This is a genomic window from Herbaspirillum robiniae (genome assembly GCF_002213415.1).
Lineage (GTDB): Bacteria > Pseudomonadota > Gammaproteobacteria > Burkholderiales > Burkholderiaceae_D > Herbaspirillum > Herbaspirillum robiniae.
In genome coordinates, this window is record NZ_NJGU01000001.1 from 628,528 (window position 1) to 1,084,459 (window position 455,932).

A 455,932-nucleotide genomic window follows, 5' to 3' on the forward strand; every position below is an offset into this window, starting at 1 on the left:
TGATCTCGACCGTCTGCCCGTTCTTGAGCACGGTGTTCAACGGCACCATGACGCCATCCACGCGCGCGCCGCGGCAACGGTGGCCGACATCGCTGTGCAGGTGGTAGGCGAAATCGATGGGCGTGGAACCGCTGGGCAGCTCGATCACGCGCGCCTGCGGCGTCAATACATAGATGCGCTCGTCCAGCGTGGCCGACTTGAGCTTCTCCACCCAGTCGCGGCGCACCTCTTCCTGGTCCACCACGGCGTCGGTGACTTCGTTCTTCCAGGCCAGCAGCTGGCGCAGCCAGGCAATCTTCTCGTCGTACTTCTGCGCCGAGAAATTGGAGCCGCCGCTTTCCTTGTAACGCCAGTGCGCCGCCACGCCGTACTCGGCGAAGTGATGCATCTCGTGCGTGCGGATCTGCACTTCCAGCGCGCGGCCGTCTTCGGCCAGCACCACGGTGTGCAGCGACTGGTAGCCGTTCTGCTTGGGGCGGGATATATAGTCGTCGAACTCTTCGGGTATCGGCGTCCAGATGTTGTGCACGATGCCCAGCACCGTGTAGCAGGTCTTGACGTCGTCGACGATCACGCGAAACGCGCGCACGTCGTACAGCTCGGAAAAGTCGATGGACTTGCCGCGCATCTTGTTCCAGATGCTGTAGATGTGCTTGGGCCGGCCGCTGACCTCGGCCTTGATGTCCTGCGCCGCCATCTCGGAACGCAGGCGCGTGATCGCGTTGGCGACGAAGGCTTCGCGCTCCAGGCGCTTTTCTTCGAGCATCTTGGCGATGCGCTTGTAGGTCGCCGGCTCCAGGAAGCGGAACGACAGATCCTCCAGCTCCCATTTGAGCTGCCAGATGCCCAGCCGGTTGGCCAGCGGCGCGTACAGCTCGAAGGTCTCGCGCGCGTATTGCGCGCTGGCTTCGTTCTCTTGCTTGGTCTCGGCGAAGTAGCGCAGCGTGGCCACGCGCGAAGACAGGCGCACCAGCACCGCGCGCATGTCGGTGGCCATGGCCAGCAGCATCTTGCGCAGGGTCTCGACCTGGGCAGCGGCTTGCTGGGCGGCGTTCTTGCCGCGCAGGACTTCCTGCTGCGGCGCCTGAAAACTCAGGCTGTGAAAACGCATCAGCTGGCGCACGTTGCTGACCAGGTCGGCGATTTCCTTGCCGAAGCGCTCCTCGAGCTGTTCTTCCAGCCCGGGATGCAGCATCTGCGCCTCGAACACCAGCCCGGCGATGCGGGTGGCGGCGTCGACGTTGAGCGCGGTCAGCACCGACGCCACCGAGAACACGAACTGCAGCGCGTTCTGGCCGGACTGGATCTGCTTGTCCGCATACAGCGGCTCGAGCTCGGCCAGCGCCTTCTCCACGCGAGCGACGTCATCCGGCCCCAGGCCGGCCGTGATCGCGGCCAGGCCTTCGCCCTGGATGCTGGCTACCGAAACCATGCGCTTACTTCTGGGCGGCCACGATGATGATTTCCACCAGCAGCTCGGGACGGGCCAGCTTGGATTCGACGGTGGCGCGCGGCGGCGCGTTGCCGGCGGCGACCCACTCGTCCCACACCGCGTTCATGCCGGCGAAGTCCTTCACGTCGGACAGGAAGATCTGGCACGACAGGATCTTGCTCTTGTCGCTGCCGGCCTCGGCCAGCAGGCGGTCGATGTGGCCCAGCACCTCGCGGGTCTGGCCTTCGATGTTCTGGGTGGTGTCTTCGGCGATCTGGCCGGCGAGATAGACGGTGCCGTTATGGATGGCCACTTCGGAGAGGCGCTTGCCGACGTGCAGGCGTTGTACGGTCATGTTGTTTCCTTTATTCGTTGTTGCCAGCGCGCTGGCGGGTCAATGTTCAAAGCCGCGCAGGCGCGGCTCAGCCCAGCAGGAATTTCCTGGCGACCTCGATCTGGTCGGCGTGCATGAAGGTCGGCGCATGGCCGACGTCAGGCAGTTCCACCAGCTGGGCCTTGGGGCCGCGTTGCGTCATCTGCTGCGCCACTTCGGGCAGCAGCAGGTCTGATTGGGCTCCACGCACCACCAGCGTCGGGCAGGCGATGGCGTCATACGCCGCCCACAGCATCTGCTCCGCAGCGCTCGCCATCTCCGGCGTGGTCAGCTTGAACGGCACCGCCAGCGCCAGGTCGTAGTGGCGAACCCACTTGCCCTCGTCGTTCTGGCGCAGCACATCCTTGGCCAGCTTGTGCCACTCCTCGTCGCTGTGCTTGCCGAAGCTGGCGGAAATCGTACGGATATAAGTGGCGGCTTCGTCGAAGCTGTCGAAGCGCACGTCCTGGCCGATGTATTCACCGATGCGCGCCAGGGCCGAGCCGTTGATGGACGGGCCGATATCGTTGAGCACCAGCCGGCGGATGGGATTGTCGGGCAGCGAAGCCAGTCCCATGCCGATCAGCCCGCCCATCGAGGTGCCGAACCAGTCCACGATATCGGCATCCAGCCGCGCCAAGAGCGTCACCATGTCGCTGATGTATTGGGGCACGGTATAGAACTGGGGATTGCGCAGCCGTCCGGAGCGCCCGCGCCCGACCACGTCGGGGCAGACCACGCGATAGGTGTCGCAAAGCTCGCGCGCCATGCGGTCGAAGTCGTCCGACACGCGCGTGACGCCATGCACGCACACCAGCACGTTGGGATTGCGCGCATCGCCCCACTCCTTGTAGGCCATCGTGTGCAGCCCGCCGGGCGAGATGCACTGCACCGTCTTCACTACAGCTTCAGTCATGGTCGCGGCCCTTCTGGTGGATGAAGTCGACATTTTACTATTTCACCATGACTTGCCGAAATGGAATCCTGCAGATGCGCCAGGCACGGCCATGCAATCGCAGGAATCGGCTCACGAAGAGGAAAGCAGGGAAAGGAAAAAACGGACTGCCCGGGAGCGGGCCGCAGCGAACTGCCTGATGATGGTGCCTGAGACCGGAATCGAACCGGTACGCCCCCTCGCGGGTAAGCGGCGGATTTTAAGTCCGCTGTGTCTACCAATTTCACCACTCAGGCGTGTGGAAACGGCGGTCGGCCGCCGAAAAAGGTTCGCATTATAACAGCGACTTTATGCAGTTCCAGGGATTGTTTTTTTTCGGCCTGCAAATAAAAACGGCGCGTACCGATGCACGCGCCGCGTTGTCCTGACCAGGAAGAATCAGCGCTTGAGCAATTCCAGCGCGTCTTCAGCCACGCTGCGCAGATTGGTGATGGTGGCGTTGAGGTCGGCCAGCTCGGCAGCGGTGGGCGGCTGGTCCATGCCGTTCTTGACGAGCGAGGCCTTGATGATGGTGGCCGCCATTTGCCAGGCCGCCTTGTTGTGTGCGTCGACCAGTTCCTTCTGGATCCGCTCCAATTCCGCTTTCTGAGTTTTATCCATTGCTATCTTTAACAAGGCAGTTGTCCGAATCCACGTGCTCCTGCGGATTCACGATAGTCCTGATGAAAGACGATACCACCAAATCATTAAATGTTGCTTACAAGGCGATGATTTCGCAAGCATTTTTACGCTTGCAACGACGCTCCTGACAATTGCCTAAAAAATTCCCGCCGAATGGTAATCAATGCATCGACGTCGTCATCCGTCCATTCAGCGCGTCGCAAACCCCGCCACCAGGTCACGCGTGAGCTCGGCGGCAGGGATCTCCTTGCAGCCGTCGGGATTCTGCCCCGCCCACATGGTCGTGAAATCATCGCGCCCTTGCGCTTCGGCCTTGGCGCGCAACGGCGCGATGCCGCCGGTGGCCAGCGGAAACTCGGGCGCCACCGCGTTGATCGGCCCGAGATCATGCATGACGCGATTGATGATGCCGCGCGCAGGACGCCCGGTCAGCAGGTTGGTCAGCACGGTATGCCGCGCGCGTTCGCTCTTGAGCGCCGCGCGGTGCAGCGCGCTGGTGGTCGCCTCCGGGCACAGCATGTAAGCGGTGCCGACCTGCACCCCGGCCGCCCCCAGCGCCATCGCCGCCGCCACGCCGTTGGCATCCACGATGCCGCCGGCGGCGATCACCGGCACCTTGACCGCGCGCGCGATCTGCGGCACCAGGCTGAAGGTGCCGATCTGCGTGGTGAGGTCATCGGAGAGGAAGATGCCGCGATGGCCGCCGGCTTCCGCACCCTGCGCGATGATGGCGTCCACGCCGCGCTCGGCCAGCCATTGCGCCTCCGCCACCGTGGTGGCCGAGGCGATGATGCGCGAACCCCAGCCGCGCACGCGCTGCATCAGCTCGGGCGCGGGCAGGCCGAAGTGGAAGCTGACCACCTTGGGCCTGAACTCATCCAGCAGATCGGCCACCGCCGCGCTGAACGGCTGCCGGCCCGGCCCCGCCGCAATCGACGACGGATCGATGCCGAACTCTTCGTAGTACGGTGAAAGCGCCTCGCGCCACGCCGCCTCGCGCTCTGCGTCCGGCTCGGGATTGGTGTGGGCGAAGAAGTTGACGTTGTAGGGCTTGGCGGTCGCGGCCCGCAGTTTGAGCAACTCTTCCTTCAGCGCCGCGGGCGCCAGCATGGCGCAGGGCAAAGAACCCAGCGCGCCGAAGTTGGAGACCGCCGCCGCCAGCTCATGCAGCTGCACGCCGGCCAGCGGCGCCTGGATCAGGGGATAGTCGATACCGAAGAGTGTCTGCAGTGAAGTCATGTTGTTCATGCCGCTCGTCCTGAAGTCCGCGCCGGTCAGCGCCGGGCTCGATCATTTGCCCGCCTGGCTGCGCACCGGTATGCGTAATGGCCGCTAGGATAGCAGGCCTTGCCGCCGCCGACAGGCGCCGGCCGCGCGCAGGCGATCGTCCAGCGGCGAGATGCGGGCATATGCGCCATGTATCCGCACGGTTATCACCGGTTACGCACCCGTTACCGATATTTACCAACTCGGCGAACCCGGCCTGCGGCGAATCCCTTACAATTCAGGGCCACCAGAATCCTGTCGCCGGAGATCCGTCGCATGTCTCGCATGTACCGCCCGCGTTTTTCTATTTCATTGCCGCTCATTGCCGCGCTCTCGCTGGGCCTGGCAGCCTGCACCACCGGCAAGACCGCCTTCTACCACCAGGAAGAATTCAGCGACACCAGCGCCTTCTCGCGCAGCTTCCCCGGCACCGAAAAAGCGGTCTGCGAATCGGCACGCCGCGCCCTGCTGGGCCAGGGCTACATCATCAACAAGACCACCGAAAATTCGCTGGACGGCACCAAGAGCTTCCAGCCGGCCAGCGACAAGCACATGGAAATCGCCTTCCACGTCGTATGCGCATCGAACGGCAACGGCAAGAGCGCGACCATGTTCGTCAGCGCGACCCAGGACGGTTACGCGCTCAAGAAAAGCAACAGCTCGGCCAGCCTGGGCGTGAGCGTGCTCGGTTCGGTGTCGATGCCCTTCGGCGCCAGCGACGACTCCATGGTGCGCGTTTCCAGCGAGACCATCCGTTCTTCGGATTTCTATGACCGCTTCTTCGGCGCGGCCGAGCGTTACCTGCTGGTGGACGTCGACGACAGCGACGACAGGAAATAAAAACAAACGGCGCGGGCAAACAAAAAGGCGGTCATCTGACCGCCTTTTTTCATGGCTTATCGAAAGGAATTGCCGCTCAACGACGCCAGTAATGATGCGGCGGCGGAGGCGGACGGTGCCAATGGCGATGGCCGCGATAGTAGTCGCGCTCGACATACACCGGCGCCGGGTTGACGTAATAGACCGGCGCCGGGCGCACGTACACCGGAGGCGGCGGCGCATAGACCGGGGCGGGCTGGACATACACCGGCGCCGGAGCCATGTAAGCGCCGGGCACGCCGATGTTGACGCCGACCGAGACATGCCCGGCCATGGCCGGGGCGGCAAGCAGGCCGGCGACGACGGCAAACATGCCGGCAATGATGGGGATCGACTTTTTCACGATAGCTCCTCGTTGTTCTGGAATACGTATCGTGAATATAGGCCCGCACTCGATGTGCATCTAGAGCAAAGGCGTAATGTTTGTAAGCAAATGCTTCACAAGCATCAAGAAAATTTACCTGGATCAATGCTGCGCCGACGCGAGGGCGGCATTGCGCCGCCCTCTGCCGATTATGTCGACGACAATCCGCGATGGCCGGGCATCAGGCCGCGTTCAACGCAGGTTGCGCGGCGGCATCCGCCCTCACCTGCGCCAGCTTGGCCACCGTCGTGGCGCACGCGTGCGCGGCCTCCCGGCCCTTGACCAGGAAATGCTCATGGAAGAAGGACTGGTGCTCGCCATGCGAATGGAAATGATGCGGGGTCAGCACGGCCGAGAATACCGGCACCTCGGTCTCCAGCTGGACCTGCATCAGCCCCGAGATCACCGCCTGCGCGACGAAATCGTGGCGATAGATGCCGCCGTCGACCACCAGGCCACTGGCGACGATGCCGGCGTACTTGCCGGTGCTGGCCAGCACCTTGGCGTGCAGCGGGATTTCATAGGCGCCGGGCAGCTCGAAGAAATCGATACTGCCGGCCGGCCAGCCCAGCTTGGCCATTTCTTCCGTGAAGGCGATACGGCACTGGTCGACGATCTCCTTGTGCCAGCTGGCCTGGACGAAGGCGATGCGCTTGCCGTGATGAGCGGGATTGACTGCGGAAAGATGCGATTGAGACATGTGTTCAGGACTCCTGTTCGATGAATTAAACAGGGCGTGGGAATGCACGGCCGCTCGCGCAATGGCAAAGCCTTGCGCGGTGTCGGACATCCCGTTCTCTTTCATCCGGACTATGACCGTCGGCCCCGGGATCTCACCAGGTCTGCTGACCCCGGCCGCCGAAACATCGATGGCCGGGCGCTCGCGGGCTACGCGATGACGCCGGGTGGCGCCGCACGATTACCGCCGGTGGGGAGTTGCACCCCGCCCCGAGAACTTGTTGCCGTGCGTCGGACTTGGCGTCCTTCGCTACGGCAGGCGGGACTGTAACATGGCTGAAAAAATGCTGCAGGGCGCAAGGCAATCGGCCAACGCCCCGGCGACCGCGGCAAGCTCAGGCCGGCCCGACCACACCGACCACACCGACCACACCGATCACGCCGAGCATGCCGCGCGCAATCTCGCGCTCGCCCATGATCACCTGCTGCGCGCCATGCTTTTCCAGATGCTCGATCTCGGCGTCGGAGTGCGCGCGCGCCACCACCTGCAAGCCAGGATTGGCGGCCAATGCGTGCTCGATCAGCTGGCCCGCCTCGAATGCCTCGGGAATCGCCACCAGCAGCCAGCGCGCGCGTCCGATTGCGGCCGCCTTCAGAAGATCGGTCTGGGCGGCGTTGCCGTACAAGACCGGCACGCCCTCGGCGCGCAAGGCCTCGACGTTCTCCAGCTGCGCCTCGATCACGACGAAAGGCCTGCCCTGCGCGCGCAGCTGCTCGCCGATGCCGCGTCCCACCCGGCCGTAGCCCACCAGCACCACATGGCCCTGCAGATCGACCGCCTGCTGCTCGGCCTCGGCCGGCACGCCGGTCCCCTCCTTGCCCTCGATGCGCGGCTTCAGGCGATCCAGCAGCGAGAACAGCAAGGGATTGATCAGGATCGACAGGATGGCGCCGCCCAGGATCAGGTCGCGCGCCACCGGCGAGAGCAGGTCAAGCGAAATGCCCAGCGTAGCCAGGATGAAGGAGAACTCGCCGATCTGCGCCAGGCTGGCCGAGATCGTCAGCGCGGTCGACATCGGGTGTCCGAAGGCGCGCACGATCAGCAGCGCCGCCAGCGACTTGCCGACCACGATGATGAGCACCGTCGCCAGCACCAGCAGCGGCTCGCGCACCAGCACCGACGGGTCGAACAGCATGCCAACCGAGACGAAGAACAGCACCGCGAACGCGTCGCGCAGCGGCAGCGACTCTTCGGCGGCGCGATGGCTCAGTTCGGACTCCGACAGGATCATGCCGGCGAAGAAGGCCCCCAGCGCAAACGACACGCCGAACACATACGCCGAACCCAGCGCAAAACCCAGCGCGATCGCCAGCACCGCCAGGCGGAACAACTCGCGCGAGCCGGTATCGGCAATGCGCTCCAGGATCCACGGGATCACGCGGCGACCCACCACCAGCATCACCGCCACGAACGCCACCACCTTGCCCAGCGTGATGCCCAGCGTCAGCAGCAAGGCGTTGCCGCTCATGGCCTCGCCCTTGCCGCCCAGGACGCCCGACAACGCCGGGATCAGCACCAGCGCCAGCACCATCGCAATGTCTTCGACGATCAGCCAGCCCACCGCGATGCGTCCGCGCTTGGTTTCCACCAGCCGACGTTCCTGCAAGGCGGTCAGCAGCACTACGGTACTGGCCACCGACAAGGCCAGGCCGAACAGGAAGCCCTCGCCCATCGGCCAACCGAGCGCCCAGCCCAGGCCCATGCCGAGCAGGGTCGCGATGGCGATCTGCGCCACCGCGCCGGGAATGGCGATGTTCTTGACCGACAGCAGGTCCTTCAGCGAGAAATGCAAACCCACCCCGAACATCAGCAGGATCACGCCGATCTCGGCCAGCTCCTGCGCCAGGTCGGCATCGCCGACGAAGCCGGGTGTAAACGGGCCGATGGCGATGCCGGCGACCAGGTAGCCGATCAGCGGCGGCATCTTGAAACGGTTGGCCAGGGTGCCGAAGATGAAAGCCAGCACCAGGCCGCCGACAATGGTTGCAATGAGTGGGGTGTGATGGGGCATCAGTCAGTGGTCCTTTCGAGGTGGATGATTATGTGGAAATGACTGCAAAAGAGACTGCACCGGCGACGACCGCAAGCCTAACACGGCCGCCGGCGCGATGTATTCCGCACTGTGCCCGGCGCTTGGCGCGGCGCCGGGCATAGTGCGGGAGAACGGGCGAACGCTACCGCCTCAGCGGCGCGACTGCAGCGCGGCGATGCGCGACTCCAGCGGCGGGTGGCTGGAGAACAGGCCCAGCCACGACTCGCGGCCCGAGATGCCGGAAGCCTGCAGGTTCTGCGGCAGGCCATCGGACTGCATGCCGCCCAGGCGGCGCAGCGCATTGATCATCGGCGCGTTGGAACCCATCAGCGAGGCGGCGCCGGCGTCGGCGCGGTACTCGCGCTGGCGCGAGAAGTACATGACGATAACGCTGGCCAGGATGCCGAACACGATCTCGCAAACGAACACGGTCACCATGTAGCCGATGCCGGGACCGGAGTTCTCTTCGTTGTTGCGACGCAGGAAGGAGTCCACGAAGTAACCGACGATACGCGCGAAGAACATCACGAAGGTGTTCACCACGCCCTGGATCAGCGTGAGCGTGACCATGTCGCCGTTGGCGATGTGCGCCACTTCGTGCGCCAGCACCGCCTCGACCTCGTCCTTGGTCATGCCCTGCAGCAGGCCGGTCGACACCGCCACCAGCGAATTGCTCTTGCTGGCGCCGGTGGCGAACGCGTTGGGCGGACCGTCATACACGGCCACTTCCGGCATCGGCAACTGGGCGCGGGTGGCCAGGCTTTGCACGGTATTCATCAGCCACAGTTCGGTCGAGTTCTGCGGCTGCACGATCACGCGCGCGCCGGTCGACCACTTGGCGATGGTCTTGGACAAAAACAGCGAGATGAAGGAGCCGCCAAAACCCATCAGGCCGCAGAACACCAGCAACATGCCGAAGTTGAGCCCGTTGGCGGTGAGGTAGCGGTTGACGCCAAGCAGGCTGGCGGTGAAGCTGAGCACCAGCATCACGGCCAGGTTGGTGACGAGGAACAGAATGATGCGTTTCATGATTTTTCCTGGTGAATGAAGATGCGCCGCGGCACCTCTGCCGGTGCGGCGCGCGATAGAACAAAGAAACGAAGGAACAGGCAAGGACATGCGCCTGCAACGCATCCCGCACGATCGCCGGATGCGCTCAGCGCATGGAAGGCAGGATCAGGCTAACGGCGGCGGACGCAGCTGGTCGCGCACGAAAGACGGCCAGTTCAGCGGCGCCGAAAAGGCGTGGGGAAACGGTTGCCAAGGAATGTCCGGCGTGGCGATGCGCACCGGGATGGTGTGGTCTTCAAGTTCGGCTTGCGCGGCCGACGGGTCGGCATCGTCGTCGCCGTTCTGGCCGGCGCCGGAATCCGGCAACAGCGAGAGGTCGTCACCGGCCGATGCGCCGGTCTCCAGCGATGCCTGGACGACCACGGCGACAGCCGGCGAGGTCTTTTGCGCAAGCTGGCAAAGATGCCCTTCCGTTGTCACCTGGACAACCTGCTCCTGCCCGCTTCGCGGCTGCAGGTCGCCAACCGTCGCCGCCAGCAATTGCAGCGGGAGCAGGAAGGCCAACAGCAGGAGCAGCAGTCGTCGCATCGCGTCGTCGTCGGTTGTTAGATTGTTAGGTTGTTATCAGGAAGGAAATATCTTGCAGCGAATCAACACCGCACGCAGCCCGGCATTATATACGCAACACCTTGCCAGCACTGGGCAAGACCGCGCCGGCACAGGCCGCGCCCGCCCCACGCGGGCTGCTGGCGAAACAGGAAAGTTACCCACAAAAGCTGTGGACAAGCTTGTTGATAAGCCATTGCCGAACATGGGACAGCCTTGATGGACAAGGGTTTCCTATAAATTGCCCGAGAATTGGACAAGCCGTCCCACGGTGGATAAGCCGGACCTCAATCGGTGGCGACCACCTTGTTGCGTCCGCCCAGCTTGGCGCGGTACAGCGCGGCATCGGCGGTTGCCAGCAGGTTGCGGCCGTCGGCCTCCTCCTGCGGACTACGGGTGCAGACCCCCACGCTGATGGTCATGCAACGATTGACCAGCGACTTGTCATGCGGTTCCTCCAGCGCGTGCACGCTCTCGCGCAACTGCTCGGCGAAAGTCTTCGCCTCCCGCTTGTCCATGCCGCCCACCAGCAGGATGAACTCCTCGCCGCCGTAGCGGGCGAAGACGTCGGTAGGCGACTTCAGCTGCCCCTTGAGCGTTTCGGCCACGCGCTTGAGCACGCGGTCGCCGGCGACGTGGCCGTAGTGGTCGTTGTACTGCTTGAAGAAATCGATGTCGATCATGAACAGCGACAGCGGGCTGTCGTTGCGCATGGACTGCTGCAGCGCCAGCGTGAAGTTCTCGTCGAAGAAGCGGCGGTTGTTCACGCCGGTCAGGCCGTCGGTCACCACCTGGCGCTTGAGCGCCTCGGAGTGCGACAGCAGGATCTTCTCGCGCTTGACCGAATTGCTGGAGTCGCTGATCTGGATCAGGCACGAACGGCTGCCGTCCGGCGCCGGGATCGGCGTCATCACCACCGACTGCACCATGCGCGCCGGCGCCTCGCCGTCATTGGGCACGTAGACGTGATACAGCGGCAACGGCGAGCGGTGCAAGGCGCTCGAGAGCATCGCCGGCAGGCCGTAGCTGATGGTGTTGCTGAGCGCGCGCAGGAAGCCCGGCGCCAGCTGCTGGTTGAACAGGGCGATGAAGTTCGAATTGAGGGCGCTCTCGGCCGGGACGTGACTGTGCCGGACCATCCACTCGTTCCAGAGCAGGATGTTGAAGTCCTTGTCCAACATGATCAATCCGAGATTGAGGTTGTTGTACACGTCTTCAGCGGAGAATCGGCCGGCAACCATGCTGCTCATGACAAATTGATGTTGCTGAGATAACGCTGGATATGGGTCACCAGCTTGTTGAGCGAAGTGGAGCTCAGCAGGAAGATCAGGTGGCCCTCGGTATGGTGCTTCTCGATCACCAGATCGATGTGCAGCACCAGCACATAGGTGTCGTCGCTCTCGCTGCTGGCCAGTCGCGTGGAAATCTCCGCCGGCGAAGACACGGCGTAGTTCGGCAGCGAACTGTTGAGCGTAATGCCCAGCATGTCGGCCATGGCCGAAAGACAGGCATTGAGGATGATGTTGCCCAGTTCGCACATGGCTTCCTGCTCGAACTCGGCCAGCTCGGCCAGGCTCATTTGCGAGCCCATCATGTCGCGCACGATCTCCAGCGCATGCTCCTCGGTGAAGAGCAGCACCGCCTCGGCGTCGAACGGGCCATCGAAGATCTGGCTGACGGTGGCGAAGCGCGCATTGGACAAGGCCAGCACGCGCTCGTCGATTTCGCGCGTGCGCAGTACCTCCACCGACGGCACCGACAGGCGCACCTCGTCGCCGACGATCTCCGACAGGCTCAGCGCGGCGCGTCCGGCGCCGACGTTGAAGATCTCGGTCAGCGCATCGGTTTCGATGTCGGTGAGGATGGTCACGCCGCCCCCAGGAAATGTTGCAGCGCCTGGCCGATCGACTTCTCCGTCACCGGCTTGGCGACGAAGATGGCCCCCAGCTGCTGCGCGCGCGATTGCACGGCCTCCTGGATATTGGCCGAGAAGATGGCGATGCGGATCTGCGGATAGGACTGCAGGATGGCGGCGGCGGCATCGGTGCCCAGCATGCCGGGCATGTTGATGTCCATGGTGCAGAAGTCGGGCTGCGACTGTCCGACCAGCCTGATGGCTTCTTCGCCATTGCCGGCTTCGGCCACCGACCAGCCCGGATGGGCGGCCAGGATGTGCGCCTTGATCACCATGCGGGACACTTTGCTGTCGTCGACGATCAACACCGTCTTGGTGGAAACATCAGTTGCCATCACGAAACACCTTTGGATGTGTTGTCATATTTTCCACATTTTACTATTGTTGATAAGACCTTTTGTGACACTTAAGTCAAATAGTAGTTAAAAAACGCTAACACCCGTATGGGGGAATTCCTGATACGGCTTGCCTTGCGGCATCGCCCCGGCGGCGCCGCGCGGGCGAAAAAAAAGAGACCGGTCCGGTCTCTTTTTTCACGCACTCGGTTCAGCAGCAGCGCCCCACCCTGCCCTTGCCGCCGTAGCGCGCCTCCTGCCGCTCCTTGAAGAACTCCTCGTAGCTCATCACGCAGCGCTCGGGATGGCTGCGCTGCATGTGCGCCACGTAGGTGTCGTATTCAGGCATGCCGACCATCAGGTTCAGCGTGCGGCCGACCTGGCGCCGCCAGGCCAGCAGTTGCGCCAGGGCGCCGGGTCTGCTCATGGCCACGCTCCGTTTCACTGTTGCGCCAGCGTCGCCGCCGGCAGGGTTTCGTAAGGCGCTTCCTTCACGCTGGGCTTGCCCTCGGTGCGGGCCTTGAGCACGGTGCGGATGCCGAACACCAGCACGCTCACCATCACCAGCATGAACATCATGGCCAGGCCGGCGTCGACGTAGTCGTTGAAGATCACCTGGCGCATCTGCTCGACCGACTTGGCCGGCGCCAGCAGCTTGCCTTCGTCCAGCGCCGCCTGGTATTTGGCGGCGTGCGCCAGGAAGCCCACGCGCGGATTGGCGTCGAACACCTTCTGCCAGCCCGCCGTCAGCGTGCAGGCCAGCAGCCACAGCGTCGGCATCACCGTGACCCAGGCGTAGCGGTCGCGCTTCATCTTGAACAGCACGCAGGTCGCCAGGACCAGCGCGATGCCGGCCAGCATCTGGTTGGAGATGCCGAACAGCGGCCACAGCGTGTTGATGCCGCCCAGCGGGTCGACCACGCCCTGGTACAGGAAGTAGCCCCAGCCGGTCACGCACAGGCCGGTAGCGATCAGGCTGGCGGCCCAGGAGTCGGTGCGCTTCATCGGCGGAATGAAGGCGCCCAGCAGGTCTTGCAGCATGAAACGGCCGGCGCGCGTGCCCGCATCCACGGCGGTCAGGATGAACAGCGCCTCGAACAGAATGGCGAAGTGGTACCAGAAGGCCATCATCGCCTCGCCGGTCACGCCCGAGAGGATCTGGGCCATGCCCACGGCCAGGGTCGGCGCGCCGCCGGCGCGCGAGATGATGGTGTGCTCGCCCACCGCCTGGGCGGTGTGGGTCAGCATCTCGGGCGTGATGTGGAAGCCCCATTGCGAGATCACCTGCGCCACGTTCTCGGGCGTGGTGCCGATCAGCGCGGCCGGGCTGTTCATCGCGAAGTAGATGCCGGGTTCGATGCAGGAGGCCGCGATCAGCGCCATGATGGCGACGAAGGACTCCATCAGCATCGCGCCGTAGCCGATGAAGCGCGCGTGCTTTTCATTCTCCAGCAGCTTGGGCGTGGTGCCCGACGAGATCAGCGCATGGAAGCCCGAGACGGCGCCGCAGGCGATGGTGATGAACAGGAACGGGAACAGCGAACCCGACCACACCGGGCCGCTGCCGTCGATGAAGCGCGTGACCGCGTGCATCTTCAGGTGCGGCGCGATGAACACGATGCCCAGCGCCAGCGCGACGATGGTGCCGATCTTGAGGAAGGTCGACAGGTAATCGCGCGGCGCCAGCAGCAGCCATACCGGCAGCACCGAAGCGACGAAGCCGTAGCCGATCAGCATCCAGGTCAGCTGCTTGCCGTCGAAGGTGAACATATGGCCCAACGCCGGATGCTCCTGCACGTACTGGCCGCCGACGATGGCCAGCATCAGCAGCACGAAGCCGATCCACGACACCTCGCCGATGCGGCCCGGGCGAATGTAGCGCGAGTACACGCCCATGAACAGCGCGATGGGGATGGTGGCGGCCACGGTGAAGGTGCCCCACGGCGACTCGGCCAGCGCCTTGACCACGATCAGCGCCAGCACCGCCAGGATGATCACCATGATCATGAAGGCGCCGAACAGCGCGATCACGCCCGGCACCTGGCCCAGCTCGGACTTGATCAGGTCGCCCAGCGAACGGCCGTCGCGGCGGCTGGAGATGAACAGCACCATGAAATCCTGCACCGCGCCGGCGAACACCACGCCGGCCAGGATCCACAGCATGCCCGGCAGATAGCCCATCTGCGCGGCCAGCACCGGTCCCACCAGCGGACCGGCGCCGGCGATGGCGGCGAAATGGTGGCCGAACAGCACGTACTTGTTGGTCGGCACGTAATCCAGGCCGTCGTTGTACTTGTAAGCCGGCGTCATGCGTTTGCCGTCCAGGCCCAGCACGCGCTCGGCGATGAACTTGCTATAGAAGCGGTAGGCGATCAGGTAGACGCATACCGAGGCGACCACCAGCCATACCGCGTTGATCGATTCGCCGCGCTGCAACGCGACGTAGGCGCACGCGCTGGCGCCCGCCAGGGCCAGCGCGAGCCAGCCCAGCCTGGAAACTATCCGGTTCATTGTTCTCCTCCCTTGCGGGGATCCTTGGTTTGATTATGGGAAATGTTTTTGTTGTTGGCGCGGCGAGAGCCTTTGTCCGGCACGGCTCCTCGGGGTGCTCGCGATGTTCTCGTATTAGTTCGAGAAACGGCCGCCAGTATTCGGCAACGGCCCCCTGCCCCACAAGCGCAGCACTACGCAGATCGTCTACGTAGAATTACTGAGGCGACCCGGCGGCCGCCGGAGCGGCAAGAAAATTGCGTTGCAAATCCGCCCGGCTTTCGTCGGAGATGAAAGGCCATTCGGTAGAATCGCGGGATGAAGCTGCGCCAGAAAATCATCTTCCTCGCCATCGTCCCCCTGTGCCTGGCCTTTGCCGCCATCGCCCTGGTCGTGCGTCATCAGGCGGTGGAACTGGGGCGCCAGCAACGCGCCACCATCGAGGCCGCCTACCTGGCCAGCAAGAACGCCGAACTGAAGCACTATGTCGACCTGGCCACGCACGCCCTGGCCCATCTCTACAACACCGGCCGCAGCGACGAAGCGATCAAGAACGAAGCCCGCCAGATCCTGGCCGACCTCGAGTTCGGCGACGACGGTTACTTCTTCGTCTACGACCAGAGCGGGCGCAACGTGATGCACCCGCGCCAGCCGGAACTGGTGGGCACCGAGATGTGGAACTGGCGCGACGCCTCCGGCAGCCTCACCATCCAGCACCTGATCGAACGCGCCAACCAGGGCGGCGGCTACGAGCGCTATCTGTGGCGCAAGCCTTCCAGCAAGACGGTCGCGCCCAAGCTGGGCTATGTGGTGGGCCTGCCGCAGTGGGGCTGGATCATCGGCACCGGCATCTATCTCGACGACGTCGATGCCGCGCTGGCGCAGATCGACCGGCAGATTTCCGGCCACGTGCACCAGACCATGCTGTTGATCGCCGGCATCGCGGTGCTGTGCGCCTTCGCGGTGGCCTTGTCGGGCCTGCTGCTCAACCTGAGCGAGCATCGCGTGGCCGATGCCAAGCTGCGCCAGCTGGCGCAACGCGTGGTGCGCTCGCAGGAAGAGGAACGCGCCCGCCTCTCGCGCGACCTGCATGACGGCATCAGCCAGTGGCTGGTGTCGATCAAGCTGCAGATCGAGGCCGCCCTGATACGCCTGGGCGGCACGCCCGAACAGGCGGCCACCGCCCGCGCCACCTTCGAGAAGACCGCCGGCCAGATCAACGGCGTGCTGGCCGAAGTGCGCCGTATCTCGCACGACCTGCGCCCGGCCATCCTGGACGATCTCGGGCTGGCGGCGGCGCTGGAGCACCTGTGCGGCGAATGGCGCGAAGCGGCCGCCACCACCGCGACCATCGCCTTCGAGACCGAAGGCGATGCCGGCGCCCTGCCCGACGTCGCCAACACCGTGCTGTTCCGCGTGGCGCAGGAGGCGCTGACCAATATCGCGCGCCACGCCGGCGCCAGCGAAATCGTGGTGCGCCTGCACGGCGGCCGCAACTTCGTGATGCTGCAAGTCCGCGACAACGGCTGCGGCTTCGACGTCGGCCAGGTCGACGACCACGCCCGCCACGGCATCGGCCTGCGCAACATGCGCGAGCGCATGGAAGCCGTGGGCGGCGAGCTGGCGCTGGATTCCTCGTCAGCCGGCACGCACATCAGCGCGCTCATCCCCCGCCATTCACTTTTCCCCCATCCCCATGCCTGAACACACTCCCGCTGCGCCGGCCGTCACCCGCGTGATGCTGATCGACGACCATCCGCTGGTGCGCGACGGCCTGCGCGCGCGACTGGAAACCGTGCCCGGCCTGCAGGTGGCGGCCGAGGCCGGCAACGCCGAAGAGGCCCTCAAGGCGGCCGCGGCCCAGGACATCGACCTGGCGCTGATGGACATCAACATGCGCGGCACCAACGGCATCGAACTGACGGCGCTGTTCCACGCCCGCCATCCGGAAATCGCGGTGCTGATCCTGAGCATGCATGACAAGGGCGAGTACGTGATGCAGTCGATCCAGGCCGGCGCGCGCGGCTACGTGCTCAAGGACGCGCCCAGCCAGGACATCGTGCAGGCGATCGAAACGGTGAGGTCGGGCGGCATCTACTACAGCGCCGCGCTGGCGCGCCAGCTCACGCAGCCGCTGCCGGAGCGCGACCTGCTGACGCTGCGCGAGCGCGAGGTGCTCAAGCACATCGCCAACGGCGAATCGAACAAGCAGATCGCGCGCGATCTGGACCTGAGCGTGCGCACGGTGGAAACGCATCGCCTGAACATCAAGCGCAAGTTGAACATCGACGGCCAGGCCGAGCTGATCAAGTTCGCGGTGGAGTCGCTGCGACTGGAAGGAAAAAACTGAAAGGAAAGAGGCGCGACGCGGCCGAAGTCCCGCGTCCCGGGCCTTGGTCAGGCCCTTTGCGCCGGCAACGCGGCAATCTCCAGCGTCGTCAGCTCGCCAAAACCTGGCGCTTGCCGGTCGGCGACGGCGTTGGAGGCGATTATGTCGACCGCCGCCGCATCAAGCGTCGCCCGCGCGGCCTGCCCTGCCTGCCACGCCGCGCAGGCACGCAGCATGCGGATCGAACCGCCATGGCAGACGACGATGGCGTCACCCTCGCCGCGACGCAACTCGTCGAACGCCGCCCATACCCGCCGGGCCACGGCGAGCAGGCTTTCTCCGCCTCCGGGCGCGTGCTGCAGCAGGTCGCGGTTCCAGGCCTCGACCTCCGCCCATGGAATATCGTCCCAGGCCCGCTGCTCCCAGCGGCCGAAATCCATCTCCTGCAGGCGCCGATCCATCGCGATGTCGGTGCAGTCCAGTTCCCGCGCCAGGGCCAGCGCCAGCCCGGCGCAGCGACGCAACGGACTGGAGCGGATGCGCAGGCCGCGCGGCAGTTGCGCGCGCAGGCGGTTCACGCATAAGGCCAGTTCCCCGTCGGCAAGCTCGATATCGCTGCTGCCATAGCAGTAGCGCTGGTCAAGCACCGGGCGCGGATGACGGATCAGGTGTAGCTGCATGGATCAAGCCGCCAGGAATGCCGGCATGGTCGCCAGCGCGCCCAGGTAGAAGGCGAGCTCGCTCAGTTGCTGTACCGCCCCCAGGCAATCCCCGGTATAGCCGCCCAGGCGACGCACGAAGCGCCGCGCCAGCCAGGCGGCGGCGAGCGCGGCCAGCACGACGCCGGCGACGACGCGCTGCCAGGACATCATGCCCAGGCAGATGACGCCGACGATCGGCGCCAGCCCGAAGCAGCTCGCCAGCAGGAACTCGCCATGGCCCATGTGCTGCGCCAGCGGCTTGGCCTTGCCTTCTTCGCGCACGTAGTCCAGGCGCCAGATCAGGCAGGTCGCCAGCCAGCGCGACAGCGGATGGGCAATCCCCAGCGCGGCCAGCAGCTGGAACGGCAGCATGGCGTTGAGCGCGATCATCTTGGCCGCCAGCAGCAGCGCGATGCCGATGGCGCCATAGGCGCCCACGCGCGAGTCGCGCATGATCTCCAGCGCGCGCTCGCGCGTTGCGCCGCCGCCCAGGCCGTCGCATACGTCGGCAAAACCGTCTTCGTGAAAGGCGCCGGTGAGCCAGATGCCGGCCGCCGTCGACAGCAGCAGCGCCACCGCATGGGGCCAGAACTGCGCGGCCAGCACATAGACCAGGGCCGCGGCCCATGCGACGATCCATCCCGTCAATGGAAAATATCGGGTCGAGCGCTGCAGCCATTCAGGCTGAAAACCGACCCAGCGCGGCACCGGCAGGCGCGTGAAGAACTGCAGCGCGATGAAGAACAGGCGCAGCTGATGCAGCGCGCCGCGGCTGTCCGCGGCCGGGGCCGGGGCCGGAGCCGCGCGGTCGGACGACGGCTCAGTCATTTTTCCCGCTGACGCTGGCCGACGAGAAGGTCGCCATGCGCTCCAGGAAAGCGGTTGCCGAGCGCAGCAAGGGCAAGGCCAGCGCGCTGCCGGTGCCCTCGCCCAGGCGCAGGTCCAGCTGCATCAGCGGGCGCGCCTTGAGATGATCCAGCATGCGCCGGTGACCGGCCTCGTCCGAACAATGCGAGAACACGCAATAGTCGAGCAAGGCCGGCTGCAGGGCCGCCGCCACCAGCAACGCCGAGGTGACGATGAAGCCGTCCACCAGCAGCACCTTGCGCAGTTGCGCGCCGCCCAGCATGGCGCCGGCGATGAAGGCGATCTCAAAGCCGCCGAACGCGGCCAGCACGGCCAGCGGCTCGCGCGCGTTGGCATGCCGCTGCAAGGCGCGCTCCACGACTTCGCGCTTGCGTGCGATGCCCGCCTCGTCCAGGCCGGTTCCGGCGCCGACGCAATCGCGGGCCGGCGCGCCGGTGATGGCGGCCATGATCGCCGCCGCCGCCGTGGTGTTGCCGATGCCCATTTCGCCGAAGCCCAGCACATCGCAATCCAGGCTTGCGGCGAACTGCATGCCGGACTGCAGCGCGCGTTCGCACTGCTCTTGCGTCATGGCGGGCTGCTCGCAGAAGTTGCGCGTGCCCGGCGCGACCTTGCAATCGACCAGGCCCGCGCGCGCGCCGAAATCGTGGTTCACGCCGGTGTCGACGATGTGCAAGGCGCAGCCGTTCTGCTGCGCGAACACATTGATGGCGGCGCCGCCCGCCAGGAAATTCTCGACCATCTGCCAGGTCACGCTTTGCGGATAGGCGGAAACGCCTTCCGCCGTCACGCCGTGGTCGCCCGCGCAGACGACGATGGCCGGTCGCGCCACGGCCGGATGCTCGCTGCGCTGGATCAGGCCGATCTGGCGCGCCAGGCGCTCCAGCACGCCGAGGCTGCCCTGCGGCTTGGTCTTGTCGTTGATGCGGCGCTCCAGCGCCGCGGCCAGGCCGGCGTCGTGGATGAAGGGAATGGCGGGGATGTGCATGGAAGGTCTGGAATGCCGCGCGCGGCAAGGCTCGAAAGAGCGACAGTATAAGAGATAGCGCGCGCCGCCGGGGCCGTGGCGCGGCGGCCGACGTCGCCTGGCGCGCCGGATCCGGCAGCGCGCAAATGAAAAACGCCGGACGCAAGGTCCGGCGTTTTATCGCGTAGAAGCGGCCATCAGGCCGGCGCGCCCAGCACGCCGAGTATGGAGGCCGACAGCTCGTTGGCCTCGAACTTGGCCACGTAGGCGTCGCCGCCGACGCTGCGCACATGGTCCTCGTTGGCCTCGCCCGAGAGCGACGAGTGAACGATGACCGGAATCCTCTTCAGGAAATCATCGCCCTTGATGTTGCGAGTCAGCGTGAAGCCGTCCATCTCCGGCATCTCCAGGTCGGTCAGCACGAAGGCGATCTTGTCGGTGATCGGCACGCCTTCGCTGCGCGCCTCGCGCGCGATGCGCTGGATCTTTTCCCAGGCATGCAGGCCGGTGTTGTGCATCTCGAAGGGAATATCCATGGCGCGCAGGCCCTGCTCGATCAGCGAGCGCGCGACCTTGGAATCGTCCGCGGCGATAGCGATGGTGCCCGGCCTCATGCGGCCGGCGACCTTGGCCATGCCGGCGACGTTTTCCTCGCGGTTGGTCGGCATGATCTCGTGCAGGATCTGCTCTACGTCCAACACCTGCGCCAGGCGGCAGCCATCTTGCTCGGCGTCAAGGCGCGCGATACTGGTGACGAAGCGCCCGCCGGCCTTGGTCTCGGCCGACAGCACCTGCTTCCACTCCAGCCGCACGATCTCGTCCACCGACTCGACCGCGAACGCCTGCGTGCTGCGCGCGTATTCGGTCACCAGCAGGATGTTCAGGCCGGTCTTGGGCACGCAGCCCACCACCGCCGGCAAGTCGATCACCGAGATGATCTGGCCGCGGATATTGACCATGCCCAGCATCGGCGACTGCATGCCGGCGGCCTTGGTGACCGGCGGCATCGGGACGATTTCGCGGATCTTGAAGACGTTGATGCCGAACAGCTCGGAGCGCTCCCCGTGCGGATCCGACCCCAGGCGGAACAGCAGAAGCTCGAACTTGTTTGATGCCGTGAGATTGGTTCTTTCATCAATCTCTTTCTGGAAGCTGTCCATTGTTTCCCCCGAATCAAATGGATTGGACAGGCGAACGCCTGCTCCAAGCAATTTAGATGGGAAAGCGGGCAATGGCAATCAGACAATTCACTAATGGCGGAAATTGTCGGTTTTCGTTGTTTGCGCTCAATGATTGCTGCTGTGCGGCGTGACATTCCCTGCCGACAACCGCGCGCCACAAGGCGCTTCCTGTCGGTTTGTCAGCAATGGCGGGCCGGAAAAACGAAACTCGTCGATATCCATTTCAGCGCGCGCGGCATGCCTGCTTCGGATATTGTCCGAAACAAAAAGTATCCTGACGGCGAGATTGGAAGGCGGCGGAAAATGAATGCGAAAAATGCACGCAGAAAGCAGAAATGAAAAGAGGAAGCCATCAGGCTTCCTCTTTTTCAATTTGGAGCGGGAGAAGAGTCTCGAACTCTCGACCTATACCTTGGCAAGGTATCGCTCTACCAACTGAGCTACTCCCGCATGGGACCTTACTTACTGCAACTGCCGGAAGAAGCTGCGCTTCCTCCTTGAAACTGGAGCGGGAGAAGAGTCTCGAACTCTCGACCTATACCTTGGCAAGGTATCGCTCTACCAACTGAGCTACTCCCGCATGGAGTGTGTTTTGGAGGCGGGGGTCGGGATCGAACCGGCGTAGACGGCTTTGCAGGCCGCTGCATAACCACTTTGCTACCCCGCCTTGGGGACACGCATACTACCTAAAACGCGTGTTGTTTGCAAACATCTTTTTCGATTGATCCAACCTGGGTTGCGACCACATCGCGTCGACGTGTGCGCGCCTCGTACAATAAAAAAAGGAAGCTTTGTTAGGCTTCCTTTTTTCCAAGTAACCTGGAGCGGGAGAAGAGTCTCGAACTCTCGACCTATACCTTGGCAAGGTATCGCTCTACCAACTGAGCTACTCCCGCTTCGACAACAGAACGCTATTATAGTGTGCCGTTGGAAATTGTCAACATCATTTATGATTTTTCCTGCACGTTTTTTATCAGCGGCATCGCGCGGCGCAGGTAATACAGCATCGACCACACCGTCAGCACCGCGGCGATGAACAACAGGATCGCGCCCCACAGCCGCGTATCGACGAAGCCCAGCAGCGTGTCGTAGTACAGCAGCATGGGGATGGCGATCATCTGCGCGGTGGTCTTGATCTTGCCCAGCGAACTCACCGCCACCGACTTGGAAGCGCCGATCTGCGCCATCCATTCGCGCAGCGCCGAAATGGCGATCTCGCGACCGATGATGATGAAGGCGATCACCGGGTGCACCCGGCCCAGGTGCACCAGCACCAGCAAGGCGCCGGTGACCATCAGCTTGTCCGCCACCGGATCGAGGAAGGCGCCGAAGGCCGAGGTCTGGTTCCAGCGGCGCGCCAGGAAACCGTCGAACCAGTCGGTGGCGGCCGCGACGATGAACACGATGGTGGAGGCAATGCCCTGCTCGAAACGGTTCAGGCCGATCTCAGGCAGATAGAACACGCCGACCACCAGCGGGATCAATGCTACCCGCAGCCAGGTCAGCAGAATGGGGATGTTGAAAGGCATACGTCTTGTTGGGTTGAAGCGGCGTACACAAAAAAAATTTAACGAATAGTAGCAGAGTCGCCCCCGCGCGGCTCGCCTGCACCGCGCCGGCACAAGCGCGGCGCAGCTTTTAATGCAGCTGGCGGTAGATTTCCTCGGCCAGCGTACGCGAGATGCCGTCCACCGACGCCAGCTCGTCCACGCTGGCGTCGGCCACGCCGCGCAGGCCGCCGAAGCGCGCCAGCAGCCGCTGCCGGCGCTTGGCGCCGATGCCCTCGATCTCTTCCAGGCGGGAAGTCTGGCGCGCCTTGGCGCGCTTGGCGCGCATGCCGGTGATGGCGAAGCGGTGCGCCTCGTCGCGGATCTGCGCGATCAGCATCAGCGCCGCCGACTCCTTGCCCAGTTCGCGCGGCGCCCGGCCGTCGGCAAATATCAGCGTCTCCAGGCCGACCTTGCGCCCTTCCCCCTTGGCCACGCCGACGATCAGGCTGATGTCCAGCCCCAGCTCGGTGAGCACCTGGCGCGCCATCTCGACTTGCCCCTTGCCGCCGTCGATGAGCACGATGTCCGGCATCACGCCCTCGCCGTTGGCGACCTTCTCGTAGCGGCGCGTGAGCACCTGGCGCATGGCGGCGTAGTCGTCGCCCGGCGTGATGTCGTTGATGTTGTAGCGGCGGTACTCGCCGTTCTGCATCGCGTGATGATGGAACACCACGCACGAGGCCTGCGTCGCCTCACCCTGGGTATGGCTGATGTCGAAGCATTCGGCGCGCAGGTTCTCGAGATCGTCCGACTCCAGCTCCAGCACCTCGGCCAGCGCGCGCGTGCGCGCCTGCTGCGACCCCTGCTCCGAGAGCAGGCGCGCCAGCGACAGCTCGGCGCCCTTGGCCGCCATCTCCAGCCATTGGCGGCGCTGCCCCTGCGGCTGGAAGGTCAGCGCGATGCGGTGGCCGCACTGCTCCATCAGGGCCATCATCAGCGCAGGATCGTCGAACTCGATGCTCACGATCAGCGAACCCGGAATGAATTTGTCGATGTAATGCTGCGCCAGGAAGGCCTTCAGCACCTCGATCTCGATGCTGTCTTCGGCGGTGTCCAGCGCATCGTCCACATGCGTGGGGAAGTACGCGCGATCGCCCAGGTGGCGTCCGCCGCGCACCATGGCCAGGTTCACGCAGGCGCGTCCGCCCTGCACCACCACGGCGATGATGTCGATGTCGGCGTCGCTGACCGTCTCCATGCTCTGCTGGTGCAGCACCGACGAGAGCGAGCCGATCTGGTCGCGCACCGCCGCCGCCTGCTCGAACTTGAGGTCGGCCGCAAAGGCGTGCATCTTCTGCTCCAGCGCCTCCATCACTTCGGTCTGGCGCCCGCGCAGGAATTTCGAGGCGTTCTCGACATCGATGGCGTAGTCCTCGGTGCCGACCAGCTTCACGCAGGGCCCGCTGCAGCGGTGGATCTGGTGCAGCAGGCAGGGTCGCGTGCGGTTGGCGAAGACGGTGTCTTCGCAGGTGCGCAGCTGGAACACCTTCTGCAGAATCTGGATCGACTCCTTCACCGCGCCGGCATTGGGGAACGGGCCGAAGTACTGGTTGCGCTTGTCGACCGCGCCGCGGTAGTAGGCCATGCGCGGAAAGGCGTGGCCGGTGATCTTCAGGTAGGGATAGGACTTGTCGTCGCGAAACAGGATGTTGAAGCGCGGACGCAGCGTCTTGATCAGGTTGTTTTCCAGCAGCAGCGCCTCGGCCTCGCTGCGCGTGACGGTGGTCTCGAGCCGTGCGATGCGCTCCACCATCATGGCGATGCGCGGACTGGTCAGGGTCTTCTGGAAATAGCTGGAGACGCGTTTCTTCAGGTCGCGCGCCTTGCCGACGTAGAGCACGTTGTCTTCCGCGTCGAAATAGCGATAGACGCCCGGCAGGTGCGGCAGCCGGGCGACGGTCTGCAACACCATGTCGCGCGGATCGGGCAGCTGGGTGGCAGGATGTTCGGTAGGCTCGGACATGGCGGCGGCTGGAAAATCGAAGCAGGCTTTACAGCGACAGCACCAGCGCGCGCGCCGCCAGGTAACGCTCGTCGGCCTGCAGCGCGTCCCAGTCCAGGGCCGGCGCCGCCGGCACCAGCGCGGCGCGGCGTGCGGCCGATGCGGCGTCGATGCCGCCCTGCAAGCCGGCCAGGATCTGGTCGGCCTTGTCCGGCGAATTGCAGATCAGGGCCACGTCGCAGCCGGCGTCCAGCGCGGCCTGCGCCGCGTCGAGCGCGCCGCCGGCGACGCTGGCGCCGTGCATGCTGAGGTCGTCGCTGAAGATCACGCCCTGGAAGGCGAAGCGATCGCGCAGCATGTCCAGCCACTTCTTCGAGAAGCCGGCCGGCTTTTGATCAACCTTGGGATAGATCACGTGCGCCGGCATCACGGCGGCCAGGCTCATGCCCAGCCAGTCGTAGGGCATGGCGTCCTCGCCGAGGATGGCGTCGAGTTCGCGCTCGTCCACCGGAATGGCGACATGCGAATCGGCGGCGACGAAACCATGGCCGGGGAAATGCTTGCCGCAGTTGGCCATGCCGGCCAGCGCCAGGCCGTGGTTCAGGCTCTTGGCCAGCATCGTCACCACGCGCGGATCGCGGTGGAAGGAGCGCTCGCCGATCACGGTCGATTCGCCGTAGTCGAGATCCAGCACCGGCGTAAACGACAGGTCCACGCCGCAGGCGCGCAGCTCGGCGGCCAGCACGAAACCGGTGGCCGTGGCCAGCTTGGTGGCCTGCAGCACATCCTGGTCCCACAGCTGCCCCAGCTTGCCCATGGCCGGCAGGCGCGTGAAGCCGTCGGTGCGGAAACGCTGTACGCGGCCGCCTTCATGGTCGACCGCGATCAGCACACCCGGACGGGCGCGGCGAATGCCCGCGGTCAGCTCGACCAGCTGGGCGCGGTTCTCGTAGTTGCGTGCGAACAGGATGACGCCGCCGGTCAGCGGGTGCTGGATGCGGGCGATGTCCGCCGCATCCAGGCGCGTGCCGACCACGTCCAGCATGACCGGGCCCAGGGGCCTCACGGCTTGGTTCATGTCTTCTCCACGATGACAAATGCGACGGCGTATTCCGCCTCGTCGGTGATGGTTACCTGGGCTGTCAGGCCCTGCTGTTCCATCCATTGTTTCAGGCTGCCGCTGCACACCACCACCGGCTTGCCGCTGGGGTCGTTCAGGACCTGCATGGCGCGCCAGGTCATGGGCATGCGCATGCCCATGCCGATGGCCTTGGAGAAGGCTTCCTTGGCGGCAAAGCGGGTGGCCAGGAAGCGCACGCCGCGCGCCTCCACCTTGGCCTTGCGGCGCAGGTATTTCTGCATTTCCTCGGGGCCGAGGATCTTGCCGGCGAAGCGATCGCCATGGCGGCCCAGCGCGGCTTCCACGCGCGGGATCTTGAGGATGTCGGTGCCGATGCCGTAGATCATGCGGGCACCGGCCTCAGGCCTTGCCGATGGCGGACAGGCGCGCCTTGACCATGATCGCCTTCATCTCGGAGATGGCGTTGCGCCAGCCGGCGAAGACCGCATGGGCGACCACGGCATGGCCGATGTTGAGTTCGGCGATCTGCGGAATCGCGGCGATCGCCTGCACGTTGGTGTAATGCAGGCCGTGGCCGGCATTGACCTTCAGGCCCAGCTTGACGCCTTCGAGCACGCTGGCCTGGATGCGCTCCAGTTCTTCCTGCTGCTCTTTTTCGCTGGTGGCGTCGGCATAACGGCCGGTGTGCAGTTCGATCACCGGCGCGCCGGCTTCGGCGGCGGCCTTGATCTGCTGCGCATCGGGATCGATGAACAGCGAAACGCGGATGTTCTCCTGCTGCAGCTGGCGGATCGCCGCCTGTACATCGGAAAAATGCCCGATCACATCGAGACCGCCTTCGGTGGTCACCTCGGTGCGCTTCTCCGGCACCAGGCAGGCGTCCTGCGGCTTGATGCTGCAGGCGAAGTCGATCATCTCGCGCGTCACGGCGGCTTCCAGGTTCATGCGCGTGCGCAGCAGCGGGCGGATCGCCTTGACGTCGGCGTCGCGGATGTGGCGGCGGTCTTCGCGCAGGTGCAAGGTGATGGCGTCGGCGCCGGCTTCTTCCGCTTCCAGCGCGGCCTTGACCGGGTCGGGATAGGCCGTGCCGCGCGCATTGCGCAGGGTGGCGACGTGGTCGATGTTGATGCCCAGTTCAATCGTCGGGCCGGCGGGATGCAGGAAACTCATGGCGACAGCAATCTTGTTGTTGGGTTCGTCGGAAAAGCCGCCGCAGGCGCGGCGGCAAAGCAATGATTTTATCCATATCGGGACGGCCCGGGTGGCGCACCCGCGGCCGGCCCCGATGGATCAGAGCTGCATCAGGTCGATCAGGATCTGGCGCGTATTGAGCTGGGCGCCGCCGAGATGGTGGGCCAGCAGGTAGCGCATCAGGAATTTGCTTTGCAGCTGGGTGGTCGGGTCGCTGTAGTCTTCGCGTTCCATGTCCAGCAGGGTCTTGCCGGAAACCTTGGGCGCGCGGTCGGACAGGCGCTCGGGACGGGTGCCGACCTCGGGGTCGACGACATAGACGCCGTCCGGCTGCACGGCCCTGCCGCTGGCGATGCAATGACTCCAGTTGCCGGCCACGCCGGTCTGCTTCAGCAGCGTGCGCTCGAACTGGCGCAGCACGATGGGCGCGTCTTCGCCGTGGGCCAGCTTGTTGAGGGTGGAGACGTAATGGTCGAACAGCGCCGGGTGCGCGTCTTCGCGCGCCAGCAGCTTGACCAGCAATTCGTTGAGGTAGAAGCCGCACAGCAAGGCGGACTTCTCCAGCGGCAGCAGGCCGCCGACCCATTCGGCGCCGGTCAGCGTGCGCACTTCGGAACGCCCGCTCCAGGACAGCGAGAGCGGCTGGAAGGTCTGCAGCGCGCCGCGCAGCGCGGAATGCGGACGCTTGGCGCCCTTGGCCACCAGCGCCACGCGCCCGTGGTCGCGCGAGAAGACGTCGACGATCAGGCTGGTTTCCTTGTACGGATAGCTGTGCAGCACGAAGCCCGGCTGCCCCAGCACCTTGTGCTCCTTCTCCGGCACCGCGCGGCTGCGCGGGCGGGCGGGCTTCTTGGCCTCGCTCCTGGCGGGCGCGACGGGGACGTCGGCCTGGACCGGGACCGGAGTGAGCTGGGATTCGGAAAGCACGGTAGTCATTGATGTCCGTCCTGAATGCGTTGTGCCGCGTCAGCCTGGCGCGCGGCGAAATGCCATCGATATGCTGCTTATGCGGGATCAGCGGCAACGCCGTCGCGGCTCACTCGTAGCCGTACGCGCGCAGGCCGGCTTCATTGTCGGCCCAGCCGGATTTGACCTTGACCCAGATTTCCAGATAGACCGGACCGCCGAACAGGCGCTCCATGTCCAGCCGCGCCTGGGTGGAGATTTCCTTCAGGCGGGCGCCCTTCTGCCCGATCACCATGGCCTTGTGCGTGTCGCGCTCGACCAGGATGGCGGCGAACACGCGGCGCAGGTTGCCTTCCTGCTCGAACTTCTCGATCAGCACGGTGCTGGTGTAAGGCAGTTCTTCGCCGACGAAGCGGAACACCTTCTCGCGCACGATTTCGGAGGCCAGGAATTTTTCGCTGCGGTCGGTGATGTCGTCCTCGTCGAACATCGGCGGATTGTTCGGCAGCAGCTTGCGCACTTCTTCCTGCAGGGCATCCAGCTGGAAGCGCTGCTTGGCCGATACCGGCACCACGGCGGCGAAATTGTGATGCGACGCGACTTCCTGCGCGAAAGGCATCAGCGTGGTCTTGTCCTTGTTGCGGTCGGCCTTGTTGAGCACCAGGATGCAGGGCACGTTGGCCGGCAGCAGATCCAGCACCTGCTTGTCGGCCGGGCCGAAGGTGCCGGCCTCGATCACGAACAGGATGACGTCGGCCGCGGTCAGCGTATTGGTGACGGTGCGGTTCAGGGTCTTGTTCAGGGCGTTGCTGTGACGGGTCTGGAAGCCCGGCGTGTCGACGTAGACGTACTGCGTGCTGCCGATGGTCTGGATGCCGGTGATGCGGTGGCGCGTGGTCTGCGCCTTGCGCGAGGTGATGCTGACCTTGGCGCCGACCAGCACGTTCATCAGCGTCGACTTGCCGACATTGGGACGGCCGACGATGGCGATGTAGCCGCAGCGATAGTCATCGCCCGGCGCCTGTGCCGGCTCTGCGCCGGTCATTGGAAAATCTGTCATGCTGTTCTGGATTGCGAGGCGGCCGGAGCCGCCGATATGGGTTCTGCCGCGACCGCGTCACCGCGCTCGCCGCCGTTCTTGCCCTCGTTGCGCGCGGCCTGGCTGCGGCCGTCCTTTTGCTCCTTGGGCTCCTTCACGGCCTTTTCCGGCTTGTCCGCCTTGCCCTCGCCTTTGGCTTCGCCCTTCTCGGCGCGGTTGCCCTTGCCGGCGGCTTCCTGCTCGGGGGCATCAGGCTGGATGGTGGCGATTCCGGCCAGCTTCAGCTGGGTGGTGCGCGCGCGCGGCTTGCGGCCTGCCGACGGCGTCTTCACCAGCGCCTGCTGCACCGCCTCGAGCGCCAGCTTGGCGGCGGCCTGCTCACCCGCGCGGCGGCTGCCGCCGGTGCCGAACACCTGGATGTCCAGCTTGGGCACCAGGCATTCGATCTCGAACTCTTGGTTGTGCGCGGCGCCGTGGGTGGCGATCACGTTGTACTGCGGCAGCGGGATCTTCTTCCCTTGCAGGAATTCCTGCAGCAGGGTCTTGGCATCCTTGCCCAGGGTCTTGGGATCGACGTGGTCCAGCACCGGCACGTACAGCGAGCGGATCACCGCGCGCGCGGCGTCGAAACCGGAGTCCAGGAAGATCGCGCCGAACAGCGCCTCCAGCGTATCGGCAAGGATGGACGGACGGCGGAAACCGCCCGACTTGAGCTCGCCCTCGCCCAAGCGCAGGAACTGCGAGAGCTCCAGGCGCTGTGCGATTTCGTAGAGGGATTGCTGCTTGACGAGATTGGCGCGCAGGCGGGAGAGATCGCCCTCGTCGATTTTTTCGTAGCGCTCGAACAGCAGCGATGCCACCACGCAGTTCAGCACTGAATCGCCGAGAAATTCCAGCCGCTCGTTATGCAAGGCGCTGTGGCTACGGTGCGTCAAGGCCTGCTGCAGCAAAGAAGCGTCCTTGAAGGTGTGGCCTAGCCGTTGTTGCAAGAGTTGAGGATCCATTTTTTCATCCGTCATTCAGGCCGCCGCCCCGCTGCGCGTGAAGTCGCACATATCGGGAAAACGGCTGCCTGATCAGTCAGCGGGATCGGTTCAAAGCAAAGCTGAAAACTGCTCCGGTCTGCCTCCACAACGCAAAAGATGCCAAATGGAAACTTCTTAACCAGGATGCGGCGTCGTTACCGTGCTTACTGGAAGCCGCCGATCCGCTTCAAATTGCCAAGGTTCATCCAGACGAAGAATGCCTTGCCGACAATGTTCTGGTCCGGCACGAATCCCCAGTAGCGGCTGTCCAGGCTGTTGTCCCGGTTATCGCCCATCATGAAGTATTCGCCCGGAGGCACCGTGCAGGCAAAGCCTTCGGCGTTGTAGGTGCACAGCTCGTGATGCGGGAAGGCATCGGGGTTGGGCACGAAGTTGGGGGCACGCTCATCGGTCAGGATCTTGTGCTCCACGCCGGTCAGGTTTTCCTGCCATTGCTTATAGTACGTCAGATTTTCATCGTCCAGATAATCCGGCAGCGGTTTATAAGAAATTTCTTCACCATTTACCGTTAAGCGCTTGTTTTTATAGACTATTTTATCACCAGGAACGCCAACAACGCGCTTGATGTAGTCCACCGTCAAGTCCTTCGGATACTTGAAGACCATGACGTCGCCGCGCTGCGGATTGTTCACGTCGATGATCTTCTTGTTGATGATCGGCAGGCGGATGCCATAGGTGTACTTGTTCACCAGGATCAGGTCGCCCACCAGCAGCGTCGGCACCATCGAGCTCGAAGGAATCTTGAACGGCTCGTAGAGGAAGGAACGCAGGAAGAACACCAGCGCGATCACCGGGAAGAAGCTGCCGGAATATTCGATCCAGGCCGGCTGCTTGGTCAGTTTGGCTTCCAGCTCGGCGCGCTTGCCGGGCATGCTGCCCTCGCGCTCGATGCCCTCGGCCTTGTCGCGCGCCACGCGGGCGTCGAACTCGGCCAGTGCGGCGTCCGCGCGTGCGCGGCGCTGCTTGGACAGGAAGAAGGTATCGGCGAACCAGACCACTCCGGTCACCACCATCAGGACGAACAGAATCAGCGCGAAGTTGCCCAACAATGCCTGCATGTTATTTGTCTTCCACTTGTAAGATTGCCAGGAATGCTTCCTGCGGGATTTCCACCGAACCGACCTGCTTCATGCGCTTCTTGCCGGCCTTCTGCTTTTCCAGCAGCTTGCGCTTGCGGGAAATGTCGCCGCCGTAGCACTTGGCCAGCACGTTCTTGCGCATGGCCTTGACGTTCTCGCGCGAGATGATGGTGGCGCCGATGGCGGCCTGGATGGCCACGTCGAACATCTGGCGCGGGATCAGCTCGCGCATCTTGGCGGCTACCTGGCGACCGCGATGCTGGGCGGCGGCGCGGTGCACGATGATGGCCAGCGCATCGACCTTCTCGCTGTTGATCAGCATGTCGACCTTGACCACGTCGGCGGCGCGGTATTCCTTGAACTCGTAGTCCATGGAGGCGTAGCCGCGCGAGGTCGACTTCAGGCGATCGAAGAAGTCGAGCACGATTTCGGCCATCGGCATTTCATAGGTCAGCTGCACCTGCTTGCCGTGGTAGCTCATGTTCATCTGGATGCCGCGCTTTTGCGTGCACAGCGTGATGACCGAGCCGACGTATTCCTGCGGCATGTACAGGTTGACGGTGACGATGGGTTCGCGGATCTCTTCGATCTTGGACACTTCCGGCATCTTCGACGGGTTGTCCACCATCAGCAGCGTGCCATCGCGCTGCTGCACTTCGTACACCACGGTCGGCGCCGTGGTGATCAGGTCCATGTCGAATTCGCGCTCCAGGCGCTCCTGCACGATTTCCATGTGCAGCAGGCCGAGGAAGCCGCAGCGGAAGCCGAAGCCCAGCGCCTGCGAGACTTCCGGCTCGTACATCAGCGCGGCGTCGTTGAGCTTCAACTTTTCCAGCGAATCGCGCAGCGCGTCGTACTGGTTGGCCTCGACCGGGAACAGGCCGGCGAACACCTGCGGCTGCACTTCCTTGAAGCCCGGCAGCGGCGCCGGGGCCGGCTTGGAGGCCAGGGTCACGGTATCGCCGACCTTGGCCGACTTCAGTTCCTTGATGCCGGCGATGACGAAACCTACCTGGCCGGCGGTGAGCTGCTCGCGCGACTGCGACTTGGGCGTGAACACGCCGATGCTTTCGGTCAGGTGCTGGGCGCCGGTGGCCATGAACAGGATCTTGTCCTTGGGACGCAGGGTGCCGTTGACGATACGCACCAGCATCACCACGCCGACGTAGTTGTCGAACCAGGAGTCGATGATCAGCGCCTGCAGCGGCGCGTCGGCATCGCCCTTGGGCGCCGGCACCTTGGCCACGATGGCTTCCAGCACGTCTTCCACGCCCAGGCCGGTCTTGGCCGAGCACGGCGTGGCGTCGGACGCGTCGATGCCGATCACTTCCTCGATCTCGCTCTTGGCGTTGTCGGGGTCGGCCGACGGCAGGTCGATCTTGTTGAGGACCGGCACCACTTCCACGCCCAGGTCGAGCGCGGTGTAGCAGTTGGCGACGGTCTGCGCTTCCACGCCCTGCGAGGCGTCCACCACCAGCAGCGCGCCTTCGCAGGCGGACAGCGAACGGCTGACTTCATAGCTGAAGTCGACGTGCCCCGGGGTATCGATCAGGTTCAGGTTGTAGATCTGGCCGTCCTTGGCCTTGTATTGCAGGGCCGCAGTCTGGGCCTTGATGGTGATGCCGCGCTCGCGCTCAATGTCCATCGAATCCAGCACCTGGGCTTCCATCTCGCGGTTGGAAAGGCCACCGCACAACTGGATGATGCGGTCGGCCAACGTGGACTTGCCGTGGTCGATGTGGGCGATGATCGAGAAATTACGGATATTGTTCATTAACAGACAGGAAACGATGAAAAAAGGCGCTCAGACTCCGCTCACCATCTCGGCGGGTTGAGGCGAATACCGTTTCAGGAGGATGCAAGGCGCAAAACGCAGGCGGGCCGGTTGGCCCGGCAAGGCTTTGTAACGCAGCAGACCGCCTGAAAGGGCATTGGAACGGCCCCGACGAGACTTTGAAGAGGTTCTCAGGCGGGAGCAGTCCCGGCCGAGCGCCTTAGCAGCAGCTTGTTCGACCCGGCATTTTACCGGATTTCAGAGGGACAAGCCCGCTTTTCCGGCGCTGCAGCAGCGCGCCGCGATGCCGGCGTCCACGGCCGATCAATTGCCGGAAAGAAACGCGCCGAGCCGCCCGGCATCGAGGTGGTAGTGGCAAAGCCTGACGCCCGGAGCGCCACCGCGCATCCCCACCAGAACCGGAACCAGCTCGTCATACTGCTCGACCAGCGCGGGATCGGCATCCACGTCCACCATCTCGATCTCGGCAGCCATCCCGCCCAGCGCGGCGCGCAAGGCGTCCCGCATCTCCTCGCAAAGATGGCAGTAGCTGCGCGAATAGATGATGAAACGAATCGCAGCGCCTTCTTCGGGCATATCGATCCTCCTGAAACACACATGAAAAAGGCTGCGCTCCTTCACGGGAGCGCAGCCTTGGGATGAAACGCGCTACGACGCCAGGCGCATCAGTTGCCGCCGCCGTTCGGGCGCAGCGGCACGAACTGCGAGGAATCGCCGCGACGCACCAGCACCGCCGCGCGCTTCTTCGGATCGAGCTTGGCGACCAGTTGGCCGAACTGCTTGCTGTCCTTGACATCCACCTCGTTGACGCGCTGGATCACGTCGCCCGGACGAATGCCGGCCGCGGCCGCCGCGCCGGCTGCGGATTCGACCAGCACGCCGTTGTCCACCTTCAGCTCCTTCTTCTGGGCATCCGACAGGTCGCTGACGACCAGGCCCAGTGCGTTGGGCGCGTTGTCGGGCTTGGCCTTCTTGTCCTCGGCCTGCTTGGGCTTGTCGGCCTCCAGCTCCACCACGGTCACGCTCACGTCACGCGCGCTGCCCTTGCGCCAGACGGTGACGGTCGCCTTCGAGCCCGGCTTGGTGGCGCCGACCATGCGCGGCAGGTCGCTCGGGCGCTCGATCGCGGCGCCGTTGTACTTCTGGATGATATCGCCCGCCTCCAGGCCGGCCTTCGCCGCCGGGCCATCCGGCTCGACGCGCTGCACCAGCGCGCCTTGCGCACGCGCCAGGCCCAGCGACTCGGCGACATCCTTGGTCACTTCGCCGATCTGCACGCCGATGCGCCCGCGCGTCACGCGCCCGCTCGCCTTCAGCTGATCGGCCACGCGCAGCGCCTCATCGATCGGCACTGCGAAAGAGATGCCCATGAAGCCGCCGGAACGGCTGTAGATCTGGGAATTGATACCGATCACCTCGCCCTTGAGGTTGATCAGCGGGCCGCCCGAGTTGCCCGGGTTGACCGCGACGTCGGTCTGGATCAGCGGCAGGTAATCGCCGGTGTCGCGCGCCTTGGCCGAGACGATGCCGGCGGTCACGGTGTTTTCCAGGCCGAACGGCGAGCCGATCGCCAGCACCCACTCGCCGGCGCGGATCTTGTCCGAGTCGCCCATGCTCAGGCGCGGCAGGTTGCTGCCGTCGATCTTCAGCACGGCGACGTCGGTGCGCGTGTCGGAGCCGACGATCCTGGCCTTGAATTCACGCTTGTCGGTCAGCGTCACATAGACGTCGCTGGCGCCTTCCACCACGTGGGCATTGGTCAGGATGAAGCCGTCCGCCGAGATGATGAAGCCGGAGCCCACGCCGCGCGGCACTTCTTCCTGCTGCCCTTGCCCGCCCTGCTTGCCGTTGCCGCGCGGCGTGCCTGGCTGTTGCTGCTTGGGCACCGGGATGCCGAAGAAGCGGCGGAAGAATTCCTGCATTTCCGGATCGTCCATGCCGCCCTGCCCCTGGGCATTCTGGCGCACGCGTTCCGTGGTGCGGATGTTGACCACGCCCGGTCCGGTGCGGTCGACGATATCGGCGAAGTCAGGCAACGCCGCCACGGTCGGCGAAACCACCGGCGGCGCTGCCAATACGGCAGGCGCGACGGCGAAAACGGAGGCGGCCAGCAGCGAGCCGGCGATGGTCTTTTTCAATGAAGTCATTGCAACAGTCTCTTTTACTTGGTTTTCAGCTCGATGGAATTTGATACCTGCCGGATCGCGGCCGCCGGCACTTCACCCACCACCGTCAGCCAGTAATCCCCCTGGCGACGGCCGACGATATTCAAGGCGCCCTGCTGGACCGCACCCTCGTTGCGGTTTTGACTGCCCGGCTCGATGAAGACGGAAATCGCGGCCAGGCCGTCGGAAAAAACGATCTGCGACACTTCGCGCTCGGCAGGACGGTTCTGGGCCGGCGAGGCGCCACCCGGCGCGGTATCCGAAATCATGCGGCGCACTTCCTGAATCTTGCGAAATCCCGGCGGCGGCGTGACGCTCCAGCCTGACAGGTCGACCTTGCTCATGGCGGACTTCTCCACGCGCCAGCCGCGCGTGTCGGCGTAACTGGGGCGCACCCGGGAGCGGTCAATCGGACCGATCTCGACCTGGGTAAAGGAAATCTGCTCGACCACGTCGCCGCGCCCGTCCACGGTCTGGGCCCGCAGCAGCAACCCGGTGCTCTTGTCGGCCCAGAATCGGTAACCGTAGCGCAGCTTGTCCCTGGGCTCCAGCACGATGGTCTGGCAATCGCGGCCCGCCACGCGTTCCTCGGGACCGGCACTCACATTGTAATGGTTCGCCAGGTCCTCGGGGCTCGCGCCCAGGATGGCGGGGAAGACGTCGCGCGTGACGCGCTTTTCAATCAGCACCGTTCGCGCATCCGGCATGTAACAGGCGACATCGTCGTCGCTGCGGATGTACTCGCGCGGCTTGCCGTCCAGCACTTCGAGCTTTTCCAGCTCGCTCTTGCCGGACAGGATATGCGTGATGCGCGATGTGCGCATCTGGCTGGCCTGCTGATAGACAAAGGTGCCCGAATAGCTCAACCGCTGGGCGGCGGTCTGCAGTCTTTTCAGCTGCGCCTGGGCCGCTGCGGAAGACGGTGATTCGGTGGTGGGGGCGTCGGCACCATCCGCCGCATGGGCGGATGGTACGAATAACGCGGACAGAAGAGACAGTAACCCGAGCAGACGCCCTGTTTGCTGCATATTATTTATCTGCGTCAACAGAAAATGCGGCGGAACGGGCGTATTGCCCCGAGCTGTAGGAAGGCGAGAAACGTTGATGGGCAAACAGGTAGTCGTCGATGCGCGGATCGCGCTTGACTTCGCCCTGCTGCGCCAGCGTGCTCAGTTGGGTGACGTTCTGCTGGCCGGCGGTGCCGGTCGAGACCGTCGTGATCGCCGAAGGCACGGCCACCGGGGCCGATGCCACCTGCGCCACGGGCGCCGCCGATTTGGCGTCTGCCGTCACCACCGCCTGCTGCGGCAGCGCCACGAACACGGCCGCCACTGCGGCAGCCGCTGCAGCTGCGCTGGGGAGCAGGAAGCGAACCAGGCGGCCCGGGCGTGCAGCACGGTGATCGCCGTTGGCGGCGGCCGCCTGGACGACGGCTGCCGGCTTGACGGGCTCCTCGACCGGAGCCTGCGGCGCCACGATGGTGGGCTCGGCGTCCAGCAAGGCGCTCATCTTCGCGGAGAAGCCGGCGCTCAGCGACACGCTCATGTCCTCCGAGCGCAGCACATCGCCGATCTGGTGATAGACGTCCCACGCCTCACGTTCCTCCTTCGAGGAACGCAGGGCCGCAAGGGCAATAGTCATCTCTTCAGACCCCAGCTCGCCATCGGCAAGCGCAGAGATCTGTTCTTTGGTTGTTACTTTGGTATCCATAAGCAGTCACCCGGCAAAAATCTTAGTTCCATACCCGCTTTGTTATTTTGCTTTTTATCAACAAGCTTGCAGCGACATCACCAGCGTTTGTCCGATGCGGTATCCAGCAAAGGACGCAGCTTCTCGGCAATTGCTTCCCGGGCGCGGAAAATGCGGCTGCGCACGGTGCCGATCGGACAATTCATCGCATCTGCAATCTCGTCGTAGCTCAACCCCTCGATCTCGCGCAACGTGATGGCAGTACGTAATTCTTCCGGCAATGCCTCCATCGCCACGTTGACCGTCTGAGCAATCTGCTTGGTGGCCAACATCGACTCTGGAGTGTTGATGTCCCTCAGATGGTCTCCATCGTCAAAAGTTTCAGCTTCTTCAGCATCTGCTTCCGTAGAAGTTGGAGCTCGCCTTCCCAAAGTAACGAGATAGTTCTTTGCGGTATTGATGCCGATGCGATAAAGCCAGGTGTAGAAGGCGGAATCGCCGCGGAATTGCGGCAACGCACGATAAGCCTTGATAAAGGCTTCCTGCACCACATCCTCGGCTTCAGCCTGGTCGCGCACGAGCCGCGACACGAGGCGCATCAGCTTGCGTTGATACTTGGCTACCAATAGCTCGAACGCCTTCTTGTCGCCACGCTGGACGCGCTCAACAAGCTGTTGGTCTATTTCGCGTTCTGTCGTCAAACCGGGTTCCTTGTTCTTTTGTCGCCGTGTTGTTGTGTCGTCATTGCCTCGGACAGATGATTCCGATCAGGCAATTTTCAAGCTTTGCGGCCTTATTTCTCGAGCATCCGGGCTTTTGCCGTATTGTGACTGATCAGCCAGCGGCACGCCACGGACAGCGCACGGAAGGTGTCTTCCGAGACTGAATCCGAAAGTATCGGGATGGTGCGGGTCTTGCCGTTCTCAAGGCGCAGGCGCAGAAACAGCATGCCCGGCCAGATGGTGGTGCCGGCCAGCAGCTGGGCCAGCCCAGCCTTCATGACCTGAGGTTTGGCGCGGGACGCTCCGCTGGTGAGATGTTCCACCACCCGGATCTGCCCGGTGCCTGAAATGTGCAGCCAGACGGTCTTGCGGTCACGCAAGACCAGGAAAAGCGCGATGGCCGCCGCCAGGATACAAGCCGCCGCCAGCACGCCGCGCGCCAGCCAGGAAAGTTGCCCGGGCATCAGCAGGCAGGCGAAGACGCCAATCAGGGCCACGCAAAGGCATGCGAAGCCCATGATCAGCAAAAGCAGGCGGGAAGGTTTGATATCCGCAGAGACTGCTATCGACATAAGACGCCATCAAGACGACAAACCCGGCTTCCACCTGGAAGCCGGGCACAGCATTTTACATCTTGCCGATGACCAGGGTGCCGTTGGTGCCGCCGAACCCGAAAGAGTTCTTGACGGCAATATCGATCTTCATGTCACGCGCCGTATTGGCGCAGTAATCAAGATCGCACTCCGGATCCTGGTTGAAGATGTTGATCGTCGGCGGGGACACCTGGTTGTGCACCGCCAGCACGGTCAGCACCGTCTCGAGGCCGCCGGCGCCGCCCAACAGGTGGCCGGTCATCGACTTGGTCGAGTTGACCACCATCTTGTAGGCATGGTCGCCGAAGGCAGCCTTGATCGCGTCGGACTCGTTCTTGTCGCCCAGAGGGGTCGACGTTCCGTGCGCGTTCAGGTACTGCACCTCGTCACCGTTCACGCCTGCGTCGCGCAATGCATTGAGCACGCAACGGCGCGGGCCGTCCAGGTTGGGGGCGGTCATGTGATAGGCATCGCCGCTCATGCCGAAGCCCAGCAGCTCGGCATAGATCTTGGCGCCGCGGGCCTTGGCGTGCTCGTACTCTTCGAGCACCATCACGCCTGCGCCCTCGCCCAGCACGAAACCGTCGCGATCCTTGTCCCACGGACGGGACGCGGTAGCGGGGTCGTCGTTGCGGCGGGACAGCGCCTGCGCCGAAGCGAAGCCGCCGATGCCCAGCGGCGAAACGCTGGATTCCGCGCCGCCGGCGATCATCACGTCGGCGTCGCCGTACATGATCATGCGCGCGGACGCGCCGATGCAATGCAGGCCGGTGGTGCAAGCGGTCACGATGGCCAGGTTGGGGCCCTTCATGCCGTACTTGATCGACAGGTTGCCCGAGATCATGTTGATGATCGAGGCAGGAATGAAGAACGGGCTGATACGGCGCGGCCCGCGTGCGGTCAGCGTCGCATGCGTTTCTTCGATCAGCGGCAAGCCGCCGATACCCGAACCGATCATGACGCCGATGCGCTCGGCATTTTCGTCCGTTACCGCCAGACCACTGTCTTCGACGGCCTGGATACCGGCGGCCATCCCGTAGTGGATGAAGGTATCCATGTGACGGGCTTCCTTGGCGGGGATGTAATCCTCGATATTGAAGCCCTTCACTTCACCCGCAAAATGCGTGGTGAATGGCGATGCGTCGAACTTGGTGACGGTGGCGATGCCGGACTTGCCTTCCTTGATGGCACTCCACGTATCGGCGATATTGTTGCCGACAGGTGAAATGCACCCCAGGCCGGTAATGACTACACGACGTTCACGAGTGCGGCTCAAGCAATTCTCCTGAAACTAGATCCAAAGCCCTTATCAGGCCTTGACTTGCGACTTGGCGTAATCGATCGCCTGTTGCACGGTGGTGATCTTTTCGGCTTGTTCGTCGGGGATTTCCATTTCGAACTCATCTTCCAGGGCCATCACCAGCTCGACGGTGTCCAGCGAGTCGGCGCCCAGGTCGTCAACGAACGACGATTCGTTCTTGATGTCGGCTTCGGCGACGCCCAGTTGCTCAGCGACGATCTTCTTAACGCGTTGTTCGATATCGGACATATTGTTCCTCCAGAGGATAGACAGGTTACAAAAGTGCGCGCATTTTAGCAGGTTTGCGCGCGGAAAATTTACTTTTAACTATTCTTGGCAAGATTGCGCCAAGTCCAGCATAACTTCAAACAAAATACGCCAAAAGGGCCTAAATCAAGGCCTTGACGCATTGTCATCCCATGTACATGCCGCCGTTCACATTCAGCGTGCTGCCGGTGATGTAGCCCGCCTGCGGCGAGGCCAGGAAGGCCACCGCAGCGGCGATCTCCTCGGCGGCTCCCAGGCGACCCAGCGGGATCTGCTGCAGGATGGCGGCGGACTGCTGCTCGTTCAGGGCCTTGGTCATGTCGGTGTCGATGAAGCCCGGCGCCACGCAGTTCACGGTGATGTTGCGGCTGCCGATCTCGCGCGCCAGCGCGCGGCTCATGCCGGCCACGCCGGCCTTGGCGGCGGCGTAGTTCATCTGACCCGGGTTGCCGGCCTCGCCCACCACCGAGGTGATGTTGATGATGCGGCCGTGGCGCGCCTTCATCATGCCGCGCAGCACTGCGCGCGCGAGGCGGCCGACCGCGGTCAGGTTGGTGGCGATGACGGCATCCCACTCCTCGTCCTTCATGCGCATGGCCAGCTGGTCTTGCGTGATGCCGGCGTTGTTGACCAGGATCGACAGCGAACCGAAGTCCTTCTGCACCAGCTCGACCACCGCGCCGCAGGCGGCGGCATCGTTGACGTTGAGCACCACGCCGCGGCCGGCATCCGGCTGCAGCGCGTTCAGGTATTCGGTGATGGCGGCGGCGCCGGCTTCCGAGGTGGCGGTGCCCACCACCTTGGCGCCCTGCTTGACCAGCTCGACCGCGATGGCGCGGCCGATGCCGCGCGATGCGCCGGTGACCAGCGCGACTTGTCCTTGCAGATTTGCACTCACTTGAGCAGCTCCAATACTTTGTCCAGGGATTCCTGATCGACGATGGCCTCGCCGATCAGCTCGCCGTTGATGCGCTTGGTCAGACCGGTCAGCACCTTGCCCGGACCGCATTCGATCACATGGGTGATGCCCTCGGCGCCCATCTTCTGCACCGTCTCGACCCAGCGCACGGCGCTGGCGGCCTGGCGCACCAGGGCGTCCTTGATGGCGGCCGGATCGTTGACCACGGCCACATCGACGTTGTTGATCAGCGGGATCTGCGGCGCGGCGAAGGCCACGTCCGCCAGATAGCCCTGCAGGCGGTCGGACGCCGGCTTGAGCAGCGAAGAGTGGAACGGCGCCGACACCGGCAGCGGCAGCGCGCGCTTGGCGCCACGGGCCTTGGCAGCCTCGCAGGCGCGCTGCACGGCATCCTTGTGGCCGGCGATCACGACCTGCGCGGGCGCGTTGAAGTTGACGGCCTCGACCACCTGGCCCTGCGCGGATTCGGCACAGGCGGCGCGCACGTCATCGTCGGACAGACCGAGGATGGCGGCCATGCCGCCCTGCCCGACCGGCACGGCTTCCTGCATGGCCTGCGCGCGGAAGCGCACCAGCGGCACGGCATCCTTGAACTGGATCACGCCGGCGGCGACCAGCGCGGAGTATTCGCCCAGGCTGTGGCCGGCCACCAGCGCCGGCGCCTTGCCGCCTGCGGCCAGCCAGGCGCGATAGAACGCCACGGCGGCCGTCAGCATGACCGGCTGGGTGTTGGTGGTCAGGTCCAGGTCTTCCTTGGGGCCTTCGGCAATCAGCTTGCCCAGATCGAACTGCAGCGCGTCGGACGCTTCGGCGACGGTCTGGCGGACGACTTCATTGCCGGCGAAACCGTTGAGCATCCCGATCGCCTGGGAACCCTGGCCCGGAAAAACAAAAGCAAATTTTGTCATGCTTGGATTTGATTGAGGTTGGATGAAAAGAATCGAAACGCCACCGGCATCTCAGGCCGCCACAAGGCGGCCGCCGGCGGCGCTCCAGCCTTGATTACATACGGGCGAGCACCGCGCCCCAGGTGAAGCCGCCGCCCACGCCTTCCATCATGACGGTGTGGCCCGGCTTGACGCGACCGTCGCGTACAGCCTGGTCCAGCGCCAGCGGAATCGAGGCGGCCGAGGTATTGCCATGTTCGCCCACGGTGACCACCATCTTTTCCAGCGGCAGGCCCAGCTTCTTGGCGGTGCCCTGCATGATGCGGATGTTGGCCTGGTGCGGGATCAGCCAGTCGATTTCGGAAGCGTCCACCTTGGCTGCTTCCAGCGCCTCGCGCGCGACCTTGTCCAGCACCGAGACGGCCAGCTTGAACACCGCCGGGCCGTCCATGTAGAGATACGCGCTGCCGGCCACCGCGCCGTTGTCGACGCTGCCCGGCACGCACAGGATGTGGCCGTGGCTGCCGTCGGCGTGCAGCTTGCTGGCCAGCACGCCCGGTTCGCTCGAAGCGCTCATGACGACCGCGCCGGCGCCGTCGCCGAACAGCACGCAGGTGGTGCGATCCTTGAAGTCGAGGATGCGCGAGAACACTTCGGCGCCGATCACCAGCACGTTCTTGTGTGCGCCCGACTTGATGAAGCTGTCGGCCACCGACATCGCATAGACGAAGCCGCTGCAGACCGCCTGTACATCCATCGCGGGCGAGCCGTTGGTGATGCCCAGCTTGCGCTGCACCACGCAGGCCGTGCTGGGGAAACCGCCCAGATGGTCCGGCGTGGAAGTGGCCAGGATGATCAGGTCGATGTCATTGGGCTGCATACCCGCCGCCTCCAGCGCACGCTGCGAGGCCGCCAGCGCGAGATCGCTGGAGAGCTGGGTAGGCTCTGCGTAGTGGCGCGCGGAAATGCCGCTGCGCGTGACGATCCACTCGTCCGAAGTCTCGACGCCCTGCCTGGCCAGCTGCTCCGCCAGCTCATTGTTGGTCACGCGCTTGGTGGGCAGGTAGCTGCCGGTACCGACGATTTTGCTATAGGTGGTCATTCCGTCTTCTTCTGTAGGTTCGGTTATTGCAGCGGGGCGGGCGCAGCCGGCTCCTCGGCCGCAGCGGCCGCCTCGGCCATGCGCCCCTGTCCCCGGGGCATCAGTTCGGCCATGCTTGCGCCGATGCGCGCGAGCACGTCATATTTGGCGGCATCATACGCGCGGCGGATCGCCCATTCAAACGCATAGACGTCGGCGCCGCCGTGGCTCTTGAACACCAGGCCCTTCAGGCCCAGCAGACTGGCGCCATTGTAACGGGAAGGATTGAGGCGGCGCGACAGCGCCTTGATGGCGCCATAGGCGATCAGCGCGCCCAGCTTGTTGACGATGCCCTTCTTGAACTCGGTGGTCAGCACGCCCTTGACGAAGCGCCCCAGGCCTTCCGACGCCTTCAGCGTCACGTTGCCGACGAAACCGTCGCACACCACGAGGTCGGTGGTGCCCTCGAAGATATCGTTGCCCTCCACGTTGCCGTAGAAGTTGAGGATACCCTTCTCATGGTCGGCGCGCAGCAGGACCGCGGTTTCCTTGACCAGCTCGTTGCCCTTGATGTCTTCCTCGCCCACGTTGAGCAGGCCGATGGTGGGCTTGGCCTTGCCTTCCATCACGGAAACCAGGGCCGAGCCCATCAATGCAAATTGATGTAAATGCTGGGGTTCGCAGTCGACGTTGGCGCCCAGGTCGAGCATGTAGGTGGGGCCGTCCTTCTGGTTGGGCAGGATGGTGCAGATGGCCGGGCGATCCACGCCCGGCAGCGTCTTGAGCACATAGCGCGACACCGCCATCAGCGCGCCGGTATTGCCGGCCGACACGGCGGCATGGGCCTGGCCGTCCTTGACCAGGGTCACGGCCACGCGCATGGACGAATCCTTCTTGCGACGCAGCGCCACCTCGATGGGGTCTTCCATCGTCACGACTTCAGAGGCGTTCCGGATGCTGACGCGGGACTCGCCGGCCAGTTTGTATTTTTTCAGCAGCGGCTGCAGGACGCTTTCCTGGCCAACCAGGATCAGCTCCGCATCGGATTCACGACGAAGGAAAGAGGCAGCGGCCGGCAGCGTGACTGACGGGCCGTGATCGCCACCCATGCAGTCGATTGAAATTTTGATGGTCATCGATTTGATTCAGAGCCTTGCCAGCCCACATTATGAGGCAGTTTGGACACCACTCAAAGTGACGCGATCAAACGCGGGCGCTGTTGACGCGCCGGCAAGCAGGCAGGCCAGCCCGCGGATACGAATCGCGCGGACATAAAAAAGCGGCGCAAAATGAACCTCCTGAAACGGAAGCTCATTGCGCCGCTTTTCTCCAAAAACAGCAAGCTCAATAAATGAGATTACTCGTCGTTCTTGGTCTTCAGCACTTTGCGACCACGGTAGAAACCGTTCGGGCTGATGTGGTGACGCAGGTGGGTTTCACCGGTCGTCGGCTCGACAGCCAGCGGGGGTGCAGTCAGAAAGTCGTGTGCACGATGCATACCGCGCTTCGACGGGGTCTTTTTGTTCTGTTGAACGGCCATGATTACTCCTAAACCTTAAGATTGAAAATTTTAACACACCGGATCCAGGTTTCCGACAATCCCGTGTGCCGCTGCCCGGCGCTTGCCAGACATCCCCAAACAATTACTGCTTCAACTTCTTCAGCACCTCAAACGGGGAAGCCCGTTCAGCACCTTTGGCCTCGGCCGCCACACCATTCTCGGGACACGCTTGGTGCTTGGGCGCCACCGGCAGAGCCAGCAACGCTTCGTCCTCGATCAGGTTGATCACGTCGAAAGCCGCCGAACCGACGATGACATCGATCTCGTCATCATCCAGCAGCTCCTCGACCGCATCGGCCTGCGCCTCATCTTTTGCCAATACCAGCAGCGACTTCGAATCAATCTCGAAATTCAATGCCGTCAGGCAACGCTGACAGATCAGATTAACTGCACCCGACACTGCCAGACTAAGTTGAGCATGCCCCAGCTTGTCGAAATCGCCGGACAGAATCCACGAAATCGTGCCGGAACGGTCAACCGTCTCTTGCGCCAGACGACCTAATTCAGCAACCGGAATCTCACCCTGGGCCTGCTGTTTCTGCCTGCAGAATTCGAACGCGTCGATCACAAATGCATTCATATCCAAAGCTACAATCCGGAAAACCTGCGATAATAACAGAAAAATTCCTTACCAGTCAAAGCGTTAGCGCGGCTTCCCTGATTTTTTTGTCGAACTGTCGCCGCGCCGCATCTTTTGCCTCGACCAGGCGCCGAAATCCCGCCTCTCCAGCCCTTCCGCACACCGCCGCCATGCCGCAAAACGCCCCCGACATCCCGCGCCTCATCCTCGGATCCAGCTCCGCCTACCGCAAAGAGCTGCTGGGCCGCCTCGGCCTGCCCTTCGAGACCATGACGCCGGACATCGACGAAACGCCGCAACCCGGGGAAACGCCGGACGCCACCGCCCTGCGACTGGCCCGCGAGAAGGCCGCCGCGGTCGCCGCCAGGGCCGGTGCGGCGTTGGTGATCGGCTCCGACCAGGTGGCCACGCTGGATGGCGAACAGATCGGCAAACCCGGCAACCACGACAATGCCCTGAAGCAGCTGCAGAAGATGCGCGGCCGGGAAGTCGTCTTCCACACCGCGCTATGCCTGTGGGACGGTCGCCAGGAAAATGCTGCGGCAGCCGCGCAGATCCGCAACGTGCAGACGCTGGTGCGCTTTCGCGACCTGCCCGACGCCGAGCTGGACGCCTACCTGCGCATCGAGCAACCCTACGACTGCGCCGGCAGCGCCAAGAACGAAGGCCTGGGCATTGCCATCCTGCAAAGCATACATAGCGACGACCCCACTGCCCTCACCGGCCTGCCGCTGATCGCGCTGACCGACATGCTGCGCAATGCGGGCGTGCGTTTCTTCGGCCTGCGCAACGCGTAAACCGCGTCATTAATTAATAAGCGCGTGATCAGTAGTTGCGGCGCGGATAGCCCTGCGCCAGGATGCGCTGCCAGACCACCTCGCGCTCCTCGGCATTCATGAAGACCCATTGCGCCACCTCATCGACGGTGCGGCCGCAGCCGCGACAGACGTCATCGAACGTGGTGGAGCAGACGGCCACGCAAGGCGTATCGGGCCGCTCGGGCAAAGACTGGAAGGGAGGCGTTTGGGGCATTGAGAATTCTGAAACCTGAAACAAGGCGCATCGAAGGCGCGCCGCAGCCTCCATCTTACCAAGAAGCATCGTGCTGCCGCCCGTTGTCGACGATATCGGCCGGCGGCCATCCGAAAAAGGCAAAAAAAAGCCCGCGAACCAATTGGCTGCGGGCTTGAATCCAATTTCTTAAGGAGGAGATTGGAGGAGACAGGTGCAACTATAGCGATGCGCCACTGCCGAGTCTGCTTTATTGTGGCAATAGCAGATATTCACCCCAACCATAACTTGCGCCGGACAAGGCTCCCGGGGCAGAACTTCGCCGCATCAACGATGCGCCGGCCACAGGCCCCAGCCTTATGCCGCCGGCGCTTCCGGCACGGCAGTCACCGGTTTGGGCGGGTTGCCGCCCTTGCGCTCGCAGGCCGCCAACGCCAGCACCAGTGAAACGGCTACCCCCAGGGCAAGCATCCTCATCGCGACCTCCTTCTCCTCGCAGTGGAACGACGGCCGGCATCCGGCGCCGGCCAGCTCTCGCCAGAATCGTCCTGCCCGCCGCACCTGTCAAGCCGCGCTGCGCAACCCCGCTGCAGGCAGGCTGCGCGCGGCGGCCAGGTTCTTCTCGTAGAGCGCGGCGATCATGTCCGATTGCGTCAGCATGCCGGCCAGCTTGCCGTCGGCGTCGACCACCGGAATCTGGTGCAAGCCATCGGCCATGCGCGGCACCAGCTCCAGCACCGGCGTATCCACGCCGGCCGACACCACCGGCCGGCTCATGATCTGCCCCACCACCTCGGGCTTGTCCGAATGCGAAAACGGCACGCGATGCAACAGCGTGCGCAGCTGCGCCGCCAGGCCCGTGTGCACTTCGACGCCGGCGTGCTCCAGGAAGTCGGTGCGGCTGACGATGCCGATCACGTGACGCGCCCGGTCCAGCACCGGCAAGGCACGCAGGCGATGCGCCTGCAGCAGGCGCCAGGCCTCGTCCAGGCTGGTGGCGAACTCCACCGCCACGACGTCGCGCGACATCACATCCTGGCAGCGCGTCTCGCCGAAGCGCCGGTGATAGGCGCGCATTTCCGTCTGCAGGAAGATTTCCTCGAGGTCGTCGCGGCCGATGTCGATCACCTGGTTGTAGTTCTTGAGCACCGCATCCAGGTCTTCGTGCGAAAAGCCCAGGCGGCTGATCGGCAATTCATCGCGGGTCTGGTGCGGATGCGGGGCGGCGCTTTGCTGGGCGTGCGGATAGCGGCGCCCGGTGGCATTGTTGAAGAACAGCGCGGCCAGCAGCAGCAACACGGAGTTCAACAGCACCGGCGCCAGCACGAAGGCATAACCCATGTCGTGCACCACCGGCCCGCCCAGCACCGCCGTCAGCGCCACCGCCCCGCTGGGCGGATGGATGCAGCGCGCCAGGAACATCGCGCCGATGGCCAGCGAAATGGCCACCGCCGCCGCCAGCGCCGGCTCCTGGATCAATTTGGCGCAGCTCACGCCGATCAGCGCCGAGCACAGGTTGCCGCCGATGATGGACCAGGGCTGGGCCAGCGGGCTGGCCGGTACCGCGAACAGCAGCACGGCCGAGGCACCCATGGGAGCGATCAGCCAGATGGTGGCGGCCTCGCGCGGCAGGATGGCGTAGCTGGCCAGGCCCGCCAGCAGGATGCCGAACAGGCTGCCGGCGCAGGAGCGCATGCGCTCGAAGCGGTCGACATTGCTGCGCGGCGGAACGAAACTTTTGAACCACAGCAAGATAGAATCGGACATATCCGTTTTTCGTGACTTCGACAATTCATTGGACGGCGGCCGCACATCCCTGCGGCCAGACCGCAATTACATCACAAGATGATATATATGTCCCGACCCGCCGCTGCCGCGGTACCGCTTGATGGCATCCGAACAACCCCGGTCCTGCCGCACGCCGCCGGCCGCGCCTCATGAAGAACACCTCCCGCCTGCAAAAGGACGACTTCGAGGCGCTCTCGGAATTCCGCTACCAGTTGCGCCGCTTCCTGCGATTTTCGGAAGACGCCGCCCAGAGCGAGGGCCTCACGCCGCTGCAATACCTGCTGATGCTGCACATCAAGGGCTTTCCCGACCGCGACTGGGCCAGCATCAGTGAACTGGCCGAGCGGCTGCAGTCGCAGCACCACGGCGTGGTGGCGCTGGTGACCCGCTGCGTGAAGGCTGGCCTGGTCACCCGCACCCCGGACGACCGCGACAAGCGCCTGGTGCAGGTACGCCTGACCGAGCTGGGCGAGCAGTATCTGCATCGGCTGGCGCAGATGCACCGCAACGAGCTTCAATCGCTGTCGGGCGTGTTCCAGGTCTCGCACATTTCGGCCTTCAACGACCGCGACTGAGGGCGCCGGGCGCGGCCTGCGGTTTTCCGCAACTGCCGCGGCCCCGCCCTCCTGCTATGCTTGCCAACCAGGCCAGCCGAGAAAACCGTCCATGAAAAGAAAACCAGAGACAAGCAGCACCGCCCAGGCGCGCGCGATCACCAAGGAAGACGTCGCCCGCGCCGCCGGCGTATCGCACATCACGGTCTCGCGCGTGATCAACACGCCGGAAAAGGTCTCGCCGGAAACCCGGGCCAAGGTCGAATCCTTCATCGCCAGCATGGGCTACATCCCCAACCTGCTGGCCGGCGGCCTGGCGTCGCGGCGCACCCGCATCGTCGCCGCCATCGTCCCCACCATCAGCCACTCGATCTTCGCCGAGACCGTGCGCGGCCTGTCTGAGGAGCTGAGCCGGCACGGCTACCAGCTGCTGCTGGGCCAGACCGGCTATTCGGAAGACGCCGAGACCGCGCTGGTGGAAGCCTTCATCGGCCGTCGCGTGGACGGCCTGGTGCTGACCGGGGTGCAGCACACCGCGCGCACGCGCCAGCGCCTGAAGGCGGCCGGCATCCCGGTGGTGGAGACCTGGGACCTGACCAAGCGCCCGATCGACATGCTGGCCGGCTTCGACAACCACGACGCCGGGCGCGCCATGGGCGACTACCTGTACGGCAAGGGTTATCGCCGCATGGCCTTCGTCGGCGGCGAGGATCCGCGCGGCATGGCGCGCTTTGCCGGCATGCGCGAGGCGCTGCTGGCGCACGGCGCGGCCGAGCCGGTGCACCTCAAGGTGCCGATGGGATCGTTCCTGCACGCCGGGCGCGAATCGGTGGCCAGGCTGCTGGATCACCATGCCGAGGTCGACGCCGCCTTCTTCAGCAATGACGTCATCGCCGCCGGGGCCGCGATGGAATGCGCGCGGCGCGGCGTGGCCGTGCCCGGACGCATCGCCCTGGCCGGATTCGCCAACCTCGAGATCGCGCCCGAAGTCCTGCCGGCGCTGACCACGGTGCAGATCAGCGCGCACCAGATCGGCCTGACCGCGGCCGACATGCTGCTGGCGCGTTTCAGCGGCCGCGCCGTGGAGCAGCCGGTATGCGACCTCGGCTACTCCATCCTCGAGCGCGAAAGCACCTGAAGCGCATCCGCGGCAAATCTGCAGCGCATGAAGCGCAGCGCAACGAAAAAGGCCGGCAGCGATGCCGGCCTTTTTTCTTTTATGCGGCGCTGGCTACTCGTCCTCCTCGTAGACGATGCCGCGCGTCTCCGGCGCCAGCAGCAACGCCACCAGCGCGACCGCGCCCATGAAGACGATATAGGCGACGATCGGGTAATAGCTGCCGCCGTAGTAGGCCAGAAGCCCCGTGGCGATCACCGGCGCCATGCCGCCGGTGATGACCGAAGACAGCTCGCGCGCGGTGCAGATGCCGCTCATGCGCATGCGCGGCGGGAACAGCTCGGCGAAGAAAGCCGCCTGCACCGAAAACATCGGATACAGCCCGAACACGATCAGCAGGATGAAGGCGCCAATGATCATCGGCGTCTCGCGCGTCTCCAGCATCCAGAAGAACGGCAAGGCACCCAGTATCATCACCAGGATGCCGAGGATATAGACCGGTCGCCGGCCTACCCGGTCCGATAGCGCTCCCCAGAACGGATTGAGCAAGGCGCCGATGCCCGCCGCGATCAGCACCGCCGTCAGGCCCACGCTGGCCGGCACCTTCAGCTGCGTGGTCAGGTAGGACAGCGCCCACACCTGGAAGATGTAGCCGGCGGTGTTCTCCGAAAAGCGCGCGCCGATGGCGATCAGCAAGCTGCGCTTCTGCTCCTGCCACACCGCCTTGACGGGCGCCTTGGCCACCGCGTTGCGCGCCTTCATCTTCTCGAAGGTGGGCGACTCCTGCACGAACAGGCGGATGTAGATGCCCACGGCCAGGCCGATGGCCGAGAGCAGGAAGGGAATGCGCCAGCCGTAGCTCATGAAGTCGGCCTCCGGCATCATGCGCACCAGCGCGAAGGCGCCAGCCGACAACACCACGCCCAGCGCCACCCCGACGCCCGGCCAGCTGGCGTAGTAGCCGCGCTTGCCGGCCGGCGCGTATTCGGCCGACATGGTCACCGCGCCGCCGAACTCGGCGCCGGCGGCAAAGCCCTGCACCAGCCGCAGCAAGGTCAGCAGGATGGGGGCGGCGATGCCGATGCTGCCATAGGTCGGCAGCACGCCGATCAGGGTGGTCGACAGGCCCATCATCAGCAGCGTCACCACCAGCACGTTCTTGCGCCCGATCTTGTCGCCCAGGTGGCCGAACACGAAGCCGCCCAATGGGCGCACCACGAAGCCCAGCGCATACGAGCCGAACGCGGCCAGCGTCCCCATCATCGGATCGAGCTTGGTGAAGAACAGCACGTTGAAGACGATCGCCGCCGCCGTGCCGTAGAGGAAGAAGTCATACCATTCCAGCGCCGTGCCGATGACCGACGAGCGCAGCGCCATCCTGCGCGCGCGGATTTCCGCGTCGTCCAGCGCCTCCGCCTGCGAAGGCGCCTGCCCGGCCTGCGGACGGCCGTGGTCTACCCGGTGGCCCCGGGTGCCTGCGATTGTATTCATGTGTCTCTCTCCTGTTGTATGGCGGACCCGTGCGGCGCACGCAGGCGCCGGCCGGCTGTGTTTTTATGTGTCCGGCAATGGCCTCGCCTTCCTTCGATTGGACTTTCCGACTGCCTGCTGCTCCTTCCTGCCTTGCGTTGTTGCTGCTTGATGAATCCGTATCCCAAAGCGACTTAAGCCCGCTTGCGCACCTCGGTCACAGGGGCGGCCGAGAACTCGTGGGCGCAGCGCTGCCACAGCTCGCGCGCCATGCGCATCATCTGTTGCGCCTCGATCCAGCGGTCCGACAGCTCGTAGCCGTCGGCCCCGGTCATCGCATATTCGGGCGGGCCGAGTTCGCACAGGAAGCTCAGCGCCGCGTCCTCGCCGGCGCGCGCCATCCAGGTTTTGAAGCCGTACTCCCACCAGCCCATGAACAGGTCCACCCATTTGCGGTTCTGCGGGAAATCCAGCTGCAGCTGGATCTGCTCGCGGCTGGCCACGCGGCCGTGGAAGCCCCAGGCGTTGTCGATGATCCGCCGCATCAGCGCATGGTTGGTCTCGTCGATCGGCCAGGCGAACTCGCGCCCCACCACGTAGTGCGACAGGTCGGCCGTCAGCTTCAGCGCGGGAAAGCGGTCCAGCAGGTGCAGCGTGAAGAACAGGTCGGTGGTCATGCGGTCGCGGTGCGTCTCGATGTGCAGCGCGATGCCGGCATCGTCGGCCAGGCGCTGCCAGCCTTCGATGTAGGGAATGCATTCGCGCAGCGTGTAGGGACGCACGTCGGCCTGCAGGTTGATGTGGTCGGCGCCCAGGTCCTGCACGTGCTCGATGATGGGCTTGAGGTCGTCGACGCTTTGCGGATAGCACTGCGCCTGCCAGGTCATGCCGTGCTCGCGCAGGAACCCGGTGACGGCGCGGGCATATTGGTAGTCGAAGAAGCGCACGCCGGCGCCGTCGAAGCCGGCGTCGCGGATCATCGCCAGCTTCTGCTCCAGCGTCCACTCCTGCCCGTCGGGACGGCGGCGCTCCATGGCCCACAGCGACTGGTACACGCGAAACGTTTGCATGGGGGTTCGCCTCTGCAAGATGTTCGTCGCCCGCCCGCAGGCGCCGGTTCGGCGCGCATGCGGCGGGATCGTGCCGGGACCGTGGCGGCCCCGAAAGGAAAGGTTCGGATCAGGTGCTGGCCGCCTGCTGCGGCACCTCCACCTGGTCGAAGAAGCGCTTGCCGCTGGCCGACTGGTTCTCGTAGATCGAGCCCTGGTTCAGCGCGGGCGGCAGCGGCATGCGCACCGGCGTGTCGCGAAAGCGCGGCACGATGGTCGGCCCGCCTTGCAGCAGCCGACTGTTGAAGTCCTCGAAGTCAGGCACGCCCATCAGCGGAAAGGCGTCGGCCGCGCAGACCTCGTAGAGCAGGAAGTTGCGCGACATGGTCGAGCGGTTCTGCGCCGAGCCGTGTATCGCGCGCACATGGTGGAAAGACACCGAGCCGGCGCGGCCGACGATGGGCACGGCGCGCTCCAGGCCCAGCCCCGGCGCATTGGGATCGAGCGCGCCGCAGAACCGGCCGTCGGCATCGTGGTGGTCGTAGGTCGGCCCCTTGTGCGAGCCCGGCACCACCAACATGGCGCCGTTTTCCAGCGAGGTATCGTCCAGCATCACGCCCACGGCCAGGATGTCATCGTTGGTGGCGGGATAGAACGCCCAGTCCTGGTGCCATTCCACCGGCGAGCCGAAGCGCGGCGACTTCAGGTTGAGCTTGGAGTTCTGCAGGCGCAACGCAGGCCCCAGCAAGGCCTCCAGCACCTCCAGCACCGGCTTGGAACGGATGAACTCCTCGAACACCGGATGATTCCGGTGCGGCTGCTTGATGCGGCGCAGGCGCGGCTCGTCGGCGCTATGGCCCCGCTCCAGGTCGAACACGTCGGTATGACTGCTGACCTTGCGCGACTGCTCCACCCACTGCGCCAACGCGTCCTTCATGCGCTGGCGCATCAGGTCGTTGAGCAATTCCGGCACCACCAGCCAGCCCTCTTCCCGGTACTGCGCTACCTGTTGCTGCGTGATCATGACTGTCTCCTTTCATGTGCGGCGCCGCTTCGCGCCGGCGGCGCGGGACACCTTGGAATTGCGCCCTTGCGGGGCCATCGGCGAACGCCAAGGCAGCACGAAGCCGTGGCCGTCAAGTGCCGTTTCGCCCGGTTTCAAAATCAATGTTCGCGCGAACATAATAGGACGCAAAAAAACCGGAGTCAACTCCGGTTTTCAACTATCGCCACAATCGATGCGCGCCTGCCCGGTGGATCAGGCGCTGGTCGCCACCCGGTTGCGCCCCTGCTCCTTGGCGACGTAAAGCGCGGTGTCGGCCAGCTTGATCAACTGCTCCAGGCCGCGGCCGTCGACCAGCGCAGCCACGCCGAAGCTGGCGCTGATGCGGATATGCTGGCCGCCGTCGATCTCGAAGTCCTTGTGCGCCAGCGCGGCGCGCAGCTTCTCGGCCACCGCCTGCGCCTGCGCCAGGTCGGACTCCGGCAACAGCACGATGAACTCCTCGCCGCCATAGCGCGCCAGCACATCGACCTTGCGCAGCAGCTGCGAGGCCGTCTGCGCCACGCCGCGCAGGATGGCGTCGCCTGAAAGGTGGCCGTAGCTGTCGTTGATGCGCTTGAAGTAATCGATGTCGAACAACACCACCGACAAGTCGCGCTCGTAGCGCTGGGCCACCGCCATCTGCTGCTCGCCGTAGGAGAAGAACGCCCGGCGGTTCAACAGCCCGGTCAGGAAGTCGGTATTGGAGGAAGTCTGCAGCTGGGTGATCAGCGCCTCGCGCTCCTTGGCCAGGCTGTTGCGCTCGAGGATGCGCTCCTTGAGCACGCGCAGCGCGCGCATCATGCCGCCGATCTCGTCGTCGTACTTGCCCTTGGGGATTTCCTGGTCGAGCTTGCCGTCCACCAGCCCCACCACCAGGTCGGTGGCGCTCACCAGCGGCCGCACCACGCGCTTGCGGATCATGTACATCAGCAGCTGGAAGAACAGGCAGGCGATGATGGTCAGCCCGATCACCGACGCCAGGAAATTGCGCGCCTGCACGTTGCGCTGCTCGGCGCGCACCATCATGTCGTCCAGCAGCAGGTCGCGCAGGTCGAGGATGGACTTCATCTGCGGCACATAGCGCGCGGCCAGCTCGGCCGGGGTGATGCCGTAGTCGCCCGACTTCAGGCCGACCTGCAGCAGGTAGTCGAGGAACTGGAAGCCGTTGTCGAAGTACTGCTTGTCCATCTCGTCGATGGCGCGCGCGAACTCGGGACGCTTGCTGTACGACGCCAGCTGCGCGCTCACCAGCGAACGCAGCAGCTCGATGCGGCCATAGAGGCGGCCGATCTCGATGACCTCGTCGGAATTGAGCTTGCGGTGGATGATCAGCGGCGCGGTGAAGCGCGAGCCGATCTGGCCGGCGTATTCACGCAGGCTGGCGGCGGCGCGCACGCCGGCCAGGCCGTCGCGCAGGTCGGGGTCGGACTGGTCGACGATGCTGGCCAGCTCGGCCGTCAGGCGCACCATGACCGGAATCATGTCGACCATGCCGTTGACCGCCGACACCACATACAGCGTGGTGCGCTGATCTTCAGGCTGCAGCCCGATGCGGTCGACCGCGGCGCGCGCCGGCCCCAGGGCCTGCTGCACCGTGCGCAGGCGGTCGAACATCGGAGATTGGCGCAGCGTCGGGTCTTTTTCCAGCGCATCGCGCAGTTGGTCCATGGCGGCGTCGCTGGTGACGCGGGCCGCCTTGAGCTGCTGGTAGAGCGCGTCGCGCTCGCCCGGCCGCGAGCCCATATAGGCATTGGCCGGCCCCCGCTCGGCGGAGAGCTTTTCCATCGCGACCAGGCCGAGGCGGAAATTCCTCAGCGCAGGCACGCTGTTGGCGCCGTTCTGGTAGATGCTCCACTCGATCCATACCAGCGAAATCGCCAACGCCAGAAACAACATCAGCAGCGCGATGGAAATCAGCCGGAACAGACGATTCAAGGACATTTCTTTGGCCCGCTTCGAAGGCTTACGATTTTTTACGAATATAACAAGGCCGGTGAACCGGCGGCACAACATCGTCAGCGGGGATGAAAATAAACCACAGCCAATCCCGCAAGGCGGGAAGCCGGTTTGGGGGTCGCACCCGGATCCGGATACGGCAAAGGCAGTCGGCCCCGCAATCCCCTCCCCTTGAGAATGCGATGCCGCTGTATTTGATTTGTCGTCGACGCCGGCGGCATGCCTGATACTTCGCTGTGCATTCCGGCGGACATAAAAATAAGGCCCTGAAAAATTCAGAGCCTTATTCTTGCCACTACTTTTTTTGAGCTAACTGGCGGAGAGGGTGGGATTCGAACCCACGGTACGCTCACACGTACGCCTGATTTCGAGTCAGGTACATTCGACCACTCTGCCACCTCTCCGGTCAACTCGGTCGATTTACTGCGTGGTGCAGCAAAGACAGCGACTATAGCAGAAGATTTCTGAATAGGGAATATCTCTCGAAAAATTATTTTCCCGACATGCCCCTTCGACATGCATTTCCTATCATTTATCGCCGGCTTCTCCCGCTCTGCGGGACGGCGAATGATCCAAAACAATGCAGCCTGTTCTTTTCATGAAAAAACGTACGCCAAAGCCGTTCTTATCATCATCTTGTCATAAATGACTTCTAGCATCCGTAAATTATTTTCCGTTCTTTGGAACCATTCATACCGGATTCTGCCAAATGGCGCCCCTATCCAACGCCCCCTTCCCGCTCGGCGCCGAAGCAGCCGAACTGATCGCCCGCGCAGCCGGCGGCGCACAGCCGCCGGCCGCGGATCCGATGTTGTCGCTGCTGCATGAAATCATCGCCCAGCGCAAGCTGACCGCCCTGTTCCAACCCATCGTGCGCATGCGCAATGGCGAGATCCTCGGCTACGAAGGCCTGATCCGCGGTCCGTCCAATACGCCGCTGCATTCGCCGCTGGCGCTGTTCAAGGTGGCGCGCGCGCACAACCTGTCGGTGCAGATGGAATACCTGTGCCGCCACATCGTGCTCACGCGCTTCGCCCAGCTCGGCCTGCCCGGCAACCTGTTCCTGAACGTGACGCCGGGCGCGCTGATGCAGCCCGAGGCGATCCAGGGCGAGACCCTGCGCTATCTTGAGAATCTGGGCGTCAACCCCCAGCGCATCATCATCGAGCTGACCGAGAACGAACCGACCTACGACTACGCCCTGCTGCGCAATGCCGCCATGCATTACCGCGACATGGGCTTCCAGATCGCCATCGACGACCTCGGCGAAGGCTTCTCCAGCCTGCGCCTCTGGTCCGAGCTGCAGCCGGAGTACGTCAAGATCGACATGCACTTCGTGCAGGGCATCAACCACGACCCGATGAAGCTGCAGTTCGTGCGCTCCATCCAGGAGATCGCCGAGAAGTCCGGCTCCATCGTCATCGCCGAAGGCATCGAATCGCAGGCCGAACTGCTGACCATCCGCGACCTCGGCATCGCCTGCGGCCAGGGCTACCACATCTGCCGCCCGCAGTCGGAGCCGCCGGCCCTGATCCCGGAAGACGTCACCAAGACCCTGCGCCGCGACAAGGTGCCGCTGGCCGCCAGCAAGTACGGCCCGGGCAAGCGCAACGCCACCGTCTTCAAGCTGCTGCGCGAGACCCAATATGTCAGCCCCGAGGTCACCAACGACGCGGTCTACGACATGTTCGTCAACGATCCGCAGCTGCAGGCGCTGCCGGTGGTCAGCAACGGCCTGCCGATCGGCCTGATCAACCGCTACAGCATGGTGGAGCGCTTCGCCCGCCTGTACGGCCGCGAGCTGTACGGCAAGAAGTCCTGCGCCTTCTTCATGGATCCCAACCCCATCCTGACCGAGCAGGACACCAGCCTGCAGGATCTCTCCAACCTGCTGGTGCAGGCCGAGTCGCACCATCTGTCCAACGGCTTCATCATCACCGACCGCGGGCAGTACATGGGCCTGGGCACCGGCCACGACCTGCTGCGCGAGATCACGCAGATGCAGATCGACGCCGCCCGCCACGCCAATCCCCTGACCCAGCTGCCGGGCAACGTGCCCATCAACGACCACATCGAATACCTGCTGCAAAGCGGCGTGGAGTTCTGCATCTGCTACTGCGACCTGGACCATTTCAAGCCCTTCAACGACGTCTACGGCTACCGCAAGGGCGACGACATGATCCAGCTGACCGGCCGCATCCTGCAGCAGGGCTGCGACCCCAACCTGGACTTCATCGGCCACATCGGCGGCGACGACTTCCTGATCATGTTCCAGAGCGAGGACTGGGAACGGCGCTGCCGCATCATGCTGGAGAATTTCGACGCCGAGGCCGGCGCCTTCTTCTATGACGAAGACCGCGAGCGCGGCGGCTACCACTCCGAAGACCGCCAGGGCAACCGCGTGCTGCATCCGCTGGTGTCGATCTCGCTGGGCGCGGTCAAGATCGAGCCGTCGCAATACTCTTCGCCGCACCAGATCGCCTCGGCCGCCACCCGCGCCAAGAAACAGGCCAAGAAGACGCAAGGCAGCAGCCTGTTCATCGAGCGCCGCATCCCGGTGGCCTTCTCGTGGGCGCTGAAGGACGGCTAGCCTCGCCGCCTGCGAAAACGTTTTCGCGACAACACCTCCGGCGCCTCAAAGAAAAACGGCCGACCCATGACAGGTCGGCCGTTTTCATTGCGCGCTCGTCGCAGCAGTTCAGGCGCCCGGCGCCAGCCTGGTGATGCCGCCCATGTATGGCTGCAGCACTTCCGGGATATCGACGCTGCCGTCGGCCTGCTGGTAGTTCTCCAGCACCGCCACCAGCGTACGGCCCACCGCCAGGCCCGAGCCGTTCAGGGTGTGCAGCAGCTCCGGCTTGCCCTGGGCATTGCGGAAGCGGGCCTGCATGCGGCGCGCCTGGAAGGCTTCGCAGTTGGACACCGACGAGATCTCGCGGTAGGTGTTCTGCGCCGGCAGCCAGACTTCGATGTCGTAGGTCTTGGCCGCGCCGAAGCCCATGTCGCCGGTGCACAGCGTGATCACGCGGTACGGCAGGCCGAGCTTCTTCAGGATGGCCTCGGCGTGGCCCAGCATCTCGTCCAGCGCCTCATACGACTTTTCCGGATGCACGATCTGCACCATCTCGACCTTGTCGAACTGGTGCTGGCGGATCATGCCGCGGGTGTCGCGGCCGTAGGAGCCGGCCTCCGAACGGAAGCACGGCGAATGCGCGGTGAACTTCAGCGGCAGCGCGTCGCCGGCGACGATCTCGTCGCGCACGAAGTTGGTCAGCGGCACCTCGGCGGTCGGGATCAGGTACAGCGCGGCGTTTTCGGCCTCGCCTTCCTGGCCGCCCTTCTTCACGGCGAACAGGTCTTCCTCGAACTTGGGCAGCTGGCCGGTGCCGCGCAGCGAATCGGCGTTGACGATGTACGGGGTGTAGCACTCGGTATAGCCGTGCTCGCCGGTGTGGGTGTTGAGCATGAACTGCGCCAGCGCGCGGTGCAGGCGGGCCATGCCGCCCTTCAACGCCGAGAAGCGCGAACCGGTCAGTTTGGTGGCGGTATCGAAGTCCAGTCCCAGCGGGGCGCCGACGTCGACGTGGTCCTTCACCTCGAAATCGAAGGCGCGCGGCGCGCCGACCTTGCGCACTTCCACGTTGCCGGACTCGTCGTTGCCCACCGGCACCGACTCGTGCGGCAGGTTGGGCACGGCCTGCAGGAAGGCGTTCATCTGCGCCTGCACTTCGTCCAGGCGCGCGGCCGACGCCTTGAGCTCGTCGCCGATGCCGTTGACCTCGGCCATCACGGCCGATGCGTCCTCGCCTTTGCCCTTGAGCATGCCGATCTGCTTGGACAGGCTGTTGCGCTTGCCCTGCAGTTCTTCGGTACGGGTCTGGATCTGCTTGCGCTCAGCCTCGAGCGCGTTGAAGCCGGCCACATCGAGCACGAACTTGCGGGCCGCCAAGCGGGCCGCGACGTTGTCGATGTCTTTACGGAGAAGTTGGATGTCGATCATGGAAACAAGGAAACAATAGAAATTGACGCTGAAAGTATGCTTTAGACCGCGATTGTACCAAGCCGCGCGCGGTTGCCGGAGGTTCGCGAGCGCTTTGCGGGCAACAATTTGGCCCCTGCGCCGCCGGGACGGGTTACCATTCCGCCAATTTCCCGCAACCCTAGCCATTGCCGCCATGTCCGACCGACCAGACGCCGACGCGTCCCCCAAGTCCCCCCTGCTGCTTTCCCTGCTCGGCCTGGCCGCCTCCTTCGCGCTGGCCATCTGGGCCGGCACGCATTACATGACCAACGATGCCAGCCTGTTCTACGGCCTGGTGGCGGGCCTGTCCTTCGGCGCCGCGTTCGCCTTCGGCCAGCAGATCAAGAACCGTTTCGTGCCGCCGAAACAGCGCAAGACCGACTGGAAGGTCAACGCCCCCGGCGCGGCCGAGCTGAGCCCGGCCAAGCTGGCCGCCCAGGCCGCGCGCAAGATCAGCGTGGAGTTCGACCAGGAAGAGATCCGCACCATGGTCCGGGGCGCCAAGCGCGAAGGCATCGCCTGGAACACGGTCGACGACGTCACCATCCGCATCAGCGAAGGTCCGCTGCCGCAACCGGAGTGGATCATCGCCGGCAAGACCGACGACGCCATCAAGGGCGTGCTGGTGCCCAACGACGCCGAAGGCCTGGATGCGCTGCAGGATGCGATGAAAGAACGGCTGCCCGGCTTCGACAACGACAAGACCTACGAAACCGTGATCGCCGCCATGGCGGCCATGGAAGGCAGCTTCCACGTCTGGAGCAGGAAACCGGCGTAACGTGCCGCCCTCAGGCTGCGGCCCGGCCCAACTTCCGGCCGCAGTCCAGCAGCCATTTCATCAAGAGGATGTTCAGCGCCACGTAAAGGATGACCGTGGCCGCCAACGTTGCCAGAAGAATGAAGATGTTCATTGTTCCCCCTCGGTAACGGATCAAACGAAAGCATGTCGCGCCATCGACGCACGCCCCCTCCGGCGCGATCCCCTGGCGAGCGGAGGGTGAGAATGCCATCCGCCCTCCCCGGCAAAGCTCACTTCATGTTCTTGCGCGCCTCACGATCCAGCTCGCGCAGGTGCGCCAGCTTGTCGCCGATCTTGGCTTCCAGCCCGCGCGGCACCGGCTGGTACCAGTTGGGCTCGCGGATGCCGTCCGGCAGGTAGGTCTCGCCGGCGGCGTAGGCCTCCGGCTCGTCGTGGGCGTAGCGGTAGAGCTTGCCGTAGCCCAGTTCCTTCATCAGTTTGGTCGGCGCATTGCGCAGGTGCTCCGGCACCGGGCGCGACTTGTCCTTGGCGACGAAGGCGCGCGCCTGGTTGTAGGCCATGTAGCCGGCGTTGCTCTTGGCCGCCACGGCCAGGTAGATCACCGCCTGCGCCAGCGCCAGTTCGCCCTCGGGCGAGCCCAGGCGCTCATAGGTGTTGGCGGCGTCGTTGGCGATCGTCATGGCGCGCGGGTCGGCCAGGCCGATGTCCTCCCATGCCATGCGCACGATGCGGCGCGCCAGATAGCGCGGGTCGGTGCCGCCATCGAGCATGCGCGTGAGCCAGTACAGCGCGCCGTCCGGATTGGAGCCGCGCACCGACTTGTGCAGCGCCGAGATCTGGTCGTAGAAGGCGTCGCCGCCCTTGTCGAAGCGGCGCAGCGCGTCGCCCAGGCATTCGGCCAGCACGTCACTGTTGACGATGTCGAGTCCCTTGGCCTGCGCCGAGCGGGCGACGATTTCCAGGTTGTTCAGGAGCTTGCGGCCGTCGCCGTCGGCGCTGGCCACCAGCATTTCCCTGGCCTCGGGCTGGAACTGCAGGCCGTCGAGTTCCTCGTGGCAGGCGCGGTCTATCATGGCGCCGAGGTCGTCTTCGGTCAGCGACTTGAGCACATACACCGCGGCGCGCGAAAGCAGCGCGCTGTTGACCTCGAAGGACGGGTTCTCGGTGGTGGCGCCGATGAAGGTGAACAGGCCACTCTCCACGTGCGGCAGGAAGGCGTCCTGCTGGCTCTTGTTGAAGCGGTGCACCTCGTCGACGAAGAGGATGGTGCGGCGCCCGGAATTGGCGCGGATCAGCTGGGCCCGCTCGACCGCCTCGCGGATGTCCTTCACGCCCGAGAGCACCGCCGACAGGGCGATGAATTCGGCATTGAAGGAGTCCGCCATCAGCCGCGCCAGCGTGGTCTTGCCCACGCCCGGCGGGCCCCACAGGATCATGGAGTGCGGCTCGCCGGACTCGAAGGCCACGCGCAGCGGCTTGCCCGGCCCCAGCACGTGCTGCTGGCCGATGACGTCGTCGAAGGATTGCGGCCGCATGCGTTCGGCCAGGGGAATCAGGTTCATCTCGGGATCAGTTGGTGCCGGCGAATGCGCCGTCGAGCGCATTGCGCCAAAGGCCGTAGTCTAACGCACAGCGGCGGCGGGCAGCGTCGCCGGCGCCATGGATTACACTGTGGAGGCATGTGTTGACCGGCTTTGACTGACGATCAGATGAGGAGACGACGATGAAATATCAAGGCAGCTGCCATTGCGGCGACATCAGCTTCACCGCCGAAGGAGACCTCCAGCAGGTGGTGGAATGCAACTGCAGCTATTGCGGCCGCAAGGGCCACCTGATGTGGTTCGTCGGGCGCGACAAGCTCAGCGTCGCGCTCAAGGGCACGGTGGCGACCTACCGCTTCAACAAGCATGTGATCGACCACCAGTTCTGTCCGCGCTGCGGCGTGGGCGTGTTCGGCCTGGGCAAGATGCCGGACGGCACGCCGATGGCGGCCATCAACGCGCGCTGCCTGGAAAACGTCGATCTCGCCGCGCTCAAGCACAGCTTCTACGACGGCCGCAGCGTGTAGGCCTCGCCTGCCTGGGGCGGCGGCGCCTCTGCTCCGACGTCATGCCGACGTCATGCAGGCGTCACGCGCCGGTCACGGCAAGCCTGCCGCTCACGCGGTAGAATACGGCCGCCGCGCCGCGCGCCGGCGCCCTTCTCCACTCCGCGTCTTGATTGCCATGCCCTTTGTTGTCACCGACTCTTGCATCCAGTGCAAGTACACCGATTGCGTCAGCGTCTGCCCCATGGACTGTTTCGTCGAAGGCCCCAACTTCCTGGCCATCGATCCCGACGGTTGCATCGACTGCTCGATGTGCGTGCCGGAATGCCCGGTCGGCGCGATCTACAACGCCACCGACCTGCCCGCCGCCATGGCCCATTTCGAAGACCTGAACGCCAGGCTGGCCAAGCACCCCGGCTGGAAGCCGATCACCCAGGCCAAGACGCCCATGCCCGACCACGAGAAGTGGAAGGACGTGGCGGACAAGCTGCCCATGCTGCAGCTGCCCGGCGAATGAACCGGATCACGCCATGAAAAAAGCCCCGCAGGCTTGCGCTTGCGGGGCTTTTTTCATGGAGCCGGGGATCAATTCTCGAACACGTCCGCGCCCTTGGGAATGGTGAAGCTGAAGCTGTTGACCTTCAGCGCCGGATTCTTCTCGAAGCTGTCGAAACTCAGCACCGATACCTGACCGAAGGAATCATGCAACTCCATCGCCACCGGCGTGCCGTTCTTCAGGCCGATGCCGATGCTGTCGAAGGTCGTATCCTTGCTTTTCGGCACCGCTTGCAGCCATTCGAGGCCGTCCTTGGTGCCGGCCTCCTTGAGCGTGAAGTTCTTCTCCAGGTCGTTGCTGCCGAACAGGATCGCCGCCGGCGAGGAGCCCAGCGCGTTGCCCAGTTTCTTGGTGGTGACCTGGTTCAGGTCCTTGTCGTAGATGAACAGCTTTTCGCCGTCGGCCTGGATCACCTGCTCATAGGGCTTCTGGTAGGTCCAGATGAATTTGCCCGGACGCGAGAACACGAAGCTGCCGCTGGAGGTGTTGACCACCTTGGCGGTGCCGTTGTCGTTCCTGACCATGCGCTGGGTGAAGGCGCCCTTGGCCGACTGCGTGCTGGAGACGAATTGCTTGAACTGGTCCAGCGCCGCGGCCTGCGCGCGGCCCGGGGTCAATGCGGTGATCGCGATGGCGCCGGCCACCGCCAGCGCCGACAGGCCCGCCGCCATCAGCATGCGGCGCAGGTTCAACGCGCGCGCCTTCGCTTGGGAGCGTGCGCCGCGCGGGGTGAAATGATGTCTGGAATTGTCCATGTTGTTTGTTTCCATTCTTACAGTTGCGCCACACTTTGCCGTGGCCCATAGAGAGAAAGGCCGCTTGCGCGGCCTCTGTTCAGGCTTGCCTGACGTTTATTCGGGTTCCCCGCCGGCAGCGCCGGCCGGCACCAGGATCTCGCGGTTGCCGTTCGATTGCATGGTCGACACCAGGCCGCTCTGCTCCATCTGTTCCAGCAGGCGCGCGGCGCGGTTGTAGCCGATGCGCAGATGGCGCTGCACCAGCGAGATCGAGGCGCGGCGATGCTTGAGCACCACGGCCACGGCCTGGTCGTACAGCTCGTCGCCCTCGCCGCCACCGGCGCCTGCGGCCGCGCCGCCGCCACCGCCGTCGGCGTCTTCCAGCACGCCTCCCTCTAGGATGCCCTCGATGTAATTCGGTTCCCCCTGCGACTTCAGGTGCTCGACCACGCGATGCACTTCATCATCGGAGACGAAGGCGCCGTGGACGCGCATCGGCAAGCCGGTGCCGGGCGGCATGTAGAGCATGTCGCCCATGCCCAGCAGGGTCTCGGCGCCCATCTGGTCGAGGATGGTGCGCGAGTCGATCTTGGAGGAAACCTGGAAGGCGATGCGGGTCGGCACGTTGGCCTTGATCAGGCCGGTGATGACGTCCACCGACGGGCGCTGCGTGGCCAGGATCAGGTGGATGCCGGCCGCGCGCGCCTTCTGCGCGATACGGGCGATCAGCTCTTCCACCTTCTTGCCCACCACCATCATCAGGTCGGCCAGTTCGTCGATGATGATGACGATGGTTTCCAGCTGCTCCAGCGGCTCCGGCGCGTCCGGCGTCAGGCTGAACGGATTGGGGATCTTCTCGCCGCGCTTGTCGGCGTCGATGATCTTCTGGTTGTAGCCGGCCAGGTTGCGCACGCCCAGCTTGGACATCTTCTTGTAGCGGCGCTCCATCTCCTCCACCGCCCAGTTCAGCGCGTGGCCGGCCTGGCGCATGTCGGTCACCACCGGCGCCAGCAGGTGCGGAATGCCCTCGTAGATCGACAGCTCCAGCATCTTGGGGTCGATCAGGATCAGGCGCACCTGGCGCGGCGTGGACTTGTAGAGCAGCGACAGGATGGTGGCGTTGATGCCCACCGACTTGCCCGAACCGGTGGTGCCGGCCACCAGCAAGTGAGGCATCTTGGCCAGGTCGGCCACCACCGGGTTGCCGGCGATGTCCTTGCCCAGCGCCACGGTCAGGCTGGAGTGGCTGTCGTTGTAGACCTTGGAGCCGAGGATCTCGGTCAGGCGCACGATCTGGCGCTTGGGGTTGGGCAGCTCCAGGCCCATGTAATTCTTGCCCTGGATGACTTCCACCACGCGAATCGAAGTCAGCGACAGCGAACGCGCCAGGTCGCGCGCCAGGTTGACAATCTGGCTGCCCTTGACGCCGGTGGCGGGCTCGATCTCGTAGCGGGTGATCACCGGGCCGGGATAGGCCGCCACCACCTTCACCTCGACGCCGAAGTCGGAGAGCTTCTTCTCGATCAGGCGGCTGGTGAATTCCAGCGTCTCGACCGACACCGTCTGCTGCGCCGGCGGCGCCTCGTCCAGCAGCGACAGCGGCGGCAGGTCGGTATTGGCGTCGTCGAACAGGCTGGTCTGGCGCTCCTTCTGCACACGGTCGGATTTCTGCACCTCGACGATCTGCGGCTCGATGCGGATCGGCGGCGCCTCGACGATCTTGGCGCGCTCCTGCACCACGGTCTCTTCACGCTTGACCGCGGCTTCGGCGCCGGCCTTGCGGTCGGCGCGGGCGGCGAAGAAGTTGCGCACCCACAGCAGGCCGTCCTCGATGCCGCCGCCGATACGCTCGACCGCAGCCAGCCAGGAGACATGGAAGAACAGCGAGAAACCCAGCCCGAACAGCAGCAGCAGCAACAGCGTGGAACCGGTGAAACCGAAGGTCGGCTGGACGGCGGAGCCGATCATCTCGCCCAGCACGCCGCCGGAAGAATGCGGCAGCTTGATCGCCAGGCGATGCATGCGGGTGAACTCGATGCCGAGGCTGCCGGTGAGCATGAAGACGAAACCGACGGCGCGGATGATGGGTTCCTGCCGGTGCTCGGGTTCCACCGGCTGCTCCACCAGGAATCGGTTGGACAGCCGGCGATATCCGTTCCACACCGAGCGGCCCAGCAGCACGCACCACCACCAGGCGGACATGCCGAAGATGTAGAGCATCAGGTCGGCCATCCAGGCGCCCACGCGCCCGCCCCAGTTCGCCACGCGCGGCACCGAGCTGGCCACCGACCAGCCGGGGTCGGTCTTGGAATAGGTCAGCAGAATCAAGGCCATGTAGACCAGCAGCGCCGTCAACGCCAGCCAGCGCGCTTCGGAAATCAGCCGCACCAGGCGGTTGGGCATCGGCGGGGCTGGCGCTTTGGTGTTGCGGATGTGGGCTTGACTCGTCTTCGACATAACTTCCGTGCAAAAAAAACCAGCCGTCATTGTAACGGCATTGAATTGGCGCTAACTGTTTTTACGGCGGGCAATTATGCGCGTCGCTGCGCATTCCCGTCGCGATCTACCGTTTATCGTTATCGTTTTCACAAGCCCGGCCGCCGGCGGCCTATCGGATGGATAGCGTAATTCCATCGGCTGGACAGGGGCCTTCGTCTATAATCTTACCCGTTTTGCAGCGCAGTAATGATGAGCTCCGAGGAGTTCGCCGCGCCTGCCCGCCGATCCGGCGACGACGAATTGAAATCCCGGGACCTGCCTCCAGCTATGGAGTACTGACGCAGGTCCCACAACATACGAAGAGTATCTTATGAGCACGCCCAAACACGCCAAGGTCCTGATCCTCGGTTCCGGCCCCGCCGGCTACAGCGCCGCGGTCTACGCCGCCCGCGCCAACCTCAACCCGGTGCTGATCACCGGCGTCGAGCAAGGCGGCCAGCTGATGACCACCACCGACGTCGAAAACTGGCCGGGCGACCCGCTGGGCGTGCAGGGCCCGGAACTGATGCAGCGCCTGCTGCAGCACGCCGAGCGCTTCAAGACCGAAATCATCTTCGACCACATCCACACCACCAAGCTGTCGGAGCGTCCGTTGCGCCTGATCGGCGACAGCGGCGAATACACCTGCGACTCGCTCATCATCGCCACCGGCGCTTCGGCCCAGTACCTGGGCCTGCCGTCGGAACAGGCCTTCATGGGACGCGGCGTGTCGGCCTGCGCCACCTGCGACGGCTTCTTCTATCGCGGCCGCGAAGTGGCCGTGGTCGGCGGCGGCAACACCGCCGTCGAAGAAGCGCTGTACCTCTCCAACATCGCCAGCAAGGTCACGATCATCCACCGCCGCGACAAGTTCCGCGCCGAGCCGATCCTGATCGACCGCCTGCTGCACAAGGTCACCGAAGGCAAGATCGCCATCCAGTGGCACCACACGCTGGACGAAGTGGTCGGCGACGACAGCGGCGTGACCGGCATCAAGATCAAGTCGACCCAGGGCGGCGCCATCACCGAGATCCCGGTGCACGGCCTGTTCATCGCCATCGGCCACAAGCCCAACACCAGCATCTTCGAAGGCCAGCTGGAGATGCATAACGGCTACCTCAAGACACGCACCGGCAGCGAAGGTTTCGCCACCGCCACCAGCGTCGACGGCGTGTTCGCCGCCGGCGACGTGCAGGATCACATCTACCGCCAGGCCATCACCAGCGCCGGCACCGGCTGCATGGCCGCGCTCGACGCCCAGCGCTACCTGGAAGGCCTGGAATAAAAATTTGTGCGCTGCGAGAACTCGTAGCGCATTGGCTCATCAAAAAGCCGGTGGACGATCATGTCGTCCGCCGGCTTTTTTGCAGGTTGTTGCAGGTTCGACAAGCAGAATTCTTCAAAGGAACAGAACCGTGCCCCGTACCACTTCCCCCCTCCTCCTCTCGCTGGCCGCGCTGGCCGTCGTGCTGGCCGCCTGCAGCGCCGCGCGCGATACCCGTTCGGCCGATGCCGATGCCAACGCCGCCGCCGCCGGCTGCGACGCCAGCAAGGTCGACTACCTCATCGGCGAGAACGTCAGCGGCTACATCGAACGCAAGGCCATGAAGGAATCCGGCGCCGAGGACGTGCGCGTGCTCAAGCCCGACTCCGTGGTGACCATGGACTTCAATGCCAAGCGGCTCAACATCCACACCGACCCCGGCAAGGTCATCATCAAGCTGGCCTGCGGCTGAACCGGCCCGGGCCGTTTGCGCCGCATTCTGATACAGTAGCCCGCTGGGGAGTTTCAGCAGGCTGCATCATGGCAACAATCAAGGATTTTTCAGCACTGGAGGGGCTGCGCAAGGATTTGCAGGCGCAGGAAAAGGCACGCGCCGAGGCCGAGGCCTTACGCCTTCGCAACGAGGCGCGCGCACGCGAAGAGGCCGACATCTTCCGCAACAGCATCGGCCAGGTCGCGCCGCTGCGCGCCAGGGCCGTCGACAAGGCCCACCATCTTCCCGAACCGCCCTTGCCCATCCCGCGCCAGCACCTGGCCGACGAGCAGGCGGCGCTGCTGGAGTCGCTGTCCGACGAATTCACCGTCGACACGCTGATGGACAGCGACGAAAACCTCAGTTTCGCCCGTCCCGGGATCGGCCAGGACGTGCTCTCCAAACTGCGGCGCGGCCACTGGGTGATCCAGGCCCAGCTCGACCTGCACGGCTACCGGCGCGACCAGGCGCGCGAGGCCCTGGGCGAATTCCTGCGCGAGTCGAGAAAGCGCGGCATCCGCTGCGTGCGCGTGATCCACGGCAAGGGACTGGGTTCGGTCAACAAGGAGCCGGTGCTCAAGCACAAGGTGCGCAGCTGGCTGGCGCAGAAGGACGAAGTCATGGCCTTTTGCCAGGCACGCGCGGCCGACGGCGGCGCCGGCGCGCTGGTGGTGCTGCTGAAATCCAGCGAACGCGCCTCCGGCTAAATGCGCCAGCCGCGCTGATCAGGCCTGCCGGTCTCCGGTTTTCAATGCGTGCGCCGACGGCGGATGTCCGGCCAGCTTCCTGAACATGGTGGAAAACGCCGCCGGGCGCTCATAGCCGAAATCCAGCGCGATGCGCGTCACCGACTCCCCTGCCGCCAGCCGCGGCACGGCCAGCACCACACAGGCGCGCTGGCGCCACGCCTGGAATCCCATCCCTGTCTGTTCGCGAAAGCGCCGCGTGAAGGTGCGCTCGCTCATGTGCAATGCCCGCGCCCATTCGGCGGGCCGTGAATGCAGGCCGGGCGCCAGCATGAAGCCGCGGCACAGCTCGGCCAGCGCCGGATCGCGCGGCAGCGGGATATGCATGGGCAGCTCCCGCGCCCGGCCGATCTCATGCAGCAGCAATTGCATCAGCACGGCGTCGCGTCCCTGCTCCGGATAGTGCTGGTCGATCCCGGCCGCCTCGATCAGCAGCTGCCGCAACAGCGCACTGACCTCCAGCACCTGGCAGGCGTCGCCGCCGCGCGGAGACGCCTGCGGCTCGATGTAGGCGCTGCGCGTGGTCACACCCAGCAGCATGCGGCTGCGGTGCGGCTTGCCGGCCGGAATCCAGACCGCGTGCTGCTGCGGCACCACCCAGGCGCCGTCTTCAGTGGCCACCTGCATCAGGCCGCTGGCGCCGTACAGCAGCTGCGCGCGCCGATGGCTGTGCCACGGCAGCAGCGTGCCGTCAGGATAGGCGGCGCCGGCGGCCACCACCGCGCGGGGGATGGCGTCGACACGGTCGATGGGCAATGACACGGCTTCTTTCATGGGATCCGGCAAGAAGATGGAGTGGCTGGAATTCGAACATTATTGTCCCAGCTTCGAAAGACCGTCAAACCCGCCGCGCCTATCCTGAAGCGATTCCTCACTCGCCCGACCACGTCATGAATCACTACCTGACGCTTGCCGCCTTCGGCCTGCTGGCCGGCGCCGCCATTCCCCTGCTGCGCACCGGCAGCGGCGCGGTGGCGGTGCCGCTGCTGTATTGCAGCCTGACGGCCCAGTATCCGCCGGACAGCGCAATGCATCGCCTGGCCATGCATGTGGCCGTGGCCACTTCGGCCTGCGTGCTGGCGGCCACGGCGGGCGTGAGCTGTCTCGATGCCCTGCGCGCGCGCATCGTCTCGCTGCGCCAGGCCTGGCCCTCGTGCGCCTGCGCCGCCACCGGTGCGCTGGCCGGCGCGATGGCGGCGCTGGGCTGCTCGCCGTTCCGGCTGCGACTCTTGTATGTGCTTTATCTCGCCGCGCTGGTCACACTATGCGCCCTGCGCTTCGACCGCCTGGCGCAGGCGCGCGCGGCGCACGCCATACTGCCGCCGCGCCGGCCCCGGCGGCTGCCGGCCCCGCTGGACGCCTTCGCCGTGCTGGCGGCCGGCTCGCTGGCCGCCGGAGCCGGCGTGGGCGGCGGCGCCATGACGCTGCCGCTGATGCAGCGCCGGGAGCACTCGCCGCAATGCGCGCAGGCGCTGGCCAAGATGCTGGCGGCGACGGCCGGCCTCGCAGCCAGCGTCGTCTATGTCGCCGCAGCCTGGAAACAGGGCCGGCAACTGGGGCAATGGCAAGCCGGCTACATCGATGTCAGCGCGGCCGCGTTGCTGACGGCGGCCGTGCATTTGGGCATGCGGCTGGCGCAACCGTTCTCCGACGCCTTGCCGGAGAAGCTGCGCGTGGGCGCCTACATGGGGCTGCTGCTGGCGGCGTTGTTCAAGATGACCGTCTGATCTCGTCCAGTTCGCGCTCGATGGCGGTGAAGACCGGGCGTTGCCGCGGGTCCTCAGAGAGGCAGGCATCGCGCAGCGCCGCCATCCTCTCGCGGCCTGCGCCGGCCCCGGGGCAATGCGCCAGCAGCTCCTCCAGCAGGCAACCGAAGGCGCGTGCTTCCATCGCCTGCAACGCCGCCGCATAAGCGGCCTGCGGCCGGTACATCGAAGCGGCGCCGAAGTCTCCCAGGAGCGCCAGGCCCGGCGCGCGCTGCAGGATATTGTGGGCATACAGGTCGCCGTGCATGATGCCGCGCGCATGCAGGTGGGCGGCAGCGGCGGCGATGTCGTGGGCGATGCCCAGCGCATGCGGCCACGCAAAGGCGGCATCATCCGCATAGACGTCGCGGGTGCAGGACTGCAGGCTGGGCGGCCCGGCCAGGTTGGCGAAGGCCGGATCGATCAGCGGCATCACCAGGCCCTGCGTGCCGTCGGGATGCCCCGCCAGCCGGCCCAGCACCGGAATCAGTCCCTCATGCTCACCGGCCGCGATGCAGGCCGCCATCTCGCGCTCCGGCAAGCCGTCGCTGGTCACCGCGCCCTTGAACAGCTTGACCGCCACCGCCTGCTCGCCGTGGGCGTCGCGCCGGCGCGCTTCGTGGATCACGCCGGATGCGCCTTCTCCCAGCTTGCGCACCAGCGCCAGCTCGTTCCAGGCGATCGACGGCGTTTGCGACGCTTCGTCGGCATGCACCTCGTGATCCTGGCAAAACGGATTGCCGGCGAACGCCAGCCAGCTCAGACCAGGCAAGGTGGCAAGCCACGCGGGGAATTCTTCAAGCCGGTTGGCCGCCAGCCGCAGCAGCTCGAGGCTGCGGCATTGCGCCAGCTGCGGCGGCAGCGCACGCAACCGGTTGCCGGCCAGCATCAGCTTCTGCAACCGTACACAGCGGCCCATGCCCGCCGGCAGCTCCTCGATGCGGTTGTCGGTCAGCACCAGCCAGCGCAGCGTGGCGGGCAAGGCCTCATCGGGAACACGCGCGATGCGGTTGGCCTTGAAGCCGATCATCTCCAGCCCCGGGCAACGCCCCAGCACGGCGGGCAGTTCGGTGAAGAGATTGTCCGAGCAAAACACGATGCGCAGCCGGTGCAGCCGCGGCAGGTCATCCGGCAGCGTGCTCAGGCGGTTGCCGCTCAGGTCGAGGATTTCCAGCGTATCGGCCAGCGCGAAGATCTCGCGCGGAAATTCGCTCAGCCCGCAGGACAGCGACAGCCGCTTGACGCCGGCCAGCTCGCCGCTGCGCAGTTGTTCCAGGGTATGCATACGAAGCGCCATTGAAGCAAAGCGCGCAGTGTAGCAGCCGCGAGGACTCCACTGCGGCGCGGGCGCCGGGCCGGTTGATCGCCCGCGTCCCGGCCTTGGACTTATTCGGCCTGGGCCAGCGCGTTGGCCACCGCCTCGGGCACGACGGGACGGCCGTTGACGAAGCAGGTCGCCACAAAGGTGGCATCCGCATACGCCACCCCGTCGACGTTGATCTGCTGGAAGAAATTGACGCGATTGCGCTTTTCGTTCCGTTCCAGCTTGCAGGTCACTTCGAGCCGGTCGCCCTTCTTCAGGCTCTTGCGAAAGCGCAGCGAATACTCCAGCACCATGTAGATCCGGCCCTGCTTGAACTCTTCTTCAATATCCAGCCCGAGCGCTTCCTTCATGAAGGCGTGCCGCGTCCACTCCATGTAAAACGGATAGTAAAGGCCGTCGACCACGCCCTGAAAATCGATATGGGCGGGATCTACTTCGTAATGCTTTGCAAACATGAGGGCAACCTGATCGTGTAATGACGCTTGGAAGAAAATCGAGGCCGGCAAGCGGGCTCGAGCGGACGCCCCTCGATTATCGGGGAGCGCCGCCATCCTTGCTTGACAACACGCTGACAGGAACAGGTCCGGAAGGTTTTCGCCACAATTGGTTGCAATGCGAACTAAATTCATGTACTGTCGCCACATGTTCGATCACTGCCTCTACTTCAACACCGCCGCCTTGTCGCGCCGCCTGGAGCGCGAATGGACCGCCGCGTTCTCGCCGTTCGGCCTGACCGCGCCGCAGGGTTTCATGCTGCGCGCGGTCATCGATCAGCCGGGCATCTTGCAGGGACGGCTCGCCGCCGAGTTGTCGATCGCAAAATCCACCGCGACCCGGGCGCTCGACGCATTGAAGGAAAAGGGATTCATCGAACGGCGCAAGACCGACGACGATGGCCGTGAAGTCTCCGTCTTCCCCACCGCTTCCGCCACGCAGATCAAGGCGCCGCTCAATGCCTCCGCAGGCCAGGCCGCCGAGAGAATACGCAAGATCCTGGGCAAGCAGGAATTTTCCGACGCGGTGCAGAACATCCGGTCGATCCGCAATGCGCTTGAATGATTTTTTTCTCTCCAAATAGTTGCATTGCTAATTATATTTTCAACAACCCCTTCCATTCATCTCAAGGAGAATGACATGCTCGCGATGCAATATGGATTTGATGTCGAACAAGCCGAGGCAGTCCGACAGCGCGTCAAGGAAATCGGCAGCCGTTTTGACCAGTTGCCCGGCCTGTTCATGAAAGCGTTCCTGGTGGCCGATGCCGACGCCGCGCGCCCGGCCCGCTACACACCGTTTTATATCTGGCGGGACATGGATGGAATGAAGGACTTCATGCTGTCGGACTCCTTCCGCGCGGTCGTCGCCAAATACGGGCGACCCAGCGTGAGCCGCTGGACCGAGCTGGCCCTGACGCTCGGCAATTCGGTTTCCGGCCGACCGCTGTTCGCAGTGCAAACGCTGCTCGACATCCCGGCTGGCGAAGACATCGGACACCGGGTGAAGCACAGCCTGGACAATATCGGGCTCATCACCCAGTCCCCGGATTTGCATAGCGTCTACGCAGGTCTGGACGAAACGTCCTGGCAACTGATGACCATCTCGCTCTGGACCGCCAGGCCTCCTTTGCCCGTGGAAGGTCGCTTATACGAGGTCGCGCATCTTTCCGCACCGGCCCTCGCGGAGAAATAAGCGGGCAATCGGCCCGGCTCAGAACAGATCGAGCTGCCCCGAATTTCGCTGCACCTGCTCGCGCGGCGCAGGGACCGCCAACGGTCGCCTGAACTGGCTGGCGTCCAGCGTGGCGAAGGCGCGGTTGCGATGGCTGATGCCCAGGCGCTTGCTGGCTTTTTCAAAACGCTGGTGCAGTAGATCCGCCCAGACGCCGGTGCCGCGCATGCGGGTGGCGAAATCGGCGTCATAGTCCCTGCCGCCGCGCATGTCCTGGATGCGGTTCATCACGCGCGCCGCGCGTTCGGGGAAATGCGCCTGCAGCCATTGCCGGAACAGCGGGCTGACCTCCCATGGCAGGCGCAGCACGATATAGCCGGCCTGCCCGGCCCCGGCTTCGATGGCCGCTTCCATCACGCGCTCAAGGTCGGGCTCGGTAATGAAGGGGATCACCGGCGCGATCGATACGCTGACCGGGATGCCGGCCTCGGCCAGCGTGCGGATTACCCGCAGCCGCCGTGACGGCGTGGCCGCGCGCGGCTCCAGCGTGCGCGCGATGCCGGCGTCCAGCGTGGTGATGGTGACCGCGGCGATGGCCTGCCGCCTGGCGGCCATCGCCGCCAGCAGGTCGATGTCGCGCTCGATCAGCGAGGACTTGGTGATCAGCGCCACCGGGTTGCCGCAGTCGTGCAGGATCTGCAGCAGGCGGCGCGTGAGCTTCAGCTCGCGCTCGATGGGCTGGTAGGCGTCGGTGTTGATGCCCACCGTGATGGTGTCGGGCACGTAGGACGGCTTTGCCAGCTCGCGCAGCAGCAGCTCGGGCGCGTTGGTCTTGGCCGTGAGCCGGCTTTCGAAATCCAGCCCGGGCGACAGGCCGAGATAGCTGTGCGACGGCCGCGCAAAACAATAGACGCATCCGTGCTCGCAGCCGCGATACGGGTTCAGCGACAGCGAGAACGGCAGGTCCGGCGAGGTATTGCGGCTGATGATGGACTTTGCCGTCTCTTCGGTGACGACCGTCTTCAGGCGCGGCGGCTCGTCCTCATCCTCGCCTTCATCCGAGTCCTGGCCGCCCTGCCCGGCCCCGGCGAAGCGCACCGGCTCCCAGCCGTCATCGAACTCTTCACGGCTGACCGACTCGTAGCGCCCGCGCAGGTTGGTCACCGCTCCACGGCCCTTCAGGGCGACCTGGCTGCGGTGAAGGTAGAGCCCGGGCGTGAGCGTGGGATCGTCGTCCGCCGGCGGTTGCGGCGCATCGGGGAACGGCGCGGCGATACCTTCAGGAAATTTCGGGAAGCGCGGCATGGGGAATGTGGAACCGAAGAAAATCAAATACTGTATATATGAACAGTATTTTGCACCCTGCCGCAAGACGCTGCAAACCTTGTTTCAATTTCCCATTGCCGCTCTGCCAACATGGCGCCGGCACGGCGCCGCTGCATCGGTTTTGCGCCGATTAATCGGTTATGCTTGAACACCCTCAGCTTCCCGAACCATAAGAAATCGAATACGGGGGAACAAGGACCGGAAAGGTCCCAAGGAGACAACGATGCAATACCAGGCAAACCGGCCGGGCGCCGGCGCGTCGCTGGGCCACGCTCCCATGGTGCAGGCCGCGGCCGACGGCATGCCCGACCTGCAGGTCATCGAACGTTCGCACCAGCGCAGTTCCTCCTACGGCATCACGCGCGGCCAGCGCCCCGACCTGGCGACGCTCTCGCGCGCCGACCTGGCGCAGACGCTGGAGAGCAGCCACGCGCTGTTCGGCCACGCACGGCCAGTGATGGAAACGCTGTACGACCAGATCCGCAACACCCACAGCATGGTGATCCTGTCGGACGCCGAAGGCACCATCATCCACACGCTGGGCGACACCGATTTCCTGGCCAAGGCCGACCGCGTGGCGCTGGGTGCCGGCGGGCGCTGGTCAGAACAGCTGCGCGGCACCAACGCCATCGGCACCGCGCTGTTCGAGCAGAAGCCGACCACCGTGCACGCCCAGCAGCACTTCCTGGACGCCAACCGCTTCCTAACCTGCTCGGCCGCGCCCATCTTCGATCACCAGGGGCAGGTGCTGGGCGTGCTGGACGTATCGGGCGAATGCGGCAGCTTCCACAAGCACACCATGGCGCTGGTGCGCATGTCGGCGCAGATGATAGAAAACCACCTGCTGGCCGGCAGCTTCCCCGATTGCATCACCCTGCACTTCCACAGTCGGCCGGAATTCGTCGGCACGCTGGTGGAAGGCATCGCCAGCTTCACGCCCGCCGGCCGCTTCCTGGCCGCCAATCGCAGCGCGCAGTTCCAGCTGGGCCTGCCGCTGGCGGCGTTGCAGTCGCATACCTTCGGCTCGCTGTTCGGGGTGCCGGTATCGATGCTGTTCGACCATTACCGCAAGGCCGCGCCGGGGCTGATGGAGCTTTACCTGCACAGCGGCATCCAGATCCATGCGCGCGCCGAGCTGCGGCTGCGCGAACAGCATTTCCAGAATGCGCGCGAGGCGACGGCCGAGCCAGTGGCTGCCATCGCTTCTGCAGCTACCTCTGCTGCCGCACACGCAAGGCCCGCGACGTCGCCCGCACCGGTCGTCGCAGGCAAACCCGCGCTGCAGTCGCTGGACACCGGCGACGAAAAGATGAGCGCCATCATCGCCAAGCTGCGCAAGGTGATCGGCCGCGGTATTCCCATCCTCGTCACCGGCGAAACCGGCACCGGCAAGGAATGGCTGGCCCAGGCGATCCATCGCGAGCACCCGCGGGCGCAAGCCGGCGCGCCGTTTGTGGCGGTGAACTGTTCGGCGATTCCGGAAAACCTGATCGAGGCCGAACTGTTCGGCTATGAAGACGGCGCCTTTACCGGCGCGCGGCGCAAGGGCGCGCTGGGCAAGATCGCGCAGGCGCACGGCGGCACCTTGTTCCTCGATGAGATCGGCGACATGCCGCTGGCGCTGCAGGGGCGATTGCTGCGCGTGCTGCAGGAGCGCGCGGTGACGCCGCTGGGCAGCAACCGGGTGATCCCGGTGGAGTTCGCGCTGGTGTGCGCGACCAACCAGCCGCTGCGCGAGATGGCGGCGCGCCATGCCTTCCGCGAAGACCTGTATTACCGCATCAACGGCTTGCAGGTGAAGCTGCCGCCATTGCGCGAACGCAGCGACCTTGGCCGGCTGGCCGACGCCATCCTGCTGCATGAAGGCGGCCAGCACGCGCCGCGCTTCGACGCCGAGGTGCGGCGATTGCTGCACGCCTGCGGCTGGCCCGGCAACCTGCGCCAGATGGCGAACCTGATTCGCACCGCGCTGGCCATGGCGGCCGGTGAAAACAGCATCGGCCTGCGTCACTTGCCGGAAGACTTTCTGGAAGAAGCCGGTGATCTCGCGCATGCAGCGATGCCAACGCAGGCCGCGCCCGCGTCGCAATCGCTGCGCGACAATGAATGGAGCACGATTGAAAACGCGCTGCGCCTGCATGACGGCAACGTCAGCGCGGTGGCCAAGGCGCTGGGCATTTCACGCAATACCATTTACCGCCGGCTCAAGGCCCACGGCGGCTGAACCGCCTGCGTGTGAGCGTGTCAGTCAGTGCCGCGCAGGTGCGGGCAACGCGTCGTACTCCTCGTCGGTGAACAGGCGCGAGCGCGTCAGGAAGCGCTTGCCGCTGCCGTTCTCCAGCGAAAACATGCCGCCGTTGCCGGTCACCACATCGATGATCAGCTGGGTGTGCTTCCAGTACTCGAACTGGTCGGCGTTCATGTAGAACGGCACGCCGTCGATGTCGCCCATGTGAATATCCGTATCGCCCAACTGGTACTCGCCGGCCTGGTAGCACATCGGCGCGCTGCCGTCGCAACAGCCTCCGGACTGGAAGAAGATCAGGTCGCCGTGGCGCCCCTTGAGCTGCCGCAGCAATTCCACGGTGGCCTCGGTGGCGACGACCCGTGCGGGTGTATTCATGCTTGTCTCCATCGCATACATCCTGCCGGCGGATATCTTCCGCCGCAAAAGCGGCGCCGGACCGCGGCGCATGTCCGCGTGCCGGCGCCGAAGCTGCCGCGCAATCAGAAGAAGCCGAGCGCCTTCGGGCTGTAGCTCACCAGCAGGTTCTTGGTCTGCTGGTAATGGTCGAGCATCATCTTGTGGTTTTCGCGACCGATGCCGGACTGCTTGTAGCCGCCGAACGCCGCGTGCGCCGGATACAGGTGGTAGCAGTTGGTCCACACGCGGCCGGCCTGGATCTCGCGCCCCAGGCGGAAGGCGCGCGAACCGTCGCGGGTCCACAGGCCCGCGCCCAGGCCGTAGAGCGTGTCGTTGGCGATGGCCAGGGCTTCGTCCTCGTCCTTGAAGGTGGTCACCGAGACCACCGGTCCGAAGATTTCCTCCTGGAAGATGCGCATCTTGTTGTTGCCCTCGAACACCGTCGGCTTGACGTAGTAACCGGCGCCGAGGTCGCCGCCGAGCTCCTGACGACCGCCGCCGGCCAGCACCTTGGCGCCTTCCTGCTTGCCGATGTCGATATAGGAGAGGATCTTCTCCAGCTGCTCCTGCGAGGCCTGGGCGCCGATCATGGTGCTGCTGTCGAGCGGGTTGCCCTGCTTGATGGCGGCCACGCGCTTCAAGGCGCGCTCGATGAAGCGCTCATAGATCGACTCCTGCACCAGCACGCGCGAGGGGCAGGTGCAGACCTCGCCCTGGTTCAGGGCGAACATGGCGAAGCCTTCCAGCGCCTTGTCGAAGAACTCGTCGTCCTTGTCCAGCACGTCGGCGAAGAAGATATTGGGCGACTTGCCGCCCAGCTCCAACGTGACCGGAATCAGGTTCTGCGAGGCGTATTGCATGATCAGGCGGCCGGTGGTGGTCTCGCCGGTGAAGGCGATCTTGGCGATGCGCTTGTTGGAGGCCAGCGGCTTGCCGGCTTCCACGCCGAAGCCCTGCACCACGTTGACCACGCCGGGCGGGATCAGGTCGGCGATCAACTCCAGCAGCACCATGATCGAGGCCGGGGTCTGCTCGGCCGGCTTCAACACCACGCAGTTGCCCGCCGCCAGCGCCGGGGCCAGTTTCCACACCGCCATCAGGATCGGGAAGTTCCACGGGATGATCTGCCCGACCACGCCCAGCGGCTCGTGGAAGTGATAGGCGTAGGTGTCCTTGTCGATCTCGGAAATGCCGCCTTCCTGGGTGCGCACGGCGGCGGCGAAATAGCGGAAATGATCGATCGCCAGCGGAATGTCGGCGGCCATCGTTTCACGGATGGGCTTGCCGTTGTCCAGCGTCTCGGCAGTGGCCAGCAATTCCAGGTTGGCCTCCATGCGCTCGGCGATCTTGAGCAGCAGGTTGGAGCGCTCGGTGGGCGAGGTCTTGCCCCAGCTCTTCTTGGCCGCGTGCGCCGCGTCCAGCGCCAGCTCGACGTCTTCGGCCGAGGACCGCGCGACCTCGCAGAAGGCGCGGCCGATCACCGGGCTGATGTTTTCGAAGTACTCGCCCTTGACCGGCGGGACGAATTTGCCGCCGATGAAATTGTCGTAGCGTTGCTTGAACGGGTCTTTCACGCCCAGTTTGCTGATGTCTGCCAGATTCATGTCGCCTCCTTTGATTGTGGGATCGAAATCCCGCCGCGGCCCCGGCCTGGGGCTACCTGAAACAGGTGTACCGCGTCGGGCGTCCAATCGTGGAAAGCGCAAATCGCATGCCAGCGTGCCCCACATGTGCAGGCGCCGGTGCAGCCGCGTCAGGGCGGCTCTTCATGCGAAAGGGAAAGAATCATCTGGATGAGCTCACTGTATCCCGACTGACACAGTGTCCCAATTTGCAACAGGAATGACTCAGGCCGATCATGCGGAAGACGGGAAATCAGTTGATGAAGGATGTGTCGCCCGAGATGACTGAGGTATCGACGAAATCGGAACCCTGATGGCTGCTGGCCGAGAAATTGAGGGGGAAACCGCGATGAGCGAAGTTGTTCTCGTTGATGCTCTCCAGCGCATCGATGAGCTTCTCCCGGGTCGGGTTGCGCCCGGCGCGGCGCAAGCCCTCAACAAATGCACGGGCGCCGATAAAGCCTTCCATGCCGCCGAATGAAAACTCCGTGATGCCGTTGGCCTCCATCAGCTTGCGGTAATCCGACACCAGCGGGATCGAGGCATGCCATGGGGAAGGCACGATCTGGGTGGTGATCACCCCGCGCGACACCTGGCCCAAAGAATCCAGCACCGCGCGCTGCACCACGAGCGAGGCACCGAAGAAGCGCCCGCGGTAACCGGCCGCCTGCACGCTGCGCACGATGCCGACGTTGATGGAGGGGTCGCCGTTGACCAATAGCACCGCATCCGGACGCAAGGCCATGATGCGGCGGACCACGACGGAAAAATCACTGTTGACATCGACTTCCGCCGCCGACAATGAAAAGGTGTGCGCGTCTGCCTGGCGCTGCATCTCTGCCATCAGCCTGCGGCCGAAGATATTGCTCTGGTAGACCGCCAACACGCTGTTTACGCCGAACCGTTGGAACAGCTTGAGCAGGTAACGGTATTCCCGCACGTAGCTGGCACGGGCAGTGAAAACATAGCGATTGAACTGTTCATAGAGCGTCGTCGCGCCGGTGCAAGGAAAGAGGAAAGGAATGCGCGCCCGGGTGACCAGCGGCAACGAAGACTCCACGCTGGGCCAGCCGGCGTAACCGAACATGGCGAACACCTTGTCGGCGTGAATCAGGCGCTCCGTATTTTCCTTGGCCACCTCGCCGTCATAGCCGTCGTCACGGGTCAGCAATTCGATCTTGCGACCGTACACGCCTCCGCGGGCGTTGACTTCCGAGAAATAGGCTTTGGCGCCGACCAGGCATGGCAGCGCGAGAGATGCCAGCGGACCGGTGACGCTGGTGGATTGACCGATGACGATACGGTCAGGATAGATACCTGCCTCGGCCCGCGATTGCAGCGGGTATACCGCAATGCAAGCCGCCAGGGACACCAGCAGAAACTGGACAATATGAATTGCCGCACGAACCATATGAGCCCTCCCATCGCAAGTTTGGCCGCCGGATGCAGCCGGCTGCTGGCGGACGGGAGGGCAAGAAAAAACCGGCCAGTGGCCGGTTTCGATCAGACCGCGTCCGGGCCGGTTTCCCCGGTTCGGATGCGGATCACCTGTTCGACTTCCTGCACGAAGATCTTGCCGTCGCCGATCTTGCCGGTGCGCGCCGCCTTGATGATGGCGTCCACGGCAGGCTCGACCACCTTGTCGTCGACCACGACTTCGATCTTCACCTTGGGGAGGAAATCCACCACGTACTCGGCGCCGCGATAGAGCTCGGTATGGCCTTTCTGGCGACCGAAACCCTTGACCTCGGTGACCGTCAGACCCGTGACTCCGACTTCCGCGAGGGACTCCCGAACCTCGTCCAGCTTGAACGGTTTGATGATAGCGGTCACTTGCTTCATGGCAATTCCTCTCTTTATATGTCGTAATAAAATCGATTGTTAACTAAAAATCTACCGGTAAATGGTTAATTTTTCTTCTACTTTCCTATCCGGCCGACCGGAATCTGCTTGGACGGCAGGCGATTCCGCCCCGTCTTGCCCACTTTCCTGAAACGGCAAGCCACCTTTGCATTGTCAATCAGCAGCCCGCCGCTTTCAACCTCCGATGGCAGGAAGCGGCACAAAAAAGGCTGGCCGGCAGGCCTTGCCGGCCCGGGCATGTCAGGAATTTCCGTCCGGAATGAGATTGAGGCCATCCATCCAGACGGTCGCTTCCGAATCGCTGGGCGCGCGCCAGTCGCCGCGCGGCGAGAGCGACCCGCCGCTGCCGACCTTGGGCGCATTTGGCACGCAGGAGCGCTTGAACTGGCTGGTCTTGAAGAAACGGAACAGGAAGATGCCGAGGTTCTTCTTGATCTGCGCCAGCGTGTATTCGTTGTGCGCGCCGTGCAGGCCGTCCGGCCAGTGCCCCGCCTCGCGGTCGCGCCAGGCGCTGTGCGACAGGAAAGCGACCTTGGCCGGCGTGAAGCCGTAGCGCAGGATGTAATAGAGATTGAAGTCCTGCAGCTCGTAAGGGCCGATGAAGTCCTGCGTGCGCTGTCCCGGCTCGCCGGCCGACTTGCCCGGCACCAGCTCGGGACTGATCTCGGTTTCCAGGATGTGCATCAGCACTTCGGGATGCTTCAGCTCGAGCGAGGCCGACTCGGCCACCCAGCGCACCAGGTGCGTGATCAGGGTCTTGGGCACGCTGGCGTTGACGTTGTAGTGCGACATGTGGTCGCCCACGCCGTAGGTGCACCAGCCCAGCGCCAGCTCGGACAGGTCGCCGGTGCCGATGACGATGGCGCCGTTGTGGTTGGCCAGGCGGAACAGGTGGTTGGTGCGCTCGCCGGCCTGCACGTTCTCGAAGGTGATGTCGTAGACCGGTTTGCCGTCGGCGTAGGGATGGCCGAGATCCTTCAGCATCTGCTCGCAGCTGGGGCGGATGTCGATTTCCTGCGCCGTGCAGCCGACCTGCTCCATCAGCTTGTGCGCCTGCTGCAGCGTGCGGCTGCTGGTGGCGAAGCCAGGCATGGTGTAGGCCAGGATGTTGGTGCGCGGCAGGCCCAGCTTGTCCATCGCCTTGGCGCAGACCAGCAGCGCATGGGTGGAGTCGAGGCCGCCGGAGACGCCGATCACGACCTTCTTGATATTGCTGGAAGACAGCCGCTGCACCAGCGCCTGCACCTGGATGTTGTAGACCTCGCGGCAGCGCAGCTCGCGCTGCTCGGCGTTGGCCGGCACATAGGGGAAACGGGCGACGGCGCGCTTCAGGGGCAATTGCCTGCCCGCCGGCACCTCGACCTCGAAAGCCACGACCTCGAACTTGCGGACTTCGTCGGCATGACGGCGCACCGACTGGCCGAAGCTGGTCTGGTGAAAACGCTCGCGCGAGAGGCGCTCGAGATCCACATCGGCGTAGATCACATGGCCGCCGTCGGCGAAGCGCTCGGACTCGGCCAGCAGTTCGCCGTTCTCGCAGATCAGGGCCTGGCCGTCCCAGGCCACGTCGGTGGTGGACTCGCCGTTGCCGGCCGAGGAATACAGGTAGGCCGCCATGCAGCGGGCCGACTGCTGCGACACCAGCTGATGGCGATAGCCGGACTTGCCGACCACCACGTTGGATGCCGACAGGTTGACCAGCACCGTGGCGCCGGCCAGCGCGGCGAAGGAGGACGGCGGGATCGGCACCCAGACGTCTTCGCAGATTTCAATATGGAAGCGGAAGTCGGCAATGTTGGCGACGTCGAACACCAGGCTGCCGAACGGCACATCCTGCCCCAGCAGGCGCACGCGGCGGGTGATCGCGCAGTCGGCGCCGCTGAACTGGCGCGCTTCGTAGAATTCGCTGTAGTTGGGCAGGTAGGTCTTGGGCACCACGCCGTGGATGCGGCCGCCGGCCACCACCACGGCGCAGTTGAACAGCTGGTGCTCGACCTTCAGCGGCATGCCCACGATCAGCGCGGCCGGGATCCGCCGGGAGGCGTCCAGCACCGTCTGCAGGGCCTGCAGCGAGGCGTCCAGCAAGGCGCGCTGCTGGAACAGGTCCTCGCAGCTGTAGGCCGACAGGCCCAGCTCGGGGAAGGACACCAGCACCGCGCCTTCGGCGGCGGCCTGCTCTGCCAGTTCGATGGTGCGCTGGGCGTTGTAGCCGGGATCGGCGACGCGGCACTGGGGCACCGCCACCGCGACGCGGGCGAAGCCGTGGCTGTACAGATTGAAGAATTCGCTTTGCATGTCGTGCTTTCCGCTGCTTCCTCGCGTGCCGGCTGCGGCCGCCGGCGACGCATTTTTTTCATTTTGCGTAGAATGCCTGTTCGATCCCCTGCGGCGGGCAACGCCGCGCACAGCAACCGAAGAAACAGGTCACGCCACTCTCTGTTCAATGAATTATCGCACGCGAATCGTTTCTTCTCTGGCCGATATCGGCCAAGCCGGCTGGGACGGCCTGGCCGCGGCCCAGCACGAGGCCAATCCCTTCCTCTCCTACGCCTTCCTGCATGCGCTGCACGAAAGCGGCTCGGCCTGCGCCGACACCGGCTGGCAGCCGCATTACCTGACCGTCTGGCAAGGCGAGGAGCTGGCAGCCGCCCTGCCGCTCTACCAGAAGTTCCATTCCTACGGCGAGTACGTGTTCGACTGGGCCTGGGCCGAGGCCTACCAGCGCCACGGGGTGGACTACTATCCCAAACTGCTGTCGGCGATTCCCTTTACCCCGGTGCGCGGCAGCCGCCTGATGGCGCGCGACGAACAGGCGCGCTCGGCGCTGCTGGCGGCGCTGCAGGCGTTGCAGCAGGAGGGGGAGTTTTCCTCCACCCACGTGCTCTATCCGTCGCCCGAACAGGCAGAAGCCCTGGCCGACGCCGGCTTCCTGCTGCGCAGCGGGGTGCAGTTCCACTGGCACAACGAGGGCTATGCCAGCTTCGACGAGTTCGTCGCCACGCTGGATCGCAAGAAGCGCAAGAACATCCTGGCCGAACGGCGCAAGGTGGCCGAACAGGGCGTCACCTTCGAGCAGTTGCGCGGCGGCGAGATCGGCGAGGAGCACTGGCGCTTCTTCAACCGCTGCTATCGCCACACCTATTCGGACCACTATTCCACGCCCTACCTCAACCTGGACTTCTTCCGGTGCATCGGCCAGGCCATGCCGCAGCACCTGCTGCTGACCATCGCCCGGCGCGAGGGCAAGCCGATCGCGTCCTCGCTCACGGTCTATGACCGCGACACGCTCTACGGCCGCTATTGGGGGGCGCTGGAGCACGTCCCCTGCCTGCATTTCGAAACGGCCTACTATCAGCCGCTGGAATTCTGCATCGCCGAGAAGATCACCTGGTTCGAAGGCGGCGCCCAGGGCGAGCACAAGATGGCGCGCGGCTTCCTGCCGCAAAAGACCTGGTCGGCGCACTGGCTGGCGCATCCCGGCTTCTACGACGCGGTCGAGCATTTCCTGCAGCGCGAAGGCGGCGGGATCGACGACTACCTGAGCGAACTGAACGAACGCAATCCCTTCCGCGATCCGCCACGCTGAGTCCATCCACGCCATAAAAAACGGCCGATACCCGCAACGCGGATATCGGCCATTCCCTTGCCCGCCACCGGCACATGGCGCCGGTCCCGGACCCGGCGGCCATGCGCTTGGGCGTCAGGCGCCCGCCTTGCGCGTCACTTGTAGCCGACGCGGTCCAGCATCTGCAGCACCTTCTGCTGGTTGGCGCCGACCGCGCCAACGTTGATCACTTCAGCCTTGAACGAACCCATCTTCAGCAGCGCCGGGTTCTCGGTCTTCACGCTGGCCACAGCCGGCCATTCGTTGTTGCCTTCGGCGAAATAGCGCTGGGCCTTGTCGCCGGCCAGGTATTCCAGGAACTGCACGGCTTCAGCCTTGTGCGGCGCGTTCTTGGCCACGCCGGCGCCGGCGATGTTCACGTGCGCGCCGTAGCTCTTCTGGTTGGGCCAGATGATGCCGACCTTCTCCATCAGCGCCACGTCTTCAGGCTTGGTGGAGCGCAGCAGGCGCGCCACGTAATAAGAGTTGGAGATGGCCACGCCGCATTCGCCCGAGCCTACCGCCTTGATCTGGTCGGTGTCGCCGCCCACCGGCTGGCGCGCCTGGTTGGCGACCATGCCCTTCAGGACTTCCTCGGTCTTGGCCGCGCCGTTGTGCTCCAGCAGCGCGCCGAACAGCGAGACGTTGTACGGGTGCGAACCGCTGCGGGTGCACAGCTTGCCCTTGTTCTTGGGATCGGCCAGCGATTCGTAGGTGTCGACGTCTTCAGCCTTCACGTTGGCCTTGTTGTAGACGATCACGCGGGCCCGGGTCGAGAAACCGAACCACTGCGCGCCGTCGGCGCCTTCCTTGCTGTGCAGCTGGGCCGGAATGCGCTCGTCCAGCACCTTCGACTTGACCGGCTGGAACAGGCCGTCGCTCTGCGCCTTCCACAGGCGCGCGGCGTCCACCAGCAGGATCACGTCGGCCGGGCTGGAAGCGCCTTCGCTTTTCAGGCGCGCCAGGATGCCGGCGTCGTCGCCGTCGATACGGTTGATCTTGATGCCGGTGGCCTTGGTGAAATCGGCGTAAAGCGCTTCGTCAGTCTGATAGTGACGCGCCGAGTAGAGGTTGAGTACCTTCTCCTGGGCGAAGGCAGACAGCGCGGTACCGGCCAGCAAGGCGCCGACCATGAGTTGACGAGGGAACATGAACCATCCTTTTCCAAAAAATGAACGAATGCCGCGTCGACAGGGCGAGCGGGCTTCTTTTTTTGGCGCGGGAGGCGGTCCGGGGATGCTGCGCGGGTCCGGCTTTTCGCGATGGCGGCATCGTGCGATGCCTTGTTGTTGGTATGCGGCTTCAGTATCGAAAACCGGATGCGACTATATCACGGATAAGAAGCATTATCATTTAAAACGCCCTGCTCCCGGCACAAAAAGAAAAATGCCCCACGCGCCATGCGCCGGGGCATTTTTCATTCGCAGCCGGAAACCGGATCAGGCCAGCACCTTGACGCCGAAATCGACGCCGATGCCGGCCCACCACTCCTGCTCCTTCTGGAACCAGAAGCCGATGCTCGGGTGTTCCTTGATGTAGTCGCGCCGGATCTCCAGGTCGATCTTGCTCTTGAGCTTGACCTTGACCTTGTCCGGATCCAGCGTGATGTGCGAATGCATGAACATCACCGCCAGCCGCAGCGCCAGCACCGCCTTGGCGAAATCGACGTCGGCCAGCATCTCGCTGATCTTCTTCAGGTTGCCCTTCTGCCCCAGGATCAGCGTACTCATCAGCTTCTGCTCGCGGGTGGTGAAACCGGGCAGGTCGGCATTGGCGATCATGTAGGCCGAATGCTTGTGGTAGCCGGTGGGCGACACCACCAGGCCGGTCTCGTGCAGCAAGGCGCCCCAGTAGAGATAGCGCGCATAGGAATCGGTGGCGGGCTTGAGCACCTGGAAGAAGCCCAGCGCGGTCTCGGCCACGCTGTGCGCGCGCGCGGCGTCGACATGGAAGCGGCGCGCGAAGTCTTCCACCGACAGCTCGCGGCGGTCGGACTGCGTGGCGCGCAGCTGCAGGTCCCACATCACGCCCATGCGCAGGCCGGCTTCAACCGGCGTGACGAACTCGATGCCGAACTCCTGCATGAAACCGATCAGCACCGCCAGCCCGCCCATGATGACGCCGGCGCGGTCCGGCTTCATGCCGTCCAGCTCGATCTGGCTGACATGGCCGAAATCGATCAGGCGCTGCATCAGGTCGTCCAGGCTGGACAGTGAAATGCGGCCGTCGCCCATGCCGTTGCGCTCGATGGTATCGGCGATCGCCCGCATGGTGCCGGACGAACCGTAGACGTTGATGCCTTCGCTGAAGCTGAACAGGTGCACCGCGTCCTCGACGTGCGAGCGTGCGGAGATGATGGCGCGCTCGAAGGCTGCCGCCGTGATGGCGCCGTCCGGGAAAAACGCCAGGCTCTGGTTGACCGTGCCGATGCCGAAGGACTCGACATGGCGGATGTGGCCGCCCAGGCCGCGCACGACCTCGGTGGAGCCGCCGCCGATGTCGATCACCATGCGCTCTTCTTCCGGCTCGGCCAGCACGCCGGCCACGCCCATGTAGATCAGGCGCCCCTCTTCCTCGCCGGAGATGATTTCCACCGGGTAGCCGATGGCGCGCTCCAGCTCGGGCAGCAGCTCGTGCGAATTCCTGGCCACGCGCAGCGTGTTGGTCGCCACCACGCGCACGGCGTTGAGGGAGTAGTCGCGCAGGATGGCGCGAAAGCGCGTGAGCGAATCGATGGCAGTCTTGCAGGCTTGCTCGGTCAGGTTGCCGTTCTTGTCGAGGCCGGCCGCCAGGCGAATGGGATCGCGCGCGCTCTTGATCACGCGGATGCCGCCGTCCTCATATTTGCCGATATGCAGACGAAAGCTGTTGGAACCGAGATCTACCGCTGCAAACATTCATTTCCTTCCGAAGTTGAATCCGGGACAGGGATCCGGACTTCAAAAATGCCTAAACAATTTAATCCGCTGCATGTGGCCGCCCAGACAAGATAATCGGCTTCCATGACAGTTTAATGACACCCTGCGCGCCGCGCCGGGCCGATTTGCGCCGGCCGCATCGCCGTATCGGCCGCCAGGCCGCGCGCAGCCTGTAAAATGGAGGATATCCGGGCGCCGTGTTGCGCCGCAAATATTATTTTATACAATTTATCCTTTTCGCTTTCCATGCCGGGCATTCTTTATCTGATCCCCAACACCCTGGGCCCCGTCGAACTCCCCGCCGAAGACGGCGCGCCGCATCCGCTGGACGCCATCATCCCGCGTGAAGTGCAGGCCATCGCCGCGCGCCTGGATTACTTCGTCGCCGAAAACGCCAAGACCACGCGCGCCTTCCTCAAGCTGCTGGCCAGCCGCCAGCCGCTGGCGAAGCCCATCCAGGAAATCGGCATCGCCGAGCTCAACGTCAACACCGCCGCGGCGGCGTTGCCGGCCTTGCTGGCGCCGCTGCTGGAAGGACGCGACGGTGGCCTGATTTCGGAAGCCGGCGTGCCGGCAGTGGCCGATCCCGGCGCCAACCTGGTGCGCCTGGCCCACCAGCGCGGTATCCAGGTGCGCCCGCTGGTGGGGCCGTCCTCGCTGCTGCTGGCGGTGATGGCCAGCGGCCTGAACGGCCAGAGCTTCGCCTTCAACGGCTACCTGCCCACCGACGCCGAGGCGCGCGGCAAGCGCATCCGCCAACTGGAAGACCGTTCGCGCAAGGAGAAGCAGACCCAGCTGCTGATCGAAACGCCCTACCGCAACGCCGCCATGCTGGAAGCGCTGGCCGGCAACTGCCAGCCCGGCACGCTGGTCTGCGTGGCGACCGACCTCAGCCTGCCGACCGAGTCGGTGCGCACGCTGAGCGCGGCGCAATGGAAGACCGCGCTGGCGGCCGGCAAGGGGCCGGATTTCCACAAGAAGCCGACGGTGTTCCTGCTGCTGGCGGATTGATCCCCTTGCCTGCGCGCAGATGACGGACAAAAGAAAAAGGCCGGCAGCGCATGCAGCCGGCCTTTTTCGTTGAACCCTGCGAAACTCAGCGCAACTGCGGCACCGAAGACGACATCAGCGTCTTGGCCATGCCCGCGCCGAAGGCCACGCCGAATTTCTTCAGCACGCGCTCCGACAGGTTCTCGGTCTGGGTATAGTCGACCACGTCTTCGGCCTTGATGACGTCGCGCGCCACGCTGTCGACCGTGCCGTAGCCGTCGGCCAGGCCCAGCTCGACAGCCTTGGAGCCGGTCCACACCAGGCCGGAGAAGGTCTCCGGGGTTTCTTTCAGGCGCGTGCCGCGGCCCTGGCGCACCACTTCGATGAACTGCTGGTGGATCTCTTCCAGCATGGCCTGCGCGTATTCACGCTGCTTCGGGCTTTGCGGGCTGAACGGATCGAGGAAGCTCTTGTTCTCGCCCGCGGTCAGCAGGCGGCGTTCGACGCCCAGCTTGTCCATCAGGCCGGTGAAGCCGAAACCGTCCATCAGCACGCCCACCGAACCGATCAGGCTGGCCTTGTTGACGTAGATGCGGTCGGCCGCGGCGGCGATGTAGTAGCCGCCCGAAGCGCACATTTCCTCGACCACGACGTAGATCGGCTTCTTGGGATACTCCTTGCGCAGGCGGGTGATCTCGTCGTTGATCATGCCGGCCTGTACGGGGCTGCCGCCGGGGCTGTTGATCTTGAGGATCACGCCGACCGAATCTGCGGCGGCGAAAGCCTTGTCCAGCGCGGGGATGACCACGCCGGCCGAACCCTGGCCTTCGGATTCGATGGTGCCGCGGATCTCGACCAGCGCCGTATGGGTGCCCAGCGGCTCGGCCTCGGTCTTGCCGTAGGTGAAGGCCAGCCACACGCCGAACACGATCGCCATCAGGATCACGATGCGGAAGAAGATGCCCCAACGGCGGCGCGCACGCTGTTCCTTGACCGCGAACAGCGCCAGTTTTTCGAGCACGTCGCGCTCCCAGCCGGGCTTCTTGTCCTCGCGGGCGGGCTTGGGCGGCGTCACGCCGGCTTCAGGCGCAGGCGTGGCCTGCGGTTGCGGTTTCGATTCCGGATTTTCAAATTCGTTGTTGCTCATAGGCTCACTCAAAGCGGCGCGGCGGCCGGCGGCCGTCCTGCGCTAATTCCCCAAAAGGCTCATGCCCCGGCGGGCTTGACGATCTCGTCCGGGCGCCAATAGATCTGCCCGTCCCGCTCCACCGTCATGATCTTACGCAAATGCGCGCCGGTACAAGGACCGCCCTCGCATTTCCCCGTATCGGGCGCATAAACCGCGCCATGTGTTGCGCACATGAGATACAGGCCGCTGGATTCGAAGAACTCGCCCTCGGCCCAGTCCAGCTCCACCGGCACATGCGCGCAGCGGTTCAGGTAGCCGAACACCGCGCCGCCGTAGCGCACCACGAAGCCGGTGGCGTCGTCGCCATGGACCATCACGGGAAAGCGCTTGCCCAGTCCGCCCTCGACGATGTCGGAGGAAGCGCAGATCAGGATCTCGGTCGGGCTGTTCATTGGCAATGGCTGTGAATGGCGTGGAAAACGGCGGCTCAGGCGTTATCGGTCAGCCACTGGTGCAGCTCGCGGATGGATTTGGCCGAATACAGCGGCGCCAGCTCGTGCAGCTGGGTCGCCGGATGCGCGCCGAACTCGACCGCCACGCCCTTGGCGCCGGCATTGATGGCCATCTGCAGGTCATGCGTGGTGTCGCCGACCATCACGGTGCGGTGCATGTCCTGCCCCAGCTCGCGGGTCAGCTCCTGCAGCATCGCCGGATGTGGCTTGGAGAAGGTCTCGTCGGCGCAGCGCGTGGCGTCGAACACCGACAGCAGGCCGGTGCTGTTCATCGCACGGTTGAGCCCGACGCGGCTCTTGCCGGTGGCCACCGCCAGGAAATAGCCCTGCTGCGACAGGTCGGCCAGCATCTCGGGCACGCCGTCGAACAGCGTCAGGTCCTTGTCCTGCCCCAGGTAATGGTGGCGATAACGCTCGACGATGCGCGGATAGTATTTGGGATCGACGTCAGGGATCGCCGCCTGCATGGCGTCCTGCAGGCCCAGGCCGATCACGTAGGATGCGGCGCTCTTGTCGGGAATCGGCAGGCCGAGGTCGCGCGCGGCGGCCTGGATGCAGCGCACGATGGTCGAGGTGCTGTCCATCAGGGTGCCGTCCCAGTCGAAGACGATCAGGTCGAATTGCTTTCTTGCCATGTTTGTTTTCGCTTTGCTCAGTGGCCGGCGAGGTTCAACCGGCGGACTTGCGTATCTGTTAATTCCCGGCAGAAAGTATCACATCCCGGCCGACTGCGGCATCCCTGATTCAAGCTTCCCCGTCGTCGCCGATTCCGGCCGGCAATGTTTCATCGTCGCCGGCCTCCTGCAGGCTGCGCAGGAAGTTTTCGCATTCCTGCGGCAAGGCCGCCTTCAGGGTCACCTTCTCGCCGCTCTCGGGATGGGTGAAGGTGATGCGCCAGGCATGCAGGAACATGCGCTTGAAGGCGATGCGGCGGCCATCGGCCTTCTGCATCGCCTTGTTCAGGGCGAAATCGCCGTACTTGTCGTCGCCCACGATGGGAAAACCGCTGGAAGACAGGTGCACCCGGATCTGATGCGTGCGACCGGTCTTCAGTTCAGCTTCCAGCAGCGCGAATTCGCCGAAGCGGCGCATCAGGGAAAACACCGTATGCGAAGGCTGGCCGTCGGCCTGCACCCGCACCCGGCGTTCGCCGTCGGGCGTGCTGTACTTGAACAGCGGCAACTTCACGTGCTGGCGCGCGTTCTTCCAGTCGCCCTGCACCAGCGTCAGGTAGCGCTTGTCGGTGACGCCGTCGCGCATCTGGTCGTGCAGGTTGGTCAATGCGGAGCGCTTCTTGGCGATCAGCAGCACGCCGGAGGTGTCGCGATCCAGGCGGTGCACCAGTTCCAGGAACTTGGCCTGGGGACGCGCGGCGCGCAGTTGCTCGATGACGCCGTAGCTCACGCCGGAACCGCCGTGCACGGCCACGCCGGCCGGCTTGTCGATCACCAGCATGTGGCTGTCTTCGAGCAGGATGCGGAATTCGGCGCCGGGAACGATGTTCTCTTGCCTCTCCGCAACTCGTATTGGCGGCACGCGCACGACGTCGCCTTCGACCAGGCGATAGGTCTGGTCGATGCGGCCCTTGTTGACCCGCACCTCTCCCGAACGCAGCACGCGGTAGATATGGCTCTTGGGAACGCCTTTGCAGATCCGTAGCAGGAAATTGTCGATCCGTTGCCCCGACTCTTCCTCGGAAATGGTCAGCAATTGCACCTGAGGGACATTCTGCGAGGCTGTTGCGCTCCCGGAAGGCGCCGCCCCTTTGGCGGATTCAGAAGCCCCCCTAGAAAATCTCGCTAAGTCCTTCATTTTGAATATATAATCGATCGACGCTGGTCAAAAAACCGCGTCAGTAGAATAAAAAGGAACATTCTACACAAGAGGAGACTTCGTCAGCCTCGCTCCTTTGCAAAATAGACGAAGGGGGCCCCGAAAACCACGACGCGCGGCAAGGCAGACGCAAAAAAACGCACTGCAACGGCTCAATCGGAATCGATCAACGAGCCGTGAATGCCACCGTCCTGATTGACGTAAGGCCTCGAAAACGAGTACGCACCTTCCCTGCGCGAGTCCAGTTTGCACCGCAGTTGCAATCGGATAACGCACTTGGAAGTGGAACAGATTTGTTTGGATCATCAGGATAAAAGTCTGGCAAGACTCGCATCCGGTGTTCCGGTTTCCGGACCGCAGCGCACAGCCCCCAGGCGAAAAGCAGCGCAGGAGACGGCAGGCCCACACGGCCCCTCCCGCCTCCCGCAGCGCATCGCACAGGGCCATGCCTCGGACGCAACCGGTTCATCGCGAAGCTTGCCGGTTGATGCAGTAAAACCCGATCGCCGTCGCCAACCCTTATTACTATGTTTCGTTTGGCTTCACAGACCAGCTTACCGTCCGCAGCAGCCTGCGCGACCGCCTATGGCGGAGCGCGCGGCGCGGATACGGCGCTGCCCGGCGATCCGGCCCGCTGCATCCGCGCCCCGTTGTGCTTGAGTGCCTCATCAGCTTGATACGAGCTGCACTCCACACAGTAAGGCAATTCCCTTCCCCAATCACTTCGTTCTCGCGTACATCCCCTGTACCTTTTGGCGCCGCATCCGAACCGGATCGCGCCATTTGAAGGATCTTCGGATCCCGGAGTGAAAACATGAAACGTATGTTGTTCAACGCTACGCAGCAGGAAGAACTGCGCGTAGCGATCGTTGACGGTCAGAAACTGATCGACATCGATATCGAAACGACTGGACGCGAACAGCGCAAGTCCAACATCTACAAGGGCGTCATCACCCGCATCGAGCCCTCGCTCGAAGCCTGCTTCGTCAACTACGGCGAAGAGCGCCATGGCTTCCTGCCGTTCAAGGAAGTGGCCCGCTCCTACTTCAAGGAAGGCATCGACGTCCGCAACGCGACCATCAAGGAAGCGCTGCGCGAAGGCCAGGAAATCATCGTCCAGGTCGAAAAGGAAGAGCGCGGCAACAAGGGCGCCGCCCTGACCTCCTTCATCTCGCTGGCCGGCCGCTACCTGGTGCTGATGCCCAACAACCCGCGCGGCGGCGGCGTCTCCCGCCGGGTCGAAGGCGAAGACCGCCAGGAACTGCGCGAAACCATGGACAAATTGGACCTGCCCACCGGCATGTCCGTCATCGCCCGCACCGCCGGCATCGGCCGCAACGTCGACGAGCTGCAGTGGGACCTGAACTACCTGATGCAACTGTGGCGCGCCATCGAAGGCGCCGGCCAGTCCGCTTCGGGCGCCTTCCTGATCTACCAGGAATCCTCGCTGGTCATCCGCGCCATCCGCGACTACTTCCAGCCCGACATCGGCGAAATCCTGATCGACACCGACGACATCCACGACCAGGCCCAGCAGTTCATGGCCCACGTGATGCCGGACATGGTCCATCGCGTCAAGCGCTACCGCGACGACGTGCCGCTGTTCTCGCGCTTCCAGATCGAACATCAGATCGAAACCGCCTACTCGCGCACCGTGCCGCTGCCTTCGGGCGGCGCCATCGTGATCGACCACACCGAAGCCCTGGTTTCGGTCGACGTCAACTCGGCGCGCGCCACCCGCGGCAGCGACATCGAGACCACCGCGTTCTACACCAACCTTGAAGCGGCCGACGAAGTGGCCCGCCAGCTGCGCTTGCGCGACCTGGGCGGCCTGATCGTGATCGACTTCATCGACATGGAGAACAGCAAGAACCAGCGCGAAGTCGAAGGCCGCCTGAAAGACGCCCTGCACCACGACCGCGCCCGCGTCCAGATGGGCAAGATCTCGCGCTTCGGCCTGATGGAACTGTCGCGCCAGCGCCTGCGCCCGTCGCTGTCCGAAGGCAGCCACGTGACCTGCCCGCGCTGCAACGGCACCGGCCACATCCGCGATACCGAATCCTCCGCCCTGCAGGTCCTGCGCATCATCCAGGAAGAGGCGATGAAGGAAAACTCGGCCGCCATCCATGTGCAGGCGCCGGTGGACGTCGCCGCCTTCCTGTTGAACGAGAAGCGCGGCGAAATCCTGAAGATCGAGACGCGCCATCGCGTCACGGTCATCATGATCCCCAACAAGCACCTGGAAACCCCGCACTACAAGATGGAACGGATCAAGCACGACGATCCGCGCCTGGACGACGCCCAAGCCAGCTACGCCATGGCCGAGCAGGCCGACACCGACATCGGCTACAACAAGCGCCAGAAGGAAGACGTCAAGCCGCGCCAGGAAGCCGTGGTCAAGGGCATCACCCCCGACCAGCCGGCCCCGATCGTCGAGCGCAAGGTCGCCGAACCGGTCGCCGCTCCCGTGCCGCCGCCGACGCTGGCGCCGGAATCGGGCCTGCTGGGCAAGATCTTCAGCTTCTTCCGCAAGAAGCCGGTCGCCCCCGCCCCTGCGCCCGCCCCGGTCGAAGCCAAGGCGCCGGCCAAGCGCGAAGGCGAACGCAGCAGCCGCAACAACCGCGACCGTAACGGCCGCAACCGCAACGAGCGCAACGGCGAACGCCCGCAACGCGGCCGCGACGGCGCCCCGGCGGCAGCCGAACTGAAGGCCGGCGAAGCCGTGGAAGGCAAGCAGCCGCGCCAGCCGCGTCCTCCGCGCGAACCCAAGGAAGGCCGTGAACCGCGCGAGCCGCGTGAGATCCAGGCCCGCGAAGGCCAGGAGCAGAAGGAGCCGCGCCGCAACGAGCCACGCGAAGGCCGCGAGCCGCGCGAGGCCCGCGAACCGCGTGAAGGCCGTGAACAGCGCGAACCGCGTGAACCGCGCCAGCCGCGTGAACCTCGCGCACCGCGTGGCGAACGCAAGGAAGCCAAGTCCGAGGAAGGCCTGCCGCTGGAAGCAGCACTGGCCGCCGGCGCCGCAACTGCCGGCGTGGCAGTGGCCGCAGGCGCCGTTGCCATCGCCAACGATGAGCAGGCTGCGCAGGTCGAAGGCGCACAAGTCGAGGCCGGCGAAGGCGCGGAAGGCGCCGAAGGCGGTTCCGAACCGCGTCGCCGCCGCCGTCGTGGCGGTCGCAACCGTCATCGCCGCGAACGCGACGAAAACGGCAACCTGATCGACAACGGCGAAGGCAATGCCGAGGCCGGCGAAGAAGCCGCTGAAGGCGCCGAAACCGCCGTCGCCGCCGATGCGGCGGCAGTGGAAGCCGCTCCGGTGGCAGCCCCGGTCGAGGTGGCGCAAGCCGCCGTGGCCCAGGCCTCCTTCACCGAATCGCCGGTGCCGCAGCAAGCGGCCGACACCCCGGCAGCTGCCCCCGCGCAAACCGCCGCCACCGTCGAAAGCGGCGTGAACTCGGTGGAAGCCGTGGCCGCAGCGGCAGCCGAGGCAACCGAAGCCGTCTTCGCACGCAGCGAGCCGATCGAGCCGGCAGCGCCGTCGATCGACGCCAGCTTCGCGCCCGCCCCGGCCTTCGAGCCGGTGCAGGCGCCGGTCGAAGCCCCGGCCGCGTCGGAAGCCCCGGTTGAAGTCGCGCCGGCAGCAGCGCCGCAGCAGATCAGCCTGCTGGATGCGGTGGAAGCCGCTCCCGCGCCCCAGGCAGCCGCTCCGGTAGCCCCGGCCGCTGCTGCACCGGCGCAAGCCGGCGGCAATGGCGCCCAGTGGGACTCGCTGAACCAGATGCTGTCGCAAGCCGGCCTGACCCTGGCGACCACCGATCCGGTGAAACTGCGCGCAGCGCAGGAAGCCTCGGCCGCCATCGTGCCGGCGCCGCGCGTGCCGCGCGAGCGCAAGCCGCTGCCGCCGCAGTCGACCGATCCTCTGGTCCAGGTGGAAACCCGCCGTTGATCGGCCTGAGGGCAGGATGAAAAAGGGAGCTTCGGCTCCCTTTTTCTTTTCCGGCATTTGCGCCCTTGCGCCTTTTGCGTCCTTTTGCGGAGGCCGCCCGGGTGTACGGCCGTGCTTGTATTCGCGCGCGGCGCACGCATCTGGGGTACCTGCCATGGCGGGCGCGCAACGGGCCGGTCACAGTTGGGCGACGGCAAGACGGATACAGTGGCCGCCCCGGCGGCGAAGGACCGCCCGCATCGTCCGGCCTGGCGCCGCAAAGGCCCGTACCGCAAGGCGTTGCGGCCGGCTCATGCGCTGCGGCTATAGCGAATATGCACAATTGTGCATCTATCCGGTATTGCCAGCCGTGCTATCGTTACACATCTGCAGCAGCCAGCCCGTATGAACAAGCGCGTCATTCCCATCGTTGATTATCGGCAAGCCATGCCCCTGGGCGTGGCTGCGGGCTATTTGCCGGTTCCGTCGGAGCCCGTCGGCCTGCTGGGCGATGCCCTGGGCCGCCCGTTGCACGACCTGCGCATCTCGGTGACCGACCGCTGCAATTTCCGCTGCGTCTATTGCATGCCCAAGGATGTGTTCGACAAGGAATACCAATTCCTGCCGCACTCCGCCCTGCTCACCTTTGAAGAAATCACCCGCGTCGCGCGCCAGTTCGTGGCGCACGGCGTGCGCAAGATCCGCCTGACCGGCGGCGAGCCGCTGCTGCGCAAGAACATCGAGCGCCTGGTCGAGATGCTGGCCGCGCTGCGCACGCCCGAAGGCGAGGAGATCGACCTCACCCTGACCACCAACGGCACGCTGTTGAAGCAAAAGGCGCAGGCCCTGAAGGCCGCCGGCCTCAAGCGCGTCACCGTGTCACTGGATTCGCTGAACGACGAAGCCTTCCGCCGCATGAACGACGTCGACTTCCCGGTCGCGCGCGTGCTCGAAGGCATCGACGCCGCCCATGCCGCCGGCCTGGGCCCGGTGAAGATCAACATGGTGGTCAAGAAGGGCCTGAACGACCACGAGATCCTGCCGATGGCGCGCCACTTCAAGGGCACGCCGGCCATCCTGCGCTTCATCGAATACATGGACGTCGGCGCCTCCAACGGCTGGCGCATGGAAGAAGTGCTGCCCTCCAATGAGGTGGTGCGCCGCATCGCCGCCGAACTGCCGCTGGTCGAAGCCGATCCCAACTACGTGGGCGAGACCGCCGAGCGCTGGCGCTATGCCGACGGCAGCGGCGAGATCGGCGTGATCTCCAGCGTCACCCACGCCTTCTGCGGCGACTGCTCGCGCGCGCGCCTGTCCACCGAGGGCAAGGTCTACACCTGCCTCTTCGCCAGCCAGGGCCATGACCTGCGCGGCATCGTGCGCAACGGCGGCTCCGACGCCGAACTCGCCGGCGCCATCGCGCAGCTGTGGAGCCATCGCGGCGACCGCTATTCCGAATTGCGCAGCGGCCTGCAGGACGAAGCGGCGCCGCGCAAGGTAGAGATGTCCTATATCGGCGGCTAGGCCCGCGCCTGCCGCGCCACCGGGGCAATATCCATGTCAGCCGTACCCGCCATCGCCGCCAGCCACATCACCGGCCTCGTCCTGGCCGGCGGCCGCGGCACGCGCATGGGCGGCGTCGACAAGGGGCTGGAAATCCTGCACGGCAAGCCGCTGGCGCAACATGTGCTGGAACGGCTGGCGCCGCAGGTCTGTACGCTGGCCGTCAACGCCAACCGCTCCCAGCTGCGTTACGCCGCCTTCGGCTATCCGATCTGGCACGACCTCGCGCCCGACTTCCCCGGCCCGCTGGCGGGCCTGCAATGCGGCCTGGCGCACTGCGCCACGCCCTTCCTCGCCACCGCGCCCTGCGATTCGCCGCTCATTCCCTATGACCTGGTGGCCAGGCTGGCCGAAGAGATGGCCGCCTCGGGCGCCGACGCCGCCTTCGCCGTCACCGGCGCGCAAGACAAACGGCAGCGCCATCCGGTATGCTCCCTGCTGCGCAAATCGTCGCTGCCGTCGCTGGACGCGTTTCTCGCCGCCGGCGAACGCAAGATGGAACTCTGGTTCGCCACGCTGCGCTGCGTGGAGGTCGACTTCCCCGACGAGCGCGCCTTCAGCAACATCAACACCGGGCTGCAGTTGCAGCAGCTCGAGCAAGAACAATGACCCAGAACGCATCACATCCCTCGCCTTCACTGAACGACATCATCAGCTGCATCAGCGGCTACGATCCCGACGCCATGACCGTGGCCCAGGCGCAAGCCGTCATCCGGGATTTCATCGAACCGATCACCGCCGTCGAAAAGGTATCTATCCGCAGCGCCCTGTCGCGCGTGCTGGCACAGGACATCGTCTCGCGCATCGACGTGCCCGCGCATGACAATTCGGCCATGGACGGCTATGCGCTGCGCGGCGAGGATGTCGCCGCCGGCGGCGCAGTCACCCTGCAGGTGATCGGCGCGGTACATGCCGGCGCCAGTTTCGCCGGCGAGATCAGGCCAGGCCAGTGCGTACGCATCATGACCGGCGCGCCGATGCCAGCGGACTGCGACACGGTGGTGCCGCAAGAGCTGACCGTGGACGCCGGCGAGCACGCCATCACCATCCCCGCCGGCCGCGCGCGTCCCGGCGACAACCGCCGCCTGCGCGGCGAAGACCTGGCCATGGGCAGCGTGGCGCTGCCGCGCGGACGCCGCCTGCGCCCGTCCGACATCGGCCTGCTGGCCTCGCTGGGCATTCCGGAAGTCTCGGTGCAGCGTCGCCTGCGCGTGGCCTTCTTCTCCACCGGCGACGAGCTGCGCTCGGTGGGCGAGCCGCTCGATCCCGGCTGCGTCTACGACTCCAACCGCTATACCTTGTACGGCATGCTCACGCGGCTGGGCTGCGAGGTGATCGACATGGGCGTGGTGGGCGACGATCCGGCCGCGCTGGAAGCCGCTTTCCGCAGTGCCTGCGAAGAAGCCGACGCCGTCATCACCTCCGGCGGCGTGTCGGTGGGCGAAGCCGACTACACCAAGCAGATCATGGCCAGCCTGGGCGAAATGATGTTCTGGAAGATCGCCATGCGCCCGGGCCGGCCGCTGGCCTTCGGGCGCATCGCCTCCAAGGGGCGCGACGCCTACCTGTTCGGCCTGCCGGGCAACCCGGTGGCGGTGACGGTCAGCTTTTCCTTCTTCGTGCGCGACGCCCTGCTGCGCCTAGCCGGCGCCGAGCCCAAGCCGCTGCCGCGCCTGCGCGTGAAAAGCACCGGCCCGATCCGCAAGAGGGCCGGCCGCACCGAATACCAGCGCGGCATCCTCGCGCCGGATGAGCACGGCCTGTGGTCGGTGAAGCTGACGGGTACCCAGGGTTCGGGCGTGTTGCGCTCGATGTCGGACGCCAACTGCATCATCGAGCTGGAGCACGAGCGGGGCGATGTGGCCGCCGGCGAGGAAGTGTCGATCGTGGTGTTCGACGGTTTGATCTGAGGCCGGCCGCCAGCGCGGCGGCCATGGATATCGTCGTCCCGGCTTTCGCAGGGACGACGCATTAAAAAGAGACAGAAGATACGACGAAGATCCTGGCGCCCGCGACGGACTCAGACGCCGTCGGCGTCTTCCCCAAGATCCAGCTCCGCCGTCCCCAGCAGCTTCTGCGCACTCTCTGACGGCAAGGCCTCGACCGACTTCAGCTTGCGCGTCATCTGGCGCGTGCGCGTCTCGGCCTGGTCGATGTTCTTGGCGGCGCGCTCCAGCGCCAGCTTGGTGGAGGCCAGCACGTCGCCGAACTTGCCGAACTCGGTCTTCACCGCGCCCAGCACCTGCCACACCTCCGACGAGCGCTTCTCCAGCGCCAGCGTGCGGAAGCCCATCTGCAGGCTGTTCAGCAACGCCGACAAGGTCGACGGCCCGGCGATGGTGACCCGGTGCGTGCGCTGCAGGTCATCCGAGAGTCCCGGGCGACGCATCACTTCGGCATACAGTCCCTCGGTCGGCAGGAACAGGATCGCGAAGTCGGTGGTCAGCGGCGGCGACAGGTATTTTTCGGCGATGGTCTTGGCCTCGCCGCGCACCGCGCGCTCCAGTTCCTTGCCGGCGGTGGCCACGCCCTCGGCGTCGGCGCGCTCGGCGGCATCCACCAGGCGCTCGTACTGCTCCTTGGGGAACTTGGCGTCGACCGGCATCCACACCGGGGTGGCGTCGTCCTTGGCGCCCGGCAGGCGGATGGCGAACTCCACCCGTTCGCCGCTGCCCGGCACGGTTTCCACGTTCTTGGCGTACTGCTCGGGCGTGAGCATCTGTTCCAGCAAAATCTCCAGCTGCACTTCGCCCCAGGTGCCGCGCGTCTTGACGTTGGTCAGCACGCGTTTCAGGTCGCCCACGCCGGTGGCCAGCTGCTGCATCTCGCCCAGGCCCTGGTGCACTTTGTCGAGCCGGTCCGAGACCAGCTTGAAGGATTCGCCCAGGCGCTGCTCCAGCGTGGCGTGCAGCTTCTCGTCGACGGTCTTGCGCATCTCTTCCAGCTTTTGCGCGTTGTCGGTCTGCAGGTCCTTGATCTTGGCCTCCAGCGTGGCGCGCACCTCGGCCATGCGCTGCGAGTTGGACTCGGTCAGCGCCGACAACTGCTGGTTCAGCGTATCGCCGAAGCGCTTGAGCGACACCGCCTGCTCCTCGCGGTTGACCTGGGCCTGCAGCGTGATCGACTGGCGCATGCTGTCGAGCTGCTGGGCGTTGGTCTCGTTGAGCTTGACCAGTTGCTGGGCGAAACCGTCGATCTGGTTGTTCTGCAACGTGGCCACGCTGGACATCTGGGTCGCCAGCGTCTGCTGCAGCTGGGCGAAGTTGCCGCCCAGTTCCTGGCGCGTGGCCTGCGCGCTGGCCTGCACCTGGCTGCGCAGCTCGCGCTCGATGCGCTCGCCGGTGTCCTGCTGGTGGCGTTGCAGGTCTTGCTTGAGCTGCTGCAGCGCGGCTTCGCCGCCGCCGTCGTCGCGACGGCCGGAACGCAGCAGCGCCAGGATCTGCAGCACGATGCCGACCGCAACCAGGCCGGCGAGTATCAGTTCGAATGATGTCATGGAGGAAAATGGAACGCGGCCCGCCCGGTGCGCCGGACGGGCCAGTGAAAAGATACGCCATGGTGCGCGATCGGCGCGCGCGGCGCAAGCGCCAGGGCCTTATTCGGGCTTGTTGCGCATCCAGTCCGCAGTCTGGTACAGCGCCGTGAGCAGGCGCTTCATCAGGTCATCGGACAGGCCCACATCCTGCATCGCCCAGGTCATGCAGCGCAGCCACTGGTCGCGCTCGGAAATGCCGATCGGGAACGGCAGGTGACGCGCGCGCAGGCGCGGATGGCCGAATTGCTCGATGTACAGGTTGGGGCCGCCGGTCCAGCCGGAGAGGAACATGTAGGTCTTCTCGCGCGAGCCCTCCAGCGAAGGCGGATGCAGCGCGCGGATGCCGGCGAACTCCGGCTCCAGGTCCATCAGGTCGTAGAAGCGGTCGACCATCTCGCGCAGTTTTTCTGCGCCGCCGATCAGGTCGAAAGTGGTTGGCTGGTTGGGATCTTCGATTTGCATAAGGACGCCATGATACCGCAGCGGCCAACCGGCCGCCGGCCGCAGCCGGCGGCTATGTGCAGGCGATTTGACCTGGATCGGCTCAGGCCTCGCGCAGGGTCTGCAGGGGCGGACGCCCCAGCACGTGGCGCAGCCCCGCCCAGCCGCCGATGGCCGAGCAGCCCGCGCCCAGCGCCATGCCGGCCAGCCACACCAGCGGGCTCAGCGTCCAGTCGAAGTTGAACACGTAATGCGCCAGCGCCCAGCCGATGCCGGCCGCGCCGCTGGCCGCCAGGAGCCCGGCCACCGAGCCCACCAGCAGCACCTCGATGCGTTGCGCGCGGGAAAGCTCGACCCGGGTGGCGCCCAGCGCGCGCAGCAGGCCGGCCTCGCGCACGCGCTCATCCTGCGAGCCCGCCAGCGCCGCGTACAGCACCAGCACGCCCGAGCACAGCGTGAAGAGGAACAGGAACTCCACCGCCGAGATCACCTGCCCCACCACGTCCTGGATCTGCCGCAGCACGCTGCCGATGTCGACCACGGTGAGGTTGGGGAAGTCGCGCGCCAGCGCGTTGCCCAGCCCCTCCTGCGGCGGCGTCAGGTGCACCGCCGTGATCCAGCTTTGCGGCGTATCGCGCATGGCCTTGGGATTGATGATCACGAAGAAGTTGACCCGCAGCGAACCCCACTCCAGCTTGCGCAGGCTGGTCACCGGCGCCTCCACCAGCTGGCCGGCGATGTCGAACTGCAGGCGGTCGCCCAGCTTGATGCCCAGCGTCTGCGCCAGGCCGCGCTCGACCGAGGCTTCCGGCTTGCTGTCGTCGTACCAGCGGCCGGCCACGATGCCGTTGCCGGGCGGGATCTCGGCCATGGTCGAGAGATTGAATTCGCGGTCGACCAGGCGCTTGGCGCGATCCTCCTGATAGTCGGCCGCGCTGATCTGGCGGCCGTTGATCTGCACCAGGCGGCCGCGGATCATCGGATAGAGATCGGCCCCGGCCACGCCGCCCCGGCTCAACTCCTGCGCCACCGCCTGGCGCTGGTCGGGCTGGATGTTGATGATGAAGCGGTTGGGCGCATCCGGCGGCGTGGCCTGGCGCCACGCGCCGACCAGGTCGCCGCGGATCACGGTCAGCAGCAGCAGCGCCATCAGCCCCAGGCCCAGCGCCACCACCTGCATCACGGCCGCCGCCGGACGGCGCTGCAGCCCGTCGATGGCGAAGCGCCAGCTCTGGCTGTCGAACAGGCCGCGCAGCGAGCGCAAGGCGCGCAGGCAAAGCCAGGCCACCAGCGCGAACAGGCCGAAACCGCCGAGGAAGCCGGCGATGGTCAGCAAACCCAGCTTGAGGTCGCCCGCCTGCCACAGCAGCAGCCCGGAAAACACCAGCGTGCCCAGCACATAGGTCAGCACCGCCAGCGTCTGCGGCGCCCCCTGCTCGCGCCGGATCACGCGATTGTGCGGCACGTTGCGCAACTGCAAAATGGGCGGCAGCGCAAAGCCCACCAGCAGCAGCAGGCCGGTGGCCACGCCCTGCGCCGCGGGCTGCCAGCCGGCCGGCGGCAACGCGGTCGGCATGAAACTGCCCAGCCATTGCAGCAGCGCGAAGTGCGCGGCATAGCCCAGCGCCATGCCGATCACGCTGGCGGCGACGCCGACCAGCACGAACTCGATCAGGTACAGGGCCGTGACCTGGTTCTGCGTCATGCCGAAACAACGCAACATGGCGCAGGCGTCCAGATGGCGCATCATGAAGCGGCGCGCCGCCATGGCCACTGCCAGCGCCGCCAGCATGGCCGACAGCAGCCCCACCAGCGACAGGAATTGTTCGGCGCGGTCCAGCGTGGCGCGCATCTCGGGACGGCCGTTCTCCAGCGACTCGATGCGCACGGCGCGCAGCTTGCGTTCGTCGATCTGTTTTTCCACCATCTGCTGGAAGGCCTTGACCGGCTCCGGCGCGCCCGCGAGCAGCAGGCGGTAGGTCACGCGCGAGCCGACCTGCACCAGGTGCGTGGCGGCCAGGTCGCCCTCGCCCAGCATCACGCGCGGCGCGAAGTTGATGAAGGCGCTGCCGCGGTCGGGCTCCACCGAGATCACGCCGGCGATGCGCAGGCCGGCGTCGCCCACCTTGAGCAGGTCGCCCACGCGCACGTCCAGCGCCGACAGGATTTGCGGATCGACCCACACCGTGCCCGGCTGCGGAATCCCCTCGGCCGGACGGTCGCGGCCGTCGGTGCCCTGCAGCTTGAGCTGGCCGCGCAGCGGATAGCCGGGCGTGACCGCCTTGATCGATGACAGCACCGAGCGGGCGGCGTCGCCCTCGCCGGCCTGCGCCATGCTGGGGAAGACCACCGTCTGCGCCTGCAGCAGGCCCTGGGCCTGCGCCTGCTGCAGCCATTGCGCCGGCATCGGCTGGTCGGCCGCCACCAGCAGGTCGGCGCCCAGCAGTTGATGGGCGTCGCGCGTCATGCCGGCGCGCATGCGGTCGACGAAGAAGCTGACGGAAGACAGCGCCGCCACCGCGACGATCAGGGCGATCAGCAGGAAGCGGAGTTCGCCGGTGCGCCAGTCGCGGCGGGTCATGCGCAATGCGTGTTGGAACATGCCGTGGCCAGTAGGAACGTTGATGGAATGCGGAACGGGACTGACAGGATAAAGCAAAAACGGCCTGCCCTCCGCCAGGAAGACAGGCCGCCCTTCACGCCGGCGCCGTTCAGGCCGCCAGCGAGGACATGTCGATCACGAAGCGGTACTTCACGTCGCTCTTGAGCATGCGCTCGTAAGCCTGGTTGATGTCCTGGATCTTGATGATCTCGATGTCGGAGTGGATGCCGTGCTCGGCGCAGAAGTCCAGCATCTCCTGGGTCTCCTTGATGCCGCCGATCAGCGAGCCCGCCAGGTGGCGGCGCTTGAAGATGAAGTTGGCCACCGACGGCGACGGGTGCGGGTGCTCGGGCAGGCCGACCAGGGTCATGGTGCCCTCACGCTTCAGCAGCACCATGAAGGCGTCCAGGTTGTGCTGGGCCGCCACGGTGTTGAGGATGAAGTCGAAGCTGTTGGCGTGCGCGGCCATCTGATCGGCGTCCTTGGACACCACCACTTCATCGGCGCCCAGGCGCAGCGCGTCTTCCTTCTTGTCCGGCGAGGTGGTGAACAGCACCACATGCGCGCCCATGGCGTGCGCCAGCTTCACGCCCATGTGACCCAGGCCGCCCAGGCCGACGATGCCGACCTTGTGGCCGGGGCCGACCTTCCAGTGGCGCAGCGGCGACCAGGTGGTGATGCCCGCGCACAGCAGCGGCGCAGCGCCCGCCGGATCGAGCTTGTCGGACACCGACAGCACGAACTTCTCGTTGACCACGATGTTGCTGGAGTAGCCGCCGTAGGTATAGCCGCCGCTTACCTTGTCAGGCGCGCTGTAGGTGCCGGTGAAACCGTTTTCGCAGTATTGCTCCAGCCCTTCGTCGCAGCTGCTGCAGGACTGGCAGGAATCCACCATACAGCCCACGCCGGCGATCTGGCCGACCTTGAAGCCGGTGACATGGGCGCCGACCTTGGTGATGCGGCCGACGATTTCGTGGCCGGGCACCACCGGGAACACGGTGCCCTTCCATTCGTCGCGCGCCATGTGCAGGTCGGAGTGGCACACGCCGCAGAACAGGATGTCCATCTGCACGTCGTGCGCGCCGACTTCGCGGCGCTCGAAGCTGAACGGCGCCAATGGGGAAGATGCATTTTGCGCAGCGTAACCTTGCGATTTCAGCATGGGATAGTCCTTTCGGAAACAGAGGGGAAAATGGCCGCCCGCCGGCGGTGTTGCGGGGTCGCGGAGCAGCCGGTCTTCTGATCGTCAGCGGCAGGAAAATGTTCGGCCTTGCGCCGTCATCGACACAGCGAACCGCTGAAAAACCCGGCTATGTTAATGCCATGTCGGCCATCCTGCAGGCGCCCGCGCGACAAATGCAGGATCAGGCAAATCGCCGCGCCGCAATTGCAGGATCAGGCAAAATCAGCGCAGCCAGGCGGCGACCAGGCCCAGCGCCAGCAGCACGCCGAACGCCGTCAGCGCGCGCACGCGGGTGCGCAGCTTGTCCATCGCCGCCACCAGCTGCGCGTTCTGCTCGGCCAGCGTATTGATCAGCTGGCTGGCCTCCAGCTGTTCCTCTTCCAGCTGGCGGATGCGCTGCGCCAGCTGCGCGGTGTCGCCCGTGGCGGGGGCGAGGTCCTGCGCCTGCACCTCGCTCTTGGTCTTGCGGGTGCGCGACCACAAGTCGCGCGCGCCCTTGACGATGCCGGGCGTGGCTTGCACCACGTCGCCCCACGGTATCAATTTGATGGCGGACATCCAGCTGAATCCCATCGTCCTGCTCCTTTCAGATACGGCTTGTTGCAAATGGCCCCGAACCTCGGCCTTGCGGCTACTTCTAAGACAGTCGAAACCCGATTTTATCCCGCCGGCGCAACGGCACGCGCAAGACCGGTTTCCTTGCCGACAACACTTCCCGCTTCATGCCCCGCCTGCGCCGGCCCTCCGGAGAATTTTCCCGATGAAAGCAACACTACGCCTTACCCTGCTGCTGGCCCTGTGCGGCGCCAGCGCGGGCGCCTTCGCGCTGGACTGCGACAAGGCCGTCACGCAGGCGGAAATGAACGGCTGCGTGGCCCAGGACCTGAACCAGGCCGATGCCGAGCTGAACCAGACCTATATCGCCTACCGCGCCAAATTGCGCACCGCCCAGCAGAACCAGATCCGCGACGTACAGCTGGCCTGGATGAAATACCGCGACCTGTCCTGCCGCTTCGAAAGCGCGGGCGTGGCCGGCGGCTCTGCCTCCGGCATGGCGCTGCAAACCTGCCTGGCCGACAAGACGCGCCAGCGCACCAGGGAGCTCAAGGCGCTGGCCGGCTGCCCCGAGGGCGATCTCTCCTGCCCGCGCTAGGCAGCCGCCGGCATTCATGCTGTAATGCGCTCGTCTGCAGATCCAAGCACCCGCTTCCCATTTGCCGGCATCTCGAAATCCACTCGCTCAGGGAGATACCAATGAAAAAACTGCTGATCGCCATCACCTCTTTCGCACTGGCCGCCCCGCTGCTGCTCGCCTCGCCGGCCATGGCGCAGACCGCGCAACAGAACAAGATGACCACCTGTAACAAGGACGCCGGCGACAAGAAGGGCGACGAGCGCAAGGCCTTCATGAAGGAATGCCTGTCCAACAAGCCCGCCAAGCCGGCTACCCAGCAAGACAAGATGAAGCAGTGCAACGCCGACGCCGCCGGCAAGAAAGGCGACGAGCGCAAGGCCTTCATGTCGTCCTGCCTGAAGAAGGACAAGTCCTGAGGCAGGAGGACGCGCAAGCGCGCCAGCGTTTGCCGCATGAAAAAAGCCCCGGCATGCCGGGGCTTTTTGTTTGGTGCGGCGACCGCCGCCGGGCGCCGGCTCAATGCCCAGCGTTCAGCGCTCAGTGCGCGCTGCGCTTGAAGAAGAACAGCCCCGCGCCCACCAGCATCAGCACGCCGCCGAAGAAGCGGTTCTGCGCCTTGACCGCCTTCTGGTTGCGGAAGAAGCGCTGCAGCCGGCTGGCGGCGAAAGCGTAGCCATGCATCACCACCAGGTCCACCGCCACCATGGTCACCGCCAGCACCAGCAGTTGCAGCCAGAGCGGACGATCGTGGTCGATGAACTGCGGCAGCACCGCCACCATGAAGACGATGCCCTTGGGATTGGTGGCATTGGTCAGGAAGCCGGTCATGCAGCGCTGCCACCAGGCCTGGCCGCGCGTGGCGGCCGCGGTCGCATTGGCCGTATCCAGCGCCGCGCCCTCCTGCCGGACTTCCACCGGCGCGCGCCATTGCGAGAAGCCCAGGTAGATCAGGTACAGCGCGCCGGCCACCTTGATGATGTTGAAGGCGGTCTCGGAGGCCACCAGCAGCGAGCCCACGCCGGCGCCGGCAATGATCAGGATCACCACCAGCGCGATCTCGAGCCCGAGGATGGTGGCGCTGGTGCGGCGCACGCCGTAGTTCAGGCCATGGCTCATCGACAGCACCGCGCCGGACCCGGGGGAAATGGCGATCACGCAAGCGGCGACAAAGAATGCAAACCAGGTTTGATAAGCCATGTGAGTCTCGATGATGCTGTTGGGAAAGCTCGTCATTATAAAGAATATCGGCGCCCCGGACTTCCTGTTCGCCTACAGCAGACTCAGCATTCCATGCCAGAACTTCACCCGTCGCGCCGCATCAGACTCCATGTCTGAACCGATATCTCAACCGGCGCATGCATGCCGACAACCACAACAGGAGATACAGCATGGACCTCCATCTCTCTTTCGGCCCGCTGGCGGCGCTCATCGCCGGCATCCTGATCCTGGCCATGCCGCGGCTGCTGAACTACATCGTCGCGCTATACCTGATCGTGATCGGCCTGGTCGGCCTGTTCGGCTGATCCGCCGGGGAGGCATCGTGAACCTGCACATTACCCTCGCGCCGCTGGTGTCGCTGGTGGCCGGCATCCTGATCCTGATCGCGCCCCGGCTGCTCAACGTCATCGTCGCGATCTACCTGATCGCCATGGGCGTGATGGGACTGGTCGGCCACGGCAAATTCATCTGAAGCGTTTCATCTGAGGCGTTGCGCGTACGGCGACCTGCTCTCGGCGCCGCTGCAGAACGCTAAAAAGAAACGCGAGAAAGAAATGCGAAAAACGGCGGCAACGATTGCTTACAAATCTGCGATGAAATGAAACACTTTGATGTCGTCCACCGGATCGGCCGTTCGTTATTGGAAGTAAGGCGCAGCGAAAAGCGTAGTACGCAAAATCAAACGCCGAGCGTAACCTTCACTTTCAAAAGGAATTGCCATGAAGACCCAAGCCGCCAAATCCGTCATCGCCGCCACCCTGCTGACCGCCCTGGCACTGCCGGTGTTCGCGCAGACCGGCGCCGCCGCTGCGGCAACCACGCCTGCCGCTCCTGCCGCCGCGACCAGCGACGCAGCACCGAAGGCCAAGACTTCGCACGCCAAGCACAAGGCGGCCAAGAAGACCGAGAAGAAGGCTGAAAAGAAGGATGCCGCCGGCGCCGAAGCCAAGCCGGCCACCGACGCCGCCAAGGCCAAGTAATTCGCCGCACCGAACACGCACCATCACCGAGACAACCGATTTCTGAAAGAAGCCAGCCATGAAAACCAACGCCATCATCGTCGCCTCCCTGCTGTCCGCCCTGACCCTGCCGGTGTTCGCACAAACCGGCGCCGCGACCGCCCCGGCGGCAACCCCCGCCGCGCCGGCAGCCGCGACTACCGATGCAGCACCGAAGGCCAAGACTTCGCACGCCAAGCACAAGGCGGCAAAGAAGGCTGACAAGAGCGACAAGAAGACGGAAAAGAAGGATGCCGCAGGCGCTGAAGCCAAGCCTGCCGCCGATGCAGCCAAGACCAAGTAATTCATTGCCATACCGACCGCGTATCCACGCCCAGACTACCGACTCCTGAAAGGATCTAGCCATGAAAACCAAAGCCATCATCGTCGCTTCCCTGCTGTCCGCCCTGACCCTGCCGGTGTTCGCCCAGACCGGCGCGCCGACCGCGGCGCCCACCGGCACCGCCCCGGCCTCCGCGCCAGGCACCAACCCCGGCCCGGGCCCGGCCACCAAGGCTGAAGCCGCGACCAAGGCCGAAGCGCACAAGGTGAAGAAGGCCACCAAGAAGACCGCCAAGAAGGCCAAGGCGAAGGTCGACAGCGCCACCGGCGCGGACAAGCCGGCCGCCGACGGCGCCAAGAAGTAAGCAGCAACGCAAGGAGCATTACCGGAGCGCAGCGCGCTCCACCCATGTCAGGGATGACTGGGATGCCGCATCATCGCCGCGAGGTGTTGATGCGGCATTTTTTTGCGGCGGCGCCGGTGGCGAAAAGAAATCAGCCGGCCTGCCAGCGGATGGCGACGCGCTCGCCACCAGAAGAGAAATGCGCGCAATCCATGCCGATGCCGGCCGCGAAAATCAGCGCGTCGCCGGCGAACAGCAGCGGCAGGTAAGGACGTTCCCAGGCCGGGACGTCGGCGCTCTGGAAGTGTTGTTTCAGGCTGCGCGCCGGTCGGTTGGCGGCCAGCTTCACCCGCTCGCCGCCGCTGCGCCCCTGCACCGACAGCGCCTGCGCCGCCAGCCATACGGTATCGAAACCGGGCCTCGTATCCGCGGCCGCCAGCAGATCGAAATGCAGCGCGCCGTAACAGGCCGCCACCCGCAAGGATTTCTCCCCCGCCCACTTCAGCCTGAGGACGGCGCCCTCTTCGGGCGGCGTACGGCGCGGCGCGAGGAACACGCGCTCCCGGTAACGATGCACCTCGCCGTCGGGATGCGAGACGCACAGCTGGGCCTCGACGTCGGCCTGCATCAGCTGCGCGCGCATCTCGTGCATCCAGGCCGCGGACGGCATGCGCATGCCGCGCAGTCCGAACCAATGGCGCATCAGGTTGAAGAAGCGCTGCTCGCTGAGCTCGCGCAAGACCGGCATCAGCAGGTGATCGTCGCTGCGGCAGCGCTCCAGGTCCTGGACGGCCACCTCGCGCAGCAATTCCTGCGCGCCCTGCGCATGCCCGGCCGCGCGCGCCAGGCGCTGCTGGTAGCCGTGAAAGGATTGTCCCAGCGCGGGCATCACCAGGTGCCGCAAGGCGTTGCGGGCGTAGCGGGTGTCGGCGTTGGATTCATCCTCGATGTGCGGCAGCGAGCGCGCCGCCGCATAGGCTTCCAGCTGCGTGCGCGTGATGCCCAGCAGCGGGCGCACGATCAGCGTGGCGTCGTCGCCCAGCAAACCGGGCGCCGTGTTGCATGCCTCCATGCCCGACATGCCGGCCAGGCCGCTGCCGCGCAGCAGTTGCAGCAACACCGTCTCGGCCTGGTCGTCCAGATGATGCGCGCTCAGCAGGATGGCTGCGCCATGTTCGCGGCACATGCGCCCCAGCGCGGCGTAGCGCGCCACGCGGGCGGCCTCCTCCACGCCGCTGCCGGCGACGTTGTCCAGGCTCACGCGCGCGGCGAAGAACGGCACGCCCAAGCGCTCGCAACTCGCCTGGCAATGCGCCTGCCAGGCATCCGCATGCGGGCTCAGGCCGTGATGCACGTGCAGCGCCAGCAGCGTCATGCCGCCGGCTGCGGCGTGGGCCGCGGCCACATCCAGCAGCACCGAGGAATCCAGTCCGCCGCTGTAGGCCACGGCGAGCGTGCCGCCGGTGGTGCCGGTGGTGCCGGTGATGCCGCTGGTGCCGGCGCGCTGCAGGGCCTCGCGCAGGGCCGACGACAGCGCCTGCGCCGTCTTGCCCGCGCTGCCGGGTTCATCGGATGGAAGATCTGAATCGGACATGAGTATCGAACAGTTGCAAATGAGCCCGCCGGCCAGAAACGACAAACGCCAGCGACGGTGATCGCTGGCGCTTGGACTTGCCCGGCCGTCAGCCGGAGGAAGACGAAACGGCTTATTCGGCCGAATTCAGTTCCTTGAACTTGCCGTAGGCCATCAGCTTTTCGTGACGCGCCGCCAGCAGCTCCTTGGTCTTCATGCCCTGGAACTGGCGCAGCGTGTCCGACAGCGCGCGCTTGAGCAGCGCGGCCATTTGCTTCGGATCGCGGTGGGCGCCGCCCAGCGGCTCGTTGACGATCTTGTCGATCAGGCCGATCGCCTTCAGGCGATGCGCGGTCAGGCCCAACGCCTCGGCGGCGTCGGCGGCGCGGTCGGCGGTCTTCCACAGGATGGAAGCGCAGCCTTCCGGCGAGATCACCGAATAGGTCGCGTATTGCAGCATCAGCACCGAGTCGCCCACGGCGATGGCCAGCGCGCCGCCGGAGCCGCCTTCGCCGATGATGGTGGCGATCAGCGGCACCTTCAGTTCGGCCATCACGTACAGGTTGTGGCCGATCGCTTCGGACTGGCCGCGCTCTTCAGCGTCGATGCCGGGGAATGCGCCCGGGGTGTCGACGAAGGTAAAGATGGGTAAATTGAATTTCTCGGCCACCTTCATCAGGCGCATCGCCTTGCGATAGCCTTCCGGCTTGGGCATGCCGAAGTTGCGCATTGCGCGTTCCTTGGTGTCGCGCCCCTTCTGGTGGCCGATCACCATGCACGCCTGTCCGTTGAAGCGGGCCAGGCCGCCGACGATGGACTGGTCGTCCGCGAAGGTGCGGTCGCCGTGCAGTTCGTGGAAGTCGGTGAAGCACTCGCGCACGTAGTCCATGGTGTACGGACGCTGCGGGTGGCGGGCGATCTGCGAAACCTGCCAGGGCGTGAGCTTGGCGTAGATGTCTTTGGTCAGCTGCTGGCTTTTCTTGACCAGGCGTTCGATCTCTTCGGAGATGTCGACGGCCGAGTCGTCCTGCACAAAACGCAACTCTTCGATCTTGGCGTCCAGCTCGGCGATGGCCTGCTCGAAGCCCAGAAAAGTCGTTGTCGATTTACTCATTGTGTTCCTTTTTCAACAAGTCCGATGGAATGTCTGCAACGCCCGCCCCGTCGGGGCTGTGGCGGCGTTGCCGCTACGTCATCGGTTTGCCTTCAATCTTGCGAGGAGCGGAGTATACACCAGTGGCCTACCCTGCCCTCATTCCCCGGGATCAATAGTCAATAGTCGGACGGCAGCGGGTCTAGGCTGCGCCAGAGATACCATGTGGCAACGGTGCGCCACGGCTCCCAGTTCGCGGCGACCTCGCGCGCGTCGCTGCGCGACACGGGCTCGCCCGAGAAGTAGCTGATGCTGATGCCCTTGAGCAACCCCAGGTCGTCCAGCGGCAGCACATTCGGGCGCAGCAGATTAAATATCAAAAACATCTCGGCTGTCCAGCGGCCGATGCCGCGGATCTGGATCATTTCCGCGATGACGTCCTCGTCCTGCATCTCGGCCCATTTGTCCGGATGCACGGTCTTGGCCTTGAAATGGTTGGCCAGGTCGAGGATGTATTCGGCCTTGCGCTTGGACAGGCCGCATTCGGCCAGCCCTTCCGGGCCGGTGCGGATCACCTGGGCCGGCGTGCACTTGGGACAAGCCTCGAGAAACCGTTGCCACACGGCATTGGCGGCCTTGGTCGAGATCTGCTGGCCGATCACCGAGCGCGCCAGCGTGGTGAACGCGTCGCCGCGCACGGTCAGCTGGAGGTCGCCGAACTGGGGGATGATCTTGCGCATGATGCGGTCGCGCTTCATCAGCTCGGCCTTGGCCTCTTCCCAGTAGGCGGGCACGATCAGCGTGGGATCGGCCGGACTTGTTTTTATATGGGTATTCAACTCAAGCTCTCCGCCATTCGGTCAGGCCGCCCGGTTTGTCTTCCAGAACGATACCCGCGGCGGTCAGTTCCGCGCGGATCCGGTCTGCTTCGGCAAAGTTCTTCCCCGCCTTGGCCGCCTTGCGGGCGGCGATCAACTCTTCGATCCCGGCTTCGTCCAGGCCGCCCTCGGCGTCGGCGCGCCCCTTCAGGAATTCCGACGGGTCGCGCTGCAACAGGCCGATCACGCCGGCCAGCGCCTTCAGCTGGCGCGCATGCTGCGGCGAGCGGCTGCGGTTGACTTCGTTGGCCAGCTCGAACAGCACCGACATCGCCACCGGAGTATTGAAGTCGTCGTTGAGCGCCTCGGCGAAGCGCAGCGCATGGGCCTCGCCGGCCTCCAGGCCGCCGGCGTCGGCCGGCACATCCTTGAGCGCGGTGTACAGGCGCGTCAGCCCCTGGCGGGCATCGTCCAAGTGGGCGTCGGAATAGTTCAGCGGGCTGCGGTAGTGGGCGCGCAGGATGAAGAAGCGCATCACCTCCGGATCGTAGCTCTTGAGCACATCGCGGATGGTGAAGAAGTTGCCCAGCGACTTGGACATCTTCTCATTGTCGATGCGCACGAAACCGTTGTGCATCCAGTAATTGACGAAGGTGTGCTGATGCGCGCCCTCGGACTGTGCGATCTCGTTTTCGTGGTGGGGGAACTGCAGGTCCTGACCACCGCCGTGGATGTCGAAATGGTCGCCCAGCAGGTCGCTGGACATGGCCGAGCACTCGATGTGCCAGCCCGGCCGGCCGCAACCCCATTGCGAATCCCACTTGACCTCGTCGGGCTCGCCTTCCTTGGCGGCCTTCCACAGCACGAAGTCCAGCGGATCGCGCTTGCCGGTGTTGACGTCCACCCGCTCGCCGGCGCGCAGGTCGTCCAGCGACTTGCCGGACAGCTTGCCGTAGCCGGGGAAATCGCGCACCGAATAGTTGACGTCGCCGTCCGACGCCTTGTAGGCCAGGCCGTTCTGCTCCAGCTTGCGGATCAGTTCCAGCATCTGCGGCACGTACTGCGTGGCGCGCGGCTCATGGTCGGGACGCTGCACGCCCAGGGCGTCGGCGTCCTCGTTCATGGCGATGATGAAACGTTCGGTCAGCTGGTGGATGGACTCGCCGTTCTCCAGCGCGCGCTTGATGATCTTGTCATCGATATCGGTGATGTTGCGCACGTACGTGACTTCATAGCCGGACGCGCGCAGCCAGCGCTGGACCAGGTCGAACACCACCAACACGCGCGCATGGCCGATATGGCAATAGTCATACACGGTCATGCCGCACACGTACAAGCGCACCTTGCCTGGTTCGATCGGGGAAAAGGTCTGCTTATCACGCGCCAGCGTGTTGTAAATCTTGAGCTCGCTCATGGGATGGGAATTCTCGGTTCGGCTGCACTGGGGACAGTGCCGTGGTCATGTTTCGCGTTCGGGGGAAACGCCGGGAAGAATGCTTCCGGACGGGCGCCTTTACCCCTCGGTCATTGTTTTATCAACGCCTGCAACATGAACGCGACACGATAGCCAAACCTCTTTTTGTAGTGCTTGTTTGATATAAAATGCCTGCTTTCGTCGAGTATAGCATTGATAAAACCATGCCCCCAGAATCACAAGAACAGACATCTATTCATGGTTTGCGCGGTTTGATCAATAGAACTGCCCACAAGACGGCACTGCTGTCGAGCCTTGTGGCCGCCCTCTTTGTTGCCCCCGCAGCGCCCGTCCACGCCAGCGAAATGTCCGACATCAACAAGCTGATGCGGTCCGGGCAATACGCCGAAGCACTGACCAAGACCGACGCCATACTCGCGAAGCACCCGCGCGATGCGCAACTGCGTTTCACGAAAGGCCTGATCTTAGCAGAACAAAACCGCTCTGCGGAGGCCATCGCGGTGTTCACCAAGCTCACCGAAGATTTCCCGGACCTGCCTGAACCGTACAACAACCTGGCGGTGCTTTACGCGTCCGAGGGCCAGTACGACAAGGCGCGCGCATCGCTGGACATGGCCATGCGCACCAACCCGACCTATGCCACGGCGCTGGAAAACCTCGGCGACGTCTACGCCAAGCTGGCCAGCCAGGCCTATGACAAGGCGCTGCAGATCGATCCGGCCAACAATGTGCCCCAGCCCAAGCTGACCCTGCTGCGTTCGCTCAACGGCAACGCCACCGGCGGCACCGTGCCGCGCCTGGCCAGCGCCGCGCCGGGCCAGGCCGCGCAAGCGCAGCGCGACGCCAAGGCCAAGGCCGACGCCGCCGCCGCCGAGCAGCAGGAACGCACCCGCGCGCTGGCCGCCGAGAAGGCCTCGCAACAAGCCGCCGCCGACAAGGCCGCGGCCGAAAAGACCGCCATCGCCAAGGCCTCGGCCGACAAGGCCGCCAGCGAGAAGGCTGCGGCCGACAAGGCGGCAGCGGACAAGGCCGCGGCGGAAAAGGCGGCTGCCGACCGGGCCGCCGCAGAGAAGGCGGCCGCCGAAAAGGCCGCGACGGAGAAAGCCGCCGCCGACAAGGCGCGCGCCGAGAAAGCGGCTGCCGACAAGGCTGCCGCCGACCAGAAGCAGAAGGAACTGCTGGCGCAGAAGGAAAAGGACAAGGCCGAGCGCCTGGAGAAGGAAAAGGCCGACAAGGCCGCCCGCGCCGAGAAGGAAAAGGAGAAAGAGAAAGCCGCCCAGGCCGAGAAGCTGGCCGCCGCCGAGAAGGCCGCGCAGGCCAAGGCCGCCGCGGACAAGGCGAAGGCCGACAAGGCCAAGGCCGATGCCGCCTCCGACCAGGACAAGAACGCCGTGCTGGCCGCCCTCAACAGCTGGGCCCGCGACTGGAGCGAGAAGGACGTGCGCGGTTACCTCGGCCACTACGCCAGCGACTTCGAGACGCCCAAGGGCGCCAGCCGCAAGGAATGGGCCGAAGAACGCCGCGCCCGCATCGAGGACAAGGGCCACATCACGGTCAAGGTCAGCAACGCCCAGATTTCCATCAAGGGCAACATTGCCACCGTGCGTTATCGCCAGATATATAATTCCAACCGGCTGACGGTGGACAGCCGCAAGACACTGGTGTTCGTCAAGCAAGGCAACCGGTGGCTGATCAAACAGGAACGATCGGGAGGGTAATCGGTGGATCGAGTTTTGCAAGGGCGTCCCGCGCGCATCGCGGGCCGCCTGCTGATGCTGTGCCTGGCAGGCCTGCCCACGATGGGCAGCATGGCCTCCTCTTCCTCCATTCCCCCGCAAAGCGCCGGTCCGGCCGCGCCGCCGGCCAAGCCGGATCCGGAAGCGCTGCTGATCGACATCTACAAGGACCTCGGCGCCAACCGCCTGCGCGAAGCCCAGGCCAAGGCCGACGCCCTGGTGGCGACCTACCCGACCTTCCGCCTCGGCCACCTGGTGCGCGGCGACCTGCTGCTGATGCATGCGCGCCCGGTGCGCAATTTCGGCGCCATGGCCGACGGTCCGCAGGACAAGCTCAAGGAATTGCGCGACGAAGCCATGGTGCGCATCCGCTCGCTGCAGGAAAAACCTGATCCCAGGCTGATCCCCAAGGCCGTCCTGCAGGTCGGCGACGACCAGAAGAACATCCTGGTGGTGGACACCTCGCGCTCGCGCATGTACGTCTACGAGAACCAGGGCGGCGAACTGAAGTACCAGACCGACTACTACATCTCACAGGGCCGCTTCGGCGCCAACAAGGCCAAGGAAGGCGACCAGCGCACGCCGATCGGCGTGTACTACGTCAACAACCGCATCCCCGGCCCCAAACTGCCCGATTTCTACGGCACCGGCGCGCTGCCGCTGTCCTATCCCAACGAATGGGACAAGCGCAACGGCCGCAGCGGCTACGGCATCTGGCTGCACGGCACGCCGTCCGACAACTTCAGCCGCCCGCCGCTGTCCTCCGACGGCTGCGTGGTGCTGGCCAACCCGGACCTGCAGAGCCTGTACTCCACCGCCGAGGTCGGCAAGACCGTGGTGGTGATCAGCCAGCACGTGCAGTTCGTCGACAAGGGCGAATGGAACAAGCAGCGCGAAGCCGCCACCGCCATGTTGGAACAATGGCAGCAGTCGCTCGAGAATGCCGACGGCGACAAGACGCTGGCCTATTATTCGAACGACTTCCGCTCGGCGCAGGGTGAAAACCTGTCGCTCTGGTATTCGCGCCAGCAAAAGAGCATGAACGGCGCGCGCTTCACCAGTGTCAAACTGCGCGATGTCAGCCTGTTCCGCTATCCGGGCGGCCCGGAAGACATGATCGTCAGCACTTTCACGCAGGAAAGCGCCGTCGGCAAGAGCAAGAACGCGATCCGCAAACGCCAGTACTGGGTCAAGGAAGGATCGCAATGGAAAATCATTTACGAAGGCAACGCATGATCATCTCCCGCCGCAGCCTGCTGCACACCGCAGCAGCACTCGCCCTGTCCGCCTCTTTCGCCGTTCCGGCGCTGGCCGCCGACGCTCCGCGCGTGCTGCTCAAGACCAGCATGGGCGACATCACGGTCGAGCTCAACCCCGAGAAGGCGCCGGTGTCGGTCGACAACTTCCTGAAGTACGTCAAGAAGGGCCAGTACAGCGGCACCGTCTTTCACCGCGTGATCAACGGCTTCATGATCCAGGGCGGCGGCTACGACCAGAACATGCGTGAAAAGCCGACCGACGCCCCGATCCAGAACGAAGCCAAAAACGGTTTGAAGAACGAGGTTTATACTATCGCCATGGCGCGCACCATGGCCCCGCATTCGGCGACCGCCCAGTTCTTCATCAACGTCGCCAACAACCGCTTCCTGGACTATCCGGGCCAGGACGGCTGGGGCTACGCGGTGTTCGGCAAGGTCATCCAGGGCGCCGACGTGGTCGACAAGATCAAGCAGGTGCGCACCGGCGCCGGCGACGTTCCCGCGACTCCGGTCGTGATCGAATCGGCAACGCTGGTCAAGTAAGCGGCGCATCCGGAACACGGATTGCCGGACCGACGCCAGGCGGGCTGCCATGCCCGCCTCGTTTTTTTATTACCCATCATCAAGCAAAGGATTCAACATGGCTGTTCTGCTCACCACCAACCACGGCAACATCAAGATCGAACTGGACGCGGAAAAGGCGCCGAAGACCGTTGAAAACTTCCTGGCTTACGTGAATTCGGGCCACTACAACGGCACCATCTTCCACCGCGTCATCGACGGCTTCATGATCCAGGGCGGCGGCTTCGAACCCGGCATGAAGCAGAAGGAAACCAACGAGCCGATCGAAAACGAAGCCAAGAACGGCCTGAAGAACGAGCCCTACACCCTGGCCATGGCGCGCACCGCCGCTCCGCACTCGGCTTCGGCGCAGTTCTTCATCAACGTCAAGAACAACAGCTTCCTGGACTTCCCGGGCCAGGACGGCTGGGGCTACTGCGTGTTCGGCAAGGTCGTCGAAGGCACCGAAGTGGTCGACAAGATCAAGGGCGTGAAGACCACCCGCGCCGGCATGTTCGCCGACGTCCCGGCGGAAGACGTCGTGATCGAGAAGGCCGAAGTGGTCTGATCCACCCCACCCTTCACGATGACTGACTTCCAGTTCATGCAAAAAGCGCAACCGACGGTTGCGCTTTTTGTTTCAGACCTCCACCTGCAGGCTTCGCTGCCACGCACCGCCGCAGCCTTCCTCGCGTTCCTGCAAACCCATGCGCGCCAGACGCAGCGGCTCTACCTGCTGGGCGACATCTTCGAATACTGGGCCGGCGACGACGACCTCGCCACGCCTTTCAACCAGCAGATCGCCGACGCCATCAAGGCGGTGCGGGAGCATGGCGTGGAGATCTTCTGGATCGCCGGCAACCGCGACTTCCTGGTCAGCCAGGGCTTCGCCGACGCCGCCGGACTGACGCTGCTGGACGACCCGCACGTGGTCACGCTGGCCGGCCGCACGCTGGCGCTGGCCCACGGCGACGCCCAATGCACCGATGACCAGGCCTACATGGCCTTCCGCGCGCAGGTGCGCCAGCCGGCCTACCAGCAGCAGTTCCTGGCCATGCCGCTGGCCCAGCGCAAGGCCATCATCGAAGGCATGCGCAAGAACAGCCAGGATGCCAACCAGAACAAGTCCTACGAGATCATGGACGTCAATGCCGGCGCCATCGACCAGCTGTTCGCGCAGACCGGCACCGACACGCTGATCCACGGCCATACGCACCGCCCGGCGCTGCACCGCCTCGACGACGGCAAGCGCCTGCGTTATGTGCTGCCCGATTGGGAATACGACGTGGAGACGCCGCGCGGCGGCTGGATCAGCCTGACGGCGGACGGCGCGCTGCATCGCTACGACGCTGCCGGCACGGTCATCATCTGACCCCAAGCCGACCGCCTCGGCGCCGCAAGAAAAAAGGGCCTGACATTGTCAGGCCCTTTTTACAACGGCTTCATTCATCAGCCTCATTAATCAGCCTCATTCATCGGCTTGATTCATCAACGTCAAGCAACGGCATCGCGCAACTGCATCATGCAGTTCAATCCACCAGCCGATTCAACTGCGCCGCATCGAACTTGCTCAATTCATCGAAGCGTCGACACCCTATCCCCGCCTCCTTCAGCGCTGCCAGCATCGCTTCCATCTGCAACTCCTGCGCGGCCACCTGGTTGATCAGGCCATGCAGTGCCTGCGACAGCGGATCGTCGCCATTGGGCACCACGCCATAGGCGGCAAACATGCGCGCGGCGACCTGTCCGCGCGCATCCACCGGATTGCGCTCGACGATGCGCGCCGGGTTGCCCACCGCCGTGGCGCCGGCCGGCACCGGCTTGGTGACTACCGCGTTGGACCCCACCTTGGCGCCGTCGCCCACCGTGAAACCGCCCAGCACCTTGGCGCCGGCGCCGACGATCACGCCGCGCCCCAGCGTCGGATGGCGCTTGGCGCCCTTGGACAGCGACGTGCCGCCCAGCGTCACGCCCTGGTAGATGGTGCAGTCGTCGCCCAGCACGGCGGTCTCGCCTATCACCACGCCGAAGCCGTGGTCGATGAAGACCCGGCGGCCGATGGTGGCGCCCGGATGGATCTCGATGCCGGTCAGCCCGCGCGCGATGTGCGAGATGAACCGTCCCAGCCAGCGCATATCGGCCGTCCAGCATGCCTTGGCCCAGCGATGCATGATCACCGCGTGCAGGCCGGGATAACAGGTCAGCACCTCCCAGCTGTTGCGGGCGGCGGGATCGCGCTCGCGGATGCTGGCGATGTCTTCTCTGAGTCGGCTGAACATGGTGATTCTCCTGAAGCGGATAAAGCGGAAGGACAAAAAAAATCGCCGGACATCAGGTCCGGCGACGGTGCAGCGAAAAACCGGAATTACTTCGGCAAACGCTGGCGTCGCGCCTCGTACAGACAGACGCCGGAAGCCACCGACACGTTCAGGCTCTCCACCGAGCCGAACATCGGGATGTTGACCAGGATGTCGCAGGTCTCGCGCGTCAGGCGGCGCATGCCCTCGCCTTCCGAGCCCATGACCAGCGCGGTCGGGCCGCTGAAATCGCCTTCGTACAGGCCCTTCTCGGCGTCGTCGGAGGTGCCGATGATCCACACGCCGCGCTCCTTCAGGTCGCGCATGGTGCGCGCCAGGTTGGTCACGGTGATGTAGGGCACGGTGTCGGATGCGCCGCTGGAGACTTTCATCGCGGTGGCATTCAGGCCGACCGCGCGGTCCTTCGGTGCGATCACCGCATGCGCGCCGGCGCCGTCGGCCACGCGCAGGCAGGCGCCCAGGTTGTGCGGGTCGGTGATGCCGTCCAGGATCAGCAGCAGCGGCGGACCTTCGACCGCATCCAGCAGCTCGTCCAGGGTGCGCGCCAGCGACAGCGCGGCGGCCTTGGCCACCACGCCCTGGTGGCGGCGCGTGCCGACCATCGCCGCCAGGCGCTGGTCGTCGGCCTGGATGATGCGCACATTGGCTTCCTTGGCCGTATGCAGGAGATCCAGCATGCGGCGGTCGCGCCGTTCGGCGTCCACGTAGATTTCATCCACCGACGAGGCTTCGTGGCGGATGCGGGACGTCACGGCATGGAAGCCGAAAATCATTTTGCTCTTCATAAATCCTGCTTGTTTCTGCTTGCTGTTTAACTTGCGATCCAACGATTGAACCGACCCGCAGCGCCGGAGTGACCCGGCGCGCCGGGTCAGCGCTTCTTCTTGCCGCCCTTGCCGAAGCCCTTGGCAGCGGCGCGCTTGCGGTCGGCTTCGCCCGGACGGCCGCGGGCTGCGGCGGCGCCGTTGGCCTTGGCGGCCTTGGCCGGCTTGGGAGCGGCCGCCTTCTTGGCCTTGGCGGCCGGCTGCTGCTGCCTTGCGCCGCCGTTGCCGGCCGGCTTGCCGCGCGCGGCGCTTTCGGCGCGCTTGGCTTCATTCTTGATCAGGGTGCGGATGCCCGGCTCGTTGACCAGCGCCAGGTCGATCTTGCGCGCATCCAGGTCGACCCGGCTGACCTGCACCGTCACGCGGTCGGTCAGCTGGTAACGGATGCCGGTGCGCTCGCCGCGCAGCTCGTGGCGCGCCTCGTCGTACTGGAAGTAGTCCGCGCCCAGTTCGGTGACGTGCACCAGGCCTTCGATGTACAGCGCGTCGAGCTGCACGAAGATGCCGAAGGTGGCCACGCCGGAGATGGTGCCGGTGAATTCCTCACCCAGCTTGTCGCGGATGAAGTAGCACTTCAGCCATGCCTCGACGTCGCGCGAAGCCTCGTCGGCGCGGCGCTCGTTGGCCGAACAGTGCAGGCCCAGCGCTTCCCAGATGCCCTGGCTGCCTTCGTTGCGCGCCTGCGTCTTCTTGCCTGCGGCCTTGTCGGCCGCGCGCTGTTGCTGCTGCATCTTGCGCGCCGCCGGCGAGATCGAGGTGTTCAGCGCGCTGCTGTCGATGCCCTTGGGATCGTAGCGCTTGCCCTGCAGCACGGCCTTGATGGCGCGGTGCGTCAGCAGGTCGGGATAACGGCGGATCGGGCTGGTGAAGTGCGCGTAGGACTCATAGGACAGGCCGAAGTGGCCGATGTTGTCGGGGCTGTAGACCGCCTGCTGCATCGAGCGCAGCAGCATGGTCTGGATCAGCAGCGCATCGGGACGCGCCTTGATCTTGGGCATCAGCTCGGCGTAGTCGGCCGCGCCGGGCGTGTCGCCGCCGCCCAGCGAGAGGCCGGTCTGCTTGAGGAAGTTGCGCAGCTGGGTCAGCTTTTCCTTGGTCGGGCCGGCGTGCACGCGGTACAGCGCCGGATGGTCGTGGCGCTTGAGCAGGTCGGCCGCGCAGACGTTGGCCGCCAGCATGCACTCCTCGATCAGGCGGTGCGCGTCGTTGCGGGTGCGCGGCAGGATCTTCTCGATCTTGCCCGCGGCATTGCAGACGATATAGGTCTCGGTGGTCTCGAAGTCGATCGCGCCGCGCGCCTGGCGCGCCTGCAGCAACGCCTGGAACACTTCATACAGGTGCGTCAGGTGCGGCACCAGGCCGATGCGGCGCGCCGCTTCCGGCCCCTTGGTGTTGGCCAGCACGGCGGCCACTTCGGTATAGGTCAGACGGGCCGCCGAGTGGATCACGGCCGGATAGAACTGGTAGGCCTTGATCTCGCCCTTGGCGGTGATCACGGCGTCGCACACCAGCGTCAGGCGGTCGACGTCGGGGTTCAGCGAGCAGAGTCCGTTGGACAGCTTCTCCGGCAGCATCGGGATCACGCGGCGCGGGAAATAGACCGAGGTGCTGCGCTCCAGTGCATCGGCGTCGAGCGCGTCGTTGGGCTTGACGTAGTGACTGACGTCGGCGATCGCCACGATCAGGCGGTAGCCCTTGGCGCGGCCGATCTTGACCGGTTCGCAATAGACCGCGTCGTCGAAGTCGCGCGCGTCCTCGCCGTCGATGGTGACCAGCGGCACGTCGCGCAGGTCGACGCGATCCTTCAGGTCGGCCGCGCGCACCTCGCTGGGCAGCTTGGCCGACAGCTTCTTGGCGGCGTCCGAGAACTCATGCGGCACGCCGTATTTGCGCACGGCGATTTCGATTTCCATGCCGGGGTCGTCGATGTCGCCGAGGATCTCGACGATCTTGCCCACCGGCTGGGTATAGCGCGAAGGATGCTCGGTCAGCTCCACGCTCACCACCTGCCCCGCCTTGGCCTTGCCCGGGGGGCCGGCCAGCAGCACGTCGTGGCCGATGCGTTTGTCTTCCGGCGCCACCACCCATACGCCGTTCTCGTTGAGCAGGCGACCGATCACGTGCGAATTGGCGCGCTCCACCACTTCCACGATGGTGCCTTCCGGACGACCGCGGCGGTCCGTGCCGACGATGCGCGCCTGGACGCGGTCGCCGTGCATCACCTTCTGCATTTCCTTCTCGGGCAGGAACAGGTCGTCGCTGCCGTCGTCAGGCAGCAGGAAACCGAAACCGTCGCGATGGCTGGACACGCGCCCTTCGATGAAATCGGGCGAATGGGTCAGCTTGTAGTTGCCGGCGCGGTCCGGCTTGATCTGGCCGTCGCGCTCCATGGCGTTGAGCCGGCGCGTCATGCCATCTATCTCGTCAGGCTTCACGCCGAGCGCCGCCGCCAGGCTGGACGCGCTTTGTGCCGTGGGTGAAGTGCGCAGGATGCCGAGGATCTCTTCCCGGCTGGGAATGGAGTAGGGAAATTGGCTCAAAAGTATCGTTCGCGCAGTTGTTATTGATGGAACCGGCGCGAAGGCTCCGGTCCGGCTGGATAGCCCTTAGTGTAACGGAGTTGCGGCCATTTACCTAACCGCAATACCGGGTTGGTGGAGGATGCCGCACGGCGGGCGCCGTAAAAAACATTCGTTTCACCGTAAAAAGATACTTGACAGGCACAATCCATCGTATATAATCACGGTCTTTCGCGTTACAGGCAACATCAAGTAAGCGCTGAAGCCCACGTGGCGGAATTGGTAGACGCGCATGGTTCAGGTCCATGTGCCGCGAGGTGTGGGGGTTCGAGTCCCTCCGTGGGCACCAAAACATAAAAGGCTGATTAACGAAAGTTAATCGGCCTTTTGCGTTTTGGGGCGCAAGAAAATATCGTCGCCCCTTCCCTCACTCATATCCATGGCATGCGCCGCACGCCATGGATGCAGATTCCCCCCTGTCTTTTCAGCCCTGCAGCCTGAACACGCTCACCGTCTCGGTCAGCGTCGCCGCCTGCTCCTGCATGGCGCGCGCGGCAGCGGCGGCCTGTTCCACCAGCGCGGCGTTCTGCTGGGTCGCCTCGTCCATCAGCGTGATGGCGTGGTTGACCTGCTCGATGCCGTCGCTCTGTTCCTGGCTGGCCGAGCTGATCTCGCCGACGATGTCGGTGACGCGGCGCACGCTGGCCACCACCTCGCCCATGGTGGTGCCGGCCTGCTCCACCAGCTTGCTGCCGGCATCGACCTTGGCCACCGAGTCGTCGATGAGCGACTTGATCTCCTTGGCCGCCGAGGCCGAACGCTGGGCCAGCGAACGCACCTCCGACGCCACCACCGCGAAGCCGCGACCCTGCTCGCCGGCGCGGGCGGCCTCCACGGCTGCGTTGAGCGCCAGGATATTGGTCTGGAAGGCAATGCCGTCGATCACGCCGATGATGTCGACGATCTTGCGCGAGGACTCGTTGATCGACCCCATGGTATCGACCACCTGCGACACCACCGCCCCGCCCTGCACCGCCACTTCCGAGGCGGACACCGCCAGCTGGTTGGCCTGGCGGGCGTTGTCGGCGTTCTGCTTCACGGTCGAGGTCAGCTCTTCCATGGCCGAAGCGGTTTCTTCCAGCGAGCTGGCCTGCTGCTCGGTGCGGTTGGACAGGTCGAGGTTGCCCTGGGCGATCTCGGTGGAGGCGGTCGCGATGGTGTCGGTGCCCTGGCGCACCTGGCCGACGATGCGCACCAGGTTGTCGTTCATGTCCTTGAGCGCGCCCATCAGTTGGCCGGTCTCGTCGCCGGTCCTGACCTCGATGCGGCTGTCGAGCTGGCCGTTGGCCACCCGTCCGGCGACGTCCACCGCCTCATGCAGCGGGCGCGTGATCGAGCGGGTGATGCGCCAGGCCAGGAGCACGCCGGCCAGGATCGCCACGGTGCCCAGCACCAGCATCATGTTGCGCGCGGCGCGGAACAGGCCGTCGACTTCCTGCGTCAAGGCCCTGATCTGTTCGCTCTGCATGTTCGCCAGCTTCTCGATGGCGGCCAGGTAGACCTGGCTGTGCGGCAGCAGCTGCTCGTCCACCACCTTCTTGGCGGCCTCTTCGTTGCCGGCGTCCTTTTCCTTGAAGACCGCGGTGTTGTCGGCGATCACCACCTTGCGGCGTTCGTTGATCTCGTTGAGTTGCGCCTTGCCCGCGTCGTCGGTGATCAGCTCCGTCATCTGCTTGACGTATTCGTTGTTCTTGCTGATGGTGGAGAGGATCAGGTCCTTGTAGTACTTCTGCTGCACCGGATCGGGATTCTTGGCCGCGGCGACGATGCGCCCGACATTGAGTTCGATCGATTTATAGAACGCATTGACCAGCCGCTCCTTGACCAGCGCCTCGTTGACCATGACGTCGTTGAGCTTGCCCACCGCCTGCAGCCGCCACACGCCAATGCCGGTAATGAGGCCCATCAGGACCAGAATCGCTGCAAAACCCAGCCCCAGCCGGGTGCCAATCTTCATATTCTTCATATAGGTGTATCCCCAAAATCCCCAAAGGCGCGACCGGATGATGCCGCGCCGCCTCTTCCTTCGTCCCGGATAGGGACTCATCATTAACGGACGCTGCGTATCGCCACTTGAGCCCGCATCGGCCGCATCGCAAGAAAAATGGGGGCAAATGGGCTCATTTGCCGCTTCGACAACGCCTGGGCGCCGTGAACGCACCAAAACGATGCCGGTCGAACCTTGCCGCGGCATTGGCCGGCGACGGCAAGCTCATCTATCATCGCGACTGGCCAAGCGGCAGCAGATCCGCTCCTGAATCCATCACGACAAACCCGATGCCCCATTTCGACAAATCCCTGGTCTGGTTCCGCCGCGACCTGCGCAGCACCGACCACGCCGCGCTCTACTACGCGCTTTCGCAAAGCAGGCAGGTCTGGTGCGCCTTCGTGTTCGACACCGACATCCTCGATGCGCTGAAGCAGCAAGGCGTGCGCCGCGACCGCCGCATCGACTTCATCCTCGACAGCGTGGCCGAGCTCGACGCCGCGCTGCGCGCCGCCGGCGGCGGCCTGATCGTGCTGCACGATGCCGCCGCCAGGGCGATCCCCGCACTGGCCGCCGAACTGGGCGTGCAGGCGGTGTTCGCCAACGCAGACTACGAACCCGACGCCGTGGCGCGCGACCACGCCGTGGCGCAAACGCTGCAGGACCACGCCACCCTGTTCCTGAGCTGCAAGGACCAGGTCATCTTCGAGAAGGACGAAGTGCTGACGCAATCGGCCCGACCCTTTTCGGTCTTCACGCCCTACAAGAACGCCTGGATGGCCAAGCTGGCGGCCGCCGGCGGCGACTTCTACCTGAAGGCCTATCCGGTCGACAAATACCACGCGTCGCTGGCCAGGCCGCCGGCGCAGCAGCATCGCGCCCCGCCCACGCTGGAGCAGCTCGGTTTCGAGAAAAGCAACCTGCATGAGCTGAAGATCCCGACCGGCATGTCCGGCGCCGACACGCTGCTGGACGACTTCCTCTCGCGCATCGGCGCCTACGGCAGCGCGCGCGACTACCCCGCCGTCAAGGGACCGTCCTACCTGTCGGTGCACCTGCGCTTCGGCACCGTCTCGATCCGCTCGCTGGCGCGCACGGCCATGCAGGCCATGCATTCCGGCCATGGCGGCGCGGGCGCGGCGACCTGGCTGTCGGAGCTGACCTGGCGCGACTTCTATTTCATGATCCTGCACCATCATCCGCGCGTGGCGGGCCAGGCCTTCAAGCCGGAATACGACGCCATCAAGTGGGAAGATGACCAGCAGGCCCAGGCCGACTTCGCCGCCTGGTGCGAGGGCCGCACCGGCTATCCGCTGGTCGACGCCGCCATGCTGCAGATCAACCAGACCGGCTACATGCACAACCGCCTGCGCATGGTGGTGGCCAGCTTCCTGACCAAGGACCTGGGCATCGACTGGCGGTGGGGCGAGAAGTATTTCGCGATTCACCTGAACGACTTCGACCTCTCGGCCAACAACGGCGGCTGGCAGTGGGCGGCGTCGTCCGGCTGCGATGCCCAGCCCTATTTCCGCATCTTCAACCCGGTCACGCAGTCCGAGAAGTTCGACCCCGACGGCAAGTTCATCCGTCGCTACCTGCCGCAGCTGGCCAGGCTGCCGGCCAAGCGCATCCATGCGCCGTGGACCGCCACCCCGGAAGAGCTGCGCCAGGCCGGCGTGGCGCTGGACGACAACTATCCGCGCCCCATCGTCGACCACGCGCAGGCGCGCGCGCGTACGCTGGAGCGCTATGCGGTGGTCAAGAAGGCCGACAAGGGCGAGGCGCCCGAAGACGACTGAAAAACGCGGGCAGAAAAAAGGCCGGGCTGCGATCGCAGCCCGGCCTTTTCATTTCATCCCTTCCACATTCCCCGGGACACCCGAGACACCCGGATCACTCGGACATCACCGGCTCGACCTTGGCGTCGTTGCCGAACTTGATCGGCGGCACCCGGCGCACCATCCACAGCCCGCCCAGCGCGGCCACGATGGCGATGGCGATGCCCATGTGGATCGCGCCCACCAGCGCATCGCGCGCGGCGTCGAGCAACGCCGAGCCGTTGTGGCCGGCCTGCATCAGCTGGGCCAGCAGCACCGACTGGATGTCATGGTTGACCAGCACCTCGGGGTCGCTGAAATCCTTCAGCCACTGCGCCGCATGGTCGCCCTCCAGCGCCTTCTGCACGCCCGCGCCATACATCTGGCTCACCAGCGTGCCGGTGATGGCCGTGCCCAGCATGCCGCCGATCATGCGCAGCGACTGCAGCAAGGCGGTGGCGATGCCCAGGTGCTGGCGGCTGGCCGCCTGCTGCGCGAACACGGTCAGGTTGGGCAGCACCAGGCCCAGGCCGAAACCGCCGGCCAGCATGGTCGCCAGCATGAAGCCGCCGCCGGTGCCGCGGTCGCACAGCACCACGCCCAGGCACGCTGCCGAGATCAGCACGAAGCCCACCGTCATCATCATGTTGGGATTGGGAATGCGCGTGATGATGCGGCCGTTGACGATGCTGGCCACGGTGATGCAGGCCACCAGCGGCGTGATCAGCAGGCCCGCCTCGCGCGGGCTCATGCCGAAGCCACCCTGGAACAGCAGCGGCGCATACATCAGCAGCGAGAACATCGCGAAGCCCGCCAGCACCGACAGCACGAACAGGCTGGACAATGCGCGGTCGCGCATCATCTCGAACGGCAGGATGGGCTGGGCGGCCTTCTGCTCCCACTTCCAGAGCGCATAGAAGGAGGCCGCCGACAGCGCCAGCAGGCCCAGCATGCCGACGGTGATGCCGCGCTTGGGCAGCATCTCCACCAGCAATTGCAGGCTGCCCAGCGACAGCGAGATCAGCAGCGCCCCCGGCCAGTCCAGCCGCATCTTGCCCTCATGCTGGATGTGGCGGATATGCGGGACGAAACGCCAGACGAAGAACAGCGACACCACGCCGATGGGCAGGTTGCAGTAGAACACCCAGCGCCAGCCCAGCCCCTGCGTCAGGAAACCGCCCAGCGACGGGCCGACGGCGGTGGCGATGCCGAACGAGGCAGACAGGATGATCTGCCAGCGCAGCCGCACGCGCGGATCCGGGAACAGGTCGGCGATGGAGGCGAAACAGGTGCCCACCAGCATGCCGCCGCCGATGCCCTGCAGGCCGCGCGCCAGCACCAGGAACAGCATGCTGTCGGCCATGCCGCACAAGGCCGAGGCGCCGACGAACACGACGATGGACGCGATCACGAAAGGCTTGCGGCCGAAGTAGTCGCCCAGCCGCCCGAAGATGGGCACGGTGATCACCGAGGTCAGCAGGTAGGCGGTGGCGACCCAGGCGTAGAGCTCGAAGCCCTTCAGCTCGGCCACGATGGTGGGCAGCGCGGTGCCGACGATGGTCTGGTCCAGCGCCACCAGCATGATGACGAAACAGATGCCGAGGGTGGCCAGCAGGGATTCGCGGAAAGGCAGGACTTGGCCGCTGGAATGGGCGGCGTCGGTATGAAGGGCCATGTTGCTGGGGAAACAATCCTGGAAGAGGCGCCGATGCGCCGACCCGTCATTTTATCAATGGACCGGACTTGTTGCTGGGAGGCCACTTTCCGGCGTGACAATCCGGCATTCCGGCCCGGCGCTCACGCCCGGCCCAGGGCGCGTCACCGGAGCGCGGCATCGCCCAGCCGTCCAGGGAAATTTCAGCCTTGCATGAGCTCGCCGATGCCGGTCACGGCGACGTCGACGGCGCTTCGCCGGTGAGCCTTCCGCAGGGCGGCGCCAGCACGGCGAAATCAGTCCAGCAGCATTTCATACCGCTGCTCGTTGACCTTGACGCCCCAGCGCGAACCGATGCGCTCTTCGACCAGCGAGAAGCCGTGCTTGCGATAAAGGTGATGCGCCGCGTGCAGGCCTTCGAAGGTCCACAGATAGATCGAGGGATAGCCGCAGTCGCGGCAGAACTGTTTGGCTTCGGCGATCAGCGCATCGCCCACGCCCTGCCCGCGCAGCTTGTCGGAGGCGATGAACCAGCGCAGGCAGGCGCCCTGCTCGCGCGCATGCTGGCCGTCGATGGTCAGCGAGCCTTCGATGCGGCCGTGCACGGTGGCGGTCCAGAAGCCGTCGCGCAGGTCGTCGTAGCGGCTCAGGAAGGCGGAAAGTTCGGTGGCGACCTTCGCTTCGAAGTAGACGCCGAAGCTCCAGTTTTCGGTGAAATAGGCGGCGTGCAGCTCGGCGACGCGGCCGATGGCGCCCGGCAGGTAGCCGCGCCTGATGTGGATGTCGTCCATGGCTTGCCTCCTCTTCGGGCAAGGCTGCCACGACGCGCGAACCGGTGCGGCGCCTGCCGCCCCGGCCCCGGTTTCAGGCAGTTCAGTCGCCCGCGATGGTCATGCTTTCCAGCAGGATGGAGCCGGTCTCCTTGGTGCCGCGCACCAAGGTGTCGTTGCCGATGGCGACGATCTGGCGCAGCATGTCCTTCATGTTGCCGGCGATGGTGATTTCCTCCACCGGATACTGGATAACGCCGTTCTCCACCCAGTAGCCCGAGGCGCCCCGCGAATAGTCGCCGGTCACGTAGTTCACGCCCTGGCCCATCAGCTCGGTCACCAGCAGGCCGGTGCCCATCTTCTTCAACATGCCCTTGAAACTGTCGGCCCTGGTGGTCAGGCTGGAGGTCAGCGCCAGGTTGTGCGAGCCGCCGGAGTTGCCGGTGGTCTGCATGCCCAGCTTGCGCGCCGAATAGGTCGACAGGAAGTAGCCCTGCACCACGCCGTCCTTGACCACCTGGCGCTTGACGGTGCGCACGCCTTCCTCGTCGAAGGGCGCCGAACCGACGCCGCCGATCACATGCGGGTCTTCCAGGATCTGGATATGGTCGGGAAACACCTGCTGGCCCATCGAGTCCAGCAGGAAGGTCGACTTGCGATACAGCGCGCCGCCCGACACCGCCTGCACGAAGGCGCCCAGCAGGCCCGCCGCCAGCGGCGCCTCGAACAGCACCGGGCACTTGCGGGTGGACAGCTTGCGCGCGTTCAGGCGCGCCAGGGCGCGTTCGGCGGCGTAGCGGCCGACCGCCTCGGGCTTGGCCAGCTGCTTGGGATCGCGCTTGGAGGTGTACCAGTCGTCGCGCTGCATGTTCGCGCCCTTGCCGGCGATCGGCGCCACCGAGATGGTGTGGCGCGAGAACGGATAGCCGCCGATGAAGCCGCGCGAATTGGCCGCGATGAAATGCGAATGCTGGACGTAGACGCTGGAACCCTCGCTGTTGGTGATGCGGGGATCGGTTTCCAGCGCGGCGGTCTCGCAGCGTTGGGCGATCGCCACAGCTTCCTCGGTGGAAATATTCCACGGGGAAAACAGTTTCAGGTCGCGCGGCGCCATTTCCAGCACGTCGGCGTCGGGCAGCCCGGCGCAATCGTCGATGGAGGTGAAGCGCGCGATGTTGTAGGCGGCCTCGACCGTTTCCTTGAGCGACTGCTGCGAGAAGTCCGAGGTGCTGGCGTTGCCGCGCCGCACCTGGCGGCCCTCTCCGAGGAACACGGTGACGCCGATGCCCTTGTCCTTGTTCTGCTCGATGGTCTCGACGCGGCCTTTGCGCACCGCCACCGACAGGCCGCTGCCTTCGCTGATGTCGACCGCCGAGTCAGAGGCTCCCTTCTCCTTCGCGTAGCGCAACACGTCCTGCGCAAGCTGCTTCAATTGGTCCTGACCGTAGGTGAATGGGGTATCGCTCATGAGCCTCAATTCTCTGAAATGCGGGTAAAACGGGTATCATAGCAGCCGTTTAGCAATATTTCCCGAAGTCACACCATGCCTAATGCCAATCGCGGCGCCGTCGGATTCCAATCGAGCGAATTCGAGCAGGAATACGACCGCCCCTCCAAGTCTCAACTCAAGCGCGAAATGGAAGCCCTGCAAAAGCTGGGCGAGGCATTGGTCGCCGAACCGCGCGACCGCGTCAAGCGCGTGCCCATGCCCGAAGATGTGCGCGAAGCCATCCTCGAATGCCAGCAGATCAAGGACCATGAAGGCCGCCGCCGCCAGATGCAGTACGTCGGCAAGAAGATGCGCACGCTGGAGCCCGACGAGATCGCCGCGATCCAGACCACCATCGACAGCTGGCGCGGCGCCTCCAAGGCTGAAACCGCCGCCATGCACGCGCTGGAGCGTCGCCGCGAGAAGCTGCTGGCCGACGACAAGGCGCTCACCGAGCTGCTGGTGGCCCACCCCGACGTCGACGTGCAGCACATGCGCACCCTCATCCGCAACGCCCGCAAGGAACAGGCCGAAAGCAAGCCGCCCAAGGCCTATCGCGAGATCTTCCAGATCCTCAAGCAGTTGCAGATCGCCGCCGCCAAGCGCCGTGGCGAAGAGCTCGACGAGAAGGATTTCGACGACGGGCAAGATGAAGCCTGAACGCGACCACCTGCTCATCGGGCTGGTCTCGATCTCGGACCGCGCCTCCGGCGGCGTCTATGAAGACCGCGGCATCCCGGCCCTGCAGGAATGGTTCGGCGCGGCGCTGGCCAGCCCCTGGAAGATGGAAACGCGCCTGATTCCCGATGAACGCGCGCAGATCGAAAAGACCCTGGTCGAACTGGTCGACGAAGTCGGCTGCGACCTGGTGCTGACCACCGGCGGCACCGGCCCCTCGCGCCGCGACGTCACCCCCGAAGCCACGCTGGCCGTGGCCACCAAGGAAATGCCGGGCTTCGGCGAGCAGATGCGCCAGATCAGCCTGCAGTTCGTGCCCACCGCGATCCTCTCGCGCCAGGTGGCGGTGATCCGCGAGACCGCCGACCACGCCGCGCTGGTGCTGAACCTGCCCGGCCAGCCGAAATCGATCAAGGAAACCCTGGAAGGCCTCAAGGATGAGGACGGCAAGCAGAAGGTGCCCGGCATCTTCGCCGCCGTGCCGTACTGCATCGACCTGATCGGCGGCCCTTACATCGAGACCAACGACGCCGTCTGCAAGGCCTTCCGCCCGAAGTCGGCGATTCGTCCCGCCGGCAAGTAAGCGCCAAATAAGCCCCTCCCCGACTGCATTCCCGTTCGCCCGAGGCCGGCCGCACTTGTGTGCCCGGCCGCGACGAACCGCGGGCGTCATTTCGGACAAGCCCCTTCATCCGGCCCGCCGCACAGCGTCGCCGCATTCATCAGGTCCAGGAACTGCTGCAGCCTGGCCGGCGTGATCCGGAACGCATACTGGTTGAGCTCGTTCTGCGTCGACGGGCGCCAGCTGAACTGCACCACGAACAGCCGCTCCCTGCCCTGGTACACCGCCAGCACCGTGCCCTCGCCATAAGGCGCGGCCGCGCCTGCGCGGTCGCAGAAGCCGCCGCTGGTCGAGGTCGGGATGCCGTTGGTCAGGCTGTCCTTCTGCTTCATCGGCACGAAGCGCCCCGGGCAGTTGCGCTGGGCGTTCTGCATCACCTCGGTGATGGCCACCTGGGCCACGGTGAGGTTGCGCGCGGTGATGTTGGCCACCAGTGCGCTGTCGGGGAAGCTGCGGCGCTGTATGCCCATGTAGCCCTCGCGCCATGAATCGTGCGCCTCGTTGGCCGGCAGGAAATCGACCACGTAGTCGCCGCTGGGGTCGCCGTCCATGAACGCCATGCGCCAGCCGGCCGGCGGCGAGATCATCAGGTTTTCGCCCCTGGGCTGGAACACCGATCCCTCGGCCTCGGCCCGGGCCTGCAGCGGCAGCAGCGCCGCCAGCCCGATACAGGCGGCCACCGCCGCACCGGTCAGTTTCTTCAAATCCATCGGCTTGCTCCCTGTCCGCGCCGGAGATTTTCTCCGGCGTTCATCGTATGATTGGCGTCTCGCGCAATCGGCAAAGCCGTATTGTGCTCCTGCAAGCCGGTGCGCACAAATCGCCGCGCCGCCCTTGCGCCATCAACGAACGACAGGACTAGCAGACAACACCATGGCCGCCCAACTCGAGACCATCCAGATCGAAACCGCTCCCAACCCGACCGCCGCCGTCATCTGGATGCACGGCCTGGGCGCCGACGGCTCGGACTTCGTGCCCATCGTGCGCGAGCTCGACCTCTCGACATGCCCGGCCATCCGCTTCGTGTTCCCCACCGCGCCGACCATGCCGGTGACCATCAACGGCGGCTACGTGATGCGCTCCTGGTACGACATCTTCACGCCCGACCTGGTGCGCCGCGAAGACGAACCGGGCCTGCGCGCCTCGCAGCAAGCCATCGAGGCGCTGATCGCCAACGAGAAGGCGCGCGGCATTCCCGCCGGGCGCATCATCCTGGCCGGGTTCTCGCAAGGCTGCGCGATGACGCTGCAGACCGGCCTGCGCCATCCGGAGCAACTGGCCGGCCTGATGTGCCTGTCCGGCTACCTGCCGCTGGCAGGCAAGGCCGCCGACGAACGCCACGCCGCCAACCAGGACACGCCCATCTTCATGGCCCACGGCCGCCTGGATCCGGTGGTGGTGATCGAACGCGCGGAAAAGTCGCGCGAGCTGCTGGAACAGCTCGGCTACAAGATCGAATGGCACGAGTACCCGATGCAGCACTCGGTCTGCGGCGAGGAAGTCGACGATATCGGCAAGTGGCTGGCCAAGGTCCTGGCCTGACCGGAACGCACGGTTCAGGCGCGGGCCAGCACCGCCAGGCCCGGCACCGGCTGGCCCATCTCCATGCGTATGCTCTCCTCGCGCAGGGCCAGCACGACAAATCCCGCGTCCTCCAGGCAGCGCGCGATGTAGGCGGCATGATGGCGAAAACGTCCGCTGGGATGCAGCAGATAGCCGCTGCCGCCGCTGGCATCGAGCTCGTCGTCCCGCGCGGCCTCGGCGGTGAAGATGACATGTCCGCCGGCGCGCAGGGCATGGCGGGCTGAGGCAAACAGCGCTTCCAACCGCCCGCAGTAAATCACCACGTCGCAAGCCACCACCAGATCGTATTGACCTGCGCGCCCGGCCATCCAGGCGGCGGCCTCCGCCTTTTCCAGATGCGTGTAGGCATGCCGCGCGGCGGCATGGCGCAGCATGTTCTCCGACAGGTCGATACCGTCCAGCCGGCGCGCGTGCGCCGCCAGCACCGGCGCGCACAGCCCGGTGCCGCAGCCAGCGTCCAGGATGTCCAGCGCGGCGGGCGCCGCGCCCGGCAGCGCCGTGTTCAGCAAATCCCCCACCACCTGCGGGCCGCGATAGCCCAGCCGCTCGACCAGGTTGGCGTCGAAGTTGTCGGCGTAGTCGTCGAAGCGCTTCTCGATGTAGCCGGCCGGCGCCGCCGCCGTCAGTTCGCCGGCATAGGCCGCATGCATGTGGCGAGCCACCGGATTGCCGGGCTCTTCCTCCAGCCAGCGGCGGCACAGCTGCGCCGCCTCCTCCAGCCGGCCGAGAAAGTAATACGAGGTGCCCAGCAACTCCCTCGACTTGCCCTCGTGCGGCGGCAGCACATAGGCCATGCATTCGTAGCGGGAGCTCAGCATGAGTTCGCCCGCCCGCGCGTACAGGCCGGCCAGCTGCAGCATGGCGGGAGCGAAATCGGGCGCGGCCTCCAGCGCGCGCAGGCAGCACTGCTGCGCTTCTTCGGCGCGCCCCGCTTCGCGCAGCGCGGCGCCGCAGTTGTTCCAGAGCTGCGCGTCATCCGGACGAATCGCCAGCGCCGCCTGGTAGGACGCGATCGCCTCGGGATAGCGCCGCAGCGCATACAGCACATTGCCGGCGTCGTTGCGCCAGTCGGCGTTGTCCGGCGCGCGCAGCGCCGCGGCCTGCAGGCAGGCGACCGCCTCATCGTGCCGGCCGGTCTGGTGCAACAGGATGCCGATGTAATGCATGGCCGCGACGTGCTCCGCATCCAGCGCCAGCACCACTTCGTACTGCTCGCGCGCCTCGTCCAGCCGGCCCGCGCCATGCAGCCGCCATGCGGTGTCGAAGCTCTCTTCGATGAATCCGCCCAGGTCCTCGCTCGGCTTCATGTTCGCACCTCAACGGATGCGGAAACGGCGATCCAGCGACCAGGCGCCGCCGCCGCGCGCCACCAGCAGCAACAGCAGGCCGGCCCACGACAGATGGGTGGGCCAGGCGTCGGGATAGACGAAGATCTCGATCACCGCCGTCATGCCCAGCAGGGCCAGCGCGGCGCCGCGCGTGAACAGCCCCAGCACCAGCAGCAGCGGAAACAGGTGTTCGGCGTAGGCCGCCATATGCGCGGCGATGTCGGGCGGCACCAGCGGCAGGCGGTATTCGTCCTGGAACAGCGCGTAGGTGCTGTCCTTGATCGTCAGCAGGCCGCTGACCTTGGTGCGCCCGGAGTAAAAGAAGACCGCCGCCATCGACAGCCGCGCCACCAGGGCCAGCAGCGAGTCGCCGATCAGCCGCGAGGCCAGCCCGGCGCCGCGCGACCACAGCGACTCCGGGGCCGCATGGCCGGTCTCAGGATGCATCAGGGTGTGCTTGTTCATGTCGTTCTCCATGTGCGAAGGGACGCGCCGCCGCAGCGCGGCACATCGGTGATCAGTGAATGGGGTGGAAGGAAGTGAAGGCTCCGGCCTGCAGCAGCGCGCCGAGCATGGCGGCGATGTCCAACTGCGGATCGGCCTGCAGCGCGCTCCCGGCCGCCTGCGCCACGCCCAGCCCGTCACGGCAGGCGTCGAGAAAACGGCAGGCGCCCAGGCCCGCCGGTCGCCACAGCACCTGGCCGTCGGGGCGCGTCAGCAGAGCGCCCTCACCGCGCCACTCGGGCGCGATGGCCGCAGGACTGTCGTCGCTCCGGTTGGCGCTCCAGATCGCGTAGCACGGGTGCGCGTCGCTCCAATGCCAGCGCGTGGCGGCATGCGTCACCAGCAGCAGGTCGCGCCCGGCGGACAGCGCCGCGAGCAAGGCCTCGGCATCGATGACGGGATCGTCGGCAGCCAGGTGCGATTCGCTCCAGCAGCGGTCAAGCCTTGCCACATCGGGCAGGTAAGGCAACACCTGCGCTTGCGGCAGGCCGGCGAGGAATTCGGGAAAGCGATGGCCGTAGGCGATCAGGCAGGCGTCCTGCGGCGGGTGCTCGCGCGCGTGGGCTTGCGCCGCAGCCGCGAACCAGGCTTCGCCGACCAGCCTGCGCACCGCCGGATAGTTGGCCGCCAGCGCGTCGACGCAGCCCTTGAACACGGTATTGCGATAGACCGCGAACGCCGGCTGCGCCAGCAAGGCCTGCATGGCGGGATCGGCGGAGTCGCCGTCGCACAGCGCCTGCAGAAAGTGTGCGTGGTAGTTGCCGTTCATGACACCGCCTCCGTCGCCGCGGCCCGCGTCAGCAGGTCTTGCGCGATGCCGCGCTCGGCCAGCAGTTCGCCGAATTCAGGCACGTTGCCGTCGCGCTCGATCAGCGTCGGGCGCGAGCCGATGCGCTCCGTCAGGCGTCGATACAAGGCCCATACCGGCGCGGCCACCGCCGCATCGTGCGAGTCGACCAGCAGGCCCGGCAGGTTGGCGTCACTGCTGTGGCCGGCCAGGTGGATCTCCAGGATGGCGTCGGCCGGCAAGGCGTCCAGATAGGCCTGCGCGTCCACGCCGACATTGGCGGCGCTGACGTGCACGTTGTTGACGTCCACCAGCAACCCGCAACCGGTGCGACGTACCAGCTCGGCCAGAAAATCCGGCTCGCTCCAGGTGTGCGTATCCATGCGCAGGTAATGCGAGGGGTTTTCCAGCGCGATGCGGCGCTTGAGCACATCCTGCGTGCGCGCGATGTTGGCCGCGACCGTTCGCAGCATCTCGCCGGTGCGCGGCACCGGCAGCAGGTCGGGGAAATACCTGCCGCCGGCGCGCGACCACGCCAGGTGCTCCGATATCAGGAAGGGCTGCATGCGCGCAGCCAGTTGCGCCAACCGCTTCAGGTGCGCCTCGTCGGGCGCGTCGGGGCCGGCCAGCGAGAGCGAGACCCCGTGCAGCGACAGCGGGTGGCGGCTGCGCACCGCCTCCAGCCAGGCCGGCCTGGGACCGCCGTCCATCATGTAGTTCTCGGGATGGACTTCGAACCACAGCCCCGGCTCGGCGCACTCCAGCGCCTGGCCGAAGTGCTGCGGCTTGAGGCCCAGGCCCGCGCCGGGCTGCACGCAATCTGCGCTCATGGCCATTGCCCTCCCCCGCCTCAGACCGGCTTCAGGGAACCCATGCCGCGCGGGGTCTTGATCGAGGTGCAGGTACCGGCCGGGACGTTCTTCCAGGCGTTGCCCTGGTAATCCATCTTGGCGGTGCCGGCGCAGGTGGTGCCTTCGCCCGCCTTGCAGTCGTTCTGGCCGGCCATCGAGACGCCGTAGCACTTCTCCATGGCGGCCGGCTTGGCGGCGGACTGGTTTTGCGCCATGGCTACGCCGGAGGCCAGGGTAGCGAGGGTAAAGGCGACGGTTGCGATACGTGCGTTCATGGTGAGACTCCTTTTATGTGGTTGAAAGTGGATGCGATCGGCGGCGCCTGTCTGGCGCGTTGTTGCCGTTGCGCCGATCTGCATGTGAATTCGCCGGTGCGCGCCGGCCGGTTACAGGGCGCGGCGAAAAATCGTCGAAATATATTTTTTGCAGGCGCTGTAACCGGATCGCCGCGCCCGACGAAAAGCAATAGAAGCGCGCCACATGCACGACGCGCATCGGCACAATCTGCAAGGGAGAATCGGATGAAGACCATGGAACTGGTCCATATGCTGGCCAGGGGCGGCGGCGATGCCCCGCGCGGCACGGCCGGCGCACGGATGGCGCTGGCGCTGGCCGCCGGGCTGGGCGGCTCGGCGCTGTTGCTGGCGGCGGTCTACGGCGTGCGCAGCGACATGCCGGAGCTGCTGCGCCAGCCGCTGTTCTGGATGAAGGTATCGTTCCCGCTGGCGGTGCTGCTGGCCGCGCAAGCCCTGGCTACGCGCCTGGCGCGCCCCGGCATGCGCATCGGAACGGCGCCGGCGCTGGCCCTGCTCCTGCCGCCGGCGGCGCTGTGGCTGGCCGGCGCCGGCTGGATGGCGCTGGCGCCGTCGTCGCAGCGCGTGGAACTGTTGCTGGGCACGACCTGGGAGGTGTGTTCGCTCAACGTGGCGCTGCTGTCGCTGCCCACGCTGGTGGCCATGTTCTGGTTCATGCACGGCCTGGCGCCGACGCGGCTGACGGCGGCCGGCGCGGTGGCCGGCCTGGTGGCAGGCGCCCAGGGCGTGCTAGTCTATTCGCTGTATTGCGTGGAGATGGCGCCGCCGTTCTGGGGCGTCTGGTATGTGCTGGGCATGCTGGCGCCCACCATGATGGGCGCGCTGGCCGGGCCCCTGCTGTTGCGCTGGTGAAGCGCTGCGTGCTCCCATGACCAGACATCATTCCCTCGTCACTGCCCAGGCCTGCGCCGAAGCATCCATCTTCTCCGACCAGGAACATGCGACAGAACCCGCCATGACACCGCTTGCCGACAAGGATCCCGGCCACCCCGCCGAAGAGCGCCTGCGCACGCTGCTGTTGGCCGGGCTGGACGGCGACGCCGCGGCCTACCGCAGCTTCCTGGCCGAACTGAGCGGCAGGCTGCGCGCCTATCTGCGCAAGCGCCTGCACCACATGCAGGACGAGGTGGAAGACATCGTGCAGGAAACCCTGCTGGCAGTGCACAACGCGCGCCACACCTACCGAGCCGACCAGCCGCTGACAGCCTGGGTGTACGCCATCGCGCGCTACAAGCTGATGGACTTCCTGCGCGCGCGCTCGCGCCGTGAAGCATTCAACGACCCGCTGGACGACGAGCACGAACTGTTCGCCGCCAGCGACGAGGAACCGGCCCAGGCCCGCCGCGACGTCGGCGCGCTGCTTGAGCAGCTGCCCGACAAGCAGCGCCTGCCGATCGTGCACGTCAAGCTGCAAGGCATGTCGGTGGCCGAGACGGCCGAGCTGACCGGCATGTCCGAGTCGGCGGTGAAGGTGGGCATCCACCGCGGCCTCAAGGCCCTGGCCGCCAGAATCCGAGAGAAGCTATGAAAACCGATGACCTGATTGCAATGATGGCCGCCAACGCGGCTCCCGTGGACCCTCGCCTGCCGGCGCGCCGCATGGCGCAGGCCCTGGCCGGCGGCGCCGTCGTCTCGCTGGCGCTGCTGCTGGCGACCTTCGGCCTGCGCCCTGATCTCACGGCGATGCTGTCGGTGCCGCTGTTCTGGATCAAGCTGGCCTTTCCCACCGCGCTGGCCGTCGGCGCGCTGCTGGTGCTGCGGCGCCTGCTGCGCCCGGGCCTGAAGGTCGGCGCCAACTGGAACGGCATCGCCCTGCCGGTCGCCGCGATCTGGATCGCCGGGGCGCTGGTGTTCGTCGCCGCGCCGGCAGCGGACCGCCTCCCGCTGCTGATGGGGCTCACCTGGCGCACCTGCCCCTTCAACATCGCACTGCTGTCGCTGCCGCTGTGCGCCAGCGTCACCTGGGCGGTGCGCGCGATGGCGCCGACCCGGCTGCGCCTGACGGGCGCGGTGGCCGGCCTGCTGGCGGGCGCTGTCGCCACCATGGTGTATTGCCTGCACTGCCCTGAAATGGGCGTGCCCTTCTGGGGCCTGTGGTATTTCCTGGGCATGCTGATCCCGGCCATGGCCGGCCTGTTGCTCGGCCCGCGCCTGCTGCGCTGGTAAGCGACGGCGCAAGCGGCGCCAATCGATCCGCGGTCCGCCAAAAGACAAGGCCGGCGTGCGCGCGATGCGTACGCCGGCCTTGCTCATTGATGCCGTACGATTACTTCAGGCGGAACTTCAGTTCCTCGCCCGCCTGGCGCATCGCGGTCTGCACCGCCGGCACCTTGGCCAGCACGTTCAGCAGGCCGAAGTCGTGGATCATGCCGTTGTAGCGCACGCTGGTCACGGCCACGCCGGCGGCCTGCAGCTTGCGGCCGTACTCTTCGCCTTCGTCACGCAGCACGTCCTTTTCGGCGGTCTGGATCAGGGTCGGCGGCAGCCCCTTCAGTTGCGCCGGGCTGGCCTGCAGCGGCGAAGCGGTGATTTCCTGGCGCTTGGCGCTGTCGGTGGTGTAGCTGTCCCAGAACCACTTCATCATGTTCTTGGTCAGGAAGTAGCCGTTGGCGAACTGGTTGTAGGACGCGGTCTCGAAGTTGGCGTCGGTCACCGGCCACAGCAGCACTTCCGAACGCAGCGCGGGGCCGCCCTTGTCCTTGGCCATCAGGGCCACGACCGCGGCCATGTTGCCGCCGACGCTGTTGCCGGCCACCGCCAGGCGCTTGCCGTCGACCTTGATTTCGCTGCCGTGCTCGGCCACCCACTTGGTGGCGGCGTAGGCCTGGTTGATCGCCACGCCGTAGCCGGCTTCAGGCGACGGCGTGTAGTTCACGAACACCGCCACCGCGCCGGAATTGGCCACCAGGTCGCGCACCAGGCGCTCGTGGGTCGGGAAGTCGCCCAGCACCCAGCCGCCGCCGTGGAAGAACATGAAGGCCGGCAGCGTCTTCTTCACGCCGGCCGGACGCACGATGGTCAGCTTGATCTGCTGGCCGTCGGCGGTGATGGTCTTCTCCGAGACGTCCGCACGGGGCAGCTCCAGCTTCACGCCGGCCTGGGCGCCGACCAGCACGGCGCGCGCATCCTTGGGCGAGAGTTGCTCCAGCGGCTTGCCGCCGCCGGCTTCCAGCGCTTGCAGGAAGGCCTGGGTGGTCGGTTCCACACCGGCGTCGCCGGCTGCGTAGGCGTTGCCGAACACCAGGCCGATGGCGGCCACTGCTGCGAGTTGCTTGAACGATTTCATGATGGTCTTCCTTTGAGGTTGTGGGGGGTGTCGACGATCGACGGGACCGGCCTGGGCCGGCTTGTTCCGGTATTGCCTGTTGCTGCGATTTCAAAAACATCAGAAAAAACTAAACATCGATTAAATAGCAAACTACTTATATGGCGCTATTGGCTCTCGGGATAACGCCATGCCCGACGCCATTGCCGGCGAGGCGCCAGGCCGATTTAAATAGCGCACTACTTGATTAATATAAAAAGCTATTAAATAGCGCGCTATATATTTCATTTTAAAAACGCGGACACTCCGCGCCGGAGATGCCCGCTCCGCGTCACTGGCGGCATTTCATTCGCCGGTATTCTTGTGCAGGCGCGCCCGCAGTTCCATCAATTCTTCTTTCATCGCCGCCAGCTCGGCTGCGGTCGACTCGGTCGCCTTCAACACTTCCCTGGGCAGCTCCACCGCCTTCTCGCGCAGCGCGTCGCCGTCGGCGGTCAGCGAGATCACCACCTGGCGCTCGTCGCTGGCGGCGCGCTCGCGGCTGACCAGTCCTTGCGCTTCCATGCGCTTCAACAGCGGCGTCAGCGTGGCCGAATCCAGCACCAGGCGCTCGCCGATGTCGGAGACGGTCAGCTCATCCTGCTCCCACAGCACCATCAGCACCAGGTACTGCGAATAGGTGATGCCGAGGTCGCGCAGGAGCTTGCGGTACAGCTTGCTCATCGACAGCGAGGTCGAATACAGCGCGAAACACAACTGGGCATCCAGTAGCGGGGCCGACTTGCGCTTGTCTGTTTTCGAGTTCATGCAGCGCAGTTTATCCATCTCAAAATTAAATAGCAAGCTACTTAAATAAAAAATTTGTCGGCTCTGATTCAGCAGCGTTGCCCAAAAACGTCAGCTCACGTTTGCCTTGGCATTGACAGCCGCACCCAGCAAGGCATTGCGGCCGTTCTCACGCAGCGGTAAGTGTTATCCGATAGAAAATCCTGTTGATGAAAGCAAACAAGAATCGTTACTATTCTCAACTTTACAAAACCTTGCACAGACAAGGCTCGCTTTTAACACCATGAAAACCAGCGCGGCCTCCACCCGCGCACACTCTTCGCTCAAGACCGAACAGCCCTATGAAGACCATCCGACACCGCGCGCTCAACGCGCCCCGCACCCGCTGCGCCGCCGCCATCTCGCTCGCCCTGCTCGCCTTCCACGGCGCCGCCGCGGCCCAGCAGGCCTCCACCCAGGACGCGCAACCCGGCCTGGAAACCATCCAGGTCAGCGGCGACTGGCTGGGCACCGGCCTGGACAACAGCGTGAAGACTTATCCCGGTGCGCGCACGGTGGTCAAGAAACAGGAAATCGAAAGCACCGGCGCCGTCAGCATCGGCGACCTGATGCGCCGCATCCCCGGCGTGCAGGCCTCGGACAACTCCGGCACCGCCGGCAGCGCCATCGCCCTGAACATCGGCGTGCGCGGCCTGACCGGCCGCTATTCGCCGCGCTCCACCATCCTGCTGGACGGCATCCCGATGGCGGTGGCGCCATATGGCCAGCCGCAGCTGTCGTTCGTCCCGCTGAGCATGAACAACATCGAATCGGTCGACGTCGTGCGCGGCGGCGGCGCGGTGCGTTTCGGCCCGCAGAACGTTGGCGGCATCATCAACTTCAAGACCCGCTCCATCCCGACCACGCCGGGCATCTCGGGCGACGCGGCGCTGCGCTACAACAGCTACGCCCAGGGCGGCGGCAATACCCAGTACAGCGCCTTTGCCGGCGGGCAGAATGAAAACGGCTTCGGCATGGCCTTCCTCTACTCCGGCCAGGAAGGCAGCGGCTGGCGCAACAAGAGCGATGAACGCGTCAACGATTTCGCGCTGAAGATGCGCTATGAAATCTCGCCGACCTCCGAGCTCTACGCCAAGCTCAGCTACTACGACGTGCTCTCGCGCACGCCGGGCGGCCTGACGGTGGCCCAGTACAATGCCGATCCATTCCAGAACACGCGCCAGCGCGACAACTGGAGCGGCACCCGCAAGGGCTTCGATGTCGGCTACCTGAACACGATTTCCGACAACCAGGAATTCGAGATCCGCACCTACTTCAACCAGGCCAACCGCCAGAGCACGCTCATCAACGCGGCCGGCACCAGCCTGACCCACCAGCCGCGCAACTATGAAACGCTGGGCATCGAGCCGCGCTACACGCAGCGCTTCGCACTGGGCGGCACCACCAACGACGTGACCGTCGGCTACCGTTACATCCGCGAGCGCGGCGACGACAACGCCTACAACGAAGCCGCCACCAGCGGCGCGCTGAGCGGCTTCACCACCTTCCAGAACAGCACCGACGCCCACGCCGCCTATATCGACGACAAGATCGCCTTCGGCAAATGGCGCATCACCCCGGGCCTGCGCTTCGAGCACATCCAGTCGACCCGTTACGACGTGAACAACAAGGCCACCTTCCAGGTCGCCAACAACAAGCCGCTGCCATCGATCAACCTGGCTTACCTGCTGACCGAGCAGCTGACCCTGTTCACCAACTACAACACCTCCTTCGGCGTGGTGCAGAACACCCAGCTCAACACCATGTCGGCCAACAACCCGCTGTCACCGGAACTGGCCAAGACCATCGAAGGCGGCGCCCGCTGGAAGAGCGACCGGGTGTCGGCCGAGGCCACCGTGTTCCACATCGACTTCGACAACCAGATCGCCTCCGTGCCCGGCACCACGCCGACCGTGTTCCGCAACCTGGGCAAGACCCAGCACGACGGCATTGAACTGGCGGTGGACTATGCCTTCGACAAGGAAAGCGTCCTGAAGGGCTGGAGCGTCTACGCCAACTACACCTATACCCGCGCCCTGCAAAAGTCCGGGACCAACTCCGGCAAGGACGTGCCGTTCTACTCGCGCACCACCGACACCGTCGGCACGCGCTTCCAGTCCGGCCCATGGGGATTCAATCTGTCGACCACCCACCAGGGCCGCCAGTTTGCCGACGAAGCCAACACCGTCGCCGAAAGCGCCGACGGCAGCACCGGCGAGATCCCCGGCTTCCGCATCTGGAACGCCCAGGTGGACTGGAAAGTGCCGGGAGCCAAGGGCTTCGACGTCTTCGCCGGCGTCAACAACCTGACCGACCGCCGTTACTTCACCCGCACCACCGACGGCAACCTCGGCAAGCTGGTGGGCGCCCCGCGCACCATCTACGTACAAGGCCGCTACGCGTTCTGATTCGGCCGGACTCACGCAAAAAAGGCAGCCGCATGGCTGCCTTTTTTCATGCCCTGCGCGCCCATTCATAATTGTCGCGACGACAACCCGCACGCACCATCCCCGCCGGCCCCGCACCATTCCCAAACGGGCGAAGGCCGTCCGGGAGACGCCGCCGCCCGCATTTTCCCGCCGGCTGATAGTGCCACCGCCCGTTCGGGCTTGGCACAGAAAATGCATGTCTTCGTCAATGTATACATCGACGTATCCGACCTTGCCCTCACGGTGTTCACCGACTAAATTGGGCCAATGGCCTGTTGTCGCGAGCCCGGTTTTCGATGTGCCCGTCTTGAACTTTCAAAGGAAAAAGAATGAACAAGCGCGTCCCCCGTCTGCTGTTGTCCGCTCTGTCCACCGCCCTGATGGCCGGCGCCGGCTGGTCCGCCATGGCCGCCACGCTCAACATCTCGCTGGATGCCGATCCCGGCAAGCTGGACCCGACCCAGTCGTCCATGCTCAATGAGCGCATCGTCTACCAGAGCATCTTCGACAAGCTGGTGGACCTGGACGGCGAAGGCAAGATCATCCCCATGCTGGCCGAGCGCTGGACCGTGTCCGACGACCAGAAGACCTACACCCTGTTCCTGCGCAAGGGCGTGAAGTTCCAGGACGGCACGCCCTTCGACGCCAAGGCGGTCGAATTCAACCTGCTGCGCGGCCAGGAAAAGAACTCGCTGCGCCGCAACGAGCTCAAGTACATCAGCAAGATCACGGTGGTCGACGAGCACACCATCAAGCTGGAGCTGTCCACGCCGTTCGCGCCCTTCCTCTCCATCCTGACCGACCGCGCCGGCATGATGTCCTCGCCCGCGGCGGTGAAGAAATTCGGTGACGACTACGTCAACAACCCGGTCGGCACCGGCCCCTTCATCTACAAGGGCCGCCTGAAGGGCGCCACCATCACGCTGGAGAAGAATCCCAACTACTGGCAGGCCGGCCTGCCCAAGGTGGACGGCGTGGTCTACAAGATCATGCCGGACGTGAACGTGGCCTTCAACAACCTGCGCAGCGGCCAGGTCGACATCACCAACCGCTTCCCGTACAAGGAAATCACCAACATCGCCGCCGGCGCCAAGTACACCGTGCTCAACAAGCCCTCGCTGGGCTTCCGCGGCTTCTACATGAACACCGGCAAGCCGCCCTTCGACAAGAAGGAGGTGCGCGAGGCGGTCGACATCCTGATCGACCGCAACGCCATCGCCAAGGTGGTCTACAACAACGCCGTGGCGCCGGGCCACTCGGCCTTCTCCAAGGCGCAGTTCGCCAACGGCCCCAGCGACGTGCCGCCCAAGGTGGACGTGGCGCGCGCCAAGGAGCTGCTGAAGGCGGCCGGCAAGGAAGGCGGCTTCTCCTTCAAGCTGACGCTGCCGACCACCGCCGACGAGCTGCAGGCCGGCCAGATGATCCAGGGCATGCTGCGCCCGGCGGGCATCAACGTGACGCTGGAGAAGACCGAGCTGGCGACCCAGATCGAGAACGGCAAGACCGGCAACTTCGAAGGCCTGTTCGTGGGCTGGAGCGGCCGCCCCGACCCGGACCAGAACATCTACGACTTCGTCACCACCAACGGCTCGCTGAACTATTCGCACTTCGGCGCCAAGGAAGTCGACGACATCCTGCAGAAGGCGCGCCTGGAAGGCGACCAGGCCAAGCGCAAGGTCTTCTATGACCAGGCCATGGCGCTGCTGGTCAAGGAAGTGCCCTACATCTACCTGGTGCACGACAACGTGCTGTTCGGCATCTCCAAGGCCGTGCAGGGCTTCCAGTACGTGCCCGACGGCGTGATCCGCACCGCCACCGTCTCCAAGTAAGCGCACGCTCAGCAATGAGGCGGCGGCCCGGGAAGCGACGATTCCCGGCCGCCGCCGTCCAGCCCTCTCGCCAGACATGCAAAAACTGCTGAAACGCCTCCTGCTCTCCATCCCCACGCTGATCCTGGTCAGCATCGTGGTGTTCTCGCTGCTGGCCGTGCTGCCGGGCGATCCGGTGGCCGCCATCCTCGGCATGGAAGCCACGCCTGAAGCGGCCGCCGCGCTGCGCCTGAAACTCGGCCTCGACGATCCGCTGCTGGTGCAGTACGGACGCTGGCTGTGGGCCGTGCTGCACGGCGACCTCGGCCGCTCCTTCATCGACAACACGCCGGTGGCCGACGCCCTCTGGCAGCGCCTGCCGGTGACCATCGAGCTGGCCATCGGCAGCTTCATCGTGGCCATCGCCATCGCGGTGCCGGCCGGCATCCTCTCGGCCGCCCGTCCGCGCGGCGCGGCCAATGCCGTGGGCACCTTCATCGCCCTGTTCGGCATGTCGGTGCCGCACTTCTGGCTGGGCATGATGTTCATCATCCTGTTCTCGGTGCACCTGGGCTGGCTGCCGGCATCGGGCTTCGTCCCGCTCTCGGAGGACTGGCGCGCCAACCTGCTCACCATGATCATGCCGATGGTCGCCACCGGCCTGCGCGAATCGGCCATCCTGATGCGCATGGTGCGCAGCAGCCTGCTGGAAGTGCTCAACGAAGACTACATCCGCACCGCCTTCTCCAAGGGCCTGCGCGACTGGCAGGTGGTGCTGGGCCACGGCCTGCGCAACGCCATGATCCCGGTGGTCACGGCCAGCGGCCTGATGGTCTCGGGCACGCTGGGCGGCCTGGTCATCACGGAGAGCATCTTCGGCATCCCAGGCATGGGCAAGATGATCGTGGACGCCATCTTCCAGCGCGACTACGTCACCGTGCAAGCCGGCGTGCTCGCCGCCACCGTGCTGGTGGTGATCGTCAACCTGTGCGTCGACCTGCTCTACAGCGTGATCGATCCGCGCATCGCCCGTTGATCCCAAACCCGCGCCGACCACCAACGCCATCCGCCATGAACCCGATCCTCCACGAAGCCCCCAAGACGCCCGGCGACGCAGCGCCTGCCGCCGCGCCCTCACCGGCGGCGCCGATGCCGATGCCGGCGGCGCAACGCTTTCGCACCCTGCGCCGCTTCGCCGACAACCGCCTGGCCACCGTCGGCGCGGCCATCATCCTGCTGCTGATCCTGCTGGCGATCGCCGCGCCGCTGCTGGCGCGCTACGACCCCATCTTCGACCAGGACTACGGCAACATCCTGGCCGGCCCCTCGGCCGCGCACTGGCTGGGCACCGACGACCTCGGGCGCGACATCTACACGCGCATGCTGTACGGCTCGCGCATCTCGCTGCAGGCCGCGCTGATCTCGGTCGGCCTGGCCTTCTCGCTGGGCGTGCCCATCGGCATCGTCAGCGGTTACTACCGCGGCGCGGTGGACGCGGTGGTGATGCGGGTGGTCGACGCGCTGCAGGCCTTCCCTTCGCTGATCCTGGCGCTGGCCCTGGCCGCGGCGTTGGGCGGCGGCTTCTACAACGCCATGGTGGCGGTGGGCATCGGCTTCACCTCGTCCTTCGTGCGCCTGGCGCGCGGCCAGGCGATGACCATCCGCAACCTCGACTACGTGATGGCGGCGCGCTCCATCGGCGCCGGCAACCTGCGCATCATGTGGCGCTACGTGCTGCCCAACGCGCTGGCGCCGCTGGTGATCCAGGCCACCTTCGCCATGGGCACGGCGATCATCGCCGAGGCCGGCCTGTCCTACCTCGGCCTGGGCGCGCGCCCGGAAGACCCGAGCTGGGGCTCCATGCTGCACATCGCCCAGGGCTACCTGAACACCAACCCGACGCTGGCCATGTGGCCGGGCCTGGCGATCTTCCTGGTGGTGCTGGGCTTCAACCTGCTGGGCGACGGCATCCGTGAAGTGTTCGACCCCAAACTGAGCCGCTGAGGACGCAACGATGCTGGATATTGAAAACCTCAAAGTCGAATTCAAGAGCCACGGGCGCAGCATCGCGCCGGTGGACGGCGTGTCCTTCTCGGTAGGTCGCGACCAGACGGTCGGCCTGCTGGGCGAGTCGGGCTGCGGCAAGAGCGTGACCGCGCTGTCGGTGCTGCGGCTGTTCCCGATGGCCAGCAAGGCCCGGCTCTCGGGCGCCATCCGCTTTGGCGGGCGCGACCTGCTGCAGTCCGGCGACGACGCCCTGCGCGGCATCCGCGGCAAGGACATCGCGATGATCTTCCAGGAGCCGATGACCTCACTCAACCCGCTGCACCGCGTGGGCAAGCAGCTGGCCGAGATGCTCAGGATCCACACCGACCTGCCGCGCGGCGAGATCGACGCCAGGGTGGTCGCCATGCTGGAGCGCGTGGGCCTTGCGCGCGCCGCGCAACTGGTCAATGAATATCCGCACAGTCTCTCGGGCGGCATGCGCCAGCGCGTGATGATCGCCATGGCGCTGCTGTGCAAGCCCCAGGTGCTGATCTGCGACGAGCCCACCACCGCGCTGGACGTCACCATCCAGGCGCAGATCCTGGACCTGATGCGCGACTTGAAGCGCGAGCAGCAGACCTCGATCCTGATGATCACCCACGACCTCGGCGTGGTGGCCGAGATGTGCGAGCGCGTGGTGGTGATGTACGCCGGCCAGGTGGTCGAGGAAAGCACCGTCACCGACCTGTTCGACCGCCCCGCCCACCCCTATACCCATGCGCTGATGCGCGCGCGCCCGGCGCTGGACTCCACGCCCGGCGCGCCGCTGACCGCCATTCCCGGCAGCGTGCCGCCGCCCGGCCAGGCCGGCCCCGGCTGCCGCTTCGCCGCCCGCTGCCCGCGCGCCCAGGACGTCTGCCGCAAGGAGATGCCGCCGCTGGAAGAGATCGCGCCCGGCCACACCGCGCGCTGCTGGTATCCGCATTGAAAGGCGAAACATGAACATGCCCCTGTTGGAAGTCACCGGTCTCAAAAAGCACTTCGGCGCGCCCGGCAGCGCCGCGGTGAAGGCGGTCGACGACGTATCGTTTTCCATCGCCGAAGGCCAGACCCTGGGCCTGGTCGGCGAATCCGGTTGCGGCAAGTCCACCACCGGGCGCAGCGTGCTGCGCCTGATCGAGCCCAGCGCCGGCAGCGTGCGCTTCATGGGCCGCGAACTGACCATCCTGCCCGCCGGCCAGCTGCGCGCCATGCGCCGTCACATGCAGATGGTGTTCCAGGACCCGTACGCCTCGCTGAACCCGCGCATGACCATCGGCGAGGTGCTGGAAGAGCCGCTGATCGTGCACAAGCTGCACGACCGCGCCACCCGCCGCCGCCTGGTGGCCGAGGCGCTCGACATGGTGGGACTGAACCCGTCCTACGCCGCGCGCCACCCGCATGAATTCTCCGGCGGCCAGCGCCAGCGCGTGGGCATCGCCCGCGCCATCATCACGCGCCCCAAGCTGGTGGTGGCCGACGAGGCGGTATCGGCGCTGGACGTATCGATCCAGGCGCAGATCCTCAACCTGCTCAAGGACCTGCAAAAGGAACTGGGCCTGACCTATCTCTTCGTCTCGCACGACCTGGCGGTGATCCGCCACGTCAGCGACACCATCGGCGTGATGTACCTGGGCCGCATGGTGGAGCTGGGCACGCGCGAGGAGATCTACGCCAACCCGCGCCATCCCTATACGCAGGCGCTGCTCTCGGCCATCCCGCGCGAGCATCCCGGCCAGAAGCGCGAGCGCATCGTGCTGCAGGGAAGCATTCCCAACCCGGCCGCGCCGCCTGCGGGCTGCCACTTCCACCCGCGCTGCCCGTCCTGCATGGAAGTCTGCAAGACCGCAGCGCCCACGCCGGTGAAGGTCAGCGCAGGCCAGACCGTGGCCTGCCACCTGTACCGATAAAATATCGCCAGCCCACCAGACACACCGACAACACGAGAGACCGACATGCCCAGCTTCCCCGAATTCAACAGCAACCACTATCCCTACATGTCCCGCCGCAGCGCCGTCTACGCGCGCCGCGGCATGGTCGCGACCTCGCAGCCGCTGGCCGCCCAGGCCGGCCTGGAAGTGCTGCAGAAAGGCGGCAACGCCATCGACGCGGCGATTGCCGCGGCGGCCGCGCTGACCGTGGTCGAGCCCACCGCCAACGGCATCGGCGGCGATGCCTTCGCCCTGGTCTGGCATGGCGGCAAGCTGCACGGCCTCAACGCCAGCGGCCCGGCGCCGCAATCCATCTCGGCGGAAAAGCTCAGCGCCGCCGGCCACAAGGAAGTGCCGAAATACGGCGCCCTGCCGGTGACCGTGCCGGGCACGCCCAGCGCCTGGGCGGCCATGGCCAAGCGCTTCGGCCGCCTGCCGCTGACGCAGTCCATGGCCGGCGCCATCGCGCTGGCGCAGGATGGCTTCCCGGTTTCGCCGGTGGTGGCGCACGCCTGGCAGGTGGCGCACAAGAACTTCAGGCGCGAGTTCAAGGAATCGCATTTCCAGTCCTGGTTCGACACCTTCTCCATCGACGGCCGCGCGCCCGAGGCCGGCGAACTGTGGCGCTCGGCCGGCCACGCCGCCACGCTGGCCGCGATCGCCGCCGACAACGCCGAGAGCTTCTACCGCGGCGCGCTGGCCGAGAAGACCGCCGCCTTCATCCGCCAGGCCGGCGGCTACATGGACGTGTCGGACCTGGCCGACTACCAGCCTGAATGGGTCAACCCCATCGGCGTGAACTACCGCGGCTACGACGTCTGGGAGATCCCGCCCAATGGCCACGGCATGGTGGCGCTGATGGCGCTGAACCTGCTGAAGGCCTACGACTTCTCCGAGCGCGACACGCTGGCCACCTACCATCGCCAGATCGAGGCCATCAAGCTGGCCTACGCCGACGGCCTGGCCCACATCGCCGACCCGGCGCACATGAAGGTCACCGTCGAGCAGCTGCTGTCGGAAGCCTACGCCGACGAACGCCGCAAGCTCATCGGCAAGCGCGCCACGCTGCCGGTGGCGGGAGACCCGTCGCGCGGCGGCACGGTCTATCTCTGCACCGCCGACGCCGAGGGCAACATGGTGTCCTTCATCCAGAGCAACTACATGGGCTTCGGCTCCGGCCTGGTGGTGCCCGGCACCGGCATCTCGCTGCACAACCGCGGCAACAACTTCACGCTGGAAGCCGGCCACCCCAACATCCTCGGCCCCGGCAAGCGCCCCTACCACACCATCATCCCCGGCTTCATGAGCCGCGACGGCCAGCCGGTCGGGCCGTTCGGCGTGATGGGCGGGTTCATGCAGCCGCAGGGCCATGTGCAGATGGTGATGAACACCGTGGACTTCGGGCTCAACCCGCAGGCCGCGCTGGACGCGCCGCGCTGGGAATGGGAGAAAGGCAACAAGGTCAGCATCGAGCACACCACCGCCGAACACCTGTTCCGCGGCCTGGCGGGCCTGGGCCATGAGGTTTCGTGGTCGGGCAACCAGCTGGGCTTCGGCCGCGGCCAGATCATCTGGCGCAATGACGCCGGCGTGCTGTGCGGCGGCACCGAGCCGCGCACCGACGGCTGCGTCGCCGCCTGGTAAGGACCCGCCCATCGTGAAAAGCCTCGCCGCCCCCGCCGCCAGCGTGCACGAGACCGCCGAACCGCCCGCCGGGCGCGAGGACGGCGAAGAAGGCTCGTCGCGCAGCGGTTCGCTGCCGGAGTATGTCTATGCCCGCCTGCGGGAGGACATCTTCGACATGCGCCTGCTGCCGGGCGACCAGATCACCGAGACCGAGATCGCCGCCTACTTCAAGGTCTCGCGCACGCCGGTGCGCCAGGCCCTGCAACGCCTGCAGGGCGACGGCCTGATGCAGGGCTATGTGCGCGGCGGCTGGGAAGTGGTGCCGATGGACTTCAAGCGCTTCTCCGACCTCTACGAGATGCGCAAGCTGATCGAAACCCACGTGGTGCGGCGGCTGTGCACCCGGGATCCGGCGCATCCGCTGGACCTGTCGTGCATCGAAGGGCTGCGCCGGGTCTGGTGCGTGCCGGGCTCGGCGCGCGAGCTGGACGGCCCGAAGGCGTCGCTGCTGGACGAGCAGTTCCACCAGACGCTGGTGCGCGCGGCCGGCAACCAGGAGATGGCCGACGCCTTCGACCGCCTGACCGACCGCATCCGCATCGTGCGGCGCCTGGACTTCCTCTATGGCGACTGCCTGCATTCCACCTACGAGGAGCATGCCGCCATCCTCGACTGTATCGCCGCCGGCGACGCCGACGAAGCGGTGCGCCGTATGGGCGAGCACATCGACGGCAGCCATGCCGAGGTCAACCAGATCACGCTGCACCGCCTGCACAGCGCGCGCGCCACGTCGACCACCAAACCGCCGCCGTACGTGGCGGTGCGCGTGCGCCGCCAGTTCTGAGGCGCGCCTGAAGGCGCCGAAGCGCTGTGTTAGGCTTTCCGCTTTCGCAAAGTACACAGGAGAGACGGTGATGAAAGTCGCGGTGATGGGCGCAGGCGCGGTGGGATGCTATTACGGCGGCATGCTGGCGCGGGCCGGACACGAGGTGGTGCTGGTGGGACGTCCGCAGCACGTGGAGGCCTTCAACGGCGCCGGCCTGCGGCTGGAAGCGCAAAGCTTCGATGAAACCATTCCCGTGCGGGCCGACACCGATGCCGCCATCGTCGCGGGCGCCGACCTGGTGCTGTTCTGCGTCAAGTCGACCGACACCGAAACCGCCGGCGCCCAGCTGAGCGCGCACTTGAGGCCCGACACCCTGGTGCTGACGCTGCAGAACGGCACCGACAACGCCGAGCGCCTGCGCGCCGTCATCCCGCAGCCGGTCGCCGCCGCGGTGGTCTACGTGGCCACCGAAATGGCCGGCCCCGGCCATGTGAAGCACCACGGCCGCGGCGAACTGGTGATCGAACCCGCCGCGCGCAGCCGGAAAGCCGCCGACGCGCTGATCGCCGCAGGCGTGCCTACCGAGATCTCCGACAACGTGCGCGGCGCGCTGTGGGTCAAGCTGATCCTCAACTGCGCCTACAACGCGCTGTCGGCCGTGACCCGGCTCCCTTACGGCAAGATCGTGCAAAACCCGGGTGTGCCCGAGGTGATCCGCAACCTGGTGGCCGAGTGCCGCGCCGTGGCGGCCGCCGATGGCGTCACGCTGCCGGGCGACGTGGACGCGGCGGTGCGCAGGATCGCCGAGACCATGCCCACGCAGTACTCCTCCACCGCGCAAGACCTGGCGCGCGGCAAGACCAGCGAGATCGACCACCTGAACGGCTTCATCGTGCGCCGCGGCCAGGCGCTGGGCGTGGCCACGCCGGTCAACCTGACCATGCATACGCTGGTGAAGCTGGTGGAGGCAAAACAGGCGGCGTGAGGAGCCGTTGCCCCGGCGCCGGTTCAAAGACGCCGGGTCCCGGCGTCGTTTGCCATGCCTCGACACCGGCCAAACCACTGCCGGGCGGAAATTAGTAACATGGGTTATCATTTCAGCCTCACCCAAAAGGCCAGCAATGAGCGACAGCTTCACCCCCTACGAATCGGCGATCAAATCGATCTCGAAGCGCTTTTCCCGCGCCCCGGTACGCGAAGCCGTGCTCACGCGCCTGCTCATGCACATGGGGAGCAACCTCAGCGTGCACTTCGACGCCGAGCTCAAGGAGCACGGCCTGAACTACACCACCTGGACCTCGCTGGTGGTGCTCTACAGCCAGCCCGAAGGCCGCATGCTGCCCTCCGAGCTGGCCACCTACATCCTCACCTCGCGCACCCACTGTTCGCGCATCGCCGACGAGCTCGACAAGAAAGGCTTCGTCCAGCGCATCGCCAGCGAGACCGACCGCCGCGAGGTGCACCTGCAGCTGACCGCCAAGGGCACCGCCTTCGTCCAGGAGCACCATCCGGCTCGTCGCAAGCAGTACCGCGACCTGTGGTCGGCCTTCAGCGCCGAGGAAATGACGCAGTTCGAAAGCCTGCTGCGCAAGCTGCTGGTGCAGCTGGACGACAAGCAATAGCGCACACGCGACGGCGGCCCTGCCTCATCGGGTCGCCGATTTTTTTGACCATATAGTGACATACGTCACTATCACCAAGGTAACTAATAACAGGCCCCGGGCCGCAGCATCATGAGCCAGACAAGCACCAGCAACGCCGCCGGCCCGAATCCGAATCCGAATCCGGCTCCAACGTCCGCCTCAGACGAAGAACAAGGCAGCCACCGCGGCCTCATCACCGTGGCCATCATCCTGGCCACCATCATGCAGACGCTGGACAGCACCATCGCCAACGTCGCCCTGCCGCACATGGCCGGCAACCTGTCGGCCTCGCAGGACCAGATCTCCTGGGTGCTGACTTCCTACATCGTGGCCGCCGCCATCGCCACGCCGCTGACCGGCTGGCTCTCCGGCAAATACGGCCGCAAGAAGGTGTTCATGACCTCGGTGGTGGGCTTCACCATCGCCTCCGCCCTGTGCGGCATCTCCGGCACGCTGGCCGAGATCGTGCTGGCGCGACTGCTGCAGGGCCTGTTCGGCGCGGCGCTGGTGCCGCTGTCGCAGGCGGTGATGCTGGACATCAATCCGCGCCACAAGCATGCGCAGGCGATGGCGGTGTGGGGCATGGCGGTGATGATCGGCCCGATCCTGGGGCCCACGCTGGGCGGCTGGCTGACCGACAACCTGACCTGGCGCTGGGTGTTCTTCATCAACCTGCCGATCGGCGTGCTGTCCTTCCTCGGCATCAAGGCCTATATCCGCGAGACCAAAACCCAGCCGGAGCTGAAGTTCGATTACATCGGCTGCATCACGCTGTCGCTGTCCATCGGTTTCCTGCAGATGTTCCTCGACCGCGGCGAGCTGCTGGACTGGTTCAACTCCACCGAGATCGTCATCGAGGCCACCTGCGCCGCCGTCAGCTTCGCCTACTTCATCGTGCTGACCGCGACCGCGCAAGGTCTGTCCTTCTTCAACGTGCAACTGCTGAAGGACCGCAACTTCGTCACCGGCCTGGCGCTGTACTTCATGGTGGGCCTGCTGCTCTACGCCACCCGCGCCCTGCTGCCGCCGCTGCTGCAGACGCTGCTGGGCTATCCGGTGGTGACCGCGGGCCTGGTGATCGGCCCCAGCGGCATCGGCACCATGATGTCGATGATGATGGCCGGGCGCCTGGCCAGCCGTATCGACCCGCGCGCGCTGATCGGGCTGGGCTTCTGCCTGACCGCGCTGTCGCTGTGGCAGATGTCGAGCTATACCTTCGTGATGCAGCAGTCCGACATCGTCTGGCCCGGCTTCATCCAGGGCCTGGGGCTGGGCTTCGTCTCGGTGCCGCTGACCACGATGACCTTCTCCACGCTGGCGCCGCACCTGCGTCCGGACGGCACCTCGATCTTCAGCCTGTCGCGCAATATCGGCAGCAGCATCGGCATCTCGGTGATGCAGACGCTGGTCACGCGCAACACCGGCGCCTTCCATTCGCAACTGGTGGAGCACATCAACTACGCCAACCCCGCGATGCAGGCCGGCCTGCCATGGCTCTACAACCTGGGAACGCAGGCCGGCGCGGCCGCGCTCAACGAGGAGATCACGCGCCAGGCGGCCTTCCTGGCCTATATCAATGACTTCAAGATCATGATGGTGGCCACGCTGGTGTCGGTGCCGCTGGTGCTGCTCATGCGCAGGCAGCGCGGCAACCTGGGGCCGGAGGTGGAGGCGCATGCGCTCGACTGAGCGCATGGCGTGGCAGGAACGGGAAGAAGAAAAAGAAGAACGCGCCGCTCAGCGCAGCATGGCCGACATCGCCGACAGGCTGTTCAGCACACGCACGGCATATTCGGCCGAGGGGGCGTCGAACTGCACGGTGACGTTGTCGATGCGCTCGAGGATGGGCAGCTGGCTGAACAGGTCGGCCAGCGCCACGGTCTGCGCCTGCAGGCGGCAGCGCAAGGGGCTGTCCAGGCGCGTGGCCGGCATCGCCAGGGGATCGGCCAGGAAGGCGGAGACGGCCTGCCTGGCGCGCTCTTCGAGCAGCGCGCAGGATTTTTGCGGGGTCAGCGAATCGCCGCTGTTGGCGCCGTAGGCTTTCTTGGTTTCGGCGAATACCGCGTGCGGGTACAGCGACTGGTTCTCCTCGACGAAGGCATCGTCGCCGCTGCCGAAGATCACCGGCACGCCATGCTCGCCGGCCAGCGCGCCGTACAGGCCGGCCTCGCCCAGCTCCATGCCGGCCAGCCAGACACGGGCGAAGGCGAAGCTGTTCATCGTGTGGGCCAGGATGCCGCGTCCCTGGGCGCGCGAGTGGTAGCCCACCATCATCACCGCATCGACGTCGTAGTCCACCCCGCCCATCATGCCCAGCACGCGCGGCTTGCCCAGCACCATGCGCGCCTCGGGATGCAGCAGGTCGGGCAGCAGGTTGCGAAAGCCGCCGTGCGAATCGTTGACCTTGACCGACGTGGCGCCGGCGGCCAGCGCGCCGCGGATGACGGCATTGGCCTCTTCGGTCATCCAGCGCCGGGCGCGTTCGTACTCGCCGTTGCCGGCGCGGGTCTGCTCGGGATGAAAGACGCCGGCGACGCCTTCGATGTCGACGGAAATGAGGATGTTGGCGCGCTTGGCGGTGGTCATGGCGAACTCGGCAAATTGGCCGCGGCCAGGCAGTCGCGCAGGCTGGCGCGCTCGTGGCCGTCACGGCCGCGCACCGTCTGCGCGGCAAAGAGCGCATTGACGATGGCCTGCTCGACGCTGTCGGCGGCGGCATGGAACAAGGGATCCAGCAAGTGGTCGGCCAGCAGCGACGCATGTACGCATTCGCTGCCCGCTTCGATCTGCTGGGCGGTGGAAAAGGCCAGCGCGATATCGCCGCTGCCGTGGCCGTAGGCCGAACCGGTGCGCGCCAGGCCCGCGCCGGCGCGCGTGGCCAGGCGCTTCAACTGGCGCGCGTCCAGCGGCGCGTCGGTGGCCAGGATCATGATGATGGAGCCCTTTTCGGGAGCGGCATCGGAGGCGGCTGCCTGCGCTGCCAGTCCCGACAGTCCCACCAATTCGCGCCCCAGCGGACGGCCGTCGAGAATCAGGTCGGGCAGCTTGCCGAAGTTGGACAGCACCAGCGCGCCTACGGTGAATTCGCCCACGGCGCCGACGGCGGCCTTGCGCGAGGCGCTGCCGATGCCGCCCTTGAGCTCGAAGCTGGACATGCCGCGTCCCGCGCCCACCGCGCCCTGCTCCACTTCGGTGGACGCCGCGGCCAGCGCCTGCCGGAAATGGCTCTCCTGCACCGCGAAGGCGTGCAGGTCGTTCAGGTAGCCGTCATTGCATTCCATCACCACCGCATTGACCGAGGGCAGGCTGCGCCCGCTCTCCGGGTTGGACTGCAGTGCGTGGCGCACCTGCGCCGTCAGCACGGCGCCGACCGAGAACACGTTGGTCAGCGCGACCGGCGTCTCCAGCGTGCCCAGTTCTTCGAGCTGCACCAGCCCGGCGCTCTTGCCGAAGCCGTTGATCACGGCCACCGCAGCGGGCAGCTTGTGGGTGAACAGGTTGCCGCCGTGCGGCACCACCACCGTCACGCCGGTCTGCACCGACCCCGCGTCCAGCGTGCAGTGCCCCACCGTCACGCCGGCCACGTCGGCGATGCTGTTGCGCGGGCCGGCGGCGAGCCGGCCTATGTGAGGCAGGTCCATCAACGCTGGTCGATCTTGGGGTCGAGCGCGTCGCGCAGGCCGTCGCCCAGCAGGTTGAAGGCCAGCACCGTCAGGAAGATGGCGATGCTGGGGAAGATCGCGATGTGCGGCGAGGTCATCATGTCGGCGCGCGCCTCATTCAACATCAGGCCCCACTCCGGGGTCGGCGACTGCGCGCCCAGGCCCAGGAAGGACAGGCCGGCGGCGGTGATGATCGAGGTGCCGATGCGCATGGTGAAGTACACCACGATGGCCGACACCGTACCCGGGAAGATGTGGCGCCACATGATGGTCATGTCGGAGGCGCCGATGCTGCGCGTGGCCTCGATGTAGGTCAGGTTCTTCAGCTGCAGCGTGTTGCCGCGCACCAGGCGGGCGAAGGCCGGGATGCTGAACACCGAGACCGAGATGATCACGTTGAACATGCCGCCGCCGAGGATCGCCACGATGCCGATGGCCAGCAGGATGCCGGGGAAAGCGAACAGCACGTCGCAGATGCGCATGGTGATGCGGTCCCACCAGCCCTCGTAGTAGCCGGCCAGCAGGCCGGCCACGGTGCCGATCACAGCGCCGATGGCCACCGACAGGAAGCCCGAGGCCAGCGAGATGCTGGTGCCGGCCAGGATGCGGCTGAAGATGTCGCGGCCCAGCGAATCGACGCCGAACCAGTGCACCAGGGTCGGCGGCGAGTTCAGGGCGTCATAGTCGAAGAAGTTCTCCGGATCGAAGGGCACGATCAGCGGCGCGAAGATGGCCACCAGGATCAGCAGGATCACGAAGGCGCCGGCGTACATCGCCAGGTGCTGGCGCTTGAACTTGCGCCAGAACTCGCGCCACGGGGTGCGGATCTTCTGGCCGCCGGCGGCAGCGGCGACGGCGGACGGATCGGGCGGCGGCAGCGGCGCGCCGGTTTCGGTAACGGGGGTGTTGGACAGCGACATGCTCAGCTCACTTGAAACGGATGCTCGGATTGATCACGGCGTACAGCACGTCGACCACCAGGTTGATGAAGATGAACTCCAGCGAGAACAGCAGGATCTCGGCCTGAATCACCGGGTAGTCGCGCATTTCGACGGCGTCCACCAGCAGGCGTCCCATGCCCGGCCAGTTGAACACCACCTCGACCAGGATCGAGCCGCCCAGCAGGAAACCGAACTGCAGGCCCATCATCGTCACCACCGGGATCAGCGCGTTGCGCAGGCAGTGCTTGATGACCACCACGGTCTCGGTCAGGCCTTTGGCGCGCGCGGTGCGCACGAAGTCTTCCTGCAGGATCTCGATGAAGGAGGCGCGGGTGAAGCGCGCCATCACCGCCGCCACCGCCGCGCCCAGCGTCAGCGAAGGCAGGATGTAGTGGCGCCAGGTGTCGTCGCCGACCGTCGGCAGCCAGCCCAGCTGGACCGAGAATATCTGCATCAGCAGGATGCCCAGCGCGAACGGCGGCAGCGAGATGCCCGACACCGCCAGCGTCATGCCCAGGCGGTCGGGCCATTTGTTGCGCCACACCGCAGAGGAGATGCCGATCACCAGGCCGAACAGCACGGCCCAGACCATCGCCGCCACCGTCAGCCACATCGTGGGCCAGAAGCGCGAGCCGATCTCCTCGGACACCGGGCGCTTGGTGCGGATCGAATGACCGAAGTCGCCCTGCACGGCGTTGACGAAGAAGTTCACGAACTGCTCGGGCAGCGGCTTGTCCAGGCCGAGGTCGGCGCGCACCAGCGCCACCGTCTTCTCGTCGGCTTCGGGACCGGCGGCCAGCCGCGCTGGATCGCCCGGCAGCAGGTGGATGAACAGAAATACCAGAACCGCCACCAGCAGCAGCGTTGGAATCAGCCCTAACAGGCGTTTGATGACATAGGAAAACATGAAGCTCTCGCTGGCGGTTCGAAACCTTGGATCTTGCTTGTTGCAAAAGCGCGGGAGGGAATCACCCCCTTCCCGCACGGGAATTCAAGGAATGCGGCGACGCGCGCCGCCGCATTCCCCTGCACTGCGGCTTACTTGGTCAGTTCGATGTTCTCGAACTCGTAGGCCTGGTCAGGCATGATGTACACGCCCTTGAGGGTCTTGGCGCGCGCGTACAGCAGCTTCTCGGTCACCAGGAAGGCCCACGGGGCGTCCTTCCAGATTTCCTGCTGGGCGTCCTTGTACAGCGCTTCCTTTTCCTTGCGGTCGGTCACGGTCAGGGCCTTGGCGATGTCCGCGTCGACCTTGTCGCTCTTGTAGTAAGCGGTGTTGAACAGGCGCGGCGGGAAGGACTCGGAAGCCAGCAGCGGACGCAGGCCCCAGTCGGCTTCACCGGTCGAGGACGACCAGCCCACGAAGAACAGGCGGATCGGCGCGGTGGCCGGGTCCTGCCAGCTTTCCACGCGTTCCACGCGCTGGCCGGCTTCCAGGGCCTGGATCTTGGCCTTGATGCCGACCTGCGCCAGCTGCTGCTGCAGGAACTGGATCACCTTCATCGCGGTGGTGTGGGTGTAGGCCGACCACAGTTCGGTCTCGAAGCCGTTCGGGTAGCCGGCTTCGGCCAGCAGCGCCTTGGCCTTCTTCACGTCATACGGCCAGGCGCCGCTCTTGTAGGCGTAGTCCACGCCCTGCGGCAGCACGCCGTCCATCGGCACGGCATAGCCGTTGAACGCGACCTTGGCCAGCGCCTGCTTGTTGATGGCGTAGTTGATCGCCTCGCGCACCTTGATGTTGTCGAACGGCTTCTGCTTCACGTTCATCGACATGTAGCGCTGGATGATCGACGGGCCGCTGATCACGTCCAGGTTGGACTTGCTCTTCAACAGGTCGGCCTGTTCGTAGGGCAGCGGGTAGGTGAACTGCGCTTCGCCGGTCTGCATCATGGCCGAGCGCGAGTTGTTGTCCACCACCGGCTTCCACAGGATCTCGTCGACCTTGGGATAGCCCTGCTTCCAGTAGCCGTCGAACTTGGCGACCTTCATGTAATCGGTCTGCTTCCACTCGACGAACTTGAACGGGCCGGTGCCCACCGGGTGGAAGGCGATGTCCTTGTTGCCGTACTGCTTCAGCGCGGCCGGCGAGATCATCACGGCCGACGGGTGGGCCAGCACGTTGATGAAGGCCGAGAACGGCTCCTTGAGCACGATCTTGACGGTGTAGTCGTTCAGGACTTCGGTCTTGGAGATGCGGTTGAAGAGGTTGTAGCGCTTCAACTTGTTGTCCGGGTTGGTGACGCGGTCGAACACGGCCTTCACGGCGTCGGCCTTGAACACGGTGCCGTCGTGGAACTTCACGCCTTGCTTCAGGCGGATGGTGTACTCCAGGCCGTCCTTGCTGACCAGGTAGCCTTCGGCCAGCACCGGGATCAGCTTCATGTCCTTGTCGAAACCGAACAGGCCCTGGTAGAAGGACTTGGCCACCGACAGCGACAGGGTGTCGTTGGCATCATACGGATCCATGGTGGTGAAGGTCGAGGCCACCGCGATGGTCGCGGTCTTGGCGGCGAACGCATTGGCCGCGCCGAATTGCAGGGCGGCGCCCAGGGTGCCCATGGCCAGCCATTTGGCGGCGGTCATTGCTTTGCTTTTTGCGGTTGCGGACATCTGTCTCTCCTGATCAGTGAAGCGTGGTTGATACTGCCTGTTGATGTGCTGAGTGTGACTTCTTGATGAACTTCATTTACAACGAAACTGCCGCACCGGCGCTCAGAAAGCGCCGCCGATGCTGTGAGTGGCGACGAAATGGCCCGGGGCCACCTGCTTCAAGGCCTCCACCTTCGGCTCGTCGCCCACCAGCCTGATCGGGCTGGGGATCTCGTCCGTCATCAGCTTCTTGCCCGGCTGGCGCAGGGTGGGATCGGCCACCGGCACCGCCGCCATCAGCTTGCGGGTGTAAGGATGCTGCGGATTCTCGAAGATCGCACGACGCGGGCCGATCTCCACGATCTGGCCCAGGTACATCACCGCCACGCGATGGCTGATGCGCTCCACCACCGCCATGTCGTGCGAGATGAAGATGAAGGAAATGCCCAGCTCGGCCTGCAGGTCCAGCATCAGGTTGACGATCTGCGCCTGGATCGACACATCCAGCGCCGACACCGACTCGTCGGCGATCACGATCTTGGGGTTCAGCGCCAGGGCGCGCGCGATGCAGATGCGCTGGCGCTGGCCGCCGGAAAACTCGTGCGGATAGCGCTGGCCGTGCTCGGGCGTGAGGCCCACGCGGGTCAGCAAGGCGTCGACGCGCTCCTGCGCGCCCTCCTTCATGCCGTGCACCAGCATCGGCTCCATGATGGAGTAACCGACCGTCATGCGCGGGTCCAGCGAGGCGAACGGATCCTGGAAGATGAACTGAATGTCGCGGCGCAGCTGGCGCAGCTCCGAACGCGGCAGCTGGGCCAGGTCGCGCCCGCCGAACTCGACGCGGCCGCCGGCGATGTCGACCAGGCGCAGCAGCGAGCGGCCGGTGGTCGACTTGCCGCAGCCGGATTCGCCGACGATGGCCAGCGTTTCGCCGGAATAGAGATCGAAGCTGACCTTCTCCACCGCGTGCACGCGCTGCTTCACGCGGCCGAAGATGCCGCTCTTGACGTCGAAGCGGGTGGTCAGGTCGCGCACCTTGAGGATGGGCTGGCGCTGCTCGGCGGCGATCTCGCCCTGCCCCTGCAGCTCGGCGGCCATCGCCTCCGGCTGCGCTTCCGCCTCGGGGGCGATGCCAAAGCGCAGCGGCTTGTCGGTGCCGCGCATCGAGCCCAGGCGCGGCACGGCGGCCAGCAAGGCTTGCGTATAGGGATGCACGGGCGCGGCGAAGATGCGCTTGACCTCGTTCTCTTCCACCTTGTCGCCGCGGCGCATGACCACCACGCGGTCGGCCACCTCGGCCACCACGCCCATGTCATGGGTGATGAAGATCACGCCCATCTGCATTTCTTCCTGCAGCGAACGGATCAGCTGCAGGATCTGCGCCTGGATGGTGACGTCCAGCGCCGTGGTCGGCTCGTCGGCGATCAGCAGCGACGGCTTGCACGACAAGGCCATGGCGATCATCACGCGCTGGCGCATGCCGCCCGACAACTGGTGCGGATGGCGTCCCAGCACGCGCCTGGCTTCGGGGATGCGCACCATCTCCAGCATGCGCAGCGCTTCGGCCTGCGCGGCCGCGCGGCTCTTGCCCTGGTGCAGGCGGATCGACTCGGCGATCTGCTCGCCGACCGTGAAGACCGGGTTCAGCGAGGTCATCGGCTCCTGGAAGATCATCGCGATCTCCTTGCCGCGGATGCCGCGCATGGTGGCGTTGTCGGCCTTCGCCAGGTCGAGCGACTGGCCGTTGCGGCGCTGGAACTGCATGCTGCCGCCGATGATCTTGCCGCCGCCGTGTTCGATCAGGCGCATGATGGCCAGCGACGACACCGACTTGCCGGAGCCCGATTCGCCGACGATGGCCAGGGTTTCGCCCTGGCCGACGTGGAAGGAAAGGTCGCGCACCGCGTCCACCGTCCGCTCGGACGTGGCGAAGCGCACGCTCAGCTTGTTGACGTCCAGCACGCGCTGCGAATGTTGTGGCTGTTGCATCTCTGGTTTCTCCTGCTCAGCCTGCGTGGCCGTAAATGGCCGTCACCGGCGCGAGCTCGCCGCGTCCGTATGCACGATACATGCCTTCGGTATTGAACGGCAGCGCCAGGTTGCCCTGCGCGTCCACCGCGATCAGGCCGCCGCGTCCGCCCACCGTGGGCAACGACTGGAAGACCACGGCCTGGGTCGCCTGTTCCAGCGAATTGCCGGCGTAGGCCATGCGCGCGGCCACGTCATGGCAGGCCACGGCGCGCATGAAGGACTCGCCAGTGCCGGTGGCCGACACCGCCGCGGTGGCGTTGGCGGCGTAGCAGCCGGCGCCGATCAGCGGCGAATCGCCCACGCGGCCGGGCTGCTTGTTGGTGATGCCGCCGGTCGAGGTGGCGGCGGCCAGGTTGCCGAACTTGTCCAGCGCGACCGCGCCCACGGTGCCGAACTTGTTGTCGGGGTCGATCGGCGCCTTCTCGGCGGGCTCATCCTTGTGGGCGAAGGCGAACGAAGCCGCATCGTGGTCCAGCATGGCCTTGTCCTGGCCGCGCACGCGCATCCATTGCTGGTGACGGGCGTCGGTATGGAAGTACTCCGGCGCGACGGTGACCACGCCGTTCCTGGCGGCGAAAGCCTCGGCCGCCGGGCCGACCAGCAGCACGTGCTGGCTCTTTTCCATCACCGCGCGCGCCGCCAGCACCGGGTTGCGCACGTTGGTGACGCAGGCCACCGCGCCGGCGCTCAGATCCGCGCCGTTCATCACGCAGGCGTCCAGCTCATGCTTGCCTTCGCTGGTGTAGACCGCGCCATGTCCGGCGTTGAACAGCGGGCAGTCCTCCAGCAGGCGCACCGCCTCGGTCACCGCCTCCAGCGCGGAACCGCCGGCGTTGAGCACGGCCTGGCCGGCGGCCACGATATCGGACAGCGCCTGGTGGTAGCGGGCCTCTTCCTCGGCCGTGAGCGAATCGCGCGAGATCGTGCCCGCGCCGCCATGGATGGCGATTACCGGAGTAGTCATGCTTTGGTCTTTCCTTTGGTCTTGGCGGCAGCCTTCGCGGGCTTGCCCACCGGGGTCGTCCCCGGACGCTGCTGCTGCGGCACGTACAGCCACGGCAGCACGAATTCGGCCATCTGCGACGCCGCCTGCACCGAACGGCGCGCGCGATGCGCGACCGCGTCGCACAGCGCCTGGATCAGGATCAGCGCGGCCGCGTCGGACGTCGGCGACAGGTTGCGGTCGGTCTGCGCGTAGATCGTCACATCGGCCAGCGGCACCAGCGGCGAGCCGGGCACGTCGGTGATGGCGAGGATCCTGGCGCCCTTCTCCACCGCGCGCTGGGTCAGCCAGACGGTGTCGGCGGCATAGCGCGGAAACACCATCGGGATCACCAGGTCGCGGCTGTCGAGCTTGAAGAACTGGCGGCCCGCCTGCGACGGACCGCCGGCCAGCGCCACCGACGACACGGTGCGCACATAGGGCTCCAGCGCATGCGCCATCAGGCCGGCCAGGTAAGCCGAGGCGCCAAAGCCGGTGATGAAGATGCGCTCGGCCGAGAGGATCATGTCCACCGCCTGCTCGCAATGCTCGGGCGTGAGCATGCGGCGCGTGGCGTCGATGTTGTGGATGTCGTTCTCGAACGCGGCCGCCATGATCTCGGCGCTGCTGGCCGGGCGCTGCACCTCATGGCGTAGCTTCTCGACCGGGGCCAGCGTGGTGGCGAAGTCCGACACCAGCGCGGCGCGGAACGACGCATAGCCGTCGAAGCCCAGCGCATGCGCGAAACGGTTGGCGGTGGCCACCGAGATGCCGGCCGCCTCCGAGAGCTCGTCGATGGTCATGGTGGCGGCGCGGAACGGGTTGCCCAGGACGTAGTCGGCGGTCTTGCGGTGCGACTTGGACAGCTGCTGATACAGCTTGCCCACGGTCTGCGCCACGGCGCCCGCGCCCTGCAGCGTAATGTTCTTCGGCTGTTGCGTCACAGTCCGCCTGCCCCATGAAATGTTTTATATCGATGCCTTGCGGCGCCTCTTTTGGCCTGCCGCCGCAGGGTATCAAATACCGGGCGGCGTGCGAGAAAAATGTAAATATATTTTCATTTTATTTTCGAGTAAAGAAAAAATACTTTCAAAATTCAAATATCGATATGACGCACCAGAAGCACGCGAGAATGCGTGAGAAATGCACTGTTATAGGCGCGATTTCTACCGCGGCGCACCAAAAACGACGCGTGCCCGAATGACGGCGCTGCGGATAAAATACGCTCCTTCGCGCCGCTGCGCCATGACATGCCATGACGTGGCGCAGCAGAGTTGCCGGCCCACCCGCCGGCGGCGCGACGGCATCTTCGCGCCTGCGCCTTCGTCACCTTCCAGCCACACGCCATGAACATCCGCTTTCTAGAAACCTTCGTCTGGCTGGCCAAGCTGCGCAACTTCCGGCTCACCGCCGAGCGCCTGCACACCACCCAGGCCGCCGTCTCCAGCCGCATCGCCTCGCTCGAGCAGGATTTCGGCGTGCGCCTGTTCGACCGCAGCGCGCGCGAAGTGGCGCTCACCGCCGACGGCAGCAAGGCGCTGGTGTATGCCGAGCGCATGGTCAAGCTCATGCGCGAGATGAAGGACGACATGTCCGACAAGCAGGTCTACTCCGGCGTGATCCGCATCGGCGTGATCGAATCCATCGTCCATAGCTGGTTCCCGGACTTCCTCGGCCGCCTGCACAAGGCGTTCCCGCGGCTGCAGATCGAGATCGCCAGCGACACCACCATCCATCTGCACGAACAGTTCAGCAAGGGCAACCTCGACCTGGTGCTGCAGGCCGAGCCCGTGATCGGGCCGCAGGTCAGCAACATCGCCCTGTGCGAATTCCCGATGCGCTGGGTCGGCAGTCCCAAGCTCGACATCGGCAGCGAGACCCTGAGCATGTCGGACCTGTCGGCCTTCCCGGTGATCAGCTTCGCGCGCAACTCGGGCCCGCATGCGGTGATCGAGCGCCTGTTCTCGGGCAGCGAGCGCGGCAACCTGCATGTGAACTGCATCGCCTCGGTGGCCACCATGATCCGGCTGGCCACCGACGGTTTCGGCATCGCGGCGGTGCCGCCGGCCATCATCCAGCGCGAGCTCAACGAAGAGATATTGCACGTGCTGCGGGTCGACACCGAGTTCCCGGCGCTGGCGCTGATCGCCTGTTTCCGCTCGGACCATGAGAATCCGCTGACCGAAACCGTGGCCCGCATCGCACAAGAGACGGCCTCCGACTTCGCACTCAATTGGGGACACGAGATCGCCCGCCTGCCTTCGCCGCTGGCCGTGGGCAAACCCGGCGGCAGCGAGACCGCCGCCGGCTGAGGCCCGGCCGCACGGCGCGCGCGGCCGCATCGCGCCTGCCGATCAACGGCCTGGCGCGACGCATAAGCGGCCTGCCGCGCGGACAGCGCACATCGCCCGCCGCGCCATGCTGCGAAGCACCATCATGAAGCGCCGCGCGCCCTGCTTTTGCTCATAAGATTTTTCAATCATTCCTGTTCAGATTTTCTTGTTGGACAGTGCCCGCCCCGCATCCCCATACTGAATTTAAGACCGGCACCCCGGCCATGCTCCCGAGCATGCGCCGGGCCACAACAACAGCATCGCCGGATCCGCACACTGTCCAGAGATCCACCAATCCAGACATCCGCGCGCCGGCAAACCCGGCCCGGGCTCAACAACTTAGGGAGGTAGTTTCATGTCTTATTCCACATCCGCCGCGCTCGATCCGGGCGCCAAGGCCGGCGGCGACGCATCCGTGATGGATGCCACCTATCGCAAGATCGCCTGGCGGCTGATCCCCTTCCTGGTGTTCCTGTTCGTGCTGGCGTGGATCGACCGCGTCAACGTCGGTTTCGCCAAGCTGCAGATGCTGCAGGACCTGCAGTTCTCCGAAGCGATCTACGGCCTGGGCGCCGGCATCTTCTTCATCGGCTACTTCCTGTTCGAGGTGCCCAGCAACCTGCTGCTGGAGAAAATCGGCGCGCGCAAGACCCTGGCCCGCATCACCATCCTGTGGGGCCTGGCCTCGATGGCCATGGCCTACGTCACCACGCCCACCAGCTTCTACATCCTGCGCTTCCTGCTGGGCATCTTCGAAGCCGGCTTCTTCCCCGGCGTCGTGCTGTACCTGACCTACTGGTTCCCGGCCCAGCGCCGCGCCCGCGTCAACGGCCTGTTCATGACCTCGTTCGCCATTGCCGGCGCCGTCGGCGGCCCGATCGCAGGCTTGATCATGAGCAGCATGGAAGGCGTCGGCCACCTGGCCAACTGGCAGTGGCTGTTCATCCTCGAAGGCATCCCCTCGCTGCTGGCCGGCTTCGCCGTGCTGGCCTGGCTGCCGGAGAAGCCGGCCAACGCCAAGTGGCTGTCGGAAGCCGAGCAAAGCGCCGTGACGCAAGCCCTGGCCGCTGAAAACAGCGCCCCCGGCAAGCACTTCTCGTTCAAGGACGCCTGCGCCAACTACCGCGTCTGGATCTGTGCCGCGGTGTACTTCTGCGTGGTCAGCGGCAACGCCACCATCGCCTTCTGGGCGCCGTCGATCATCAAGGAGATCGGCATCAAGGGCAACCTGCAGATCGGCCTGATCTCGGCCATCCCCTTCATCGCCGGCACCCTGGCCATGATCTGGAACGGCATCCACTCCGACAAGACCGGCGAGCGCCGCATGCACAGCGCCGTGGCCACCCTGATCGCCTGTATCGGCCTGATCGCCACCGGCCTGACGCTGGGCAACGCCACGGTCGCGCTGATCTCGCTGACGGTGGCCGCCATCGGCATCCTGGCCGCGTTCCCGGTGTTCTGGTCGATCCCGGCCGCCTTCCTGGCCGGCACCGCGGCCGCCGGCGGCATCGCGCTGATCAACTCGATCGGCAACCTGGCCGGCTTCGTGGCGCCGTACATGATCGGCGCGTTGAAGACCAGCACCGGCTCGCTCTCCTCCGGCCTGTATTTCGTGGCCGCGCTCGAATTCCTCGCCAGCTTCCTGGTGGTGGTGTTCGTCAAGAAGCAGTAAGTCTTCTCCGCCGGACCCGCGCCTGCGGTTCCGGCGATTCTGTCCCCGCAATCGTTTTGAAGTGAACATCATGAAGCTTTCTTTCTCCCTCCCCGACAACACCACCGTCGACGCCGACCTGAAGAACCTGGTCATCGCCGGCTGGGCCGGCCGCGACATGGCCGCCATCGAGCACCACATCGAAGAGCTGGAAGCCCTGGGCATCTCGCGCCCCAGCGCCGTGCCGCTGTTCTACCGCGTCTCGGCCAACCAGCTGAGCCAGGACCAGGACGTGCAGGTGCTGGGCGGCGAGTCCTCCGGCGAAGTCGAGACCTTCGTCTTCAACGCCGGCGGCGAGCTGTACGTCTCGATCGCCTCCGACCATACCGACCGCAAGCTCGAAGCGCACAGCGTGGCCTTCTCCAAGCAGGCCTGCATCAAACCGGTGGGCACGGCCGCCTGGAAGCTCTCCGACGTGGCCCACTACTGGGATGAGCTGGTGATCCGCTCGTGGATCGAAGAGAACGGCGCCGCCGTGCTGTACCAGGAAGGCCCGCTGTCCTCGCTGCGCACGCCCGACGACCTGATCGCCCGCTTCACCGACGGCCAGGCCATCCTGCCCGAAGGCTGCGGCATGACCTGCGGCACCGTCGGCGCCATCGGCGGCATCCGCCCGGCGGCCTCGTTCACGATGGAACTGTTCGACCCGCGCCGCAATCGTTCGCTGCGCCACAGCTATGTGACCGAGTCGCTGCCTGAAATGGCCTGAGGCTGCCGCCAGACAGCCGTCGATGCGCAGCAAACGACACCGGGTCCCGGCTTGCGCGGGGACGACACTGAGTAGATGACTGCACCCTCACATGTGCGATGCAATCACTTTCCTGTCGTCCCGGCGCAAGCCGGGACCCAGTGTCGTTCAGCCGACCAGGCGCCGCGCCGTTTGATGCGATACTCTCCCTTCCCGCCCCATGCGTGACAACACGCAGCGCGGCCACCGAACAACGCAAAACCAGAGACCGAACCGACCATGTTCAAGAAACTGTCCCAACTCGCCGCCGACCTCGACAGCGGTCGCACTACTTCCGTTGAACTGACCGAACAGGCGCTGGCGAAGATCGCCGACGCCAACGGCGAAGGCGCACGCGTCTTCACCAGCGTCTATGCCGACCAGGCCCGCGCCGCCGCCCGCGCATCGGACGCATTGCGCGCGGCCGGCCTGACGCGCTCGCCCATCGACGGCCTGCCGGTGTCGGTCAAGGACCTGTTCGACGTCGCCGGCGAAACCACGCTGGCCGGCTCGGTCGTGCTGCGCGGCAAACCCGCTGCCTTCGTCAACTCGACCGTGGTGCAGCACCTGATCAACGCCGGCGCGGTCGTCGTCGGCAAGACCAACATGACCGAATTCGCCTACTCGGGGCTGGGCATCAACCCGCACTACGGCACGCCGAAGAATGCCTGGGAACGCGACGTCGACGGCGGCCGCATTCCCGGCGGCTCGTCCTCGGGCGCGGCGATCTCGGTGACCGACGGCATGGCCTTTGCCGCCATCGGCTCCGACACCGGCGGCTCGGTGCGCATTCCCTCGGCGCTGAACGGCCTGACCGGCTTCAAGCCGACCGCCTCGCGCGTGTCGATGAAGGGCGTGCTGCCGCTGTCGGAATACCTGGACTCGATCGGCCCGCTGGCCGCCTCGGTCGAGTGCTGCGCCATCATGGACGCGGTGCTGTCCGGCGAAGACTACGTCGCGCCGGCGCCGCATCCGCTGCGCGGCCTGCGCCTGCTGGCGCCGACCAACGTGGTGCTGGACGGCATGGATGAACAGGTGGGCGCAGCCTACAAGGCGGCGCTGGCCAAACTGGCCGACGCCGGCGCGGTAATCGTCGAGAAGGCGATGCCGGTGCTGGGCGAACTGGCGGCCATCAACGCCAAGGGCGGCTTCACCGCCGCCGAAGCCTACGCCTGGCACCGCAAGCTGATCGAAGAAAACAAGGCCGGCTACGACCAGCGCGTGGTCTCGCGCATCCTGCGCGGCAAGGAGATGGGCGCGGCCGACCTGCTGGACGTGATCCACGCGCGCCGCGCATGGATCGCCAATGCCGAGGCCCAGCTGGCCGGCTACGACGCGCTGGTGATGCCCACCGTGCCCATCGTGGCGCCCAGGATCGCCGACCTGCAGGCCAGCGACGACGCCTACTACGCCGCCAACGGCGCCATCCTGCGCAACCCGACCCTGATCAACTTCCTCGATGGCTGCGCGGTCTCCCTGCCCTGCCACCAGCAGGGCCAGGCGCCGGTGGGCCTGTCCCTGGCGGCGCCCGGCGGGCACGACAAGCGCCTGTTGTCGATCGCGCTGGCGGTGGAAACTCTGCTCCAGCACTGAGCCTGCCACGTCCGCAAAAACGCCGGCGCACCTGCCGGCGTTTTTATTTCCGGTCCGCAACGATGCGTCGCTTGCACCCGTCCATGTACACTGACGGATCATTTGAAGATTCAGTCAGGGGAAGATCCATGCGGACAAGCATCGCGTCGCGCCGGGCAGCACACCGCCCCTTCACCCTCTTCCATCTCGCAGTCCTCGCCGGCGCCCTGTCGCTGTTGCTGCCGGGGGCTGCCGCGGCCGAGGATGTCGTCATCGGCTGGGCCGGCCCCGAACAGCAGCCGCATGCGCGGGCGCTCAAGCAGGGAGTGGAGCTGGCCATCGCCGAAGCCAACGAGCGCGGCCTCACCGTGCAGGGGCGCAGGCTCAGCTTCAAGCTGCTGGCCTACAACGACAGCGGCAACCCCAACGTCGCCCCCTTCGCCGCGCGTTCGCTGGTGGCCGGCAAGGCGGTCGCGGTGATCGGCCACTACACCACCGAGACCACCATCGCCGGCGCCCAGGTCTACGCCGAGACCGGCGTGCCCGAACTGGCAGTGTTCGCGCCCAGCCCCAGGCTGACCCAGCTCGGCTACAAGAACGTGTTCCAGCTGATCGGCAACATCGCCGACGCCACCGCCTACATGGCCACGGCGGTCGCGCAGATGGACGGCGGCAAGCGCGTGGCGGTGGCCTACAACGGTTCCATCATGGGCGCCACGGTGGCCGACGCGGTCGACCGCGAAATGCAGAAGCACGGCACGGCGCTGGCGGGCCGCGTCTCGATCAGCGCGCGCACGTCGGACTTCAACGCGGTGCTGAAGATGCTCGACGGCGGCAAGGCCGACATCCTCTACTTCGCCGGCATCCAGGAGCAGGCGCTGGCCCTGTCGCAGCGGCTGCGCGGCGCCAACCTGACGGTGCAGCTGATGCTCTCGGGCGGGGCCTTCAATCCGCACTTCTACGCCAACGCGGGCGGCTACGGCGAAGGCACGCTGCTGATGGCGCACAACCGGCCGGAGTCGCAACAGCCGGGCTTCCCGCGTTTCGAGAAGGCCTATGTCGCCCGCTTCCATGCGCCGGTCATGCCCTATGTGGCCAATGCCTACGATGCGACGGGCATGGTCATCGAGGCAATACGGCGCGGCGGCTCGGTCGAACCGGCCACGATCTCGGCCACCTTGCATGCGATGAGCTACGACGGCGTGACCGGGCGCATCGCCTTCGATGCCGACGGCCGGCTGGAAAACCCCAGCTATACCCTCTACGAAGTCAGCCAGAAAAAATGGAAGGTGGTGCGCAGCTTCCCCTGAGCGCACAGCATCGGAATTGCCTCACAGGCAACATTTCAGAAAGGCAATCTCCAGTTCGCCGGTTTTTTCATTAGAATGCGCTTTTGCAGCGCAGCGCAGCGCCGGTTTCTCCGGCCGCCGCGGCGCCTGCGGCAACCAGACGACAACCCATCCGGCATCCACTCGCCACGACCAATCACCTGCATGGCAACCAAGAAAACATCCCCGTCCGATTACAGTGAATCATCGATCCGCGTCCTCAAGGGCCTGGAGCCGGTCAAGCAGCGTCCGGGCATGTACACCCGCACGGAGAACCCGCTGCACATCATCCAGGAGGTGATCGACAACGCCTCCGACGAAGCGCTGGGCGGCTACGGCAAGAGCATCAGCGTCACGCTCAACGCCGACGGCAGCGTGTCCGTCGAAGACGACGGCCGCGGCATCCCGGTCGGCCTGCACCCCGAAGAAAAGGTGCCCACCGTCGAGATCGTGTTCACGCGCCTGCACGCGGGCGGCAAGTTCGACAAGGGGTCGGGCGGCGCCTATGCGTTCTCCGGCGGCTTGCACGGCGTGGGCGTGTCGGTCACCAACGCGCTGGCCACCCGCCTTGAGATTACCGTCTGGCGCGAAGCCGGCGTGCACACCCTGGCCTTCTCCGGCGGCGACGTCATCGAGAAGCTCAAGTCGCGCCCGGCCACCCGCGAGGACAAGAAGTCCGGCACCCGCGTCACCGTCTGGCCGGACGCCAAATATTTCGATTCGCCGGCCATCCCGCTGGGCGAGCTGCAGCGCCTGCTGCGCTCCAAGGCGGTGCTGCTGCCGGGCGTGAAGGTCACGCTGGCCAACGCCAAGACCGGCGACAGCCAGAGCTGGCAATACGACCAGGGCCTGCGCGGCTACCTGATGGAGCAACTGTCCCAGACCGGCAACGGCGAGACCCTGATCCCGCTGTTCGAAGGCGAACAGTTCGCCGGCCGCGACGCCGAAGGCTTCGCCGAGGGCGAAGGCGCGTCGTGGGTGGTGGCCTGGACCGAGGAAGGCGCGGTGGTGCGCGAGTCCTACGTCAACCTGATCCCCACCTCCAACGGCGGCACCCACGAGTCCGGCCTGCGCGAGGGCCTGTTCTCGGCCGTGAAGAGCTTTGCCGAGATGCACTCGCTGCTGCCCAAGGGCGTGAAGCTCCTGGCCGAAGACGTGTTCGCGCGCGTCTCCTTCGTGCTGTCGGCCAAGGTGCTCGATCCGCAGTTCCAGGGCCAGATCAAGGAGCGCCTGAACTCGCGCGACGCCGTGCGCCTAGTGGCCGGCTACTCGCGCCCGGCGCTGGAGCTGTGGCTGAACCATCACGTCGACTACGGCAAGAAGCTGGCCGAGCTGGTGATCAAGCAGGCGCAAAGCCGCCTGCGCTCGGCGCAAAAAGTCGAGAAGAAAAAATCCTCCGGCGTGGCCGTGCTGCCCGGCAAGCTGACCGACTGCGAATCCTCGGACGTCTCGCGCAATGAACTCTTCCTGGTGGAGGGCGACTCCGCCGGCGGTTCGGCCAAGATGGGCCGCGACAAGGAGTTCCAGGCCATCCTGCCGCTGCGCGGCAAGGTGCTCAACGCCTGGGAAACCGAGCGCGATCGCCTGTTCGCCAACAACGAGATCCACGACATCGCGGTGGCCATCGGCGTCGACCCGCACGGCATCAACGACACGCCGGACCTCTCCGGCCTGCGCTACGGCAAGATCTGCATCCTGTCGGATGCGGACGTGGACGGCTCGCACATCCAGGTGCTGCTGCTGACGCTGTTCTTCAAGCACTTCCCCAAGCTGATCGAGAACGGCAACATCTGCGTGGCGCGCCCGCCGCTGTTTCGCGTGGATGCGCCGGCGCGCGGCAAGAAGCCGGTGCAGAAGCTCTACGCGCTGGACAACGGCGAGCTCGAAGCCATCGAAGACAAGCTGCGCAAGGACGGCCTGAAGGAAGGCGCCTGGAGCATCTCCCGCTTCAAGGGCTTGGGCGAGATGAACGCCGAGCAGCTGTGGGAGACCACCATGAACCCCGACACCCGCCGCCTGTTGCCGATCGGCTTTGGCGAGCCGGGCGTGCAGACCTCGGAAGAGCGCTTCAACATGCTGATGGGCAAGGGCGAAGCCGCCTCGCGCCGGGCATGGATCGAAGAGCACGGCAACGAGGCCGAGGCGGACATCTGACATGTGCGCCCCGGCGCCTTCGCCCATGACCGGCAAGCCCGGCATGCCGGCCCGCACCCTGCTGATGCTGGGTGCGGGCCTGCTGCTGTGCCTGCCTGCGGCGCAGGCCCAGCGCATGCTCAACTACACCGACGCCGACGGCGTGGTCCACTCGCATGCCGAGAGCGAGCCCAAGGTCGATGCCGCCAAGAGCATCGTCTACCGTTACACCGACGCGCAGGGCGTGGTGCATTTCTACGCCGAGCGGGTCGACGACCGCGAGCGGCTCATGGCCAGCAGCGCGGCCCTGCTGAACCATCCGGGCGGCAAGGACGGTGCGGCCCAGGCCGATCCGCCGTTCGTCAAGACCATGATGGCGCATCCCGATGCGCGCAAGTACGATGCCCTGCTCAGCCAGGCCTCCGCCGAGTTCGGCGTGGACGCCTCGCTGCTCAAGGCGGTGATGACGGCTGAATCCGGCTTCAACGCGCGCGCGGTCTCGAGCAAGGGCGCGGTCGGGCTGATGCAGGTGCTGCCGGCCACGGCCGAGCGTTACGGCCTGCAGGGCGACCGCCGCAAGACCCTGCACCAGAAATTGACCGACCCGAAGATCAACATCCGCCTGGCCGCCCGCTACCTGCGCGACCTGATGGCCATGTTCCCGCAGCACGCCGAGCTGGCCGTCGCCTCTTACAACGCCGGCGAAGGCGCGGTGCAGAAGTACGGCAACAAGATCCCGCCCTATCCCGAGACCCAGGGCTACGTGCGGCTGGTGTCGCGCTTCTACCAGCTGTACCGCCCGGCGGGCCCGGCCGAGCTCGCCGCCACCGGCCGCGGCGCACGGCTCAAGGTCACGCTGCCGCCCCATGCGCCCGGGGCGGCCCGGTCCGAAGCGCCGTCGCCACAGGCCATCGCCGGCGCCGACGCTTCATTGAACGATCAACACGATTAACCAGTTCGACCCCATACACCGAACACACCGAATACACCGCTCCATGACCGAACAAGCCAACCTGTTTGACCAGACCCCGCCGCCGCCCGACGGCGACTCGCTGACGCTGTCGACTTTCGCCGAGCGCGCCTACCTCGACTACGCGATCTCGGTGGTCAAGGGCCGCGCCCTGCCCGACGTGGCCGACGGCCAGAAACCGGTGCAGCGCCGCATCCTGTATGCGATGAACGAGCTCGGCCTGAACGCCGCCGCCAAGCCGCGCAAGTCCGCCGCCGTGGTCGGCGACGTGCTGGGCAAGCTGCACCCGCACGGCGACCAGTCGGTGTACGACGCGCTGGTGCGCATGGCGCAGGATTTCTCGCTGCGCTATCCGCTCATCGACGGCCAGGGCAACTTCGGCTCGCGCGACGGCGACGGCGCGGCGGCGATGCGCTACACCGAAGCGCGCCTGACGCCTATCTCCAAGCTGCTGCTCGATGAAATCGACATGGGCACGGTGGAGTTCCAGCCCAACTACGACGGTTCCACCGAAGAGCCCAGCCTGCTGCCGGCGCGCCTGCCCTTCTTGCTGTTGAACGGCGCCTCCGGCATCGCGGTCGGCATGGCCACCGAAATCCCTTCGCACAACCTGGGTGAGGTGGCGCGCGCAGCGGTGGCGATGATTCGCAATCCCAACATCAGCCACGCCGAGCTGATGACCCACATCACCGGCCCCGACTTCCCCGGCGGCGGCCAGATCATCACGCCGCAGTCGACCATCGCCGAGATGTACCAGAGCGGCCGCGGCAGCATGAAGGTACGCGCGCGCTGGAAGATCGAAGACCTGGCGCGCGGCCAGTGGCAGGCGGTGATCACCGAGCTGCCGCCGGGCGTGTCGTCGCAGAAGGTGCTGGAAGAAATCGAAGAGCTCACCAACCCCAAGCTCAAGCTGGGCAAGAAGACGCTCACGCCGGAACAGCAATCGCAGAAGGCCGCCATCCTCGGCCTGCTCGACGCGGTGCGCGACGAGTCCGGCCGCGAAGCGCCGGTGCGCCTGGTGTTCGAACCCAAGTCCAAGAACCAGGACCAGACCGAGTTCATGAACACGCTGCTGGCCCAGACCTCGCTGGAAACCAGCGCCTCGCTGAACCTGGTGATGATCGGCGGCGACGGCCGCCCGCGCCAGAAGGGACTGACCGACATCCTCAAGGAGTGGATCAGCTTCCGCTTCGAGACCGTCACCCGCCGCACGCAATTCCGCATGCAGAAGGTGAACGACCGCATCCACATCCTGGAAGGCCGGGAAGCGGTACTGCTCAACATCGACAAGGTCATCAGGATCATCCGCGAATCGGACGAGCCGAAGCCGGCGCTGATCGAGGCCTTCAAGCTCTCCGACCGCCAGGCCGAAGACATCCTGGAAATCCGCCTGCGCCAACTGGCGCGCCTGGAAGCGATCAAGATCGCCCAAGAACTGGCCGAGCTGCGCAACGAAAAGACCACGCTGCAGGACCTGCTCGACAACCCGTCGTCGATGAAGAAGCTGGTGATCAAGGAAATCGAAGGCGACGCCAAGCAGTTCGGCGACGAGCGCCGCACCATCATCGAAGAAGCCGAGCGCGCCACCTTCGAGCAAAAGGTGATCGACGAGCCGGTGACCGTGATCATTTCGCAAAAGGGCTGGGTGCGCGCGCGCACCGGCCACGGCCATGACGCCACGCAATTCACCTTCAAGGCCGGCGACGGCCTGTACGGCGCCTTCGAGTGCCGCACGGTCGACAACCTGCTGGCCTTCGGCTCCAACGGCCGGGTCTATACGATTGCGGTGAACGCCCTGCCCAACGCCCGCGGCGACGGCGTGCCCGTTACCACGCTGGTCGAACTGGCCAGCGGCAGCAACATCCTGCACTACTACGCCGGCCCCGCCGACACCACGCTGCTGCTGGCGTCCGACGCCGGCGTGGGCTTCGTCGCCAAAGCCTCCGACATGTTCGGCCGCGTCAAGGGCGGCAAGGCCTTCTTCACGCTGGACGAAGGTGCCCTGCCCCTGGCCCCGCGCACCGTCGCCGCCGACGCCGGCGCCGTGGCCTGCCTCTCGGGCAACGGCCGCCTGCTGGTGTTCGGCCTGGACGAAATGAAGACCCTGTCCTCGGGCGGGCGCGGCGTGAACCTGATGGAGCTGGAGAAGAACGAAAAGCTGCTCGGCGCACAGGCGATCAGCCAGAAGGGCGTGGTGATCTTCGGCACCGGACGCGGCGGCAAGGCGCAGGAAGTGTCGTTGTCTGCGGCGGCGCTGGGCGTGCATATCGGCAAGCGGGCGCGCAAGGGGAAGGTGTTGGAGTCCAGGGTTAAGGCGGTGGGGTTGCGCCCGGAAGTTTAAAATCCAGACAATGCCTGAAGAAACACCCCCTCGCGATAAGCTTGGGGGCGTTCTTGTTTTCTGCCGGAGATGCTGGCTGTGACATCCGCGATCGCGAGCAATCCAGCTTGCTCATGCAGACGACTGAACTACTTCCAGAACCCCGGTGTGGCCATCATCAAAAAACGTAGCCAGAAACAACCGCAGTCAGCGCATGCCCGACTCGACTACTGACATCTTTCTGCGTTTTTGACAGGAACAGGAACTGATGGCGAGCCAAGTTCAACCACCTTTATTGAACAGCTCTTTTGAGCGGGTTCAATAAAAATCGACGCCTCATAGTCCTTATTCTCTTCCGGCACAAAGCTTCCAGACACCGAACACTGGTACAACCTGCCGTTATACGCCACCCCCTCGGGGGTCGTCAGCAATACCAATGTAAACGGCTTATCTGCAGTCACATAAAGCTCTCCTGCGCTCTTGCCGTCACGCGGCGCTCCAGGCATGTTCAGTGACCGCCCTCGATAACCGCTGCTGCCAAAGATTCCTCCAAATACCGTGCCCGCACCTGGCGCACTCCAATCGATGCACGCCTTTTCCGGCACAGCTTTGACAAGCATGTTTGCTACGACTCTGAGCCGTGCACGTGCTCCGTCTTTGGGTTCGTCTGCTGCTTTGAATTGCGTTCCGAGATCCGCACAACCACTGAGGAGTAGTGCAATTACTGGCAATGCCAAGTTATTCATCTCTTTGACTTCTATTCAGATGTTAATTTCTCACAATTGATGATTCCTCGTTAAACAAGAGCAATCACTGCCTAACGAATATTGGCATCCTCAACGTTACTACGATGAATACATGCAGGCAGATTTGTATATGACTTTTGGTTACAGATGAGCGCAGTTCTTCCTGAATAGACGAATCCCTTTCTCTGCATGCACTGTTCAACTTCTGCATATATATTCATGTTGATTTTCCCGTATATCGCGACACTATCCGCCGGGAGAATCCATCCACATCCACGAAGTTCATCAACTACACCTGAAAACTGATAGCCTGGCTTGTGCCACTGTTCAGCAGGATGAGGAGGCGGCTGAAAAGGCTTCTGGGCGGCACACCCGGTCATTTCGACCATCATTGTCGCAATCATCCCCAACCTTATCCATATTGAAGTCACTGACTAGCCCCCTTATTTTACTGGTTGAAGAATGGGAATCGTACCTCCCCAATAATTCCCACATTGAGCAGCACTGGATTTCCCGTAGCAGTTATGCACGGTGAATTCTCCCCCCATGACATTTTTCACTTCACGGAACCATGTACTTCCATCGGGAATAGTTCCACCTGTTCCTGGATTTCCTCCAATCCATCCTCCGACAGGATCCGCCCAATGATTCTGCAGTTGCAGGTCAGGTCAAGGTGCCAAAAAGCCTCTGGATCTCTTCAGGTACGCATCCCATTTTTTTACCTATTTTTATTTTTCTAAGCCAGAATTTCGTTTTCAATTCAATGTCGTCAATACCGTTCTTTTCAAAAAACATGGCTAGGCTTTCGCAAAAATCATTTAGCGTCCCTCCATATGCTCGGTATTCACATTTATCCTCAGGAAGAAATACGGTTTCACCCGCAAAAAAATCGCCATTTGAAATCAAATATCTCAATAGCAATAAAGCATCTGCCATTCTTTTTTTATCTGATTTATCAAAAGGATGATCATTAACGTCATACGAAACAATGCCAATTATTTGACTAAAAAATATAAGATCTACGTCGCCCTCCTCATATAGACCGTCGATCATTTCCAAGGCGTACTCTTTATCGTCCATTGTCAATTCCCAATATGTACTTTGTAGTCTTTCCCACGGGCAGGGAAAACGTCAATTGTTTTCCCCCCTGTTGTTGATTCGTTTCTTAAGCCGACTCGTGTCCCATCCGCTAAAACTTTCATCGTGCCATCGTAACCCCTAGCAGCAACGTCTTTAGCTCCCACTACAATTTTGGAGAATAGCGAGATCAGCTCTTCTTCAGAACTTACATTGAAGGCATTTCCCTTGTTCTCAAAGGGAGTTCCAGTTCCACGAACAAGAGTGCGTACCTCCTGCGCATCCAAACTAGAAGATTTCGCTTCTGATTCCCCTGCTTGAGAGCCCTGATTGCCATTGCCAGTAGAAGCATAAACGTTCGACGGAATGGTGATCGAGGGTGACAACACACATCCAAAACCTGGAATGCATATAGGAATGGAAGGCGTAATCACTGCCCCTGCAGTGCCAGATGGCCCGCCGAAATCGCCAGCGTCTCCCCCCGGCAAGTCTGACGGCAACGCATTTGGTCCATTTCTAAGAATTAAAGCGGCGAGGTTCAATGCCCCTCGCCCCGCAGATCCCAACTGTTCCTTCGTGAAGTCGATTGCCCGGTCGCTCAGGTCCTTCCACGCATCGCTGTCTCCATAAGAGAACAATCCAGTCTGCCGAAGCTTTCTTTGTTCATCAAAGTTTTGCGCGCCACGCATCTCGGATTCCACGAGGGCCGCTTTGTTTGGATTGTCATCAGAAAGGCCTGCCGAGCAATGCGTCATTGCACAAACGGCATCGGCCAACCTCGCCTTCTCCTCGAGGGTCTTCCCCTTTTGCAATTGCAACAGGGCAGCCGTTTCATCAGGATGAAGCTGACGATTGTTCAAATCCACGTTAAAAGCACTGGCAGCACCGGCACTACTGCCAACAACAGCACCAAGCCCGGCAGCAGCGGCCAGAGATATGGCGCTTTCCACCGCATCTGGCAGCTCCATCTTCTTTATCTTAATCGCAATATCCGGCATAAGAGAAGCGCTTGCAGCGGCTCCCAGGGCGCCACCAACACCTCCTGCCAATGCTCCAATTGCAGTATGTGCAGCCACCCGATAGACACCTCCATCAGCCCACTTCGCTGCTTCCGCCGTCAAGTTATCTGCTGACGCCTGGTCGCCGTCGAGCGCGGCTTTCTTTGCGGCCTCCTGGAACTCCTTCTTCTTGGTTTCGGCATAATCGCCAATTGCTTTCGCAGCCTGCTGCCCAAACGCCTGCGTAATCTTCGCCTGCGCCTCCACATCCTGGCGCAGTTCATCCCCGTTCCAGTTCTTGCTCAGGCTGTTGCTGCTGTCTTTGCCGGTACGCACGCCCTGGTCAAGCGAAGCAATAGTTTGATCGGATGTCTGGCCGGCCTTTTCTTGTTGAGCGTTGGCATCGGTGATCGTCACCGCGCCGCCGGAAACACCACTTCTCGTCGTGCTGCGCTCATCGCCGGAGGTGCTGCCGATACCAAAACCTCCACCGGGCTTGCCTTGCGACGGATCAGCCCAATTGCCGCCACCCGCGCTCACGCTCTGGCTCTCGGCCTTGTACTGGCTGCGGTTCTCGATCTCGCTCACTGTCAGCGTGCCGGTGGTCAGGCTGTTCTTGCCGTCTTCCACCGCCTTGTCGGTGCTCGCGATCTTGGCGCCCTTGAGGTCGGTGTTGCCCTTGACGTTGACCTGGAAGCCGCCGTCGCCGGCGCTGATCCCGGATTGCTCGCCGACGCTGGCGTAGTCGGCGTTGACCTTGCTCTGGCCGGCGCTGACGCTGCCGGAGAAACCGGCGCCTATCGTCATGCTGCCGCCCAGGTTCTGGTCCTTGCTGGCGAAGGTGCTGGTGTCTTGCACGCTGGCGATGTTCAGGTCGCGGCCGACGTTGGCCACCACCTGATTTCCCTCCACCGTGGCGCCGGTGAGGTTCGTGTCGCGACCGGAATCCAGGCTCGCTTGGCCGCCAGCCTTCAGATGAGTCAACGTGTTGGCCACATCCTTGCCATCGCTGTTGCCACGGCTGCCTGCGGCATTGGCGGTGAAGCCGAAGGCCGCGCCGCCCTGCCCGAACTGGATCGCCAGGCCAACGCCATAGGAAGACGATGATCGCGAGCTATGCTGTTCGTCCACATTCTGTGCGGCCAACAGGTTGATGTCATTGTCGGCCTTCAGCGCTAGGTTGCCGCCGGCCGTGATGTCGCTGCCCTGGATCGTGATGTTGCTGTTGACGCCATCGCCGGTGGCCCGAATGCTGGTGTTTCCGCCCGAGCCGACCGTGGAGCCCTTCTGCATCACGCTGTTCTGTTCGGTGGTGCTGCCGTTCTCGCTGCCGCCGGCGGTGATGCTCAAGCCGAAGCCTGCCGACTTGGGATTGGCGGCGGCAGCCTGCGCGCCCTGAGCGGCGTCGTACAGCGACATGCCTGCCGTCGCCGCCGCGAGCGCCTTCATGCGCCCGTCCTTGGTTTTGCCGGCGGCTTCGCCCATCTGCTGCACCGTCTGCAATGCAGAAATGATCGGGCTGGTGACGGCAACCGTCACGCCGCTCATCTTGTATTTTTCTTCCGTGACGGTCTTGACGGCTTCCGCTGCCGCGACGATGTTCACCGCTTTGGCCGCGATGTCGATGTCGCCACGCGGAGCCAGTACATCGCTGCCGACCTGGTTGTATTGGTTACCCGCGACCAGCGTTACGTTGCCATCCGTCGCCCCCACCGTAGCCGCGCTCGCCGTCGTGCTGTTGCGCGTGTAGTTGGAGCTCTGCATCTTGCTGCCCACCGTCACGCCCAGGCCGCCGCCGCTGAAGACGCCCGAGGTCGTCTCCTTGCGGTAGTGCGATTCGCTGCTGGCGTCGGTGGCGGCAATAATGTTGATGTCGTTGCCTGCCGTGACTTGCGTGCCCTGGGTGGACACCACGTCGCTGCCGGTGATGTTGGCGTTGCGCCCCGCCGCCAACACCGTGGTGTTGCCCGAGAAGGTGCTGCCGATCTGGTTGCTGTAGCTGCTGGCGTCGTCGGTCTGGGTGGTCGAGCCGGAGAGGATGCCGCTGCTGCTGTGCTGGTGCTGGTCGCGCGCGCTGGCCGACTCGTTGGCGGTGCCGATGTTGAGGTCACGGCCGGCAGTGGCGGCCAGCGCGGCTTGCGCCACCACCTGCGTGCCCTGGGCGTTCAGGTCGCGGCCTGCGGTGATGTTGACGTTGTTGCCGTTGACCTGGGTGCCTACGTCCTGGCTGGCCGTCAGGGTGGCGCGGTTCACGCCGCTCTCGCGGGTGCCGTGCGCGCCGTTGGACTCGTCGACGAAGTTGGGGCCGGTCAGCGCGCCGACCCAGTTGGAGGCGCCGCTGTCTCTGGCCCAGTTGATCTCCTGGCGGTAGCCCTGGTTGACCGTGCCGAGATTGACGTCGCGCCCGGCCGACAAGGCGGCGTCGCCGGTGGCGCCGATCACGGCGGCGTTGGCGACCAGGTCGCGCCCGGCCGCGATCGTCAGGTTCTTGCCGGTGACGCTGGCGACCTGGCTGATGTTGGCGCCGGTGGTGACGGCATTGGCGGTCTCCACGCGGGTACTGTTGATGTTGATGTCGCGGTTGGCGGCCAGCACCACGGCGTCGCTGCCGTCGATGGCGCCGCCCAGGTTGTTGATGTCGGTGGCCGCTGAGAGCACCGTATTGGCGCCCGAGATGCGGCCGCCCAGGTTCTGGATGTTGTCCGCCGCCAGCGAGACGTTCTGGCGCGCGGCAATCGTGCCGCCGCTGTTGACGATGTCCTGCGCGGTCTGGAAGGCCACGTTGTTGCCGGCGATCAGCGTGCCCTGGCCGGTCACCTGCACGCTGGTGGAGCGCAGGTAGACCTGCGGAACCAATACCTCCTGCGTGCTGCCGTCGGCCAGCGTCACGGTCTGCTTGACCATCCAGACGATGTCCGAGGTCAGCTGCGCGATCTGGGCGTCGGTCAGCGCCACGCCGACCGTGTAGTTGAAGGCCTGCGCCTGTTGCACGCCGGCGTTCATCAGCGCCATGTATTGCGCTTCGTTGTTGCTGTAGCCGGCCAGGTAGCGCTGGCCGATGGCCTGCTGGATCTGCTGCTGCACCAGTTGTTGCTCGTAGAAGCCGTCGCCGAGTTTCTTGACGGTGCTGTCGGGCGTGCTCTGCAGCTGGTTGAGCATGAAGTCCGACGACAGCCAGCTGCGGTAGTTGGCGAATTGCGGATCGGTCTCGACCAGCGGGCTGTTGCCCGGCGTGGTATTGATGCGGTACAGCGCGTTGTTGGGCAAGCTCAGGTTGAGATTGGCGGTACGCATGCTCATGGCGGGCGCGGCCTGTCCGGAAGCGCCCGAGACCGGCGTGGCGACAGCCCGCACCGAACTGCTGCGTGAAGGCGCCGCGCCATTGGTGGGCGTGATATCCAGCTGGAAATTGGTGACAATGGTCTGCGACTGATAAGGCGCGTCGTCGTAGCGGCGGTCGTCGGCGCTAAAGGCGTGGCTCTTGATGTAGGTGTAGCTGGCCGAGCCGCTCGAGGTCACGCTTTGCACGCCCAGCGGGCCGGTGTTGTTGATTGCGGTGCCGTTGACGCTGTTGCCGGCCACCGTGCCGCCGGCGATGATCTGGCTGGCGTAGTTGTTCACCGCGCCGGCGTTCAGGTTCATGTTGCCGCCGGAGGTGATCATGCCCGGATCGCTCCGGGTGACCACGGTGCGGGTGATCTGCTCGGTGCCGTCGTAGATGGTCCATTCGCGGGCCGAGCGGCCGCGCACGTTGTTGTTGAACGCGTCGATTCTGCCGTTGAGGACCTGCAGCGCGGCTATAAACGCGTCCTGCTTGGGTTTCCAGACGGCATAGGCGGCTTGCCAGGCGGCGTAGACCGCCGGATCAGGCGTGATGGTGTTGCAAGACTCCCAGCACATTTGGGTCGGCTGCGGCTCTCCGCCCGGGCTCGGGCCCGGATCCTGCGGCGGCGTCACGCCCATCACCGCCCAGATCCTGTCGCCTACGCCGTAGTTGATAATTTCCGGATAAAAAGTCACCCCTTGTTCGCTGCCTGGCGTGCCGTCCATCCAGCCGGGCACATAGGCCGGCGCGATGGCGTTGTCGCCGTATTTCATGCCGCGCGAGTAGTCGAACGGCGGACCGTAACGCTCAACCGGATAGTCGCTCGACGGCAAGACCAGCCTGAAGTTGTCCTCATCCCCCATGTCGCGCCAGTTGGTCGGGCCGACCACTTGCCCCGAGCCCAGGTTGACCAGCCGCGCGCTGTTGCCGTCGATCAGGTTGGACGAGCCGTTGAGACGGTAGGTGACGATGCGGTTGCCCGGCCCGGTCTGGTCGGTGGTCTGCAGGTGCGCATTGGTGTTGTTGATGGTGGCGGCGGCGATGCTCAGGTTGCCGTCGGCGTTGACCGTGGCGCTGCTGTTATTGAGCTCGCCCGCCATGCCGGTGGCTTTCTTCGACGCATCCAGCGCGCCGCCGATGGCCATGTCGCCGGCCGAATAGATCAGCGCGTGCTCGCTGTTGTTGATCACCCCTGCGCCGATATCGAGCCGGTTGCGCGCCGCGATGACGGCGGCGGTGGTGACGCCGTTGACGGTCTCGGCGGTGTTGTTGAGCACGTCCGCGCCGATGGCCACGTTGTCGCCATAGATGCGGCCGGTGCCGATGTTGTTGACGGTGCTGCTTTCGATGACGGTGTTGGCGCCGTCGATCAGGCCGCGGTTGATGAAGGTGTGGACGTCGGTCGCCTTCAGCTTGAGCGTATTGGCAACCAGGGAGCCGTTGGCCTGGTTGTCGACGGTCGCGGCGGTCAGCGCCAGCGTACCGCCGGCAGCGAGCTTGCCGGCATTGGCGAACGTGCCGCCGACATTCACCGTGGCGTCGCCGGTGGCGGCGATCTGGCCGGTGTTGGTGACGGATCCGGAGAGATCGATCGCCAGATCCTGCTGGCTCACGACCTTGCCGTTTCCGGACAGGGTTGCGGCCGTCATGCTCACCTGCCGTCCCGCGATGAGGGTGCCGCCCTCGTTGCTCACGGCCAGCGTTTTCACCGCCTGCGCGTCGCTGACCGCGACTGTGCCCGCCGACGACAGCAACCCGGAAGTGTTGTCGACGCTGCCGCCCGAGTTGAGGGCAAGCGAGGTGTCGGTGCGCATCGCCCCCTGGCGATTGGAAACGTCCTGCGCCGTGATGGCCACAGAAGCACCCTCGATGCCGAGCCCCTGTCCCTGGGTGCTGTCATTGCGCAGCGTCGCGGCCTGCACCGTCACGGCTCCGTCGGACCTCAGCACCCCGTTTGAGTTGTCGGCCGTGCCGCCGGCGACGTTGATGTCCAGCGCCGTTCTGGCCTGCAGGGTTCCGCCGCTGTTGCTGAGCCTGGATGCGTTCACGCCTGCGCTCGCAGTCGATCCGATGACGCCGGCGTCGTTGTCGACGCTGGTTGCCGTCAGGCCGAGGTCACCGGCGGCGCTGACGTAGCCGTTGCGATTGATCAGCGCGCCCGCCTTCATCGTCAGCGCACCCTGGGAGAGGATGCCCCGGGCGGATCCGGAATTGATGTTGCTGATCGCCTGCCCATTGGCATCGATGCTGACGCTTCCCAATGCCTGCAGCAAGCCGCCGTCGTTGTTCAGGCTGCCGCCCGATACGATCAGCGCGTTTTGCGCCACGATGCTGCCCTGCGCATTGCCGATGGTCCGCGCCCGGGTATCGATGCTCACGTCGGTGGCGGAGATCGAGGCGCCGGCGTTGTCCAGTCCGGAACTGCTCAGGGCCAGCGCCCTTGCCGCTTCGATCCGGCCGCGATTGGTCACCAGGGCATCGGTCGTCACGTTGAGGGAGGCCTGCGACGAACTGAGCGTGCCGCGATTTTCCAGGGTGCCGGCCTTGATGGCCACGTCACTGTCGGCGCCCATCGTGCCGGTGTTTTGCACGGTGTCGGTCGCGCGCACCGTCAACGTACCGGTCGCGCCGATGCTGCCGCTGTTTTCCAGGCGGCCCTCGGCCGTCAGCACCGCGTCGCCGGCTGCCGCGCCGACGGTGCCGGCATTGCGCACCCCCACGCCATGTTCGGTCGAGGCCAGGTAGATGTGGCGCGCATACATGCCGCCCAGCTGCGCCACATCAATCGCCACGCCCGGCGCCGCATCGGATGGCGCGACGCCCGCCACGACCTGGCTGTGATCTGCGTTGACGGTGTTGAGCCCCGCCGACACCTTGAGATCCTGCGCCCACACGCCGGCGTTGATGCGCACGGCGCGCGCGATGATGTCGGCGTAGTCGGCGCCGCTCGCGTCCAGGCCCGCGCCATCTACCGTCACTACCCCGCCTGCCACCCGGTAGGCCTCGAGGCTGCCGCCGGCGATCACCGGCGTGCCGGTCGTCAGCGTGATGCGATTGGCGTTGATGAAGCCGCAACCCGAGCAGGTGATGCCGGCCGCATTGGCGATCACCACCTGCGCACGCTGGCCGGCGACTTCCACGTATCCGCGCAGGTAGCTGGGGTTGGCTGAGTTGACCTGATTGACGATCACACGCGCCGCCCCGGTGGCCAGCCACGGATTGGCCTGCACATAGCCGCCCAGCTGGGTCTGCGTGGCGGCGCGGGCATTGTTGAGGATGGCGCCGTTGGCGCCGACGTCGAATTGCCGATAGGAGTTCACCGACACGCCGGCCGTGTTGGGGGTCTGGATGTTCACCACCGGCACGCCATTGCCCGAGGACAGCACCGTAGGCTGCTGGCTGCGCGGGGCATTGCGGTCGCTGTAGATCTGCGCATGCGCGACTGTCTGGAATGCGGTGGCCATCACCACCGCCAGCAGGCAAAAGCGCAATGCCGGCAACGATGTGCCACCGGTTGCGGCGCACGGAGATGAACGTGCCGCTCCCGGCGTGGATGCGTTTTCCGCGACGGCCATAGGCTCGCCACGGCGCCGATTGAAGACGACCTTGTAGCGCAGACGATTCAAGTGATGCCCCTTTGGATTCTTGTTTTCAAGTTGGCATTGCGCCTCGGACCCCATCCGATGGCGGCGGACATGCCGTACGGCAAGAATTAGCTTGCCAAGGGGCAAGATGTTAATTTATGTTAAGCGGCATGTGCAAAAATTCTCGTGAAATGGTAATTAGATGTTAAGTAAAAAATAATTAATCACTGATTTTCACAACACAATTTTCTTTTTGATAATCCATTTTTCCGGTTTTGCACTCGCTGCATGTCGGAACGACAACCTGAAATGCCTCCTCGTTTTCCTCCCCTGCACCTGGCGTTGCTGCTCGCGCTTGCCTTCCCATGCACAGCCGTCTTCTCCCAAACCGCCGCCAACCAGGAACAGCTGCAACGCGAACGCGAGCGCGTCTTGCGCCAGCAACAGGAGCAACGTCCCGACGTCACGCTGGGCGCGCCGGCATCCGGCACGGACGCGCCGCTGCCCTTCCCCGATGAAGAGCAACCATGCCGCAGGATCGATTCGATCACACTGGAGGGCAATGCCGCCGGCGAATTCCGGTTTGCGTTGGATAGCGTGAACGGTACCGACGGCGCCGTCGGCCGCTGCCTCGGCAGCAAGGGCATCAACACGGTCCTGGCACGCGTACAGAATGCGGTGATCGCCCGCGGCTACACCACCACCCGCATCCTCGCGATGCCGCAGGACCTGGCTACGGGCAGGCTGACCCTGACCGTCATTCCCGGCCGCGTGCGCAACATACGCTTTGCCCCCGGCGCCGATCCGCGCGGCACCGCCGCCAATGCGCTGCCGGTCTCGCGGGGTGACATCCTCAACCTGCGCGCCATCGAGCAAGGCCTGGAAAACTTCAAGCGCGTGCCGACCGCGCAAGCCGATATCCAGATCACGCCGTCCGAGGACGAGGGGGCGCAGGCGGGTGACAGCGACCTGGTGATCCAGTACCGCCAGGAGTTCCCGTTCCGCCTGACCGCGACACTGGACGACGGCGGTTCACGCGCCACCGGCAAGTACCAGGCGGGGTTGACCCTGGCGTACGACAATTGGTGGACGCTCAACGATCTGTTCTACGTCAGCCTCAACCGCAGCCTGGGCCACTACGGCGACGAAGGCAGCAACGGCTACACGCTGCACTACTCGCTGCCGTTCGGTTACTGGCTGTTCTCCGCCACCATGTCGGGCAGCAAGTACCACCAGACGGTCGCCGGCGCGTTCGAGAATTTCGTCTACAGCGGCCGCTCTGAAACCACCGAGCTCAAGCTCTCGCGCATCATCCATCGCGACAGCGCGAGCAAGACCACGGTGCAGGCCAAGGGCTTGCTGCGCACCGCCTACAATGCCATCGACGGCGCTGAGATCGGCCCGCAGCAGCGGCGCACCACAGCGTGGGAGGGCGGCATCAACCATCGCCGCTTCATCGGTGAAACGACCATCGACGCCACGCTGGCCTATCGCCGCTCGCTCGATCGCCAGGGCCCTGAGCCGGCCAGCGAATTCGACCTGCCGCAAATCGCCACGCGCTATGGCCTGTGGCTGGCAGACGCATCGCTGAATGCGCCCTTCCAGTGGGGACCTGCGAAGCTGCGCTATGCAGGCGTCGCGCGCGCTCAATGGAACCGGGGCGCGTTGCCGCCGCAGGACCAGTTCTCCATCGGCGGGCGCTATACGGTAAGGGGATTTGACGGCGACCTGACGCTGCAGGCGGAGCGCGGCTGGTTCGTTCGCAATGAACTGGCGGTGGCCCTGGGCCAAAGCGGCCAGGAGCTCTATGCCGGCGTGGACACGGGACAAGTCTCCGGCCCCAGCGCGCAATTCCTCACGGGCCGCCGGCTGACCGGCGCGGCCGTCGGCTTGCGCGGTGCGCTGTACAAAATGTCTTACGACGCGTTCCTGGCTACGCCTTTGGCGCGACCGGACAATTTCACGACGGCGCGGGTGACCGGTGGCTTCAGCGTGTCCTGGATGTTCTGATTGGCGATGCGGGCATTTCGGCCGGATCTGACGGCCGCTCCAAACAATCCTGATGCGGCATGTGGCAAGGACCTGGCGCGCGCCCCGGCCGGGAACGGGCCTCAGGAAGCCAGCTTCAGCGCGTTGACCACCAGCGCGAGCGCCGGCGATTTCTGGCGGCTTGCGTAATACAGGTGGTAGCCCGGAAAACTCGGCCACCAGTCCTCCAGCACGGCAATCAATCTCCCTGCGTCCACATGCGGCGCCACCAGGTCATGCGGCACATAGGCCAGGCCGATGCCGTCCAGCGCCGCCTGCAGCATCAGGAAGGTGTTGTTGAACACCGCCTGCCCCTGCACCCGGACGTTGAGTTCCTGTGCGTCACGCGCGAAATCCCATGCGTAGAGGCCGCCTAAGGTCGGCAAGCGCAGGTTGATGCAACGATGCTCGGTCAATTCGCGCGGGTGCGACGGCGCCCTGCGGTTGGCCATGTAGGCCGGCGAGCCGACTACCGCCATGCGCAGCGGCGGCGCGATCGGCACGGCGACCATGTCTTTTTCGACCAGGTTGCCGGTGCGCACGCCGGCATCAAAATTCTGGGCCACGATATTGACCAGACCATAGTCGATGCTGAACTCCACCTGCACATCGGGATTGGCGTGCAGCATGGGAAGCAGCTTGGGCCACAGGACGGTGACGATCGCATGGTCGTGGGCGGTGATGCGCACCACGCCCGCGGGCTTGTCCCGCAGCGCGGTGAGCGCCTCGATCTCGGCGGAGATCTCGCTGAAACGGGGCGCCAGGGTCGCCAGCAGGCGCTCGCCGGCTTCGGTGGTCGACACGCTGCGCGTGGTCCTGGTCAGCAGGCGGATGCCCAGGCGCGCCTCCAGGCCCAGCATGGCGTGGCTGAGCGCGGAGCGCGACATCCCCAGCTGCGCGGCGGCGCGCGTGAAACTGCGTTCTCGCGCGACCACGACGAAGGCCTGCAGGTCATTCCAGTTTTCGCTCTTCATTGGTGAATTGTATGCACAAGCGCATGCGGATTTAACCCCCTACCGCACAAATAGTCCGCTTCCTACAATCGGTGCATCCACTGAGCAAAGGACCTCGCTATGAAAATCGCCCGCAATGGCAGCCAGCCCTCCGTCAAGGGCCCCTCCGACTATTTCACCGGTTCGGTACGCATCGACAGCTTCTTCCAGGCCGAGGAGCCGGCGCGCAGCGGCGGCGCCATCGTGACCTTCGAACCCGGCGCCCGCACCGCGTGGCATACCCATCCCCTCGGACAGACGCTGGTGGTGACCCACGGCGTGGGCTGGACCCAATGCGAAGGCGGCCCCCGTATGGAAATCCGCGCGGGCGACGTCGTCTGGTGTCCATGCCGCCGACGACACTGGCACGGCGCGACCGACAAGACCGCCATGTCACATGTCGCCATCACCGAGATGCTCGAGGGCAAGAACGTGGAATGGCTGGAGCACGTGACCGACGAGCAGTACCTGTCCGGCCCGGTCGTCACCGACTGAACAGGCGGCCCATGCACAACAAGGAACAAGGAACAAGGAACAACGATGACCGAAGAACAGACTCTCTCCGCAAGACAACAGGCGCTGGTCCCCGTGGCGGCATTTGCCGCCACGGGCGATCTTGCCCGGCTCGGTCCCGCGCTCAGGCGCGCCCTGGACGCCGGCCTCACTGTCAGTGAAACCAAGGAAACCCTGGTGCAGATGTACGCCTATGCCGGTTTTCCGCGCAGTCTCAATGCCCTGGGCGAATTGATGAAGGTAGTGAGCGAGCGCAAGCAACAGGGAATCGACGACGCACCCGGTGCCGAGCCCGGCCCCGCTCCGACCGGCGACGAGCTGCTCGCCGCAGGCACTGCCAACCAGACCCGCCTGAGCGGCGCCCCGGTCAAGGGACTGTTGTTCGATTTCGCGCCGGCCATCGACTTCTTCCTCAAGGCCCATCTGTTCGGCGACATTTTCTCGCGCGACAACCTGGATTGGCGTAGCCGGGAGCTGGCGACCGTGAGCGCGCTGTCGGCGATGACGGGAACCGAAGCGCAGTTGTCGGCGCACATCCGCATCAGCATGAACGTCGGGCTGACGGCGCCGCAGCTGCGGCAGGCGGCAGCGATCCTCGGCAAGGAAGTGGATGCCGCCGCCGGCCGCCGCGCCGGTGACGCGATCGATCGCCTGCAGTCACCGTGAAGATGACGCAGGCGCGGCAGCTTGTGTGACGGACGCTGATCGCATCAGCCGTCCAGGAGATGTGAAGCCGTCAATGAAAAAGGGATTGCAAGCCAGGCTTGCAATCCCTTGTTGTTTCGACGCCGCTTTGGCGCGCATGAATCAGTGCACCACCCCGGCGTGCTCCACGTAGTGGCTTACCTCGGCGGCAACCGCCGTGAACAGTTGCTTCAACTCAGCCAGCTGCGGCTGCGCGCTTTGCGGCGGCTCGGCCTTGGAAAGTTGCTCGATGGCTTTCAATTGTTCGGTCAGCGGACCGGCGCCGACCAGTGCGGTCATGCTCTTGAGGCTGTGCGCCTCGCGCTTGACCTGCTGGGCGTCGTCGGCGGTGATGGCTTGTTCGAGGCGGCCGAAGGTGGCCGGGGCGCTCTTTGCGAAAGTGCCGAACATGTGGCGGCAAGCGGCGGCGTCGCCGCCCATGGCTTCCAGCAGCGGCTCGGGATTGATGTGCTGGTATGGGTTGTCGTTCATGCGTTTCCTCCCTTTGGCCAACGCAATATACGCAAGCATTGCATTTTCACCAACGCCTATTTGACGCCGATGCGGCGCAGGGGTTCGACCGCCTGCGCCGTTTTTTTTGCGACATTGACTGTAACGTAACCAAGCACGTAACCGGCGTCAATGAAAAGTCACGTTCCGGACGGAAATAGTTCAGCCTTGCGCCACAGTCGCGCTGCCGCTGTCGCTGCGCGAGCCGGACCACATGACCGCCAGTGATGCCACACAGGCAAGTGCTCCCGCCAGGAAAGCCGCCGGATAGCCATACCAGCCGATCACCACGCCCACCACAGGGCCGGTCAGGCCCGAGGCGACGTCGATGAAGGCCATGAAACAAGCCACCGCGATGCCGCGCGAATGCGCCGGCACGCGCGCCATGGCCTGCACGCCCATGGACGGGAACACCAGCGAGAAGCCGATGCCGGTCAGCACCGATCCCGCCAGCGCCGCCATCGGGTCATGCGCCAGCCACAGCAGCAGCTGGCCGCACAACTCGATGGCCACCGACACCGCGCCTACCCTGGCGCCGCCGATCTTGTCGGGCAAGTGCGCGAAGAACAGGCGCACGCCGATATAGCCGGCCGAGAAACCGAGGATGGCGTAACCGGCGCCCAGCCAGCCGTAGCTGCCATACAGCAGCACCAGGAAGCTGGTGAGGATGGCGAACGGCATCGCCGCCAACGCCAGCGCCAGGCCGAAGCGCCAGATCAGCGCCAGCGCGCCGGTAAAGGACAAGCCCTGCGCATGCCCGCGCGTCACCGCCAGCGCCGTCAACGTGCGCGCCACGGCGAAACCCACCAGCGGCAGCACGATCGTGGTCCAGGCGACGCCGGCGAAGCCGAAGCGCTGCTGGATCGCTATCCCGAGCGGGCCGCCCAGGCCCAGCGCGGCAAACATGGCGATCCCCTGCCATGCCATCACCTTGCCGGTCTTGGCCACGCCCACGCGGCCGATGCCCCAGGTCATGGTGCCGGTCAGGAACAGGCTCTCGGCAGGCCCCATCAGCAGGCGTCCCAAGGTCAGCACGGCGATGCTGGACAGCGGGTCGGCGATCCGGGTCGAGGCCAGGTAGAGCAACCCGGCGCAAGAGGCCAGCGGCAGCCCCAGCGACACCGATTGCTTGGGCCCGTGGCGATCGCAATAGGAGCCGGCGAACTTGCGCGTGAAGATGGTGGCGAAGGACTGGATGCCGATGATCCAGCCCACCACGGCGGCGTTGTAGCCCAGCGTCCCGTTCACATGCAGCGGCAAGGCCGGCAGCGGGATGCCGATGGAGAGGAAGCCCGAAAACACGATCGCCACCAGCGGCAACAGGTTGCGGGCGGCGGAACGTCCTTGCAGCTCGGTTTGAATGTTCATCGTCATGATCAGCCTCGCGCCCGGATGCTCACCGGCGCCGCGATGGACGACGGCTGGCGCAAGGAATGGAAGGAATAGAAGAAATGGACGCAATCAATTGCCGCGGCGGTCGCGATGGCGTTGCCGGAGTTCGGTTGCGAATAGGAGGGAGTGGAGTGGCCTGCATGCGCGCACAAGTGCGCCGGCCGGAACAGTCGTTTCAAGTTTTCACCATAGCGTCTGTGGCACCGCGGGCGAACGTGGTCGCGCTTGGCTGCGGTGCCGGGGGACGCGTTGGTTGACGTGAACGCTTACGTATTTCCGGTGCGCCCTGCCCGCGTCGGACCGGGATCCGGAAATATTTGCGGCGATTATACAGAGATTGCGCGGGCTTGCCACGCGATCGTCATCACCGCCGGCGCATACCGTCTATCGATACCGCAACCTTGACCGCGCGCGCACCTCCGGGCGGTGCCTGCTCCGCCCGGGCGCCGGCAAAAAGAAAGCCCGCTTACGCGGGCTTTCTTCACTGCCATTGCTACATCAACTTCTGCTTCTGCTGCTGTTTCTACTGCTACTTCCGTTGCTACAGCTTCGGTACAGCTTTGCTTCTACTGCCTGTGATGCTCTGCTACATCTACAACAGGTACAGCCACTTCTACTTCCATTGCTACTGCTCTGCTACTACGGTGCGGCAGCCCGCCGGACATCGGTTCAGGCTGCGGCGCGTTCCAGGCGTTGCACGTTGTCGTCGAAGGCGCCGATCTCGATCTTGCGGGGCTTCAGCGCTTCCGGGATCTCGCGCACCAGCTCGATGTTGAGCAAGCCGTTTTCGATGCTCGCGCCGGTCACCTTGATATGGTTGGCCAGCTGGAAGCGCTGCTCGAAATCGCGGGCGGCGATGCCGCGGTGCAGGAAGTTGACCTGCTTGTCTTCCTTCTGCTTGCGGCCGGTAATCTTCAGGGTTTCGTTCTCGGTTTCGATCTCGATCTCGCTGCGGGCGAAGCCTGCCACAGCCATCGTGATCCGGTATTTGTCTTCGGCCACCAGCTCGATGTTGTACGGCGGATAGCTCGGCTGATCAGCGCGCTGGGCATTGTCGAACATCTGGGCCAGGCGATCGAAGCCGATAGCGGTACGGTACAAGGGGGAGAAGTCGAAGCTACGCATAAAATATCCTTTCAAAGTAAGCGATGATTTGTTCGCAGACCTCGCGTTTGAGCATCTGCTGTTACCGATCTAGGGACAGGCGTTTTTCTTTTCAAGAGATTTTTTTCAAAAAAAAAACCGGCAGCCTCGGCCGCCGGTCATCTCCTCTTTCCCGCGTGAAAAGTTCCGCGTTTTTTAGCGCGCCTGCTCAGATAAAGCCCTTGAAAAAGCGGTCTCCAGCACCATGGATACACGCTCGCGCTCCGATCTCACCATATCGGCGCCCATGGCCAGGCCTTCCATGCTGTAGAAGCGCAGGTCGTGCAGGCCGATGGTCGCCAACGCCACCTTCAGGTAAGGCGTGAGGAAGTCCGCCTGGCGCGCGCCCGGGCCGGAAAACCGCCCGCCCGACACGATGCCCACATACACCGGCCGGTCGCGCAGCAAACCGGCCTTGCCGTCGGGCGTGATGGCGAAGGTGCGGCGCACGCGCACCACATGGTCGATCCATGCCTTGAGCGTGGAGGGCACCGTGTAGTTGTGCATGGGCGTGCCGATCACCACCGCCTCGCTGGCCTCCAGCTCGCGGATCAGCTGCTCCGACAGGGCCAGCGCGCCGCCGGCGGTGCTCTCGTCGCCGGCATAGACGGGCGAGCCGAGCGCGTCGGCATACTCGCTGTCGACGTGCGCGATCGGGTCGGCATACAGGTCGCGCACGGTGACCGCGGCGGCGCCCGAGCGGCCCGCCAGATGGCCGACGATCTGCTGCGACAGCCACCATGCGTTGGAGGCTTCCTTGCGCGGGCTGGCCGAGATGTGCAGGATCTTCATGCCGCGCCTCCGATCGCCTTGCCGAAACGCAGGGCGCCGGTCAGCAGGCCCTGGCGGAAATAGAAGCGCTGCGCCATCGCGTTGGCCATGCCGGTGTCCAGCACCAGGCGCGCCACGCCGGCTTCCTGCGCCACCGCCTCGAGCGCCTTCAACAGGCGTTCGCCCCAGCGCTTGCCGCGCTGGCCTTCGGCCGACACCAGGTCGTCGACGTAGAGGAACTTCCCGTAGACCAGGTTTTCCTGGAAGCGGTAGCCGGCCAGCGCCACTACCCTGCCCTCGTCCCATGCCGCCAGGATGCGGTAGCTTTCGTCGGCGGCGCGGGCGATGCGCTGCATGAATTCATCCTCGCTCGCCAGATGCGGGCGCAGCTCCTGCATGACGGCATAGCAGGCGCGCTTGTCGGCATCGCGGTCGGCGTGGCGCAGCGCCGCGTCGGCGATGCGCCATTGTTTTCCTGTGAGTTCCAGCAGGCGATTACTCATGACACTCCTTCTCATTCATGGACGTTGTTGACCCTGCCATCTTAATTTTCGGATGGCATAATCGGCAGAGCCAAGAAATGACATTTGGACTGGACCATGAAAACCCGCGCCTCCCACGACTTTCTCCAGCTCAACCCGGCCGCCGCCGAGCCCTACTACCGCCAGATCTACCTGCGCCTGCGCGCCGCCGTGGCCGACGGCCTGCTGGCGCCCGGCGACCGCATCCCCTCGGCGCGCGCGCTGGCGGCCGAGCTGGGGCTGGCGCGCGGCACCGTGGAGAGCGCCTATTCGCTGCTGGCGGCCGAAGGCTATATCGAAGCCCGCGGCCAGGCCGGCACCGTGATTGCGGCCGGCCTGCACGCCATGAGCGCCACGCCCGTGGACCATGCGCCGCGGCCGGCCGAGCGCCTGGCGCCCTACGATTTCACGCCGCCGTCGGGCGATCCCGGCGCGGTTCCTCGTCCTTTCCAGATGGGCGTGCCGGCGCTGGACGCCTTCCCGCGCAAGATCTGGGCGCGCCTGGCCGCGCGCGCGGTGCGTGCCACCGGCCCGGCCGACATGCTGTATCCGCCGCCCGCCGGGCTGGATTCGCTGCGCGCCGAGATCGCACGCTACCTGCAGCTTTCGCGCGGCCTGTCGTGCGCGCCGGAGCAGGTCTTCATCACCTCCGGCTACCGCGACACCCTGAACCTCGCCGCGCGCGCGCTGCTCAAGCCCGGCGACAAGGTGTGGGTGGAGGATCCCGGCTATCCGCCCACCGGCGCCCTGCTGGCGGCGGCCGGCATGCAGCTGGTGGGCGTGCCGGTCGACGACGACGGCCTGCAGGTGGGCGAAGGCCGCCGCCTGGCGCCGCATGCGCGCGCGGCGGTGGTCACGCCGGCGCACCAGAGCCCGCTGTCGGTGGCGCTGTCGCTGCAGCGGCGCATCGAGCTGCTGGACTGGGCCTCGCGCAGCAAGGCCTGGATCATCGAGGATGACTACGACGGCGAATACCGCTACGTCAGCCGCCCGCTGCCGGCCCTGAAGAGCCTGGACCGCGACGAGCGCGTGCTCTACGCCGGCACCTTCAGCAAGGTGCTGTTCCCGTCGATACGACTGGCCTACCTGGTGGCGCCGTTGTCGCAGGTGCAACGCTTCGAGGAAACCGCCCGCCATTTCTCCGGCGGCTGCCCGGCGCTCACGCAAGGCATCGTGGCCGCCTTCATGGCCGAAGGCCACTTCGCCCGCCATATCCAGCGCATGCGCCGGCTCTACGGCGAGCGGCGCGAGCTGGCCGCGGCCGGCCTGGAAGCGGTACTGGGAAAATACATGGAGCTGGAAGCCCGCCCCGGCGGCATGCACCTGCTGATGCGGCTGCGCGGCCGCCGCTCCGACCGCGCGCTGGCCGAAAAGATGCGCCAGGACGGCATGTTCGGCCGCGCGCTCTCGGAATGCCTGCTGGCGCCGCGCGCGGGCCTGCCGCCCATGCTGATGCTGAGCTTCACCAACATCGATACGCGACGCAAGGCGCAGGAGCTGGCAAGGCGCATCCTGGCGCTGCTCCAGCCCGGCTAGGCGTTCGCCGGCCCGTCGGCTTATATTTCATGGCCCATATGAAATAGCGGTTCTTGGCACTTCCTGACTGGGCCATGCGTGCGCATCATGGAGCCTGTTCCATCCCCACATCATCAAGGAAAAAGGCCACCCCATGAGCAAGCGCATCGACATGTACAAGAACGCCACCGAGCCCTACAACGGCCTGCTGGCCGTCAACACCTACCTGAAAAACTGCAGCCTGCCGGCCGACCTGGTCGAGCTGGTGTTCCTGCGCGTGTCGCTGATCAACGGCTGCGCCTATTGCATCGACAAGCACTCGCGCGACCTGCTCAAGAGCGGCATGAGCGTGGACAAGCTGGTGTTGGTGCCGGTCTGGTATGAGGCGGGCAAACTGTTCTCCGAGCGCGAACAGGCGGCGCTGGCCTGGGCCGAAGTGGTCACCCGCATCAGCGAGACCGCGGCGCCCGACGCCGACTACCAGGCCGTGACCGCGCACTTCGACGAGCGCGAGTTCTCCGAGCTGACCATGGCCATCTCGCTGATGAACGCGATGAACCGCATGGCGATTTCCGGCCGCATGACGCCGCAGGCCGCCAAGCAGTAAGCCGGCTCAGGCCGCCTTCAGTCCGGCGGCCAGGGTGCGCAGCGCTTCGCGCGTGCGCGCCTCCTTCAGGCGCGAATGCAGCATCACCTGCGCCAGCGGCAGCGGCGGCAAGCCCATCTGCGCGCCCACATCCACCGCCCCGGCCGGCGCGGTCCGGTGCAGCAGCGCCGATACCGCAAGGCCCGCGGTGACTGCCGCGCCCACCGCCTGGATGCCGCCGCCGACGAACACCTCCAGCCACGGAATGCCCGCATCGTCCAGCCGCGCCAGCGACAGTTCGCGGATGCGGCAGGTCGACGAGAAGGTCGCCACCCGCAAGGTGTCGCCCGACCAGCAGTTGCTTTGCGGCGCGGCGAACCAGCCCAGGCGCTCTTCCATCAGCAGCTCCCCGCCCACATCCTGCGGCTCGCGGCGCACGATGGCGGCATCCAGCTCGCCGCGCTCGTATTGCTGCATGACGTCGCGCGAGGAGGCGATCCTCACCTCGATCACCACGCCCGGGTCGTAGCCGTTGACCTGGGCCAGCACCTTGGCGAAGCCGCTGCCGGTGACGTGGTCGCTGATGCCCACCGAAAAGCGCGCCGCGCCCAGATTGAGCTTGCCCAGCGCGCGCTCATGCGCGGCCAGCAGTTCGCGCGCGGCCGGCAGGAAATGCTGGCCGTCGGCCGACAGCCGCACCAGCCGCGGGGTGCGCTCCAGCAGGCGGCGCGCCAGGCGTTGCTCCAGTTTCTTCAGTTTCAGGCTGATCGCCGACTGCGTGCTGTCCAGCGCCTCGGCGGCGCGCGTGAAGCTTTGCATGTCGGCCACCAGCACGAAGGCCTGGATGGCGTCGAGATCGAGCGGTCGTTCCATGGGCTCCCTCTTTGCGATATGGATGGCGGCGATTCAATGATTTAAAAATGAAATCATTGAAATATTCATTCAGTTATTTTTCAAATGATTGAGCGAGCGTACCATGCTTCTCATCGGGCCGCAGCAGCGCGCGGCGCGCCGGAAATTATCAACCTGCCATCACCCAAGGAGATCGCCATGCCCCTCGTCCGAGTATCCCTGCTGCGCGGCAAGCCGCGCCAATACCGCGCCGCCATCCTGGAAAACATCTACCAGGCCATGCTGGAAAGCTTCAACGTGCCCAAGGACGACCAGTTCATGGTGCTGACCGAGCACGATCCGGAAGAACTGGTGTTCAACCGCAGCTACATGAACATCGAGCGGTCGGACGACTTCGTGCTGATCCAGCTCACGGTCAGCAACACCCGCAACCAGGAGCAGAAGAACGCGCTCTTCAAGCGCATCGTCGAGCGCCTGGGCCAGGATCCCGGCGTCCGTCCGGAGGACGTCATGATCAGCCTGGTCGAAGGCGACAAGGGCAACTGGTCGTTCGGCCACGGCATCGCCCAGTACGTAGTCTGAGGCGGCGCATCGGCGGCAAAGAGGCCAAAATCCGGCGCAGTTCGCCGCTGCGCCGGCGCCGCCTTGCTGCTAGGATGTCAGCCATTGACATCGACCGCGGCCCGTCCGCAGCCGCCTTCCATGCCCGATTTGCCGTCCTCCAGCACCCCGCCCATCCGTTCGCGCCTGCCGCGCCTGTGCATGCTTGCCGCCGCAGCCCTGGCCATCGGCCTGGCCGGCTGCTCCTCGTCGAGCAAGTACTACGATCCCGCCAAATCCAACCGCACTGAAACCGGCTTTCGCAACAACTACGCCCAGCCCGAACGCGCGTCGTTCTGGAAATGGCAATGGGAGCGCATCACCCAGGGCCTGCCCCGGCCGCCGGCCAACCACTATCAGTTTCCGGTGGTCAAGCCGGACCTGGCCTGGATCAAGGCCAACCGCAAGGCGCCCAGCGTGACCTGGATCGGCCACGCCACCGCGCTGCTGCAGATCGGCGGACAGAACGTGCTGACCGACCCGATGTTCTCCGAGCGCGCCTCGCCGTTCTCCTTCATCGGCCCCAGGCGCAAGGTGCCGCTGCCGGTGCAGATCGCGGAATTGCCGCACATCGACGTGGTGGTGATCTCGCACAATCACTACGACCACCTCGACCGCGCCAGTGTCGAAAAACTGAGTCTGCAGCCGGGCGGCCCGCCGCTGTTCCTGGTGCCGCTGGGTTTGCGCGAATGGTTCAACGACATCGGCATCACCAACGTGCGCGAGATGGACTGGTGGGACAAGATTTCGCTGGGCAGCCTGGACATCTACTTCGTGCCGGCCGCCCACTGGTCGGCGCGCGGCCTGTTCGACCGTTCGGAGACGCTGTGGGGCGGCTGGGTGTTCCAGAACCTGAAGGTGCCCGCCACCACCGAGACGCCGGTTGCCGAGCAGAGCGAGCCCTACTCGGTCTACTTCGCCGGCGACACCGGCTACTCCAAGGACTTCCGCGACATCGGCGAGCGCTTCGGCCGCTTCGACCTGGCGCTCATCCCCATCGGCGCCTACGCCCCGCGCTGGTTCATGCAGAACCAGCACGTCGACCCGGCGCAGGCGGTGCTGATCCACGAAGACGTGCGCGCCCGACGCTCCATCGGCATCCACTGGGGCACCTTCGAGCTGGCCGACGAAGCGCTGGACGAACCGCCGCAGAAACTGGCCGAGGCCTTGAAGGAGGCGAAACTGCCGGCCGACCAGTTCATCACGCTCAAGCACGGCGAGACGCTGAAGCTGGAAGAATAGAAAAATGCAAGGTCGGCGACGCCACGGCCGCCCAACGAAAAAGCCCGCATCGGATGATGCGGGCTTTTTTTCAGGCACGTCGGCAGATACCGCCGACGATGCTCAGTCGACGATGAACAGCCTGGCGCCGGTCGCGGTCGAGGAGCGGTGCGGCTCGGCGTTGTCGGCCACCTGGTAGCTCATGCCGGGCTTGAGCACGAAGCTGCGGCCGTCCTCGAGCTCGGTGTGCAGTTCGCCTTCCAGGCACAGCAGGACGTGGCCCTTCACGCACCAGTGGTCGGCCAGGTAGCCGGGTGTGTATTCCACCATGCGCACCCGGATGTCGCCGAACTTGCAGGTGCGCCAGAACGCCTTGCCGGTGATGCCGGGATGCTCGGTGGGCGCCACCGCGCTCCAGTCGGTGGTGCCGAAGGGCAGGTTCTCGATCTTCATCCTGGTCCCGGCGCTCAGAGCTTGGAGGCGATCAGCTTGCCCAGGCGTTCCACGCCGGCGCGGATCTGCTCCGGCGGCACGGTGACGAAGGACAGGCGCATCGTGTTGTGCTCGGCGGCATTGGCGAAGAACGGCGCGCCCGGGACGAAGGCGACCTTCTCCTTTTCCACGGCTTCGTTCAACAGCGCGCCGGCATCGATGTGCTTGGGCAGCGTGACCCAGATGAACATGCCGCCTTCCGGCTTGCTCCAGGAGCAGCCGGCCGGGAAGTACTGCTGCAGCGCGTCCAGCATGGCCTGGCACTGGTCGCCGTAGAGCTTGCGGATGGTCGGCACGTGCTGGTCGAGGAAACCGTCCTTGATCGCCTCGTAGACCACCATCTGGGTCAGTTGGGCGGTGTGCAGGTCGGTGGCCTGCTTGGCCTGTTCCATCTTCAGGATCAGCGGGCGCGGAGCGACCACATAGCCCAGGCGGATGCCGGGGGTCAGCACTTTGGAGAAGGAGCCCATGTAGATCACGCCCGACGGGTTCATCGACAGCATCTTGGGCAGCGGCGCGTTGCGGTAGCTGAGGGCGCCGTACGGATCGTCCTCGATCAGCGGCAGGCCCAGGCGGGCGCAGGTCTCCACCAGCTTCACGCGGCGTTCGGTCGGCAGCGTGCGGCCGGTCGGGTTCTGGAAGTTGGGCAGCGAGTACAGCATGCGGGCGCCGCCGGCGATGGCTTCGATGGCTTCGGGCTTGAGGCCGTTTTCATCGCTGGGCACCGACTCGAACTTCGCGCCGTACAGCGCGAAGGCCTGCAGCGCGCCCAGGTAGCTGGGGGTCTCGACCAGCACCTTGCTGCCTTCGTCGATGAGCACCTTGCCCAGCAGGTCCAGGCCTTGCTGCGAACCCGACACCATCAGCACCTGCTCCGGCAGGATCTGGGCGCCGTCGGCGGACAGCGAGCCGGCGATCCATTCGCGCAGCGGCAGGTAGCCGTCGGTCGGGCCGTATTGCAGCGCGGTCTTGCCTTGCAGGGTCAGCACGCGGTCGAACGCGGCCTTCATGTGCTCCACCGGGAAGGTCTGCGGCGACGGCAGGCCGCCGGCGAACGACGTGATGTCCGGACGCATGGTGACCTTCAGGATTTCGCGGATCGCCGAGCTCTTCATCTGTTCGGCGCGGTGGGAGAACTGCCATTGCAGCGGGGCGGGATTTTCGAGTTTCATGGTGTTTCTGCTATGAGGTGGCGGCGACCGGCCGCGGCAAAGAATGGCCTGCGGCAAAAAAATCCCGGTCGCCTGGTCTGTCTATGTCTCCACGGGGTAGACCGACGGGGCCGTCCGGCTTCTGGCGTCCGGAACGGCGTGCTGCGATGCCGCTTAAACGATCTCGGCGATCATTTCGATCTCGACGCAGGCGCCCATGGGCAGCTGCGCCACGCCGAAGGCGGAACGAGCATGCTTGCCCGTATCGCCGAAGACTTCGCCGATCAGTTCGGAGGCGCCGTTGGTCACCAGGTGGTGTTCGGTGAATTCGCCGGTCGAGTTGACCAGGCTCATCAGTTTGACAATGCGCTTGACCCGGGTCAGGTCGCCGCCACAGGCCGCCTGCAGGGTGGCGATCAGATCGATCGCCACTGCGCGCGCGGCCAGCTTCGCATCTTCGGTGCCGATGTCGCGTCCCAGCTGCCCGACCCACACCTTGCCGTCCTTCTTGGCCAGGTGGCCGGAGAGGAACACGGTGTTGCCGGCTTGCGCATACATCACATAGGCCGCCGCCGGGGTTGCCACGGCGGGCAGTTCGATGTTCAGTGCTTTCAGCTTTTCGTAGACGGACATGCAGAACTCCTTGATTTGCAGTACGCCGTGCTTGCCGGATAGGCCGCACGGGCGTCGCAGGTTAAGAAAAAGTGAGAGGTCGATTATCTCAAATATCCGGGCTCATAGCCCGACAATTGCGGCTCGCAATACTGGTTCCCGGCCGGCAAGAAGGCGACCGGCCCGCGCTCAGCGCCGCACCGCCATGCGCCGGCCCACGGCCACCACCGCGATCACGGCCAGGGCGAACAGCATGTTGCTCGCCTCCAGCGGCTCGCCGGCGATCACCGCCGCGCCCAGCAGGCTCATGAAAGGTTGCAGCAATTGCACTTGTCCCACGCGGGCGATGCCGCCCAGCGCCAGCCCCTTGTACCAGAAGAAAAATCCGATGAACATCGAGAACAGCGAGACATAGGCGAACGCCACCCACGACGCCGGCGAAGCCGATACGCCGTACTCCCAGCCCAGCCACAGCGAGACCGGCAGCGTCACCGGCAGCGACACCACCAGCGCCCAGGCGATCACCTGCTGGCCTCCCATGGATTGCGACAGGCGCCCGCCTTCCGCATAGCCCATGGCGGCGGTCAGCACCGCCGCGAACAGCGCGAAATCGGCCAGGTGGAAACTGCCGCCACCCTCGCGCAGCGCGAAGCCGATCACGATGCCGGAACCGGCCAGCGCCGCCAGCCAGAAACCGGCCGAGGGACGCTCGCCGAAGCGCAGCGCGCCAAACAGCGCGGTCGCCAGCGGCAGCAGTCCGACCACCACGGCGCCGTGCGCGGCCGGCACGTAGCGCATGGCGATCGATGAGAACAGGGGAAAGCCCACCACCACGCCCAGCGCCGTGATGACGAGCCCGCGCAGCTGCTGCGCGGTCGGGCGCGGGGCGCGCATCCACGCCAGCAGCGCCAGCGAGCACAGGCCCGCGACCACCGCGCGCCCGAAGGCGACGAAGGCGGGATTGAGCTCGGCCACCGCGATGCGGGTAAACGGCAGCGTGAGGCTGAACACGGCCACGCCGATCAGCCCCAGCCACATGCCGCGCGTCTCGTTGCCGGCGGTGGCCGTCACGGCCGCCACGGCCGGCTGCGCGCCGCTGCCTGATTTGGGTTGCGCCTGCATATCGTTGCCGCTCCTCGGGAAATTTTTATCGATGGGATTGCGCTGCGCACGCTCAGAACCAGATCGCCAGCGCCGAATAGATCGTCAGCAGGATCATGGTGGCCGCGAAGGCGGTGCGCCACAGCGGCCGCTCCAGGTAGCGCCGCAGCACCGCCCCGGCGCCGGCCCAGACCGACACGCACGGCAGGTTGATCGCGCAGAAGACCAGGCAGTAGAGCAAAATCGCCAGCCACACAGGATGGTTATGCAGCATCGGCATGAAGGCCGAGGCGCCGGTCACCGCCATCACCCAGGCCTTGGGATTGGCGAACTGGAACACCGCCGCGGCCCAGAACGACATCGGTTGTCCGGCCTCGGAAGCCGCGCCGGACACGCGCATGCCGCGCAATTGCCAGGCCAGGTAAAGCAGGTAAGCCGAGCCCAGCGCTTTGAGCAACAGCACCAGTTCGGGCACCGCGATCACCAGCCCGCCTATACCGAATGCGCATAAGGCCAGCAGCACGCCGAAGCCGAAGGTGATGCCCAGCATGTGCGGCACCGAACGCTGGAAACCGAACCAGATGCCCGACGAGGTCAGCATGATGTTGTTGGGCCCCGGCGTGATCGACGAGACGAAGGCGAAGGAAATCAAGGGCAGGAAGGCTTCCATCTCAGCGCCCCTCCCCGCCGCTCAACAAGGCCGAGGCATCGCGGCGCACGCTGCCGCACAGCGCCGCGCCCAGTCCGCGCAGGCCGGCGCCGCACAGGCGCAGCCAGGCGCGCGCGGTCTGCAAGGCCACCGGCTCGATGCGCAGGGCCGACAAATGGTCGGCCTCGATCACCACCAGCGCGCCCGGCAACAGCACCATGCTGGCGCCGGGTTCCAGCCAGTAGTCTTCGGTGCGCCCTTCCTGGGTCACCCACACGCGGCCATGCTGCAGCCTCATCACGCAGACCTGCGGCACGCGGCCGGCGCGCACCTGGCGCCGTTGCATCGACAGTTGAATCGACAGTTGCAGCGGCAGATTGCCTGAGGCCGGGTTCATGCCGTCCTCCTCTGCTGCAGCGGCAGCACCTGCGCGGGCGCCTGCAGGGCGCCGGCGGCGACCGCCGAGTCGCGCATCAGCACGCGGGCGAAGACGTCGTGATCGACGTTGCCGCCCGACAGCGTCAGGCCGATCCTGCGTCCGCGCAATTGCGCGCGCATCTGCAGCGCTGCCGCCAGCGCGCAGGCGCCGGCGCCTTCGGCCACGTTGTGGGTGGCGATGAAGTACATCTTCATGGCGTCCATCACCTCGTCGTCGGTGACGGCGATCACCTCGTCCACCTCGGCGCGCAGCACCGCCAGCGATTGTTCGTCGGGCACGCGGCAGGCCACGCCGTCGGCGATCTGCGTCGACACCGGCGACTCGATCTTGCGACCCTCTTCAAACGACAGCTTGTAGGCCAGCGCATGCGCCGAGACCACGCCGATCACGCGGGTCTTCAGTCCCAGCGCGTTGCGCGCGGCCACCGCGCCGCACATGCCCGAACCCTGGCCGACCGGCACCAGCACCACGTCCAGCGCCGGCTGGGCCTTGAACAGTTCCATCCAGTAGGTGGACACGCCCGCCACCAGGTCGCGGTGGTAGGACGGGATCATGTGCAGGCGGCGCTCCTGCGACAGATGCAGGGCGTGCTCGCGGCTCTCCTGGAACTCGCTGCCGTGCTCGACCAGCGACACGCCCAGCGCGCGCATGGCGGCGTTCTTCTCGCGGCTGTTGCCTTCGGGGACCACGATCGTGGCCGGGATGCCGAAGCGCGCCGCGGCCAGGCCGACCGACTGCCCGTGGTTGCCGCGGGTGGCGGAAATCACGCCGGCCAAGCCAGGCTGCTCGCGCGCCAGCTTGTCCATGTAGACCATGCCGCCGCGCACCTTGAAGGCGCCGGTGGGCGCGTGGTTCTCGTGCTTGACCCAGACCTCGGCGTCGAGCGCCTGGTTCAGCAGCGGCCAGGACAGTTGCGGCGTGGGCGCCATGCCGCCATAGACCACCTTGGCGGCCTGCTCGATATCGGTGAGGCTGGGCAGCAGTTCGCGGGCGGTCTGGGTCATGGCGGGTCTCCTTGGTAAATGGCTTGCAATCTCGTCAAGCAAGGCAAAGGCGCTTCACGCCGGCCTTGCAATGGAAACCATCGTAGCCGACAATACCTGTACAGTACCGATACACTTAAGCCAATAATCCCAAACATTGTCACGGCAAAATGACCAATACAGTCAAACGTTCCCGCCCTGCCCTGCAAGCCGTCGGCGCCAGCGCCGCCGCCAACGCGACCAGCAACGATGCCGCGCTGGCGCCCGGCTGGCCCCTGCTCTCGCGCGAGAGCGGCGACTCGCTGGTGGAACAGATCGTGCGCGGCATCCGCTCGCGCATCGACGACAAGCTGCTGCGCACCGGCGCGCGCATGCCCTCGATCCGGCAGTTCGCCGATACGCACGCGGTGTCGCGCTTCACCGTGGTCGAGGCCTATGACAGGCTGGTGGCGCAAGGCTTCCTGGAGTCGCGGCGGGGGTCGGGGTTCTATGTGCGCGAGCGCTCGCCGATGGGCGTGGCGGCCTCCTACGTCAGCGATGCGCCGCTGCAGGAGGAGCCCGGCGATGCGCTGGACGTGGTCTGGCTGGTGCGCAACATGTTCCGCCAGATGCCGCCCAACAAGATGCCCGGCGGCGGCCTGCTGCCGCCGGACTGGCTGGACGGCGAACTGATCGCCAACGCGCTGCGCGCGGTCAGCCGCGACAATCCCTCCCTGCTCCTGGGCTACGGCACGCCGCAGGGCTTCCTGCCGCTGCGCCAGCAATTGCAGCTCAAGCTGGCCGAGCTGGAGATCGCCGCCGCCCCGGAGCAGATCGTGCTGACCACCGGCGTGACCCAGGGCCTGGACACCGTGGCGCGCCACTTCCTGCGCCCGGGCGACGTGATCTTCGTCGACGATCCGGCCTGGTTCTTGATGTTCGGCTCCTTCGCCGCGCTCGGCGCCAAGGTGGTCGGCATCCCGCGCCTGGCCGACGGCCCCGACATCGCGCGGCTGTCGGAACTGGCGGCCTTGCACAAGCCCAAGCTGTACGTGATCAACTCGGTGCTGCACAACCCGACCTCGACCTCGATGTCGGCGGCCAAGGCTTTCCAGGTGCTGCGCATCGCCGAGGAGCACGACTTCATCATCGTCGAGGACGACATCTACTGCGACATGCACCCCGGCTCGGCGGTGCAGCCGGCCACGCGCATCGCCGCGCTGGACCAGCTGCACCGGGTGATCTACCTGGGGGGATTTTCAAAGACGCTGTCGGCCAACCTGCGCGTGGGCTTCATCGCCACCTCGGCCGACCTGGCGCGCCACCTGGCCGACCGCAAGATGCTCTCCACCCTCACCACCGGCGAGATCGGCGAGCGCGTGGCCTACAAGGTGCTGTCCGAAGGCCACTACCGCAAGCACACCGAGCGCCTGCGCACGCGCCTCAACAGCACCCGCGACAAGATCGTGCGACAGCTGGAAAAGCTCGGCGCCGACGTCGGCGACCCGCCGCCCTGCGGCATGTTCCTGTGGGTGGATGCGCGCTGCGACACCAACGTGCTGACCGAGAAGGCGATGGAAGAAGGTTTCCTGCTGGCGCCGGGCAGCCTGTTCTCGCCCAGCCAGCTGCCGTCCACGCGCATGCGCATCAACGTAGCCAGCATGGCCGATCCGGGGATCTGGCGTTTTCTGGAAAAGGAACTGGGACGCTGACAGGCCGGCGCACCGCCGCCGCCAGGAGAACCCCGGCCGCGGCGGCAATCGCAGGCGACGCCCGCCCGGTGATCAGGCGGTCACCAGGTGGATACGCGCCACTTCCTGGTTGCTGGCGTTGTAGAACGCATAGTCGGTGGTACCCGGGAAGTACACGTAGTGGTCCGAACCGTTGGCCATGATCTGCAAGCTTTCGGTGGCGTTCATCTTGACCGTCAACAGGTGCGACGTCGCGCCGCTGGCGATACCCATCTTGATCACATCGTCGGCGGTGATCACGACGTTGGTGGCGCTGCCGGTGGTCACGTCCAGCGTGGTGATGCCGCTGACCTTGTTGGAGAAATTGCTCAGCGTGAGCGAGCTGCCCAGATCGTCGAAGTGCAGCGTCGTGGTGCCGGCCAGGCCGTTGATGGAAGCGATGTTGGAGCTGCCGGTGTCCTTGTTGACCATGTCGCTCTGCGCGCCGGCGGTGCTGTGCGAGCCGGCGCTGACGTTGATCAGGTTGGTGCCGCTGCCCACCGTCACGCTGTTGCTGCCGCCCTCCAGGACGTTGTAGACGTCGGTCTGGCCGGATACCGCGCCGCCGCCGTTGAGCGTGTTGGTGGTGGCGGTGCCCTTGGCGGTCAGGATGTTGCCGTTGCCGTCGCCGGTCAGCGTGCTGTTGACGTTGGCGCTGCCGGTCAGGTTGGCGATGCCGCTGTAGCTGTCGCCGCTGGCGTCGCCGCTGCTGCCGGAGTTGGTCGCCAGGCTGGCCACGATGGCGCTGCCGGTCGAGAACTCATAGCTCACCGTGTCACTGCCGCCGCCGCCCACGAACTTGTTGGCGGCCGAGTTGCCGACGAAGGTATCGTTGTAGGCGCTGCCGGTAGCGTTCTGGATATTGGCGTAGGTGTCGCCGGCGGCGTAGTTGCCGGAGCCGTTGTTGTGGAACAGGTCGACCGTGACGCCGCCGTTGGAACGCGCGTAGCTCACGGTATTGCCGGCGCTGACCATGGCGCCGCCGTCGAAGAAGTTGGCCTGGTTGCTGGCGAGGAAGGTGTCGTCGAAGTTGCTGCCGACCACGTTCTGGATGTTGACGTACTTGTCGCCGGCCGCATAGCCGCCGCTGGTGCCGCTGCCGTCGGTCGCGCTCAGGTCCACCGTGACGGCGGCATTGGAGTGCGAATAGTTCACCGTGTTGACGCCCAGGCCGCCATCGAAACTGTTGCCCTGGTCGTTGGCGTAGAAGGTGTCGTTGTTGTCGCTGCCCAGCAGGTTGTTGATGTTGATCAGCTTGTCGCCGGCGGCGTCGCCGCCAAAGGTGCCGGTGCCGTCAGTGTAGAACAGGTCGACGGTAACGCCGGAAGAAGATCCCGCGTAGCTGGCCCAGGTCGAGCCCCGGTTGGCAAGCACCCCGTTGAGGCTGTCGGCGCCGGCGCCGCCGGTCAGCACCGACTTGACGCCGACAGTCGCAAAGCCGGTCAGGATGTCGTTGTAGGCGCTGCCGACCACGTTCTCGATGTTGGCGTAGGTGTCGTTGTCGGCGAAATTGCCGCTGCCAAGGCCGGTGCTCAGGTTCACGGTCACGCCGTTTACGCCGTCGGCGCTGGTGGACAAGGAGTAGTTCACGGTGTCCGAACCGTTGCCGCCGTCGAGCTTGTTGGCGAAGCTGCTGGCATAGATGATGTCGTCGTTGCCGCTGCCGATGATGTTGTCGATGTTGACCAGCACGTCGCCCTGGGCGTCGTTGCCGCTGCCGGTACCGGCCTGCAGGTTGATCACCACCGAGCCCGAACCGGCATAGCTGGCATAGGTGTAGGCGCGGTTGGCCACGACGGCGGTGATCGTGTCCGCCCCGGCGCCGCCGGTCAGCGTGGACATGACGCCGACGTTGTTGACGCTGTCGTAGGCGGCGCCGGTCAGGACGTCGGCAAAACGGCTGCCGATCACGTTCTGGATATGGCTGTAAGTATCGCCCTGGGCGTAGTTGTTGACGCCTGCCGCGCCTGTAGACAGGTTCACCGTGACGCCGGTCGTCCCGTTGCTGCTGGTGGATTGCGCGTAGCTGACCGTGTTCGATCCACCCAGGCCTTCGAACTTGTTGGCGTCGGAGCTGGCGATGAAGGTGTCGTCCCAGTTGGTGCCGATCACATTCTCGATGCTGACGTAGGTGTCGTTGGTGGCGAAACCGAAACTGCCGGTCTTGCCGGCCAGATCCACCGTGACGCCGATGCCGTCACTGGCCTTGGCGTAGCTCACGGTATCGCTGCCGGCGCCGCCGTCGAACCTGTTGGCGGCGGCGCTGGCGATGAAGGTATCGTCGTAATCGCTGCCGGTGGCGTCCTGGATGTTGACGTAGGTGTCGCCGTTGGCGAAGCTGGTCTGCCCGACAACGGCATCGCTGCCGGTATTGGCGACCAGATCGACGATCACGCCGGCGCCCGAGTGCGAGTAGCTGACGCGGTTGTGCAGCGAGCCAGTGCCGCCGTCGAACTTGTTGGCCGCCGCACTGGCGAAGAAGGTGTCGTCGTACTGCGTTCCGGTCACGTTCTCGATGCCGTTGAACTTGTCGCCGGCGGCGAAACCGCCGCTGGTGTTGGTGCCGTCGGTGTAGAACAGGTCCACCGTCACGCCGTTGCCGTCATTGGCCGCCGAATAGTCCACCGTGTCGTTGCCCAGCCCACCGGTGAAACTGTTGGCCGCCGAGCTCGCGTAGAACTTGTCGTCGTAGTCGGTGCCGATGACGTTTTCGATGCTGATGTACGTATCGTTGGTGGCAAACCCGTTGCTGCCCTGGCCGGTGGCCAGGTTGACCGTCACGCCCTGGCCGTCGTTGGCCTTGGCGTAGCTCACCGTGTCCGAACCGGCGCCGCCGTCGAAGGTGTTCGCGTCGGCGCTGGCGATGAAGGTATCGTTGTTCGACGTACCGGTCACGTTCTCGATGCTGTCGTACTTGTCGCCGGCGGCGAAGCCGCCCGTGCCGACCTTGGCCACCAGGTCCACCGTCACGCCCTGGCCGTCGTTGGAGCGGGCGTAGCTGACCGTGTCCGAACCCGCGCCGCCATAGAAATTGTTGGCCGCCGCGCTGGCGTAGAAGGTGTCGTTGCCGCTGCCGCCGGTAACGTCCTGGATGTTGACGTAGGTGTCGTTGTTGGCCAGGCTGCCAGCACCACCGCTGCCCACGCCGTTGAACAGGTCCACCGTCTCGTTGACCGTCGAGTTGGCGTAGCTGACCATGTTGTGCGACGCCGCCGTGCTGGCGCCGCCGTCGAACCTGTTCTCCGCCGCGCTGGCGACGAAGATATCGTCGGCCGCGCTGCCGGTGACGTCCTGGATGTTGGTATAGGTGTCGCCGTTGGCGAAGCTCACCTGCCCCGTCACCGCGTCGCCGCCCACCTTGTTGAACAGGTCGACCATGACGCCGTTGGTGGAGTGCGAGTAGTTGACGCGGTTGTGCAGCGAGCCGGTGCCGCCGTCGAACTTGTTGGCCGCCGCACTGGCGAAGAAGGTGTCGTCGTACTGCGTTCCGGTCACGTTCTCGATGCCGTTGAACTTGTCGCCGGCAGCGAAACCGCCGCTGGTGTTGGTGCCGTCGGTGTAGAACAGGTCCACCGTTACGCCGTTGCCGTCATTGGCCGCCGAATAGTCCACCGTGTCGTTGCCCAGCCCACCGGTGAAACTGTTGGCCGCCGAGCTCGCGTAGAACTTGTCGTCGTAGTCGGTGCCGATGACGTTTTCGATGCTGATGTACGTGTCGTTGGTGGCAAACCCGTTGCTGCCCTGGCCGGTGGCAAGGTTGACCGTCACGCCCTGGCCGTCGTTGGCCTTGGCGTAGCTCACCGTGTCCGAACCGGCGCCGCCGTCGAAGGTGTTCACGTCGGCGCTGGCGATGAAGGTATCGTTGTTCGACGTACCGGTCACGTTCTCGATGCTGTCGTACTTGTCGCCGGCGGCGAAGCCGCCCGTGCCGACCTTGGCCACCAGGTCCACCGTCACGCCCTGGCCGTCGTTGGAGCGTGCGTAGCTGACTGTGTCCGAACCCGCGCCGCCATAGAAGTTGTTGGCCGCCGCGCTGGCGTAGAAGGTGTCGTTGCCGCTGCCGCCGGTAACGTCCTGGATGTTGACGTAGGTGTCGTTGTTGGCCAGGCTGCCAGCACCACCGCTGCCCACGCCGTTGAACAGGTCCACCGTCTCGTTGACCGTCGAGTTGGCGTAGCTGACCATGTTGTGCGACGCGGCCGTGCTGGCGCCGCCGTCGAACCTGTTCTCCGCCGCGCTGGCGACGAAGATGTCATCGGCCGCGCTGCCGGTGACGTCCTGGATGTTGGTATAGGTGTCGCCATTGGCGAAGCTCACCTGCCCCGTCACCGCGTCGCCGCCCACCTTGTTGAACAAGTCGACCATGACGCCGTTGGTGGAGTACGAATAGTCCACCCGGTTGTGCAGCGAGCCGGTGCCGCCGTCGAACTTGTTGGCCAGGGCATTGGCGAAGAAGGTATCGTCAAAGGCGCTGCCGGTGACGTCCTGGATGTTGATCAGCTTGTCGCCGGTCGCATAGCCGCCCGTGGTGCCGGTGCCGTCGGTGTGATTCAGGTCCACCGTCACGGCCTGGGTCGAATAGGCGTAGCTGACCCTGTTGTGCGAGCCGTTGACGCTCACGCCGCCGTCGAAGGTATTGCTGTCGCTGCTGGCGATGAAGGTGTCATCCAGGGACGAACCGATCGCATTCTCGATGCCGACGTAAACGTCGTCCTGGGCGAAGCCCCCGGTGCCCACGTTGTTGACCAGGTCGACCGTCACACCCTGCGTGGAATTGACGTAGCTGACCGTATCCGAACCTTGCAGGCCGGTGAACACGTTCTTGACCGATGTGGCCACGAAGGTGTCGTCATAGGCGGTGCCGATTGCGTTCTGGATGTTGGCATAAGTGTCGCCGGCGGCGAAACCGTTGCTGCCCACGCCGTTGAACAAGTCAACCGTCACGCCGACGCCGTCCCCCGCCTTGGCGTAGCTGACCGTATTGTTGCCGGCGCCGCCGTCGAACTTGTTGGCCGCCAGGCTGGCGATGAACAGGTCGTCGAAGTTGGAGCCGGTGACGTTCTGGATGTTGGTGTAGGTATCGTTGTTGGCGTAGCCGCCGGCGCCCACGCCCAGCACCAGGTCGACCGTCACCGCCGCATTCGATGCGGCATAGCTCACGCGGTTGGAACCGGCGCCGCCGTCGAAATTGTTCTCGGCCAGGCTGGCGACGAAGGTGTCGTCGCCGGCGCCGCCGGTCAGGTCCTGGATGTTGGTGAGCTTGTCGCCCGCCGCATAACCGCCGGAGGTGCCGGTGCCGTTGGTGTAGTTCAGGTCTACCGTCACGGCGTCGGTGGAGGCCGCGTAGCTGACGCGGTTGTGCAGCGAGCCGGTGCCGCCGTCGAAGCTGTTGGCATCGGCGCTGGCGACGAAGGTGTCGTCATAGACGCTGCCGATGATGTTCTGGATATTGGTGAACGAATCGCCGGCCGCGTAATAGCCGCCGGTGCCGGTGCCGATCGTGTTGGTGAGGTCAACGGTGACCCCGCCCACCGAATAGAAGTAGCTGACCGTATTGGAACCGCCGCCGCCGTTGAAGTTGTTGACGTCGGCGCTGGCGATGAACATGTCGTCGTAGTTGCTGCCGATCACGTTCTGGATATGCGCCAGCACGTCGCCCTGCGCATAGCCACCGCTGCCGCTGCCGTTGTAAAGGTCGACCGTCACCGCCGCATTGGAGAAGGCGTAGCTGACCGTGTCCGAGCCGCCCAGGCCGCCGTTGAAGTTGTTGGCGTCGATGCTGGCGATGAAGGTGTCGGAGTACGAGCTGCCGACGATGTTCTGGATATGCGTATAGGTGTTGTTCTGCGCGTAGCCGCCGCTGCCGGTCAGGGTGATCATGTTCACCGTGACCGCGCCGGTGGACGCGCCATAGTTCACCGTATCGGAGCCGCCGCTGCCGCCGTTGAAGTTCTTGCTGTCGACGCCGGCGATGAACACGTCGTCGAAGGCCGAGCCGATGACGTTCTGGATGTGGTTGTAGGTGTCGCCTTCGGCAAATCCGCCGGTGCCGCGGCCGGACACGAAGTTGACCGATACGCCGGCGGTGGAGCTGACATAGCTGACCGTATCGTTGCCGCCGCTGCCGCCGTCGAAGCTGTTGGCGTCGAGGCTGCCGACGAAGGTGTCGTCATAGGCGGTGCCGATGACGTTCTGGATGCGTACATAGGTGTCGCCCGCCGCCGCGCCGCCGCTGCCGGTGCCGCTCACCAGGTTGACGTTGACGCCCGCCGAGGAGTTGACGTAGGACACCGTGTTCGACCCGCCGCCGCCGTCGAAACGGTTGGCGTCGGTGCTGGCGATGAAGACGTCGTCATAGGCCGAACCGGTGGCGTTCTGGATGTGCGTGTAGGTGTCGCCCTGGGCGTAGCCGCCGCTGCCGGTGCCGGTCACCAGGTTGACGGTGACGGCCGAGGTGGAGGACTCGTAGGAGACCGTGTCCGAACCGCCGCTGCCGCCGTCGAGCCGGTTCACCGCAGCGTTGGCGACGAAGGTGTCGCTGTAGGCGCTGCCCTTGAGGTTCTGGATGTTGGTGAGGACGTCGCCCTGCGCGTCGCCACCGGTGCCCAGCCCGGTGACCAGGTTGACGGTCACGCCGGCGCCGGAGTTGGCGTAGCTGGCGGTATTGACGTTGGTGCCGGTGCTGTTGACGCCGCCGGTGATGATGTCGGCGCCGGCGCCGCCTTCGAAGAAGGTATTGCCAATGCCGCCGATCAGCGTGTCGTTGCCGGTGCCGCCGTACAGCAGGTCGTTGGCGTTGCTGCCGTAGATGGTGGTGCCGGCGTTGTTGCCCGCGTGCACCTCGTGCGGCGCGCCCTGCGCGGGCAGCACCAGCACCGCGTCGCCGGTGGCCGGATCCAGGTAGTTGAGGTCGCCGTAGGCGCTCGCGTCCTTGACCGCGACGTGGCGCGAGTCGGTCAGCGTGAGCTGGCCGTTGGAGGTCGCCACCACCGTGGTGAAGGTCAGGTCGAACGCCTGGTGCACCGGCGAAGAGGTGTCGGCCTCCACCGTGTGATATTGCAGCTGGAGATTGAAGTCCTTCTGCCCCGAGGCGACGGTGATCGAGTAGCGGCCGCCGCCCAGGTCGGTGCCGTTGACGATGGTCATATTGGACGGCACGCCCGAGACGATCACCGACAGCACGTTGCCGGTGCCGGTGATGTTGACGTTGAAGACCTTGGTGAAGTCACCGATGTTGTTGCCGGCCGCATAGATCGTGGTGACGTCGTTGCCGGCGTTGATCACCTGCGTGCTGAACTGCTGCGGCAGGGACGCGTCGGTGGACGAAGTCGGGATACCGGCGCTGCCGTACAGCGTGCTGCCGATCTGGGTGACGGTGGCGAGGTTGACCAGCTTGACCGCCTGGGTCGGCGCGGACGGATCGATCACCACGGTGGGCGGGATCACGCCCGGGCGTTCCGGCGGCGCCTGGATTTCCACCGGGCGCTGCGGCGCGTCGCTCTTGCTGGGAGAGCTTTGCGACGCCACCAGCGCGGCATTGGCGGCGGTGGTGGATGCGTCGGCGGTGGGCTGGGTCGGCACCGACAGGTTCTGGGTGCCGTTGGTGGTCAGCGAGCCGGCGTTGTCGGTAATGATCTTGGACAGCTGGCTGACGCCGTCGCTGCCCAGGCTGGCCGCGTTGCGCTCGACGTTGACATGCTGCGGGCTCTGCACCGAGGCGTCGGTGGCCACGCGATCGGGCGAGGCGATCGGGTCCGAATTGAGCACGCGCGACTGATCGTTCGGCGCCAGCGGGATCTTGCCCACGGTGTCGAGCAGGTTGCCGGTATTGGCGCTGCTGTCGGAGAACTTGACCTTGGACTTGTCGTCCATCGCTTCCATGGCGCCGCCGGCCAGCACCACCTTGGTGCCGTCGGCCATGTGCAGCACCATGTCCACGTCCACCACCTGCACGTGCTGGACGGCGCCGCGCGGCGCGTTGAGCTGGAAGCTGCCGGCCTGGTCGGGCATCACCACCCGTACCGGGCCGGTGATTTTTTCCGCGGAGTTCGCTTGTGATGAGCTTGCGGTTGCCATGTTTCCTCGCTGTCGAAGATCAGTTCGAAGTTATCGTTTCATCAAACCCGCGTCGCCCCCGGCGACGCGGATGCTGCAGCCTTACTGCAAAATCTGGGCCCGTGGGCCGTCGGCCACGATACGGCCGCCGTCGATGACGACGATGCGGTCCATATGGCGCAACAGCGCCGGGCTGTGGGTGGCCACCACCAGCGTGCGCCCGTTGGCGAAAGCCACCATGCGCTCGATGATGCGGGCCTCGGTCTGCTGGTCGATGCCGGTGGTCGGCTCGTCCAGCAGCAGGATGCGCGGCACCGACGCCACCACGCGCGCCAGCGCCACCATCTGGCGCTGCCCGCCGGAGAGGTTGCCGGGCGCCTTGAGCGCCTGGTCCAGCCGCAGCTCGCCGCGCGCGATCAGGTCGTCCAGCGCCGACACGCCCAGTGCGGCCTCGTACACCTGTCCCGGCACGCGCTCGCCGATGAAGATGTTGGCCGCCACCGTGCCGTCGAAGATGAAGGGCTCCTGCGGCTTGAAGCCGATGTTGCGCATGCGCGCCTCGGCCGCATAGGCAGTGACGGCCACGCCGTCCACCAGCACGTGGCCCTCTTCCGGCTTGTGCAGGCCGGCCAGCGCGCGCAGCAGGGTCGACTTGCCGGAGCCGGAACGGCCGACGATGCCGACCTTCTCGCCGGGCTGGATAGTCAGCGAGACGTGCTTCAAGGTCGGGGTTTCCTTCTTGTCCAGGTGCAGCATCAGGTTGCCGACCTGGATCAGGCCGCGCATTTCCTGGCGCACCACGTCGGCGCCGCCGGTCTGCTCTTCCTCGCCGAACAGCTGGTCGAACTCGGCGCGCGCGCGGCGGAACATCTCGATGCGGCCCAGGAACGCCGCCAGCGAGGACAGCACCGTGGTGGCGCGGCTGATCAGCAGCGAACCCGCGATCAGGGCGCCGACGGTGAGCGCGTTGTCTTCCACCAGGTAGACGCCGACCACCAGCGTGGCCACCGAGATGGCGGTATAGCCGACCGAGGACACCGCGTAGCCGGCGTTCATCCAGAAGCGGCTCTTGGCCATGGCCACGGCGTTGGAGGCGGCGTCGGCAAGGAAGGAGCGCATCAGGCGCTCCTGCAGCAGCGTGGTCTTGAGCGTCTCCATGCCGAACACGATGCTGGCCAGCTTGTCGATCTTGCCGGTGCCGGCCTTCATGGCGGCGTTGGCGTAGTCGTTGCCGGGCACCTTGAACAGCAGCTGGGCGCCCACCAGCAGCGCCCCACCCACCAGCAGCACCCAGACCAGGTGGCCGCCGACAAAGCCCAGCACCACCAGATAGAGCAGCAGGAACGGCAGGTCCACCAGCAGCAGCATGTAGTTCGACGAGAGCAGGTCGCGCGCGGACGACAGGTCGCGATAACGCGCCAGCACCACACCCACCGGCGCGTTGACCTTGGCGCTGAGCAGCCGGCGCGCGGAGACTTCGTCGAACTCCACGTCCAGCTTGCCGGCCAGCTGCTCGGTGTAGTACACGCGGATCAGGCGCAGCACCAGCTCCAGCGCGATGAACAGCAGCATGCCCAGGGTCAGCGCCCACAAGGTCTCGGGAATGTGGTTGCCGATCACCTTGTCGTAGACCAGCCGCGAATACAGCGGCATGAGCAGGCCCAGCAGGTTGACCAGGATGCCGGCCACGATGATTTCGACGAAGCGCGCGCCGTAGGCCCGCAGGAGCGACAGGTAAGTCGGGTCCTGGCGCAGGCCATGCAAGGGCTGCGGCTGGTCGATATGTACCTGTTCGCTTTCGTTCATCTGCCGTTGCTCCGTACTCGCCCCGCGTCAGGCAGGCATCAGGATTGCGCGCCGCGGTTGGCGGACATTTCGCGGATGGCCTCGCGCAGCTCCAGGCGCAGGTCCTTGACCATGGTCTGGCGGCCGTTGCGCATTTCTTCGATCACGGTCTGCCAGTTGATGTTCTGGCGCATCAGCGCCTCGGTGATGGAGGTCAGCGATTGCGGGATGGCGCCCAGGTTCTTCACGCGGTCGTTCTGGGTCGCCATGTGCTTGGCCAGGTCGATCTGCAGCTGGCGCGCCGACAGCGCGTCGCGCGCCATGTTGCTGGAGTTCTCGCCCATGGTGTTGCCAAGTTCGTTCAGGCGCGCCGCCACGGTGGACTGGATTTCGCCCTGGTACTGGATGGCGCCCATCTCGTCGGCCAGGCGGATCGAGATCTGGTTCAGCAGCGTCGGCAGCTGCGCGATGTTCTGCGCACTCTTCTCGTGCATGTTGGAAATTTCGGTCTGCTGCGCCTGCAGCGAGGTCAGCGACGACGACAGCGCCACCTGGCCGGCCTGGATGTTGGAGACGATCTGCGGCAGCACCTCGAAGGTGCGGTTGGCGATGTCGCCGTTGACCGAGAGGCGCTCTTCCAGCGACGACAGGCTGTCGGACAGGTCGCGCGCCGAGGTGATCTTGGTGTTGATGATCTGGCCGACGTTGCGGATTTCTTCCAGGGTCTGCTGCGCGGTCTCATGCATGCGCGGGCCGAAGGCCACCAGCTGGCGCAGGTTGCGCGACTCTTCCATGCTGTCATTGAACAGCTGGACGATGTTGTTGAGGCGCTCGTTCAGGCCTTCGAGCTTGATGCCGGCCTGCAGCGAGGCTTCCGAGCTGTTGCGCGCGGCCATGATGGATTCGCGCTGCAGCACCATCAAGTCCTGCAGGAACTCGGCCAGGAAGGTTTCCGACACGCCCTGGCGTTGCGTGGCCGCAGGGCCGGACATGTCGTGGATCACGTGCTGCACCATGTCGCTGATGCACTCGCGGGCGCGCGCCACCAGCTTCTTGCCGGCGCCGCGCAGCGGGGTCAGCGTCAGGCCCAGGCACAGCGAGCCGATCAGGCCGAACATCGAGGCCGAGAACGCGGTGCCCATCGATGCCAGCGGTTTTTGCAAGTCGGCCACCAGGCGCATGAAGGAGGCGTCCATGTCGCCGCCGCCGGCCGCCTTGCCGAAGCCGTCGATCAGGGCGGCGGTGCCGACCAGGGTTTCCAGCAGGCCGATGAAGGTGCCCAGGAGACCCAGCGCGATCATGAAACCGGTCAGGAACTGCGGGAACTCGGTCTTGGCTTCCAGGTGCGCCTTCAGGTCGTGCAGCGAGCCTTCGATGGTCTCCTGCTCGATACGCGAAGTCAGGCGGCCCTTGGTGCTGGCCACGCTGACCAGCACCTGGCCGATCTCGGTGCCGGCGAACTCGGGCGCCTTGACCAGGTCCTGCATCGATTCGCCGGCCTTGGTGCGCTCATAGAACTGCATCAGCTTGTCATGCTCCCAGTTCACGCGCCAGATGTTGTAGCCGATCAGGGCGATGCCGAACACCGCCACCGAGATGATGAACAGGTTCAGGAACGGGTTGATGTGAATTGCGTGCAGGACGAAGTCCCGGAACAGGATCGCTCCCACCAGCAGCAACAGCGTCGGGATGGCAGCGAGTGCATAGAATTGGCGTAGGTTTTTCATACTGGCGAAGTTCCGGGCAGATGGATGCTAGAGATACGGAAAATGAAAACGGGCGCCGCGCGCAGGATCGGCGCGGCGTTGAACACGGTATGCGGGAAGCGGCTCATCGCGGCTCCCTCATGGCGCTTTGCGAGAAGCGCGACAGCGGCGACATCAGGTATTGCCAAACGGTGCGCCGGCCCACGATCATGTCGGCGGTGGCGGTCATGCCGGGCATCAGCGCCAGGTTGCGCTGCAGTTCGCCGGCACCGCGGGCGACCTCGATCTTGACGCGGTAGTAACGCTCGCCCCGCTCTTCCGGGACGGTGTCGGCCGACACTTCGGTCACCACGCCGTCCATGGCGCCATACACGCCGTAGTCATAAGCGGACACCTTCACCCGCGCGCGCGCGCCGGTCACCAGCTGGGCGCGGTCGGTCGGCGAAATCTTCGCTTCGATCACCAGCTTGTCGTCGCTGGGCGTCATTTCGATGATGGGATCACCCGGCTTGACCACGCCGCCGACGGTGTTGATCAGCACGCGGTTGACCACGCCGTCCATCGGCGCCTTCACTTCCGAGCGCGAGACGCGGTCGTTGCGCGACTTGATTTCTTCCTGCAGGCGCGCCAGCTCGGTCTCGGCGGCGGTCAGTTCGGTGCGGGCGTCGGAACGGAAGCGCGAGGCGGCCTCGCCCATCTTGGCCTGCGATTCGGCGATCGCCGCATTCAGGCGCGGGATCATGGCGTTGGTGGCGGCCAGCTTGCTCTGCGCGTCCTGCACGCGGGCGGCCGACTGGATGTCTTCCAGCTGCGACGCGGCGTTGCGCTCGAGCATGTTGTGGATCAGCTTGTACTGGCGCTGCGCCAGGTCGAGTTCGCTGGCCAGGCTCTTCTGGCGGCTGACCGCCTCGCCCAGCTCGGCCTGGCGCTGGGCCGACTGCTCGCGCAGCACCGACAGCTCCTGCGACACCTTGGCGCCGCGCGCGGCGAAGGCGGCCTGTTCGCTCTGCACGGCCGGATCGTCGCGCGACAGGTCGGCGGGCATCTGCAGGCTGGGGCTGCCGGAAGCCTCGGCGCTCAGGCGCGCGATCTTGGCGCGCAGGCCGAGGATCTTGACCCGGCCTTCGCCCAGGTCGGCGTTGGCGCGCACGTCGGAAATCGAAATCAGCGTCTGGCCCTTCTTCACGGCCGCGCCTTCGCGCACCAGGATGGCGGAGACGATGCCGCCCTCAAGGTGCTGGATGATCTGGTTGTGCTCGGAGGAGACGATGCGCCCGGTGCCGCGCACCACCATGTCGATCGGCGCGAACACCGACCACACCAGCAGCAGCGCCAGCAGCGCGGCGCAGGCCAGCACCGCCAGGCGCGGACGCGGCATGGTGCGCAGCTCGCCCAGGCGGCGGTCCAGCCGCGGCGCGATGCGGCGCATGAAGCCCTTGCCGCGGGAAGCGATCCCGTGGGCGGCGTTGGGCTTGAGCGACATGGTCACTTGCCGCCCGCCAGGTATTGGACGATCACGCGCGAGGCGTTCTCGGTGGAGTTTTCGGCGGTCGCCATGCGGCTGAGCACGCGCTCCTTGTCGACGCCGGCTTCAATCAGGTGATTGCGCACGGCCACGGTGCGGTAGTAGGCGCGGCGGCGGCTGTCGCTGTATCCGCCGGTGCTGATCACGCCGGTGACCACGATCCTGCCCTGGCCGGCCTTGGCGCGCCGGACCCAGTCGCCGATGCCCTTGTCCAGCGCCTTGGTGCCGTCGTCGGTGAGCTGGGTGGAATCGTTGTCGAAGTTGAGCACGATCGCCTTCTCGTTGGCGTCGATGGCCAGGCCCGGGGCGACGTCGTTCTTGGACGGCTCGGTCTTGACCTGGATGGCGTTGGGGCTGGACGGCGGCGCGGCGCTGCGCATGCTGCCGGTGTCGGACTGCAACGGCGCGGCGGCCAGCTTGGCCTTGAGCGCGACCACTTCGCGCTTGAGCTGCTCGACCTCTTCAGAACGCTCGCGCTCGGCCTTGCTGTCCGAGACGTTCACGTCGGCGCCGTCGGGCGTCTTGATCAGGTCGTTCTGCTTGCTCTTGACCTCGCCCTGCACCGCCTGCGTCTGGCTTTGCGAGACCAGCTTGCTGACCTTCATCTGGGCCAGCTTCTGCGAGTAGTAGAACAGCGTGACGACAAACACCACGACCACGAAGATCATGACCAGCACGACGTTGGACAGCGCGTCCACGAACCCTGGCCAGAAATTCTGCTCCTTGCCGCCCTCCATGACTCCCCCGTAATGCTATTTCACTGCCTGCGGCGGCGGGGCTTCCTGCGAGGAAGCCTTGCCGGTGTTGCGCAGGATCTGGTAACTGATATCGGCCTGCTGGAACAGCAGGGCTGCAAAATCCATCCGCGCCTGGTAGGCCTGCTGATAGGCGTCCAGCACGTCCAGCAGCTGCTTGCTGCCGGTCGAGAGCTGCTCCAGGAAGACGTCGGCCACGTTGGCGTTGGTCAGGTAGGCCTGGCGCGAGATGTCCATGCGCTTCCTGACCGCGCCCAGCGTGCGGTAGTTGATCTCGACCTGCTCGCGCAGCTTGCGCTCCAGGTCCAGCGCGGTATTGCTTTTCTCGACGTACTTGGCGCCGACCTGCTTCTGGTAGTACATGTCGGAACCGCCGTTGAGCAGGTTCATGGTCATGACCAGCATCAGGCGACGGTCGGTCTGCAGCTGCAGGCTGTTGTCGGATGTGTCGATGGCGCCGCCGGCGCCGCGCGTCTTCTGCTGCGTCCATTCGAGGGCGAAGGTCGGCGAGAACTTGGCGCGCGCGGCCTTCAGCTCTTCGTTGGCGGCATCCAGGTCGCGCCGCGCGGCGCGCACGCCGGGGTTGGTCTCGTAGATGTCCTTGAGCGCGAGCTTGGAGCTGTCGGGGACCGGCGGCATCATGTGGTCGGGCACCTCGAGCTGCTCGATCTTGCGGCCGGTGATCTGGTTCAGCGACACCATGGCCGACTCCAGCGCGCCCTCGGCCTCGGCCACGGCGGACTGCGCGGTCAGCGAACGGCCGCGCACGCGTTCGAAGTCGATGCGGCTGGCGCCGCCGCCCTCCAGGCGCTTGCGCATGTACTCCAGCAGGTCGCCCATGCGTTGCGAATAGCTGCGCGCGAACGACAGCGAGGCATAGGCGCGCATCACGTCGTAGTAGGCCTTGATGGCGTTGTAGTAGAGCGTCTCGCGCGCGTCGTCGCGGCGCAGCTCGGCGGCCCGGGCCAGCGAACGGTTCTTGCTGTAGTCGAAATAGGAGCCGGGGGCGAATATCGGCTGGCGGCCGATCACGGTCACGTCCCAGCGCTTGTGGTCGGAGGCGCGCTGCACCAGGCCGGTGTTGGGATCGATCACCGAAGACGGCGACGAATATTCCTGGCCCTTTTGCGCGCGCACATCCAGGGTCGGCCCCATCTGCCCGGCCGACACCTTGGTGGCATAGTTGGCCTGGTCCGCCTGGGCCGAGGTGGCCGCATAGCTGTAGCTGTTGTTCAGCGCCAGGTCGAGCACCTTGGGCAGCGTCAGGTCAGGCACAATGTCGCCTTCGGTGACGATGGCCACGGTCGGCAAGGCGATGGTGTTGCCGGTGAAGGAAGGATCGGACTGGCGCAGCAGCACCAGGATCTCGTCGTCCGGGCTGGCGCCGGATCTGATATCCGACGGCAACAGCGACGGCAGCCTGGCCTCGGCCGCGGACGGGCCGGACGGATCCGATCCGAGGCGTATCTGCGGCGGCATATCCAGTTTGTCAGGCGCGGCCGCCGGCACAGGCGCTTGCGCCAGGGAGCGCGCGGGCGGCTCAGACAGTGGAACGAGGTCCTGCGCAGCATATGACAATTGATGCGCGGTCAGCCCTAGTGAAACACCGAGTAAAAAACGCTTGCTTTTAAGAACTATCATCAATCCGATAGACCGGCATCCCAGCCGGTCCCCCTGCCCCATCCAATAAGAAAAACCCGCGTCTCATACCGCTGGTCCCGGATAACTACCCCATAGGCCAAGGTGTTGTTCTTTTTGTAAGGCCGAAGAAATGCTGATTATATGTCAACAAATCTTTATATTTTGGCAAAAGCGATTTTAACATCCGCTCATTGCGGGAAAATTACAGAAAAACCTGAAAAAATCTTTTAATTTCAATTGACTTGATTCGTTTCAACGTCGGCAATTATCGTCAGCTTGATGTCACGAAGCTATCAGGGAATTCCGAAAAATGACAAAACCTAACAAAACACACAAAAAATGCGGTTGAAAAACCACACATCATTCCCTATATCCTGCCCATCCGCGATTGGCTTTTTCTATTCGCCCTTTTTAGCTTTTCTCACCACCGTCTCATCCATAAGGACATAAACATGGCAACCGAAAAACAGACCATGGGCTTCCAGGCCGAAGTCAAGCAACTGCTTCAGCTGATGATCCACTCGCTGTATTCCAACAAGGAAATCTTCCTGCGCGAGCTGGTCTCCAACGCCTCCGACGCGGCCGACAAGCTGCGCTTCGAAGCCATCAACGATGGCAGCCTGTTCGAGGATGACCCGGAACTGAAGATCACGATCGGCTTCGACAAGGCCGCGCGCACCATCACGATCTCCGACAACGGCATCGGCATGAACCGCGAAGAAGCGATCTCGCACCTGGGCACCATCGCCAAGTCGGGCACCAAGGAGTTCTTCTCCAGGCTCTCCGGCGACCAGCAGAAGGACGCGGCCCTGATCGGCCAGTTCGGCGTGGGCTTCTACTCCGGCTTCATCATCGCCGACCGCATCACGGTCGAGACGCGCCGTGCCGGCAGCCCGGCCGACCAGGGCGTGCGCTGGGAATCCGAAGGCGCCGGCGACTTTTCCATCGAAGCAATAAACAAGCCCGGCCGCGGCACCGACATCATCCTGCACCTGCGCGAGGGCGAGGACGAGTTCCTTTCCGTCTGGCAACTGAAGTCCATCATCCGCAAGTACTCCGACCACATCTCGCTGCCCATCCTGATGAAAAAGGAAGAATGGAACGACGAGAAGAAGGAAACCGTCGAGACCGATGAGCTGGAGACCGTCAACCAGGCCAGCGCCCTGTGGACCCGCAGCAAGTCCGACATCACGCCCGAGCAGTACGAGGAGTTCTACAAGCACGTCTCGCACGACTTCGGCGCGCCGCTGGCCTACACCCACAACCGCGTGGAAGGCCGCAGCGAATACACCCAGCTGCTCTACATCCCGGCGCGCGCGCCCTTCGACATGTGGGACCGCAACAAGCGCGGCGGCATCAAACTCTACGTCAAGCGCGTGTTCATCATGGACGACGCCGAGCAGCTCATGCCGGTGTACCTGCGCTTCGTCAAGGGCGTGATCGACTCGGCCGACCTGCCGCTGAACGTCTCGCGCGAGATCCTGCAGGAGTCGCGCGATGTGCGCGCCATCCGCGAAGGCTCGACCAAGCGCGTACTGAGCCTGCTGGAAGAACTGGCCAACAGCGACGACCAGGCGCAGAAGGACAAGTACGCCGGCTTCTGGACCGAGTTCGGCCAGGTGCTGAAAGAAGGCATCGGCGAGGACGCCGCCAACAAGGAGCGCATCGCCAAGCTGCTGCGCTTCGCCTCTACCCACAACGACAGCGACGCCCAGACGACTTCGCTGGCCGACTACGTGGGCCGCATGAAGGAAGGCCAGGACAAGATCTACTACGTCACCGCCGAGAACTACCAGGCCGGCAAGAACAGCCCGCACCTGGAGATCTTCCGCAAGAAGGGCGTGGAAGTGCTGATCATGACCGACCGCGTGGACGAATGGCTGCTGTCCTTCCTGACCGAGTTCGAAGGCCGCGAGCTGGCGTCCGTCGCCAAGGGTGGACTGGACCTCGGCCAGCTGGAGAACGAGGCCGAGAAGAAGCAGCACGAAGACACCCAGGCCGAGTACAAGGACCTGGTCGAGAAGATGAAGGAAGCGCTGGCCGACAAGGCCAAGGACGTGCGCGTGACCTTCCGCCTGACCGACTCGCCGGCCTGCCTGGTGGCCGACGAGAACGAGCTCTCCGGCAATCTCGTGCGCATGCTGAAGGCGGCCGGCCAGAACGCGCCGGAATCCAAGCCCACGCTGGAGATCAATCCCGACCACCCGCTGGTGCAGCGCCTGAAGTACGAACAAGCCCGCTTCGGCGACTGGTCGCACATCCTGTTCGACCAGGCCCTGCTGGCCGAAGGCGGCGCGCTGGGCGACCCGGCCGGCTTCGTCAAGCGCTTGAACGACATGCTGCTGGGCATGGCGTCCAGGTAATCCCGTCCCGACGGGACATGAAAACGGCGGCCTGCGGGTCGCCGTTTTCACGTTCGCGGCGGGTTGCCTGGCCCGCCCATGCGCTATACAGTAGGACGGCAATCCCCCTTTGCCACTCCATGGAGCCCTTCGATGAAAAAACTGTCCGCTTCCCTGCTCGCCCTGGCCCTGCCGCTTTCGCTCGCCGCCGGCCATGTTTCGGCCCAGGCCCTGACCGGCTGCGCGGCCAAGAAGGCCGATGTCCAGACCCAGCTGGAGCAGGCCCGCGCCCACGGCAACAAGGCGCAGGAAGCCAAGCTGAAGATCGCGCAGAAGCAGCTGGAAACGAACTGCACCGACGAAGGCCTGCGCCGCGAGCGCGAAGCCGACATCAAGAAGAAGCAGGAAAAGGTCGACGCCCGCAAGGCCGATCTCGAAAAAGCCCAGGCCAAGGGCAAGTCCAAGAAGATCGCCCAGCAGGAAAAGAAACTGAAGGACGCCGAGGATGAACTGAAAGCGGCCCGGGAAAAGCTCAATCAATAAGAACGGCCCACCGCGGCGGCGCCCGCCGGCTCGAGCCGCAACCCCGGCCGCCGCCGCACGGCAAGCACATGGAATTCAACTTCATCAATCCGCGCAAGAACGCGCTGGCCTACCTGGTCAAGATCCTCTCCGGCTGCCTGATCCTCTGGTACGGCCTGCGCGCGGCCGGCATCGAGGAGCCCTACTGGGCCATGATCTCGCTGATCATCGTCACCGAGCCGGACATGACGGTGGCCAAGGCCAATTTCCGCGCGCGCCTGATCAACACCATCTCGGGCTGCGTGGTCTCATGCATTGCGCTGGTGATCTTCGGCCCGACCTTCCTGGCCATGCTGGTGGCGCTCACGGCCGCCGTGGTGGTGGCCATGCTGCTGCAGAACTATCCCAGCAACTGGCGCCTGGGGCCGGCCACCGTGGTGATCCTGCTGTCGGCCGCGTTCACCGGCAACGGCCTGGGCCAGGAACTGCACCTGGCGTTCATGCGGGTGGGCGAAGTGATCGTGGGCAGCACGGTGGCGCTGCTGCAGACGGTGATCTACATCTGGCTGGTCAAACGCAAGGAGCGACAGGATGAACGACCATCCGCGTCCTGAGCCGGCCTCGCTGCGCGGCGAGCGCATCCTGCTGCGCCCGTGGCGGCCGGCCGACCGCGCGCCCTTTGCCGCCATCAACGCCGACGCCCGCGTGATGGAGCACTTCCCCGCGCCGCTGGCCGAACGCGACAGCGACGCCCTGGCCGACCGCATCGAGGCGCATTTCGGCAAGCACGGCTTCGGCCCCTGGGCGCTGGAGATTCCGGGCGTGGCGGAGTTTGCCGGCTTCGTCGGCCTGCTCACGGTGTCCTTCGACGCCCATTTCACGCCGGCGGTGGAAATCGGCTGGCGCCTGGCCGCACCGCTCTGGGGACGGGGCTATGCCAGCGAGGCGGCCGCCTGCGCCATGCACTACGGCTTTGCCGAACTGGGCCTGCCGGAGATCGTTTCCTTCACCGTGCCGGCCAACCTGCGCTCGCTGGCGGTGATGCAAAGGCTGGGCATGCATTACGACATCCGTGAGGACTTCCTGCATCCGCGCCTGCCGCCCGAGCATCCGCTGCGGCTGCATCGCCTGTACCGGATCGGGCGCGAGCAGTGGATGGAACGCCAGGCGCCGTGATTACCGCGCGCCCATGAAAAAAGCAGGACCGAAGTCCTGCTTTTTTTGCGGCCTGCCCCCGAAGGCTCAGTGCGTCACGCGGGTGGTGCGACCGTTCGACAGCAGGCGCACGCGCTCGCCGACGCGGAATGCCTCATCCGCATCCTGGGTGATGGCGCGCAGTTCGCCGTTGTCCAGCTTGACGGTGATTTCCAGGCCAGGACGGTTGCTCAGGCGAGCCTCGGCCTGGTTGCCGAGAACGCCGCCGGCCAGCGCGCCGACGATGCCGGCCGCCAGGGCGCCGTTGCCGCCGCCGATGTTGGAACCTGCAGCGATGCCGCCCAGCGCCGCGCCGCCCAGGGTGCCGACGCCGGACGAGCCCTTGTCGATGGTCACGTTGCGGATCGATTCGACCACGCCCATGCGCACGGTCTGCTCACCTTGCGCCTGGCGTGTGTTGTAGACGCTGGCCGAATTCGGCGTGACGGCGCAACCCGCCACCATGGCGCCCAGTGCTGCGATCAAAAACAATTTCTTCATACAAAAATACTCCGACTGAAATTTTGGCCCATGCCGGGCTGCGAGGATTGCCTGCTCCCGTACAGGCGGGATGATCGCGCCATTTCGCGCGCAGCAAACAATTCTTTACATCTTAATACAAACCGCCCGCTTGGCCGAGTTCCGGCCCGCTTTTCGGTGCTTTTCGGGGTGGGTCGGGCGGTTTCTTCAGTTTCTCTTAATACTGGATACGCCAGCGCCGGTACAGCACCGCCAACACGAACAGCGGCCCGATCAGCAAAAAGCGCACATCCTCGAAGAACGAAGGCTTCTTGCCCTCGATCTTGTGGCCAACAAACTGCCCGGCCCAGGCCAGCACGAACACCACCGCCGACACCGGCAGCACCGCGCCGGCGGGCAGCCGCGCCAGCAGCACCAGCATCACCGCCGCCATGGCCAGCATGCCGGCGGCGAACGGCGGCGACAGGCTGAGGTAGTACGCCAGCGACGCCGCCGCCACCACCAGCGCCACGGCCGGCGACACCGACCAGCACAGGCCCAGCAGCGAGAACACGATGGCCGGGATGCAGACGCAATGAATGAGCTCGTTCATCGGGTTGCGATGGCTCTCTTCGTAACGCGCGAGCAGCTCGTCGATGCGGCGTTGCGGATGATCGTTCATGCCTGCCTCCGGTGCGGGTAGGTGCGAGTAAGTGCCGATGGAGCGGGTGCGATGCCCCCGCGGGATACGCTCAACGACCGCCGGATACGTCGATGAAGGTGCCGGTGGCGTAGGACGATTCGTCCGACACCAGCCACATGATGGCATTGGCGACTTCCTCGGCGGTGCCGCCGCGCTTCATTGGCACGGCGTCCTTCAGGCGATCGACGCGGCCGGCTTCGCCGCCGCTGGCGTGGATGTCAGTATAGATCAGGCCGGGGCGCACGGCGTTCACGCGAATGCCCTCGGCCGCCACTTCCTTGGCCAGGCCGATCGTGAAGGCGTCGATCGCGCCCTTGGAGGCGGCGTAGTCGACGTATTCGCCGGGGCCGCCCAGCTTGGCCGCCATCGACGACAGGTTGACGATGGCGCCGCCGCGGCCGCCGTGCCTGGTCGACATGCGCTTGACCGCCTCGCGCGCGCACAGCAGGCTGCCGGTGATGTTGGCGACCAGCACGCGGTTGATGCGCTCGGCGCTCATGCCGTCCAGGCGCGACTGGTGGTCCAGGATGCCGGCGTTGTTGACCAGCGCGGTGACCGGGCCCAGTTCCTTGTCCACGGTAGCGAACAGGCGCAGGATGTCTTCTTCTTTCGAGACGTCGCCGGCCACGGTGATGGCCTTGGCGCCGCCCTTGCGGATCTCTTCGGCCACCGCCTCGGCGGCCTCGCGGTTGGACACATAATTGACCGCGACGGCATAGCCGCGCTGCCCCGCCAGTTTCGCCGTCGCCGCGCCGATGCCGCGGCTGCCGCCTGTGACGATGATGACCTTGTCTGCCATGTTCTTATCTCCGAGAGGGGTTGAGGTTCAGGTTGGGATGGGGGAAATTGCTCTGGCGGCAATTGCGCTAAGATCGCCATTTTGCCGCAAGCGCCGTGAAGCGGATATGGCGCCGCAACATGCGCCGCCGTATGGGCCGCCGTATGCGCCGGGCCATTGTGCCCTGCCCCGGCGCCGCCTGCGCACCCTGTAAATATTTTCATCTTGCCGCCGTCCATGTCCACCAGGAAGCCCGCCCGCCAGCCCCTGCACTTCACCGCCGCCGATCCGCTGCTGGCCAGCTTCCCGCCAGTGGTGGCCGCCGATACCCGCACGCTGATCCTGGGCAGCCTGCCGGGAGCGGCATCGCTGGCGGCAAGCCAGTATTACGGGCATCCGCGCAACGGCTTCTGGAAGCTGCTCTCCGGGATCACCGGGGAAGACCTGGTACCCATGGCCTATGAGGACAGGCTGCAGACGCTGCTGGAACACCGGATAGGTCTATGGGACGTGATCGCCAACGCGCGCCGCATCGGCAGCCTGGACAGCGACATCCGCGACCACACCCGCAATGACCTGCTGGCGCTGGTAGGCACCTTGCCCGCGCTGAACACCATCGCCTTCAACGGCGGTACCGCGGCGAAGCTCGGGATGAAGGCATTGGGAGAACAGGCGGGGCGATACCGGATCCTGCAACTGCCGTCCAGCAGTCCGGCCCATGCGTCGCTGTCGCTGGCTCAAAAGCTTGATGCATGGCGTCAGTTGGCCGCCGGGACAAACGCTTGAAAAACAAGTGCGAGACCGCCGACCTCACTTGCGGAAGAACAGGTAATCGTAGAACTCCCCCGAAAACCCGCCATTGAAGATCAGGTATTGCAAGGCCTTCGCGAAGAACACGATGCCCGCGAACACGATGGCCAGCTTGATGCAGAGGATGAGATTTTTCAGCATGGGCGCAGTGTAGCCGAGCGCTGCAACCGCGGCATGTCGCCCCCGATAAAAATTTGCGCCGGCCTGGCTCGCAGCGCCTCCACTCGCCCCGGTACAGACTGGGCCTCGCTGTCGCTTGCCATGCCGCCACCGCAATGAAAAAGCCGCCCGGCGACGCTCATGGCGCGGGCGGCTTTGCCTGGCGGCAAGCACAACAGGGAGGCGGCCTCAGAACGCCGGCACCAGCGATCCCTTGAATTCGGCCTCGATGAACTTGCGCACCTCGTCGGACTGGTAGGCATGCACCAGCTTCTTCGCCCAGGGCTTGTCCTTGTCTTCGGCGCGCACGGCGATGATGTTGGCGTAGCGGCCGCGCGGGTCTTCCACGGCGATGGTGTCCTTCTGCAGCGACAGGCCGGCCTTGAAGGCGTAATCATTGTTGATCGAAGCCGCCGCCAGGTCGTCCAGCGAACGCGGCAGCTGGGCGGCGTCGAGCTCGACCAGCTTCAGCTTCCTGGGATTGTCGACCACGTCCAGCGGGGTGGCGTTGACGCCGTTCTCGCCCACGCCCGGCTTCAACTTGATCAGGCCGGCCTTCTGCAGCAGCAGCAAGGCGCGGTTGCCGTTGGAAGGATCGTTCTGGATGCCGATCGTGGCGCCGTTGGGCAACTGGTCGATGGACTTGTACTTCTTCGAGTAGATGCCCAGCGGCGCCGTGATGGTCAGGCCGACCGGCACGATCTTGTAGCCGCGCGCCTTGATCTGGCTTTCCAGGTAGGGCACGTGCTGGAAGGCGTTGGCGTCCAGGTCGCCGGCGGCCAGCGCGGCATTGGGCTGCAGGTAGTCGCTGAAGACCACGGTCTGGATCTCCAGGCCTTCGCGCGCGGCGACCTTCTTGACGACCTCGAAGGTCGACTCGGCGTTGCCTACCGAGATGCCGACCTTGATCTTGTTCTTTTCCTGCGCCGCGGCGCCGTTCGGCGCGAACGCGATGGCCAGCGCGGCCGCGGCGGCCGCCAGTTTTGCCAGTGAAGCAAATTGCATGGTGTCCCCGAGAAGAATGAGGATGGCATCCTCACACATGGGCTGGCGGCGCAGAAGGAATGAATCCGCATGTCGATATGCAAGAAGCGCAGCAGAGCCGCAAGACGGGAGTGGCAGGCCGCAGCGCGCATCCCATGTATCATTCGGCATCCGCGGCGCTGCCGCCGCCCACCGATTCCACATCATGCTGATCAGAAGAAAGTCCATCGAAGCCCAGGCCAACACCAAGGCCGGCCCCAACCGCCGCCGCCAGCAACTCGAAGCCGACTCCGCCCGGCCGCGCAAGCCGAAGTTCGCGCCGGTGACGCTGTCGGAATCCGACGGCGTGCGCTACCTGCATTTCGGCACCGAGTGGGTGCAAGGCGCGATGCGCATCCGCAAACCGGACTGGATCGAACTGGAATACGCCCAGCAGATGATGGCCTGGATGCTGTTTAACCGCACCCCGCGCCACATCGTGCAGCTGGGCCTGGGCACCGGCGCGCTGACCAAGTACTGCTACCGCGAATTCCCGCAGGCCCAGGTCACCGCGGTGGAGCTCAACCCGGCCGTGGTCGCCATCTGCCACAGCATGTTCAAGCTGCCGCAGCCGGACGAGCGCCTGATGCTGATCGAAAGCGACGCCATGGACTTCATCGTCCACGCCGCCACCCACGGCATCATCGACGCCCTGCAGGTCGACCTCTACGACGCCACCGCGCGCGGCCCGGTGCTGGACACACCCGAGTTCTACCAGGCCTGCTACGACAGCCTGGCGCCGGGCGGCGTGATGACGGTCAACCTGTTCGGCGACCACCCCAGCTACGCCAAGAACCTGCGCGCGATGGAGTTCGCCTTCGACACCGTGGTCTCGCTGCCAGAGGTCCACGACGGCAACGTGGTGGCGATCGCCTTCAAGGGCAAGCAGCAGTTCGACTTCCCCGAACTGTATGCGCAGGCGGCCTTGCTGGAGGCGCAGACCAAATTGCCGGCCAAGTCCTGGGTCAACGGCATCAAGAGCGCCATCTGAGCATTGGCGGGCCTTTGCGGCCCGCTTTCGCTCGCGCGCCACAGAGAATCGCAAATATTTTTAAGATTTTTCGAAAAAGGGCTTGCAGAGTTAAAAAGGCTCTCCTATAATGCGTCCTCTCTTGCAGCACTGAGCAAACAGCGAAGTGAAGCAACGGGGCGTTAGCTCAGTTGGTAGAGCAGCGGACTCTTAATCCGTAGGTCCACAGTTCGAATCTGTGACGCCCCACCAGAATTCAAAGCCTTCCAAAGATTTCTTTGGAAGGCTTTTCTGCTTTTGGCCTGCCGATCACCCATCCTTGCCGCCATGAACCTGAGTCCTGACGATTTTGCACTGGTAGTCCACTCGACCCCGCTGGTGTCGATCGACCTGCTGATCCTCAACGCCAAAGGCGAAGTGTTGCTGGGCTATCGCCGCAACCGGCCCGCGCAGGACTTCTGGTTCGTGCCGGGCGGGCGCATCCGCAAGAACGAAGCGCTGAAAGACGCCATCGCCCGCATCACGCGCACCGAACTCGGCGTGGAGCCCGCGAGCTGGGCTCTGCAAGGCGCCTACGACCACATCTACGAAGACAACGCCCTGGGCCGTGATGGCATCAACACCCACTACGTCGCACTGGGCTGCCGCTGCAGCCTGCCGGAAGGCAGCGCCATCGCGCCGGACGCGCAACACGCCGAGCTGCGCTGGTGGCCGCTCGATGAGCTGATGCAAAGCCCGCAGGTCCACATCAACACCAAGCGCTATTTCGAAGAAGCACCGGACAACCAACTGTAGCCCGGCCACCGTCCGGCGATATCCGACGATACCTTGCGATGCCTAGCGCCGCTGCGGCGCGCTCACGGCCAACGCCGCCTTGATCGTCAGCATCACATCGCCCCACTCCCCCGCCCGCTGCTGGCGGAACAGCCTTGCCGCCGGATACCACGGCGAGTCGTGGCGGCCGAGGAACCAGCGCCAGTCGGGCGCGAACGACAGCGCGATCCACACCGGCATGCCCAGCGCGCCGGCCAGGTGGGCGGCGGCGGTGTCGACCGTCACCAGCAAGTCCATGCATGACAGCGCGGCGGCCGTATCGGCAAAATCCCGTATCCCCTCTCCCAGGTCGTGCCAGGCCTCGTGCGCCTTCAGCCATGCCGCATCCTCCTGGCGCAAGTCGGGCTGGAGCACGAAGAAGTCGAGATCGCCGCGCGCCTGCGCCAGCGGCGCGAACTGCGACAGCGCGATCGAGCGGCGGCGGTCGTTGACGTTGCCCGGGTTGCCGGAGCAGACGACGCCCACGCGCAGGCGTCCCGCCCCGCGCGGCGCCAGGCCATCGATGCGCGCCGCCCACGCCTGCCGGCGCGCGTCGTCGGCGCCCAGGTAGTGAACCGGCGCGGGGATGTCGTCGTAGTGCGTATTGCAGACCAGCGGCAGGCTCATCAGCGGCAGCTGGTAGTCGACTGCGGGAACAGCCTCGCCCATGGCGATCAGTTCGAACGCGGCCGAAGACGGCAGGCTCGCCATCAGCGGCAGCAGGCTGGCCGGGACTTCAAAGACCACCTGTGCGCCTGCGCCGACGATCTGTTCCACATAGCGGCTGAACTGGATGGTGTCGCCATGCCCCTGCTCGGCCCACAGCAGGATGCGCTTGCCGCGCAGCGGGCTGGCGCCGTTCCAGGCGGGGATGGATTCATGGCGGTAGGGATCGGCGCCGCGGCCTTCCCAGCGCCATTCGTAGAGCGGCAAGGCTTCCTGGAAACGGCCCAGCACCAGCAGCGACAGCGCCAGGTTGACCTTGGCGTCGGCCTCGTCGGGCGCGAGGTAGAGCGCGCGGCGGTAGCTGTCGATCGCTTCTTCGTACTGGCGCAGCCGCGCCAGGCTGGTGCCGCGGCTGACATGGGCGTCGACGTAGTCGGGATCGAAGATCAGCGCCTGGTCGTAGAACTTGAGCGCCTCCTCGAACTCGCCCAGCGCGTGTTCGGCCAGGCCCGCATCCAGCCAGTAGACCGCGCGCTGGCCGTCCAATTGCAAGGCGCGGTGCATGCTGGCGCGCGCGGCTTCCCAGCGCTTGCCGCGCTCCAGCAGCAAGGCCTTGCGATGCCAGGTGTCGGCGGCGTCGGGCTGCAGCTGCAGGGCCTCGTCCAGCAGCGCGATGGCGTGCTCGTCGTTCTTGCCCGAGGGCGACAAGGCCTGCAGGGCGGCGGCCGCGGCGATGAATAGTTCGGGCAGGCGATGGCCGGACTCGATCAGGTCGCGATACAGCAGGAAGGCATCCTCGAAGCGGCCCAGTTCGTAGAAGGCGCGGCCCAGCTTGTAGCGCACGGCCAGCGTATCGCGCGCATCCTGCGGCAACACCTGCAGCGCGCGCTGCAGCGCCACGGCGGCCTCCTCGTGACGCCCCTGCGCCGCCGCCACGCTGCCCAGCAGGTGCAGCGCCTGGGCATTGCCCGGCTCGGCGTCCAGCAGGCCGAACAGCGCTTGCTCGGCGGCGGCGTAGTGCTCCTGCTCGAAGAGCTGGAAGGCTTGTCTCAGGGTTTCGGTGGCGTTCATGGCGGGATGGACTTGGCAAACGGCCGTATTGTCTCATCCCTGCCATGGCGGCGATGCGTCCTTTTACATGTCGCTGACCAGCGCGGCCTTGGCCTCGTCGGCCGGCGCGGCGCCCTCCATCACGATCAGCCTGGACGGTGCGGCGGCAGCGCCGGGCGCGGCCAGGTTGCGGATGGGGCCGATCGCGGTACCGTTGGACATGCCCTTGGCGTCGGTCACGAAGCTGGCCACGGGCGCGGCCTGCCCGCTCAGGTAGACGTTGTAGTTGGTCTGCGGCTTGAGCTTGAACAGCGACACCTCCAGCGCATCCACCACGCCCAGGTTGCGCGAGACCACGAAGCCGCGCGCGTCGCCCGCCGTCACCGGCTTCAGGCGGATGTTCATCGGTTCGGCATTGGCCAGCGGCGCCAGGTTCTGCCTGCCGTCGCCGTCCTTCACCACGTTGGACAGGAACACCAGCGCCTGCGGCGCCTGGCCGCCGGCGATGTGCGCCACCACCTTGTTCTGCGCCGGGTCGATCACCTCGACGCCGTCGCCGTTCTCCAGGCCGACATAGATGCGGCTGCTGTCGTCCGAGGTCCAGATGCCGTGCGGCAGCGCGCCGGTCGGAATGGTCGCCACCAGCCTGGCCTCGGCATCGGTGGTGTACACCTTGACCACGTTCTCGCCACCCACCGTCACATAGGCCTGCACCTTGCCGTCCACCGTGGCGAACGACAAATGGTTGGTGATGAAGCCGGTGTCGATCACGCCGGTGACCTTCAGCGTATGCGTGTCGATGCGCGTGACCTTGCCCACGTCCTTGTGCGTCATCCACAGCTCCTTATGGTCGGGCGTGAACTGCAGGAAGGGCGAGAACGGGCTGACCACGTCGATCTTCCTGATCACCTTGTGCGATCTGACGTCGATCACATCCACCTGCGGCGTGAAGCTGGCCACCGAAAAGGCCAGCTTGCCGTCGGGCATGAACTGCACCATGCCCGGGCCGACCGCGGTCTTGATGCGGCGCGTTTCCTTGAAGGTCCTGGGGTCGATGACCGAGATGTAGTCCTCGCCGCGCACCACCACCCAGACTTCCTTCCCGTCGGCGGTGAAGAAGCCCTCGTGCGGCGAACGGCCGACATAGGCAATGCCCTTGACCGCATTGGTGGCGGTGTCGATGAAGGTGACCGAGTTGGAGCCGTTGGAGATCGCCACCAGCGTCTTGTGGTCCGGCGAGAAGCCCATGCCGTGCACGTTGATCTGGCCCTTGTAGAGCGGCGAGAGCACGTCCGGGCGCGGATTGCCCAGGCGGATCTGGCCGACCAGGGTGTTGTCGGCCGGGTTGAAGACCGACACCGTGTTGCTGTTCTGGTCGGCGGTGTAGACGCGGTCATGCGCGGTGGGCAGCGCCATGGCCGAGGTGGCGGCCAGGCCCAGCGCGGCGGATGAGAATGCGGCGGCGAGTTTGTTCATCGTTGTCTCTCTTCTTGGTGGGGAAATGAATCCGGAATCCGGAATCGGAATGACGGCTCAGGGCGCGGTCGACGGATAGCCATGGCGCTTGAGCCAGGCCTGCATGACCTGGATCTCGTTCTGCTGCTCGGCGATGATGCCCAGCGCCAGGTTGCGGATCTCGGGATCCTGGCTGTACAGCAGCACGGCGCGCGCCATGTCCACCGCGCCCTGGTGGTGCGGCAGCATCATGCTGACGAAGTCGTGCTCGGCGTTGCCGTTCATCGGCGCCTGCTGCATGCCGTAGTCCATGACGTTCATGGCGTCGTCCATCAGGCCGCCGAAGGGCTTGGCGGTGCTGGCGACGAAGGCCGGCGGTTTGGCCGGCATGGTGTGCCCGCCATGGCCGCCATGGCCGTCATGCCCCGCCGGCGCGCCGGCCATGTTGTTCATGTCATGCGCCAGCACCGCCGCCGACAGCGGGGCGATGACGCAAGCCGCCAGCAGCAGCTTGCGCAGGTGCTTGCGCGTGGGGGAATGGGAATTGCCGGGTGCCGCGTTCATGCCCTCTCCTCGGTGTGGTGAATGCAGCGAGTGTAGGCAGCCGGCGACGACCATCGGATGACAAACGAATGACAATTCTGTCATGCGCGCCAAACAAAAAAGCCGCATCGCACAAGGCGATGCGGCTCTCCCCGGAAGCCCGGCAGCGGCGGCTCAGCGCTTGAACACCAGCACCGGATCGGCGCGATAGATGGCCGGGTACATCTTCTGCAGGTTGGATATCTTGGGCAGGTCGTTGTAGGCGATGTAAGGCTGGTTGGGATGCAGCGTGGCGTAGTCCTGGTGATAATCCTCCGCCGCATAGAAGCCCTGCAGCGGCGCGACCTGGGTCACGATGGGCGAGGAGAATACCTTGGCCGCGTTGATCTGGGCGATGTAGGCCTCGGCGGCCTGCTTCTGCTGGTCGCTGCCGGTGAAGATGGCCGAGCGGTATTGCGTGCCGCGGTCCGGCCCCTGGCGGTTGAGCTGGGTCGGGTCGTGCGCCACCGAGAAATAGATCTGCAGGATCCGGTCGAAGGAGATCTTGCGCGGGTCGTAGGTCACCTGCACCGACTCGGCATGGCCGGTGGAGCCCGAGCTGACCATCTCGTAGGTGGCGGTGCCCTGCTTGCCGCCGGCATAGCCCGACACCGCGCGCAGCACGCCCTGGGTATGCTGGAACACGCCCTGTACGCCCCAGAAGCAGCCGCCGGCCAGCACCACCGTCTCGCTTTGCGCAGTCGAAGCCAGCTGGGCCTTGCCGGTCGCTGCGGGCACGGCCACGGCGGGTTCGGCGGCGTTCACGCGCGCCATGGATGCCAGCGCCAGGCACAGCGCGGCGGCCGCCGACACGATGACGGCAGGTTTGATGATGGACATGGTTTTCTCCGGTACGGAAGTGACGATGAAATCGGTTGGCCGCTCAGCGGCGCATGAGCGCGGCGCGCGGCCCCATCAGGAACGCGCGGCCGGCGCCGGCTTGGACGGCGCGGCGGCCTTGTCCCTTTTCGCCTGGCGCCACAGCACGCGCAGCGCCAGCAGCACGCCCACCAGCACGGCGAACAGCAGCGGCTGGGCGATCAGGTTCTTGCCCGCCTTGTCCCACCAGTAGTGCAGCACGCCCAGCGGCACGATCAGGTAGATCAGCCGGTGCAGCGCCTGCCAGCGCTTGCCGCCCAGGCGGCGCACCATGCCGTTGGTGCTGGTGACGGCCAGCGGGATCGACAGCAGCAGCGCCAGTACGCCGACGGTGATGAAGGGCCGCTTGACGATGTCCTTCCAGATCTCGCTGACGTCGAAGAAATGGTCGAACCAGACGAAGGTGGTGAAATGCAGGCTCAGGTAGAGAAAGGCCATCAGCCCCAGCATGCGGCGCATCTTCACCAGCCAGTTCATGCCGGTGATCTTGCGCAGCGGCGTCACCGCCAGCGTGATGCAGAAGAAATACAGCGTCCAGTCGCCGGTGCTGTGGGTGATGAATTCCAGCGGATTGGCGCCCAGGCCGCCGGTGAAACCGAGCGCGACCAGCCGCCCCAGCGGCACGAAGGCCAGCGCCAGGAAAATCCACCACAGCACGTTGGCCGTGCGCGGCGACAGGTTGCGCAGCGATGCGGGAGCTAACTGCATGGCGCGGCCTCGTCAGAAATACTTGCGCAGGTCCATGCCCGAATACAGGCCGGCCACGTCGTTGTAGCCGTTGAACATCAGCGTCTTGCGCTTGGGCGAGAAGAACCCGTCCTCGCCGATGCGGCGCTCGGTGGCCTGCGACCAGCGCGGGTGGTCGACGTTCGGGTTGACGTTGGAGTAGAAGCCGTACTCCTGCGCGGCGTACATGTTCCAGGCGGTCTTGGGCTCGTCCTTGACGAAGCGGATCTTGACGATCGACTTGGCCGACTTGAAACCGTACTTCCACGGCACGATGATGCGCACCGGCGCGCCGTTCTGGTTGGGCAGCACCTCGCCGTACATGCCTAGCGTGAGCAGCGTGAGCGGATGGTTGGCCTCGTCCAGGCGCAGGCCTTCGCGATAGGGCCAGTTCAGCACCGGGTCGTAGATGCCAGGCATCTGCTTCTTGTCGGCCAGGGTGACGAATTCGACATACCTGGCGTTGCCGGTGGGCTCGGCCTTCCTGATCAGCGCCGACAGCGAATAGCCGATCCACGGGATCACCATCGACCAGCCTTCCACGCAGCGCAGGCGGTAGACGCGCTCCTCCAGCGGCGCCAGCTTGGTCAGCGCGTCCAGATCCAGCGTGAAGGGCTTCTTGACTTCGCCCTCGATGTCCACCGTCCACGGGCTGGTCTTCAGGGTGCCGGCGTTCTTGGCCGGATCGGCCTTGTCGGTGCCGAACTCGTAGAAGTTGTTGTAGGTGGTGGCGTCCTTGTAGGCGGTCTGCTTGTCCATCACCGCGTAGGCGTTGTTGAGCCTGGCGGGAAGCTTCCGGCCCTGCTGCGCAAAGGCTTGCGGGAACGCGCCGAAACCGCCGGCCATGGCTGCGCCCGCGGCCACCCGGGCCATGAAGCGGCGGCGGGACAGGTAGACGTCCTTGGGCGTGATTTCCGAGGAAGTCGGAATCTCGATCTGGTCGGGACGGATCTTGATCAGCATGGTGCGCTCCGGCAAAAAAATGAAGTTGCGCAAAAGCATGGAAGGCTGCTTTTGCGACGTGTGGCCATGTTAGGTGCGGCGGCGTGACATGCGGGTGGCAATTTGATGACAATTTTGTCATGAAGAAATCCCGCGCCGTTGCTAGAATCTGCTGCATTTTCCCGCATCCGACAAGCCCCCGCAGCGGCTTTCATCTCCCAGCATGGCTATCCTCGTAATCGAAGACGATCCCAAGACCGGCGACTACCTCAAGAAGGGACTGCGCGAGTCCGGCTACGTGGTCGACCTGGCCCGCAACGGCGCCGACGGCCTGCACATGGCGCTGGAGCAGGACTACGACCTGGTGGTGCTGGACGTGATGCTGCCCGGCATCGACGGCTGGCAGGTGATGAGCGCGCTGCGCAGCAAGCGCGACCTGCCGGTGCTGTTCCTGACCGCCAAGGACCATGTCGACGACCGCATCCGCGGCCTGCAGCTGGGCGCCGACGATTACCTGGTCAAGCCCTTTTCCTTCACCGAACTGGTGCTGCGCATCCGCACGCTGCTGCGGCGCGGCGTGGTGCGCGAGGCCGAGGTCTACGAAATCGCCGACCTGCAACTGGATCACGTGCGCCACAAGGTCACGCGCCAGGGCGTCAACATCGCGCTGACTAACAAGGAGTTCATGCTGCTGCACCTCCTGATCAAGCGCCAGGGCGAGGCCTTGTCGCGCAGCGTGATCGCCTCGCAGATCTGGGACATGAACTTCGACAGCGACACCAACGTGGTCGACGTCGCCATCAAGCGGCTGCGCGCCAAGATCGACGCGCCGTTCGACAAGAAACTGATCCACACCGTGCGCAGCGTGGGCTACATGTTCTCCGAAACCCCATGAACGCGCCTGTCCCGACCGCCCGCGCCTGGACGCTCACGGCGCGCGTCACCGCCCTGTTCTCGCTGCTGGCCTGCCTGGTGGTGACCGGGCTGGGCCTGTACCTGAACGGATCGGCCGCGCAGGCGCTGGAGCTGCGCGCGGACCAGGCGCTGATCGGCCGCGTGGAGCACTTCCGCAACCTGATGCACGACCTCTACAACGTCGAGCAGATGGAGCAGCGCCCGGCGCTGTTCGAAAGCATGATGGGCAACGAGCAGGACGTGCGCATCTTCCGCCGGCGCGGCGAGGCGCCCTTCATCCAGAGCAATCCCGACCATCTGGTGCCGCCGGAGATGGAGCCCATCCCGGTCGGCACGCCGGTGTCGTCGGCAGACATCTTCACCAGCACGCGCGCCGACGGCGTGCGGGTGCGCTGGGTCTCGGCGCTGGCCGAGGTCGGCAGGCCCGGGCGCGGCCACGACGGCGGCGACACGGTGGAAATCGTGGCCGCCTACGTCATGGTGCAGGAAGCGCGCATGATGAACTCCTACCGCTGGCGCATCGCCGGCGCCGCCGCCGGGGCGGTGCTGATCACCGCCCTGCTCGGCTTCCTGCTGCTGCGGCGCGGCCTGCGCCCGCTGGAAGAGATGAGCCGGCGCGCCGAGCGCATCACGCCGGACCACCTCTCGACCCGGCTGGAGCAGGACGGCATGCCCGAAGAACTGCGGCGCGCCGCGGTCTCGCTCAATGCCATGCTGGACCGGCTGGAAGCCGGCTACGAGCATCTGGCGCAATTTTCCGGCGACCTGGCCCACGAGATCCGCACGCCGATCAACGTGTTGATGGGCCAGAGCCAGGTGGCGCTGGGCCAGCGGCGCTCGCCCGAAGAGTACGAGCAGCTGCTGGAGTCGAACGTGGAGGAGTTGCAGCGCATCTCGCGCATCGTGGAAAACATCATGTTCCTGGCCCAGGCCGACCATGCCACGCTGGCGGTGGACTGCGCGCCGCTGGACCTGTCGGAAGAACTTGGCCGCATCGCCGACTACTTCGAAGGCATCGCCGACGAGCGCGGCATGCGCTTCGAACTCGACGTGCAGGGCGCCGGCTGCGCCAACCTGGTCATGTGGCGCCGCGCCGTGAACAACCTGGTGATCAACGCGGTGCGCTACGGCGAGGCCGACACTTCGGTGCGCATCAGCGCGCGCGGCGACTTGGAGCGCGGCAGCAGCATCATCGTTGAAAACCGCAGCGACGACGCCACCCCGCACACGATGGTCCGCATGTTCGACCGCTTCTACCGCGGCGACCGCTCGCGCAGCGCATTTACCGAATCCAACGGCCTGGGACTGGCCATCGTCAAGGCCATCATGGGATTGCACCGGGGCACGGCCACGGTGGAATGCCCGCAGCCGGGGTGGATACGCTTCACGCTGTCGTTTCCGCCGCAGACCGATCGCTGAACGCCGCCGGGTTTCTGCTATCGCGAGGATGCCACTGAGGTGGGGGCGAACATCCTGCCTTGCCCGGGTTGCCCCTTGCCTGTCGCCGCCGCCGTCGCCGCCATTACGGGGATGACGCTGAAATGGCAGCGCCCCCCTTCCCCGTTCGCGTTATCCCTTACCCGTCGTCCTCGCGAAAGCGGGGACCCAGCGACGTTGGTTGCGCATCGCCGTCCGTTGCACGACGCGGGGACGACGATGCCTGGAAGAGATCAACCGGAATTCCCGCCAAAAAGCGCCATCTGCCCCGCATCCTGCTACTTCTGCTCGCCGATATTGACCTGCACCACCGTCTGCTGCACCGGCGGCGCATTCTCCCGCTGCAGCGCCTCGGCCGCCAGCTCGGCCTCGCGCGCCTCCGCTGCGCGACGCGCCTTCTGCGCCGCCGACGCGCGGGTGAAGATGATCTTCAGTGCCGCCATCGCCGGCACCGACAGGAAGATGCCGGCCACGCCGCCCAGCTGGTCGCCGGCCAGCAAGCCCAGGATCACCATCAGCGGGCTGACCTCCACGCCCTCGCTCATCAGGTAGGGATTGAGCACGTAATCCTGGAAGATCCGGTAGGCGACGATGAAGCCGATCAGCCACAGCAGGTGGTCGTAGCCGCTGAAGCCGGCCACCACCAGCGCCGCCGCGCTGGCCGCCAGCGGCCCGGCGAAGGGGATGAACTCCAGCACCGCGGCCAGTCCGGCCAGCAGCATGGAGTACGGCACGCCCATCAGCGAAAACGCGATGCTGTAGGCCACCAGCGTGGCGATGGAGAGAAACAGCAAGGCCCGCACGTAACGCGACAGCAGCACGTCGAGGTCCTTGATGATGTTGTCCCACAGGCGGCGGTTGGCGCTGTTCATCCATGACAGCATCTCGTCGCGCATGGCGGGCGCCTCCTTGATCAGCAGGAAGCTGATCACCGGCACCAGCACCAGGTAGATCAGGTTGCTGGCGGCGTGCATCACGCCGACGCCGAACTGCTTGGCCAGCGGCATGGCCTGGTCGGTGCCGTTGGCCAGCTGGTCGCGCACGAAGCCCAGGATGCGCTCGCGCAGCGGCTCGGCGAAACCGGGAAGAGGAATGCGCGAGACCACGTCGTTGGAGCGCAGCAGCGCCGGCAACTGCTCGGACAGGTGCAGCGCCTCGTCCTGGATGCGCGCGCCGAATACCGCCGACACCGCCGCCACGATGGCGATCACCAGCACGAACACCACCGCGATGGACACCGTGCGCGGCACCCTGCGCGGGCGCACGCGCTCGATCTGCTCCACCAGCGGATAGACCAGGTAACTGAAGAACACGGCGAACACCAGCACCAGCAGCGTGGATGAAACGGTATAGGTGACGTAGAGCAGCAAGGCCACCAGGAACACGGTCCAGGCGATCCTGGCCACACGGAAATCGAACCCCAGCATAAAGACTCTTTCTCGAACGAAGGCGGATGAGGGACGTTGCCGCGCCTTCCCCCGGCGCCGGCCTGCCCGTTTGTCCCCGTGACGCGTGCAACGCAACGCAATGCCACGACTGACGCCAGGCGCGCGCGGGGGACTTTGTCGAGCGTATTTGATCGGCATCAAATCCCGTATAGGCCAGGCTCTTCAGTACGTGTAGGAAAGCGGGAAAATGTTGCCATGCAGCGCGACTGGGCTGCGCCTTGCGGAAACCGGGAAATCCGCAGCGGCGCCGTGCCGTCCGCCCATCCGGCTCGCCATGAAGTTTCAATATGACAACTTTTAGCCGGATGATGCGGATGCGACACATCCGGGTCTGCGCCTCGCATCGACTGGCAGCCTGCGCCCCGCGCCGGCGCTGGCTTATTCTCATCAGTGATGACTGTTATCAGGAAATTGATGTGCTGGTGTCATTGCGGTGGGACAAGCAATTGTTTTAAATTTCAGTAATTACTGAAAATTCAAAATGATCAAAACTATGGAAACCAATGTTCTCAGCCCCTTGATGCAGCGCTTCATCAGCCATTTCGGTGAAATGGGCAGCCGCTGGGGCATCAACCGCACCGTCGGCCAGATCTACGCCCTGCTCTACATCTGCGGCCGTCCGCTCAACGCCGACGAGATCGCGGAATACCTGAGCTTCTCGCGCTCCAACGTCAGCATGGGCCTCAAGGAATTGCAGTCCTGGCGGCTGGTCAAGCTGCTGCATCGCCCCAACGACCGCCGCGAATACTTCGAGCCGCCCGGCGACATCTGGGACATCTTCAAGGCCCTGCTGGAGGAGCGCCGTCGCCGCGAGATCGAGCCCACGCTCTCCATGCTGCGCGACGCCCTGCTGGAGCCGCCCGCCGGTCCCGGCGACAAGGAGACGCAAAAGCGCATGCGCGAAATGTACGAGCTGATCGAGCTCTCCAGCTCCTGGTTCGACGACGTCCAGCGCCTCTCGCCGGAGACGCTGGTGTCGCTGATGAAGATGGGCTCCAAGGTCAAGAAGCTGCTCGACGTGCGCGAGAAGTTCCGCTTCGGCGCGCCGCGCGAGGACAAGTCCGGCGCCGCATCCGACAAGGCGCCCGCCGCGCCCGACAAGGAGTAAGACATGCGACTGCCCGGCAAGCTGCCCCGACTGACCCAGCTGCCGCTGGGAGTCGAAATCACCCTGTTGCTGATCATCAAGCTGGCGCTCATCACGGTGCTGGCAAGGACCTTCTTCGCCCATCCCGAGGCCAAGCACATGCGCATGCCCACCGCCAGCGTCGAGCAGCGCATGCTGGCCCCGGCGCCGCCCCACCCGATTCCCGCAACACCTGAACTCGCCAACACACCGGAGTAACAAATGGTTCCGATCGATGAAGTCGTTTCGCTATCGCGGCTGCAGTTCGCCGTGACGGCGCTGTATCACTTTCTGTTCGTCCCCTTGACGCTGGGCCTGTCCTGGATCCTGGTAATCATGGAGTCGGTCTATGTGATGACCGGCAGCCCCATCTACAAAGACATGACCCGCTTCTGGGGCAAGCTGTTCGGCATCAATTTCGCCATGGGCGTGGCTACCGGCATCACGCTGGAGTTCCAGTTCGGCACCAACTGGTCCTACTACTCGCACTACGTCGGCGATATCTTCGGCACGCCGCTGGCGATCGAAGGCCTGGCGGCGTTCTTCCTGGAGTCGACCTTCGTCGGCCTGTTCTTCTTCGGCTGGGACAAGCTCTCGCGCAAGCAGCACCTGATGGTGACCTTCCTGGTGGCGCTGGGATCGAGCCTGTCGGCGCTGTGGATCCTGATCGCCAACGGCTGGATGAACAACCCGGTCGGCGCCGAGTTCAACTACGAAACCATGCGCATGGAACTGGCCAGCATGACCGAGGTGATCTTCAACCCGGTGGCCCAGGTCAAGTTCGTGCACACCGTCGCCGCCGGCTACGTGACCGCGTCGATGTTCGTGCTGGGCGTGTCGGCCTGGTACCTGCTGAAGGCGCGCGACACGGCGTTTGCGCTGCGCTCCTTCGCGGTGGCGGCAGGCTTCGGCCTGGCGGCCACGCTTTCGGTGATCGTGCTGGGCGACGAGTCCGGCTACACCGCCGGCGAAGTCAACAAGGTCAAGCTGGCCGCCATCGAGGCCGAATGGGACACCCATCCCGCGCCGGCCGGGCTGACGCTGTTCGGCCTGCCCAACGATCGCGAACAACGTACCGACTACGCGGTGAAGATCCCCTATGTGCTGGGCCTGATCGCCACCCGCTCGACCGACACCCAGGTCATGGGCATCAAGGACCTGAAGAAGGAACATGAGGGCCGCATCCGCAACGGCATGCAAGCCTACGCCGCGCTGACCCGCCTGAAGTCCGGCGACAAGTCGCCCGAGGCGCACGCCGCTTTCGAGGCGCACAAGAAGGACCTGGGCTACGGCCTGCTGCTCAAGAAGTACACCGCCAACGTCATCGACGCCACGCCCGAGCAGATCGCGCTGGCCGTCAACGACACCATCCCGAAAGTGGCGCCGCTGTTCTGGTCCTTCCGCGGCATGGTGGCGATCGGCTTCCTGATGCTGTTCATCTTCGCCGCCTCGGTCTGGTTCCTCGGCAAGAAGCAACTGGCGCCGCAGCGCTGGCTGCTCAGGTTGGCCGTCTGCGCCATCCCGCTGCCGTGGATCGCTGCCGAACTGGGCTGGATCGTGGCCGAGTACGGCCGCCAGCCCTGGACCATCGCCGGCATCCTGCCCACCCACCTGTCGGCGTCCTCGCTGCAGCCGGGCAGCCTGTACTTCAGCCTGGCGGGCTTCATCCTGTTCTACACCTTCCTGCTGGTGGTGGAGATGATCCTGATGGTCAAGTACGCGCGCCGCGGCCCGAGCAGCCTGCATACCGGCAAGTACCACTGGGAAACCCGGGGCAAGGATGCCGACCCGGGCAACGTGCTGCCGCCGCCGATCAACCCGGCCGCCAATTCCGGCGCTGCCTGAGCCTGCTGACGAAATGAGGAAAGCAAGATGATCTTCGATTACGAAACACTCAAACTGATCTGGTGGGCCTTCGTCGGCGTGCTGCTGATCGGCTTCGCGCTCACCGACGGTTTCGACTTCGGCGTGGGCATGATGCTGCCCTTCGCCGGCAAGACCGACACCGAGCGGCGCGTGCTGATCAATGCCATCGGCCCCACCTGGGAAGGCAACCAGACCTGGTTCATCACCGCCGGCGGCGCCACCTTCGCGGCCTGGCCGCTGGTCTACGCGACCGCCTTCTCGGGCTTTTACATCGCCCTGATGATCCTGCTGTTCTCGCTGTTCTTCCGCCCGGTCGGCTTCGACTACCGCAGCAAGGTAGCCGATCCGCGCTGGCGCAACGCCTGGGACTGGGGCCTGTTCATCGGCGGCTTCGTGCCCCCGCTGATCTGCGGCGTGGCCTTCGGCAACCTGCTGCTGGGCGTGCCCTTCCACTACGACGACACCATGCGGGTGGAGTACACCGGCAGCTTCTTCGCGCTGCTGAATCCGTTCGGCTTGCTGGCCGGCCTGCTGTCGGTGTCCATGCTGCTGATGCACGGCGCCGCCTTCGCCTTCGTGAAGACCGACGCCGCCGTCGGCGAGCGCTCGCGCAAGACCGTGGTGGCCGCGGCCGCCGCCACCGTGCTGCTGTTCGTCGCCGGCGGTTTCTGGGTGGCGCAGCTGCCGGGCTACCGCATCGCGGCCATGCCCGACGCCAACAGCGCCTTCACGCCGCTGGCCAAGACCGTGGAGATCGCCGCCGGCGCCTGGTTCGACAACTATGCACGCTGGCCCGTGACCAAGCTGATCCCCGCGCTGGGCATCGCCGGCGCAGTGCTGGCGGCGCTGCTGGCGCTGGCGCGTCAGGCGCGGCTGGCCTTCATCGCCAGCGGCCTGTCGGTGACCGGCATCATCCTGACCGCCGGCATGTCGCTGTTCCCGTTCGTGCTGCCCTCCTCGCTGGACCCGAAGAGCAGCCTGACCATGTGGGACGCGGTGGCCAGCCACAAGAGCCTGGGCCTGATGTTCTGGATGGTGCTGATCTTCCTGCCGCTGATCATCGTCTACACCAGCTGGGTGTACCGCGTGGTCCGGGGCAAGGTCACGCTCAAAGACATCCACGACAACGAACACACGGCGTACTGATCGCCGCAACCTGACTTTCACGCAAGGAGCACACCATGTGGTATTTCGCCTGGATACTCGGCATCGGCCTGGCGCTGGCCTTCGGCATCATCAACGTGATGTGGCTGGAGGCGAACTATGCCTTCGGCCGCCGCAAGGCCGAGGAGACGCACGAGCGCTTCGCCAGCGCCAGCGCGGCCGACAAGAAGCGCCGCGGCAGGAAGTAGGCAAACGACGCAGCCGGCCGGGATCCCCCGCCGGCTTTTTTTACGTCCGTATGACGGCGTCCTCACATCTTCACGGAGGCATGGCATGAACCGCACGACGGCAGGCAAACCCGACGAGATCGAACCCGAAGCCCGCCATTGGCAACTGCTGCCGGGCGCCGGCTTCGCCGACAGCTACCGCGCGGCGCTGCCGCCGCACCTGGCGACGCTGGCCGCCGGCGAGATCGCCGCGCGCATGATGGCCGGCAGCCCGGCCTGGGTGACGGCGCTGCTGGACCTGCGCAACCGGCTGGTGGCGCCGCTGGGTCTCAAGGGCGCGCGGCTGATGGTGGGTGCGGCGCAAGCCGACGGCGGCCGCCCGGGCTTTCCGGTGCTTGCCGACGGCGACGGGCAGGCCATCATGGGCATCGACGACAGCCACCTCGATTTCCGCCTGTGCGTGGAAAAGTCGGCGGCCGGCGCCGACGGCGCGCAGTGGCTGACCGTCACCACCGTCGTGCGCACCAAGCGACTGCTGGGCAGGCTCTATCTCGCTGCCATCATGCCCTTCCACCGCCGCATCGTGCGCACGCTGCTGGAGAGATTGCCCGGCTGAGCCCGGCGCTTGCCCGCGCCCTGCGGCATCCCGTTGCCGCCGCTCATCGCCGGGAGACTCCCCGGCGATGAGGAGCCTGCGTTTGCCAAGCTGCAATGAATGTTATACGATGTCTTATAACATACTGATATGAGCAGTCCAGCCACGAGCCAGGATCGCCGCCAGGGAGACCGTTCCACCACCGCCGCGCCACCGCGGTTCCCCTTCTCATTTCCCTTGTCCGTATGGATTTCCAAGATTCCCGGAAGCACCGGGAACATCCTTTCCGCCCTCATTTGGAGACTCGTGATGTCGCAAGAAAGCAAGAATAAATCCGCCGATTTCAATGCAACTCGTCGTACAACGCTGCTCGGCGGCCTGGCCCTGGCCGGCACCGCCCTCACCGCCCGCGCCCAAAGCTTCGACTTCAAGCCCAGCCAGCGCTACCCAGATCCTAGCGTCGAGGTGCTGGACAAGAGCTTCCTCAAGTACCGCCTGTTCAGCTCCAGCGTCGAGCAGCTGGCCACGGGCTTTCGCTGGGTGGAAGGCCCGGTGTGGTTCGGCGATGGCCGTTTCCTGCTGTTCTCCGACATTCCCAACAACCGCATCATGCGCTGGGATGAAACCACCGGCGCCACCTCGGTGTTCCGCCAGCCGTCCAACTTCAGCAACGGCCTGGGGCGCGACCGCCAGGGCCGCCTGCTGGCCTGCGAACACCTGACCCGCCGCGTGACCCGCACCGAGTACGACGGCAGCATCACGGTCCTGGCCGACAACTACAACGGCAAGCGCTTCAATTCGCCCAACGACATCATCTGCAAGTCCGACGGCTCGATCTGGTTCACCGACCCGCCGTTCGGCATCGCCGGCGAATGGGAGGGCGACAAGCAGGCCTCCGAACTGCCGCACTCGGTCTACCGCATCGACGGCCGCAGCGGCAAGCTCTCGCTGATCACGGATTCCCTGGCCGGCCCGAACGGCCTGGCGTTTTCGCCGGATGAAAAGATCCTCTACATCAACGAGTCGCGCGCCACGCCCAATCGCGTGATCTGGGCCTACGACATGAGCGACGACGGCACCCGCATCGGCAAGCGCCGCCTGGCGGTGGACGCCAACGGCCCGGGCGGCATCGACGGCTTCAAGATCGACGTCGACGGCAACCTGTGGTGCGGCTGGGGCAGCAACGGCGCACTGGAGGCCAAGGCCGAGGAGCTCGACGGCGTGCGCGTGTTCAATCCACAAGGCCGGGCCATCGCCCACATCCACCTGCCCGAGCGCTGCCCCAACCTGGTCTTCGGCGGCGCCAAGAAAAACCGCCTGTTCATGGCCAGCAGCCATTCGCTGTATTCGCTGTACGTGGAGACGCGCGGCGCGGCATGACAGCAGCAGTCCCGGCAAAAAAGCAAAATGCAAAAGCAAAAAGCCCCGCGAATCGCTTCGCGGGGCTTTTTTTCGGCCGCAGCCTGGTGTTCGATTACACCAGGTTCAGGGTGACGTTGATGTTGTCACGGGTGGCGTTGGAGTACGGGCACACTTGGTGCGCCTTGTTCACCAGATCTTGCGCCACGGCGCGGTCCACGCCCGGCAGCGAGATGTTGAGTTCGGCTTCGATGCCGAAACCGGCCGGGATCTGGCCGATGCCGACCTTGCCGGTGATGCTGGCGTCGGCAGGCAGGGCGACCTTGGCCTGGCCGGCGACGAACTTCAGCGCGCCCAGGAAGCAAGCCGAGTAGCCGGCTGCGAACAGTTGCTCGGGGTTGGTGCCCGGGCCGCCGGCGCCGCCCAGTTCCTTGGGGGTGGACAGCTTGACGTCGAGCACGCCGTCGGAGGACTTGGCTGCGCCTTCACGGCCGCCGGTGGCGGTGGCGGTGGCGGTGTACAGGGCTTTCTGGATCTTGTCGGAGGGCATGGTATTTCCTTTCTGGTTTTCAGGTTAAGGGCAACTTTGAGAGTGTGTGCGGCGAAAGATTCGCCATTTGCTGCTACGGATCTACAGGTGCTGCTTCTTGCTTAGTCTTGCTTAGTCTTGCTTAGGCTTGCTTAGTCTTGCATGGCCCTGCTTGCCAGGGCCGGCTTCAACAAATAAATATATTATTTACAATAAAATTGTGAGCAACCTAATTTGAACAACAAAAAACGCTGTCGCGCTTGCCGGCGCCGTCATTGCTCGCCGTCCAGCAGATTCTTGCGTACATCCTTCAGGTCGGTCACCAGTTTTTGCACCTGCTCCAGCGGCGGCAGCATGCAGCTCATCTTCACCGGCACTGCCCTGGCGCGTTCGCGCAGGGCGCGGCCGCCATCGCTCAGGGTCACCACCACGCGGCGTTCGTCGCCGGCGTCGCGCGCCCGGTGCAGCAGGCCCATGGTTTCCATGCGCTTCAACAGCGGGGTCAGCGTGCCGGAATCGAGAAACAGGCGGCTGCCCAGCTCGGATACGGTGATCTGGTCCTTCTCCCACAGCACCATCATCACCAGGTATTGAGGATAGGTGATATCGAGCGCGCCGAGGATCTTTTTGTACGCCTTGGTCATCGCCAGGGACGCCGAATACATGGCGAAACACAGCTGGTTGTCGAGAAGCAGGGCTTCATCGATCAGCGCGTCCGGCAGCTTCGGTGTGTGTGCGTTGTCCATGGCATGCATATTAAAACGCTCAAAATTAAATTGCAAGCTATTTAAATCGAATATTTTTGAATTTGTCGTTCAAATCCATTTCACGCCCCTCGCCCGCCGTCCACCGAGTTTGGGTATCATTCGCGCGTTCCCCGACTTTTCCGGCCTTTTCGGTCTTTTCGCCCCTTCCGGCTTTGCGCCGCAGCTGCCCATGCAAGACGCCCTCCCCCTCAATCCGCTCAAGACCCTGGACCTGTTCTGCCGGGTGGTCGACAACTATGGCGACATCGGCATCTGCTGGCGCCTGGCGCGGCAGTTCGCGCACGAGCACGGCATCGCCGTGCGGCTGTGGGTGGACGACCTGGCCAGCTTCAAGCGGATCTGGCCGGAGGTGGATGCGGCCGCGCAACTGCAGCAGGTGGCCGGCGTGACCGTCAGGCACTGGGCCGGCCAGGATGGCGCCTATGCGGCCGGCGACGTGGCCGACATCGTGATCGAGTTCTTCGGCTGCGAGATCCCGCCCGGCTATGTGGAAGCGATGGCGCAACGCGCCGTCAAGCCGATATGGTTCAACCTGGAAGGCCTGTCGGCGGAGCCATGGGTGGAGGGCTGCCACACCCTGCCCTCGCCGCACCGCAGCCTGAAGCTGACCAAGTATTTCTTCTTCCCCGGCTTCAACGAGCGCACCGGCGGCCTCAGCTTCGAGCGGGATCTCGAGGCGCAGCGCCAGGCGTTCCAGCAGGAAGGCCTGGCCGGACAATTCCTGCAGCGCCTCGGCGTGACGCCGCAAGAACAGCAAGGCCTGAAAGTCTCGCTGTTCTGCTACGACTACGCGCCGGTGCCCGAGCTGCTCGGGGCGTGGCGCGCCTCGTCGGCGCCGGTCACCTGCCTGGTGCCCGAGGGCGTGGCGCGCGATGCCGTCGAAGCCTTTCTCGGCGCGCCTGCGGTGCCGGGCGCGGCGGCGACCCGTGATGCGCTGTCGCTGCGGGTGCTGCCTTTCGTGCCGCAGACCGATTACGACCGCCTGCTGTGGAGCTGCGACCTCAACTTCGTGCGCGGCGAAGATTCCTTTTCCCGCGCGCAATGGGCCGGTAAGCCCTTCATCTGGAACATCTACAAGCAGGACAAGAACCTGCACCACACCAAGCTCAACGCTTTCCTCAAGATCTATGACGCCGCCACGCCGGCGCTGATCGACGCCAATCGCGCCTGGAACGGCGCCAACCATGACGAGGTTGACTGGATGGCAAGCTGGCAGGCGCTGCGCGACGAGTTGCCCGGACTGACCGGCGCGGCCCAGCAGTGGCTGCACAAGATGTTGGCAAATGGCGACTTCATTGCCAATTTGCTGCGCTTCGCCGCCCGGCTGGTGGTGGAACAAGAGGGAAAATAGGTTAGAATATCGGGCTAAGCTTTAATGCAGTTTTGGAATTCAATCATACGTGGGCTTGCGGTGAAGTTTTGCCAGTGGGCTACTGAAAGTTGAAGCAACCTACTTATCACGACATATACCGCTATGAAATTTGCAAAAGAAGTCCGCGTCGGCAACATCATCATGGTCGACAGCAAGCCCATGATCGTCCTGCGTTCGGACGTCAACGGTTCCTCCCGCACCGGTTTCACCTACAAGTGGAAGATGAAGAACCTGCTGACCAACACCCCGATGGAAAGCGTCTTCCGCGGCGACGACAAGTTCGACGTGGTGGTGCTGGACAAGAAGCCGGTCACCTATTCGTACTTCGCCGACCCGCTGTTCGTCTTCATGGACGAAGAGTACAACCAGTACGAAATCGAAGGCGAGAACATGGGCGACGCCATCGGTTACCTGAAGGACGGCATGCAGTGCGAAGCCGTGTTCTACGACGGCAAGGCGATCTCGGTTGAAATGCCGACCACCATCGTGCGCAAGGTTGCCTACTCGGAGCCGGCAGTCAAGGGCAACACTTCGGGCAACGTCCTGAAGGAAGCCAAGATCGAAAACGCCATCGAAGCCAACCAGATCGTCGTGATGGTCCCGCTGTTCGTCAGCCAGGACGACGACATCGAAATCGACACCCGTACCAACGAGTACAAGAAGGTCGTCCGCGGTTGATTCTGCGTCGATGCAATGAAAAAACGCTGCCTTGTGCAGCGTTTTTTTATGCCCGTCCGGATTGTCGGCGATTTGTCGGCGATTGACGGAACCGGTACGCCGCCCCATCGACACATCCATGCCGGCGCACGCAACGACGCCCGGCGCCGGGCCGGACCGGACCGGACCGGGCAACACTCAGCTCATTGCTCCGCGCCCTTGACCTGCGCCAGGTCCCGCACCGCCTCCTGGCCGTCCGCGCTGTCCCAGAACTCGCAGTCGGCCGCCTGGATGCGCTGCGCCGAATTCTCCATATGCTGCAACGCCGCCGCGCGCGCCGCCGCCGGGTCGCCGTCGGCGATCGCCTTTGCGATGGCGGCATGCTCGCTGCGCACCTGCTGGCTGAAATCGCTGCGACGCGCCTCGTTGACCCGCGCCACCCGGATGGCGGCATGCAGGAACTGGCTCAGGAACTGCACCAGCGAGGTATAGAGCGGATTGTGGGCGGCGTTGGAGATCGCTGCGTGGAAGGCGAAGTCTTCCTGCACGCCGTCCCGGCCCTCCGCGGTGGCCTTGTCGATCGCCTTGAGCGCCTGCTGGATCGCCTGGCTTTGCGCCCTGGTGCGCCGCTGCGCCGCCAGCGCCGCCATCTCCCCTTCCACGCCGCGGCGCAGCTCGATCACCCGCAGCACCGCCTGGATGGAGTCGCGCACATCGTCCACCTGCATGTCCAGGCGGAACGGCGTGGCCGTATTGGCCCCCAGCACCACCGTGCCGCTGCCGCGGCGCGAACCGACCAGCCCTTCGGATTTCAGGCGCGAGATGGCCTCGCGGATCACCGTGCGACTCACCGCAAAACGCTCGGTCAGCTCCATCTCCGACGGCAGGCGCGCGTCGGGCGCGAACTCGCCGTCGCGGATCTGCTGCGCCAGCACGCTGGTCACATGGTCGGCCAGGGTGGCCTTGCCCCGGCCGGTCGGGCGGGCCGGGGGAGCGATCGGGGCGGCAATCTTGGCGTCGGTAGTCTTCATGGCGCGCAATGATACCGCTTTTGGCGCGCCCTCCCCGCTGTGGAAAGCCGCAAATCTTTTCCGCGTTTTCGCAAAAGTTGTATGACAACTTTCTGCTATAATCGCTGAGTACGCTTGCCGGCCGGTCGGGCCGGGTTGCCCGCGCGGCGGCGTTGCACAGGTTTTCAGACAGAGACTTTCCCCTACCAGACCAACGAGGAGAACACATGCATATCGTCATCACCGGCGGCGCCGGCTTCCTGGGCAGCCGGCTGGCGCGCCAGCTGCTGCAGCGCGGCGCACTGACCGGCCGCGACGGCAAGCAGCAGGAAATCAAGCGCATCACCCTGCTCGACGTGGTGCCCGCGCAAGGCTTCGACGACCCGCGCATCGAGGCCGTGACCGGCGACATCGCCGACGCCGCCGTGATCGAGCGCGTGATCACTGCCGACACGCAATCCATCTTCCACCTGGCCGCCATCGTCAGCGGCCACGCCGAAGCCGACTTCGACCTCGGCATGAAGATCAACTTCGACGCCACCCGCGTGATCCTGGAACGCGCCCGCGCGCTGGGTACCAAGCCGCGCGTGGTGTTCACCAGCTCGGTGGCGGTGTTCGGCGGCGAGCTGCCGGCCGAAGTGCCCGACAACACCCTGCTGATGCCGCAAAGCTCCTACGGCGCGCAAAAGGTGATGGGCGAGCTGATGGTGCAGGACTACAGCCGCAAGGGCTTCATCGACGGCCGCGCGCTGCGCATGCCGACCATCTCGGTGCGCCCGGGCGCGCCCAACAAGGCGGCCTCCAGCTTCGCCTCCGGCATCATCCGCGAACCGCTCAACGGCCAGCCCTCGGTATGCCCGGTCGGCCCGGACACCCGCATGTGGCTGATGTCGCCGCGCCAGGCCATCGCCAACCTGATCCACGGCCATGAAATCAACGGCGCCGACCTCGGCCTGGCCCGCTTCCTCTCCATCGACGGCCTGTGCGTGACCGTCAAGGACATGGTCGCCGCGCTGGAAGAAGTCGCCGGCGCCGACGTGGTCAAGCTGATCGAATGGAAGGAAGACGAAGCCATCAAGCGCATCGTCAACTCCTGGCCCGGCAAGTTCGAAGCCAAGCGCGCCAAGGCGCTGGGCTTCACCGCCGACGCCAACTTCGCCGACATCATCCGCGCGCACATCGCCGATGAAGTGAAGAAGTAAGCACGGGCGCCATTCGCCCAGCCTGAAGCGGCGCCCCTCGGGGCGCCGTTTTCTTTTGGCGGGCATAATCGGGGAATGGAGCACAGCCGCGAAACCGCGCAGAACAACGACAAACGCCAACGGGATAGACATGGACAAAGCCACCCTCGCCGCCTATGACGGCAACGCCGCCGCCTTCGCCCAGGACTGGCACGACCAGCCCGCGCCGGCCGATCTGCACGCCATCGTGCGCCGCTTCTTCACGCCCGGCAGCTGCGCCGACATCGGTTGCGGCAGCGGCCGCGAAGTCGGCTGGCTGGACGCCAACGGCTATCCGGCGCACGGCTACGATGCGTCCGAAGGCTTGCTGCAGGAAGCGCGCCGACGCTATCCGGCATCGCGCTTCACCTGCGCACCGCTGCCGGAACTCGAAGGCATCGCCGACGCCGGCTACGACAACCTGCTGTGCGAAACCGTCATCATGCATTTGCCGGCTGCCGACATCCTGCCGTCGGTGCAGCGCATGCTGGCCATCCTCAAACCCGGCGGCGTGCTCTACCTGAGCTGGCGCGTGACCAGGGATGCGGACCAGCGCGACAAGCACGACCGCCTGTATGCCGCCTTCGACGCCGGCGTGGTGCGCGACGCGCTGCAGGGCTGCGCGCTGCTGCTGGACGAGGAGGTGGTGAGCGAGTCCTCGGGGAAGGTGATCCACAGGCTGGTGGCGCGAAAGCCGGCCTGATGCTGCGAGGGACTTGCCGTCGTCTTCGGATTTTCTCCTTTCCAGCGACTTTCGTCGTGAGCCGACGGCCGCCAAACGACACTGGGTCCTGACTTTCGTCAGGACGACGCTCAATAGGTGCATCACCCCTTAGCGCAATCAATTCACCCCTTCGTGGATCCAGCTCGGCCTTCGAGGGATCGCCCTCCCTTCGCAGGGACAACTCCTCCTTCAGCAGACTCACGCCTCCTCATCTCCTCCGTCATCCCGGCGCAAGCCGGGATCCAGCGGCTTTCGTCGCGATCCGACAGCCGTTGAACGACACGCGAGCCCGACTTTCATCAGGACCACGCCAATCAGACTGACGAACCACCGCGGGTGCGAATCAGCGCCGATCCACCCGAAAAAAAACGCGGCCGAAGCCGCGTAAGAATTACTTCCTCGGAGATCAAACGGACCGGATTTCCAGCCCTTACTGCGCCTTCCCCAGCAGGTTGAAGATGCTCGAAAAATCCAGCTTCCCGGATCCGTTCTTGCTGTGGATGTCGTACAGGTTGCGCGCCGCCGCGCCCAGCGGGATGGCGCTGCCGGTGGCCAGCGCGTTTTCCACGGCCAGGCCCAGGTCCTTGAGCATCAGATCCACGCCGAAACCGCCCGCGTAGCCCTTCGACGCCGGCGAGGTGTCCATCACGCCGGGACAGGGGTTGTACACCTCCAGCGTCCAGTTGCGGCCCGAGCTCTTGGACATGATCTCGGACAGCACCTTGGGATCCATGCCGTTGGCCACGCCCAGGCGGATCGCCTCGGAGGTGCCGATCATCAGGATCCCCAGCAGCATGTTGTTGCACACCTTGACGGTCTGGCCGCTGCCGCTGTCGCCGGCGTGGTAGATGGCTTTACCCATCTTCTGCAGGTAAGGCTGGGCGGCGTCGAAGGCGGACTTGCTGCCGCCGACCATGAAGGTCAGCGTGCCGGCGGCGGCGCCGTTGGTGCCGCCGGAGACCGGGGCGTCGAGCATCTCGAAACCCTTCGCGCCGGCCGCCGCCGCCACCTTGCGCGACGCTTCCGGCGCGATGGTGGAGCAGTCGATCAGCAAGGCGCCCGGCTTGGCGCAGGCCAACAAGCCCTTGTCGCCCAGGTAGAGCGACTCGACATGCTTGCTGGCCGGCAGCATGGTGATGATGACGTCGGCCTTGGCCGCCGCCGCCATCGAGTCGGCCTCGGTCTTGCCGCCGATTTCCACCAGTTTGTCGACGCTGGCCTTGACCAGGTCGTGGCCGCTGACCGAGAACCCTGCCTTGACCAGGTTCTGCGCCATCGGCAGGCCCATGTTGCCCAGGCCGATAAATACAACGTTGGCGATGTTGGCGCTCATGGCGGTCTCCTTACTTCAGGGTGATGGTGGTGTTGACCTGGCCGGCTTCCTCGTCGGGCGCGTACCAGCGCGAGGTGACGGTCTTGGTCTGGGTCCAGAAGGTCACGGCCTGCTTGCCGTTGGGCCCCAGGTCGCCCAGCTTCGAGGCGCGCGAGCCGGTGAAGCTGAAGTAAGCGACGGGCACGGGAATGGGCACGTTGATGCCGACCTGGCCGACGTCGATCTCGTTCTGGAACTTGCGCGCGGCATAGCCCGAGCTGGTGAAGATCGAGGTGCCGTTGCCGTTGGGGTTGGCGTTGATGAAGGCGATCGCCTCATCCAGCGTCTCCACTTCGACGATGCACATGGCCGGGCCGAAGATTTCCTGGGTGTAGATGTCCATCTCGGCCTTCACGCCGGTAAATACGGTCGGGCCGACGAAGTTGCCGTTCTCGCTGCCGGCCACCTTGAAGTTGCGGCCGTCCAGCAGCAGCTTGGCGCCCTGCTCGACCCCCTTGCCGATCAGGCGTTCAACACGCTCCTTGGCGGCGGCCGACACCAGCGGGCCGACGTCGGCCTTGCGATCGCTGCCGGGGCCGACCTTCATGGCCTTGGAGCGCTCGACGATTTCCGGGATCCACTCCTTCGTCTTGCCGACCAGCACCACCACCGAGTTGGCCATGCAGCGCTGGCCGGCGGCGCCGAAGGCCGCGCCCAGCAGGTTGTTGATGGCCTGGTCCTTGGGCGCATCCGGCAGCACGATGCAGTGGTTCTTGGCGCCCATCATGCACTGCGCGCGCTTGCCGGCTTCGCTGGCGCGGCGATAGACGTGGGTGCCGACATGGGTCGAGCCGATGAAGGAGACCGCCTTGATGTCGGGATGGTCGCAGATCATGTTGGCCACATCCGGGCCGCCGTGCACCACGTTCAGCACGCCCGGCGGCAGGCCGGCCTGGTTGGCCAGTTCGACCAGGAACAGCGACGACGTCGGGTCCTGCTCAGAGGGCTTGAGCACGAAGGTGTTGCCGCACGCCACGGCGATGGGGAACATGAAGCAAGGCAGCATCACCGGGAAGTTGAAGGCGGTGATGCCCGCGCCCACGCCCAGCGGCTGGTAGATGGTGTAGACGTCGACGCCGCCGGCCACGTTCTCGGCCAGCTCGCCCAGCTGCAGCGAGGTGATCGAGCAGGCGTGCTCCACCACTTCCAGGCCGCGCATGACTTCGCCTTCGGCGTCGGGCAGGGTCTTGCCGTGCTCGCGGGTGATCAGTTCGGCCAACGGGCCGATGTTCTCGCGCAGCAGCTGCTGGAACTTCAGCATGATGCGCATGCGCTGCGCCAACGAGGTGTTGCGCCAGGTCTTGAAAGTTTCCTTGGCGTTGGCCACGGCGCGGTCGACTTCCTCCTTCGTGGCGAACGGCACGCGGGCGACCACTTCCTGGGTCGCCGGGTTCTTCACGTCGCGCCACTCCTTGGAGGTCGACTGCACCTTCTCGCCGTTGAGATAAAGGGGAACGTTGGGAATGTTGGCTTGGCTCATGATGCGGTTTCCATAGATAAGAAAGAAAGACCGGGGCGACGCGGAGATGAAGGGTGCGCCGCCCCGGCGAGAACGGTTACTGCTTGACCAGCGGGCAGGCCGCGTCCATCGGACGGAAAGCCTGCTGGGCCGGAATCACCGACAGCAGCTTGAGGTAGTCCCACGGCGCCTTGGATTCGGCCGGGGTCTTGACCTGGTACAGGTACATGTCGTGGATCACGCGGCCGTCCGGACGGATCGAGGCGTTGCGCATGACCACGTCGGAGATCGGGATCTCGCGCATCTTCTGCGAGACCACCTTCCAGTCGGCGGTCTTGGCGGCGGCGCGCGCCTTCAGGAAATGCAACACGCTGGAATACACGCCGGCCTGCACCATGGTCGGCTTGTTGTTCTTGAACTGCGCCTCGAAGCGCTTGGAGAAGGCGCGGGTCTGCTCATCGTAGTCCCAGTAGAAGCCGTCGGTGTAGACCAGGCCCTGGGCCGCATCCAGGCCCAGCGCGTGGACATCGGACAGGAACACCAGCAGCGCCACCAGGCGCTGGTCCTTGCCGCCCACCGCGAACGAGCGCGCCTGCTTGATGGCGTTGACCACGTCGGTGCCACCGTTGGCCAGGCCGATCACTTGCGCCTTGGAAGCCTGCGCCTGCAGCAGGAAGGACGAGAAGTCCGAGGCGTTCAGCGGATGGCGCACCGAGCCCACCACGGTGCCGCCGTTGGCCTTGACGACATCGGCCGCGTCCTTCTCCAGCGAGTGGCCGAAGGCGTAGTCGACGGTGACGAAGTACCACGACTTGTTGCCCAGCTTGGTCAGCGCGGCAGCCGCGCCGGCGGCCTGCGAGTAGGTGTCGAACATCCAGTGGAAGCCGTTGGTGGCGCATTCGGCGGTCGTCAGCGCGCCGGTCGCCGGGCCGCTGTACATGGCGATGCCGCCCTTTTCCTTGATCAGCTTTTGCACCGCCAGCGCCACCGAGGAGTTGGTCAGGTCGGCGATGGCCTCGACCTTGTCGCGGTCCAGCCACTCGCGCGCGCGGGTCACGCCCACATCGGGCTTGTTCTGGTTGTCGGCCGAGAGGATCTCGATCTTCATGCCTTTACATTCGGCCTTGAGGCAGTCTTCCACCGCCATCTTGGCGGCCACCACCGAACCCTGGCCGCCCATGGCGGAGTACGGGCCGGACATGTCGGTCAGGATGCCGACCTTGACCGTGTTGGCGTCCTGCGCCATGACCGGGGCGCCAAACAGGGAAATCGCACAGGCAACAGCAGCGGCCATGACGGAACGGCCGAGTACGTTCTTACGCATTTTGTCTCCTTGATATTGTCATTTTTGTCGGTCACGCCCGGCGTTACGTCGACGCCGGGTCATGCCGCATTCCTCCTGCTGCCGGAAAGCCTGTTTCCTCTGCAGCAGGTGCATTTTGCATGTGCGTTAATATCGGTACAATAAACATAAATCCAAAATGCTTTTGCACCAATGCAAAACACGATAAAACCGCCCGCAGGAGACCGCATGCTGGACTGGGACAACCTCAGGATCTTTCTCGAACTCACGCGCAGCCAGGGGCTGGTGGACGCCGCCAAGAAGCTGGGCATCGACCACTCCACGGTGTCGCGCCGCATGAAGCGCTTCGAGGAACAGGTCGGCAGCCAGCTGTTCGACCGCAACAACCACGGTTACAAGCTGACCGCCGACGGCTACCGGCTGGTGGAGTACGCCGAAAAGATCGAAAGCACCGTCTACGCCGCCGCCGAAGAGCTGGGCGGACACAACAGCAAGCTCTCCGGCCAGGTGCGTCTGGGCGCCACCGAAGGCTTCGGCACCTTCGTGCTGGCGCCGCACATCGCCCACTTCTGCGCGCGCAACCCGCACATCACGGTGGACATGCTGCCGATGCCGCGCTTCGTGAATCTCTCCAAGCACGAGGCCGACATCAGCGTCTCCATCGAGCGCCCGCTGTCCGGTAATTACGTGGTCACAAAACTGTCCGACTATGTGCTGAAGCTCTACGCCACGCGCGAGTACCTGGACAAGCACCCGCCCATCCGCAGGCTGGCCGACCTGGAGCGGCACAACTTCATCGGCTACATCGACGATCTGGTGTTCAGCGAGGAATTGCGCTACAAGGACACGGTCGCTCCCGATTCCTTCCGGGCCTTTCGCAGCACCAGCGTGGTGGCGCAATACACGGCCGCCTGCGCCGGCCGCGCGCTGGCCATCCTGCCCTGCTTCCTGGCCCAGCAGTCGGACCAGCTGGCGCCGGTGCTGGAGGACGAGGTGGCCATCACCCGCACCTTCTGGCTGGTGGCTTCCGCCGAGCAGCGCCATGTCGCGCGCGTCTCCGCGCTGTGGAGCTACCTGCGCGAATGCGTGGAGATGAACCGGGATTTTTTGATGGGCGATTCGCGTCAGATGCGCTGGCAGGCCTGATCCCCGATCGGTCAGCGCCAGCGTCAAATCGGTTTAACCCCGCCGGAAAGCCGGCTGCAAAGCCGGCCGGACCCGGCCTACCCTCCAAGGAGATGAAGATGGCAGCGAAGAAAATCCTGTTGTTGACCGGTGATTTCGCCGAAGACTACGAGACCATGGTGCCCTTCCAGGCGCTGCAGATGGTCGGCCATACGGTGCACGCCGTGTGCCCCGGCAAGAAGGCCGGCGACAAGGTCAAGACCGCCATCCACGACTTCGAGGGTGACCAGACCTATACCGAAAAGCCGGGCCACAACTTTGCCCTCAACGCCAGCTTCGACGAGGTCAGCGCCGCCGGCTACGACGCGCTGGTGGTGGCCGGCGGCCGCGCCCCCGAATACCTGCGCCTGAACCCCAAGGTGATAGAGCTGGTGCAAGGTTTCGCCAAGGCCGACAAGCCGATCGCCGCGGTCTGCCACGGCCCGCAGGTGCTGGCTGCGGCCGGCGTGCTGGAAGGCAAGAAGGTCTCGGCCTATCCGGCCTGCGCGCCGGAAGTGAAGCTGGCCGGCGGCCAGTTCGCCGACATCGCGGTGGACGCCGCCATCACCGACGGCAAGCTGGTGACCGCGCCGGCATGGCCCGCGCATCCGGCCTGGCTGGCGCAGTTCCTGACGGTGCTGGGGACGAAGATCGAGCTCTGATTTCCGGGCCACCAACAAGGAAAACGCACCCATCGTGGTGCGTTTTTATTTTTCCCGTGCGCTCTGCGAAGCAGCGCTGGCGTTCGTCGACCAGTCGAATCTGCTCCGTGCTCAACATGAACCGGCGCACATCCAGACTATTTGTCCCCGTACTCTAGCCATATTACGGTATCAAGTTCTGCGAGACTCTTGGCCATGTGGTGTGGGTTTTGCGTGATGGCAGCACGGAGCTTCTTTGCCAAATCAATATATCGCGCACCTTCGCTGGCTCCACGCGGAGCCCTGAATCGGATCACTTTCAGGTAAGTCCGGACCGGTTTGTCCAACACTGGATACAAAAAGGGAAACTCCAGGCAGAGCATTTCCGACAAGAATGAGGCGCGAGAGGAATTTCCAAGTTCGCATAAGCGATCTATCTCTTGCGAAACCACATCATCCCTTTCTTGCTTCGTTGCCTGAAAGATCTTCAGATAACTGCGCGCAAGCTCTTGGAAATTACTCGATTTCCCCCTCCGCTCCCAACCTGCACCTTGCAGGCGATTGCCGATTTCGGAGTTCCAGCGCTCCTGGAGTTTTTCATAGAAGTCTTCAGACGATATAGATCCATTTGCGCACTTCCTGAATATCGCGAGCAAGCGAGACCGGCTGCGTTGATATGCAGCTATCTGCCCCCTGCGCCTCTCAATGTACTCGCGCATTCCTTTGGGCTTGGGCAACTTGAACGAAACAAGAGCGCCCTCGGAAGAGGCAGTTCCCCTTCTGGCCGTATGACTCGCATTTCTTGGAGCTTCTTTGTACTCATCCAACCAATCCTCCGACACCGGCACGGAGGCTTCTTCTATTTCAGAAATCCAGTTTTTGGCACTCTCAAAATCCTTTGCAGAAATAGTTGAAAATATGTTCACTTCGTAATTCGAGTCGAATGCAGCCTTGGTCAGGTTTGACGAACCCACAATGGCAAAATGCCTTCCTGCCTGATCTCGCCAAAAAACAGCCTTGGGATGAAACCCCATCAATGAATCCGCAACGAGAAATTGGCTTTTCCTGCGCGCGGGCAACCAAGTCATCACATCTTCACAAGCAGCTTTTCTTGTAATTCCAAAATCCTTCCCGATGATCATCCGAAACCTCTTGCATTCAGGGTTCAGGGCGAGACTTTTGTCCCATTCGGTCAGATATGCCGTTACCACGAACAACTCGACGGCACTGGAAAAAGCATCCCTATAAATATCTGCCAAGCGCCCGGTACCGCTTGGCGTATGAAGCAATAATTCCATTCGACTCCCCCTTGATTAACAGAAACATATCGCCGTCGATATTAATCGAATATGGCGAACTGCTCAGCTCATGCCAAATCGCTCTTGCTCATACAAATGTTACCAACATGCTCCCCCTCTCTGGTTTGCTGTTCTGCCACAGTAATTGCTGCAGCCGCTAGAATCGGCGCTTTCCATCGACGATTTTTTCGCGGCCGCACAATATGCCCGGAGATGATCCGTCTTCAGGGCATGCAGTCGATTCCCAACCATCAGGCAATGAGCGACAAGGACAGCGAGATTACCGCCACCGTGCTGCGCGAACGCGCGCGGCTGGGCGGCTTCATCCGCCGCCGCGTGGCCGACGCCGGCGAAGCCGAGGACATCCTCCAGGATGTGTTCCACGAGTTCGTCCGCGCGTATCGCCTGCCCGAACCGATCGAGCAGGTCAGCGCCTGGCTGTTCCGCGTGGCCCGCAACCGCATCATCGACCGCTTCCGCAAGAAGAAAGAGGAGCCGCTGGCCGAACCCGGCGACGCCGAAGACTTCGAGGCGGCCGACGGCGCATGGCGGCTGGACCTGGTCCTGCCGGCCGGCGACGACGGCCCGGAGGCGGCCTATGTCCGCTCGGTGATGCTGGAAACGCTGCAGCAGGCGCTCGACGAGCTGCCTGAAAACCAACGCGAGGTGTTCGTCGCGCATGAGCTCGACGGCATCAGCTTCAAGGAAATGGCGGCCGCTTCCGGCACCAGCCTCAATACCCTGCTGGCGCGCAAGCGCTATGCGGTCCTGCACCTGCGCGAGCGGCTGCAGGCGGTTTATGACGAATTGGAGATGTGATGGATCAAGATCTGGATCAGGACAAGCAACAGCCGCCGCAATGGATGCCGGCCAGGCGGCCGCGCCGCTTGCGCATGGGGTTCCTGCTCAAGGCCGTGTGCGCCGTGCTGTGCGTGGGCGTGCTGGGCGGCGCGGTGATGCTGCTGTGGAACTGGGTGGTGCCGCCCATCTTCCCGGGCGCGGCGGCCATCGGTTTCTGGCGCGCGCTGGGATTGCTGGTGCTGTGCCGCATCCTGTTCGGCGGCTTCCGCGGCCGCCACGGCGGCTGGCACGAGAAGAAGCGCCGCATGCGCGAGCGCTGGCAGGCGATGACGCCGGAGGAGCGCGAGCGCTTCGAGTCGCGCATGTGCATGTTCGGCCGCCGCCGCGCCGAACGCCGGGACGAATGAGCATGGGCTCCGCATTCCCGATGCAGGCGGCCAACTGCAAGCAGCCGCCGGGCATGATCGTGCCGGTGGTCAACCTCGGGCGCTGCGAAGGCAAGGCCGACTGCGTGCCGGTGTGCCCGGAAAACGTGTTCGAAGTGCGCCGCATCGACGACGCCGATTTCGCCGCGCTGGGTTTCCTCAACCGCATGAAGCTGCGGGTGCACGGCATGCAGGTCGCCTATACGCCCAATGCCGACGCCTGCCGCGCCTGCGGCCTGTGCGTCAAGGCCTGCCCGGAGCACGCCATCACGCTCAGGCGCCGCTGATCCGGCGCAACACGATGCCCGCGCCGCGGCCCGATCGGCCGCCGGCGCACTCCTCCCCTCACGAAGACAGGAGCCAACATGCACCAGCCTCACCCCGCACCGGTTCGCCGCGTCGTCGTCGCCGGCGCCAACAGTCCGACCGGCCGCCTGCTGCTCCTGCTGCTGCGCGACTCCGGCATCCACGCTACCGCCCTGGTGCGCCGGCCGGAGCAACTGGTCGCCGACGAAGTCATCGCCCACTGGACCGGCAATCCGCAAAGCGCCGACGCCATCGCCGCCGCCGATGCGGTGGTGCTGCTGACCGGCGTCATCGGCGCCGATCACTGGAGCGCCTACGAGCAAGGCATGGTCGGCACCGCGCGCCGCGTGGCGCAGGCGGTGGGCGCGCGCGGCACGCGGGTGGTGTATTTCTCCTCGCTGCTGGCCGATGCCGGCTCCGAGAACTGGTACCTGCGCGCCAAGGGCATGGCCGAGCAGGTGCTGCGGCAATTGCCGGGCAGCGTGATCTTCCGCCTCGGCCCGGTGGTGCGCGGCAGCCCGCAGCCGCTGCCTTTCGAACAGGCGCTGCTGCAGCAGTCGCCCGATGCGCCGGTGGTCTTGTACGGCGACCGCGCCGAGACGCGCACCAGCCGTCCCATCAACCTGGGCGACGTGGCGACGATTGCCGAATCGGCGGCGCTGGGCATGGGCACGGCGGGAATCCACGAACTGGGCGGCCCGGAAGAACACAGCCTGGCGCAGCTGGTGAAGCTGGCCAACGGCGGGGAAGTGACGGTGCGCACGGCGCCGCTGCAGACGCTGGCCTGCCCCACGCTGCAGCGCTCGGTACGCGACCTGCTGGCGCGCATCGCGGCCCCGCGCGATGCCGCCGCGGCCGCCGCCACCGCGGCCGAGTTCGGACTGCGCCTGACGCCGCTGTCGCTGGCCTGGCCACTGGATGCGATGGAAACCTGAATCCGCTCAGGTCTGCGGCAACGGCAACACCCCGTCGCGCCAGTCACGCTCCGTCAAACCGATAGCCGCAAACGGATCGACCAGCGTGCCCGCCACCATCGCAGCCAATATCTGCGGCGCCGGCGGCACCAGCGACAGGCGCGCGGCAAGTTTGTCGCGCACCCAGGGCAGCCAGGAAGAATCGGACTGGTAGAACGGCGTGAACGCGGCCGACATCATCTGGAACGTCCTGACATGGCGGCGCCTTGACGCCGCATAACGCGGCAATGCCTGCTCCGGCGACGACGATGCCTGCAAGGCATGCGCCAGCGCGCGCGCATCCAAGAGGGCCATATTGGCGCCCTGCCCCAGCTGCGGACTGGTGGAATGCGCCGCATCGCCGATCACCGCCAGCCTTTCGCCGTAGGGCAGCGGCAAGGTGTGATGCCCGTAGCGCGCGAGCGTCATCTGCTCGAACGATGCGATCTGCGCCAGATAAGGTTCGCACTCCGGCCACAAACGATGTATCTCGTCTTTCCACCGTTCTATGCCGGCCTGCTTCAGGAGTTCCACCTCGTCCGGCTTGGTGCTCCAGAAGAAGGCCGTCATCGGCCCGTCCTGCGCGGACGGACGACCGATCGGCAGCACCCCGATCATGGTGCTGGCGCGGCGATAGCGCTGCACCAGTGAATTGACGCCGAACGCCGCTCCCGGCTGCGCCCGCAATGACACCCAGAACGCGCCGTAGGGCAAGGGCCTGGGCTCGCAGCTGCGCAATGCATGGCGGCGCAATCGGGAACGGGCGCCGCTGGCGTCGATGACCAGGTCGAAGCCGCCCAGCCGGCCGCCGCCGGCAGTCAGCAGCCATGCCTGCCCGCCCTGCTGGTCCATGCCGGCAATGTCGTGACCGGTATCGATAGCTATCCCCTCTTGCAATACCGCCTCGAACAACACGCCGAACAGCGCCGCACGATGCACGGCAATCCCGTAGCGGCCGCCGCGGATCGCGTCATAACGCACATCCAGCACGGTGTTGCCGGTGGCGGCATCGGCGCCGTAAAGACGGTCGATGCGATGACCGAGCGCGGCGATGCGTTCGAACAGACCGAGATCGGCCAGCACCGTCAGGCCGGTGGGTTGCAGGATCAGGCCGGACCCCAACGGGGACGGCTGCAAGAAGCGCTCAAACAGCGTCACCCGATGGCCGGCGCGTTTGAGGTACAAGGCCGTCGCCAGCCCCGCGGGTCCGGCGCCGGCAATGGCCACATGCAATCGCTTCATGCGGACACCCGGGCGCAACGGCGATTCAGGCGAAGGAGAACAGACGAGCGCGGGAGGAACACAGCAGCCTTTCTTGTCGTTGCGGATACGGTGTCATCACCATCATTTGCCGGCCCTGGTCCAGGCCGGCGCAGTCTTTTCCAGGAAGGCGCGCAAGCCCTCCTTGCCCTCGTCCGAGGCCCGCAGGTCGGCGATCACGCCGGCGGTGTATTCCGCCAGCTCCGGCGTGACCTTCAACGGATTGGCTACCTGCGCCAACTGCTTGGCCGCGCGCATGGCCTGCGGGCCGTTGGCCAGCAAGGTGGCCAGCATGTGCTCGACCTTGTCGTCCAGTTCGGTGGCCAGCACCACTTCATGCACCAGGCCGACGGCGGCGGCGCGGATGGCCGAGAAACGTTCGCCGGAAACGAAATAGCGGCGCGCCTGCGACACCCCCATCTTGGCCACGACATACGGGCTGATGGCGGCCGGCGCCAGGCCCAGCTTGACTTCCGAGAGCGCGAAGAAAGCCGCCTCCGAGGCGATCGCGATGTCGCAGCACGACACCAGTCCCACGCCCCCGCCCATGACCGCGCCCTGCACCTTGGCGATGGTCGGCGCTGGGAAGCTGTTCAGGGTCTCCATCAGCAGCGCGAGATTGCGCGCGTCGCGCAGGTTGTCCTCGCGGGTGGCGTCGGCCATGCGCCGCATCCAGCCGAGGTCGGCGCCGGCAGAAAAGGACTTGCCGGTGGACGCCAGCAGCAGCACGCGGGTGCGCTGGTCGTCGCGGGCTTGCGTGATCAGGTCGATCAGGTGGGCGATCAGCTTGTCGTCAAAGGCGTTGTGGACGTCGGGGCGGTTCAGGGTGATGGTGGCCACGCCGCGGCTGTCGATGTCGAGGTAGGCTGCTGCTTCTGCTGACATTGTTTCTCCTGGGTGATTTCTGGTTTGCTGTCGAGGATAGCTCAAAAAGTTTGTGGAGATTGTTGGTTTGGAGACAGTGAGGTGGATTGCTTGCTTGGGGTGCTACGGAGCTTGGTTTGGGTGGCGCTGTTCCCGGCCTTCGCTGGATGGGAAGCGACGTGGTCCGGATTGCTTGTTTGAAGCAGAACATGCCCGTTTTTTTGAGAAGCGCTGTGCCGGGACTTTTATGTGGTCTCGATGCCAGTTCAACGGCGCGCCTCGCCGGGCAACAAAAAAGCCCGCATGGCGGGCCTCGGGCTTCGTTCCTGGCGTGAATTGTCGGCGACGCACGGGCCGAGGTCGCCCGATATCCGCTGCGCCGGCGGAGGGATTCACCGCATCGGCAAGCCCGGCGTCATTTGCCTGCGCAGACTATCCAGTCCCCTGCGATATGCCCCGGCACATCGCCAGGCGCGGAAAATAAAAAAGCCCGCGAATGCGGGCTTTTCTTGTCCTGGCGTCCCCACGGGGATTCGAACCCCGGTACTCACCGTGAAAGGGTGATGTCCTAGGCCTCTAGACGATAGGGACAAATCTGGTACCGATACTGCTTCCATCTGATTTACCTGATGACCGGCTAGGCAACCGCCTGGTCCATCACACCGCACAACATCTGCGGGTCGCTGGTGGAGGTAAGCGGGATCGAACCGCTGACCTCTTGCATGCCATGCAAGCGCTCTCCCAGCTGAGCTATACCCCCTGCGAAGTAAAAAGCCCGCTTATGCGGGCCCTATAAACAACCCGAATGATCGGATCATTTAAGCTGGCGTCCCCACGGGGATTCGAACCCCGGTACTCACCGTGAAAGGGTGATGTCCTAGGCCTCTAGACGATAGGGACATACACTGCTGCTACCGGCACTGCTTTTACTGCTGCAACGCCGATATGAAATCTGGCGTCCCCACGGGGATTCGAACCCCGGTACTCACCGTGAAAGGGTGATGTCCTAGGCCTCTAGACGATAGGGACATTCCGGTACTGCTAATTTCTACATCCAAGATTCGCTTGGAATATCACCGCAAAACTGCTGCGGGTCGCTGGTGGAGGTAAGCGGGATCGAACCGCTGACCTCTTGCATGCCATGCAAGCGCTCTCCCAGCTGAGCTATACCCCCTTGCGAAGAAGCGAGATTATGCAATACCTATTTTCAAAAGACAACATGTTTTTTGAAAATCCACCTTATTTTTTATACAAAAGCCTTCAGGCGCGCCGACACCACGTCGCGACCGAACAACTGCAGCACGGCGTCGATGGCCGGGGTCTGCAACTGGCCCGCCACGATCAGGCGCAAGGGCATGGCCAGCTGGGGCATTTTCAGCTTGTGGGCGGCCAGCACTTCCTTGATCATCGGCGCGATCGCTTCCTTGGTCCATTCGACCGTGGCGCAACGCTGCGCGAACTCGGCCAGCGCCGGCTTGATGGCGTCGGTGATGTGCTGCTCGACCAGCGCCGCTTCCGGCGCCGGCTGGCGGTAGAACATCAGGGCCGCGGCGGCGATCTCGTTGACGGTGTTGGCACGGTCCTTCAGCAGGCCGATCACGGCCGCCAGGTCCGGCGCGCCGTCGAAGGAGGCGCCCTCCTTCTCCAGCAGCGGGCGCACCAGCGTCGCCAGGCGCGCATTGTCGGCCAGCTTGATGTAGTGGTTGTTGAGCCAGTTCAGCTTCTCGGGATTGAACTGCGCCGCCGAGCTGGTCAGGTGATCGAGGTCGAACCATTCGCAGAACTGCTGCATCGAGAAGATCTCGTCGTCGCCGTGGCTCCAGCCCAGGCGCGCCAGGTAGTTCAGCATGGCTTCGGGCAGGTAGCCCTGGGCCGGGTAATCCATCACCGACACCGCGCCGTGGCGCTTGGACAGCTTCTCGCCGTCGGCGCCCAGGATCATCGGCACATGGCCGTATTCCGGCAGCTTGCCGCCCAGGGCCTTGAGGATGTTGATCTGGCGCGGGGTGTTGTTGACGTGGTCGTCGCCGCGGATGACGTGGGTGATCTTCATGTCCCAGTCGTCCACCACCACGCAGAAGTTGTAGGTCGGGGTGCCGTCCGGGCGCGCGATGACCAGGTCGTCCAGCTCGCGGTTGGAGATGGTGATCTGGCCCTTGACCACGTCGTTCCAGGTGACGTCGCCGTCGATCGGGTTCTTGAAACGGACCACCGGCGTGCGGCCTTCAGGGATGGCCGGCAGGGTCTTGCCCGGCTCCGGACGCCAGGTGCCGTCGTAGCGCGGCTTGTCGCCGGCGGCGCGCTGGCGCTCGCGCATGGCTTCGACTTCCTCGGGCGAGCAATAGCAGTGGTAGGCGGTGCCCTGCTCCAGCATCTGCGCCACCACTTCGCGGTAGCGGTCCATGCGCTTCATCTGGTAGAACGGGCCTTCGTCATGTTCCAGGCCCAGCCACTGCATGCCCTCGATGATGGCCTGCACGGCTTCCGGCGTCGAACGCTCCAGGTCGGTATCTTCGATGCGCAGCACGAAGGTGCCGCCGAAGCGGCGGGCATAGGCCCACGAGAACAGCGCGGTGCGGGCGCCGCCCAGGTGCAGGTAGCCGGTGGGGCTGGGAGCGAAACGGGTACGTACGGTAGTTGCGGTCATGATCGGAACAGGTAAAAACCAAAACGGCCTTGGCATGCCAAAGCCGTCCAGCGGTCAGGTCGTCATTCGGAAAGCCGCTATTTTACCGCCATTGGCGGCCGCCACGCCATGCCGGCCGCAGCGTCGCCGCCAGCGGCCATGCTTACTTCACCGTGATGTTGATGGTCTTGGCCATGGCCGGGCCGTAGGACTGGTGGGCGCCGTTGGCGAACTGCGCGGTCAGCTTGTACTTGCCGGGCGGCAGCGTCACCTCGGCCTCGGTCTGGCCCTTGCCATAGTGCAAGTGGGTGTCGTCCATGGGGATGGGCTCGCCCGCCTTGATCGGCCCCTGGTTGATCAGCAGGTGATGGTGGCCGGTGCCTTCGACGATTTCATTGGCCGGATGCACGGTCATGCCCTTGACGCCGAACTTCACCTTGAACGGACTGGTGACGGTGGCGCCGTTCTTCGGCTCGAGGATGGATACCGATTTGTCGGCGGCCTGGGCGCTTGCGGCGGCGAGGCCCGCGGCCAGCAGCGATGCGGCGAACACGGCGCGAAGCAGGCGCGGATGAGCTTGAGCGATCATGGTCTATTCCTTCTTATGGTGGTTGGACTGCCTACACAAAAAACGAACAACTCCGAAAACCCGCTCCCCTGGAAAAACGGCGCCGCAAAACCGCCGGCGCCGCCCTCTCACACGCGTCACCGCCGCATCGTCAGTCGTTCTGCACCACGATGCTGGGGAACTTGCTGGTCATGTCGCGGGCTTTCTCGGCCACTTTGACCGCCACCCGGCGCGCAATGTTCTTGTAAATGTCGGCGACCTTGCCGTTGGGGTCGGCCACCACGGTGGGCGTGCCGGAATCGGTCTGCTGGCGGATCTCCATGGTCAGCGGCAGCGCGCCCAGGAAATCCACGCCAAAGTCCGCGCACATGCGCTCGCCGCCGCCCACGCCGAAGATCGGCTCGGCATGGCCGCAGTTGGAGCAGACGTGCATGCTCATGTTCTCGACGATGCCGAGGATGGGGATGCCCACCTTCTCGAACATGCGCAAGCCCTTGCGCGCGTCCAGCAGCGCGATGTCCTGCGGCGTGGTCACGATCACGGCGCCGGTCACCGGCACCTTCTGCGACAGCGTCAGCTGCACGTCGCCGGTACCCGGGGGCATGTCGACGATCAGATAGTCAAGGTCGCGCCAGTTGGTCTGGTCCAGCAGCTGCTGCAGCGCCTGGGTCACGATCGGGCCGCGCCACACCATCGGCTCGTCGGGATCGATCATGAAGCCGATCGACGACACCTGCAGGCCGTGGTTCTCCATCGGCTCCATGGTCTTGCCGTCACGGGTTTCCGGCTGGCCGGAGATGCCCATCATCATCGGCTGCGAGGGGCCGTAGATGTCGGCGTCCAGGATGCCCACCTGCGCGCCCTCGGCGGCCAGCGCCAGCGCCAGGTTGACCGCGGTGGTCGACTTGCCCACGCCGCCCTTGCCGGAGGCCACCGCGATGATGTTCTTGACGTTGCTCTTCAGCTTGATGCCGCGCTGCACCGCATGCGCGACGATCTTGAAATAGACATTGGCCTCCACGCCGGTCACGCCGGGCAGCTTGCCCAGGGCGTCCGTCACCAGCTGGCGGATCGGCTCGACCTGGCTTTTGCCCGGATAGCCCAGCTCCACGTCCAGCAGCACGCGGCCGCCGTCGACGCGGATGTTCTTGGCTTCCTTGCCGCTGACCAGGTCGCGCCCGGTATTGGGATCGATCACCTGCAACAGGGCAGCCTTGATTTCTTCCACGGTGATGCTCATTGTTTCTCCTTGCTCAGAACCCGCAAGTCTATCCCAATCGGCCCCGCGCCGCCTTGCCTTGACAACAACGGACGAGCCCGGCCGCAGCGCCGTTTTGCTTGGCAAAACATCAACTGCTGCGCCGAGAGGGCCACGGCTGCTAGAATGGCTCTCTTTTTCCACCACCCACGCCTCGTCAGTATTGCCAATGAGCACCTCAGCATCCCGCCAACTCTTCGTCACCACCGCACTCCCCTACGCCAACGGCGCGTTCCACATCGGCCACATCATGGAGTACATCCAGGCCGACATCTGGGTCCGGTTCCAGCGAATGCAGGGCAATGAGGTCCACTTCGTCGGCGCCGACGACGCGCACGGCGCGCCGATCATGATCGCGGCCGAAAAGGCCGGCATCACGCCGCAGCAGTTCGTGGCCAACATCGCCGCCGGCCGCAAGCAATACCTGGACGGCTTCCACATCGCCTTCGACAACTGGAGCTCCACCGACAGCCCGGAGAACCACGCGCTGTCGCAGGACATCTACCGCGCCCTGCGCGACGAAGCCAAGCTGATCTCGACCAAGACCATCGACCAGTTCTTCGACCCGGTCAAGAGCATGTTCCTGCCGGACCGCTACATCAAGGGCGAATGCCCCAAGTGCGGCACCAAGGACCAGTACGGCGACTCCTGCGAGAACTGCAGTGCAGTCTACTCGCCGACCGACCTGAAGAACCCGTACTCGACCTTGTCGGGCGCGACGCCGGTGATGAAGTCGTCCGAGCACTTCTTCTTCAAGCTGTCCGACCCGAAGTGCGTGGAGTTCCTGCGCGAATGGGCGCTCGACAACAACCGCCTGCAACCGGAAGTGGCCAACAAGTGCCGTGAATGGCTGGACGGCGAAGGCGGCCTGGGCGACTGGGACATCTCGCGCGACGCGCCCTACTTCGGCATCGAGATCCCGGACGCGCCGGGCAAGTACTTCTACGTCTGGCTGGACGCGCCGATCGGCTACCTGGCCTCGCTGAAAGACTATTTCAACAAGACCGGCCGCGACTTCGACGCCTTCATGGCCGACGAAAAGACCGAGCAGTACCACTTCATCGGCAAGGACATCACCTACTTCCACACGCTGTTCTGGCCCGCCATGCTGAAGTTCGCCGGCCGCAAGACGCCCAATAACGTCTTCGCCCACGGCTTCATCACCGTCTCCGGCGAAAAGATGTCCAAATCGCGCGGCACCGGCATCTCGCCGCTGCGCTACCTCGACATCGGCATGAACCCGGAATGGCTGCGCTACTACATCGCCGCCAAGCTCAACGCCAAGGTGGAAGACGTCGACTTCAATCCGGACGACTTCGTGGCCCGCGTCAATGCCGACCTGATCGGCAAGTACGTCAACATCGCCAGCCGCGCGGCCGGCTTCATCGCCAAGCGCTTTGAAGGCCGTGTCGCCACCGGCTGGGCCACGGCCGACGACGCCTTCCTCGCCAAACTGCGCGGCGTGGCCGACGAGATCCGCACCCTGTATGAACAGCGCGAATACGGCAAGGCCCTGCGCCAGGTGATGGAACAGGCCGACGTCATCAACGCCTACGTCGACGCCAACAAGCCCTGGGAACTGGCCAAGGACGCCGCCAAGGATGCTCTGCTGCACGAAGTCTGCAGCCGCCTGCTGGAAGCCTTCCGCATCCTGACCGTGTACCTGAAGCCGGTGCTGCCGCAACTGGCCGCCCAGGTGGAAGCCTTCCTCAACGTGCAGCCCTTCCAGTGGAGCGACGTCGGCGCGCCGCTGGCCGACGGCCACGTTATCAACGCCTACGCGCACCTGATGCAGCGCGTCGACCCGAAGATGCTGGATGCGCTGTTCGAAGCGCCCGAAGCCGCCGCGGCGCCTGCCGCTGCGGCCGAAAGCGCCATCGAGGAGCTGGCCCCGGAGATCTCCATCGACGACTTCGCCAAGATCGACCTGCGCATCGCCAAGATCGTCAACTGCGAAGCCGTGGAAGGCTCGACCAAACTGCTGCGCCTGACGCTGGACGCCGGCGAAGGCCGCATGCGCAACGTGTTCTCCGGCATCGCCTCGGCCTACAAGCCGGAAGAGCTGGTCGGCAAGCTGACCGTGATGGTGGCCAACCTGGCGCCGCGCAAGATGAAGTTCGGCGTGTCCGAAGGAATGGTGCTGGCCGCATCCAGCAAGGATGAGAAAGCCAATCCGGGCATCTACGTGCTCAACCCGTGGCCGGGCGCCGAGCCGGGCATGCGGGTGCGTTGAGCCGGGGATAACCGGACGCCGCGAAGGAGAGGATCCATGGAAATGCTGATACGCGAAGCCACCTCCGAGGACGCCGCACTGATCGCCGAGCTGACCCGCCACAGCTGGGCCAACAAGGTGGCGTCCAACTCCTCGGGCCACCGCGAGGCGGCCGACCACGTCATCGAAGACCTGCAGCACGGCGGCGCCTTCATCCTGCTGCGCGGCGACACGCCGGCCGGCTCGGTGCGCTGGCTGCCGCTGGATTCGGATTTCGACGTCTGGGAGATTCGCCGCATGGGCATCTGCCCGGATTTCCGCGGCGAGCGCCTGTCACAGCACCTGATGGAGGCATTGATCCACCGCGCCCAGGCCGCCGACGTGCGCGAGCTGCGCCTGGCGGTGCGCGTGGACCAGGCCCAGCTGGTGGACCTGTACGCGGCCTTCGGTTTCGAGATCGCGCCCGAACTGGAATACACCCGCGCCAATCCGGACGATGCGCCGCCCATCGTCATGCGGCGCGTGATGCGGCACTGAGCCGCTCTCCCCCGAACCTTCCGCGTTACCTTCTACATCTCGTCGCCGGCCTGATCAAATCAGCAGCCGGTGTCGTTCGTCGCGCCCGGCCATCGACTGCCAAGCGCGACCAAAGCCCCGTCATCGCTTGTGATCGAAACGCCGGGCAAGGCCCTCGCCCAGCAGCTGGATCACCGACACCAGCGCGATCAGGATCACGATCACCTCGAACATCACCCGCGTCTCGTAGCGCTCGTAGCCGTAACGGATGGCGAGGTCGCCCAGACCGCCCGCGCCCACCGCGCCGGCCATGGCCGAGGCGTTGATCATCGCGATCACGCTCACCGTCATGCCGCCGACGATGCCCGGCAAGGCCTCCGGCAGCAGCACGTGGCGCACGATGTGCCAGCGCCGGCAGCCCATGGCGCGCGCCGCCTCCACCAGGCCGCCGTCGACCTCGTTGAGCGAGACCTGGGCGATGCGCGCGTAGAAAGGAATCAGGTTCACCGTCAACGGCACCACCGCCGCCCAGGTCCCCAGCGTGGTGCCGACCAGGAAGCGCGTCACCGGCAGCAGCGCCACCAGCATGATGATGAAAGGCACGGCGCGAAACACGTTGACCGTGACCGACAGCGCACGGTGCAGGCGCGGACGCGGATACAGGTTGTGGCGCGCGGTGACGGTGAGCACCACCGCCAGCACCAGCCCGCCGGAAATGGCCAGCACCGCTGAAGCGCCCACCATCAGCAGGGTCTCGAAGAAAGCCTGGAAGTATTTATCAAGCGCTGGCAGGGACATATCCGATCACCTTGATGAGGTCGGCGCCGTCGCCGTCCTTGAACAGGCCGCGCACGCGCGGCACTTCGTGCGCCGGCAGCGACACCAGCAGCTCGCCCTGGGCATGCCCGCGGATGCGGTCCAGGCCGCCATGGATCAGCGTCGCCTCCGGCCCGAGCAGGGCCAGCTCCTGCAGACTCACACCCTGCGCGCGCTCGGCCCCGGCAAATTGCAGGCTCAGCACCGCCCTGCCGGGCGCCGCGCCCAGCTCGTCCACCAGCTGCGCGCAAAGATCCGCCGGCAACCCGTGCAACAGCGGCCGCAGCAGCGCGCGCGTGGCTTCGGCCTGCGGCTTGCCGAATACGCGCCAGACTTCGCCCAGCTCGACCGCCCGCCCCTGGTCCAGCACCAGCACGCGGTCGCAGATCTCGCGGATCACCGCCATGTCGTGCGTGATCAGCACCACCGTCAGCCCCATGGCGGCGCTGACCTCGCGCAGCAGCGCCAGGATGGATTGGGTGGTCTCGGGATCGAGCGCGGAGGTGGCTTCGTCGCACAAGAGGATTTCAGGCTCATGCACCAGCGCGCGGGCGATGCCCACCCGCTGCTTCTGTCCGCCCGACAACTTGGCCGGATAGACGTCGGCCTTGTCGGCCAGGCCCACCAGCGCCAGCAAGGCGTCCACCCGTTCGCCGATGCGCTGCGGCGGCACGCCCGCCACGCGCAGCGGCAAGGCGACGTTTTCGCGCACGGTCTTGGCCGAGAGCAGGTTGAAATGCTGGAAGATCATGCCGATGCGCCGGCGCAGCGCCACCAACGCGTCCTCACCCAGCGCGCCGACGTCGGTGCCGTTGACCTTCACCGCGCCGGAACTGGGCAGCTCCAATGCGTTGATGGTGCGCAGCAGGGTCGACTTGCCCGCGCCGCTGCGGCCGATGATGCCGAAAACCTCGCCGCGCCGCACCTCGAAGGAAACCTCTTCCAGCGCCAGCACGCCGTGCGCCGCGCCCGCGTAGCGCTTGGACACGCGGCTGAAGCTGACATGCGCGCCGGTTGCAAGCGCGGTCTGTCCGTTGACGGCTGCCGCGTCCTCACGCGCACGCGGCGACAGGCCCACGCCCGCGCGGATCAATGCCGAGAGACTCAAAATACCGGCACCACCGAGCCGCCGAACTGTTTCTGGATGAACTGGCGCACTTCCTCGGACTGGAAGGACTTCACCAGCGGCGCCACCCAGGGGGCCGCCTTGTCCTGCTCGCGCACCACGATGACGTTGACGTAGGGATTGTGCTCGCGCTTTTCCACCGCGATACCGTCGCGCGTGGCGATCAGGCCGGCCTGGTAGGCGAAGGTATTGATGATGGCGGCGGCGTCGACGTCTTCCAGCGAGCGCGCCAGCACCACCGAGGCGCTTTCAACCAGCGTGATCTTCTTCTTGTAGCCGGTGACGTCGGCCAGCGAGGCGGTGCCGGTGTAGGGGTCGAAACCCTCGCGCAGCGTGATCAGGCCGGCGTCGCGCAGCACCACCAGGGCCCGGGTCTGGTTGCTGGGGTCGTTCGGGATGGCGACCTTGGCGCCGTCGGGCAGCTCCTTGAAGGACTTGTACTTCTTCGAATAGAAAGCGATCGGCGAGATATAGGTATTGCCGACGATCGCCAGCTTGTAGCCGCGCTGCTTGATCTGGTCGCGCAGGAAGGGAATGTGCTGGAAGGAGTTGGCGTCGAGGTCGCCGTTGTTGAGCGCCTCGTTCGGGCTGGCGGCGCCGGAGATCACCACCGGCTGCACGTTCAGGCCGTTGCGCTTGGCCACCTGGGTGACCACCTCCCAGACCTGCTCGTCGATGCCGCCGCGCACGCCCACCTTCAGCACCTTGGGGTCGGCCGCATGCGCCAGGCCGGCCAATGAAAGCAAGGCGGCGGCGAACAGGGCGCGTACGCGCAGTCGTTGGGTCATGAAGTTCCTCCGTGTGTGATGTGGTTTGTTGTGGTGCGCCGCACCGGCGCTTGGGATGGCCAAGTGTAGAGAGCCGCCCGCGCCCCACCAACGAAGGAATTCATATGTCCTTATGCGCCGCCGCGCCGCGCGGCCCCGGCAGCGGCGCGCCCGGCCCGGCGACCGGGTCGCCGTCGCCGCCGGGCATCGGGCGCACGGAAGCCAGCGATGCCCTTCTCACCGGCAAAGAACATCCGTTCATCAAGCTGTAACAAAAGCTCAATATCATGCTCATCCATGCTGCATAGCCGTATCGATAGTCCTTTACTTGCCTGGGCGAGCGGACTATTTTTACAAACGTTCAACTATACTGATCATACGTTCAAGCAAAGAAATGGCTAACGGGGACCGCCAGGAAACAGCCTACATGGCCGTGCGCGTAGCGCGCCTGTACTACTTCCAGAACATGACCACCGCCGCGATCGCGGAAGAGATCGGCACCTCGCGCGCCACCGTCTCGCGCCTGCTGTCCTTCGCGCTGGACCGCGGCCTGGTGGAGATCCGCGTGCACGATCCGCAGGAGGTTTCCGGCAACCTGGAAAGCGCCATCGCCGAGCGCTACAAGCTGCGCTCGATCCAGGTGGTGCCGGTCTCGGCCGCCGCCACCGAGAAGGAAACCCTGCAGCGCGTGGCCGGCCACGCCGCCGCCTACGTCAGCTCGCTGGTGGCGCCGTCGACCGTGATCGGCCTGGCCTGGGGCACCACGGTGGCCGAGATCGCCGACAAGCTGCTGCCCAAGCACGTGCATGACGTCGACGTGGTGCAGTTGAACGGCTCGGGCACCGGCCTGAACTTCGTCAACACCTTCGGCGAATCGATCGTCTCGCGCTTCGCCCAGAACTATGGCGCGCGCGCCCACCACTTCCCGGTGCCGGCCTTCTTCGACTATGCCGACACCCGCACCGCGCTGTGGCGCGAAAAGAGCATCAAGTCGATCCGCGCGCTGCAGGACAGCGCCTCGATCCTGCTGTTCTCGATCGGCGCCGAAGCCACCGGCAGCCACGTGCATACCGGCGGCTACCTGGGCGACGAGGAACGCAAGATCATCCGCGACGAAGGACTGGTGGGCGACATCGCCACCGTCTTCTTCCGCGAGGACGGCACCTGGCGCGACGTCGCATTGAACGCGCGCAGCAGCGGCCCCGACATGGATTGCTTCCAGCGCGCCGCGCACTCGATCTGCGTGGTCTCGGGCAAGGGCAAGATCCCGGGCTTGCGCGCGGCGCTGCAGGGCGGCTTCATCAACGAACTGGTGATCGACGAACCGAGCGCGCGCCTGCTGGTCGAGCAGATCCGCGCCGCCGAAGGCAAGGAGCACAACCCATGAACGGCGACGGCCTCTATGACATCCTGGTGATCGGCGGCGGCATCAACGGCGCCGGCGTGGCGCGCGACGCCGCCGGCCGCGGCCTGTCGGTGGCGCTGTGCGAGCAGAACGATTTCGCCGGCGCCACGTCCTCGGCCAGCACCAAGCTGATCCACGGCGGCCTGCGCTATCTCGAGTACTACGAATTCCGGCTGGTGGCCGAAGCCCTGTCCGAGCGCGAGCACCTGCTCGACATCGCGCCCCACATCGCCTGGCCGCTGCGCTTCGTCATGCCGCACGTAGCCGGCCTGCGCCCGCGCTGGATGATCCGCCTGGGCCTGTGGCTGTACGACCATATCGGCGGACGCATCACCCTGCCCAAATCGAAGGCGCTGCGGCTGGACCGCATGGTGCGTCCCAGCGGCCTGAAGCAGGACATCACGCGCGGCTTCGCCTACTCCGACGCCTGGGTCGACGACGCCCGGCTGGTGATCCTCAACCTGCTGTCGGCGCAGGAGCACGGCGCCGAGATCATGCCCCGCACGCGGCTGGCCGACGCCCGCCGCGTGGAGAGCCAGGACGGCGGCGACAATCACTGGCTGTGCACGCTGGAAAACACCGGCACCGGCCAGCGGCGCGAGCTGAAGGCGCGAACCCTGGTCAACACCGCCGGCCCCTGGGTCGCGCAGATGGACCGCCGGCTCAATCCGGACGCCGACGGCGGCCGGCATGCGGCCGTCAAGCTGGTGCGCGGCAGCCATATCGTGGTGCCGCGCCTGTTCTCCGGCGAACATGCCTACATCCTGCAGAACGACGACAAGCGCATCGTCTTCATGATCCCCTACGAGGACCGGTTCACCCTGATCGGCACCACCGACGTGCCGCAGGAGAACATGGAGCATGGCGCCCGGATCAGCGCCGAGGAAGAGGCCTATCTGCTGCGCGCGGCCAACCGCTACCTGGAACGCCCGATCGCCGCGGCCGACATCGTCTGGCGCTATGCCGGCGTGCGCCCGCTGTTCGACGACGAGTCCGACAATCCCTCCGCCGTCACCCGCGACTACACGCTGGTGCTGCAAGACCAGCGCGGCCTGCCCTGCGTCTCGGTCTACGGCGGCAAGATCACCACCTATCGCCGCCTGGCCGAGTCGGTCATGGACAAGCTGGCGCCCTGGACCCAAAGCCGCGCGCGCCGGGCCGGCTGGACCGCCAGCGAGGCCTTGCCGGGCGCCGGTTTCAAGCGCGCCGACCGCGCCCGCGAACTGGGCGCGCTGCAAAAGAAATACGCGCGCTTCGATCCGCATTTCCTGGCCCGGCTGTTCTCCCGCCATGGCCTCAACAGTCACGCCATCCTGCGCGAGGCGCAATCGCCGGCGGAGCTGGGGCGAGATTTCGGCGGCGGACTGACGCAGCGTGAAGTGGAATACCTGGCCCTGCACGAATGGGCCGCTGAAGCGGACGACGTGCTGTGGCGCCGGACCAAATGCGGCCTGCACATGAGCGAAGAACAGCGCGCCGCCTTCCAGGACTGGTTCGCGCAGTTCGGCGCCAGCCGCTTCTGCCCCAGCCGCATGCAGCAAACCCAGGACGCCTGAGCGCGCCGCGCGTGAAAACGATTTCAGCCGTTCGTCCCGGATGGGCGGCGAAGCACAGATGAACAAAGGCAGGACGCCCACGCCATCGCGCGCGGCGCATCTGCCCACGACTTGATAAGGGATAAGGGACCAGGAATGGCAGCAATTTCCTTGCAGGGGATCACCAAGAGCTGGGGCGAAGCCCAGGCCGTCAAAGGCATCGATTTCGAGGTGAAGTCGGGCGACTTCACCGTGCTGCTGGGGCCCTCGGGCTGCGGCAAGTCGACCACGCTGCGCCTGATCGCGGGGCTCGACATTCCCACCACCGGAACGATCCGCATCGGCGAGCGCGACGTCACCCTGCTGCCGCCGGCGCAGCGCAAGATCGCCATGGTGTTCCAGTCGTATGCGCTGTTCCCGCACCTGAACGTGCGCGACAACATCCTGTTCGGCGTGCGCGTGCGCAAGGAGCCGAAACAGAACTTCGAGCCGCGCCTGAAACGCGTGGCCGACATCCTCGGTCTGTCGCACCTGCTGGACCGCCGTCCGGGCCAGCTCTCCGGCGGCCAGCAGCAGCGCGTGGCGCTGGGCCGGGCGATCATCGCCGACGCCCCGGTGTGCCTGATGGACGAGCCGCTGTCCAATCTCGACGCCCAGCTGCGCCAGGAAATGCGGCGCGAGATCCGCGCGCTGCAGCAGCAGCTGGAGATGACCATGATCTACGTCACCCACGACCAGACCGAGGCCATGAGCATGGCCGACCAGGTGATCCTGCTGCGCGACGGCAAGATAGAGCAGAACGCGCCGCCGGCCGAACTGTATGCCCAGCCCGCCACCGAGTTCGCCGCGCGCTTCATCGGCACGCCGCCGATGAACCTGCTGCCGCTGGCGCAGGAGGCGGCCGGACTGGTGATCGCGGGCAGCGGCGGCCCGGTCGTCGCCGCCGGCAGCGGCAACGAGCAATGGCAGCTGGGCCTGCGCCCCGAACACATCCGCCTGGCCGACGCCGGCGTGGCCGCGGTGGTCGAGACGGTGGAGTACTTCGGCGCCGACACCATCGTCGGCGCCAGGGCCGGCGCGGCCACCGTGCTGGTGCGCGCCCCGGGGCAGCTGACGCTGCGCGCGGGCGACCAGGTGCGCCTGGCGTGGGACGCCGGCCATCAATACTTCTTCGACAGGCAGACCGGGATGCGCCGCCATCCCGGCTAGTACCGAGTAACAGCGTTAGCGTTTTGGCAGAGCGAGACCCCGAACAATAGCAACCGCCAAGTTGCAGCCAACTTTTCAACCTTATGGGAGAGACGCAATCATGCGTAGAGCAATTCTGAAATCCGCGGCCGCACTGGCCCTGAGCGCCGCCTTCGGCGCCAATGCCTTTGCCGCCAATCCGGTCGAAATCAGCTTCTACTACCCCGTCGCCGTCGGCGGCGCCGTGACCAAGACCATCGACGGCATGGTCGCCGACTTCGAGAAGGCCAACCCGGATATCAAGGTCAAGGCGGTCTACGCCGGCACCTACCAGGAAAGCATCGTCAAGGCGCTGACCGCGTTCAAGAGCGGCACGCCGCCGACGCTGGCGGTGCTGCTGTCGACCGACCTGTTCACCCTGATCGACGAGAACGCCATCGTCTCCATCGACAGCCTGGCCTCCTCGGCCGACGACAAGAAGTGGATCGACGGCTTCTACAAGGGCTTCATGGAGAACAGCCAGACCGGCGGCAAGACCTGGGGCATCCCGTTCCAGCGCTCGACCATCGTCATGTACTACAACAAGAACCTGTTCAAGGAAGCCGGCCTGAACCCGGACAAGGCGCCGGCCAGCTGGGCCGAGATGGTCGATGCGGCCAAGAAGCTGACCAAGCGCGATGCCTCCGGCAACGTCAGCCAGTGGGGCGTGAAGATCCCCTCGACCGGCTTCGGCTACTGGATGTTCCAGGCCATGGCCGCGTCCAACGACACCATCCTGATGAACAGCGCCGGCACCAAGACCTACTTCGACAAGCCGGGTTCGGTGCAGGCCCTGCAGCACTGGGTCGACCTGACCACCAAGGACAAGGTGATGCCGGCCGGCTCCATCGAATGGGGCACCACGCCCAAGGACTTCCTGGAGCAGAAGGCCGCCATGGTCTGGACCACCACCGGCAACCTGACCAATATCCGCACCAATGCGACCTTCCCGTTCGGCGTGGCGATGCTGCCGGGCATCAAGCACCCGGGCAGCCCGACCGGCGGCGGCAACTTCTACGTCTTCAACAAGACTTCGCCCGAGCAGCAGGCCGCGGCGCTGAAGTTCATCCGCTTCGCCGCCGAGCCGGCGCGCGCAGCCCAGTGGTCGATCGCCACCGGCTACGTGGCCCCGCGCCAGGACGCCTGGGATACCCCGGAGATGAAGAAGTACCTGCAGGAAGTGCCGGCCGCCGACGTGGCGCGCGAACAGATGAAGTACGGCGTGGCTGAACTCTCCACGCACGACAACCAGCGCGTGACCAAGGCCCTGAACGACAACCTGCAGGCCGCGCTCTCCGGCACCAAGACGCCCGAGGCGGCGTTGAAGGAAGCCCAGCGCGAGTCGGACCGCATCCTGCGTTCGTATGGCCGCTAAGCAGTACCTGCCGTAACGCTGCAACCGGCCCGCCATCGCGGCGGGCCGGCAATTGATCCAGGTTTTCCGTACCGGCGCATCGCACGATGTCCGGCGCAAAGGTCGACAATGAACCGTACCCATTCCTCCGTCACGCCCTGGCTGCTGCTGTTGCCGGCGATGACGCTGCTGGTGGCCTTCACCCACTATCCGGCGATGGCGACCATCTGGCACAGCTTCTTCTCCACGCCCAAGGGCGCCAATCCGTCGGTTTTCGTCGGCATGGAGAACTACGCGCTGATGATCGACGACCCGGTGTTCTGGCGCGCCTTCACCAACAATCTCTGGTTCGCGCTGGGCACCATCCCGGTCTCGATCGCGCTGGCCATCACGATGGCGCTGTGGGTCAACGACCGCCTGCTGGGCCGCGGCCTGCTGCGCCTGGCCTACTTCACGCCGACCGTGCTGCCGATGATCGCGGTGGCCAACATCTGGCTGTTCTTCTACACCCCGCAATACGGCCTGCTGGAGCAGATCACCGGCGCGCTCGGCCTGCCCTCGCACAACTGGCTGGGCAATCCGGACACGGTGCTGGGCGCCATGATGGTGGTGGCGATCTGGAAGGAAGCCGGTTTCTTCATGATCTTCTACCTGGCCGCGCTGCAGCAGATCTCGCCGGTGCTGGCCGAGGCCGCCGGGCTGGAAGGCGCCTCGCGCTGGCAGTATTTCCGGATGGTGCAGTTCCCGCTGCTGATGCCGACCACGCTGTTCGTGCTGATCAACGCGCTGATCAACTCCTTCCGCCTGGTCGACCATATCGTGGTGATGACCAAGGGCGGGCCGGACAACGCCAGCTCGCTGCTGCTCTACTACATCTATGAAGTCGGCTTCGCCTTCTGGGACTCGTCCTACGCCGCCGCGCTGACGGTGGTGCTGCTGGCCATGCTGGGCGTCATCGCCTTCGTCAAGTTCCGCATCCTCGACCGCAGGACCCACTACCAATGATCTCGCAGACTTCCAACCCCTTCGGCGAGCACAACCGCACGCTGGAAACGATTTCGGCCTGGGTGCTGGGCCTGCTGTGGCTGCTGCCGCTGCTGTATGCGGTGTGGACGGCCTTCCACCCGGCCGAGTTCGCCACGCGCTTTTCGCTCTCGGCGCCGCTGACGCTGAAGAACTTCGCCAACGCCTGGGACGCCGCGCCCTTCCCGCGCTACTTCCTCAACACCTTCCTGCTGGTGACCATGATCCTGGCCGCGCAGATGACGCTGGCCACGCTGGCGGCCTACGCCTTCGCGCGCTTCGAGTTCCGCGGCAGCAATGTGATGTTCATGCTGGTGCTGCTGCAGCTGATGGTGATGCCCGACATCCTGATCGTGGAGAACTACAACACCATGAACCTGCTGGGCCTGCGCGACACCATCCTCTCGATCGGCCTGCCCTACTTCGCCTCGGCCTTCGGCATCTTCCTGTTGCGCCAGACCTTCAAGACCGTGCCGCGCGAACTGGACGAGGCCGCCACCGTGGAAGGCGCCTCCGCGCTGCAGGTGCTGATGCAGGTCTACGTGCCGCTGGCCAAGCCCATCTACATCGCCTTCGGGCTGGTGTCGATCAGCACCCACTGGAACAACTTCCTGTGGCCGCTGATCGTGACCAACTCGGTGGAGTCGCGCCCGCTGACCGTCGGCCTGCAGGTGTTCTCCTCCACCGACCAGGGGGTGGACTGGTCCATCATCACCGCCGCCACGCTGATGACCTCGGCGCCGCTGCTGCTGGCTTTCCTGCTGTTCCAGCGCCAGTTCGTGCAATCGTTCATGCGGGCCGGGATCCGCTGAAAATACGTCAGAAACACGCCAGGAACACGCCAAAATCTTATAAACAATATAAAAAAACAGGACCCGCAGAGGTCCGCTGCAGCACACAAAAAAGCGCCACAAGAAAAAGCAGCGCCACATCGGGCAGACACCGCAAGACCGCAACAGAGCAAGGAAGACCAATGAAACTCATCAGCTGGAACATCCAGTGGGCCCGCGGCATGGACGGCCGCGTGGATCCTGCCCGCATCGTGCGCGACGCGCGCGCCATGGGCGACTTCGACGTCCTGTGCCTGCAGGAAGTGGGCGCCAATTATCCCGCCCCCGGGCTGGCCGGCAGCGCCGGCGAGAACCAGTTCGAGCAGTTCGCGCAGCTGCTGCCAGGCTTCACCCCGGTGCCCATCGCCGGCGTCGACGTCATCGGCGCGGACGGCTCGCGCCGCTGCTTCGGCAACATGGTGCTGTCGCGCCTTCCGGTGCTGCGCGTGCTGCGCCACCAGCTGCCGTGGCCGGTGGATCCCAACGTGATCAGCATGCCGCGCACGCTGCTGGAGGTGACGCTGGAGTCGCCGCTGGGGCCGCTGCGCGTGATGAATACGCACCTCGAATATTATTCCGCGCTGCAGCGACGCGCGCAGGTGGAAGCCATCCGCCGCTGCCACGAGGAAACCTGCGGCCGCGCCGCCGGCGAGATGGCGGCCGACCGCCGCGGCTCGCCCTATCACGCCTTCCCGCACGCGACCAAAACCATCCTCACCGGCGACTTCAACTTCCGCCCGGAAGACCCGCTGCACGCGCGCCTGCAAGAGCCCTTCCCGGGGCGCGACGGCCGGGACTCGCCGCACGTGCCGCGCCTGGTCGACGCCTGGCGCCATCTCCGTGGGAACCAAGCGCATCCGATCAATGTCGGTCTGTATGACCGCCAGCAGTGGCCCGAGGCATTCACCTGCGACTTCATCTTCGCCAGCGAAGACCTGCTGCCGCATGTGACCGGTTTCTCGGTGGACGGCCATACGCAATCCTCCGACCACCAGCCGCAGTTGCTGGAGCTGCAATGAAGCCGCTGGTCCAGATGCCGCATGCGCGGGTGTCGACGGTGTTCACCGACATCGACGACACGCTCACTACCGAAGGCAAGCTGAGCGCCCTGGCCTACGACGCGCTGGAAGAGTTGCAGCGCGCCGGCCTGCGGGTAATCCCGGTGACCGGACGCCCGGCCGGCTGGTGCGACCAGATTGCCCGGCTGTGGCCGGTTGAGGGTATCATCGGCGAAAACGGGGCCCTGTACATGTGGCACGACCACGCAGCCAACAAGCTGCGCACGCGCCACCTGCTGGACGAAGAAAGCCGCGCCGGCAACGCCGCCAGACTGGCGACGGTGCGCGGGCGCATCCTGGACGAAGTGCCGGGCTGCGCGGTGGCGTCCGACCAGTTCTGCCGCCAGTACGACCTGGCGATCGACTTCTGTGAGGACGTGCCGCCGCTTGGACGCGATGCGGTCGACCGCATCGTGCAGATCATGGAAGAAGAGGGAATGACCGCAAAAATCAGTTCCATCCACGTCAACGGCTGGTTCGGCGACTACGACAAGTTGTCGATGGCGCGCCTGATGATGCGCGAACGCTATGGCGTCGACCTGGCCGACCCGGCCGAACGCGGCCGCTGCGTGTTCGCCGGCGACTCGCCCAACGATGCGCCGATGTTCGCCTACTTCCCGTTGTCGGTGGGCGTGGCCAACGTGCTCGAATTCTCCGACCGGCTGGCGCACGCGCCCCACTTCATCACACAGCAGGCCTGCGGCGCCGGTTTCGCCGAACTCACCCGCCACCTGCTCTCCCCGGCATGATTACGCTGCTGCACCTGATGTCGGCGCTGGCCCTGCTCGTGTGGGGCACGCACATCGTGCGCACCGACGTGCTGCGGGTCTACGGCGCCCAGCTGCGCCGCATCCTCTCCACCAGCATCAGCAAGCGCTGGCTGGCCTTCTCGGCCGGCGTGGGCGTGACCAGCCTGGTCCAGAGCAGCAACGCCACCGCCGTCATCGTCTGCTCCTTCGTGGCCCAGGGTCTGGTAGGGCTGACGCCGGCGCTGGCCATCATGCTGGGCGCGGACGTGGGCACGGCGCTGATGACGGGCGTATTGAGCTTCGACCTGTCGTGGCTGTCGCCGCTGCTGATCTTCGGCGGCGTGGTGGTCTACCTGTCGCGCCGCCATACCTCGATCGGCCGCCTGGGCCGGGCCGTGATCGGGCTGGGCCTGATCCTCCTGGCGCTGGAGCTGATCGCCGCGGCGACCCAGCCGATGATGCATGCGGCCGGCATCAAGGTGCTGTTCTCCTCGCTGACCGGCGACGTGCTGCTCGACACCCTGATCGGCGCGCTGTTCGCCATGCTGACCTATTCCAGCCTGGCCGCGGTGCTGCTGGCGGCGACCCTGACCACCTCCGGCATCATCTCGCTGAAGGTGGCGTTGTGCCTGGTGATCGGCGCCAACCTGGGCAGCGGCGTCACCGCCCTGCTCTCGGCGGCCAGCCAGAACGTGGCCGGGCGCCGCGTGGCGCTGGGCAGCATGCTGTTCCGCCTGTCGGGCGCGATCCTGGTGCTGCCGTTCATCAACCACCTGGAGCTGCTCATCGCCGGCCTGGGGCACGACCTGCGTTTCAGTGTCGTGGCTTTCCACGTGCTGTACAACAGCGTGCGCTGCGGCCTGCTGCTGCCGCTGGTGGAACCGATGGCGCGCCTGTGCGAGCGGCTGCTGCCGGAGCGCCCGCTGGACGACGACGCGGTGCGCTCGCAGCACCTCGACCCGGCCGCCATCGACACGCCCTCGCTGGCGCTGGCCAACGCCTCGCGCGAGGTGTTGCGCATCGGGGACCTGATCGAAAAAATGCTCAGCTGCCTTTTGCCGGTCATTCGTGAAAACGATACCATCCGCGCCCAGCAGATCCGCCGCCTCGACGATGACGTCGACCGCCTCTATACCGAAGTGAAGATGTACCTGGCGCGCGTGTCGCGCGAGGAGCTCAACGCCAAGGAGGTGCGGCGCTGGACCGACGTCATCACGCTGACCATCAACCTGGAGCAGGCCGGCGACATCATCGTGCGCATCGTCAAGGGCCTGGAAAACAAGAAGATCGCACCGCAGCGCACCTTCTCCGACGCCGGCATGCAGGAAGTCTGCGAGATGCATGCCCGCCTGCGCGCCAGCCTGCAGCTGGGCCTGTCGGTGTTCCTGGAAAGCGACGTGCGCAGCGCCCAGAAGCTGCTGGCCGAGAAGGAGGCCTTCCGCGACCTCGAACGCGCCTATGCCAAGACCCACCTGGTGCGCCTGGCCGGCGAGACGCGCCAGAGCATCGAGACCAGCTCGCTGCACCTGGACCTGATCAGCGACATGAAGCGCATGCACTCGCTGTTCTGCTCGACCGCGTATTCGGTGCTGGACGAGGCCGGCCTGCTGCGCCGCAGCCGCATGGATACCGGTCGCGAGCAGGACGAAGAGCGGCGCGCCATGGCCGCGCGCGCCGGCGACTACTCGCCGCCCTGAGCAACGTTCCGCCCGTAAAAAAGCCGGCTTCGCGCCGGCTTTTTCTTCATGCACCCGGGAGTCCCGGCCTCAATGCCCGGACATCTCGGAAATCGTCATGCGTACCACCTGTTTCGTGGCCATGTCGAAATGCACGTTGAACAGCCGGTCTTCATGCACGTAACGGTATTTCCAGTCCCACACCTCCTCGTTCTTGCGGGCGAACTGCACCACGCTGCGCGGCCGCCCGAACTGGCGGCGGACCTCGTCGGCGCTCATGCCGGGACGGATGGTGTCGAAATGCTCCTGGGTCAGTACTTGCCGGTAGTCAATCAGGGTGCCGGAGGCGCCGATGGCGAACATCCAGGTGCGGATGCCTTCCGGGCCCTTGGGGTATTCCAGCGTGTGCGCGCCGTTGCCGTCGTCCCAGACGGTGTCGGGCTGGCCCATGACGCCGCGCACGTCGGCCTCGCTGGAAACGCCTTTTTGCAGCTTGTCCAAGCCGAACTCCTCGATGGGATTGCCATTGCGGTCGCAGCCCAGCATTGCCACGGCGGCAACCAATGCGCCTGCGGTGGCGGCGCAACGGCGGATAAAGGGAATCAATCGTGCACTCATGGAATTGATTATCCCTGATAAAGACAGGGTAAAATACCGTCCTTCGCATCAATTCTGGCCGAAAGTCACCATGTTCTCCAAAAAGACCACCTACGTATCGGAAATCACCCAGTTCATCGACGAGCTGAAGCAGAAGAATCCGAAACTGGAAGAATCGCAGCGCGCCGGCCGCGCCCTGCTGTGGGACAAGGAACCCATCGACCTGGACAAGAGCGCCCGCGACAAGGCTTCGCGCGTGGCGCAGCAGCCCTACGTCTACCAGAGCCACTAAGCTCGCCGCATGACGTCCCAGGCAGGCGAAGGCGATACCTCCGGCAGCACCGGGCCGCAGCGTAACGTCGACGCCATCGACATCACCCCCGCCGGACAGCAGGACACCACGCCCGACGTGATCGACGGCGTGGCATTGGCGCGCCTGTACGGCGAGCCGCTGTTCCAGCTGCCCAACGACCTCTACATCCCGCCGGACGCGCTGGAAGTCTTCCTCGAAGCCTTCCAGGGTCCGCTGGACTTGCTGCTCTACCTGATCCGCAAGCAGAACTTCAACATCCTCGACATCCCGCTGGCGCAGGTCACCGCCCAGTACCTGGAGTACGTGGAGCAGATCCGCAAGCAGAACCTGGAACTGGCCGCCGAATACCTGCTGATGGCGGCCATGCTCATCGAGATCAAGTCGCGCATGCTGCTGCCGGCCAAGAAGGCCGACACCGGCGAGGAGCCGGAAGACCCGCGCGCCGAGCTGGTGCGCCGCCTGCTGGAGTACGAACAGATCAAGCTGGCCGCGCAGGAGCTGGACCAGCTGCCGCAGGTCGGCCGCGACTACGTCCGCACCCAGGTCCATATCGAGCAGACCGTGGTCACGCGCTGGCCCGAGGTCGACATGGACGACCTGAGGGCGGTCTGGGCCGACATCCTCAAGCGCGCCAAGCTGACCGCGCACCACCACATCAGCCGCGAAGAACTCTCCGTGCGCGAGCACATGACCGGCATCCTGCGCCGGCTGCAGTCGGCGCGCTTCGTCGAGTTCTCGGACCTGTTCGATCCTTCGCGCGGGGTGCCGGTGATGGTGGTGAACTTCATCGCCCTGCTCGAGCTGGCCAAGGAAACGCTGATCGAAATCACCCAGGCCGAAGCCTTCGCGCCCATCTATGTCAGACTGTCGTACTCGCCGAGCTGAGTCGGCGAAGTAAGGCGAAGTGGAGCGCGCGCATGCGCGCCGAACACTGATTCCGGGCGGCCGCCGCGCCGCCCTCCAACCAGAGATACCGCATGAAAATCATTTCCTCGATCGAAGAACTCCGCGACCACCTGCGCGGCCAGCTGCGCACCGCCTTCGTGGCCACCATGGGCAACCTGCATGAGGGCCACCTCTCGCTGATGCGCCTGGCGCGCACCCACGGCGACCCGGTGGTGGCCTCGATCTTCGTCAACCGCCTGCAGTTCGGCCCCAACGAGGACTTCGACAAATACCCGCGCACCTTCCAGGCCGACGTTGAAAAGCTGGAGAAGGAAGGCGTCTACGTGCTCTTCGCGCCGACCGAGAAGGACATGTACCCGGAGCCGCAGGAATACCGCGTGCAGCCGCCCGACGACCTGGGCAACATCCTGGAAGGCGAGTTCCGCCCCGGCTTCTTCACCGGCGTCTCCACCGTGGTGATGAAGCTGTTCTCCTGTGTGCAGCCGCGCGTGGCGGTGTTCGGCAAGAAGGACTACCAGCAGCTGATGATCGTGCGCAACATGGCGCGCCAGTTCGCCCTGCCCACCGAGATCGTCGGCGCCGAGACCTATCGCGCCGAAGACGGCCTGGCGCTGTCCTCGCGCAACGGCTACCTGTCGGCGCAGGAGCGCGCCGAGGCGCCGCTGCTCTACAAGGTGCTCAACGACGTCGCCAACGAAATGCGCAGCGGCCAGGCCAATCCTGCCGACGTCGAGCGCAAGGCCATGGCCGTGCTGGCCGATCGCGGCTGGCAGCCCGACTACGTGGCCGTGCGCAAGCGCATCGACCTGCAGCCGCCGTCGGCCGCCGACATCGCGCAAGGCGCGCCGCTGGTGACGCTGGCCGCCGCCAAGCTGGGCGCCACCCGCCTGATCGACAACCTGGAAATCTGAACGTGCGCGCGGCCGCGAGCGCCCTGCTCTGCTTCGCCGCGTTTTCCACGGCGGCTCATGCCGCCGTCACGGTCAAAGACGATCTCGGCAACGAGATCACATTGCAGCAACCTGCGCGCCGCATCGTCAGCCTGGCGCCGCACGTCACCGAACTGCTGTACGCGGCCGGCGCGGGCGACCGGCTGGTCGGCGCCAGCAACTTCAGCGACTATCCCGCGGCCGCCGCCAAACTGCCCTCCGTCGGCAGCTTCGCCGCGCTCGACCTGGAACGCGTGCTGAGCCTCAAACCCGACCTCATCGTCGGCTGGCACAGCGGCAACAAGCCCTCGCAACTGGCGCGCCTGCGCGAGTTCGGCATCCCCGTCTATGAAAGCCAGCCGGCCGATTTCGGCATGATCGCCGATGCGCTGGAAAAGCTGTCCCGCCTGGCCGGCACCGACGCCGCGGGCAAGGCCGCCGCTGGCGACTTCCGCGTCCGCTGGCAGGCACTGCAAGCGCGCTACCAGGGTCGCGCGGAAGTCAGCGTGTTCTACCAGATCTGGAGCCAGCCGCTGATGACCCTGAACGGCCAGCACATGGTATCGGCCGTGCTGCGGCTATGCGGTGGACGCAATATTTTCGCCGGCCTGCCGCAGCTGGCGCCCACCGTCAATATCGAAGCCGTGCTGGCGGCCGACCCGCAGGTGATCCTGGCCCCGGGCGACGCCCGCGATCGCCCGCTGGAACGCTGGCGCGACTATCCGGCGCTGCGCGCGGTGCGCCAGAACCAGCTCCATACCGTGAACGCCGACTGGCTCAATCGCGCCGGACCGCGGGTCCTGGATGCGGCCGGAGAAGTGTGCGGCCTGCTGGATCAGGCCCGCTCCGTGAAATAACACCCACCTCCTGGCGCTCACCGTCGACTACAACCCATCGCTTCGACACGCTGTTCATGCGGGAGGCGCGCTCTTTACAGGCGGCCGTCCGCGATCGCCAATCGCGGACGGACTACCAAAGAAAAAATCCCTCGCAACGGAGGGATTTTTTGTTCGTAACGCCATGGAAGATGCTCAGAAGCGATACTTCATGCCCACGCCGATCAGGTTCAGGCCGCCATCCGACGCTGCCACCTTTTGCATGCGGGTGTACGCGACATTGACGCTGGCGTTGGGCGACAGGTCGAACTCATAACCCGCGCCCAGCAGATAGCCGCTGCCCGAGTCCGAAAACGTCCAGCGGCGCACCACGGTGTTGCCGGCGCGCGAAGAGCCGCTGGCCGAGCGAGTCGAATGATGCCAACCGGCCTTCAGGAAAATGCCGTTGTCGAATTTGTAGAGTCCCGACAAGTCGAAGCCCTTGGCGCTGACGGTGCTGCTATGCGTCTGGCCCATGCTGCGGCCTTCGATCTTGAAGTCGCCGGTGCTGAAGTAACCTGCCTCCAGCGCCCAGTTGGGGGTGAACTGATAGCCGACCGAACCGCGCAGGAAACCGGTGTTGGTGCGTTGGGAGGTCGAGCTGGACAAGGAGTTGTCCTTTGCCGTATTGGCTAAGCCGCCGTCAATGCCAACATAAACGCCGGATTGCTGCTTGGTCATCTGCGCGGACGCGGAACCGGCCAACAACAGGCCTGCAACCAGAAATGCAAAGTTTTTCATAGTGTCGTGGAAAAGATTGATGAAATGATGCGAACAGATCCGCCGTCGGCTGGCGCCTTCGCAAGATCAGGACTTCCTGTCGCATGCTGGCGAAAGGCTAGAGGGTCCAGGAAGCCGGAGCGGATCATAGGGGGCGACAGGCCTTGCCGGGAGGCGCCGCAATCTGATTCCATCAACTTTCCACGGACTTCAATAAGGTGGCGAAAAGTTCACAATAGAACGCCGCAAGGAATTCAATTCAGTTGGGGGAGAAACACTCATTCAGAGAATTTTCTGCCGGGTGGTTGGAGCAAATTTCGCCAGAAACCACTGCCCGCCGTGCCACGCGACGCGAGCAACGTCGCGCCACACAGCGATCAACAGAGACCGGCGTGGATAGGATGCCCCGGGGACATGGCGAAAAAAAAAATCCCTCTGCGAACAGAGGGATTTTTCGTTTCGATCGCGTACTGAAATCAGAACTTGTACTTGATGCCGGCCGAGAACATGTTGGCCTTGTTGTCGCTCTCGCCGCCCAGCTTTTCGTAGCGGGTGTAGCCCAGGCGCGCGCCCAGGTTCTGCGAGAAGGCGAACTCGTAGCCCAGGCCGAACAGGTAGCCGGTGCCGGAGACGGAGCTGCCGACGGTAGCCACGGGTGTGCCGTTCTGGCGCGCGGTGGCGCTGCCCGACACCTTGGAGTGGGTGGCGCCCGCTTTCAGATACAGACCGGGGACGAACTCCGTAAATTTGTAGATCACCGACAGATCTGCGCCCTTGGCATCGATCTTGGCGTCATAGGTCGCGGTGCTGCCATTGACGGTGCCGGCTTGCTTGAAGTCGTCGGTAGCAAAGTAGCCGAGTTCCAACGCCAGGTTCTTGGTGAACTGGTAACCGATCATCGTGCGCAGTGCGGCAACGTCGGTGGTTTCGGAGGTCTTGCGGGTACCGCCTGGTGGCGTGATCGAATTGACGCTGACGTAAGCGCCTTCCAGGCCGACATACACGCCGCTGTCAGCCGTTTGTGCAAAAGCCGAACCTGCAGCCATCATGGCCGCGATGAACACTGCATTTTTCTTCATTCTTATGATCCCTAGAGATTGTCAGTTTTTTGTCAGGGGTTTTCCCCGGCCGTGATTATATCGGCGGATGAGAAAACGTAAATATGCGTAAAGTCATTTGCGTAACTTTCCGCTTCATTGCATGCAAAAAAGCAACAACGGGGATCGATGATCGGCAAATTCGCCAACGCCGCAAACCGGCAATGGCGATAGCGGGATGTCAGAGCGCGTCGGCCACGAAGAGCGGCAACGCGCCCTCCCCGACCAGCCGGAAACGGCAGCCGAAGGCCTCGCCCAGCGGTTCCGGCAACATCGTCTGCGCCGTCGTCCCGGCGCGATGGCCGGCCTCGCCCAGCAAGAGGACGTGCGTGGCGAAACGGCGCGCGAGATTGATGTCGTGGCAGCTGGCGACCACGGCCTTGCCACCCGCCGCCAGGTCGCGCAGCAATTGCATGATCTGCAGTTGCGCGGCGATGTCCTGATGCGAGGTCGGTTCGTCCAGCAGGTACAGCTCGGGATCCTGGGCCAGCAAGGTGGCCAGCGCGACGCGCTGGCGCTCGCCGCCTGACAGCTTGAGGAGATCAGCCGCGGCAAGCTGCGCCAGTCCGACGCGTTGCAGCGCCGCCAGTGCGAGCCGGCGGTCCTCGCCCTCTTGCGCCCAGCCGCCGCCGCGGGCGAAACGCCCGGCCATCACGGCATCCGCCACCGGCATGGAGAAGGCGTCGTGCTGGTGCTGCAGCAAGAGCCCGCGCAGCAGCGCCAGCCGTACCGGCGAGAGCGACGACAAGGGCGCGCCGCCCAGCCGGAAAGCGCCATCCGAGGCCGCAAGCAGACCCGCCGCCGCATGCAGCAGGCTGCTCTTGCCCACGCCATTGCGCCCCAGCACGCACCAGAACTCGCCGGCGCCCACCTGCCAATCCAGGCCTTGCAGCAAGGTGCGCCCGGAGACGCGCAACTCCAGCGCCTGCGCTTGCAGCAAGGTGCCGCCGGCGCTCATACCCGGCTCCTTGAGAGCAGCCACAGGAACACCGGCACGCCGACCAGCGCGGTGATCACGCCGACCGGCAGCTGCACCGGCGCCACCAGGGTGCGCGCGGCCAGGTCGGCCAGCGCCAGCCCGGCGCCGCCGGCGAACATGCTGGCCGGCAGCAGCAGGCGCTGGTCGTTGCCCACCAGCAGGCGCAAGGCGTGCGGCACCACCAGGCCGACGAAACCTATCGTGCCGGCCATGGCAACCGCAGTGGCGGTGGCCAGCGAGGCCACGCACAAGGTCATCACGCGCAGGCGCAACACCGGCACGCCCAGCAATTGCGCAAAGCCCTCGCCGCGCGCCAGCAGGTTCAGCGACGGCGCGTAACGCAGGGCCCACGGCAGCGCCAGCAGCAATACCACGCCGGCCAGCGGCAGCAGACGCGCATCGTCGAGGTCGCCGATCAGCCAGAACACCATGCCGCGCAGCTGCGAATCGGGCGCCACCGACAAAGCCAGCGAGATCAGCGCGCCGAATCCGGCGGCCAGCATCACGCCGGTCAGCAGCAGGCGCTGGCTGGAGAGCAAAGGAGAAATGGACAGTTCACGCAACGGCCGGCGCACCAGCCCGAACAGCAGCAGCACCGCGATCGCCGCGCCCAGCAAGGCCCCCGGCGCCGTGACCACGCGCACGGAGATACCGAACTGCAGCGCCGCCAGCATCGACAGCAAGGCGCCGGCGGCCGAGCCGCCCGACAGGCCCAGCACGTAAGGATCGGCCAGCGGATTGCGCAGCAGCACCTGCATCAGCGCGCCGGCCAGCGCCAGCAAGGCGCCCACGACAAAGGCGGTCAGCGCGCGCGGCACGCGCAGCGACAGCATCAGGGAAACGGTATCGGCCGGCGCCGACGGCCGCAGGCATCCGGTGCTGCCGCACAGCGAGGCCGCCGCCAGTGCGAGCACGGACAGCAGCAGCAAGGCGGACAGCAGCCAGAAGTAGCGGCGCATCGGCGGTATCGTTGGTATCGGCAAGATCGGCAAACGGATCGGTTCAAGAGGGCGTGATCAGAAATCGTAGCGGGCGGTGAATTTTACCTCCCGGCCGTTTTCCGGATAGATGCCCGACACCGCGCCGCCGGCGCAATCGTAGGCCTGCGAGTAGTACTTGCGGTCGGCCAGGTTGGTGCCGGCCACGGCAAACTCCCAAGCGGAGACGCGCACCGCGTAGCGCGCGTCGATGGCGGTATAGGACGGCATCTTCGCGCAGCTGTTGCTGAAGTCGTTGCCCATGCGCTGGCGATCCACCCAGCGCAGGCCGGCGTCGGCGCTGTGCTTGCCGGACTTCCAGTTGATCCGCGTGGACAGCGTGTTCTTCGGCACCAGCGCCAGCTGCTTGCCGCTGTTGGCGCCGTCACTGAATTGGGCGTCGATGTGCTGCCATGTCGCGTTCAGCAGCACGCTCTCGGACACGCGCAGGCTGCCCTCCAGCTCCACGCCCCGGTGGCGGGTGGGATCGAGGTTGCCGTTGGCGCCGAAGCCGAAGTTGGCGGTCGGGTCGTAGTAGAGCTCGTCGCGCACATTGTGGCGGAACCAGCGCAGGGTCAACTGGCGCTCGGCCTGCCCCAGCGTGGCGCCGAACTCCAGGTCATGCGATACCTGGGGCTTGAGCAACTGGCCGCGGGGCAAGGCGGTACCACCGTTCTCGTCCGGCGTGGCCAGGCGGTAGCTCTGCCCGGCCTTGGCGAAGGCGCGCAGCATGCGCAGCGGCGCGTAGCTGGCCTGCAGGTCCCAGGCGTTGACCGCGCTCTGGCGACCGTAGGCGCCCGACGCGCTGCTCTGGTTGAAGATTTCGCGGCGCACGCCGGCGGCGACGCGGGCGTTCCTGTCGAACTCGATTTCGTCCCGCAGGTACAAGGCCTTGGAGCGCTGGGCGGCGTCGCTGTTGCCGTAGCTGGCGTTGGTGGCGCTGCTCCATTCGCCCAGGTCGATGCCGGCGATCAGCTCGTTCTTCACCGCGCCGGCCTGCAGCACGTGGCGCACGCGCGGCGAGAACTGCGTGCTGCGGATGTTGGCCACGGAGCGCGACGCGGTGCTGAGGTAATTGCCGCGCAGGATCTTCTCGCGATGCGACAGTTCGGCGGCCACGTCGACGGCGCCGAAGCGGCGCTCCAGGAAGGCGGTCACGGTATCGTTGTCGTAGGAGCCGTTGTCCAGCGGCTTGGTGCTCTGGCGCGCATTGGCCTGGTACTGCGCCTGGGTCAGGCTGCCCGGCAGGCCGTAGTCGGCGCGCGCGATATTGGCGCGCAGGCCGAAACGCCAGTCGCTGGCGAACCACTGCACCGTGGTGCTGAAATTCTCCTGGTTGGACTTGCCGTTGTCGCGATAACCGTCGGCATGCGATTTGGCATAGCTGGCGTCGATCGACATGTTGTCCCAGCCGCGCGCGACGAAGGCGCGTCCGGCGCGCTGGCCGTCACTGCCGACTTCACCGACGAGCGAGCCATGGCCGGCATTGGCCTGCGGGCGCCTGGTGATGATCTGGATAGTGCCGCCGGTGGCGCCGGCGCCATACAACACGCTGCTGCCGCCGCGCACGATCTCGATGCGCTCGATGGTCTCGATCGGGATCGACGACAGCAACGGCGTGGTCAGCTCGTTTTCAGAAATGCGCACGCCGTCCACCAGCACCACCATGTTCAGGTCGCCGTTGGTGCCGAAGCCGCGCAGGTCCAGCGGAAAATCGTTGGGGCCGGCCGAGCTTTGACGCCCGTACACGCCGCCCAGCTTGCGGATGGCCTCGTTGGCGTCGGCGATGCCGGCGTCGCGGATCTGCTCGGCGCTGATGACGGTGGCCGCCACCGGCGGGAACGCCGGATCATTGGGAAAACGCGAGGCGGAGACCACCACCGGCGCCAGCTGGCCGCCGGCGGCGTCCGTGGTTTGGCTGGCCTGGGCTTGCGCCGTGATATGGCTGCCCGCGGCCAGCGCGGACAAGGTGAAGATGGCCGCGCGCATGGGCGAGGGCTGGCCGGCGACGCGGCGGGCGCGCAAAGTGTTTGGCTTCATGAGATGGCTGACAATGAGGTTTTCCGGCCAGCCTCCCCGCGGGCCGGATTGCACGGAAGCCCTGCGGGCTTCCCCCCGTCCTGGCCGGTATCCGGGCTTCAGGCGTCTCCATCGGCCTTCCCATGCGCGGCGCGCGCCGCGGGCACAGTGGCTGGGGGATGGATGGCCGGCAAGACGGAACGAAACGTATCGACGCCGGCGCCTGATTACCGTTGCGGGGGCAGCACACGTTGGCCCGGCATCGGCATGCGGCGGGCATGCAAACTGCTAATGGGGCGTGTTTCCCGTTTAACTGCCGGCGAGGACACGCCGGCGGGCACCAAAACGGCGCAATTGTATGCGTGACAAGGCCGCCTCACAAGCTTGCGGCGGAATCGATGATGAAAATCAAGACAAGCAATGCAAGATGATTGCTTTTGAGCAAAAGCTCGTTAGAATTCGAACCACGTCGCAAAAATAAACGGGAAACCGTGATCCGGGGCCAAGGGGTGGCTCGCCGGAAAATGGGAACAAATGGGGGATTTCACTCGCTGTTTGGCCGATAGGAAGGCCAAAGCGGCCCCTATACTCAGCCCAACGGCATGGTAGGCCATCACGGGCTTCACCCGCGCGGGCCGGCCTTGCCGCGAATCGATGTCGTGGCCCATGGCCTTCAGACTCCGGCCGGACGCGCCGATATTGCCTCTCAGGGGGCAAGTCGCCGCGCCCTGCGGAACGACTCATTGGATCCGCCGGAACGGGCAACTTAGCGCAGAGCAATGCACCAAAATTGTAGGGAGAATCAGTAATCATGAGCGACGACGTTGATCTGGAAGCATTGTTTGACGAGATTTCCTCGCAGACGCTGCCGGCAGTAACTGCCGGGGCGGATGCGCCTGCCGCTGCCGAAGCGGCATCGGCCGAGGCTGAGGACCAGTCGGAAAAACCGATGTACGAACGCCTGGGCGGCATCGTGCGCCTGTTGCACGACTCGATGCGCGAACTGGGGTATGACCGTTCGCTGACCGACGTCGCCACGCAGATCGGCGACGCCCAGAACCGCCTGGAGCATGTCGCCACCCTGACCGAACAGGCAGCCAACAAGGTACTCAACGCACTGGACTCGGGCATGCCCGCGCAGGACCGGTTGCAAGAGCAGGCAAAGAACATCAATGACCGCTGGGCCAGGCTGTATGCCGGCCAGATGAACATCGACGAATTCAAGCAGCTGGCCGGCGACTCGCAAAAGTTTTCCGCCTCCGTGGTCGAGTCGACCGAGGCGGAAAAGGCCCGCATGCTGGAAATCATGATGGCCCAGGACTTCCAGGACATCACCGGCCAGCTGATCAAGAAGATCGTCGGCATCACCGCCACCGCCGAGCGCGAACTGGCGCAGTTGCTGCGCGACAATGCGCCGGCGGAAGTGCGGGCGCAGATCGAAGCGGAGAAACCGGTTTCCCTGATGAACGGCCCTGCCTCGCCCGGTACGGCCATGGGTCAGAATGACGTGGACGACTTACTCGATAGCCTGGGGTTCTAATGGATGACGAAATGCTCAAGGATTTTGTCGTTGAAGCGTTGGAGCTTGCTACCAACGTGGAAGAGCATCTGCTGACGCTCGAACGACATCCTGACGACCTGGAGATCCTGAACGCGGTTTTCCGCGCATTCCACACCATCAAGGGCGGCGCCGGTTTCGTCAACCTGCCCGCCATGGTGTCGGCATGCCACCTCACGGAAAACCTGTTCGACGCGCTGCGCACCGGCAAGGCGCCGGTCACGCCGCTGGCGATCGAAGCCGCGCTGCAGGCCAGCGGCTTCGTGGCCGACCAGTTGAATGAGCTTTCCAATGGCGCCGCGCCCGACAGCCTGGCGTCCATGCCGCCCGAACTGGAAAATATCCTGACCCAGGCCATCGAAGGCAAGACCGAGGCAGCCGCCGCGCCAGCTGCCGCAGCAGCGCCGGCAGCCGCACCGGTGGCCGCCCCGGCCGTGGCCTCGGGCGCCGGCGCAGCGCCCAACGGCGCCAGCGTGATGAAGGACGGCCAGCTGGATTGGGAATCGATGTACCAGGCGGTGACAGGCATCGGCGCATCCGCGCCTGCCGCAGCCGCCACGGCCAGCCCGGCCGCAGCAGAAGCCGCTCCCGCAGCGGCCGCAGCCGCGCCGGAAGCGGCTGCCGAGGCCCGCGCCCCGGCCAGCGGCGCGCCCGCCTCGCAGCATAATCGCCGCGCCTCGGACGCCGCCAAGGAAGAAAGCATCCGTATCGACGCCGGCAAGCTCGACGCGCTGCTGGAAGTGGCCGGCGAGTCGGTGCAGGCCGCCAACCAGGCCGCCGTGCTGCTGGAGAAGCTGCAGCAGTTCAAGTTCGAAGGCACCGCCGCCGCGCTGATGTCGACGCTGGCCGAAACCCTGGGCCGCGCCTCGCGCTACTCCAGCGAACTGCAGCGCGCGACGCTGTCGACCCGCATGCAGCCGGTGGGCCGCCTGTTCCAGAAATTCCCGCGACTGGTGCGCGAACTGGCCAAGGACCTCGGCAAGGATGTCGACCTGGTCATCACCGGCGCCGAAACCGAAGTCGACCGCGTGGTGGTGGACAGCCTCTACGACCCGCTGGTCCACATGCTGCGCAACTCGCTGGACCACGGCATCGAAGTGGACCGCGCCGCCGCCGGCAAGCCGAACAAATCGACCATCTCCCTGCACGCCTGGCAAGCCGGCAGCAGCGTCATGATCGAAGTGTTCGACGACGGCAAGGGCATGGATCCCGACATGCTGCGCAACAAGGCGCTGGCCAAGGGCCTGATCAACGAGCACCAGGCGCTGACCACCGACGAGGCGCTGCAGCTGGTGTTCCTGCCGGGCTTCTCGACCAAGGAAGTGGCCTCCAGCGTGTCCGGCCGCGGCGTCGGCATGGACGTGGTGAAGACCGCCGTGGAAAAGCACCGCGGCACCATCCGCATCGACTCCACCATCGGCAAGGGCACCAAGTTCTCGATCCGCCTGCCCATCGAACTGTCGATCATCCCGACCATGCTGGTGCGCTGTGCCGGCGCGCCGCTGGCCCTGCCGATGGCGGTGGTCGAGCGCGTGGTCGAGCTGCCGGAAACCTTCGACGAAGTCGGCGGCGCTCCGGTGCTGCGCGACCAGGGTCGTCCGCTGCCGGTCAACTCGCTGGCCGGCGTACTGGGCTATGAACCCGGCAACGAGCGCGTGGGCATCGTCATGGCCGTGCCCCACCCCTACATCCTGGGCGTGGAATCGGTCGAAGGCACGGCCGACCTGGTGATCAAGCCGCTGACCGCGATCCATACCAACGGCATCACCGGTACGGCGCGTTCGGCCGAAGGCGAACTGGTGCTGGTGGTTGGCCTGTCCTTCCTGCTGGACGGCTGCCGCGACACCGAGCGTTCGGCGGTGGCGCAAGTCTGAGCCGCAACCGAGCTTCAGGGCCAGAAAAAAACGGCCGGGTCTTCGCAGACCCGGCCGTTTTTCATTACCTCTTATTGCCTCTTATTGCCTCTTCCTGATGAGCGCCGCCGTTCAGTCGAACAGGTCGCCCTGGCGATAGACGCGCTTGGCGCGCCTGGGCTGTGCCGGCGTATCGGACTCACCCTGCTCCGGCGCGGCCGGCAAAGGCGATTCGACCACCTGCGGCTGCGGCTCCAACGCCTGTAGCGGCGCCGATTGCTCCTCCATAGTTGCTGGCCGGCTGTCGGGAGCGGCATGCTGTGCCTTGTCCAGCGGCGCCTGCACGCCATGCTTGCGCCGTTGGCGTGGTCTGGGAGCGGCTGCAGGAGTGGCGACTTGCGCTTCAGCCGCGACAGGCTGGGCCTCTTCGGGCAAGGCATTGAGCGCCTGCGCAGGCAGGGTCTCGACCGGCGCCGCAACGGCCTCCTGAGCCGGCGCATCCTGTGGCTCCTGCATCGGCGGAGTCGACGTCCATGCTTCCTTCGGCGCCTCTTCGGCCGGCGCAGCAGCTGTAGTCGCCGCCTGCGGTTCGACTTGCGGCACGACTGCAGTCGTCTGCAGCGCCGACTGTGGAACAACCGCCGCCTCGGTCACGTGCGCATGCACAGGCTCCAGCTCCGCAACCGGTGCGGCCGCATGGGCTGCATGGGCTGCCTGCGCCTGCTGCGGCGGGGCCTGGGAAGCATGGTGCGCATGGGCGTAACGCTCGGACAAGGCCTCATACAGCGGCGGCGCGAAGAAGCGCGACACCCGGCTGGCCAGCAAGGCGGTCGCCATCAGCGAAATCACCAGCGCGTGGCCGTTGACCATCTCCATCACGATCACGAATGACGTGATCGGCGACTGCGTCACCGCCGCCAGGTAGCCGACCATGGCCAGCGCGATCAGGATCTGCGGCGAGATGTCGCCGAACAGCATGTGCAGCAGGTTGCCGAAGCCGGCGCCGATGGACAGCGAAGGCGCGAAGATGCCGCCCGGCATGCCCGGCAGGTAGGAGCCCACCATCGACGCCATCTTGGCCAGCGGGTACATGCCCGAGAGCTCCTGCTGTCCGGTCAACAGGCCTCGGGCCTCGGCGTAACCGCTGCCGTAGGTGGCGCCGCCGGCGGCGATGCCGATCACCGCCACGGCCAACCCGCACAGCGCGCCGAACGCTACCGGACGGCGGGCGCGCAGCTCCAGCAGCGGCGACGGAATCCATTTGGGCATGTTCAGCAGCAGCCAGCAGAAGAAGCCGCCGGCGCCGCCCATCAGCAGGCCGCACAGGATGACCGAGACGATCACGTTGCGCGCGCTGTCGACGCTGGCGGTGAGCGTGCCGAAATAGGTGTAGTTGCCGGTCAGCCCCAGGGCCACCACGCCGGCGAAGATGATGGTGGTGATCACCACCCCGCTGGCGCGCTGCTCGAAGCTGCGCGACAGCTCCTCGATGGCGAACACGATGCCGGCCAGCGGCGTATTGAAGGCGGCGGCAAGACCTGCCGCGGCGCCGGCCAGGATCAGGCGTTTTTCAAGGATGGCGCTGGGACGCGGATAAAAGCGCCGCATGTTGTACATCAGCGCCGCGCCGACCTGCACCGTCGGACCTTCGCGCCCGATGGTGAAGCCGCCCAGGATGGCCAGGAAGGACAAGGCGATCTTGCCGGCGACGATGCGCAGCGTCAGCAGCGCGGCGGCCAGCCGGGTGGTGCGCTCGCCCTGCTCGCCCAGCGAGGCGATCACCTGCGGGATGCCGCTGCCCTCCGAGCCGGGAAAATAACGTCGCGTGGCCCAGACGCACAGCGCGCCCACCGCCGGCATGAGCACCAGCGGGAACAGCCGGTAGTCGCCCTGCATGTCACGAAACAGCTCGAAGCCGTAGTCGATCAGGCGCGCATACAGCACCGCCACCAGGCCGGTGATCACCGCGCCGCTCCAGAGGATCCCGTATTGCAGCCACAGGCGGCGCACCTGGCGCCGGGTGTGGCCATGCAGGCCGGCCAGCATCTTTCTCATCGGTATCCTCCCCGACGCCCGGCCGGGCCGAGTTCTTTACAGCACATACATTTCCCCGTCTTGTTTCCCGGTGTTGACAGCCGATTACGGCTGATTACAGCTCATACATGTCTTTTTCGCCTTCCATCACCTGGGCGATCAGCTTGCGGTTCAGCGTCGGCGTCAGCAGCTCGATGAAGGTATAGACGTAGCCGCGCAGGTAGGCGCCCTGCTTCAGGGCCACGCGCGAGACGTTGGTGCCGAACAGGTGCCCTGCCGGGATCGAGCGCAGGCCGCGGTCGCGCTCGGCGTCGAAGGCGATGCCGGCGATGATGCCCACGCCCATGCCCAGCTCCACATAGGTCTTGATGACGTCGGCGTCGATCGCCTCCAGCACCACGTCGGGCTTCAGGTGGCGCAGCTGGAAGGCATGGTCGATCTTGCTGCGGCCGCTGAAGGCGGAGTCGTAGGTGATCAGCGGATAGGCCGCGATCTCTTCCAGCGTCAGGCTCTTGGATTGCAGCAGCGGATGATCGGGCGGCACCACCACCACATGCTCCCACTGGTAGCACGGCAGCGAAACCAGCCCTTCGCCGGAGGCCAGCGCCTCGGTGGCGATGGCGATGTCGGCCTGGTCGTTGCGCACCATCTCGGTGATCTGCTTGGGATTGCCTTGCAGCAAGGACAGGTGCACTTTCGGAAACTTCTGGGTGAAAGCCTGCACTACCTTGGGCAAGGCGTAGCGCGCCTGGGTGTGGGTGGTGGCGATGGTGAAGCTGCCGCTGTCGTGGGCGGCGAATTCCTTGCCGATGCGCTTCAAGCCATCGACCTCCTGCATGATCAGCTCGACCGAGCGCAGCACCGCGCGGCCCGGTTCGGTCAGGCCGCGGATGCGCTTGCCATGGCGGGTGAAGATATCGACGCCGAGCTCTTCCTCCAGCTCGATGATGGCCTTGGACACGCCCGGCTGCGAGGTGTACAGCGCCTTGGCGGCTTCGGTCAGGTTGAAATTCTGGCGTACCGCCTCGCGCACGAAACGGAATTGATGAAGATTCATGGAAATCCCTCGGTTCTACATTCCGTAGAGCAGGCCGGCGCGACGACGCTGGGTCAATCGGCGGCCTCATTTGCATATGCCAAAGGCGTATATAAGCAAATAAATACTATGTAGTTTGGTTTGAAACATAAGTTTATTACGATTCGCTGACTAATGGGCGAGGTGTTATGACTGTTTCTTATGTAGTAAGCGGATTTGCCGTAGGACTGCTGGTCGGGCTGACCGGCGTCGGCGGCGGCTCGCTCATGACGCCCCTGCTCACCTTGCTGTTCGGCATCCACCCCAGCGTGGCGGTGGGCACCGACCTGGCCTTCGCCTCGGCCACCAAGACCGCCGGCACCTTCGCCCACCGTTTCAAGGGCACCGTGCGCTGGGACGTGGTCAGCCGCCTCTCCTACGGCGCCTTGCCGGCCGCCCTGGTGACCACGCTGCTGCTGAAGCATTTCGGCGCCGTCAGCGAAGGCATCAGCCTGGTGATCCGTTATTCCATCGCCGTCTCGGTGCTGCTGACCGTGGTTGCGCTGCTGTTTCGCAAGCGCATGCAGAACTGGCTCAATGCCCACCCCGACCGCCAGCTGCAGGGCGCGACCCTGCGCAACGCCACCATCGCCGCCGGCGCCGTGCTGGGCACGCTGGTCACGATTTCTTCGATCGGCGCGGGCGCCGTGGGCGCCACCCTGCTGGTGCTGCTCTACCCGCGTCTGACCCCGGCCGAGATCGCCGGCACCGACATCGCCTACGCGGTGCCGCTGACCGCCATCGCGGCCTTCGGACACTGGTGGCTGGGTTCGATAAACTGGGAACTGCTGGCAACCCTGCTGTTGGGTTCCTTGCCCGGCATCACCATCGGCTCGCTGGCCGCACGGGCGGTGCCGGAGAAATTCTTGCGCGGCCTGCTGGCCATTACGCTGACGAGCGTTGCCGTAAAGCTGATTTGGTAGGCTGATTTTTAAAACAGGGCGTCGCCTGCGGGAGCGCCCATAAGACGTTAACAGGGACCACAAGATGTACCGCTATGACCAATACGATCATCTGATCGTCAAAGAGCGAGTCGCACAATACCGAGACCAGGTGCGCCGGCGCCTGTCGGACGAGCTGCACGAGGATGAATTCCGCATCCTGCGCCTGCAGAACGGCCTGTACCTGCAGCGCCATGCGTACATGCTGCGCATCGCCATCCCTTACGGCATGCTGGCCTCCAACCAGTTGCGCAAGTTCGCCGAGATCGCCGTCAAGAACGACCGCGGCTACGGCCACTTCACCACCCGCCAGAACATCCAGTTCAACTGGATCAAGCTGGAAGAATCCCCCGACATCCTGGCCGAACTGGCCAGCGTCGAGATGCACGCCATCCAGACCTCGGGCAACTGCATCCGCAACACCACCTCCGACGAGCTGGCCGGCGTGGCCGCCGACGAGATCGTCGACCCGCGCCCGTACGCCGAACTGATCCGCGAGTGGAGCACCTTCCACCCCGAGTTCGCCTACCTGCCGCGCAAGTTCAAGATCGCCATCAGCGGCGCCAAGGAAGACCGCGCCGCCACCGCCGTGCACGACATCGGCCTGCACGTGGTGAAGAACGAGGCCGGCGAAGTGGGCTTCCGCGTGCTGGTGGGCGGCGGCATGGGCCGCACGCCTATCCTGGGCAGCGTGATCCGCGAGTTCCTGCCGTGGAAGGACGCCATGTCCTACCTGGAAGCGATCCTGCGCGTGTACAACCAGTACGGCCGCCGCGACAACATCTACAAGGCCCGCATCAAGATCCTTGTCAAGGCCATCGGCCCCGAGGAGTTCGCGCGCCAGGTCGAAGCCGAATGGCTGGAGATCAAGGACGGTCCCTCCACCCTGACCGAAGAAGAACTGCAGCGCGTGGCGCAGTACTTCGTGCCGCCGGCCTATGAAACCCTGCCGGCCGTGGACGCCGAGTTCGAACGCCTGAAGGCGGAAGACCGCGGCTTTGCCAACTGGCTGCAGCGCAACGTCAAGGCGCACAAGGTGCCGGGCTACGCCGCCGTGATCCTGTCGCTGAAGAAACCGGGCGTGCCGCCGGGCGACATCACCGCCGACCAGATGCTGTTCGTCGCCGACCTGGCCGACAAGTACAGCTTCGGCGAACTGCGCGTGACGCACGAGCAGAACCTGGTGCTGGCCGACGTCAAGCAGTCCGAGCTGCACACGCTGTGGAAGCTGGCCAAGTCGCACGGCCTGGCCACGCCCAACATCGGCCTGCTGACCGACATCATCTGCTGCCCCGGCGGCGACTTCTGCTCGCTGGCCAACGCCAAGTCGATCCCGATCGCCCAGGCCATTGCCGAGAAGTTCGAAGACATCGACTACCAGCACGACATCGGCGACATCGAACTCAACATCTCCGGCTGCATCAACGCCTGCGGCCACCACCACGTCGGCAACATCGGCGTGCTGGGCGTGGACAAGGACGGTTCGGAGTGGTACCAGGTCTCTCTGGGCGGCGCCCAGGGCAATACCTCGTCGATCGGCAAGATCATCGGCCCGTCGTTCTCGGCGCAGCAGATGCCCACCGTGATCGACCGCCTGCTGCAGGTGTACGTGAAGCAGCGCACCGAGGACGAGCTCTTCATCGACACCGTGCGCCGCATCGGCGTCACCCCGTTCAAGGAATTCGTTTACGCAACGCCGATCGCATCGTCGGCCGACTATGTCGCAGGAGAAGACGCCAATGCCTGAAATCATCAAGAACAAGTCCGTCGTCGCCGACGACTGGACCGTGCTGCGCCTGGCTGAAGGCGAGACCGCCGAGACCGCCGTCGTCCCCGAAGGCAAGACCATCGTGCCGCTGAAGGTGTGGAAGGCCCAGCGCGAGGCGTTGAAGTCGCGCGCCGAGCTGGGCGTGTGGTTCGCCAGCGACGAGCGTCCGGAAGAGCTCAAGGGTGAGCTGGACAGCTTCAAGGTCATCGCCGTGGACTTCCCCAAGTTCGCCGACGGCCGCGGCTACTCCATCGCCTACAACCTGCGCGCGCGCCTGGGCTATACCGGCGAGCTGCGGGCGGTGGGCGATGTGCTGCGCGACCAGCTGTTCTACATGCAGCGCGTGGGCTTCGACGCCTTCGCGGTGCGCGCCGACAAGAACATCCACGACGCAGTGAAGGGCCTGACCGACTTCTCCGAGAAGTACCAGACCTCGTGGGACGAGAAGAACCCGCTGTTCCGCCGCGTCAAGCGCGAAGCGGTGCAAACGGCGGACTGAAGCAATCGCCGGCGGCTCGCGCCGCCGGCCGCATCGAAGAAAAGGCAACATCATGTCGAATCAGGCTTTGCAGGATCTCATCGCAAAAACCCAGGCGACGCTGGAACGCATCGCGGCCGAATACGCCCCCGCCGCACTGGCCTCGAGCCTGGCGGCCGAAGACATGGTGCTGACCGACCTGATCCTGCGCGGCAAGCTGCAGGACAGGATCGGCATCTTCACGCTGGAAACCGGCCGCCTGCACAAGGAGACCGTGGGCATGCTGGACCGTATCCGCGAGACCTACGACTACGAGGTCACGCCCTATCGTCCGCAACCTGAAGCGGTCGAGGCCTACGTGAAGAACCACGGCCTGAACGCCTTCTACGACAGCGTCGAGCTGCGCAAGCAATGCTGCGGCATCCGCAAGATGGAGCCGCTGAACCGCGCGCTGCAGGGCAAGGCCTCCTGGGTCACCGGCCAGCGCCGCGCGCAGTCGGTCACCCGCGCCGAGTTGCATGTGCAGGAGCACGATGCGGCGCACGGCATGGAGAAGTTCAACCCGCTGGCCGACTGGTCGGAGCAGGACGTGTGGGACTACATCCGCGCCAACGACGTGCCCTACAACCCGCTGCACGACCAGGGCTATCCGTCCATCGGCTGCGAGCCCTGTACCCGCGCCATCCAGCCCGGCGAGGACATCCGCGCCGGCCGCTGGTGGTGGGAGAACCCGGATTCCAAGGAATGCGGCCTGCACGTGGTGGACGGCAAGCTGGTGCGCATCAAGTCGCACGCCCCGGCCTGAGCCCCGCGCCCGCAGCGGCGCAAGAGACAATCAAACAACGCAACAACAAGCAAGCATCGGAAGATCGGAAGGCCCGGCATGAACACTGCGGTAGACAAACTCTTTTTGGACAACGCCAGCAACCGTCACCTGGACTGGCTGGAATCGGAAGCGATCCACATCATGCGCGAGGTCGCGGCCGAGTGCAGCAACCCCGCCCTGCTGTTCTCCGGCGGCAAGGACTCGGTGGTGCTGCTGCGCATCGCCGAGAAGGCCTTCCGTCCCGGCAAGTTCCCGTTCCCGCTGGTGCACATCGACACCGGCCACAACTTTGCCGAAGTGATCGAGTTCCGCGACCGCCGCGCGAGCGAGCTGGGCGAACGCCTGGTGGTGCGCTCGGTGGAAGACTCGATTGCGCGCGGCACCGTGCGCCTGCGCAACCCGCTGACCGATTCGCGCAACGCCGCCCAGGCGGTGACGCTGCTGGAGACCATCGAGGAATTCAAGTTCGACGCCTGTATCGGCGGCGCGCGACGCGACGAAGAGAAGGCGCGCGCCAAGGAACGCATCTTCTCCTTCCGCGACGAGTTCGGCCAGTGGAACCCCAAGGCCCAGCGTCCCGAGCTGTGGGACCTCTATAACACCCGCGTGCACCCGGGCGAGAACATGCGCGTGTTCCCGATCTCCAACTGGACCGAGCTCGACGTGTGGCAATACATCGCCCGCGAGAACCTGGCCCTGCCCTCGATCTACTTCGCCCACGAGCGCGAAGTGATCCCGCGCAACGGCCTGCTGGTGCCGCTGACCGACCTGACCCCGGCGCGCGAAGGCGAGACCGTGGAAAAGCAGATCGTGCGCTTTCGCACCGTCGGCGACATCTCCTGCACCTGCCCGGTGGCTTCCGATGCGTCCTCGGTGGAAGCCATCATCGCCGAGACCGCAGTGACCCAGATTACCGAGCGCGGCGCCACCCGCATGGACGACCAGACGTCCGAAGCCTCGATGGAAAAACGCAAGAAGGAAGGATATTTCTGATGAACGCCGCCGTGACACAAGAACAATTGGCCAACGCTTCCTCCTCGCAACCGCATGAACGCGGCCTGCTGCGCTTCATCACCGCCGGCTCGGTGGACGACGGCAAGAGCACGCTGATCGGCCGCCTGCTGTTCGACAGCAAGGGCATCTTCGCCGACCAGCTGGACGCCATCTCGCGCGCCAAGCACAAGCGCACCGTGGGCGACACGGTCGACCTGTCCCTGCTCACCGACGGCCTGGAAGCCGAGCGCGAGCAAGGCATCACCATCGACGTGGCCTACCGCTACTTCGCCACGCCCAAGCGCAAGTTCATCATCGCCGACACCCCGGGCCACGAGCAGTACACCCGCAACATGGTGACCGGCGCCTCGACCGCCGACGCCGTGATCATCCTGGTGGACGTGTCCAAGGTGAAGTTCGGCGACGACGGCAGCGTGGAGCTGCTGACCCAGACCAAGCGCCACTCGACCATCGCCCACCTGCTGCAGATCGAGCACGTGATCGTGGCCGTCAACAAGATGGACCTGGTGGACTATGACGAGAAGGTCTACACCCGCATCGTCGCCGCCTACCAGCAGTTCGCGCAGCAGCTGGGCCTGAAGGACGTGCACGCGATCCCGCTGTCGGCGCTGGCCGGCGACAACGTGGTGACCGAAAGCCCGAAGATGCCCTGGTACAAGGGCCCGACGCTGATCGAGCTGCTGGAGTCGCTGTCGGTCTACGAGGACGCGCACGAAGAGCCGTTCCGCTTCCCGGTGCAGCTGGTGGCGCGCCACAACGGCCACGAAGCCAACGACTTCCGCGGCTACATGGGCCGCATCGAGGCCGGCCGCGTCAGCCGCGGCGACAAGCTGGTGGTGCTGCCGGGCGGCCACAGCGCCACCGTCAAGGATATCCAGACCCTGGACGGCTCGCTGGAATCGGCCTCGGCCGGCCAGTCGGTCACCATCCTGCTGGACGAATACATCGACATCTCGCGCGGCGACCTGCTGGCCGCCGCCGACAAGGCGCCCACGGCGCTGAAGTCGGTCACCGCCGACGTCTGCTGGCTGTCCGAAGACGCGCTGGATCCGCGCCGCAAGTACTGGCTCAAGCACACCACCAAGCAGGTGGCCGCGCGCGTGGCCAAGGTCGACACCTTGCTGGACATCAACACCCAGGAGCGTCGTGCGGCCGATACGTTGAAGCTCAACGACATCGCCCGCGTGAGCATCAACGTGCAGGCCCCGATCGCCGCCGACGCCTACCAGGACATCCGCGCCACCGGCGCCTTCATCCTGATCGACGAAGTGACGCACCAGACGGTGGCCGCTGGTATGATTCGGATCGACTGAATTTTCCCCGATCCGAACACATACCAAGGCCATGGCCACCGATCCGGCAGCTCCCTCTTCTCCTGACCACTCCCCCGCACCGAGCCCGGAACATCCGGGCCGGGTGTGGCTGGTCGGCGCCGGTCCTGGCGCCGCCGACCTTCTCACCGTGCGCGGCGCGCGCATCCTGGCCGAAGCCGACGCCGTGCTGCACGACGCGCTAGTGACGCAAGACATCCTCGATCTGTGCCCGCAGGCGGTGAAGATTCCGGTCGGAAAACGCAGCGGCCAGCGCTCCACCGCCCAGCCGGTGATCAACGAGAAGCTGGTGCAGGCCGCGCAGCAATACCGCCGCGTGGTGCGCCTCAAAGGCGGCGACCCGATGCTGTTCGGCCGCGCCGACGAAGAAATGCGCGCGCTGGAAGAACACAATATCCCCTACGAAGTGGTGCCCGGCATCACCGCCGCGCTGGCCGCCGCGGCCTCGGCCAAAAAGCCGCTGACCCGCCGCGGCATCGCGCGCAGCGTGTCGCTGTTTACCTCCAGCACCGCGCCGGACCAGCCCAATGAAGTGATCATGCCCAACGGCGATACGCTGGTGCAGTACATGGGCGGCCGCGAGGCGACCGCGACCGCGCGCCGCCTGCTGGAGCTGGGCTATGCGCCGGACACGCCGGTGGTGGTGGTGGAAAATTGCAGCCGCCCCGACGAGCGCGTGTATCACCTGCAGCTTGCCGGCCTGGAGCCGGGGCTGGAAGCCTGCAGCGGCCCCGTGCTGGTGATGATCGGGCCGGCGCTGGCGGATCGGGACTGAGCCGCCGGCGTGTTCTTCGATACGCCATCAAAAGAACCAACAGGAACACTCTCCCATGCACCTGCTGCACGACTCCAACGCCCCCGCCGCCGATCCCATCGACTTCGACGCCTTCCTCAAGGTCGACATCCGCATCGGCACCATCGTCGCGGCCGAAGCCTTTCCCGAGGCGCGCAAGCCGGCCTTCAAGCTGAAGATCGATTTCGGCCAGGGCATCGGCGTGCGCCAGAGCAGCGCGCAGATCACCGCGCATTACGCGCTGGAAGCATTGGTGGGACGCCAGGTGGCGGCCGTGGTGAATTTCCCGCCGCGCCAGATCGGCAAGTTCATGTCGGAAGTATTGACGCTGGGCTTCCCGGACGCGACCGGCGAGGTGGTGCTGTTCAAACCCGACCAGGCCGTGCCCAACGGCGCACGCCTGTTCTGACGCATCCGCGCTCGCGCGCGTCAGTGTCAATGCCAGTGCAGGATACGCGCCAGGTAGTCGAAGAACAGGCAATACAGCGCGATCGGCAGCGGCAGGCCGATCAGCGTGCCCAGCAGGTAATCGCGAAAGCGCACGCCTGACAGCGCCAGCACATAGTTCACCGTCGGCATGGTCTGGCACAGCACGCGCAGCGTGGAGATGCTGGAGACCGGATGCGTGTCCAGCCGGTGCAGTATCTTCACCACCCAACGGTTGTGGATGACGCGCAAGGCGTCGCCGCCGATGGCGCGGATGAAGAAGTAAGTCAGGCAGCATGACAATACCGCGGCCGCATAGGTCGCCACCCCGCCCCACACTTTCCCCAGTGAAAACACCGCCCCGGCCAGGAAGATCCAGCCCGGGATGTGCAGCAGGTTGCCCAGGCAGAACAGCGCGATGTAGAGCGCCAGCCCGCTGTAGAGGTTGGCCTCCAGCGCGTCGTGCAGGTAGTCCGCGCTCAGGTTGCGACGCAGCCCGCTCCATTCGAAGAGCGCCAGCACCAAACCCAGGAACAGCACGAGATAGAAGATGCGCCGGTAGCGCCGCATTTGTCACTTCCGCAAGCCCGCGCGCGGCACCATGCCACGCGGCGATACAGGTCTGACAGGCGATACGGGGAGCGGTTCAGGTGCGCACAGCGGCAACGCAATAGGCGGCGATGGCCTGCAGCACGGCCTCGTCTTCGCCGGCGGCCGGCACCGCGTCGATGCGCACCTGCGGATGAGCCTGGCGCAGCTGCTCCAGCAGTTGCGGCAGGTCGCGCCGCACATGGCCGCCCTGGCCCAGGAAGACCGGGACGACGGTGATGCGCTGCGCGCCCGCGGCGATTTCCAGCGCGGCGGCCTCGGGCAGGCCGGGCTGCATCAGTTCAAGGAAAGCCAGCCGCACGCCGGCGCCGGGCATGGCGGCCTGCGCCAGCGCGCGCAGCCGCTCGAACGGCGCGGCCCAGGCCGGATCGCGCGCGCCGTGGGCGAACAGGATCAGGCTGTGGACAGAAGTGGAAGACATGGATATCGACGCCGGACGTCAGTTGCGCTCGACCCACCACAGCGCGCCCACCGCCAGCACCATGAACAGCAGGCTGGGCAGCGCCGCGGTGATGAAGGCCGGCCAGGTGTTGAGCAGGCCCAGGTGCGAGAAGAGACTGTTGATGAGCTGGAAGCACACGCCGATCATGATGCCGGTGAAGATCTTCAGGCTCACCCCGCCAGCGCGGAAATGCAGGTAGGCGAACGGCAGCGCCAGCGCCATCATCACGAAGATGGACAGCGGGTAGACGATCTTCTTCCAGAACGCGATCTCGTAGCGGTCGGTGCGCTGGTTGTTGGCTTCCAGGTGCTTGGTGTAGGCGCGCAGGTCATAGGCCGACATGCGATCCGGATCGGCGAACAGCACCGACAGGATTTCCGGCGTCACCTCCGAGGTCAGCTTGACCTCGCCCAGCCTGACGGTCTTGACCGGCTCGGTGATCTTGCGCTCCTTGCCGCCGGTGAAATCGGACTGCGTCACCTCCGACAGCGTCCATTGATGGTTGCCCTGGTACACGCCGGACTTGGCCGTCACCATGCGCGCCATGTGGAAATCGTTGTCCAGTTCGTACAGCCTCACGCCCTCGATGCGGCCGTCCGGCTGCACCGCCTGGATGTTGATGAAGCGGCTGCCGGTGACGTTGCCTTCCAGGCCGTTGTCCTTGATCACGTCCTTGGCCCACATGCCCGAGCGGAACTGCGACGACAGCGAAGCGCCCTGCGCCTGCAGCTTGAGCTTCTCGGCCCATTCGGTGGCCTTGGGAGCGATCAGCTCGCCGAACAGGATGGTCAGCACCGCAAAGCCGATGCCGATGCGCGCCAGCACCTTGGCCGCCATGCCGGTGGACATGCTGGACACGCGCATGATGGTGAATTCGGAACGCGCCGCCAGCTGCGACAGCGTATAGATGGTGCCGATCAGCACCGCCGTGGGCATGAGCTCATAGACGTTGCCGGGCAAACCCATCACCACGTACAGCACCGCCTGCTGCAGCTTGTAGCCGTTGCGCCCGACCTGCTCCAGCTGGCCCATCATCTCGAAGAAGGCGAACAGCGCCAGGAAGGCGGCCAGCGCAAACAGCACCGAGCGGGTGATCTCGGCGGTGAAATAGCGTTGTATGACTTTCATTTCAGGCCTCGCGCTTGAACGTCAGGGCGCGGCGCACGGCCGACCACAATCGGGAAGGATGATAGCGGCTGTTGATGTTGAGCCGCAGCGCGAACATGCCGACGATCAGCAGCCCCACCACCACGTGCACCGGCCACCAGGCCAGCATGAAGGACGTGCGTCCCTGCGCCACCGATGCCTGGAACACCGACACCGTGTTGCTGTAGACCACGAACAGCAGTAGCGCCACCAGCAGGCCCAGCGAACGGCCGGCGCGCGGGTTGACGAAGGACAGCGGGATGGCCAGCAACATCAGTCCCAGCCCCATCAGCGGCAGCGCAATGCGCCACAGCAGTTCGCCGCGGGCGAAGCCGTCGTTCTTGGCGATCAGTTCGCCCATCTGCAGCGCGCGCGCCGAGCGGTCGCCGGCGGCAGTTTGTGACTGGTTGCCGATCAGCAGCCCGTAGCGTTCGAAATCGACCATCTGGAAATCCGGCAGGCTGGGCGCGCCGTCATAGCGACGGCCCTTGTTCATGACCACGAACTTCTCGCCGTCGGGGTCGACCACGGTCTCGCCTTCCTTGGCCACCACCACGCTGTTCTTGCCGTCGGTGTTGATGGTGGAGACGAAGATGTTGCGCACCTTGGAAGCGTCGCCGGAAATGCCCTCGACGAAGAAGATGCGGTTGGCGCTGGCCGACTCCTGGAACTTGCCGGGCGACACGCGCGCGATGTCCTCGCGCTTTTCGAAGCGCTCGCGGTACTCGCTGCTCTGCTGGTTGGCCCACGGGGTGACCACGAAGGACAGCGCCGCGATCAGCACCACGATGGGCCAGCCGAAGGACAGCACCGGCTTGATCCAGCGCGACAGCGACAGGCCCGAGGTGAACCAGACCACGATCTCGGACTCCTGGTAGCTGCGGGTCATCACCAGCAGCACGGAAATGAAACCGGTCAGGATCAGGATCACCGGCATGTAGTTCAGCGACTGGAAGCCGATCAGGGCGATCACGTCCTGCGACGCGACCTGGCCGCCTGCGGCCTGGCCGAGGATCTTGATCAGCATCACGGTCAGGGTGATGGTGAACAGCGTGGTGAAGACGGCGCCTGCGGTGCTCGTCAATTCGCGTCGTAGTGCGCGCTGGAAAATCATGCGAAGGCTGGAATTTGTCTAATCGTTGGGCACTGAAGCCGGAGCGTCCTGTCCGGGTTGCCCGTTAGGCGGAACTCTCACGCGCGTCGCGTTGAAATGAGTTCTATAATCGCCGGGTAAATCATACAAAGGACGAACGATGGACTTTAGCACAAAAACATTGGACGCAAAAACCGCCGTAACCGCCGTCAAGACTGGCGCACTGGTTGTCGGCATCTATGAAAACCGCAAGCTTTCCAAGGCTGCGGGCGCGCTCGACAAGCTGGGCGCGATCAGCGCCGCGCTGAAGTCCGGCGACATTTCCGGCAAGGCGGGCTCGACCCTGCTGCTGCGCGGCGTGACCGGCATCGCCGCCGAACGCATCGTGCTGCTGGGCCTGGGCGCCGAAGAAGAGATTTCCGACAAGAGCTTCAACGCCGCCGCGCAGTCGCTGGTGCGCACCCTGGCCACCCTGGGTTGCGACGACGCAGCGCTGGCCCTGCCCTTCGACGGCGTCAAGGGCCGCGACCTGGCCTGGGCCGTGCGCAGCGTGGTGCTGGCCGGCCGCGACGCCATCTATCGCTCCGACATCCTCAAGAGCAAGAAGGACCCGGTCCCCACCGGCGTGAAGAAGATTGCCTTCCTGACATCGGCCGCCAACGGCCCCGCCGCCAAGGCCGCCCTGGCCGAAGCCGTGGCGCTGGCCAACGGCATGGCGCTGACCAAGGACCTGGGCAACCTGCCGGGCAACGTCTGCACCCCGACCTACCTGGCCAACACCGCCAAGAAGCTGGCCAAGCAATTCAAGCTGGGCGTGGAAGTGCTGGACCGCAAGCAGCTCGAAGCGCTGAAGATGGGCAGCTTCCTGTCGGTCACCAACGGCAGCGACCAGCCGCCCAAGTTCATCGTCCTGAAGCACATGGGCGGCAAGTCCAAGGATGCGCCGGTGGTGCTGGTGGGCAAGGGCATCACCTTCGACACCGGCGGCATCTCGCTCAAGCCGGGCCTGAACATGGACGAGATGAAGTACGACATGTGCGGCGCCGCCTCGGTGCTGGGCACCTTCCGCACCATCGCCGAACTGGGCATCAAGCTCAACGTCATCGGCGTCATCCCGACCTGCGAAAACATGCCCTCCGGCCGCGCCACCAAGCCGGGCGACATCGTCACCTCGATGTCGGGCCAGACCATCGAAGTGCTCAACACCGACGCCGAAGGCCGCCTGATCCTGTGCGACGCGCTGACCTACGTGGAGCGCTTCAAGCCGGCCGCCGTGGTCGACATCGCCACCCTGACCGGCGCCTGCATCGTGGCCCTGGGCCATCACAACTCGGGCCTGTTCACGCGCGAAGACGACGCCCACGACAAGCTGGCCGGCGAACTGCTGGCGGCCGGCCGCGAAACCGGCGACACCGCCTGGCGCATGCCGATCCAGGACATCTACCAGGAACAGCTGAAGTCCAACTTCGCCGACATCGCCAACATCGGCGGCCAGCCGGCCGGCAGCGTGACCGCGGCCTGCTTCCTGGAACGCTTCACCCGCAAATACACCTGGGCCCACCTGGACATCGCCGGCACCGCGTGGAAGAGCGGCGCGGCCAAGGGCGCCACCGGACGTCCGGTGCCCCTGCTGACCGCCTGGCTGCTGAACCAGGCGCGCGGCAAGTCGGCCCGTTCGTAAGCGTACGGGCGCGGCGATGCGTGAAACCTGCCTTTCTTCACGCCATCGCGCGCCGCAAGCTGCAAGCGCAGAAAAGCCGCCGCATCGCCGGCGGCTTTTTTGCGCCCCGTTCCTGTTGACGCTGCTGGCGATCGCACTCGCCGGCCCCCTGCGCAAGGCCGGCGCGGTCGATGCCGCTGCGGTGCTTCCGCAGACCGTCCATTTCCCCTCGGCCGACGGCAAGACGCAGCTGACCGGCTATCTCTTTGCACCCGCCGGCGCCGGGCCACATCCGGCCATCGTGATGCTGCACGGTCGCGCCGGTCCCTATTCGATCAACGTCAACGCCCGATGCACCCAGGTCGGCCCCGGCGTCGCCTCGGCTTGCGACGCCGCCGCGCTCACCCAGCGCCATCGCGCATGGGCGCGCTACTGGAGCGAACGCGGCTACCTGGCGCCGCATGTGGATAGTTTCGGCCCGCGCGGCGTGGCGCATGGTTTCGGCCGTCATACGCACGGCGCGCCCGAACGCGCCGCCACCAACGAGCTCGATGTGCGCCCGCTGGACGCCGAAGGCGCGCTGGCCTGGCTGGCCGCGCGCAGCGACGTGGCGCGCGAACGCATCATGCTGCAGGGCTGGTCCAACGGCGCCAGCACCGCGCTCAACGTGATGATCCGGCAAGCCATGCATCCGCCGGCCGCTGGCGCCCCGGCCTTTGCGGCGGCGATCGCCTTCTATCCCGGCTGCGGTCCGCGCGCCCTGCTCTCGCAGTCGCCGCGCATCGACCGGCCGCTGCAACTGCTGCTGGGCAGCGCCGATGAGGAAGTCTCGGCCGAGGGTTGCAAGCGCGTGATGCGGCAGGTCCAGCTGGCCGTCGGCGCCGAACCGCCGGTGGTGACCACCTATGCCGGCGCGACCCACGATTTCGACGATCCCGGCGCCCGTCGCCAGGCGATCGAAGCCAACCGCACCGCGCTCGGCGACGCCCGCATGCGCCTCGGGCCCTGGCTGGACCAGGTGCGCTCCCTGCCCTGACGCTCCATACAGGATTGCCTCCCGGAAAAACGGGTGACGCCCTGCAGCAAAAATAATTCTCGACTAAACTGGTCGGGTTTTGCGGAAAAGCGCCTCCTGTTCAACGAAAACGCGTTCGGAACGCGCTTCCCGCCCCCATACAACAACGGCCGGCACGGCGCCACGGGAATGTCACCGGAGCACGGCCCTTATCCCCAGCCAACGCCAAGAAAGGATTTACATGACTCTCGCCAGCCAAACCAGCGACCTGTTCAAGCCTGTGCAACTGGGTCCGATCCAGCTGCAAAACCGTATCGCCATGGCGCCGCTGACGCGCAGCCGCGCACAAGCCGGCGACGTGCCCAGCGAATTCGCCGCCGACTACTACGCCCAGCGCGCCGGCGCCGGCCTGATCATCGCCGAGGCCACCCAGATCTCGCAGCAAGGAAAAGGCTATGCCTGGACGCCCGGCATCTACGACCAAGCCCAGGTCGCCGGCTGGAAGAAAGTGACCGACGCCGTGCACGCCAAGGGCGGCCACATCTTCCTGCAGCTGTGGCACGTCGGCCGCATCTCCCACCCCGACCTGCAGCCGGGCAACGCGCTGCCGGTGGCGCCCTCGGCCATCGCACCCGAAGGCAACGCCTTCACCGAAACCGGCTTCAAGCCCTTCGTCGCCCCGCACGCACTGGAGCTGGCCGAACTGCCGGGCCTGATCGAGCAGTACAAGACCGCGGCCCAGCTGGCCATCCAGGCCGGTTTCGACGGTGTGGAAATCCACGCCGCCAACGGCTACCTGCTGGACCAGTTCCTGCGCGACAAGACCAACCGCCGCACCGACGCCTACGGCGGCAGCATCGAGAACCGCGCGCGCCTGCTCCTGGAAGTGGTGGAAGCCGTCACCTCGGTGGTGCCCAGCGAACGCGTGGGCATCCGCCTGTCGCCGCTGAGCCCCTTCAACGACATCGCCGACAGCGACCCGAAGGCCCTGTTCAGCTACGTGGTGGAACAGTTGAACAAGTACAAGCTGGTCTACCTGCACGTGGTGGAAGGCGCCACCGGCGGTTCGCGCGACGTGGAGAACGGCTTCGACCTGCAGCTGCTGCGCGGCCTGTTCAAGGGCGTCTACATCGCCAACAACGGCTATGACCTGGCCATGGCGACCAAGGCCCGCGAAGGCAACCTGGCCGACATCGTGGCCTTCGGCCGTCCGTGGATCGGCAACCCCGACCTGGTCGAGCGCTTCAAGCACGGCGCCGAACTGGCGTCCTTCAACCCGGACACGCTGTACGGCGGCGGCGCGGCCGGCTATACCGACTATCCGGCGCTGAACCTGGCCTGATATCGCCCGCGCGGCAAGATCAACGGCTCGCCCCAGGCGGGCCGTTTTTCTTGGCGCCGCCGGTGCGGCGCGCAGCAATGCCTGAAACAAGCGCCGCCAACGGCTACAATGCGTGCAGCAGTCTCATCCGATGCCCCACCCAAGCACGACGACACATAATGAAAACGACCATCGCCATCTTCGCAGCACTGCTGTGCGCCGCTCCCGCCATGGCCCAGCAAGCCTCGCCCGACGCCGCCGGCAGCGAGCTTCCCGACCGCATCGTGGGCGACCTCGGCGCCGGGGTCTTCCACCTCGAACGCAACGGCCTGTCCAAGCACAGTCACAATACGGTGCTGCCTTACGCCTACTTCGACTATGGCCGCTTCTTCGCGCGCCTGGACACCTTCGGCGTGAAGACCGCCAAACTGGGCTACGGCTACCTGGAACTGGCGGGACGGATCAACTTTGAGGGCTTCGACGCCGACCGCGGTCTGCACCGCCGCTCCGACCCGATCCCGCTGGGCATCGGCACCTACCAGGAGACGCCCTACGGCGCCTTCTTCCTGAACGCCTTCTACGACTTCAACAAGTCGCACGGCACGCTGGCCGAGGCGATCTATGCGGCCCAGGTGGACGTGAGCCGCGTGAGCATCTATCCGCAGATCGGCGTGGAATACCGCAGCGGCAACTACAACAACTATTTCTTCGGCGTCGATTCCACCGAATCGGCCGCCAGCGGACTGCGCCAGTACAGCGCCGGTTCGTCGACCAGCCCGCTGCTGGGCCTGTCGGCCGACATGCCGGTCTTCGGCGACTGGCGCCTGAACCTGACCTGGCGCCGCAAGTGGCTGGGCAACTCGGTGGCCGACAGCCCGCTGGTCCACCGCAAGGTCGAAGACATGGGCCTGGTTGCGTTGAGCTACCACTTCAAATAAGCGGCTGCAACGCCCTTTCCCCGGCACTGCGCCCGGCGCGCACGCAGAGCAGAGCTTGAGCTCTTCGCTATGCGTCGCGCCTGTCGGCGGCGCTTGATGACCTTGCCCCTCCCGCGTCTGACAGCACAACGAAATGCGCCAGCTCATGTAGTGTTTTCATTGAGCTTTGCCTGCGCAGCCGCTACGCTGCCCATGTCGCCTCCCCCAAAAAAGTCGGAACAGGACAAACAGAATCCGGTACGCGCCACGATCCGGTAGAACAAATCAATCGCCGGGCTTTCCTCCCCCACTTGGGATTTTTCACTCAAACAAAGAGGTGAGTCATGCAAAAGCACTTGAGCAGCCTGCTGCTCGCGGTATCGCTTGCGGCGGCAGGCACCGCAGCCCACGCGGCGCAGATCAACAGCACCACGCCGCTGGAGTTCGAAGGAAAGACATCGACCTTCGGCTCCGCCTTCGACACCGCGCAATCCGGCCAGACCTTCCAGGAAAACTTCACGTTCAGCACCGCCGGCGCCTCCACGGCGACCTCGGCGGTGATCTCGATCGCGTTGAACGACGCCTCCGCCCTCAACATCACCGGCTTCACGCTGAGCGGCAACGGCAGCAGCTGGAGCGGCACCAAGTCGGTGATCGGCGCCACCCAGTACTTCACGCTGCAGGCTTCCAACATCGCCGCCGGCGACTACACGCTGGCCGTGACGGGAACCGTGAACGGCACCGCAGGCGGCAGCTTCGGCGGCAACATCAGCGTCGCGGCCGTGCCGGAAGCCTCGACGACCGCCATGATGCTGGGCGGCCTGGCGGTGGTCGGGCTGGCGGCAATGCGCAGCCGCCGGCGCAACCAACTGCGACAAGATCCGGGAGGCGCCAACCTGCAGCCGGCCTGAACGACAGGCCTCGCCAAAAGCCATACCGGTTCGATCCTGGTTGCATACCCGTTCGACACCCGTTTGCCTCCGACCAGGAGGCCGGAGCCGCCGGCTCCACCGACAAGACTGGGCCAGCCATTGCGGCTGGCCCGTTTTTTCGCCCTCGCCGCGCCATGATCCGGGCAAGGAAATGGCGCCGAAAACCGTTGCGAAATATTTCCCATGAGATTTTTTTTCGCAACCAGATGATGACGCCCGTCATCATTTCCACACTTAAATATTCCAGAACATTGCGACGCGGAAAAAATTAAGCACAACCATCGGAAAGCCTTAACCAGAAAGACTTCCAAGACTCCTACACCGCAACAAAAATTACGCTGGCAAAGTAAAAATCAGTTGAGATTTAATGACGCAGCAGCTAATCTCAACCGGTCTCCATCGAACAATAAATCCAACCAGAGACAACCTCGTTCCGGCCACAACAACTCAATCAGCTGGAACGTCCCTCCCCTGTTGTGCATTCTCAATTAATCGAATCAAGAAAGAGGTGTGTAATGAAAAAACTGATTAGCAGTTTGCTGCTTGCGTCCGCGCTCGTCGCTGCTGGTTCCACGGCCAGCGCTGCAGATCTCGAGCGTACGCGCACGCTGGTGTGGACCGACTCGACGTCGACCTTCAACGCCCGCTACGGCGACGGCACCACCGGCCTGACCTTCCTGGAAAACTTCAACTTCAGCGTCGACGGCTCCTCCTCCGTTTCGTCCGCGGTGGTGTCGATCGCCCTGGACGGTCTGTCGCGCCTGGGTATCGACAGCTTCACCCTGAGCGGCAATGGCCAGAGCTACACCGGCACTTCGCTGCTCAACGGCGATACCCAGACCTTCAGCCTGCGTACCAACGGCCTGACCGCCGGCCTGTATACGCTGACTGTGGCGGGCACCATCCTGGGTAGCGGCGGCGGCAGCTTCGCCGGCAACATCAGCGTCGCACCGGTGCCGGAAGCCTCGACCACCGCGATGATGCTGGGCGGCCTGGCCCTGGTCGGCTTCGCGGCTTATCGCCGTCGCCGTCCTGGCAGCAAGTCGGAGTCGCAAGTGCAGGTGAACCAGCTGATGCCGGCCTAAGCCGCCCGCATCAGGGGAATGCCTGCCCACGCAGGCGTTCCCCCTGAAAACATATCCGCCGTCCCCTCCCTGCCGCGACGTCCTTCGCCCACGCCTCCTCAGGCTTCATCCAGCAGCGCCACCGCATGATCGATCGCCACGCGAAAGCGGATCTGCGTGTCTGCGGCCGTCTCGGAAATCGTCTTCAGTCGCGCGCGCAATCCCCTGGTCGACTCGATCGGGTCGCTGCCGTCGCGCGCATTGCGCAATTGCTCGGTGGCATGGCGCATCAGCTCGCGCGTGGCGTCGTCGATGTTGGTTCCGTCCTCGGCCTTGAGCGCTAAGCCGCGCATTTCCTCGGTGTACTGCGAGATCAGGTCCAGTGCGTGTTTCATGGCGATTCTCCCGTCCGGCTTGCGATGGCGCCGCGAACGCGGCCCTGAGGGTTAGGCTCGCCGCCGCGCGAAAGATTCACGACCGTGCTGCAGGCGTGAATGCGGTAAGATGGCGCCCTTCGCCCACGGGCGACGCCACCACCGATTCACCACTGTCCTACACCCATGAAAATCGCCACCTGGAACGTCAACTCCCTCAAGGTCCGCCTGCCGCAAGTGCTGAAATGGCTGGAGGAAAACCCGGTCGACGTGCTGTGCCTGCAGGAAACCAAGCTGACCGACGACAAGTTTCCCGCCGCCGAGATCGCCGCGGCCGGCTACCTGGTCGAGTTCAGCGGGCAGAAGACCTATAACGGCGTGGCCATCCTGTCGCGTCATCAGATGAGCGACGTGGTGAAGAACAATCCGCTGTTCCCCGACGAGCAGCAGCGCATCATCGCCGCCACCATCGAAGGCGTGCGCTATGTGTGCGCCTATATCCCCAACGGGCAGGCGCTGGATTCGGAAAAGTATCCCTACAAGCTGTCGTGGCTGGCGGCGCTGCACCAGTGGCTGGAACAGGAGAAGGCGAAGCATCCGCGCATTGCCCTCCTGGGCGACTACAACATCGCGCCGGAAGACCGCGACGTGCATGACCCCAAGGCCTGGGAAGGCCAGGTGCTGGTGTCGGAACCGGAGCGCGATGCCTTCCGCAAGCTGCAGGCGATGGGCTTCACGGATTCGTTCCGGCTGTTCGAGCAGCCCGAGAAGATCTACAGCTGGTGGGATTATCGCCAGATGGGCTTTCGCCTGAACCGTGGCCTGCGCATCGACCACATCCTGCTGTCGGAAGAATTGACGCCGCGTTGCACGGCCTGCGTGGTCGACAAGGTGCCGCGCAAGTGGGAACAGCCGTCCGACCACGCGCCGGTGATCGCGACGCTGGGCGACTGATGCCGTTGCGGCGGCCTACTCCTGGCCGCCGCCCTCTTCCGTTTTTTTATTGCGCATGTTCTTCTCGAACTGCACGTCGAGCTTGCTCACGCGCCTGGGTTTCTGCGGGCCGTAGGCGTTGACGAAGGCGACGAACTCGTCCAGCTCCAGCGCCTCGTTGAGTTTTTCCATCGGATGGCCGGCCTCGCGCCGGGTCAGGATGAAACGCTCGTCGGAAGTGCGCAGCATCGAATACTGCCTGGTCTCGGCGCGGTTGTTCAGGCGCTCGATGGCGCTGGCGGCGCGGGTCGATCTCATGGTTGTTCCTCCTCAAGCTTGAGCTGCCAGTAGCCGACATCCACCCAGCGGCCGAACTTGCGGCCGACTTCATTGAACTGGCCCACCTTCACGAATCCCATGCGCTCATGCAGCGCCACGCTGGCGTCATTGGGCTGGGCGATGCCGCCGATGACCAAGTGCACGCCCAGCGGCCTCAGCTGGGCGAACAAGCGCGCGTACAGTTGCTTGCCGATGCCGCGCCCGGCGGCGTCGCGGTGCAGGTAAACCGAACTTTCCACCGACTGCGCGTAGGCGGCGCGCGGCTTCCACTTGCTGGCGTAGGCATAGCCCAGCACCTGGCCGCCTTCCTCGTACACCAGCCATGGGAACTGCGCCTGCACCTCGGCAATGCGCGCGGCCATGGCGGCAACCGGGATCGCCTCGGTCTCGAAGCTGACGGCGGTATGTTCGACGTAGTGGTTGTAGATGCCGCAGATGGCGTCGGCGTCGGCGGCGGTAGCCGCCCGGATAGGGTCGTGCATGTCTGGTCGGATGGCGGTCGCGGGGCGAAGTCGCCAGTGTAACCAAATCGGGGCGGCGATGCTCATCGACTTCACCGCCCCGCGGCCTCCCCCGTCCCCTGTCCATCCGCCCGAATCAAGGCCGCAACGCCGCCTTCACCTGCTCCAGCGCCGCCGGGTCCTCGATGGTGGGCAGCTCGCCCGGGTCGCGGCCTTCGCAGATGGCCTGGATCGCGCGGCGCAGCAGCTTGCCGGAGCGGGTCTTGGGCAGCAGGCCGACGAACAGCACCCGCGAGGGACGCCCGACCGCGCCGATCTGCCGGTCGACCACACCCATGATCTCGGCCTCCAGCGCCGACTTCTGCTGCGGCGTGGCGGCGGCGTCGGCATTCTTCAGGATGACGAAGGCGTAGGCGGCCTGGCCCTTGAGCTTGTCTTCCACGCCCACCACGGCCACCTCGGAGACGTTGGGATGGCTGGAGATGCTCTCCTCGATCTCGCGCGTGCCCAGGCGATGGCCGGCGACGTTGATGACGTCGTCGGTGCGGCCGAGGATGAAATAGTAGCCGTCCGCGTCGCGGATGCCCCAGTCGAAGGTGGAGTAGACCTCGCGCGGCAGGCTGCGCCAGTAGGTGTTGACGAAGCGCTCGTCGTCGCCGTACACGGTCTGCATGCAGCCGGGCGGCAGCGGGCCTTCGATGGCCACCACGCCCTTCTCGTTCGCGCCGCATTCTGCGCCGGTGGCTTCGTTGAGGATGGCCATCCTGTAACCGGCCATCGGCACGCCCGGGCTGCCCAGGCGGGTCGGTTTGTCGTCCACGCCGCGGGCGATGGAGATGATGGGCCAACCGGATTCGGTCTGCCAGTAGTTGTCGATCACCGGCACCTTGAGCGCATCGGAAATCCAGCTGGAGGTGGTTTCGTCCAGCGGCTCGCCGGCCAGGTACAGGGCCTTGAGCGAGGAGGTATCGTGCTTGTGCATGAACTCCGGCGGCTGTTTTTTAAGCACGCGGATCGCGGTGGGCGCCGAGAACATGCGCGTGACCTTGTACTTCTCGACGATGCTCCACCACACGCCGGCGTCGGGCCGGATCGGCAAACCTTCGTAGAGCACGGTCGCCATGCCGTGGATCAGCGGGCCGTAGACGATGTAGGAGTGCCCCACCACCCAGCCGATGTCGGAGGTGCAGAAATAGGTCTCGCCGGGCTGGCCGCAAAAGATGTGCTGCATCGACGAGGCCAGCGCCACCGCGTAGCCGCCGACGTCGCGCTGCACGCCCTTGGGCTTGCCGGTGGTGCCTGAGGTGTAGAGGATGTAGCTGGTCTCGTTGGACTCCAGCCAGGTGACCGGCACCTGCGCGTCCAGGTATTGCCGGCGCAGCGGCGCGTAGTCGGCGTCGCGTTCGGGCGTGCGCGGCAGGTCGGCCAGGCCGCGATCGACCAGCAGTACCCGCGCCGGCTTGTGGCCGGCCTGGCGGATCGCCTCGTCCAGCAAACCCTTGTACGGGATCACCTTGCCGCCGCGCGAACCGGCGTCGGCCGAGACGATCAGGCAGGGTTGCGCGTCGTCGATGCGCGAAGCCAGGCTGTTGGAAGCGAAGCCGCCGAACACCACCGAATGCACGGCGCCGATGCGCGCACAGGCCAGCATGGCGAACACTGCCTCGGCGATCATCGGCATGTAGATCAGCACGCGGTCGCCGCGCTCCACGCCCAGCGATTGCATGACGGCGGCCATGGCCATCACCTCCTGCTGCAGTTCGGCATAGGTATAGGTGCGCTCGCTGCCGGTCTCGGTGGACACCGCGATCAGCGCGGGCTGCTGTGCGCGTTGCGGCAAGTGGCGGTCGACGGCGTTGTAGCAGAGATTGGTCTTGCCGCCGATGAACCAGCGCGCGAACGGCGCACGCGAGTAATCCAGCGTGCGGGAAAACGGCTCTTCCCAATGGATGCGCGCGGCCTCCTCCGCCCAGAACGACTCAGGCTGCTCGATGGAGCGGCGATAGAATTGCTCGTATTGCATGATGTCTCCTCATGTCTTTCGAACTGGAATTTTCTGCTTGTTCTTGTTGGCTTCCGGCCGCCGCTTCTTATGGATTGCGCGTGCGTGCCGAAGGGGTGATTCAGTGTGTCAGGCCAAGCTTACTTGCTGCTGAATCGCGGCGGCATCCGCGCCGATGGCCGCGCGCCGAAACCGGCGCCGGCCAAGGCGATGGAGAGGACCGATGGAGAGGACATGCGCGGGCCGCGAACGCCGCCCGGGGAAGAGATGAGATGCGAAGCCCGCGCGCGGCGCGGGCGTCGTCGTCAGCGGACCTTGCAGTCGTTGGCGAGTTGCTGGCCGATCTTGGAATTGAGCAGCATCGACTTCGACGGAATCTGGATCCACACCAGCCCTTCGCCCTTGTTCTCCAGGCGCACCGCGCCGGTCGACGTGCTGACCGGGTTCATGGTGTACGAACGTCCCTTCCACTCCAGCGTCACGCCGTCGGTGACGCGGCCATCCATGCGCAGTTCCACCTTGTTGCCCAGCTCGCAGCTGAAGTTGCCGGTCACCAGCTGCGTGGCCCAGGTCGGCTGGCTGGCCGCGGGCGACTTCAGGATCTGCGGCAGCACCGGCTTGGTCTCGGTCACGGGCACCGGTTCCTGCGAGGCGCAGGAAGCCAGCAATGCGGCGGCGCCGGCGATCAGGCAAAGTTTGAAGAAGGAGGAAAAGCGCGTGGCGTTCAATACGGTCATCGGAATATCCAGGTCGGTGGCGGATCCGGATATTGCGCTGCAATGCATCCAACGCGGCCGGATCCCAAAGGGGCTTGAAGCAATCCGACCGCATCTTAGCAATTTATTGCAATTGTCTCGCCCCTCGGCGGATCTTGTTACAAATCCGCCGCCGGCCGCCGCTCCCGCCCGCCTTACTTGCGCTTGGCGATGGGAACGAACTTCAGGTCTTCCGGCCCGACATAGTTGGCCGAGGGGCGGATGATCTTGTTGTCGATGCGCTGCTCGATGATGTGCGCGGCCCAGCCGGAGGTGCGAGCGATCACGAACAACGGCGTAAACATCGCGGTCGGCACGCCCATCATGTGGTAGGACACGGCCGAGAACCAGTCGAGGTTGGGGAACATCTTCTTGATGTCCCACATCACCGACTCCAGGCGCTCGGCGATGTCGAACATCTTGGTCGAGCCGGCGTCCTTGGAGAGCTTGCGCGCCACTTCCTTGATCACTTTGTTGCGCGGGTCGGAGATGGTGTAGACCGGATGGCCGAAACCGATCACGACCTCCTTGTTCTCGACGCGGCGACGGATGTCGGCCTCGGCCTCGTCCGGGTTGTCGTAGCGCTTCTGGATCTCGAAGGCCACCTCGTTGGCGCCGCCGTGCTTGGGGCCGCGCAGCGCGCCGATGGCGCCGGTGATGGCCGAATGCATGTCGGAGCCGGTACCGGCGATCACGCGGCCGGTGAAGGTGGAGGCGTTGAACTCGTGCTCGGCGTACAGGATCAGCGAGGTGTGCATCGCCTTTTCCCATTGCTCGGACGGCTTCTGGCCGTGCAGCAGGTGCAGGAAATGCGCGCCGATGGAGTCGTCGTCGGTCTCGACTTCGATGCGGTTGCCGTTGTGGCTGTAGTGGTACCAGTACAGCAGCATGGAGCCCAGCGACGCCATCAGGCGGTCGGCGATGTCGCGCGCGCCGGGCGTGTTGTGGTCATCCTTTTCCGGCAGCACGCAGCCCAGCGCCGACACGCCCGTGCGCATCACGTCCATCGGGTGCGAAGCGGCGGGCAGCCACTCCAGCGCCGCCTTGACGTTGGCCGGCAGGCCGCGCAGCGCCTTCAGCTTGGCCTTGTAGGCCTTCAGTTCGGCCGCGGTGGGCAGCTTGCCGTGCACCAGCAGGTGGGCGATTTCCTCGAACTCGCAGCTGTCGGCCACGTCCAGGATGTCATAGCCGCGATAGTGCAGGTCGTTGCCGGTCTTGCCGACGGTACACAGCGCGGTGTTGCCGGCGGTGACGCCGGACAGGGCCACGGATTTCTTGGGCTTGAAGCCCGGTGCTGCCTGTTGTTCGCTCATCGTGTTCTCCTCAAGGTATCGTTTGTCGTGGTCTTGCCGATTGCGATGCGTTACTTGTTCTTCTGCTGCGCGAACAGCGCGTCCAGCTTCTGTTCGTAGCTGTGGTAGTCGATGCGGTCGTAGAGCTCCATGCGGGTCTGCATGGTGTCGACCACGTTCTTCTGGGTACCGTCGCGGCGGATCGCGTTGTAGACGTTCTCGGCCGCCTTGTTCATGGCGCGGAAGGCCGACAGCGGATAGAGCACGATGCCGACGTCGGCGCCTTTCAACTCATCCACGGTAAACAGCGGGGTCGAGCCGAACTCGGTGATGTTGGCCAGGATCGGCACCTTCACCGCGTTGGCGAATTTCTTGTACATCTCCAGGTCGGTGATGGCTTCCGGGAAGATCATGTCGGCGCCGGCCTCGACGCAGGCCACGGCGCGCTCGATGGCGGCCTCCAGCCCTTCCACGGCCAGCGCGTCGGTACGGGCCATGATCACGAAGTTCTCGTCGGTGCGGGCGTCCACCGCGGCCTTGATGCGGTCGACCATCTCCTGCTTGGTGACGATCTCCTTGCCGGGACGGTGGCCGCAGCGCTTGGCGCCGACCTGGTCTTCGATGTGCACGGCGGCGGCGCCGAACTTGATCATCGATTTCACGGTGCGCGCCACGTTGAAGGCCGACGCGCCGAAGCCGGTATCCACGTCCACCAGCAGCGGCAGGTCGCACACGTCGGTGATGCGGCGCACGTCGGTCAGCACGTCGTCGAGGTTGGAGATGCCGAGGTCAGGCAGGCCCAGGGAGCCGGCCGCGACACCGCCGCCGGACAGATAGATCGCGCGGAAACCGGCGCGCTTGGCCAGCAGCGCGTGGTTGGCGTTGATCGCGCCGATGACCTGCAACGGGGATTCTTCCTGGACGGCCTTGCGAAACGCTGCGCCTGCGGAGTGGAGAGCCATGGTGACACCTTTGGTGGAGGTTGCGGGATGCGGCCGGACTGGGCCGCGTTGTCTTTTTGCCATCCTGGCGCCGATGCATGAGCCGGCGGTCGGACGAATTGGCAGCCTGTATTGCAACGGCCGTGCCACAGGGCGGCGGCGAAAGCGAACCGGCGTTGCCGGGCGCCTCCGCCTGTGATGACAAACAGAGAAGAATCAAAGGCTTAGCCGGATACGCGACGGCATCCCAACGCGAAGACGGCGCGCAGGCAAACGCGGCCATGCCGGGATCAAAGCGTTTCAAAAGTGTTACATTAACGTTTCATTGAACGAATGCGAAACACCGAGAACGCCAATGAAACGCCCCGCCCCCGCCGACCGCGCCGCCGACAAACCCGTCATCTGGACGGTGTCGGTGTCGCGCCTGTCCGAACTGTTCCGCGACATCACGCTGGAGTTCGACGACCTGGCCGACATCGAGCCGATCCAGCTGGGCTTTGACGACGCGGTGCGCCACATCCGCGAACGACTGGCCGGCGAACGCTGCGACGCCGTGATCTCGGCCGGCTCCAACGGCGCCTATCTCAAGAGCCGGCTGCCGGTGCCGGTGATCGTGGCGCGCGCCAGCGGCTTCGACGCGATGCAGGCGCTGGCGCGGGCGCGCAAGATCACGCCGCGCATCGCCCTGGTCACCTACCAGGAAGCGATGCCGGCGCTGGCGGAGTTCCAGCGCACCTTCGGCCTGGACATCGTGCAGCGCACCTATGCCACCGAAGAGGATGCGCGCGCCGTGGTCAACGACCTGAAGGCGTCCGGCATCGAGGCCATCGTCGGCGCCGGGCTGATCACCGACCTGGCCGAAGAGGCCGGGCTGCACGGCGTGTTCATCTACTCCTCCGCCTCGGTGCGCCAGGCTTTCGACGACGCGCTGGAACTGGCGCGCCTGACCCAGCTGGAATCCACCCGCGGCCGCCACCTGCCGGTGGCCGACACGCTGCGCGCGCGCCACCACATCCGCGACCTGCGCGGCGACTCGCCGGCGATGGAAGCGGTGCGCCAGTCGATCACGCTGTTCGCGCGCTCGCCCGCCACGGTGCTGATCCAGGGCGAGACCGGCAGCGGCAAGGAACTGGCCGCGCAAGCCATCCACCGCGCCCACCCGCTGATGCAGGGCAAGGCGCAGGCGGCGCATCCCTTCGTGGCGGTCAATTGCGGTGCGCTGGCGGAGTCGCTGCTGGAGTCCGAACTGTTCGGCTACGAGGAAGGCGCCTTCACCGGTTCGCGCCGCGGCGGGCGCGCCGGGCTGTTCGAGGCGGCCAATCGCGGCACCCTGCTGCTCGACGAGATCGGGGAAATGCCGCTGCCGCTGCAAACGCGCCTGCTGCGCGTGCTGGAAGAACGCGAGGTGGTGCGCGTGGGCGGCACCCGGCCCATTCCCGTGAACGTGCGCATCATCAGCGCCACCCATTGCGACCTCGATGCGCGCGTGCGCGAGGGACGCTTTCGCGCCGACCTGTACTACCGCCTGGGCGTGCTGCGCCTGCGGCTGCCGCCGCTGCGCGAACGCCGCGAAGACATCCCGGCGCTGGCCGAATGGCATCTCAAGCACGCGCTGGCGGCGCTCGATGTGCGCCCGCACGCCAACCTGAGCGCCGAGATCGCGCGCTGCGGACCGCTGCTGGCCTCATACGCCTGGCCGGGGAATGTGCGTGAGCTGCGCAACATGATGGAGAGGCTGGCGCTGTTCCTGGCGGCCGAGCCGCTGCAGGCGCTCACGCCCGCGCTGATCCTGGCGGTGGCGCCTGAAATCACATCGGCGCACGGCATGCCGCCGGCCCTGGACACACCCGCTGCGCCCACAGCCGGCGCCGACGACATCCGCGCTGCACTGCAGCGTCATCGCGGCAACCGCGCGGCGGCGGCGCGCCAGCTGGGCATCAGCCGGACCACGTTGTGGCGCAAGCTGAAAGAAGACGGTGGCGATGGCGCCTGACCGTCGTCATCATCGTCATCGTCATCGTCATCGTCATCGTCATCGTCGGCGGCGCAAGCAGCGCGCGGCTGCTGTCCCGGCGAATCGTGGTCATCACCCTCGAATACCTGCCGTTCATGCGGTCGTAAATTGTTTACGCCGAATGAAATTCTTCATTCTTTCCCGTCACCTGATAATCCTGCGGCGTCGCTTCTTGACAGCAACTCAAGCCCCCGCCTATGCTCGGCCGCTGTAACGGCGCATGCCGTTCCCGGGGCGAGAATCGACAACAAACTCGGGCGGACGGGATCCGCCCCTTCCGGTGAGGCCATCGAGCCCGCTCCTACACATCCACAGGCACCACTCAAACAGGGAGAATCCATGTCCAGCACCACCGTTTCGCCAGCGGCAGAACACACGCATCCGCAGGCCCGGCGCGCCATCGTCTCATCGTCCATCGGCAACGCGCTCGAATGGTTCGACATCCTGATCTACGGCGCCTTCGCGGTCGTGATCGCCAAGCAGTTCTTCCCGACCGGGAACGACACCGTCTCGCTGCTGCTGACCTTCGGCACCTTCGGCGTGTCCTTCTTCATGCGTCCGCTGGGCGCGGTGGTGCTGGGCGCCTACTCCGACCGCGTGGGCCGCAAGGCGGCGCTGATGCTGTCCATCATGCTGATGACCATCGGCACGGCCATGATCGCCTTCATGCCCAACTATGAAACCATCGGCCTGCTGGCCCCGGCCGGCATCGCGCTGGGCAAGATGATCCAGGGCTTCTCGGCCGGCGGCGAATTCGGCAGCTCGACCGCCTTCCTGGTCGAACATGCGCCGCACCGCCGTGGTTTCTTCTCCAGCTGGCAGGTCGCCAGCCAGGGCATCAGCCTGCTGCTGGCGGCGGTCTTCGGCGCCGTGCTCAACAACATGCTCACGCCTGAACAACTGGCCTCCTGGGGCTGGCGCGTGCCGTTCTTCTTCGGCCTGCTGATCGCGCCGGCCGGCATCTATATCCGCCGCCACCTGGACGAAGCGCCCGAGTTCAAGGACTCCACCGAACGCACCGATGCCCCGCTGCGCGACACCTTCTCCAGCCAGAAGCTGCGCCTGCTGATCGGCGCCGGCAGCGTGATCATGGCCACCGTCTCGGTCTACCTGTCGCTGTACATCCCGACCTACGCGGTCAAGCAGCTGGGCCTGCCGGCCTGGTCGTCGTTCGCCGCGATGTCGGTGGCCGGCCTGATCATGGCGGTGGGTTCGCCGCTGGTGGGCGCCTGGTCGGACAAGATCGGTCGCACCCCCTTCATGATCACCAGCAGCGCGCTCTACATCGTGCTGACCTATCCGATGTTCGTGTTCCTGACCAACTCGCCGGGCTTCCTGCAGCTGTTGCTGCTGCAGACCGTGATCGGCGTGCTGATGACCATGTACTTCGCGGCGATGCCGGCGCTGCTGGCCGACATCTTCCCGGTCGCCACCCGCGGCACCGGCATGTCGCTGGCGTATAACATCGCGGTGACCATCTTCGGCGGCTTCGCCGGCCTGATCATCACCTGGCTGATCGACTTCACCGGCGACAAGCTGTCGGTGAGCTACTTCGTGATCTTCGGCGCGGCATTGAGCCTGATCGCCAGCCTGGCGGCGCGCACCGTGCTGCGCCTGCGCTGAGCGTTGCATCCGGCGCCGCCTGTGCGGCGCCCGGCAAATAAAAATGGCCCGGATCGCAATGCGACCCGGGCCATTTCTCTTTTTCTATCCGCTGATTCCCCTTGCTTTCGCCTGTTCCCGCAGCGGCCCGGGAACAGCCCTCCCCACTAGTTCATCACAAACTCAATCGTCCTCCGCGCCGCCGATGCCCAGTTCCTGGATCTTGCGCGTGATGGTGTTGCGGCCGATGCCCAGGCGCACGGCGGCATCGTTCTTGCGGCCGTGGGTGTGCTTCAGGGCAATCTTGATCAGCGCGGCCTCGAACTGGCGACCGAGGATGTCCATCACCTCGGGCTGCTCCTGCGCCAGCATCTGGGCAGCTTCGGTTTCCAGCAGCGAGATCCAGCTGGCGCCCGCGGCTTCGGCGTAGGCCGCGGCTTGCGCCGGGTCGACCGCGACGGGCGCCGCCGCGATCGATGCCGGCGCCGACAGCGTCTGCGCCGGTTGCGGCGCATGCGCGCGCGCCTCCACCAAGTCTTGCGGCAGGTCCTTGATCTCGACCGTCTGGCCCGGCGCCATCACGGTGATCCAGTTGCACAGGTTTTCCAGCTGGCGCACGTTGCCCGGGAACTCCAGCTGCGACAGGAACTGCATCGCCTGCGGCGACAGGCGCTTGGCTTCCACGCCCAGCTGGCGCGCGCTCTGCGTGAGGAAGTAGCGCGCCAGGATGGGAATGTCTTCGTTGCGCTCGCGCAGGCTGGGCAGGCGCAGGCGGATCACGTTCAGGCGGTGGTACAAGTCTTCGCGGAACAGGCCTTCGCGCACGCGCTGCTCGAGGTTCTGGTGGGTCGCGGCGATCACGCGCACGTTGGCCTTCAACGACTGATGGCCGCCGACGCGGTAGAAGTGGCCGTCCGACAGCACGCGCAGCAGGCGCGTCTGCAGGTCCAGCGGCATGTCGCCGATTTCGTCGAGGAACAGGGTGCCGCCCTCAGCCTGCTCGAAGCGGCCGCGGCGCATCGCCTGCGCGCCGGTGAAGGCGCCGCGCTCGTGGCCGAACAGTTCGGACTCCAGCAGGTCCTTGGGGATCGCCGCCGTGTTCAAGGCCACGAAGGGCTGCGAAGCGCGCGGGCTGTGCTTGTGCAGGGCGCGCGCCACCAGTTCCTTGCCGGAGCCGGACTCGCCGGTGATCAGCACGGTCACGTTGGATTGCGACAGGCGGCCGATGGCGCGGAACACGTCCTGCATCGCCGGCGCCTGGCCGAGGATTTCGGGCGTCTGCGCCGCCGACTGCTCGATGTCGGTTTCGCGCAGGCTCTCGTCGAGCGCGCGGCGGATCAGTTCGACCGCCTTGTCGACGTCGAAAGGCTTGGCCAGATATTCGAAGGCGCCGCCCTGGAAGGCCGACACCGCCGAATCGAGATCCGAGAATGCGGTGATGATGATGACCGGAATGCCGGGGTGCTTGGCCTTGACGGTCTGCAGCAGCTCCAGGCCGGATGCGCCCGGCATGCGGATGTCGGAGACCAGGACTTGCGGCGTGCCCGTCTGCAGGGCGGCCATGGCGTCGCGTGCGCTGGAAAAACTCTGTGTGGCGAGATTCTCCCGGGCCAGGGCCTTCTCGAGGACCCAGCGTATCGATTCGTCGTCGTCAACAATCCAGATTGGCTTCATAAATAACTTCTTCCTGCGTTGGTCATGCTGTTAATGCTCCTGCGGACACGGCGCTTCTGGCGCCCGCCCGCAGCCCCCGATGACGGGCTGCTTTCCGTCATGCCGGCTTTGGCGCGCCGCCTGCGGCCATGGGCTCACGGCAGCGGTATAAGTATTCTGAAATCGGTACATCCCGGCCGGCTGTCGCACTCGATCACGCCCATGTGCTGGTGGACGAAAGTCTGCGCCAGCGTCAGCCCCAGTCCGCTGCCTCCTTCACGTCCGGAAACCAGGGGATAGAAGATGCGCTCCTGGATTTCCGGCGGGATGCCCGGACCGTTGTCGATGATATGCAAGTCTAGTGCCAGCCGGTACCGCACCTTGGACAGCGTCACCTGGCGCGACACGCGCGTGCGCAGGATCAGCTCGCCGTCGCCGGCGCGGATGCGCTCGGCCAGGGCTTGCGCGGCGTTGTGGACGATGTTGAGCACGGCCTGGATCAGCTGCTCCTTGTCGCCGCGGAACTCCGGAATCGACAGGTCGTAGTCGCGCTTGATGGCCAGCCCCTGCGGGAACTCCGCCATGACCAGGCTGCGCACGCGCTCGCACACCTCGTGGATGTTGACGTCGCCCACGATGTGCGGATGGCGGTGCGGCGCCAGCAGGCGGTCCACCAGGGTCTGCAGGCGGTCGGCCTCCTTGATGATGACCTGGGTGTATTCGCGCAGCTCCTTCAGGTGGCGCTCAGGCAGCTCCAGCTCCAGCAGCTGCGCCGCGCCGCGGATGCCGCCCAGCGGATTCTTGATCTCGTGCGCCAGGTTGCGGATGAGCTCCTTGTTGGCCTGGCTCTGGTCGAACATGCGCTCTTCGCGGTCCAGCTTGAGCTGCTGCACGTTCTCGCGCAGCTCCAGCAGCACCGGCATGTCGGGATTGTCGAGCGGCGTGACGATGGTGTGGACCTGCAGCGGCTCGCGGTTGGCGCGCTCCAGCACGAGGTCCAGGCGCTTGTCGGCGAACTGGTGCTCGATGGCCTGGTAGAACAGCGCGGAGAGCTCCTTGCCGTTGAGGAAAAGCTCGGACAGCTTCTGCTGCGAGAGCACCTTGAACGAACTCTCCAGCAGGTTCTCTGCGGCCGCGTTGGCGTACACGATGCCGCCCTGGGCATCGAGAATGATCACCGCCGAGGCCAGCAGGTCGAGGCCGTCCAGCGAGGGGAAATTTGTCTTCATCCGGATATCGTTGACCCTGAAATCGTTGTGGCGCACGGCATCGCCGCCGTCGCCGCGTTTCTTGTTGATCGCATCGCAAAGGCGCCCCTTGCCGGCGTCTTTCGCGAACCTCCGCGCGCATGCCGCGCGCCGGAATTCTTCGGGCCCTTCACTTGCAAATCCTTGCCATTTCACTAGCAAGTTTCGGGCGAGCCCGCATGCGGCCGGTGTTCGCGGCCGGTTCATCGTCAGCGCCTTGTCAGCAGGCGATCAGGGTTGCAACTGCCGCTGCAGCGTCTCGACCCGCAACCGACTTTCTTCCAGCGCCGCCTTCAGCGCATCAGTGCGCGCCTGGTATTTCGCATAGTTGCGCTCGTCGCCGCGACGCTCGGGCTGGCCGCCGTTGTACTCGCGCCGCAGCGCCTCCAGCTTGCCGCGCTCGGTGGCCAGGCGCGCGCGCAAGGCCGCTTGCGCGTCGTCGTCGCCCGGACGCATCGATACGCCCGGCGTCGCCGCGCGGCCCCTGTCGCCGCTGTTGCCGCTGACCGTGCCGACCTGCGCCTGCGCGCCGCGCCGGCAGTCACGGCCGCGCGCATCGTCGCGGTACTCGACGTCGCCGCGGTCGCCGCATACGTACATCTCGGCGGCCGCGGCCGCCGTTGTCACTACTGTGGCCATCGCCGGCAACAGCAGCGCCGGCATCCATACCCTCTTCCAACTCGGCTTCATCGCATCCTCCGGACTGTTTGCCCTCATCAGACAGGACGGCAAGCACTCCGGCGGCGCATAAAGAAAAAGGGGAAGCAAGCTTCCCCTTTTTTTCAGACCCGTGTTCGATTACAGCGAGTAGTACATGTCGAACTCGATCGGGTGCGTGGTCATGCGGAAACGCGTGACTTCCTGCATCTTCAGATCCAGGTAGGCATCGATCATGCTGTCGCTGAACACGCCGCCGCGGGTCAGGAACTCGCGGTCCTTGTCCAGGTGTTCCAGCGCTTCATCCAGCGAGGAGCACACGGTCGGGATCAGCTTGTCTTCTTCCGGCGGCAGGTGGTACAGGTCCTTGGTGGCGGCTTCGCCCGGGTGGATCTTGTTCTGCACGCCGTCCAGACCGGCCATCAGCAGAGCCGAGAAGCACAGGTACGGGTTGGCCAGGGGATCCGGGAAGCGGGTCTCGATACGACGGCCCTTCGGGTTCGCCACGTGCGGAATACGGATCGATGCCGAACGGTTACGGGCCGAGTAGGCCAGCTTGACCGGAGCTTCGAAGCCGGGAACCAGACGCTTGTACGAGTTGGTGCCGGGGTTGGTGATCGCGTTCAGCGCCTTGGCGTGCTTGATGATGCCGCCGATGTAGTACAGCGCGAATTCCGACAGGCCGGCGTAGCCGTCGCCTGCGAACAGGTTCTTGCCGTCCTTCCACACGGATTGGTGCACGTGCATGCCCGAACCGTTGTCGCCGACCAGCGGCTTCGGCATGAAGGTAGCGGTCTTGCCGTAGGTGTGGGCGACGTTCCAGATCACGTACTTCAGGGTCTGGGTCCAGTCGGCGCGCTCGACCAGGGTCGAGAACTTGGTGCCCAGTTCGTTCTGGCCGGCGCCGGCCACTTCGTGGTGGTGCACTTCAACGGGGATGCCCATCGATTCCAGGATCAGGGACATTTCCGAACGCATGTCCTGGAAGCTGTCGACCGGGGGAACCGGGAAGTAGCCGCCCTTGACGGTCGGACGGTGGCCGGAGTTGCCGCCTTCGATCTTGGCGCCGGTGCTCCAGGAAGCTTCTTCGGAGTCGATCTTGACGAAGCAGCCGGACATGTCAGCGCCCCAGCGCACGCCGTCGAAGATGAAGAATTCGGGTTCCGGGCCGAAGTAGGCGGTGTCGCCCAGGCCGGAGGACTTCAGGTAGGCTTCAGCGCGCTTGGCGATGGAACGCGGGTCGCGGTCGTAGCCCTTGCCGTCGGCCGGTTCGATCACGTCACACTGCATGAACAGTGTGGTTTCTTCCATGAACGGGTCGATGTTGGCGGTGTTCGGGTCCGGGATCAGCAGCATGTCGGAGGCTTCGATACCCTTCCAGCCTGCGATCGACGAACCGTCGAAGGCGTGACCGGATTCGAACTTGTCGATGTCGAAATGCGAAACAGGCACGGAAACGTGCTGTTCCTTGCCACGGGTGTCAGCGAAACGGAAGTCAACAAACTTGACTTCGTTGTCCTTCACCATCTTCAAAACCTCTGCGGCCGTCCTTGCCATGCGAATCTCCTAAAACGAGGAAGTAGTATAAATTTGGATGTTGAGCCGTTTTCTGCGACTGGATCTTTGCATTTGATACAACGGTCTTGCGCCGAACTCAGTCGCGGATGATAGCAGATTCCATGCCACCAACCTTTCAGGGGCGGCAATAATGGAATATTTTAGGGAGCGCAGGGCTGGACGGCCGTTCCCTTCAGTGCATGGGCACGAAATAGATGCATTATTTTAGTGCATTTTTATGCATTTGCACCAATATTGATCTTTTTAAGTGCAAGACCGGATATTGAGCACTTTATTGGTGCAAAACAGGCTTTTTGCTTCCCGGATGCGCCAAAATGAGCTTCCCATTTCGGCCAACCCGTTTCACATTTATATTGTTTAGCCATTTCCAAGAAACGGCCTGACGGCCACCGACAATTCAGCGAGCACTTCATGACCCCAGAACAGATCCTCTCGACGGCAACCGCGCGCGGCCAGGATGGCCAGCTTCCCTATCGCGGTGCAGTCACGCCCCAGGAAGCCTATGACCTGATCCAGGGCAATCCGTCCGTCAAACTGGTCGATGTGCGGACCAAGGCCGAACGCGACTGGGTGGGATCGGTGCAGATCCCGTCCGGCCAGCACCTGTTCGTGCAATGGAACCTGTATCCGGAGGGCAAGCCCAATGCCCAGTTCCTCGACCAGCTCAAGGAAGCGGCCGGCCCGGATGAAGTGCTGCTGTTCCTGTGCCGCTCCGGCGTGCGCTCCAAGAACGCCGCCAAGCTGGCGACCGAAAACGGCTACGGCAACTGCTTCGACATCGTCGAAGGCTTTGAAGGCAACAAGGATGCCGCCGGCCACCGCAAGACCGTGGAAGGCTGGTGCAAGGCCGGCTTGCCGTGGGTAGGCGCCTGAAGACGCAAAGCTGTCGCCGCCGCAATGACGAAAGCCCGGAATCGCTTCCGGGCTTTATTTTTTATACCGTTCTTGTCGGCCCGGCGACATTGCCGGCGTCGGGATCAGTCCGCCAATGCGGCCTCCAGCGCCGCGATCAGCTCGCCGACCGCAGCCGCGCCCGCGGCGCCGTTGCGCACCGCGTCCTCGATGCGCTCCAGCGCGGCGACCATGGGCGCGCGGTTCATCGTCAGCGCCGCCCCTTTCATGCGGTGCGCCAGCCTCGCCACGGCCTGGGCATCGGACTTCGCGTGCGCGGCCAGCATGGCCTGCAGGTCCTGGCGCGACGTGGTCTTGAACAGCGCCTCCAGGTCCACCGCTCCGGCGTCGGGCGCGGCGACGGCGGTCGCCGCGCCGCTGTCGGCGTCATAGTCGCACCACAGCGCGAGCATCTTCTTGAATTCCTCGATCGGCAAGGGCTTGCCGAGAATGCCGTCCATCCCGCTGTCCAGGCATAGCTGCACATGCGCGGCGTCCGCTTCGGCCGAGATGCCGATGAGCGGCGTGTAGCCGTCGTCGGTCCCCTCGCCTTCCCGTTCGCGCACCAGGCGGGCAACCTCGTAGCCGTTCATGTCCGGCATGTAGCAGTCCAGCAGCACCAGGTCGTACCGCCTGGACTGATTTCGGGGGAAAGAGACATGTCTGTTCGCGCCATACCGCCACACCACCTGCCAAGCGTTCTACGCGCCTGCCTGACGGCGGCCGCGCTCGGTTCCCTGTCGCTGGCCGCGCATGCCAGCGGCATGCTGCCCGAGACCTCGGTGGTCATCGTCAACGAGGCCGACGGCGAGGCCAGCATGAACGTCAAGAACACCGACCCCGCCGCCACGCTGCTGTACACCTCGATCCAGAACCTGCCCGAAGACAAGGAGCCGCTGCTGGTCGTCTCGCCGCCGGTGGCGCGCGTGGAGCCGGACCAGACGCAGCTGGTGCGCTTCATCCTGCAACTGAAGGAGCCGCTGAAGACGCAGCGCCTCAAGCGCGTGATCTTCGAAGGCATCCCGCAAAAGGGGCCGGAAGGCGGGGTCAAGGTGACCATGAACGTGCGCCAGAACCTGCCGCTGATCATCCATCCCAAGAACCTGGCGGTGAACCGTGAACCCTGGAAGCTGCTGAGCTGGGCCATCGACGGCGACAAGCTGGTGCTCAGGAACGACAGCGCCTACGTGGTGCGCTTCGCCCAGGCGGTCGCGCTGCTGCCGGTCAACGCCGAAGTCGACATGGGCCGCACCTACATCCTCCCCGGCGAGAAACTGATCTCGCCGATCAAGGGCAATGCCGCCGGCGCGACCACGGTCCGCATGTCGCCGGCCACGGTCTACGGTTTCTCCGTGGACAACTTCGACGCTCCGCTCGGCAAGCCCTGACGGGTGGCCAGGCTGCGCCATCGATCCGCCTTGCGCGGCGTGCAACGCAAGCCCGCTGGCGCGCATGCGCGTCGGTCCTTGCGCGCGGCTCCGGCAGTCTCGACAACCTCGGCGGTGCCTGCGCGCCTGAGCGCCGGCGCGCGGCTGTTGCTGCTGGCACTCGGGGGATGCCTGTCCATCGCTTCGCCGTCCCGCGCCCAGGCGCCGGCGGGCTTCGACCTCGACGTACTGCGCGAACGCGGCATTGATCCGTCGATCGCCGAATACTTCAAGGACGCGGCCCGCTTCCGCCCCGGCGTGAACGTGATCACCCTGTTCGTCAACGACCAGCCGCGCGGCCGCGTCGAAGCCCGCTTCGACGACAAGGGCGAACTCTGCTTCGACCAGAACCTGCTCGACAAGGGCGGCCTGAAGACGCCCGACAAGATCAGCGCCGTCGCCGCCGTCGCGCCCACCTCCGCCGCCGCTGCCGCCGCGGGACAGTGCTACGACTTCAAGGCCAGCTATCCGCAGACCGCCATCGAGCTGCGCCCGGGCAAGGAGGAAGTGGCGCTGGTGGTGCCCACCGACTCGCTGCGGCCCAACGAAAGCGAATTCTCCGGCTACAGCACCGGCGGCACCGCGGCGCTGGCCAACTACGACATCGTCACGTCGCGCAGCCAGTTCGGCAACAGCTCAAGCAACTTCCTCAGCGCCAACGTCGAATACGGTTTCAACACCGGCGACTGGATCGTGCGCGGCCGCGAGATGTACTCGCGCCAGGACAACGCCTCGCAGCGCCAGCACCTCTACGCCTACGCGCAGCACACGCTGGTGGACTACCGCTCCATCTTCCAGGGCGGGCAGATCAACATCCTCAACACGGCCTTCGCCGCCGGCCCGATCACCGGCATGCAGCTGGTGCCGGAAACCTCGCTGTCGGCCAACAAACTCAATAACGTAATGGTGGAAGGCATCGCCCAGACCCAGGCGCGGGTGGAGGTGCGGCAGAACAATGCGCTGATCTATTCCACCGTGGTGCCCGGCGGGCCGTTCTCGCTGAGCGACCTGCCCCTGCTCAACGCCACCAGCGACCTCGAGGTCACGGTGACCGAGGCCAACGGCGCGCAGCGCCGCTTCACGGTGCCGGCGGCCTCGCTGCATGGCGGCAATCTCGGCATGCAGCGCGGTTACTCGCTGGCCATCGGCAAGCTGCGCTCGCTGGGCAACTCCACCGGCCGCCAGCCATGGCTGGCCACCGCCGCAGGCGGCTGGCCGTTGGGCAGGAACAGCACGCTGTCGGCCGGCCTGATGGCCGCCACCGGCTACCAGGCCGCCAGCTGGGGCGTGGACACCCGCGTGGCCGACACCAACCTGAGCTTGCAGCAGCGCCTCTCGCGCGCCGCTGCGGACGCCGAGCGCGGCACGCAACTCTCGCTGGCCGCCAGCAGCATCCTCGCCGAGAGCCTGTCGCTGGGGGTGTCCACCACCCAGCAGACGCTGGGCTACCGCGACCTGAGCGACACCACCATCAGCCAACAGAAGCAGCTCAATGAACAGCTGCTGCTCGATCCCACCCAGGCGCCCACCCAGCAATACGCGCGCTACCGCGCGCAGTATTCGGCGTCGCTGAGCTGGAACAACGCGCTGCTGGGCGGCTTCAACGCCTCCTACTCCCGCTCCACCCAGTTCTACGGTCCGTCGACGCAACGCCTGATGCTGGCATGGGGACGCAGCTTCGATTTCGGCACCGTCAACTTCAACGTCGAACACCAGTTGGGCGGCACCAGCAACCAGGGCGGCGGCTCCACCGGCGCCGCCAATGCCTTCTACCTGACCGTCAGCATCCCGCTGGGCAAACGCAGCGTGCGCAGCTACGTCAACAACAGCAGCGGATACCAGCGGGTGGGCGCGTCCTACAACGAACAGTTCAACGACTACGTCAACTACACCGTCGCCGCCGAACGCAGCCAGCAGACCAAGGACACCGACCTGTCGACCCAGGTCTCGATGCTGCCGCGCTATGCGCAGCTCAACCTCGGCTATGCGCGCTACGGCTCGGGCAGCACGTCCTACAACGGCGGCCTGCGCGGCGGCATGGTGCTGCACGAGGGCGGCCTGACCTTGTCGCCCTATGCGGTGCAGGACACCTTCGGCATCGTCCGGGTCGGCGACGTTTCCGGCGTCAAGGTCGGCACCCCTTACGGCCCGGTCTGGACCGACTGGAAGGGCCAGGCGGTGATCGCGCAGCTGCCGCCCTACGCCAGCAGCCGGCTCGAGATCGCCACCAAGAGCCTGCCGCGCAACGTCGACATCAAGAACGGGCTGAAGCTGCTCGACGCCGGCCGCGGTTCGGTCAACCGGGTCGACTTCGAAGTGCTGCGCGTACGCCGCATCATGCTCGGCGCAAAATTCCCGGACGGCATGCCGCTGCCCAAGGGCGGAATCGTGCTCGACGCCGGCAACCAGTTCGTCACCACCGTGGTGGACGACGGCCAGGTGTTCCTGCTCAACGGCACGCCGACAGGTCCGCTGCGCGTGATACTGCCGGACGAACGCAGCTGCACGCTGCAATACGCCCTGCCGGCCAAGCCCGACCCCGCGATGTTCTACGAGGCGGCCGACGCGGTCTGCCGTCCCGAAATGCAAGCGCACGCGAAAGGAAGCCCCCATGCGCCGACCTGATCTCCTTGTGCTCCCTGTGCTCCCTGTGCTCCTTGCGGCGGCCACACTGCTGCTCGCCTCCACGGCCCATGCCGCCGACAACTGCCAGATGCAGATCAGCAATGCCGCCGTCGACTATGGCGCCACCACCCGCGCCGAGTTGCTGCGCAAGCAGGTGTCGCCGTTGATGATGAGCCTGGGCAAGCAGACCGTGACGCTCAGCGCCACCTGCAGGATACCCACGCTGATGACGCTGTTCTTCCGCGGCGCCACCGCCGACGGCGACGCCTACAAGCTGGGCAGCGGCGGCAGCTTCACGCTGCGCGTGCTCAATGCGCGGCTGGACGGCCGTGCGGTCGGGCTGGGCAGCGTCCGCGTCGCGGGCCAGGCGCCGGAAACCAAGGCCGATGCGCTGTCCTTGCCACCCAACATCGGCGCAGTGCCGATCGTCGACGACGTGCCGGTGAAAGGCAGTACCCTGCAGTTGCAGGTGGAGATAGATGCCGCCATCTCGACCACCGGCAGCCGGATCGCCGACCGTACGGTTTTCCGCGGCGCGGGCAATTTCGAGCTGCTCGAAAACTGACATTTCACTGACTGCCACAGCCGTTTTTTTCCGCCGCATTTTTCCTCCGCGTTGTGCCAACCGGAAGCCGGCCGCCGGCGTTATACCGACAGCGCCGGCTGCCGCATCGCATTACATTTTCTTACAGCCCGCGCCCTGGCCTTTCTTCATACTGGCCCGATCGATTCCGATGTCGAGATTCCGAACAACAGCCGAGGCTCATCCATGCGCCCGTTTCGCCAGACCAACCGCTTGTTCGCCGTGGCGCTGCTCGTTTGCGGCATCGCCAGCGCGCACGCCGCCGGCCCCGCCCCCGAAGCCGGACTGTCGCCGCAGGAGCGTGCGCTGCACGTACTGAACCGGCTCGCCTACGGCCCCCGCCCGGGCGATCTTGAGCAGGTCGAGAACATGGGCGTCAAGCGCTACATCGACCAGCAGCTGCATCCCGAACGCATCCCCCTGCCGCCCGATCTGCAGGCGCGCCTGGCGGCCCTGCCGGCGCTGCAGATGACGCCGTCGCAACTGTTCGTGGACTACGGCCCGCCCTCCTTCGACAAGGACGCCAGCAAGGAAGAAAAGCAGGCAGCGCGCCAGCGCGCGCCGCGCGAGCTGACGCCCCAGTTCCACCAGGCGCGGCTGCTGCAGGCCACCGAGAGTCCGCGCCAGCTGGAAGAGGTGATGACCGAATTCTGGGCCAACCATTTCAACGTCTTCGAAGGCAAGGAGTGGGTGCGCTACTGGGTTGGCGACTATGAAAAGAACGCCATACGTCCCTACGCGCTCGGCAATTTCCGTGATCTGCTGGGCGCCGTGGCCCACCATCCGGCGATGCTTTATTACCTCGACAACTGGCTCTCCAGCGGCGCCGGCACGCCGGGCGCGCGCGGCCGCTTCAAGGGGCTCAACGAGAACTACGCGCGCGAGCTGATGGAGCTGCATACGCTGGGTGTGGACGGCGGCTACCAGCAGGCCGACGTGATCGTGCTGGCGCGCATCCTCTCCGGCTGGACCATCGACGTGAACGCCATGAAGGCCGGCGCCGCGCCCTTCTCCTTCAACGCGCGGCGCCATGATGCGGCGCCCAAGCTGTTCCTCGGCAAGCCGCTGGCGGCAAGCGGTTATCAGGAAGGCGAAGCCGCGCTCGACATCCTCGCCGCCCATCCCTCGACGGCGCGCTTTATCTCCACCCAGCTGGCGCAATACTTCGTCGCCGACAAACCCGATCCGGCGCTGGTGCAAAAGCTGGCGCAGACCTTCATGAGCACGCGCGGCGACATCCGCGCGGTGTTGCAGGCGCTGTTCGACAGCCCGCAGTTCTGGGCGCGCGCCAACTACCAGGCGCAGTTCAAGACGCCCTACCAGTTCGTCGTCTCGTCGCTGCGCGCGACGGCCACGCCGGTGAACAATCCCAGGCCGGTCAACGGCGCGCTGGCGCAGTTCGGCATGCCGCTGTACGGCTGGCTGACGCCGGAAGGCTACAAGTATTCGGAAGAGGCCTGGCTCAATCCCGACGCCTTGCTGCGCAGGATCAATTTCGCCGGCGGCCTGGTCAACGGCAAGTCGCCCATCGCGCGCGCCGAAGGCGATCCGCCGCCCGCCAATGCCGATGCGCGGCCGGCCGATCCGCAACAGTTGCTGGCCACGCTGGGGCCGGCCATCACGCCGCAGGCCATCGCCAAGATCCAGGCTGCGCCCGCCAATCTCCAGGCCGGCCTGATCCTGGGCAGCCCCGACTTCATGAAACGCTGAGGACTCCATGAACCGCCGCGACTTCATCCGCTATCTCGGCGCCGCAGGCAGCGGTGCCATCCTGGTGCCGGTCGGCCTGTCCGGCTGCGCGGTCGTGCCCACCGGCGACAAGAGCATCAGCCGCGCCGCGTCGTCCGCCGGGCCGGCCAAGGTGGCCTACGGCTCCCCCAGGGCGCGCCCGCATGCCGACGGCGACGGCGCCCCGCGCATGGTGGTGGTGTTCCTGCGCGGCGCGGTCGACGGCCTGAACGTGGTGGTGCCGCACGGCGATCCCGAGTACTACCGCGCGCGCCCGACCATCGCCGTGGCGCGCCCCGGCCAGGCCAACGGCGCCATCGACCTGACCGGCTACTTCGGCCTGCATCCGGCGCTGCAAGCGCTGATGCCGTACTGGGAGGCCGGCCAGCTCGCCTTCGTGCACGCCTCGGGTTCGCCCGACGCCTCGCGCTCGCACTTCGAGGCGCAGGACTACATGGAGACCGGCACGCCCGGCCAACACAACACGCGCGACGGCTGGATGAACCGCCTGATAGCTTACCTGCCGCCGTCGGAGTCGCCGCTACAGGCACTGACCGTGGGCGACTCCACGCCGCGCATCATGAGCGGCAAGAACGTGGTGGCCAACCTGCAGACCGGGCGCGCCGCCGCCCGTCCCAGCATGATCGACCAGCCGCGCGTGATGCAGGCCTATGCGCCGCTGTACAGCGGCGACGATCCGGTGGCCCGGGCCTATCGCGACGGCATCGCCGCGCGCCGCGAGCTGATGGCCGAGATCAACAGCCAGGAGCAGCAGATGGCCAACAACGGCGCACCGCTGCCCAACGGCCTGTCGATCGACACCGCGCGCCTGGGGCGACTGATGCGCAACGACCCGCGCATCCGCTTGTCCTTCCTCGCGGTAGGCGGCTGGGACACCCACATCAACCAGGGCAACGGCGCCGGCCAGCTGGCGGGCCGCCTCGCGCCGCTGGCCAACGGCCTGGCGACGCTGGCGCGCGAACTGGGCCCGGCCTTCAACGACACCGTGATCGTGGCGGTCTCGGAGTTCGGCCGCACCTTCCGCGAGAACGGCAACGGCGGCACCGACCACGGCCATGGCAACGCCATGTGGCTGATGGGCGGCAACCTGCGCGGCGGCAAGATCTACGGCCAGTGGCCGGGGCTGAATCAGGGCGCGCTCAACGAAGGACGCGACCTGGCCATCACCACCGATTTCCGTGCCGTGATGTCTTGCGTCGCGGAGCGGCATATGCGCATCCGCGACCAGGAGCTGGAGAAGATCTTCCCGCAGTTCGCGGGCGGCATGCGCGGCGTGCCCGATCTGTTCGTCTGAGCCGGCATAAAAAAGCGCCGCATGAAGCGGCGCCAATCTTCCCTCTTGCTGCCCCAAGATGCTTGATCAGGCGGCCTGATATGGCGCCGGCGCAGCGCCGCCCGTCACCGCCACGGCGCGCGCTTCAGACATATGCATGGCCATCGCGCCAGCCTCGGCCTGCTCATCGACGCGAAACACCGACACCGCCTCCATCAGCTTGCGCGCCTGTTCCTCCAGCGCCCGCGCCGAGGCCGCGGCCTCCTCCACCAGCGCCGCGTTGCGCTGGGTCATCTCGTCCATCTGCGACACCGCCTGGTTGATCTCGCCGATGCCGGTATTTTGCTCGTCGGAGGCGCTTGAGATTTCGCCGACGATGGAAGTGACCCGGTGGATCGACTCCATCACGTCGGTCATCGTGGTGCCGGCGCGCGAGACCAGCTTGACGCCGTCCTCCACCCGCGCCATCGAGTTCTCGATGAGTTCCTTGATCTCCTTGGACGCGGCGGCGCTGCGCTGCGCCAGGTTGCGCACCTCGCTGGCCACCACCGCAAAGCCGCGCCCCTGCTCGCCCGCGCGCGCCGCTTCCACGGCGGCATTGAGGGCGAGGATGTTGGTCTGGAAGGCGATGCCTTCGATGGTGGAGATGATGTCGAACATCTTCTTGGACTCGTCGCTGATGCCATGCATGGTCTGCACCACGTCGCCTACCGCCTGGTTGCCGCGGGTGGCGGTGTCGGAAGCCTCCGAGGCCAGCTTGGCGGCATGGCGCGCGTTGTCGCTGTTCTGGCGCACGGCCTCGGTGAGCCGGTCAAGGCTGGTGGCGGTCTGCTGCAGCGAAGACGCCTGGCTCTCGGTGCGCTGCGACAGGTCGGCGTTGCCGCGCGCGATCTCCGATGAGGCCTCGGCGACGAACCCGCTGCCGTTGCGGATGCCGCTGACGATCGCGGCAAGTTGTCCCTGCATGTGCTTCATGCCGTGCATCATGCTGCTGTTGTCGCGACGGCGCAGCAGGATGGGCTCGGTCAGGTTGCCGGCCGCGACTTCGCGCGTGATCGACGCCATCGCCTCGGGCTCGCCGCCGATGGGCCGGATGACCAGCTTGTCCAGCACCGCCGCCAGCACCAGGGAAATCAGCAACGCGCTCGCCAGCCCCAGGCCGATGGCGATATTGCGCAGCATCGTCACTTCGGCCAGCACGCGGCTTTCCGGCACCACCACGCTGAACATCCAGGGCGCGGCGGTATCGCCGACCTTCAGCGGAATGTAGATGCGCATGACGTTCTCTTTCAGGCGCTGGCTGTAGCTGGTCTCGCGCCATTCCTTGCCGGCCTTGATCGCCGCCATCGCGTCCGTGCTCAGGCGCTTGGCGCCGTCCTGCCCGACCAGCTTGGGATCGGCGTCGGCGATGTACACGCCCTTGGCGGAGAACAGGCTGGCATAGCCGTCGTCATACGGATGGATCTGGCTGACGTGCTGCTGGAACTTGTCGGTCGCGATATCGACCCCGACCACGCCGGCGAACTTGCCGTGTATCTTCATCGGCACCACCAGGCTGGTGAGCAAGGTGTCCTTGCCGCCCACCTTGTACGACTGCGGCTCCATGACCGTTTCCTTGCCGCTGCGCTTGGGCAGCAGATAGTAGTCGCCGACGCCTTCGGTCTCGTACTTGCCCAGAGGCTGCACCTGGATCTTGCCGGCGCCGCGGTTCCAGTACGGAATGTAGCGGCCGGTGTCGTCGTGGCCGGGCTTGCCGACGAATTCCGCGTCGCGACCATCGAAGGCGTTGGGCTCCCAACCGGTCCAGATGCCGAGGAAGTCCGGGCTGCCGTCCATGATGCCCTTCATCATTTCGTCGGCCGTCGCGCGGCTGGCAAGACCCGCGGCCTTCATCCCCTGCAGCGACTGCGCCATGGTGCGCGCGGCGCCCAGGGCGTCGTTCATCTGCCGCGAGACGGTATCGGCCTCGTGGCGGGCCAGCTGTTCGGCGTATTTCTGCGCGACATCGCGCTGGAACGCGCCGGCCCGATGGGTCAGCACGGAGATGGTGATCGCAAAGCCCAGCAGGACGACGCCGACGACGATCATCAGCATCCTGGTACGCAAACTCATTTTGACTCCCATACATCCCCCCGGAAGCATGCAGAAACACAAATGAAGCGAATGGAATGTCCGGTGCGACCCGCAAGGTCTCCCGCGCCGTCATGGGAGGGGCGCACCGAACGGCAGGAAAAGCCGTTCCTGCAGATAGTAGTAACGATGAGCTGCGGCAAAGAGCCGAAAAAGACGGGCTAAAACCCGGATGTTTACATGGTGAACAAAGCTTTCCACGGCGCAACACCGCGGCAATCGCGAGTTGAAAAACGCCTCCGCGTCGCAGCCCGCAACGGCTTGCCGCATCCGGCACAGGTGGGCGCACGAGCTTGCGACGCACACAAAAAAGCCGCTGCAGGCAGCGGCTTGTCACCGGGAGGCGCCGGCCTTATTCGGCCTCGACGATCCACGCCGCCTGGATGGCTTCCAGGATGCGCTCGCCGGAGCGGTTGGGGTCATCGTCGAATCCGTCCAGCTCCATCACCCAGCGATGCAGGTCGGTGAAGCGGATGGTCTTGGGGTCGATGTTGGGAAACCGGTCGTACAGTTCCTCGGCGATCAGCTGGGTATCGGTCCATTTCATGGCGGCTCCTTTCGGTGCTGGCACGTCCCTCCCCGGCAGGGAGGATCAGTGGTTTTCGGAAGCGTGGTTGATCGTGTACTTCGGGATCTCGACGGTCAGGTCGTCTTCGCCCAGCACTACCTGGCACGACAGGCGCGAGGTCGCTTCCAGGCCCCAGGCCATGTCCAGCAGGTCTTCTTCCTTGTCGGTCGGTTCGTTGAGCGTGTTGAAGCCTTCGCGGATCACCACGTGGCAGGTGGTACAGGCGCAGGACTTCTCGCAGGCGTGCTCGATGTCGACGTCGCTGTCGAGCATGGCGTCGCACAGGGTCTTGCCGGACGGCGCGTCGATCACGGCGCCTTCGGGGCACAGGACCGGATGGGGGAGGATGACGATCTGAGGCATAGGTTGCTTTCGGTAATTCCGGTGATTCGATTCGGTAGATGCGGTCAGGCGACTTCGTCGAGCTTCTTGCCCGCCAGCGCCGCATGCACGCTGCGGTCCATGCGGCGCGCGGCGAATTCTTCGGTGCCGTGCGCCAGCGCATCGACTGCGGCCTTGATGACCAGGTGGTCGTCGCCCTTGGCCGCGGCTTCCACTGCCCCCAGTTGCTGCTCGATGGCGGCGCGTTCGTCCGCCGACAGCAGCGCGGCATCGGCCTGCAGCGCCGAGCGCGTGGCCAGCACGATGCGCTCGGCCTCGACCTGCTCTTCGCGCAGGGCGCGGCGTTGCATGTCTTCATCGGCCGAGGAGAAAGACTCCTGCAGCATGCGCGCGATCTCGTCGTCGCCCAGGCCGTAGGACGGCTTGACGCTGATCGAGGCTTCCACGCCGGAGGTCATCTCGCGCGCCGACACCGCCAGCAGGCCGTCGGCGTCGACCTGGTAGGTCACGCGGATGCGCGCCGCGCCCGCCGCCATCGGCGGGATGCCGCGCAGCTCGAAGCGCGCCAGCGAACGGCAATCGGCCACCAGCTCGCGCTCGCCCTGCACCACGTGGATCGCCATCGCGGTCTGGCCGTCCTTGAAGGTGGTGAACTCCTGCGCGCGCGCGCTGGGGATGGTGGTGTTGCGCGGGATGACCTTCTCGGCCAGGCCGCCCATGGTCTCGATGCCCAGCGACAGCGGGATCACGTCCAGCAGCAGCCAGTCGTCGCCCGGCGCGCGGTTGCCGGCCAGCAGGTTGGCCTGCACGGCGGCCCCCAGCGCGACCACCTTGTCGGGGTCGATGTTGGACAGCGGGTTGGTCTTGAAGAACTCGCCCACCGCGCGGCGGATATGCGGCATGCGGGTGGCGCCGCCGACCAGCACCACGCCGTCGATGTCTTCCACGGTCAGGGCGGCGTCGCGCAGCGCCTTGCGCACCGGCGTCATGGTCTTGGCCACCAGGTGCTTGGTGATCTCGCCGAACTCGGCGGAGCTGATGACCAGATGCACTTCTTCGCCCGACTTCAGCTGCGCGTCGATGCGCACTTCATCCTTGGTCGACAGCAGTTCCTTGACTTCGCGCGCCTTGACCATCAGCAAGCGCGTGTCTTCGTCCGACAGCGGCTGCAGCTGGGCTTCCTGGCTGATCCAGCAGAACAGGCGATGGTCGAAGTCGTCGCCGCCCAGGGCCGAGTCGCCGCCGGTGGAGAGCACCTCGAACACGCCGCGCGTGAGCTTGAGGATGGAAATGTCGAAGGTGCCGCCGCCCAGGTCGTAGACCGCGAAGACACCTTCCGAATTGTTGTCCAGGCCGTAGGCGATGGCCGCGGCGGTGGGTTCGTTGAGCAGGCGCAGCACGTTGATGCCGGCCAGTTGCGCGGCGTCCTTGGTGGCCTGGCGCTGGGCATCGTCGAAATAGGCGGGCACGGTGATCACGGCGCCGACCAGGTCGTCGCCCAGCGCATCCTCTGCGGTCTGGCGCAGCGTGGCCAGGATCTGGGCCGACACCTCCACCGGGCTCTTCACGCCGGCCACGGTCTTGATCTGCACCATGCCCGGCGCATCCTGGAAGTCGTAGGGCATGTTCTCGGCGTGGGCGATGTCCTTCAGCCCGCGGCCCATGAAGCGCTTGACCGAGATGATGGTGTTGCGCGGATCGGTGGTCTGCGCGGCCTGGGCCTTGTAGCCGATGTTGGCGTGGCCGTTGGGCAGGTAGCGCACCACCGACGGCAACAGCACGCGGCCATCGTCGTCGGCCAGCACTTCGGGAATGCTGTTGCGCACGGTGGCCACCAGCGAGTTGGTGGTGCCGAGGTCGATGCCCACGGCGAGGCGCCGCTGGTGCGGCGCGGTCGACATGCCCGGTTCGGAAATCTGGAGTAAGGCCATAGGTCTTTTGCTGGTCGTTATTCGGGTAAAGCCATCCGCACGCCGAGGCCGATGAAGGCGCAGCCTGCCAGGCGGTTCAGATGGACGGAAGCGGAAGCGCGGCGGCGGAAGTACGCCCCGACCGCGCCGGAAAACAGCGCGATGGCGCTGAAGATGGCGAAGGCCTGGAGGATGAACACCAGCGCCAGGATCAGCATCTGCACCGGCACGTGGCCGGCTTCGGGATGCACGAACTGCGGCAGGAAGGCGATGAAGAACAGCGTCACCTTGGGGTTGAGCATGTTGGCCAGCACGCTTTGCCAGTAGATGCGCTTCAAGGGCACGCCGGGATTGTCTTCGCCGGCGGCCAGGGCGATGCCGGCCGAGGCCGAGCGCAGGGTGCGGTAGCCGAGGTAGGCCAGATAGGCCGCGCCGGCGTACTGCAGCGCGTGATAGGCCGGCGGATAGGCCTTGATCAGCGCGGCGAAGCCCAGCACCGCCAGCAGCGTGTGGAAGATCAATCCGGAAGAGAAACCGGCTGCGGCCACCAGCCCGGCCTTGCGGCCCTGGGAAATGCCGCGCGTGAGCACGTAGATGTTGTCAGGCCCGGGCGCAAGCGTCAGGGTCATGGCGGCCAGCAGGAACAGGAAGATGTCGGGCATGTCGTCGCCTTGGTCGTGTCTTCGTTCAGCCTTCGATCAGGGCAAAGGCGTCGCCGATCTCGGCGCCGAACTTGTCGAGGAACATCAGCTGGCGCACCAGCTGCCCCGCCTGGGCGTAATCGCCGGCGTCGAGCTGCGCCTCGATGCGGGCGATCTCGGCCTTCTTTTCGGCCAGCAATTCGCCGTTGAGCCGCTCCAGCGCATCCAGGTCGCGGCCGGCCTTGGCATCGTCGAGCGTCTCGCGCCACTCCATCTGCTGCATCAGGAAGCCCGGCGCCATGGCGGTGTTCGACTCGGTCTGCAGGTCCACGCCGTTGAGCTCGCACAGGTAGCGCGCGCGACGCAACGGGCTTTTCAGCGTCTGGTAGGCCTCGTTGGCGCGCGTGGCCCATTGCATCGCGACGCGCTTCTCGGCGTCGCTGGCGTGGGCGAACTTGTCCGGGTGCGCCTGGCCTTGCACGCGATGGTAGGCCTGCTCCAGCGCCTTGGTGTCGATGGCGAAGCGTTGCGGCAGCTGGAACAGGTCGAAATGGTTTTGCATGGCTGAAAAATAAAAAGCCTGTCGGACTTCAACAGGCTTGGCACATCAACGACTGCGAGGAATGCTGGAGACTCTTTTCACCATCTGCCGCGCATCGCTGGCGGCACATCGAACGGTGCGATCACAGGGCTCTCACAGGATTCGGCTAAGCACTGGCCGCGGGCGATGTCATGCCGCGCGGCGGGAATTTCACTCTCAGATGCGGAAGCTTTCGCCGCAGCCGCATTCGTCCTTGACGTTGGGGTTCTGGAACTTGAAACCCTCGTTCAAGCCTTCGCGGGCGAAGTCCAGCTCGGTGCCGTCGATGTAAGGCAGGCTCTTGGGATCGACAAAGACGCGCACGCCGTGCGACTCGAAGACGGTGTCTTCGTCGACCTGCTCATCCACATACTCCAGCTTGTACGCCAGGCCGGAACAGCCGGTGGTGCGCACGCCCAGGCGCAGGCCGATGCCCTTGCCGCGGCGCTCCATGTAACGGCTGATGTGTTTTGCTGCCTTCTCTGTCAATGTGATTGCCATGATGCCTGCCTTGCTGCTGTCAAAAACGGCTTGCGCCGACTGCCATGCGCCTGAACGAATCAGGCGGCCGCCTTCTGCTCGGCGCCGTGCTTGGCCTTGTAGTCTTGCACCGCGGCCTTGATGGCGTCTTCCGCCAGGATCGAGCAGTGGATCTTCACCGGCGGCAGCGCCAGTTCTTCGGCGATCTGGGTGTTCTTGATGGACAGCGCTTCGTCCAGCGTCTTGCCCTTGACCCACTCGGTCACCAGCGACGAGGAAGCGATCGCCGAACCGCAGCCGTAGGTCTTGAACTTGGCGTCCTGGATCACGCCGTCGGCGCCGACCTTGATCTGCAGCTTCATCACGTCGCCGCAGGCAGGCGCGCCGACCATGCCGGTGCCGACGGTCTCGTCGCCCTTTTCAAAGGCGCCGACGTTGCGCGGGTTCTCGTAGTGGTCGAGTACTTTTTCCGAATAAGACATGTTCTTGCTCCTTGATGATTTTCACCGCAACCAGCTTGGTTCCTGATGCGTGCTGGCGGCGGCTGGCAGAGTTCTGGTTAGTGTGCCGCCCACTGGATCGTGGAAAGGTCGACGCCGTCCTTGTACATGTCCCACAGCGGGGACAGTTCACGCAGCTTGCCGACCTTGCTCTTGATCAGGTTGACGGTGAAATCAATATCTTCCTCGGTCGTGAAGCGGCCGATGGTGAAACGGATGGAGCTGTGCGCCAGCTCGTCGCTGCGGCCCAGTGCGCGCAGCACGTAGGACGGCTCCAGGCTGGCCGAGGTGCAGGCCGAACCGGAGGACACCGCGATGTCCTTGATGGCCATGATCAGCGACTCGCCTTCGACGTAGTTGAAGCTCACGTTCAGGTTGTGCGGCACACGGTGCTCCATGTCGCCGTTGACGTAGGTTTCTTCGATCTCTTGCAAGCCCTTGGCCAGACGATCGCGCATGGCGCGGATGTGGCTCAGCTCGCTGTCCATTTCTTCGCGGGCCAGGCGGAAGGCCTCGCCCATGCCGACGATCTGGTGCGTGGCCAGGGTGCCCGAGCGCAGGCCGCGCTCATGGCCGCCGCCGTGCATCTGCGCTTCGATACGCACGCGCGGCTTGCGGCGCACATACAGCGCGCCGATGCCCTTGGGGCCGTAGGACTTGTGGGCCGAGAAGCTCATCAGGTCGACCTTCCAGTTTTCCAGGTCGATCTTGACCTTGCCGGTTGCCTGGGCGGCGTCGCTGTGGAAGATGATGCCCTTGGAGCGGCAGAATTCGCCGATTTCCGGCACCGGCTGGATCACGCCGATCTCGTTGTTGACCAGCATCACCGACACCAGGATGGTGTCCGGACGCACGGCGGCGGCGATCTGCTCGACGGTCACCAGGCCGTTGTCCTGCGGCTGCAGGTAGGTGGCTTCGAAGCCCACGCGCTCCAGCTCGCGGAAGGTGTCCAGCACGGCCTTGTGCTCGGTCTTGACCGTGATGATGTGCTTGCCACGGGTCTTGTAGAACTGCGCCGCGCCCTTGATGGCGAGGTTGTTGCTCTCGGTGGCGCCGGAGGTCCAGATGATCTCGCGCGAATCGGCGTTGACCAGCTTGGCGACTTCCTCGCGCGCCTCTTCGACCGCCTTTTCCGCGGACCAGCCATACATGTGGCTGCGCGAGGCCGGATTGCCGAACTGCTCGCGCAGGTAGGGAATCATCTTGTCGGCCACGCGCGGATCGACCGGGGTGGTCGCCGAGTAGTCCATGTAGATCGGGAAGTGCGGAGCCTTGATGGTCTCCAGCAGGCTTTTTTCGAGAGGTGCGTTCATGTCAGTTCTTGCTCCAAATCAGGCTGCGGCTTGCGGGCGGTGCATCACCACCACGCTCTGCTTGTCGGCGGCGCGATGCTCCGCCGGCTTGTGTTCCTTCTGCTGGTCGACCAGATCCTGCAGCGAAACCGAATCCAGGTACTCGACCATTTTTTCGTTCAGGGTCGACCACAGGTCGTGCGTCATACAGCGCGTGCCGCCGGGGTGGGACGCGCTGTGGCAATTTTCCTTGCCGCCGCACTGGGTCGCATCGAGAGGTTCATCCACTGCGATGATGATGTCGGCCACCGACACATCCGCCGCCTTGCGGGCGAGGTTGTAACCGCCGCCGGGGCCCCTCACGGACTCGACGATCTGGTGGCGACGCAGCTTGCCGAACAACTGCTCCAGATATGATAAAGAAATTTCCTGGCGCTCGCTGATCGCGGACAGCGTGACGGGACCGTTGCCCTGGCGCAAAGCCAGGTCGATCATCGCAGTCACGGCAAAACGGCCTTTGGTGGTTAGACGCATGAAATTCCCTGCTCTAGAAACAAGTTGATCTTGATTCCCTGAATTCCCGAATATTTGAGTCAAGTATATCAAACCCGAGTAATTCTGTCAGGTACCAAATTGGGGCGGATCTGGGAATTCAAGGAGCCCCTCCCCCGCCAACCGGGACGACAGAATCGAAATCGCGCCAAATCGCTGCTTCCGGCAGGCATTTCCGGTCGATTGCCCCTTATCGATCTGGTAAGATGTCTCAACACTTTTTTCATCTGGCGGCCCGCGGACCATACCGAAAAACGACAAGCCCACTCCGCGCCCGCATTTCAACTAAAACGACAATGGATGTAAGCGATACCCCCAATCCTCTGCTGCGCCCGCGCCGCAAGACCCAAAGCCTGTCGCAGGAAGTGGTGGCCGCGCTGTCGGCGATGATCGGCAACGGCAGCATCAAGCCGGGAGACAAGCTGCCCACGGAATCCGAGATCATGCAAAGCCAGGGCGTCTCGCGCACCGTGGTGCGCGAAGCGATCTCCCGCCTGCAGGCCGCCGGCCTGGTGGAAACCCGCCATGGCATCGGCACCTTCGTGCTGGAGGCCAAGAAGGGCTCCAACATCAATATCGATCCGGCCACCATCACCACCATGCGCGACCTGCTGGCGCTGCTGGAGCTGCGCATCAGCCTGGAGACCGAAACCGCGGGCCTGGCCGCCTCGCGCCGCACCGACGAGCAGCTGCGCGAGATCCGCGAGGCGCTCGACGCCTTCCGCGAGAACCAGCTCTCCGGCGGCGACACCGTGGGCCCGGACTTCCGCTTCCACTTCGCCATCGCCAACGCCACCGGCAACCGCTACTTCATCGAGATCATCAGCCATCTCGGCATGGGCGTGATCCCGCGCAAGCGCCTCAATACGGCCGAACTGGCGCACGACCAGCAGGCCAGCTACCTGGACCGCGTGCAGCGCGAGCACGAAGACATCTACGAAGCCATCGCCCGCAGCGATACCGAGGCCGCGCGCGCGGCCATGCGCAACCACCTCACCAACAGCCGCGAGCGCCTGCGCCGCGCGCAGCAGGAAGCCGAATCGGGCAGCGCCTCGGCCGCCTGATCCACCGCTTCACACGGCCCCCGCCACGCCACGGACCGCATGCAGACGCATGCCGGTCCGCCCGGCGGCAAAAATCCCACACCCGCCCCGACCCGCTGAAAAGCCCCATAAAAAATGCTGGCGTTCTGTGATTTCATGTTGTACGATGACTGATATCCTATTAGGATAGAAGTACAAAAACAAAAACACAGATTCATCCATCCAATTCTTAATGGCGTTGAGCGAAACCATGTCCCAATACACACCCCAAGACCTCAAAACGATCCTCTCTTCCGGCCTGCTGTCGTTCCCGCTGACCGACTTCGACGAGCAGGGCGACTTCCGCCCGAAGACCTACATCGAGCGCCTGGAATGGCTGGCTCCGTACGGCGCCAGCGCACTGTTCGCCGCCGGCGGCACCGGCGAGTTCTTCTCCCTGGTCCCGGGCGAGTATTCCGACATCATCCGCACCGCCGTCGAAACCTGCCGCGGCAAGGTGCCCATCATCGCCGGCGCCGGCGGTTCGACCCGCGCCGCCATCGCCTATGCACAGGAAGCCGAGCGCCTGGGCGCGCACGGCATCCTGCTGATGCCGCACTACCTGACCGAAGCCAGCCAGGACGGCATCGCCGCCCACGTCGAAGCGGTCTGCAAATCGGTGAACTTCGGCGTCATCATCTACAACCGCGCGGTGTGCAAGCTCAACGCCGAAACCCTGCAAAAGCTGGCTGACCGCTGCCCCAACCTGATCGGCTTCAAGGACGGCGTCGGCGAAATCGAACCGATGGTCCACATCCGCCGCAAGCTGGGCGACCGCTTCACCTACCTGGGCGGCCTGCCGACCGCGGAAGTCTACGCCGCGGCCTACAAGGCGCTGGGCGTGCCGGTGTACTCCTCGGCCGTGTTCAACTTCATCCCCAAGACCGCCGTCGAGTTCTACCAGGCGATCGCCAAGGACGACCACGCCACCGTCGGCAAGATCATCGACGAATTCTTCCTGCCCTACCTGGCCATCCGCAACCGCAAGGCCGGCTATGCCGTGTCCATCGTCAAGGCCGGCGCCAAGATCGTGGGCCACGACGCCGGTCCGGTGCGCACCCCGCTGACCGACTGCACGCCGCAAGAGCATGAAGAGCTGGCCGCGCTGATCAAGAAGCTGGGCCCGCAATAAGCCTCGCGCATCCCTCAAGGGGCCACAGGAAACTGCGGCCCCTTTTTGTTTCTGCGACGTCGCCGACGCGCATTCCATAACAATCCACGGAGAACTTCATGTCCCAGTTTGCAAACCTGATCAACGGCGAATGGCTGCAAGGCGCCAGCGTCAACAAGAACCTCAACCCCTCCGACCTGTCGGATGTCATCGGCGAATACGCCCAGGCCGACGCCGCCCAGACCGAGATCGCCATCGCCGCCGCCCATGCCGCCTTCCCGGCCTGGAGCACCGGCAGCATCCAGGCGCGCGCCGACGCGCTGGACAAGATCGGCACCGAGATCCTGGCGCGCCGCGAAGAGCTGGGCGCCCTGCTCTCGCGCGAAGAAGGCAAGACCCTGCCCGAAGGCATCGGCGAAGCCACCCGCGCCGGCAACATCTTCAAGTTCTTCGCCGCCGAGGCGCTGCGCATCCGCGGCGACAAGCTGGCCTCGGTGCGCCCCGGCATGGACGTGGAAATCACCCGCGAACCGCTGGGCGTGATCGGCATCATCGCGCCGTGGAATTTCCCGCTCGCCATCCCCGCCTGGAAGATCGCGCCGGCGCTGGCCTACGGCAACACCGTGGTGTTCAAGCCGGCGGAACTGGTGCCGGGCTCGGGCTGGGCCATCGCCGAAATCATCAGCCGCTCGGGTATCCCGGCCGGCGTGTTCAACCTGGTGATGGGCCGCGGCTCGGTGGTCGGCCAGCGCTTCATCGACGACCGCCGCGTGGCCGGCATCTCCTTCACCGGCTCGGTCGCCACCGGCAACCGCGTGGCGCAGGGCGCGATCGCGCGCATGGCCAAGTTCCAGCTGGAGATGGGCGGCAAGAACCCGATGGTGGTGCTGAACGACGCCGACCTCGATGTGGCCGTGACCGCAGCGGTGCAAGGCGCCTTCTTCTCCACCGGCCAGCGCTGCACGGCGTCGAGCCGCCTGATCGTCGAGAAAGGCATCTACCCGCGCTTCATCGAAGCGGCGCGCGAGCAGCTGGCCAAGGTGCGCGTCGGCCACGCCCTGCAGAAGGAAACCCACATCGGCCCCGTGGTCGACCAGTCGCAGCTGGACCAGGACATGTCCTATGTGGCCATCGGCCGCGACGAAGGCGCCAAGCTGGTGTCCGGCGGCGAACGCATCTCGCGCGAGACCGACGGCTTCTTCATGGCCCCGGCGCTGTTTGCCGACGCCCACAACGACATGCGCATCTCGCGCGAGGAAATCTTCGGCCCGGTGGCCGCGGTGATCCCCGCCGACAACTACGAGCATGCGCTGCAGCTGGCCAACGACACCGAGTTCGGCCTGTCCTCCGGCATCTGCACCACCTCGCTGAAGTACGCCACGCACTTCAAGCGCCATGCGCAGGCCGGCATGGTGATGGTCAACACGGCCACCGCCGGCGTCGACTACCACGTGCCCTTCGGCGGTCGCAAGGGCTCCAGCTACGGCGCGCGCGAGCAAGGTACTTACGCGGCCGAGTTCTACACCACGGTGAAGACCTCGTACACGCAGGCCTGATGGATTCCGTTCGCCCGCGACCGGGCGAACGGGAGCCGCAGCCAGCGCGGGCGCGATGCCCGAAAAAAAACCTCCGTCAGCGACGGAGGTTTTTTTATGGAAGCGCGCGCGGCAAGGGGATCAGAATTCTTCCCAATCCTGGCTGTCGTCCTTGGCGCGGCTGCTGCCGGCAGCCGGCTTGGCAGCGGCCGGGGTGGGCAGCTTGGGCGCGGCGGAAGCCGCTGCCGGCGCCGGTTTCGGTGCGACCGGTGCGGCGGCTGGCGCTGCCGCCGACGGCGCGCGCCTGGCCGCAGGCGCCGGGCGCGCAGCGGCGGCGGGCGCCGCGTGCGCGTCGATCTTGAAGATGCTGACCGCGCCCACCAGGTTGGCCGCCTGCGACTGCAACGACTGCGCGGCGGCGGCGGCCTGCTCGACCAGCGCGGCGTTCTGCTGGGTCACCTCGTCCATCTGCGTGATGGCCTGGTTGACCTGCTCGATGCCGGTGCTCTGTTCGCGACTGGCTTCGGCGATCTCGCCGACGATGTCGGTCACGCGCTGCACGCTGTCGACCACGTCGCTCATGGTCATGCCGGCCTGCTCCACCAGCTGGCTGCCGGCTTCCACCTTGGAGACGGAATTGTCGATCAGGGTCTTGATCTCCTTGGCGGCGGCGGCCGAGCGCTGGGCCAGCGAACGCACCTCGGAGGCGACCACGGCAAAGCCGCGGCCCTGCTCGCCGGCGCGCGCCGCTTCGACGGCGGCATTGAGCGCAAGGATGTTGGTCTGGAAGGCGATGCCGTCGATCACGCTGATGATGTCGACGATCTTGCGCGAGGACTCATTGATGGCCTGCATGGTGTCGACCACCTGGGCCACCACCTCGCCGCCGCGGCTGGCGGTGGACGAGGCCGAATGCGCCAGCTGGTTGGCCTGCATCGCATTCTCGGCGTTCTGGCGCACGGTGCCGGTCAGCTCTTCCATCGAAGCCGCGGTCTCTTCCAGCGAGCTGGCCTGCTGCTCGGTGCGCGAGGACAGGTCCAGGTTGCCGGCGGCGATTTCCTTGGCGCTGGTATCGATGCTCTCCGAACTGCCGCGCACGCGCGACACCGTATTGAGCAGGCTTTGCTGCATGCTGCGAATGGCGCCGAACAAACGGCCGATCTCGTTGGTGCTCTCGACTTCCACCTTGGCGGTCAGGTCGCCGTTGGCCACCTGGTCAAGCAGCGCCACCGCGCGGTTGAGCGGGGTCAGCACGATATTGCGCAGCAGGAAATGCACCGCCAGCACCAGGATCAGCGCGCCGATCAGGCCGGCCACCACCAGCCAGACCACCATGCTGTATTCGCGGGCGCGTTCGTCGGCGACCTTGTCGCTGAGCTCCATGGCGCGTTTCTGGTACTTTTCCAGCGCGACCGAAAAGCGCGTGCCGCTGGGGCTGATCTGCTTGGTGTTGAGGACCGAATAGGCGACCATGTCGCCGGCCCTGAGCAACACGTCGGCCTGCTTCAGGTTGTCGTTGAGGATCTTGGCCGACTCGATCAGCTCGGTCTTGATCGCCGGATCCTGTCCCTCCAGGTCGGGCAGCCTGGCGAAGTCGTCGACGAACTTCAGGCCGCGCTCATAGCTTGCCTGGGCGCTCTTGTAAGCCGCCTCGGCCACCGCCTGGTCGCCCTTCTCCATCGCCGTCGCATAGACGCGGGTCTGCGCCGCGCGGGTGCGCGTGGTGTCCTTGTAGGCGTCGTTGATCACCAGCGTGCGCTGGGCCAGCTGATGGACGTACTCGGTAGCCTGGTTGGCCCGGCCCAGGGCAAAGATGCCGACGCCGGCGCCGACCACGATCATGCATGAAAACAGCGCAAGCGCGCTCATCAGGCTGAAGCGAACCGTCAGATTTCGCATTCCCTCTCTCCGCTTAAATTTCTTACAACAAAAATGACAATGGAAAAAACGTTGCCGCAGAAGATACAGCAAGAAGCTCCCCGCCCAAGGTGCCAGCAAATCGGCGAAAACGGCCTTATTTCCCCGTTAGGCCGCTGGGGACGAACTTTCCCCGTGTCGATTTTGCAATGGGAACGCGCCGCCCGGCCTGTTCTGGATCAAGCGGCGAGCAGATAGCCGCAGCCCCGGGCGCAAGAGTTTCCCGCATGACATCATCGGGCGGCGCGCGCCGCCCGCTGCCCGCCCTTCAAGGCCATCAAGGCAGGTCGATGATCTCGACCCAGTTGGGATTGCGGCCCAGCGTGTAGCGGAACAGGGGCTTGAGCGCCCCGCTGTCGCGGTCGATGGCATAGCTGGTCAGGCCGGCTTTTTGGCCGACTGCCAGCAGGAAACGGCCCTGCGGGTCGATGTTGAAACCGCGTGGCTGGGTTTCGGTGGGAATGTTGAGCACGCGCGTGAGCTTGCCGCCGCCGGCATCGACGCGATAGCCGGACAGCGTGTTGGAGGTGCGTTCGCTGGCGTACAGGAAGCGGCCGTCCGGCGTCAGGTGCAGGTCGGCGGTGGCCAGCTGCTCGCTGCTCTTGAAACCGTCCGGCAGCGCCGAGTCGGTGGCCTGCAGCTTCAGCGTGCCGGCGCCGGCGTCATAGGCGTAGGTGTTGACGGTGCCGTCGAGCTCGTTGGTGGAATAGACGAAGCGGCGGTCATTGGAAAACACGAAATGGCGCGGACCGGCGCCGGCCCTGGTGGCCACCGAGGGCGGCTCGTTGGGCTCGACCTTGCCGCCGGCGGCATCGAAGCGGAACTGCAGGATCACGTCGCTGCCCAGGTTGGAGGCGAACAGGAAGCGGTTGTCCGGCGAGACCTGGGCCGAATGCGCGTTCTTGCCGGTCGGGATCACCGCCAGCGCGGGCGCCTGCACGGTGCCGTCGGCGCCGATGGCGTTGACCGAGATGCGGTGGCCGGTGTACGAGGCACCGAACAGGAAGCGGCCGCTCTTGTCGGTGGCGATGTTGGCCATGTTGTCGGCCAGCGGCGCCTTGGACAGCTCCTTGAGCTTGCCGCTGCTCTGGTCGATCGCGTAACTCACCACCGAGTACGGCTGGCCGCGCAGCGAGGCGTACAGGAACTTGTGGTCGGGGCTCAGCGCCAGCGGCATCACGGTGCTGCCGGTATCGACCTTGTCGACCAGGTTGACGCTGCCGTCGGCGTTGAGCTGCAGCACGTAGATGTCCTGGCTGTCGGCGTTGGAGACGTAGGCGATGGTGGCCGCGCCGGCCTGGGCGGCCGCCAGCGTCAGCGCGGATGCGGCGGCCAGGGTGGCGATGCGGGATACTGCGGATGTCTTGTGGTCGGTCATTGGCGTCTCCTTGCGGATGATTGTTGTTGGTGCGAGCCCTCCCGCCCATCCCCGATGGGCAGGCACGAGGCCCGTTGTGCTGCCTTGCTGCGGAAAGAAAAAAGGGATCCGCGAGCGAATCCCTGGGGGAGTGAATCAGGTCACCGGCGCCGGGTTGAACAAGGTCAGCGCGTTGTGCAGCTTCCATTGTTCGGCCCAGGTCTTCTTGCGGCCGCTGGCCACGTCCAGCATCAGCTGGAACAGCTCCCAGCCGACGTCTTCGATGGTGGCTTCGCCGCTGGCGATGCGGCCGGCGTTCACGTCCATCAGGTCATGCCAGCGCCGCGCCAGGTCGTTGCGGGTGGCGACCTTGATCACCGGCACCGCCGCCAGCCCATAAGGCGTGCCGCGGCCGGTAGTGAAGATGTGCAGGTTCATGCCGGCGGCCAGCTGCAGCGTGCCGCAGATGAAGTCCGAGGCCGGCGTGGCGGCGTAGATCAGGCCCTTCTGCTGCAGCTTGTCGCCCGGCGCCAGCACGCCGGAGATCGGGCTGCTGCCCGACTTGACGATGGAGCCCATGGCCTTCTCGACGATGTTGGCCAGGCCGCCCTTCTTGTTGCCGGGGGTGGTGTTGGCGCTGCGGTCGACGCCGCCCTGCTTCAGGTAATTGTCGTACCAGTCCATCTCGCGGATCATGGCCTGCGCCACTTCCTCGTTGACCGCGCGCGAAGTCAGCTGGTCGATGCCGTCGCGCACTTCGGTCACTTCCGAGAACATCACCGAGGCACCGGCGCGCACCAGCAGGTCGGTGGCGAAACCGACGGCCGGGTTGGCGGTCACGCCGGAGAAGGCATCGCTGCCGCCGCACTGCACGCCGACCACCAGGTCCGAGGCCGGGCAGGTTTCGCGGCGGCGCTTGTTCAGTTCGGTCAGGCGCGCCTCGGCCATCTGCAGGATGGAGTCGATCATGGAGTTGAAGCCGACGTGCTCGGCATCCTGCAGGCACACCACATAAGGCTCGCCGGCCTTGTGGATGGGGATCATGTTTTCCGGCAGCAGGCGGTTGGGCTGCAGCTTTTCGCAGCCCAGGCTGACCACCATGGCCTGGCCGCCAAAATTCGGATTGAGGCTGATGTTGCGCAGCGTGCGGATCGGGATGCCGGCATTGGGCGCGTCGATCGCCACGCCGCAGCCGTAGGTGTGTTCCAGCGCCACCACGTCTTCCACGTTGGGATATTTCGGCAGCAGCTCGGCGCGGATGCGCTTGACCGCATGCTCGACCACACCGGCCACGCACTGCACGGTGGTGGTGATGGCCAGCAGGTTGCGCGTGCCGACCGAACCGTCGGCATTGCGATAACCTTCGAAGGTATAGCCTTCCAGCGGCGGCTGCGGCGCCGGCTTCTTGGTGGCGATGGGCAGGTTGTCCAGCTCGCGCGCCGGCGGCATCTGCACCAGCGACTCCTCGATCCAGCTGCCCTTGGGAATGTCGCGCACGGCGTAGCCGATGGCGACGTCGTAGCGCACGATGGGCTCGCCCTGCTTCAGGTCGCGCAGCGCGATCTTGTGGCCTTGCGGCACGCGGTCGACCAGGGTCAGGCCGTCGGGGAACACGGTGCCGGCCGGCAGGCCGCCGTCGTTGACGACGATGGCCACGTTGTCCGTGTCGTTCATCATGATGTAGCGCGGGGTGGATGCCTGGCTGGCGGCGGCGCTGGCGATGGTGTCGGTGCTCATGCTGTTTCCCATTACGGCTGTATGCTTCACAAAACGAAATTGGCGGCCCGCCTTCGCTGCGGACCGCCGGTACTCCGGATCAGGCGTCCTTCAGTTCGACGCGCTTGATTTCCTTGACGATGACAAGATAGCTGATCACGGTGATCAGCGCATTGACGCCGACGAACACCAGGGCGCCGGCGAAGGAACCGGTCTCCTTGACGATGTAGCCGATCACGATCGGGGTGGTGATGCCGGCGACGTTGCCGAACATGTTGAACAGGCCGCCCGAGAGGCCGACGATCTGCTTGGGCGCGGTGTCGGCCACCACGGCCCAGCCCAGCGCGCCCACGCCCTTGCCGAAGAAGGCCAGCGCCATGATCGCCACCACCATCCACTGCGCGTCGACGTAGTTGCACAGGATCATGGTCATCGACAGCAGCATGCCGCCGACGATGGGGATCTTGCGCGCCCAGGTCACCGACACGCCGCGCTTGATCAGGCGGTCCGAGATGATGCCGCCGACCACGCCGCCGATGAAGCCGCACACCGCCGGAATCGAGGCCACGAAGCCCGCCTTCAGGATCGACATGCCGCGCTCCTGCACCAGGTACACCGGGAACCAGGTCAGGAAGAAATAGGTGATCACGTTGATGCAGTACTGGCCGATGTACACGCCCAGCAGCATGCGGTTGGACAGCAGCTGCTTGATGTAACCCTTGCCTTTGGTCGAGGCCGGCGCCGCCGCCTTGCGGTTGTCCATGTCGACCAGGCCGCCGCCCTCCTCGATATGCGCCAGCTCGGCCTTGTTGATCATCGGGTGATCCTTGGGGCTGTAAATGATCCTGCCCCAGATCAGCGCCAGCACGATACCCACCGCGCCCATCACGGTAAACACATGGTGCCAGCTGTAGGTGTGCACGATCCAGGCCATCAGCGGCGTGAACAGCACAGCCGCGAAGTATTGCGCCGAGTTGAAGATGGCCGAGGCGGTGCCGCGTTCCTTGGTCGGGAACCAGGCCGCGACGATGCGGCCGTTGGCCGGGAAGGACGGCGCTTCGGCCAGGCCTACCATGAAGCGCAGCAGGAACAGGCAGACCACGGCGGCAGCCGTGCTCATCCAGGTCACGCCGGCCTGCAGGATGGTGAAGAAGGACCACAGGCCGATGCTCCACATGTAGATCTTCTTGGAGCCGAAGCGGTCAAGCAGCCAGCCGCCCGGCAATTGCGCCAGCACGTAGGCCCAGCTGAAGGCCGAGAAGATGTAGCCCATGGTGACCGGGTCCAGGCTCAGCTCGGTCTTCATCGCCGAGCCGGCGATGGAGAGCGTGGCGCGGTCGGCATAGTTCACCGTCGTCACGATGAACAGCATGAACAGAATCAGGTAACGGACGTGGCTGGGTTTCACCGCGCCTGCGGCAGCCGACGTGATATTGCTTTGTGTCAATTCTTTCTCCAGATCTCGACTCGCCGTCGGGCAACCTGTACACCAGACCGGATGCGCCCGCCGGATGCCGACAGCGCGGCAAGGGTAACGCAGGGAACTGACCGGGAATGGAGTGGGTGTCTCTTAGCGTATTGTTTTTAGTGATTGAATATTAATTGTTATAAGACATCGTACAACGATGAGGGGAAGTATAACAGGAGTAAAAGCTTTGGCAATAGGCGAATCGGACCGCCGCGAAAGAAAGCCCGAAAATCGCCTGCCGCCCTTTCCTGTCGCGGCTTATAGCCTGCCTGACGGCAAGCCTCCGGCGATCCCGGGGAGGCCGCCCCAGCCCTGCCCCGGGCTGTTGCGACGGCGATGAAACACGGCGCCTCGGACTCGCAAGTCACCCGAGTTGTATGACATGACCTGTGATCATGAGCTGCCCGCGTCCAAGGGGCGGACAATCGGGCCGGCCATTCCGCACGCCCAATAAAAAAGGGGAAAGGCATCCGCCCTTCCCCAACCAAGCGTCGCGACCACAAGTGTCGCGACCCAGTATGCAATTGCGCTGCGCGCGTGCTCAGCCGTGCGCGTACTCCTTCTTCTCCAGCGGCGCCGCATCCGCATGCTCGATGTCGCGGTCCGGGCGCATGGCCAGCGTGGACAGCGCGCCGATCAGCAGGAACACGCCCGATCCCACGAACGGCAGGCTCCAGTTGCCCCACAGGTCGACGACCGCGCCGAACACCAGCGGCGAGATGATGGTGGCCAGCGCCGCGCCGGTATTCAACATGCCGCTGGCGGTGCCGGCGAACTTGGGCGCCACGTCCATGGGCACCGCCCAGATCGGGCCGATGGTCAGCTCCAGCATGAAGAACGCGCCCGACAGGCACCACACCACGACGTTGACGTCATTGCTGGTCATCACCGGGATCAGGAAGCAGAAGGTGCCCAGCAGGCTGGCTGCGATCACGCCCTGGCGCGCCAGGCGCAGGTTGCCGGTGCGCTTCAACACGCGATCGCTGATCAGGCCGCCGGTGACGTCGCCCACCACGCCGGCAAAGAACACGCCGGAGGCGAAGATGGCGGACTTCTTCAGGTCCAGGTGATAGGCGTTCATGAAGAAGATCGGCACCCAGCTGAAGAACAGCGTGTTGGTCCACACCTGGCAGAAGTAGACGAAGATGGTCGGCGACATGCGGCGCAAGATCTTCTTCCAGGGCGTGGCGTCGGCGCCGCCGGCGGCCGCCTTGGCATGCTCGGGCAGGCGGGCCAGTTCAGCCTCGTTGATGCTGCGGTGCTCGCGCGGGTTGTCCTTGTAATAGGCGGCCCAGATCACGATCCACACCGCGGTCAGCACGCCGACGATGACGAAGGCGGCGCGCCAGGAATGCAGCGCGATGAGCACGGCCACGATCGGCGGCGCCACCGCATTGCCCAGGCGCGAGAACGAGTGCGTGATGCCCTGCACGAAGCCGCGGTCCTTGCGGGTGAACCAGTTGGCGATGGCGCGCGCCTGCGCCGGCAGCGCCGCGCCCTCGCCGATGCCCAGCAGCAGCCGGGCGATCACCAGCGACGCCAGGCCGCTGACGAAACCGGTGGCAATCGTCGCCACCACCCAGATCGAGCCGCACACGATGAGCGTCTTCTTGGCGCCCAGCTTGTCGGCGAACCAGCCGCCGATGATCTGGAAGATGGCATAGGTATAGCCGAAGGCCGAGAAGGCCAGCCCCAGCGTGGTGTTGGACAGGCCCAGCTCGTCCTTGATCGGCCCGGCCGCAGCGGCCAGGTTGACGCGGTCGAGATACAGGATGAAGGACATGGCGCAGAAGATCGCCAGCATGTATTTCTGGACGTGGGTCTGCTGCCCTTGGTTGATATTGACTTGCATGGTCTCCTCGCCTCTGTGGACGGTTTATAGGAATATGCCGGCGCCCTTGCGGCGCGCCGGCGCGGATGAATCAGGAACGGCCGGCGCGCGTGACGCCCATCCGGCAGGCCAGCTCGAAGGCGTTGGCCATGGCGGTGGGCTTGGCCACGCCCTGCCCCACGATGTCGTAGGCGGTGCCGTGCGCCGGCGTGGTGATGGGAATCGGCAGGCCGCCCTCCACCGTCACGCCGACGTCGAAGCCCAGCAGCTTGGTCGCGATCTGGCCCTGGTCGTGGTACATGGTGACGATGCCGTCCAGCTTGCCGGCCTTGGCGCGCAGGAAGATGGTGTCAGCCGGATACGGGCCCTCGGACGGGCAGCCGGCCCCGGCCGCCAGCTGGATGCCGGGCTCGATGACGTCGATCTCTTCGCGGCCGTAGTTGCCGTTGTCGCCGTTGTGCGGGTTGAAGCCGCACACGCCGATGCGCGGGTGCGCATTGCCGGCGGCGCGGAAGGACTCGGTCAGCATGCGGATCGCCGCGGCCACGCCTTGCGGCGTCAGGTGCGAGGAGACGTCCTTCAGGGGCATGTGCGATGTCACGCGGCCGGTCCACAGGTCGTCCAGGATATTGAGTTCGCCGCACAGGCCGTTGTAGTCCAGCAGCTTGGCGAACCAGCGCATCTCGTCTTCCTCGTGCATGCCGCCCAGGCGCATGGCGCCCTTGTTGAGCGGCGCGAAGCACAAGGCGTCGGCGCGGCCGTCGGCCACCATGCGCGCACCCAGCGTCAGCGATTCGAGGATGAACTTGCCGTTGGCTTCGGCCGCGACGGAAGGCTCGTACTGCGCGCCCTGCAGCGCCCAGTCGGCGATCTGCAGCCAGTCGCCGGCCTGCGGCAACGACAGGCCGGTGGCCTGGGCCGCGCGCTCCAACGCCGGGGTGTTGCCGATCAGGGTGATGTCGGCGCGCGCGCCGGTGGCCGGATCGGCCAGCAGGCGCAGCACCAGTTCGGGACCGATGCCGGCGGGGTCGCCGATGGTCAGTGCGATGCGGGGCTTGCGGGAAAGGGATGCTGCGCTGGACATTGCTGCTCCTGTGTCTCGTGTTCTGTCGGGCAATCCGCAGGCCCACGCAAACAGTGCAGGCGGCGGCGGACTGATGGCCGAACTATACGAGCGGCAGGCGGTGCGACTCCATCGCTATTTCGCTGAGGCTGGTTTCGCAATTTGCGAAACCGGGCGCAAAGCCTTGCCGGACCTGGAGGATTTCCTCGGCGCGGTCGCCAGCATGGCCGCCACCGCCATGCCGGATCCGGACATCGCATGCGCCGGCTGGTGGCACAGCACGAAGCGGCGCGTGGCCCATTCCCCCTCCACGGCGACGGTGCCGAAGCGGTCTCCGCCCACCAGCAGCTCGGCCACCTTGGCCGGCATCAGGCCGATGCCGATGCCCTGCGCGATCATCGCCGCCATGCTGTGGAAGCTGCGCACCATCACGCGCATGTGCAGCACCTGCCCGCTCTGCGCGGCCAGCCGGCCCAGCGCCAGCGACAGCGCCGCGCCCTCCGACAAGCCGATCACCTCGTGCGGCAGGATGTCTTCCAGCCTCACGCGCTTCTTCTTTGCCAGCGGATGGCCGTGCGGCACAGCCAGCACCAGGCGGTCTTCGCGATAGGGCTGGGTCGGCAGCTCGGTGCCGCCCAGCGTGCTCTCGTAGATGCCGATATCGGCCACGCCGCGCGTCACGGCCTCGACCACGCCCTGGCTGTTGGCTTCCAGCAGGTCGATCTTGATGCCGGGGTATTCATCCTGGCAGCGCCGGATGTCCTGCGCCAGGAACTGCAGCACGGCCGACGTGCAGGCCGCCAGCCGCACCACGCCCATGTGGCCTTGCCGGAAGGCGGTGGCGTCGTCCTGCATGCGCGCCACCGAATGCATCATGCTGCGCACGTGCGCCAGCAACGCGCGGCCGGCGTCGGTCAGCGCCATGCCGTGCGGCAGGCGCTCGAACAGCGCAATGCCGAACTGCGCCTCGAACTCCTGGATGCGCCGCGACGCCGCCGCCGGTGCCAGGAAGATGCGCTCGGCGGCCTTGGTCACCGCGCCCAGCTCGGCGGTGGCTTCGAACAGGCGCAGCGTGGTCAGGTCGAAATGGATGCGGTCGAGCGCGGAAAAATTGGCCTCGTGAAGGGTCGCCATGATCAAGTTCAATCTGCAGTTGGAACAGGCGCAGATTGACACAAATACGCCAGGTCGGCAGTAACGGCACGTCGGCCGCCGCCCTGCACCGTCGCTTCTGCGCCGTCGCTTTCCGGCGCGGCCATGTTAGATTGCCCGACCAGGGGCAATCCATTCATCGGTCACAAAGGGGAATGACATGGCGGAAGCACAGGTCAATGCAAACTATCGGTTCGTCGGCGCTTACCAGGAGGTCAATACACGCATCGCGCAACGGCAACAGGCGCTGACTATTTACGTCTCGATGATCCTGAGCCTGCTGGCCGCGCTGGTGGCGCTCAAACCCGGCACCGCCGACGGCGCGTTGCCGATCCAGTGGCTGGTGCTGGGCTTTCCGGTGGCCTCGGTGTTCCTGGCGTTGATGAGCTACAAGGCCGAGATGGCCATCGCCAACCTGCGCCGCTTCCTGTGCGCGCTGGAGCGCCTGGGCAACGAGAACGGCGCCCTGCCCAGCTACAACGCCCATCCCGCATGGGCCATCAACGCCAACCGCGCGCGCCAGATGCAGGACTACGCGGCGGCGCTGCTGGCGTTGGCCGGCAATGGGGTCGGGCTGGTCGCGGCGGTGAAGATCTATCCGGTGCAGTTCGGCGAGAATCCGCTGGCGGTCTGGATCGCCGCCGTGATCGCGGTGGCGTCGATCGGCTTCCTGCTGTGGATCCCGAGACTGAGCTTCATTCCGCTCGAGGATTGAACGCGCGGCCGCGGCCATCCGCCGCGCCAAAAAAAAGGCCTCGCAATTGCTTGCGAGGCCTTTCATGTTCTTTGGCTCCCCGACCTGGACTCGAACCAGGGACCTGCGGATTAACAGTCCGTCGCTCTACCGACTGAGCTATCAGGGAACAGCTGAGGGCGCGATTATGAACGAATTTTTCTTTCGTTGCCATAGGGCCGAAGGAAATTTTTTACATCATTCATCATCGCCGTTGCGCTTCTCATCCCGTGCGCAAACTTGAGCTCTGATTCAACCCGTCGATCATCGTCGCGTCTGCATCCGGAGATGCACTGCCGACGATTGCCAACCGGGTTCAATTGAAAAAGCCCCGCAATTTCTTGCGGGGCTTTCCCGTATTCTTTGGCTCCCCGACCTGGACTCGAACCAGGGACCTGCGGATTAACAGTCCGTCGCTCTACCGACTGAGCTATCAGGGAACAGCTGAGAAAAAGATTATGACTTGGATTTTGCGTTCTGTCAAAACTTTTTTCTCTCAGGCCATTTTCCCGGGGCAAAGAAAATGGCCCGTTCCGCTATTACAGGACCTTGGCGATCGCGTCGACGACGACGTCGATGTTCTTGCTGTTCAACGCGGCCACGCAGATGCGGCCGGTGTCCACGGCGTAGATCGAGAACTCGTTGCGCAGGCGGTCCACCTGGGCCTTGGTCAGGCCGGAGTAGGAGAACATGCCGCGTTGCTTGATCACGAAATCGAAGTCGTGGGCCGGCGCCTTTTCCTTCAGCTTGGCCACCAGCAGCTGGCGCATTTCACGGATGCGCACGCGCATCTCGGCCAGTTCGTCTTCCCACAGCTTGCGCAGCTCCGGCGAGGCCAGCGCGGTAGCGACCACCTGGCCGCCGTGGATCGGCGGGTTGGAGTAGTTGGTGCGGACCACGCGCTTCAGTTGCGACAGCACGCGGGCGGCTTCTTCGGCGCTGGCAGCGGCGATCGACAGCGCGCCCACGCGTTCGCCGTACAGCGAGAACGACTTGGAGAAGGAGTTCGACACGAACAGCGGACCGCCGGCTTCGGCGAAGCGGCGCACCACCTGGCCGTCTTCTTCGATGCCGTCGCCGAAGCCCTGGTAGGCCATGTCCAGGAACGGGACCAGGCCGCGCGAGGTCACCACCTCGATGACTTGCGTCCACTGGTCGTCGGTCAGGTCGGCGCCGGTCGGGTTGTGGCAGCAGGCGTGCAGCAGCACCACGGAGCCGGACTTCATGGTCTTCAGGGCGTCCAGCATGCCGGCGAAGTTCACGCCGCGGGTGGCCGCGTCGTAGTAGGGATAGGCGTTGACCTTGAAACCGGCCATCTCGAACAGCGCGCGGTGGTTTTCCCAGCTCGGGTCGCTGATCCAGACTTCAGTGCCGGCGGCGGAGAAGTGCTTCAGGAAGTCGGCGCCCAGCTTCAGCGCGCCGGTGCCGCCCACGGCCTGCACGGTGATCGCGCGCTTTTCGGTCACCACGGCGCTGCCGGCGCCGAACACCAGCTCCTGCACGGCGCGGTCATAGGTGGCCAGGCCGTCGATAGGCAGGTAGGTACGCGGGGCCAGCTTGGCGATCAGTTCCGCTTCCGCCTTCTTCACGCACTCCAGCAGCGGCACCTTGCCGTTGTCGTCGTAATAAACGCCCACGCCCAGGTTGGTTTTGGCCGGATTCTTGTCGGCGTTGTAGGCTTCGGTAACGCCCAGGATAGGGTCGCGCGGCGCCATTTCGATGGCGGAGAACAGGGAGGCGGAGACAGGTGCGTTCATCGTGATAACATGAAAAGTTAGCTGCAACAAAGCGCTGCAGGAAGGGATGGGTGCACGGCAGAGATTGCCGGCCATGCACCGTTTTGCAACATCGCATTCTAACAAATGTCGATGCCCAATCACAGATACAGGCAGGTGTAAAAGCAGGCTGAATCTGCATGAGACCATGCAGAAATGACATATCCGGCCCCGCGCGCGGCCTTGAACCCGGGCGTTTCGGCTGCATTTGACACCTATTCGCGCTGACGGAATTTCCGGCCTGCAACGCCCTCTTTTCAGGCGGCGGCCGCACCGCCAGCAGGCAACCATCAACCGGACAGGCTACCGACCACCATGGCAGAACTGACAACGATCAATCCCGAGCTGGACGACAGCAAGTTCATCACCTTCCCCGACTCGCCCTACAGGCTCTACCAGGTCTTCCCGCCGGCCGGCGACCAGCCCGCCGCCATCGAGAAGCTGGTCGAAGGCGTCAACGACGGCCTGTTCTTCCAGACCCTGCTGGGCGTGACCGGCTCGGGCAAGACCTACACCATGGCCAACACCATCGCCCGCCTGGGCCGGCCGGCCATCGTGTTCGCCCCCAACAAGACGCTCGCCGCGCAGCTCTACAGCGAGTTCCGCGAGTTCTTCCCGCACAACGCGGTCGAGTACTTCGTCAGCTACTACGACTACTACCAGCCGGAAGCCTACGTGCCGCAGCGCGACCTGTTCATCGAGAAGGACTCCTCGATCAACGAACACATCGAGCAGATGCGCCTGTCCTGCACCAAGTCGCTGATGGAGCGGCGCGACGTGGTGATCGTGGCCACCGTCTCGGCCATCTACGGTATCGGCAATCCGAACGAATACCACCAGATGATCCTGACGCTGCGCGCCAAGGACAAGGTCAGCCAGCGCGACCTGATCGCACGCCTGATCCAGATGCAGTACACGCGCAACGAGGTCGACTTCGGCCGCGGCACCTTCCGGGTGCGCGGCGACACCATCGACGTGTTCCCCGCCGAACACGCCGAGCTGGCCGTGCGCATCGAGATGTTCGACGACGAGATCGACAGCCTGCAGCTGTTCGACCCGCTGACCGGGCGCGTGCGCCAGAAGATCCCGCGCTTCACCATCTACCCCGGCTCGCACTACGTGACGCCGCGCTCGACGGTGCTGCGCGCCATCGAGACCATCAAGGACGAGCTGCGCGAGCGTCTCGAATTCTTCCGCAAGGAAAACAAGCTGATCGAAGAGCAGCGCCTGGAGCAGCGCACCCGCTTCGACATCGAGATGATGACCGAGATCGGCTTCACCAAGGGCATCGAGAACTACTCGCGCCACCTCTCCGGCGGCAAGCCCGGCGATCCGCCGCCCACGCTGGTGGACTACCTGCCGCCCGACGCGGTGATGTTCCTGGACGAGTCGCACGTGCTGATCGGCCAGTTGAACGGCATGTACAACGGCGACCGCGCGCGCAAGGTCAACCTGGTGGATTACGGTTTCCGCCTGCCCTCGGCGCTGGACAACCGGCCGCTGAAGTTCGACGAGTTCGAGAAGAAGATGCGCCAGACCGTGTTCGTCTCGGCCACGCCGGCCGACTACGAAAAGACCCACGCCGACCAGGTGGTCGAGCAGGTGGTGCGCCCGACCGGCCTGGTCGACCCCATCATCGCGGTGCGCCCGGCCACCACTCAGGTGGACGACCTGATGCAGGAGATCACCGACCGCATCGCCAAGGATGAGCGCGTGCTGGTGACCACGCTGACCAAGCGCATGGCCGAACAGCTGACCGAGTTCCTGTCGGACAACGGCATCAAGGTGCGCTACCTGCACAGCGACATCGACACCGTGGAACGGGTGGAAATCATCCGCGACCTGCGCCTGGGCACCTTCGACGTGCTGGTCGGCATCAACCTGCTGCGCGAAGGCCTGGACATCCCCGAAGTCTCGCTGGTGGCGATCCTGGACGCCGACAAGGAGGGTTTCCTGCGCTCCGAGCGCTCGCTGATCCAGACCATCGGCCGCGCCGCGCGCAACCTGAACGGCATGGCCATCCTCTACGGCGACGTGGTGACCGACTCCATGCACAAGGCGATCGGCGAAACCGAACGCCGCCGCGCCAAGCAGATGGCCTTCAACGAAGCCAACGGCATCGTGCCGACCGGCATCAAGAAGGAGATCCGCGAACTGATCGACGGCGTGTTCAACCCGTCGGAAGCGCGCGCCGAGCTGATGGTGGCGCAGGAGCAGAAGAACTACGAGGCCATGAGCGAGAAGCAGATCAGCAAGGAGATCAAGCGCCTCGAGAAGCAGATGCAGGAGCACGCCAAGAACCTCGAGTTCGAAAAGGCGGCGGCGGCGCGCGACCAGCTGCATGTGCTCAAGCAGCAGCTGTTCGGAGCGCCGGGCAGCGATACGGCGGCGGCCTAGGATTGCACGGCGCCGCTTGCCGCGCACTTTGCCGGCAGGCGCGCCTGCATACGCCCTGCGGACGACTCGGGGCCGACGGCCAGCAGATGTTCATGCAGCTCCGCCACGCGGGTGCCGTTCGTCCTGAGTGGCGCCGCAGGCGCGTATCGAAGGCGCGCCGCACTTGCCGTTATACAATCCCGCCTTTCCGACGACGGCCACCCGCAATCTCCCCATGACCACGCCCTCCACTTCCCTGCCCGCCGACCTGCTGGGCCTGATCCAGACCGCCCATCCCTCTTGGCACGCCGCGTTGCGCGCCGGCCTGGAGGCGATCGCCAAGGCCGATCCGGCCTATCTCGGCGTGCTGGCGCAGGACCACTACCTGCCCACCGAAGGGCGCCTGTTCGCCGCCTTCAGGCAGCCCATCGGCGCGGTGCGTTATGTACTGGTGGGCGAAGGCCCTTACCCGCGCGCGGCCAGCGCCACCGGCGTGTGCTTCATGGACGGCGCGGTAGGTTCGCTGTGGTCGGACAAGGGCTTGTCCAAGCAGGTCAACCGCGCCACGTCGCTGCGCAACTTCATGAAGATGCTGCTGGTGGCGGACGGCGCCCTGCAGGCCGGCAACACCAGCGGCGACGCGCTGGCCGGCATCTCGGCCGCGGCCCGGGCCGATACCCAGGGCACCATCCAGACCCTGGCCGACCTGCAGGCCAACCTCGAGGGCCATGGCTTCCTGCTGCTCAACGCCAGTCTGGTGTTCCGCGAACATGTGGCGCCGGTCAAGGACGCCAAAGCCTGGAAACCTTTCTTCGAGACGGTGCTGCGCGCCCTCGCCGAACATGCCAGGGCCGCCGCCGCGCCGCTGCCGACGCTGGTCCTGTGGGGCAAGATCGCAGAACAGCTGCACAGCCTGCCGCTGGTGGAAGACTTCCCGCGCGCCGTGGCCGAACATCCCTACAACCTCAGCTTCATCGAACATGCGGGCATGCAGCAGCTGTTCGGCGCCATGCAACTGTTAGCGCTGCGCCAGGCCTGATTCCGCAGCTCCCCGTGATCCCGCGGGGCCGCCCTGTTCCGGCGCCGCATGCCCGTCGTCGGCCCCGGCCGGGTGAAGCAGCTGCACCATGTCGTGCAAGGCCTGCGCCTGCCGGTGAACCTCCTTGGCGGTGCCGGACAGACGTTCCGAGATATCCGCGCTGTATTGCAGCGCGCCCGAGAACTGCTCCACCGCGGCGTTGATCTGCGCCAGGTCGCGCGCCTGGCGCTGCGAGGTGGCGCTGATGCGCCCGACCAGCTCCGCGGTGCTGGTGATCGAGGGCAGCAAGCCGTGCAGCATCTCTCCGGCTTTTTCCGCCGTGTCCAGGCTCTGGCCGGTTATTTCCGACACGTCCCTGGCGGCCTGCTGCGCGTGCTCGGCCAGCTTGCGCACCTCGCCGGCGATCACCGCAAACCCCTTCCCCTCCATGCCGGCGCGCCCGGCTTCGATGCCGGCGTTGAGCGCCAGCAGGTTGGTGCGATAGGCGATCTCGTCGACGTCGCGCACGGACGCCGCGACATTGCGCATCGCCGCGACCGTGAATGACATCGCCATGCAGCCTTCGCGGGCCTCGGCGTCGGACTTCTCGGCGATCTTCGCGGTCTGCATCGCGTGCTCGTTGTTCTCGTAGATGGCCTCGCTGACGGTGCGCATGGCGGCCGAGGTTTCCTCGATGCTGGAGGCCTGCTGCTGGGTGCTGTTGGCGATTGCCATCGAGGCGCTGTTGAGTTGCCCGGCCGCCGAACTGAGGGCGCCCGCGCGCCGGTGCAGTTCGGCCATGACGCGCGAGAGCGTGTCGGCCATGTGATGCATGGCGGCCAGGATGCTGGTGCGGTCGCCGGGCCGCAGGGGAACATCGTGCGAGAACTCGCCGCGCGCTATGCGGCGGGCGATCTCCGCTACCTCGCGCGGCTCGCCGCCGACGCTGCGCAGGATGCGCAAGCTGACCGCCGGCAGCAGCAGGAGCGTCAACAGCGCCGCCACGCCAGCGGCGGCGACGGTCTGCCACATGCGCCGCGACGCCGCGCCCTGCAGCTCCTCGGCCGCGCCGCCGATGAGGTCGAACTGCTCGGCCTGCAAGATCTGCAGCGACGCGATGCGCTTGCTGGCGATGTCGAACCAGGCGCCCGCGTCCAGCTCCGCGAACGCCCCGGCCAGGGCCGACGCGCGCGTCTCCACTACCTGGCTCCATGCCGGGCTGCCCTGCAAGGCGCGGTAGCGATCGCGCATGGCCTGTGTGGCGAACAGCAGGAACTGCCGTTCATCCCCGCTCTGGGTGCCGATGACGATGGCCACGCCATCCCGCTCCCCCTTGGCGAAAGCGCCGTTGCCGATCACGCCGTTGAGCAGGCCGCGCTCCCGTGCGGCGCCCTCGATCAGGCTGGTCAGGGTGAAGGAAGCGAAGGCCATATCGGTCAGCGCCGGCATCTGCATCTGGCGCAGCAGATGGCTGCTGTCGGCCATCACTTCGCCGATCAGTCCGCTGTATTGCCTGAATGCCGCCTCCGGGGGCAGCCCGGCGTTGTCGATCTGCGCGCGCAGGCGGCGCACTAACTCACGCGGCTGCGCCGCTGCGGGCAGGTCGGCCGAATCCAGCGCGAGATCGGTGCGCTGGCGCGCCTGCATCATCTCCTGCCGCCGATCGGACGCGTTTTCATCCGCCCCGCGCCTGCCGCCCGGCACGCCGTTGCTGCGGCCGCGCTCGACCTGCAGCACGCTGATCAGGCGGTCATTGGCGCGCATGTGCCGCACGCCGGCAGCGGCCTCGCGCATATGCGCCATGGTCGACATGGCGTCGCGCACCAGATAGCCGGACAAGGCCAGGAAGCCGAGCAGCGGCACCGCCGTCAGCACCAGCAATTGCATGTGTAGGCGAAACTTGAACACTTGCCGCACCTCCTTTGCACCAGAGAAGCGACCGCAGGCGAACTACGGTCGGCAAGGCATCGCAACACCGGCGCAGCAAGACTTGTTCCAGCCGCGCTTTCCGGTCAAGCCATCATTGTCTTGCACAACGCCGTTGCCAAAAGAGAAAGCAACGGCGGGAAAACCCGCCTGGAAAGCAGATATGGCGTCCACGCAACGAAAAAAACGGCAGAGGAAATGAAAATGTCCGGCCTGGGCCGGACATCGGGTGCCGTGTCAACGGGGATCAAAACTCTTCCCAGTCCTCACCGCCGCTGGCCTTGGCGGGCGCAGCCTTGGCGGCGGCAGCGGGGGCAGGCGCGGCGGCCGGCCGGGGCGCATCTGCTGCCGCCGCCCCCCTGGCCGGCAGCTTGCTGATGGTCGCGGCGGGCTTGCGGGCCGCGACGGCAGGTCCCTTGCGGGGCGCTTCAGCCGGCGCCGCGCGCCTGTGCGCGCCGCCCTCGTCCTCCAGCTTGAATCCCGCCACCACGCCGGCCAGGTGCGCCGCCTGTTCCTGCAGCGACTTGGCGGCCGCCGCCGCCTGCTCCACCAGTGCGGCGTTCTGCTGGGTGGCCTCGTCCATCTGCGTGACCGCGTTGCCGACTTCGGCGATGCCGGCGCTTTGCTCCTGGCTGGCGGCGCTGATCTCGCCGACGATGTCGGTCACGCGCCGCACGCTGGCGACCACTTCATTCATGGTGGAGCCGGCCTGTTCCACCAGTTGGCTGCCGGCCTCGACCTTGTGCACCGAGTCGTCGATCAGCAGCTTGATCTCCTTGGCCGCCGTGGCGCTGCGCTGGGCCAGCGAGCGCACCTCGGACGCCACCACCGCGAAGCCGCGCCCCTGCTCGCCGGCCCGCGCGGCTTCCACCGCCGCGTTCAGCGCCAGGATATTGGTCTGGAAGGCGATGCCGTCGATCACGCTGATGATGTCGACGATCTTGCGCGAAGACGCATTGATCGAGCTCATCGTCTCCACCACCTGCCCCACCACTTGTCCGCCATGCACCGCGACGTCGGATGCCGAGACCGCCAGCTGGTTGGCCTGGCGCGCGTTGTCGGCGTTCTGCTTGACGGTGGAGGTCAGTTCTTCCATGGCCGAGGCGGTCTCTTCCAGCGAGCCGGCCTGCTGCTCGGTGCGCGCCGAGAGGTCCATGTTGCCGCTGGCGATCTCGCTGGAGGACACCTTCACCGATTCGCTGGCGCGGCGGATTTCCAGCAGCGTGCGCGCGATCTTGTCGGTGAAGTGATTGAAGGCGGTGGAAATCTGCGCCAGTTCGTCCCGGCCGGAGGCATCGAGGCGGCGCGTCAGGTCGCCCTCGCCGGAGGCGATGTCTTCCAGCGCGCTGCGCACCACGCCCAGACGATGCAGCAGGCGGGTGATGGTGAAGGTCAGCAGGACCGCCGCCACCACGATGGCCAATACCGCCAGCACCGCCGACAGGCCCATCAGGGTCCGGATGGAATGCGTGCCTTCGGCATAGTCGAGCGCCACCGCCAGCGACCAGTCGGTGCCCTCGATGGGCTGCACAAAGAGCAGGTACCGGGCGCCGCCGATGACCGCCTCGCCGCCCTGGCGCATGCTCGCCAGCGACTGCGCGCTCAGGTTCTGGTCGAGCGCCGAGACCGGCTTCAGGGCCAGCTCCTTGTTGGGATGGGTGACGATCACGCCGTCCTTGCTGACGATGAAGGCGAAGCTGGACGGCGTCGGCTTGATGCCGGCCACATTGCGCACGACGTTGTCGAGCTGCACGTCGGAGCCGACCACGGCCTGCAAGTTGTCCTTGCCGCCGACGGCCTCGGCGAAGGTCACCACCAGCTTGCCGGTGGTGGCGTCCACGTAGGGCGACGTCAGCACCGGCTTGCCGGCGTTGACCGCCTGCAGGTACCAGGGCCGGCCGGTCGGGTCGTAGCCCGGCGGCATCGGGTGCAGGGCCAGCATGCGCTTGTCGGGATAGCCGATATAAGCGTCATCGAAGGCGCCCGCCTCCATGGCGCCGGCGATGATGGGCAGCGGGTCGCTCTGCTTGAGCCCCTGTTTCATGGCGCCAGTGATGGTGCGCTTGCTGCGCACCCAATCGGCGATATTGGCCGCGTGGCTGTCGGTGAGTTGGGCGGTCTGCGCTTGCAGCGCCGCGAGGGTATCGCGCCTGACGGTGAAGATATTGGCGACACTGAGAATGATCATGGCGAGCGCCACGATCAGGACACAAATCACGATCAAACGCGCGCGTAACGACGACAGCATGGTTTTCCCCTTCTGTATGAAGCAAAACGACGGAACATGTTGTAGTTGTCGACGCCTGCGCGCGTCCGGCTCGGCGCATCCATGAACGGATGCGGCGGCGGCGCTGCGCAATTCCCCCGGCATCGTTGGCCGCGGGCGGCAATCCCCTTCTCTGCGGCTCAATATAGCAGCGACTTATTTCATTGTCATTTCGAAAAGAGGATGTGCTGCGCAAGCGGGGGGCGGCGGCGGCGCGCATGAAAGCGCGCCCGGAAAACAACAAACCCCGCATCAGCGGGGTCTTGGCGGGGAGTGGCAGTTCAGCCTGAACGGCTGCCTGCGCCTGGCATCTGCAGGTCTGGACTGGACATCGATCTGGTCCGTCCGCGGCTCCGGTCTGGCGGAGCCGGTCTCTTTCTATGGTGCCGGAACTCTCCGAGTCCGACATCTTGCTTCAATGGCGTTGCGGCTTCATGCCTGGCTTACCGACCTCATGGCGCGATCAACTTCTCGCCCGAGGGTACTTCCATGCCCGCGCGGGCGCTTCAGATCTGCGATTGCAGCTTCCAGACGGCGTGCAGGTGGCTGTTTTCCAGCTGGCGCAGACGGGTTTCCAGTTCGACGTGGTCGGCGACGCCTTCGAAGTAGGCTGCGTCGTGCAGTTCGTCGGCATTGTTGCGCACCGGCTTCAGGGCGTGGGCCGCGATGATTTGCTGGACGGCGAACTTGGCCAGCTCGACCAGGGCGCGCAAATTGTTAGAAAAACCGGCATCTTTTACAAATATACTAACGGTAGACATGATCTTTACTCACTTATAAACGTTTCGGTGATTGAAGAATAAGGTCGCCCCTGGCTTTTGCAAAGCAACATTTTCCGACACCACTATAAGTTTTTCTAACATCATGTCCTCCTCCCTACCCCCGCTCAAGGCCCTCCGGGTGTTCGAAGCGGCAGTCCGGACGCGGAGTCTGACGCTGGCGGCCAGCGAGCTTTTCATCACCCACAGCGCGGTCAGCCAGCAGATCAAATCGCTGGAGGAATTCTTCGAGCAGCCGTTGTTTTTGCGCCAGTCGCGTGGCGTGGAGCCAACAGAAGCGGCGCTGGCCTTCTACGCCGAGGTCAAAGCCAGCCTGGACCGGATCGCCCTTGCAGCTGAGCAACTGTCGCTGGCCGGCAAGAGCCGCGTGGTCCGCCTGATCGCGGCGCCATCGGTGGCCATGCGCTGGCTGATCCCGAGGCTGTCGCAGTTCCAGATCGACAACCCGCGCATCGAAGTGCGGGTGACGACCACCATGTCGGAGTACTTCGAGGACGTGAAGGATCCCTTCGACGTCATCATCTGGCGCAGCCCGCTGGAGCGCGGCGGCTACGAATGCGTGCGCTTCCTGGACGACGTCTCGGTGCCGCTGGTCTCGCCGCACTTCCTGGAATCGCATCCGATCAAGGTGCCGCGCGACCTGGTCGAGGTGCCGCTGATCCACCTCTCAAGCCGCTCGGCGGCCTGGTCGCAATGGCTGGGCAAGGCCGGCGTGGCGGTGCGCAGGAAGATGCCGGGCACGGTCTACGAACACTTCTTCCTGAGCCTGCAGGCGGCCGCCACCGACCTGGGCGTGGCCATGGGAACGCTGGCGCTGGTGGACGACGACCTCTCGCACGGCCGGCTGATCCAGCTGTTTCCGGAGGTGGTGCTGCATGGGGAGGGGTTTCACATGATGTACCGCAGCTCGGCCGATTCGAACCCGGCGCTGAAGACCTTCATCACGTGGTTAAAGCAGATGGGACAAGCTTCCGCCTTTGATCCGGAGCATACGCATCCGGCGGACTTCCCCGGCGAACACTGAGGCTGAGCGCCTGAGGCCGGGGAAGATTGCCGGCGGATCAGTCCGCCGACTTCAGCACATGCACCGCGCGGTCGGCGATGAGGTCCTTGGACTTTTCACGGTAGTCGGCCATGTGCGGCAGCGTGAAGTGCAGCTTCAGCGCGTCTTCGCTGGTCCACTTCTCGACGAAGGCGAAGGTGTCCGGGCCCATCGGCGCCTGGTTGGGACCGAAGCCGTCGACGTCGATGACCAGTCCGTATTCGATGCAGCCTTCCTCGGCGCGCACGGCGGCGAGGTTGGCGCGGGCGATGTTGAGCAGTTCTTCGCGCTTGCCGGGCTTGGCGGTGATGATGGCCACGACGGTGATGGTGCTCATGCTTGTCTTCTCCTTATGGGGTGCGTTGAAACGCGCCGGGCGTGGGCCCGGCGCGCAGGCCACAAGCATACGCGATTTGACCGGGGCTTGTCGGTCCTCAGTTGAGGCGGATCTTTTCCAGCAGCTGGCCGACGTTGTAGCGCATCAGCGAGAGATAGTCCGGCGCCGGGCCGCCGGCCTTGGACAAGGCGTCGGCATAGAGCTTTCCGCCGGCCGTGACGCCGGCTTCGCGCGCGATCTGCTGCAGCAGCTTGGGATTGGCCATGTTCTCGAAGAACAGCGCCTTGATCTTCTCGGCCTTGATCTGGCGGATCAGGCCCGCCATTTCCCTGGCGCTGGGCTCGCTGTCGGTGGACACGCCCTGCGCGGCCAGAAAGCGCACCTTGTAGCGCGCGCCGAAGTATTCGAAGGCGTCATGCGAGGTGATCACGCGACGCTTGGCTTCGGGGATCTGCGCGAACTGCTGCGCGGCCCAGCTGTCCAGCGCCTGCACCTTGGCGACATAGGCTTCGCCGTTCTTGCGATAGGCGTCGGCGCCCGCCGGATCCAGCCTGGCCAGGGCGGCAGCGACGTTGCGCGCGTAGACGATCACGTTCTGCGGATCCTGCCAGGCGTGCGGGTCATCCTTGCCATGGTGATGGTCATGCCCTTCATGGCCGTGCTCATCATGGTCGTCGTCGGCGCGCTCGCGCGCCTTGATGCCGGCCGAAGCCGTGACGATGGCGCCGCGGTAGTTGGCCGACTGCGCCAGGCGCTCCATCCAGCCTTCAAAGCCCAGGCCGTTGACCACCACCAGTTTGGCGCGCGACACCGCCTTGATGTCGTCCGGCGCCGGCTGGAACACGTGGGCGTCCTCGTCCGGCCCGACCAGGGTGGTGACGGCGATGCGTTCGCCGCCGACATTGGCGACGATGTCGCCCAGGATGCTGAAACTGGCGACCACCGGGATGCGCTCGGCGGCGCTGGCGGAAACGCTTGCCGCCAGCGACAGGCCGGCCAGCAGGAGGGAAAACGGGCGAAGCAGGTTCATGCGGACTCCGGAAGCGAAAAACGAAAAGGGGTTCAGCCCTGCAGGTGCGGCCGGCGCAGCAGGCGCGGCAGCCAGCCGCGCGGCGCCAGCAGCAGCGAGGCGGCATACAGCACGCCGGCGCAGACGATGATCACCGGGCCCGACGGCACCGAGGCGTAGTAGGAAATCAGCAGCCCGGCATAACCGGCGATGGCCGCCTGCAGCACGCTGTTGCACAGCTGGGCCGGCAGGGTGTCGTGCCACAGCCGGGCCGAGACCGCCGGCAGCATCATCAGGCCGACCGCCATCAGGGTCCCCAGGGTCTGGAACGAAGCCACCAGGTTCAGCACCACCAGCATCAGGAAGATCTGCTGGTAGATGGCCCCGCCGCTGCGCCCGCCGCCCACGGCCATGTAGCCGGGGTCGAAACTCTCCAGCAGCAGGCCGCGGTACAGCGCCGCGATGGCCAGCACGCTGGCGCTGGCCACGCCGGCGATCAGCAGCAGGCCCTCGCCGTCCACGCCCAGCACGTTGCCGAAGAGTATGTGCAACAGGTCGAGCTGGGTGCCGTGGCGCGAGATCAGGATCACGCCCAGCGCCAGCGCCACCACGTAGATGGCGGCCATGCTGGCGTCTTCCTTCAGCTCGGTATGGCGGCTGATCCAGCCGGCCACCGCCACCACCAGCACGCCGGCGGCGAAACCGCCGATCGACAGCGCCGGCAATGACAACCCGAAGAAGATGAAGCCCACCGCCACGCCCGGCAGCACCGCATGGCTCAGCGCTTCGCCGAACAGGCTCATGCGGCGCAGCGTGAGCAGCACGCCCAGCGGCGCGCTGCCCAGCGCCAGCGCGAAGGCGGCCACCAGGGCGCGGCGCATGAAGGAGAATTCCTGAAAAGGCTCGATAGCGAACTGGTGGAAAGCGGACCACAGCGTCATTGCAGGCCGCCCTTCTCGCCGGCGCCATGATGATGGCCTTGATGCGGGTGGGCGTGCGCATGGCCGGCGTGATCGTCATGCAGGCGCGACAGCGCCAGCACTTCGCTTTCGCTGACTTCGCAGATGTCCGCGTGTTCGTCCACCGCCTCGGCCATGGCGCGCGCGCGCAGCAGGTTGTCTTCGCACATGACGTCCGCGGTATCGCCCCAGGCCACCACGTTGCGCGCCAGCAGCAGCGTCTGCGGAAAGGCGCGGCGCACCTGGTCGTGATCGTGCAGCACCGCGATCACGGTGCGGCGCTCCGCATGCCAGGCCGAGATGATGCGCAGCAGGTCGCCGGTGGTGCGGGAGTCGATGGCGTTGAAGGGTTCGTCCAGCAGGATCACCTCGGCGTCCTGCAGCAGGATGCGGGCGAACAGCACGCGCTGGAACTGCCCCACCGACAGGCTGGACACCGGCCGCCCGGCAAAGCCGTCCAGGCCGACCGCGGCCAGGGCGCGACGCGCGCGCTCGGCCATCTTGGCGTCGATCCCGCCCCAGTTGCCCTTGGCCTGCCAATAGCCCAGCAGCACGCAATCCAGCACCTTGATCGGGAAGCTGCGGTCGATCTCGGCCTGCTGCGGCAGGTAGGCGATGCGGTGCGCATCGACGTGGGTGACGACGCGCCCGCCATTGCAGCGCACCAGCCCCAGCATGGTCTTGAGCAGCGTGCTCTTGCCGGCGCCGTTGGGGCCGACCACGGCCGTCAGCGAGCCGCGCGCGAAGGCGCCGTTGACGTGGTGCAGCGCCGGATGGCGGCGGTAGCTGACGGTCAGGTTTTCCAGCGAAATCACATCGCTCATGACGGCATCCATGTTCAGCCCTCCCCAAGCGCCCACATCACGCCCAGCCACAGCAGCAGGCATATCGGCAGCACCGCGAGCACGCGCTGCCACCAGGGGCTGGCGAGCACGCCCTGCTTCATCAACAAACGGGAAAGAACCGACACGGCGAGAACCTGACTAAGTAAGTAGAAGCAACAGGGCCCGAACGCGGCGGCAGCGGCAATATGTAGCCCGGCCGTTGCGCCAGCATTCGCAACCCTGTTGCAAAAATTGGGAAAGACCGAATTATAATGCAACCCTGTTGCAGAATGTAACAAGACTGAATTTTTCTGCGGCCCGGGTTCACAATGCCGAGTTTGAGCCGTTCCATCCATGCAGCATCCACGCACCTTGTCCCGCGACAACAATACGGAAAAACGCTTATGTCCCGCCTGACCAAAGCCCTGCCCCTCCTGCTGTCCCCGCTGCTCTGCCTGCCCGCGCTGGCGGCCGACGGCCATGATCACCACGGCAACCATCCGGCCCACGTGCACGGCGTGGGCAAGCTGGACGTGGCGCTGGAAGGCAATACGCTGACGCTGCACCTGGACTCGCCGCTGATCAACCTGGTCGGCTTCGAGCATGCCGCCACCTCCACCCGCGACAAGGACACCGTGGAAGCCGCCGCCAAGATGCTGCGCGACGTCACCCGCATCTTCGTGACCGACGCCGCCGCCCAGTGCAAGCCGGCCGAAGTGCAGCTGGAATCGGCCGTGCTGCCGCCCGCGCTCCTGGGCGAGAAGGCGGTCACCACGCCCGAAGCCGCGCCCAATGACGGCCACGCCGACCTCGACGGCGACTTCACCCTGGTCTGCGCCAGCCCCGGCGCGCTCAATACGGTGGACGTGGCCGGCCTGTTCCGCGCCTTCCCCGGCTTCCAGCGCATCGATGTGCAACTGGCCACGCCCAAGAAGCAGGCCGCTTTCCAGCTGGCGCCGGGCAACAGCGCCATTCCGATCAACTGATCGGGCCGCGCTGCGGCGTCCTGGCTGGGGAGTCAGGCCGTTGACAGCATGCCGGGGTATCATCGCCCCTGCTCCCGAGCATGTCCCTGGCCGTCGCCGTCCCGCCCGGTATCAGCATCGGCATCAGATGCGCGCATCACCAGATTTTCCGCAGCAAGTCCCGACATGAACCAGCCTCAGCAAGACAGCAGCGCGATCAGCCTGCGCGACCTCAGCTTCACCTGGCCCGGCCAGCCGCATCCCGCGCTGGCGCTGGACGAATTGCGGGTGGCGCCGCGCGAGCACGTGTTCGTCAGCGGCCCCAGCGGCAGCGGCAAGAGCACGCTGCTGGCCACCATCGGCGGTATCGTCGCGCCGCAGTCGGGCAGTGTCGCGGTGCTCGGGCAGGCCCTGCAGGACCTGCCTGCCGCGCGACGCGACCGCTTCCGGGTCGACCACATCGGCTTCATCTTCCAGCAGTTCAACCTGCTGCCCTATCTCTCCATTACCGACAACGTGCTGCTGCCCTGCCAGTTTTCCGCCTTGCGCCGCGAGCGCGCCCTGCAGCAGGGCGGCAGCCTGCAGCAAGCTGCGCAATCGCTGCTGGCCGCGCTCGACCTGGCGCCTTCGCTATGGACGCGGCCGGTCACGCAGCTGTCGATCGGCCAGCAGCAACGGGTGGCGGCGGCGCGCGCGCTGATCGGCCGGCCCGAGATCATCGTCGCCGACGAGCCCACCTCGGCACTGGACAGCAACCGCCAGCAAGCCTTCCTCGACCTGCTGCAGCGCGAGTGCGACCACGGCGGCGCCGCGCTGGTGTTCGTCAGCCACGACCTGCGCCTGGCCGAGCGCTTCCACCGGCGCATCGCACTGGAACAGATCAACCGCGCGGCCGCGCCCGAGGAGTCTGCATGAAGCTGCTGCTGCGCCTGGCCGCCAAGAGCGCCTGGAACCGCCGTTTCACGCTGGGCCTGATGCTGCTGGCGATTGCCCTGTCCACCACCATGCTGCTGGGCATAGAACGGGTGCGCCATGAAGTGCGCGCCGGCTTCTCGCAGTCGGTGTCCGGCACCGACCTGGTGGTGGGCGCGCGCACCAGCCCGATCCAGCTGATGCTGTACGCCATCTTCCGCATCGGCGGCGCCACCAACAACATGGGCTGGGACAGCGCGCAGGCGCTGGCGCGCAACCCTGCCGTGGCCTGGACCATCCCGATCTCGCTGGGCGACTCGCACCGCGGCTTCCCGGTGCTGGCCACCAACGGCGATTATTTCCGCCACTTCCACTACGGCGACGGCCATGCGCTGCAACTGGCGCAGGGCCGGCCTTTCGCCGAGGTATTCGAGGCAGTGCTCGGCGCCGAGGTGGCCGACAAGCTGCACTACAAACTGGGCGACCACATCGTGCTGGCGCACGGCATGGGCGGCGCCCAACTGGCCCAGCACGCCGACAAGCCCTTCGTCGTCACCGGCATCCTGGCGCGCACCGGCACGCCGGTGGACCGCACCGTGCACATCGGGCTGGACGGCATGGAAGCCATCCACCTCGACTGGGAAGGCGGCGCGCCGCTGCCCGGCCTGCACATCGCCGCCAACCTGGTGAAAAAGTTCGACCTCACCCCCAAGAGCATCACCGCCGTGCTGGTGGGCCTGAAGAGCCGCGCCCGCGTGTTCGCCCTGCAGCGCGACATCGCCGACGGCGAGGGCTTGCGCGAACCGCTGATGGCGGTGCTGCCCGGCGTGGCGCTGGACCAGCTGTGGGACGTCGTGGGCATCGGCGAGAACGCCTTGCTGGTGGTGTCCGGCATGGTGGTGGTGGTCGGCCTGGCCGGGCTGGTGGCGGCCATCCTCGCCAGCCTGGGCGAGCGCCGGCGCGAGCTCGCCATCCTGCGCTCGGTCGGCGCGCGGCCGTGGGATGTGTTCCTGCTGCTGTCGGTCGAAGGCCTGGGCGTGATGCTGGCCGGCGTGGCGCTGGGCGTGCTGTTGCTGACCGTGCTGCTGCTGGCGCTGGGTCCCACGCTGGCCTCGCAGTTCGGCATCGCGCTGCAGCCTGCGTGGCCTGCCGCCGGAGAATTACAATTGCTGCTCTGGACCGTCGTCGCCGGTTTCGCCGCCAGCCTGCTGCCGGGACTGCGCGCCTACAGGCTGAGCCTGTCCGACGGCCTTACCCCGAGAATCTGAACACCGAGTCCTGCTATGAAAACCCTCTATTGGATAGGCGGCATCGTCGCCGCCGGCCTGCTCGTCGGCACCGGCGTGCGCCTGGCCGCGCATTCCGGCGACGACAAGGATGCCGCCCCCGTCACCAACCCCGCCAACGCCGCCACGGCCGCCGGCCAGCCGCTGGCCAGCAGCGTACCCGCGGTCACCGCCCGCGCCGACGGCGGCAGCACGGTCGACGGCGTGGCCGCCGCCACCGGCGGCCCCTACCAGGTGGGCGACCACCTCAGGCAAAGCGTGACCGACACCGACCAGCCGTACAAGGCCTCCGGCAAGACCGTCAACGGCTACCAGGAAATCGCCTGGGAAAGCCTGATCCCCAAGGACTGGGACGCCATGGCGCCGTTCAAGGGCCTGAAGCTGGACCAGATGCAGGACGACGACCCGCGCGCCGACGCCGCGCTGTGGAAGGCCAAAAAATACTGGAAGCAGGCGCCGGTCGATACCGCGATGGAAGGCCGCGCGGTGCGCCTGCCGGGCTTCGTGGTCTCGCTGGACCGCGAAGGCGAGGCGCTCAAGGAATTCCTGCTGGTGCCCTACTTCGGCGCCTGCATCCACGTGCCGCCGCCGCCGGCCAACCAGATCATCCACGTCAAGAGCGCCAAGGCCGTCAAGGACGTGCGCACCATGGACGCGGTATGGATCAGCGGCGTGATCAAGGTCGAGCGCTCGGATTCGTCGATGGGCGCCTCCGGCTACAGCATGACGGCGGTCAAGGTCGAGCCCTACACCGCGCCGGACAACAACGGCTGAAGCCTCCCCTCTCCATGCGCCGGCCCCGGGCAGCGGGCCGGCGCCTCCCCTTCCCCGCCCCACGCTTATTCACAGATTTTGGTGGCAAGCCTGTGGACAAGGCCTTAACAAGCCAGGCAAGTCCTTGATCGCAAAGGCCTTTTCAATGTCGCGACAAGATGCGGCGAAAAACAGGCAACTCGTCCCGGCGAGGCGAAATCGCCCGCCATTCCTCTCGAACGCCCGCCCTCCGATCCCGCACATATCCACACTTTTTGGTGGCAAGCCTGTGGAAAAGCCGTTAACAAGCGCTCCAAGTCATTGATCGCAAAGCACTTTTCCCTCGCGCGGCAGGACGCGGCAAAAAACAGGCAGGCCCCGGTGAAGGAGAGCACTCTCGCGCCACGCCAACGTTCCTCCCCGGCGCCCGCACAACTATCCACATATTTTGGTGGCAAGCCTGTGGACATCACCTTAAGAAGTCACTTAAGCCCTTGATTGGAAAGCGCTTTGTGCCGGCGTCGCAAAGCCGGGCAAAAAACAGTCAAACGGCGAAAAAACGGGGCTTCGGAGCTGCATGGCCTGGTCGCGACCTGCCATGACATATCCACATTTATTGGTGGCAAGCTTGTGGAAAAGCACTGAACAAGCAAGACAAGCCCTTGATCTGAAACGACTTTCCGCGCGCGCAGCAAAGCGCGTCAAATAGCAGGCAGCCGGACGGCAGCTAGGCCAGGCCGTTCTTGGGTCTCCAGATGCGCCGGCGTCGCACCGGGATATCCACATTTTTTGGTGGCAAGCCTGTGGAAAAACCGTTAACAAGCGCCTCAAGTCATTGATAGGAAAGCACTTTTCATCTGCGCAGCAGGAGCAGGCGTCCGACCCGGCAAAAAACCGCCGCCGCCGGAACGGCGCAGCCCGCCTGGCCGTCCCGGCGGATATCCACACATTCTGGTGGCAAGCCTGTGGAAAAGGCGTTAACAAGCGACTCAAGTCATTGAAACAAAAGGACATTCACTTCCTGACCGGCATCGGGCAAGAAAGCGGCATCGGGGGGAAGGAAAGAAAAGAAGAAAGGGAAAGCCAGAGCGCCAGAGGCGTCACCCGTCCACGGCTCACGACAAACCATGGACGGGTGTGGACGCACCCCGCGCCGCGTGACCGGGTCGGCTTTCGCCTGCCGGGAAGGGAGGATCGCGGCTTCCAACACGTGTGCGTACTGCCGGGTTACAACGCCACTGTCCGGCGTGGGCGTGAAGCTCTCGAGAGAGATCGAATTCGGAACGGGCCTGGCCCGCGGAGAAAAAATAGCCTGCGATGCGCTCGCATCGCAGGCGAAACATCTGCAACAGGTACAGAGGAGACAGGTGGGATATTAATGACCCCGTGTTACACGGGAATGACATCGCGCGATCCGATCGCGCGAAAGAAATTCAGGAGGGAAATACGGCCATGTCACGATGGCGTCACATAGCCCGGTTATCGTTACGGCTCTAGTGCGGTACATGCAACCGATATGCATGATCGCATGGTGTGTTGGACGCTCGTCCAGCACACCCTCCTTCGGAGGCGTCCGCCTCAATTCTCCAAGACACCTGATTGAACAGCGCCAGAGCGACTGCGAACGCCTTGCGGATTACCAGACGCCGTCGATGGCGGTCGCAATCAATTTGATGCGCGAGACTTCGCCCTCGCCACCCTGCAGCGCCAGGTCGTCGGGCATGGACTTGGGCGGCTTGCGGTACCAGTCGATGCAGACCTGGGACAGGTTGGTCAGCGCCTTCTTGGCCATGAACTGCTGCAACAGCTCGCGCGTGAGTTCGAGATTGGGGGCAAGGTGGAAGTCACCCGGCGCTGACAGCGCGGGGACGTCGGCGCTCATGCGGCCGAGGCTCTTCTGGAACATGCGGCGAGGCACCGGGAGCGCGTGGCCCGCCGCGGCGAGCAACTCCTGAAATACCGGCGCCATGAAGTCGATTGCATAACCATCGCATTGAACCCAGGTATGGAATGCGTCATGGTTGCTCGATACGCTGCGGGCGTCTTCGCCCAGCGTGCCGAAGGACAGCGCGCCGCCGCCCTCCTGGTTGATCAGGTAGAACGCCGCGCCTGCAACGGGAAACGCATTGCGTTTATAAAACTTCTTCAGGATCTGTGCCGCGGTGACGCTGAAGAAAAAGCTTGCGGCCGGGATGTCGGCTTCGACGCTCTGGAGCACGGAATGCACGACGCGGAAAATGCGCTGATAGTCGGCCAGCGGAATCAGCGGGCGCAGGTTCTGGGAGGATGGTGATGAGTTTTGCATGCCGCCATTTTCTCATGGAAAAGAACGGGCAAGCCGCTAGGCCGCTTCAGGGAGTGCAGCTGCACACTCCCGCTGCGTGACGCGCATGGGAACATTCGCGGATTCACGACTTGCCGTTCCACCCTCAAGGACTGCTTTACAGCTACTGCTTTGCTACGGGCACTGCCACTACAGGTACTGCTGCTACAGATGCTGCTACAGCGACTACGGACTGCCGGTACTGCCACTACCCCACTACGGGTACTGCGACTGCAACTGCAACTACGGGTACTGCATTGCCTCTGCTGCGATACTTCTACTGCGGCACTGCTACTGCGGTACTGCCATTGCGATACTGCTACTGCGGCTCTATTGCTTCGGTACTTCTACTGCATGCACTTTGCTGCGGATACATCTGCTGCGGTACTGCCACTACAGGTACAAGCGATACTGCGATACCACGACTGCGAACTGCATACTGCAAACTCCCTGCTGCGAATTACGAACTGCGAACTGCGAATTACATGCTGCTCTGCTGCACTACTGCATTGCTTCTACTGCTTGCTGCGAACTCCGGCTTGAGCACCACTACTCTTGCGGATTCCTTGCTGCTACTGCTTCACTTCAAACCATACTGCCACTGCGACTGCCACTCCCCGGCCGCGATCCTCCGCGGCCCTGCTGCATCCCCTTGCTGCTCCCACTCCCCTTCCCGAAACCGTCGTGGTGACTGCTCACGGCCCCGTTTCGCGCCACGGCCTTCCGTTCCCCACGGAACGCCCGGCGCCGCATTCATTCGTTTCGTTCAGACATCGTCCTTGCGCTGACCATGCAGGAAGCAGGTGCAGTTCAGGTCGTGATGCTCGGCGCAGTGGCGCAGCGACTGGCGCACCTCGACGTCGGCGAACATCGGTTCCGGACCGATCTCGGCGCTCGAGAACAGCAGCGCCGACGCGTTCATCGCTTCGGGATCACGACGGCCTGCGTCGTCCAGCGACACTTCCATGCGACCCCACTCGCGGTCGGTCTTCACGAACAGGTACATCAACACGGTGCAGAACATCAGGTAGCTGATGAACATCAGCGTGATCTCACCCGGTACGGATTCGGCGACGAAATGCATGGCGACCTCCTATCAACGATTCATCAACAAGGGTCCATAGTTCAAATCGGCAATTCGTCCTGCTGCTCCGAATCCGGTGATACAGACCGCGTTTCATTGATGCTCATGGTAGGCATTTGGCGACCCGACAACTATCGGGGAATTCCTGATTCTGGAAGGCCGCTATGGCGTCTGCGCCACATAGGGAAAAACCCGAGAAAACGACCCCGAAAACGGATCGCGAAAAGACAGCGCCGGCCACGCGACAGCCAGGGCCGGGCCGGCGCCATGGATGAGCTTGGCGGCGAGCGCAAAGAAGAGCGGAAAAAAGAAAACCCGCTTGGCTTGCGCGAGGCGGGTTCAAACTCAAATGTCCAAGTCCAGGAGGTTTGAGGAGACGGGTTCACTATATCGAAGCAGCTCCCGGACGTGAACGAAACAATCGTCATTCGCTTATTCGCCGGCGGCATAAGCAGCGCCGGCGCGACTTTGCATGCGCTTCAGCCCGGCTTGACCGGCATCCAGCGCTCCACCAGGCGAGTCCAGTAGGCCGCACCCACCGGAATATTCTCGTCGTTGAAGTCGTAGCCCGCGTTGTGCAGCATGGGCTTGCCCTGGCCGTTGCCCACCCGCAGGAAGCAACCCGGACGCTGCTGCAGGAAGTAGGCGAAGTCTTCGCTGCCGGCGATCGGGCCGAACGACGGAATCACGTTTTCCTCGCCCACCAGCTCGGCCGCCACGCCGCGAGCGAACTCGGTCTCGGCGTCGCTGTTGACCAGCACCGGATAGCCGCGCAGGTATTCCACCTCGGCGCGCGCGCCGTAGCTGTCGGCGTGGGTGGCCACCAGCGCGCGGATGCGCTGCTCCAGCAACTCACGTACGTCCTGCTTGAAGGAGCGCACGCTGAGCTCCATCGTCGCGTACTCAGGAATGACGTTGGCGGCATGGCCGGCGTGCAGCGCCCCCACGGTGATCACCGCCGTCTCCATCGGGTCGACGTTGCGCGAGACCACGGTCTGCAGCGCCATCACCAGGCTGGCCGCGGTCACCACCGGATCGACCGAGAGATGCGGACGCGCCGCGTGGCTGCCGCGGCCGACGATCCTGATCTTCACCGTATCGCAGGCGGCCATGAACGGCCCGCTGCGGAACATGAAGGTGCCGGTGGCCACGCCCGGATGGTTGTGGATGCCGAACACGGCGTCGCAGGGGAAGCGGTCGAACAGCCCGTCCTCCAGCATCTTCTGCGCCCCGCTGTTGAAGCCCGCCTCCTCGGCCGGCTGGAAGATCAGGTTCAGCGTGCCGTCGAAGTTGCGCGTGCGCGCCAGGTGTTTGGCCGCGCCCAGCAGCATGGCGGTATGGCCGTCGTGACCGCAGGCGTGCATGGTGCCGTGCTTGCGGCTGGCCCAGTCGAGGCCGGTTTCTTCGTGGATGGGCAAGGCGTCCATGTCGGCGCGCAGGCCGATGCTGCGTGCGCCGCCGCCGGCGCGCAAGGTGCCGACCAGGCCGTTGCCGCCGATGTTGCGGGTCACCGCATAGCCCCATTCTTCCAGTCGCGCCGCCACCAGCGCGGCGGTGTCGGCCTCCTCGAAGGACAGCTCGGGATGCTGGTGGATGTGACGGCGGATGCCGACGATCTCATCCTTGATGTCGTCCAGGTCGGCGACCTGGCACAGCGTATTGGCGTGGCTCATTGTTGTTCTCCGTGGGTATCCGTATAGCTCGGTGCAGGGCCGTGCATGGCCGTCGAACGGCGGCCGTTCAGGCCATCGCCGCGCGGCGTGCCATGACCTGCGTGCCCTGCTCCGCCAGATCCCAGAACAGTCCCGCCATTACCTGCAGCGACTCGCGCGAAACGCTGGCCAGTATATGCTCGTTGGGCGCGTGCTGCGAACAGGCCGGATAGGAGTGCGGCACCCACAGCGTGGGCAGGCCCAGCGTCTGCGAGAACACGTCGTTGGGCAGGGAGCCGCCCAGGTTGGGCAGCAGCGTGGGCTTCTTGCCGCTGGTCTCCTGCATCGAGGCCAGGCCCCAGCGCACCCATTCGTCGTCCGGATCGAGACGGGTGGCGGCGAACTGCACGCCCGACAGCGTGACCTCGACATCGCTGTAGCCGTGGGCGTCCAGATGGGCGCGGATGTTGGCGATGAAATTGGCGTCGTCGCTGCCGACCACGAAGCGGATCTGGCAATGCGCGCTGGCGTGGCCGGGAATGGCGTTGACCGGCGCTTCCGGATTGCCGGTCTTGAAGGCCAGCACTTCCAGCGTGTTCCAGCCGAACACGCGCTCGGCCGGCGTCATGCCGGGCTCGCCCCATTCGGCGTCCACTTCCGGATCGGTGGCGCCGCCGCCGACCTGCACGCCCGCCAGCGCCTCGCGCACGCTTTGCGGCAGCGAATCGGGCAGCAGGCTGGGCACGCGGATGCGGCCGCGACCGTCGACCAGGCAGGAGATGGCATTGGCCAGGCGTACCCCGGGGTTGCGCAGCAGGCCGCCCCAGTTGCCGGAATGGTGGCCGCCGTCGCGCAGGTTGACCTTGAGGTCGAAATTGCAGCCGCCGCGCGAGCCCAGGAACATGGTCGGCGTGGGCGCGTTCACGCGCGGACCGTCGGAGGCGATGAACACGTCCGACTTGAGCCGCTGCGCATATTGCCGGCAGACCGCGTTCAGGCCGGGCGAGCCGGTCTCCTCGCCCATCTCCAGGATCACCTTGACGTTGTAGCCGAGCTTGCCGGCGCGCGCCTTCATCACCTCTTCCAGCGCGGCGAAGTTGATGGTGTGCTGGGCCTTGTTGTCGGCGGTGCCGCGACCGTACCAGCGGTCGCCGTCGACCACGATCTGCCACGGCGAGAGGCCTTCGCGCCATTGCTTGTCATAGCCGCGCACCACGTCGCCGTGGCCGTAGGTCAGCAGCGTGAAGGCCGCGCCCGCCTCGATGCGCTCGCCGATCAGGAACGGGCTGCCGCCGGGCAGCGGGTTCTCGACCACCTCGCAGGCGAATCCCAAACCCTGCAGGTAAGGGATGATCTCCTGCGTCAGGTAGTCGTACAGGATGGGACGGCTGGCCGCCTCCTGGCTCTCGGTGCGGATCGCCACGCGCTTTTTCAGCACCTCCATGAAACGGCCTTCGTCGAAATACGCCTCCACGCCGGCGATCGCTTGTGCTCTGCTCATGCTGCTTCTCCTCTGGGTCTGGTTCAATGTGTCCGTCGGCGACGGCGCAGGCCTGCCTGCCCGCCTGGGCGTCGCCTCTTCGTGTCTGCGTCCTGCTGCAATGGCGTCGTTCAGGCGGCCGCGGCGAGTTCGGGAATGCCGCGCCCCGGGTCGGGCGTCAGCGCCGAAGCCAGCAGCATGCGCGTATAGGGATGCTGGGCGTCGCTGAAGATCTTCTCGCGCGACTGCAGCTCGACGATGCTGCCCTTGTTCATCACCGCCACCCGGTCCACCAGGTGCTCCACCACGCCGAGGTCATGGCTGATGAAGAGGTAGGTCAGGCCGAACTCGGCCTTCAGGTCCAGCAGCAGGTTCAGGATCTGCGCCTGCACCGACACGTCCAGCGCCGAGGTCGGTTCGTCGCAGATCAGGATGTCGGGGCGCAGGATCAGCGCACGCGCGATCGCCACGCGCTGGCGCTGGCCGCCGGAGAGCTGGTTCGGATACTGGCCGTAGGTGCGCTCGGGCATGCCGACCAGGTCGAGGATCTCGCGCACCTTCCGCTCCTGCTCGGCGGCGTTGCCGATGCCGTGCAGCTTCAACGGCAGGCCGACGATCTGGGCCACGGTCTTGCGCGGGTTCAGAGACGAATACGGATCCTGGAAGATCGGCTGGATATGGCGCGCGTTCTCGCGGCGCCGGGTCGGGTCAACCTCCTGGCCGTTGATCAGCACGTTGCCCGAGCTCGGCTCCAGCAGGCCCAGCAGCATCTTGGCCAGGGTGCTCTTGCCGCAACCGGACTCGCCCACCAGGCCCAGTGTCTCGCCCCGGTACAGGCGCAGCGACACGTCGTTGACCGCCTTCAGCGGCACCGGCGCCTTGAACATGCCGCGCTTCAATTGATACACCTTGGACAGCGCGCACAGCTCCAGCGCGATGTCGCCCTCCGGCGGCTCGGCCGGCAGCATTTTTCCCAGGTCGCCCATGTTCATGCCAGCACCTCCATCTTTTCGGTTTGCGCCATCGCGTCCAACTTGTGGCAGCGCGCGTAGTGCGGCGCGGCCGGGCCGCCCTTGTCTGGCATCGGCGGATCGGTCTCGCAGACCGCGTCGGCCAGCGTGCAGCGGTTGCGGAAGGCGCAGCCGCCGACATTGCCGACCAGGCTGGGCACCACGCCGGGAATGGCCTGCAACCGGCTGCCCGGCAGCGTCTTGCCGCGCACCGGGATACAGTTGAGCAGGCCGCGCGTGTAAGGATGGCGCGGTTGTTCGAACAGCTGGCCGACGTCGGTGGTCTCCACCACCTGGCCGGCGTACATCACCGCCACGCGGTCGGCGATGCGCGAAACCACGCCCAGGTCATGGGTGATGAAGATGACCGCGGTGCCGAACTCCTGCTGCAGCTCGCGGATCATGCGCAGGATCTGCGCCTGGATGGTCACGTCCAGCGCCGTGGTCGGCTCGTCGGCGATGATCAGGTCGGGGCTGCACATGAGCGACATGGCGATCATCACCCGCTGGCGCAGGCCGCCGGAGAGCTGGTGCGGATACTGGCGCAGGCGGTCCTCGGCGTTGGCGATGCCGGTGCGGTGCAACAGGTAGATGGCGCGCTCGCGCGCCTCGACGCGCGTCACGCGCGGCTGCTGCAGCATCGCCTCGCACAGCTGGTTGCCCAGCGTATAGGCCGGATTGAGCGAGGTCATCGGCTCCTGGAAGATCATCGACATGCGCTTGCCGCGCAGCTGCATCAGCTGCTTCTCGGCCATGCCGTTGAGGTCGGTTCCGTCGAACAGGATATGGTCGGCGCTGCACTGCGCGCGGCGCGGCAACAGGCCCATCAGCGCCAGCGAAGTCATCGACTTGCCGCAGCCGGACTCGCCCACCAGGCACAGCATCTCGCCGCGCCGGACCTGGAAGTCGATGCCGCGCACCGCGTGCAGCATGCCGTTCTCGGTGGGCAGGTCGACCTTCAGGTTTTTCACGTCAAGCAATACGCTCATGGCACTCTCCTTAGCGGCGCTCAAAATCGGATCAGTTGCGACCATCGGGCGCATTGACGTCGCGGATGCCGTCGCCCACCAGGTTGATGGCCAGCACCAGCACCGCCAGCGCCAGGCCCGGAATGACGATTACCCACGGCTTGAAGAACATGTAGGACTTGCCCTCGGACACCATCAGTCCCCACGACGGCGTCGGCGGCTGCACGCCCAGGCCGAGGAAGGACAGCGTCGCCTCCAGCAGGATCGCGTGCGCCATCTCCAGCGTGGCCACCACGATCAGCGCGCCCATGATGTTGGGCAGGATCTCGCGCACCAGAATGTAGGGCGTGGAGGCGCCGATGGATTTGGCCGCGGCGATGAATTCGGCGTCGCGGATCTGCTGCGTGGCCGAGCGTGTGACCACTGCGAAGCGGTCCCACAGCAACAGGCCCAGCAGGATGATCACCACCTTCAGCGAGCCGCCCACCAGCGACGCCATCGCCAGCGCCACCAGCACCACCGGCATGGCCAGGCGGGTGGTGATCAGGTAGCTGATGACGGCGTCGGTGCGCCCGCCGAAGTAGCCGGCCAGCACGCCCAGCGTGGTGCCGATCAGGCCCGAGATCAGCGCCGCCGCAATGCCGATCATCAGCGACACGCGGGCGCCGTAGATCAGCCGCGAGAGATAGTCGCGGCCCAGCTTGTCGGTGCCGAGGATGTGCTCCCAGCTGCCCTGCGCGTTCCACACTGGAGGAATCAGGCGCGCCGAGACGTCCTGGTTGAACGGGTCATGCGGCGCCAGCAGCGGCGCGAAGATCGCCGCCAGCACGATCAGCAGCAGCACGGTCGCGCCCAGCGTCAGGCCGCGGTGGCCGATCAGGCGGTTGAGCTTGCGGCGCCAGGCCGGCGCCGGCCTGATCGCGCCCTGCAGCAGCGCGCCCGGCTGCATGGTGGTGGTAGTGGTGGTCATGTCGGTTCCTTCGCGTCGTGGTTGGCGGCGAATCTGGCAATCATCCGGAAAAGATCAGCGGGTGCGGATGCGCGGGTCGAGCAGCGCGTTGATGATGTCGGCCAGGAAAGTCAGGCCGATGTAGAACATGGCGATGATCAGCACCACCGCCTGTACCACCGGATAGTCGTTGCGGGAGATGGCGTCCCAGGCCAGCTGGCCCAGGCCCTGCATCGAGTACACCGACTCGATCACCACCGAGCCGCCCAGCATGAAGCCCAGCTCCACCGCCGCCAGCGCCACCACCGGGATGACCGCGTTGCGCAGCGCATGCTTGAACACCACGCGCGACTTCGACAGGCCCTTGGCGCGCGCGGTGCGGATGTAGTCCGAGCCCAGCACCTCCAGCATGCCGGAGCGGGTCAGGCGCATCATGGCGGGCATCGCGTAGTAACCCAGGGCGACCGCCGGCAGGATGAAGTTTTCCCAGCTCTCGTTGCCGGCCACCGGCAGCCAGTGCAGGCTCACGGCGAAGATCAGGATCAGCGTCAGGCCGAACCAGAAGCTGGGCATGGCCTGCCCCACCACCGCGATCATCAGCGCCACCCGGTCCAGCCAGCTGTCGCGGTAGATGGCCGCCAGCACGCCCAGCGGAATGGCCACCAGGATCGCCAACAACAAGGCGCTGCCGCCCAGCTTGAAGGTGATCGGCAGGCGCTCGGCGACCATTTCCATCACCGGGCCGTTGAAGTAGAAGGAGTTGCCGAAGTCCAGGTGCACCGCCTTGGAAAGCCAGTCCACGTACTGCGTGGTCATCGGCTTGTCCAGTCCGAACTGGACGCGGATCTGCTCGACCTGGGCGGCGGTCGACTCCGGCCCCGCGATCGCGGTGGCCAGGTCGCCCGACATGTGCAGCAGCGAAAAACTGACGATGGACACCGTCAGGGCCACGCACAGGGCGATGGCCAGGCGGCGCAGGATGAATATCAACATGGCGGCGTTCCCTTCATCAGGAAGATCGTGGCTGCGCGACAGGGGTCGCGCGCCGGACAGACGGTGCTTGCAAGTTGCGCGCCTGCCCGGCGCTCAGGTGCTGCTGACGGCTTATTTCCAGCTGGCTTCGTAGAAACGCGGCAGTTCGTCCGGATACCCCTGGAACTTCAGCTGCGAATTGAACGCGTAGAAGGTCGAGTAGGAGAACAGCGGCGCCATGTAGGCGTTCTTCGAGATCAGCGCCAGCGCCTTGGAGTAGTTCTCCTTGCGCACCGCCGGATCGGTCGAGGTGTCGGCCACTTCCAGCCACTGGCGGGTCTGCGGATCCTTGGTGATGTCGTCGCTGCCGCCCTTGAAGAACACGCTGACGAAGGCCGAGGCGTCGTTCATCGAGTACGAGCCCCAGGCCTGGAAGGTCAGCGGCGTCTTGCCGTTGCGGTATTCGCCCTGCAGCGCCGCGTACTTCATGTAGTGCAGGCGGGCACGGATGCCGACCTTGTGCAGGTCGCCGATGATGGCCTCGGCGAACTCGCGCTCGCGGTAGGCGTAGATATCGGTGTCGAAGCCGTTGGCATAGCCGGCCGCGGCCAGCAGTTCCTTGGCCTTGGTCGGGTTGTATTCATAGGTCAGCGCGGCCTTGGCGTCGCAACCGAACTGCGTGCGGAAACAGGCCGTGTACAGCGGCTGGCTGCCGCCGCGCACCAGGTTGTCGGCGATGCCCTTGCGGTTGATCGCGTAATTCACCGCCTGCCGCACGCGCAGGTCCTTGAACGGCGAATTGGGCGAGGAGGCGCCGGTGGCGTCGATGGTCACGAAGCCGGCGCGCATGGTCTCGCCGCTTTGCACGGTGACCTTGGGATTGCCCTTGAACGACTCGGCCTGGTCGGCCGGCACGCGCCAGATCCAGTCGACCGCGCCGGTCATCAGCTGCGCGGTGCGGGTCTCGGGATCGGGGATCACCATGAACTTGATGTTGCCGATCTTGGGTTGGCCCTGCGGGCTGTCCTTGAAGTAGGCGGCGTTCTTGACCAAGGTCACGCCCTGCCCCGGGGTCACGCTGGTGACCTTGTAGGGACCGGTGCCGATGGGCGCCTTGGCGAAGCCTTCCAGCCCGACCTTCTTGAAATAGGCGCCGGGATAGATCGGCAGCGGGCCGGCCAGGTATTCAAGCGCGGCCGGGAACGGGCGCTTCAGGTTGATGCGCACCTTGTAGTCGCCGAGCTTGTCGACGCTCTTGATCCACTCGGTGTTCTGGCGCGTGACGGCCTTGGATTCCGGCGTCACCACATAGTTGAAGGTGAACACCACGTCGTCGGCGCTGAACTTGTCGCCGTTCTGGAACGTCACGCCTTCGCGCAGGTCCAGCACCAGCGCGGTGGGCGACTCCCACTTCCAGGCGGTGGCCAGCTGCGGCTTGTATTCGTTGGTCTTGGGATCGCGATAGACCAGGGTGTCCCAGATCAGGTGGGCCAGGATCACGCCCTCGCGCAGGTTGTTGTGGTACTGGCTGATGTTTTCGACTTCGCTGTCCGACGCGTACACCAGTGTGTCGTTGGCTTTATTGGCCATCGCCGACAGCGACGCGGTCGCTCCCGCCACCAGCAGTGCACATCGCGACCAGCCAAGTAAAGATTTCTTTAGTGCGTTCATTCCAACCCCTTCGTTCGATAAGAGAAATTTGAAAAAACAGCGACGTCGAGGGCATACTAGGTCACGTTTTATCGATGCCACAATAAGCAAATTCCTATGCCTCCGTTGCCAAAATCAGATGGCTCGGTTTGTGCACCACAATGTGATGGGGCGCGCAAAACCCGCATCGCAGCTGGGTCATAGGCGAACGAGCAGGTGCAGCAATTTTCCCGGCAGGATGGCGACGCCGGCTGCACCAAAGGCGTGAAGCCCGCACCAAATAAACCGTTAAAAATATTTTTCAACCAGGCAAGAAAGAGGCACGCGATGAAGTCCCAGCATCTGCAAGATACCGCCCTGCGCTATTTTCTGGAGGTGGTCCGCTGCGGTTCCATCAGCGAGGCGTCGCAGCGTCTGAACGTGGCGAGCTCCGCCATCAGCCGCCAGATCAGCAGCCTGGAAGAAACGCTGGACACGGTGCTGTTCGAGCGCCGGCCGCGCGGCATGGTGTTGTCGGCCGGCGGCGAGATGCTGGCCGCCCATGCGCGCAAGATGGCGCTGGAGGCCGACCGCGTGGTGGCCGACCTGCAGGCCCTGAAGGGCTTGCGCAGCGGGCGCGTGCGGCTGTCGGCGTCGGAGGGTTTCTCGATCGACTTCCTGCCGCGGCTGATCAATGCCTTCCAGAAGAAGTATCCGGGCTTCGTGTTCCAGCTCTTCGTCGGTGCGCCGGCGGCGGTGTCGCGCCAGGTGCGCGAAGGCAACGCCGACATCGGCCTGACCTTCTCGCGCCTGCCCGAACCGGAAATCAAGGTGGTCCACCGCCAGCCCGGCCCGATCGCGCTGGTGATGCGCAACGACCATCCGCTGGCGCGCTTTCGCCATATCTCGCTGTCGCAGATGCGCCCCTATCCGATGGCGCTGCCCGACCCGACCACCACGCTGCGCCAGCTGTTCGACATCGCCTGCAGCCGCCAGCAGGTAGTGATCGAGCCGGTCATGACCAGCAACTACATCCAGGCGCTGCACAACTATGTGCTGGACAACGACGCCCTCTCCATCACCGGCGAGGTCACCGTGCGCTACCGCATCGCCAGCGGCGAGCTGACCATGCGGCCGATACGCGACTGCCCGGACGACGGACGGTTCGTCGAGGTGCAGACCCTGGCGGGACGCACGCTGCCGCGCAGCGTGGAGATTTTCCTCGACTACCTGGTGGCGGAACTGAGCAAGGATTTGTAAGGAGGTGCGGCCTCAGTCGCGCTGCATCTCGACGATGGCGCCGCGCATGGGATGGAACATCGCGCGCGTCTGGGCAGAAGCCGCGACGGCAATCTGCACCGGCTCACGCCGTTTGACCTTGACGAAGGAATTGGCCTGCGCGGAGGCCGGGGCGGTATCGGGCGAAGGCAGATCCCCGAACGCCTTGAGCCTGCCCTCGAAGGACTCGGTCGGACGTTCGCTCGGATAGATACGGCCTTGCCTGTCGGTCGCCTGCGTCATCTCGGTCAGGCGTACGAGCGCACGCTGGCCGACATGCAGCTTCTTGACATCAGCTTCTTCAAAGCGGGCGATGACGATGACCTCCCCGTTTCCCTGGTCCGCCACCGGCGCCGCTTCCGCCAGCGCGGACGACGGCGCCACGCTGGCATCGTCGGTGCGCGGCGGCGAACAGGCGACCAGGGCCAACGCCAGGGGCATCAACAGGAGCGCCGATGACAGGCGCCGGCGATGGGACGGGAAGGCAAAGGTGGCGGTCATGGCAATGCGGGCAACGTTGCGTGGTTGGAGGAACCCGTCAGACCGCCGGGCTTCACGTCGGTTCCGGCGACCAGCCCAGGCCCAGCGCCTTCTGGATGCCGACAAAGCTGCGCGTCAGGTTGGCCTCGGCCTGCAGCAGGTTCTGCTGCGCGCTGAGTTGCTGGCGCGTGGTGTCGAGCACCTCGATCAGCGTGCCGGTGCCGGCCGCATAGCGTTGCCGCGCCAGTTCCAGCGCGCGGTCGGCCGAAGCCTTGGTGCGCGCCACGGTGGCTACCGTCACGCGGCCGTAGCGAAAGCGCGAGAGCGAATCCTCGGCATCGCGCAGCGCTTCCAGCACCGCCTGGCGATACTTCATCTCGGCTTCGTCGCGCACCCGCTCGGCTTGCGTGACGCGCGCCTTGGCGCGGCCGAAGTCGAGGAAATTCCAACTCAGCATGGGCGCGCCGATGGCGGCGAAATCGTCCAGCCTGGTCAGGTCCGACGGATGCGTGCCGCCCAGGCCGATGACGCCGAACAGCTTCAGGCTGGGATAGCGCGCCGCCTCGGCCTGGCCGATCTTGGCGGTGTCGGCGGCCAGAGTGCGCTCGGCCGAGCGCACATCGGGACGACGGCGCAGCAGCGAGGTCGGATCGCCCACCGCCACTTGCGAAGGCGGCAGCGGCACCGGCGCGGCGGCGGCCAGCTCGCCATCCAGCGCGCCCGGCTCCTGCCCCAGCAAGGTGGCCAGCTGGTTCAGGTAAGCGTCACGCTCGGCCTGCAGCGGCACCAGGTCGGCGCGGGTGCCGTCCAACTGGTTCTGGATGCGGATCTGGTCCAGCGAAGATGCCGTGCCGCGCTCGACGCGCTGGCCGGTCAGCTTCAGCATGTCTTCCTGCGCCTTGACCGACTGCTCGCCCAGCGCCAGGCGCTGCTGGCGGTCGCGCAGGTTGATGTAGGCGTTGGCCACTTCGGCGGCCAGGCTGACCTGGACGTCGGCCAGCGAGGCTTCGGCGGCCTGGGCGCTGGCGCCGGCGGCCTGCACCGCGCGCCGGTGGGCGCCGAACAGGTCGATCTCCCAGGTGGCGTCGAAGCCGAGGTTGTAGAGATTGACGCTGGTGGGTGAAGACGACGACGAGGACGAACCCGACAGGTTCAGCGGCGGCAGGCGCGCATGCGCCGCCAGCGCCGAGGCGCCGACGGTGGGCGCCGCATTGGCCTGCTCCAGGCCCAGCGCCGCACGCGATTGCAACAGGCGCGCACGCGCCACGCCGAGGTTGGGATTGGCTTCCAGCGCACGCTGCACCAGGCTGTTCAACAGGGGATCGTTGAGCCCTTCCCACCAGCGGTTGGACGGCATGGCGGCATTGGCGTCGGCGCCGGCGCGCACGAACTGGCCGCCCCTGGCGGCATTGGGTGCGGCGTCCGGCGGGCCGGCGTAGTCGGGGCCGAGCGCGCAACCTGCCAGCAGCGCGGCGGCGGCCAGCGCGACCAGGCGCGCGGCGGGGAGAGAGTAAATATCTTTACGCATAGTCATGATCAGTGAGACGCCACCGGTGCGGCGTTGGTCGGCAAGGGGCGCAGGAACAGCACCAGCGGTGTGACGCAGAGAATGGCCACGCCCAGCAGCCAGAACAGGTCGGCATAGGTCATGGTCAGCGCCTGCGCCTGGATGGTGCTGCCCAGCAGGCGGATGGCGGCATCCTGGCTGCCCAGCAGGTGGCCCTGGGCGGCGATGCTCGATTGCACCAGCTCGGAGTTGGCCGACAGGCTTTCTTCCAGGCGACGGCTGTGCAGCCACAGCCGCTGGTCCTGGATCACGGCGATGCTGGCCAGCGCCAGCGAACCGCCCAGGTTGCGGGCTGCGCTGTACAGGCCCGACGCATCGCCGGCCTGCGAAGCCGGCACCGAGCGGATCGCCGCCTGGTTCAGGAACAGCATGGCCAGCACCGTGCCCACGCCGCGCATCAGCTGCGAGGCGATGAAGGAGCCGCCGTACGACAGCGGGCTGAGGTCGGTCTCGATGAAGGCCGACAGCGCCAGCAGCAGAAAGCCCGTGCCCACCGCAATCCGGATATCCACCAGCCGCATCAGCATCGGCGTAAAGGGCATCATCAGGATCATCGGCACGCCCGAGAGCAGCACCACCCAGCCCGATTGCAGCGAGTTGTAGCCGGCGATGCCGGAGAGGAACTGCGGAATCACATAGGCGGTGCCGTACAGCGCCACGCCCACGATCATCGCCATCATCACCACCGAACCGAACTGGCGGTCGCGCAAGAGGCGCAGCTGGATCACCGGATGCCGGGCGCGCACCTGGCCGATGGCCAGCAGGATGAAGCCCAGCACCGACATGGCGGCCAGCCAGCGGATGTCGGGCGAGGAGAACCACTGCTCGCGCTCGCCCTCCTCCAGCACCACGGTCAGCCCGCCCAGCCCCAGCGCCAGCCCGGCGATGCCGAACCAGTCGGCCTCGGCCAGCTGCTCGAACTTGGGACGTTCATAGGGAATGGCCACCAGCAGCAGCGTGATCAGTGCCGCGCCCACCGGCAGGTTGATGAAGAAGGCGTAGTGCCAGCTGACGTTCTCGGTCAGCCAGCCGCCCAGCACCGGCCCCAGCACCGGGCCGAGGATGGCGGTGGCGCCGAACATGGCGTTGCCCACCGGCTGCTGCGCGCGCGGCAGCCGGGTGGCGATGATGGTCATGGCGGTGGGGATCAGCGCGCCGCCGGTGAAGCCCTGGCCGACGCGACCGACGATCATCATGGTCAGCGTGGTCGACAGGCCGCACAGCACCGAGAACATGGTGAACAGGCTGGCCGCGGCCAGCAGCAGCACGCGCAAGCCCAGCAGCCGCTCCAGCCAGGCCGACATGGGGATGATCACGATCTCGGCCACCAGGTAGGCGGTGGCGATCCAGGTGCCTTCGGTGCCGGAGGCGCCGATCTCGCCCTGGATGGTCGGCAGCGAGGAGTTGACGATGGAGATGTCCAGCGTCGCCATCAGCGCGCCCAGCGTGCCGGCCGCGACCGCCAGCCAGGCGGCGGCGTCGGCCTTGTCGCCGGGCGCCGGCAGCGGCTTCACGGCTTGGCCCGCGCTGCTCACTTCTGCGCTCCGGCGGGCGCGACGCCGGCATTGGCTTCGCTGTTGCGCTCGCGCTGCGCGCGCAGCTCATCCTTGGCGGCGATGGTGTTGACTTCCACCGTCACCGACAGGCCGGCCACGAACAACTTGCGGTCCTGCGCCGACGCGTCCACCGCGATGCGCACCGGCACGCGCTGGACGATCTTGGTGAAGTTGCCGGTGGCGTTCTGCGGCGGCAGCAGCGAGAACTGCGCGCCGGTGCCGGGCGAGATGCTTTCCACATGGCCCTGGAATTCCAGGCCCGGCAAGGCGTCCACCTTGATCACGGCGGGCTGGCCGATGCGCATCATGCCGATCTGGGTTTCCTTGAAGTTGGCGGTGATGTAGAAGTTGCTGGGCACCACCGTCATCATGCGCGTGCCGGCCGAGACGAACTGGCCGATGCGCACCTGCTTGTCGCCGATGCGGCCGTCGACGCTGGCGCGCACTTCGGTGGAACCGAGGTTGACGGCGGCGGCATCGTACTGCGCCTTGGCGGTTTCGCCCTGGGCCTGCGCCTGGCGCACCTGGGCCTGGATCGAATGCACGCGCAGCTGGGCCGCATCCAGCGCGGCGCGACGGGCGGCGACGGTCGATTTCGCCTGGGCCGACTGGTTGCGCAGCGTGGTCAGGCGCTCGCGCGTCTCGGCGCCGGAAGCGGCCAGCGGCGTGTAGCGCTCCACTTCCGCGGCGGCGAAGCGGGCATCCTCTTCGGCCGACGCCAGTTGCGCGCGGGCCTGGTCGATCGCGGCCTTCTGCTCGGCCAGCTGGGCCTTGGCGGCGTCTTCGCTGGCGGCGGCGGCGTCGATCTGGGCCCTGGACTGCGCGGCCTGCGCCGAGTAGTCGCGCGGGTCAATCTTCAGCAGCGGCTGGCCGGCCTTGACCTCCTGGTTGTCGGCCACGAACACCTGCTCCACATAGCCGTTGACCTTGGGCGACACCGTCACGCTGTCGGCGTAGACGAAGGCGTCGTTGGTGCTTTCCAGGTACTTGCCGCGGAACTGGTAGTAAAGGATCCAGGCCGCCACCACCACCAGCACGATCACCATCAGCGAGCGCAGCACGAACCTGGCGCGCGGGCTCATGCGCTTCTTCTGCTTGCCGTTGCCGTCACCGTTGCCGTTGTTCTGCGCCGGGTTCTGCCCGGCCCCGGTATTGCTTGTTGTGGCGTCTGTCATCTTTTTTGTCCTAATATCGGTTCTGCCCCGCCCTGGCGGAGCGACTTGTAAATCCTGGGCAACGGCTCGCTGAAACGGCCGGCGCCCGAATTAATGAGGTACCATATGATATGGTATCCGAGAAAATCATGTCCACCAGCTTTACAAACGACTACACCGAAGCCGCCGACGCCCTGCGCGACTTCTACCTGCGCTCGCACCGCGCGCTCGACAAGCTCCTGGCGGCCCAGGGGGCGTCGCTGGCGCGCACCAAGATGCTGGTTCACATCGGCCGCAACGGCCCGGTGCGCTCGACCGACTTGGCCGAGGCATTTGGTTTCGCGCCGCGCACGATCACCGAGGCGGTCGACGGCATGGAGCGCGACGGCCTGGTGGAAAGAGTGGCCGATGCGGGCGACCGCCGGGTCAAGCACATTTCTTTGACCGAATTGGGCAAAGAAGTGCTGTGCTCATCCGAGCCGGTCAGGAAGCGTTTCGGCGAGCGCCTGTTCGACGCGCTCGACCAGCAGGAGACGCACAAGCTGGCGCTGCTGCTGAACAAGCTCAACGGCAGGCTGGCGGAACTGGAAGTGGAATTTTCGGCGCAAGCGCAGGCGGCCGCGGAGGCCGGCGCAGGCAAGCGCGCGCGCAAGTGACGGTAGACAGGCGATGAGTTTGGGAGCGCCGCAGTGACAAGCAAGGCGGATCTCGAACGCCGGAAGGTTCCGGCATCCACCGCCCCGTGGTCCCGACGAGAGTCAGGATCCGGCGTCGTTTGGCAAACGCCGGGACATGACGAACGCCGCAGGATCCCGGCCTGCGCCGGGACGGCCATGCTGCGTCAGGTTCAGAAAGACTTCAATCAACGACCGGCGAACTGGTCGGTCGCCCTGATGAGCTTGTCCAGGATCCCCGCCTCGTTGTAGGCGTGGCCGGCGGCGTCGATCAGGTGCAGCTCGGATCCCGGCCAGGCCTTGTGCAGGTCCCAGGCCGACTTGGCCGGCGTGGCCAGGTCGTAGCGGCCCTGCACGATCACGCCGGGAATATCCTTCAGGCGCGACGCATTGGCCAGCAGTTGGCCTTCTTCCATGAACCCCTTGTTGAAGAAGTAGTGGTTCTCGATGCGGGCGAAAGCCAGCGCGAACAGCGCGTCGTTGAACGAGTCGATCAGCCGCTCGTCGGCCACCAGCGTGATGGTGCTGGCCTCCCAGCGGCTCCAGGCGCGCGCGGCCTGCAGCTTGGCGGCCTCGTCGTTGCCGGTGAGGCGCTTGCGATAGGCGGTGACCAGGTCGCCGCGCTCACCCTCGGGAATCGGCGCGAGGAACTCATCCCAGCGGTCCGGCGCCATCCACGACGCGCCTTCCTGGTAGTACCAGTCCAGCTCCTTCTGGCGCAGCAGGAAGATGCCGCGCAGCACCAGCTCGGAGACGCGCTCGGGATGCGTCTCGGCGTAGGCCAGCGCCAGCGTGCTGCCCCAGGAGCCGCCGAAGACCTGCCACTTCTCGATCTTCAGCATCTCGCGCAGGCGCTCGATGTCGGCCACCAGGTCCCAGGTGGTGTTGGCCTCGAGATTGGCGTGCGGCAGCGAACGGCCGCAGCCGCGCTGGTCGAACAATACGATGCGGTATTTTTCCGGATCGAACAGGCGGCGGTGCGAGGGCCCGCTGCCGCCGCCGGGGCCGCCGTGCAGGAACACCACCGGCTTGCCGCGCGGGTTGCCGCACACTTCCCAGTACACGCGATGGCCGTCGCCCACATCCAGCAGGCCCTTGTCGTAGGGTTCGATGGGCGGGTAGAAGCTGCGCAGTTGCGATTCGTCGGACGCGGGGGAAATGGCTGCAGATGTCATTGATGATTCCTCATGGGTTGCTCATGGACAGGACGGTAACCAGTATAAATCCTGTCAGCAGATCCTTCATTCGACCACGAGTTCTGTATTGTTCTTCACTTCGTTGAGCACGAAGAAGGACCGCAGCTGCCGCACGCCCGGCAGGCGCAGCAGCGTATTGGCGTGCAGCCGGTTGAAGGCCTGCAGGTCCTTCACGCGCAGCTTGATCCAGTAGTCGAATTCGCCGGCCAGCAGCAGGCACTCCTGCACCGCGGCGATCTCGCGCACCGCCTTCTCGAACTCGGCGAAGCTCTCCGGCGTGGAACGATCCAGCACCACCCCCACCGTCACCAGCACCGGCAGGCCCAGTTTCTCGGGGTCGAGGATGGCGCGCACGTCCTTCACGTAACCCTCGTCCATCAGGCGCTTGGTGTGGTTCCAGCAGGCCGTGGCGCTCATGCCCAGCTTCTTGGCCAGCTCGGCATTGCCGATGCGGCCGTCCTTCTGCAGCGCCTTGAGGATGCGCTTGTCCATGCGGTCCAGTGACATGATGATTCTTCCTCTATTGTTAAATTTAATGAATTTTTATTCTTCACAATAAAAAATCATCGATTTATCCAACCGAATAATGGCACAAATTCGGAAACACCATTTAAACCGCCAGGCGTAAAGTTGATCCCGGCGATTCGATGCGGATCGGACCAATTTCCTGAACTGAACCTGACCCGGAGCACCCCATGCTGGCACTCGACAAACTCTTCCCGCGCAAGACGCTGGGCTTCTTCCCCTCCCCCATCCACAAACTGGAACGCCTGTCCGAAATGCTCGGCACCGAGATCTGGGCCAAGCGCGACGACGTCTCGTCCGGCCTGGCCTTCGGCGGCAACAAGATCCGCAAGCTGGAATGGCTGGTGGCCGACGCCCTGGCCAAGGGCTGCGACACCCTGGTTTCGATCGGCAACATCCAGTCCAACCATACGCGCCAGGTGTGCGCCGCCGCCGCCGCGGTGGGCATGAAGTCCTACACCGTGCAGGAAACCTGGCTGGAATGGGATGACCCGGTCTACGACAAGGTCGGCAACATCCTGCTGACCCGCATCATGGGCGGCAACCCGATCATGGCCGGCTACGGCTACTCGACCACCGAGAAGGACACCTGGGCGAAGGCGCTGGAAGAAGTGCGCGCCAAGGGCGGCAAGCCGTATCCGATTCCGGCCGGCGCCTCCGACCACCCGCTGGGCGGCCTGGGCTACGCCAACTTCGCCGACGAGGTGGCGATGCAGGAACAGCAGCTGGGCATCTTCTTCGACAACATCGTGGTGGCGACCTGTACCGGTTCCACCCAGGCCGGCATGGTGGTGGGCTTCGCCGCGCAGGACAAGCGCCGCCGCGTGATCGGCATCGACACCGCCGACGACGAGGCCATGACCCGCCGCGCCGTCACCAAGATCGCCAACGACACCTCGGAACTGATCGCCTCCAAGGGCGGCAAGAAGGTGGCGCTCAAGGACGCCGACATCGAGATCATCCCCGACTACAGCGGCCCGGCCTACGGCCTGCCCAGCGAGCAGACCATCGCCGCCATCCGCACCGCCGCCGAGATGGAAGCCATGCTGACCGACCCGGTGTACGAAGGCAAATCCATCGACGGCCTGATCGACATGGCCAAGAAGGGCCACTTCAAGGGCGAGCGCGTGCTGTACGTCCACCTCGGCGGCGCGCCGGCGCTGAACGCCTACTACAAGGCCTTCGAAGATCCGGAAAACCTGACCAAGCTGGCGCGCGAAGCCCGCTTCAAGGAATAAGCGCCAACGCGCTTGACGGCATGCGCCGCGGCACACCACCCGCCGGCGTAGACCGTGGCAGTACCGCCGCGCGCGACCCGCGCGGCATTTGTTTGTCCCTCCTTTGTCCGCTCCCGGCGCGTGATGAACGCCTCCGGGAGCGTTTTTTCTGAAAGACGCTCGGACGACATGCGTTCCCCATGAAAACGGCCCGCAATAACGCGGGACGTTCTCCTTCGGAAGACAGGCAACTCAGGACAAGACAGCGATACCGTGTTTCCTCACCGCGTTGAGCAAGGTGCGCGCCATGCCGCTGGGCTGCTTGGCGCCCGACTCCCACTGTTTGATGGTCGATTCGCTGGTACCGAGGTAGCGCGCGAAGACGCTCTGGCTGAGGTGGTTTTCATTGCGTATCGTGCGCACGTCCTCGGCAGTGAGCGCAAACTCGGAAAGGCACATCCGGTCGAAATTGCGCATCGTCAGGACATCGATCCCGCCTGCCGCGTGCAGGTCGCGCGCAGCACTGTGCACGGCATCCATGGCTGCGCTGCGCGGGCGCGGCTGCCCGCGTCCGGTTGCATAGGCGGCCGGCATCTGCCTGGCCTGCACGGTTGCGGCACGCGGTTTGATTTTTTTCTCAGCCATCGCTTATCTCCAGCAAAACTCCCTGCTCCACCAGCAGATCCAGGCGATGCCGGTCCAGCTTCGCATACGCGTCCGACAGCCTGCGAAACGCCTGCAATTCGTCGCGCCGTATGTTTGACCGGTCACTCTTGGCGAACAGGAATACAAAAAAAAATGCCCGCCGCTGCGCGCCAGCACGATGGCCCGGTCGGCGTTACGGCTGAGGCGTTTCTTCCATACGCCGCCGCCCAGGTCCTCGCCCTGCCCCTTGAGCAATTGCCCGACGGCCGCGCGCAGCTCGCCATCGGGAATCTGGCTGCGGCGCGCCTCACGGGCGAACCAGCGGGATTTGAAAACACGACAAATCCCTTCGTTTTCGACACGCGGGGGCGACAGTCTTGGCATGCGCAATCAGTACACTCAGTGTACCACTCAGGTTTCAGGAAGAATTGCAAGACACGGAACTTAGCGTGTTCTCGCTGCAAAACCGCCACATCTTTGTTCATTGCGCCGACATTTCCACCGACTTCGATTCCACCCCGCTTGATCAGCATCAAAGCCCCTCCCCGGCTTCACGCGTACCTTTCGTTCGTCATCACTCATCAGGTAGAAAAGCCGTGAAAAAAATCGTGACCATCGCTGCCGCCGCTGCGGCACTCACTTCCGCCTTCGCTGCTCCCGCCTTCGCGCAGGAAGCGCAAAGCCCTTGGCTGGTGCGCGTGCGCGCCGTCAACATCAGCCCGGACAACAAGTCCGACCCGGTGGGCGGCACCGGCGCGTCGGATCGCCTCACCGTCAGCTCCAAGACCATTCCGGAAATCGACATCAGCTACTTCTTCACGCCCAACATCGCCACCGAGCTGATCCTGACCTATCCGCAAAAGCACGACGTGCGCCTGGACGGCCAGAACATCGGCACCTTCAAGCACCTGCCGCCGACGCTGCTGCTGCAGTACCACTTCACGCCGGAGTCGCGCTTCTCGCCCTATATCGGCGCCGGCATCAACTACACCCGCATCTCCAACGTCGATGTGCTGGGCGGCTCGGCCCAGCTGGACAACCACAGCTTCGGCGGCGCGCTGCAGGCCGGCTTCGACGTCAAGATCGACAAGCACTGGCTGGTCAACTTCGACATCAAGAAGGTCCAGATCCGCAGCGACGTGATGGTCGGCGGCACCAAGATCAGCACGGTCAAGATCGATCCGTGGCTGATTGGCGTCGGTGTGGGTTATCGTTTCTGAGGTTCTGAGGTATTCTTGCCGGACCCAAACGGCGCGATCCGTCATCACAGATGACCGGTCGCGTTGTTTTTTGGGGTCCCCGATCCGCAGAGGCAGCCGCCACGGCAGCAAGAGACGTTCACCCAGCAAGCTTCTCCGCACCACAGTCCACCGCAAGAAGAGGTAATACGATGTCCACGACTTCGCAAACCACACCGGTCGCCCCCGGCGCACCGATGCCCCACCGCAAGATCATCCGCTCCTGGGTGATCCCGATCAGCCGTCGCAGCACCGCCATCGCGCTGCTGCTGTCGGCCATCGACTTCAGCCTGTTCGGCCTGGGCCTGGCCGCCATCATCTGGACGCCCTGGATCCTGGCCAAGATCGCGCTGGGCGTGGTCACGGGCTTTATCATCGGCCGCCTGTTCATCCTCGGCCACGATGCCTGCCACCAGAGCTTCACGCCCAACCGCAAGCTCAACACCTGGCTGGGACGCCTGCTGTTCATGCCCTCGCTCACGCCCTACAGCCTGTGGGCGGTGGGCCACAACGTGGTGCACCACGGCTACACCAACCTGAAGGGCTTCGACTTCGTCTGGCAGCCGCGCACGATCGAGGAGTTCCGCGCCCTGCCGCGCTGGCGCCGCCAGCTGGAACGGATCTACCGCAGCGGCTTCGGCCCCGGTCTCTACTACATGATCGACATGTGGTGGAAGCGCATGTACTTCCCGTCCAGGAAGCAGATGCCGACCCGCCGCGCCGAGTTCATGTGGGACGGCGTGCTGGTGACGGCCGTGGCGGCGGTCTGGATCGCCGGCCTGGCCTGGGCCGCGCAGGCCACCGATCAATCGTTCTGGGGACTGTTCATCGCCGGTTTCGCCATTCCCGTGCTGTTCTGGAAGGCGATGATGGGCTTCGTGGTCTACGTGCACCACACCCACACCGAGGTGGCCTGGTACGAAGACAAGGTGACCTGGGCGGCCGCCCAGCCCTTCGTCTCCACCACCGTGCACCTGACCTTCGGCCGTTACTGGGGATCGCTGCTGCATCACATCATGGAGCACACCGCCCACCACGTCGACATGAGCGTGCCGCTGTACCGCCTGAAGCAGGCGCAGAAGAAACTGGAAACCATGCTGCCCGGCCGCATCGTGATCCAGAAGTTCTCGTGGAAGTGGTACTTCGACACCGCCCGCCGCTGCAAGCTGTATGACTTCAAGCGCCTGTGCTGGACCGATTTCCGCGGACGTCCCACCAGCACGCCGCTGCCGATGCCGGAAGCATCGGCTGCCGCCGGCGAGGCCTGAACGCGGGCGGCCAACGCCCCGGCAACACCGGCATCACGCTTTCACTTTCAATAACAAGACGGCCGCATGGAAGGGCAGTCGCGGGTCCCCGGTAAACCCCGCGATGCCGCCCACTTTCCCCCATCAAGGCCGCACCTCTCCCCTGCTTCCTCGTTCTTCCTCACGCGTTTATTTCCGGGCAACACCGGTGTCGCCGGCAGTGCGGACGATTACTTGGACCATGTTTGATCTGGGACAAGAAATGCCGTCTGATTCAGGAATAGCGCTGTTTCACACCTGTCCCGCAGACTTAAAATTGAAGCCATCAAAGATCGCAACATGTCTGCCGGGAACATCGTATGACTCAGTCTTGCCACTCCGCCTCCAATGCGGCGCCTGCCGCGCCTGCCATTTCCACCGTCACGCAGGTCTCGCCGCTGATCGCCGCGCGCGAGGCCGCCAGCAGCTCCGCCCTGCGCAGCTGCACCGCCTGCGGCATGCACCAGCTGTGCCTGCCCATGGGCCTGGATGAATCCGACATGAAGCGCCTGGACAAGATCATCGGCCGCCGCAAGGTCGCGCGCGACGACTTCCTGTACCGCATCGGCGACCGCTTCACGGCGCTCTACGCGGTGCGCGTGGGCCACTTCAAGACCTACCAGGAAAACCTCGACGGCGACCGCCAGATCACCGGCTTCCAGATGCCCGGCGAGCTGCTGGGCATGGACGCCATCAGCACCGAGCAGCACCAGTGCGACGCCGTGGCGCTGCAGGACAGCGAGGTGTGCGAAATCCCGTTTGCGCGCCTGGAGCAATTGTTCGGTCAGATCCCGCACCTGCTGCGGCACTTCCACCGCATCATGAGCCACGAGATCACCAGCGAGCAGAACGTCATCATGCTGTTGGGGAACATGCGCGCCGAGCAGCGCTTCGCCGCTTTCCTGGTCAATCTGTCCTCGCGCTATGCCGCGCGCGGCTATTCGTCGACCCGCTTCCAGCTGCGCATGACGCGCCAGGACGTGGGCAACTACCTGGGCCTGACCATCGAAAGCATCAGCCGCCTGATCTCCAAGTTCCGCAAGCAGGGCCTGCTCGCCGTCGAGCAGCGCGACGTGGAAGTGGTGGACCTGGCCGCGCTCAAGCGCCTGGCCGCCGGCGCGGAAACCTGCGCCCCCGCTCCCGCGCGCGCGGCGCTCTGACGCCCGTCCCCTCCTACGCGAACCGGCGCGGCCGCCCTTCCGGGACGGCCCGCGTCAGGCGCAAGGCCAGCAGGCCGCACGCCGCGAAACTTCCCCAGAAGCAGAAGAACCCGATGCTGTAGGCGCCCAGCGCGTCCCACTCGCGGCCGGCGGCCAGCGCCAGCTCGTTCGGATCGAATACGGAAAAGAAAAGACCTTCGGCCGCGATGGCCATGAGGAACGCCATCCAGCCGACGATGGCGGTGTTGCGTAGCGTCTTGCGCATTGCCGTCTCCTCCAGGTGATGTCCGCGGCGGGATGCCGCCGGACCTGTGCCGGTCTTGTGGCCGGCTTCATGGATGCAGTGCCTTCAGCTTAGCGCGCTATTCGGCCGGCGCATAGGCCTCGGCGCTCATTTCCACCTGCCGCTGTTGCGGCCAGCTCCAGCTCCCGTGCAGGCGCCAGGCGCGGCTGCCGTCCTCGGCCACCAGGCGCCAGCGCGCCTGTTCGAGCTCGTCCACCGGCACCGCGAAACTGCCGTCGGCCGCGGCCTGCGCGATCAGCGCGCGGTCCTTGGCGGGCTGGGTCGGATGCACCAGGCTGAGGAAGAGCGTGCGCCCTTGTTCGCCGGCGGCGGGCATCTGCTTCATCTGCACGCGGCCGCGCAGCAGGCGCGCGGCCGGGTCGTAGGACAGCGCGATCTGCGCGCCCAGGCGCCAGGCCTCGCGGTCGCGCCGCAGGTCCTTGTTGATGGCCTTGCCCTGCTTGTAGTAGTCGTCGGCCACCAGCGCGTCGCCGCGCACCACGGCCAGCCAGACGGTAGACAGGCCGGCCACCACCACGATGGCCGGGCCGGCCATCAGCAGCCAGGGCCAGCGATGGCGATACCAGGGCGCGCCGGTGGCGCCGGGAGACAAACTTGGAGATGCGCTTTGCATGGTTTCCTCACAGGGTTGGGGTCAGCGGCGCGGGACGATGAACACGGCCTTCTCGCTCACGTGGAGCGCCGGCTCGTCCTCGGCCTGCAATTCGAAACGGATCTTGTTGGAGCCGCTCTCGCCGGCGCCGTGCGGCGCGCGCACGCGCACCGGCACCGACAGGGTCTGGGTCGCGGCCACTTCGATCGCGTCGGCCGGCGCCACCGCCAGGCCATTGATGCCGGTGGCGCTGATGCGGTAGCGATGGCCGCGCTCGTCGGTGTTGATGATCTGCAGGCGGTAGACGTTCTCGATGATGCCGTCCTCCACCTCGCGCCCCATCGAGCCGCGATCGCGGATCACGTCCAGCTTGACCGGCGTGCGGATCCACAGCGAACCAGCGAACAGCGCGACCACGGCGCCCAGGATGGCGGTGTAGATCAGGATGCGCGGACGCAGCAGGCGGCGCCGGATCGCGGACGCCGGCAGACGCTGCTCCACCGCGTTCTCGGTGGAGTAGCGGATCAGCCCGCGGGCGCGCCCGATCTTGTCCATCACGCTGTCGCAGGCGTCGACGCAGGCGGCGCAGCCTATGCACATGTATTGCAGGCCCTGGCGGATGTCGATGCCGGTCGGGCAGACCTGCACGCACAACGTGCAGTCGATGCAGTCGCCGGCACGGCCTTCAGCCTTGGCAGCCTTGGCCTGCGGCATGCGCGGCTCGCCGCGGCCGCCGTCATAGGTGACGATGAGCGAATCGCGGTCGAACATGGCGCTCTGGAAGCGCGCGTAGGGGCACATGTACTTGCACACCTGCTCGCGCATCCAGCCGGCGTTGCCGTAGGTGGCAAAGCCGTAGAACAGGATCCAGAACATCTCCCAGGGGCCGAAGGCGAATGCCGCCAGCTCCGGCAGCAGCTCGCGCATCGGCGAGAAATAGCCGACGAAGCTCATGCCGGTCCACAGCGCCACCGCGCCCCAGGCCAGGTGCTTGGCCGACTTGCGCCACAGTTTGTCGAACGACCAGGGCTGGCGGTCCAGCCGCATGCGCGCGCTGCGCGTGCCTTCGATGCGACGCTCTATCCACATGAAGATTTCGGTGTAGACCGTCTGCGGACAGGCGTAGCCGCACCACACCCGCCCCGCCACCGCGGTGAACAGGAACAGGCCGAAGGCGCAGATGATCAGCAGCGCCGCCAGCCAGATGAAATCCTGCGGCCACAGCACCAGGCCGAACAGGTAGAACTTGCGCGCGCCGAGGTCGAACAGCACCGCCTGGCGGCCGTTCCAGTTGATCCACGGCAGGCCGTAGAACACCAGCTGCGTCAGAAACACGCACAGCCAGCGCAGGCTGGCGTAGCGTCCCTTGATCTCGCGCGGATAGATCTGCTCGCGCGCCTCGTACATGCGGATGACCGCGTATTCTTCCCTGCCCTGGCTGGGAGGAGGCTTGGCCCCCTTGGCTTGCTTGGAATTCATCTGATGCCTTCGAAGAAACCCGTCGTCCCGGCGGCGCGTGTCGCGCCTCGTGAGCGGAGCACCACCGCCGGGTTCCCGCTTGCGCGGGACGACAGGAAGGTATTACTTTGCTGCTGCGTTGCTCGGCCTGTTCGACAGGCTCCACACATACGCCGCCAGCACATGCACCTTGGGCTCGCCCAGGAACTCGCCGAACGCGGGCATGGTGTTGTCGCGGCCCTTGTTGATGGTTTCCTTGATGGTGTCGATGCTGCCGCCGTAGAGCCAGATCTTGTCCGACAGGTTGGGCGCGCCGATGGCCTGGTTGCCGCGGCCGCCGGCGCCGTGGCAGGCCATGCAGGCGCCGAACTTGGACTTGCCCAGCTCGGCCTTGATCGGGTCATGCGTGGATTCCGACAGGCTCAGCACGTAGTTGGCGACGTTGTCGACATCCTTGTCGCTGCCCACCGCCGCGGCCATCGGCGGCATCACGCCGTGGCGGCCCTTCATGATGGTTTCCTTGATGGTCTCGGGGGCGCCGCCATGCAGCCAGTCATCGTCGGTCAGGTTGGGGAAGCCCTTGTTGCCGCGCGCATCCGAGCCGTGACACTGGGCGCAATAGGTCAGGAACAGCCGCTCGCCGATGGCATGCGCCTGCGGGTCCGCCGCCACGGCCTTGAGATCCTGCTTCATGAAGCCGTCGAACAGCGGGCCGTACTTGGCGTTGGCAGCCTTGACGTCGTCGTCGTGCTCGGAGGTCGACTGCCAGCCCAGCGTGCCGGCGAAGTTGCCAAGGCCCGGATAGGCCACCAGGTAACCGACCGAGAAGAAGATGGTGATATAGAACATCCACATCCACCAGCGCGGCAGCGGGTTGTTCAGCTCGGTCAGGTCCTCGTCCCAGACGTGACCGGTGGTGGAGCCGGCGACCGGCTGGTCGCCCTTCTTCACCTTCCAGGTCGACTGCTGCCACAGCAGCAGGCCGCAGCCGAGAATGCCCAGCACGGTGAGCACGATGATCCAAATGTTCCAGAAACCGCTGGTGAAATCAGCCATGGCGCGCCTCCTCGTCTGCTTGCGCGGCCGCGGCCGGCTGGCCGACGTCGCCGTCGAGGAAAGGCAGCATCTCGGCCTGCTTGAAGTCGGCTGGCTTGTGGCTGACGTAGGTCCACCAGAGGATGCCGGCGAAGGTGATGAAGCTGGCCAGCGTGATCAGGCTGCGCGCATCAGTGAAAAATTCAGTCATGGTCTTATCTCTCCGCCTTGATCAGCACGCCCAGTCCTTGCAGGTAGGCGATCAGCGCATCCTGCTCGGTCTTGCCGGCCAGCTCGGCCGGCGCATTCTTGATCTCTTCTTCGGTATAGGGATCGCCGATGCGCTTCAGCGCGCGCATGCGCGAGACGATGTCGTAGCGATCCAGCTTCGTCTGCTCCAGCCACGGATAGGCCGGCATGTTGGACTCCGGCACCACGTCGCGCGGGTTGTGCAGGTGGGCGCGATGCCATTCGTCGCTGTAGCGGCCGCCTACGCGCGCCAGGTCAGGACCGGTGCGCTTGGAGCCCCACTGGAACGGGTGGTCGTAGACCGACTCGCCGGCCACCGAGTAGTGGCCGTAGCGCTCGGTCTCGGCGCGCAGCGGGCGGATCATCTGCGAGTGGCAGTTGTAGCAGCCCTCGCGGATGTACACGTCACGGCCGGCCAGGCGCAGCGCCGAGTAAGGCTTGAGCCCGGCGATCGGCTCCGTGGTCGACTTCTGGAAAAACAGCGGCACGATCTCGGCCAGGCCGCCGATGCTCACCACCAGCAGCACCAGGCCGATCAGCAGCCAGGGGTTCTTTTCGATCCATTCATGCGAAAACTTCATTCTCTTCCCCAATCAGTGCGCAGCGCCGGCGACGGCAGGAATCGGCGCGACCGCCAGCGTGGTGCCGCGCATCGTGCGCCAGGTGTTGTAGGCCATGACCAGCATGCCGGCCAGGTACATCAGGCCGCCCATCAGGCGGATGACGTAGTACGGATAGGTCGCCTTGACGCTTTCCACGAAGGTGTAGGTCAGCGTGCCGTCGCTGTTGACGGCGCGCCACATCAGGCCCTGCATCACGCCGGCGATCCACATCGCGGCGATATAGAGCACGATGCCGATGGTGGCCACCCAGAAGTGGATCTCGATCAGGTCGCGGCTATACATCTGGGTCTTGCCCGACAGGCGCGGGATCAGGTAGTACATCGAGCCCATGGTGATGAAGCCGACCCAGCCCAGCGCGCCGGAATGCACGTGGCCGATGGTCCAGTCGGTGTAGTGGGACAAGGCGTTGACGGTCTTGATGGCCATCATCGGGCCCTCGAAGGTGGCCATGCCGTAGAAGGACAGCGACACCACCAGGAACTTCAGGATGGGATCGGTGCGCAGCAGGTGCCAGGCGCCCGAGAGCGTCATCATGCCGTTGATCATGCCGCCCCAGGACGGCGCCAGCAGGATCAGCGAGAACACCATGCCCAGCGACTGCGTCCAGTCCGGCAGCGCGGTGTAATGCAGGTGGTGCGGGCCGGCCCACATGTAGGTGAAGATCAGCGCCCAGAAGTGCACGATCGACAGGCGGTAGGAGTACACCGGCTTATTGACCTGCTTGGGGATGAAGTAATACATCATCCCCAGGAAGCCCGCGGTCAGGAAGAAGCCCACCGCGTTATGGCCGTACCACCACTGGATCATCGCGTCCTGCGCGCCGCTGTACATCGAGTACGACTTGGTCAGCGTGGCCGGCATGGTCATGCCGTTGACGATGTGCAGGATGGCGACCGCGATGATGAAGGCGCCGTAGAACCAGTTGGCCACGTAGATGTGCTGCACGCGGCGCTTGACGATGGTGCCGAAGAACACCACCGCGTAGGCCACCCACACCACCGCGATCAGGATGGTCAGCGGCCACTCCAGCTCGGCGTATTCCTTGCCGCGGGTCAGCCCCAGCGGCAGCGAGATCGCCGCGCCCACGATCACCAGCTGCCAGCCCCAGAAGGTGAAGGCCGCCAGGAAATCGGAGAACAGCCGTACCTGGCAGGTGCGCTGGACGACGTAGTAGGAAGTCGCCATCAGCGCGCTGCCGCCGAAGGCGAAGATCACCGCATTGGTATGCAGGGGCCGCAGCCGGCCGAAGCTCAGCCAGGGGATCCCCATGTTCAGTTCTGGCCATGCCAGCTGGGCGGCGATGAACACGCCGACCAGCATCCCGACTACGCCCCACAGGATGGTCGCCACTGAAAATTGGCGAACCACCTTGTAGTTGTAGCTATTTTCTTTGCTCACGAAACTCTCCCCACTGTGTTGAGTACTGTCCAGTGCGAGCTTACGGGGAGGGGCTCCGGGCGGTATTGACGTGTATCAAAATGGGGAGAGGCAGCCAGGAACCGGGCACGCGATGCGGCGCCATGCGGCCGATCCGCCACGGCGCGGGGCGACGGGCCGGTCGTGGCGGCGGAGGTGATTTCAAACCGGCAACAGTTATCGGGATTGAAGCGGAGGGAGCCAATCATTTTTTCCGCCTAAGAACATGCAAAAACATTCTTAGGCATCCGCAACCGGGGGCGCTCTAATAGCAGACCGATCCAACAACGCATCAGGCAAGGAAACGCCCGCATGGCCCCCGACATCTTCTGGTTTCTCCCCACCTCCGGCGACACCCGCTATCTCGGCACCTCCGACTTCGGTCGCGCGCCGACCATCGATTACATGCGCCAGATCGCCGTCACCAGCGAGAACCTCGGCTACGACGGCCTGCTCATCCCCACCGGCGCATCCTGCCTGGACCCGTGGGTGGTGGCCTCGAGCCTGGTGCCGGTGACGCACCGGATCAAGCTGCTGGTGGCGCTGCGCACCTCGCTGGGCGGCCCCGGCCCGTCGGCGCGCCAGGCCGCGACGCTGGACCAGGCCCTCAACGGTCGCCTGCTGCTCAACGTGGTGCCCGGCGGCGACGCCACCGAACTGGAGGCCGACGGCGTGTTCCTCAAGCACGACGAGCGCTATGAAGCCGCCGACGAATACCTCACCATCTGGCGCCGCCTGCTGCAGGGCGAGACGGTGGACTACGAGGGCAAGCATTTCCGCATCAACAAGGGGCAGGTATTCCACCCGGCCGTGCAGCAGCCCTACCCGCCGCTGTACTTCGGCGGCTCGTCGGACGCCGCGCACGAGCTGGCGGCCACGCATGTGGACGCCTATCTCACCTGGGGCGAACCGCCGGCGGCGGTGGCGCAGAAGATCGCCGACGTGCGCGCACGCGCGGCCAGGCGGGGACGCACCGTGCGCTTCGGCGTGCGCCTGCATGTGATCGTGCGCGAGACCGGTGAAGAAGCCTGGGCCGATGCGGATCGCCTGATCAGCAAACTGACCGACGACGACATCGCCAATGCGCAAAAGAACTACGCGCGCATGGATTCGGTGGGACAACGGCGCATGGCGGCGCTGCACGGCGGCCGGCGCGACAAACTGGAGATCGCGCCCAACCTGTGGGCCGGCGTAGGCCTGGTGCGCGGCGGCGCCGGCACCTCGCTGGTGGGCGACGCCGCCACGGTGGCCGAACGCTTGCAGGAGTATGTGGAGCTGGGCGTGGACACCTTCGTGCTGTCCGGCTATCCGCACCTGGAGGAATCGATACGTTTCGCCGAACTGGTGTTCCCGCTATTGGGGAAGAAGGCGGTTACCTTGCGCGACCGCGCGCAGACCGGCGGGGCCTTCGATATCCGCGCGGCGCGCTCTGCGTCCTGAGTTGCCGCGCTGCGCTCGTGGTGGCGCGATGCGCGGCGAAAGACAAAAAAACAAAGACGCCGGGACCCGGCGTCGTTCACGCTACCGTCAGACCCGCCCTGCCAGGTCTGACGGAGACAGCCGTCAGGACACCAGCTTGATATAACCCGCAGCGTCCAGGAAACCCTCCGCCGAAAACGGCACGGCGGGCTTCAGCCTGAAAATCCACTGCTCGTAAGGCGCGCCGTTGATGGCGTCCGGCGTCTGCGCCAGCGACTCGTTGATGGCCACCACTTCGCCATCGACCGGCGCATGCAGGTCCGATGCCGTCTTGTTGGACTCGACGATGCCGCATTCGCCGCCGCGCTTGAACTGCTTGCCCACGGCCGGCATGTCCACATAGACCAGCGTCCCCAGCTGCTCCTGGCCGAAGTCGGTGATGCCGACGGTCAGCGTGCCGTCGTCCTCCACCTTCACCCATTCGTGGGTTTCCGCATAGACGAGATGATCGGGAATCAGCATGGGGTCTCCTTTGCTTTCTTGGTCAAAAAATCAGCCTTCGGCCTTGCTGCCGTCGGGGAACACCGGCTCGCCCAGGTTGAGCATCAGGCGGTTGGCCCAGGCGAAGATGGCCACCGAGTGGATCAGGTCCAGCACTTCGATGTCGCTCAGGCCGACATCCTTGAGCGCCTGGATCTGCTCGGGACGCACGTCGTCCGGACGCTCGGTGAGGTCGATCGAGAACTGCACGATGGCCTTCTCGCGCGCGTCGATGCCGGAGCCGTGGGGATTGTCGAACACCTGCTGCACCGTGTCGTTGCGCTTGGCGTATTGCTCGAAGCGCTGGGCGTGCACCGAGGCACAGTACACGCAGCCGTTCACGCGCGACACCACCAGCGAGCCCAGCTCGCGCTCGGCGCGCGACATGCCGCCGGGGGCGTACATGATGGCGTTGAAGGCGTTCGAGCGCTGGCGCAGGATGTCCGGCTGGTGCACCAGGAAGAGGTAGTAGTCCGAGCTCTTGGCCTTGACGTTGCTCTCTTCCAGCACCTTGACCTGGTCTTCGGTGGCGCGCTCCAGCTCGACGACGTCCAGCCAGGCGTCCCAGTCCAGCGATTCGTTGGTGAAGCCGTTCGATTTGACGATCTCAGTCATGTCCGTTCCTTTGCTCAGTTGGCAGCGGGCGTCGACACGCCGGCCAGTTTCATTGCCTTCAGGCCGGCGATCACGCGCAGCTGGTAGGAGACGAAGGCGATCAGCTGCGACAGCGCCACCACGGCCGGCGTGCTGATGCCGGCGGCCGGCAGCTTCTCGATGGCGGCCTTGTCGCCCTCGACCGGGCGCTTGGTCAGCGCGCGGGTGAAGACCAGCATGGCGCGCACGCGGGTGTGCTGCGCGCCGTCCAGCTGTTCCGGCTCGCCGCTCTCGGCGGCCGCCAGTTGCGCGGCATCGGCCGAGGCCGCCAGCGCGCGCTGGCGATAATGCGCGGCCAGGTCGGCGGCGCCGGCCAGGCGGCTGGCGTACAGCGCCACCAGCAGGCGTTCGTCCAGGCCGATGCCTTCCAGCGCCGGGTCGAACAGGGTGTCGTAGCTGCCTTGCGACGCCACAGCGACTTTGTCGCGCTGGTGGCGCAGGGCGTGCAGCGGGCTGCCGGCCTCAACGCCGGCCAGCTGGTCGATGACATCGCTGTTGATGTCGTAGACGGGAGTGCTCATGGGGAATCCTTTTGAGATGAATGCTTGTCGACAGCCTCGCGCAGGAACGCCTGCGCCTGCTGCCACGAGTCGAAATCGGCGCGGGCGTTGGCCCGGGGCTCGCCGCCGCCGGTGCTGATGCGGCCCGAGACCGGATGCGCGTAGGTGGTCTGGGTGGTCGGCACGAACGGGAACAGGATGGAATGGCCGGCGTCGACGTAGTTGCGCCACACCACCGGCCACGGGTGCGCGACCTCGACCAGCTTGTCGCTGACGATCTTGCAATACAACGCCGAGGGCCAGGAGCCGTCGTCGGTGGCCGACAGCAGCAGCACCGGCGCGGTAATGCGCTCTACGGGAATACGCGCCCGCGCCACCGCCTCCGGATCGGCCAGCGCGGTCAGCATCGCCAGTTCATGGCGGTGCGGCGACGGGCCTTCGTCGAAGGGCTTCCAGCTGGCGGTGCGGTTGTCCTGCCACTGATGCGGCAAGGGCTGGCCGCGCAGGAGCCAGGTCGGCCCTTCCCGGCCGACCGCCGGATCGGCCGCGTTCTGGCCGCTGTGCACCAGCGCGCTGGGCACATAGGCCAATACCGCCGAGACCTTGCCGGGGAACACCGAGCCCAGCAGCAGCACCAGCTCGCCGCCGCGCGACTGGCCGCTGATGGCGACGAAATCGTCCTTGGGTTGCACTTGCGCGCGCAGCCAGTCGAGGCCGCGCGCGAAGTATTCCAGCGGCGTGTTGGAGATGTAGTCGGACAGGCCCGGCGCCTTGAAGTAGGCCAGCGCGAAGGCTGCGTAACCGCGCGAGGCATACAGCGCCGCGCGCGGCTCGTTGATGCCGCCGCCGGAACCGTTGACGATCATCACTGCCGGGTGCGGGCCGGGTGTGGCCGGCAGGAACAGCGTGCCGACCAGTCCCTCTTCCCTCACCTCGCGCCGCGTGACGCCCTCGGCCGCCAGCCGCTGCACCAGCTGCGTGCTGGCCGGGGTGCACGGCGCCAGCCCCGGCGCGCTCAGCGACGACACCGTCAGCGTGGTGACCAGCGGCTCGGCCACGTCGGCATGGAAGTTGTCGCGCTTTCCCTCCTGCAGCGGCCGTTGCGACCAGAACAGGCCCATGGCGTCGATGCCGGTGTAGTCGCCGTCGACGGCGCGGTTGCGTGACAGGTCGACGTCGCCGTGCGCGTCGGCGATGAAGCAGGCGCTGCTCTGCCACTCCACGCCGTTGCGCACGGTCGACGACGACACCCGCACCGGCTCGCCCGGATGCGCGCCGCGCACCACGATGCGGCGCGGCACGTCGATCAGGTCGTCGGCCGGGCTGGCCTCGATCGAGAAGTTGGGCATGGCCTTACTTCTTGTCCTGGGTGACCATCATGGCGGTGGTGCGGTCGCTGCTGATGGGCGTGACCTTCAGGCCCTTCTTGGCAGCCCAGATGTTCTGGTAGTGGTACAGCGGGATGATGCCGACGTCGTCGGACACCACCTTGGCCGAACCGCGCAGGATGGCTTCACGCTTGGCGGCGTCGAACTCCGCGGTGGAATCGGCCAGCGCACGGTCCACGGCCGGGTTGCTGTAGTGGTTCCAGTTGGAGGCGCCGATGCCCTTCTTGGCGTCGACCGTGCCCAGCACGTTGACCAGCGCGTAGCTGGCTTCGCCGGTGCCGTTGCCCCATGCCAGGACCGAGACCGCGAACTCGCTCTTGTTGGCGCGCGAGGAGTACGACGCCCACGGCAGCACCTCGACCTGGGTCTTGATGCCGATGCGGGTCCAGAACTGCGCCACCGCCTGCATGGTTTCAGGCGCTTGCGGATAGCGGTCGTTGGGTACGTGGATGGTCAGCTTGAAGCCCTCGGGGAAACCGGCTTCGGCCAGCAGCTTCTTGGCCTGGGCGGCGTCGAAGGGGATGTTCTTGATCTCCGGGTTGTAGCCGAAGGTGTCCGACGGCATCCACTGGTTGGCCTCGGTGGCCGCGCCCTGCAGGATGCGGTCGATGATGGCCTTGCGGTTGATCGCCAGCGACATGGCGCGGCGCACGCGCACGTCCAGCAGCGGATTCTTCTCGAGCTGCTTGCCGGCGTTGTCGGTGATGAAGGGGCTCGGGCCTTCGTGGAAGGTCGGCTGGATCAGCAGCACGCGCAGGCCGTTGTACGGGTAGACCTTGACGTTGGGCGACTGCTTCAGCTTGGCCAGGTCGGATACCGACACCTTGTCGATCACGTCCACGTCGCCCGACAGCAGCGCCGCGGTGCGCGCCGCGCCGTTGTTGATGTAGCGGTAGTTGACCTTGTCCCAGATCGCACGGCCGTTCCAGTAGTCGTCGTTGCGTTGCATCACCACGCGGTCGCCCGGGGTGTAGGAGACGAACTTGTAGGGACCGGTGCCGACCACGGCCGCGCCGCTGTTGTAGTTCTCGGTCTGCGACTTCTCGCCCACGTGCTTGCTGACGATGTGCACCGAGGCCAGGTTCAGCGGCAGGTCCGGGTTGGGGATGTTGGTCTTGATGACCAGGGTCAGCGGATCCTTGGCGGTGACCGACTCCACCGTGCGCAGGTAGCCGGCGAAGGTCGCCACGCTGCCCGGCACGGCGCGCGCGCGCTGGTAGGAGAAGATCACGTCATCGGCGGTGAAGGGCTTGCCGTCCTGCCACTTGACGTTGGGGCGCAGCTTGAACTCCCAGGTCTTGGGATCGATGTTCTTCCAGCTCAGCGCCAGGCCCGGCACCAGCTTGTTGTAGTCGTTCTGGACCAGCAGGTCCCAGAAATGCAGGTCCACCGAGCGGTCGCCGGCGTGGTTGTTCAGTTGCGGATCGAGCGAGGACAGCGGATCGGCAAAGGCGATGTTGAGGTTCTGCGCGCGGGCGGCGTCCGCGGCCGAGGCCAGGGCCACGCCGGTCAGGGCGACGGCCAGCAGGCGGGTCAGAAGGGTCTTTTTCATGTGCTGTTTCCTCTGTGTTGGTCAGGTTGTAAGCAAGCAGGGATTCTTCGTTTCGGTTTCTGCGGTTGTTTTACTGCGGTGTTGCGTTCGGTCGGGCCGCCGGTTCAGCCGTCGTTGAGATGGCAGGCGCTCATGTGCCCCGGCGCGATCTCTCTCAGCGCCGGCTGCTCTTCGCGGCAGCGCTGCGTGGCATACGGGCAGCGCGGGTTGAAATGGCAGCCGGCCGGCGGATTGAGCGGGCTGGGGATCTCGCCCTTGATGGCGGTGAACTCCTTCTTGCGCGCCGACATGCGCGGCACTTCGGCCAGCAGCGCCTGCGTATAGGGATGGTTGGGGCGGCCGAACAGCTCGCCCACCGGCGCGCTCTCCACCACCCGGCCCAGGTACATGATCACCACGCGGTCGGAGACATGCTCCACCACGCCCAGGTCATGGCTGATGAACAGATAGGTCAGGCCCAGCTCTTCGCGCAGGTCCATGAAGAGGTTGAGGATCTGCGCCTGGATCGACACATCCAGCGCCGCCACCGCCTCGTCGCAGACCAGCATCTCCGGCTGCACCGCCAGCGCGCGGGCGATGCCGATGCGCTGGCGCTGGCCGCCGGAGAACTGGTGCGGATAGCGGTCGCGCAGCGCCGGGTCGAGGCCGGCGCGCATCAGCTGGCGGCAGACGTAGTCGTCCAGGTCGCCCTCGACCTTGCCGTTGACCTGCGCCGCCTCGCCCACGATCTGGTCGATGCGCAGGCGCGGGTTGAGGCTGGCGTAGGGGTTCTGGAAGATCATCTGCACCTGCAGGCGCGCGGCATCCTGCTCGGCGCGGGTGAGCACGGCGCGGTCGCGGCCGTTGACCAGCGCCTGGCCGTCGGACGGGTCCAGCAGGCCGCAGGCGATGCGGCCCAGCGTGGACTTGCCGCAGCCGGATTCGCCGACCAGCCCGACCACTTCGCCAGGCATCACTTTCAGGTCGACCTGGTCGAGGGCGCGCGTGACCGCGGGCGGACGCGACCAGCCGCGCTGCTGCAGCTGGCGCTCCAGCCAGCCCTGGCGACGCTCGCCGAAGCGGCGGCTGACGGCGCGGGTTTCGATGATGGGGGTGACTGCCTTATCCATGGTTCGCCTTCACTTCGGTATTGCTGGCCTGCTGCGCCGGATGGAAGCAACGCACCAGGTGGCCGGGCAGCGGCTCGCTGATGGCCGGCGCCGTCAGGCATTGCTGGCTGACGCGCTCGCAACGCGCGGCAAACGCGCAGGTCGGCGGCAGGTGCAGCAGGTTGGGCGTCATGCCCGGAATCTGGCGCAGGCGCGCGCCGCGCCGGTTGTTGCTGGGCAAGCTGCCGATCAGGCCCTGGGTGTAGGGATGCAGCGGCGCGTCGAGCACCTCGCCCACGCTGCCCTGCTCGACGATGCGCCCGGCGTACATCACCGCCACCTCGTCGGCCAGGCCCGCCACCACCGACAGGTCGTGGGTGATCCAGACCAGCGAGGTGCCGTGCTGGCGCGCCATCTTCTGCACTTCCGACAGGATCTGCGCCTGGATGGTGACGTCCAGCGCCGTGGTCGGCTCGTCGGCGATGATCAGGTCGGGCTTGTGCAGCATGGCAATGGCGATCGCCACGCGCTGGCGCATGCCGCCTGAGAGCTGGTGCGGATAGGCCTGCAGGCGCTCTTCCGGACTGGCGATGCCCATCATGCCCAGCGTGTCGCGCGCCAGTTCGCGCGCCTGCTGGCGGCTCATCTTGCTGTGCGCGAGCACGGCGTCGACCATCTGCGCCTCGACCTTCAGCACCGGGTTCAGCGTCATCATCGGATCCTGGAAGATCATGGCGATGCGGTTGCCCTGCAGTTCGCGCAGCGAGGCGCGGTCCATCTTCACCAGGTCGCGGCCCTGGAACAGGATCTCGCCGCCGACCACCCTGCCCGGCGCGTCGACCATGCCGAGGATGGAAAAGCCGGTGACGCTCTTGCCCGAGCCGGACTCGCCGACCAGGCCCAGGATGCGGCCGCGGGCAATCGTCAGCGAGACGTCGTCCACCGCCGGCAGCACGCCGTCGGGCGTGAAGAAATGGGTGCGCAGGTTGCGCACCTCGAGGGTCGGGATATTGTTCGGCGCGCTCACTTCTGCCACCTCGGGTTCAGGATGTCGCGCAGGCGGTCGCCCACCAGGTTGATGGCGACGATCACCACCAGGAGCGCAATACCGGGATAGAAACTGATCCAGTATTCGCCGGAAAGCATGTACTGGTAGCCGTTGGAAATCAGCAGGCCCAGCGACGGTTCGGTAATGGGCACGCCCAGCCCGAGGAAGGACAGCGTCGCCTCCAGCGTGATGGCGCGCGCCACCTGCAGCGTGCCGATCACGATCAGCGGCGGCAGGCAGTTGGGCAGGATGTGGCGCACCATGATGCGCCAGGACGACAGGTTCAGGCCGCGCGCGGCCTCCACGTATTCCTTGCGGCGCTCCACCAGCGCCTGGCCGCGCGCGGTGCGCGCGTAGTAGGCCCACTCCAGCACCACCAGCGTGGCCATCACGTTGAAGATGCCCTTGCCGACATAGGCCAGGATCAGCATGGCCACCAGGATCGAGGGGAAGGACAGCACCAGGTCGGCCAGGCGCATCAGCACGGTATCGACCTTGCCGCCGGCATAAGCCGCCAGCAGGCCCACCAGCGTGCCGATGACGCCGGCGATGAGCGCCGAGCCCACGCCGATGCCCACGCTGATGCGCAGGCCGTAGAGGATGGCCGAGACCAGGTCGCGGCCCTGGCCGTCGGTGCCCAGCCAATAGGTGAAGGTGCCGGCGCCGTTGGGCGAACCGGGGTGCAGGCGCGAGTCGAGCACGTCCAGCTGCATCAGGTCGTACGGGTTCTGCGGCGTGATCCAGGGCGCGACGACCGCCGCCACGATCAGCAGCAGCACGACGGCCAGGCCCAGCATGGCCGACCTGGAGGCGATGAAATGGCGCATCACGCGGCGCCAGGGCGACTCGCGGCGCGGCGCCTGGAAGGCCGACAGCTCGGCCACCCTGGCCCGCACCTGCTCTTGCGTCATGATCGGTTCCTGCGCGCTCATGCCTTGGCCTCCACCCGCACGCGCGGATCCAGGATCTTGTAGAGCACATCCACCACCAGGTTGATAAAGACGAACATGCAGACGATCACCATCAGGTAAGCCACGATCACCGGGCGGTCCAGCGCGTTGATGCTGTCCAGGATCAGCTTGCCGGCGCCGGGCCAGGCGAAGATGCTCTCGGTCACCACCGCGAAGGCGATGGTGGAGCCGAACTCCAGGCCCACCACCGTCACCAGCGGGATCAGCGTATTGCGCAGCACGTACATCAGCACCACGCGCGAGCGCGACAGGCCCTTGGCGCGCGCGAACTTGACGAAGTCCAGCGGCAGCACCTCGCGCACGTTGGCGCGCGTGAGCCGGATCACCAGCGAAATCTTGAACAGCGACAGGTTGATCGCCGGCAGGATCATGTGGCGCCAGCCGTCGGCGGTCAGCCACGACCATTGCACGCCGAACAGCTCGCCGGTCTGCCCGCGCCCGCCCGAAGGCAGCCAGCCCAGCGAGACCGAGAAGGCCATGATCAGCATCAGCCCGATCCAGAAGGTCGGCAGCGAAAAGCCGAGGATGCTGCTGGTCATCACCAGGCGCGAGAACGGATGGTCGGGTTTCAGGCCGGCCAACAGGCCCAGCGGGATGCCGACGGCCAGCGCCAGGATCAGCGCGGCGAAGGCCAGCTCCAGCGTGGCCGGCAGGCGCTGGAAGATCAGCAGGATGGCCGGCGCGTTATAGACGAAACTGTTGCCCAGGTTGCCGTGCAGCGCGCCGTTGAGGAAGGACAGGTACTGGCGCCACACCGGCTGGTCCAGGCCGAGCTCCTTGATGATGCGCAGGCGGTCGACCTGGTCGACGTCCTGGCCGATCAGGATGTCGACCGGGTTGCCGATCATGTGCAGGCCGAAGAAGACGATCACCGTCATCAGCAGCACCACCATCAGCGCCTGCAGCACGCTCTTTGCGATCGCCATGCTCATCGGGGCAGCTCCGGCAATTCCCATGGCGAAGGCGTCCACTCGTCGCCGGCCAGTTCGGGCTCTTCATAGGCTTCGATATTGCGGTAGTGGTATTCCACGTCCTCGCCGTACATCAGCGAGGCGATGCCTTGCGCCAGGCGGTAGGCGCCGTCGCTGATGGCGGGAATGTCGCCGGAGACGGTGCCGTGGCTGGCGGTGGCGGGATAGCAGAAGCAGTGTACGCGCTCCAGGCCCGGCAGAGCGCCTGGCGTCTTCTGCTGGAACTCGAACACCGGACCGAGGTAGGGCATGTCGCGCAGCTCGGCGTCTTCTTCGCCGGCCGGCGGCGTGTAGCGGTCGCCCCAGGCGAGGATGTGCGGCGCGATGGCGGCGAACTCGGGACGCGCGCCCCAGTTGACCTGGAAGCCGGTGGAGAAGAACAGGAAATCCAGTTCCAGCGAACCGCGGTTGGTCTGCAGCAGCAGCGCGCCGTCGTCCTTGACGGCCACGCTGTCGATGGCGGTGCCCAGCAGGAATCGCGCATTGGAAAAGCGCGACACGCGGCGCGTGCTGCCCGACGGCGGCGGCACCTGCTGCAGGTTGACGTAATGGCGGATGCGCCACTTCCAGGCGTCCGGCAGGTGCTGGTGGCCGTTGACCAGGCCCGGGCTGCCCGAGCCCTTGCCCTTGTTGATGCGCGGCAGTTCCTTGCGGCGGATCAGCAGGTCCACGCGCGCGGCGCCCTGCTCCAGCGCGGTGGCCGCGCTGTCCATGGCCGACGAGCCGCCGCCGACCACGCCCACGCGCTTGCCCTTCAGCTGCGCGTAGTCATAGACGTCGGAGGAGTGCGCCCAGCGATCGCGCGGCAGTTGCTCCACCAGCGGCGGCAGGTAGGCGCCGCCCAGGCCGTCGCGGCCGGTGGCCAGCACCACGCGGCGCGCCAGCACGGCGCTTTCGCCCTGCGGCGACTGCAGCTTCAGCTCGACCACGCCGTCGGCGCGCGGCAGCACGGCCAGCACGCGATGCTCGTTGCGCACGTCCAGGTCCATCACGCGGCGGAACCAGCGCAGGTAATCCATCCATTGCAGGCGCGGGATCTTGTCCAGCGCGTCCCACGCCGCCAGGCCGAACTGCGCCTCGAACCAGGCGCGGAAGGTCAGCGTGGAAAAGCCCAGCGCAGGGCCGGTCAGGGTCTTGGGCGAGCGCAGGGTTTCCATGCGCGCGGTGGTGGCCCAGGGGCCTTCGAAGTCCTTCGGCGACTGGTCGTAGATGACATTGGGAATGCCCAGGTGGGTCAGCGCGACCGAGGCCGCCATGCCGGCCTGTCCGCCGCCGATGATGGCCACGTCGATGACCGGCGCGCCGTCGCGCTCCACCTTGGGCGTCCACGATTTGCCGGGCAAGGCCAGCCATTCGATGTCCTGGCGCAGGCGCGCTTCCAGCGCGGCCAGTCCGATCGCCCCCGTGGTTTCGGTATTGAGCATGTCGCCCCTTCAATGCATGAAAGAGACGCCGCAATCCGCGTCGCCGCGAACCGCCGCCGTCTCTTGTTGGTTATTCGTTGTTCCTGCCTGCTACTGCCGCCCGGCGGCGCCATCCCGGTGCGCTGGCCAAGGCTTGTCCGTCACAGCAACTCGTCGTGCTCGGCCGCGTCGCGCTTGACGAAGCCGTGCAGGATGTTGCGCGCCGAGGTTTCCACCGCGTCGATCAGCGCGCGGGTGATGCCTTCCACCGGCCGTCCGAAGGGCGTCACCACGCCGAAATAGAACGGTATGTCGACCGCCAGCTTCTTCACCACCAGCCCTTCGATGGGCATGCCCAGCGCCGTGATCGGCTCCACCAGCGCCACCCCGAGGCCGGCATGCGCGGCCATGATGGCGTTGAAGGAAGTGTTGGTATCGATCGCCACGTCCAGCGGCTTGTCACCTTTGTCGTCCCCCAACGCGGTCTCGATACGCTGGCGCAGCCGGTAACGGTTGGACATGGTGATCACGCGCTCGCCGCGCAGCGCGGCGCGGGTGATCTTGTCCTTGCCCGCCAGCGGATGATCCGCCCGCAGCACCGCCACGCAGGGCGCCTCGCCGATCCAGTGCAGCTCCAGCCCGCGGTGCGCCACCGGCAGGCTGGTCAGGCCCAGGCTGACGGTACGGTGCAGCACCGCATGCACCACCTGCTCGGCCGAGGCGCTGCGCAGGTGGATGTGTTCGGGAAACTCGCCGCCGCCCTGCGCCACCATCTGCAGCGCCGCCGGGGCGATGGTCGAGGCCAGCGCAGGCGTGGCCACCAGGTGCACCGGCTGCGCCTCTTCGCGCCCGATCTCGACGGCGCGCTCGCGGATGCTGCGCAGGCCGACCAGCGAGCGCTCGACTTCCTCGTACAGCAGGAAAGCCTTGCCGGTGGGCGTCACGCGCGGCCCGTTGCGGTCGAACAACGCATAGCCCAGCTCGCCCTCGAGGTCGCCGATGGCCTTGCTGATGGCCGGCTGCGAACGACCCAGGCTGCGCCCGGCGCCGGTCACGCTGCCTATCGTCATCACCGCGGCGAAAGCCTCGAGCTGGTTCAAATCCATGGAAATCCTCAGGAATCCTGGCAAGTCCTTGATCAGGATCCTTGCATATGATTTTCGGATTATAGGTTTGTATTTATTCTATTTCAGTATAATAATTTTGTATAAGCTAATGCAGGAAGTTCAGGCCTACCGGGAATTGGCCATACTTCCGGCCTTTGGCTTGCCGCCCCGTCGTCCGCCAGGCTGCATGGGACGTTATGCATTGAGGCAAGCGCGCCCGCCGCCCCTTCGCCGGACTTAACCATCATAAATTGCATATTGAAATGAATTTATGTTCGTTTTCCGAATAAGGAACGAGGCGTAATGTAGAACCGTTTTCGCTCGATTTCCCTGGATCCGCCCGTCATGAACGCCCCCGCTCCCTGTCGCCCGCCCGCCGGTGTCACCTTCCCCATCTATCTGGACTATGGCGCCACCACGCCGGTCGACCCGCAGGTCGCCCGGGTCATGTGCGACTTCCTCACCGACAAGTTCGGCAACGCCGCCAGCAGCTCGCACCCCTTCGGCTGGGAAGCCCGGCGCGCGGTCGAGAAGGCCCGGGCGCAGGTGGCCGCACTGGTGGGCGCGCAGGCCTCGGAGATCGTCTGGACCTCGGGCGCGACCGAATCCAACAACCTGGCCCTGAAAGGCACCGCCCACGCGCTGCGCGCCCAGGGCCGCGGCAAGCACCTGATCACGGTGGCCACCGAGCACAAGGCGGTGCTGGACACCATGGACACGCTGGAGCGTGCGGGCTTCGACGTCACCTACCTGAAGCCGGGCGAGGACGGCCTGGTCACCGTCGAACAGTTCACCGCCGCCTTGCGCGACGACACCATTCTGGCCTCGGTCATGTATGTGAACAACGAGATCGGCGTGATCCAGCCGATCGCCGCGCTGGGCGAGATCTGCGCCGCGCGCGGCATCGTGTTCCACGTCGACGCGGTGCAGGCGGCCGGCAAGATCGGCATCGACCTGCAGCGGCTGAAGGTGGACCTGATGTCCTTCTCCGCCCACAAGGTCTACGGCCCCAAGGGCATCGGCGCGCTGTATGTGCGCCACAACCCGCAGCTGAAGCTGGAAGCCCAGATCGACGGCGGCGGCCATGAGAACGGCATGCGCTCCGGCACCCTGGCCACGCACCAGATCGTGGGCATGGGCGAGGCGTTCGATTTGGCCGGCAAGCTGCTGGCCGAGGAAGCCGCCCGCATCACCGCCCTGCGCGACCGCCTGTGGGCCGGCATCTCCGGCCTGCCCGGCGTGCGGCTCAACGGCTGCGCCGTCAACCGCGTGCCGCACAACCTCAACGTCAGCTTCCCGCCGACGCGCTATGGCACGCTGGGCAGCCAGCTGTTGGGCATCGCGGTATCGGCCGGCTCGGCCTGCAACAGCGCGGCCTCGGCCCCGTCCTTCGTGCTGCTGGCCATCGGCCGCGCGCCGGAGGTGGCCCGCAATGCGGTGCGCTTCTCGCTGGGTCGCGGAACCACCGAGGCGGAGATTGATTATGTGGCGGCGACGGTGAGGCAGGTGCTGGCGCTGGAGGTGGTGGATTGAGGTGAGTAGTTGGTGCTTTTGATTGCTGACTACTGATCGCTGATTGCTGATGCAGGGGGAGCCGGGTGCTCCCTTTGTCGTTTTTGTGTTTTGTCTTTTTTCGTTCTTCGCTACCCTCGTTTTTTTCGTCGTGCTGCTTTGCGGGCGGGATGTTGTGTCTGGTGCCTCCGCCTCTCCGCCTCTTCGCATCTCCGCATCTCCGCATCTCCGCATCTCCGCATCTCCGCATCTCCGCATCTCGGCGTCCTGCGTCTCTGCGCCTTTGCATCTCTGAAGCTTGATGCGTGAAGATGCAGCCGCTCCCATCTCCGTCATCCCGGCGAAGGCCGGGATCCAGTGTCGTTCGTTGCGCTTCTCTGAACCTCGTTCTGGCTGAGTAGCCGCTTGTGCGGCGTATCGAAGTCAGCATGCATGCGGTTGTTCTTATTTGGGTAGTCTGGTCTTGCTGCATGCCGATGTACTGGCTCTATGCCTATCTTTCTCCGGTCGAGACGGAGCGCCGGGGGCGGCCCGGCAGCCGCTCACTTTTCTTGCTCCGCCAAGAAAAGTAAGCAAAAGAAGGCGGCCCCTAAGATCCAGCCCCTTCGGGGTGCCCGCCGGAGCGCGCTGAAAAATGGGCAAGACAGAGTCGCTTCGCTCGACTGTCTTGCTGATCCATTTTTCAGCGCGCTCCGGCGGCTGGATCCCAAGGGGAAAGCCTGTCCGGCTCGCCTGCGGCATCGCGTCGCTTGCTGCTCGCCTTCGGCTTCGGGTTCTCGAAGCGCGATCTCTTGCGTCGTTGTTCAAGCAGGTACTCCCAGCCTGCCGTTTACATCCGTCATCCATCTCCCTCCGATCCCATCCACAACCCATGGTCGCGCACCTCCCTACCCATCCCGATGCCGAAGGCGAGGCAGTTACGCTTTCCCCTTGGGGGCCAGCCGGCGGAGGGCGGGGAAAAATGGATCAGAAAGGAGGCCGGAGCGTAGCGACTTGCCTCCTTTCCCATTTTTCCCCGCGCTCCGCCGGGTACCCCTCCGCAGGAGGGGCTGGACCTTAGGGGCCGCCTTCTTTTGCTTACTTTTCTTGGCGGAGCAAGAAAAGTGAGCGGCTGCCGGGCCGCCCCCGGCGCTCCGTCCCGACCGGAGAAAGATAGGACCAGAGCCAGTACATCCGCATGCAGCAAGACCAGACTACCCAAATAAGAACAACCGCATGCACGCTGACTTCGATACGCCGCATGAGCGGCTACTCAGTCCGAACGGAGTTCACAGAAGCACAACGAACGACACTGGATCCCGGCCTGCGCCGGGATGGCGGAGATGACGGAGATGACGGAGATGAAGGAAGGAAGGAAGGAAGGAAGGAAGGAAGGGATACAACATACTTAAATTAAGTAATCACTCCCCCAATCAACCCAAAAATGCCAAAACAACAAATCCATCATTTCCTTAATCGCTTTTCCTCATAAGCAAAAAACTATTAAGAACTTCCCGCCCAAATAACCAAAAGTTAGACTCGGTCATCTTACAAAGATTGACCCACCGTGATTCGCATCGAACACCTACATAAAAAATACCAGGCCAACAAGCGCGACATCATCGCCCTGCAGGACATCAACCTGGACATCGCCCAAGGCGAAATCTTCGGCATCATCGGCCGCTCCGGCGCCGGCAAAAGCACGCTGATCCGCACCCTCAACCTGCTTGAGCGCCCCGATGACGGCCGCGTGCTGATCGACGGCGAAGACATCACCGCGCTCGGCCATGAGGCCCTGCTCGAGCTGCGCCAGCGCGTCGGCATGGTGTTCCAGCACTTCAACCTGCTCAACGCCAAGACCGTCGCCCAGAACATCGACTGGCCGCTCAAGATCACCGGCCGCTACAGCCGCGAAGAACGCGCCGCGCGCGTCGACGAGCTGCTGCAGCTGGTCGGACTGGAAGCACATCGCGACCAGTATCCCTCGCAACTCTCGGGCGGCCAGAAGCAGCGCGTGGGCATCGCGCGCGCACTGGCCAATACGCCGCGCCTGCTGCTGTGCGACGAGGCCACCTCCTCGCTGGATCCGGAAACCACCGCCTCCATCCTGCGCCTGCTGCTGGAAATCAACCGCAAGCTGGGCCTGACGATCGTGCTCATCACGCACGAGATGGAAGTCATCCGCAGCATCTGCGACCGTGTCGCGGTGCTCGATGCCGGCGCCGTCGCCGAACATGGCAAGGTGGTCGACATCTTCCTGCGTCCGCAGCATGCGGTCACGCGCGCGCTGCTGGCCGAGAGCCATGCCTGGGACGAGAACGACCTCTACTACCAGCGCCGCGAAGGCGGCAAGCTGGTGCGCCTGACCTACGCCGGCGAGCTGGCCGCGCAGCCCATCCTGTCGCAGCTGACGGCGGCGACCGCGGCGCTGGCCACCATCGTGCGCGGCACGGTCTCGCGCATCAAGGACACGCCCTACGGACAATTGCTGGTGGAGTTCTCCGGCGGCGAACATGCGGTGGCGCAAGTGCTGGAGCGCCTGCGCCACTCCGGCATCGACCACGAGGTGCTGGCATGAGCGTCCTGATCGAGGTATTGCAAGGCGCCCTGTCGCAAATCGACTGGAGCGAAGTCTGGGACGCCACGCTCGAAACCCTGGCCATGACCGGCGGCTCGCTGTTCTTCACGGTGCTGCTGGGCCTGCCGCTGGGCATCCTGCTGTTCCTGACCAACCGCCGCCAGCTGCTGGAGCAGCGCGGCATCTACCTGGTGCTGTCGCTGCTGGTGAATGTGCTGCGCTCGGTGCCCTTCCTGATCCTGCTGATCGTGCTGATCCCGTTCACGCTGTGGCTGGTCGGCACCTCGCTGGGCGTGACCGGCGCGATCCCGCCGCTGGTGATCGGCACCGCGCCGTTCTTCGCGCGACTGACCGAAAGCGTGCTGCGCGAGATCGACCGCGGCGTGATCGAGGCCTGTACCGCCATGGGCGCGCGGCGCCGCCAGATCATCTTCGGCGCGCTGCTGCCCGAGGCGCTGCCTGGGCTGCTGGCGGCCGTGACCATCACCGCCATCACGCTGATGTCGTATGCCGCGATGTCGGGCGTGATCGGCGGCGGCGGACTGGGCGACCTGGCGATCCGCTACGGCTACCAGCGCTTCCAGACCGAAGTGATGGTGGTGACCGTGGCCATCCTGGTGGTACTGGTGCAGCTGCTGCAGTTCTTCGGCGACCGCCTGGTGCTGCGCTTTACCCGTAAATGATTTTTACCCCTCACAACAAGACTGGAGCATAGACATGTCCCGCAAACTGATTTCCCCCCTGCTCGCCGGCGCCGCACTGGCGCTGTCCATCGGCGCGCACGCCGCCGACAAGCTGGTGATCGCCGCCACCCCGGTGCCGCACGCCGAGATCCTGGAACACATCAAGCCGGCGCTGGCCAAGGAAGGCATCGACCTGCAGGTGAAGGTGTTCACCGACTACGTGCAGCCGGCCGCGCAGACCAACGAGAAGCAGGTCGACGGCAACTTCTTCGCGCACCAGCCCTACATCGACCAGTTCAAGAAGGCCCACAAGAACGACGTTGAAGTGTCGGTCGCCAAGGTCCACGTCGAGCCCTTCGCCGCCTACTCGCAAAAGTACAAGAAGCTGGCCGACATCCCCAATGGCGCCACCATCGCCATCCCCAACGATCCGTCCAACTCCGGCCGCGCCCTGCTGCTGCTGGCCCGCAACGGCCTGATCAAGCTCAAGGACACCTCCAACATCTCGTCGACCCAGAAGGACATCGTCGAGAACCCGAAGAAGCTGAAGTTCCGCGCCCTGGAAGCGGCCACCCTGCCGCGCGTGCTCAACCAGGTCGACGTCGCCCTGATCAACACCAACTATGCGCTTGAAGCCAAGCTGAACCCGGTGAAGGATTCGCTGTTCATCGAAGACGCCAACTCGCCTTACGCCAACCTGCTGGTGGCACGCGAAGACAACAAGGACAGCCCCGCCATCAAGAAGCTGGCCGCCGCGCTGAACTCGCCTGACGTCAAGAAGTTCATCGAGGAAAAGTACCAGGGCGCCGTCGTCCCGGCCTTCTGAACCGCCTCCCTGTAGCATCGGCCGGCCGCCTGAACAACGGCCGCAGAAGCGCGAAAAACGCCTCGCCGCTGCATTTCACTGCGGGCCACGGAGCAATCCGTGGCCTTTTTTCTTGCCGCGCCATCCTTGCCGCGCCTCTTGCGCAATCCTCGCCGTTTGGCGCCGCAAGTTTGGCGCTACAATCGCGCTCCAATACAGGCAGCCCTCGTTTGGAACAGGTCTTGCTCTTTCCGCACCGATCGACAACGCGCGCGCACTCCGCGCGCCCAAGGCAAAGGAACCGCAAGTGCATCTCGTCTGGCTGGAAGACTTCATCGAACTGGCGCGCACGCGCAGCTTTTCGCGCGCGGCCGAAAACCGCTTCGTGACCCATCCCGCGTTCGGGCGCCGCATCAAGGCGCTGGAGCAATGGGTGGGCGCCGAGCTGGTCACGCGCACCCAGCCGGTGACCCTGACCCGCGCCGGCAAGCTGTTCCTGGACGCGGCGCACAATTCGGTGGACGTGCTCTACGCCGCGCGCGCCCAACTGCAGGAGTCCTCCGCCGAGACCGAGAAGGTGCTGCGCCTGGCCACCGGGCGCACGCTGTCGCAGACCTTCTTCCCCGACTGGTACGAAGGCATCAAGCAGCATTGCGGCGTGTTCCCGGTCTCGATCACCACCGGCGGCGCGCAGGATGTGATCATGAAGCTGGCCGCCGGCGAGGCCGACATCCTGCTGATCTACTCCAGTCCCGCCACGCGCATGCTGATCGACCACCAGCGCTACGAATCCCAGACCATCGCGCACGAACTGCTGCTGCCGGTGTCCGCGCCCGACAAGCGCGGCAAGCCGCTGTACCGGCTCGATGCCAAGGCCGGCGCCATGCCCTGGCTGGCCTTCTCGCAGACGCTGACGTTGCGCGGCGTGCTGGCCAAGCACCTGGCCGAGCTGGAGCAGAAGCCGGCGCTGAAGATGGTCTACCAGGCCGACTCCTACGAGTCGATCCAGGAGATGGCCGTGCGCGGCACCGGCGTGGCGTGGCTGCCGCAGCGCCTGGTGCACAAGGACATCGCCGAGGGGCGCCTCTTGGTGGTGGGCGAGCAGAACCTGCGCATCCGTTTCGATGTATCGCTGTACCGCGTGCGCGGCAGTACAAACGAACTGGTCAACGCGATCTGGAACTACGCCGCCACCGGCGCCGGCCCGCGCTGATCCGGCGCGGCGGCGACGGCATTCCCGCCGTGCGGGACTGCATTGCGAGCAAGCACGCCAATGGTGAGAACGCGCCCCAAGTTCGCGCGCCGGACCGCTCTCGTGCCCCACCATCAACCATCGCGCGCGGCGCCGATCCAAACGGCACAGGCCTGTGCCGAATCGGCACGGGATCGCATGCGCGCCTGCCTATACTCGGCTGCGAACGCAACAACGAAAGCATGCATGAAGACCCTGGAGCAGATCCGCGCAGCCCTGCCGCAGTACCCCGTGGAAGTTGAATTTCCCGACATCGACCGCTGGCGCCACGGCAACACCGGCGTCGACTACGTCCACACCTTCGACAGCCACATCGACGGCCCGCACGTGATGATCCTGGCGCTCATGCACGGCAACGAAGTCAGCGGCGCCATCGCCGTGGACCGCCTGCTGCGGCAGGGCCTGCACCCGGCCAGGGGCCGCATCACGCTGGGCTTCGGCAACGTCGCCGCGTATGCCCGCTTCAACCCGCAGGACGCCGACGCCTCGCGCTATATCGACGAAGACATGAACCGCGTCTGGACCGCCGGGCGCCTGGACGGCGACGAGGACTCCTCCGAGCTGCGCCGCGCGCGCGAGCTGCGCCCGGTGATCGATACGGTGGACTTCATGCTGGACCTGCATTCCATGCACGAGGCGGCGCCGCCGCTGATCGTCAGCGGACCGCTGGACAAGGGCATGGACTTCGCCGCGCAGCTGGGCTCGCCGCAGCACGTGATCGTCGACAAGGGGCATCCCAACGGCGTGCGCATGCGCGACTACGCCGGCTTCGGCGACCCGGCCAGCCCGAAGAACGCGCTGCTGGTGGAGTGCGGCCAGCACTTCGCCGCCGCCAGCGAACGGGTGGCGCAGGACGTGGCCGCGCGCTTCCTGCTGGCCACGGGCGTCGTGGAACGCGCCGACGTGGCGCAGCTGCTGCAGGACGACCCATTGCCGGCGCAGCGTTTCATCGGCGTCACCGAGCCGGTGGTGGCGCAGGGCATGGAGCTGGAATTTTCCGCCGACTACCGCGGCATGGAAGTCATCGCCAAGGCTGGCACGGTCATTGCAAAAGAGAACGAGCGCGAGATCGCCACCCCCTATGACGACTGCACGCTGGTGATGCCCTCCTTGCGGCATATCGGACCGGGCGTCACCGTCGTCAGGCTGGGACGCGATATCGCGCGATAGCAGAAGAGACGCATCTCTCGCACGCGGCGCACCAGACGCCGCACCACCCGCGGCGGCATGCAAGCCAGGCCGCGGCGCAGATGGGCAGGCCGCATCCCTGCCGTCATCCGCACGAATGGGCGGCGCCCGGAACCTGGGGCCGGCGCCGCAAAATCGAGGAACTCACTTTCAAGGGGTAATTATGAAGTTTGCAAAACCGGTGCTGGCCGCTTCCTTCGGCCTGCTGTCCATCTTCGCCGTCAACGCCCATGCCGATGCGCTGGCCGACATCCAGAAGGCAGGCGTGGTGAAGATCGCCGTGCCGCAGGATTTCGCGCCGTTCGGCTCGGTCAACGCCGACCTGCAACTGCAAGGCCTGGACATCGACGTGGCCAAGCTGATCGTGCAGAAGATGGGCGTGAAGGTGCAACTGGTCCCCGTGGCCAGCGCCAACCGCATCGCCTACCTGCAGACGCACAAAGCCGACCTGGTCATCTCGACCCTGGGCAAGAACGCCGAGCGTGAAAAGGTGATCGACTTCTCGCAAGCCTATGCGCCGTACAACAACAGCGTGTTCGGCGTGGCCAGCATCAAGGTCTCCAGCGCCGCCGACCTGGCCAACAAGACCGTGGGCGTGGCCCGCGGCACCTTCCAGGACATCCAGCTGACCGACACCGCGCCCAAGAGCACCACCATCAAGCGCTACGAAGACAACAACGCCATGATCTCGGCCTATGTCTCCGGCCAGGTGCAGCTGGTGGGCACCGGCGACTTCGTGGCCTACGCGCTGGGCGAAAAGGCCCCGGACAACAAGCCGGTGCTGAAGTACATCATCAACGAGTCGAGCTGCAGCGTCGGCCTGAACAAGGGCGAAGCGGCCCTGCTGGCCAAGGTCAACGACGTGATCACCGCCGCCAAGAAAAGCGGCGAGATCAACACCATCGTCAAGAAGTGGCTGAACGTGCCGCTGCCGCAGAAGATGGCGACGACCTTCCAGTAAGGCGTCCGGAAGGCAGGAAAGAGAACGGCGGAGCGATCCGCCGTTTTTTTTCGCCCGTCGCCGTCGCAGCGGGTCCGTTTTCCCCTGCCGGCCACGGCCGGAAATTGATTTATGACAAGAGGATCCCTAACATTGAGGGTTTTGCCGCGGGACGGCGGCGACCGCCGTTGCGCCCTTCCCGTCCCCTGAAAAACGCAAGACCGTGAGCAGCAAGGCAACATTCGAGCAACAATGACAACATGCGCGCCACCGACAACAGCATTCCCTGTTGCAACACCCAAGTTTCCCAACCGCAAAACCCTTGCCACACGCCGTTTTTAGAGGCTTTATACGCATATAACCATATGTTTATAGTGGCTATATTTCCCCCACTTACTCCGACACATGAAATTGGACGACATTACGTACGCTGCAATCAATACGCACAGAGCAACGCCCATTTTTTGCCTGCCTCGCAACCAGGCAAGTTTTCCGGCGTATAAAAAAGGACCAAACGGAGACAACCAAGAATGAACGCGCTAGACAAGTTTTTCAAACTCAGCGAGAACGGCACCACCGTCCGCACCGAACTGTTGGCAGGGCTGACCACCTTCCTGACGATGGCCTACATCATCTTCGTCAACCCATCCATCCTGGGCGACGCCGGCATGCCCAAGGATTCGGTATTCGTGGCCACCTGCGTGGCGGCCGCCGTCGGCACCCTGATCATGGGGCTGTACGCCAACTACCCGATCGGCCTGGCGCCGGGCATGGGCTTGAACGCCTACTTCGCCTACGCCGTGGTCAAGGGCATGGGCTTCCCGTGGCAGGCCGCGCTGGGCGCGGTGCTGATCTCGGGCTGCCTGTTCCTGATCGTGAGCGTGCTGCGCATCCGCGAAATGATCATCAAGAGCATCCCGCAGTCGCTGCGCACGGCCATTCCGGCCGGCATCGGGCTGTTCCTGGCGATCATCTCGCTCAAGAGCGCCGGCATCGTCGCCGCCAACCCCGCCACCTTCGTCACCATGGGCGACCTGCACCAGCCGGCGCCGGTGATGGCCATCATCGGTTTCCTGGTGATCGTGGCGCTGGACAAGCTGAAGGTGCGCGGCGCGCTGCTGATCGGCATCCTGCTGGTGACCGTGATGTCCTTCCTGTTCGGCGGCAACCACTTCACCGGCGTGTTCTCCACGCCGCCTTCGGTGGCCCCGACCTTCCTGCAGCTGGACGTCAAGGGCGCGCTGTCGATGGGCCTGCTCAACGTGGTGCTGGTGTTCTTCCTGGTGGAGCTGTTTGACGCCACCGGCACGCTGATGGGGGTTGCCACCCGCGCCGGCCTGATGAAGGAAGGCAAGATGGAGCGCCTCAACAAGGCCCTGATGGCTGACAGCACGGCCATCGTCGCCGGCTCCCTGCTTGGCACCTCCAGCACGACTGCGTATATTGAAAGTGCGGCCGGGGTGCAGGCCGGCGGACGCACCGGCCTGACCGCCGTGGCCATTGCCGTGCTGTTCCTGCTGTGCCTGTTCATCGCCCCGCTGGCCGGCGTGGTGCCGCTGTATGCGACCGCCCCCGCGCTGTTCTTCGTGGCCTGCCTGATGGTGCGCGAGCTGGTGCACATCGACTGGGAAGACACCACCGAATGCGTGCCGGCAGTGATCACGGCGCTGGTGATGCCCTTCACCTACTCGATCGCCAACGGCCTGGCGCTGGGCTTCATCAGCTACGCCGGCCTGAAGCTGCTGACCGGCCGCGCGAAGGATGTGTCGGCGATCATCTGGATCATCGCCGCGATCTTCCTGTTCAAGCTGATCTATCTCGGCGAGTAAGGAAGCAATGACGAAGGGATGCGCCGTGCGAGGCGGTGCATCCCGGGATTGTCAAAAGATGGAATTGGACAATCGTTGGCAACAAAACGATACGTACAATCAGTTCCATCCTTTGAGGACCCCGGCACGTTTCTTGAATGTTTTTTCATGAGAGGAACGACCATGCAGGAAGCAGAAAAAAGATCCGCCAGCACCCGCCAGCAGATGTAACAGGAGGAACCAGCGCTTCCTGCCGGATCGAATAATAAGAGTGCGCCCCACGATCAGCCCTGGAGCGTGCCATAGAGCGGAACAAGCTCTAAGCACCCTTTGTTTGACCACATTTACCAGAGCAGAGACATGTCAGAATCGAATTGCGCGTCCCAGCGCCCCATCCAGTTCTATTATCGTGGCGAGATCCGTCAGGCGGAAGGCTTGCCCAATACCCGCACCGTCTTGCAGCACCTGCGCGAAGACCTGCACTGCACCGGCACCAAGGAAGGCTGCGCCGAAGGCGACTGCGGCGCCTGCACCGTGGTCGTCGGCGAGCTGCGCGAGGACCGGCTGGAACTGAAAACGGTCAATTCCTGCATCCAGTTCCTGCCGACGCTGGACGGCCGCGCGCTGTTCACCGTGGAAGACCTGAAGCAATCCGACGGCTGCCTGCACCCGGTGCAGCAGGCCATGGTCGAGTGCCACGGCTCGCAGTGCGGCTTCTGCACGCCGGGCTTCGTGATGTCGCTGTGGGGCCTGTACCTGAAGCACGACAAGGACGGCGTCGAGCCCAGCAAGCGCGAGATCGACGACGCCCTCTCCGGCAACCTGTGCCGCTGCACCGGTTACCGCCCCATCGTCGACGCCGCGCGCCGCATGGGCCAGCTGCCGACCGTGGACTTCGACCGCGAACAGGTGGCGCAGGCGCTGCGCGGCATTCGCCGCGAAGAACCGCTGGCGGTCACCTACAAGGGCCAGACCTTCCACGCCCCGCGCACGCTGGACCAACTGGCAAAGCTGCGCAACGATCTGCCCCGTGTGCGCATCCTGGCCGGCTCCACCGACGTCGGCCTGTGGGTCACCAAGCACATGCGCGACCTCGGCGACATCCTCTACATCGGCCAGGTGGAAGAGCTGCGCGCGATGCAGGTCAAGGACGGGTTCCTGGAAATCGGCGCCGGCATCTCGCTGGAGCAGGCCTACGGCGAACTGAACAAGCATTACCCGCAGGAACTGTCCGAGCTGTGGCAGCGCTTCGCCTCGATGCCGGTGCGCAACGCCGGCACCCTGGGCGGCAACGTCGCCAACGGTTCGCCCATCGGCGACTCCATGCCCTGGCTGATCGCGCTGGGTTCGCAGATCGTGCTGTACGGCGTGGACGGCCGGCGCGTGATGCCGCTGGAAGAGTTCTACATCGCCTACCAGAAGTCGGCCATCCTGCCCAACGAGTTCGTGCAGGCGGTGCGCGTGCCGCTGCCGCGCGAGGAGGTGAAGTTCCGCATCTACAAGCTCTCCAAGCGCTTCGACCAGGACATCTCGGCGGTCTGCGCCGCCTTCGGCTTCTCGCTGGAAAACGGTCGCGTCAAGGAAGCGCGCATGTGCTACGGCGGCATGGCCGCCACGCCCAAGCGCGCCTCCAACGCCGAGGCCGTGCTCAACGGCCAGGAGTGGAACGAGGAAAACGTGCGCGCCGCCATGGCCGCCATGACCCAGGATTACGCGCCGCTGTCGGACATGCGCGCCACCTCCGGCTACCGCCTGCGCACCGCGCAGAACCTGCTGTACCGCTACTGGCTGGAAACCCGCCCGGATGCCCCGCTGGCGACCGAATCGGTGCGCGCCTTCATGGCCGCGTGAGTGACACAGGAAGAATGAGCAGGAGATAGCGATGAACAAGCAAACCGAAGAATTCATGTCCAAGCTGACGTTGCCGCCCACCGGCTGGGCCGAGGTCGGCAAACCCCATCCGCACGAGTCCGCGGTGCTGCACGTGACCGGCGAGGCCACCTACACCGACGACATCGTCGAGCTGCAAGGCACGCTGCACGCGGCGCTGGGCCTGTCGCAAAAGGCCCATGCGAAGATCCGTTCCATCGACCTGGCCAAGGTCAAGGCTTCGCCCGGCGTGGTGGCGGTCTTTACCGCCGACGACATCCCCGGCGAGAACGAATGCGGCGCCATCATCCACGACGACCCGGTGCTGGCCGACGGCCTGGTGCAATACGTGGGCCAGCCGATCTTCATCGTGATCGCCGACAGCCATGACAACGCCCGCCGCGGCGCGCGCCAGGCTGTCATCGACTACGAGGAACTGGACCCCATCCTGACCCCGCGCGCAGCGCATGCGGCCAAATCCTACGTGCTGCCGCCGATGCACCTCACGCGCGGCACGCCGGCCGAGGCGTTTGCGAAAGCGCCGCACAAGCTGCAGGGCAAGTTCGACGTCGGCGGCCAGGAGCAGTTCTACCTGGAAGGCCAGATCTCCTACGCCATCCCCAAGGAAGGCCGCGGCATGCACGTCTATTGCTCGACCCAGCACCCCAGCGAGATGCAACACCACATCGCCCACGTGCTGCACGTGTCCTCGCATGACGTGCTGGTGGAGTGCCGCCGCATGGGCGGCGGCTTCGGCGGCAAGGAATCGCAGTCGGCGCTGTGGGCCTGCGCGGCCGCGGTGGCGGCGGTGCGCCTGCGCCGACCGATCAAGCTGCGCGCCGACCGCGACGACGACATGATCGTCACCGGCAAGCGCCACTGCTTCGCCTACGACTACGAGATCGGCTACGACGACAACGGCCGCATCATGGCCGCGAAGATCGACATGGTCTCGCGCGCCGGCTTCTCGGCCGACCTGTCCGGCCCGGTCGCCACCCGCGCGGTGTGCCACTTCGACAATGCCTACTACCTGTCGGACGTGGAGATCCACGCCATGTGCGGCAAGACCAACACGCAGTCCAACACCGCCTTCCGCGGTTTCGGCGGCCCGCAGGGCGCCATCGCCATCGAGTACATCGTCGACGAGATCGCGCGCAACCTGGGCCGTGATTCCCTGGAAGTGCGCCGCGCCAACTTCTACGGCATGAGCGACGCCGAAGGCCCGGACGCGCGCAACGTCACCCACTACGGCCAGAAGGTGGAAGACAACGTGATCCACGGCCTGGTCGACCAGCTGGAGCGCACCAGCGACTACCAGGCGCGCCGCCGCGCCATCAATGAGTTCAACGCCGCCAACACCGTGCTCAAGAAAGGCATGGCGCTGACCCCGGTGAAGTTCGGCATCTCCTTCAACGTGCCGCACCTGAACCAGGCCGGCTCGCTGGTGCACGTCTACACCGACGGCTCGGTGCTGGTGAACCACGGCGGCACCGAAATGGGCCAGGGTCTCAACACCAAGGTGGCGCAGGTGGTGGCCAACGCGCTGGGCCTGCCGCTGGAGCGCGTGCGCTGCACCGCCACCGACACCAGCAAGGTGGCCAACACCTCGGCCACCGCCGCTTCCACCGGCAGCGACCTCAACGGCAAGGCGGCGCAGGATGCGGCATTGCAGATCCGTGCGCGACTGGCGCAGGTCGCGGCCAAGCGCTTCGAGGTGGATGCCTCTGAGGTGCGCTTCGCCGACGGCCTGGTGATCGCCGGCGAGCAGTCGGTGGCCTTCCCCGACCTGGTGATGCAGGCCTACCTGCAGCGCGTGCAGCTGTGGTCGGACGGTTTCTATTCGACGCCGCGGGTGCACTGGGACTCCAAGAGCATGACCGGCCACCCCTTCTTCTACTACGCCTATGCGGCGGCAGTGGCCGAGGTGGTGATCGACACGCTGACCGGCGAATGGCGCCTGCTGCAGGCCGACCTGCTGTACGACGCCGGCGAGAGCCTGAACCCCGCGCTGGACGTGGGCCAGGTCGAAGGCGGCTTCATCCAGGGCATGGGCTGGCTGACCACCGAAGAGCTGTGGTGGAACAAGGACGGCAAGCTGATGACGCACGCGCCGTCGACCTACAAGATCCCGGCCATCTCGGACTGCCCGGCCAGGTTCCGCACCGAGCTCTACAAGAACAGCAACGTCTCCGACACCATCCACCGCTCCAAGGCGGTGGGCGAGCCGCCCCTGTTGCTGCCGTTCTCGGTGCTGCTGGCGATCCGCGACGCGGTCTCGGCCGTGGGCGAACATCGCGTCAACCCGCCGCTGCGCTCGCCCGCCACCAGCGAGGCCATCCTCGATGCGGTGGACGCCGTGCGCGCCGCCGTCGTGACGCAGTAAGCGCAACGCCAACCTGACAAGGAGCATTCATGACGACATGGCTTGCCGCTTTGAGGGAGTTGCAGAACGCCGCCGTTCCGGCCGTGCTGGTGACGGTGGCGGAGATCCAGGGATCGACGCCGCGCGAGGCGGGCGCGCGCATGGTCTATACCGCCGACAAGCAGTACGACACCATCGGCGGCGGCCACCTGGAATGGCGCGCCGCGCAGATCGCGCGCGGCATGCTGGAGGCCGCCGGCAAGGAGCCCGGGCAGCAACAGGGCCAGTTGCCGGCGCAGCGCCGGCTGGAACGCATCGCGCTCGGCCCCAGTCTGGGCCAGTGCTGCGGCGGCGTGGTGTTTCTGACGTTCGAGCGGATCGACCAGGCCGCCGTCCAGACCTGGAAGGAGCTGGAGTCGCACTGGCGCAGCGGCACCGACATCTGGCGCGCCTTGCCGCTGGACAACGCCGAGCCGGTGCAGCTGTATGAAACCGACGGCGAGGCCTGCGACCTGAACGGCCCCGACAACGGCCTGCATGCCACGCTGTTTCGCGACGTGCGCAAGACCTACGTGACGCGCGACGCCTATGGCCGCCGCTGGCTGCTCGACCTGTGCCGGGCGCACCAGCCGCAGGTGGTGCTGTTCGGCGCCGGCCACGTCGGCGCGGCGATCGTGAAGGTGCTCTCCAACCTGCCCTGCCGCGTGCTGTGGGTGGATGAGCGGGAAGACATGTTCCCCGAGCAACTGCCGCCGCAGATCACGGTGGAAGCCACCGACGTGCCCAATGCCGCGGTCGACATGGCTGAACCGGGCGCGTATTATCTCGTCATGACCCACAGCCACGCCCTCGACCAGCAACTGACCGAACGCATCCTGAAGCGGGACGCGGCGCATGGCGACGTCGGCTGGTTCGGCCTGATCGGCTCCTATACCAAGCGCAAGCAGTTCGAGCATCGCCTGACGGACCGCGGCTACACCCAGGAGCAGCTCAACCGCATGACCTGCCCCATCGGCATCCCGGGCATCTACGGCAAGGAGCCGGCCAGCATCGCCATCGCCGTGGTGGCGCAGCTGATGCAGCTGTGGGAACTGCGCTTCACCCAGCCCGCCCGCAACAAGTTCCCCCCTGCGCTGGCGACACACTTGCTGGACGGCAGAGGCTGAGGAAAACCCTGCCGTCACCCCGAGGATCCATCCGGACGAACACGCAACCGGCCCTGCCGGATCCTCTCCCGATTCCGCTTTAACCGCATCAGGAAGGCGTTGTCACGCGCGCGCCTTCCAGTATGATGACCATTGAATCGACGCCGCCCGCGCGCCCCTGCGCAGTTGGATCTGCCCTCGCGCGGCGCGGCCAGCATTGAGGAAACACCATGAGCACATCCATGCAAGCCTACCGCGCCAGCCTGCTGCACTTCACCGGCGACCCCGCCTTCGACGAACACGCCACGCAATGGCACGGCGACGGCCTTCTGCTGGTGGAAGACGGCAAGGTGAAGGCCGCCGGCGACTATTCGCAGCTGATCGCCTCCGTCCCCGCCGGGGTCGAGGTGCAGGACTACCGCGGCAAGATCATCTGCCCGGGCTTTGTCGACACCCACATCCACTACCCGCAGACCGACATCATCGGCTCGCCGGCGCCGGGCCTGTTGCCCTGGCTGGACAACTACACCTTCCCGGCCGAGCGCCGCTTCGAGAACCCGGAGCACGCGGCCGAAGTGGCCGATTTCTTCCTGGCCGAGCTGCTGCGCAACGGCACCACCAGCGCGGCGGTCTATTGCACCGTGCACCCGCAGTCGGTGGACGCCTTCTTCGACGCCAGCCACAAGCGCAACCTGCGCATGGTGGCCGGCAAGTGCCTGATGGACCGCAATGCGCCCGACTTCCTGCGCGACACCGCCGAAAGCGGCGTGCGCGAGAGCGAGGAGCTGATCAAGCGCTGGCACAACAAGGGCCGCCAGCACTACGCCATCACGGTGCGCTTCGCGCCGACCTCGACGCACGAGCAGATGAAGCTGGCCGGCGAACTGGCGGCACAGTATCCGGACGCCTACATCCAGACCCACGTGGCCGAGAACACCGATGAGGTGAAATGGGTCAAGGAGCTCTACCCCGACGCCCGCAGCTACCTGGACGTCTACGACCAGTACGGCCTGATGCGCAAGCGCGCGCTGTATGCCCACTGCATCTGGCTGGACGACGAGGACCGCGCGCGCATGGCGGCCACGCATTCGGCCGCCACCATCTGCCCGACCTCCAACCTGTTCCTGGGCAGCGGCCTGTTCGACTTCCCCAATGCCGACAAGGCGCGCGTGCCGCTGTCGCTGGCCACCGACGTGGGCGGCGGCACCAGTTTCTCGATGCTGCAGACCATGAACGAGCTGTACAAGGTCGGCCGCATGGGCGGCACCTACCTGCCGGCGGCGCGCATGTTCTACCTGGCCACGCTGGGCGGCGCCCGCGCGCTGCAGCTGGAAGGCACCATCGGCAACTTCGCGCCCGGCTGCGACGCCGACTTCGTGGTGCTCGATCCCAAGGCCACGCCGATCCTGGCGCGCCGCAGCGCCACCACCGACAGCCTGGAAGAACAGCTGTTCGCCCTCGCCATCCTGGGCGACGACCGGGCCATTGCCGCCACCTACTCGGCCGGCAGGCTGGCGCACCAGCGTTAAGCCTCGCAACCGCAAGGCAAAAAGAAAGCCCGGCATCGATGTGATGCCGGGCTTTTTCATTTGTGCCGAAGACTTGCGCCGAAGACTTGCGCCGAAGACTTGTGCCGAAGATTTGCCGCGGCGATTTGTACCGCCAAATTCGCCGTTCAGCGCGGCTGGTAGAGATACATGAAGGCGTCCACCGCGCGCTCGGCCGAGGCCTCCAGCTGCCCGGCCGGGAACTCGGTCACCACGTTGAGCATGCGCACATCCATCCACTCCGCCTCCACCAGCGAACGGAACTGCAGCGCCGCGATCCAGGCGTCGCCGGTGTGCAGCCTGCCCTCTTCCATCTTCAGGCGGAGGAACTCGGCGATGCGCATCCAGCCGCGCTTGGGGCCGCGCTCGTAGAGCATGGGGCCGAGCTCGGACTTGCCGGCGTAGTACATCGCCAGGCGCTTGACCGCCACCACCTCGGGTTTCAGGACGATGTCCAGATAATGGCGCGCCAGCCGCATCAGGCCCTGGCGCACGTCGTCCTCGTCATGCAGCGCGGTGAAGGCCTGCTCGAACTGGCAGCCCACCTGCTTCATCATCACCTCCACGAAGATCTCTTCCTTGGAGCTGAAATAGTTGTACAGGGTCGCCTTGGACCCGCCGATGCGCGCCGCAATGGCGGCCATCGAGGCGCCCTCGAAGCCGATTTCGTTGAATACCTCGCCGGCGATGTCGATCATCGACTGCCGCCGTTCCTCACTCTTCTTGCGCATGCCTGTTTCCTGGGTGCGTGTTGCAACGCCTGCCTGGGCGCCCGGTATCGCTCGAACGATGCCTTTTGTCAATTGATGCGATTCAATTCCCGATCAGCTGGGGATTATAGGCGGAGATGCATTCCAAAGCCGTCATTTCAAGCCAGTTTCCCGCATGAAAATCCTTGTTGCGGCAATGCCGCATAAAGACGAGTAATTTCTCGCAATCCTTCTTGACTATTCCAAAAGCCCAATACTATACTGAACTGTACAGTTTTGAAACGTGATTTTTCTCCCTCATCCACGACCATGAACAATCATTCAACCCCCGCCCATGGCGGCTCGGCAGGCGGCAAGCCCGCCGCTGCCCGGCCCGCCAGGCGCGCGCTGACGCTGTCGGCGATCGCCGCGGCCGCTGCCTTGCTGGCCGGCTGCGCCTCGTTTACCGACCTCGGCCCGCGCGCCGAACCCAAATCCATCGACAGCTACCAGAGCAGCCAGATGCTGGCCACGACCGCACCGCAGGCGGCCTGGCCGGCCGACGCCTGGTGGCATGTCTATGGCGACGACCAGTTGAACGCCCTGATCGACGACGCGCTCAAGGGCGCGCCCTCGATGGCGGTGGCCAAGGCGCGCCTGCTCAGGGCCGAAGGCTCGGCCCAGCAGCAAGGCGCGGCGCTCTATCCCGAGATCAGCGCCAACGCCTCGCTGGATCACATGAAGCAGTCCTACAACAACGGCATCCCGGCCGACTTCGTGCCCAAGGACTACAACAACGAAACCCGCGCCACGCTGGACTTCAGCTACGAGATCGACTTCTGGGGCAAGAACCGCGCGGCGCTGGCCGCCGCCACGTCGGAGCTTGAAGCCGCGCGCGCCGATGCCGCCCAGGCGCGCATCACGCTGTCGACCTCGATCGCGTCGGCCTATGCCGAGCTCGAACACCTGTACGCCCAGCGCGACACCAACGAAGCCGCGCTGAAGGTGCGCGTGGATTCGCTGGACCTGTTCAACCAGCGCTTCGCCAACGGCCTGGAAACGCGCGGTTCGGTCAAGCAGATGGAAGCGCGCCGCGCCATGGCCGAAGCCGACCTCAGGGCCACCGACGAATCGATCGGCCTGCAGCGCAACAAGCTGGCCGCGCTGGCCGGCGCCGGTCCCGACCGCGGCCTGCTGCTGGTGCGCCCGAAGATCGACATGAGCCGCCCCTTCGCCCTGCCCGACCAGGTGCCGGTGAACCTGCTGGGCCGCCGGCCCGACATCGTGGCCGCGCGCCTGCGCGCCGAAGCCGCCAGCAAGCAGATCAAGGTGGCGCGCGCCGCCTTCTATCCGAACGTCAACCTGAAGGCCTACTTCGGCTTCCAGTCGCTGGGCATCGACATGCTGACCAGCCGCGGCTCCGACATCGGCAGCATCGGCCCGGCCATCTCGCTGCCGATCTTCAACGGCGGCCGCCTGCGCGGCCAGTTCCGCTCGGCCAGCGCCAGCTATGACGAAGCCGTGGCCAACTACGACCAGGCCGTGACGCAAGCCCTGCAGGACGTGGCCGACGTCGGCGTCTCCGAAAAAGCGCTGTCGGGCCGACTGGAGAAAGTCCAGGCCGCGGCCGACGCCGCCGAGGAGGCTTACCGCATCGTCAGCAACCGCTACAACGGCGGCCTGGCCAACTACCTCGACGTACTCAACGCGCAGGACACGCTGATCACCAACCTGCGCCAGCTGTCGGACCTGCGCTCGCGCATGTTCTCGCTCGACGTCGCGCTGGTGCGCGCGCTGGGCGGCGGCTACCTCGAATCGACACATCAAGCAGATCAAACTGATACGCAAGCGAAAGGTTAATCATCATGTCCCACAGCGACTCCCAGGCAACCCACACCATGGCTGACGACGCCAAGCTGCGCGAAGAAGCCGCCGCCAAGGCAGCGGCCACGGCCAAGCGCAAGAAACTGTTCTCCATCTTCGGCGGCGTGGTCGCCATCGTCGGCATCGGCTACGGCGCCTACTGGTACCTGATCGGCTCGCGCTACGTCGAGACCGACAACGCCTACACCGCCACCGAGATCTCGGTCGTCACGCCGGCCATCAACGGCATCGTGGCCGACGTCAAGGTGGTCGACACCCAGAGCGTCAAGAAGGGCGACGTGCTGGTGGCCATCGACGACGCCGACGCCAAGCTGGCGCTGGCCCAGGCCGAAGCCGACCTGGACCGCACCGAACGCCGCGTCAAGGGCTTCTTCGCCAACGACGCCGGCCTGGCCGCGCAGGTGCTGGCGCGCGAAGCCGAGCAAAAGCGCGCAGCGGCCCAGCTGCTGTCGGCCCAGGCCGATGTGAAGCGCGCCGAGATCGATCTGCAGCGCCGCGAGGCGCTGTCCAAATCGGGCTCGGTGTCGGGCGAGGAACTCTCCAACGCGCGCACCGCCATGCTCAACGCCCAGGCCAACCTGAAGGCGGCCGAGGCCAGCGAAGTGCAGTCGCGCGCCAATACCAAGGCCACCCTCGGCGCCCAGAAGGCCAGCACCGTGCTGACCGCCGACACCACCGTCGACAACAACCCTGAAGTCGTGCTGGCCCGCGCCAAGCGCGACCAGGCCAAGCTGGACCTGGAGCGCACCGTGCTGCGTGCGCCGGTGGACGGCGTGGTGGCGCGCCGCCAGGTGCAGGTCGGCCAGCGCGTGCAGACTGGCGCCAACCTGCTCTCCGTGGTGCCGCTGCAGCAGATGCACGTGGACGCCAACTTCAAGGAAGGCCAGCTGACCAAGGTCCAGATCGGCCAGCCGGTGACCATGAAGGCCGACATCTACGGCGGCTCGGTGGAATACCACGGCGTGGTGACCGGCCTGTCCGGCGGCACCGGCTCGGCGTTCGCCGTGATCCCGGCGCAGAACGCCACCGGCAACTGGATCAAGGTGGTGCAGCGCCTGCCGGTGCGCATCTCCATCGATCCCAAGGAACTGGCGCAGCGTCCGCTGTCGGTGGGCCTGTCGATGCTGGTGGAGATCGACACCCGCGGCCAGATCCAGGCCGGCAATACGCAACAGCAGCAGAAGACCGCGCAGAACGGCGACGCCAAGGCCGCAGCGCTGTAATCCGGACCTGACACAAGAAGAGGTTTCCCATGTCATCCACAGTTAGCGCAGACGCCGGCCCGCTGCCGGCCCCTCTGCCCCAGGCCGAGCCGGGCAAGCTGCAAGGCAGCCAGTTGCTCGGCGCCGGCATCCTGCTGGCGGCCGCCAATTTCATCGCGGTGCTGGACACGACGATCGCCAACGTCTCGGTCTCGCACATCGCCGGGGCGCTGGGCGCCTCCACCAGCCAGGGCACTTACGTCATCACCTCCTACGCGGTGGCCGAGGCCATCACGGTGCCGCTGACCGGCTGGCTGGCCAACCGCTTCGGCACGGTGCGCGTGTTCATCTCGTCCATGGTGCTGTTCGGCCTGTTCTCGGCGCTGTGCGGCCTGGCCAATTCGCTGGGCATGCTGGTGCTGTTCCGCATCCTGCAAGGCCTGGCCGGCGGCCCGCTGATGCCGCTCTCGCAAACCCTGCTGCTGCGCATCTTCCCCAAGGAGAAGGCGCCCGCCGCCATCGGCCTGTGGGCCATGACCACGCTGGTGGCGCCGATCGCAGGCCCGGTGCTGGGCGGCGTGCTGTGCGACCAGTACAGCTGGCCCTACATCTTCTGGATCAACGTGCCGGTGGCGCTGGTATGCGGCTGGCTCGGCTGGCGCATGCTCAAGCCTTTCGAGAGCAAGACCACCAAGCTGTCCATCGACCGCGTCGGCCTGTTGCTGATGATCGTGTGGGTCGCCGCGCTGCAGTACATGCTCGACGAAGGCAAGGAGAAGGACTGGTTCGCCTCCACCGAAATCGTGGTGCTGGCCGTGATCGCCGTGGTGTTCTTCATCGCATTCCTGATCTGGGAACTGACCGAGCGCAATCCGGTGGTCGACCTGCGGGTGTTCCGCCATCGCGGCTTCTCGGCCAGCGTCACCACGATCTCGCTGGCCTTCGGCGCCTTCTTCGGCTCCGTGGTGCTCACTCCCCTGTGGTTGCAGGGCTACATGGGCTACACCGCCACCTGGTCGGGCTGCGTGTCGGCGCTGACCGGGATCCTGGCGGTGATGACGGCGCCCTTCGTGGCCAAGATGTCGACCAAGGTCGACGGCCGCAAGCTGGTCTGCATCGGCGTGGTGTGGCTGGGGCTGATGACCTTCGTGCGCGCCTTCAACACCACCGACATGACGATCTTCCAGATCGGCTGGCCGCTGTTCCTGCAGGGCATCGGCATGCCGCTGTTCTTCGTGCCGCTGACCGGCCTGGCGCTGGCCAGCGTGAACGAGGAAGAGACCGCCTCGGCCGCCGGCCTGATGAGCTTCTGCCGCACCATGTCGGGCGCCATCGCCACCTCCATCGTCAACACCAGCTGGGAAAACGACACCACCTACTTCCGCGCCGAACTGGCCGGGCTGGTGGACCGCTCCGGCGACGCCGTGAATGCCATGGCGGCCACCGGCATGACGGTCGACCAGGCTACCGGCTCGCTGGTGCAGACGGTGCAGAACCAGGCCGTGATGCTGGCCACCAACCACATCTTCATGATGGCCGCGATCTCGTTCTCGCTGGCGGCCATGGCGGTGTGGCTGGCGCCCAAGCCCAAGCGCGTGGCCGACACGTCTTCGGCGCACTAAGCGCCCACCTTCCCCCGACAGTCCGTTCCCCTGCGGACTGGGCAGGCGGCCACTCCGGTGGCCGCCTGTTTTTTCATGCTCCGACGGATCGCGGGCGATTTTGCTAGACTGCCCGCACCCTATGACAGCCACGGAGACCGCACCATGAGAGCCTTGCAAGCCGACGCCTTTTCCATCGCCTCGCTGAAGATCGCCGATGTCCCCAAGCCGCAACCGAAACGCGGCGACATCCTGGTGCGGGTGAAGGCTGCCAGCCTGAACTACCGCGACCTGGCCATCCTCTCCGGCAGCTACATGCCCAACCTGCAGCTGCCCTATGTGCCCTCGTCGGACGCCTGCGGCGTGGTCGAGGCGGTGGGCGAAGACGTCACCCGCTTCAAGGTCGGCGACCGCGTGGTGCCGGTCTACATCCAGGGCTGGCGCGACGGCGCGCTGACGCCCGAGCAGCGCGCCGGCGGTTCGCTGGGCGCGCCGCTGACCGGCGTGCTGCAGGACTACGTGGTGGTGCCGGCCGAAGACGCCGTGGCCGCGCCGGCCTATCTCACCGACGCCCAGGCCAGTACCCTGCCGATCGCCGCGCTGACCGCCTGGACCTGCCTGCAGCAAGGCGGCCTGCAGCCGGGCCAGAGTGTGCTGGTGCAAGGCACCGGCGGCGTCGCGCTGTTCGCGGCGCAGTTCGCCCGCGCCGCCGGCGCACGCGTGATCGGCCTGACCTCCGGCGACGCCAAGGCGGCGCTGATGCGCGACCTGGGCGTGGACACCGTGATCAACTACAGGCAGACGCCCGAATGGGCCGGCGCGGTGCGCGAGGCCACCGGCGGGCGCGGCGTCGACATCGTGGTGGAGACCACCGGCAGCAGCCTGTCGCAGTCGCTGTCGGCGGTGCGCTTCAACGGTTTCGTCGGCGTGATCGGCTTTGTCGGCGGCATGGAGGCGCCGCTGAACATCCGCCAGCTGATCGGCCCCATGATCCGCATGCAGGGCGTGGTGGTCGGCTCGCGCGCCTCGCTCGAGGCGATGATGCGCATGATGGCCATGCACCAGATCAAGCCGCTGATCGACTCCACCTTCCCGCTCGAACGCGCCGCCGAAGGCTTCTCGCGCATGGAGCAAGGCGCCCATTCGGGCAAGATCGTGATTACTTTGTGATCAGGTATAGTTACGCCAATAAAACTCTAGTCCAAAGCAAGATCTCTAAAGGGAATTCATCCGAATGATCGCGTTCTGCGTATTTAACAATAAAGGGGGGGTCGGAAAAACGACCTTACTTTGCAATCTTGCTGCGTACTATGCAATGCGAGAACAAAAAAAAGTGCTCGTAGTAGAC

The 455,932-nt window shown here is 65.4% G+C and carries 412 protein-coding genes, 15 tRNA genes, 1 pseudogene and 2 riboswitches (2 of these 430 running past the window's edge); of the genes and pseudogenes, 175 read left to right on the plus strand and 253 right to left on the minus strand.

From position 1 onward, the window contains the following. The 6 genes from CEJ42_RS02700 to CEJ42_RS02725 form a co-directional block, all read right to left on the minus strand. On the minus strand, window positions 1–1,432 hold the 5' portion of the coding sequence (locus CEJ42_RS02700) for a RelA/SpoT family protein (protein ID WP_079215310.1). The gene continues 821 nt to the left of window position 1, outside the view; the window shows 1,432 of its 2,253 coding nt (coding positions 1–1,432); it begins with the start codon at window positions 1,430–1,432; its stop codon lies off the left edge, out of view. Window positions 1,433–1,436: 4 nt separating this feature from the next. Further along, window positions 1,437–1,787 carry a RidA family protein gene (locus CEJ42_RS02705; protein WP_079215311.1) on the minus strand — a complete coding sequence of 117 codons (351 nt, stop codon included), beginning with the start codon at window positions 1,785–1,787 and terminating at the stop codon, window positions 1,437–1,439. A gap of 67 nt (window positions 1,788–1,854) precedes the next feature. Further along, a complete protein-coding gene (locus CEJ42_RS02710; protein ID WP_079215312.1) occupies window positions 1,855–2,721 on the minus strand; it encodes an alpha/beta fold hydrolase in 867 nt (288 codons plus the stop codon). A 182-nt stretch (window positions 2,722–2,903) separates the two neighbouring features. Then, window positions 2,904–2,996 (minus strand) — tRNA-Leu (locus tag CEJ42_RS02715). Window positions 2,997–3,138: 142 nt separating this feature from the next. Beyond that, window positions 3,139–3,360, minus strand: a complete 222-nt coding sequence (locus CEJ42_RS02720; protein ID WP_079215313.1) for a hypothetical protein — start codon at window positions 3,358–3,360, stop codon at window positions 3,139–3,141. Between the two features lie 210 nt (window positions 3,361–3,570). Beyond that, complete coding sequence (locus CEJ42_RS02725; protein ID WP_088750210.1) at window positions 3,571–4,620, minus strand: NAD(P)H-dependent flavin oxidoreductase; 1,050 nt, start codon at window positions 4,618–4,620, stop codon at window positions 3,571–3,573. 312 nt (window positions 4,621–4,932) lie between these two features. Between CEJ42_RS02725 and CEJ42_RS02730 the strand changes: the two genes are divergently transcribed. Next, the gene (locus CEJ42_RS02730; protein WP_079215314.1) at window positions 4,933–5,487 is read left to right on the plus strand and encodes a DUF2242 domain-containing protein; all 555 of its coding nucleotides are present in this window, start codon (window positions 4,933–4,935) and stop codon (window positions 5,485–5,487) included. A gap of 76 nt (window positions 5,488–5,563) precedes the next feature. Here CEJ42_RS02730 and CEJ42_RS02735 read toward each other — a convergent pair whose 3' ends face one another. The 10 genes from CEJ42_RS02735 to CEJ42_RS02780 all read right to left on the minus strand — a co-directional run bounded on the left by CEJ42_RS02735 (window position 5,564) and on the right by CEJ42_RS02780 (window position 15,039). Next, window positions 5,564–5,869 carry a hypothetical protein gene (locus CEJ42_RS02735; RefSeq protein WP_175354539.1) on the minus strand — a complete coding sequence of 102 codons (306 nt, stop codon included), beginning with the start codon at window positions 5,867–5,869 and terminating at the stop codon, window positions 5,564–5,566. A 202-nt stretch (window positions 5,870–6,071) separates the two neighbouring features. Further along, window positions 6,072–6,590, minus strand: coding sequence for a 6,7-dimethyl-8-ribityllumazine synthase (locus tag CEJ42_RS02740; protein ID WP_088749946.1), 519 nt, complete (start codon window positions 6,588–6,590; stop codon window positions 6,072–6,074). 89 nt (window positions 6,591–6,679) lie between these two features. Beyond that, a riboswitch (FMN riboswitch) is annotated at window positions 6,680–6,850 on the minus strand. Window positions 6,851–6,963: 113 nt separating this feature from the next. Further along, entirely contained in the window at window positions 6,964–8,640 is a 1,677-nt protein-coding gene (gene ybaL, locus CEJ42_RS02745; protein ID WP_088749947.1) for a YbaL family putative K(+) efflux transporter, read from the minus strand. Between the two features lie 171 nt (window positions 8,641–8,811). Continuing rightward, window positions 8,812–9,690 carry a protease HtpX gene (gene htpX / locus CEJ42_RS02750; RefSeq protein ID WP_088749948.1) on the minus strand — a complete coding sequence of 293 codons (879 nt, stop codon included), beginning with the start codon at window positions 9,688–9,690 and terminating at the stop codon, window positions 8,812–8,814. 147 nt (window positions 9,691–9,837) lie between these two features. Then, window positions 9,838–10,260: a hypothetical protein gene (locus CEJ42_RS02755; RefSeq protein WP_088749949.1), complete on the minus strand. Its 423-nt coding sequence runs from the start codon at window positions 10,258–10,260 to the stop codon at window positions 9,838–9,840. Between the two features lie 305 nt (window positions 10,261–10,565). Next, window positions 10,566–11,528, minus strand: coding sequence for a sensor domain-containing diguanylate cyclase (locus CEJ42_RS02760; protein ID WP_079215320.1), 963 nt, complete (start codon window positions 11,526–11,528; stop codon window positions 10,566–10,568). Beyond that, entirely contained in the window at window positions 11,525–12,148 is a 624-nt protein-coding gene (locus CEJ42_RS02765; protein WP_079215321.1) for a chemotaxis protein CheC, read from the minus strand. Before CEJ42_RS02765 ends, CEJ42_RS02760 begins: the two co-directional genes overlap by 4 nt. Then, window positions 12,145–12,528, minus strand: a complete 384-nt coding sequence (locus CEJ42_RS02770) for a response regulator (protein ID WP_079215322.1) — start codon at window positions 12,526–12,528, stop codon at window positions 12,145–12,147. The genes CEJ42_RS02765 and CEJ42_RS02770 overlap by 4 nt, the downstream gene beginning before the upstream one ends. Window positions 12,529–12,739: 211 nt before the next feature. Further along, window positions 12,740–12,955, minus strand: a complete 216-nt coding sequence (locus CEJ42_RS02775) for a YbdD/YjiX family protein (RefSeq protein ID WP_088749950.1) — start codon at window positions 12,953–12,955, stop codon at window positions 12,740–12,742. 14 nt (window positions 12,956–12,969) lie between these two features. Then, entirely contained in the window at window positions 12,970–15,039 is a 2,070-nt protein-coding gene (locus tag CEJ42_RS02780; protein WP_079215324.1) for a carbon starvation CstA family protein, read from the minus strand. 297 nt (window positions 15,040–15,336) lie between these two features. Here CEJ42_RS02780 and CEJ42_RS02785 point away from each other — a divergent pair, with 297 nt between their 5' ends. Together CEJ42_RS02785 and CEJ42_RS02790 are read left to right on the plus strand one after the other, a co-directional pair. Then, on the plus strand, window positions 15,337–16,722 hold the full coding sequence (locus CEJ42_RS02785; RefSeq protein ID WP_088749951.1) for a cache domain-containing protein: 1,386 nt from the start codon (window positions 15,337–15,339) through the stop codon (window positions 16,720–16,722). After that, complete coding sequence (locus CEJ42_RS02790) at window positions 16,715–17,368, plus strand: response regulator (RefSeq protein WP_088749952.1); 654 nt, start codon at window positions 16,715–16,717, stop codon at window positions 17,366–17,368. The genes CEJ42_RS02785 and CEJ42_RS02790 overlap by 8 nt, the downstream gene beginning before the upstream one ends. Before the next feature lie 47 nt (window positions 17,369–17,415). Here the strand turns inward: CEJ42_RS02790 and CEJ42_RS02795 are convergent, their stop codons facing one another. The 4 genes from CEJ42_RS02795 to CEJ42_RS02810 all read right to left on the minus strand — a co-directional run bounded on the left by CEJ42_RS02795 (window position 17,416) and on the right by CEJ42_RS02810 (window position 21,042). Further along, complete coding sequence (locus CEJ42_RS02795) at window positions 17,416–18,027, minus strand: histidine phosphatase family protein (RefSeq protein ID WP_088749953.1); 612 nt, start codon at window positions 18,025–18,027, stop codon at window positions 17,416–17,418. Window positions 18,028–18,030: 3 nt separating this feature from the next. After that, window positions 18,031–18,876 (minus strand): adenosylcobinamide-GDP ribazoletransferase, encoded by an 846-nt coding sequence (locus tag CEJ42_RS02800; protein ID WP_088749954.1) that lies wholly within the window; start codon window positions 18,874–18,876, stop codon window positions 18,031–18,033. Further along, a complete protein-coding gene (gene cobT, locus CEJ42_RS02805) occupies window positions 18,869–19,903 on the minus strand; it encodes a nicotinate-nucleotide--dimethylbenzimidazole phosphoribosyltransferase (protein WP_088749955.1) in 1,035 nt (344 codons plus the stop codon). Before cobT ends, CEJ42_RS02800 begins: the two co-directional genes overlap by 8 nt. A gap of 176 nt (window positions 19,904–20,079) precedes the next feature. After that, a complete protein-coding gene (locus tag CEJ42_RS02810) occupies window positions 20,080–21,042 on the minus strand; it encodes a chemotaxis protein (RefSeq protein WP_088749956.1) in 963 nt (320 codons plus the stop codon). Window positions 21,043–21,135: 93 nt separating this feature from the next. Here CEJ42_RS02810 and CEJ42_RS24400 point away from each other — a divergent pair, with 93 nt between their 5' ends. Beyond that, entirely contained in the window at window positions 21,136–21,402 is a 267-nt protein-coding gene (locus CEJ42_RS24400; protein WP_129587664.1) for a hypothetical protein, read from the plus strand. A 35-nt stretch (window positions 21,403–21,437) separates the two neighbouring features. On the opposite strand, the gene CEJ42_RS02815 is transcribed toward CEJ42_RS24400, so the two are convergent. The 28 genes from CEJ42_RS02815 to CEJ42_RS02950 all read right to left on the minus strand — a co-directional run bounded on the left by CEJ42_RS02815 (window position 21,438) and on the right by CEJ42_RS02950 (window position 44,456). Beyond that, window positions 21,438–21,513 (minus strand) — tRNA-Gly (locus CEJ42_RS02815). Between the two features lie 54 nt (window positions 21,514–21,567). Continuing rightward, window positions 21,568–21,643, minus strand: a tRNA-Gly gene (locus CEJ42_RS02820). A 13-nt stretch (window positions 21,644–21,656) separates the two neighbouring features. Further along, a tRNA-Cys gene (locus CEJ42_RS02825) sits at window positions 21,657–21,730 on the minus strand. A gap of 153 nt (window positions 21,731–21,883) precedes the next feature. After that, window positions 21,884–21,959, minus strand: a tRNA-Gly gene (locus CEJ42_RS02830). 51 nt (window positions 21,960–22,010) lie between these two features. Next, on the minus strand, window positions 22,011–22,592 hold the full coding sequence (gene pgsA / locus CEJ42_RS02835) for a CDP-diacylglycerol--glycerol-3-phosphate 3-phosphatidyltransferase (RefSeq protein WP_079215331.1): 582 nt from the start codon (window positions 22,590–22,592) through the stop codon (window positions 22,011–22,013). A gap of 109 nt (window positions 22,593–22,701) precedes the next feature. Continuing rightward, the gene (gene uvrC / locus CEJ42_RS02840; protein WP_088749957.1) at window positions 22,702–24,576 is read right to left on the minus strand and encodes an excinuclease ABC subunit UvrC; all 1,875 of its coding nucleotides are present in this window, start codon (window positions 24,574–24,576) and stop codon (window positions 22,702–22,704) included. A 28-nt stretch (window positions 24,577–24,604) separates the two neighbouring features. After that, window positions 24,605–25,633, minus strand: a complete 1,029-nt coding sequence (gene nagZ / locus CEJ42_RS02845; RefSeq protein ID WP_088749958.1) for a beta-N-acetylhexosaminidase — start codon at window positions 25,631–25,633, stop codon at window positions 24,605–24,607. After that, window positions 25,630–26,022 (minus strand): holo-ACP synthase, encoded by a 393-nt coding sequence (gene acpS / locus CEJ42_RS02850; protein ID WP_079215334.1) that lies wholly within the window; start codon window positions 26,020–26,022, stop codon window positions 25,630–25,632. The genes nagZ and acpS overlap by 4 nt, the downstream gene beginning before the upstream one ends. A 13-nt stretch (window positions 26,023–26,035) precedes the next feature. Then, window positions 26,036–26,806 (minus strand): pyridoxine 5'-phosphate synthase, encoded by a 771-nt coding sequence (pdxJ, locus tag CEJ42_RS02855; RefSeq protein ID WP_079219123.1) that lies wholly within the window; start codon window positions 26,804–26,806, stop codon window positions 26,036–26,038. A gap of 120 nt (window positions 26,807–26,926) precedes the next feature. Then, window positions 26,927–27,763 carry a DNA repair protein RecO gene (recO, locus tag CEJ42_RS02860; RefSeq protein WP_079215335.1) on the minus strand — a complete coding sequence of 279 codons (837 nt, stop codon included), beginning with the start codon at window positions 27,761–27,763 and terminating at the stop codon, window positions 26,927–26,929. A gap of 100 nt (window positions 27,764–27,863) precedes the next feature. Beyond that, on the minus strand, window positions 27,864–28,793 hold the full coding sequence (era, locus tag CEJ42_RS02865; protein WP_207760378.1) for a GTPase Era: 930 nt from the start codon (window positions 28,791–28,793) through the stop codon (window positions 27,864–27,866). Further along, window positions 28,790–29,776 (minus strand): ribonuclease III, encoded by a 987-nt coding sequence (gene rnc / locus CEJ42_RS02870; protein WP_088749960.1) that lies wholly within the window; start codon window positions 29,774–29,776, stop codon window positions 28,790–28,792. The genes era and rnc overlap by 4 nt, the downstream gene beginning before the upstream one ends. Window positions 29,777–29,961: 185 nt before the next feature. Then, on the minus strand, window positions 29,962–30,876 hold the full coding sequence (gene lepB, locus CEJ42_RS02875; protein WP_079215338.1) for a signal peptidase I: 915 nt from the start codon (window positions 30,874–30,876) through the stop codon (window positions 29,962–29,964). A gap of 1 nt (window position 30,877) precedes the next feature. Then, window positions 30,878–32,671, minus strand: a complete 1,794-nt coding sequence (lepA, locus tag CEJ42_RS02880) for a translation elongation factor 4 (protein ID WP_079215339.1) — start codon at window positions 32,669–32,671, stop codon at window positions 30,878–30,880. A gap of 324 nt (window positions 32,672–32,995) precedes the next feature. Next, on the minus strand, window positions 32,996–33,268 hold the full coding sequence (locus CEJ42_RS02885) for a glutaredoxin family protein (protein ID WP_088749961.1): 273 nt from the start codon (window positions 33,266–33,268) through the stop codon (window positions 32,996–32,998). 89 nt (window positions 33,269–33,357) lie between these two features. Continuing rightward, window positions 33,358–34,839 (minus strand): DegQ family serine endoprotease, encoded by a 1,482-nt coding sequence (locus CEJ42_RS02890; RefSeq protein ID WP_088749962.1) that lies wholly within the window; start codon window positions 34,837–34,839, stop codon window positions 33,358–33,360. A 14-nt stretch (window positions 34,840–34,853) separates the two neighbouring features. Then, window positions 34,854–35,885: a MucB/RseB C-terminal domain-containing protein gene (locus CEJ42_RS02895; protein WP_088749963.1), complete on the minus strand. Its 1,032-nt coding sequence runs from the start codon at window positions 35,883–35,885 to the stop codon at window positions 34,854–34,856. Window position 35,886: 1 nt separating this feature from the next. Next, window positions 35,887–36,567, minus strand: coding sequence for a sigma-E factor negative regulatory protein (locus CEJ42_RS02900; protein WP_088749964.1), 681 nt, complete (start codon window positions 36,565–36,567; stop codon window positions 35,887–35,889). A 77-nt stretch (window positions 36,568–36,644) separates the two neighbouring features. Continuing rightward, window positions 36,645–37,247, minus strand: a complete 603-nt coding sequence (rpoE, locus tag CEJ42_RS02905; RefSeq protein WP_079215344.1) for an RNA polymerase sigma factor RpoE — start codon at window positions 37,245–37,247, stop codon at window positions 36,645–36,647. Window positions 37,248–37,339: 92 nt separating this feature from the next. Continuing rightward, window positions 37,340–37,840, minus strand: a complete 501-nt coding sequence (locus tag CEJ42_RS02910) for a protein YgfX (protein WP_079215345.1) — start codon at window positions 37,838–37,840, stop codon at window positions 37,340–37,342. Window positions 37,841–37,895: 55 nt separating this feature from the next. Continuing rightward, entirely contained in the window at window positions 37,896–39,137 is a 1,242-nt protein-coding gene (gene fabF, locus CEJ42_RS02915) for a beta-ketoacyl-ACP synthase II (protein ID WP_079215346.1), read from the minus strand. Window positions 39,138–39,170: 33 nt separating this feature from the next. Then, complete coding sequence (acpP, locus tag CEJ42_RS02920) at window positions 39,171–39,410, minus strand: acyl carrier protein (protein WP_006463505.1); 240 nt, start codon at window positions 39,408–39,410, stop codon at window positions 39,171–39,173. 163 nt (window positions 39,411–39,573) lie between these two features. Next, entirely contained in the window at window positions 39,574–40,326 is a 753-nt protein-coding gene (fabG, locus tag CEJ42_RS02925) for a 3-oxoacyl-ACP reductase FabG (RefSeq protein WP_079215347.1), read from the minus strand. Continuing rightward, window positions 40,323–41,255, minus strand: a complete 933-nt coding sequence (gene fabD / locus CEJ42_RS02930; RefSeq protein ID WP_088749965.1) for an ACP S-malonyltransferase — start codon at window positions 41,253–41,255, stop codon at window positions 40,323–40,325. Before fabD ends, fabG begins: the two co-directional genes overlap by 4 nt. Window positions 41,256–41,349: 94 nt before the next feature. Beyond that, window positions 41,350–42,336, minus strand: a complete 987-nt coding sequence (locus CEJ42_RS02935; protein ID WP_079215349.1) for a beta-ketoacyl-ACP synthase III — start codon at window positions 42,334–42,336, stop codon at window positions 41,350–41,352. A gap of 23 nt (window positions 42,337–42,359) precedes the next feature. After that, window positions 42,360–43,451, minus strand: a complete 1,092-nt coding sequence (plsX, locus tag CEJ42_RS02940; protein WP_088749966.1) for a phosphate acyltransferase PlsX — start codon at window positions 43,449–43,451, stop codon at window positions 42,360–42,362. 221 nt (window positions 43,452–43,672) lie between these two features. After that, entirely contained in the window at window positions 43,673–43,855 is a 183-nt protein-coding gene (gene rpmF / locus CEJ42_RS02945) for a 50S ribosomal protein L32 (protein WP_006463510.1), read from the minus strand. A gap of 103 nt (window positions 43,856–43,958) precedes the next feature. Next, on the minus strand, window positions 43,959–44,456 hold the full coding sequence (locus CEJ42_RS02950) for a YceD family protein (protein WP_079215351.1): 498 nt from the start codon (window positions 44,454–44,456) through the stop codon (window positions 43,959–43,961). A 170-nt stretch (window positions 44,457–44,626) separates the two neighbouring features. On the opposite strand from CEJ42_RS02950, the gene CEJ42_RS02955 reads away from it, so the two are divergent. Beyond that, complete coding sequence (locus CEJ42_RS02955) at window positions 44,627–45,253, plus strand: Maf-like protein (protein WP_079215352.1); 627 nt, start codon at window positions 44,627–44,629, stop codon at window positions 45,251–45,253. Between the two features lie 28 nt (window positions 45,254–45,281). Here the strand turns inward: CEJ42_RS02955 and CEJ42_RS02960 are convergent, their stop codons facing one another. Together CEJ42_RS02960 and CEJ42_RS02965 are read right to left on the minus strand one after the other, a co-directional pair. After that, window positions 45,282–45,488 carry a DUF1289 domain-containing protein gene (locus tag CEJ42_RS02960; RefSeq protein ID WP_088749967.1) on the minus strand — a complete coding sequence of 69 codons (207 nt, stop codon included), beginning with the start codon at window positions 45,486–45,488 and terminating at the stop codon, window positions 45,282–45,284. Between the two features lie 543 nt (window positions 45,489–46,031). After that, window positions 46,032–47,234 carry an HPP family protein gene (locus tag CEJ42_RS02965; RefSeq protein WP_088749968.1) on the minus strand — a complete coding sequence of 401 codons (1,203 nt, stop codon included), beginning with the start codon at window positions 47,232–47,234 and terminating at the stop codon, window positions 46,032–46,034. Window positions 47,235–47,404: 170 nt separating this feature from the next. On the opposite strand from CEJ42_RS02965, the gene CEJ42_RS02970 reads away from it, so the two are divergent. Together CEJ42_RS02970 and CEJ42_RS02975 are read left to right on the plus strand one after the other, a co-directional pair. After that, window positions 47,405–47,830 carry a MarR family winged helix-turn-helix transcriptional regulator gene (locus CEJ42_RS02970; RefSeq protein WP_088749969.1) on the plus strand — a complete coding sequence of 142 codons (426 nt, stop codon included), beginning with the start codon at window positions 47,405–47,407 and terminating at the stop codon, window positions 47,828–47,830. A gap of 91 nt (window positions 47,831–47,921) precedes the next feature. After that, window positions 47,922–48,947, plus strand: a complete 1,026-nt coding sequence (locus tag CEJ42_RS02975; RefSeq protein ID WP_088749970.1) for a LacI family DNA-binding transcriptional regulator — start codon at window positions 47,922–47,924, stop codon at window positions 48,945–48,947. Between the two features lie 93 nt (window positions 48,948–49,040). On the opposite strand, the gene CEJ42_RS02980 is transcribed toward CEJ42_RS02975, so the two are convergent. The 5 genes from CEJ42_RS02980 to CEJ42_RS03000 all read right to left on the minus strand — a co-directional run bounded on the left by CEJ42_RS02980 (window position 49,041) and on the right by CEJ42_RS03000 (window position 54,850). Continuing rightward, window positions 49,041–50,417 carry an MFS transporter gene (locus tag CEJ42_RS02980; RefSeq protein WP_079215356.1) on the minus strand — a complete coding sequence of 459 codons (1,377 nt, stop codon included), beginning with the start codon at window positions 50,415–50,417 and terminating at the stop codon, window positions 49,041–49,043. Between the two features lie 173 nt (window positions 50,418–50,590). Then, window positions 50,591–51,466, minus strand: a complete 876-nt coding sequence (locus CEJ42_RS02985; protein WP_088749971.1) for a sugar phosphate isomerase/epimerase family protein — start codon at window positions 51,464–51,466, stop codon at window positions 50,591–50,593. A gap of 109 nt (window positions 51,467–51,575) precedes the next feature. Further along, window positions 51,576–52,469 (minus strand): phytanoyl-CoA dioxygenase family protein, encoded by an 894-nt coding sequence (locus CEJ42_RS02990; RefSeq protein ID WP_088749972.1) that lies wholly within the window; start codon window positions 52,467–52,469, stop codon window positions 51,576–51,578. A gap of 234 nt (window positions 52,470–52,703) precedes the next feature. After that, window positions 52,704–54,431 (minus strand): diguanylate cyclase, encoded by a 1,728-nt coding sequence (locus tag CEJ42_RS02995; RefSeq protein WP_088749973.1) that lies wholly within the window; start codon window positions 54,429–54,431, stop codon window positions 52,704–52,706. 329 nt (window positions 54,432–54,760) lie between these two features. Continuing rightward, window positions 54,761–54,850: transfer RNA gene (locus CEJ42_RS03000), tRNA-Ser, on the minus strand. A 305-nt stretch (window positions 54,851–55,155) separates the two neighbouring features. Here CEJ42_RS03000 and CEJ42_RS03005 point away from each other — a divergent pair. Further along, window positions 55,156–57,036 carry a GGDEF domain-containing protein gene (locus tag CEJ42_RS03005; RefSeq protein ID WP_088749974.1) on the plus strand — a complete coding sequence of 627 codons (1,881 nt, stop codon included), beginning with the start codon at window positions 55,156–55,158 and terminating at the stop codon, window positions 57,034–57,036. A 108-nt stretch (window positions 57,037–57,144) separates the two neighbouring features. Here CEJ42_RS03005 and serS read toward each other — a convergent pair whose 3' ends face one another. Beyond that, window positions 57,145–58,446 carry a serine--tRNA ligase gene (gene serS, locus CEJ42_RS03010; protein WP_079215361.1) on the minus strand — a complete coding sequence of 434 codons (1,302 nt, stop codon included), beginning with the start codon at window positions 58,444–58,446 and terminating at the stop codon, window positions 57,145–57,147. A gap of 175 nt (window positions 58,447–58,621) precedes the next feature. On the opposite strand from serS, the gene CEJ42_RS03015 reads away from it, so the two are divergent. Continuing rightward, window positions 58,622–59,245, plus strand: a complete 624-nt coding sequence (locus CEJ42_RS03015; protein WP_088749975.1) for an anaphase-promoting protein — start codon at window positions 58,622–58,624, stop codon at window positions 59,243–59,245. A gap of 10 nt (window positions 59,246–59,255) precedes the next feature. On the opposite strand, the gene CEJ42_RS25355 is transcribed toward CEJ42_RS03015, so the two are convergent. Both CEJ42_RS25355 and CEJ42_RS03020 read right to left on the minus strand, forming a co-directional pair. Further along, on the minus strand, window positions 59,256–59,378 hold the full coding sequence (locus CEJ42_RS25355; RefSeq protein ID WP_276329105.1) for a hypothetical protein: 123 nt from the start codon (window positions 59,376–59,378) through the stop codon (window positions 59,256–59,258). A gap of 118 nt (window positions 59,379–59,496) precedes the next feature. Further along, a complete protein-coding gene (locus CEJ42_RS03020) occupies window positions 59,497–60,789 on the minus strand; it encodes a replication-associated recombination protein A (RefSeq protein WP_079215363.1) in 1,293 nt (430 codons plus the stop codon). 161 nt (window positions 60,790–60,950) lie between these two features. Here CEJ42_RS03020 and CEJ42_RS03025 point away from each other — a divergent pair, with 161 nt between their 5' ends. Then, the gene (locus CEJ42_RS03025; protein WP_088749976.1) at window positions 60,951–61,295 is read left to right on the plus strand and encodes a GFA family protein; all 345 of its coding nucleotides are present in this window, start codon (window positions 60,951–60,953) and stop codon (window positions 61,293–61,295) included. Between the two features lie 157 nt (window positions 61,296–61,452). After that, entirely contained in the window at window positions 61,453–61,791 is a 339-nt protein-coding gene (gene fdxA, locus CEJ42_RS03030; protein ID WP_088749977.1) for a ferredoxin FdxA, read from the plus strand. A gap of 68 nt (window positions 61,792–61,859) precedes the next feature. Here fdxA and lolA read toward each other — a convergent pair whose 3' ends face one another. Both lolA and CEJ42_RS03040 read right to left on the minus strand, forming a co-directional pair. Beyond that, window positions 61,860–62,585 carry an outer membrane lipoprotein chaperone LolA gene (gene lolA / locus CEJ42_RS03035; protein WP_079215366.1) on the minus strand — a complete coding sequence of 242 codons (726 nt, stop codon included), beginning with the start codon at window positions 62,583–62,585 and terminating at the stop codon, window positions 61,860–61,862. A 96-nt stretch (window positions 62,586–62,681) separates the two neighbouring features. Then, a complete protein-coding gene (locus tag CEJ42_RS03040) occupies window positions 62,682–65,024 on the minus strand; it encodes a DNA translocase FtsK (protein WP_079215367.1) in 2,343 nt (780 codons plus the stop codon). 352 nt (window positions 65,025–65,376) lie between these two features. Between CEJ42_RS03040 and trxB the strand changes: the two genes are divergently transcribed. The 3 genes from trxB to CEJ42_RS03055 all read left to right on the plus strand — a co-directional run bounded on the left by trxB (window position 65,377) and on the right by CEJ42_RS03055 (window position 67,509). Next, window positions 65,377–66,330, plus strand: a complete 954-nt coding sequence (gene trxB / locus CEJ42_RS03045; protein WP_079215368.1) for a thioredoxin-disulfide reductase — start codon at window positions 65,377–65,379, stop codon at window positions 66,328–66,330. Window positions 66,331–66,460: 130 nt separating this feature from the next. Further along, the gene (locus CEJ42_RS03050; protein ID WP_088749978.1) at window positions 66,461–66,781 is read left to right on the plus strand and encodes an I78 family peptidase inhibitor; all 321 of its coding nucleotides are present in this window, start codon (window positions 66,461–66,463) and stop codon (window positions 66,779–66,781) included. A gap of 68 nt (window positions 66,782–66,849) precedes the next feature. Next, entirely contained in the window at window positions 66,850–67,509 is a 660-nt protein-coding gene (locus CEJ42_RS03055; protein WP_088749979.1) for a Smr/MutS family protein, read from the plus strand. 18 nt (window positions 67,510–67,527) lie between these two features. Here CEJ42_RS03055 and CEJ42_RS03060 read toward each other — a convergent pair whose 3' ends face one another. After that, entirely contained in the window at window positions 67,528–68,322 is a 795-nt protein-coding gene (locus tag CEJ42_RS03060) for an AraC family transcriptional regulator (protein WP_088749980.1), read from the minus strand. A gap of 116 nt (window positions 68,323–68,438) precedes the next feature. On the opposite strand from CEJ42_RS03060, the gene CEJ42_RS03065 reads away from it, so the two are divergent. Continuing rightward, window positions 68,439–69,275 carry a TSUP family transporter gene (locus CEJ42_RS03065; RefSeq protein WP_165774374.1) on the plus strand — a complete coding sequence of 279 codons (837 nt, stop codon included), beginning with the start codon at window positions 68,439–68,441 and terminating at the stop codon, window positions 69,273–69,275. On the opposite strand, the gene CEJ42_RS03070 is transcribed toward CEJ42_RS03065, so the two are convergent. After that, on the minus strand, window positions 69,259–70,578 hold the full coding sequence (locus CEJ42_RS03070) for a leucine-rich repeat-containing protein kinase family protein (protein WP_088749982.1): 1,320 nt from the start codon (window positions 70,576–70,578) through the stop codon (window positions 69,259–69,261). The two genes, CEJ42_RS03065 and CEJ42_RS03070, sit on opposite strands and share 17 nt — an antisense overlap. A gap of 101 nt (window positions 70,579–70,679) precedes the next feature. Continuing rightward, window positions 70,680–71,072 (minus strand): acyl-CoA thioesterase, encoded by a 393-nt coding sequence (locus CEJ42_RS03075; RefSeq protein ID WP_088749983.1) that lies wholly within the window; start codon window positions 71,070–71,072, stop codon window positions 70,680–70,682. A gap of 187 nt (window positions 71,073–71,259) precedes the next feature. Between CEJ42_RS03075 and CEJ42_RS03080 the strand changes: the two genes are divergently transcribed. Continuing rightward, a complete protein-coding gene (locus tag CEJ42_RS03080; protein ID WP_088749984.1) occupies window positions 71,260–71,676 on the plus strand; it encodes a MarR family winged helix-turn-helix transcriptional regulator in 417 nt (138 codons plus the stop codon). Window positions 71,677–71,751: 75 nt separating this feature from the next. Then, complete coding sequence (locus tag CEJ42_RS03085; protein ID WP_088749985.1) at window positions 71,752–72,306, plus strand: DUF4865 family protein; 555 nt, start codon at window positions 71,752–71,754, stop codon at window positions 72,304–72,306. Between the two features lie 18 nt (window positions 72,307–72,324). Here the strand turns inward: CEJ42_RS03085 and CEJ42_RS03090 are convergent, their stop codons facing one another. Continuing rightward, complete coding sequence (locus CEJ42_RS03090; protein WP_088750211.1) at window positions 72,325–73,590, minus strand: PA0069 family radical SAM protein; 1,266 nt, start codon at window positions 73,588–73,590, stop codon at window positions 72,325–72,327. Window positions 73,591–73,834: 244 nt separating this feature from the next. Between CEJ42_RS03090 and CEJ42_RS03095 the strand changes: the two genes are divergently transcribed. Beyond that, a complete protein-coding gene (locus CEJ42_RS03095) occupies window positions 73,835–75,835 on the plus strand; it encodes a sigma-54-dependent Fis family transcriptional regulator (protein ID WP_088749986.1) in 2,001 nt (666 codons plus the stop codon). A 24-nt stretch (window positions 75,836–75,859) separates the two neighbouring features. Here CEJ42_RS03095 and CEJ42_RS03100 read toward each other — a convergent pair whose 3' ends face one another. The 5 genes from CEJ42_RS03100 to CEJ42_RS03120 all read right to left on the minus strand — a co-directional run bounded on the left by CEJ42_RS03100 (window position 75,860) and on the right by CEJ42_RS03120 (window position 82,035). Further along, window positions 75,860–76,234 (minus strand): DUF779 domain-containing protein, encoded by a 375-nt coding sequence (locus CEJ42_RS03100; protein WP_088749987.1) that lies wholly within the window; start codon window positions 76,232–76,234, stop codon window positions 75,860–75,862. Between the two features lie 104 nt (window positions 76,235–76,338). After that, entirely contained in the window at window positions 76,339–77,859 is a 1,521-nt protein-coding gene (gene adh / locus CEJ42_RS03105) for an aldehyde dehydrogenase (protein WP_079215377.1), read from the minus strand. Window positions 77,860–78,130: 271 nt separating this feature from the next. Then, window positions 78,131–79,288 carry an ABC transporter substrate-binding protein gene (locus CEJ42_RS03110; protein ID WP_088749988.1) on the minus strand — a complete coding sequence of 386 codons (1,158 nt, stop codon included), beginning with the start codon at window positions 79,286–79,288 and terminating at the stop codon, window positions 78,131–78,133. A 92-nt stretch (window positions 79,289–79,380) separates the two neighbouring features. Beyond that, window positions 79,381–79,719: a P-II family nitrogen regulator gene (locus CEJ42_RS03115; RefSeq protein WP_079215379.1), complete on the minus strand. Its 339-nt coding sequence runs from the start codon at window positions 79,717–79,719 to the stop codon at window positions 79,381–79,383. 261 nt (window positions 79,720–79,980) lie between these two features. Next, entirely contained in the window at window positions 79,981–82,035 is a 2,055-nt protein-coding gene (locus CEJ42_RS03120; RefSeq protein ID WP_088749989.1) for an NAD(+) synthase, read from the minus strand. 148 nt (window positions 82,036–82,183) lie between these two features. Between CEJ42_RS03120 and CEJ42_RS03125 the strand changes: the two genes are divergently transcribed. Further along, window positions 82,184–83,326 carry a GNAT family N-acetyltransferase gene (locus tag CEJ42_RS03125; RefSeq protein WP_088749990.1) on the plus strand — a complete coding sequence of 381 codons (1,143 nt, stop codon included), beginning with the start codon at window positions 82,184–82,186 and terminating at the stop codon, window positions 83,324–83,326. 134 nt (window positions 83,327–83,460) lie between these two features. Here CEJ42_RS03125 and CEJ42_RS03130 read toward each other — a convergent pair whose 3' ends face one another. Continuing rightward, complete coding sequence (locus CEJ42_RS03130; RefSeq protein ID WP_088749991.1) at window positions 83,461–84,495, minus strand: extracellular solute-binding protein; 1,035 nt, start codon at window positions 84,493–84,495, stop codon at window positions 83,461–83,463. A gap of 288 nt (window positions 84,496–84,783) precedes the next feature. Further along, entirely contained in the window at window positions 84,784–86,241 is a 1,458-nt protein-coding gene (locus CEJ42_RS03135) for a Ppx/GppA phosphatase family protein (RefSeq protein WP_079215383.1), read from the minus strand. A gap of 267 nt (window positions 86,242–86,508) precedes the next feature. Between CEJ42_RS03135 and CEJ42_RS03140 the strand changes: the two genes are divergently transcribed. Then, window positions 86,509–87,273, plus strand: a complete 765-nt coding sequence (locus CEJ42_RS03140) for an SAM-dependent methyltransferase (RefSeq protein ID WP_088749992.1) — start codon at window positions 86,509–86,511, stop codon at window positions 87,271–87,273. Window positions 87,274–87,358: 85 nt separating this feature from the next. Here the strand turns inward: CEJ42_RS03140 and CEJ42_RS03145 are convergent, their stop codons facing one another. The 4 genes from CEJ42_RS03145 to rluC all read right to left on the minus strand — a co-directional run bounded on the left by CEJ42_RS03145 (window position 87,359) and on the right by rluC (window position 90,705). Continuing rightward, on the minus strand, window positions 87,359–88,399 hold the full coding sequence (locus CEJ42_RS03145; RefSeq protein ID WP_079215385.1) for a S49 family peptidase: 1,041 nt from the start codon (window positions 88,397–88,399) through the stop codon (window positions 87,359–87,361). Window positions 88,400–88,458: 59 nt separating this feature from the next. Beyond that, complete coding sequence (locus CEJ42_RS03150) at window positions 88,459–88,833, minus strand: Rieske (2Fe-2S) protein (protein ID WP_079215386.1); 375 nt, start codon at window positions 88,831–88,833, stop codon at window positions 88,459–88,461. A 35-nt stretch (window positions 88,834–88,868) separates the two neighbouring features. Next, complete coding sequence (locus CEJ42_RS03155; RefSeq protein ID WP_079215387.1) at window positions 88,869–89,528, minus strand: HAD-IIIA family hydrolase; 660 nt, start codon at window positions 89,526–89,528, stop codon at window positions 88,869–88,871. Window positions 89,529–89,637: 109 nt separating this feature from the next. Continuing rightward, the gene (rluC, locus tag CEJ42_RS03160; protein ID WP_079215388.1) at window positions 89,638–90,705 is read right to left on the minus strand and encodes a 23S rRNA pseudouridine(955/2504/2580) synthase RluC; all 1,068 of its coding nucleotides are present in this window, start codon (window positions 90,703–90,705) and stop codon (window positions 89,638–89,640) included. 835 nt (window positions 90,706–91,540) lie between these two features. On the opposite strand from rluC, the gene CEJ42_RS03165 reads away from it, so the two are divergent. The 4 genes from CEJ42_RS03165 (at window position 91,541) to moeA (ending at window position 98,121) form a co-directional block, all read left to right on the plus strand. After that, window positions 91,541–94,669 (plus strand): Rne/Rng family ribonuclease, encoded by a 3,129-nt coding sequence (locus tag CEJ42_RS03165; protein WP_088749993.1) that lies wholly within the window; start codon window positions 91,541–91,543, stop codon window positions 94,667–94,669. Window positions 94,670–95,053: 384 nt separating this feature from the next. Continuing rightward, on the plus strand, window positions 95,054–96,172 hold the full coding sequence (moaA, locus tag CEJ42_RS03170) for a GTP 3',8-cyclase MoaA (protein ID WP_079215390.1): 1,119 nt from the start codon (window positions 95,054–95,056) through the stop codon (window positions 96,170–96,172). Between the two features lie 33 nt (window positions 96,173–96,205). Continuing rightward, window positions 96,206–96,820 (plus strand): molybdenum cofactor guanylyltransferase MobA, encoded by a 615-nt coding sequence (mobA, locus tag CEJ42_RS03175; RefSeq protein ID WP_088749994.1) that lies wholly within the window; start codon window positions 96,206–96,208, stop codon window positions 96,818–96,820. Beyond that, window positions 96,817–98,121 (plus strand): molybdopterin molybdotransferase MoeA, encoded by a 1,305-nt coding sequence (gene moeA, locus CEJ42_RS03180; protein WP_088749995.1) that lies wholly within the window; start codon window positions 96,817–96,819, stop codon window positions 98,119–98,121. The genes mobA and moeA overlap by 4 nt, the downstream gene beginning before the upstream one ends. Window positions 98,122–98,231: 110 nt before the next feature. On the opposite strand, the gene CEJ42_RS03185 is transcribed toward moeA, so the two are convergent. The 5 genes from CEJ42_RS03185 to CEJ42_RS03205 all read right to left on the minus strand — a co-directional run bounded on the left by CEJ42_RS03185 (window position 98,232) and on the right by CEJ42_RS03205 (window position 104,530). Then, on the minus strand, window positions 98,232–99,707 hold the full coding sequence (locus tag CEJ42_RS03185; RefSeq protein ID WP_207760379.1) for a DNA recombination protein RmuC: 1,476 nt from the start codon (window positions 99,705–99,707) through the stop codon (window positions 98,232–98,234). A 99-nt stretch (window positions 99,708–99,806) separates the two neighbouring features. After that, a complete protein-coding gene (locus tag CEJ42_RS03190; RefSeq protein WP_079215393.1) occupies window positions 99,807–100,208 on the minus strand; it encodes a group II truncated hemoglobin in 402 nt (133 codons plus the stop codon). Window positions 100,209–100,290: 82 nt separating this feature from the next. Continuing rightward, window positions 100,291–102,789, minus strand: coding sequence for an ABC transporter permease (locus CEJ42_RS03195; protein ID WP_088749996.1), 2,499 nt, complete (start codon window positions 102,787–102,789; stop codon window positions 100,291–100,293). Between the two features lie 109 nt (window positions 102,790–102,898). After that, complete coding sequence (locus tag CEJ42_RS03200) at window positions 102,899–103,951, minus strand: NAD(P)-dependent alcohol dehydrogenase (protein ID WP_088749997.1); 1,053 nt, start codon at window positions 103,949–103,951, stop codon at window positions 102,899–102,901. Window positions 103,952–104,194: 243 nt separating this feature from the next. After that, window positions 104,195–104,530 (minus strand): hypothetical protein, encoded by a 336-nt coding sequence (locus CEJ42_RS03205; RefSeq protein WP_338034067.1) that lies wholly within the window; start codon window positions 104,528–104,530, stop codon window positions 104,195–104,197. Between the two features lie 202 nt (window positions 104,531–104,732). Between CEJ42_RS03205 and CEJ42_RS03210 the strand changes: the two genes are divergently transcribed. Together CEJ42_RS03210 and CEJ42_RS03215 are read left to right on the plus strand one after the other, a co-directional pair. Continuing rightward, a complete protein-coding gene (locus CEJ42_RS03210) occupies window positions 104,733–105,125 on the plus strand; it encodes a lysozyme inhibitor LprI family protein (RefSeq protein WP_088749998.1) in 393 nt (130 codons plus the stop codon). Between the two features lie 101 nt (window positions 105,126–105,226). After that, window positions 105,227–105,523 (plus strand): PsiF family protein, encoded by a 297-nt coding sequence (locus tag CEJ42_RS03215; protein ID WP_079215398.1) that lies wholly within the window; start codon window positions 105,227–105,229, stop codon window positions 105,521–105,523. A gap of 121 nt (window positions 105,524–105,644) precedes the next feature. Here CEJ42_RS03215 and CEJ42_RS03220 read toward each other — a convergent pair whose 3' ends face one another. Next, the gene (locus tag CEJ42_RS03220; RefSeq protein WP_079219127.1) at window positions 105,645–106,304 is read right to left on the minus strand and encodes a LysE family transporter; all 660 of its coding nucleotides are present in this window, start codon (window positions 106,302–106,304) and stop codon (window positions 105,645–105,647) included. Window positions 106,305–106,495: 191 nt separating this feature from the next. Between CEJ42_RS03220 and CEJ42_RS03225 the strand changes: the two genes are divergently transcribed. From CEJ42_RS03225 to CEJ42_RS03245, 5 genes are all read left to right on the plus strand, one after another. Continuing rightward, window positions 106,496–106,630 (plus strand): DUF3096 domain-containing protein, encoded by a 135-nt coding sequence (locus CEJ42_RS03225; protein WP_079215399.1) that lies wholly within the window; start codon window positions 106,496–106,498, stop codon window positions 106,628–106,630. Between the two features lie 17 nt (window positions 106,631–106,647). Beyond that, complete coding sequence (locus CEJ42_RS03230) at window positions 106,648–106,797, plus strand: DUF3096 domain-containing protein (protein WP_088749999.1); 150 nt, start codon at window positions 106,648–106,650, stop codon at window positions 106,795–106,797. Window positions 106,798–107,044: 247 nt separating this feature from the next. Then, a complete protein-coding gene (locus tag CEJ42_RS03235) occupies window positions 107,045–107,305 on the plus strand; it encodes a hypothetical protein (protein WP_088750000.1) in 261 nt (86 codons plus the stop codon). 58 nt (window positions 107,306–107,363) lie between these two features. Next, entirely contained in the window at window positions 107,364–107,627 is a 264-nt protein-coding gene (locus CEJ42_RS03240) for a hypothetical protein (protein ID WP_079215402.1), read from the plus strand. Window positions 107,628–107,688: 61 nt separating this feature from the next. Beyond that, complete coding sequence (locus CEJ42_RS03245; protein ID WP_079215403.1) at window positions 107,689–107,970, plus strand: hypothetical protein; 282 nt, start codon at window positions 107,689–107,691, stop codon at window positions 107,968–107,970. 130 nt (window positions 107,971–108,100) lie between these two features. Here CEJ42_RS03245 and tilS read toward each other — a convergent pair whose 3' ends face one another. The 4 genes from tilS to cysS all read right to left on the minus strand — a co-directional run bounded on the left by tilS (window position 108,101) and on the right by cysS (window position 112,847). Further along, the gene (tilS, locus tag CEJ42_RS03250) at window positions 108,101–109,543 is read right to left on the minus strand and encodes a tRNA lysidine(34) synthetase TilS (RefSeq protein ID WP_088750001.1); all 1,443 of its coding nucleotides are present in this window, start codon (window positions 109,541–109,543) and stop codon (window positions 108,101–108,103) included. A 112-nt stretch (window positions 109,544–109,655) separates the two neighbouring features. Beyond that, window positions 109,656–110,636, minus strand: a complete 981-nt coding sequence (locus CEJ42_RS03255; RefSeq protein ID WP_079215405.1) for an acetyl-CoA carboxylase carboxyltransferase subunit alpha — start codon at window positions 110,634–110,636, stop codon at window positions 109,656–109,658. 158 nt (window positions 110,637–110,794) lie between these two features. Beyond that, window positions 110,795–111,454, minus strand: coding sequence for a DNA-3-methyladenine glycosylase family protein (locus tag CEJ42_RS03260; protein WP_079215406.1), 660 nt, complete (start codon window positions 111,452–111,454; stop codon window positions 110,795–110,797). A 1-nt stretch (window position 111,455) separates the two neighbouring features. Beyond that, complete coding sequence (gene cysS / locus CEJ42_RS03265) at window positions 111,456–112,847, minus strand: cysteine--tRNA ligase (RefSeq protein ID WP_088750002.1); 1,392 nt, start codon at window positions 112,845–112,847, stop codon at window positions 111,456–111,458. Window positions 112,848–113,071: 224 nt separating this feature from the next. Here cysS and CEJ42_RS03270 point away from each other — a divergent pair, with 224 nt between their 5' ends. The 5 genes from CEJ42_RS03270 to CEJ42_RS03290 all read left to right on the plus strand — a co-directional run bounded on the left by CEJ42_RS03270 (window position 113,072) and on the right by CEJ42_RS03290 (window position 117,796). Continuing rightward, on the plus strand, window positions 113,072–114,586 hold the full coding sequence (locus CEJ42_RS03270) for a YybH family protein (protein WP_088750003.1): 1,515 nt from the start codon (window positions 113,072–113,074) through the stop codon (window positions 114,584–114,586). Between the two features lie 54 nt (window positions 114,587–114,640). Continuing rightward, a complete protein-coding gene (locus CEJ42_RS03275; protein ID WP_243397784.1) occupies window positions 114,641–115,840 on the plus strand; it encodes a L,D-transpeptidase family protein in 1,200 nt (399 codons plus the stop codon). Next, a complete protein-coding gene (locus tag CEJ42_RS03280) occupies window positions 115,837–116,406 on the plus strand; it encodes a peptidylprolyl isomerase (protein WP_088750004.1) in 570 nt (189 codons plus the stop codon). The genes CEJ42_RS03275 and CEJ42_RS03280 overlap by 4 nt, the downstream gene beginning before the upstream one ends. A 97-nt stretch (window positions 116,407–116,503) precedes the next feature. Beyond that, window positions 116,504–116,992, plus strand: coding sequence for a peptidylprolyl isomerase (locus CEJ42_RS03285; protein ID WP_079215410.1), 489 nt, complete (start codon window positions 116,504–116,506; stop codon window positions 116,990–116,992). Window positions 116,993–117,010: 18 nt separating this feature from the next. Continuing rightward, entirely contained in the window at window positions 117,011–117,796 is a 786-nt protein-coding gene (locus CEJ42_RS03290; protein WP_088750005.1) for a UDP-2,3-diacylglucosamine diphosphatase, read from the plus strand. Between the two features lie 157 nt (window positions 117,797–117,953). Here the strand turns inward: CEJ42_RS03290 and cysE are convergent, their stop codons facing one another. The 3 genes from cysE to rnr form a co-directional block, all read right to left on the minus strand. Then, window positions 117,954–118,703, minus strand: a complete 750-nt coding sequence (cysE, locus tag CEJ42_RS03295) for a serine O-acetyltransferase (RefSeq protein ID WP_079215412.1) — start codon at window positions 118,701–118,703, stop codon at window positions 117,954–117,956. Window positions 118,704–118,789: 86 nt separating this feature from the next. Beyond that, a complete protein-coding gene (gene rlmB, locus CEJ42_RS03300) occupies window positions 118,790–119,527 on the minus strand; it encodes a 23S rRNA (guanosine(2251)-2'-O)-methyltransferase RlmB (protein ID WP_079215413.1) in 738 nt (245 codons plus the stop codon). Between the two features lie 86 nt (window positions 119,528–119,613). After that, window positions 119,614–122,106 carry a ribonuclease R gene (gene rnr / locus CEJ42_RS03305; protein ID WP_079215414.1) on the minus strand — a complete coding sequence of 831 codons (2,493 nt, stop codon included), beginning with the start codon at window positions 122,104–122,106 and terminating at the stop codon, window positions 119,614–119,616. A 243-nt stretch (window positions 122,107–122,349) separates the two neighbouring features. Here rnr and CEJ42_RS03310 point away from each other — a divergent pair. Then, window positions 122,350–122,434: transfer RNA gene (locus CEJ42_RS03310), tRNA-Leu, on the plus strand. 135 nt (window positions 122,435–122,569) lie between these two features. Here CEJ42_RS03310 and CEJ42_RS03315 read toward each other — a convergent pair. Next, window positions 122,570–124,111 carry a methyl-accepting chemotaxis protein gene (locus tag CEJ42_RS03315; protein WP_079215415.1) on the minus strand — a complete coding sequence of 514 codons (1,542 nt, stop codon included), beginning with the start codon at window positions 124,109–124,111 and terminating at the stop codon, window positions 122,570–122,572. Window positions 124,112–124,422: 311 nt separating this feature from the next. On the opposite strand from CEJ42_RS03315, the gene CEJ42_RS03320 reads away from it, so the two are divergent. Next, the gene (locus tag CEJ42_RS03320) at window positions 124,423–125,931 is read left to right on the plus strand and encodes a cryptochrome/photolyase family protein (protein WP_088750006.1); all 1,509 of its coding nucleotides are present in this window, start codon (window positions 124,423–124,425) and stop codon (window positions 125,929–125,931) included. Window positions 125,932–126,025: 94 nt separating this feature from the next. Here CEJ42_RS03320 and CEJ42_RS03325 read toward each other — a convergent pair whose 3' ends face one another. From CEJ42_RS03325 to pmbA, 3 genes are all read right to left on the minus strand, one after another. Beyond that, window positions 126,026–127,624, minus strand: coding sequence for an MDR family MFS transporter (locus CEJ42_RS03325; protein ID WP_079215417.1), 1,599 nt, complete (start codon window positions 127,622–127,624; stop codon window positions 126,026–126,028). Between the two features lie 275 nt (window positions 127,625–127,899). Then, window positions 127,900–128,394, minus strand: coding sequence for a GNAT family N-acetyltransferase (locus CEJ42_RS03330; RefSeq protein ID WP_088750007.1), 495 nt, complete (start codon window positions 128,392–128,394; stop codon window positions 127,900–127,902). 82 nt (window positions 128,395–128,476) lie between these two features. Next, a complete protein-coding gene (gene pmbA / locus CEJ42_RS03335) occupies window positions 128,477–129,841 on the minus strand; it encodes a metalloprotease PmbA (protein WP_079215419.1) in 1,365 nt (454 codons plus the stop codon). A gap of 75 nt (window positions 129,842–129,916) precedes the next feature. Here pmbA and yjgA point away from each other — a divergent pair, with 75 nt between their 5' ends. Further along, window positions 129,917–130,522 carry a ribosome biogenesis factor YjgA gene (gene yjgA, locus CEJ42_RS03340; protein ID WP_079215420.1) on the plus strand — a complete coding sequence of 202 codons (606 nt, stop codon included), beginning with the start codon at window positions 129,917–129,919 and terminating at the stop codon, window positions 130,520–130,522. Next, window positions 130,512–131,123, plus strand: a complete 612-nt coding sequence (mog, locus tag CEJ42_RS03345; RefSeq protein ID WP_079215421.1) for a molybdopterin adenylyltransferase — start codon at window positions 130,512–130,514, stop codon at window positions 131,121–131,123. The genes yjgA and mog overlap by 11 nt, the downstream gene beginning before the upstream one ends. A gap of 86 nt (window positions 131,124–131,209) precedes the next feature. Here mog and CEJ42_RS03350 read toward each other — a convergent pair whose 3' ends face one another. Further along, entirely contained in the window at window positions 131,210–131,872 is a 663-nt protein-coding gene (locus tag CEJ42_RS03350) for a hypothetical protein (RefSeq protein ID WP_088750008.1), read from the minus strand. Window positions 131,873–132,035: 163 nt separating this feature from the next. Here CEJ42_RS03350 and CEJ42_RS03355 point away from each other — a divergent pair, with 163 nt between their 5' ends. Then, window positions 132,036–132,704, plus strand: coding sequence for an alpha/beta hydrolase (locus CEJ42_RS03355; protein ID WP_079215423.1), 669 nt, complete (start codon window positions 132,036–132,038; stop codon window positions 132,702–132,704). A gap of 14 nt (window positions 132,705–132,718) precedes the next feature. Here the strand turns inward: CEJ42_RS03355 and CEJ42_RS03360 are convergent, their stop codons facing one another. Genes CEJ42_RS03360 through CEJ42_RS03380 form a run of 5 tightly spaced genes read right to left on the minus strand, consistent with a single transcriptional unit; the run spans window position 132,719 to window position 136,491 of the window. Further along, window positions 132,719–134,053 carry a tetratricopeptide repeat protein gene (locus tag CEJ42_RS03360; protein ID WP_088750009.1) on the minus strand — a complete coding sequence of 445 codons (1,335 nt, stop codon included), beginning with the start codon at window positions 134,051–134,053 and terminating at the stop codon, window positions 132,719–132,721. A gap of 9 nt (window positions 134,054–134,062) precedes the next feature. Continuing rightward, entirely contained in the window at window positions 134,063–134,539 is a 477-nt protein-coding gene (locus CEJ42_RS03365; RefSeq protein WP_088750010.1) for a DoxX family protein, read from the minus strand. 52 nt (window positions 134,540–134,591) lie between these two features. Beyond that, window positions 134,592–135,347, minus strand: a complete 756-nt coding sequence (locus CEJ42_RS03370) for an HvfC/BufC N-terminal domain-containing protein (protein ID WP_088750011.1) — start codon at window positions 135,345–135,347, stop codon at window positions 134,592–134,594. Further along, on the minus strand, window positions 135,344–136,195 hold the full coding sequence (gene bufB, locus CEJ42_RS03375) for an MNIO family bufferin maturase (RefSeq protein ID WP_088750214.1): 852 nt from the start codon (window positions 136,193–136,195) through the stop codon (window positions 135,344–135,346). The genes CEJ42_RS03370 and bufB overlap by 4 nt, the downstream gene beginning before the upstream one ends. 20 nt (window positions 136,196–136,215) lie before the next feature. Then, window positions 136,216–136,491: a BufA1 family periplasmic bufferin-type metallophore gene (locus CEJ42_RS03380; protein WP_079215427.1), complete on the minus strand. Its 276-nt coding sequence runs from the start codon at window positions 136,489–136,491 to the stop codon at window positions 136,216–136,218. Between the two features lie 246 nt (window positions 136,492–136,737). On the opposite strand from CEJ42_RS03380, the gene CEJ42_RS03385 reads away from it, so the two are divergent. The 3 genes from CEJ42_RS03385 (at window position 136,738) to CEJ42_RS03395 (ending at window position 138,696) form a co-directional block, all read left to right on the plus strand. Next, window positions 136,738–137,382: a DUF1109 domain-containing protein gene (locus CEJ42_RS03385; RefSeq protein ID WP_243397763.1), complete on the plus strand. Its 645-nt coding sequence runs from the start codon at window positions 136,738–136,740 to the stop codon at window positions 137,380–137,382. A gap of 103 nt (window positions 137,383–137,485) precedes the next feature. Then, window positions 137,486–138,058, plus strand: a complete 573-nt coding sequence (locus CEJ42_RS03390) for a sigma-70 family RNA polymerase sigma factor (protein WP_079219131.1) — start codon at window positions 137,486–137,488, stop codon at window positions 138,056–138,058. Then, on the plus strand, window positions 138,055–138,696 hold the full coding sequence (locus tag CEJ42_RS03395) for a DUF1109 domain-containing protein (RefSeq protein WP_079215428.1): 642 nt from the start codon (window positions 138,055–138,057) through the stop codon (window positions 138,694–138,696). The genes CEJ42_RS03390 and CEJ42_RS03395 overlap by 4 nt, the downstream gene beginning before the upstream one ends. A 100-nt stretch (window positions 138,697–138,796) precedes the next feature. On the opposite strand, the gene CEJ42_RS03400 is transcribed toward CEJ42_RS03395, so the two are convergent. Both CEJ42_RS03400 and CEJ42_RS03405 read right to left on the minus strand, forming a co-directional pair. After that, entirely contained in the window at window positions 138,797–139,816 is a 1,020-nt protein-coding gene (locus CEJ42_RS03400) for an alpha/beta hydrolase (protein WP_088750012.1), read from the minus strand. Window positions 139,817–140,140: 324 nt separating this feature from the next. Beyond that, window positions 140,141–140,602: a MarR family winged helix-turn-helix transcriptional regulator gene (locus CEJ42_RS03405; protein WP_088750013.1), complete on the minus strand. Its 462-nt coding sequence runs from the start codon at window positions 140,600–140,602 to the stop codon at window positions 140,141–140,143. 320 nt (window positions 140,603–140,922) lie between these two features. Between CEJ42_RS03405 and CEJ42_RS03410 the strand changes: the two genes are divergently transcribed. The 11 genes from CEJ42_RS03410 to CEJ42_RS03460 all read left to right on the plus strand — a co-directional run bounded on the left by CEJ42_RS03410 (window position 140,923) and on the right by CEJ42_RS03460 (window position 154,597). Next, window positions 140,923–143,028: a TonB-dependent receptor family protein gene (locus CEJ42_RS03410; RefSeq protein ID WP_088750014.1), complete on the plus strand. Its 2,106-nt coding sequence runs from the start codon at window positions 140,923–140,925 to the stop codon at window positions 143,026–143,028. Between the two features lie 350 nt (window positions 143,029–143,378). Further along, window positions 143,379–144,878, plus strand: coding sequence for an ABC transporter substrate-binding protein (locus CEJ42_RS03415; RefSeq protein WP_079215432.1), 1,500 nt, complete (start codon window positions 143,379–143,381; stop codon window positions 144,876–144,878). Window positions 144,879–144,954: 76 nt separating this feature from the next. Then, window positions 144,955–145,893 (plus strand): ABC transporter permease, encoded by a 939-nt coding sequence (locus tag CEJ42_RS03420; RefSeq protein WP_079215433.1) that lies wholly within the window; start codon window positions 144,955–144,957, stop codon window positions 145,891–145,893. 113 nt (window positions 145,894–146,006) lie between these two features. Further along, on the plus strand, window positions 146,007–146,861 hold the full coding sequence (locus tag CEJ42_RS03425) for an ABC transporter permease (RefSeq protein WP_088750216.1): 855 nt from the start codon (window positions 146,007–146,009) through the stop codon (window positions 146,859–146,861). 10 nt (window positions 146,862–146,871) lie between these two features. Beyond that, a complete protein-coding gene (locus CEJ42_RS03430; RefSeq protein ID WP_088750015.1) occupies window positions 146,872–147,831 on the plus strand; it encodes an ABC transporter ATP-binding protein in 960 nt (319 codons plus the stop codon). Between the two features lie 10 nt (window positions 147,832–147,841). Next, complete coding sequence (locus CEJ42_RS03435) at window positions 147,842–148,792, plus strand: ABC transporter ATP-binding protein (protein ID WP_079215436.1); 951 nt, start codon at window positions 147,842–147,844, stop codon at window positions 148,790–148,792. Window positions 148,793–148,837: 45 nt separating this feature from the next. Then, window positions 148,838–150,457, plus strand: coding sequence for a gamma-glutamyltransferase family protein (locus tag CEJ42_RS03440; RefSeq protein ID WP_088750016.1), 1,620 nt, complete (start codon window positions 148,838–148,840; stop codon window positions 150,455–150,457). Between the two features lie 13 nt (window positions 150,458–150,470). Beyond that, window positions 150,471–151,283, plus strand: coding sequence for a GntR family transcriptional regulator (locus CEJ42_RS03445; RefSeq protein ID WP_079215438.1), 813 nt, complete (start codon window positions 150,471–150,473; stop codon window positions 151,281–151,283). Window positions 151,284–151,353: 70 nt separating this feature from the next. Beyond that, entirely contained in the window at window positions 151,354–152,250 is an 897-nt protein-coding gene (locus CEJ42_RS03450; RefSeq protein ID WP_088750018.1) for a ketopantoate reductase family protein, read from the plus strand. Window positions 152,251–152,386: 136 nt separating this feature from the next. Next, window positions 152,387–152,887 (plus strand): MarR family transcriptional regulator, encoded by a 501-nt coding sequence (locus CEJ42_RS03455; protein WP_088750019.1) that lies wholly within the window; start codon window positions 152,387–152,389, stop codon window positions 152,885–152,887. Window positions 152,888–152,998: 111 nt separating this feature from the next. Further along, window positions 152,999–154,597 carry a DHA2 family efflux MFS transporter permease subunit gene (locus tag CEJ42_RS03460; protein WP_088750020.1) on the plus strand — a complete coding sequence of 533 codons (1,599 nt, stop codon included), beginning with the start codon at window positions 152,999–153,001 and terminating at the stop codon, window positions 154,595–154,597. Window positions 154,598–154,645: 48 nt separating this feature from the next. Here the strand turns inward: CEJ42_RS03460 and CEJ42_RS03465 are convergent, their stop codons facing one another. The 8 genes from CEJ42_RS03465 to CEJ42_RS03500 form a co-directional block, all read right to left on the minus strand. Beyond that, entirely contained in the window at window positions 154,646–155,494 is an 849-nt protein-coding gene (locus CEJ42_RS03465) for a M55 family metallopeptidase (RefSeq protein WP_088750021.1), read from the minus strand. Further along, window positions 155,491–156,549: a DmpA family aminopeptidase gene (locus CEJ42_RS03470; protein ID WP_088750022.1), complete on the minus strand. Its 1,059-nt coding sequence runs from the start codon at window positions 156,547–156,549 to the stop codon at window positions 155,491–155,493. Before CEJ42_RS03470 ends, CEJ42_RS03465 begins: the two co-directional genes overlap by 4 nt. After that, complete coding sequence (gene gsiD, locus CEJ42_RS03475) at window positions 156,549–157,490, minus strand: glutathione ABC transporter permease GsiD (protein WP_237772506.1); 942 nt, start codon at window positions 157,488–157,490, stop codon at window positions 156,549–156,551. Before gsiD ends, CEJ42_RS03470 begins: the two co-directional genes overlap by 1 nt. Before the next feature lie 7 nt (window positions 157,491–157,497). Then, window positions 157,498–158,418 carry a glutathione ABC transporter permease GsiC gene (gene gsiC, locus CEJ42_RS03480; RefSeq protein ID WP_079215444.1) on the minus strand — a complete coding sequence of 307 codons (921 nt, stop codon included), beginning with the start codon at window positions 158,416–158,418 and terminating at the stop codon, window positions 157,498–157,500. Window positions 158,419–158,549: 131 nt separating this feature from the next. Continuing rightward, window positions 158,550–160,121: a glutathione ABC transporter substrate-binding protein GsiB gene (gene gsiB, locus CEJ42_RS03485; RefSeq protein ID WP_079215445.1), complete on the minus strand. Its 1,572-nt coding sequence runs from the start codon at window positions 160,119–160,121 to the stop codon at window positions 158,550–158,552. Window positions 160,122–160,223: 102 nt separating this feature from the next. Next, a complete protein-coding gene (locus CEJ42_RS03490) occupies window positions 160,224–162,089 on the minus strand; it encodes a dipeptide ABC transporter ATP-binding protein (protein ID WP_088750023.1) in 1,866 nt (621 codons plus the stop codon). Between the two features lie 16 nt (window positions 162,090–162,105). Next, the gene (locus CEJ42_RS03495; protein WP_079215447.1) at window positions 162,106–163,095 is read right to left on the minus strand and encodes an isoaspartyl peptidase/L-asparaginase family protein; all 990 of its coding nucleotides are present in this window, start codon (window positions 163,093–163,095) and stop codon (window positions 162,106–162,108) included. After that, window positions 163,092–164,057: a MurR/RpiR family transcriptional regulator gene (locus tag CEJ42_RS03500; protein ID WP_079215448.1), complete on the minus strand. Its 966-nt coding sequence runs from the start codon at window positions 164,055–164,057 to the stop codon at window positions 163,092–163,094. The genes CEJ42_RS03495 and CEJ42_RS03500 overlap by 4 nt, the downstream gene beginning before the upstream one ends. 402 nt (window positions 164,058–164,459) lie before the next feature. Between CEJ42_RS03500 and CEJ42_RS03505 the strand changes: the two genes are divergently transcribed. The 8 genes from CEJ42_RS03505 to parC all read left to right on the plus strand — a co-directional run bounded on the left by CEJ42_RS03505 (window position 164,460) and on the right by parC (window position 176,228). Beyond that, complete coding sequence (locus CEJ42_RS03505) at window positions 164,460–165,425, plus strand: LysR family transcriptional regulator (protein WP_088750024.1); 966 nt, start codon at window positions 164,460–164,462, stop codon at window positions 165,423–165,425. Window positions 165,426–165,801: 376 nt separating this feature from the next. Continuing rightward, window positions 165,802–167,118 carry an MFS transporter gene (locus tag CEJ42_RS03510; RefSeq protein ID WP_079215450.1) on the plus strand — a complete coding sequence of 439 codons (1,317 nt, stop codon included), beginning with the start codon at window positions 165,802–165,804 and terminating at the stop codon, window positions 167,116–167,118. Window positions 167,119–167,188: 70 nt separating this feature from the next. Continuing rightward, window positions 167,189–167,866, plus strand: coding sequence for a DUF2848 domain-containing protein (locus tag CEJ42_RS03515; RefSeq protein ID WP_088750217.1), 678 nt, complete (start codon window positions 167,189–167,191; stop codon window positions 167,864–167,866). 258 nt (window positions 167,867–168,124) lie between these two features. Further along, on the plus strand, window positions 168,125–169,477 hold the full coding sequence (locus CEJ42_RS03520; protein WP_088750025.1) for an amidase: 1,353 nt from the start codon (window positions 168,125–168,127) through the stop codon (window positions 169,475–169,477). Between the two features lie 128 nt (window positions 169,478–169,605). Further along, a complete protein-coding gene (locus CEJ42_RS03525; RefSeq protein WP_165774375.1) occupies window positions 169,606–170,766 on the plus strand; it encodes a branched-chain amino acid ABC transporter substrate-binding protein in 1,161 nt (386 codons plus the stop codon). A 183-nt stretch (window positions 170,767–170,949) separates the two neighbouring features. Beyond that, window positions 170,950–172,938 (plus strand): DNA topoisomerase IV subunit B, encoded by a 1,989-nt coding sequence (locus CEJ42_RS03530; RefSeq protein ID WP_088750027.1) that lies wholly within the window; start codon window positions 170,950–170,952, stop codon window positions 172,936–172,938. Window positions 172,939–172,963: 25 nt separating this feature from the next. After that, window positions 172,964–173,869 carry a lytic transglycosylase domain-containing protein gene (locus CEJ42_RS03535; RefSeq protein ID WP_088750218.1) on the plus strand — a complete coding sequence of 302 codons (906 nt, stop codon included), beginning with the start codon at window positions 172,964–172,966 and terminating at the stop codon, window positions 173,867–173,869. A 43-nt stretch (window positions 173,870–173,912) separates the two neighbouring features. Further along, window positions 173,913–176,228: a DNA topoisomerase IV subunit A gene (parC, locus tag CEJ42_RS03540; RefSeq protein ID WP_088750028.1), complete on the plus strand. Its 2,316-nt coding sequence runs from the start codon at window positions 173,913–173,915 to the stop codon at window positions 176,226–176,228. 206 nt (window positions 176,229–176,434) lie between these two features. Here the strand turns inward: parC and CEJ42_RS24405 are convergent, their stop codons facing one another. The 3 genes from CEJ42_RS24405 to CEJ42_RS03550 all read right to left on the minus strand — a co-directional run bounded on the left by CEJ42_RS24405 (window position 176,435) and on the right by CEJ42_RS03550 (window position 185,979). Then, window positions 176,435–176,953 (minus strand): hypothetical protein, encoded by a 519-nt coding sequence (locus CEJ42_RS24405; protein WP_129587665.1) that lies wholly within the window; start codon window positions 176,951–176,953, stop codon window positions 176,435–176,437. 663 nt (window positions 176,954–177,616) lie between these two features. Continuing rightward, window positions 177,617–178,033 (minus strand): hypothetical protein, encoded by a 417-nt coding sequence (locus CEJ42_RS03545; protein WP_088750029.1) that lies wholly within the window; start codon window positions 178,031–178,033, stop codon window positions 177,617–177,619. Between the two features lie 2 nt (window positions 178,034–178,035). Beyond that, window positions 178,036–185,979 carry a hemagglutinin repeat-containing protein gene (locus CEJ42_RS03550; RefSeq protein ID WP_165774376.1) on the minus strand — a complete coding sequence of 2,648 codons (7,944 nt, stop codon included), beginning with the start codon at window positions 185,977–185,979 and terminating at the stop codon, window positions 178,036–178,038. A gap of 246 nt (window positions 185,980–186,225) precedes the next feature. Between CEJ42_RS03550 and CEJ42_RS03555 the strand changes: the two genes are divergently transcribed. After that, entirely contained in the window at window positions 186,226–187,947 is a 1,722-nt protein-coding gene (locus tag CEJ42_RS03555; RefSeq protein WP_243397764.1) for a ShlB/FhaC/HecB family hemolysin secretion/activation protein, read from the plus strand. Between the two features lie 101 nt (window positions 187,948–188,048). Here the strand turns inward: CEJ42_RS03555 and CEJ42_RS03560 are convergent, their stop codons facing one another. Then, window positions 188,049–188,939 (minus strand): LysR family transcriptional regulator, encoded by an 891-nt coding sequence (locus tag CEJ42_RS03560; RefSeq protein WP_088750032.1) that lies wholly within the window; start codon window positions 188,937–188,939, stop codon window positions 188,049–188,051. A 99-nt stretch (window positions 188,940–189,038) separates the two neighbouring features. On the opposite strand from CEJ42_RS03560, the gene CEJ42_RS03565 reads away from it, so the two are divergent. Both CEJ42_RS03565 and CEJ42_RS03570 read left to right on the plus strand, forming a co-directional pair. Next, on the plus strand, window positions 189,039–189,452 hold the full coding sequence (locus tag CEJ42_RS03565; protein ID WP_088750033.1) for a (R)-mandelonitrile lyase: 414 nt from the start codon (window positions 189,039–189,041) through the stop codon (window positions 189,450–189,452). Window positions 189,453–189,497: 45 nt separating this feature from the next. Next, entirely contained in the window at window positions 189,498–190,136 is a 639-nt protein-coding gene (locus tag CEJ42_RS03570; RefSeq protein ID WP_088750034.1) for a carboxymuconolactone decarboxylase family protein, read from the plus strand. A gap of 141 nt (window positions 190,137–190,277) precedes the next feature. Here the strand turns inward: CEJ42_RS03570 and CEJ42_RS03575 are convergent, their stop codons facing one another. From CEJ42_RS03575 to CEJ42_RS03595, 5 genes are all read right to left on the minus strand, one after another. Then, the gene (locus CEJ42_RS03575) at window positions 190,278–190,646 is read right to left on the minus strand and encodes an Hpt domain-containing protein (protein ID WP_079215461.1); all 369 of its coding nucleotides are present in this window, start codon (window positions 190,644–190,646) and stop codon (window positions 190,278–190,280) included. A 180-nt stretch (window positions 190,647–190,826) separates the two neighbouring features. Continuing rightward, window positions 190,827–192,032 (minus strand): MFS transporter, encoded by a 1,206-nt coding sequence (locus tag CEJ42_RS03580; protein ID WP_243397765.1) that lies wholly within the window; start codon window positions 192,030–192,032, stop codon window positions 190,827–190,829. A gap of 693 nt (window positions 192,033–192,725) precedes the next feature. After that, window positions 192,726–193,181, minus strand: a complete 456-nt coding sequence (locus tag CEJ42_RS03585; RefSeq protein ID WP_079215463.1) for an Hsp20 family protein — start codon at window positions 193,179–193,181, stop codon at window positions 192,726–192,728. Window positions 193,182–193,355: 174 nt separating this feature from the next. Beyond that, window positions 193,356–193,991, minus strand: a complete 636-nt coding sequence (locus CEJ42_RS03590) for an FMN-dependent NADH-azoreductase (protein ID WP_079215464.1) — start codon at window positions 193,989–193,991, stop codon at window positions 193,356–193,358. Beyond that, window positions 193,988–194,473: a GNAT family N-acetyltransferase gene (locus CEJ42_RS03595; protein WP_079215465.1), complete on the minus strand. Its 486-nt coding sequence runs from the start codon at window positions 194,471–194,473 to the stop codon at window positions 193,988–193,990. The genes CEJ42_RS03590 and CEJ42_RS03595 overlap by 4 nt, the downstream gene beginning before the upstream one ends. A gap of 96 nt (window positions 194,474–194,569) precedes the next feature. Here CEJ42_RS03595 and pdxR point away from each other — a divergent pair, with 96 nt between their 5' ends. Further along, window positions 194,570–196,027, plus strand: coding sequence for a MocR-like pyridoxine biosynthesis transcription factor PdxR (gene pdxR / locus CEJ42_RS03600; RefSeq protein ID WP_088750036.1), 1,458 nt, complete (start codon window positions 194,570–194,572; stop codon window positions 196,025–196,027). 133 nt (window positions 196,028–196,160) lie between these two features. After that, a complete protein-coding gene (locus CEJ42_RS03605) occupies window positions 196,161–196,613 on the plus strand; it encodes a carboxymuconolactone decarboxylase family protein (protein ID WP_088750037.1) in 453 nt (150 codons plus the stop codon). A 6-nt stretch (window positions 196,614–196,619) separates the two neighbouring features. On the opposite strand, the gene CEJ42_RS03610 is transcribed toward CEJ42_RS03605, so the two are convergent. Beyond that, window positions 196,620–197,465, minus strand: coding sequence for a LysR family transcriptional regulator (locus tag CEJ42_RS03610; protein ID WP_088750038.1), 846 nt, complete (start codon window positions 197,463–197,465; stop codon window positions 196,620–196,622). A 177-nt stretch (window positions 197,466–197,642) separates the two neighbouring features. Between CEJ42_RS03610 and CEJ42_RS03615 the strand changes: the two genes are divergently transcribed. Beyond that, window positions 197,643–198,026, plus strand: coding sequence for a tautomerase family protein (locus tag CEJ42_RS03615; RefSeq protein WP_088750039.1), 384 nt, complete (start codon window positions 197,643–197,645; stop codon window positions 198,024–198,026). A 120-nt stretch (window positions 198,027–198,146) separates the two neighbouring features. Next, window positions 198,147–199,286: an MBL fold metallo-hydrolase gene (locus tag CEJ42_RS03620; RefSeq protein ID WP_207760380.1), complete on the plus strand. Its 1,140-nt coding sequence runs from the start codon at window positions 198,147–198,149 to the stop codon at window positions 199,284–199,286. A 102-nt stretch (window positions 199,287–199,388) separates the two neighbouring features. On the opposite strand, the gene CEJ42_RS03625 is transcribed toward CEJ42_RS03620, so the two are convergent. From CEJ42_RS03625 to CEJ42_RS03655, 7 genes are all read right to left on the minus strand, one after another. Continuing rightward, a complete protein-coding gene (locus tag CEJ42_RS03625; RefSeq protein ID WP_079215471.1) occupies window positions 199,389–199,718 on the minus strand; it encodes a DHCW motif cupin fold protein in 330 nt (109 codons plus the stop codon). Between the two features lie 14 nt (window positions 199,719–199,732). After that, on the minus strand, window positions 199,733–200,929 hold the full coding sequence (locus CEJ42_RS03630; protein WP_079215472.1) for an aminotransferase-like domain-containing protein: 1,197 nt from the start codon (window positions 200,927–200,929) through the stop codon (window positions 199,733–199,735). A 153-nt stretch (window positions 200,930–201,082) separates the two neighbouring features. Further along, window positions 201,083–201,541: a RidA family protein gene (locus tag CEJ42_RS03635; RefSeq protein ID WP_088750040.1), complete on the minus strand. Its 459-nt coding sequence runs from the start codon at window positions 201,539–201,541 to the stop codon at window positions 201,083–201,085. 168 nt (window positions 201,542–201,709) lie between these two features. After that, a complete protein-coding gene (locus tag CEJ42_RS03640; RefSeq protein ID WP_243397786.1) occupies window positions 201,710–202,558 on the minus strand; it encodes a DMT family transporter in 849 nt (282 codons plus the stop codon). Window positions 202,559–202,694: 136 nt separating this feature from the next. Beyond that, window positions 202,695–203,291, minus strand: a complete 597-nt coding sequence (locus CEJ42_RS03645; protein WP_088750041.1) for a LysE family translocator — start codon at window positions 203,289–203,291, stop codon at window positions 202,695–202,697. A 1-nt stretch (window position 203,292) separates the two neighbouring features. Next, entirely contained in the window at window positions 203,293–203,667 is a 375-nt protein-coding gene (locus CEJ42_RS03650) for a DUF2917 domain-containing protein (protein WP_088750042.1), read from the minus strand. Further along, window positions 203,664–204,713 carry a threonine dehydratase gene (locus tag CEJ42_RS03655; RefSeq protein WP_088750043.1) on the minus strand — a complete coding sequence of 350 codons (1,050 nt, stop codon included), beginning with the start codon at window positions 204,711–204,713 and terminating at the stop codon, window positions 203,664–203,666. Before CEJ42_RS03655 ends, CEJ42_RS03650 begins: the two co-directional genes overlap by 4 nt. Before the next feature lie 149 nt (window positions 204,714–204,862). On the opposite strand from CEJ42_RS03655, the gene CEJ42_RS03660 reads away from it, so the two are divergent. Next, window positions 204,863–206,383 (plus strand): aminotransferase-like domain-containing protein, encoded by a 1,521-nt coding sequence (locus tag CEJ42_RS03660; protein WP_079215478.1) that lies wholly within the window; start codon window positions 204,863–204,865, stop codon window positions 206,381–206,383. 72 nt (window positions 206,384–206,455) lie between these two features. Here the strand turns inward: CEJ42_RS03660 and CEJ42_RS03665 are convergent, their stop codons facing one another. From CEJ42_RS03665 to CEJ42_RS03690, 6 genes are all read right to left on the minus strand, one after another. Next, window positions 206,456–214,477 carry a beta strand repeat-containing protein gene (locus CEJ42_RS03665; protein ID WP_243397766.1) on the minus strand — a complete coding sequence of 2,674 codons (8,022 nt, stop codon included), beginning with the start codon at window positions 214,475–214,477 and terminating at the stop codon, window positions 206,456–206,458. Window positions 214,478–214,558: 81 nt separating this feature from the next. Further along, the gene (locus CEJ42_RS03670; RefSeq protein ID WP_088750045.1) at window positions 214,559–216,262 is read right to left on the minus strand and encodes a peptidase domain-containing ABC transporter; all 1,704 of its coding nucleotides are present in this window, start codon (window positions 216,260–216,262) and stop codon (window positions 214,559–214,561) included. A 38-nt stretch (window positions 216,263–216,300) separates the two neighbouring features. Then, window positions 216,301–217,968 carry a biopolymer transporter ExbB gene (locus CEJ42_RS03675; RefSeq protein WP_088750046.1) on the minus strand — a complete coding sequence of 556 codons (1,668 nt, stop codon included), beginning with the start codon at window positions 217,966–217,968 and terminating at the stop codon, window positions 216,301–216,303. 103 nt (window positions 217,969–218,071) lie between these two features. Next, window positions 218,072–219,436 (minus strand): HlyD family type I secretion periplasmic adaptor subunit, encoded by a 1,365-nt coding sequence (locus tag CEJ42_RS03680; RefSeq protein WP_088750047.1) that lies wholly within the window; start codon window positions 219,434–219,436, stop codon window positions 218,072–218,074. Further along, entirely contained in the window at window positions 219,433–220,209 is a 777-nt protein-coding gene (locus tag CEJ42_RS03685) for an OmpA family protein (protein WP_079215483.1), read from the minus strand. Before CEJ42_RS03685 ends, CEJ42_RS03680 begins: the two co-directional genes overlap by 4 nt. Window positions 220,210–220,224: 15 nt before the next feature. Next, entirely contained in the window at window positions 220,225–221,868 is a 1,644-nt protein-coding gene (locus CEJ42_RS03690) for a TolC family protein (RefSeq protein WP_175354561.1), read from the minus strand. Between the two features lie 452 nt (window positions 221,869–222,320). Between CEJ42_RS03690 and htpG the strand changes: the two genes are divergently transcribed. From htpG to CEJ42_RS03710, 4 genes are all read left to right on the plus strand, one after another. Continuing rightward, the gene (gene htpG / locus CEJ42_RS03695) at window positions 222,321–224,231 is read left to right on the plus strand and encodes a molecular chaperone HtpG (RefSeq protein ID WP_088750048.1); all 1,911 of its coding nucleotides are present in this window, start codon (window positions 222,321–222,323) and stop codon (window positions 224,229–224,231) included. 132 nt (window positions 224,232–224,363) lie between these two features. Further along, window positions 224,364–224,753: a DUF1090 domain-containing protein gene (locus CEJ42_RS03700; protein WP_088750049.1), complete on the plus strand. Its 390-nt coding sequence runs from the start codon at window positions 224,364–224,366 to the stop codon at window positions 224,751–224,753. A 68-nt stretch (window positions 224,754–224,821) separates the two neighbouring features. Continuing rightward, window positions 224,822–225,346 carry an FUSC family protein gene (locus CEJ42_RS03705; RefSeq protein WP_079215486.1) on the plus strand — a complete coding sequence of 175 codons (525 nt, stop codon included), beginning with the start codon at window positions 224,822–224,824 and terminating at the stop codon, window positions 225,344–225,346. Beyond that, entirely contained in the window at window positions 225,324–225,908 is a 585-nt protein-coding gene (locus CEJ42_RS03710; protein WP_088750050.1) for a GNAT family N-acetyltransferase, read from the plus strand. Before CEJ42_RS03705 ends, CEJ42_RS03710 begins: the two co-directional genes overlap by 23 nt. 66 nt (window positions 225,909–225,974) lie before the next feature. On the opposite strand, the gene CEJ42_RS03715 is transcribed toward CEJ42_RS03710, so the two are convergent. The 3 genes from CEJ42_RS03715 to CEJ42_RS03725 form a co-directional block, all read right to left on the minus strand. Then, window positions 225,975–226,427: an outer membrane lipoprotein gene (locus tag CEJ42_RS03715; RefSeq protein WP_079215488.1), complete on the minus strand. Its 453-nt coding sequence runs from the start codon at window positions 226,425–226,427 to the stop codon at window positions 225,975–225,977. A 196-nt stretch (window positions 226,428–226,623) separates the two neighbouring features. Further along, window positions 226,624–227,067, minus strand: coding sequence for an Mpo1 family 2-hydroxy fatty acid dioxygenase (locus CEJ42_RS03720; RefSeq protein WP_079215489.1), 444 nt, complete (start codon window positions 227,065–227,067; stop codon window positions 226,624–226,626). Window positions 227,068–227,137: 70 nt separating this feature from the next. Continuing rightward, a complete protein-coding gene (locus CEJ42_RS03725; protein WP_088750051.1) occupies window positions 227,138–227,887 on the minus strand; it encodes an SDR family oxidoreductase in 750 nt (249 codons plus the stop codon). Window positions 227,888–228,103: 216 nt separating this feature from the next. Here CEJ42_RS03725 and CEJ42_RS03730 point away from each other — a divergent pair, with 216 nt between their 5' ends. Next, window positions 228,104–228,652, plus strand: coding sequence for a DNA-deoxyinosine glycosylase (locus CEJ42_RS03730; RefSeq protein ID WP_088750052.1), 549 nt, complete (start codon window positions 228,104–228,106; stop codon window positions 228,650–228,652). A gap of 24 nt (window positions 228,653–228,676) precedes the next feature. Here the strand turns inward: CEJ42_RS03730 and CEJ42_RS24930 are convergent, their stop codons facing one another. Both CEJ42_RS24930 and CEJ42_RS03735 read right to left on the minus strand, forming a co-directional pair. Next, window positions 228,677–228,817 (minus strand): hypothetical protein, encoded by a 141-nt coding sequence (locus CEJ42_RS24930; RefSeq protein ID WP_165774377.1) that lies wholly within the window; start codon window positions 228,815–228,817, stop codon window positions 228,677–228,679. 207 nt (window positions 228,818–229,024) lie between these two features. Further along, window positions 229,025–229,840, minus strand: coding sequence for a MetQ/NlpA family ABC transporter substrate-binding protein (locus tag CEJ42_RS03735; RefSeq protein ID WP_079215492.1), 816 nt, complete (start codon window positions 229,838–229,840; stop codon window positions 229,025–229,027). Between the two features lie 184 nt (window positions 229,841–230,024). Between CEJ42_RS03735 and CEJ42_RS03740 the strand changes: the two genes are divergently transcribed. The 3 genes from CEJ42_RS03740 to CEJ42_RS03750 all read left to right on the plus strand — a co-directional run bounded on the left by CEJ42_RS03740 (window position 230,025) and on the right by CEJ42_RS03750 (window position 231,623). After that, window positions 230,025–230,849, plus strand: a complete 825-nt coding sequence (locus CEJ42_RS03740; protein WP_088750053.1) for a methyltransferase domain-containing protein — start codon at window positions 230,025–230,027, stop codon at window positions 230,847–230,849. Between the two features lie 155 nt (window positions 230,850–231,004). Continuing rightward, window positions 231,005–231,080: transfer RNA gene (locus CEJ42_RS03745), tRNA-Lys, on the plus strand. A gap of 75 nt (window positions 231,081–231,155) precedes the next feature. After that, a complete protein-coding gene (locus tag CEJ42_RS03750; protein ID WP_088750054.1) occupies window positions 231,156–231,623 on the plus strand; it encodes a GDP-mannose mannosyl hydrolase in 468 nt (155 codons plus the stop codon). Window positions 231,624–231,665: 42 nt separating this feature from the next. Here the strand turns inward: CEJ42_RS03750 and CEJ42_RS03755 are convergent, their stop codons facing one another. The 6 genes from CEJ42_RS03755 to msrP all read right to left on the minus strand — a co-directional run bounded on the left by CEJ42_RS03755 (window position 231,666) and on the right by msrP (window position 237,962). Next, entirely contained in the window at window positions 231,666–233,378 is a 1,713-nt protein-coding gene (locus CEJ42_RS03755; RefSeq protein ID WP_088750055.1) for a tetratricopeptide repeat protein, read from the minus strand. A gap of 63 nt (window positions 233,379–233,441) precedes the next feature. Beyond that, a complete protein-coding gene (locus CEJ42_RS03760; RefSeq protein WP_088750056.1) occupies window positions 233,442–234,833 on the minus strand; it encodes a YncE family protein in 1,392 nt (463 codons plus the stop codon). Between the two features lie 57 nt (window positions 234,834–234,890). Then, window positions 234,891–235,265 (minus strand): DUF305 domain-containing protein, encoded by a 375-nt coding sequence (locus CEJ42_RS03765; protein WP_088750221.1) that lies wholly within the window; start codon window positions 235,263–235,265, stop codon window positions 234,891–234,893. Window positions 235,266–235,529: 264 nt separating this feature from the next. Then, window positions 235,530–236,234 (minus strand): peptide-methionine (S)-S-oxide reductase MsrA, encoded by a 705-nt coding sequence (gene msrA, locus CEJ42_RS03770; RefSeq protein WP_088750057.1) that lies wholly within the window; start codon window positions 236,232–236,234, stop codon window positions 235,530–235,532. A gap of 75 nt (window positions 236,235–236,309) precedes the next feature. Continuing rightward, the gene (locus CEJ42_RS03775; protein ID WP_088750058.1) at window positions 236,310–236,981 is read right to left on the minus strand and encodes a protein-methionine-sulfoxide reductase heme-binding subunit MsrQ; all 672 of its coding nucleotides are present in this window, start codon (window positions 236,979–236,981) and stop codon (window positions 236,310–236,312) included. A gap of 12 nt (window positions 236,982–236,993) precedes the next feature. Next, on the minus strand, window positions 236,994–237,962 hold the full coding sequence (msrP, locus tag CEJ42_RS03780) for a protein-methionine-sulfoxide reductase catalytic subunit MsrP (RefSeq protein WP_088750222.1): 969 nt from the start codon (window positions 237,960–237,962) through the stop codon (window positions 236,994–236,996). 202 nt (window positions 237,963–238,164) lie between these two features. Here msrP and CEJ42_RS03785 point away from each other — a divergent pair, with 202 nt between their 5' ends. Both CEJ42_RS03785 and CEJ42_RS03790 read left to right on the plus strand, forming a co-directional pair. Beyond that, on the plus strand, window positions 238,165–238,836 hold the full coding sequence (locus CEJ42_RS03785) for a heavy metal response regulator transcription factor (RefSeq protein ID WP_079215498.1): 672 nt from the start codon (window positions 238,165–238,167) through the stop codon (window positions 238,834–238,836). Beyond that, the gene (locus CEJ42_RS03790; protein WP_088750059.1) at window positions 238,833–240,275 is read left to right on the plus strand and encodes a heavy metal sensor histidine kinase; all 1,443 of its coding nucleotides are present in this window, start codon (window positions 238,833–238,835) and stop codon (window positions 240,273–240,275) included. The genes CEJ42_RS03785 and CEJ42_RS03790 overlap by 4 nt, the downstream gene beginning before the upstream one ends. Window positions 240,276–240,571: 296 nt before the next feature. Here the strand turns inward: CEJ42_RS03790 and CEJ42_RS03795 are convergent, their stop codons facing one another. After that, a complete protein-coding gene (locus tag CEJ42_RS03795; protein WP_079215500.1) occupies window positions 240,572–241,720 on the minus strand; it encodes an AI-2E family transporter in 1,149 nt (382 codons plus the stop codon). 514 nt (window positions 241,721–242,234) lie between these two features. Between CEJ42_RS03795 and CEJ42_RS03800 the strand changes: the two genes are divergently transcribed. The 7 genes from CEJ42_RS03800 to CEJ42_RS03830 all read left to right on the plus strand — a co-directional run bounded on the left by CEJ42_RS03800 (window position 242,235) and on the right by CEJ42_RS03830 (window position 248,039). Beyond that, entirely contained in the window at window positions 242,235–242,849 is a 615-nt protein-coding gene (locus tag CEJ42_RS03800; protein WP_088750060.1) for a GbsR/MarR family transcriptional regulator, read from the plus strand. A gap of 3 nt (window positions 242,850–242,852) precedes the next feature. Next, entirely contained in the window at window positions 242,853–243,086 is a 234-nt protein-coding gene (gene cydP / locus CEJ42_RS03805) for a cytochrome oxidase putative small subunit CydP (RefSeq protein WP_079215502.1), read from the plus strand. A 3-nt stretch (window positions 243,087–243,089) separates the two neighbouring features. After that, window positions 243,090–244,712 carry a cytochrome ubiquinol oxidase subunit I gene (locus CEJ42_RS03810; protein ID WP_088750061.1) on the plus strand — a complete coding sequence of 541 codons (1,623 nt, stop codon included), beginning with the start codon at window positions 243,090–243,092 and terminating at the stop codon, window positions 244,710–244,712. A 27-nt stretch (window positions 244,713–244,739) separates the two neighbouring features. Continuing rightward, window positions 244,740–245,879: a cytochrome d ubiquinol oxidase subunit II gene (gene cydB / locus CEJ42_RS03815; protein ID WP_088750062.1), complete on the plus strand. Its 1,140-nt coding sequence runs from the start codon at window positions 244,740–244,742 to the stop codon at window positions 245,877–245,879. Between the two features lie 35 nt (window positions 245,880–245,914). Next, a complete protein-coding gene (gene cydX, locus CEJ42_RS03820; protein WP_079215505.1) occupies window positions 245,915–246,085 on the plus strand; it encodes a cytochrome bd-I oxidase subunit CydX in 171 nt (56 codons plus the stop codon). 85 nt (window positions 246,086–246,170) lie between these two features. Further along, window positions 246,171–246,680: a DUF2867 domain-containing protein gene (locus CEJ42_RS03825; protein ID WP_088750063.1), complete on the plus strand. Its 510-nt coding sequence runs from the start codon at window positions 246,171–246,173 to the stop codon at window positions 246,678–246,680. A 288-nt stretch (window positions 246,681–246,968) separates the two neighbouring features. Beyond that, window positions 246,969–248,039 carry an SMP-30/gluconolactonase/LRE family protein gene (locus tag CEJ42_RS03830; protein ID WP_079215507.1) on the plus strand — a complete coding sequence of 357 codons (1,071 nt, stop codon included), beginning with the start codon at window positions 246,969–246,971 and terminating at the stop codon, window positions 248,037–248,039. A gap of 94 nt (window positions 248,040–248,133) precedes the next feature. Here CEJ42_RS03830 and CEJ42_RS03835 read toward each other — a convergent pair whose 3' ends face one another. Together CEJ42_RS03835 and CEJ42_RS03840 are read right to left on the minus strand one after the other, a co-directional pair. Continuing rightward, complete coding sequence (locus CEJ42_RS03835) at window positions 248,134–248,568, minus strand: organic hydroperoxide resistance protein (RefSeq protein WP_079215511.1); 435 nt, start codon at window positions 248,566–248,568, stop codon at window positions 248,134–248,136. A 251-nt stretch (window positions 248,569–248,819) separates the two neighbouring features. Beyond that, the gene (locus CEJ42_RS03840; protein ID WP_237772512.1) at window positions 248,820–249,293 is read right to left on the minus strand and encodes a MarR family winged helix-turn-helix transcriptional regulator; all 474 of its coding nucleotides are present in this window, start codon (window positions 249,291–249,293) and stop codon (window positions 248,820–248,822) included. A 190-nt stretch (window positions 249,294–249,483) separates the two neighbouring features. Between CEJ42_RS03840 and earP the strand changes: the two genes are divergently transcribed. Both earP and CEJ42_RS03850 read left to right on the plus strand, forming a co-directional pair. Continuing rightward, entirely contained in the window at window positions 249,484–250,665 is a 1,182-nt protein-coding gene (gene earP, locus CEJ42_RS03845; protein ID WP_088750064.1) for an elongation factor P maturation arginine rhamnosyltransferase EarP, read from the plus strand. Window positions 250,666–250,788: 123 nt separating this feature from the next. Further along, complete coding sequence (locus tag CEJ42_RS03850) at window positions 250,789–251,364, plus strand: elongation factor P (protein WP_079215514.1); 576 nt, start codon at window positions 250,789–250,791, stop codon at window positions 251,362–251,364. Window positions 251,365–251,546: 182 nt separating this feature from the next. Here CEJ42_RS03850 and CEJ42_RS03855 read toward each other — a convergent pair whose 3' ends face one another. After that, on the minus strand, window positions 251,547–252,383 hold the full coding sequence (locus CEJ42_RS03855; protein WP_420840739.1) for a FadR/GntR family transcriptional regulator: 837 nt from the start codon (window positions 252,381–252,383) through the stop codon (window positions 251,547–251,549). Window positions 252,384–252,580: 197 nt separating this feature from the next. Here CEJ42_RS03855 and denD point away from each other — a divergent pair, with 197 nt between their 5' ends. Together denD and CEJ42_RS03865 are read left to right on the plus strand one after the other, a co-directional pair. Then, window positions 252,581–253,555 carry a D-erythronate dehydrogenase gene (denD, locus tag CEJ42_RS03860; protein WP_079215516.1) on the plus strand — a complete coding sequence of 325 codons (975 nt, stop codon included), beginning with the start codon at window positions 252,581–252,583 and terminating at the stop codon, window positions 253,553–253,555. A 130-nt stretch (window positions 253,556–253,685) separates the two neighbouring features. After that, window positions 253,686–254,276, plus strand: coding sequence for a class I SAM-dependent methyltransferase (locus CEJ42_RS03865; RefSeq protein WP_079215517.1), 591 nt, complete (start codon window positions 253,686–253,688; stop codon window positions 254,274–254,276). Window positions 254,277–254,727: 451 nt separating this feature from the next. On the opposite strand, the gene mmsB is transcribed toward CEJ42_RS03865, so the two are convergent. The 3 genes from mmsB to CEJ42_RS03880 all read right to left on the minus strand — a co-directional run bounded on the left by mmsB (window position 254,728) and on the right by CEJ42_RS03880 (window position 258,452). Next, window positions 254,728–255,630: a 3-hydroxyisobutyrate dehydrogenase gene (gene mmsB / locus CEJ42_RS03870; protein WP_088750066.1), complete on the minus strand. Its 903-nt coding sequence runs from the start codon at window positions 255,628–255,630 to the stop codon at window positions 254,728–254,730. A gap of 10 nt (window positions 255,631–255,640) precedes the next feature. Further along, window positions 255,641–257,149 carry a CoA-acylating methylmalonate-semialdehyde dehydrogenase gene (locus tag CEJ42_RS03875; RefSeq protein WP_088750067.1) on the minus strand — a complete coding sequence of 503 codons (1,509 nt, stop codon included), beginning with the start codon at window positions 257,147–257,149 and terminating at the stop codon, window positions 255,641–255,643. 76 nt (window positions 257,150–257,225) lie between these two features. Further along, the gene (locus tag CEJ42_RS03880) at window positions 257,226–258,452 is read right to left on the minus strand and encodes an ABC transporter substrate-binding protein (RefSeq protein WP_088750068.1); all 1,227 of its coding nucleotides are present in this window, start codon (window positions 258,450–258,452) and stop codon (window positions 257,226–257,228) included. A 207-nt stretch (window positions 258,453–258,659) separates the two neighbouring features. Here CEJ42_RS03880 and CEJ42_RS03885 point away from each other — a divergent pair, with 207 nt between their 5' ends. Both CEJ42_RS03885 and CEJ42_RS03890 read left to right on the plus strand, forming a co-directional pair. Beyond that, entirely contained in the window at window positions 258,660–259,577 is a 918-nt protein-coding gene (locus tag CEJ42_RS03885; protein ID WP_079215521.1) for a LysR family transcriptional regulator, read from the plus strand. Between the two features lie 98 nt (window positions 259,578–259,675). Beyond that, on the plus strand, window positions 259,676–260,257 hold the full coding sequence (locus tag CEJ42_RS03890; RefSeq protein WP_088750223.1) for a DJ-1/PfpI family protein: 582 nt from the start codon (window positions 259,676–259,678) through the stop codon (window positions 260,255–260,257). A 137-nt stretch (window positions 260,258–260,394) separates the two neighbouring features. Here the strand turns inward: CEJ42_RS03890 and CEJ42_RS03895 are convergent, their stop codons facing one another. Beyond that, window positions 260,395–261,534 carry a phospholipase D family protein gene (locus tag CEJ42_RS03895; RefSeq protein WP_088750069.1) on the minus strand — a complete coding sequence of 380 codons (1,140 nt, stop codon included), beginning with the start codon at window positions 261,532–261,534 and terminating at the stop codon, window positions 260,395–260,397. Window positions 261,535–261,765: 231 nt separating this feature from the next. Between CEJ42_RS03895 and CEJ42_RS03900 the strand changes: the two genes are divergently transcribed. The 4 genes from CEJ42_RS03900 to CEJ42_RS03915 all read left to right on the plus strand — a co-directional run bounded on the left by CEJ42_RS03900 (window position 261,766) and on the right by CEJ42_RS03915 (window position 264,001). Further along, on the plus strand, window positions 261,766–262,353 hold the full coding sequence (locus CEJ42_RS03900) for an RNA polymerase sigma factor (RefSeq protein WP_079215523.1): 588 nt from the start codon (window positions 261,766–261,768) through the stop codon (window positions 262,351–262,353). Beyond that, the gene (locus CEJ42_RS03905) at window positions 262,353–262,742 is read left to right on the plus strand and encodes a hypothetical protein (protein ID WP_079215524.1); all 390 of its coding nucleotides are present in this window, start codon (window positions 262,353–262,355) and stop codon (window positions 262,740–262,742) included. Before CEJ42_RS03900 ends, CEJ42_RS03905 begins: the two co-directional genes overlap by 1 nt. 2 nt (window positions 262,743–262,744) lie before the next feature. Beyond that, a complete protein-coding gene (locus tag CEJ42_RS03910; RefSeq protein WP_243397769.1) occupies window positions 262,745–263,047 on the plus strand; it encodes a 4Fe-4S binding protein in 303 nt (100 codons plus the stop codon). 78 nt (window positions 263,048–263,125) lie between these two features. Then, on the plus strand, window positions 263,126–264,001 hold the full coding sequence (locus tag CEJ42_RS03915; protein WP_088750070.1) for an SDR family oxidoreductase: 876 nt from the start codon (window positions 263,126–263,128) through the stop codon (window positions 263,999–264,001). A gap of 6 nt (window positions 264,002–264,007) precedes the next feature. Here the strand turns inward: CEJ42_RS03915 and CEJ42_RS03920 are convergent, their stop codons facing one another. From CEJ42_RS03920 to apbC, 10 genes are all read right to left on the minus strand, one after another. Then, window positions 264,008–265,261 (minus strand): FAD-dependent oxidoreductase, encoded by a 1,254-nt coding sequence (locus CEJ42_RS03920; protein ID WP_088750071.1) that lies wholly within the window; start codon window positions 265,259–265,261, stop codon window positions 264,008–264,010. 102 nt (window positions 265,262–265,363) lie between these two features. Continuing rightward, window positions 265,364–266,164, minus strand: coding sequence for an enoyl-CoA hydratase-related protein (locus CEJ42_RS03925; RefSeq protein ID WP_079215528.1), 801 nt, complete (start codon window positions 266,162–266,164; stop codon window positions 265,364–265,366). Window positions 266,165–266,658: 494 nt separating this feature from the next. Next, window positions 266,659–266,734, minus strand: a tRNA-Glu gene (locus tag CEJ42_RS03930). A 93-nt stretch (window positions 266,735–266,827) separates the two neighbouring features. Beyond that, a tRNA-Ala gene (locus tag CEJ42_RS03935) sits at window positions 266,828–266,903 on the minus strand. 64 nt (window positions 266,904–266,967) lie between these two features. Next, window positions 266,968–267,043 (minus strand) — tRNA-Glu (locus CEJ42_RS03940). 53 nt (window positions 267,044–267,096) lie between these two features. After that, window positions 267,097–267,172 (minus strand) — tRNA-Glu (locus tag CEJ42_RS03945). Between the two features lie 69 nt (window positions 267,173–267,241). After that, a tRNA-Ala gene (locus CEJ42_RS03950) sits at window positions 267,242–267,317 on the minus strand. Window positions 267,318–267,389: 72 nt separating this feature from the next. Further along, window positions 267,390–268,790 carry a glutamate--tRNA ligase gene (gene gltX / locus CEJ42_RS03955; RefSeq protein ID WP_079215529.1) on the minus strand — a complete coding sequence of 467 codons (1,401 nt, stop codon included), beginning with the start codon at window positions 268,788–268,790 and terminating at the stop codon, window positions 267,390–267,392. 142 nt (window positions 268,791–268,932) lie between these two features. Continuing rightward, a complete protein-coding gene (locus CEJ42_RS03960; RefSeq protein ID WP_079215530.1) occupies window positions 268,933–269,358 on the minus strand; it encodes a DUF4399 domain-containing protein in 426 nt (141 codons plus the stop codon). 130 nt (window positions 269,359–269,488) lie between these two features. Beyond that, window positions 269,489–270,577 (minus strand): iron-sulfur cluster carrier protein ApbC, encoded by a 1,089-nt coding sequence (apbC, locus tag CEJ42_RS03965; RefSeq protein WP_088750072.1) that lies wholly within the window; start codon window positions 270,575–270,577, stop codon window positions 269,489–269,491. Between the two features lie 187 nt (window positions 270,578–270,764). Between apbC and metG the strand changes: the two genes are divergently transcribed. Next, window positions 270,765–272,828, plus strand: coding sequence for a methionine--tRNA ligase (gene metG, locus CEJ42_RS03970; protein WP_088750073.1), 2,064 nt, complete (start codon window positions 270,765–270,767; stop codon window positions 272,826–272,828). A 36-nt stretch (window positions 272,829–272,864) separates the two neighbouring features. Then, window positions 272,865–273,344: a GNAT family N-acetyltransferase gene (locus CEJ42_RS03975; RefSeq protein ID WP_079215533.1), complete on the plus strand. Its 480-nt coding sequence runs from the start codon at window positions 272,865–272,867 to the stop codon at window positions 273,342–273,344. 120 nt (window positions 273,345–273,464) lie between these two features. On the opposite strand, the gene CEJ42_RS03980 is transcribed toward CEJ42_RS03975, so the two are convergent. Genes CEJ42_RS03980 through CEJ42_RS03990 form a run of 3 tightly spaced genes read right to left on the minus strand, consistent with a single transcriptional unit; the run spans window position 273,465 to window position 276,053 of the window. Further along, the gene (locus CEJ42_RS03980; RefSeq protein ID WP_088750074.1) at window positions 273,465–274,121 is read right to left on the minus strand and encodes a methionine ABC transporter permease; all 657 of its coding nucleotides are present in this window, start codon (window positions 274,119–274,121) and stop codon (window positions 273,465–273,467) included. Continuing rightward, complete coding sequence (locus CEJ42_RS03985; RefSeq protein WP_420840740.1) at window positions 274,102–275,247, minus strand: methionine ABC transporter ATP-binding protein; 1,146 nt, start codon at window positions 275,245–275,247, stop codon at window positions 274,102–274,104. Before CEJ42_RS03985 ends, CEJ42_RS03980 begins: the two co-directional genes overlap by 20 nt. Further along, complete coding sequence (locus tag CEJ42_RS03990) at window positions 275,244–276,053, minus strand: MetQ/NlpA family ABC transporter substrate-binding protein (RefSeq protein WP_079215535.1); 810 nt, start codon at window positions 276,051–276,053, stop codon at window positions 275,244–275,246. Before CEJ42_RS03990 ends, CEJ42_RS03985 begins: the two co-directional genes overlap by 4 nt. Window positions 276,054–276,157: 104 nt before the next feature. On the opposite strand from CEJ42_RS03990, the gene CEJ42_RS24935 reads away from it, so the two are divergent. From CEJ42_RS24935 to CEJ42_RS04035, 10 genes are all read left to right on the plus strand, one after another. Beyond that, window positions 276,158–276,304, plus strand: a complete 147-nt coding sequence (locus tag CEJ42_RS24935) for a hypothetical protein (protein WP_165774378.1) — start codon at window positions 276,158–276,160, stop codon at window positions 276,302–276,304. Between the two features lie 122 nt (window positions 276,305–276,426). Next, window positions 276,427–277,419, plus strand: a complete 993-nt coding sequence (locus CEJ42_RS03995; protein ID WP_079215536.1) for a sugar-binding transcriptional regulator — start codon at window positions 276,427–276,429, stop codon at window positions 277,417–277,419. Continuing rightward, window positions 277,416–278,993, plus strand: coding sequence for a glycerol-3-phosphate dehydrogenase (glpD, locus tag CEJ42_RS04000; RefSeq protein WP_088750075.1), 1,578 nt, complete (start codon window positions 277,416–277,418; stop codon window positions 278,991–278,993). Before CEJ42_RS03995 ends, glpD begins: the two co-directional genes overlap by 4 nt. A 135-nt stretch (window positions 278,994–279,128) precedes the next feature. Further along, window positions 279,129–280,181, plus strand: coding sequence for an ABC transporter ATP-binding protein (locus CEJ42_RS04005; protein ID WP_088750076.1), 1,053 nt, complete (start codon window positions 279,129–279,131; stop codon window positions 280,179–280,181). 100 nt (window positions 280,182–280,281) lie between these two features. After that, window positions 280,282–281,574 carry an ABC transporter substrate-binding protein gene (locus tag CEJ42_RS04010; protein WP_088750077.1) on the plus strand — a complete coding sequence of 431 codons (1,293 nt, stop codon included), beginning with the start codon at window positions 280,282–280,284 and terminating at the stop codon, window positions 281,572–281,574. Between the two features lie 108 nt (window positions 281,575–281,682). Further along, window positions 281,683–282,558, plus strand: a complete 876-nt coding sequence (locus CEJ42_RS04015; RefSeq protein ID WP_088750078.1) for a carbohydrate ABC transporter permease — start codon at window positions 281,683–281,685, stop codon at window positions 282,556–282,558. Then, window positions 282,555–283,388 (plus strand): carbohydrate ABC transporter permease, encoded by an 834-nt coding sequence (locus tag CEJ42_RS04020; protein ID WP_079215541.1) that lies wholly within the window; start codon window positions 282,555–282,557, stop codon window positions 283,386–283,388. Before CEJ42_RS04015 ends, CEJ42_RS04020 begins: the two co-directional genes overlap by 4 nt. Window positions 283,389–283,549: 161 nt before the next feature. After that, window positions 283,550–284,425: an endonuclease/exonuclease/phosphatase family protein gene (locus CEJ42_RS04025; protein ID WP_079215542.1), complete on the plus strand. Its 876-nt coding sequence runs from the start codon at window positions 283,550–283,552 to the stop codon at window positions 284,423–284,425. Beyond that, complete coding sequence (locus CEJ42_RS04030; protein WP_088750079.1) at window positions 284,422–285,213, plus strand: HAD-IIB family hydrolase; 792 nt, start codon at window positions 284,422–284,424, stop codon at window positions 285,211–285,213. Before CEJ42_RS04025 ends, CEJ42_RS04030 begins: the two co-directional genes overlap by 4 nt. Then, on the plus strand, window positions 285,210–286,910 hold the full coding sequence (locus CEJ42_RS04035; RefSeq protein ID WP_079215544.1) for a Na/Pi cotransporter family protein: 1,701 nt from the start codon (window positions 285,210–285,212) through the stop codon (window positions 286,908–286,910). The genes CEJ42_RS04030 and CEJ42_RS04035 overlap by 4 nt, the downstream gene beginning before the upstream one ends. A gap of 69 nt (window positions 286,911–286,979) precedes the next feature. On the opposite strand, the gene CEJ42_RS04040 is transcribed toward CEJ42_RS04035, so the two are convergent. Beyond that, window positions 286,980–287,507, minus strand: a complete 528-nt coding sequence (locus CEJ42_RS04040; protein ID WP_088750080.1) for an outer membrane protein assembly factor BamE domain-containing protein — start codon at window positions 287,505–287,507, stop codon at window positions 286,980–286,982. A 70-nt stretch (window positions 287,508–287,577) separates the two neighbouring features. Here CEJ42_RS04040 and CEJ42_RS04045 point away from each other — a divergent pair, with 70 nt between their 5' ends. From CEJ42_RS04045 to CEJ42_RS04060, 4 genes are all read left to right on the plus strand, one after another. Next, entirely contained in the window at window positions 287,578–287,778 is a 201-nt protein-coding gene (locus tag CEJ42_RS04045) for a DUF3460 family protein (RefSeq protein WP_079215546.1), read from the plus strand. Window positions 287,779–287,787: 9 nt separating this feature from the next. Beyond that, window positions 287,788–288,684, plus strand: coding sequence for a segregation and condensation protein A (locus CEJ42_RS04050; RefSeq protein ID WP_079215547.1), 897 nt, complete (start codon window positions 287,788–287,790; stop codon window positions 288,682–288,684). A gap of 92 nt (window positions 288,685–288,776) precedes the next feature. Then, a complete protein-coding gene (gene panC / locus CEJ42_RS04055) occupies window positions 288,777–289,616 on the plus strand; it encodes a pantoate--beta-alanine ligase (protein WP_088750081.1) in 840 nt (279 codons plus the stop codon). A gap of 2 nt (window positions 289,617–289,618) precedes the next feature. Next, window positions 289,619–290,491 carry a cobalamin-binding protein gene (locus CEJ42_RS04060; RefSeq protein WP_088750082.1) on the plus strand — a complete coding sequence of 291 codons (873 nt, stop codon included), beginning with the start codon at window positions 289,619–289,621 and terminating at the stop codon, window positions 290,489–290,491. 174 nt (window positions 290,492–290,665) lie between these two features. Here the strand turns inward: CEJ42_RS04060 and CEJ42_RS04065 are convergent, their stop codons facing one another. From CEJ42_RS04065 to CEJ42_RS04085, 5 genes are all read right to left on the minus strand, one after another. After that, window positions 290,666–291,250 (minus strand): outer membrane beta-barrel protein, encoded by a 585-nt coding sequence (locus CEJ42_RS04065; RefSeq protein WP_079215550.1) that lies wholly within the window; start codon window positions 291,248–291,250, stop codon window positions 290,666–290,668. A gap of 455 nt (window positions 291,251–291,705) precedes the next feature. Further along, window positions 291,706–292,308, minus strand: a complete 603-nt coding sequence (locus CEJ42_RS04070) for a porin family protein (protein ID WP_088750083.1) — start codon at window positions 292,306–292,308, stop codon at window positions 291,706–291,708. Between the two features lie 199 nt (window positions 292,309–292,507). Beyond that, entirely contained in the window at window positions 292,508–293,284 is a 777-nt protein-coding gene (locus CEJ42_RS04075; RefSeq protein ID WP_088750084.1) for an ABC transporter ATP-binding protein, read from the minus strand. Then, the gene (locus CEJ42_RS04080; protein WP_207760381.1) at window positions 293,281–294,264 is read right to left on the minus strand and encodes a FecCD family ABC transporter permease; all 984 of its coding nucleotides are present in this window, start codon (window positions 294,262–294,264) and stop codon (window positions 293,281–293,283) included. Before CEJ42_RS04080 ends, CEJ42_RS04075 begins: the two co-directional genes overlap by 4 nt. Window positions 294,265–294,321: 57 nt before the next feature. Further along, window positions 294,322–296,271: a TonB-dependent receptor family protein gene (locus CEJ42_RS04085; RefSeq protein ID WP_088750227.1), complete on the minus strand. Its 1,950-nt coding sequence runs from the start codon at window positions 296,269–296,271 to the stop codon at window positions 294,322–294,324. Between the two features lie 116 nt (window positions 296,272–296,387). Continuing rightward, window positions 296,388–296,661: riboswitch (cobalamin riboswitch) on the minus strand. A gap of 451 nt (window positions 296,662–297,112) precedes the next feature. Here CEJ42_RS04085 and CEJ42_RS04095 point away from each other — a divergent pair. Both CEJ42_RS04095 and CEJ42_RS04100 read left to right on the plus strand, forming a co-directional pair. Then, window positions 297,113–297,841, plus strand: a complete 729-nt coding sequence (locus CEJ42_RS04095) for a protein phosphatase CheZ (RefSeq protein ID WP_088750086.1) — start codon at window positions 297,113–297,115, stop codon at window positions 297,839–297,841. Continuing rightward, a complete protein-coding gene (locus CEJ42_RS04100; protein WP_088750087.1) occupies window positions 297,841–299,733 on the plus strand; it encodes a chemotaxis protein CheA in 1,893 nt (630 codons plus the stop codon). Before CEJ42_RS04095 ends, CEJ42_RS04100 begins: the two co-directional genes overlap by 1 nt. 111 nt (window positions 299,734–299,844) lie before the next feature. On the opposite strand, the gene CEJ42_RS04105 is transcribed toward CEJ42_RS04100, so the two are convergent. Both CEJ42_RS04105 and CEJ42_RS04110 read right to left on the minus strand, forming a co-directional pair. Next, the gene (locus CEJ42_RS04105; protein WP_088750088.1) at window positions 299,845–301,767 is read right to left on the minus strand and encodes a chloride channel protein; all 1,923 of its coding nucleotides are present in this window, start codon (window positions 301,765–301,767) and stop codon (window positions 299,845–299,847) included. A gap of 94 nt (window positions 301,768–301,861) precedes the next feature. Further along, on the minus strand, window positions 301,862–302,803 hold the full coding sequence (locus tag CEJ42_RS04110; RefSeq protein ID WP_079215557.1) for a CysB family HTH-type transcriptional regulator: 942 nt from the start codon (window positions 302,801–302,803) through the stop codon (window positions 301,862–301,864). A gap of 167 nt (window positions 302,804–302,970) precedes the next feature. Here CEJ42_RS04110 and CEJ42_RS04115 point away from each other — a divergent pair, with 167 nt between their 5' ends. The 8 genes from CEJ42_RS04115 (at window position 302,971) to CEJ42_RS04150 (ending at window position 310,381) form a co-directional block, all read left to right on the plus strand. Further along, window positions 302,971–303,744, plus strand: coding sequence for a sulfite exporter TauE/SafE family protein (locus tag CEJ42_RS04115; protein WP_079215558.1), 774 nt, complete (start codon window positions 302,971–302,973; stop codon window positions 303,742–303,744). A 64-nt stretch (window positions 303,745–303,808) separates the two neighbouring features. Then, the gene (locus CEJ42_RS04120; protein WP_079215559.1) at window positions 303,809–305,509 is read left to right on the plus strand and encodes a nitrite/sulfite reductase; all 1,701 of its coding nucleotides are present in this window, start codon (window positions 303,809–303,811) and stop codon (window positions 305,507–305,509) included. Beyond that, window positions 305,502–306,029 (plus strand): DUF934 domain-containing protein, encoded by a 528-nt coding sequence (locus CEJ42_RS04125; RefSeq protein WP_079215560.1) that lies wholly within the window; start codon window positions 305,502–305,504, stop codon window positions 306,027–306,029. The genes CEJ42_RS04120 and CEJ42_RS04125 overlap by 8 nt, the downstream gene beginning before the upstream one ends. A 52-nt stretch (window positions 306,030–306,081) precedes the next feature. Beyond that, window positions 306,082–306,813 carry a phosphoadenylyl-sulfate reductase gene (locus CEJ42_RS04130; RefSeq protein ID WP_079215561.1) on the plus strand — a complete coding sequence of 244 codons (732 nt, stop codon included), beginning with the start codon at window positions 306,082–306,084 and terminating at the stop codon, window positions 306,811–306,813. Window positions 306,814–306,891: 78 nt separating this feature from the next. Further along, complete coding sequence (gene cysD, locus CEJ42_RS04135; RefSeq protein WP_088750089.1) at window positions 306,892–307,827, plus strand: sulfate adenylyltransferase subunit CysD; 936 nt, start codon at window positions 306,892–306,894, stop codon at window positions 307,825–307,827. Continuing rightward, window positions 307,827–309,161, plus strand: a complete 1,335-nt coding sequence (locus tag CEJ42_RS04140) for a sulfate adenylyltransferase subunit 1 (RefSeq protein ID WP_079215563.1) — start codon at window positions 307,827–307,829, stop codon at window positions 309,159–309,161. The genes cysD and CEJ42_RS04140 overlap by 1 nt, the downstream gene beginning before the upstream one ends. 31 nt (window positions 309,162–309,192) lie before the next feature. Next, window positions 309,193–309,954 (plus strand): uroporphyrinogen-III C-methyltransferase, encoded by a 762-nt coding sequence (gene cobA, locus CEJ42_RS04145; protein WP_088750090.1) that lies wholly within the window; start codon window positions 309,193–309,195, stop codon window positions 309,952–309,954. A gap of 55 nt (window positions 309,955–310,009) precedes the next feature. Continuing rightward, window positions 310,010–310,381: a tRNA-binding protein gene (locus CEJ42_RS04150; protein ID WP_088750091.1), complete on the plus strand. Its 372-nt coding sequence runs from the start codon at window positions 310,010–310,012 to the stop codon at window positions 310,379–310,381. A gap of 26 nt (window positions 310,382–310,407) precedes the next feature. Here CEJ42_RS04150 and CEJ42_RS04155 read toward each other — a convergent pair whose 3' ends face one another. From CEJ42_RS04155 to lptF, 4 genes are all read right to left on the minus strand, one after another. Beyond that, window positions 310,408–310,968: a TVP38/TMEM64 family protein gene (locus CEJ42_RS04155; RefSeq protein WP_088750092.1), complete on the minus strand. Its 561-nt coding sequence runs from the start codon at window positions 310,966–310,968 to the stop codon at window positions 310,408–310,410. Between the two features lie 76 nt (window positions 310,969–311,044). Next, window positions 311,045–311,428, minus strand: a complete 384-nt coding sequence (locus tag CEJ42_RS04160; protein WP_079215567.1) for a sirohydrochlorin chelatase — start codon at window positions 311,426–311,428, stop codon at window positions 311,045–311,047. Between the two features lie 18 nt (window positions 311,429–311,446). Continuing rightward, the gene (lptG, locus tag CEJ42_RS04165; RefSeq protein ID WP_088750093.1) at window positions 311,447–312,577 is read right to left on the minus strand and encodes an LPS export ABC transporter permease LptG; all 1,131 of its coding nucleotides are present in this window, start codon (window positions 312,575–312,577) and stop codon (window positions 311,447–311,449) included. A 1-nt stretch (window position 312,578) separates the two neighbouring features. After that, entirely contained in the window at window positions 312,579–313,709 is a 1,131-nt protein-coding gene (gene lptF / locus CEJ42_RS04170) for an LPS export ABC transporter permease LptF (protein WP_079215569.1), read from the minus strand. 139 nt (window positions 313,710–313,848) lie between these two features. Between lptF and CEJ42_RS04175 the strand changes: the two genes are divergently transcribed. The 6 genes from CEJ42_RS04175 (at window position 313,849) to CEJ42_RS04200 (ending at window position 320,618) form a co-directional block, all read left to right on the plus strand. Continuing rightward, window positions 313,849–315,369 (plus strand): leucyl aminopeptidase, encoded by a 1,521-nt coding sequence (locus CEJ42_RS04175; RefSeq protein ID WP_088750094.1) that lies wholly within the window; start codon window positions 313,849–313,851, stop codon window positions 315,367–315,369. Window positions 315,370–315,484: 115 nt separating this feature from the next. Continuing rightward, window positions 315,485–316,384 carry a dienelactone hydrolase family protein gene (locus tag CEJ42_RS04180; RefSeq protein ID WP_243397771.1) on the plus strand — a complete coding sequence of 300 codons (900 nt, stop codon included), beginning with the start codon at window positions 315,485–315,487 and terminating at the stop codon, window positions 316,382–316,384. 220 nt (window positions 316,385–316,604) lie between these two features. Then, window positions 316,605–317,705 (plus strand): alkene reductase, encoded by a 1,101-nt coding sequence (locus CEJ42_RS04185; RefSeq protein ID WP_079215572.1) that lies wholly within the window; start codon window positions 316,605–316,607, stop codon window positions 317,703–317,705. Window positions 317,706–317,863: 158 nt separating this feature from the next. Further along, on the plus strand, window positions 317,864–318,622 hold the full coding sequence (locus CEJ42_RS04190) for a MipA/OmpV family protein (RefSeq protein ID WP_079215573.1): 759 nt from the start codon (window positions 317,864–317,866) through the stop codon (window positions 318,620–318,622). 323 nt (window positions 318,623–318,945) lie between these two features. Then, a complete protein-coding gene (locus CEJ42_RS04195; RefSeq protein WP_088750096.1) occupies window positions 318,946–319,512 on the plus strand; it encodes an FxDxF family PEP-CTERM protein in 567 nt (188 codons plus the stop codon). 536 nt (window positions 319,513–320,048) lie between these two features. After that, window positions 320,049–320,618 carry an FxDxF family PEP-CTERM protein gene (locus CEJ42_RS04200; RefSeq protein WP_079215575.1) on the plus strand — a complete coding sequence of 190 codons (570 nt, stop codon included), beginning with the start codon at window positions 320,049–320,051 and terminating at the stop codon, window positions 320,616–320,618. A gap of 98 nt (window positions 320,619–320,716) precedes the next feature. On the opposite strand, the gene CEJ42_RS04205 is transcribed toward CEJ42_RS04200, so the two are convergent. Next, entirely contained in the window at window positions 320,717–320,992 is a 276-nt protein-coding gene (locus CEJ42_RS04205) for a hypothetical protein (protein WP_088750097.1), read from the minus strand. A 165-nt stretch (window positions 320,993–321,157) separates the two neighbouring features. On the opposite strand from CEJ42_RS04205, the gene xth reads away from it, so the two are divergent. Next, on the plus strand, window positions 321,158–321,925 hold the full coding sequence (xth, locus tag CEJ42_RS04210; protein ID WP_088750098.1) for an exodeoxyribonuclease III: 768 nt from the start codon (window positions 321,158–321,160) through the stop codon (window positions 321,923–321,925). Window positions 321,926–321,940: 15 nt separating this feature from the next. On the opposite strand, the gene CEJ42_RS04215 is transcribed toward xth, so the two are convergent. From CEJ42_RS04215 to prpB, 6 genes are all read right to left on the minus strand, one after another. Further along, on the minus strand, window positions 321,941–322,222 hold the full coding sequence (locus tag CEJ42_RS04215; protein ID WP_088750099.1) for a hypothetical protein: 282 nt from the start codon (window positions 322,220–322,222) through the stop codon (window positions 321,941–321,943). After that, a complete protein-coding gene (locus CEJ42_RS04220; RefSeq protein WP_088750100.1) occupies window positions 322,219–322,725 on the minus strand; it encodes an arsinothricin resistance N-acetyltransferase ArsN1 family B in 507 nt (168 codons plus the stop codon). Before CEJ42_RS04220 ends, CEJ42_RS04215 begins: the two co-directional genes overlap by 4 nt. Window positions 322,726–322,840: 115 nt before the next feature. Continuing rightward, entirely contained in the window at window positions 322,841–324,727 is a 1,887-nt protein-coding gene (locus CEJ42_RS04225) for a propionate--CoA ligase (protein WP_088750101.1), read from the minus strand. A 284-nt stretch (window positions 324,728–325,011) separates the two neighbouring features. After that, window positions 325,012–325,443, minus strand: a complete 432-nt coding sequence (locus CEJ42_RS04230; RefSeq protein ID WP_079215581.1) for a hypothetical protein — start codon at window positions 325,441–325,443, stop codon at window positions 325,012–325,014. A 173-nt stretch (window positions 325,444–325,616) separates the two neighbouring features. Further along, entirely contained in the window at window positions 325,617–326,774 is a 1,158-nt protein-coding gene (gene prpC, locus CEJ42_RS04235) for a bifunctional 2-methylcitrate synthase/citrate synthase (RefSeq protein WP_079215582.1), read from the minus strand. Between the two features lie 50 nt (window positions 326,775–326,824). Next, window positions 326,825–327,715, minus strand: coding sequence for a methylisocitrate lyase (gene prpB / locus CEJ42_RS04240; protein WP_088750102.1), 891 nt, complete (start codon window positions 327,713–327,715; stop codon window positions 326,825–326,827). Between the two features lie 334 nt (window positions 327,716–328,049). Between prpB and prpR the strand changes: the two genes are divergently transcribed. The 3 genes from prpR (at window position 328,050) to CEJ42_RS04250 (ending at window position 331,331) form a co-directional block, all read left to right on the plus strand. Beyond that, complete coding sequence (prpR, locus tag CEJ42_RS04245) at window positions 328,050–329,687, plus strand: propionate catabolism operon regulatory protein PrpR (protein ID WP_088750103.1); 1,638 nt, start codon at window positions 328,050–328,052, stop codon at window positions 329,685–329,687. Then, window positions 329,648–329,815 (plus strand): hypothetical protein, encoded by a 168-nt coding sequence (locus CEJ42_RS24940; protein WP_165774380.1) that lies wholly within the window; start codon window positions 329,648–329,650, stop codon window positions 329,813–329,815. Before prpR ends, CEJ42_RS24940 begins: the two co-directional genes overlap by 40 nt. Before the next feature lie 232 nt (window positions 329,816–330,047). Beyond that, window positions 330,048–331,331 carry an MFS transporter gene (locus CEJ42_RS04250; RefSeq protein ID WP_079215585.1) on the plus strand — a complete coding sequence of 428 codons (1,284 nt, stop codon included), beginning with the start codon at window positions 330,048–330,050 and terminating at the stop codon, window positions 331,329–331,331. Window positions 331,332–331,493: 162 nt separating this feature from the next. Here CEJ42_RS04250 and ntrC read toward each other — a convergent pair whose 3' ends face one another. From ntrC to glnA, 4 genes are all read right to left on the minus strand, one after another. Then, entirely contained in the window at window positions 331,494–332,984 is a 1,491-nt protein-coding gene (gene ntrC, locus CEJ42_RS04255; RefSeq protein ID WP_079215586.1) for a nitrogen regulation protein NR(I), read from the minus strand. Between the two features lie 134 nt (window positions 332,985–333,118). Further along, window positions 333,119–334,192, minus strand: coding sequence for a nitrogen regulation protein NR(II) (glnL, locus tag CEJ42_RS04260; protein WP_088750228.1), 1,074 nt, complete (start codon window positions 334,190–334,192; stop codon window positions 333,119–333,121). Between the two features lie 249 nt (window positions 334,193–334,441). Next, a complete protein-coding gene (locus CEJ42_RS04265) occupies window positions 334,442–334,900 on the minus strand; it encodes a hypothetical protein (protein WP_129587667.1) in 459 nt (152 codons plus the stop codon). Between the two features lie 108 nt (window positions 334,901–335,008). Beyond that, window positions 335,009–336,424, minus strand: coding sequence for a type I glutamate--ammonia ligase (gene glnA, locus CEJ42_RS04270; RefSeq protein WP_079215588.1), 1,416 nt, complete (start codon window positions 336,422–336,424; stop codon window positions 335,009–335,011). A 432-nt stretch (window positions 336,425–336,856) separates the two neighbouring features. Here glnA and CEJ42_RS04275 point away from each other — a divergent pair, with 432 nt between their 5' ends. Then, the gene (locus CEJ42_RS04275; RefSeq protein WP_088750105.1) at window positions 336,857–337,318 is read left to right on the plus strand and encodes a rhodanese-like domain-containing protein; all 462 of its coding nucleotides are present in this window, start codon (window positions 336,857–336,859) and stop codon (window positions 337,316–337,318) included. Window positions 337,319–337,422: 104 nt separating this feature from the next. On the opposite strand, the gene CEJ42_RS04280 is transcribed toward CEJ42_RS04275, so the two are convergent. Continuing rightward, on the minus strand, window positions 337,423–338,025 hold the full coding sequence (locus CEJ42_RS04280; protein ID WP_338064246.1) for a response regulator: 603 nt from the start codon (window positions 338,023–338,025) through the stop codon (window positions 337,423–337,425). Here CEJ42_RS04280 and CEJ42_RS04285 point away from each other — a divergent pair. The 5 genes from CEJ42_RS04285 (at window position 337,996) to CEJ42_RS04305 (ending at window position 345,014) form a co-directional block, all read left to right on the plus strand. Further along, window positions 337,996–338,724, plus strand: coding sequence for a fimbria/pilus chaperone family protein (locus CEJ42_RS04285; RefSeq protein WP_088750106.1), 729 nt, complete (start codon window positions 337,996–337,998; stop codon window positions 338,722–338,724). The two genes, CEJ42_RS04280 and CEJ42_RS04285, sit on opposite strands and share 30 nt — an antisense overlap. A 147-nt stretch (window positions 338,725–338,871) precedes the next feature. Then, a complete protein-coding gene (locus CEJ42_RS04290) occupies window positions 338,872–341,388 on the plus strand; it encodes a fimbria/pilus outer membrane usher protein (protein WP_243397772.1) in 2,517 nt (838 codons plus the stop codon). An 88-nt stretch (window positions 341,389–341,476) separates the two neighbouring features. Then, a complete protein-coding gene (locus CEJ42_RS04295) occupies window positions 341,477–341,953 on the plus strand; it encodes a hypothetical protein (protein ID WP_129587668.1) in 477 nt (158 codons plus the stop codon). A 204-nt stretch (window positions 341,954–342,157) separates the two neighbouring features. Continuing rightward, on the plus strand, window positions 342,158–343,681 hold the full coding sequence (locus CEJ42_RS04300) for a DUF1800 domain-containing protein (RefSeq protein WP_088750108.1): 1,524 nt from the start codon (window positions 342,158–342,160) through the stop codon (window positions 343,679–343,681). A 7-nt stretch (window positions 343,682–343,688) separates the two neighbouring features. Further along, a complete protein-coding gene (locus tag CEJ42_RS04305; RefSeq protein WP_088750109.1) occupies window positions 343,689–345,014 on the plus strand; it encodes a DUF1501 domain-containing protein in 1,326 nt (441 codons plus the stop codon). A gap of 66 nt (window positions 345,015–345,080) precedes the next feature. Here CEJ42_RS04305 and CEJ42_RS25360 read toward each other — a convergent pair whose 3' ends face one another. The 10 genes from CEJ42_RS25360 to iscR all read right to left on the minus strand — a co-directional run bounded on the left by CEJ42_RS25360 (window position 345,081) and on the right by iscR (window position 353,970). Then, window positions 345,081–347,105 carry a methyl-accepting chemotaxis protein gene (locus CEJ42_RS25360; RefSeq protein ID WP_165774381.1) on the minus strand — a complete coding sequence of 675 codons (2,025 nt, stop codon included), beginning with the start codon at window positions 347,103–347,105 and terminating at the stop codon, window positions 345,081–345,083. Window positions 347,106–347,475: 370 nt separating this feature from the next. Then, window positions 347,476–347,670, minus strand: coding sequence for a Fe-S cluster assembly protein IscX (gene iscX / locus CEJ42_RS04315; RefSeq protein WP_079215600.1), 195 nt, complete (start codon window positions 347,668–347,670; stop codon window positions 347,476–347,478). Window positions 347,671–347,715: 45 nt separating this feature from the next. Further along, window positions 347,716–348,054: an ISC system 2Fe-2S type ferredoxin gene (gene fdx, locus CEJ42_RS04320; protein WP_079215601.1), complete on the minus strand. Its 339-nt coding sequence runs from the start codon at window positions 348,052–348,054 to the stop codon at window positions 347,716–347,718. Window positions 348,055–348,098: 44 nt separating this feature from the next. Beyond that, on the minus strand, window positions 348,099–349,964 hold the full coding sequence (hscA, locus tag CEJ42_RS04325; RefSeq protein ID WP_088750111.1) for a Fe-S protein assembly chaperone HscA: 1,866 nt from the start codon (window positions 349,962–349,964) through the stop codon (window positions 348,099–348,101). Window positions 349,965–349,981: 17 nt separating this feature from the next. Further along, window positions 349,982–350,605 carry a LysE family translocator gene (locus CEJ42_RS04330; RefSeq protein ID WP_079215603.1) on the minus strand — a complete coding sequence of 208 codons (624 nt, stop codon included), beginning with the start codon at window positions 350,603–350,605 and terminating at the stop codon, window positions 349,982–349,984. A gap of 25 nt (window positions 350,606–350,630) precedes the next feature. Next, entirely contained in the window at window positions 350,631–351,146 is a 516-nt protein-coding gene (gene hscB / locus CEJ42_RS04335; protein ID WP_088750112.1) for a Fe-S protein assembly co-chaperone HscB, read from the minus strand. A gap of 195 nt (window positions 351,147–351,341) precedes the next feature. Continuing rightward, window positions 351,342–351,665: an iron-sulfur cluster assembly protein IscA gene (iscA, locus tag CEJ42_RS04340; protein ID WP_079215605.1), complete on the minus strand. Its 324-nt coding sequence runs from the start codon at window positions 351,663–351,665 to the stop codon at window positions 351,342–351,344. A gap of 59 nt (window positions 351,666–351,724) precedes the next feature. Continuing rightward, window positions 351,725–352,126 carry a Fe-S cluster assembly scaffold IscU gene (gene iscU, locus CEJ42_RS04345; RefSeq protein WP_079215606.1) on the minus strand — a complete coding sequence of 134 codons (402 nt, stop codon included), beginning with the start codon at window positions 352,124–352,126 and terminating at the stop codon, window positions 351,725–351,727. 77 nt (window positions 352,127–352,203) lie between these two features. Then, entirely contained in the window at window positions 352,204–353,457 is a 1,254-nt protein-coding gene (locus CEJ42_RS04350; protein WP_079215607.1) for an IscS subfamily cysteine desulfurase, read from the minus strand. Between the two features lie 18 nt (window positions 353,458–353,475). Beyond that, window positions 353,476–353,970, minus strand: coding sequence for a Fe-S cluster assembly transcriptional regulator IscR (gene iscR, locus CEJ42_RS04355; RefSeq protein ID WP_079215608.1), 495 nt, complete (start codon window positions 353,968–353,970; stop codon window positions 353,476–353,478). A gap of 314 nt (window positions 353,971–354,284) precedes the next feature. On the opposite strand from iscR, the gene CEJ42_RS04360 reads away from it, so the two are divergent. Next, on the plus strand, window positions 354,285–355,052 hold the full coding sequence (locus CEJ42_RS04360) for a FadR/GntR family transcriptional regulator (protein WP_079215609.1): 768 nt from the start codon (window positions 354,285–354,287) through the stop codon (window positions 355,050–355,052). A 9-nt stretch (window positions 355,053–355,061) separates the two neighbouring features. Here CEJ42_RS04360 and CEJ42_RS24410 read toward each other — a convergent pair whose 3' ends face one another. After that, complete coding sequence (locus CEJ42_RS24410) at window positions 355,062–355,283, minus strand: hypothetical protein (RefSeq protein ID WP_129587669.1); 222 nt, start codon at window positions 355,281–355,283, stop codon at window positions 355,062–355,064. On the opposite strand from CEJ42_RS24410, the gene kdgD reads away from it, so the two are divergent. Together kdgD and CEJ42_RS04370 are read left to right on the plus strand one after the other, a co-directional pair. After that, entirely contained in the window at window positions 355,282–356,202 is a 921-nt protein-coding gene (kdgD, locus tag CEJ42_RS04365) for a 5-dehydro-4-deoxyglucarate dehydratase (RefSeq protein ID WP_079219145.1), read from the plus strand. The genes CEJ42_RS24410 and kdgD overlap by 2 nt on opposite strands. Window positions 356,203–356,300: 98 nt before the next feature. Continuing rightward, window positions 356,301–357,737: an aldehyde dehydrogenase family protein gene (locus CEJ42_RS04370; RefSeq protein WP_088750113.1), complete on the plus strand. Its 1,437-nt coding sequence runs from the start codon at window positions 356,301–356,303 to the stop codon at window positions 357,735–357,737. Between the two features lie 120 nt (window positions 357,738–357,857). Here the strand turns inward: CEJ42_RS04370 and CEJ42_RS04375 are convergent, their stop codons facing one another. The 7 genes from CEJ42_RS04375 to CEJ42_RS04405 all read right to left on the minus strand — a co-directional run bounded on the left by CEJ42_RS04375 (window position 357,858) and on the right by CEJ42_RS04405 (window position 368,202). Further along, the gene (locus tag CEJ42_RS04375) at window positions 357,858–359,615 is read right to left on the minus strand and encodes a methyl-accepting chemotaxis protein (protein ID WP_088750114.1); all 1,758 of its coding nucleotides are present in this window, start codon (window positions 359,613–359,615) and stop codon (window positions 357,858–357,860) included. Window positions 359,616–359,910: 295 nt separating this feature from the next. Beyond that, window positions 359,911–361,011, minus strand: a complete 1,101-nt coding sequence (locus tag CEJ42_RS04380; protein ID WP_088750115.1) for a lactonase family protein — start codon at window positions 361,009–361,011, stop codon at window positions 359,911–359,913. Between the two features lie 135 nt (window positions 361,012–361,146). Further along, window positions 361,147–362,727, minus strand: coding sequence for a galactarate dehydratase (garD, locus tag CEJ42_RS04385; protein ID WP_079215612.1), 1,581 nt, complete (start codon window positions 362,725–362,727; stop codon window positions 361,147–361,149). Between the two features lie 79 nt (window positions 362,728–362,806). Further along, window positions 362,807–364,153: an MFS transporter gene (locus tag CEJ42_RS04390; protein ID WP_079215613.1), complete on the minus strand. Its 1,347-nt coding sequence runs from the start codon at window positions 364,151–364,153 to the stop codon at window positions 362,807–362,809. A 562-nt stretch (window positions 364,154–364,715) separates the two neighbouring features. Next, window positions 364,716–366,026 carry an MFS transporter gene (locus tag CEJ42_RS04395; RefSeq protein ID WP_088750116.1) on the minus strand — a complete coding sequence of 437 codons (1,311 nt, stop codon included), beginning with the start codon at window positions 366,024–366,026 and terminating at the stop codon, window positions 364,716–364,718. 70 nt (window positions 366,027–366,096) lie between these two features. Next, entirely contained in the window at window positions 366,097–367,089 is a 993-nt protein-coding gene (locus CEJ42_RS04400; RefSeq protein ID WP_088750117.1) for a 4-hydroxythreonine-4-phosphate dehydrogenase PdxA, read from the minus strand. 114 nt (window positions 367,090–367,203) lie between these two features. Further along, the gene (locus CEJ42_RS04405) at window positions 367,204–368,202 is read right to left on the minus strand and encodes a LysR family transcriptional regulator (protein WP_088750231.1); all 999 of its coding nucleotides are present in this window, start codon (window positions 368,200–368,202) and stop codon (window positions 367,204–367,206) included. Between the two features lie 178 nt (window positions 368,203–368,380). Between CEJ42_RS04405 and CEJ42_RS04410 the strand changes: the two genes are divergently transcribed. Next, window positions 368,381–368,935, plus strand: coding sequence for a hypothetical protein (locus CEJ42_RS04410; protein WP_088750118.1), 555 nt, complete (start codon window positions 368,381–368,383; stop codon window positions 368,933–368,935). 72 nt (window positions 368,936–369,007) lie between these two features. Here CEJ42_RS04410 and CEJ42_RS04415 read toward each other — a convergent pair. The 3 genes from CEJ42_RS04415 to CEJ42_RS04425 form a co-directional block, all read right to left on the minus strand. After that, window positions 369,008–369,083, minus strand: a tRNA-Asn gene (locus CEJ42_RS04415). Between the two features lie 234 nt (window positions 369,084–369,317). Then, window positions 369,318–369,393: transfer RNA gene (locus tag CEJ42_RS04420), tRNA-Asn, on the minus strand. Window positions 369,394–369,492: 99 nt separating this feature from the next. Beyond that, window positions 369,493–370,710 (minus strand): amino acid aminotransferase, encoded by a 1,218-nt coding sequence (locus CEJ42_RS04425; RefSeq protein ID WP_088750119.1) that lies wholly within the window; start codon window positions 370,708–370,710, stop codon window positions 369,493–369,495. Between the two features lie 333 nt (window positions 370,711–371,043). On the opposite strand from CEJ42_RS04425, the gene uvrB reads away from it, so the two are divergent. Both uvrB and CEJ42_RS04435 read left to right on the plus strand, forming a co-directional pair. Next, entirely contained in the window at window positions 371,044–373,125 is a 2,082-nt protein-coding gene (gene uvrB / locus CEJ42_RS04430; protein ID WP_079215617.1) for an excinuclease ABC subunit UvrB, read from the plus strand. A gap of 214 nt (window positions 373,126–373,339) precedes the next feature. Further along, window positions 373,340–374,143: a uracil-DNA glycosylase family protein gene (locus tag CEJ42_RS04435; protein WP_088750120.1), complete on the plus strand. Its 804-nt coding sequence runs from the start codon at window positions 373,340–373,342 to the stop codon at window positions 374,141–374,143. On the opposite strand, the gene CEJ42_RS04440 is transcribed toward CEJ42_RS04435, so the two are convergent. The 3 genes from CEJ42_RS04440 to CEJ42_RS04450 all read right to left on the minus strand — a co-directional run bounded on the left by CEJ42_RS04440 (window position 374,123) and on the right by CEJ42_RS04450 (window position 379,075). Further along, entirely contained in the window at window positions 374,123–376,030 is a 1,908-nt protein-coding gene (locus CEJ42_RS04440; RefSeq protein WP_129587670.1) for a methyl-accepting chemotaxis protein, read from the minus strand. The two genes, CEJ42_RS04435 and CEJ42_RS04440, sit on opposite strands and share 21 nt — an antisense overlap. A gap of 265 nt (window positions 376,031–376,295) precedes the next feature. Beyond that, the gene (locus CEJ42_RS04445; RefSeq protein ID WP_088750122.1) at window positions 376,296–378,296 is read right to left on the minus strand and encodes a methyl-accepting chemotaxis protein; all 2,001 of its coding nucleotides are present in this window, start codon (window positions 378,294–378,296) and stop codon (window positions 376,296–376,298) included. 524 nt (window positions 378,297–378,820) lie between these two features. Further along, a complete protein-coding gene (locus tag CEJ42_RS04450) occupies window positions 378,821–379,075 on the minus strand; it encodes a hypothetical protein (protein ID WP_079215621.1) in 255 nt (84 codons plus the stop codon). Between the two features lie 103 nt (window positions 379,076–379,178). Between CEJ42_RS04450 and CEJ42_RS04455 the strand changes: the two genes are divergently transcribed. Further along, window positions 379,179–380,117, plus strand: a complete 939-nt coding sequence (locus CEJ42_RS04455; RefSeq protein ID WP_079215622.1) for a LysR substrate-binding domain-containing protein — start codon at window positions 379,179–379,181, stop codon at window positions 380,115–380,117. A 37-nt stretch (window positions 380,118–380,154) separates the two neighbouring features. On the opposite strand, the gene CEJ42_RS04460 is transcribed toward CEJ42_RS04455, so the two are convergent. The 5 genes from CEJ42_RS04460 to CEJ42_RS25365 all read right to left on the minus strand — a co-directional run bounded on the left by CEJ42_RS04460 (window position 380,155) and on the right by CEJ42_RS25365 (window position 383,410). Next, the gene (locus CEJ42_RS04460) at window positions 380,155–380,472 is read right to left on the minus strand and encodes a putative quinol monooxygenase (RefSeq protein ID WP_079215623.1); all 318 of its coding nucleotides are present in this window, start codon (window positions 380,470–380,472) and stop codon (window positions 380,155–380,157) included. Between the two features lie 97 nt (window positions 380,473–380,569). After that, entirely contained in the window at window positions 380,570–381,502 is a 933-nt protein-coding gene (locus CEJ42_RS04465; RefSeq protein ID WP_079215624.1) for a metal ABC transporter substrate-binding protein, read from the minus strand. A gap of 32 nt (window positions 381,503–381,534) precedes the next feature. Next, a complete protein-coding gene (locus CEJ42_RS04470; protein WP_079215625.1) occupies window positions 381,535–382,422 on the minus strand; it encodes a metal ABC transporter permease in 888 nt (295 codons plus the stop codon). Then, a complete protein-coding gene (locus tag CEJ42_RS04475; RefSeq protein WP_088750232.1) occupies window positions 382,419–383,264 on the minus strand; it encodes a metal ABC transporter ATP-binding protein in 846 nt (281 codons plus the stop codon). The genes CEJ42_RS04470 and CEJ42_RS04475 overlap by 4 nt, the downstream gene beginning before the upstream one ends. A 14-nt stretch (window positions 383,265–383,278) precedes the next feature. Continuing rightward, window positions 383,279–383,410: a hypothetical protein gene (locus CEJ42_RS25365; RefSeq protein WP_269087228.1), complete on the minus strand. Its 132-nt coding sequence runs from the start codon at window positions 383,408–383,410 to the stop codon at window positions 383,279–383,281. Between the two features lie 258 nt (window positions 383,411–383,668). Between CEJ42_RS25365 and CEJ42_RS04485 the strand changes: the two genes are divergently transcribed. From CEJ42_RS04485 to CEJ42_RS04500, 4 genes are all read left to right on the plus strand, one after another. After that, window positions 383,669–384,250, plus strand: coding sequence for a DUF2796 domain-containing protein (locus CEJ42_RS04485; protein ID WP_088750124.1), 582 nt, complete (start codon window positions 383,669–383,671; stop codon window positions 384,248–384,250). 165 nt (window positions 384,251–384,415) lie between these two features. After that, the gene (locus CEJ42_RS04490; RefSeq protein WP_088750125.1) at window positions 384,416–385,144 is read left to right on the plus strand and encodes an ABC transporter ATP-binding protein; all 729 of its coding nucleotides are present in this window, start codon (window positions 384,416–384,418) and stop codon (window positions 385,142–385,144) included. Further along, window positions 385,141–386,409 carry an ABC transporter permease gene (locus tag CEJ42_RS04495; RefSeq protein ID WP_079215628.1) on the plus strand — a complete coding sequence of 423 codons (1,269 nt, stop codon included), beginning with the start codon at window positions 385,141–385,143 and terminating at the stop codon, window positions 386,407–386,409. The genes CEJ42_RS04490 and CEJ42_RS04495 overlap by 4 nt, the downstream gene beginning before the upstream one ends. Before the next feature lie 15 nt (window positions 386,410–386,424). Further along, complete coding sequence (locus CEJ42_RS04500) at window positions 386,425–387,201, plus strand: DUF3299 domain-containing protein (RefSeq protein WP_088750126.1); 777 nt, start codon at window positions 386,425–386,427, stop codon at window positions 387,199–387,201. A 1,615-nt stretch (window positions 387,202–388,816) separates the two neighbouring features. Here the strand turns inward: CEJ42_RS04500 and CEJ42_RS04505 are convergent. The 9 genes from CEJ42_RS04505 to CEJ42_RS04545 all read right to left on the minus strand — a co-directional run bounded on the left by CEJ42_RS04505 (window position 388,817) and on the right by CEJ42_RS04545 (window position 399,289). Continuing rightward, window positions 388,817–389,485 (minus strand): DUF2026 family protein, encoded by a 669-nt coding sequence (locus CEJ42_RS04505; protein WP_079215630.1) that lies wholly within the window; start codon window positions 389,483–389,485, stop codon window positions 388,817–388,819. 784 nt (window positions 389,486–390,269) lie between these two features. Continuing rightward, on the minus strand, window positions 390,270–390,587 hold the full coding sequence (locus tag CEJ42_RS04510; RefSeq protein WP_079215631.1) for a hypothetical protein: 318 nt from the start codon (window positions 390,585–390,587) through the stop codon (window positions 390,270–390,272). A 479-nt stretch (window positions 390,588–391,066) separates the two neighbouring features. Further along, window positions 391,067–392,260 (minus strand): M20 aminoacylase family protein, encoded by a 1,194-nt coding sequence (locus tag CEJ42_RS04515; RefSeq protein ID WP_088750127.1) that lies wholly within the window; start codon window positions 392,258–392,260, stop codon window positions 391,067–391,069. A gap of 67 nt (window positions 392,261–392,327) precedes the next feature. Then, entirely contained in the window at window positions 392,328–393,740 is a 1,413-nt protein-coding gene (locus CEJ42_RS04520) for a M20 family metallopeptidase (RefSeq protein ID WP_088750128.1), read from the minus strand. 110 nt (window positions 393,741–393,850) lie between these two features. Next, window positions 393,851–394,711: an ATP-binding cassette domain-containing protein gene (locus tag CEJ42_RS04525; RefSeq protein WP_088750129.1), complete on the minus strand. Its 861-nt coding sequence runs from the start codon at window positions 394,709–394,711 to the stop codon at window positions 393,851–393,853. After that, window positions 394,708–395,718, minus strand: coding sequence for an ABC transporter ATP-binding protein (locus CEJ42_RS04530; RefSeq protein ID WP_088750130.1), 1,011 nt, complete (start codon window positions 395,716–395,718; stop codon window positions 394,708–394,710). Before CEJ42_RS04530 ends, CEJ42_RS04525 begins: the two co-directional genes overlap by 4 nt. 31 nt (window positions 395,719–395,749) lie before the next feature. Then, window positions 395,750–396,667 (minus strand): ABC transporter permease, encoded by a 918-nt coding sequence (locus CEJ42_RS04535; protein ID WP_079215636.1) that lies wholly within the window; start codon window positions 396,665–396,667, stop codon window positions 395,750–395,752. 54 nt (window positions 396,668–396,721) lie between these two features. Further along, window positions 396,722–397,639, minus strand: coding sequence for an ABC transporter permease (locus CEJ42_RS04540; protein WP_079215637.1), 918 nt, complete (start codon window positions 397,637–397,639; stop codon window positions 396,722–396,724). 111 nt (window positions 397,640–397,750) lie between these two features. Next, window positions 397,751–399,289, minus strand: coding sequence for an ABC transporter substrate-binding protein (locus tag CEJ42_RS04545; protein WP_088750131.1), 1,539 nt, complete (start codon window positions 399,287–399,289; stop codon window positions 397,751–397,753). Between the two features lie 306 nt (window positions 399,290–399,595). On the opposite strand from CEJ42_RS04545, the gene CEJ42_RS04550 reads away from it, so the two are divergent. Then, a complete protein-coding gene (locus CEJ42_RS04550) occupies window positions 399,596–400,507 on the plus strand; it encodes a LysR family transcriptional regulator (protein ID WP_079215639.1) in 912 nt (303 codons plus the stop codon). 12 nt (window positions 400,508–400,519) lie between these two features. Here CEJ42_RS04550 and CEJ42_RS04555 read toward each other — a convergent pair whose 3' ends face one another. Genes CEJ42_RS04555 through CEJ42_RS04570 form a run of 4 tightly spaced genes read right to left on the minus strand, consistent with a single transcriptional unit; the run spans window position 400,520 to window position 405,303 of the window. Then, the gene (locus tag CEJ42_RS04555) at window positions 400,520–401,026 is read right to left on the minus strand and encodes an HlyD family secretion protein (protein WP_088750132.1); all 507 of its coding nucleotides are present in this window, start codon (window positions 401,024–401,026) and stop codon (window positions 400,520–400,522) included. A gap of 52 nt (window positions 401,027–401,078) precedes the next feature. Next, entirely contained in the window at window positions 401,079–402,533 is a 1,455-nt protein-coding gene (locus CEJ42_RS04560; protein ID WP_175354570.1) for an efflux transporter outer membrane subunit, read from the minus strand. Between the two features lie 8 nt (window positions 402,534–402,541). Further along, window positions 402,542–404,107, minus strand: coding sequence for an MDR family MFS transporter (locus CEJ42_RS04565; RefSeq protein WP_088750133.1), 1,566 nt, complete (start codon window positions 404,105–404,107; stop codon window positions 402,542–402,544). Next, window positions 404,104–405,303 carry an HlyD family secretion protein gene (locus tag CEJ42_RS04570; protein ID WP_088750134.1) on the minus strand — a complete coding sequence of 400 codons (1,200 nt, stop codon included), beginning with the start codon at window positions 405,301–405,303 and terminating at the stop codon, window positions 404,104–404,106. Before CEJ42_RS04570 ends, CEJ42_RS04565 begins: the two co-directional genes overlap by 4 nt. Before the next feature lie 128 nt (window positions 405,304–405,431). On the opposite strand from CEJ42_RS04570, the gene CEJ42_RS04575 reads away from it, so the two are divergent. Next, complete coding sequence (locus CEJ42_RS04575; protein WP_088750233.1) at window positions 405,432–405,938, plus strand: MarR family winged helix-turn-helix transcriptional regulator; 507 nt, start codon at window positions 405,432–405,434, stop codon at window positions 405,936–405,938. Window positions 405,939–406,144: 206 nt separating this feature from the next. Here CEJ42_RS04575 and pip read toward each other — a convergent pair whose 3' ends face one another. Beyond that, entirely contained in the window at window positions 406,145–407,131 is a 987-nt protein-coding gene (pip, locus tag CEJ42_RS04580) for a prolyl aminopeptidase (protein WP_079215644.1), read from the minus strand. 66 nt (window positions 407,132–407,197) lie between these two features. Further along, window positions 407,198–407,659: an Lrp/AsnC family transcriptional regulator gene (locus CEJ42_RS04585; RefSeq protein ID WP_079215645.1), complete on the minus strand. Its 462-nt coding sequence runs from the start codon at window positions 407,657–407,659 to the stop codon at window positions 407,198–407,200. A gap of 188 nt (window positions 407,660–407,847) precedes the next feature. On the opposite strand from CEJ42_RS04585, the gene CEJ42_RS04590 reads away from it, so the two are divergent. Further along, entirely contained in the window at window positions 407,848–408,915 is a 1,068-nt protein-coding gene (locus tag CEJ42_RS04590; RefSeq protein WP_079215646.1) for a 1-aminocyclopropane-1-carboxylate deaminase, read from the plus strand. Window positions 408,916–409,146: 231 nt separating this feature from the next. Here the strand turns inward: CEJ42_RS04590 and CEJ42_RS04595 are convergent, their stop codons facing one another. The 3 genes and pseudogenes from CEJ42_RS04595 to CEJ42_RS25215 form a co-directional block, all read right to left on the minus strand. Continuing rightward, window positions 409,147–409,539 (minus strand): helix-turn-helix domain-containing protein, encoded by a 393-nt coding sequence (locus CEJ42_RS04595; protein ID WP_237772519.1) that lies wholly within the window; start codon window positions 409,537–409,539, stop codon window positions 409,147–409,149. Then, window positions 409,532–409,636, minus strand: coding sequence for a hypothetical protein (locus CEJ42_RS25210; protein ID WP_420840741.1), 105 nt, complete (start codon window positions 409,634–409,636; stop codon window positions 409,532–409,534). Before CEJ42_RS25210 ends, CEJ42_RS04595 begins: the two co-directional genes overlap by 8 nt. A 104-nt stretch (window positions 409,637–409,740) precedes the next feature. Continuing rightward, a pseudogene (locus CEJ42_RS25215) lies at window positions 409,741–409,923 on the minus strand (type II toxin-antitoxin system RelE/ParE family toxin); the annotation flags it as partial. 212 nt (window positions 409,924–410,135) lie between these two features. Here CEJ42_RS25215 and CEJ42_RS04605 point away from each other — a divergent pair. The 3 genes from CEJ42_RS04605 to fnr all read left to right on the plus strand — a co-directional run bounded on the left by CEJ42_RS04605 (window position 410,136) and on the right by fnr (window position 413,223). Next, window positions 410,136–410,759, plus strand: a complete 624-nt coding sequence (locus CEJ42_RS04605; RefSeq protein ID WP_079215648.1) for an OmpW/AlkL family protein — start codon at window positions 410,136–410,138, stop codon at window positions 410,757–410,759. A gap of 215 nt (window positions 410,760–410,974) precedes the next feature. Then, window positions 410,975–412,045, plus strand: a complete 1,071-nt coding sequence (locus tag CEJ42_RS04610; protein WP_088750135.1) for a fatty acid desaturase — start codon at window positions 410,975–410,977, stop codon at window positions 412,043–412,045. Between the two features lie 338 nt (window positions 412,046–412,383). Continuing rightward, entirely contained in the window at window positions 412,384–413,223 is an 840-nt protein-coding gene (gene fnr, locus CEJ42_RS04615; RefSeq protein WP_079215650.1) for a fumarate/nitrate reduction transcriptional regulator Fnr, read from the plus strand. Window positions 413,224–413,236: 13 nt separating this feature from the next. Here the strand turns inward: fnr and CEJ42_RS04620 are convergent, their stop codons facing one another. The 7 genes from CEJ42_RS04620 to ccoN all read right to left on the minus strand — a co-directional run bounded on the left by CEJ42_RS04620 (window position 413,237) and on the right by ccoN (window position 418,882). Further along, on the minus strand, window positions 413,237–413,488 hold the full coding sequence (locus CEJ42_RS04620) for a hypothetical protein (RefSeq protein WP_088750136.1): 252 nt from the start codon (window positions 413,486–413,488) through the stop codon (window positions 413,237–413,239). A gap of 97 nt (window positions 413,489–413,585) precedes the next feature. Further along, entirely contained in the window at window positions 413,586–414,140 is a 555-nt protein-coding gene (locus CEJ42_RS04625; RefSeq protein ID WP_088750137.1) for a FixH family protein, read from the minus strand. Window positions 414,141–414,161: 21 nt separating this feature from the next. Further along, window positions 414,162–415,598: a cytochrome c oxidase accessory protein CcoG gene (gene ccoG / locus CEJ42_RS04630; protein WP_088750138.1), complete on the minus strand. Its 1,437-nt coding sequence runs from the start codon at window positions 415,596–415,598 to the stop codon at window positions 414,162–414,164. 102 nt (window positions 415,599–415,700) lie between these two features. Next, entirely contained in the window at window positions 415,701–416,633 is a 933-nt protein-coding gene (gene ccoP / locus CEJ42_RS04635) for a cytochrome-c oxidase, cbb3-type subunit III (RefSeq protein WP_079215654.1), read from the minus strand. Beyond that, the gene (locus tag CEJ42_RS04640; RefSeq protein ID WP_079215655.1) at window positions 416,626–416,823 is read right to left on the minus strand and encodes a cbb3-type cytochrome oxidase subunit 3; all 198 of its coding nucleotides are present in this window, start codon (window positions 416,821–416,823) and stop codon (window positions 416,626–416,628) included. The genes ccoP and CEJ42_RS04640 overlap by 8 nt, the downstream gene beginning before the upstream one ends. Window positions 416,824–416,827: 4 nt before the next feature. Next, the gene (gene ccoO, locus CEJ42_RS04645) at window positions 416,828–417,442 is read right to left on the minus strand and encodes a cytochrome-c oxidase, cbb3-type subunit II (protein WP_079215656.1); all 615 of its coding nucleotides are present in this window, start codon (window positions 417,440–417,442) and stop codon (window positions 416,828–416,830) included. A gap of 12 nt (window positions 417,443–417,454) precedes the next feature. Continuing rightward, entirely contained in the window at window positions 417,455–418,882 is a 1,428-nt protein-coding gene (ccoN, locus tag CEJ42_RS04650) for a cytochrome-c oxidase, cbb3-type subunit I (RefSeq protein WP_079215657.1), read from the minus strand. Window positions 418,883–419,212: 330 nt separating this feature from the next. Between ccoN and ssuD the strand changes: the two genes are divergently transcribed. Next, window positions 419,213–420,340 carry an FMNH2-dependent alkanesulfonate monooxygenase gene (gene ssuD / locus CEJ42_RS04655; protein WP_088750139.1) on the plus strand — a complete coding sequence of 376 codons (1,128 nt, stop codon included), beginning with the start codon at window positions 419,213–419,215 and terminating at the stop codon, window positions 420,338–420,340. Between the two features lie 123 nt (window positions 420,341–420,463). Here the strand turns inward: ssuD and gcvH are convergent, their stop codons facing one another. From gcvH to CEJ42_RS04710, 11 genes are all read right to left on the minus strand, one after another. Continuing rightward, window positions 420,464–420,841: a glycine cleavage system protein GcvH gene (gcvH, locus tag CEJ42_RS04660; protein WP_079215659.1), complete on the minus strand. Its 378-nt coding sequence runs from the start codon at window positions 420,839–420,841 to the stop codon at window positions 420,464–420,466. 30 nt (window positions 420,842–420,871) lie between these two features. Next, complete coding sequence (locus tag CEJ42_RS04665) at window positions 420,872–421,474, minus strand: peroxidase-related enzyme (RefSeq protein WP_088750140.1); 603 nt, start codon at window positions 421,472–421,474, stop codon at window positions 420,872–420,874. A gap of 14 nt (window positions 421,475–421,488) precedes the next feature. Further along, on the minus strand, window positions 421,489–422,034 hold the full coding sequence (locus tag CEJ42_RS04670; RefSeq protein WP_079215661.1) for a CMD domain protein: 546 nt from the start codon (window positions 422,032–422,034) through the stop codon (window positions 421,489–421,491). After that, window positions 422,031–423,362: an acyl-CoA thioester hydrolase/BAAT C-terminal domain-containing protein gene (locus tag CEJ42_RS04675; protein WP_088750141.1), complete on the minus strand. Its 1,332-nt coding sequence runs from the start codon at window positions 423,360–423,362 to the stop codon at window positions 422,031–422,033. Before CEJ42_RS04675 ends, CEJ42_RS04670 begins: the two co-directional genes overlap by 4 nt. A 4-nt stretch (window positions 423,363–423,366) precedes the next feature. Next, a complete protein-coding gene (locus tag CEJ42_RS04680; protein ID WP_088750142.1) occupies window positions 423,367–424,953 on the minus strand; it encodes an ABC transporter substrate-binding protein in 1,587 nt (528 codons plus the stop codon). A gap of 104 nt (window positions 424,954–425,057) precedes the next feature. Next, window positions 425,058–426,062, minus strand: coding sequence for an ABC transporter ATP-binding protein (locus CEJ42_RS04685; RefSeq protein WP_079215664.1), 1,005 nt, complete (start codon window positions 426,060–426,062; stop codon window positions 425,058–425,060). Next, window positions 426,055–427,068: an ABC transporter ATP-binding protein gene (locus tag CEJ42_RS04690; RefSeq protein WP_088750143.1), complete on the minus strand. Its 1,014-nt coding sequence runs from the start codon at window positions 427,066–427,068 to the stop codon at window positions 426,055–426,057. The genes CEJ42_RS04685 and CEJ42_RS04690 overlap by 8 nt, the downstream gene beginning before the upstream one ends. Further along, complete coding sequence (locus CEJ42_RS04695; RefSeq protein WP_088750234.1) at window positions 427,065–428,000, minus strand: ABC transporter permease; 936 nt, start codon at window positions 427,998–428,000, stop codon at window positions 427,065–427,067. The genes CEJ42_RS04690 and CEJ42_RS04695 overlap by 4 nt, the downstream gene beginning before the upstream one ends. A 17-nt stretch (window positions 428,001–428,017) precedes the next feature. Beyond that, window positions 428,018–428,992 carry an ABC transporter permease gene (locus CEJ42_RS04700; protein WP_079215667.1) on the minus strand — a complete coding sequence of 325 codons (975 nt, stop codon included), beginning with the start codon at window positions 428,990–428,992 and terminating at the stop codon, window positions 428,018–428,020. Then, entirely contained in the window at window positions 428,989–430,455 is a 1,467-nt protein-coding gene (locus tag CEJ42_RS04705) for a SidA/IucD/PvdA family monooxygenase (RefSeq protein ID WP_088750144.1), read from the minus strand. The genes CEJ42_RS04700 and CEJ42_RS04705 overlap by 4 nt, the downstream gene beginning before the upstream one ends. 140 nt (window positions 430,456–430,595) lie before the next feature. Continuing rightward, window positions 430,596–431,540 (minus strand): LysR family transcriptional regulator, encoded by a 945-nt coding sequence (locus tag CEJ42_RS04710; RefSeq protein ID WP_079215669.1) that lies wholly within the window; start codon window positions 431,538–431,540, stop codon window positions 430,596–430,598. 345 nt (window positions 431,541–431,885) lie between these two features. On the opposite strand from CEJ42_RS04710, the gene CEJ42_RS04715 reads away from it, so the two are divergent. The 12 genes from CEJ42_RS04715 (at window position 431,886) to guaD (ending at window position 449,190) form a co-directional block, all read left to right on the plus strand. Further along, on the plus strand, window positions 431,886–433,073 hold the full coding sequence (locus CEJ42_RS04715; protein ID WP_088750145.1) for an aminotransferase class V-fold PLP-dependent enzyme: 1,188 nt from the start codon (window positions 431,886–431,888) through the stop codon (window positions 433,071–433,073). Between the two features lie 1,525 nt (window positions 433,074–434,598). Next, entirely contained in the window at window positions 434,599–435,609 is a 1,011-nt protein-coding gene (locus CEJ42_RS04720; protein WP_079215671.1) for a methionine ABC transporter ATP-binding protein, read from the plus strand. After that, complete coding sequence (locus CEJ42_RS04725; protein ID WP_088750146.1) at window positions 435,606–436,292, plus strand: methionine ABC transporter permease; 687 nt, start codon at window positions 435,606–435,608, stop codon at window positions 436,290–436,292. The genes CEJ42_RS04720 and CEJ42_RS04725 overlap by 4 nt, the downstream gene beginning before the upstream one ends. A 34-nt stretch (window positions 436,293–436,326) precedes the next feature. Further along, window positions 436,327–437,118 (plus strand): MetQ/NlpA family ABC transporter substrate-binding protein, encoded by a 792-nt coding sequence (locus CEJ42_RS04730; protein WP_079215673.1) that lies wholly within the window; start codon window positions 436,327–436,329, stop codon window positions 437,116–437,118. 286 nt (window positions 437,119–437,404) lie between these two features. Continuing rightward, complete coding sequence (locus CEJ42_RS04735; RefSeq protein ID WP_079215674.1) at window positions 437,405–438,310, plus strand: LysR substrate-binding domain-containing protein; 906 nt, start codon at window positions 437,405–437,407, stop codon at window positions 438,308–438,310. Window positions 438,311–438,535: 225 nt separating this feature from the next. Further along, window positions 438,536–439,519 carry a M14 family metallopeptidase gene (locus tag CEJ42_RS04740; protein WP_079215675.1) on the plus strand — a complete coding sequence of 328 codons (984 nt, stop codon included), beginning with the start codon at window positions 438,536–438,538 and terminating at the stop codon, window positions 439,517–439,519. 181 nt (window positions 439,520–439,700) lie between these two features. Continuing rightward, window positions 439,701–440,498, plus strand: a complete 798-nt coding sequence (locus CEJ42_RS04745) for a transporter substrate-binding domain-containing protein (protein ID WP_088750147.1) — start codon at window positions 439,701–439,703, stop codon at window positions 440,496–440,498. 509 nt (window positions 440,499–441,007) lie between these two features. Then, window positions 441,008–442,306: an NCS2 family permease gene (locus CEJ42_RS04750; protein WP_088750148.1), complete on the plus strand. Its 1,299-nt coding sequence runs from the start codon at window positions 441,008–441,010 to the stop codon at window positions 442,304–442,306. Between the two features lie 339 nt (window positions 442,307–442,645). After that, window positions 442,646–444,136, plus strand: coding sequence for a xanthine dehydrogenase small subunit (gene xdhA / locus CEJ42_RS04755; protein WP_088750149.1), 1,491 nt, complete (start codon window positions 442,646–442,648; stop codon window positions 444,134–444,136). A 31-nt stretch (window positions 444,137–444,167) separates the two neighbouring features. After that, the gene (xdhB, locus tag CEJ42_RS04760; protein WP_088750150.1) at window positions 444,168–446,537 is read left to right on the plus strand and encodes a xanthine dehydrogenase molybdopterin binding subunit; all 2,370 of its coding nucleotides are present in this window, start codon (window positions 444,168–444,170) and stop codon (window positions 446,535–446,537) included. 29 nt (window positions 446,538–446,566) lie between these two features. Then, complete coding sequence (gene xdhC, locus CEJ42_RS04765; RefSeq protein WP_079215680.1) at window positions 446,567–447,682, plus strand: xanthine dehydrogenase accessory protein XdhC; 1,116 nt, start codon at window positions 446,567–446,569, stop codon at window positions 447,680–447,682. Window positions 447,683–447,891: 209 nt separating this feature from the next. Then, window positions 447,892–449,190 (plus strand): guanine deaminase, encoded by a 1,299-nt coding sequence (guaD, locus tag CEJ42_RS04770; RefSeq protein WP_088750151.1) that lies wholly within the window; start codon window positions 447,892–447,894, stop codon window positions 449,188–449,190. 146 nt (window positions 449,191–449,336) lie between these two features. Here guaD and CEJ42_RS04775 read toward each other — a convergent pair whose 3' ends face one another. Beyond that, window positions 449,337–449,939 carry a TetR/AcrR family transcriptional regulator gene (locus CEJ42_RS04775; RefSeq protein ID WP_079215682.1) on the minus strand — a complete coding sequence of 201 codons (603 nt, stop codon included), beginning with the start codon at window positions 449,937–449,939 and terminating at the stop codon, window positions 449,337–449,339. A 288-nt stretch (window positions 449,940–450,227) separates the two neighbouring features. On the opposite strand from CEJ42_RS04775, the gene CEJ42_RS04780 reads away from it, so the two are divergent. From CEJ42_RS04780 to CEJ42_RS04800, 5 genes are all read left to right on the plus strand, one after another. Continuing rightward, window positions 450,228–451,757 (plus strand): efflux transporter outer membrane subunit, encoded by a 1,530-nt coding sequence (locus CEJ42_RS04780; RefSeq protein WP_088750152.1) that lies wholly within the window; start codon window positions 450,228–450,230, stop codon window positions 451,755–451,757. Window positions 451,758–451,762: 5 nt separating this feature from the next. Further along, window positions 451,763–453,004, plus strand: a complete 1,242-nt coding sequence (locus tag CEJ42_RS04785; RefSeq protein ID WP_079215684.1) for an HlyD family secretion protein — start codon at window positions 451,763–451,765, stop codon at window positions 453,002–453,004. 29 nt (window positions 453,005–453,033) lie between these two features. Continuing rightward, complete coding sequence (locus CEJ42_RS04790) at window positions 453,034–454,605, plus strand: DHA2 family efflux MFS transporter permease subunit (RefSeq protein ID WP_079215685.1); 1,572 nt, start codon at window positions 453,034–453,036, stop codon at window positions 454,603–454,605. A gap of 144 nt (window positions 454,606–454,749) precedes the next feature. Then, entirely contained in the window at window positions 454,750–455,754 is a 1,005-nt protein-coding gene (locus tag CEJ42_RS04795; protein WP_088750153.1) for a zinc-dependent alcohol dehydrogenase family protein, read from the plus strand. A gap of 64 nt (window positions 455,755–455,818) precedes the next feature. Continuing rightward, window positions 455,819–455,932 carry the beginning of a ParA family protein gene (locus CEJ42_RS04800; RefSeq protein WP_088750154.1) on the plus strand. 897 nt of this gene lie beyond the right edge of the window, so the window shows 114 of its 1,011 coding nt (coding positions 1–114); its start codon is at window positions 455,819–455,821; its stop codon lies off the right edge, out of view.

Coding starts and splice junctions, on each gene's coding strand:
- CEJ42_RS03350 (WP_088750008.1), bottom strand. CDS start 131,872: ATGGATTTGAAGAAACTGACCGGTGCGGCGGTGGCCGCCTGTATCGGG.
- CEJ42_RS04450 (WP_079215621.1), bottom strand. CDS start 379,075: ATGTCTACCGTTAGTATATTTGTAAAAGATGCCGGTTTTTCTAACAAT.
- CEJ42_RS03710 (WP_088750050.1), top strand. CDS start 225,324: ATGAACGACCATCCGCGTCCTGAGCCGGCCTCGCTGCGCGGCGAGCGC.
- uvrB (WP_079215617.1), top strand. CDS start 371,044: ATGGCAGAACTGACAACGATCAATCCCGAGCTGGACGACAGCAAGTTC.
- CEJ42_RS04590 (WP_079215646.1), top strand. CDS start 407,848: ATGCTGGCACTCGACAAACTCTTCCCGCGCAAGACGCTGGGCTTCTTC.
- CEJ42_RS04375 (WP_088750114.1), bottom strand. CDS start 359,615: ATGCGAAATCTGACGGTTCGCTTCAGCCTGATGAGCGCGCTTGCGCTG.
- msrP (WP_088750222.1), bottom strand. CDS start 237,962: ATGCTGATCAAGATCCGTCCCGACCAGATCGAGATTCCGACTTCCTCG.
- CEJ42_RS03960 (WP_079215530.1), bottom strand. CDS start 269,358: ATGATCGCTCAAGCTCATCCGCGCCTGCTTCGCGCCGTGTTCGCCGCA.
- plsX (WP_088749966.1), bottom strand. CDS start 43,451: ATGACCATCAAAATTTCAATCGACTGCATGGGTGGCGATCACGGCCCG.
- CEJ42_RS24410 (WP_129587669.1), bottom strand. CDS start 355,283: ATGGTTTCGCTCAACGCCATTAAGAATTGGATGGATGAATCTGTGTTT.
- CEJ42_RS02960 (WP_088749967.1), bottom strand. CDS start 45,488: ATGCCCCAAACGCCTCCCTTCCAGTCTTTGCCCGAGCGGCCCGATACG.
- CEJ42_RS02705 (WP_079215311.1), bottom strand. CDS start 1,787: ATGACCGTACAACGCCTGCACGTCGGCAAGCGCCTCTCCGAAGTGGCC.
- CEJ42_RS04620 (WP_088750136.1), bottom strand. CDS start 413,488: ATGCGCAAGACGCTACGCAACACCGCCATCGTCGGCTGGATGGCGTTC.
- apbC (WP_088750072.1), bottom strand. CDS start 270,577: ATGAGCATCACCGTGGAAGAAATCAAGGCTGCCCTGTTGCAGGTGATC.
- CEJ42_RS03275 (WP_243397784.1), top strand. CDS start 114,641: ATGCTGTGCCTGGCAGGCCTGCCCACGATGGGCAGCATGGCCTCCTCT.
- CEJ42_RS03055 (WP_088749979.1), top strand. CDS start 66,850: ATGGCAACAATCAAGGATTTTTCAGCACTGGAGGGGCTGCGCAAGGAT.
- CEJ42_RS03090 (WP_088750211.1), bottom strand. CDS start 73,590: ATGCCGCGCTTCCCGAAATTTCCTGAAGGTATCGCCGCGCCGTTCCCC.
- CEJ42_RS04595 (WP_237772519.1), bottom strand. CDS start 409,539: ATGGCTGAGAAAAAAATCAAACCGCGTGCCGCAACCGTGCAGGCCAGG.
- CEJ42_RS04065 (WP_079215550.1), bottom strand. CDS start 291,250: ATGAAAAACTTTGCATTTCTGGTTGCAGGCCTGTTGTTGGCCGGTTCC.
- CEJ42_RS03145 (WP_079215385.1), bottom strand. CDS start 88,399: ATGAGCAACAACGAATTTGAAAATCCGGAATCGAAACCGCAACCGCAG.
- CEJ42_RS04780 (WP_088750152.1), top strand. CDS start 450,228: ATGAACAATCATTCAACCCCCGCCCATGGCGGCTCGGCAGGCGGCAAG.
- CEJ42_RS24930 (WP_165774377.1), bottom strand. CDS start 228,817: ATGCTGAAAAATCTCATCCTCTGCATCAAGCTGGCCATCGTGTTCGCG.
- CEJ42_RS04745 (WP_088750147.1), top strand. CDS start 439,701: ATGAAGTTTGCAAAACCGGTGCTGGCCGCTTCCTTCGGCCTGCTGTCC.
- CEJ42_RS04510 (WP_079215631.1), bottom strand. CDS start 390,587: ATGCATTTCGTCGCCGAATCCGTACCGGGTGAGATCACGCTGATGTTC.
- CEJ42_RS03850 (WP_079215514.1), top strand. CDS start 250,789: ATGAAATTTGCAAAAGAAGTCCGCGTCGGCAACATCATCATGGTCGAC.
- CEJ42_RS04140 (WP_079215563.1), top strand. CDS start 307,827: ATGAACGCCGCCGTGACACAAGAACAATTGGCCAACGCTTCCTCCTCG.
- cydP (WP_079215502.1), top strand. CDS start 242,853: ATGCGACTGCCCGGCAAGCTGCCCCGACTGACCCAGCTGCCGCTGGGA.
- CEJ42_RS03255 (WP_079215405.1), bottom strand. CDS start 110,636: ATGAGTAAATCGACAACGACTTTTCTGGGCTTCGAGCAGGCCATCGCC.
- CEJ42_RS04435 (WP_088750120.1), top strand. CDS start 373,340: ATGACCACGCCCTCCACTTCCCTGCCCGCCGACCTGCTGGGCCTGATC.
- CEJ42_RS04080 (WP_207760381.1), bottom strand. CDS start 294,264: ATGCGCCGCTACTTCTGGCTGCTGTCCGCCTTGCTGCTGCTGTCCGTG.
- lolA (WP_079215366.1), bottom strand. CDS start 62,585: ATGGACAATTCCAGACATCATTTCACCCCGCGCGGCGCACGCTCCCAA.
- CEJ42_RS04190 (WP_079215573.1), top strand. CDS start 317,864: ATGAAAACGACCATCGCCATCTTCGCAGCACTGCTGTGCGCCGCTCCC.
- CEJ42_RS03070 (WP_088749982.1), bottom strand. CDS start 70,578: ATGCATACCCTGGAACAACTGCGCAGCGGCGAGCTGGCCGGCGTCAAG.
- denD (WP_079215516.1), top strand. CDS start 252,581: ATGCATATCGTCATCACCGGCGGCGCCGGCTTCCTGGGCAGCCGGCTG.
- CEJ42_RS04150 (WP_088750091.1), top strand. CDS start 310,010: ATGCACCTGCTGCACGACTCCAACGCCCCCGCCGCCGATCCCATCGAC.
- xdhC (WP_079215680.1), top strand. CDS start 446,567: ATGACGACATGGCTTGCCGCTTTGAGGGAGTTGCAGAACGCCGCCGTT.
- trxB (WP_079215368.1), top strand. CDS start 65,377: ATGAGCACGCCCAAACACGCCAAGGTCCTGATCCTCGGTTCCGGCCCC.
- fdx (WP_079215601.1), bottom strand. CDS start 348,054: ATGCCTCAGATCGTCATCCTCCCCCATCCGGTCCTGTGCCCCGAAGGC.
- CEJ42_RS04540 (WP_079215637.1), bottom strand. CDS start 397,639: ATGTTGATATTCATCCTGCGCCGCCTGGCCATCGCCCTGTGCGTGGCC.
- CEJ42_RS03640 (WP_243397786.1), bottom strand. CDS start 202,558: ATGTGGCTGGGGCTGATCGGCGTGGCCGTGTTCAGCCTCACGCTGCCG.
- cysD (WP_088750089.1), top strand. CDS start 306,892: ATGAACACTGCGGTAGACAAACTCTTTTTGGACAACGCCAGCAACCGT.
- CEJ42_RS04680 (WP_088750142.1), bottom strand. CDS start 424,953: ATGAAAAAGACCCTTCTGACCCGCCTGCTGGCCGTCGCCCTGACCGGC.
- CEJ42_RS03270 (WP_088750003.1), top strand. CDS start 113,072: ATGCCCCCAGAATCACAAGAACAGACATCTATTCATGGTTTGCGCGGT.
- uvrC (WP_088749957.1), bottom strand. CDS start 24,576: ATGTCCGAGCCTACCGAACATCCTGCCACCCAGCTGCCCGATCCGCGC.
- htpX (WP_088749948.1), bottom strand. CDS start 9,690: ATGAAACGCATCATTCTGTTCCTCGTCACCAACCTGGCCGTGATGCTG.
- CEJ42_RS03895 (WP_088750069.1), bottom strand. CDS start 261,534: ATGGAATTATTGCTTCATACGCCAAGCGGTACCGGGCGCTTGGCAGAT.
- CEJ42_RS03325 (WP_079215417.1), bottom strand. CDS start 127,624: ATGGCCCTTCATACCGACGCCGCCCATTCCAGCGGCCAAGTCCTGCCT.
- ccoG (WP_088750138.1), bottom strand. CDS start 415,598: ATGAATTCCAAGCAAGCCAAGGGGGCCAAGCCTCCTCCCAGCCAGGGC.
- CEJ42_RS03630 (WP_079215472.1), bottom strand. CDS start 200,929: ATGAAACTCGAAAATCCCGCCCCGCTGCAATGGCAGTTCTCCCACCGC.
- CEJ42_RS02955 (WP_079215352.1), top strand. CDS start 44,627: ATGCCGCAAAACGCCCCCGACATCCCGCGCCTCATCCTCGGATCCAGC.
- CEJ42_RS03490 (WP_088750023.1), bottom strand. CDS start 162,089: ATGCAACAGCCACAACATTCGCAGCGCGTGCTGGACGTCAACAAGCTG.
- CEJ42_RS03280 (WP_088750004.1), top strand. CDS start 115,837: ATGATCATCTCCCGCCGCAGCCTGCTGCACACCGCAGCAGCACTCGCC.
- CEJ42_RS03215 (WP_079215398.1), top strand. CDS start 105,227: ATGAAAAAACTGCTGATCGCCATCACCTCTTTCGCACTGGCCGCCCCG.
- CEJ42_RS03795 (WP_079215500.1), bottom strand. CDS start 241,720: ATGCTGGGGTTCGATTTCCGTGTGGCCAGGATCGCCTGGACCGTGTTC.
- CEJ42_RS03410 (WP_088750014.1), top strand. CDS start 140,923: ATGAAGACCATCCGACACCGCGCGCTCAACGCGCCCCGCACCCGCTGC.
- CEJ42_RS04575 (WP_088750233.1), top strand. CDS start 405,432: ATGTCCACCAGCTTTACAAACGACTACACCGAAGCCGCCGACGCCCTG.
- nagZ (WP_088749958.1), bottom strand. CDS start 25,633: ATGAACCAAGCCGTGAGGCCCCTGGGCCCGGTCATGCTGGACGTGGTC.
- CEJ42_RS03920 (WP_088750071.1), bottom strand. CDS start 265,261: ATGAAGCGATTGCATGTGGCCATTGCCGGCGCCGGACCCGCGGGGCTG.
- CEJ42_RS03715 (WP_079215488.1), bottom strand. CDS start 226,427: ATGAAGAAATTGTTTTTGATCGCAGCACTGGGCGCCATGGTGGCGGGT.
- CEJ42_RS03625 (WP_079215471.1), bottom strand. CDS start 199,718: ATGAAGATCGAGAACCTGCCCTTCGGCACCACCGACTGGAGCGCGGTG.
- xdhA (WP_088750149.1), top strand. CDS start 442,646: ATGTCAGAATCGAATTGCGCGTCCCAGCGCCCCATCCAGTTCTATTAT.
- CEJ42_RS03800 (WP_088750060.1), top strand. CDS start 242,235: ATGGAAACCAATGTTCTCAGCCCCTTGATGCAGCGCTTCATCAGCCAT.
- CEJ42_RS03595 (WP_079215465.1), bottom strand. CDS start 194,473: ATGAGTAATCGCCTGCTGGAACTCACAGGAAAACAATGGCGCATCGCC.
- CEJ42_RS04105 (WP_088750088.1), bottom strand. CDS start 301,767: ATGAGAAAGATGCTGGCCGGCCTGCATGGCCACACCCGGCGCCAGGTG.
- CEJ42_RS03670 (WP_088750045.1), bottom strand. CDS start 216,262: ATGAACGAAAGCGAACAGGTACATATCGACCAGCCGCAGCCCTTGCAT.
- CEJ42_RS03095 (WP_088749986.1), top strand. CDS start 73,835: ATGCAATACCAGGCAAACCGGCCGGGCGCCGGCGCGTCGCTGGGCCAC.
- CEJ42_RS03735 (WP_079215492.1), bottom strand. CDS start 229,840: ATGCAATTTGCTTCACTGGCAAAACTGGCGGCCGCCGCGGCCGCGCTG.
- prpC (WP_079215582.1), bottom strand. CDS start 326,774: ATGAGCGAACAACAGGCAGCACCGGGCTTCAAGCCCAAGAAATCCGTG.
- CEJ42_RS03015 (WP_088749975.1), top strand. CDS start 58,622: ATGTCCGACCGACCAGACGCCGACGCGTCCCCCAAGTCCCCCCTGCTG.
- cydB (WP_088750062.1), top strand. CDS start 244,740: ATGATCTTCGATTACGAAACACTCAAACTGATCTGGTGGGCCTTCGTC.
- recO (WP_079215335.1), bottom strand. CDS start 27,763: ATGACTACCGTGCTTTCCGAATCCCAGCTCACTCCGGTCCCGGTCCAG.
- cobT (WP_088749955.1), bottom strand. CDS start 19,903: ATGCACATCCCCGCCATTCCCTTCATCCACGACGCCGGCCTGGCCGCG.
- CEJ42_RS03470 (WP_088750022.1), bottom strand. CDS start 156,549: ATGGACCTGCCTCACATAGGCCGGCTCGCCGCCGGCCCGCGCAACAGC.
- CEJ42_RS04225 (WP_088750101.1), bottom strand. CDS start 324,727: ATGCAATACGAGCAATTCTATCGCCGCTCCATCGAGCAGCCTGAGTCG.
- mog (WP_079215421.1), top strand. CDS start 130,512: ATGAAGCCTGAACGCGACCACCTGCTCATCGGGCTGGTCTCGATCTCG.
- CEJ42_RS03395 (WP_079215428.1), top strand. CDS start 138,055: ATGAAAACCGATGACCTGATTGCAATGATGGCCGCCAACGCGGCTCCC.
- CEJ42_RS03675 (WP_088750046.1), bottom strand. CDS start 217,968: ATGAAAAACCTACGCCAATTCTATGCACTCGCTGCCATCCCGACGCTG.
- prpB (WP_088750102.1), bottom strand. CDS start 327,715: ATGGCTCTCCACTCCGCAGGCGCAGCGTTTCGCAAGGCCGTCCAGGAA.
- CEJ42_RS04505 (WP_079215630.1), bottom strand. CDS start 389,485: ATGCAAAACTCATCACCATCCTCCCAGAACCTGCGCCCGCTGATTCCG.
- CEJ42_RS02970 (WP_088749969.1), top strand. CDS start 47,405: ATGAAGAACACCTCCCGCCTGCAAAAGGACGACTTCGAGGCGCTCTCG.
- cydX (WP_079215505.1), top strand. CDS start 245,915: ATGTGGTATTTCGCCTGGATACTCGGCATCGGCCTGGCGCTGGCCTTC.
- CEJ42_RS04075 (WP_088750084.1), bottom strand. CDS start 293,284: ATGAGCGCCGGCGGCACCTTGCTGCAAGCGCAGGCGCTGGAGTTGCGC.
- CEJ42_RS03195 (WP_088749996.1), bottom strand. CDS start 102,789: ATGTTCCAACACGCATTGCGCATGACCCGCCGCGACTGGCGCACCGGC.
- CEJ42_RS04295 (WP_129587668.1), top strand. CDS start 341,477: ATGCAGATCAGCAATGCCGCCGTCGACTATGGCGCCACCACCCGCGCC.
- CEJ42_RS04305 (WP_088750109.1), top strand. CDS start 343,689: ATGAACCGCCGCGACTTCATCCGCTATCTCGGCGCCGCAGGCAGCGGT.
- CEJ42_RS03290 (WP_088750005.1), top strand. CDS start 117,011: ATGACTGACTTCCAGTTCATGCAAAAAGCGCAACCGACGGTTGCGCTT.
- CEJ42_RS03840 (WP_237772512.1), bottom strand. CDS start 249,293: ATGGACAACGCACACACACCGAAGCTGCCGGACGCGCTGATCGATGAA.
- CEJ42_RS04250 (WP_079215585.1), top strand. CDS start 330,048: ATGTCCAGCACCACCGTTTCGCCAGCGGCAGAACACACGCATCCGCAG.
- CEJ42_RS04330 (WP_079215603.1), bottom strand. CDS start 350,605: ATGCCCGACATCTTCCTGTTCCTGCTGGCCGCCATGACCCTGACGCTT.
- cysE (WP_079215412.1), bottom strand. CDS start 118,703: ATGTTCAGCCGACTCAGAGAAGACATCGCCAGCATCCGCGAGCGCGAT.
- CEJ42_RS03370 (WP_088750011.1), bottom strand. CDS start 135,347: ATGAACGGCAACTACCACGCACACTTTCTGCAGGCGCTGTGCGACGGC.
- CEJ42_RS03200 (WP_088749997.1), bottom strand. CDS start 103,951: ATGCTGAAATCGCAAGGTTACGCTGCGCAAAATGCATCTTCCCCATTG.
- CEJ42_RS02770 (WP_079215322.1), bottom strand. CDS start 12,528: ATGGCAACTGATGTTTCCACCAAGACGGTGTTGATCGTCGACGACAGC.
- CEJ42_RS03380 (WP_079215427.1), bottom strand. CDS start 136,491: ATGAACGCACGTATCGCAACCGTCGCCTTTACCCTCGCTACCCTGGCC.
- CEJ42_RS04125 (WP_079215560.1), top strand. CDS start 305,502: ATGCCTGAAATCATCAAGAACAAGTCCGTCGTCGCCGACGACTGGACC.
- CEJ42_RS02780 (WP_079215324.1), bottom strand. CDS start 15,039: ATGAACCGGATAGTTTCCAGGCTGGGCTGGCTCGCGCTGGCCCTGGCG.
- glpD (WP_088750075.1), top strand. CDS start 277,416: ATGAACGGCGACGGCCTCTATGACATCCTGGTGATCGGCGGCGGCATC.
- CEJ42_RS04030 (WP_088750079.1), top strand. CDS start 284,422: ATGAAGCCGCTGGTCCAGATGCCGCATGCGCGGGTGTCGACGGTGTTC.
- CEJ42_RS02800 (WP_088749954.1), bottom strand. CDS start 18,876: ATGACTGAGCCGTCGTCCGACCGCGCGGCTCCGGCCCCGGCCCCGGCC.
- CEJ42_RS04085 (WP_088750227.1), bottom strand. CDS start 296,271: ATGCGCGCGGCCATCTTCACCTTGTCCGCGCTGGCCGCGGGCAGCCAT.
- CEJ42_RS02910 (WP_079215345.1), bottom strand. CDS start 37,840: ATGTCGATAGCAGTCTCTGCGGATATCAAACCTTCCCGCCTGCTTTTG.
- CEJ42_RS03185 (WP_207760379.1), bottom strand. CDS start 99,707: ATGACATCATTCGAACTGATACTCGCCGGCCTGGTTGCGGTCGGCATC.
- prpR (WP_088750103.1), top strand. CDS start 328,050: ATGAAACGCCCCGCCCCCGCCGACCGCGCCGCCGACAAACCCGTCATC.
- CEJ42_RS04205 (WP_088750097.1), bottom strand. CDS start 320,992: ATGAAACACGCACTGGACCTGATCTCGCAGTACACCGAGGAAATGCGC.
- CEJ42_RS03605 (WP_088750037.1), top strand. CDS start 196,161: ATGAGCAAGCGCATCGACATGTACAAGAACGCCACCGAGCCCTACAAC.
- CEJ42_RS03165 (WP_088749993.1), top strand. CDS start 91,541: ATGAAACGTATGTTGTTCAACGCTACGCAGCAGGAAGAACTGCGCGTA.
- CEJ42_RS04350 (WP_079215607.1), bottom strand. CDS start 353,457: ATGAACGCACCTCTCGAAAAAAGCCTGCTGGAGACCATCAAGGCTCCG.
- CEJ42_RS03645 (WP_088750041.1), bottom strand. CDS start 203,291: ATGGAAGCCTTCCTGCCCTTGATTTCCTTCGCCTTCGTCTCGTCGATC.
- rpmF (WP_006463510.1), bottom strand. CDS start 43,855: ATGGCCGTTCAACAGAACAAAAAGACCCCGTCGAAGCGCGGTATGCAT.
- CEJ42_RS03155 (WP_079215387.1), bottom strand. CDS start 89,528: ATGGCAAGAAAGCAATTCGACCTGATCGTCTTCGACTGGGACGGCACC.
- CEJ42_RS04045 (WP_079215546.1), top strand. CDS start 287,578: ATGTTCTCCAAAAAGACCACCTACGTATCGGAAATCACCCAGTTCATC.
- CEJ42_RS02740 (WP_088749946.1), bottom strand. CDS start 6,590: ATGTCTCAATCGCATCTTTCCGCAGTCAATCCCGCTCATCACGGCAAG.
- CEJ42_RS04100 (WP_088750087.1), top strand. CDS start 297,841: ATGGATGACGAAATGCTCAAGGATTTTGTCGTTGAAGCGTTGGAGCTT.
- CEJ42_RS03130 (WP_088749991.1), bottom strand. CDS start 84,495: ATGTTCCCTCGTCAACTCATGGTCGGCGCCTTGCTGGCCGGTACCGCG.
- CEJ42_RS04525 (WP_088750129.1), bottom strand. CDS start 394,711: ATGAACATGGGCGACCTGGGAAAAATGCTGCCGGCCGAGCCGCCGGAG.
- CEJ42_RS03425 (WP_088750216.1), top strand. CDS start 146,007: ATGCCGATGCCGGCGGCGCAACGCTTTCGCACCCTGCGCCGCTTCGCC.
- CEJ42_RS03225 (WP_079215399.1), top strand. CDS start 106,496: ATGGACCTCCATCTCTCTTTCGGCCCGCTGGCGGCGCTCATCGCCGGC.
- CEJ42_RS02785 (WP_088749951.1), top strand. CDS start 15,337: ATGAAGCTGCGCCAGAAAATCATCTTCCTCGCCATCGTCCCCCTGTGC.
- CEJ42_RS03420 (WP_079215433.1), top strand. CDS start 144,955: ATGCAAAAACTGCTGAAACGCCTCCTGCTCTCCATCCCCACGCTGATC.
- CEJ42_RS02890 (WP_088749962.1), bottom strand. CDS start 34,839: ATGACTTCATTGAAAAAGACCATCGCCGGCTCGCTGCTGGCCGCCTCC.
- CEJ42_RS03705 (WP_079215486.1), top strand. CDS start 224,822: ATGGAATTCAACTTCATCAATCCGCGCAAGAACGCGCTGGCCTACCTG.
- CEJ42_RS04485 (WP_088750124.1), top strand. CDS start 383,669: ATGTCCCGCCTGACCAAAGCCCTGCCCCTCCTGCTGTCCCCGCTGCTC.
- CEJ42_RS02795 (WP_088749953.1), bottom strand. CDS start 18,027: ATGCAGCTACACCTGATCCGTCATCCGCGCCCGGTGCTTGACCAGCGC.
- CEJ42_RS03830 (WP_079215507.1), top strand. CDS start 246,969: ATGTCGCAAGAAAGCAAGAATAAATCCGCCGATTTCAATGCAACTCGT.
- CEJ42_RS03245 (WP_079215403.1), top strand. CDS start 107,689: ATGAAAACCAAAGCCATCATCGTCGCTTCCCTGCTGTCCGCCCTGACC.
- CEJ42_RS04750 (WP_088750148.1), top strand. CDS start 441,008: ATGAACGCGCTAGACAAGTTTTTCAAACTCAGCGAGAACGGCACCACC.
- glnL (WP_088750228.1), bottom strand. CDS start 334,192: ATGAAGACAAATTTCCCCTCGCTGGACGGCCTCGACCTGCTGGCCTCG.
- CEJ42_RS03285 (WP_079215410.1), top strand. CDS start 116,504: ATGGCTGTTCTGCTCACCACCAACCACGGCAACATCAAGATCGAACTG.
- CEJ42_RS03980 (WP_088750074.1), bottom strand. CDS start 274,121: ATGTCCCTGCCAGCGCTTGATAAATACTTCCAGGCTTTCTTCGAGACC.
- CEJ42_RS03085 (WP_088749985.1), top strand. CDS start 71,752: ATGCTCGCGATGCAATATGGATTTGATGTCGAACAAGCCGAGGCAGTC.
- CEJ42_RS02790 (WP_088749952.1), top strand. CDS start 16,715: ATGCCTGAACACACTCCCGCTGCGCCGGCCGTCACCCGCGTGATGCTG.
- CEJ42_RS03725 (WP_088750051.1), bottom strand. CDS start 227,887: ATGGCAGACAAGGTCATCATCGTCACAGGCGGCAGCCGCGGCATCGGC.
- CEJ42_RS03210 (WP_088749998.1), top strand. CDS start 104,733: ATGAAAGCAACACTACGCCTTACCCTGCTGCTGGCCCTGTGCGGCGCC.
- CEJ42_RS04730 (WP_079215673.1), top strand. CDS start 436,327: ATGTCCCGCAAACTGATTTCCCCCCTGCTCGCCGGCGCCGCACTGGCG.
- CEJ42_RS04665 (WP_088750140.1), bottom strand. CDS start 421,474: ATGACTGAGATCGTCAAATCGAACGGCTTCACCAACGAATCGCTGGAC.
- yjgA (WP_079215420.1), top strand. CDS start 129,917: ATGCCTAATGCCAATCGCGGCGCCGTCGGATTCCAATCGAGCGAATTC.
- CEJ42_RS03755 (WP_088750055.1), bottom strand. CDS start 233,378: ATGAACGCCACCGAAACCCTGAGACAAGCCTTCCAGCTCTTCGAGCAG.
- CEJ42_RS04010 (WP_088750077.1), top strand. CDS start 280,282: ATGCGTAGAGCAATTCTGAAATCCGCGGCCGCACTGGCCCTGAGCGCC.
- CEJ42_RS02885 (WP_088749961.1), bottom strand. CDS start 33,268: ATGCCCGAAGAAGGCGCTGCGATTCGTTTCATCATCTATTCGCGCAGC.
- CEJ42_RS03360 (WP_088750009.1), bottom strand. CDS start 134,053: ATGAAGCCGAGCGAGGACCTGGGCGGATTCATCGAAGAGAGCTTCGAC.
- CEJ42_RS03885 (WP_079215521.1), top strand. CDS start 258,660: ATGCTGGACTGGGACAACCTCAGGATCTTTCTCGAACTCACGCGCAGC.
- CEJ42_RS03025 (WP_088749976.1), top strand. CDS start 60,951: ATGAAATATCAAGGCAGCTGCCATTGCGGCGACATCAGCTTCACCGCC.
- CEJ42_RS04695 (WP_088750234.1), bottom strand. CDS start 428,000: ATGACGCAAGAGCAGGTGCGGGCCAGGGTGGCCGAGCTGTCGGCCTTC.
- guaD (WP_088750151.1), top strand. CDS start 447,892: ATGAGCACATCCATGCAAGCCTACCGCGCCAGCCTGCTGCACTTCACC.
- CEJ42_RS03430 (WP_088750015.1), top strand. CDS start 146,872: ATGCTGGATATTGAAAACCTCAAAGTCGAATTCAAGAGCCACGGGCGC.
- CEJ42_RS03365 (WP_088750010.1), bottom strand. CDS start 134,539: ATGAACAAGCACACCCTGATGCATCCTGAGACCGGCCATGCGGCCCCG.
- mobA (WP_088749994.1), top strand. CDS start 96,206: ATGTCAGCCGTACCCGCCATCGCCGCCAGCCACATCACCGGCCTCGTC.
- CEJ42_RS03660 (WP_079215478.1), top strand. CDS start 204,863: ATGACCAATACAGTCAAACGTTCCCGCCCTGCCCTGCAAGCCGTCGGC.
- lptF (WP_079215569.1), bottom strand. CDS start 313,709: ATGATTTTCCAGCGCGCACTACGACGCGAATTGACGAGCACCGCAGGC.
- CEJ42_RS04370 (WP_088750113.1), top strand. CDS start 356,301: ATGTCCCAGTTTGCAAACCTGATCAACGGCGAATGGCTGCAAGGCGCC.
- parC (WP_088750028.1), top strand. CDS start 173,913: ATGACCGAACAAGCCAACCTGTTTGACCAGACCCCGCCGCCGCCCGAC.
- CEJ42_RS03560 (WP_088750032.1), bottom strand. CDS start 188,939: ATGAAGAGCGAAAACTGGAATGACCTGCAGGCCTTCGTCGTGGTCGCG.
- CEJ42_RS03465 (WP_088750021.1), bottom strand. CDS start 155,494: ATGACCACCGCCAAGCGCGCCAACATCCTCATTTCCGTCGACATCGAA.
- ccoO (WP_079215656.1), bottom strand. CDS start 417,442: ATGAAGTTTTCGCATGAATGGATCGAAAAGAACCCCTGGCTGCTGATC.
- CEJ42_RS03810 (WP_088750061.1), top strand. CDS start 243,090: ATGGTTCCGATCGATGAAGTCGTTTCGCTATCGCGGCTGCAGTTCGCC.
- CEJ42_RS04120 (WP_079215559.1), top strand. CDS start 303,809: ATGTACCGCTATGACCAATACGATCATCTGATCGTCAAAGAGCGAGTC.
- CEJ42_RS02725 (WP_088750210.1), bottom strand. CDS start 4,620: ATGACTTCACTGCAGACACTCTTCGGTATCGACTATCCCCTGATCCAG.
- CEJ42_RS04705 (WP_088750144.1), bottom strand. CDS start 430,455: ATGCTCAATACCGAAACCACGGGGGCGATCGGACTGGCCGCGCTGGAA.
- hscB (WP_088750112.1), bottom strand. CDS start 351,146: ATGCAAAACCATTTCGACCTGTTCCAGCTGCCGCAACGCTTCGCCATC.
- CEJ42_RS03060 (WP_088749980.1), bottom strand. CDS start 68,322: ATGAAAGAAGCCGTGTCATTGCCCATCGACCGTGTCGACGCCATCCCC.
- moaA (WP_079215390.1), top strand. CDS start 95,054: ATGAACAAGCGCGTCATTCCCATCGTTGATTATCGGCAAGCCATGCCC.
- CEJ42_RS03100 (WP_088749987.1), bottom strand. CDS start 76,234: ATGAATACACCCGCACGGGTCGTCGCCACCGAGGCCACCGTGGAATTG.
- tilS (WP_088750001.1), bottom strand. CDS start 109,543: ATGTCCGATTCAGATCTTCCATCCGATGAACCCGGCAGCGCGGGCAAG.
- CEJ42_RS04560 (WP_175354570.1), bottom strand. CDS start 402,533: ATGCGTAAAGATATTTACTCTCTCCCCGCCGCGCGCCTGGTCGCGCTG.
- fabD (WP_088749965.1), bottom strand. CDS start 41,255: ATGACAAAATTTGCTTTTGTTTTTCCGGGCCAGGGTTCCCAGGCGATC.
- CEJ42_RS04195 (WP_088750096.1), top strand. CDS start 318,946: ATGCAAAAGCACTTGAGCAGCCTGCTGCTCGCGGTATCGCTTGCGGCG.
- kdgD (WP_079219145.1), top strand. CDS start 355,282: ATGTCCCAATACACACCCCAAGACCTCAAAACGATCCTCTCTTCCGGC.
- CEJ42_RS02935 (WP_079215349.1), bottom strand. CDS start 42,336: ATGACCACCTATAGCAAAATCGTCGGTACCGGCAGCTACCTGCCCACC.
- gcvH (WP_079215659.1), bottom strand. CDS start 420,841: ATGCTGATTCCCGATCATCTCGTCTATGCGGAAACCCACGAATGGGTG.
- serS (WP_079215361.1), bottom strand. CDS start 58,446: ATGATCGACATCCAACTTCTCCGTAAAGACATCGACAACGTCGCGGCC.
- CEJ42_RS04155 (WP_088750092.1), bottom strand. CDS start 310,968: ATGCGGCGCTACCGGCGCATCTTCTATCTCGTGCTGTTCCTGGGTTTG.
- CEJ42_RS04550 (WP_079215639.1), top strand. CDS start 399,596: ATGAAGTCCCAGCATCTGCAAGATACCGCCCTGCGCTATTTTCTGGAG.
- gsiD (WP_237772506.1), bottom strand. CDS start 157,490: ATGTCGCTGTCCAACACCCCCGTTACCGAAACCGGCGCGCCGCTGCCG.
- CEJ42_RS02755 (WP_088749949.1), bottom strand. CDS start 10,260: ATGCGACGACTGCTGCTCCTGCTGTTGGCCTTCCTGCTCCCGCTGCAA.
- CEJ42_RS04400 (WP_088750117.1), bottom strand. CDS start 367,089: ATGTCCAGCGCAGCATCCCTTTCCCGCAAGCCCCGCATCGCACTGACC.
- CEJ42_RS03150 (WP_079215386.1), bottom strand. CDS start 88,833: ATGAACAGCCCGACCGAGATCCTGATCTGCGCTTCCTCCGACATCGTC.
- CEJ42_RS03925 (WP_079215528.1), bottom strand. CDS start 266,164: ATGTCAGCAGAAGCAGCAGCCTACCTCGACATCGACAGCCGCGGCGTG.
- CEJ42_RS04300 (WP_088750108.1), top strand. CDS start 342,158: ATGCGCCCGTTTCGCCAGACCAACCGCTTGTTCGCCGTGGCGCTGCTC.
- CEJ42_RS03135 (WP_079215383.1), bottom strand. CDS start 86,241: ATGTTTGCAGCGGTAGATCTCGGTTCCAACAGCTTTCGTCTGCATATC.
- CEJ42_RS03975 (WP_079215533.1), top strand. CDS start 272,865: ATGGAAATGCTGATACGCGAAGCCACCTCCGAGGACGCCGCACTGATC.
- CEJ42_RS04025 (WP_079215542.1), top strand. CDS start 283,550: ATGAAACTCATCAGCTGGAACATCCAGTGGGCCCGCGGCATGGACGGC.
- CEJ42_RS04465 (WP_079215624.1), bottom strand. CDS start 381,502: ATGAACCTGCTTCGCCCGTTTTCCCTCCTGCTGGCCGGCCTGTCGCTG.
- CEJ42_RS02995 (WP_088749973.1), bottom strand. CDS start 54,431: ATGTCCTTGAATCGTCTGTTCCGGCTGATTTCCATCGCGCTGCTGATG.
- glnA (WP_079215588.1), bottom strand. CDS start 336,424: ATGGCAAGGACGGCCGCAGAGGTTTTGAAGATGGTGAAGGACAACGAA.
- CEJ42_RS25355 (WP_276329105.1), bottom strand. CDS start 59,378: ATGAACATCTTCATTCTTCTGGCAACGTTGGCGGCCACGGTCATCCTT.
- CEJ42_RS04500 (WP_088750126.1), top strand. CDS start 386,425: ATGAAAACCCTCTATTGGATAGGCGGCATCGTCGCCGCCGGCCTGCTC.
- CEJ42_RS03730 (WP_088750052.1), top strand. CDS start 228,104: ATGTCCACCAGGAAGCCCGCCCGCCAGCCCCTGCACTTCACCGCCGCC.
- pgsA (WP_079215331.1), bottom strand. CDS start 22,592: ATGCCTTTCAACATCCCCATTCTGCTGACCTGGCTGCGGGTAGCATTG.
- CEJ42_RS03510 (WP_079215450.1), top strand. CDS start 165,802: ATGTCTTATTCCACATCCGCCGCGCTCGATCCGGGCGCCAAGGCCGGC.
- CEJ42_RS03915 (WP_088750070.1), top strand. CDS start 263,126: ATGCACCAGCCTCACCCCGCACCGGTTCGCCGCGTCGTCGTCGCCGGC.
- lepA (WP_079215339.1), bottom strand. CDS start 32,671: ATGAACAATATCCGTAATTTCTCGATCATCGCCCACATCGACCACGGC.
- iscU (WP_079215606.1), bottom strand. CDS start 352,126: ATGTCTTATTCGGAAAAAGTACTCGACCACTACGAGAACCCGCGCAAC.
- CEJ42_RS03825 (WP_088750063.1), top strand. CDS start 246,171: ATGAACCGCACGACGGCAGGCAAACCCGACGAGATCGAACCCGAAGCC.
- CEJ42_RS03040 (WP_079215367.1), bottom strand. CDS start 65,024: ATGTCGAAGACGAGTCAAGCCCACATCCGCAACACCAAAGCGCCAGCC.
- CEJ42_RS03760 (WP_088750056.1), bottom strand. CDS start 234,833: ATGAACAAACTCGCCGCCGCATTCTCATCCGCCGCGCTGGGCCTGGCC.
- CEJ42_RS03765 (WP_088750221.1), bottom strand. CDS start 235,265: ATGAACAACATGGCCGGCGCGCCGGCGGGGCATGACGGCCATGGCGGC.
- CEJ42_RS03355 (WP_079215423.1), top strand. CDS start 132,036: ATGGCCGCCCAACTCGAGACCATCCAGATCGAAACCGCTCCCAACCCG.
- CEJ42_RS03405 (WP_088750013.1), bottom strand. CDS start 140,602: ATGAACTCGAAAACAGACAAGCGCAAGTCGGCCCCGCTACTGGATGCC.
- fnr (WP_079215650.1), top strand. CDS start 412,384: ATGACTCAGTCTTGCCACTCCGCCTCCAATGCGGCGCCTGCCGCGCCT.
- CEJ42_RS04425 (WP_088750119.1), bottom strand. CDS start 370,710: ATGAACGCACCTGTCTCCGCCTCCCTGTTCTCCGCCATCGAAATGGCG.
- CEJ42_RS04040 (WP_088750080.1), bottom strand. CDS start 287,507: ATGAGTGCACGATTGATTCCCTTTATCCGCCGTTGCGCCGCCACCGCA.
- CEJ42_RS24405 (WP_129587665.1), bottom strand. CDS start 176,953: ATGAATAACTTGGCATTGCCAGTAATTGCACTACTCCTCAGTGGTTGT.
- cobA (WP_088750090.1), top strand. CDS start 309,193: ATGGCCACCGATCCGGCAGCTCCCTCTTCTCCTGACCACTCCCCCGCA.
- CEJ42_RS03570 (WP_088750034.1), top strand. CDS start 189,498: ATGACCGAAGAACAGACTCTCTCCGCAAGACAACAGGCGCTGGTCCCC.
- CEJ42_RS04380 (WP_088750115.1), bottom strand. CDS start 361,011: ATGACCGACCACAAGACATCCGCAGTATCCCGCATCGCCACCCTGGCC.
- CEJ42_RS03610 (WP_088750038.1), bottom strand. CDS start 197,465: ATGGAACGACCGCTCGATCTCGACGCCATCCAGGCCTTCGTGCTGGTG.
- CEJ42_RS04470 (WP_079215625.1), bottom strand. CDS start 382,422: ATGACGCTGTGGTCCGCTTTCCACCAGTTCGCTATCGAGCCTTTTCAG.
- CEJ42_RS04405 (WP_088750231.1), bottom strand. CDS start 368,202: ATGGCGACCCTTCACGAGGCCAATTTTTCCGCGCTCGACCGCATCCAT.
- CEJ42_RS02730 (WP_079215314.1), top strand. CDS start 4,933: ATGTACCGCCCGCGTTTTTCTATTTCATTGCCGCTCATTGCCGCGCTC.
- CEJ42_RS04285 (WP_088750106.1), top strand. CDS start 337,996: ATGTCTGTTCGCGCCATACCGCCACACCACCTGCCAAGCGTTCTACGC.
- CEJ42_RS04230 (WP_079215581.1), bottom strand. CDS start 325,443: ATGACCGTATTGAACGCCACGCGCTTTTCCTCCTTCTTCAAACTTTGC.
- CEJ42_RS04050 (WP_079215547.1), top strand. CDS start 287,788: ATGACGTCCCAGGCAGGCGAAGGCGATACCTCCGGCAGCACCGGGCCG.
- CEJ42_RS03455 (WP_088750019.1), top strand. CDS start 152,387: ATGAGCGACAGCTTCACCCCCTACGAATCGGCGATCAAATCGATCTCG.
- CEJ42_RS02990 (WP_088749972.1), bottom strand. CDS start 52,469: ATGATCACGCAGCAACAGGTAGCGCAGTACCGGGAAGAGGGCTGGCTG.
- rlmB (WP_079215413.1), bottom strand. CDS start 119,527: ATGAAGAGCAAAATGATTTTCGGCTTCCATGCCGTGACGTCCCGCATC.
- CEJ42_RS03020 (WP_079215363.1), bottom strand. CDS start 60,789: ATGAACCTGATTCCCCTGGCCGAACGCATGCGGCCGCAATCCTTCGAC.
- CEJ42_RS03505 (WP_088750024.1), top strand. CDS start 164,460: ATGAACATCCGCTTTCTAGAAACCTTCGTCTGGCTGGCCAAGCTGCGC.
- CEJ42_RS02965 (WP_088749968.1), bottom strand. CDS start 47,234: ATGTCCGATTCTATCTTGCTGTGGTTCAAAAGTTTCGTTCCGCCGCGC.
- CEJ42_RS02900 (WP_088749964.1), bottom strand. CDS start 36,567: ATGGATACCAAAGTAACAACCAAAGAACAGATCTCTGCGCTTGCCGAT.
- CEJ42_RS04520 (WP_088750128.1), bottom strand. CDS start 393,740: ATGAGCAGAGCACAAGCGATCGCCGGCGTGGAGGCGTATTTCGACGAA.
- lptG (WP_088750093.1), bottom strand. CDS start 312,577: ATGAAAGTCATACAACGCTATTTCACCGCCGAGATCACCCGCTCGGTG.
- CEJ42_RS02720 (WP_079215313.1), bottom strand. CDS start 3,360: ATGGATAAAACTCAGAAAGCGGAATTGGAGCGGATCCAGAAGGAACTG.
- CEJ42_RS04160 (WP_079215567.1), bottom strand. CDS start 311,428: ATGTCTTCCACTTCTGTCCACAGCCTGATCCTGTTCGCCCACGGCGCG.
- CEJ42_RS04515 (WP_088750127.1), bottom strand. CDS start 392,260: ATGAGCCACGCCAATACGCTGTGCCAGGTCGCCGACCTGGACGACATC.
- CEJ42_RS04700 (WP_079215667.1), bottom strand. CDS start 428,992: ATGAGCATGGCGATCGCAAAGAGCGTGCTGCAGGCGCTGATGGTGGTG.
- CEJ42_RS03390 (WP_079219131.1), top strand. CDS start 137,486: ATGACACCGCTTGCCGACAAGGATCCCGGCCACCCCGCCGAAGAGCGC.
- CEJ42_RS04625 (WP_088750137.1), bottom strand. CDS start 414,140: ATGCAAAGCGCATCTCCAAGTTTGTCTCCCGGCGCCACCGGCGCGCCC.
- CEJ42_RS03905 (WP_079215524.1), top strand. CDS start 262,353: ATGGATCAAGATCTGGATCAGGACAAGCAACAGCCGCCGCAATGGATG.
- CEJ42_RS02810 (WP_088749956.1), bottom strand. CDS start 21,042: ATGGACAGCTTCCAGAAAGAGATTGATGAAAGAACCAATCTCACGGCA.
- CEJ42_RS04020 (WP_079215541.1), top strand. CDS start 282,555: ATGATCTCGCAGACTTCCAACCCCTTCGGCGAGCACAACCGCACGCTG.
- ybaL (WP_088749947.1), bottom strand. CDS start 8,640: ATGCCCCATCACACCCCACTCATTGCAACCATTGTCGGCGGCCTGGTG.
- CEJ42_RS04710 (WP_079215669.1), bottom strand. CDS start 431,540: ATGGATTTGAACCAGCTCGAGGCTTTCGCCGCGGTGATGACGATAGGC.
- CEJ42_RS04675 (WP_088750141.1), bottom strand. CDS start 423,362: ATGCCCAACTTCTCGATCGAGGCCAGCCCGGCCGACGACCTGATCGAC.
- CEJ42_RS03530 (WP_088750027.1), top strand. CDS start 170,950: ATGGCAACCAAGAAAACATCCCCGTCCGATTACAGTGAATCATCGATC.
- iscA (WP_079215605.1), bottom strand. CDS start 351,665: ATGGCAATCACATTGACAGAGAAGGCAGCAAAACACATCAGCCGTTAC.
- CEJ42_RS03190 (WP_079215393.1), bottom strand. CDS start 100,208: ATGCAAATCGAAGATCCCAACCAGCCAACCACTTTCGACCTGATCGGC.
- CEJ42_RS03750 (WP_088750054.1), top strand. CDS start 231,156: ATGAACCTGAGTCCTGACGATTTTGCACTGGTAGTCCACTCGACCCCG.
- ssuD (WP_088750139.1), top strand. CDS start 419,213: ATGGCCCCCGACATCTTCTGGTTTCTCCCCACCTCCGGCGACACCCGC.
- CEJ42_RS03545 (WP_088750029.1), bottom strand. CDS start 178,033: ATGGACGATAAAGAGTACGCCTTGGAAATGATCGACGGTCTATATGAG.
- CEJ42_RS03910 (WP_243397769.1), top strand. CDS start 262,745: ATGGGCTCCGCATTCCCGATGCAGGCGGCCAACTGCAAGCAGCCGCCG.
- adh (WP_079215377.1), bottom strand. CDS start 77,859: ATGAATCTGGCAGACATCAGCAAACTGGGCGTGAAAGACCCGTTCAAG.
- CEJ42_RS03565 (WP_088750033.1), top strand. CDS start 189,039: ATGAAAATCGCCCGCAATGGCAGCCAGCCCTCCGTCAAGGGCCCCTCC.
- CEJ42_RS03220 (WP_079219127.1), bottom strand. CDS start 106,304: ATGGCTTATCAAACCTGGTTTGCATTCTTTGTCGCCGCTTGCGTGATC.
- CEJ42_RS03400 (WP_088750012.1), bottom strand. CDS start 139,816: ATGAAATCGTTCAAGCAACTCGCAGCAGTGGCCGCCATCGGCCTGGTG.
- CEJ42_RS04795 (WP_088750153.1), top strand. CDS start 454,750: ATGAGAGCCTTGCAAGCCGACGCCTTTTCCATCGCCTCGCTGAAGATC.
- CEJ42_RS03785 (WP_079215498.1), top strand. CDS start 238,165: ATGGCTATCCTCGTAATCGAAGACGATCCCAAGACCGGCGACTACCTC.
- CEJ42_RS03075 (WP_088749983.1), bottom strand. CDS start 71,072: ATGTTTGCAAAGCATTACGAAGTAGATCCCGCCCATATCGATTTTCAG.
- CEJ42_RS03330 (WP_088750007.1), bottom strand. CDS start 128,394: ATGGACGACATCCACATCAGGCGCGGCTACCTGCCGGGCGCCATCGGC.
- CEJ42_RS03520 (WP_088750025.1), top strand. CDS start 168,125: ATGTTCAAGAAACTGTCCCAACTCGCCGCCGACCTCGACAGCGGTCGC.
- CEJ42_RS03385 (WP_243397763.1), top strand. CDS start 136,738: ATGAAGACCATGGAACTGGTCCATATGCTGGCCAGGGGCGGCGGCGAT.
- CEJ42_RS03450 (WP_088750018.1), top strand. CDS start 151,354: ATGAAAGTCGCGGTGATGGGCGCAGGCGCGGTGGGATGCTATTACGGC.
- CEJ42_RS04070 (WP_088750083.1), bottom strand. CDS start 292,308: ATGAAGAAAAATGCAGTGTTCATCGCGGCCATGATGGCTGCAGGTTCG.
- CEJ42_RS04015 (WP_088750078.1), top strand. CDS start 281,683: ATGAACCGTACCCATTCCTCCGTCACGCCCTGGCTGCTGCTGTTGCCG.
- CEJ42_RS04410 (WP_088750118.1), top strand. CDS start 368,381: ATGGCGGAAGCACAGGTCAATGCAAACTATCGGTTCGTCGGCGCTTAC.
- CEJ42_RS03440 (WP_088750016.1), top strand. CDS start 148,838: ATGCCCAGCTTCCCCGAATTCAACAGCAACCACTATCCCTACATGTCC.
- CEJ42_RS03515 (WP_088750217.1), top strand. CDS start 167,189: ATGAAGCTTTCTTTCTCCCTCCCCGACAACACCACCGTCGACGCCGAC.
- CEJ42_RS03790 (WP_088750059.1), top strand. CDS start 238,833: ATGAACGCGCCTGTCCCGACCGCCCGCGCCTGGACGCTCACGGCGCGC.
- CEJ42_RS04570 (WP_088750134.1), bottom strand. CDS start 405,303: ATGACAGACGCCACAACAAGCAATACCGGGGCCGGGCAGAACCCGGCG.
- CEJ42_RS04475 (WP_088750232.1), bottom strand. CDS start 383,264: ATGAGCGATGTGATTTCGCTGGAAAACCTGACCGTCAGCTACCGCCGC.
- CEJ42_RS02985 (WP_088749971.1), bottom strand. CDS start 51,466: ATGCAAACGTTTCGCGTGTACCAGTCGCTGTGGGCCATGGAGCGCCGC.
- ccoP (WP_079215654.1), bottom strand. CDS start 416,633: ATGGCTGATTTCACCAGCGGTTTCTGGAACATTTGGATCATCGTGCTC.
- pmbA (WP_079215419.1), bottom strand. CDS start 129,841: ATGAGCGATACCCCATTCACCTACGGTCAGGACCAATTGAAGCAGCTT.
- CEJ42_RS03620 (WP_207760380.1), top strand. CDS start 198,147: ATGCCCGATTTGCCGTCCTCCAGCACCCCGCCCATCCGTTCGCGCCTG.
- CEJ42_RS04115 (WP_079215558.1), top strand. CDS start 302,971: ATGACTGTTTCTTATGTAGTAAGCGGATTTGCCGTAGGACTGCTGGTC.
- CEJ42_RS04610 (WP_088750135.1), top strand. CDS start 410,975: ATGCCCCACCGCAAGATCATCCGCTCCTGGGTGATCCCGATCAGCCGT.
- CEJ42_RS04670 (WP_079215661.1), bottom strand. CDS start 422,034: ATGAGCACTCCCGTCTACGACATCAACAGCGATGTCATCGACCAGCTG.
- gsiB (WP_079215445.1), bottom strand. CDS start 160,121: ATGTCCGCAACCGCAAAAAGCAAAGCAATGACCGCCGCCAAATGGCTG.
- CEJ42_RS02895 (WP_088749963.1), bottom strand. CDS start 35,885: ATGCAGCAAACAGGGCGTCTGCTCGGGTTACTGTCTCTTCTGTCCGCG.
- CEJ42_RS03525 (WP_165774375.1), top strand. CDS start 169,606: ATGCGGACAAGCATCGCGTCGCGCCGGGCAGCACACCGCCCCTTCACC.
- CEJ42_RS03120 (WP_088749989.1), bottom strand. CDS start 82,035: ATGCAAAGCGAATTCTTCAATCTGTACAGCCACGGCTTCGCCCGCGTC.
- CEJ42_RS04005 (WP_088750076.1), top strand. CDS start 279,129: ATGGCAGCAATTTCCTTGCAGGGGATCACCAAGAGCTGGGGCGAAGCC.
- cysS (WP_088750002.1), bottom strand. CDS start 112,847: ATGAGCGAGCTCAAGATTTACAACACGCTGGCGCGTGATAAGCAGACC.
- CEJ42_RS03235 (WP_088750000.1), top strand. CDS start 107,045: ATGAAGACCCAAGCCGCCAAATCCGTCATCGCCGCCACCCTGCTGACC.
- CEJ42_RS03685 (WP_079215483.1), bottom strand. CDS start 220,209: ATGGAGGGCGGCAAGGAGCAGAATTTCTGGCCAGGGTTCGTGGACGCG.
- iscX (WP_079215600.1), bottom strand. CDS start 347,670: ATGAAATGGACCGATACCCAGCTGATCGCCGAGGAACTGTACGACCGG.
- gltX (WP_079215529.1), bottom strand. CDS start 268,790: ATGACCGCAACTACCGTACGTACCCGTTTCGCTCCCAGCCCCACCGGC.
- CEJ42_RS02975 (WP_088749970.1), top strand. CDS start 47,922: ATGAAAAGAAAACCAGAGACAAGCAGCACCGCCCAGGCGCGCGCGATC.
- CEJ42_RS04640 (WP_079215655.1), bottom strand. CDS start 416,823: ATGACTGAATTTTTCACTGATGCGCGCAGCCTGATCACGCTGGCCAGC.
- msrA (WP_088750057.1), bottom strand. CDS start 236,234: ATGTCCATCATCAAACCTGCCGTCATCGTGTCGGCGGCCGCCGCGCTG.
- CEJ42_RS03535 (WP_088750218.1), top strand. CDS start 172,964: ATGACCGGCAAGCCCGGCATGCCGGCCCGCACCCTGCTGATGCTGGGT.
- CEJ42_RS03320 (WP_088750006.1), top strand. CDS start 124,423: ATGCCCCATTTCGACAAATCCCTGGTCTGGTTCCGCCGCGACCTGCGC.
- CEJ42_RS03880 (WP_088750068.1), bottom strand. CDS start 258,452: ATGCGTAAGAACGTACTCGGCCGTTCCGTCATGGCCGCTGCTGTTGCC.
- CEJ42_RS03615 (WP_088750039.1), top strand. CDS start 197,643: ATGCCCCTCGTCCGAGTATCCCTGCTGCGCGGCAAGCCGCGCCAATAC.
- CEJ42_RS03125 (WP_088749990.1), top strand. CDS start 82,184: ATGAATTATCGCACGCGAATCGTTTCTTCTCTGGCCGATATCGGCCAA.
- era (WP_207760378.1), bottom strand. CDS start 28,793: ATGACAGATTTTCCAATGACCGGCGCAGAGCCGGCACAGGCGCCGGGC.
- CEJ42_RS03580 (WP_243397765.1), bottom strand. CDS start 192,032: ATGAACATTCAAACCGAGCTGCAAGGACGTTCCGCCGCCCGCAACCTG.
- CEJ42_RS04095 (WP_088750086.1), top strand. CDS start 297,113: ATGAGCGACGACGTTGATCTGGAAGCATTGTTTGACGAGATTTCCTCG.
- CEJ42_RS03665 (WP_243397766.1), bottom strand. CDS start 214,477: ATGGCAACCGCAAGCTCATCACAAGCGAACTCCGCGGAAAAAATCACC.
- CEJ42_RS04275 (WP_088750105.1), top strand. CDS start 336,857: ATGACCCCAGAACAGATCCTCTCGACGGCAACCGCGCGCGGCCAGGAT.
- CEJ42_RS03775 (WP_088750058.1), bottom strand. CDS start 236,981: ATGCAGTTAGCTCCCGCATCGCTGCGCAACCTGTCGCCGCGCACGGCC.
- rnc (WP_088749960.1), bottom strand. CDS start 29,776: ATGGATCCTCAACTCTTGCAACAACGGCTAGGCCACACCTTCAAGGAC.
- rluC (WP_079215388.1), bottom strand. CDS start 90,705: ATGAAGGACTTAGCGAGATTTTCTAGGGGGGCTTCTGAATCCGCCAAA.
- acpP (WP_006463505.1), bottom strand. CDS start 39,410: ATGTCCGATATCGAACAACGCGTTAAGAAGATCGTCGCTGAGCAACTG.
- mmsB (WP_088750066.1), bottom strand. CDS start 255,630: ATGAGCGCCAACATCGCCAACGTTGTATTTATCGGCCTGGGCAACATG.
- CEJ42_RS04530 (WP_088750130.1), bottom strand. CDS start 395,718: ATGAGCGTATTGCTTGACGTGAAAAACCTGAAGGTCGACCTGCCCACC.
- CEJ42_RS04035 (WP_079215544.1), top strand. CDS start 285,210: ATGATTACGCTGCTGCACCTGATGTCGGCGCTGGCCCTGCTCGTGTGG.
- pip (WP_079215644.1), bottom strand. CDS start 407,131: ATGACATCTGCAGCCATTTCCCCCGCGTCCGACGAATCGCAACTGCGC.
- CEJ42_RS03460 (WP_088750020.1), top strand. CDS start 152,999: ATGAGCCAGACAAGCACCAGCAACGCCGCCGGCCCGAATCCGAATCCG.
- CEJ42_RS03495 (WP_079215447.1), bottom strand. CDS start 163,095: ATGACTACTCCGGTAATCGCCATCCATGGCGGCGCGGGCACGATCTCG.
- CEJ42_RS04175 (WP_088750094.1), top strand. CDS start 313,849: ATGGACTTTAGCACAAAAACATTGGACGCAAAAACCGCCGTAACCGCC.
- CEJ42_RS04685 (WP_079215664.1), bottom strand. CDS start 426,062: ATGGATAAGGCAGTCACCCCCATCATCGAAACCCGCGCCGTCAGCCGC.
- CEJ42_RS04785 (WP_079215684.1), top strand. CDS start 451,763: ATGTCCCACAGCGACTCCCAGGCAACCCACACCATGGCTGACGACGCC.
- CEJ42_RS03720 (WP_079215489.1), bottom strand. CDS start 227,067: ATGAACGATCATCCGCAACGCCGCATCGACGAGCTGCTCGCGCGTTAC.
- pdxJ (WP_079219123.1), bottom strand. CDS start 26,806: ATGAGTTTCCTGCATCCCGCCGGCCCGACGATTGAACTGGGCATCAAC.
- gsiC (WP_079215444.1), bottom strand. CDS start 158,418: ATGTTTTCCTATGTCATCAAACGCCTGTTAGGGCTGATTCCAACGCTG.
- garD (WP_079215612.1), bottom strand. CDS start 362,727: ATGAGCACCGACACCATCGCCAGCGCCGCCGCCAGCCAGGCATCCACC.
- CEJ42_RS03140 (WP_088749992.1), top strand. CDS start 86,509: ATGCCGGGCATTCTTTATCTGATCCCCAACACCCTGGGCCCCGTCGAA.
- CEJ42_RS04715 (WP_088750145.1), top strand. CDS start 431,886: ATGAACGCCCCCGCTCCCTGTCGCCCGCCCGCCGGTGTCACCTTCCCC.
- htpG (WP_088750048.1), top strand. CDS start 222,321: ATGGCAACCGAAAAACAGACCATGGGCTTCCAGGCCGAAGTCAAGCAA.
- CEJ42_RS04790 (WP_079215685.1), top strand. CDS start 453,034: ATGTCATCCACAGTTAGCGCAGACGCCGGCCCGCTGCCGGCCCCTCTG.
- xth (WP_088750098.1), top strand. CDS start 321,158: ATGAAAATCGCCACCTGGAACGTCAACTCCCTCAAGGTCCGCCTGCCG.
- CEJ42_RS03005 (WP_088749974.1), top strand. CDS start 55,156: ATGGCGCCCCTATCCAACGCCCCCTTCCCGCTCGGCGCCGAAGCAGCC.
- CEJ42_RS04495 (WP_079215628.1), top strand. CDS start 385,141: ATGAAGCTGCTGCTGCGCCTGGCCGCCAAGAGCGCCTGGAACCGCCGT.
- ntrC (WP_079215586.1), bottom strand. CDS start 332,984: ATGAAGCCAATCTGGATTGTTGACGACGACGAATCGATACGCTGGGTC.
- hscA (WP_088750111.1), bottom strand. CDS start 349,964: ATGGCCTTACTCCAGATTTCCGAACCGGGCATGTCGACCGCGCCGCAC.
- CEJ42_RS04395 (WP_088750116.1), bottom strand. CDS start 366,026: ATGCAAGTCAATATCAACCAAGGGCAGCAGACCCACGTCCAGAAATAC.
- CEJ42_RS03635 (WP_088750040.1), bottom strand. CDS start 201,541: ATGTCCGTCTACGAAAAGCTGAAAGCACTGAACATCGAACTGCCCGCC.
- fdxA (WP_088749977.1), top strand. CDS start 61,453: ATGCCCTTTGTTGTCACCGACTCTTGCATCCAGTGCAAGTACACCGAT.
- CEJ42_RS03995 (WP_079215536.1), top strand. CDS start 276,427: ATGGCTAACGGGGACCGCCAGGAAACAGCCTACATGGCCGTGCGCGTA.
- CEJ42_RS03990 (WP_079215535.1), bottom strand. CDS start 276,053: ATGACCCAACGACTGCGCGTACGCGCCCTGTTCGCCGCCGCCTTGCTT.
- CEJ42_RS03875 (WP_088750067.1), bottom strand. CDS start 257,149: ATGAGCCAAGCCAACATTCCCAACGTTCCCCTTTATCTCAACGGCGAG.
- acpS (WP_079215334.1), bottom strand. CDS start 26,022: ATGATCTACGGCATCGGCACCGACATCCTCAAGATCCCGCGCGTGGAA.
- metG (WP_088750073.1), top strand. CDS start 270,765: ATGAGCACCTCAGCATCCCGCCAACTCTTCGTCACCACCGCACTCCCC.
- CEJ42_RS04110 (WP_079215557.1), bottom strand. CDS start 302,803: ATGAATCTTCATCAATTCCGTTTCGTGCGCGAGGCGGTACGCCAGAAT.
- CEJ42_RS03065 (WP_165774374.1), top strand. CDS start 68,439: ATGAATCACTACCTGACGCTTGCCGCCTTCGGCCTGCTGGCCGGCGCC.
- CEJ42_RS03650 (WP_088750042.1), bottom strand. CDS start 203,667: ATGAACCCGGCCTCAGGCAATCTGCCGCTGCAACTGTCGATTCAACTG.
- CEJ42_RS03205 (WP_338034067.1), bottom strand. CDS start 104,530: ATGTCCGCCATCAAATTGATACCGTGGGGCGACGTGGTGCAAGCCACG.
- CEJ42_RS04555 (WP_088750132.1), bottom strand. CDS start 401,026: ATGACCGCCACCTTTGCCTTCCCGTCCCATCGCCGGCGCCTGTCATCG.
- CEJ42_RS03590 (WP_079215464.1), bottom strand. CDS start 193,991: ATGAAGATCCTGCACATCTCGGCCAGCCCGCGCAAGGAAGCCTCCAAC.
- iscR (WP_079215608.1), bottom strand. CDS start 353,970: ATGCGTCTAACCACCAAAGGCCGTTTTGCCGTGACTGCGATGATCGAC.
- CEJ42_RS04220 (WP_088750100.1), bottom strand. CDS start 322,725: ATGCACGACCCTATCCGGGCGGCTACCGCCGCCGACGCCGACGCCATC.
- CEJ42_RS03890 (WP_088750223.1), top strand. CDS start 259,676: ATGGCAGCGAAGAAAATCCTGTTGTTGACCGGTGATTTCGCCGAAGAC.
- CEJ42_RS04725 (WP_088750146.1), top strand. CDS start 435,606: ATGAGCGTCCTGATCGAGGTATTGCAAGGCGCCCTGTCGCAAATCGAC.
- CEJ42_RS04445 (WP_088750122.1), bottom strand. CDS start 378,296: ATGCTGTCGTCGTTACGCGCGCGTTTGATCGTGATTTGTGTCCTGATC.
- bufB (WP_088750214.1), bottom strand. CDS start 136,195: ATGAGCGCAGATTGCGTGCAGCCCGGCGCGGGCCTGGGCCTCAAGCCG.
- CEJ42_RS04585 (WP_079215645.1), bottom strand. CDS start 407,659: ATGTCACTGGACCGCATGGACAAGCGCATCCTCAAGGCGCTGCAGAAG.
- CEJ42_RS03110 (WP_088749988.1), bottom strand. CDS start 79,288: ATGGTTCGTGCGGCAATTCATATTGTCCAGTTTCTGCTGGTGTCCCTG.
- CEJ42_RS24935 (WP_165774378.1), top strand. CDS start 276,158: ATGTCCTTATGCGCCGCCGCGCCGCGCGGCCCCGGCAGCGGCGCGCCC.
- CEJ42_RS02980 (WP_079215356.1), bottom strand. CDS start 50,417: ATGAATACAATCGCAGGCACCCGGGGCCACCGGGTAGACCACGGCCGT.
- moeA (WP_088749995.1), top strand. CDS start 96,817: ATGACCCAGAACGCATCACATCCCTCGCCTTCACTGAACGACATCATC.
- xdhB (WP_088750150.1), top strand. CDS start 444,168: ATGAACAAGCAAACCGAAGAATTCATGTCCAAGCTGACGTTGCCGCCC.
- CEJ42_RS03900 (WP_079215523.1), top strand. CDS start 261,766: ATGCAGTCGATTCCCAACCATCAGGCAATGAGCGACAAGGACAGCGAG.
- CEJ42_RS02760 (WP_079215320.1), bottom strand. CDS start 11,528: ATGAGCAGCATGGTTGCCGGCCGATTCTCCGCTGAAGACGTGTACAAC.
- CEJ42_RS04545 (WP_088750131.1), bottom strand. CDS start 399,289: ATGAACGCACTAAAGAAATCTTTACTTGGCTGGTCGCGATGTGCACTG.
- CEJ42_RS03575 (WP_079215461.1), bottom strand. CDS start 190,646: ATGAACGACAACCCATACCAGCACATCAATCCCGAGCCGCTGCTGGAA.
- CEJ42_RS02950 (WP_079215351.1), bottom strand. CDS start 44,456: ATGAATGCATTTGTGATCGACGCGTTCGAATTCTGCAGGCAGAAACAG.
- CEJ42_RS04535 (WP_079215636.1), bottom strand. CDS start 396,667: ATGACCACCACTACCACCACCATGCAGCCGGGCGCGCTGCTGCAGGGC.
- CEJ42_RS03080 (WP_088749984.1), top strand. CDS start 71,260: ATGTTCGATCACTGCCTCTACTTCAACACCGCCGCCTTGTCGCGCCGC.
- CEJ42_RS04185 (WP_079215572.1), top strand. CDS start 316,605: ATGACTCTCGCCAGCCAAACCAGCGACCTGTTCAAGCCTGTGCAACTG.
- CEJ42_RS04265 (WP_129587667.1), bottom strand. CDS start 334,900: ATGAAGCCGAGTTGGAAGAGGGTATGGATGCCGGCGCTGCTGTTGCCG.
- CEJ42_RS03835 (WP_079215511.1), bottom strand. CDS start 248,568: ATGCCCTCCGACAAGATCCAGAAAGCCCTGTACACCGCCACCGCCACC.
- CEJ42_RS04360 (WP_079215609.1), top strand. CDS start 354,285: ATGGATGTAAGCGATACCCCCAATCCTCTGCTGCGCCCGCGCCGCAAG.
- CEJ42_RS04130 (WP_079215561.1), top strand. CDS start 306,082: ATGTCGAATCAGGCTTTGCAGGATCTCATCGCAAAAACCCAGGCGACG.
- CEJ42_RS03415 (WP_079215432.1), top strand. CDS start 143,379: ATGAACAAGCGCGTCCCCCGTCTGCTGTTGTCCGCTCTGTCCACCGCC.
- CEJ42_RS03740 (WP_088750053.1), top strand. CDS start 230,025: ATGCTGATCAGAAGAAAGTCCATCGAAGCCCAGGCCAACACCAAGGCC.
- CEJ42_RS02775 (WP_088749950.1), bottom strand. CDS start 12,955: ATGAGCAGACCCGGCGCCCTGGCGCAACTGCTGGCCTGGCGGCGCCAG.
- CEJ42_RS02710 (WP_079215312.1), bottom strand. CDS start 2,721: ATGACTGAAGCTGTAGTGAAGACGGTGCAGTGCATCTCGCCCGGCGGG.
- CEJ42_RS03655 (WP_088750043.1), bottom strand. CDS start 204,713: ATGACCCAGACCGCCCGCGAACTGCTGCCCAGCCTCACCGATATCGAG.
- CEJ42_RS03115 (WP_079215379.1), bottom strand. CDS start 79,719: ATGAAGCAAGTGACCGCTATCATCAAACCGTTCAAGCTGGACGAGGTT.
- CEJ42_RS03585 (WP_079215463.1), bottom strand. CDS start 193,181: ATGCGTAGCTTCGACTTCTCCCCCTTGTACCGTACCGCTATCGGCTTC.
- CEJ42_RS03315 (WP_079215415.1), bottom strand. CDS start 124,111: ATGAAGAATATGAAGATTGGCACCCGGCTGGGGCTGGGTTTTGCAGCG.
- panC (WP_088750081.1), top strand. CDS start 288,777: ATGAAAATCATTTCCTCGATCGAAGAACTCCGCGACCACCTGCGCGGC.
- CEJ42_RS04490 (WP_088750125.1), top strand. CDS start 384,416: ATGAACCAGCCTCAGCAAGACAGCAGCGCGATCAGCCTGCGCGACCTC.
- CEJ42_RS03690 (WP_175354561.1), bottom strand. CDS start 221,868: ATGATAGTTCTTAAAAGCAAGCGTTTTTTACTCGGTGTTTCACTAGGG.
- CEJ42_RS04455 (WP_079215622.1), top strand. CDS start 379,179: ATGTCCTCCTCCCTACCCCCGCTCAAGGCCCTCCGGGTGTTCGAAGCG.
- CEJ42_RS25360 (WP_165774381.1), bottom strand. CDS start 347,105: ATGAGTTTGCGTACCAGGATGCTGATGATCGTCGTCGGCGTCGTCCTG.
- CEJ42_RS03435 (WP_079215436.1), top strand. CDS start 147,842: ATGAACATGCCCCTGTTGGAAGTCACCGGTCTCAAAAAGCACTTCGGC.
- CEJ42_RS04460 (WP_079215623.1), bottom strand. CDS start 380,472: ATGAGCACCATCACCGTCGTGGCCATCATCACCGCCAAGCCCGGCAAG.
- lepB (WP_079215338.1), bottom strand. CDS start 30,876: ATGCAGGCATTGTTGGGCAACTTCGCGCTGATTCTGTTCGTCCTGATG.
- CEJ42_RS24400 (WP_129587664.1), top strand. CDS start 21,136: ATGGCGGAAATTGTCGGTTTTCGTTGTTTGCGCTCAATGATTGCTGCT.
- CEJ42_RS03555 (WP_243397764.1), top strand. CDS start 186,226: ATGTCGGAACGACAACCTGAAATGCCTCCTCGTTTTCCTCCCCTGCAC.
- CEJ42_RS03700 (WP_088750049.1), top strand. CDS start 224,364: ATGAAAAAACTGTCCGCTTCCCTGCTCGCCCTGGCCCTGCCGCTTTCG.
- earP (WP_088750064.1), top strand. CDS start 249,484: ATGCAAGACGCCCTCCCCCTCAATCCGCTCAAGACCCTGGACCTGTTC.
- pdxR (WP_088750036.1), top strand. CDS start 194,570: ATGAAAACCCGCGCCTCCCACGACTTTCTCCAGCTCAACCCGGCCGCC.
- CEJ42_RS04200 (WP_079215575.1), top strand. CDS start 320,049: ATGAAAAAACTGATTAGCAGTTTGCTGCTTGCGTCCGCGCTCGTCGCT.
- CEJ42_RS03865 (WP_079215517.1), top strand. CDS start 253,686: ATGGACAAAGCCACCCTCGCCGCCTATGACGGCAACGCCGCCGCCTTC.
- CEJ42_RS04775 (WP_079215682.1), bottom strand. CDS start 449,939: ATGCGCAAGAAGAGTGAGGAACGGCGGCAGTCGATGATCGACATCGCC.
- CEJ42_RS04740 (WP_079215675.1), top strand. CDS start 438,536: ATGAAGACCCTGGAGCAGATCCGCGCAGCCCTGCCGCAGTACCCCGTG.
- CEJ42_RS04215 (WP_088750099.1), bottom strand. CDS start 322,222: ATGAGATCGACCCGCGCCGCCAGCGCCATCGAGCGCCTGAACAACCGC.
- CEJ42_RS03240 (WP_079215402.1), top strand. CDS start 107,364: ATGAAAACCAACGCCATCATCGTCGCCTCCCTGCTGTCCGCCCTGACC.